Annotated in this window: 416 protein-coding genes, 3 tRNA genes, 5 pseudogenes and 1 riboswitch (1 of these 425 cut by a window edge); of the genes and pseudogenes, 170 read left to right on the top strand and 254 right to left on the bottom strand. The window is 51.9% G+C overall.

The features are described 5' to 3' along the window. The 4 genes from C7W93_RS20270 to C7W93_RS20255 form a co-directional block, all read right to left on the bottom strand. A protein-coding gene (locus tag C7W93_RS20270; protein ID WP_108442029.1) for a DNA topoisomerase III crosses the window boundary here: on the bottom strand, nt 1-814 show its 5' end (the start). The gene continues 1,844 nt to the left of window position 1, outside the view; 814 of the gene's 2,658 nt are visible here — the first part of the coding sequence; it begins with the start codon at nt 812-814; its stop codon lies beyond the left edge, outside the window. Between the two features lie 340 nt (nt 815-1,154). Next, on the bottom strand, nt 1,155-1,634 hold the full coding sequence (locus tag C7W93_RS20265; RefSeq protein ID WP_108442028.1) for a DUF494 family protein: 480 nt from the start codon (nt 1,632-1,634) through the stop codon (nt 1,155-1,157). A gap of 244 nt (nt 1,635-1,878) precedes the next feature. Next, complete coding sequence (gene dprA / locus C7W93_RS20260; protein WP_201747323.1) at nt 1,879-3,081, bottom strand: DNA-processing protein DprA; 1,203 nt, start codon at nt 3,079-3,081, stop codon at nt 1,879-1,881. A gap of 78 nt (nt 3,082-3,159) precedes the next feature. After that, nucleotides 3,160-4,233 carry a LysM peptidoglycan-binding domain-containing protein gene (locus tag C7W93_RS20255; protein WP_108442026.1) on the bottom strand — a complete coding sequence of 358 codons (1,074 nt, stop codon included), beginning with the start codon at nt 4,231-4,233 and terminating at the stop codon, nt 3,160-3,162. A gap of 305 nt (nt 4,234-4,538) precedes the next feature. On the opposite strand from C7W93_RS20255, the gene def reads away from it, so the two are divergent. Both def and fmt read left to right on the top strand, forming a co-directional pair. Further along, nucleotides 4,539-5,069 (top strand): peptide deformylase, encoded by a 531-nt coding sequence (gene def / locus C7W93_RS20250; protein ID WP_108442025.1) that lies wholly within the window; start codon nt 4,539-4,541, stop codon nt 5,067-5,069. Between the two features lie 290 nt (nt 5,070-5,359). Then, complete coding sequence (gene fmt, locus C7W93_RS20245; protein WP_108442024.1) at nt 5,360-6,319, top strand: methionyl-tRNA formyltransferase; 960 nt, start codon at nt 5,360-5,362, stop codon at nt 6,317-6,319. 135 nt (nt 6,320-6,454) lie between these two features. On the opposite strand, the gene C7W93_RS20240 is transcribed toward fmt, so the two are convergent. From C7W93_RS20240 to phnG, 7 genes are all read right to left on the bottom strand, one after another. Next, nucleotides 6,455-7,597 carry an alpha-D-ribose 1-methylphosphonate 5-triphosphate diphosphatase gene (locus tag C7W93_RS20240; RefSeq protein ID WP_108442023.1) on the bottom strand — a complete coding sequence of 381 codons (1,143 nt, stop codon included), beginning with the start codon at nt 7,595-7,597 and terminating at the stop codon, nt 6,455-6,457. 57 nt (nt 7,598-7,654) lie between these two features. Continuing rightward, on the bottom strand, nt 7,655-8,389 hold the full coding sequence (gene phnL / locus C7W93_RS20235; RefSeq protein WP_108442022.1) for a phosphonate C-P lyase system protein PhnL: 735 nt from the start codon (nt 8,387-8,389) through the stop codon (nt 7,655-7,657). 8 nt (nt 8,390-8,397) lie between these two features. Continuing rightward, the gene (phnK, locus tag C7W93_RS20230) at nt 8,398-9,186 is read right to left on the bottom strand and encodes a phosphonate C-P lyase system protein PhnK (RefSeq protein WP_370446491.1); all 789 of its coding nucleotides are present in this window, start codon (nt 9,184-9,186) and stop codon (nt 8,398-8,400) included. After that, the gene (locus C7W93_RS20225; protein ID WP_108442251.1) at nt 9,183-10,061 is read right to left on the bottom strand and encodes an alpha-D-ribose 1-methylphosphonate 5-phosphate C-P-lyase PhnJ; all 879 of its coding nucleotides are present in this window, start codon (nt 10,059-10,061) and stop codon (nt 9,183-9,185) included. The genes phnK and C7W93_RS20225 overlap by 4 nt, the downstream gene beginning before the upstream one ends. Before the next feature lie 62 nt (nt 10,062-10,123). Beyond that, the gene (locus C7W93_RS20220; protein WP_108442021.1) at nt 10,124-11,290 is read right to left on the bottom strand and encodes a carbon-phosphorus lyase complex subunit PhnI; all 1,167 of its coding nucleotides are present in this window, start codon (nt 11,288-11,290) and stop codon (nt 10,124-10,126) included. Nucleotides 11,291-11,350: 60 nt separating this feature from the next. Beyond that, complete coding sequence (gene phnH, locus C7W93_RS20215) at nt 11,351-11,965, bottom strand: phosphonate C-P lyase system protein PhnH (protein ID WP_108442020.1); 615 nt, start codon at nt 11,963-11,965, stop codon at nt 11,351-11,353. Then, the gene (gene phnG / locus C7W93_RS20210) at nt 11,962-12,438 is read right to left on the bottom strand and encodes a phosphonate C-P lyase system protein PhnG (RefSeq protein WP_108442019.1); all 477 of its coding nucleotides are present in this window, start codon (nt 12,436-12,438) and stop codon (nt 11,962-11,964) included. Before phnG ends, phnH begins: the two co-directional genes overlap by 4 nt. A 294-nt stretch (nt 12,439-12,732) precedes the next feature. Between phnG and phnN the strand changes: the two genes are divergently transcribed. Next, on the top strand, nt 12,733-14,076 hold the full coding sequence (gene phnN, locus C7W93_RS20205; RefSeq protein ID WP_108442018.1) for a phosphonate metabolism protein/1,5-bisphosphokinase (PRPP-forming) PhnN: 1,344 nt from the start codon (nt 12,733-12,735) through the stop codon (nt 14,074-14,076). Here phnN and C7W93_RS20200 read toward each other — a convergent pair. The 5 genes from C7W93_RS20200 to phnC form a co-directional block, all read right to left on the bottom strand. Then, entirely contained in the window at nt 14,071-14,898 is an 828-nt protein-coding gene (locus C7W93_RS20200; RefSeq protein WP_108442017.1) for a D-hexose-6-phosphate mutarotase, read from the bottom strand. The two genes, phnN and C7W93_RS20200, sit on opposite strands and share 6 nt — an antisense overlap. A gap of 110 nt (nt 14,899-15,008) precedes the next feature. After that, nucleotides 15,009-15,509 (bottom strand): GNAT family N-acetyltransferase, encoded by a 501-nt coding sequence (locus C7W93_RS20195; RefSeq protein WP_108442016.1) that lies wholly within the window; start codon nt 15,507-15,509, stop codon nt 15,009-15,011. A gap of 133 nt (nt 15,510-15,642) precedes the next feature. Then, a complete protein-coding gene (gene phnE / locus C7W93_RS20190) occupies nt 15,643-16,461 on the bottom strand; it encodes a phosphonate ABC transporter, permease protein PhnE (RefSeq protein WP_225869946.1) in 819 nt (272 codons plus the stop codon). Nucleotide 16,462: 1 nt separating this feature from the next. Further along, entirely contained in the window at nt 16,463-17,446 is a 984-nt protein-coding gene (gene phnD / locus C7W93_RS20185) for a phosphonate ABC transporter substrate-binding protein (RefSeq protein WP_108442249.1), read from the bottom strand. Nucleotides 17,447-17,530: 84 nt separating this feature from the next. Further along, nucleotides 17,531-18,376 (bottom strand): phosphonate ABC transporter ATP-binding protein, encoded by an 846-nt coding sequence (gene phnC / locus C7W93_RS20180; protein WP_108442015.1) that lies wholly within the window; start codon nt 18,374-18,376, stop codon nt 17,531-17,533. Between the two features lie 114 nt (nt 18,377-18,490). On the opposite strand from phnC, the gene C7W93_RS24685 reads away from it, so the two are divergent. Continuing rightward, nucleotides 18,491-18,637, top strand: a complete 147-nt coding sequence (locus C7W93_RS24685) for a hypothetical protein (protein ID WP_161539966.1) — start codon at nt 18,491-18,493, stop codon at nt 18,635-18,637. A 90-nt stretch (nt 18,638-18,727) separates the two neighbouring features. On the opposite strand, the gene C7W93_RS20175 is transcribed toward C7W93_RS24685, so the two are convergent. The 6 genes and pseudogenes from C7W93_RS20175 to C7W93_RS20150 form a co-directional block, all read right to left on the bottom strand. Next, the gene (locus tag C7W93_RS20175; protein WP_108442014.1) at nt 18,728-19,870 is read right to left on the bottom strand and encodes a septal ring lytic transglycosylase RlpA family protein; all 1,143 of its coding nucleotides are present in this window, start codon (nt 19,868-19,870) and stop codon (nt 18,728-18,730) included. 267 nt (nt 19,871-20,137) lie between these two features. After that, nucleotides 20,138-21,250 (bottom strand): rod shape-determining protein RodA, encoded by a 1,113-nt coding sequence (rodA, locus tag C7W93_RS20170; RefSeq protein ID WP_108442013.1) that lies wholly within the window; start codon nt 21,248-21,250, stop codon nt 20,138-20,140. A gap of 100 nt (nt 21,251-21,350) precedes the next feature. Continuing rightward, nucleotides 21,351-23,330 (bottom strand): penicillin-binding protein 2, encoded by a 1,980-nt coding sequence (gene mrdA / locus C7W93_RS20165; RefSeq protein ID WP_108442012.1) that lies wholly within the window; start codon nt 23,328-23,330, stop codon nt 21,351-21,353. 93 nt (nt 23,331-23,423) lie between these two features. After that, nucleotides 23,424-23,936, bottom strand: a complete 513-nt coding sequence (mreD, locus tag C7W93_RS20160; protein WP_108442011.1) for a rod shape-determining protein MreD — start codon at nt 23,934-23,936, stop codon at nt 23,424-23,426. Next, a complete protein-coding gene (mreC, locus tag C7W93_RS20155; RefSeq protein ID WP_108442010.1) occupies nt 23,933-24,988 on the bottom strand; it encodes a rod shape-determining protein MreC in 1,056 nt (351 codons plus the stop codon). The genes mreD and mreC overlap by 4 nt, the downstream gene beginning before the upstream one ends. Nucleotides 24,989-25,296: 308 nt before the next feature. Then, nucleotides 25,297-26,341: pseudogene (locus C7W93_RS20150) on the bottom strand (rod shape-determining protein). 386 nt (nt 26,342-26,727) lie between these two features. On the opposite strand from C7W93_RS20150, the gene gatC reads away from it, so the two are divergent. From gatC to gatB, 4 genes are all read left to right on the top strand, one after another. Continuing rightward, complete coding sequence (gatC, locus tag C7W93_RS20145; RefSeq protein ID WP_108442248.1) at nt 26,728-27,030, top strand: Asp-tRNA(Asn)/Glu-tRNA(Gln) amidotransferase subunit GatC; 303 nt, start codon at nt 26,728-26,730, stop codon at nt 27,028-27,030. A 339-nt stretch (nt 27,031-27,369) separates the two neighbouring features. Beyond that, nucleotides 27,370-28,836, top strand: a complete 1,467-nt coding sequence (gatA, locus tag C7W93_RS20140; protein ID WP_108442009.1) for an Asp-tRNA(Asn)/Glu-tRNA(Gln) amidotransferase subunit GatA — start codon at nt 27,370-27,372, stop codon at nt 28,834-28,836. A 17-nt stretch (nt 28,837-28,853) separates the two neighbouring features. After that, nucleotides 28,854-29,375 (top strand): hypothetical protein, encoded by a 522-nt coding sequence (locus C7W93_RS20135; RefSeq protein ID WP_108442008.1) that lies wholly within the window; start codon nt 28,854-28,856, stop codon nt 29,373-29,375. A 63-nt stretch (nt 29,376-29,438) separates the two neighbouring features. Continuing rightward, the gene (gene gatB, locus C7W93_RS20130; RefSeq protein ID WP_304598577.1) at nt 29,439-30,902 is read left to right on the top strand and encodes an Asp-tRNA(Asn)/Glu-tRNA(Gln) amidotransferase subunit GatB; all 1,464 of its coding nucleotides are present in this window, start codon (nt 29,439-29,441) and stop codon (nt 30,900-30,902) included. 210 nt (nt 30,903-31,112) lie between these two features. Here gatB and C7W93_RS20125 read toward each other — a convergent pair whose 3' ends face one another. Together C7W93_RS20125 and pyrE are read right to left on the bottom strand one after the other, a co-directional pair. Beyond that, the gene (locus C7W93_RS20125; protein ID WP_108442006.1) at nt 31,113-31,802 is read right to left on the bottom strand and encodes a DUF4124 domain-containing protein; all 690 of its coding nucleotides are present in this window, start codon (nt 31,800-31,802) and stop codon (nt 31,113-31,115) included. A 15-nt stretch (nt 31,803-31,817) separates the two neighbouring features. Continuing rightward, entirely contained in the window at nt 31,818-32,483 is a 666-nt protein-coding gene (gene pyrE / locus C7W93_RS20120) for an orotate phosphoribosyltransferase (RefSeq protein ID WP_108442005.1), read from the bottom strand. Nucleotides 32,484-32,804: 321 nt separating this feature from the next. Between pyrE and lipB the strand changes: the two genes are divergently transcribed. Both lipB and lipA read left to right on the top strand, forming a co-directional pair. After that, the gene (lipB, locus tag C7W93_RS20115; protein WP_108442004.1) at nt 32,805-33,449 is read left to right on the top strand and encodes a lipoyl(octanoyl) transferase LipB; all 645 of its coding nucleotides are present in this window, start codon (nt 32,805-32,807) and stop codon (nt 33,447-33,449) included. Between the two features lie 31 nt (nt 33,450-33,480). Continuing rightward, nucleotides 33,481-34,482 (top strand): lipoyl synthase, encoded by a 1,002-nt coding sequence (lipA, locus tag C7W93_RS20110; RefSeq protein WP_108442247.1) that lies wholly within the window; start codon nt 33,481-33,483, stop codon nt 34,480-34,482. A 146-nt stretch (nt 34,483-34,628) separates the two neighbouring features. Here the strand turns inward: lipA and C7W93_RS20105 are convergent, their stop codons facing one another. The 5 genes from C7W93_RS20105 to pxpB all read right to left on the bottom strand — a co-directional run bounded on the left by C7W93_RS20105 (nt 34,629) and on the right by pxpB (nt 39,051). Beyond that, a complete protein-coding gene (locus C7W93_RS20105; RefSeq protein WP_108442003.1) occupies nt 34,629-35,585 on the bottom strand; it encodes a DUF979 domain-containing protein in 957 nt (318 codons plus the stop codon). A gap of 3 nt (nt 35,586-35,588) precedes the next feature. Beyond that, nucleotides 35,589-36,335: a DUF969 domain-containing protein gene (locus tag C7W93_RS20100; RefSeq protein WP_108442002.1), complete on the bottom strand. Its 747-nt coding sequence runs from the start codon at nt 36,333-36,335 to the stop codon at nt 35,589-35,591. Nucleotides 36,336-36,522: 187 nt separating this feature from the next. Further along, entirely contained in the window at nt 36,523-37,263 is a 741-nt protein-coding gene (gene pxpA, locus C7W93_RS20095; RefSeq protein ID WP_201747322.1) for a 5-oxoprolinase subunit PxpA, read from the bottom strand. Nucleotides 37,264-37,360: 97 nt separating this feature from the next. Next, nucleotides 37,361-38,374, bottom strand: coding sequence for a biotin-dependent carboxyltransferase family protein (locus C7W93_RS20090; protein ID WP_108442001.1), 1,014 nt, complete (start codon nt 38,372-38,374; stop codon nt 37,361-37,363). Next, nucleotides 38,371-39,051 (bottom strand): 5-oxoprolinase subunit PxpB, encoded by a 681-nt coding sequence (gene pxpB / locus C7W93_RS20085; RefSeq protein WP_108442245.1) that lies wholly within the window; start codon nt 39,049-39,051, stop codon nt 38,371-38,373. Before pxpB ends, C7W93_RS20090 begins: the two co-directional genes overlap by 4 nt. A gap of 372 nt (nt 39,052-39,423) precedes the next feature. On the opposite strand from pxpB, the gene C7W93_RS20080 reads away from it, so the two are divergent. Then, on the top strand, nt 39,424-39,936 hold the full coding sequence (locus tag C7W93_RS20080) for a winged helix DNA-binding protein (RefSeq protein ID WP_108442000.1): 513 nt from the start codon (nt 39,424-39,426) through the stop codon (nt 39,934-39,936). A 91-nt stretch (nt 39,937-40,027) separates the two neighbouring features. Here the strand turns inward: C7W93_RS20080 and C7W93_RS20075 are convergent, their stop codons facing one another. The 5 genes from C7W93_RS20075 to C7W93_RS20055 form a co-directional block, all read right to left on the bottom strand. After that, nucleotides 40,028-40,555, bottom strand: a complete 528-nt coding sequence (locus tag C7W93_RS20075; RefSeq protein WP_108441999.1) for a peroxiredoxin — start codon at nt 40,553-40,555, stop codon at nt 40,028-40,030. Between the two features lie 275 nt (nt 40,556-40,830). Next, nucleotides 40,831-41,472 (bottom strand): BON domain-containing protein, encoded by a 642-nt coding sequence (locus C7W93_RS20070; protein WP_108441998.1) that lies wholly within the window; start codon nt 41,470-41,472, stop codon nt 40,831-40,833. Beyond that, on the bottom strand, nt 41,465-42,061 hold the full coding sequence (locus tag C7W93_RS20065) for a phosphoheptose isomerase (protein ID WP_108441997.1): 597 nt from the start codon (nt 42,059-42,061) through the stop codon (nt 41,465-41,467). The genes C7W93_RS20070 and C7W93_RS20065 overlap by 8 nt, the downstream gene beginning before the upstream one ends. A gap of 103 nt (nt 42,062-42,164) precedes the next feature. After that, nucleotides 42,165-42,578 carry a YraN family protein gene (locus C7W93_RS20060; RefSeq protein WP_108441996.1) on the bottom strand — a complete coding sequence of 138 codons (414 nt, stop codon included), beginning with the start codon at nt 42,576-42,578 and terminating at the stop codon, nt 42,165-42,167. 23 nt (nt 42,579-42,601) lie between these two features. Then, complete coding sequence (locus C7W93_RS20055) at nt 42,602-43,750, bottom strand: penicillin-binding protein activator (RefSeq protein ID WP_108441995.1); 1,149 nt, start codon at nt 43,748-43,750, stop codon at nt 42,602-42,604. Between the two features lie 11 nt (nt 43,751-43,761). On the opposite strand from C7W93_RS20055, the gene rsmI reads away from it, so the two are divergent. Next, nucleotides 43,762-44,679, top strand: coding sequence for a 16S rRNA (cytidine(1402)-2'-O)-methyltransferase (gene rsmI / locus C7W93_RS20050; protein ID WP_108441994.1), 918 nt, complete (start codon nt 43,762-43,764; stop codon nt 44,677-44,679). A 369-nt stretch (nt 44,680-45,048) separates the two neighbouring features. After that, complete coding sequence (locus C7W93_RS20045) at nt 45,049-46,950, top strand: potassium transporter Kup (protein WP_108441993.1); 1,902 nt, start codon at nt 45,049-45,051, stop codon at nt 46,948-46,950. A 139-nt stretch (nt 46,951-47,089) separates the two neighbouring features. On the opposite strand, the gene C7W93_RS20040 is transcribed toward C7W93_RS20045, so the two are convergent. The 3 genes from C7W93_RS20040 to C7W93_RS20030 form a co-directional block, all read right to left on the bottom strand. Beyond that, nucleotides 47,090-47,347: a DUF3567 domain-containing protein gene (locus tag C7W93_RS20040; protein ID WP_108441992.1), complete on the bottom strand. Its 258-nt coding sequence runs from the start codon at nt 47,345-47,347 to the stop codon at nt 47,090-47,092. Nucleotides 47,348-47,907: 560 nt separating this feature from the next. Then, nucleotides 47,908-49,467 (bottom strand): YifB family Mg chelatase-like AAA ATPase, encoded by a 1,560-nt coding sequence (locus C7W93_RS20035; protein WP_108441991.1) that lies wholly within the window; start codon nt 49,465-49,467, stop codon nt 47,908-47,910. A 22-nt stretch (nt 49,468-49,489) separates the two neighbouring features. After that, nucleotides 49,490-49,732, bottom strand: coding sequence for an accessory factor UbiK family protein (locus C7W93_RS20030; RefSeq protein ID WP_108441990.1), 243 nt, complete (start codon nt 49,730-49,732; stop codon nt 49,490-49,492). A 478-nt stretch (nt 49,733-50,210) separates the two neighbouring features. Between C7W93_RS20030 and C7W93_RS20025 the strand changes: the two genes are divergently transcribed. The 14 genes from C7W93_RS20025 (at nt 50,211) to C7W93_RS19955 (ending at nt 67,185) form a co-directional block, all read left to right on the top strand. After that, on the top strand, nt 50,211-51,035 hold the full coding sequence (locus C7W93_RS20025; protein ID WP_108441989.1) for a TorF family putative porin: 825 nt from the start codon (nt 50,211-50,213) through the stop codon (nt 51,033-51,035). A gap of 11 nt (nt 51,036-51,046) precedes the next feature. Continuing rightward, nucleotides 51,047-51,385, top strand: coding sequence for a P-II family nitrogen regulator (locus C7W93_RS20020; protein ID WP_108441988.1), 339 nt, complete (start codon nt 51,047-51,049; stop codon nt 51,383-51,385). Nucleotides 51,386-51,398: 13 nt separating this feature from the next. Then, the gene (gene amt, locus C7W93_RS20015; protein ID WP_108441987.1) at nt 51,399-52,946 is read left to right on the top strand and encodes an ammonium transporter; all 1,548 of its coding nucleotides are present in this window, start codon (nt 51,399-51,401) and stop codon (nt 52,944-52,946) included. Between the two features lie 339 nt (nt 52,947-53,285). Then, nucleotides 53,286-54,584: a glutamate--cysteine ligase gene (gshA, locus tag C7W93_RS20005; RefSeq protein WP_108441985.1), complete on the top strand. Its 1,299-nt coding sequence runs from the start codon at nt 53,286-53,288 to the stop codon at nt 54,582-54,584. 67 nt (nt 54,585-54,651) lie between these two features. Next, nucleotides 54,652-55,596 carry a glutathione synthase gene (gene gshB, locus C7W93_RS20000; RefSeq protein WP_108441984.1) on the top strand — a complete coding sequence of 315 codons (945 nt, stop codon included), beginning with the start codon at nt 54,652-54,654 and terminating at the stop codon, nt 55,594-55,596. Between the two features lie 177 nt (nt 55,597-55,773). Then, nucleotides 55,774-56,178 (top strand): PTS sugar transporter subunit IIA, encoded by a 405-nt coding sequence (locus tag C7W93_RS19995; RefSeq protein WP_108441983.1) that lies wholly within the window; start codon nt 55,774-55,776, stop codon nt 56,176-56,178. Nucleotides 56,179-56,278: 100 nt separating this feature from the next. Then, complete coding sequence (locus tag C7W93_RS19990; protein WP_108441982.1) at nt 56,279-56,548, top strand: HPr family phosphocarrier protein; 270 nt, start codon at nt 56,279-56,281, stop codon at nt 56,546-56,548. A gap of 171 nt (nt 56,549-56,719) precedes the next feature. Further along, nucleotides 56,720-58,471 carry a phosphoenolpyruvate--protein phosphotransferase gene (gene ptsP / locus C7W93_RS19985; RefSeq protein ID WP_108441981.1) on the top strand — a complete coding sequence of 584 codons (1,752 nt, stop codon included), beginning with the start codon at nt 56,720-56,722 and terminating at the stop codon, nt 58,469-58,471. Between the two features lie 349 nt (nt 58,472-58,820). Continuing rightward, entirely contained in the window at nt 58,821-60,008 is a 1,188-nt protein-coding gene (locus C7W93_RS19980; protein ID WP_108441980.1) for a homoserine O-acetyltransferase, read from the top strand. After that, the gene (gene metW, locus C7W93_RS19975; RefSeq protein WP_108441979.1) at nt 60,005-60,607 is read left to right on the top strand and encodes a methionine biosynthesis protein MetW; all 603 of its coding nucleotides are present in this window, start codon (nt 60,005-60,007) and stop codon (nt 60,605-60,607) included. The genes C7W93_RS19980 and metW overlap by 4 nt, the downstream gene beginning before the upstream one ends. Nucleotides 60,608-60,852: 245 nt before the next feature. Continuing rightward, nucleotides 60,853-62,106 (top strand): AmpG family muropeptide MFS transporter, encoded by a 1,254-nt coding sequence (locus tag C7W93_RS19970; RefSeq protein ID WP_108441978.1) that lies wholly within the window; start codon nt 60,853-60,855, stop codon nt 62,104-62,106. Between the two features lie 213 nt (nt 62,107-62,319). Further along, nucleotides 62,320-64,242, top strand: a complete 1,923-nt coding sequence (locus C7W93_RS19965; protein ID WP_108441977.1) for a PrkA family serine protein kinase — start codon at nt 62,320-62,322, stop codon at nt 64,240-64,242. Between the two features lie 136 nt (nt 64,243-64,378). Continuing rightward, the gene (locus C7W93_RS19960; protein ID WP_108441976.1) at nt 64,379-65,647 is read left to right on the top strand and encodes a YeaH/YhbH family protein; all 1,269 of its coding nucleotides are present in this window, start codon (nt 64,379-64,381) and stop codon (nt 65,645-65,647) included. Beyond that, on the top strand, nt 65,644-67,185 hold the full coding sequence (locus C7W93_RS19955) for a SpoVR family protein (RefSeq protein WP_108441975.1): 1,542 nt from the start codon (nt 65,644-65,646) through the stop codon (nt 67,183-67,185). The genes C7W93_RS19960 and C7W93_RS19955 overlap by 4 nt, the downstream gene beginning before the upstream one ends. A gap of 378 nt (nt 67,186-67,563) precedes the next feature. Here C7W93_RS19955 and guaD read toward each other — a convergent pair whose 3' ends face one another. The 21 genes from guaD to C7W93_RS19840 form a co-directional block, all read right to left on the bottom strand. Then, entirely contained in the window at nt 67,564-68,892 is a 1,329-nt protein-coding gene (gene guaD, locus C7W93_RS19950; protein WP_108441974.1) for a guanine deaminase, read from the bottom strand. Nucleotides 68,893-69,019: 127 nt separating this feature from the next. Next, nucleotides 69,020-70,141, bottom strand: coding sequence for a xanthine dehydrogenase accessory protein XdhC (xdhC, locus tag C7W93_RS19945; RefSeq protein ID WP_108441973.1), 1,122 nt, complete (start codon nt 70,139-70,141; stop codon nt 69,020-69,022). Nucleotides 70,142-70,177: 36 nt separating this feature from the next. Beyond that, nucleotides 70,178-72,583 (bottom strand): xanthine dehydrogenase molybdopterin binding subunit, encoded by a 2,406-nt coding sequence (gene xdhB / locus C7W93_RS19940; RefSeq protein ID WP_108441972.1) that lies wholly within the window; start codon nt 72,581-72,583, stop codon nt 70,178-70,180. Nucleotides 72,584-72,627: 44 nt separating this feature from the next. After that, on the bottom strand, nt 72,628-74,181 hold the full coding sequence (gene xdhA, locus C7W93_RS19935) for a xanthine dehydrogenase small subunit (protein WP_225869945.1): 1,554 nt from the start codon (nt 74,179-74,181) through the stop codon (nt 72,628-72,630). Between the two features lie 735 nt (nt 74,182-74,916). Then, the gene (locus tag C7W93_RS19925) at nt 74,917-75,231 is read right to left on the bottom strand and encodes a hypothetical protein (RefSeq protein WP_108441970.1); all 315 of its coding nucleotides are present in this window, start codon (nt 75,229-75,231) and stop codon (nt 74,917-74,919) included. Nucleotides 75,232-75,242: 11 nt separating this feature from the next. After that, nucleotides 75,243-76,070 carry a hypothetical protein gene (locus tag C7W93_RS19920; protein WP_108441969.1) on the bottom strand — a complete coding sequence of 276 codons (828 nt, stop codon included), beginning with the start codon at nt 76,068-76,070 and terminating at the stop codon, nt 75,243-75,245. After that, nucleotides 76,063-76,338, bottom strand: a complete 276-nt coding sequence (locus C7W93_RS19915; RefSeq protein WP_108441968.1) for a hypothetical protein — start codon at nt 76,336-76,338, stop codon at nt 76,063-76,065. The genes C7W93_RS19920 and C7W93_RS19915 overlap by 8 nt, the downstream gene beginning before the upstream one ends. After that, entirely contained in the window at nt 76,335-76,541 is a 207-nt protein-coding gene (locus tag C7W93_RS19910) for a hypothetical protein (protein WP_108441967.1), read from the bottom strand. The genes C7W93_RS19915 and C7W93_RS19910 overlap by 4 nt, the downstream gene beginning before the upstream one ends. A 479-nt stretch (nt 76,542-77,020) precedes the next feature. Then, nucleotides 77,021-77,860, bottom strand: a complete 840-nt coding sequence (locus C7W93_RS19900; RefSeq protein ID WP_108441965.1) for a hypothetical protein — start codon at nt 77,858-77,860, stop codon at nt 77,021-77,023. A gap of 85 nt (nt 77,861-77,945) precedes the next feature. Beyond that, nucleotides 77,946-78,212 (bottom strand): hypothetical protein, encoded by a 267-nt coding sequence (locus C7W93_RS19895; protein WP_108441964.1) that lies wholly within the window; start codon nt 78,210-78,212, stop codon nt 77,946-77,948. After that, the gene (locus C7W93_RS19890) at nt 78,209-79,009 is read right to left on the bottom strand and encodes a hypothetical protein (RefSeq protein WP_108441963.1); all 801 of its coding nucleotides are present in this window, start codon (nt 79,007-79,009) and stop codon (nt 78,209-78,211) included. Before C7W93_RS19890 ends, C7W93_RS19895 begins: the two co-directional genes overlap by 4 nt. A gap of 132 nt (nt 79,010-79,141) precedes the next feature. Next, nucleotides 79,142-79,456, bottom strand: coding sequence for a hypothetical protein (locus C7W93_RS19885; RefSeq protein ID WP_108441962.1), 315 nt, complete (start codon nt 79,454-79,456; stop codon nt 79,142-79,144). A gap of 12 nt (nt 79,457-79,468) precedes the next feature. Next, the gene (locus tag C7W93_RS19880; protein WP_146177590.1) at nt 79,469-80,041 is read right to left on the bottom strand and encodes a hypothetical protein; all 573 of its coding nucleotides are present in this window, start codon (nt 80,039-80,041) and stop codon (nt 79,469-79,471) included. Between the two features lie 166 nt (nt 80,042-80,207). Next, on the bottom strand, nt 80,208-80,462 hold the full coding sequence (locus C7W93_RS19875; RefSeq protein ID WP_108441960.1) for a hypothetical protein: 255 nt from the start codon (nt 80,460-80,462) through the stop codon (nt 80,208-80,210). Continuing rightward, entirely contained in the window at nt 80,459-81,253 is a 795-nt protein-coding gene (locus C7W93_RS19870; protein ID WP_146177589.1) for a hypothetical protein, read from the bottom strand. The genes C7W93_RS19875 and C7W93_RS19870 overlap by 4 nt, the downstream gene beginning before the upstream one ends. Before the next feature lie 471 nt (nt 81,254-81,724). Next, on the bottom strand, nt 81,725-81,976 hold the full coding sequence (locus tag C7W93_RS19865; RefSeq protein WP_108441958.1) for a hypothetical protein: 252 nt from the start codon (nt 81,974-81,976) through the stop codon (nt 81,725-81,727). Next, nucleotides 81,973-82,437 carry a hypothetical protein gene (locus tag C7W93_RS19860; protein ID WP_108441957.1) on the bottom strand — a complete coding sequence of 155 codons (465 nt, stop codon included), beginning with the start codon at nt 82,435-82,437 and terminating at the stop codon, nt 81,973-81,975. The genes C7W93_RS19865 and C7W93_RS19860 overlap by 4 nt, the downstream gene beginning before the upstream one ends. A gap of 67 nt (nt 82,438-82,504) precedes the next feature. Further along, a complete protein-coding gene (locus C7W93_RS19855) occupies nt 82,505-82,756 on the bottom strand; it encodes a hypothetical protein (protein WP_108441956.1) in 252 nt (83 codons plus the stop codon). Then, nucleotides 82,753-87,846 (bottom strand): hemagglutinin repeat-containing protein, encoded by a 5,094-nt coding sequence (locus C7W93_RS19850; protein ID WP_108441955.1) that lies wholly within the window; start codon nt 87,844-87,846, stop codon nt 82,753-82,755. The genes C7W93_RS19855 and C7W93_RS19850 overlap by 4 nt, the downstream gene beginning before the upstream one ends. 33 nt (nt 87,847-87,879) lie before the next feature. Continuing rightward, nucleotides 87,880-94,479 (bottom strand): filamentous hemagglutinin N-terminal domain-containing protein, encoded by a 6,600-nt coding sequence (locus C7W93_RS19845; protein ID WP_108441954.1) that lies wholly within the window; start codon nt 94,477-94,479, stop codon nt 87,880-87,882. Between the two features lie 114 nt (nt 94,480-94,593). Beyond that, nucleotides 94,594-96,414 carry a ShlB/FhaC/HecB family hemolysin secretion/activation protein gene (locus C7W93_RS19840; RefSeq protein ID WP_225869944.1) on the bottom strand — a complete coding sequence of 607 codons (1,821 nt, stop codon included), beginning with the start codon at nt 96,412-96,414 and terminating at the stop codon, nt 94,594-94,596. A gap of 431 nt (nt 96,415-96,845) precedes the next feature. On the opposite strand from C7W93_RS19840, the gene C7W93_RS19835 reads away from it, so the two are divergent. After that, entirely contained in the window at nt 96,846-98,147 is a 1,302-nt protein-coding gene (locus tag C7W93_RS19835; protein WP_108441952.1) for an NCS2 family permease, read from the top strand. A gap of 125 nt (nt 98,148-98,272) precedes the next feature. Here C7W93_RS19835 and C7W93_RS19830 read toward each other — a convergent pair whose 3' ends face one another. After that, complete coding sequence (locus tag C7W93_RS19830) at nt 98,273-98,986, bottom strand: Crp/Fnr family transcriptional regulator (RefSeq protein ID WP_108441951.1); 714 nt, start codon at nt 98,984-98,986, stop codon at nt 98,273-98,275. A 163-nt stretch (nt 98,987-99,149) separates the two neighbouring features. On the opposite strand from C7W93_RS19830, the gene C7W93_RS19825 reads away from it, so the two are divergent. Further along, a complete protein-coding gene (locus tag C7W93_RS19825) occupies nt 99,150-100,784 on the top strand; it encodes an acyl-CoA synthetase (protein ID WP_108441950.1) in 1,635 nt (544 codons plus the stop codon). Nucleotides 100,785-101,166: 382 nt separating this feature from the next. Here the strand turns inward: C7W93_RS19825 and metH are convergent, their stop codons facing one another. The 3 genes from metH to rocD form a co-directional block, all read right to left on the bottom strand. Further along, nucleotides 101,167-104,928: a methionine synthase gene (gene metH, locus C7W93_RS19820; protein ID WP_108441949.1), complete on the bottom strand. Its 3,762-nt coding sequence runs from the start codon at nt 104,926-104,928 to the stop codon at nt 101,167-101,169. A gap of 155 nt (nt 104,929-105,083) precedes the next feature. Beyond that, nucleotides 105,084-106,028: a dimethylarginine dimethylaminohydrolase family protein gene (locus C7W93_RS19815; RefSeq protein WP_108441948.1), complete on the bottom strand. Its 945-nt coding sequence runs from the start codon at nt 106,026-106,028 to the stop codon at nt 105,084-105,086. After that, on the bottom strand, nt 106,025-107,260 hold the full coding sequence (gene rocD, locus C7W93_RS19810; protein ID WP_108441947.1) for an ornithine--oxo-acid transaminase: 1,236 nt from the start codon (nt 107,258-107,260) through the stop codon (nt 106,025-106,027). Before rocD ends, C7W93_RS19815 begins: the two co-directional genes overlap by 4 nt. 120 nt (nt 107,261-107,380) lie before the next feature. Between rocD and C7W93_RS19805 the strand changes: the two genes are divergently transcribed. Beyond that, a complete protein-coding gene (locus tag C7W93_RS19805; protein WP_108441946.1) occupies nt 107,381-107,848 on the top strand; it encodes an Lrp/AsnC family transcriptional regulator in 468 nt (155 codons plus the stop codon). Here the strand turns inward: C7W93_RS19805 and C7W93_RS24680 are convergent. From C7W93_RS24680 to C7W93_RS19795, 3 genes are read right to left on the bottom strand one after another with little or no spacing between them, the layout of a single operon-like run. Beyond that, nucleotides 107,845-107,985, bottom strand: a complete 141-nt coding sequence (locus C7W93_RS24680) for a hypothetical protein (protein WP_161539965.1) — start codon at nt 107,983-107,985, stop codon at nt 107,845-107,847. The genes C7W93_RS19805 and C7W93_RS24680 overlap by 4 nt on opposite strands. 2 nt (nt 107,986-107,987) lie before the next feature. Continuing rightward, entirely contained in the window at nt 107,988-108,275 is a 288-nt protein-coding gene (locus C7W93_RS19800; protein ID WP_108441945.1) for a type II toxin-antitoxin system RelE/ParE family toxin, read from the bottom strand. Then, nucleotides 108,275-108,496: a hypothetical protein gene (locus C7W93_RS19795; protein ID WP_108441944.1), complete on the bottom strand. Its 222-nt coding sequence runs from the start codon at nt 108,494-108,496 to the stop codon at nt 108,275-108,277. The genes C7W93_RS19800 and C7W93_RS19795 overlap by 1 nt, the downstream gene beginning before the upstream one ends. Before the next feature lie 209 nt (nt 108,497-108,705). On the opposite strand from C7W93_RS19795, the gene C7W93_RS19790 reads away from it, so the two are divergent. Then, nucleotides 108,706-109,110: a 4-oxalocrotonate tautomerase family protein gene (locus C7W93_RS19790; protein WP_108441943.1), complete on the top strand. Its 405-nt coding sequence runs from the start codon at nt 108,706-108,708 to the stop codon at nt 109,108-109,110. After that, complete coding sequence (locus C7W93_RS19785; protein WP_201747297.1) at nt 109,107-109,490, top strand: putative quinol monooxygenase; 384 nt, start codon at nt 109,107-109,109, stop codon at nt 109,488-109,490. Before C7W93_RS19790 ends, C7W93_RS19785 begins: the two co-directional genes overlap by 4 nt. Here the strand turns inward: C7W93_RS19785 and C7W93_RS19780 are convergent. After that, nucleotides 109,456-110,358, bottom strand: coding sequence for a LysR family transcriptional regulator (locus tag C7W93_RS19780; RefSeq protein ID WP_108441942.1), 903 nt, complete (start codon nt 110,356-110,358; stop codon nt 109,456-109,458). The genes C7W93_RS19785 and C7W93_RS19780 overlap by 35 nt on opposite strands. 38 nt (nt 110,359-110,396) lie before the next feature. Beyond that, nucleotides 110,397-110,852 (bottom strand): winged helix-turn-helix transcriptional regulator, encoded by a 456-nt coding sequence (locus C7W93_RS19775; protein ID WP_370446488.1) that lies wholly within the window; start codon nt 110,850-110,852, stop codon nt 110,397-110,399. Nucleotides 110,853-110,971: 119 nt separating this feature from the next. On the opposite strand from C7W93_RS19775, the gene C7W93_RS19770 reads away from it, so the two are divergent. Together C7W93_RS19770 and C7W93_RS19765 are read left to right on the top strand one after the other, a co-directional pair. Further along, nucleotides 110,972-111,583: an NAD(P)-dependent oxidoreductase gene (locus C7W93_RS19770; RefSeq protein WP_108441940.1), complete on the top strand. Its 612-nt coding sequence runs from the start codon at nt 110,972-110,974 to the stop codon at nt 111,581-111,583. 214 nt (nt 111,584-111,797) lie between these two features. After that, a complete protein-coding gene (locus C7W93_RS19765) occupies nt 111,798-112,565 on the top strand; it encodes a class II glutamine amidotransferase (protein WP_108441939.1) in 768 nt (255 codons plus the stop codon). 79 nt (nt 112,566-112,644) lie between these two features. Here C7W93_RS19765 and C7W93_RS19760 read toward each other — a convergent pair whose 3' ends face one another. The 5 genes from C7W93_RS19760 to C7W93_RS19740 are packed head-to-tail and all read right to left on the bottom strand — an operon-like array spanning nt 112,645 to nt 117,454. Next, nucleotides 112,645-113,661, bottom strand: coding sequence for a proline racemase family protein (locus C7W93_RS19760; RefSeq protein ID WP_225869943.1), 1,017 nt, complete (start codon nt 113,659-113,661; stop codon nt 112,645-112,647). Between the two features lie 35 nt (nt 113,662-113,696). Continuing rightward, nucleotides 113,697-114,479 (bottom strand): ABC transporter permease, encoded by a 783-nt coding sequence (locus C7W93_RS19755; protein ID WP_225869942.1) that lies wholly within the window; start codon nt 114,477-114,479, stop codon nt 113,697-113,699. A 2-nt stretch (nt 114,480-114,481) separates the two neighbouring features. Continuing rightward, nucleotides 114,482-115,324 carry an ABC transporter permease gene (locus C7W93_RS19750; RefSeq protein WP_108441937.1) on the bottom strand — a complete coding sequence of 281 codons (843 nt, stop codon included), beginning with the start codon at nt 115,322-115,324 and terminating at the stop codon, nt 114,482-114,484. Beyond that, entirely contained in the window at nt 115,321-116,388 is a 1,068-nt protein-coding gene (locus tag C7W93_RS19745) for an ABC transporter ATP-binding protein (protein WP_108442241.1), read from the bottom strand. Before C7W93_RS19745 ends, C7W93_RS19750 begins: the two co-directional genes overlap by 4 nt. A 13-nt stretch (nt 116,389-116,401) precedes the next feature. Next, nucleotides 116,402-117,454 (bottom strand): ABC transporter substrate-binding protein, encoded by a 1,053-nt coding sequence (locus C7W93_RS19740; protein WP_108441936.1) that lies wholly within the window; start codon nt 117,452-117,454, stop codon nt 116,402-116,404. A gap of 289 nt (nt 117,455-117,743) precedes the next feature. On the opposite strand from C7W93_RS19740, the gene C7W93_RS19730 reads away from it, so the two are divergent. Further along, nucleotides 117,744-118,823, top strand: coding sequence for a GlxA family transcriptional regulator (locus tag C7W93_RS19730; protein ID WP_108441934.1), 1,080 nt, complete (start codon nt 117,744-117,746; stop codon nt 118,821-118,823). Nucleotides 118,824-118,846: 23 nt separating this feature from the next. Here C7W93_RS19730 and C7W93_RS19725 read toward each other — a convergent pair whose 3' ends face one another. Next, complete coding sequence (locus C7W93_RS19725) at nt 118,847-119,620, bottom strand: exodeoxyribonuclease III (protein ID WP_108442240.1); 774 nt, start codon at nt 119,618-119,620, stop codon at nt 118,847-118,849. A 188-nt stretch (nt 119,621-119,808) separates the two neighbouring features. On the opposite strand from C7W93_RS19725, the gene C7W93_RS19720 reads away from it, so the two are divergent. Next, the gene (locus C7W93_RS19720; RefSeq protein WP_108441933.1) at nt 119,809-120,783 is read left to right on the top strand and encodes a LysR family transcriptional regulator; all 975 of its coding nucleotides are present in this window, start codon (nt 119,809-119,811) and stop codon (nt 120,781-120,783) included. 111 nt (nt 120,784-120,894) lie between these two features. On the opposite strand, the gene C7W93_RS19715 is transcribed toward C7W93_RS19720, so the two are convergent. From C7W93_RS19715 to C7W93_RS19690, 6 genes are all read right to left on the bottom strand, one after another. Then, nucleotides 120,895-121,659: an ABC transporter permease gene (locus C7W93_RS19715; protein WP_108441932.1), complete on the bottom strand. Its 765-nt coding sequence runs from the start codon at nt 121,657-121,659 to the stop codon at nt 120,895-120,897. Continuing rightward, complete coding sequence (locus C7W93_RS19710) at nt 121,656-122,774, bottom strand: ABC transporter ATP-binding protein (RefSeq protein ID WP_108441931.1); 1,119 nt, start codon at nt 122,772-122,774, stop codon at nt 121,656-121,658. Before C7W93_RS19710 ends, C7W93_RS19715 begins: the two co-directional genes overlap by 4 nt. Nucleotides 122,775-122,777: 3 nt before the next feature. Then, nucleotides 122,778-123,512 (bottom strand): ABC transporter permease, encoded by a 735-nt coding sequence (locus C7W93_RS19705; protein WP_108441930.1) that lies wholly within the window; start codon nt 123,510-123,512, stop codon nt 122,778-122,780. 134 nt (nt 123,513-123,646) lie between these two features. Further along, a complete protein-coding gene (locus tag C7W93_RS19700) occupies nt 123,647-124,549 on the bottom strand; it encodes a glycine betaine ABC transporter substrate-binding protein (RefSeq protein ID WP_108441929.1) in 903 nt (300 codons plus the stop codon). Between the two features lie 102 nt (nt 124,550-124,651). Then, nucleotides 124,652-125,416 (bottom strand): SDR family NAD(P)-dependent oxidoreductase, encoded by a 765-nt coding sequence (locus tag C7W93_RS19695; RefSeq protein WP_108441928.1) that lies wholly within the window; start codon nt 125,414-125,416, stop codon nt 124,652-124,654. A gap of 111 nt (nt 125,417-125,527) precedes the next feature. Then, nucleotides 125,528-126,952, bottom strand: a complete 1,425-nt coding sequence (locus C7W93_RS19690) for a lyase family protein (RefSeq protein ID WP_108441927.1) — start codon at nt 126,950-126,952, stop codon at nt 125,528-125,530. 341 nt (nt 126,953-127,293) lie between these two features. Between C7W93_RS19690 and C7W93_RS19685 the strand changes: the two genes are divergently transcribed. Then, nucleotides 127,294-127,896, top strand: coding sequence for a YigZ family protein (locus C7W93_RS19685; RefSeq protein ID WP_108441926.1), 603 nt, complete (start codon nt 127,294-127,296; stop codon nt 127,894-127,896). A 126-nt stretch (nt 127,897-128,022) separates the two neighbouring features. Here the strand turns inward: C7W93_RS19685 and C7W93_RS19680 are convergent, their stop codons facing one another. Next, nucleotides 128,023-128,349 carry a DUF2917 domain-containing protein gene (locus C7W93_RS19680; protein ID WP_108441925.1) on the bottom strand — a complete coding sequence of 109 codons (327 nt, stop codon included), beginning with the start codon at nt 128,347-128,349 and terminating at the stop codon, nt 128,023-128,025. 232 nt (nt 128,350-128,581) lie between these two features. Here C7W93_RS19680 and C7W93_RS19675 point away from each other — a divergent pair, with 232 nt between their 5' ends. Continuing rightward, nucleotides 128,582-129,496 carry a transcriptional regulator GcvA gene (locus C7W93_RS19675; RefSeq protein ID WP_108441924.1) on the top strand — a complete coding sequence of 305 codons (915 nt, stop codon included), beginning with the start codon at nt 128,582-128,584 and terminating at the stop codon, nt 129,494-129,496. 45 nt (nt 129,497-129,541) lie between these two features. On the opposite strand, the gene C7W93_RS19670 is transcribed toward C7W93_RS19675, so the two are convergent. From C7W93_RS19670 to C7W93_RS19615, 12 genes are all read right to left on the bottom strand, one after another. Next, nucleotides 129,542-129,799 carry a type II toxin-antitoxin system RelE/ParE family toxin gene (locus C7W93_RS19670; protein ID WP_201747296.1) on the bottom strand — a complete coding sequence of 86 codons (258 nt, stop codon included), beginning with the start codon at nt 129,797-129,799 and terminating at the stop codon, nt 129,542-129,544. Between the two features lie 35 nt (nt 129,800-129,834). Next, nucleotides 129,835-130,122: a type II toxin-antitoxin system ParD family antitoxin gene (locus tag C7W93_RS19665; protein WP_108441922.1), complete on the bottom strand. Its 288-nt coding sequence runs from the start codon at nt 130,120-130,122 to the stop codon at nt 129,835-129,837. A gap of 90 nt (nt 130,123-130,212) precedes the next feature. After that, nucleotides 130,213-130,488, bottom strand: a complete 276-nt coding sequence (locus tag C7W93_RS19660; protein WP_108442239.1) for a DUF493 family protein — start codon at nt 130,486-130,488, stop codon at nt 130,213-130,215. A gap of 115 nt (nt 130,489-130,603) precedes the next feature. After that, the gene (locus tag C7W93_RS19655; protein WP_108441921.1) at nt 130,604-131,458 is read right to left on the bottom strand and encodes a D-amino acid aminotransferase; all 855 of its coding nucleotides are present in this window, start codon (nt 131,456-131,458) and stop codon (nt 130,604-130,606) included. A gap of 269 nt (nt 131,459-131,727) precedes the next feature. Beyond that, the gene (locus C7W93_RS19650) at nt 131,728-132,879 is read right to left on the bottom strand and encodes a D-alanyl-D-alanine carboxypeptidase family protein (protein WP_108441920.1); all 1,152 of its coding nucleotides are present in this window, start codon (nt 132,877-132,879) and stop codon (nt 131,728-131,730) included. Between the two features lie 250 nt (nt 132,880-133,129). Continuing rightward, nucleotides 133,130-133,765 carry an alpha/beta hydrolase gene (locus C7W93_RS19645; RefSeq protein WP_108441919.1) on the bottom strand — a complete coding sequence of 212 codons (636 nt, stop codon included), beginning with the start codon at nt 133,763-133,765 and terminating at the stop codon, nt 133,130-133,132. Between the two features lie 107 nt (nt 133,766-133,872). Then, a complete protein-coding gene (locus C7W93_RS19640) occupies nt 133,873-134,244 on the bottom strand; it encodes a ferredoxin (RefSeq protein ID WP_108441918.1) in 372 nt (123 codons plus the stop codon). Between the two features lie 41 nt (nt 134,245-134,285). Further along, a complete protein-coding gene (locus tag C7W93_RS19635) occupies nt 134,286-135,443 on the bottom strand; it encodes a VanZ family protein (RefSeq protein WP_108441917.1) in 1,158 nt (385 codons plus the stop codon). A gap of 58 nt (nt 135,444-135,501) precedes the next feature. After that, on the bottom strand, nt 135,502-136,140 hold the full coding sequence (locus C7W93_RS19630; RefSeq protein ID WP_108441916.1) for an ABC-type transport auxiliary lipoprotein family protein: 639 nt from the start codon (nt 136,138-136,140) through the stop codon (nt 135,502-135,504). A gap of 12 nt (nt 136,141-136,152) precedes the next feature. Beyond that, on the bottom strand, nt 136,153-137,100 hold the full coding sequence (locus C7W93_RS19625) for an MlaD family protein (RefSeq protein WP_108441915.1): 948 nt from the start codon (nt 137,098-137,100) through the stop codon (nt 136,153-136,155). An 8-nt stretch (nt 137,101-137,108) separates the two neighbouring features. Then, nucleotides 137,109-137,900, bottom strand: a complete 792-nt coding sequence (locus C7W93_RS19620; RefSeq protein ID WP_108442238.1) for an ABC transporter ATP-binding protein — start codon at nt 137,898-137,900, stop codon at nt 137,109-137,111. A gap of 8 nt (nt 137,901-137,908) precedes the next feature. Next, the gene (locus C7W93_RS19615) at nt 137,909-139,081 is read right to left on the bottom strand and encodes an MlaE family ABC transporter permease (RefSeq protein ID WP_370446487.1); all 1,173 of its coding nucleotides are present in this window, start codon (nt 139,079-139,081) and stop codon (nt 137,909-137,911) included. 141 nt (nt 139,082-139,222) lie between these two features. Here C7W93_RS19615 and C7W93_RS19610 point away from each other — a divergent pair, with 141 nt between their 5' ends. From C7W93_RS19610 to C7W93_RS19600, 3 genes are read left to right on the top strand one after another with little or no spacing between them, the layout of a single operon-like run. After that, complete coding sequence (locus C7W93_RS19610; protein WP_108442236.1) at nt 139,223-140,098, top strand: biotin--[acetyl-CoA-carboxylase] ligase; 876 nt, start codon at nt 139,223-139,225, stop codon at nt 140,096-140,098. Nucleotides 140,099-140,100: 2 nt separating this feature from the next. Then, a complete protein-coding gene (locus tag C7W93_RS19605) occupies nt 140,101-140,889 on the top strand; it encodes a type III pantothenate kinase (RefSeq protein WP_108441914.1) in 789 nt (262 codons plus the stop codon). 40 nt (nt 140,890-140,929) lie between these two features. Further along, complete coding sequence (locus C7W93_RS19600) at nt 140,930-141,664, top strand: SPOR domain-containing protein (protein WP_108441913.1); 735 nt, start codon at nt 140,930-140,932, stop codon at nt 141,662-141,664. Nucleotides 141,665-141,666: 2 nt separating this feature from the next. Here C7W93_RS19600 and C7W93_RS19595 read toward each other — a convergent pair whose 3' ends face one another. Further along, nucleotides 141,667-141,858: a cysteine-rich CWC family protein gene (locus tag C7W93_RS19595; RefSeq protein ID WP_225869984.1), complete on the bottom strand. Its 192-nt coding sequence runs from the start codon at nt 141,856-141,858 to the stop codon at nt 141,667-141,669. 276 nt (nt 141,859-142,134) lie between these two features. Here C7W93_RS19595 and argB point away from each other — a divergent pair, with 276 nt between their 5' ends. After that, nucleotides 142,135-143,037: an acetylglutamate kinase gene (argB, locus tag C7W93_RS19590; RefSeq protein ID WP_108441912.1), complete on the top strand. Its 903-nt coding sequence runs from the start codon at nt 142,135-142,137 to the stop codon at nt 143,035-143,037. A 117-nt stretch (nt 143,038-143,154) separates the two neighbouring features. Here argB and C7W93_RS19585 read toward each other — a convergent pair whose 3' ends face one another. The 3 genes from C7W93_RS19585 to C7W93_RS19575 all read right to left on the bottom strand — a co-directional run bounded on the left by C7W93_RS19585 (nt 143,155) and on the right by C7W93_RS19575 (nt 145,386). Next, nucleotides 143,155-143,883, bottom strand: coding sequence for a pseudouridine synthase (locus C7W93_RS19585; RefSeq protein WP_108441911.1), 729 nt, complete (start codon nt 143,881-143,883; stop codon nt 143,155-143,157). A 198-nt stretch (nt 143,884-144,081) separates the two neighbouring features. Beyond that, on the bottom strand, nt 144,082-144,627 hold the full coding sequence (locus C7W93_RS19580) for a hypothetical protein (protein ID WP_108441910.1): 546 nt from the start codon (nt 144,625-144,627) through the stop codon (nt 144,082-144,084). A 153-nt stretch (nt 144,628-144,780) separates the two neighbouring features. Further along, nucleotides 144,781-145,386: a DNA-3-methyladenine glycosylase I gene (locus tag C7W93_RS19575; RefSeq protein WP_108441909.1), complete on the bottom strand. Its 606-nt coding sequence runs from the start codon at nt 145,384-145,386 to the stop codon at nt 144,781-144,783. A gap of 96 nt (nt 145,387-145,482) precedes the next feature. Between C7W93_RS19575 and C7W93_RS19570 the strand changes: the two genes are divergently transcribed. Next, nucleotides 145,483-146,229 (top strand): hypothetical protein, encoded by a 747-nt coding sequence (locus C7W93_RS19570; RefSeq protein ID WP_146177588.1) that lies wholly within the window; start codon nt 145,483-145,485, stop codon nt 146,227-146,229. Nucleotides 146,230-146,285: 56 nt separating this feature from the next. Here the strand turns inward: C7W93_RS19570 and C7W93_RS19565 are convergent, their stop codons facing one another. Then, on the bottom strand, nt 146,286-148,355 hold the full coding sequence (locus C7W93_RS19565; RefSeq protein WP_161539964.1) for an ATP-binding protein: 2,070 nt from the start codon (nt 148,353-148,355) through the stop codon (nt 146,286-146,288). A 534-nt stretch (nt 148,356-148,889) separates the two neighbouring features. Here C7W93_RS19565 and C7W93_RS19560 point away from each other — a divergent pair. Together C7W93_RS19560 and C7W93_RS19555 are read left to right on the top strand one after the other, a co-directional pair. Beyond that, entirely contained in the window at nt 148,890-149,129 is a 240-nt protein-coding gene (locus C7W93_RS19560; protein WP_108441906.1) for a helix-turn-helix domain-containing protein, read from the top strand. Between the two features lie 297 nt (nt 149,130-149,426). Continuing rightward, nucleotides 149,427-152,171, top strand: coding sequence for a sulfite reductase flavoprotein subunit alpha (locus C7W93_RS19555; RefSeq protein WP_108441905.1), 2,745 nt, complete (start codon nt 149,427-149,429; stop codon nt 152,169-152,171). A 40-nt stretch (nt 152,172-152,211) separates the two neighbouring features. On the opposite strand, the gene C7W93_RS19550 is transcribed toward C7W93_RS19555, so the two are convergent. Genes C7W93_RS19550 through C7W93_RS19525 form a run of 6 tightly spaced genes read right to left on the bottom strand, consistent with a single transcriptional unit; the run spans nt 152,212 to nt 158,667 of the window. Next, the gene (locus C7W93_RS19550) at nt 152,212-152,685 is read right to left on the bottom strand and encodes a type IV pilin protein (RefSeq protein ID WP_108441904.1); all 474 of its coding nucleotides are present in this window, start codon (nt 152,683-152,685) and stop codon (nt 152,212-152,214) included. A gap of 18 nt (nt 152,686-152,703) precedes the next feature. Then, nucleotides 152,704-156,099, bottom strand: a complete 3,396-nt coding sequence (locus tag C7W93_RS19545) for a PilC/PilY family type IV pilus protein (RefSeq protein WP_108441903.1) — start codon at nt 156,097-156,099, stop codon at nt 152,704-152,706. Between the two features lie 12 nt (nt 156,100-156,111). After that, nucleotides 156,112-156,798: a PilX N-terminal domain-containing pilus assembly protein gene (locus C7W93_RS19540; RefSeq protein ID WP_225869941.1), complete on the bottom strand. Its 687-nt coding sequence runs from the start codon at nt 156,796-156,798 to the stop codon at nt 156,112-156,114. Then, on the bottom strand, nt 156,795-157,580 hold the full coding sequence (locus C7W93_RS19535) for a PilW family protein (protein ID WP_108441902.1): 786 nt from the start codon (nt 157,578-157,580) through the stop codon (nt 156,795-156,797). The genes C7W93_RS19540 and C7W93_RS19535 overlap by 4 nt, the downstream gene beginning before the upstream one ends. Further along, complete coding sequence (pilV, locus tag C7W93_RS19530; RefSeq protein WP_370446486.1) at nt 157,577-158,134, bottom strand: type IV pilus modification protein PilV; 558 nt, start codon at nt 158,132-158,134, stop codon at nt 157,577-157,579. Before pilV (C7W93_RS19530) ends, C7W93_RS19535 begins: the two co-directional genes overlap by 4 nt. Then, nucleotides 158,125-158,667, bottom strand: a complete 543-nt coding sequence (locus tag C7W93_RS19525) for a GspH/FimT family pseudopilin (protein ID WP_108441901.1) — start codon at nt 158,665-158,667, stop codon at nt 158,125-158,127. The genes pilV (C7W93_RS19530) and C7W93_RS19525 overlap by 10 nt, the downstream gene beginning before the upstream one ends. 303 nt (nt 158,668-158,970) lie before the next feature. On the opposite strand from C7W93_RS19525, the gene C7W93_RS19520 reads away from it, so the two are divergent. Then, the gene (locus tag C7W93_RS19520) at nt 158,971-159,990 is read left to right on the top strand and encodes a formylglycine-generating enzyme family protein (RefSeq protein WP_108441900.1); all 1,020 of its coding nucleotides are present in this window, start codon (nt 158,971-158,973) and stop codon (nt 159,988-159,990) included. 94 nt (nt 159,991-160,084) lie between these two features. On the opposite strand, the gene C7W93_RS19515 is transcribed toward C7W93_RS19520, so the two are convergent. From C7W93_RS19515 to C7W93_RS19495, 5 genes are read right to left on the bottom strand one after another with little or no spacing between them, the layout of a single operon-like run. Further along, the gene (locus tag C7W93_RS19515) at nt 160,085-160,897 is read right to left on the bottom strand and encodes a glycine betaine/L-proline ABC transporter ATP-binding protein (protein ID WP_108441899.1); all 813 of its coding nucleotides are present in this window, start codon (nt 160,895-160,897) and stop codon (nt 160,085-160,087) included. Next, entirely contained in the window at nt 160,894-161,775 is an 882-nt protein-coding gene (locus tag C7W93_RS19510; RefSeq protein WP_108441898.1) for a proline/glycine betaine ABC transporter permease, read from the bottom strand. The genes C7W93_RS19515 and C7W93_RS19510 overlap by 4 nt, the downstream gene beginning before the upstream one ends. Nucleotides 161,776-161,784: 9 nt before the next feature. Continuing rightward, nucleotides 161,785-162,897 (bottom strand): ABC transporter substrate-binding protein, encoded by a 1,113-nt coding sequence (locus C7W93_RS19505; protein WP_108441897.1) that lies wholly within the window; start codon nt 162,895-162,897, stop codon nt 161,785-161,787. A 30-nt stretch (nt 162,898-162,927) separates the two neighbouring features. Next, nucleotides 162,928-163,749, bottom strand: a complete 822-nt coding sequence (locus C7W93_RS19500; protein WP_108441896.1) for a phosphate/phosphite/phosphonate ABC transporter substrate-binding protein — start codon at nt 163,747-163,749, stop codon at nt 162,928-162,930. 22 nt (nt 163,750-163,771) lie between these two features. Beyond that, nucleotides 163,772-164,731, bottom strand: a complete 960-nt coding sequence (locus C7W93_RS19495) for a fatty acid desaturase (protein ID WP_108441895.1) — start codon at nt 164,729-164,731, stop codon at nt 163,772-163,774. A 474-nt stretch (nt 164,732-165,205) separates the two neighbouring features. Here C7W93_RS19495 and C7W93_RS19490 point away from each other — a divergent pair, with 474 nt between their 5' ends. Continuing rightward, nucleotides 165,206-166,372, top strand: a complete 1,167-nt coding sequence (locus C7W93_RS19490) for an HPP family protein (protein ID WP_370446507.1) — start codon at nt 165,206-165,208, stop codon at nt 166,370-166,372. A 33-nt stretch (nt 166,373-166,405) separates the two neighbouring features. Here C7W93_RS19490 and C7W93_RS19485 read toward each other — a convergent pair whose 3' ends face one another. The 23 genes from C7W93_RS19485 to C7W93_RS19375 all read right to left on the bottom strand — a co-directional run bounded on the left by C7W93_RS19485 (nt 166,406) and on the right by C7W93_RS19375 (nt 193,317). After that, the gene (locus tag C7W93_RS19485) at nt 166,406-167,476 is read right to left on the bottom strand and encodes a HoxN/HupN/NixA family nickel/cobalt transporter (RefSeq protein WP_108441893.1); all 1,071 of its coding nucleotides are present in this window, start codon (nt 167,474-167,476) and stop codon (nt 166,406-166,408) included. A 350-nt stretch (nt 167,477-167,826) separates the two neighbouring features. After that, nucleotides 167,827-169,296, bottom strand: a complete 1,470-nt coding sequence (locus C7W93_RS19480) for a cobyric acid synthase (RefSeq protein ID WP_108441892.1) — start codon at nt 169,294-169,296, stop codon at nt 167,827-167,829. Beyond that, a complete protein-coding gene (gene cobD, locus C7W93_RS19475) occupies nt 169,293-170,297 on the bottom strand; it encodes a threonine-phosphate decarboxylase CobD (RefSeq protein ID WP_108441891.1) in 1,005 nt (334 codons plus the stop codon). The genes C7W93_RS19480 and cobD overlap by 4 nt, the downstream gene beginning before the upstream one ends. A 38-nt stretch (nt 170,298-170,335) precedes the next feature. Next, a complete protein-coding gene (cbiB, locus tag C7W93_RS19470; protein WP_108441890.1) occupies nt 170,336-171,301 on the bottom strand; it encodes an adenosylcobinamide-phosphate synthase CbiB in 966 nt (321 codons plus the stop codon). Continuing rightward, a complete protein-coding gene (cobU, locus tag C7W93_RS19465) occupies nt 171,295-171,885 on the bottom strand; it encodes a bifunctional adenosylcobinamide kinase/adenosylcobinamide-phosphate guanylyltransferase (RefSeq protein WP_225869940.1) in 591 nt (196 codons plus the stop codon). The genes cbiB and cobU overlap by 7 nt, the downstream gene beginning before the upstream one ends. After that, nucleotides 171,878-172,546 (bottom strand): 5,6-dimethylbenzimidazole synthase, encoded by a 669-nt coding sequence (bluB, locus tag C7W93_RS19460; RefSeq protein ID WP_108441889.1) that lies wholly within the window; start codon nt 172,544-172,546, stop codon nt 171,878-171,880. The genes cobU and bluB overlap by 8 nt, the downstream gene beginning before the upstream one ends. Further along, a complete protein-coding gene (locus tag C7W93_RS19455) occupies nt 172,543-173,895 on the bottom strand; it encodes a cobyrinate a,c-diamide synthase (RefSeq protein ID WP_108441888.1) in 1,353 nt (450 codons plus the stop codon). The genes bluB and C7W93_RS19455 overlap by 4 nt, the downstream gene beginning before the upstream one ends. A gap of 2 nt (nt 173,896-173,897) precedes the next feature. Then, entirely contained in the window at nt 173,898-174,500 is a 603-nt protein-coding gene (gene cobO / locus C7W93_RS19450) for a cob(I)yrinic acid a,c-diamide adenosyltransferase (RefSeq protein WP_108441887.1), read from the bottom strand. 17 nt (nt 174,501-174,517) lie between these two features. Further along, complete coding sequence (locus C7W93_RS19445) at nt 174,518-175,630, bottom strand: GTP-binding protein (protein WP_108441886.1); 1,113 nt, start codon at nt 175,628-175,630, stop codon at nt 174,518-174,520. Further along, nucleotides 175,627-177,198 (bottom strand): precorrin-3B C(17)-methyltransferase, encoded by a 1,572-nt coding sequence (cobJ, locus tag C7W93_RS19440; RefSeq protein ID WP_108441885.1) that lies wholly within the window; start codon nt 177,196-177,198, stop codon nt 175,627-175,629. Before cobJ ends, C7W93_RS19445 begins: the two co-directional genes overlap by 4 nt. 5 nt (nt 177,199-177,203) lie before the next feature. Beyond that, entirely contained in the window at nt 177,204-177,998 is a 795-nt protein-coding gene (locus tag C7W93_RS19435; protein WP_108441884.1) for a cobalamin biosynthesis protein, read from the bottom strand. Further along, a complete protein-coding gene (cobM, locus tag C7W93_RS19430; protein WP_108441883.1) occupies nt 177,991-178,800 on the bottom strand; it encodes a precorrin-4 C(11)-methyltransferase in 810 nt (269 codons plus the stop codon). Before cobM ends, C7W93_RS19435 begins: the two co-directional genes overlap by 8 nt. A 15-nt stretch (nt 178,801-178,815) precedes the next feature. Then, a complete protein-coding gene (cobI, locus tag C7W93_RS19425) occupies nt 178,816-179,586 on the bottom strand; it encodes a precorrin-2 C(20)-methyltransferase (RefSeq protein ID WP_108441882.1) in 771 nt (256 codons plus the stop codon). Continuing rightward, nucleotides 179,583-180,776: a cobalt-precorrin-5B (C(1))-methyltransferase CbiD gene (gene cbiD, locus C7W93_RS19420; protein WP_225869939.1), complete on the bottom strand. Its 1,194-nt coding sequence runs from the start codon at nt 180,774-180,776 to the stop codon at nt 179,583-179,585. The genes cobI and cbiD overlap by 4 nt, the downstream gene beginning before the upstream one ends. Beyond that, a complete protein-coding gene (locus C7W93_RS19415) occupies nt 180,739-182,328 on the bottom strand; it encodes a precorrin-8X methylmutase (protein ID WP_108441880.1) in 1,590 nt (529 codons plus the stop codon). Before C7W93_RS19415 ends, cbiD begins: the two co-directional genes overlap by 38 nt. Then, complete coding sequence (locus C7W93_RS19410; RefSeq protein ID WP_108441879.1) at nt 182,325-183,032, bottom strand: cobalt-precorrin-7 (C(5))-methyltransferase; 708 nt, start codon at nt 183,030-183,032, stop codon at nt 182,325-182,327. The genes C7W93_RS19415 and C7W93_RS19410 overlap by 4 nt, the downstream gene beginning before the upstream one ends. A gap of 152 nt (nt 183,033-183,184) precedes the next feature. Next, nucleotides 183,185-185,158, bottom strand: a complete 1,974-nt coding sequence (locus C7W93_RS19405) for a putative cobaltochelatase (RefSeq protein WP_108442231.1) — start codon at nt 185,156-185,158, stop codon at nt 183,185-183,187. 13 nt (nt 185,159-185,171) lie between these two features. Next, on the bottom strand, nt 185,172-189,320 hold the full coding sequence (locus C7W93_RS19400) for a cobaltochelatase subunit CobN (RefSeq protein ID WP_225869938.1): 4,149 nt from the start codon (nt 189,318-189,320) through the stop codon (nt 185,172-185,174). Further along, complete coding sequence (locus C7W93_RS19395; RefSeq protein ID WP_108441877.1) at nt 189,313-189,651, bottom strand: ferredoxin; 339 nt, start codon at nt 189,649-189,651, stop codon at nt 189,313-189,315. Before C7W93_RS19395 ends, C7W93_RS19400 begins: the two co-directional genes overlap by 8 nt. Before the next feature lie 173 nt (nt 189,652-189,824). Continuing rightward, entirely contained in the window at nt 189,825-190,640 is an 816-nt protein-coding gene (locus C7W93_RS19390; RefSeq protein ID WP_108441876.1) for a CbtA family protein, read from the bottom strand. A 13-nt stretch (nt 190,641-190,653) separates the two neighbouring features. Further along, the gene (locus C7W93_RS19385) at nt 190,654-190,851 is read right to left on the bottom strand and encodes a CbtB domain-containing protein (RefSeq protein ID WP_108441875.1); all 198 of its coding nucleotides are present in this window, start codon (nt 190,849-190,851) and stop codon (nt 190,654-190,656) included. 216 nt (nt 190,852-191,067) lie between these two features. Continuing rightward, nucleotides 191,068-191,290: riboswitch (cobalamin riboswitch) on the bottom strand. Nucleotides 191,291-192,136: 846 nt separating this feature from the next. Further along, nucleotides 192,137-192,730 (bottom strand): helix-turn-helix domain-containing protein, encoded by a 594-nt coding sequence (locus C7W93_RS19380; RefSeq protein ID WP_146177587.1) that lies wholly within the window; start codon nt 192,728-192,730, stop codon nt 192,137-192,139. Between the two features lie 287 nt (nt 192,731-193,017). After that, on the bottom strand, nt 193,018-193,317 hold the full coding sequence (locus C7W93_RS19375; protein WP_108441873.1) for a hypothetical protein: 300 nt from the start codon (nt 193,315-193,317) through the stop codon (nt 193,018-193,020). Between the two features lie 103 nt (nt 193,318-193,420). On the opposite strand from C7W93_RS19375, the gene C7W93_RS19370 reads away from it, so the two are divergent. After that, complete coding sequence (locus C7W93_RS19370) at nt 193,421-193,609, top strand: Arc family DNA-binding protein (protein ID WP_201747293.1); 189 nt, start codon at nt 193,421-193,423, stop codon at nt 193,607-193,609. A gap of 212 nt (nt 193,610-193,821) precedes the next feature. Here the strand turns inward: C7W93_RS19370 and C7W93_RS19365 are convergent, their stop codons facing one another. Continuing rightward, nucleotides 193,822-195,885 (bottom strand): bifunctional diguanylate cyclase/phosphodiesterase, encoded by a 2,064-nt coding sequence (locus C7W93_RS19365; RefSeq protein WP_108441872.1) that lies wholly within the window; start codon nt 195,883-195,885, stop codon nt 193,822-193,824. Nucleotides 195,886-196,547: 662 nt separating this feature from the next. Here C7W93_RS19365 and C7W93_RS19360 point away from each other — a divergent pair. The 3 genes from C7W93_RS19360 (at nt 196,548) to ettA (ending at nt 200,794) form a co-directional block, all read left to right on the top strand. Then, entirely contained in the window at nt 196,548-197,783 is a 1,236-nt protein-coding gene (locus tag C7W93_RS19360; protein ID WP_108441871.1) for a Bcr/CflA family multidrug efflux MFS transporter, read from the top strand. Nucleotides 197,784-198,041: 258 nt separating this feature from the next. Further along, entirely contained in the window at nt 198,042-198,938 is an 897-nt protein-coding gene (gene rarD, locus C7W93_RS19355) for an EamA family transporter RarD (protein ID WP_108441870.1), read from the top strand. A gap of 188 nt (nt 198,939-199,126) precedes the next feature. Beyond that, nucleotides 199,127-200,794: an energy-dependent translational throttle protein EttA gene (gene ettA / locus C7W93_RS19350; RefSeq protein ID WP_108441869.1), complete on the top strand. Its 1,668-nt coding sequence runs from the start codon at nt 199,127-199,129 to the stop codon at nt 200,792-200,794. A 74-nt stretch (nt 200,795-200,868) separates the two neighbouring features. On the opposite strand, the gene C7W93_RS19345 is transcribed toward ettA, so the two are convergent. Then, nucleotides 200,869-201,789, bottom strand: coding sequence for a DMT family transporter (locus C7W93_RS19345; RefSeq protein ID WP_108441868.1), 921 nt, complete (start codon nt 201,787-201,789; stop codon nt 200,869-200,871). Between the two features lie 139 nt (nt 201,790-201,928). On the opposite strand from C7W93_RS19345, the gene C7W93_RS19340 reads away from it, so the two are divergent. Then, nucleotides 201,929-202,876 (top strand): LysR family transcriptional regulator, encoded by a 948-nt coding sequence (locus C7W93_RS19340; protein ID WP_225869937.1) that lies wholly within the window; start codon nt 201,929-201,931, stop codon nt 202,874-202,876. On the opposite strand, the gene C7W93_RS19335 is transcribed toward C7W93_RS19340, so the two are convergent. Beyond that, nucleotides 202,806-203,732: a LysR family transcriptional regulator ArgP gene (locus C7W93_RS19335; RefSeq protein WP_108441867.1), complete on the bottom strand. Its 927-nt coding sequence runs from the start codon at nt 203,730-203,732 to the stop codon at nt 202,806-202,808. The two genes, C7W93_RS19340 and C7W93_RS19335, sit on opposite strands and share 71 nt — an antisense overlap. 99 nt (nt 203,733-203,831) lie before the next feature. Between C7W93_RS19335 and C7W93_RS19330 the strand changes: the two genes are divergently transcribed. From C7W93_RS19330 to C7W93_RS19320, 3 genes are all read left to right on the top strand, one after another. After that, nucleotides 203,832-204,440, top strand: coding sequence for a LysE/ArgO family amino acid transporter (locus C7W93_RS19330; RefSeq protein ID WP_108441866.1), 609 nt, complete (start codon nt 203,832-203,834; stop codon nt 204,438-204,440). A gap of 325 nt (nt 204,441-204,765) precedes the next feature. After that, entirely contained in the window at nt 204,766-205,830 is a 1,065-nt protein-coding gene (locus C7W93_RS19325; RefSeq protein ID WP_108442228.1) for a type II asparaginase, read from the top strand. A gap of 176 nt (nt 205,831-206,006) precedes the next feature. Then, nucleotides 206,007-207,212 carry a hypothetical protein gene (locus C7W93_RS19320; protein WP_108441865.1) on the top strand — a complete coding sequence of 402 codons (1,206 nt, stop codon included), beginning with the start codon at nt 206,007-206,009 and terminating at the stop codon, nt 207,210-207,212. A 110-nt stretch (nt 207,213-207,322) separates the two neighbouring features. Here C7W93_RS19320 and C7W93_RS19315 read toward each other — a convergent pair whose 3' ends face one another. Further along, nucleotides 207,323-208,171, bottom strand: coding sequence for a mechanosensitive ion channel family protein (locus C7W93_RS19315; protein WP_108441864.1), 849 nt, complete (start codon nt 208,169-208,171; stop codon nt 207,323-207,325). A gap of 397 nt (nt 208,172-208,568) precedes the next feature. Between C7W93_RS19315 and hisC the strand changes: the two genes are divergently transcribed. From hisC to C7W93_RS19300, 3 genes are all read left to right on the top strand, one after another. Beyond that, the gene (hisC, locus tag C7W93_RS19310; protein ID WP_108441863.1) at nt 208,569-209,657 is read left to right on the top strand and encodes a histidinol-phosphate transaminase; all 1,089 of its coding nucleotides are present in this window, start codon (nt 208,569-208,571) and stop codon (nt 209,655-209,657) included. A 105-nt stretch (nt 209,658-209,762) separates the two neighbouring features. Next, on the top strand, nt 209,763-210,908 hold the full coding sequence (locus C7W93_RS19305; protein ID WP_225869935.1) for an MFS transporter: 1,146 nt from the start codon (nt 209,763-209,765) through the stop codon (nt 210,906-210,908). Nucleotides 210,909-211,105: 197 nt separating this feature from the next. Beyond that, nucleotides 211,106-211,858 (top strand): META and DUF4377 domain-containing protein, encoded by a 753-nt coding sequence (locus C7W93_RS19300; RefSeq protein ID WP_108441861.1) that lies wholly within the window; start codon nt 211,106-211,108, stop codon nt 211,856-211,858. 131 nt (nt 211,859-211,989) lie between these two features. On the opposite strand, the gene C7W93_RS19295 is transcribed toward C7W93_RS19300, so the two are convergent. Beyond that, nucleotides 211,990-212,949, bottom strand: coding sequence for a nitronate monooxygenase family protein (locus C7W93_RS19295; protein WP_108441860.1), 960 nt, complete (start codon nt 212,947-212,949; stop codon nt 211,990-211,992). 311 nt (nt 212,950-213,260) lie between these two features. Further along, a pseudogene (locus C7W93_RS19290) lies at nt 213,261-214,673 on the bottom strand (alanine/glycine:cation symporter family protein); the annotation flags it as partial. 674 nt (nt 214,674-215,347) lie between these two features. Between C7W93_RS19290 and C7W93_RS19285 the strand changes: the two are divergent. After that, a complete protein-coding gene (locus tag C7W93_RS19285; protein WP_108441858.1) occupies nt 215,348-216,811 on the top strand; it encodes a hypothetical protein in 1,464 nt (487 codons plus the stop codon). A gap of 55 nt (nt 216,812-216,866) precedes the next feature. On the opposite strand, the gene C7W93_RS19280 is transcribed toward C7W93_RS19285, so the two are convergent. The 27 genes from C7W93_RS19280 to C7W93_RS19150 all read right to left on the bottom strand — a co-directional run bounded on the left by C7W93_RS19280 (nt 216,867) and on the right by C7W93_RS19150 (nt 247,366). Continuing rightward, complete coding sequence (locus C7W93_RS19280; protein ID WP_108441857.1) at nt 216,867-217,793, bottom strand: MBL fold metallo-hydrolase; 927 nt, start codon at nt 217,791-217,793, stop codon at nt 216,867-216,869. Beyond that, nucleotides 217,790-218,044 carry a DUF1289 domain-containing protein gene (locus tag C7W93_RS19275; protein WP_108441856.1) on the bottom strand — a complete coding sequence of 85 codons (255 nt, stop codon included), beginning with the start codon at nt 218,042-218,044 and terminating at the stop codon, nt 217,790-217,792. The genes C7W93_RS19280 and C7W93_RS19275 overlap by 4 nt, the downstream gene beginning before the upstream one ends. A 69-nt stretch (nt 218,045-218,113) precedes the next feature. Then, nucleotides 218,114-218,614: a YbaK/EbsC family protein gene (locus tag C7W93_RS19270; protein WP_108441855.1), complete on the bottom strand. Its 501-nt coding sequence runs from the start codon at nt 218,612-218,614 to the stop codon at nt 218,114-218,116. An 81-nt stretch (nt 218,615-218,695) separates the two neighbouring features. Further along, a complete protein-coding gene (locus tag C7W93_RS19265) occupies nt 218,696-218,968 on the bottom strand; it encodes a hypothetical protein (protein WP_108441854.1) in 273 nt (90 codons plus the stop codon). 210 nt (nt 218,969-219,178) lie between these two features. Further along, the gene (locus C7W93_RS19260; RefSeq protein ID WP_108441853.1) at nt 219,179-220,090 is read right to left on the bottom strand and encodes a hydroxymethylglutaryl-CoA lyase; all 912 of its coding nucleotides are present in this window, start codon (nt 220,088-220,090) and stop codon (nt 219,179-219,181) included. A 287-nt stretch (nt 220,091-220,377) separates the two neighbouring features. Next, on the bottom strand, nt 220,378-221,319 hold the full coding sequence (locus C7W93_RS19255) for a glyoxylate/hydroxypyruvate reductase A (RefSeq protein WP_108441852.1): 942 nt from the start codon (nt 221,317-221,319) through the stop codon (nt 220,378-220,380). 24 nt (nt 221,320-221,343) lie between these two features. Then, nucleotides 221,344-223,383: an acetyl/propionyl/methylcrotonyl-CoA carboxylase subunit alpha gene (locus C7W93_RS19250; RefSeq protein WP_108441851.1), complete on the bottom strand. Its 2,040-nt coding sequence runs from the start codon at nt 223,381-223,383 to the stop codon at nt 221,344-221,346. Between the two features lie 77 nt (nt 223,384-223,460). Then, the gene (gene bioB, locus C7W93_RS19245; RefSeq protein ID WP_108441850.1) at nt 223,461-224,525 is read right to left on the bottom strand and encodes a biotin synthase BioB; all 1,065 of its coding nucleotides are present in this window, start codon (nt 224,523-224,525) and stop codon (nt 223,461-223,463) included. 2 nt (nt 224,526-224,527) lie between these two features. Continuing rightward, complete coding sequence (gene bioD, locus C7W93_RS19240; RefSeq protein ID WP_108441849.1) at nt 224,528-225,286, bottom strand: dethiobiotin synthase; 759 nt, start codon at nt 225,284-225,286, stop codon at nt 224,528-224,530. Then, on the bottom strand, nt 225,286-226,665 hold the full coding sequence (gene bioA / locus C7W93_RS19235; RefSeq protein WP_108441848.1) for an adenosylmethionine--8-amino-7-oxononanoate transaminase: 1,380 nt from the start codon (nt 226,663-226,665) through the stop codon (nt 225,286-225,288). The genes bioD and bioA overlap by 1 nt, the downstream gene beginning before the upstream one ends. Next, the gene (gene bioF, locus C7W93_RS19230) at nt 226,662-227,891 is read right to left on the bottom strand and encodes an 8-amino-7-oxononanoate synthase (protein ID WP_108441847.1); all 1,230 of its coding nucleotides are present in this window, start codon (nt 227,889-227,891) and stop codon (nt 226,662-226,664) included. The genes bioA and bioF overlap by 4 nt, the downstream gene beginning before the upstream one ends. After that, nucleotides 227,884-229,152 (bottom strand): cytochrome P450, encoded by a 1,269-nt coding sequence (locus C7W93_RS19225; protein WP_108441846.1) that lies wholly within the window; start codon nt 229,150-229,152, stop codon nt 227,884-227,886. Before C7W93_RS19225 ends, bioF begins: the two co-directional genes overlap by 8 nt. A gap of 146 nt (nt 229,153-229,298) precedes the next feature. Next, on the bottom strand, nt 229,299-230,093 hold the full coding sequence (locus tag C7W93_RS19220) for an enoyl-CoA hydratase/isomerase family protein (RefSeq protein ID WP_108441845.1): 795 nt from the start codon (nt 230,091-230,093) through the stop codon (nt 229,299-229,301). Next, nucleotides 230,090-230,602 carry a DinB family protein gene (locus C7W93_RS19215; RefSeq protein WP_108441844.1) on the bottom strand — a complete coding sequence of 171 codons (513 nt, stop codon included), beginning with the start codon at nt 230,600-230,602 and terminating at the stop codon, nt 230,090-230,092. Before C7W93_RS19215 ends, C7W93_RS19220 begins: the two co-directional genes overlap by 4 nt. A 212-nt stretch (nt 230,603-230,814) precedes the next feature. Continuing rightward, entirely contained in the window at nt 230,815-232,437 is a 1,623-nt protein-coding gene (locus C7W93_RS19210; RefSeq protein WP_108441843.1) for a carboxyl transferase domain-containing protein, read from the bottom strand. A 77-nt stretch (nt 232,438-232,514) separates the two neighbouring features. Continuing rightward, nucleotides 232,515-234,254 (bottom strand): AMP-binding protein, encoded by a 1,740-nt coding sequence (locus tag C7W93_RS19205; RefSeq protein ID WP_370446485.1) that lies wholly within the window; start codon nt 234,252-234,254, stop codon nt 232,515-232,517. A 99-nt stretch (nt 234,255-234,353) separates the two neighbouring features. Continuing rightward, nucleotides 234,354-234,761 (bottom strand): YchJ family protein, encoded by a 408-nt coding sequence (locus C7W93_RS19200; RefSeq protein ID WP_108441842.1) that lies wholly within the window; start codon nt 234,759-234,761, stop codon nt 234,354-234,356. A 46-nt stretch (nt 234,762-234,807) separates the two neighbouring features. Continuing rightward, nucleotides 234,808-235,413 (bottom strand): 2-hydroxychromene-2-carboxylate isomerase, encoded by a 606-nt coding sequence (locus tag C7W93_RS19195; protein WP_108441841.1) that lies wholly within the window; start codon nt 235,411-235,413, stop codon nt 234,808-234,810. 97 nt (nt 235,414-235,510) lie between these two features. Next, the gene (locus C7W93_RS19190) at nt 235,511-236,707 is read right to left on the bottom strand and encodes an acetyl-CoA C-acetyltransferase (RefSeq protein ID WP_108441840.1); all 1,197 of its coding nucleotides are present in this window, start codon (nt 236,705-236,707) and stop codon (nt 235,511-235,513) included. 47 nt (nt 236,708-236,754) lie between these two features. Then, on the bottom strand, nt 236,755-238,572 hold the full coding sequence (gene aceK, locus C7W93_RS19185; protein ID WP_108442226.1) for a bifunctional isocitrate dehydrogenase kinase/phosphatase: 1,818 nt from the start codon (nt 238,570-238,572) through the stop codon (nt 236,755-236,757). Nucleotides 238,573-238,634: 62 nt separating this feature from the next. Continuing rightward, the gene (locus C7W93_RS19180; RefSeq protein ID WP_108441839.1) at nt 238,635-239,576 is read right to left on the bottom strand and encodes a pyridoxal-phosphate dependent enzyme; all 942 of its coding nucleotides are present in this window, start codon (nt 239,574-239,576) and stop codon (nt 238,635-238,637) included. Between the two features lie 149 nt (nt 239,577-239,725). Next, the gene (locus tag C7W93_RS19175; protein WP_108441838.1) at nt 239,726-240,910 is read right to left on the bottom strand and encodes an isovaleryl-CoA dehydrogenase; all 1,185 of its coding nucleotides are present in this window, start codon (nt 240,908-240,910) and stop codon (nt 239,726-239,728) included. A 114-nt stretch (nt 240,911-241,024) separates the two neighbouring features. Then, nucleotides 241,025-241,444 (bottom strand): MerR family DNA-binding transcriptional regulator, encoded by a 420-nt coding sequence (locus tag C7W93_RS19170; RefSeq protein ID WP_108441837.1) that lies wholly within the window; start codon nt 241,442-241,444, stop codon nt 241,025-241,027. A 570-nt stretch (nt 241,445-242,014) separates the two neighbouring features. Further along, nucleotides 242,015-243,976: an aconitase family protein gene (locus tag C7W93_RS19165; protein WP_108441836.1), complete on the bottom strand. Its 1,962-nt coding sequence runs from the start codon at nt 243,974-243,976 to the stop codon at nt 242,015-242,017. Nucleotides 243,977-244,070: 94 nt separating this feature from the next. Further along, nucleotides 244,071-244,718 carry a 3-isopropylmalate dehydratase small subunit gene (gene leuD, locus C7W93_RS19160; RefSeq protein ID WP_108442225.1) on the bottom strand — a complete coding sequence of 216 codons (648 nt, stop codon included), beginning with the start codon at nt 244,716-244,718 and terminating at the stop codon, nt 244,071-244,073. A gap of 86 nt (nt 244,719-244,804) precedes the next feature. Next, nucleotides 244,805-246,205 carry a 3-isopropylmalate dehydratase large subunit gene (gene leuC, locus C7W93_RS19155; protein ID WP_108442224.1) on the bottom strand — a complete coding sequence of 467 codons (1,401 nt, stop codon included), beginning with the start codon at nt 246,203-246,205 and terminating at the stop codon, nt 244,805-244,807. A 258-nt stretch (nt 246,206-246,463) separates the two neighbouring features. Beyond that, nucleotides 246,464-247,366 (bottom strand): LysR family transcriptional regulator, encoded by a 903-nt coding sequence (locus tag C7W93_RS19150; protein ID WP_108441835.1) that lies wholly within the window; start codon nt 247,364-247,366, stop codon nt 246,464-246,466. Between the two features lie 329 nt (nt 247,367-247,695). Here C7W93_RS19150 and C7W93_RS19145 point away from each other — a divergent pair, with 329 nt between their 5' ends. The 3 genes from C7W93_RS19145 (at nt 247,696) to C7W93_RS19135 (ending at nt 250,956) form a co-directional block, all read left to right on the top strand. Further along, nucleotides 247,696-248,760, top strand: a complete 1,065-nt coding sequence (locus C7W93_RS19145) for an MBL fold metallo-hydrolase (RefSeq protein WP_108441834.1) — start codon at nt 247,696-247,698, stop codon at nt 248,758-248,760. A 69-nt stretch (nt 248,761-248,829) separates the two neighbouring features. Further along, nucleotides 248,830-249,156 (top strand): antibiotic biosynthesis monooxygenase, encoded by a 327-nt coding sequence (locus C7W93_RS19140; RefSeq protein ID WP_108441833.1) that lies wholly within the window; start codon nt 248,830-248,832, stop codon nt 249,154-249,156. Nucleotides 249,157-249,558: 402 nt separating this feature from the next. Further along, a complete protein-coding gene (locus tag C7W93_RS19135) occupies nt 249,559-250,956 on the top strand; it encodes an amino acid permease (protein WP_108441832.1) in 1,398 nt (465 codons plus the stop codon). 122 nt (nt 250,957-251,078) lie between these two features. Here the strand turns inward: C7W93_RS19135 and C7W93_RS19130 are convergent, their stop codons facing one another. The 4 genes and pseudogenes from C7W93_RS19130 to argS form a co-directional block, all read right to left on the bottom strand. Continuing rightward, nucleotides 251,079-251,861 carry an SDR family oxidoreductase gene (locus C7W93_RS19130; RefSeq protein WP_108441831.1) on the bottom strand — a complete coding sequence of 261 codons (783 nt, stop codon included), beginning with the start codon at nt 251,859-251,861 and terminating at the stop codon, nt 251,079-251,081. Nucleotides 251,862-252,006: 145 nt separating this feature from the next. After that, on the bottom strand, nt 252,007-252,720 hold the full coding sequence (locus C7W93_RS19125; protein WP_108441830.1) for a thiol:disulfide interchange protein DsbA/DsbL: 714 nt from the start codon (nt 252,718-252,720) through the stop codon (nt 252,007-252,009). A gap of 121 nt (nt 252,721-252,841) precedes the next feature. Beyond that, entirely contained in the window at nt 252,842-253,561 is a 720-nt protein-coding gene (locus C7W93_RS19120) for an SPOR domain-containing protein (protein ID WP_108441829.1), read from the bottom strand. Nucleotides 253,562-253,718: 157 nt separating this feature from the next. After that, nucleotides 253,719-255,486, bottom strand: a pseudogene (gene argS / locus C7W93_RS19115) (arginine--tRNA ligase). Nucleotides 255,487-255,854: 368 nt separating this feature from the next. Between argS and C7W93_RS19110 the strand changes: the two are divergent. From C7W93_RS19110 to C7W93_RS19100, 3 genes are all read left to right on the top strand, one after another. Continuing rightward, on the top strand, nt 255,855-256,451 hold the full coding sequence (locus C7W93_RS19110) for a nitroreductase family protein (RefSeq protein ID WP_108441828.1): 597 nt from the start codon (nt 255,855-255,857) through the stop codon (nt 256,449-256,451). Between the two features lie 288 nt (nt 256,452-256,739). Further along, nucleotides 256,740-257,915 (top strand): glycosyltransferase, encoded by a 1,176-nt coding sequence (locus tag C7W93_RS19105; RefSeq protein WP_370446484.1) that lies wholly within the window; start codon nt 256,740-256,742, stop codon nt 257,913-257,915. Nucleotides 257,916-257,951: 36 nt separating this feature from the next. Further along, nucleotides 257,952-258,476 carry a hypothetical protein gene (locus tag C7W93_RS19100; RefSeq protein WP_108441827.1) on the top strand — a complete coding sequence of 175 codons (525 nt, stop codon included), beginning with the start codon at nt 257,952-257,954 and terminating at the stop codon, nt 258,474-258,476. A 7-nt stretch (nt 258,477-258,483) separates the two neighbouring features. Here C7W93_RS19100 and C7W93_RS19095 read toward each other — a convergent pair whose 3' ends face one another. Both C7W93_RS19095 and C7W93_RS19090 read right to left on the bottom strand, forming a co-directional pair. Continuing rightward, on the bottom strand, nt 258,484-258,768 hold the full coding sequence (locus C7W93_RS19095; RefSeq protein ID WP_161539963.1) for a chorismate mutase: 285 nt from the start codon (nt 258,766-258,768) through the stop codon (nt 258,484-258,486). A gap of 70 nt (nt 258,769-258,838) precedes the next feature. Then, complete coding sequence (locus tag C7W93_RS19090) at nt 258,839-259,318, bottom strand: SRPBCC family protein (RefSeq protein WP_108441825.1); 480 nt, start codon at nt 259,316-259,318, stop codon at nt 258,839-258,841. Nucleotides 259,319-259,490: 172 nt separating this feature from the next. Here C7W93_RS19090 and C7W93_RS19085 point away from each other — a divergent pair, with 172 nt between their 5' ends. From C7W93_RS19085 to C7W93_RS19075, 3 genes are all read left to right on the top strand, one after another. Further along, nucleotides 259,491-261,554 (top strand): UvrD-helicase domain-containing protein, encoded by a 2,064-nt coding sequence (locus tag C7W93_RS19085; protein WP_108441824.1) that lies wholly within the window; start codon nt 259,491-259,493, stop codon nt 261,552-261,554. Nucleotides 261,555-261,719: 165 nt separating this feature from the next. Then, entirely contained in the window at nt 261,720-262,010 is a 291-nt protein-coding gene (locus tag C7W93_RS19080) for a DUF4404 family protein (RefSeq protein ID WP_108441823.1), read from the top strand. A 266-nt stretch (nt 262,011-262,276) separates the two neighbouring features. Beyond that, on the top strand, nt 262,277-263,179 hold the full coding sequence (locus C7W93_RS19075) for a recombination-associated protein RdgC (protein WP_108441822.1): 903 nt from the start codon (nt 262,277-262,279) through the stop codon (nt 263,177-263,179). A gap of 49 nt (nt 263,180-263,228) precedes the next feature. On the opposite strand, the gene C7W93_RS19070 is transcribed toward C7W93_RS19075, so the two are convergent. The 3 genes from C7W93_RS19070 to C7W93_RS19060 form a co-directional block, all read right to left on the bottom strand. Further along, nucleotides 263,229-264,356, bottom strand: coding sequence for a GGDEF domain-containing protein (locus C7W93_RS19070; protein ID WP_108441821.1), 1,128 nt, complete (start codon nt 264,354-264,356; stop codon nt 263,229-263,231). Between the two features lie 360 nt (nt 264,357-264,716). Then, nucleotides 264,717-264,793: transfer RNA gene (locus C7W93_RS19065), tRNA-Asp, on the bottom strand. Between the two features lie 34 nt (nt 264,794-264,827). Next, nucleotides 264,828-264,903: transfer RNA gene (locus C7W93_RS19060), tRNA-Val, on the bottom strand. 383 nt (nt 264,904-265,286) lie between these two features. Here C7W93_RS19060 and C7W93_RS19055 point away from each other — a divergent pair. The 7 genes from C7W93_RS19055 (at nt 265,287) to C7W93_RS19025 (ending at nt 269,138) form a co-directional block, all read left to right on the top strand. After that, nucleotides 265,287-265,754 (top strand): PACE efflux transporter, encoded by a 468-nt coding sequence (locus C7W93_RS19055; RefSeq protein ID WP_146177586.1) that lies wholly within the window; start codon nt 265,287-265,289, stop codon nt 265,752-265,754. 171 nt (nt 265,755-265,925) lie between these two features. After that, nucleotides 265,926-266,336, top strand: a complete 411-nt coding sequence (locus tag C7W93_RS19050) for a hypothetical protein (protein WP_225869980.1) — start codon at nt 265,926-265,928, stop codon at nt 266,334-266,336. A 241-nt stretch (nt 266,337-266,577) separates the two neighbouring features. Beyond that, nucleotides 266,578-267,081: a hypothetical protein gene (locus C7W93_RS19045; protein WP_108441819.1), complete on the top strand. Its 504-nt coding sequence runs from the start codon at nt 266,578-266,580 to the stop codon at nt 267,079-267,081. A 195-nt stretch (nt 267,082-267,276) separates the two neighbouring features. Further along, nucleotides 267,277-267,582, top strand: a complete 306-nt coding sequence (locus C7W93_RS19040; protein ID WP_370446483.1) for a YqjD family protein — start codon at nt 267,277-267,279, stop codon at nt 267,580-267,582. Between the two features lie 25 nt (nt 267,583-267,607). Further along, on the top strand, nt 267,608-268,018 hold the full coding sequence (locus C7W93_RS19035; protein WP_108441818.1) for a phage holin family protein: 411 nt from the start codon (nt 267,608-267,610) through the stop codon (nt 268,016-268,018). Nucleotides 268,019-268,032: 14 nt separating this feature from the next. Beyond that, nucleotides 268,033-268,410, top strand: a complete 378-nt coding sequence (locus C7W93_RS19030) for a hypothetical protein (protein WP_108441817.1) — start codon at nt 268,033-268,035, stop codon at nt 268,408-268,410. A gap of 68 nt (nt 268,411-268,478) precedes the next feature. Then, nucleotides 268,479-269,138, top strand: coding sequence for an OmpA family protein (locus tag C7W93_RS19025; RefSeq protein WP_108441816.1), 660 nt, complete (start codon nt 268,479-268,481; stop codon nt 269,136-269,138). A gap of 135 nt (nt 269,139-269,273) precedes the next feature. Here the strand turns inward: C7W93_RS19025 and C7W93_RS19020 are convergent, their stop codons facing one another. Further along, nucleotides 269,274-269,876 (bottom strand): cytochrome c5 family protein, encoded by a 603-nt coding sequence (locus tag C7W93_RS19020; RefSeq protein ID WP_108441815.1) that lies wholly within the window; start codon nt 269,874-269,876, stop codon nt 269,274-269,276. A 184-nt stretch (nt 269,877-270,060) separates the two neighbouring features. On the opposite strand from C7W93_RS19020, the gene C7W93_RS19015 reads away from it, so the two are divergent. Then, nucleotides 270,061-270,136: transfer RNA gene (locus C7W93_RS19015), tRNA-Arg, on the top strand. A 426-nt stretch (nt 270,137-270,562) separates the two neighbouring features. Here C7W93_RS19015 and C7W93_RS19010 read toward each other — a convergent pair. Continuing rightward, nucleotides 270,563-270,790: a hypothetical protein gene (locus C7W93_RS19010; RefSeq protein WP_201747292.1), complete on the bottom strand. Its 228-nt coding sequence runs from the start codon at nt 270,788-270,790 to the stop codon at nt 270,563-270,565. A gap of 34 nt (nt 270,791-270,824) precedes the next feature. Here C7W93_RS19010 and C7W93_RS19005 point away from each other — a divergent pair, with 34 nt between their 5' ends. Beyond that, complete coding sequence (locus C7W93_RS19005) at nt 270,825-271,019, top strand: hypothetical protein (RefSeq protein ID WP_146177585.1); 195 nt, start codon at nt 270,825-270,827, stop codon at nt 271,017-271,019. Between the two features lie 22 nt (nt 271,020-271,041). Here C7W93_RS19005 and C7W93_RS19000 read toward each other — a convergent pair whose 3' ends face one another. From C7W93_RS19000 to C7W93_RS18975, 6 genes are all read right to left on the bottom strand, one after another. Further along, complete coding sequence (locus C7W93_RS19000; protein ID WP_108441813.1) at nt 271,042-271,476, bottom strand: type IV pilin protein; 435 nt, start codon at nt 271,474-271,476, stop codon at nt 271,042-271,044. A gap of 53 nt (nt 271,477-271,529) precedes the next feature. Beyond that, complete coding sequence (locus tag C7W93_RS18995; RefSeq protein ID WP_108441812.1) at nt 271,530-273,461, bottom strand: pilus assembly protein; 1,932 nt, start codon at nt 273,459-273,461, stop codon at nt 271,530-271,532. Then, entirely contained in the window at nt 273,458-274,015 is a 558-nt protein-coding gene (locus tag C7W93_RS18990) for a PilX N-terminal domain-containing pilus assembly protein (RefSeq protein WP_161539962.1), read from the bottom strand. Before C7W93_RS18990 ends, C7W93_RS18995 begins: the two co-directional genes overlap by 4 nt. 49 nt (nt 274,016-274,064) lie before the next feature. Beyond that, entirely contained in the window at nt 274,065-274,607 is a 543-nt protein-coding gene (gene pilV / locus C7W93_RS18985) for a type IV pilus modification protein PilV (RefSeq protein WP_108441810.1), read from the bottom strand. Between the two features lie 192 nt (nt 274,608-274,799). Continuing rightward, nucleotides 274,800-276,305, bottom strand: coding sequence for a sensor histidine kinase (locus C7W93_RS18980; RefSeq protein WP_108441809.1), 1,506 nt, complete (start codon nt 276,303-276,305; stop codon nt 274,800-274,802). A gap of 83 nt (nt 276,306-276,388) precedes the next feature. Beyond that, complete coding sequence (locus C7W93_RS18975) at nt 276,389-277,069, bottom strand: response regulator (RefSeq protein ID WP_108441808.1); 681 nt, start codon at nt 277,067-277,069, stop codon at nt 276,389-276,391. A gap of 479 nt (nt 277,070-277,548) precedes the next feature. Between C7W93_RS18975 and C7W93_RS18970 the strand changes: the two genes are divergently transcribed. From C7W93_RS18970 to C7W93_RS18950, 5 genes are all read left to right on the top strand, one after another. After that, nucleotides 277,549-278,577: a tripartite tricarboxylate transporter substrate binding protein gene (locus C7W93_RS18970; RefSeq protein WP_108441807.1), complete on the top strand. Its 1,029-nt coding sequence runs from the start codon at nt 277,549-277,551 to the stop codon at nt 278,575-278,577. A 138-nt stretch (nt 278,578-278,715) separates the two neighbouring features. Continuing rightward, on the top strand, nt 278,716-279,825 hold the full coding sequence (locus tag C7W93_RS18965; RefSeq protein WP_108441806.1) for an ABC transporter substrate-binding protein: 1,110 nt from the start codon (nt 278,716-278,718) through the stop codon (nt 279,823-279,825). Between the two features lie 197 nt (nt 279,826-280,022). After that, entirely contained in the window at nt 280,023-281,837 is a 1,815-nt protein-coding gene (locus tag C7W93_RS18960) for an iron ABC transporter permease (protein ID WP_108441805.1), read from the top strand. Between the two features lie 42 nt (nt 281,838-281,879). Then, a complete protein-coding gene (locus C7W93_RS18955; protein WP_108441804.1) occupies nt 281,880-282,956 on the top strand; it encodes an ABC transporter ATP-binding protein in 1,077 nt (358 codons plus the stop codon). 140 nt (nt 282,957-283,096) lie between these two features. Then, a complete protein-coding gene (locus tag C7W93_RS18950) occupies nt 283,097-284,161 on the top strand; it encodes a porin (protein WP_108441803.1) in 1,065 nt (354 codons plus the stop codon). Between the two features lie 194 nt (nt 284,162-284,355). Here the strand turns inward: C7W93_RS18950 and C7W93_RS18945 are convergent, their stop codons facing one another. The 5 genes from C7W93_RS18945 to C7W93_RS18925 all read right to left on the bottom strand — a co-directional run bounded on the left by C7W93_RS18945 (nt 284,356) and on the right by C7W93_RS18925 (nt 289,272). After that, entirely contained in the window at nt 284,356-284,736 is a 381-nt protein-coding gene (locus tag C7W93_RS18945) for a YkgJ family cysteine cluster protein (RefSeq protein WP_108441802.1), read from the bottom strand. A gap of 168 nt (nt 284,737-284,904) precedes the next feature. Beyond that, nucleotides 284,905-285,399, bottom strand: coding sequence for an asparaginase domain-containing protein (locus C7W93_RS18940; protein ID WP_108441801.1), 495 nt, complete (start codon nt 285,397-285,399; stop codon nt 284,905-284,907). A 5-nt stretch (nt 285,400-285,404) separates the two neighbouring features. Continuing rightward, complete coding sequence (locus C7W93_RS18935) at nt 285,405-286,928, bottom strand: cytochrome c (protein ID WP_201747291.1); 1,524 nt, start codon at nt 286,926-286,928, stop codon at nt 285,405-285,407. Beyond that, complete coding sequence (locus C7W93_RS18930) at nt 286,925-288,526, bottom strand: GMC family oxidoreductase (RefSeq protein WP_108441800.1); 1,602 nt, start codon at nt 288,524-288,526, stop codon at nt 286,925-286,927. Before C7W93_RS18930 ends, C7W93_RS18935 begins: the two co-directional genes overlap by 4 nt. Before the next feature lie 2 nt (nt 288,527-288,528). Continuing rightward, nucleotides 288,529-289,272 (bottom strand): sorbitol dehydrogenase family protein, encoded by a 744-nt coding sequence (locus tag C7W93_RS18925; RefSeq protein ID WP_108441799.1) that lies wholly within the window; start codon nt 289,270-289,272, stop codon nt 288,529-288,531. Between the two features lie 136 nt (nt 289,273-289,408). Here C7W93_RS18925 and C7W93_RS18920 point away from each other — a divergent pair, with 136 nt between their 5' ends. After that, nucleotides 289,409-290,182: an L-asparaginase gene (locus C7W93_RS18920; protein ID WP_108441798.1), complete on the top strand. Its 774-nt coding sequence runs from the start codon at nt 289,409-289,411 to the stop codon at nt 290,180-290,182. 68 nt (nt 290,183-290,250) lie between these two features. Here C7W93_RS18920 and C7W93_RS18915 read toward each other — a convergent pair whose 3' ends face one another. After that, nucleotides 290,251-291,243 carry a D-2-hydroxyacid dehydrogenase family protein gene (locus tag C7W93_RS18915; RefSeq protein WP_108441797.1) on the bottom strand — a complete coding sequence of 331 codons (993 nt, stop codon included), beginning with the start codon at nt 291,241-291,243 and terminating at the stop codon, nt 290,251-290,253. A 588-nt stretch (nt 291,244-291,831) separates the two neighbouring features. Between C7W93_RS18915 and C7W93_RS18910 the strand changes: the two genes are divergently transcribed. Next, nucleotides 291,832-293,697, top strand: a complete 1,866-nt coding sequence (locus C7W93_RS18910; RefSeq protein ID WP_108441796.1) for a phosphoenolpyruvate carboxykinase (GTP) — start codon at nt 291,832-291,834, stop codon at nt 293,695-293,697. 207 nt (nt 293,698-293,904) lie between these two features. Here the strand turns inward: C7W93_RS18910 and C7W93_RS18905 are convergent, their stop codons facing one another. Both C7W93_RS18905 and C7W93_RS18900 read right to left on the bottom strand, forming a co-directional pair. After that, the gene (locus C7W93_RS18905; RefSeq protein WP_108441795.1) at nt 293,905-294,264 is read right to left on the bottom strand and encodes a DUF2798 domain-containing protein; all 360 of its coding nucleotides are present in this window, start codon (nt 294,262-294,264) and stop codon (nt 293,905-293,907) included. Then, nucleotides 294,206-294,520, bottom strand: coding sequence for a hypothetical protein (locus tag C7W93_RS18900; protein WP_108441794.1), 315 nt, complete (start codon nt 294,518-294,520; stop codon nt 294,206-294,208). The genes C7W93_RS18905 and C7W93_RS18900 overlap by 59 nt, the downstream gene beginning before the upstream one ends. Before the next feature lie 399 nt (nt 294,521-294,919). Between C7W93_RS18900 and C7W93_RS18895 the strand changes: the two genes are divergently transcribed. Continuing rightward, nucleotides 294,920-295,873, top strand: coding sequence for a LysR family transcriptional regulator (locus C7W93_RS18895; RefSeq protein WP_108441793.1), 954 nt, complete (start codon nt 294,920-294,922; stop codon nt 295,871-295,873). A gap of 59 nt (nt 295,874-295,932) precedes the next feature. Here the strand turns inward: C7W93_RS18895 and gntK are convergent, their stop codons facing one another. Next, nucleotides 295,933-297,450, bottom strand: a complete 1,518-nt coding sequence (gntK, locus tag C7W93_RS18890) for a gluconokinase (protein ID WP_201747319.1) — start codon at nt 297,448-297,450, stop codon at nt 295,933-295,935. A gap of 603 nt (nt 297,451-298,053) precedes the next feature. Here gntK and C7W93_RS18880 point away from each other — a divergent pair. Further along, complete coding sequence (locus C7W93_RS18880; RefSeq protein WP_108441790.1) at nt 298,054-299,127, top strand: LacI family DNA-binding transcriptional regulator; 1,074 nt, start codon at nt 298,054-298,056, stop codon at nt 299,125-299,127. A 213-nt stretch (nt 299,128-299,340) separates the two neighbouring features. Here the strand turns inward: C7W93_RS18880 and C7W93_RS18875 are convergent, their stop codons facing one another. Next, nucleotides 299,341-299,799 carry an Lrp/AsnC ligand binding domain-containing protein gene (locus tag C7W93_RS18875; protein ID WP_108442220.1) on the bottom strand — a complete coding sequence of 153 codons (459 nt, stop codon included), beginning with the start codon at nt 299,797-299,799 and terminating at the stop codon, nt 299,341-299,343. 198 nt (nt 299,800-299,997) lie between these two features. Here C7W93_RS18875 and putA point away from each other — a divergent pair, with 198 nt between their 5' ends. The 8 genes from putA (at nt 299,998) to C7W93_RS18835 (ending at nt 314,912) form a co-directional block, all read left to right on the top strand. Further along, nucleotides 299,998-303,708 carry a trifunctional transcriptional regulator/proline dehydrogenase/L-glutamate gamma-semialdehyde dehydrogenase gene (putA, locus tag C7W93_RS18870; protein WP_108441789.1) on the top strand — a complete coding sequence of 1,237 codons (3,711 nt, stop codon included), beginning with the start codon at nt 299,998-300,000 and terminating at the stop codon, nt 303,706-303,708. Nucleotides 303,709-304,072: 364 nt separating this feature from the next. Then, nucleotides 304,073-306,103: an AsmA family protein gene (locus tag C7W93_RS18865; protein WP_108441788.1), complete on the top strand. Its 2,031-nt coding sequence runs from the start codon at nt 304,073-304,075 to the stop codon at nt 306,101-306,103. A gap of 1,850 nt (nt 306,104-307,953) precedes the next feature. Further along, nucleotides 307,954-309,582 carry a GMC family oxidoreductase gene (locus C7W93_RS18860; protein WP_108441787.1) on the top strand — a complete coding sequence of 543 codons (1,629 nt, stop codon included), beginning with the start codon at nt 307,954-307,956 and terminating at the stop codon, nt 309,580-309,582. 259 nt (nt 309,583-309,841) lie between these two features. Continuing rightward, complete coding sequence (locus tag C7W93_RS18855) at nt 309,842-310,612, top strand: ABC transporter ATP-binding protein (protein WP_108441786.1); 771 nt, start codon at nt 309,842-309,844, stop codon at nt 310,610-310,612. Then, on the top strand, nt 310,612-311,388 hold the full coding sequence (locus C7W93_RS18850; protein ID WP_108441785.1) for an ABC transporter ATP-binding protein: 777 nt from the start codon (nt 310,612-310,614) through the stop codon (nt 311,386-311,388). Before C7W93_RS18855 ends, C7W93_RS18850 begins: the two co-directional genes overlap by 1 nt. Nucleotides 311,389-311,529: 141 nt before the next feature. Further along, a complete protein-coding gene (locus C7W93_RS18845; protein ID WP_108442219.1) occupies nt 311,530-312,738 on the top strand; it encodes an ABC transporter substrate-binding protein in 1,209 nt (402 codons plus the stop codon). A 230-nt stretch (nt 312,739-312,968) separates the two neighbouring features. Then, nucleotides 312,969-313,853 carry a branched-chain amino acid ABC transporter permease gene (locus C7W93_RS18840; RefSeq protein ID WP_108441784.1) on the top strand — a complete coding sequence of 295 codons (885 nt, stop codon included), beginning with the start codon at nt 312,969-312,971 and terminating at the stop codon, nt 313,851-313,853. A gap of 84 nt (nt 313,854-313,937) precedes the next feature. Next, nucleotides 313,938-314,912 (top strand): branched-chain amino acid ABC transporter permease, encoded by a 975-nt coding sequence (locus tag C7W93_RS18835; protein WP_108441783.1) that lies wholly within the window; start codon nt 313,938-313,940, stop codon nt 314,910-314,912. 117 nt (nt 314,913-315,029) lie between these two features. Here C7W93_RS18835 and C7W93_RS18830 read toward each other — a convergent pair whose 3' ends face one another. The 5 genes from C7W93_RS18830 to C7W93_RS18810 are packed head-to-tail and all read right to left on the bottom strand — an operon-like array spanning nt 315,030 to nt 321,336. Next, nucleotides 315,030-315,839, bottom strand: a complete 810-nt coding sequence (locus C7W93_RS18830; RefSeq protein WP_108441782.1) for a heme ABC transporter ATP-binding protein — start codon at nt 315,837-315,839, stop codon at nt 315,030-315,032. Nucleotides 315,840-315,869: 30 nt separating this feature from the next. Beyond that, nucleotides 315,870-316,970, bottom strand: a complete 1,101-nt coding sequence (locus C7W93_RS18825) for an iron ABC transporter permease (RefSeq protein WP_108441781.1) — start codon at nt 316,968-316,970, stop codon at nt 315,870-315,872. 39 nt (nt 316,971-317,009) lie between these two features. Then, nucleotides 317,010-317,942, bottom strand: a complete 933-nt coding sequence (locus C7W93_RS18820) for a hemin ABC transporter substrate-binding protein (RefSeq protein ID WP_108441780.1) — start codon at nt 317,940-317,942, stop codon at nt 317,010-317,012. Beyond that, nucleotides 317,939-319,012: a hemin-degrading factor gene (locus tag C7W93_RS18815; RefSeq protein ID WP_108442218.1), complete on the bottom strand. Its 1,074-nt coding sequence runs from the start codon at nt 319,010-319,012 to the stop codon at nt 317,939-317,941. Before C7W93_RS18815 ends, C7W93_RS18820 begins: the two co-directional genes overlap by 4 nt. Nucleotides 319,013-319,050: 38 nt before the next feature. Continuing rightward, entirely contained in the window at nt 319,051-321,336 is a 2,286-nt protein-coding gene (locus C7W93_RS18810) for a TonB-dependent hemoglobin/transferrin/lactoferrin family receptor (RefSeq protein ID WP_108441779.1), read from the bottom strand. Nucleotides 321,337-321,751: 415 nt separating this feature from the next. On the opposite strand from C7W93_RS18810, the gene C7W93_RS18805 reads away from it, so the two are divergent. From C7W93_RS18805 to C7W93_RS18715, 19 genes are all read left to right on the top strand, one after another. Continuing rightward, nucleotides 321,752-322,393: a TSUP family transporter gene (locus C7W93_RS18805; RefSeq protein WP_108441778.1), complete on the top strand. Its 642-nt coding sequence runs from the start codon at nt 321,752-321,754 to the stop codon at nt 322,391-322,393. A gap of 109 nt (nt 322,394-322,502) precedes the next feature. Next, on the top strand, nt 322,503-324,440 hold the full coding sequence (mnmG, locus tag C7W93_RS18800; RefSeq protein ID WP_108441777.1) for a tRNA uridine-5-carboxymethylaminomethyl(34) synthesis enzyme MnmG: 1,938 nt from the start codon (nt 322,503-322,505) through the stop codon (nt 324,438-324,440). 64 nt (nt 324,441-324,504) lie between these two features. Next, the gene (rsmG, locus tag C7W93_RS18795) at nt 324,505-325,170 is read left to right on the top strand and encodes a 16S rRNA (guanine(527)-N(7))-methyltransferase RsmG (protein WP_108441776.1); all 666 of its coding nucleotides are present in this window, start codon (nt 324,505-324,507) and stop codon (nt 325,168-325,170) included. A gap of 2 nt (nt 325,171-325,172) precedes the next feature. Then, nucleotides 325,173-325,742, top strand: a complete 570-nt coding sequence (locus C7W93_RS18790; protein ID WP_108441775.1) for a lipocalin family protein — start codon at nt 325,173-325,175, stop codon at nt 325,740-325,742. Between the two features lie 18 nt (nt 325,743-325,760). Then, nucleotides 325,761-326,393, top strand: coding sequence for a leucine efflux protein LeuE (leuE, locus tag C7W93_RS18785; RefSeq protein ID WP_108441774.1), 633 nt, complete (start codon nt 325,761-325,763; stop codon nt 326,391-326,393). Nucleotides 326,394-326,416: 23 nt separating this feature from the next. After that, nucleotides 326,417-327,187 carry a ParA family protein gene (locus C7W93_RS18780; protein WP_108441773.1) on the top strand — a complete coding sequence of 257 codons (771 nt, stop codon included), beginning with the start codon at nt 326,417-326,419 and terminating at the stop codon, nt 327,185-327,187. A 20-nt stretch (nt 327,188-327,207) separates the two neighbouring features. Further along, nucleotides 327,208-328,107 carry a ParB/RepB/Spo0J family partition protein gene (locus C7W93_RS18775; protein WP_108441772.1) on the top strand — a complete coding sequence of 300 codons (900 nt, stop codon included), beginning with the start codon at nt 327,208-327,210 and terminating at the stop codon, nt 328,105-328,107. A 286-nt stretch (nt 328,108-328,393) separates the two neighbouring features. Then, complete coding sequence (locus C7W93_RS18770) at nt 328,394-328,738, top strand: ATP synthase subunit I (protein ID WP_108441771.1); 345 nt, start codon at nt 328,394-328,396, stop codon at nt 328,736-328,738. Beyond that, nucleotides 328,735-329,562, top strand: coding sequence for a F0F1 ATP synthase subunit A (gene atpB, locus C7W93_RS18765; protein WP_108441770.1), 828 nt, complete (start codon nt 328,735-328,737; stop codon nt 329,560-329,562). Before C7W93_RS18770 ends, atpB begins: the two co-directional genes overlap by 4 nt. Nucleotides 329,563-329,695: 133 nt before the next feature. After that, entirely contained in the window at nt 329,696-329,941 is a 246-nt protein-coding gene (gene atpE, locus C7W93_RS18760) for a F0F1 ATP synthase subunit C (protein WP_038494309.1), read from the top strand. Nucleotides 329,942-330,013: 72 nt separating this feature from the next. After that, entirely contained in the window at nt 330,014-330,484 is a 471-nt protein-coding gene (locus tag C7W93_RS18755) for a F0F1 ATP synthase subunit B (protein ID WP_108441769.1), read from the top strand. A gap of 2 nt (nt 330,485-330,486) precedes the next feature. Further along, complete coding sequence (locus C7W93_RS18750; RefSeq protein WP_108441768.1) at nt 330,487-331,020, top strand: F0F1 ATP synthase subunit delta; 534 nt, start codon at nt 330,487-330,489, stop codon at nt 331,018-331,020. A 97-nt stretch (nt 331,021-331,117) separates the two neighbouring features. Continuing rightward, nucleotides 331,118-332,659, top strand: a complete 1,542-nt coding sequence (gene atpA / locus C7W93_RS18745; RefSeq protein ID WP_108441767.1) for a F0F1 ATP synthase subunit alpha — start codon at nt 331,118-331,120, stop codon at nt 332,657-332,659. A 29-nt stretch (nt 332,660-332,688) separates the two neighbouring features. Next, complete coding sequence (gene atpG, locus C7W93_RS18740) at nt 332,689-333,564, top strand: F0F1 ATP synthase subunit gamma (protein WP_108441766.1); 876 nt, start codon at nt 332,689-332,691, stop codon at nt 333,562-333,564. Nucleotides 333,565-333,631: 67 nt separating this feature from the next. Continuing rightward, nucleotides 333,632-335,032, top strand: coding sequence for a F0F1 ATP synthase subunit beta (gene atpD / locus C7W93_RS18735; RefSeq protein WP_108441765.1), 1,401 nt, complete (start codon nt 333,632-333,634; stop codon nt 335,030-335,032). Nucleotides 335,033-335,157: 125 nt separating this feature from the next. Further along, the gene (locus tag C7W93_RS18730; RefSeq protein ID WP_108441764.1) at nt 335,158-335,583 is read left to right on the top strand and encodes a F0F1 ATP synthase subunit epsilon; all 426 of its coding nucleotides are present in this window, start codon (nt 335,158-335,160) and stop codon (nt 335,581-335,583) included. 129 nt (nt 335,584-335,712) lie between these two features. Next, nucleotides 335,713-336,153 carry a CoA-binding protein gene (locus C7W93_RS18725; RefSeq protein WP_108441763.1) on the top strand — a complete coding sequence of 147 codons (441 nt, stop codon included), beginning with the start codon at nt 335,713-335,715 and terminating at the stop codon, nt 336,151-336,153. A 193-nt stretch (nt 336,154-336,346) separates the two neighbouring features. After that, nucleotides 336,347-337,153, top strand: coding sequence for a polyphosphate kinase 2 family protein (locus C7W93_RS18720; protein WP_108441762.1), 807 nt, complete (start codon nt 336,347-336,349; stop codon nt 337,151-337,153). Between the two features lie 24 nt (nt 337,154-337,177). Then, nucleotides 337,178-338,011: an SGNH/GDSL hydrolase family protein gene (locus C7W93_RS18715; RefSeq protein WP_225869934.1), complete on the top strand. Its 834-nt coding sequence runs from the start codon at nt 337,178-337,180 to the stop codon at nt 338,009-338,011. A gap of 58 nt (nt 338,012-338,069) precedes the next feature. On the opposite strand, the gene C7W93_RS18710 is transcribed toward C7W93_RS18715, so the two are convergent. Both C7W93_RS18710 and C7W93_RS18705 read right to left on the bottom strand, forming a co-directional pair. Then, nucleotides 338,070-338,855 carry a transporter substrate-binding domain-containing protein gene (locus C7W93_RS18710; protein ID WP_108441760.1) on the bottom strand — a complete coding sequence of 262 codons (786 nt, stop codon included), beginning with the start codon at nt 338,853-338,855 and terminating at the stop codon, nt 338,070-338,072. Between the two features lie 166 nt (nt 338,856-339,021). After that, nucleotides 339,022-340,584, bottom strand: a complete 1,563-nt coding sequence (locus C7W93_RS18705) for a PLP-dependent aminotransferase family protein (RefSeq protein ID WP_108441759.1) — start codon at nt 340,582-340,584, stop codon at nt 339,022-339,024. A 174-nt stretch (nt 340,585-340,758) separates the two neighbouring features. Here C7W93_RS18705 and C7W93_RS18700 point away from each other — a divergent pair, with 174 nt between their 5' ends. From C7W93_RS18700 to C7W93_RS18690, 3 genes are all read left to right on the top strand, one after another. After that, the gene (locus C7W93_RS18700) at nt 340,759-342,072 is read left to right on the top strand and encodes a 4-aminobutyrate--2-oxoglutarate transaminase (RefSeq protein ID WP_225869933.1); all 1,314 of its coding nucleotides are present in this window, start codon (nt 340,759-340,761) and stop codon (nt 342,070-342,072) included. Nucleotides 342,073-342,109: 37 nt separating this feature from the next. Further along, nucleotides 342,110-343,564: an NADP-dependent succinate-semialdehyde dehydrogenase gene (gabD, locus tag C7W93_RS18695; RefSeq protein WP_108441758.1), complete on the top strand. Its 1,455-nt coding sequence runs from the start codon at nt 342,110-342,112 to the stop codon at nt 343,562-343,564. 318 nt (nt 343,565-343,882) lie between these two features. Further along, nucleotides 343,883-345,052, top strand: coding sequence for an MFS transporter (locus C7W93_RS18690; protein WP_108442216.1), 1,170 nt, complete (start codon nt 343,883-343,885; stop codon nt 345,050-345,052). Nucleotides 345,053-345,173: 121 nt separating this feature from the next. Here C7W93_RS18690 and C7W93_RS18685 read toward each other — a convergent pair whose 3' ends face one another. After that, nucleotides 345,174-346,064 (bottom strand): LysR substrate-binding domain-containing protein, encoded by an 891-nt coding sequence (locus C7W93_RS18685; protein ID WP_108441757.1) that lies wholly within the window; start codon nt 346,062-346,064, stop codon nt 345,174-345,176. A gap of 534 nt (nt 346,065-346,598) precedes the next feature. Between C7W93_RS18685 and C7W93_RS18680 the strand changes: the two genes are divergently transcribed. From C7W93_RS18680 to C7W93_RS18640, 9 genes are read left to right on the top strand one after another with little or no spacing between them, the layout of a single operon-like run. Then, nucleotides 346,599-347,726 (top strand): extracellular solute-binding protein, encoded by a 1,128-nt coding sequence (locus C7W93_RS18680; RefSeq protein ID WP_108441756.1) that lies wholly within the window; start codon nt 346,599-346,601, stop codon nt 347,724-347,726. 5 nt (nt 347,727-347,731) lie between these two features. After that, the gene (locus C7W93_RS18675) at nt 347,732-348,589 is read left to right on the top strand and encodes an ABC transporter permease (protein WP_225869932.1); all 858 of its coding nucleotides are present in this window, start codon (nt 347,732-347,734) and stop codon (nt 348,587-348,589) included. Continuing rightward, on the top strand, nt 348,586-349,437 hold the full coding sequence (locus C7W93_RS18670; RefSeq protein ID WP_108441754.1) for an ABC transporter permease: 852 nt from the start codon (nt 348,586-348,588) through the stop codon (nt 349,435-349,437). Before C7W93_RS18675 ends, C7W93_RS18670 begins: the two co-directional genes overlap by 4 nt. 51 nt (nt 349,438-349,488) lie before the next feature. After that, nucleotides 349,489-350,592, top strand: coding sequence for an ABC transporter ATP-binding protein (locus tag C7W93_RS18665; protein ID WP_108441753.1), 1,104 nt, complete (start codon nt 349,489-349,491; stop codon nt 350,590-350,592). 55 nt (nt 350,593-350,647) lie between these two features. Then, nucleotides 350,648-351,463, top strand: a complete 816-nt coding sequence (locus C7W93_RS18660) for a transporter substrate-binding domain-containing protein (RefSeq protein ID WP_108441752.1) — start codon at nt 350,648-350,650, stop codon at nt 351,461-351,463. A 48-nt stretch (nt 351,464-351,511) separates the two neighbouring features. Beyond that, the gene (locus C7W93_RS18655; protein WP_108441751.1) at nt 351,512-352,180 is read left to right on the top strand and encodes an amino acid ABC transporter permease; all 669 of its coding nucleotides are present in this window, start codon (nt 351,512-351,514) and stop codon (nt 352,178-352,180) included. Continuing rightward, nucleotides 352,177-352,833 carry an amino acid ABC transporter permease gene (locus C7W93_RS18650; protein WP_108441750.1) on the top strand — a complete coding sequence of 219 codons (657 nt, stop codon included), beginning with the start codon at nt 352,177-352,179 and terminating at the stop codon, nt 352,831-352,833. The genes C7W93_RS18655 and C7W93_RS18650 overlap by 4 nt, the downstream gene beginning before the upstream one ends. A gap of 7 nt (nt 352,834-352,840) precedes the next feature. Then, nucleotides 352,841-354,535, top strand: a complete 1,695-nt coding sequence (locus C7W93_RS18645) for a 5-guanidino-2-oxopentanoate decarboxylase (protein WP_108441749.1) — start codon at nt 352,841-352,843, stop codon at nt 354,533-354,535. A gap of 24 nt (nt 354,536-354,559) precedes the next feature. Next, nucleotides 354,560-356,047 (top strand): aldehyde dehydrogenase family protein, encoded by a 1,488-nt coding sequence (locus C7W93_RS18640; RefSeq protein WP_108441748.1) that lies wholly within the window; start codon nt 354,560-354,562, stop codon nt 356,045-356,047. An 82-nt stretch (nt 356,048-356,129) separates the two neighbouring features. Here the strand turns inward: C7W93_RS18640 and speB are convergent, their stop codons facing one another. Further along, nucleotides 356,130-357,089, bottom strand: coding sequence for an agmatinase (speB, locus tag C7W93_RS18635; protein ID WP_108441747.1), 960 nt, complete (start codon nt 357,087-357,089; stop codon nt 356,130-356,132). A 183-nt stretch (nt 357,090-357,272) separates the two neighbouring features. On the opposite strand from speB, the gene C7W93_RS18630 reads away from it, so the two are divergent. The 6 genes from C7W93_RS18630 to C7W93_RS18605 all read left to right on the top strand — a co-directional run bounded on the left by C7W93_RS18630 (nt 357,273) and on the right by C7W93_RS18605 (nt 365,112). Continuing rightward, nucleotides 357,273-358,184 (top strand): LysR family transcriptional regulator, encoded by a 912-nt coding sequence (locus tag C7W93_RS18630; RefSeq protein ID WP_108441746.1) that lies wholly within the window; start codon nt 357,273-357,275, stop codon nt 358,182-358,184. A 148-nt stretch (nt 358,185-358,332) separates the two neighbouring features. Beyond that, the gene (hemE, locus tag C7W93_RS18625) at nt 358,333-359,409 is read left to right on the top strand and encodes a uroporphyrinogen decarboxylase (protein ID WP_108441745.1); all 1,077 of its coding nucleotides are present in this window, start codon (nt 358,333-358,335) and stop codon (nt 359,407-359,409) included. A gap of 869 nt (nt 359,410-360,278) precedes the next feature. Next, nucleotides 360,279-362,324, top strand: coding sequence for a primosomal protein N' (locus tag C7W93_RS18620; protein ID WP_108441744.1), 2,046 nt, complete (start codon nt 360,279-360,281; stop codon nt 362,322-362,324). 375 nt (nt 362,325-362,699) lie between these two features. Further along, entirely contained in the window at nt 362,700-363,359 is a 660-nt protein-coding gene (locus C7W93_RS18615) for a response regulator transcription factor (RefSeq protein WP_108441743.1), read from the top strand. Between the two features lie 327 nt (nt 363,360-363,686). Next, nucleotides 363,687-364,559: an SAM-dependent methyltransferase gene (locus tag C7W93_RS18610; RefSeq protein WP_108441742.1), complete on the top strand. Its 873-nt coding sequence runs from the start codon at nt 363,687-363,689 to the stop codon at nt 364,557-364,559. A gap of 193 nt (nt 364,560-364,752) precedes the next feature. Further along, entirely contained in the window at nt 364,753-365,112 is a 360-nt protein-coding gene (locus C7W93_RS18605) for a hypothetical protein (protein WP_108441741.1), read from the top strand. Nucleotides 365,113-365,462: 350 nt separating this feature from the next. Here the strand turns inward: C7W93_RS18605 and C7W93_RS18600 are convergent, their stop codons facing one another. The 5 genes from C7W93_RS18600 to uxuA all read right to left on the bottom strand — a co-directional run bounded on the left by C7W93_RS18600 (nt 365,463) and on the right by uxuA (nt 370,504). Then, nucleotides 365,463-366,068, bottom strand: a complete 606-nt coding sequence (locus tag C7W93_RS18600; RefSeq protein WP_108441740.1) for a hypothetical protein — start codon at nt 366,066-366,068, stop codon at nt 365,463-365,465. Nucleotides 366,069-366,573: 505 nt separating this feature from the next. Beyond that, a complete protein-coding gene (locus tag C7W93_RS18595; RefSeq protein WP_108441739.1) occupies nt 366,574-367,725 on the bottom strand; it encodes an N-acetylglucosamine-6-phosphate deacetylase in 1,152 nt (383 codons plus the stop codon). Nucleotides 367,726-367,775: 50 nt separating this feature from the next. Then, a complete protein-coding gene (locus C7W93_RS18590) occupies nt 367,776-368,552 on the bottom strand; it encodes a 6-phosphogluconolactonase (protein ID WP_201747290.1) in 777 nt (258 codons plus the stop codon). Nucleotides 368,553-368,588: 36 nt separating this feature from the next. Further along, nucleotides 368,589-369,443, bottom strand: coding sequence for an SDR family oxidoreductase (locus C7W93_RS18585; RefSeq protein WP_108441738.1), 855 nt, complete (start codon nt 369,441-369,443; stop codon nt 368,589-368,591). Beyond that, on the bottom strand, nt 369,440-370,504 hold the full coding sequence (uxuA, locus tag C7W93_RS18580) for a mannonate dehydratase (RefSeq protein WP_108441737.1): 1,065 nt from the start codon (nt 370,502-370,504) through the stop codon (nt 369,440-369,442). The genes C7W93_RS18585 and uxuA overlap by 4 nt, the downstream gene beginning before the upstream one ends. Before the next feature lie 346 nt (nt 370,505-370,850). Here uxuA and C7W93_RS18570 point away from each other — a divergent pair, with 346 nt between their 5' ends. From C7W93_RS18570 to C7W93_RS18555, 4 genes are all read left to right on the top strand, one after another. Beyond that, the gene (locus tag C7W93_RS18570; RefSeq protein ID WP_108442214.1) at nt 370,851-371,603 is read left to right on the top strand and encodes a FadR/GntR family transcriptional regulator; all 753 of its coding nucleotides are present in this window, start codon (nt 370,851-370,853) and stop codon (nt 371,601-371,603) included. Nucleotides 371,604-371,664: 61 nt separating this feature from the next. Next, complete coding sequence (locus C7W93_RS18565) at nt 371,665-372,213, top strand: hypothetical protein (RefSeq protein ID WP_108441735.1); 549 nt, start codon at nt 371,665-371,667, stop codon at nt 372,211-372,213. Continuing rightward, entirely contained in the window at nt 372,165-372,521 is a 357-nt protein-coding gene (locus tag C7W93_RS18560) for a hypothetical protein (protein ID WP_146177584.1), read from the top strand. Before C7W93_RS18565 ends, C7W93_RS18560 begins: the two co-directional genes overlap by 49 nt. Before the next feature lie 55 nt (nt 372,522-372,576). Beyond that, complete coding sequence (locus C7W93_RS18555) at nt 372,577-372,885, top strand: hypothetical protein (protein WP_108441733.1); 309 nt, start codon at nt 372,577-372,579, stop codon at nt 372,883-372,885. A gap of 310 nt (nt 372,886-373,195) precedes the next feature. Here C7W93_RS18555 and mnmE read toward each other — a convergent pair whose 3' ends face one another. The 5 genes from mnmE to rpmH form a co-directional block, all read right to left on the bottom strand. Further along, entirely contained in the window at nt 373,196-374,593 is a 1,398-nt protein-coding gene (gene mnmE, locus C7W93_RS18550; RefSeq protein ID WP_108441732.1) for a tRNA uridine-5-carboxymethylaminomethyl(34) synthesis GTPase MnmE, read from the bottom strand. Between the two features lie 110 nt (nt 374,594-374,703). Continuing rightward, entirely contained in the window at nt 374,704-376,383 is a 1,680-nt protein-coding gene (gene yidC / locus C7W93_RS18545) for a membrane protein insertase YidC (RefSeq protein ID WP_108441731.1), read from the bottom strand. Nucleotides 376,384-376,402: 19 nt separating this feature from the next. Continuing rightward, nucleotides 376,403-376,684: a membrane protein insertion efficiency factor YidD gene (gene yidD / locus C7W93_RS18540; RefSeq protein WP_108441730.1), complete on the bottom strand. Its 282-nt coding sequence runs from the start codon at nt 376,682-376,684 to the stop codon at nt 376,403-376,405. 57 nt (nt 376,685-376,741) lie between these two features. Beyond that, nucleotides 376,742-377,155 carry a ribonuclease P protein component gene (locus tag C7W93_RS18535; RefSeq protein WP_108441729.1) on the bottom strand — a complete coding sequence of 138 codons (414 nt, stop codon included), beginning with the start codon at nt 377,153-377,155 and terminating at the stop codon, nt 376,742-376,744. A 23-nt stretch (nt 377,156-377,178) separates the two neighbouring features. Then, the gene (gene rpmH / locus C7W93_RS18530) at nt 377,179-377,313 is read right to left on the bottom strand and encodes a 50S ribosomal protein L34 (protein WP_061535510.1); all 135 of its coding nucleotides are present in this window, start codon (nt 377,311-377,313) and stop codon (nt 377,179-377,181) included. A 548-nt stretch (nt 377,314-377,861) separates the two neighbouring features. Between rpmH and dnaA the strand changes: the two genes are divergently transcribed. From dnaA to gyrB, 3 genes are all read left to right on the top strand, one after another. Continuing rightward, nucleotides 377,862-379,298, top strand: a complete 1,437-nt coding sequence (dnaA, locus tag C7W93_RS18525) for a chromosomal replication initiator protein DnaA (protein ID WP_108441728.1) — start codon at nt 377,862-377,864, stop codon at nt 379,296-379,298. 335 nt (nt 379,299-379,633) lie between these two features. Next, nucleotides 379,634-380,740, top strand: coding sequence for a DNA polymerase III subunit beta (dnaN, locus tag C7W93_RS18520; protein WP_108441727.1), 1,107 nt, complete (start codon nt 379,634-379,636; stop codon nt 380,738-380,740). Nucleotides 380,741-381,065: 325 nt separating this feature from the next. Next, complete coding sequence (gene gyrB, locus C7W93_RS18515) at nt 381,066-383,549, top strand: DNA topoisomerase (ATP-hydrolyzing) subunit B (protein ID WP_108441726.1); 2,484 nt, start codon at nt 381,066-381,068, stop codon at nt 383,547-383,549. Nucleotides 383,550-383,840: 291 nt separating this feature from the next. On the opposite strand, the gene yghU is transcribed toward gyrB, so the two are convergent. The 4 genes from yghU to C7W93_RS18495 all read right to left on the bottom strand — a co-directional run bounded on the left by yghU (nt 383,841) and on the right by C7W93_RS18495 (nt 386,965). After that, nucleotides 383,841-384,716, bottom strand: coding sequence for a glutathione-dependent disulfide-bond oxidoreductase (gene yghU, locus C7W93_RS18510; RefSeq protein WP_108441725.1), 876 nt, complete (start codon nt 384,714-384,716; stop codon nt 383,841-383,843). 159 nt (nt 384,717-384,875) lie between these two features. Then, nucleotides 384,876-385,634: a molybdopterin-dependent oxidoreductase gene (locus C7W93_RS18505; protein ID WP_108441724.1), complete on the bottom strand. Its 759-nt coding sequence runs from the start codon at nt 385,632-385,634 to the stop codon at nt 384,876-384,878. Then, the gene (locus C7W93_RS18500; RefSeq protein WP_108441723.1) at nt 385,631-386,281 is read right to left on the bottom strand and encodes a cytochrome b/b6 domain-containing protein; all 651 of its coding nucleotides are present in this window, start codon (nt 386,279-386,281) and stop codon (nt 385,631-385,633) included. The genes C7W93_RS18505 and C7W93_RS18500 overlap by 4 nt, the downstream gene beginning before the upstream one ends. Nucleotides 386,282-386,335: 54 nt before the next feature. Next, nucleotides 386,336-386,965, bottom strand: coding sequence for a hypothetical protein (locus C7W93_RS18495; RefSeq protein WP_108441722.1), 630 nt, complete (start codon nt 386,963-386,965; stop codon nt 386,336-386,338). Between the two features lie 139 nt (nt 386,966-387,104). On the opposite strand from C7W93_RS18495, the gene C7W93_RS18490 reads away from it, so the two are divergent. The 4 genes from C7W93_RS18490 to C7W93_RS18475 all read left to right on the top strand — a co-directional run bounded on the left by C7W93_RS18490 (nt 387,105) and on the right by C7W93_RS18475 (nt 396,086). After that, nucleotides 387,105-387,785, top strand: a complete 681-nt coding sequence (locus C7W93_RS18490; protein ID WP_108442213.1) for a heavy metal response regulator transcription factor — start codon at nt 387,105-387,107, stop codon at nt 387,783-387,785. Next, a complete protein-coding gene (locus C7W93_RS18485) occupies nt 387,782-389,206 on the top strand; it encodes a heavy metal sensor histidine kinase (RefSeq protein WP_108441721.1) in 1,425 nt (474 codons plus the stop codon). Before C7W93_RS18490 ends, C7W93_RS18485 begins: the two co-directional genes overlap by 4 nt. A 325-nt stretch (nt 389,207-389,531) precedes the next feature. Beyond that, nucleotides 389,532-394,655, top strand: coding sequence for a RecQ family ATP-dependent DNA helicase (locus C7W93_RS18480; protein ID WP_108441720.1), 5,124 nt, complete (start codon nt 389,532-389,534; stop codon nt 394,653-394,655). A gap of 339 nt (nt 394,656-394,994) precedes the next feature. Further along, nucleotides 394,995-396,086, top strand: a complete 1,092-nt coding sequence (locus C7W93_RS18475; protein ID WP_108441719.1) for a hypothetical protein — start codon at nt 394,995-394,997, stop codon at nt 396,084-396,086. Nucleotides 396,087-396,108: 22 nt separating this feature from the next. On the opposite strand, the gene C7W93_RS18470 is transcribed toward C7W93_RS18475, so the two are convergent. From C7W93_RS18470 to C7W93_RS25510, 4 genes and pseudogenes are all read right to left on the bottom strand, one after another. Continuing rightward, nucleotides 396,109-396,351, bottom strand: a complete 243-nt coding sequence (locus tag C7W93_RS18470; RefSeq protein WP_108441718.1) for a hypothetical protein — start codon at nt 396,349-396,351, stop codon at nt 396,109-396,111. Nucleotides 396,352-396,616: 265 nt separating this feature from the next. Beyond that, nucleotides 396,617-397,243 (bottom strand): 3-isopropylmalate dehydratase small subunit, encoded by a 627-nt coding sequence (leuD, locus tag C7W93_RS18465; protein ID WP_108441717.1) that lies wholly within the window; start codon nt 397,241-397,243, stop codon nt 396,617-396,619. After that, nucleotides 397,236-397,610 (bottom strand): annotated as a pseudogene (locus tag C7W93_RS18460) (aconitase family protein); the annotation flags it as partial. The gene leuD (C7W93_RS18465) and the pseudogene C7W93_RS18460, both read right to left, overlap by 8 nt. A 60-nt stretch (nt 397,611-397,670) precedes the next feature. Then, nucleotides 397,671-397,906: pseudogene (locus tag C7W93_RS25510) on the bottom strand (hypothetical protein); the annotation flags it as partial. Here C7W93_RS25510 and C7W93_RS18455 point away from each other — a divergent pair. Continuing rightward, nucleotides 397,793-398,458: a LysR substrate-binding domain-containing protein gene (locus C7W93_RS18455; protein ID WP_108441716.1), complete on the top strand. Its 666-nt coding sequence runs from the start codon at nt 397,793-397,795 to the stop codon at nt 398,456-398,458. The pseudogene C7W93_RS25510 and the gene C7W93_RS18455 sit on opposite strands and share 114 nt — an antisense overlap. A 36-nt stretch (nt 398,459-398,494) precedes the next feature. Here the strand turns inward: C7W93_RS18455 and C7W93_RS18450 are convergent, their stop codons facing one another. Both C7W93_RS18450 and C7W93_RS18440 read right to left on the bottom strand, forming a co-directional pair. Then, complete coding sequence (locus tag C7W93_RS18450) at nt 398,495-399,736, bottom strand: M20/M25/M40 family metallo-hydrolase (RefSeq protein WP_108441715.1); 1,242 nt, start codon at nt 399,734-399,736, stop codon at nt 398,495-398,497. Between the two features lie 612 nt (nt 399,737-400,348). Further along, the gene (locus C7W93_RS18440) at nt 400,349-401,686 is read right to left on the bottom strand and encodes a D-amino acid dehydrogenase (RefSeq protein WP_370446506.1); all 1,338 of its coding nucleotides are present in this window, start codon (nt 401,684-401,686) and stop codon (nt 400,349-400,351) included. 269 nt (nt 401,687-401,955) lie between these two features. On the opposite strand from C7W93_RS18440, the gene C7W93_RS18435 reads away from it, so the two are divergent. The 3 genes from C7W93_RS18435 to C7W93_RS18425 all read left to right on the top strand — a co-directional run bounded on the left by C7W93_RS18435 (nt 401,956) and on the right by C7W93_RS18425 (nt 405,546). After that, a complete protein-coding gene (locus C7W93_RS18435; protein ID WP_108441713.1) occupies nt 401,956-402,447 on the top strand; it encodes an Lrp/AsnC ligand binding domain-containing protein in 492 nt (163 codons plus the stop codon). A 319-nt stretch (nt 402,448-402,766) separates the two neighbouring features. Then, nucleotides 402,767-403,912, top strand: a complete 1,146-nt coding sequence (locus C7W93_RS18430) for a porin (protein WP_108441712.1) — start codon at nt 402,767-402,769, stop codon at nt 403,910-403,912. Between the two features lie 302 nt (nt 403,913-404,214). Next, the gene (locus tag C7W93_RS18425; protein WP_108441711.1) at nt 404,215-405,546 is read left to right on the top strand and encodes a voltage-gated chloride channel family protein; all 1,332 of its coding nucleotides are present in this window, start codon (nt 404,215-404,217) and stop codon (nt 405,544-405,546) included. A 109-nt stretch (nt 405,547-405,655) separates the two neighbouring features. Here C7W93_RS18425 and C7W93_RS18420 read toward each other — a convergent pair whose 3' ends face one another. Continuing rightward, a complete protein-coding gene (locus C7W93_RS18420) occupies nt 405,656-406,906 on the bottom strand; it encodes an Hsp70 family protein (protein WP_108442211.1) in 1,251 nt (416 codons plus the stop codon). A gap of 333 nt (nt 406,907-407,239) precedes the next feature. Between C7W93_RS18420 and C7W93_RS18415 the strand changes: the two genes are divergently transcribed. The 3 genes from C7W93_RS18415 (at nt 407,240) to C7W93_RS18405 (ending at nt 409,889) form a co-directional block, all read left to right on the top strand. After that, complete coding sequence (locus tag C7W93_RS18415) at nt 407,240-408,091, top strand: PA4780 family RIO1-like protein kinase (RefSeq protein ID WP_108441710.1); 852 nt, start codon at nt 407,240-407,242, stop codon at nt 408,089-408,091. 138 nt (nt 408,092-408,229) lie between these two features. Next, complete coding sequence (locus C7W93_RS18410) at nt 408,230-408,859, top strand: 2OG-Fe(II) oxygenase (protein WP_108442210.1); 630 nt, start codon at nt 408,230-408,232, stop codon at nt 408,857-408,859. Nucleotides 408,860-408,992: 133 nt separating this feature from the next. Beyond that, entirely contained in the window at nt 408,993-409,889 is an 897-nt protein-coding gene (locus tag C7W93_RS18405) for a TIGR01777 family oxidoreductase (RefSeq protein WP_108441709.1), read from the top strand. A gap of 112 nt (nt 409,890-410,001) precedes the next feature. On the opposite strand, the gene C7W93_RS18400 is transcribed toward C7W93_RS18405, so the two are convergent. Then, nucleotides 410,002-410,430 (bottom strand): BLUF domain-containing protein, encoded by a 429-nt coding sequence (locus C7W93_RS18400; RefSeq protein WP_108441708.1) that lies wholly within the window; start codon nt 410,428-410,430, stop codon nt 410,002-410,004. 1 nt (nt 410,431) lies between these two features. Then, nucleotides 410,432-411,139: a GTP cyclohydrolase I gene (gene folE / locus C7W93_RS18395; RefSeq protein ID WP_108441707.1), complete on the bottom strand. Its 708-nt coding sequence runs from the start codon at nt 411,137-411,139 to the stop codon at nt 410,432-410,434. A 302-nt stretch (nt 411,140-411,441) separates the two neighbouring features. Between folE and C7W93_RS24505 the strand changes: the two genes are divergently transcribed. Genes C7W93_RS24505 through C7W93_RS18385 form a run of 4 tightly spaced genes read left to right on the top strand, consistent with a single transcriptional unit; the run spans nt 411,442 to nt 413,980 of the window. Then, nucleotides 411,442-411,660, top strand: coding sequence for a hypothetical protein (locus C7W93_RS24505; protein WP_146177583.1), 219 nt, complete (start codon nt 411,442-411,444; stop codon nt 411,658-411,660). Nucleotides 411,661-411,718: 58 nt separating this feature from the next. Next, nucleotides 411,719-412,033, top strand: a complete 315-nt coding sequence (locus C7W93_RS18390) for a hypothetical protein (protein ID WP_146177582.1) — start codon at nt 411,719-411,721, stop codon at nt 412,031-412,033. Continuing rightward, nucleotides 412,033-412,605, top strand: coding sequence for an HEXXH motif-containing putative peptide modification protein (locus tag C7W93_RS24500; RefSeq protein WP_370446505.1), 573 nt, complete (start codon nt 412,033-412,035; stop codon nt 412,603-412,605). Before C7W93_RS18390 ends, C7W93_RS24500 begins: the two co-directional genes overlap by 1 nt. Nucleotides 412,606-412,621: 16 nt before the next feature. Next, nucleotides 412,622-413,980, top strand: coding sequence for an ABC transporter ATP-binding protein (locus C7W93_RS18385; protein WP_161539960.1), 1,359 nt, complete (start codon nt 412,622-412,624; stop codon nt 413,978-413,980). A gap of 94 nt (nt 413,981-414,074) precedes the next feature. Here the strand turns inward: C7W93_RS18385 and C7W93_RS18380 are convergent, their stop codons facing one another. Continuing rightward, nucleotides 414,075-414,359, bottom strand: a complete 285-nt coding sequence (locus C7W93_RS18380; protein WP_108441704.1) for a hypothetical protein — start codon at nt 414,357-414,359, stop codon at nt 414,075-414,077. Nucleotides 414,360-414,658: 299 nt separating this feature from the next. On the opposite strand from C7W93_RS18380, the gene C7W93_RS18375 reads away from it, so the two are divergent. Beyond that, nucleotides 414,659-415,828: a metallophosphoesterase gene (locus C7W93_RS18375; protein WP_108441703.1), complete on the top strand. Its 1,170-nt coding sequence runs from the start codon at nt 414,659-414,661 to the stop codon at nt 415,826-415,828. Here the strand turns inward: C7W93_RS18375 and C7W93_RS18370 are convergent. Genes C7W93_RS18370 through C7W93_RS18360 form a run of 3 tightly spaced genes read right to left on the bottom strand, consistent with a single transcriptional unit; the run spans nt 415,797 to nt 417,417 of the window. After that, the gene (locus C7W93_RS18370) at nt 415,797-416,201 is read right to left on the bottom strand and encodes an aminoacyl-tRNA synthetase (protein WP_108441702.1); all 405 of its coding nucleotides are present in this window, start codon (nt 416,199-416,201) and stop codon (nt 415,797-415,799) included. The genes C7W93_RS18375 and C7W93_RS18370 overlap by 32 nt on opposite strands. A gap of 36 nt (nt 416,202-416,237) precedes the next feature. Continuing rightward, nucleotides 416,238-416,495, bottom strand: a complete 258-nt coding sequence (locus C7W93_RS18365) for an oxidoreductase-like domain-containing protein (RefSeq protein ID WP_108441701.1) — start codon at nt 416,493-416,495, stop codon at nt 416,238-416,240. Between the two features lie 55 nt (nt 416,496-416,550). Then, nucleotides 416,551-417,417 (bottom strand): pirin family protein, encoded by an 867-nt coding sequence (locus C7W93_RS18360; protein ID WP_108441700.1) that lies wholly within the window; start codon nt 417,415-417,417, stop codon nt 416,551-416,553. 327 nt (nt 417,418-417,744) lie between these two features. Between C7W93_RS18360 and C7W93_RS18355 the strand changes: the two genes are divergently transcribed. The 3 genes from C7W93_RS18355 to C7W93_RS18345 all read left to right on the top strand — a co-directional run bounded on the left by C7W93_RS18355 (nt 417,745) and on the right by C7W93_RS18345 (nt 418,878). After that, nucleotides 417,745-417,945: a hypothetical protein gene (locus tag C7W93_RS18355; RefSeq protein WP_108441699.1), complete on the top strand. Its 201-nt coding sequence runs from the start codon at nt 417,745-417,747 to the stop codon at nt 417,943-417,945. A gap of 182 nt (nt 417,946-418,127) precedes the next feature. Next, entirely contained in the window at nt 418,128-418,592 is a 465-nt protein-coding gene (locus C7W93_RS18350) for an ankyrin repeat domain-containing protein (RefSeq protein WP_370446504.1), read from the top strand. A gap of 76 nt (nt 418,593-418,668) precedes the next feature. Next, nucleotides 418,669-418,878, top strand: coding sequence for a SlyX family protein (locus C7W93_RS18345; RefSeq protein ID WP_108441697.1), 210 nt, complete (start codon nt 418,669-418,671; stop codon nt 418,876-418,878). Between the two features lie 52 nt (nt 418,879-418,930). Here C7W93_RS18345 and C7W93_RS18340 read toward each other — a convergent pair whose 3' ends face one another. After that, nucleotides 418,931-419,344, bottom strand: a complete 414-nt coding sequence (locus C7W93_RS18340; RefSeq protein ID WP_108441696.1) for a hypothetical protein — start codon at nt 419,342-419,344, stop codon at nt 418,931-418,933. A gap of 167 nt (nt 419,345-419,511) precedes the next feature. Here C7W93_RS18340 and C7W93_RS18335 point away from each other — a divergent pair, with 167 nt between their 5' ends. Next, nucleotides 419,512-419,805: a 2Fe-2S iron-sulfur cluster-binding protein gene (locus tag C7W93_RS18335; RefSeq protein ID WP_108441695.1), complete on the top strand. Its 294-nt coding sequence runs from the start codon at nt 419,512-419,514 to the stop codon at nt 419,803-419,805. 27 nt (nt 419,806-419,832) lie between these two features. On the opposite strand, the gene C7W93_RS18330 is transcribed toward C7W93_RS18335, so the two are convergent. The 6 genes from C7W93_RS18330 to C7W93_RS18305 all read right to left on the bottom strand — a co-directional run bounded on the left by C7W93_RS18330 (nt 419,833) and on the right by C7W93_RS18305 (nt 424,236). Further along, complete coding sequence (locus C7W93_RS18330) at nt 419,833-420,045, bottom strand: alkylphosphonate utilization protein (RefSeq protein ID WP_108441694.1); 213 nt, start codon at nt 420,043-420,045, stop codon at nt 419,833-419,835. Between the two features lie 100 nt (nt 420,046-420,145). Next, nucleotides 420,146-421,399, bottom strand: coding sequence for a hypothetical protein (locus tag C7W93_RS18325; protein WP_108441693.1), 1,254 nt, complete (start codon nt 421,397-421,399; stop codon nt 420,146-420,148). Nucleotides 421,400-421,548: 149 nt separating this feature from the next. After that, complete coding sequence (locus C7W93_RS18320) at nt 421,549-422,265, bottom strand: hypothetical protein (protein WP_108441692.1); 717 nt, start codon at nt 422,263-422,265, stop codon at nt 421,549-421,551. Nucleotides 422,266-422,407: 142 nt separating this feature from the next. Further along, a complete protein-coding gene (locus tag C7W93_RS18315; protein ID WP_108441691.1) occupies nt 422,408-422,944 on the bottom strand; it encodes a hypothetical protein in 537 nt (178 codons plus the stop codon). After that, nucleotides 422,941-423,219, bottom strand: coding sequence for a DnaJ domain-containing protein (locus C7W93_RS18310; protein ID WP_108441690.1), 279 nt, complete (start codon nt 423,217-423,219; stop codon nt 422,941-422,943). Before C7W93_RS18310 ends, C7W93_RS18315 begins: the two co-directional genes overlap by 4 nt. A 477-nt stretch (nt 423,220-423,696) precedes the next feature. Further along, a complete protein-coding gene (locus C7W93_RS18305; protein WP_108441689.1) occupies nt 423,697-424,236 on the bottom strand; it encodes a hypothetical protein in 540 nt (179 codons plus the stop codon). Between the two features lie 312 nt (nt 424,237-424,548). Between C7W93_RS18305 and C7W93_RS18300 the strand changes: the two genes are divergently transcribed. From C7W93_RS18300 to C7W93_RS18290, 3 genes are all read left to right on the top strand, one after another. Continuing rightward, nucleotides 424,549-426,126, top strand: a complete 1,578-nt coding sequence (locus C7W93_RS18300) for an EAL domain-containing protein (RefSeq protein WP_108441688.1) — start codon at nt 424,549-424,551, stop codon at nt 426,124-426,126. Nucleotides 426,127-426,550: 424 nt separating this feature from the next. Then, nucleotides 426,551-427,633, top strand: coding sequence for a calcium:proton antiporter (locus C7W93_RS18295; RefSeq protein WP_108441687.1), 1,083 nt, complete (start codon nt 426,551-426,553; stop codon nt 427,631-427,633). Nucleotides 427,634-428,059: 426 nt separating this feature from the next. After that, entirely contained in the window at nt 428,060-428,494 is a 435-nt protein-coding gene (locus tag C7W93_RS18290; protein ID WP_225869931.1) for a hypothetical protein, read from the top strand. A gap of 1,100 nt (nt 428,495-429,594) precedes the next feature. On the opposite strand, the gene C7W93_RS18285 is transcribed toward C7W93_RS18290, so the two are convergent. The 5 genes from C7W93_RS18285 to C7W93_RS18265 all read right to left on the bottom strand — a co-directional run bounded on the left by C7W93_RS18285 (nt 429,595) and on the right by C7W93_RS18265 (nt 433,751). Beyond that, a complete protein-coding gene (locus C7W93_RS18285) occupies nt 429,595-430,689 on the bottom strand; it encodes a hypothetical protein (RefSeq protein ID WP_108441685.1) in 1,095 nt (364 codons plus the stop codon). A gap of 153 nt (nt 430,690-430,842) precedes the next feature. Further along, nucleotides 430,843-432,204: a glutathione-disulfide reductase gene (gorA, locus tag C7W93_RS18280; RefSeq protein ID WP_108441684.1), complete on the bottom strand. Its 1,362-nt coding sequence runs from the start codon at nt 432,202-432,204 to the stop codon at nt 430,843-430,845. Nucleotides 432,205-432,408: 204 nt separating this feature from the next. Further along, complete coding sequence (locus tag C7W93_RS18275) at nt 432,409-432,714, bottom strand: DUF4148 domain-containing protein (protein WP_108441683.1); 306 nt, start codon at nt 432,712-432,714, stop codon at nt 432,409-432,411. A gap of 133 nt (nt 432,715-432,847) precedes the next feature. Further along, nucleotides 432,848-433,192 carry a thioredoxin gene (gene trxA, locus C7W93_RS18270; RefSeq protein WP_108441682.1) on the bottom strand — a complete coding sequence of 115 codons (345 nt, stop codon included), beginning with the start codon at nt 433,190-433,192 and terminating at the stop codon, nt 432,848-432,850. Nucleotides 433,193-433,211: 19 nt separating this feature from the next. Continuing rightward, nucleotides 433,212-433,751 carry a carboxymuconolactone decarboxylase family protein gene (locus tag C7W93_RS18265; protein WP_108441681.1) on the bottom strand — a complete coding sequence of 180 codons (540 nt, stop codon included), beginning with the start codon at nt 433,749-433,751 and terminating at the stop codon, nt 433,212-433,214. Between the two features lie 115 nt (nt 433,752-433,866). Here C7W93_RS18265 and C7W93_RS18260 point away from each other — a divergent pair, with 115 nt between their 5' ends. From C7W93_RS18260 to C7W93_RS18250, 3 genes are all read left to right on the top strand, one after another. Beyond that, nucleotides 433,867-434,694 (top strand): AraC family transcriptional regulator, encoded by an 828-nt coding sequence (locus C7W93_RS18260; RefSeq protein ID WP_108441680.1) that lies wholly within the window; start codon nt 433,867-433,869, stop codon nt 434,692-434,694. Between the two features lie 182 nt (nt 434,695-434,876). Further along, nucleotides 434,877-436,064: a glycerophosphodiester phosphodiesterase family protein gene (locus C7W93_RS18255; RefSeq protein WP_108441679.1), complete on the top strand. Its 1,188-nt coding sequence runs from the start codon at nt 434,877-434,879 to the stop codon at nt 436,062-436,064. A 311-nt stretch (nt 436,065-436,375) separates the two neighbouring features. Continuing rightward, nucleotides 436,376-437,629 carry a 6-phosphofructokinase gene (locus C7W93_RS18250; protein WP_108441678.1) on the top strand — a complete coding sequence of 418 codons (1,254 nt, stop codon included), beginning with the start codon at nt 436,376-436,378 and terminating at the stop codon, nt 437,627-437,629. 29 nt (nt 437,630-437,658) lie between these two features. On the opposite strand, the gene C7W93_RS18245 is transcribed toward C7W93_RS18250, so the two are convergent. The 7 genes from C7W93_RS18245 to C7W93_RS18215 form a co-directional block, all read right to left on the bottom strand. Then, entirely contained in the window at nt 437,659-437,985 is a 327-nt protein-coding gene (locus C7W93_RS18245; protein ID WP_108441677.1) for a barstar family protein, read from the bottom strand. Nucleotides 437,986-438,144: 159 nt separating this feature from the next. Next, nucleotides 438,145-439,806: a gamma-glutamyltransferase gene (ggt, locus tag C7W93_RS18240; protein ID WP_225869976.1), complete on the bottom strand. Its 1,662-nt coding sequence runs from the start codon at nt 439,804-439,806 to the stop codon at nt 438,145-438,147. Between the two features lie 307 nt (nt 439,807-440,113). Beyond that, nucleotides 440,114-441,073: a polysaccharide deacetylase family protein gene (locus C7W93_RS18235; RefSeq protein WP_225869930.1), complete on the bottom strand. Its 960-nt coding sequence runs from the start codon at nt 441,071-441,073 to the stop codon at nt 440,114-440,116. A gap of 6 nt (nt 441,074-441,079) precedes the next feature. Next, nucleotides 441,080-442,396: a DEAD/DEAH box helicase gene (locus C7W93_RS18230; protein WP_108441675.1), complete on the bottom strand. Its 1,317-nt coding sequence runs from the start codon at nt 442,394-442,396 to the stop codon at nt 441,080-441,082. Between the two features lie 210 nt (nt 442,397-442,606). Beyond that, complete coding sequence (locus C7W93_RS18225; protein ID WP_108441674.1) at nt 442,607-443,005, bottom strand: VOC family protein; 399 nt, start codon at nt 443,003-443,005, stop codon at nt 442,607-442,609. Nucleotides 443,006-443,065: 60 nt separating this feature from the next. Next, nucleotides 443,066-443,485: a YciI family protein gene (locus C7W93_RS18220; RefSeq protein WP_108441673.1), complete on the bottom strand. Its 420-nt coding sequence runs from the start codon at nt 443,483-443,485 to the stop codon at nt 443,066-443,068. Between the two features lie 195 nt (nt 443,486-443,680). Continuing rightward, nucleotides 443,681-444,862, bottom strand: a complete 1,182-nt coding sequence (locus C7W93_RS18215; RefSeq protein ID WP_370446481.1) for a sorbosone dehydrogenase family protein — start codon at nt 444,860-444,862, stop codon at nt 443,681-443,683. Nucleotides 444,863-445,129: 267 nt separating this feature from the next. On the opposite strand from C7W93_RS18215, the gene C7W93_RS18210 reads away from it, so the two are divergent. After that, on the top strand, nt 445,130-445,900 hold the full coding sequence (locus C7W93_RS18210) for a ParA family protein (protein ID WP_108441671.1): 771 nt from the start codon (nt 445,130-445,132) through the stop codon (nt 445,898-445,900). A 78-nt stretch (nt 445,901-445,978) separates the two neighbouring features. Here the strand turns inward: C7W93_RS18210 and C7W93_RS18205 are convergent, their stop codons facing one another. Continuing rightward, nucleotides 445,979-446,311: a hypothetical protein gene (locus C7W93_RS18205; RefSeq protein WP_108441670.1), complete on the bottom strand. Its 333-nt coding sequence runs from the start codon at nt 446,309-446,311 to the stop codon at nt 445,979-445,981. Between the two features lie 837 nt (nt 446,312-447,148). Between C7W93_RS18205 and C7W93_RS18200 the strand changes: the two genes are divergently transcribed. The 5 genes from C7W93_RS18200 (at nt 447,149) to C7W93_RS18180 (ending at nt 453,181) form a co-directional block, all read left to right on the top strand. Beyond that, nucleotides 447,149-448,411, top strand: a complete 1,263-nt coding sequence (locus C7W93_RS18200; protein WP_108442208.1) for an MFS transporter — start codon at nt 447,149-447,151, stop codon at nt 448,409-448,411. A 49-nt stretch (nt 448,412-448,460) separates the two neighbouring features. Then, a complete protein-coding gene (locus C7W93_RS18195; protein ID WP_108441669.1) occupies nt 448,461-449,291 on the top strand; it encodes a phosphogluconate dehydrogenase C-terminal domain-containing protein in 831 nt (276 codons plus the stop codon). 217 nt (nt 449,292-449,508) lie between these two features. Continuing rightward, a complete protein-coding gene (locus tag C7W93_RS18190) occupies nt 449,509-450,753 on the top strand; it encodes a ribulose-bisphosphate carboxylase large subunit family protein (RefSeq protein ID WP_108441668.1) in 1,245 nt (414 codons plus the stop codon). Continuing rightward, complete coding sequence (gene oiaK, locus C7W93_RS18185) at nt 450,750-452,168, top strand: 3-oxo-isoapionate kinase OiaK (protein ID WP_108441667.1); 1,419 nt, start codon at nt 450,750-450,752, stop codon at nt 452,166-452,168. Before C7W93_RS18190 ends, oiaK begins: the two co-directional genes overlap by 4 nt. 305 nt (nt 452,169-452,473) lie before the next feature. Further along, nucleotides 452,474-453,181 carry a transcriptional regulator NanR gene (locus tag C7W93_RS18180; RefSeq protein ID WP_108441666.1) on the top strand — a complete coding sequence of 236 codons (708 nt, stop codon included), beginning with the start codon at nt 452,474-452,476 and terminating at the stop codon, nt 453,179-453,181. 15 nt (nt 453,182-453,196) lie between these two features. On the opposite strand, the gene C7W93_RS18175 is transcribed toward C7W93_RS18180, so the two are convergent. The 7 genes from C7W93_RS18175 to C7W93_RS18145 all read right to left on the bottom strand — a co-directional run bounded on the left by C7W93_RS18175 (nt 453,197) and on the right by C7W93_RS18145 (nt 461,249). Next, on the bottom strand, nt 453,197-454,570 hold the full coding sequence (locus C7W93_RS18175; RefSeq protein WP_225869929.1) for a carbohydrate porin: 1,374 nt from the start codon (nt 454,568-454,570) through the stop codon (nt 453,197-453,199). 219 nt (nt 454,571-454,789) lie between these two features. Continuing rightward, complete coding sequence (locus C7W93_RS18170) at nt 454,790-456,259, bottom strand: PepSY domain-containing protein (protein WP_108441665.1); 1,470 nt, start codon at nt 456,257-456,259, stop codon at nt 454,790-454,792. A gap of 146 nt (nt 456,260-456,405) precedes the next feature. After that, nucleotides 456,406-458,754, bottom strand: a complete 2,349-nt coding sequence (locus C7W93_RS18165) for a TonB-dependent receptor (protein WP_108441664.1) — start codon at nt 458,752-458,754, stop codon at nt 456,406-456,408. A 139-nt stretch (nt 458,755-458,893) separates the two neighbouring features. Next, the gene (locus tag C7W93_RS18160) at nt 458,894-459,277 is read right to left on the bottom strand and encodes a DUF2946 domain-containing protein (RefSeq protein ID WP_108441663.1); all 384 of its coding nucleotides are present in this window, start codon (nt 459,275-459,277) and stop codon (nt 458,894-458,896) included. A 190-nt stretch (nt 459,278-459,467) separates the two neighbouring features. After that, nucleotides 459,468-460,187, bottom strand: coding sequence for a GGDEF domain-containing protein (locus C7W93_RS18155; protein WP_108441662.1), 720 nt, complete (start codon nt 460,185-460,187; stop codon nt 459,468-459,470). Continuing rightward, nucleotides 460,187-460,576: a DUF1987 domain-containing protein gene (locus C7W93_RS18150; RefSeq protein WP_108441661.1), complete on the bottom strand. Its 390-nt coding sequence runs from the start codon at nt 460,574-460,576 to the stop codon at nt 460,187-460,189. The genes C7W93_RS18155 and C7W93_RS18150 overlap by 1 nt, the downstream gene beginning before the upstream one ends. Before the next feature lie 118 nt (nt 460,577-460,694). Next, nucleotides 460,695-461,249 (bottom strand): SiaB family protein kinase, encoded by a 555-nt coding sequence (locus C7W93_RS18145; RefSeq protein ID WP_108441660.1) that lies wholly within the window; start codon nt 461,247-461,249, stop codon nt 460,695-460,697. Nucleotides 461,250-461,373: the final 124 nt, after the last annotated feature.

The raw sequence follows: 461,373 nt of genomic DNA, 5'->3' as shown, positions 1-461,373 counted from the left end.
TGTTGCGGCAAGCCGCAACCACCGACTCGGCTGCAGCCAGACTCCATAGACGCTCAGCGCGTTTTTCAGGATCGTTTTCAACTTTTTTATGGTTAGTATCTAACCAGCGGCCTTCATAAATACCGGCAGCGCAGATAAATTCAGCACGTACTTCCCAGAAATCACGCGGAATGAATTTCTTGATTTTCTCTTCACGCTCCACCACGATCGACAATGTCGGTGTTTGCACGCGACCAACTGTGGTGAGGTAGAAACCGCCCTCTTTCGAGTTAAACGCGGTCATTGCCCGCGTGCCGTTGATACCGATCAGCCAATCCGCTTCGCTGCGACAACGCGCCGCGTCGGCCAATGGCAACATGTCTTCATCCGCACGCAAATTGGCGAAACCGTCGCGAATCGCGCCCGGCGTCATCGATTGCAACCAGAGCCGTTTGACTGGCTGCTTGGCTTTGGCATGCTGCGCGATCAGACGGAAAATCAGTTCGCCTTCACGCCCGGCATCGCAGGCGTTGATCAGGGCAGTGACGTCTTTGCGCTTAATCAGTTTGTTGAGTACTTTTAACCGCGCTTCGGTCTTGGCAATCGGATTCAACGCGAAGTAAGGGGGAATCATTGGCAAATGGGTAAATGTCCATTTGCCCCGCTTAACGTCAAACTCCTCTGGAACGGCGATCTCTAGCAGATGACCGACGGCCGATGACAGCACGTATTCGTCGGATTCAAAGTACTCATCGTGCTTGGTGAAGCCGCCGAGGGTCTTCGCGATGTCGTTCGCGACAGAAGGTTTCTCGGCGATGATGAGGGTCTTGCTCATAAATATGGTCTCGAAAGTGGCGCGCTTTCTGTTGGAAGTCAGCGCATTTTTCAGCTAAATGCTTATTAACTATTCATTGGACTGCAGCGCATACTCCTGAATTGCGCACATTATTCGCAAAATCAAGGAGCTTAGATCAGGCGTTGTCGACGACTAGCGAGGACGTTGCCTAATGACAACTTGCTCGTACTATAACAGGCAGTATCGGCCGCTATCGGGCAAAATTGTCTGCGGCAGTGAATAAGCGGCCAATGATAAGCGGGTTGTTGGGAATATCGCAAGCGCGGCAAACGTTGCCGTGATGCGCGATTATGGTGCGAAGGAGCCTGAATTGCGCAGTTTAGTGCAGCAGACGCGGTTCTGGGTCTTCGTCGTCATCGAGAAAAAGCTCATCAAACATTAATCCGTCAGGCTCTTTTCCCTGACTCCACAGCACCATCAGCACAATTACCTTGAGCTTATCCAGGGATACCGGTGACTCGCTGACGGCCAGTGCGCGCTCTATGACGATTTCACGCTGTACCGGATTCAGCATCTTGGCCGACTCCAGAAACTGAACGAAACCTATCGCGGCGGTGCCTAGTGCGTCCATTTCTTGTGGAGCATAAATCCGCATGCCGAATGAAAATGCAGTTTGCTGCGGATAACGATCGGCGTAAGCGTGATTGGTTTCCGCCAGATCGGTCAGCCATCCAAGGGCTTTGGAGATTTCGTCCTCTTCAAAACCGATTGCCGACAGTTTCTTTACCAAGGCCTCGGGTTCAGGGCAGGCATCGGGTCGGTAATATGTTTCATAAAGGTAAACTAGGACTTCAAACATGGTTCTACTGTATCGCTAAGATTGGACTAAAACAAGTTGCTAAAATCATACAGAAATTTCCTGAGCAGGCTTCAAATCAAAGCTTGATGGGTCAGACTGTACCGCAACATTACCGCCTTTAAGGGAGTTAGGTCCAAAATTCATCCCCCTTAATTCACACAAGTATCGCAGGATTTAACAAATGCTGCCTAAAATGTCATAAGAACATCATTTTTAAGTTCTATTTAGTCATCTCGCCAAGCGTTTATCCCAATCGTCGATACACGCCACCGGGCAGCATCTCGACCAAACCTTCAAGCTCTAATGTTAACAGCTGCGCGTTTAATGCTGCGATATCCATACCGCTGCGGGCGGCCAGCGCATCGAGACTGGCAGGATCGAATCCCAGCGCTGTCAGTAGCTGGTCCTTAGGATTTTTGATCGCATCATCGGCGCTTTCATCATTTTTAATGCCGTCCTCATCGTACGTCATCGCCGATTGAGAAAGGCATTCAGTTACATGGGAAGTGACTCGGGTTGAACGTATCGGTGCATGCACAGGCAGCATTTCTTCCAAGATATCCTGTGCCGACTCGACCAATTTTGCCCCTTGTTTGATCAGCTGATGACAACCTTTTGAGAGCGGCGAATGAATCGAGCCGGGGATAGCAAATACATCTCTGCCCTGCTCGGCCGCCATGCGCGCAGTGATCAATGAACCCGACTGCGCTGCGGCTTCGATCACCAGCACGCCGGACGAGAGGCCGGAAATAATCCTGTTGCGGCGTGGGAAGTTAGCAGCAATACCCGACATACCTAGCGGGTACTCACTAACAATGCAGCCCAGCTCTGCAATCTGGTGCGCCAAATCACGATTACGCGCCGGATAAACAATATCCGCGCCAGTGCCAATGACGGCTACGGTGCTGCCGCCGCAATCTGTATTGTTCGCCAGACAGCGCAAGGCACCGCGATGGGCAGCGCTATCGATTCCTAGCGCCAAACCGGAAATAATGGTTAAGCCGCGTTGACTCAGCATCTCTGAAAATCGATCCGCATTGGCGTTGCCTTGCACCGTCGCGTTGCGGCTGCCAACTACGGCTAACGATGGCCGCTTCAGCAATTCGACCCGGCCCATGACATAGAGCAAAAGCGGCGGATCGGGAATGTTCAATAATGAAGAGGGGTAATCATCATCGGCTAACGTCAAGATCCGATGATTCGGCTGCTGCGCCCACGCTAATGCGCATTCAAATCGCCTTTCGGTCAGATCTGATATCGGTGCTAGCAGCGCTAATCCGATTTTTTCCGAGACCACTCTCCGGAGAGCTGTCAGCGAACTGGCAAAAATGTTCGCAGGCAGACCGAAGGTCGTCAACAGCACGCACGCAGTGCTGGAGCCGACACCGGCGGTTTGTTCCAGCCGCAGCCAGTCGACCAGATCGCTCTGCAACGCAGGCTGACCGATCTGAGACTGACAGGGTGGAAAAGAAAACGTACTTGGTAATAAATGTGCGGCGGGTTCTTGTAATGGCACTTAGCAAAGTTACTCTGGTGACCTGGCAATATCGCCAACGTCCACTGTATCCCGTACCTGCATAATCAAGCCATAGGAGATATGCTTAAATATGCGGAAAATAAACAAGGTGCCGTATTGCTCATCGGGCAGTTTGACGGCTACTTTTTTGTCTAAAGGATCGACCACAGTTTTGCCAAAACGGTATAGCTGCAACACGTCGCCGACCTCGATATTGTCCGCCGCGCCCTGGTTGATAGTGACGATGTCATTTTGACCCGCGCTGGTGACGCCGCCATATACCGACACGATGCGTGCGTTGACCTCACTTGCGGGCGCATGCGGCACGTAGTTTAAGACCGGCGCAATCGGCTCCGCGATAAGACGATCTCCGGCGCCCATTTCTTGCTTGGCTTCGACTACACGGAAAGTATTCACCTCGCTGTCGGCTTTAGCCGCGCGTTCCAATTTCAAGCTGCCCAGATAGACGGCTTCGTTGGCGATGACTTGCCCGGTGACGGGATCCTTCAACTGTTTACCGGGACGAAATGCCTGAAATGCGGTGCCGCCGTTCAGATTGCCGCGCACGTAAGCCAGATCATTACGGCCCAGATTGACATGGCCTTCTTGCACCGCCACGATATGCGGCGCGCCGGACAATTCCTCGTCCTCGACAATCAGCGGTTGCGAAAGAAACGGTCCAATTTTATCTGCGGGAATAGCCGGAATCGCTTCGCGCCCCAGACCTTCGACCCGGATTTGCGGCGACAACTTCATCGTATCCGGTGCGCCGCCAGTCGGGGTACCGAGTCGCAATCGGCCAGCAACGCGATCAAAATAAACGATTTGCCCGGGATAAATCCAGTGTGGATTACGAATTTGCTCGCGATTCATGCCCCACACTTGCGGCCAACACCACGCATTCTGTAAGAAATGGCCGGAAATTCCCCATAACGTATCGCCGCGTACCACCACATGCTGATCCGGTGCATTCGACAAAAATGCACAACGCGCCGGTGCTGCCGCTTGCGCATAAGAGATTGACGACATGCCAATGCCGGTTGCAAAAGCGAGAAGGACTGCAGCTGTGCTAAACTTTTTCATGTCGTTTCCGGTGTGTATGGCCGTTAAATAATAGCGAAAATTATCATTAAAAACGCGCGCAAACGTACAGACAAAACCTGCCTGACTTGTCTAAAAATCTGTCAGACACCGCGTTAATAAGGTAAATAGTGAGGTAATTAAATTTGACGCGTAAAATGACGACTTATTAGTGGCAACTATCTGCGCTATAACAGACGCAAGATGCGCTAAAAATGTTTGCCAAAGTGCATCAAATTTTGCCCATAAACGCTGAAACTAGCAAGAGATAAACCACTCCAAACCGCCTTAAAGTCGTCCAGAACCGTATGTCCCTACTAAATATCCTGCGTTACCCCGATCCTCGCCTGCATAAAATTGCTAAGCCTGTGACTGTTTTTGATGACCGTCTGAAGCGATTGATTGCTGACATGGCCGAAACGATGTACGAGGCACCCGGCGTTGGTCTGGCTGCCTCGCAAGTCGACGTGCATGAGCAATTAGTCGTCATCGATACTTCTGACACCGGCAGCGATCTGCGGGTCTTTATCAATCCGGAAATTCTCTGGGCCAGTGAAGAAAGACAAATATACGATGAAGGCTGCCTGTCCGTGCCGGGCATATACGACGGCGTAGAACGTCCTGCCCGCGTCAAGGTGCGCGCACTCGACGCCAATGGCAAAGCATTTGAAGTCGATGCAGAGGGCTTGCTGGCGGTCTGTATTCAGCATGAAATGGATCATTTGAAGGGAAAAGTATTTGTTGAGTACCTGTCGCCGCTAAAACGCAACCGCATTAAAGCCAAGATGCTCAAGGAAGAACGCGAATTAAAGCGCGATAAACAATACGCCAACCGTTAACAATGCAGAACATGCAGACTGAATAGTCTGAACGTACCGGTAAATAAAAGGGCTGCATTACATAAATGCAGCCCTTTTTTCATTCAAACCCCAAAATCGAGGCCACTCAGTAGCACTTCTTTTTCTGCCCGTTTCCCTCGTGACAGAACTTCAGAGTAAAGCAGGCAGTCAGGATTGGCTATAAGTAAGCACTTAAATATCGCGTTTAATAGCAGTTTTAAGCAATTTCCTCATATAGCCTCATATTCGTTAATGCAGCAAAACACACCCATCCGTAATAAAATCCGCACATGAAAATTATCTTTGCCGGAACACCAGAATTTGCCGCCATCGCGCTTCAAGCGCTGCATGATGCCGGACACGAAATCACGTTAGTCCTGACCCAGCCCGATCGTCCCGCAGGGCGCGGTATGCAGCTGCAAGCCTCTGCGGTGAAACAATTCGCTTTGGCGCATAACATCCCCGTCGCGCAGCCTGTCTCGCTGCGTCTGGATGGCAAATACCCCGAGATCGCGCAAGACGCCCATGCGTTATTGCAAGCCACGCCGCATGACGTCATGGTAGTCGCTGCGTATGGTTTGATTTTGCCGCTCAGCGTGCTGACGATCCCCACCCACGGTTGCATTAACATTCACGGCTCGCTGCTGCCGCGTTGGCGTGGTGCGGCACCGATACATCGGGCGATTGAAGCCGGGGATCATGAAACCGGCGTCACGATTATGCAAATGGAACAAGGGCTGGATACCGGGCCGATGATGTTGACCGCGCACGTCACCATCGCGGACGACGACACCACCGGCAGTCTGCATGACAAATTGGCGGCATTAGGCGGCAAAATGATTGTCGAGGCCATCCAGATGCTGGCGAACAACACCTTAACCGCCATACCGCAACCGGATGAAGGCGTCACTTACGCAGCAAAGATCACCAAGGAAGAAGCGGCTTTGAATTTCACGTTGGATGCCGATGTATTGGCGCGGAAAATTCGCGCGTTTAATCCGTTCCCCGGGGCGTTTGCCACATTCGGCGGCGTTACAATCAAGATATGGGAAGCTGCGGTTGCTGCACAAAATGACGGTCATGCAGCGGGCGAGATCATCAGCGCCGATTCGCACGATGGCGTTGTCGTTGCCTGTGGAACGGGTGCTTTGCGACTAGCTGTATTGCAAAAACCGGGCGGCAAACGTCTAACTGCGGCCGAGTTTTTACGCGCTTTTCCGATGGCGAACGGACGGTTTGGGACGATTTGATTAATGATTGAATTTTTGGTTTGATTTTCGCTTTGCTTCGATGAACGCTTTGACGAAGCTCTGCAAACCGATCTATTTCAAATAAAAAAAACGGCGAATCTGACTTCGCCGTTTTTTAATGTCACGCTAACCAGCTTAGATAGCGCGTCTTCCATCTTTCCAGACTTGCATAATCACGGGAATATCATCGACCAGACGAACGCGCAAAAAGTCAGCGCGCAGGCCCGTTGCAATTTCACCACGGTCATCAAAGCCAATCATGCGCGCCGGATTCAGTGACACAGTATTGATCGATTTCGGTAAGCTGAAACCTTCTTTTTGCAGCATGAAAGCAGCATGCAACAAACTGGCCGGGACATAGTCTGACGACAATACATCCAACAAATCGGCACGCGCCAATCCGGTCGCCGATACATTGCCCGAATGCGAGCCGCCACGGATCACATTCGGTGCGCCCATGATGATGCCAAGGCCATGCTGCCGCGCAGCCTGTGCGGCCAGCAGCGTGGTCGGAAACTCACATATCTTGATACCCTCAGCCACACCTTCGGTGACGTGTTCAAGCGTCGTGTCGTCATGGGTTGCCATCGGCTTGGCGACTGCGTGGCAGCTGCTAACGATCTTGCGGCGATTTTCAGCAGCGTAAAGACATTGCCGTTCCAGTAAATCCTCCAGCATCGAATCGACTTTTTCATTACTCCACCCGCGTTTTCCGGTGGTATAGGTCCGATAATGACTGATATCGGTCCATTGACGCTGGCCGGGGGTGTGATCCATCAAAGACACCAGTTTTAATGTCGGATCATCCAAAAACGGCGTAAACATGTCGAGCAGGTTTTCTTCCGCCAATTCCAGCCGTAAATGCAAATAGTGATCTACCCGTAGCAGGTTTTTGGCGCGAGCGCGCTGTAAATTAACGATGCACGATGCCAGCAAGGTGCTGCGCACGCTTTCAGGGTCAATATCGCCAACGCCTAATGCATCCAGCACGGTCGTAATCCCCGCGGCGGCAATCTGGGCATCGTGCGCCAAAATCGCGGGCAGTATCGGCCAATTCACTTTTGGGCGCGGCATCAAATGTTTTTCCAGATTGTCGGTATGCAATTCGACCAACCCGGGCAACAAATAATCGCCCTCCCAATCCTCGCCAACCTGCGAAGCACCAATCGATACGCTATCGATAATGCCATCGGCAGCGGATAGACTACCGACGAAGTGTTCTTGCGAAGTGACAATACGCGCGTTACGAATAGTAAGAGGTGCAGGCAAAATAATCATAAGGTTAGAAACTTACTAAAGAATGTCGGAAGGGATGCCCGGCGATGGCGATCGGTCTTATTCCACCAATGCCACCGATTGTATCGCTGCTAGCGGAAACAAGCGCGTTGCCAGCGCACGACGGACATATTCATCGTGGAAAATGCCAACCACTGCGGTGCCACGGTCACATGCTTCTTGAATCATCGCGATCACGGTATCGCGATTGCCTTCGTCTAACGAGGCAGTCGGCTCATCCAGCAACAGTATCGGAAAATCGCTGATCAAGGTACGCGCAATATTCACCCGTTGCTGCTCGCCGCCAGAAAATGTCGCCGGAGGAACTTGCCACAAACGGGCAGGAATTTTTAAGCGCGATAGCCAGGATTTAGCCTGATCCTGCGCCTCATCGCTGTCCATACCTTTGGCGATCAGCGGCTCGGCTACCAATGCCAGCGTAGTAATACGCGGAATCACGCGTAAAAATTGCGTCACAAAGCCCAGCGTCGTTTTGCGTACCGCGAGGATCTGCTGCGGTGATGCAGTCGCCAAATCGACCCAATCAAACGCCGCAGTATCAACATCCTCCGCGTGCCGAATTTTCACGCTGCCGCTGCTGGCACGATAGTTCGCATACAGGCAGCGCAATAATGTACTTTTTCCCGCACCGGAAGGAGCATGAATCACCACGCACTCGCCAGCATCGACATCCATATCAACTTGCGAAAAAATCGGCATCTGCAAACCGCCTTGCAGGTGCAACACAAAATCTTTTGAGAGCTGTCTTACTTCAATCCGTCTTAATGGCGTCATGTTATTTCCTAAGCCTGTAATACCGACGACACCAGCAATTGCGTGTAGGGATGCTGCGGATCATCCAGCACTTGATCCGTCAATCCCTGCTCTACAACCTGACCATTGCGCATCACCATCAAACGATGCGCCAACAATCTGGCAACCGCCAAATCATGCGTGACGATTACCGCAGCAACATGCAATTGCGAGACCAGCTGGCGCAGCAAATCCAGCAAACGGGCCTGCACGGACACATCCAGACTTGCCGTCGGTTCATCCATAAAAATAAGGCGCGGCTTAGTCACCAGATTGCGTGCAATTTGCAAGCGCTGCTGCATCCCGCCAGAGAAATGGCGCGGCAAATCATCGATACGAGACGCATCGATTTCTACCCGCTCCAGCCAATGCAATGCCTCTTCGCGAATCTGGCCGTAATGACGCGAACCAATCGCCATTAAGCGTTCACCGACATTTGCCCCCGCCGAAACATTCGCGCGCAAACCATCGCGTGCGCTTTGGTGAACGAAACCCCAATCGGTGCGCGATAACAGACGACGACGTGCTTCGCTAATCTGATATAAATCGACGATACCTTCGTGCCGGGTCGAAAATAACACTCGCCCTTCGCTTGGCACTTGATGACCAGCCAGACAATTCAATAAAGTACTTTTTCCCGAGCCGGATTCGCCGACGATACCCAATACTTCACCGGGATAAATTTCCAGATTAATGTTATCGCAGGCTAAAAAATTTCCAAAGCGATGACTGAGATTTTCAGTCGCTAATAGTGGTGAAACGGGCGAAGTAGACATCATGACAGGCCTTGCTCCGCGCTATTATCTTGCGCCGACGATTGCGTCGCAACACGCTGATGGCAATAATCGGTATCGCTGCAAACATACATGCGCGCTCCGTGATCGTCGACAATAATTTCATCCAGAAAACTGTTTTCAGCACCGCATAAACTGCAACACTGATCCCAGCTTTCGATTTCAAATGGATAGTCTTCAAAGTCCAGGCTCTTGACCGATGTGTAAGGCGGTACGGCATAAATCCGCTTTTCACGTCCGGCCCCAAATAGTTGCAGCGCTGGGCTTTGATCCAATTTTGGATTATCGAATTTGGGAATCGGCGACGGGCGCATCATGTAACGATTATTCACTATCACCGGGTAATCGTACGCCGTCGCAATCTTGCCCATGCGCGCAATGTCTTCGTACAACTCAACACTCATTAAACCGTAATCCGCCATGGCGTGCAGCTTCCGAGTCTGTTGTTCGCTTGGCTCCAGCCAGCGCAACGGCTCCGGAATCGGCACCTGATAAATCATGATCTGATCTGGCGACAACGGTGTTTCAGGAATTCTATGACGAGTCTGAATTAAGGTCGCTTGGGTGGTTCTTTCGGTCGTCGCAACACCGGTTGTGCGGCGAAAAAATCGCCGGATATTTACCGCGTTGGTCGTGTCATCCGAACCCTGATCAATTACCTTTAGCACATCATTGCGCCCGATCACCGCAGCGGTGACTTGAATCCCGCCCGTTCCCCACCCGTATGGCAGCGGCATTTCACGTCCGCCAAAAGGGACCTGATAACCGGGAATCGCGACCGCTTTCAAAATAGCGCGACGAATCATGCGTTTGGTCTGCTCGTCCAGATAGGCGAAGTTGTAACCGGCCTCTGGCTGCATCGCGGCCTGGATATCTGACAATGACGATTGTTGATCGGTGTGCTGAGCATTAAGAATTTCCATTACGCCGCCTTCTGTGCATCAGGATTAAATACCGACTCTGACTCTGTTGCATCAGTTTTTGCCGAAGCGTCAGCTGCTTCGGCAGTTTGGCGGCGCAAAGCACGGATCAAATTGAGTTCAGCCTGAAAGTCGACATAATGCGGCAACTTCAAATGCTGCAAAAAGCCCGAGGCTTCCACGTTATCCGAGTGGTACAACACGAATTCAGCCATTTGCGCCGGCGAAGTAGCTTCTTCTCCCAATTCCTGACAACGCAAAGTCCGGTCCATCAAGCCCATCGCAATCGCCTTGCGTTCGTTGTAACCGAAGGTCAAACCGTAACCCCGCGTGAAGCGCGCAGGCTCGGTATGCGAACCGGAAAACTGATTTACCATCTGGCATTCGGTGATCTCCAGATCGCCAATTTCAATGGCAAAACCGAGTTCCTCAGGAATCACCTCTACGCTGACTTTTCCGTGCCGTATCTCCCCTGCAAAAGGATGACTATTTGAATAGCCGCGCTGGGTCGAATACGCCATGGCGAGAACAAAACCCTCGTCTGCACGCGCCAAGTTTTGCAAGCGGATATCACGTTGCGCAGGGAACGCCAACGGTTCCCGCGTCAAGTCGCCGGGAGCAGGATCGCCCGCAGGCACCAACTCCTGCTCGATCAATCCTTCGGCATTTAAAAAATCAAGCACACGCGGCATCGTCGAAACGTTTTCTTGCTTCGACGCAGCTTCTGGCGGCGTTGTCACGCCAGCCACTTGCACCGTGGCTTCGGCTGCCAGTGAAAAATCCAGCAACCGTTGGGTATAGTCGTAAGTCGCACCCAGAATCTGGCCACCCGGCACATCTTTAAACGTGCCCGAAATACGCCGTTCGATGACCATCTTTGCCGTATCCACAGGCAACGTCGATAACAAACGCGGCAACGTCGTGCGGTAAGCACGCAACAGAAAAATTGCTTCCAACAAATCGCCGCTAGCCTGCTTGATTGCCAGTGCTGCCAGATCGCGGTCATACAGCGATCCTTCGGTCATCACGCGAGCAACGGCCAATGGCATTTGCTCGCGAATTTGTGCCACGGTCAGCTCTGGTAAAGTCGGGTCGCCACGGCGTGTCCGCGCCAAGGCCAGATAGGATTCCTCGATGGCTTTTTCGCCGCCTTTTACTGCAACATACATGGCATTACTCCATCAAACAACGGCTGTATTTTTGCATTGGTTTCTACTTGCCAATAAAGGCTATGCAGAGGCGATATTAGTCGTGCGTGGCAAACCGAGAATACTGGAGCCGTGGCAAAACACCACGTCAATACCGAGCGGAAATCCCTGCGTATTTATTTGCCACATCGCATCGAAATCATCCGGCAAACCAGCAACGTTAATGCGGCGTTGATGCGCAAGTCCAGGACCTGTTAACAATCGGGTCGGGCCATCGATCAGGCTTGTTACCTGAACGAATAACGTGACCGAGCGATCTGGATATTCCATTGTGCCGACCGCACATTTTTCTAACGCATTTTTCCAATCCCATTGTTGCGGATCGGTGATGACCACAAAATCGGCGGCGCGCACATCTTCAACTAACTGGCAGCCACAATGAAAACGTAAATACGCACGCAAAGCAGCACTGTTAGCATCGTGATCCAGCCATAACGCGGTCTCTGCATCGGCCAGAGCCAGACAGAGCGCAGTGGTGGACAAAAACAGCGGTGACGGGCTTTGAATATCGACAAACAGGGTCTGTATCAGGCCCGGCTCGGATAATGCTTTCAGGACCGCACGGAAAGTCAATTGGGAATCATGTACGGGATCGTCCCACGCCGGCAAAAGATCATTTTTTGCGAGCGCGCTCATGCATTCTCTCCACGTACCATCGTCATGAAATCAACCTTTGTGACGGCTGCACGGGCTTCGGTTAATGCCCTTTGCGCAGCGAGGGCTTGTTTAATTGGCTGCAATACTATTTGATCGACTTGTGCTGAAGCATCGCTTTGCAGCAGCGCATCAAATAGCGCCGCCCACTCGGCGTGCTGGGCATCGCGTCCGGCAACATAAGACACGCCCATGTGACCGGATGGCAAGCGCAACGCACAACGGGTGAGGGACATTTCGCCAAGATTGAATTGTTGGCCAGTGCCACCGGTACGCGCACGCACCATCGCCAAACCGATTTCTGGACGGCGTAACCAGACATGCGCAGGAAGCGCACCATGCTGCTGTATATAGTCGCGGACGGCTGCGATCAACACTGCGGTGGGAGCTTTCGCCAACAACGACATCCAGGATGCACGGGCTTGATGAACTGACGCAATTGATTGAGATTCCATGACCCTATTGGAACACCCGAATGTTAAAGCTTGATGACATGGACATAAATGATGCATCAGCGGCTTTACCCTCAATGGCGGCAGCATTCAGGGTTAATCCGTGGCAAAATACTCGCAACAAAAATGTCAATATGCGGTAACAATATGGCGCTATGCTAGCAACATCAATATGCCATTTTTTCGGGCAGGCAACGTTATCGGTAGCATGTGTTTGTATTAGCAGCTAAACGAACTTTCTCGAACTTTCTCGAAATCTCTTTTACGCAGTGACAATTGTGTGAAGCGCCCATTTTAATGACCAATACAAACCAAGCTCCAGCGCAATCTGATCATCGGCCACAGCCCCGCTATGCGCTTTATTTCGCGCCAATTGCCAACGCCCTGTGGTGGAGCGCAGGCAGTCATTGGTTGGGTCGCGATGCTGCGACCAATGCCTCTTTACCGCAAGAAAATATCGTTGAGATATCGCCGACTGCTTTACACCAACTAACGACCGATGCGCGCCGTTACGGATTTCATGCCACGCTCAAAGCGCCATTTAGATTGGCTGAAGGTTTTTCAGAAAGCGATTTGATCGCGATGGCGCAGGCCTTTTCCGGCCTTCAAAACTCACTGGAAGTAAAAGCAGTCAGCATTCAGCCGCTAGGCCAATTTTTGGCGCTTCAAACAACGGATCAACCAACCAAAGATCGCATCAGTGCATTGGCAACTCGCTGCGTACGCTATTTCGATTTACTGCGCGCCGCGCCGTCGGCGGCGGAGTTATCCAAACGTCGTAAAACAGCATTAACGTCACGCCAGGAAATCCTCTTAGCAGAGTGGGGTTATCCCTACACAGAGGAGGAGTATCGCTTCCACTTAACCCTGACCGATGCATTGACAAAACTTGATGCCGACACTGTGGACGTCATTCGCCATGCTGCGGAAGTATGTTTTTCGCAAGCCTTAACAACCCCATTGATCATCGACGGCCTGACGATTTTTAAAGAACGAGCGCCCGGGGAACCGATGACGATCTTGCGGCATTTTCCCTTTTTGAATCGACCCGATCTACAGAGCGATCACACTTCACCTCTTCCCTATTCAGGACGTTTATTTTTTGTCGTAGGTCCTTCAGGTGTGGGAAAAGATGCGCTATTGCAATGGGTGCAGACGCAGCTGTCGGACGATACCGGACTCGTGTTTGCGACCCGCTGTATCACGCGCGCGGCGCATGCCAGCGAGAGCCATGAAGTGCTCACCCAAGAAGAATTTTTGCAGTACTCGCAGGCCGGTCATTTCAGTATGGCCTGGCAAGCGCATGACACCCATTACGGTATTCGTCGCGAGATAGAGGCAACCTTAAAATCCGGTTGCAACGTCGTCGTCAACGGATCACGAGAATTTATACCGCAATTGCGTCAGTTATTTCCGCAGGCGGAGATCATCTGGATCTCCGCCGATGCTGAATTAATCCGTCAACGCATTGAAAGCAGACAACGCGAAAACGGCACGGCGCTGGAACAGCGTTTGCTACGCAGCGAAGAATTCAATCCGCAGGAAATAGAAGGCATCACGCACATCGATAACAGCGGCGCAATTGAGGTTGCAGGCCGTCAACTACTGAATATTTTTCAGCCGGGCGACCTGTCGCTATAAGACATTAGCGACGGTAAGTTGCTGCTCTCCACGCCATTGCAGGCCTGCGCCTAGTGTCACAGGCTGTTCAACCGCAGCAGATTCGATACAGACAAAATGTTGATAAGCATCATCTTCCAGGTCAGCAATCGCCGCACTGCCTTCGCTCCACGGATTCCAGACGACAACATCAGAAAAACCGACTTGTTGCATCGTCATCTTGCTGTTATCGCTGATTAACGCAACCGGCGTATTGACCTGAAAAAACAGGCTATCGACTTCCGCATTGATGTGTAGCAAGCGATTGCTATCGAACTGCAACGCGCTATCTCCCAAGCTATTTTCATAACGCGATTGCGCCAGTCCATGGATCGCCGCCTGTGCAATCTGCGTGGATAAATACGTATGCAAAGCGCAGGTAAAATCGAAAGCTTGCGCGCCAGTATTGGTGACAAATAATGCCGTGTCCAAAGATGTGCCAGAAAAAGTGAGATGCAGATCGAGTGTGAATTTATGCGGAAATTGCAGTCGCGATTCGGTTGAATCCTGCATCGTCAGATGTATAAATCCCTCGCCATTTGTACGTACTTCCGAAGCGATCAACGCCCATTGTGTATTCCGTGCGAAGCCATGTTTCGGCAACGGCCCACGGCTGGAAAATTGCGGAAATACAACGGGAATCCCACCGCGAATTGCTGCATGTCCATCCCACTTCGTCAGAGGGCTGAGGAATAGGCGTTCAACACCGTCCGGTGTACGCCATGAGCAGACATGCGCGCCATGCAATGACACAGAAAGTTGCGCGCCGTCGGCGGAAGTGAGGGAGTGAAGGTCGGATGGCATAAGTGCGGCTTTCAGTTGCGGTTAGGATGCCTGACAATTTACCGTATTTTTGTCCTCGGAAAATAGTCATTCCTGCCCTATTTCTGCTAAGAAACGAGAAGCATGCAACCTTACAGCGGCAGCGAAAAACTAACCCCATGCTGCGCAAAGCCATAAGTTTCATAAAACCGATGCGCATCCATCCGCTTCAGATTCGATGACAGCGCAATTTTGTAGCATCCCGCATCATCCGCCAATTTGCACGCATGATCCAACATCACGCCGCCTATCCCCTGCCCGCGGCATTGGCGACTGATGACCACCGCATCCAATACGGCTTGCTGACTGCCGTCGTGAGCCAGACTGCTAAAGATCAATAAACTAAACGTACCGACGACGAGATCATCGGCCAGCACCAGAAATACGCGAAAATCCGGATAGTCGGCCATGCGCGTCATAATTTGGCGTGCACCGTCAGCCGTGAGACGCACCGCATCTGGCGGCAGCGCATCAATTTCTTCGATTTCATCCATTTCGGCAAGCAAAACTACTAACGCTGCAGCATCGTCTATAGTCGCAAGACGTACTGAAATGGCGGGTGAATACGGGGAATTTGTCGATGAGGATGTCATAGTATGGGAAGCCCGATGAAGGAAAACTGTAGGCGTCCAGAATATCAGTTTATGAAAAAAAGTCGGGCCTAAGCCCGACTATCACCCTGAAACCGTTGCAACCATATCCCGCAAAAAATGGGCGCGATAAAACCTAAATGAATAACTTTCGTAGCCTTGAAGATGCCAGATCGATCACCGTGACCGTCACCACAATCATCAGTAATACGCCACAAGTCTGCGCGTATTCAAAGCTGCGAATCACTTCCCATAAAATCACGCCGATGCCGCCCGCGCCGACCATGCCGACCACCGTTGCAGAACGCACGTTTGCCTCGAAACGATACAGCACGTAAGAAATCCACAACGGTAAGACCTGTGGCAATACGCCGAAGACGATCTCTTCGAGGGCATGTGCGCCAGTGGCGCGGATGCCTTCGACTGGCTGTGGATCAATAGCTTCAACCGCCTCAGAAAACAACTTGGACAGCGTACCGGTTGTGGCAACAAATAGCGCCAACACGCCTGCAAATGGCCCTAAGCCGACCGCCACCACAAACAACATTGCAAACACCATTTCGTTAATGGCACGCGCTGCATCCATCAACCGGCGCACCGGCTGACTGATCCAGGGCGGTGCGATATTCGATGACGCCAATAAGCCGCACGGCACCGCGCAAACAACGGCTAAAGCAGTGCCCCAGACGGCGATCTGCAATGTCACCAGCATCTCTTCCAGATAGATTTTCCAGTCATGAAAATCGGGCGGAAAAAAGCTGGCAGCATAGGTCGCCATGTTGCCACCGTCACGCAACAATTCTAGCGGGCGCATATCCGCGCCTTTCCAGGATGCGGCCAGAATTGCTATCAAAATGCCCCAAAACAGCGTGCGCCCGATAGGTTGCTTTGGTGGCGTCGGCAGCGCGTTGCGGGGCGCAGCAGCGTGCATTTTCGGTGGCGCTAACGTCGTCATTTTAGGCTTTGGCCAATGCGCTTAATTTACGATTGATATCGTCTAACTTGGCTTTCTTTTCATCGGCATTCAATGTTGCATCAGCTTCAATTTTTGTTTTGTCTTTGAACAATTCAAGCTGACGCACTGGCGTTAATTGCGCATCGTTGGAATCTTTAAAGCCGCTAAATTGCAGTTTTTCCAATTGTGCTTTTTCTTGCGCAGCGTTCGGGCCGGTCTTGCCATAACTCAAGAAGAAATCTTTGATTTTTGTCTTTGTGGCTGGTGCTAAATCTTTACGCCATACCAACGGATCGGAAGCGATCAGCGGCGATTTCCAGATAACGCGGACTTTGCTTGCGGTCTCTGGCAGACGGGCTGTAATACGGTCCATGGTGTCGGACGCGAACACTGCAGCATCGACCTGTTTGTTGGCAACTGCGAGAATATTCGACTCGTGATTAGCGCTGCGAATAGTTTTAAACGCGGTCTTTGAATCGAGATTATTTTTTGCAAAAATATAGTAGCTAGGGACTAAAAATCCGGAAGTGGAATTAGGATCGCCGATACCGAAATTCAGGGTCTTTGCATTTTTGATCAGGTCGTCTACGCTTTTAAGCGGGCTATCCTGATTCACGCCAACCAGGCTGTAATAACCTTCAGAACCATCAGGATTGACGACACGTGCGAAAACTTCACCACTTGCACGGTCGACGGCTTCCATCGCTGATTTATTGCCAAACCAAGCCATTTGGACTTTACCGAAACGCATACCTTCGATGATGCCGGCATAGTCAGAGGCAAAAAAACCATTCACTTTCATGCCGATTTTTTTGCTTAATTCATCCAATATCGGCTGCCAGTCTTGCTTCAGATTTTTCGACGATTCTGTCGAGATGATACCGAAGTTGATGACCTTGTCTGCCTCTTGCGCGTGCACTGCAGAAGTACCCGCTGCAAGTACAGCAAAAGCCATCGTGACAGTGGAAATAAGTTTTTTAAACATAATGAAACCCTTGGCGTTAAACAGTGGGATTGTTATTTGCAGGGCATAGTTGCCCGACATCGAATGCAGGTAATTCTTTAGCGTTCAGACAGCGACCAGCGCGGGAGCAGTATCGAAAATCGTTGGCACGTCGACTCTGGGCCGCGTCAATTTATTTGAGCCACCAAGAATATCTTCGGCTTCGGTGCCATATAACTCGCGCAACATTTTCTCCGTCAACGCGCTCGATGGACCGTCGTAGACCACGCGCCCTTTGCTCAGCGCCACGGTGCGTTGGCAGAAGCGTAAAGCGACATCCACCTGATGCAGCGACACGATCACGGTGGTGCCATCTTCACGATTAAGATCGGCCAGTGTTTGCATTACGCGACGTGCAGATTCTGGGTCGAGGGAAGCAATCGGTTCATCGGCGAGGACGATTCTGGCCTTTTGCACGATGCTGCGCGCAATCGCAGCGCGCTGTTGCTGACCGCCGGATAAAGCAGAGGCACGTTTATAGGCGTGGTCCGAAATGCCTACACGGGCGAGTGCAGCCAGACCCAAGGCTTTTTCTTCAGCGGTAAACAGTTTGAAGCAGCTGCGCCACAGCGGCATGCGCGATAAGCCGCCGGTCAGCACATTAGTCAGCACAGGCAAGCGACCGACCAGATTAAATTGCTGGAATATGAAACCGACGTTGGCACGCACAGCGCGGATATTCCGATTGATCACGCCATTCTGTTGCACTGGCTGACCGTCTACCCGCACTTCGCCGCCACCAGCATCGGCCGCCATCAGCCCGGATAAATGCCGTAGCAAAGTAGATTTTCCCGAACCGGAAGCGCCAATCAGGGCGACCATTTCGCCGGACTTGAATGTGAGGCTGACATGATTCAAAGCTTTAAAACCGCCGCGAAATGTTTTCGACAAGCCGTTAATTTCTAGCATCATTTTTTTCACCAATCGGTGGAACAACGAGGGTGCTCGCATCTCAACATGCCAGCCTGAATGGACGGAGTATCACTACCAAATGTGTCAAGCGTATGAATAGACGATGACGTTTTGATGACTATGGGAGTGTGGTTTGGTGTGACGCGAGACTGGATTAGCAGTGGAAAGAATGCTGAGAAGACGCCGAATCTGGATGAAAAAGGGGGATGGGAGAAGGTCGAAAAAACGTTGAAGCGCAGGACGCCGCCAGCGGCGATCTGACGCAAAAAAGTCTGCTGTCAGTTATTTTTATCACAGCCATTACAATCCGGGATTGCCTCGGATTGTAATGGCTGTCGATCAGGACGCTTCCTATTTCAAGACAATTATTGGCGCTAATGTAAGCCGTTGGCGTACTTGTATAGCGACATCTTCCGCTGCCGAACGCGTATCAAATGGTCCAGCGTATAAACGGTAAACACCGCCGACAGAAACATCCTCTACCGCATTTAAGAGACCCGGTAATTGCTGTAACAAACGTTGCCGTTCCATTTCTGCATTCGGTTGGCGCGAGAACGCGCCCAGCTGGAGGTAATAACCTTGTGCGAGACTGGCGCGCGACGTTGCTACCGCTGACGTGTTGGTGGCCTCTCGCTCTGCAGCGTTGTTACTTCGATCAGATAACACTTCTGTCCGGTTGGCCTCCTGTATTGCGCTGTCTAGGGTACGGGTGTCGGCCGAGGTGACCATCGAGACCGTGCTGATTGGAAAGCTCTGTGGCGCATCGGCGGGCGACGTCGAAGCTTGTTTGTTCATCGCCAGAATGTCGGCTGGCAGCAAGCGCTCAACTTCCAGCTGACCGCTGCCGCTTCCCAAATAGCCTAATCTCAACGCGGCTGTATAGGACAAATCGATAATACGGCTGGAATGGAACGGTCCCCGATCATTGACCCGCACAATCACTTGTTTACCGTTTTTCAGATTCGTCACGCGGGCATACGAGGGAATGGGCAAGGTCGGATGGGCGGCGGTCATCTTGTACATGTCGTAAGGCTCGCCGGAGGAGGTACGTTGTTTGTGGAATTTCTTGCCGTACCAGCTACCAACGCCGCGCTGAACAAAGGGCTGATCATCCGTCAATGGCGTGTAGGTTTTGCCAAATACGACGTAGGGTTTATTTCCGGTACGCGCATAGGGTTCGATGGTCGGGACCGCATCGGCTGCATTTTCTAAGCCAGCAGGAATATCATCGCCGGGGCCGTCATCCTTGTAATAACCACCGCGACCGGAACTGGCCGGGGGTAATACCGGTGTGGCGCGTGCCGATGACGACGGCTTGCTCTTTATGGCAGTTGGTGATGCCCCCGATTCCGCCACTGGCGGCGCAGTGCTACAACCGGCCAGAATGAGGATTAATGCGACTATCGGCAGCGATGCCAAGGTGTGCCAATTTATTGTTACCGGGAATTTGACATACTGCTGTCGAGAATAGAATCGGACGTTGCTAAATGACATGGCGCTCTCCTGGCACTCGGATGAATTGGGTGGATGCGAACGCATGCTGGCAAAAAAATATGCAAACGCTGAACCAATATTATGCGGATGACAATCAAAGTCATCCGTCAATTGACAATCGGAATGCATCTTTGGCTAAATGCGGAAGCTGATTTCAGGGACAAAAATGACCCCTGAAGATTGTCGTCGCTGCCAATAATAAAACGATATTGGCCGCGCATGTTGGTTTGTCGTGATGGGTTGCTACAACGACTACATGTTTAAATACTAAGTTTGAATCAGTTTACGATGACGTTGGATGCTCATTAAAATGCCTGCACCCAAGCCCAGCGTAACTAACGCAGTGCCGCCATAGCTCATAAATGGCAGCGGTACACCCACGACTGGCAAAATGCCACTGACCATACCCATATTGACGAAAGCATAAGTAAAGAAAATCATTGTGATGGAACCCGCCAGCAAACGCGTAAACATGGTTGGCGCGTTGGCGGCGATCATCAATCCGCGACCGATCAGTAACACATAGAGGAATAACAATACCCCGTTGCCAATCAAACCAAATTCTTCCGAGAACACGGCAAAAATGAAATCGGTGGTGCGTTCCGGGATAAATTCCAGATGCGACTGCGTTCCTTTTAACCAACCTTTGCCAAATATACCGCCGGAACCGACTGCAATAGTTGACTGAATAATATGAAATCCCTTGCCGAGCGGATCGGAAGTCGGATCAATCAACATCATCACGCGCTGCCGTTGATAGTCATGCAATACGGTCCAGAGCACCGGCAAACTTGCGCCGGCTACAACTACCAGGCCGATCAAAACGCGCCACGATAAACCTGCCAGGAAGATCACATAAAATCCGGCTGCCAGCACTAGCGTACCGGTACCCAAATCCGGCTGCCGGATAATCAAACCGACGGGCACCACCAGCAATAGCGCCGCAACAATATAGTCGCGCCAAGTAATCATGCCTTCACGCTTCTGGAAATACCACGCCAACATTAACGGCATGGCAATTTTCATGATTTCGGAAGGTTGAATCACCACGCCTAAATTAAGCCAGCGGCGCGCGCCCTTTTTGACCATGCCAAACAGCGCCACCGCAATCAATAGCGTGACGCCAACGGTGTAAATCGGGACGGCAAATCGCATCAAGGTTTGCGGCGGAATACTGGCTGCGACCCACATCACCACAAATGCCACCAGAATATTGCGCAGTTGATCTTCAACCCGGCCCGGAAAGTCGATCCCGGCAGAGTACAGCGTGACGATGCCGACCGATAAAATCAGAAAAATAATCAGCGATAACGCCCCATCAAATATCGCAATATGCGATTTAAGCAGACGCCACCACGAATGTTTGGGAGACAAATTCATTATTCAGTTCTACGTAAACGACAGAAATACTCCAGACCGATTCGGCCAATTCAATCCGATGTCACTCAATGCGATGTCATTCTATGCAATACCTCCCGGATTACTCACGATTGCCCGGTGTTTCGGCACCGGGTTTATAGCTTTCACCGTCGCCATTATCGGGTTTAACCTCATCGGCGGGTTGCTCATCCATGGCGGGCATCACTACGCCGGGTTTATCTTTGTCGCCGGGGCGCTTGCCGAGTAAGTAGTAATCCAGCGCTTTCCGCACAATTGGCGCGGCCGCTGCGGCCCCAAAACCGCCATTTTCCACGATGACGGCAATCGCAATCGTTGGCTTATCGGCTGGCGCAAATGCGGTGTACAAAGCATGATCGCGGAAACGCTCACCGACGGCATGAGTATTGTATTTTTCATTTTGCTTGATCGTAAACACCTGCGCAGTTCCGGTCTTGCCACCGGACTCATAACCGGCCCCGGCGAACACCCGGGCAGCCGTACCGGCATGCGTCACGCCGACCATCGCGCGTTTGATGAAATCGATATTTTCCTGCTTTAACGGAATCCGAAAGCTTTCTTTGGGCACCGTTTCAGTATGTTTATGGGTCACGCCATCTTCAAGAATTTTGACTAGATGGGGCTTCATGACGATCCCATTATTCACCAACGTAGCAGTGGCATGCGCGATTTGCAGCGGTGTGAAGGCGTTAAAGCCCTGTCCGATACCCAATGAAATAGTGTCACCGCCCTGCCATTTTTGGCGCGCAGCTGTTTTGTAGGCAGCGCGCTTCCAAGCGGTCGATGGCAACAGGCCACGGCGCTCATGCTCCAGATCGATACCAGTGATTTGACCGAAGCCGAACGGTTTCATGAAATCATGGATCGCATCGACGCCCAAATCATTCGCCAACATATAGAAATAGGTATCGCAGGATTCGACGATGGCCTTGTACATATCGACCACGCCGTGACCGCCGACTTTATCATCGCGGAAACGATGGCCGCCGAGCATGAAAAATCCCGGATCCCGGATCGACTGTTGCGGTGTACGTTTGCCGAGTTCCAGTGCCGCCAACGCCATAAATGGCTTGTAAGTCGATCCCGGAGGATAAGCGCCGTTCATTGGCCGATTGATCAATGGATGGTCTGGCGAATTCAGCAACTCATTCCAACTTTGCTGATCGATGCCATCGACGAACAGGTTTAAGTCATAAGTCGGCTGCGACACATACGCCAGAATATCGCCGGTAGTGGGATCGATGGCAACCAGCGCGCCGCGATGGTCGCCAAATGCTTGCTGCACTATTTTTTGTAATTCGATATCAATCGAAAGAATCAGATTATTGCCGGGAATGGCCGAGGTCCGCGACAAGGTCCGCACCGCACGTCCACTCGCAGAAATTTCGATTTCTTCGTAACCGGTGGTGCCGTGTAGTTGGCTTTCATAGCTCTTTTCGAGGCCTTCTTTGCCGATGTAATCTGTGCCTTTGTAATTGGCGGCATCGTCACTATCGTCGATAGCCTCGGCATCTTTTTGACTGATACGCCCGATATAGCCGATGACGTGGGCCGCAACATCGCCCAGTGGATATTCGCGGAACAACCGCGCTTGCACATCAACGCCGGGAAAGCGATAGCGCTGCACGGTAAATTTGGCGACTTCTTCATCCGTTAATCGCGTGCGGATCGGCAAGCTGGCAAAGCTCTTGGAGTCATCCATCAGCTTTTTGAAGCGCCGCCGGTCTTTGGGTTCAATGTCGATCAGTTTTGCCAAATCATCAATGACATCTTCAAGTTTGCCATTAATTTTAGAACGGGTAATTTCCAGCGTATAAGCGGAGTAATTCCGCGCTAATACGACACCGTTACGGTCGAGAATCAAGCCACGATTTGGCACTACGGGAACCAGCGAAATCCGATTTTCCTCGGCCTGCGCGGCATAGGTTTCGTGCCGCACAATTTGTAGCCAGACGAAACGCGCTACCAAAAGGGAGAAGCAAATCAGCACGAACAACACCGCGGCGGTAATCCGCACCCGGAAGTTATGAAGCTCGCGCTCGGTATTCTTAAATTCTGTCATGGGATGTGCGCCGTTGGTTACGAGCGCGGAGAATAGCCGGGACAGCCGTAAAACCGGCCCGCTTAAACAACATAATCGGCGTCATCAACATGCTTAGATCGGACGGTTATCATCACGATTAATGGCGCGTCGTTGCGGTGCCAATAATAGCCAGCTGAGTATCGGCCATAGCAGCATGCTGATCAGGCTTTCGGTGAAATACATCCAGCCCGGAAACTTGCCGCTAATGATCAGTCGCAATACTAACTGCACCGTTTGCGTCAACAATAACAATGGGAATATATGCAGCGCCTGACCAAGCGGCGAAAACCATAATACGCGCCGATGAATCATGATCGCAAAATACGAAAGAAGTGTGTAGGCCAACGCGTTTTGCCCTAACAGCGTGGCATCGTGCACGTCGACCAAGAGGCCCATGCAAAAAGCGATGACGATACCAATTTTGCGCGGCTGATGAATGCTCCAGAAGACCAATACCAATGCTACAAAATCCGGTATCGCTGGCCATTGTCCCCAAGGCATTAAATTAAGAAAAAATGCCAGCAGCAACGTCAATGCAATAAATAGCGGATTCGCCGGTAATAAAATATAGTGCGGTCGGCTCATCGGCCACGCTCCTGCGGATTCTTGCGCGTAGCGCTGGTTTTTGCATCCTCGATGGCGGCTTTCGCAGCTACTTTGGCGGCGTCTTTATTGGCTTCGATATCCGCTTCTTTGGCCGCTTCTTGCGCTTTTTCTCTCGGACTATCGGTCAAACGTCGCTTGCTCAAGGTGTCCACTTTGCCGTTACTCGGCTTCACGATGTCGTCAGGGCGTGCTATCGGATTGGGATCGACCAGCAAGATCAGCAATTGCTTATGGCGATCAATCCCTGCGGCAGGTTCGCACACAATATGCGCGAAGGCGTCGGCGGATTTGTTTTCAACCAGAACGACTTTTGCTACCGCCAGACCCGGAGGATAAACGCCATCAATGCCAGAGGTGACAAGTACGTCGTCTTTTTTGATATCGGCATTCGCGGCCATAAAGCGTAAATCCAGAAATCCGGATTGCCCACGACCATACGCGACACTGCGCAAACCATTGCGCAGCACTTGTACCGGAATCGCCTGATCTTTATCGGTCAACAATGTCACTTCGGCGGTGAATGGGAAGACCCGCGTGACCTGACCGACTATTCCTGCATCGTCGATCACCGGCTGACCGGTACGCACGCCTTGCTGCGCGCCGCGATCCATGACTATTTTGCGGGTGAATGGATCACGCGCATCATAGAGAATCTCGCTCATGATAGATTTGACGGGTAGTTGCTGTTGCGCGCCAAGTAATCTGCGCAGCTGGATGTTCTCTACCGCGAGTAATTGGGCTTGCTGAATTTGTTGTGCACGCGCCGCTTGTTCGTTACGCAGTTCGCGGTTTTCTTTCTCGACTGAGGACAGCGAAGAAAAATAATCCACCATGCGATAGGCGGCGTCACGCGGCATCAGGGCAATCGCCTGCACCGGGTACAGTACCGTCCCGACGGCTTGCCGCAGAAGAGTGAGCGCATGCAAACGTGCATCTGCAACCAGAAGTGCCAAGGCGAGTAACGTACAAACGATCGCCTTCACGCGTGCCGAAGCGCCTTGCTTGAAGAGTGGCGGCGGGCTGTATTCCATCGATGGCAAACAGTTTGTCAGTTATAAGGAGCCGGTCGAACTAAGAAAGAAGCGGCTATAAAATTGCCCGAGGTGGTGTATCGTTATTTTTTAATTAATAGTTTTACTATTAACATCACAAAAAACAGCAATAGCCACGCCGGTCATTTTTTCGCTTCGCATTCCGTAGTCCGCCCAACGATTGATTGGGAATATACATCACAAAGATAACGCTAAAACGAAAGGCCGAGCCAGGAATACCCGGCCCAGCCACTGGCGAACTGCCACAAAACCGAAGTCTGGCAGGCAGCACACGTCATCTATAAGAATTACTCGTAAGAGAAAATCGAACCTAGCTTGTCCATTCGTTCCAGCGCCATGCCGGAACCGCGCACCACGCAGGTCAGTGGGTCTTCAGCGACGATTACTGGTAAGCCGGTCTCTTCCATCAACAAACGATCCAGATCGCGCAGTAACGCGCCACCGCCGGTCAGCATCATGCCTTTTTCTGCGATGTCGGCACCAAGCTCAGGCGGCGTTTGCTCAAGCGCATTTTTGACTGCCGAGACAATATTGTTCAGCGGATCAGTCAGCGCTTCCAGAATTTCATTGCTGGAGATAGTGAACGAACGTGGAATACCTTCCGACAGATTGCGTCCCTTGACTTCCATTTCCTTGACTTCCGAACCCGGGAAAGCAGAACCGATGGCTTTCTTGATCGCTTCTGCAGTTTGCTCACCGATCAGCATGCCGTAGTTACGACGGATATAGTTGACGATGGCTTCGTCGAACTTGTCGCCACCGACTCGTACCGAGCCTTTGTAGACCATGCCGCCCAGCGAGATAATGCCGACTTCGGTTGTACCGCCGCCGATATCGACCACCATTGAACCGGTTGCGTCCGAGACCGGCAAACCGGCACCGATTGCGGCGGCCATTGGTTCTTCGATCAAAAATACCTGAGAAGCACCGGCGCCAAGCGCTGACTCACGAATTGCACGGCGTTCTACCTGGGTCGAGCCGCAAGGAACACAGATGATGATGCGTGGCGAGGGTCTGAACATCTTGGTGTCGTGCACCATACGGATGAACTGCTTGAGCATTTGCTCGGTGACGGTGAAATCGGCAATGACGCCGTCTTTCATAGGGCGAATCGCCTCGATATTGCCGGGAACCTTGCCCAGCATTTGCTTGGCTTCTCTGCCTACTGCCTGAATTGTTTTTTTTGCCATTAGGTCCGCCTTGCTGGCGGATGGCGACAACTGAAGGCTCGTCGAGAACAATGCCCTTGTCACGTACGTATATAAGCGTATTCGCGGTCCCCAGATCAATCGCCAGATCGTTCGAAAAGTAACTACGTAAAAATCCAAACATGAATTGTCCTGATGCGCAACAATGGTGCGCTAAGCGTTTTATAGGGGGTATCTAGTGCACATGGGCAGCTTCAGCGTTCTTTAAAAACCTGCGGCCTGACACCATCCAATAGTGATACTTATTGCAATTTACAGCGATGCAATAGTGGCATCACTATTGGCAACAAGCATTTGCAACTTGCGGACTCTGGTCAGATACTGCGATTTTTAAAGCCGTACTTCTGCGACATGCGGCATGGACCCGACATTCTACCTTATAATTTGAACCAGATTGATCAGCAAAAGGCTAGAAATGGTTGCCTTTTACAAAGCTTTAACAAGTTTTTACCGACATTAGAGCATTTCACACAACACTTTAAGCTGCGCCCTTTAGCGCCACCCAAAAACATGTCATTAGCCCTTTCCGACGTTAAACGCATTGCCAATCTTGCACGCCTTGAACTCACAGAAGATCAAGCCACGGCGACGCTGGACAAACTTAACGGTATTTTCTCTTTAGTTGAGCAGTTACGCGCTGTTGATACCACCGGTATCGAACCTTTAAGTCATCCTATCGCCGCGCTACAGGCCGATCTTTCGCTGCGCCTGCGCGACGATGTCGTCACTGAAGCCAATCGTCGCGAAGATTACCAACGTTCGGCCCCGGCAACCGAGGATGGCCTCTATTTAGTGCCAAAAGTGATCGAATAACTTGCTCAACAGAAATATAAGACAGTTGTTGCGCAATTAATTCAATAATTTTGTTGCGCCGTCTCATTATATTTAAAGCATAGCAATGGCATTGGAACGAAAAAGATACATCGAAGCAATTACTTTCAGATAAATGCGCTATTTGCAATCTCTTTAGAATCCCGTTCACCGTGATCTGAATTGCGAGAGAAATAGTCAACCCGTCCTTAGTGTAGGACTTACGCAAAAGTGTTTCGGCAAGCCAACCCGCCTTCGACGACAGGCGGCGCGGCCAGATGAGTTATCACGCCGCCGGGCCGCTTTTGCGTAAGTCTTACTTTTACTCGACAAGCTTATCCCATGCATACAAAAACTCTTAAGCAACTATCAACGTTGTTACACGAAAAGAAAATCTCTTCCGTGGAACTGGCAACCGAATTTCTAGCGCGCATCAAGCAAAGCGATCTGAATGCTTTTTTGCATGTTGATCAAGAATTAACGTTGCAACAAGCGCAGGCCGCAGATCAGCGTCTGGCACAAAATAACAGCACGCCGTTGACCGGATTACCGATTGCACACAAGGATATTTTTGTCACGCAGGACTGGCGCTCGACTGCTGGTTCGAAAATGCTGGAAAATTACATCAGCCCGTTTGACGCCACCGTGGTATCGCATTTTAAAGATGCCGGTATGGTGCATTTGGGCAAGCTGAATTGCGATGAATTTGCGATGGGTTCATCGAACGAAAATTCCTATTTCGGTCCGGTCAAAAATCCTTGGGATAAGACCGCGATTCCAGGCGGTTCATCCGGTGGTTCGGCGGCGGCGGTGGCTGCCCGCTTGACCCCTGCTGCGACTGCCACGGACACCGGCGGATCGATTCGTCAACCCGCTTCGTTATGCGGCGTCACTGGCATCAAGCCGACCTACGGCAGCGTCTCGCGCTTCGGTATGATTGCGTTTGCATCGTCATTGGATCAGGCTGGCCCGATCGCACAAACTGCGGAAGATTGCGCACTTTTGCTCAACGCCATGATCGGTTTTGATCCGCGCGATTCAACCTGTCTTGAACGCCCGAAAGAAGACTACACACGCGACCTGAATAACGATATTAAAGGTTTGCGGATTGGGATTCCTCGCGAATATTTCAGCAGCGGTCTGGCACCTGACGTTGAGCAAGCAGTACGCGAAGCACTGCGTGAATATGAAAAACTGGGCGCAGTGTTAGTCGATATTTCGTTGCCTAAAACTGAGTTGTCGATTCCCGTGTATTACGTGATTGCACCGGCCGAAGCATCCTCAAATCTGAGTCGCTTCGACGGTGTCCGTTACGGTCATCGCGCTGCCGATTACAAAGACCTCGCCGACATGTATCAAAAGTCACGGGCTGAGGGATTTGGCGAAGAAGTTAAACGTCGGATTTTAGTTGGCGCGTATGTTTTGTCGCATGGTTATTACGATGCTTATTATTTACAGGCGCAAAAAATTCGTCGCCTGATCGCACAAGATTTTCAGACTGCGCTGACTGGTCCGAACCGTCTGTGCGATGTCATCATGGGACCGGTATCGCCGACCGTGGCATGGGATTTAGGCGCGAAAGCCGACGACCCGGTCGCCAACTATCTGGCCGATATTTATACGCTCTCTACCAGTCTCGCTGGCTTGCCTGGAATGTCAATTCCTTGCGGCTTCGGTCAGGGCGAAAAAAATGCACGACGTCCGGTCGGCTTGCAAATCATCGGTAGTTATTTTGATGAAGCCAAACTACTCAACGTGGCACATCAATATCAGCGCGTGACCGACTGGCATCTGCGTACACCGGGCTAACCTTTAAGAAAAAAATCATGCGCGCAATCCACATTTTTTTATCGCGGTGCCTGCCGACTGCGTTAGCTCTGCTAGCCATGTCAGCGTTATCCGCACCGGCAAATGCGCAACAGTTGCAGACTAAATTTAGTTGCAACGTGACCCGCGATGAAGGTGGTGAAAAAGTGATTTATTCCGACGGTGGCGAAATCAATCTGGATGGCAACAAGGTGCAAGCGTTTCGCTGGGAGTCAGACCAATATCGTCCGACCCACGGCTTCGATTGCAGCGTAGATGAAAGCGACGAACCGGTCGCTGAGGTATTAGAAGGTAGCGATAAAGATAGCTGGCGCGTCAGCTTGAAAGATCCGGTTGCAGCGCGGGCGCGACGCGGTTTTGACTTCTACAATCATGGAAAAAATTGCAGCATCCGTTTGCAACGCGATGGCGATACTTTACACATCGAACCGACCTGCCCGGCATTGTGCGGCTCAAGGCCAAATTTTACGACGTTGTCGGTGAATGTAAAAACCGGCACCTGTCTTTACGAAGATAAATGAAGCATCGATGCGGCTGAATTGCACACAATTCGCGGCATCCGACCCTAAAAAATAAGCGAGGAAATTATGCAGTGGGAAGTCGTGATCGGTCTGGAAACGCATGCACAGCTATCGACCAAATCTAAAATTTTTAGTGGCTCATCAACCCAATTCGGGGCAGAGCCGAATACACAGGCCAGCCCAGTGGATCTGGCGTTACCCGGCGTTTTGCCGGTACTCAATCGCGGCGCTGTAGAACGCGCTATTCGGTTTGGTCTGGCGGTCGACGCGGTCATCGCTGCGCAATCGATTTTTGCGCGTAAAAATTACTTCTATCCTGATTTGCCAAAAGGTTACCAAATCAGTCAGTTTGAAATCCCCGTCGTGCAAGGCGGCAAGGTCTCATTCATTCTGGAAAAAGACGGCAAGAGTGAAATCCGCTCAGTCCAATTAACCCGTGCGCATCTGGAAGAAGACGCCGGTAAATCGCTGCACGAAGACTATCAGGGCATGACCGGCATTGACTTGAATCGTGCCGGCACGCCGCTCTTGGAAATCGTCACTGAACCGGATATGCGAAGCGCAGCCGAAGCGGTCGCCTACGCCAAAGCCCTGCACGCATTGGTGATGTGGCTAGGGATTTCCGACGGCAATATGCAAGAAGGTTCTTTCCGTTGCGACGCCAATGTTTCCGTGCGTCCAGTGGGTCAAAAGGAATACGGCACGCGCCGCGAAGTAAAGAACTTGAACTCGTTCCGTTTCCTCGAAGAAGCCATCAATTACGAAGTTCAAAATCAAATCGAAACGCTGGAAGACGGTGGCACAATTCGTCAGGAAACGCGCCTCTACGATCCGGACAAAAAAGAAACGCGTTCGATGCGCAGCAAGGAAGATTCGCAAGATTACCGCTACTTCCCGGATCCAGATTTGCCGCCACTGGTGATCAGCCCTGAATGGGTCGAGCGGGTCCGTGCAACGATGCCGGAATTGCCGGGCGCGATGCGTAGTCGGTTTGTACGTGACTATGCGTTGTCGGAATACGATGCTGTTGTCTTGACCCAATCGCAAGCGATGGCCGCTTATTTCGAGGCCGTAGTCGTCAAAACAGGCGCGGAGCAGGCCAAGCCCGCCGCGAACTGGTTGATGGGCGATTTTTCATCGACATTAAACCGTGAAGGCGTCGACATCAGCGCCGCGCCGGTCAATCCGATCCAATTTGGATTGCTGCTACAGCGCATCGCCGACGGCACTATTTCTAACAAGATAGCGAAAGAAGTATTTGCCGCGATGTGGGAAGCCAAGGCTGCACAAGATACGTTGGCTGACGAGATCATCGAAAGCAAGGGATTGAAGCAGATTTCCGACAGCGGTGCGTTGGAAAAAATCATTGATGAGGTATTGGCAGCCAACGCAAAATCCGTCGAAGAATTCCGCGCAGGCAAAGAAAAAGCATTCAACGCGTTGATCGGCCAAGCCATGAAAGCCAGTAAAGGCAAAGCCAATCCGGCACAGCTGACCGAGTTGTTAAAGCAAAAACTGGGTGGCTAACCGATAAAAATCGGTATTACTATTGTACTAATCGACGGGAAATAAATATCTGAAAAGATGGTGTTTGATGATGTGTATTTTCCGTCGATTGTTGTCGGTTATTAGCAACCGCGATCTAATGGAATCAACTTTATTAACGGTTGGGGTCGTTAATCCATCTGATTAACGTATCGGACTATGACCAATTCGTGCCGTGAATTCGTCCACCGCTTAGCGGCTGGTAACAGCCGACTGAGGACGACTCAACCCGCGATAGCGAGCCAGCGTCAGATCAAATTTGGCGTTCGTGTCGACCATATCCTTCTGGTGCGAACGCATATTTGTCTTGCCCTCTTCCAGTACCCGCCTGGCCTCTTCAATTCTCGCCAGAACATCCGTCGGAATTTTTTTATTCTTATAAAATTCAGTCTCGGCTTGCGCTTCTTTTAACTGTTTTTCTGCGTCGGCTATCCAATCCTGATCCCGCTTTATCGTATCCTGCGATAAGCCGAGATAGTAGCGACGCGACGCCTCAATATCGCTCTCATTCCGATAGCGCGCCAACAAGGCTCTATCCTGCTGGCGTTGCTCTTCTATCGCGGCGGCAGCGATCCGGCGCTTTTCTTTTTCCAGTTGCGACTGGCGTCTTTGCTCTGGCGTCAGTGGCGCAGGAATCTCCCGTTTGAGTACCCCGGTCTTGCTGAGCTCGCGGATCACGCGATCGGCGCATTCAGGCATCGGACGATCAGAACTAATCGTCCGCCCGGCAGCATCCTTGCAGGAATAAATCTGACTGCGTGCGGGTAACGGCACGACAAAAATAACCACGAGCGAAAAAGAGGTGGCCCAAGACAAGACAAACACGCCTGTGACGCGCGGCATCAAATCCAGTATCAATTGTTTTTTTCCGCCCAAATCCATGCGCCTCACCACACATTAATTCACTCCGTACCGCGCCCGATATGCCGCCACGGCGTCTTTGTATTGCGCCAATTGCGGGTCTGCACCAACGCTGGAGATATACGTCAGCAAATCGTTCAAATTGCCTATCGAAATCACTGGCAGACCGAATTCACGCCCCACTTCTTCCACTGCGGATTGCGCCGAAAGTGCGTCATCCTTGCCGGAACGCTCCATCCGATCCAGCGCAATCAATACCGCGCAAGGCGTGGCACCGGCTGCACGGATCATCGCGACCGATTCACGCACCGAAGTGCCGGCCGAAATCACGTCATCGATAATCACTACCCGGCCTTGCAACTTGGCGCCGACGATGGTGCCGCCTTCGCCGTGATCCTTGGCTTCCTTGCGGTTATACGCAAACGCCACGTTACGGCCTTCGGCTGCCATCGCCATCGCGGTTGCCGAGGCCAGTGTGATGCCTTTGTAGGCGGGGCCGAACAGCATGTCGAACTCGACGCCCGAATCCAGCAAAGTACGCGCATAAAACTGCGATAACTGCGCCAGCGTTGCGCCTTGATTAAACAAACCGGCATTAAAAAAGTAAGGCGAGGTCCGTCCAGCCTTGGTCACGAACTCACCAAATCGCAAAACACCGGATGCAACAGAAAAAGCAATAAATTCTTGACGTAAATTGTTCAAAATAGGTTCCAGGCGATAAATATGATCAATAAGATAATGAATTATGACAAATTGTGTCGCTTTCTACTCAAAAACGACACTTTACCGCCATTTTAAATGGAGTTCCAATCTGAAGCAGAGGCAATTGCAAGCACCGTGCCCACCTGCAACATTTCATGCTGCGATGCAACTTGTATCCCTGACAAACGCCCCGATAGCCGTCGCACGAGTGGAATTGTCGGATTTCATGGCTTAGTGGAAGGTTTTGGTGAATACTCGCGTTGAGCAGGTTAGAACGCCTGCGACGCCCCGATAGTAACAATTTTCGGTACACTAGTGCCTATGTCGTCCTCCTCCCCCGAAATTATTCAGCGTGGCATTGAGCAGTATCACGTCAGTTTTGACGCTATGCGCGCCTTCACCGATGCCCGCACGCCCGACACGCCCGATCAATTGTGGATAGTTGAGCATCCCCCGGTCTTTACGCTGGGGCTTGCTGCCGATCTTAGCCACGTACTAGCACCGCACGATATACCGGTCATTCAGACCGATCGCGGCGGTGAAGTCACGTATCACGGCCCCGGTCAGGTCGTCATTTATTTACTCATAGACCTGCGTCGCAAGCGCACCGAAACCCGCTTATTTGCCCGTGAATTTGTGCATACCATCGAGCAGGCGGTGATTGAGACGCTCGCGGCGTATAATCTTGCCGGTGAGCGCAAGTCCGGCGCACCCGGTATTTATATAGCAGAAGGTCCATGGCAAGGCGCCAAGATCGCGGCGCTCGGCTTGAAAATTCGCGCCAGCGGTTGCACGTATCACGGGGTTTCACTGAATGTTGCAATGGATTTGGGGCCATTTTCCTGGATCAATCCTTGCGGCTACGAAGGCCTGGCGACTGTCGATATGAAAATGCTAGGCGTTGATGCGGCGTTGCCTGCCGTGCAGTTAGCACTTGCTCACAACCTGATTGGACGCCTTAGTTGATGATGCTTCACCACCAAACATTGCTTACACCATGACAACCGAAACTACTCCGCTGCACCCGATTGAATTTGCTACTCCTACACCCTACAACCCGCTAGAGAAACAAAAGGGGGCTAGCAAGACTGCGCGTATTCCAATCAAGATTATCCCGATTGAGCGCCTGAAAAAACCTGACTGGATTCGCGTCAAGGCGGCGTCGCCATCGACCCGTTTCTACGAAATAAAAGACATTCTGCGCGCTAATAATCTGGTGACGGTCTGCGAAGAAGCCAGTTGCCCGAACATCGGTGAATGTTTCGGTAAGGGCACGGCAACCTTCATGATCATGGGCGACAAATGTACTCGTCGCTGCCCATTCTGCGATGTCGGTCATGGTCGGCCCGACCCATTGGATGTCAATGAACCAGAAAATCTGGCAAAAACCATCGCCGAACTACGGTTGAGCTATGTCGTCATCACCAGCGTTGACCGCGATGATTTGCGCGATGGCGGTGCGGCACATTTCGCTGAATGTATTCGTCGTGTGCGCGAATTGTCGCCGAATACCAGAATTGAAATCCTGACACCGGATTTCCGTGGCCGCATGGACCGCGCACTGGAAATCCTTAACGCAGCGCCACCGGATGTAATGAATCACAATCTGGAAACCGCACCGCGCCTGTACAAAGAAGCGCGTCCGGGATCAGATTATGAATACTCGCTAAATCTGCTCAAACGCTTTAAAGCACTGCATCCACGCGTACCAACCAAATCCGGGATCATGGTCGGTCTGGGCGAAACCGATGAAGAAGTCTTGCAAGTAATGCGTGATTTACGTGCGCATGACGTAGACATGCTGACCATCGGCCAATACCTGATGCCAAGCGGCAACCACTTGCCGGTACGTCGCTACGTGCATCCTGATACTTTTAAAATGTACGAAGAAGAAGCGTACAAAATGGGCTTCGTCCACGCGGCAGTCGGCGCGATGGTGCGCAGTTCGTATCACGCGGATGAGCAGGCGCATGATGTGTTGGCTGCGGTAAAAAATTAGTACGCTGGGACCGAATGTAAGCAAGTGAGAATTGTGAATTCAGTTCCCCCTATACTCGTCACATAGGTCAAACGTCACTTTGAAAAAAGGCGATCTTAAAAGATCGCCTTTTTTACGCTGACGCGTCCTACATTAAATTTACACGCTTACCAGTTCATCAAAAAATACAAAAGAAACACATTCACCACCAGCAACGTGAGGGCCGTGGGCAGTTGTGCTTTGATGACCGCGTTTCGGTCTGGCAATTCCAGCAATGCTGCGGGCACAATATTGAAGTTTGCCGCCATCGGTGTCATTAGCGTGCCGCAATAGCCGGAAAACATGCCGATTGAGGCCATCACTGCCGGATTCGCGCCGTATATGCCGACCAATACCGGCACACCAACGCCGCCCGCCATCACCGGAAACGCGGCAAAGCCATTTCCCATTACTACCGTAAATAGCGCCATTCCAAATACGTAGACCATCACCGCGACGAATTTGTAGTCCATGTTGATATAGGCCGTTGTCAGATGGGCGACCGCCTTGCCAACGCCCGCATCTGAAAACACTAATCCCAGCATCCCCAACATCTGCGGCAATACGACTGCCCATCCCAGTGCCTCGGTCAATCGACGTGATTCACGCATTGATTGCGCGGGTGTGTCGTTAGTTAGCCAACAGGCCAGACCGAGTGCAACGATACAGCCGACGCCAAGACTGACCAGCGTGGTATTTTTTGGATCGAGCAAAAAACTGTCGCCAATTTTGACGTTGTGCAGCACCACCGTGCCGATCACGGTGACGAGCGGAATGGCGAGTGCAGGAATAAACAATTTGTTGCCGAGACGACCGGCACTGGCGCGCCGGGATTTATCTGAAAGCTCGACATGTTTGCCTGCGCCAACGCGTCCTAAACCGGCGATCAGCGCCATCAGAATCACACCCGCGCCGACCAGTGCTGGCGGCAAACGGTCACCGATTAAAAAGGCCGTTGCAAACAAGCCCCAGAATAAGCCGCTGGACCAGCGCCGGGGATTGCTGCTATCCCGCAACGTCATGATGGCGGTAATGGCCAGAGTCGCGCCGACGAGATAGTAAAGATAGGTGACGGAAAGTATCATCGCTTAATCCCCCGCCTTGTTGATGGTGCCCGCTGCGGAGTCTGCTGCAACGGTTCCGATTTTGTAGCCCATCTCGCGATCCAATGCAGCATCCAATCGCGATAATCGGTAGCCGTGAATAATGAAGGCCGAGATCGCCGTTGGGATTCCCCACAGCGCAATATGCAGCGGTTCGACATCAATCCCGGCTTCATGCAGAAAAGTCGACATCAGCACAATCGCGCCAAAGGCCACGAAAATATCTTCGCCAAAAAACAGACCAACGTTATCGGTCGCCGCAGCGTAAGCGCGCAACTTGTAACGAACCGCATCGGTCAGTTTGCCATAGCGCGTTTCAGCCGCACCTTCGGTCATCGGTGCCAGTAACGGTCGCACCATTTGCGGATGGCCGCCCAGACTGGTCAAACCGATCGATGCCGTTAATTCACGTGCCGCCAGATAGACGATCAGCAGCCGACCGGCAGTGGCTGACTTGATGCGCCCAATCCAGTTTTGCGCATGCAAGCGCAAACCGTGACGTTCCAGTAATCCAATGATGGCTAACGGTAGCAAAATAATGAGTGGCAGATTGCGTGTCTTGATAAAGCCGGTGCCGATTTCTGCCAACACCTGCTCGATAGGAAACTGCGCGGCGAGGCCGGTGACGATAGCGGCGGCGGCCACGACCAACATCGGATTAAACCGCAGTACAAAACCGAGAATGATGACCAGGACGCCGATGAGCGGCCACAGATTGATAACAGGGTGCATTTGATCTCCAGTATTTGATTATTTTTTGGTGGATAACGGATACTATGCAGGGCTAGTTAATGCCACTTTAACGTAGACGGAATGCGTCAATTTTTTCTCACAGGTGCTTCTGCGAATGCATCCTTTAGTAAAAAGAACAGCGCCAAATGACCCGGTCTAAATGTAAATTACCCAGCCAGAATGACGTCTACGAGCTGCCGGGAGCCGCGACGATAATGCCTTCTTGGGTAAGATGCGCGCGAATACGTTGGGCGAACGCCAACGCATGTGCGCCATCACCGTGCAAGCAAACCGAGTGCGCTATCAAAGGAACCCAACTGCCATCGATCGCCTGCACCCGGCTATCGCGCACCATGCTCATGGTTTGCGCCAGTGCCTGATCAGCATCGTCGATCATCGCGCCGGGTGTGCCGCGCTTTACCAGCGTGCCATCGGCGTTATATCCGCGATCGGCAAATACTTCCTGGATAGCCGTCAAGCCGACGCGTCTGGCGGCGTCAATCAGCGCGCTGTTAGCCAGACCATACAAGGCTAGCGAAGGATTAAAATCCCGCACCGCAGCGACGATGACGTCGGCCAGTTTTGGGTCGCGCGCAGCTTGGTTGTAGAGTGCGCCATGGGGTTTTACGTGGGCAAGTTTTGCGCCTTGCGCTTCGGCAATCCCCGCCAACGCGCCTATCTGATACAACATGCCGCTATAGATTTCCTCGGGCGGTAAGTTCATTTCGGTACGGCCGAAATTGTCGCGATCAGGAAAGCTAGGATGCGCGCCAATGGCAACGCCATGCTGGACTGCCCAGGCGACCGTTTGTTGCATCAGAAATGCACGACCTGCATGCCAGCCGCAGGCAATATTAGCGGAGCTGATCAGGCCAAGCAGCGCCTGATCGCTGACACCACCTTCGCCGAGGTCGGCATTCAAGTCGATGGTAAGGCTACCATTCTTGCTTGATTCAAGTGCCTGCGAGCTCGGTAGGACAGCCGCCAATTCGATCTCTTTTTTTGTCTTTTTCACGGTCGTCCTTTTATTTTTTGGCCGGACGCAGCCATGTCATCGCCAGATCAATTTGTTCCAGATAGGCCGTGTCGTTAATCAACTCCTGACGCGCCTGTTCAACATCGCATTCAACAAATTGCAGCGTTCGGTTAAAACGAAGTTGCGCAAGCTTGGCGATATCCGCTGCGATGACGACCCCAATTTTTGGATAGCCGCCAGTGGTCTGCGCGTCTGCCATCAACACAATCGGCTGGCCTGCTGGCGGGACTTGAATGATGCCGGGGAAAACCCCGTGTGACGCCATGTTGGCACTCAGCGTATCGGCGCTCTTTTTCGCTTTCAGCTCCGGACCGGACAACCGAAAACCCATGCGATTACTTTGCGGCGTCAGTGTCCATGCACTGCGCCAAAAGGCGCGTTGCGCGGCGATCGTGAACTGGGCGTATTCGGGGCCGGGAATCACCCGAATTGGCAGCGGCTGCGCGGCGCGTGACTCGGCATCGATGCTGTACCAATCGGGCGCATGCACGCCAAATGAACGTGCGCACCGTATCGTCGATGCGAGCGCGGCCAGATCGGGCGCAACCGTTTGCAGCCGATCGCCTTCCAGCAGCGCACGACCGCGATGCCCGCCAAACCCCGCCGCCATATCGGTGGCACGTGAACCAAGCTGCACCGCGGCATCGATACCACCAGCAATTGCAACGTAAGTCCGCATGCCGTGGCGAGGCGCTTCTAACGTCAGAGTCTGACCTGCGCGTACAGGAATACTCCACCACGGCCAGATGCGTTTTTCATCCAGCATCGCCGCAAAATCGGCACCGCCCAAAGCAATCCGGGTATCCGCTGTAAAACGGAAAACACAAGGGCCGAGCGTAATTTCCAGTGCCGCAGCATCGATGGGATTACCGACTAATTTATTTGAGATTGCCAATGCCATCCGGTCCAGCGCGCCAGCCTGACAAATGCCCAGATGCCGAAAACCGTTGCGGCCCATATCTTGTACCGAGGTCATGCGTCCAGCGCGGATGATATCGATCATGACAAGACCTCGCTTGCCACAAAGCGCACCCGGTCGCCGGGCTGAAGCAATGTCGGCGGCAGCCCCAATGGATCAAACAAGCGCACGGCGGTATGGCCGATTAATTGCCAGCCGCCCGGAGAGGCTGCCGGATAAACCGCCGTTTGGCTGCCGCCGATACCGACGGAACCAGCTGGCACGACTAAACGAGGCTCGCTGCGGCGGGGAGTGGCTAATAAGGGATCGAGCCCGCCCATGTAGGCGAAGCCGGGTTGAAAACCCAGAAAATAGACAATGTAATCCGCTGCGGTGTGGCGCTCGATAATCTCTGCAATCGAAAAACCAGTGTGTTCGGCAACGACAACCAGATCTGGCCCGCCAGCGCCGCCATAAATCACTGGAATATCAATTTGACGCCCGTTTTTGGGGATCGCGGCGGTCCGCTCCCAGGCACTGAGTAATTTGTCGGACAAGCCGTCTGCATCGGCAAACAATGGATCAAACAGGATGGTCAGATTGTTCATACCGGGGACAACATCCAGGATATGCGGCCATTGTGTTGCCTTGGCGGCAATCGCCCAAAGCCGTTGTTGGCAGGCTAATGTAGCAGCCGATCCGGCGGTCAATACCAGCGCGCCCTCGCCTAGGGGCTGAATTTCTACCCGACTTGGGGCTTGCGGTTGCTTTAAATCCGTCATCGCACGCATTTCTCTCTGCACACCGGGCGCAATAAATGGTGGGTATTAGATGGTCTCGGCCGGTTTTACCGACTCAAACGATATTCCCTAAAGTAGACTGCAATATCAGCCATCAAAAACAAAATGTCAATAAATTGTACGTAAATAGTTTTCAAAATACATCTGGAACGTTGGCGTTATACTGATGCGGTTTCTCGAAGCAAGTGCATTTATTGCGGATTACACGTCTATTTAGCGAGATGCGCCTCGACAGAAACGCGCATGTGAAGCTATTTAACTGCTGGCAAAACCGCCAGAAATAACGCTGGATGCGCGTACGACCACATTTTAAAAATACCGTTTAGCGTCTTTGCAGGCGCACTGAGGATGCACATGAGCGATACTCCTTCCCAAATATTGTCTTCGTCCCACTTGGCGTCGGACACTAGCGCCGAGTTATCTGAGCTTGAATATGCGCTAATTATTGCGGGCAATGCATTTAATCGATGGATGGCGCGCTGTATGTCAGCGGCCGGTGTAAAAGATATGACGCCGGTAGAGGTGTCTTTGTTGCATCACGTTTGTCATCGCGAACGAAAAAAGAAATTGGCCGACATTTGCTTTGTCCTGAACATTGAGGATACGCACGTTGCCAGTTACGCGCTGAAGAAGCTGGTAAAAACGGGCTTTGTGAAAAGTGAGAAGGTCGGAAAAGAGGCGTTTTTCTCTGCCACCGAAAAAGGCTATGCACTGGCTCGGGCGTATCGCGAGGTGCGCGAAGAGTGTCTGATCGCCGTGCTGGCGGATACCGGCCTGTCCAATCAGAGTCTGAGTGAGACGGCTAAATTATTGCGCACTGCTTCCGGTTTGTACGATACCGCATCACGGGCAGCAACCTCGCGCTGAATAAGGCAATGGCGCGACTCAAATGACGTTTTAGAATAAAAAAAGCGCAAGGGAAAATCCCCTGCGCTTTTTCTTTAAGCGTTACCGCCGATCAGGCAGCCAGCGCCTTATCCAGCAATTGATGCAATTCAGCAAAAGCCGGCTCGCCGACATAACGCTTAATAATGTTGCCCTTTTTGTCGATGACAAAAGTGGTTGGCGTTAGTTTTACATCGCCGAACGATTGGGCTAGCTTGTCGTTGGTATCCAGCGCAACTTGAAACGGCAGACTGCGCGTCTGCGCAAAATTAACCACGTAATTCGGTGGATCGTAACTCATCGCGACCGCGACAAAATCTAATCCCTGTGCCTTGTATTTATTATAGGTTTCGATCATTTTCGGCATTTCACCAACGCAAGTCGTGCAGCTGGTAGCCCAAAAATTGACCATGACAACCTTACCACGCAGACTTTTCAGCGAGACCTTCTCGCCTTGAAGATTGGTGAAGCTGACATCCGGCGCAGGACTTTTATGGGAAAAAGACAGCGTCGCAAACGCGCCTATCGCCACTGCAACAATCACGACAGCGAGCTTTATCCAAAGTCGCTTGCGTGGTGCTGCATTTACGTCAGTTTGCATAAATATCCCATACGGATCAGGCTAAGAAGACCCTTATTATAATCATCTGTTTGCAGCTTTGCTGGATGACTTGTTTACATTAACAACTCAACAACTATTGCAAACCCTTCGTGTTCAAATTCAAGCACAACGGCGGAATGATCGCCAAAAGCAGCCGTGTCGAGCAAACCACACTTCGCCATCGCAAAAATAGCCGCCGGATAAATAAATATCCCAGCGGCTAAATAATTATCAAGAGAACCACGCCATCAAATCAGCCTGATTTTCTTTGCTGCTTACTGCCGTGGTGCAGTCGATAGTTGCGTCAACTCATCTTCAGTCATGTAGTCGAACACTTTAACGACTTTTTGTACGCCGCTAACGCCTGCTGCGATTTCTGCTGCGCGGCTTGCTTCACGTTCAGTAGCGCGCCCCATCAAATACACATTCCCGCGTTCTGTGACCACTTTAACCGCGTTGCCAAAAACATCTTTGGCGTCTAGCAGCGATGCTTTGACCTTGCTAGTGATGAACGTATCGTTAGAACGTTGCGAGAAGCTGGAAGGATCGCCGATGGCTAGCTCATTGACTACGCCATGCACGCCTTCGATGCTTTTAGCTTCTTGCTCTGCAGCAGCTTTAGCCGCTTCGTCGCGTACTTCACCGGTTAGCAGAACTTTACGATTGAAACTGGTGACATTGATATGGCTAGGATCGCCGACGACACCGGGAAGCCGTGCTTCACCTTTAAGCGCAATGGTTTTGTCATCGGTTTGTGCACCCAATGTACGTCGGTCTGTGGCAGCAAACCCGCCCACAACCGCGCCGCCCAACAACAAACCGACACAACCGCCCAGACTCATTACCACCGCGCCGCATAATGCCACGGTTGCCAATGGGCGTTTCAACGTATTCCAACGACTTTGTACACTAATCATTCACATCTCCTCCAAATAAAGCGACATCGATGCCGTCGCATAAGCAGTGAATAGTCAGCAGGTGAACTTCCTGAATGCGCGCGGTCCGATCATGCGGCACACAGATATGCACATCTGCGTCGGTCAATCTTTGGTTCATCGCGCCGCCGCCTTTACCGGTCAACGCTACTACACGCATATCGCGCTCTAACGCTACATCGATCGCCGCCAGAATGTTGGCCGAATTGCCGGATGTCGTAAATGCCAGCAGCACATCGCCCGCTTGTCCAAACGCCTGCACTTGTTTAGAGAAAATTTCGTTGTAACTGTAATCATTTGCGATCGCGGTAATAATCGAAGTGTCAGTCGTCAGCGCCATTGCTGGCAATGGCAAGCGTTCACGTTCAAATCGTCCTACCAGTTCAGCCGCAAAATGTTGACTGTCGGCTGCAGAGCCGCCGTTGCCGCAACAAAGAATCTTGTTTCCATTCGACAACGCAGAAAACATTAGTTCCACTGCAGCTGCAATTGGTTGCACTAATTCTGCCGCAGCGTTGGATTTGAGTTCGGCGCTTTCTTGAAAATGCGCCAGGATACGTTGATTGATCATGATGGGCTGTTTATAAAAGAGTTAAATAGGGTAGCAGATTGCGCATTGCATGGCCGCTTTTGGTGTGTCGCGAAATTTGCCGGGAAGGGTGCAGTGTAAAACCTCACGCATCGAACGCGTTTTTTATCCATTCTGTGACATCTCCATCGATTGCGATGACATCAAAACGGCAAGCTGGAGGTTGCCGGTAACGCCGCAGAAAATGCTGTGCGGCAATAATCAACCGCCGTTGTTTGGTGGGTGTAACGCTCGCCGCCGCGCCACCGTGACGCTGGTTGGCGCGCTGTCGGACTTCGACAAACACCAGCGACGCTGAAGCGTCCGTCACGCCGGTATTGTCCAACATAATCAAATCGATTTCGCCACCTTTGCAGCCGAAATTGCGCTCGACAAGCTTTAATTTCCGCTGCTGTAAATAGTCTAATGCCGCGTCTTCCGCCAACTGCCCACTGATCTGACGCGCGCTACGGCGTTCTGGCAGCAATGAGCGAAACGGAAGCGCATTAAAAATCTTCATAAATCTTCATCGTGACGCTTTGCTTAGCGACCATCAAGCGGCACAGCAACACCGTTTTCATAGACAGCGGTAGTTTCTGCACGATCGAAAGCAGGCGTGCCGACACCGAAACCGACATTCAGCTTGCCGGTCGCGCCATTGATTTGAAACGCCGGATTGCGTGCTGCGATCTGCCGCGTCACATTGTATGCATCGATTCCCAGCGCATACAACCGCGCCAGATCGGGGTTCGATGCACCCGTAGCGCCGCTGGCCTGACGCGGATAGGCCATCATCGACGGTTTATCCGCCATTAACAGCCACGGAATATCCAATAAACGCACGCCATCCAATCCTGCCAGCCGATTACTGTCATCCTTGCCGACTGAGTTCAATTGCGAAATCCCATACATCGGCGTATCGGCACCGACCGCGCTGCGCACTTGCAACGCCTGATCTGCCGTGAGCGCGACAAACAAGGCAGAAGGATTCTCTGTTTGTATACGTTGCTTGAGTTGATCCAGCGCGCCGGGATTGGCAACCCCTTGCGCCATACTCAACAGCATCACATCCGCCTGCATGCCAACGTTAGCGGCTTGCTGCGCAAATGCATTGGCAACGCGTTTCTGCCAACTGACGTTCGTCGCAACGACAAATACTTTACCCGGACCGCGTTCCGCGCTCATCCAATCGGCCACCTGACGCGCTTCAGTCTCAATGGATAAACCGATAGGTAATAACAACTGTGGCAATGCAGCCTCGTGATCCGAGGGCAAATCCGGCTGCGTCAGCGCAATCGTCGGCTTGGTGATCTTGCCGCTTTGCACAATGGCGGTGATACCGGTGCGCGATAACGGGCCGATCAAAATATCAAATTTCTGACTTGCGGCAAGATAGGCAGCGAGCATGTCCGCCGGGGTATCAGGGGCTTCGATGACGCTGATCGCGAGACCGTTTTTATTGCGCTCATACGCCGCCAGAAAACCGCTGCGCAGAGCATCGGCTGCACTGCCCAAAGGTCCTGAACGGGTCGGTAATAATAATGCGACGCTCGCCAACGGGATGCGACCATCGCCAATATCATTGGCAACCGGTTCGACAACGGTTGTATTTGCCAGCGCAGCGGGGCACAATCCGTGCAACATGACGCCCGCCAGTACCAGCATCCACGGTCTTGCCCACTTGAATAACATTTATAGCTCCCATGACTGATCAATCTGCCAGCAACCTTCTTACCTTACCGATTTTGTCGGAGGTGGGTCTGCAAACATATCCAATGTCGACATTATATGTGCTTGCCACCCCAATCGGGAATGTCTGCGATATAAGCTTGCGGGCGCTGCATGTGCTGTCGCTGGTGGACGCCATCGCTTGCGAGGACACCCGAAATACTGCGCATTTACTGCATCGTTACGGGGTTTCCAAGCCCTTAATAGCCGCGCATCAACATAATGAGCATGAAGTCGCCGAAAAGATCGTTGCCCGATTACAAGCCGGTGAACGCATCGCGCTGGTCTCCGATGCCGGAACGCCCGCCGTGTCAGATCCGGGCGCAAGGATCGTCGATGCCGTGCTAAAAGCAGGCTTGCGCGCCCTGCCTTTGCCGGGTGCATCGGCGGCGATTGCTGCTTTATCTGTTAGTGGCCTTTTAAACGATCAATTCCAGTTTGTTGGCTTTTTGCCGAGCAAAGCGCGCCAGCGTGAAACGGTATTGGCAAGTTTAGACAGCGTTTCCGCCACACTGATTTTTTATGAAGCACCGCATCGGATTGTGGAAACCGTGGATGCCTTGCTACAAGCATTCGGCCCGACGCGACAAATCGTGCTGGCACGTGAATTAACGAAATTGTTTGAGACCGTCCATCGCTGCGCTCTGACAGAGGCTCCGGCGTGGCTGGCGGCAGACCCAATGCGACAGAAAGGCGAGTTTGTGATCCTGATCGATTCTCCGCCAGTTGCGGTCGACGATGGCGCTGAAGGCGACCGGATTCTGAAAATTTTGCTGGCTGAACTATCGGTGAAACAGGCTGCGGCGCTGGCGGCCCAGATCAGCGGACAAAAGAAAAATGCCTTATATGACCGGGCATTGGTATTAAAAGCGGAGCAAGATGCCGCGCAGTGAGACGGTCTTTATATGCCTGATTATTAACTTAGTGCCGCGCGACTACAAATTGCCGCAACACACGTTGGGATTGTCGTAATATACAAAGTATCAGTTTAACAACGACAATTTCGTCCCTCTACCAGGCATTCTGGTCTCTTAAAATACCCCAAAATTAAATCGCAGCAAGAAACAAGGTTATTAACGACGTATTTTCGCAACGCTTCTCAGCCATCGCTAGATGGTGTGTCGGTTCGAGGGTAAAATCCGCCAAATTGTGCGGTGCGTCAGCAATAAATTGATTTGCAAAACAAGCAGCGGGCAGGTTTTTGGCGCGGTGGAAACATCGATGTCCATTCACCTGTCGGGATACTAGATAAGAAAGAAATCATGAGCAATCCGCAAGGTCGCGACAAAACCCCCTTCACCTCTAAGCGTCTGCATGTCATTACTTTGGGGGCGCTGGGCGTAGTGTTCGGCGATATCGGCACCAGCCCCCTGTATGCACTAAAAGAGAGTTTTAGCCCCGAGCACGGTATTCCGTTCTCCTCGTCAGCAGTGATGGGGATTATTTCGATGCTGTTTTGGGCCATCATGATCGTGGTGACGCTGAAATATATTTATTTCGTGATGCGTGCCGATAATAATGGCGAAGGCGGTGTTCTGGCTTTGATGGCGCTGGCTTTACGGACAGCAAAAAGCGGCTCGCGCTGGGCCAAATGGATCATGATGCTGGGCGTGTTCGGCGCCTGTATGTTTTACGGCGATGTGGTGATTACCCCTGCTATCTCAGTGTTATCTGCAGTTGAAGGGCTGGAAATTGCCACCCCTGCACTGTCGCATTACGTCATTCCACTGACCGTAGCGATCATCATTGCGCTGTTTTTGATTCAGCGTCACGGCACCTCAATCGTTGGCAAAATGTTCGGCCCGGTCATGCTCGTTTGGTTCCTATCGTTAGGTCTGCTAGGCGTTTACAACATCGTCAAAGCCCCGGAAATTCTGGCGGCAATCAATCCCTACTACGCCTTCCACTTTATGGTGATGCACGCCCAATTGGCATTTGTCGTGCTCGGCTCTGTTGTGTTGGTATTGACCGGGGTAGAAGCGCTGTACGCCGACATGGGGCATTTTGGGATAAGACCAATTCGTTTTGCCTGGTTATATACCGTCATGCCATGCCTGATGCTGTGTTACTTCGGTCAGGGCGCAAATTTGATCGTCAATCCTTCCGCCGTATCGAATCCTTTTTATCTGATGGTGCCAGACCAATTGCTAATACCAATGGTGATTCTGTCGACCTTTGCGACGGTAATCGCTTCTCAGGCGGTTATTTCCGGCGCTTTCTCCCTGACCAGTCAGGCAATTCTTCTCGGCTTCGTCCCACGCATGCGCATTTTGCATACGTCTGAAGATGAGCGCGGCCAAATCTATATCCCGGTCATTAACTGGATGTTACTGATATTAGTTGTCGCGGTAGTGCTGTCTTTCAAAAAGTCAGATAATCTCGCCGCGGCGTATGGCGTGGCGGTAACGGCAACGATGCTTATCACGACGATTTTGGCAGCGGTCGTCATGCGCACCGTATGGAAATGGAACCCAATCTTAGTCGCGCTGATTATCGGCGCGTTCTTTATCGTCGATTTCGGCTTCTTTGCAGCAAATCTGATGAAGATTCCAGATGGCGGCTGGTTCACGATCTTGCTTGGGGTGGTCTCGTTCTTCTTGCTGATTACCTGGTATTCAGGGCGCATGCTGCTGCGTGAACGCAGTCAGGATGAGGGTATCCCGCTGGCGCCGTTTATTGAAGGCTTGCTAGCCCATCCACCGCATCGCGTTGATGGCACTGCGGTATTTTTGACAGGTAACGTGGCGACTGTGCCGGTGGCGATGCTGCATAACCTCAAGCACAATCGTATTTTGCATAAACGCGTTTTCTTCCTGAAAATCAGTATCTGGGACATTCCCTACGTTGATGACAATAAGCGGCTGACCTTGAAAGAAATGGGCGGCGAGGTCTATCTGCTACGCGCAGCTTTTGGCTTCAAAGAAGCACCGGACGTCAATACGGTGATGAACCTGACCAATAAACAATTCGGTCACGAATTCGATTTGATGGATACGTCTTTCTTCCTGGCCCGCGATACGATCGTGCCGAGCAAGTTGCCGGGGATGTGGCTATGGAGAGAAAAGTTATTCGCATGGATGTATGCCAATGGCGCAAAGCCATCGGACTTCTTCCATATCCCCGTCAATCGCGTAGTTGAATTGGGAACCAAAGTTGAGATTTAAACATTGGATTGACGGTTGATTTAAGCGTGAATGCTTAAGTTAAGATAATAAAAAAGGAGCCAATGGCTCCTTTTTTATACTGCATAACACATAAAATCGAACAAAGAATGTTACGTTCTTCGGTACGCTAAACGCGTTCTTATTGCAGCGTTACCGGCTGGCTCATCAAGGCATCGTAATTACCAAGAAAAGCATCAATGTCTTCAATACTTGGCTCGGAAGCAATTAGTTCTTCAACACCTTGTCGAAAAAACTCTGCAAGCGCACCAGCAATAAAAATTTCCCGTTTGAATGATTTATCGACAATTTCGTAGCCGCCAAAGCGTAGCGCTTCTCGTTGTTCATCGGCTCCAAATTCGACGACGCTGTACTGGTCACTGTTGTAGATCAGGTTCATATGCGCTCCCTGTAAAGTTAGACAGAAGGTGATGATCGATAAGCAGTTTTCAAGCCAGCTAGCGTAAATATTCTGATTTGCTCCTTTTTTGCCAGGTCAAAAGAATCATTTAAAAGTTGCTCAGCTACGACCTATTGCTTTCTATAGTACGCCTAAGCGCATTTTTGTCACGCAATTAATGTGAAACGTTAACGTCAATTGCAACCAAATGTGACAAGCAACACAAACCCATTTCGCTTCATCAAACTTCACACTCGCCATTCTGCTATTTAAAAATAATGAATGATTCATGCAGCGTGTCTCTTTTCACGGGCCAATTCCACGTTATAGGTGAATCGGCATCACATAAATAATCCTATAAAATTATCTAAATAATAATAACTTCAACATAGCATTGCGATTAGCGCATTTATATATCTCCGTCACGCTTTTCAAAATATCCCCGCAAATCTACCGAAATCTCGTATGCGTAATGATGCCGCGTGCCAAGAATGACATGACGCGCTCTGCCGCATCGGATATTTTGTGGTCGACCGGCTTATTTCACCAGTCGACCACAATTATTTTTCACGCAGCGCCCGGCGATACTGAATTGCTTCGGCAACATGCGCCTTGACGATTCCCTCGCTGGCGGCGAGATCGGCAATCGTCCGGGCAATTTTCAGTACGCGATGATAACCACGAGCCGACCAGTTCAGATGCGTCATTGCCGTCTGCAACAACTTTTCTCCCTCAGCATCTGCTTTGCAATAAGCATCGATATCGGTCGTCGATAGCGCATTGTTGCTTTTGCCTTGCCGGGCTAGCTGAATCGCGTACGCATGGCCGACGCGCTCAGCGATGTGGCTGGATGACTCACCGTCAGCCTGTTTTTTTAATTCATCATGGCGCAATGATCCGACTTGGATTTGCATATCGATGCGGTCTAATAAGGGGCCGGAAATTTTGTCTTGATAGCGTCCGATGTTGTCTGGGGTACAGCGGCACTTATTAGCCACGTGACCGAGATAGCCGCAGGGACAGGGGTTCATCGCCGCGATTAACTGAAAACAGGCGGGAAAATCGGCCTGCCGCGCAGCACGTGAAATGGTGATGCGGCCAGATTCTAGTGGCTCACGCAATACCTCTAAAACACGTCGGTCAAATTCAGGCAATTCGTCTAAAAACAGCACGCCGCGATGCGCTAATGAAATTTCACCGGGGCGAGGTGTACCGCCGCCACCAACCAGCGCCACACCAGAGGCAGTGTGATGGGGTGCGCGATAGGGACGTACTTTCCAACTACTGCTGGAAAAACCGCTGGTCAGCGATTGCACCGCTGCCGATTCCAATGCTTCCTGATCCGTCATCGGCGGCAAAATCCCTGCAAAGCGCGTCGCCAACATGGATTTTCCGGTACCGGGAGGCCCAATCAGCAACGCGCTATGGCCACCAGCGGCGGCGACTTCAAGTGCACGTTTAGCCTGCAACTGCCCTTTTACATCGCTGAAATCGAGGTAACAAGGGGGTTTTATTTGCGGCGTGGCGATGTGGCGTACTAATCTTTCATTTGGCTCTTTTGCAGAGAAATGCGCGCAGACATGCAGCAAAGAATCGGCCGGGAAAATCGCCGCATCGGTGACCAGCGCGGCCTCATCGGCATTTTGACGCGGCAAAATAAATGCGCGCTGTTTTTTCTGTGGATACGCCAGATCGTTTTCAACGCTATTAGGGGCAGTGATCGCCGGTCGGGTCATCGCAAACGTCATTGCCAATGCCCCGCGGATCGGACGCAACTCGCCTGACAACGATAGTTCGCCAGCAAATTCGTATTGGTCTAGCTGATCGGCTGGCATCTGGCCCGATGCGGCAAGTATGCCAAGCGCAATCGGCAGATCAAAACGTCCCGATTCTTTGGGTAAATCGGCGGGTGCCAGATTGACGGTAATTCTTCGGGAGGGAAATTCAAAAAGCGCATTTTGAAGCGCTGCACGGACCCGGTCTTTTGATTCCTTGACCTCGGTTTCCGGCAATCCAACAATCGTAAAAGAAGGCAATCCGTTTGCGAGGTGAACTTCAACCGTTACTTCCGGGGCTTGCATCCCTGCAAGCGCCCGGCTTTTTAATACTGCCAACGTCATGGGTGTTGCCGTTGAAAGCCGGTCATGGACGCTTTAATTGTGCTTCTATTTCAGTAATGCGCGATTCCAGCAATTCCAGCTTGGCCCGCGTCGTTGCCAACACCTGCGCCTGAACATCAAATTCTTCCCGTGTCACGAGATCGAGTTTGGCGAAACCGCTGCTCAGCATTGCCTTTACGTTTTTTTCGATGTCTTTGGCGGGCGAGTTTTCGATAGCCTGATTAATCTTGGACTGCATATCTTCAAAAAAATTGGGCTTGCTCATGGTGATGCTCCTGTAAATACAAAAAAACGTAAGAATAAAAATGATACCCCATGCCAAGGGCGTCGGCGTGAGACTGGCATGCATCTTAAGAGAATCTCTCAAGATGTCACACCATCCAGCGAATTCCTATGCTGCACAGAGCCAGAACGCCCACCGATGCGATCGCCCGGCTGCATCCCCGCAAGATTACGCGCGTCAACTACCCCAAACCCCGCTATGCCCGAGAGCAGATTGGCAATTCCTTACTTGCGCGCACCAAAATAATACAAAAACAATTTTATGCATCTCTATGGTGCAGAAATCCGGAGGTATTTGCTAAAGGTAAGCGCAGATTGTAGGGGTTAAAACAATAAAGCGATTATAAATCGCGCCTTAAAACGCAATATGAATTCGTTGGCATGACTCCTGCTAGAGAGGAAATGAAACTTTAGTTACCGGCTCTTCGTATTTTAATGTTGCATAGCTACCAGGGATAAAAATGAAAAATCTGACGTATAAGCTAGTACTCGCCGCGGCAGTCGCATCGACAATGGTTGCCAGCTTCGCCCATGCGGACGACGCAGCGCCTACCCCCGCTGTTGCGGCTGCAGCGCCAGCCGCAGAACCCGTACCTGATAATCAGATCGCTTATAACATTGGCGTCGTAAACGACTACCGTTTCCGCGGTATTTCGCAAACCCGCTTTGACCCTGCTTTGCAAGGTGGCGTGGACTACACCAATAATCCTACCGGCCTTTACGCTGGTACTTGGTTGTCAAACATTAAATGGATCAAAGATTCGGTCAACAGCGCTGGCTTTAACGGCAAAGGCAATATCGAGTGGGATTTGTACGCAGGTAAGCGCGGCGATCTTCCTGGTGGCTTTACCTATGACGTCGGCGGTTTGTACTATTACTATCCGGGCAACAATTACAGCAATATCGGTAAAAACGCGAATACGTTTGAGCTCTACGGTCAACTCGGTTATGGCCCTGGTTACTTCAAATACTCACATGCATTGACCAACTTGTTCGGCACGGTCAACAGCAAGAATAGTGCGTATTACGACCTTGGCGCTAATTTCGATGTCGGTTCCGGTGTAACGCTGGGTCTGCATATTGGTCACCAAAGTGTTGAAAACTTTAGCTTCGCCAGCTACACCGACTGGAAAGTTGGCGTAACAAAAACCTTTGAGAGCCTGTATGGCGTTACTCTTGGCGCAGCTTTTGTCGGTACAGATGCCAAAAACGGCGCGTATGTCGCCCCTGACGGCAAAAACCTCGGCAAAAACGGTGTGGTCTTCTCTCTCGCAAAAACTTTCTAACTGAGGTCAATATGAAACTGATCACTGCGATTATTAAACCATTCAAATTGGATGAAGTCCGTGAGGCGTTGTCAGCTATCGGCGTACAAGGCATCACCGTTACAGAAGTAAAGGGTTTTGGCCGTCAGAAAGGACACACCGAGTTGTATCGCGGCGCTGAGTATGTTGTCGATTTTCTGCCTAAAACAAAAATTGAAGCGGCAGTAGATGATTCGATTCTGGATCGTGCAGTAGAAGCGATAGAAACCGCAGCACGCACCGGCAAAATCGGCGACGGCAAAATATTCGTCCTCGATTTGGAAGAAGTTATTCGTATTCGTACCGGTGAGACCGGCAAAGATGCAATCTAAGGGGACTGTTAACATGAACATCAAAAGAATAATTGCCACGTTTCTGGCATTTTGCGCGCTAATGCTTGCGGTCGGCTTCATGCTGCCAGCTTCAGCAGCTGATGATGCATCGGCATCGGCATCGGCATCAGCCGTCGCCAGCGCTTCTAGCGAGGCTACTCCGGTTGCTGCGCCTGCAGCTGCACCGGCTGCCGTCGTTGCTGCTCCTGCTGCGGCAGCTCCAGCCGCTGGCGCAGTGCCAGCACCAGCCGTCCCTAACAAGGGCGATACAGCGTGGCTATTAGTATGTACCGCGTTTGTTATTTTGATGACTTTGCCAGGTCTCGGCCTGTTCTACGGCGGTCTTGTCCGCAGCAAGAACATGCTGTCGGTGCTGATGCAATGTTTCACTATTTTCTCGCTCGTGATCGTGCTGTGGATCGTCTACGGCTACAGCATTGCGTTCACTGAAGGTAACGACTTCTTTGGTGGCCTCAGCCGCCTATTCCTGCACGGTATGACACCTGATTCGCTGGCGGCAACGTTCAGTAAAGGCGTCGTATTGCCAGAATTTGCCTTCGTCGTGTTCCAAGGCGCCTTCGCAGCGATCACTTGCGCACTGGTTATCGGTGCATTTGCCGAGCGCGCCAAGTTCTCTGCAATCCTGGCCTTCACTGTCCTGTGGTTCACGTTTGCTTACTTGCCAATCGCCCACATGGTCTGGTTCTGGCCTGGTCCGGATGGCTATACTGACGCTGCCGCCGCTGTTAAAGCAACTGCAAGTGCAGGCTGGTTATTCCAAAAAGGTGCTCTGGATTACGCTGGCGGTACAGTGGTCCATATCAATGCGGCGGTTGCTGGTCTGGTCGGCGCTTACGTTATCGGCAAACGCGTCGGTTACGGCAAAGAAGCTTTCAAGCCACATAGCCTGACATTGACGATGGTTGGTGCTTCGTTGCTGTGGTTCGGTTGGTTCGGCTTTAACGCTGGCTCCGGTCTGGAAGCCAATGGCGGTGCAGCACTGGCCTTCATCAATACTTTGGTCGCAACGGCTGGCGCAGTATTAACCTGGAGTCTGGGTGAGTGGATTGGCAAGGGTAAGCCTTCCATGCTGGGCGGCGCATCTGGCGCGGTTGCAGGTTTGGTTGTCATTACACCAGCAGCAGGTTTTGTCGGTGTAGGCGGCGCGCTGGTCATGGGTCTGATCGCTGGTTTCGCTTGCTTGTGGGGCGTAACAGGCTTGAAAAAGATCCTGCGTGCAGATGATTCGTTAGATGTCTTCGGTGTGCATGGCGTCGGCGGTATTCTTGGCGCGTTGCTAACAGGTGTGTTTGCAGCACCTAGCCTCGGCGGTACTGGTATCTATGACTATGTTACTAACGCAGTTGCCCCAGACTACTCAATTAGCGGTCAAGTCTGGATTCAACTTCAAGGCGTGTTGACGACAGTCATCTGGTCTGGTGTGGTGGCATTCATTGCCTTCAAGCTAGTCGATATCGTTATCGGTCTGCGTGTCACAGAAGAAGAAGAGCGCGAAGGTCTGGACATTTCCAGCCACGGCGAATCGGCTTATCACGGTTAATCCGAGATTTATCTGAGAAATTCACCGGACGGCAACAGCGTCCGGTGTGGTCTGAAACTGATGTACATCAAGTAGCAGGCCACAAACAAAAGCGCCCTCAAGTAGTCATATTGAGGGCGCTTTTTTCACTTTCAGGGACTTTAAAAACATCAAATTGCCCTAATGTTATTAGTCCTGCACAATTGACCCGATCGCCAGATAATGCGTTTTCGCGCAACGGATTAAGATAATTCCCGTTAAAATCGAGGTCATTCAAGCGCAGCCAAAATTGATATAAGCCCCCGCTAGCACTTAAAAAATGCGCTACAGCGCTTAACATGAAAGTGTAAGAGTTTCTCTATGGTTCCGCACCTCGTCACTGCTCTAAACGGCCCCCTCCTTGATCTCGAAAAGAAAATCCTGACTGCCACACCGGCGATTGAACGCTGGTTTCGGATGGAGTGGCAAGAACACACGCCACCGTTTTACTGCTCGGTCGATCTGCGTAATTCTGGTTTCAAATTAGCGCCGGTAGATACCAATTTATTTCCAGGCGGATTTAATAATTTATCCCCGGAAATGTTGCCGCTAGCCGTACAAGCCGCGATGGCAGCGATTGAAAAATATTGTCCGGATGCTAAGAATCTATTGTTATTGCCAGAGTTGCATACCCGCAACACATTCTATTTGCAGAATGTTGCACGGTTGATGCAAATCTTCAGGCAGACCGGCTTAAATGTAAGACTTGGCTCGTTGGCCGATGATGTGACCGAACCGGTAACCATAGAATTGCCGGATGGCACGACTGTTACGCTAGAACCGCTGGAACGCTCGCATAATGGCCGTCGTCTGGGGCTGAAAAATTTCGATCCCTGCACGATTTTGCTCAACAATGATCTGTCTTCAGGCATCCCCTCTATATTAGAGAATCTGAACGAACAAAACGTCTTGCCGCCACTACATGCAGGATGGGCAGTGCGTCGCAAAAGCAACCACTTTGCCGCCTACGATGACGTGGTGAAAAAATTTGCGAAAATGGTCGATGTCGATCCCTGGATGCTGAATCCGTTTTTCGCCAAATGCGATCAAATCAACTTTCAGGAACATATCGGCGAAGATGCATTGGCATCCAGCGTCAGTTCAACGCTGTCGAAGATTCGTAAAAAGTATAAAGAATACGGTATCAAGGAAAAACCTTTTGTCATCGTCAAAGCCGATGCGGGCACCTATGGCATGGGCATTACCAGCATCACGGATGCCAGCCAGATCAAAGAATTGAATCTGAAACAACGCAACAAAATGTCGGTCGGCAAAGAAGGCTTGGCGATCCACGACGTGATCATCCAGGAAGGCGTGCATACTTTTGAGCACATCAACGACGCCGTAGCAGAACCGGTGGTGTACATGATTGATCGCTACGTTGTCGGCGGTTTTTATCGCGTGCACTCCGAGCGCGGCATCAATGAAAATCTGAACGCGCCGGGCGCGCATTATGTGCCGCTGGCGTTTGCGCAACAGCATGCGTTGCCAGATTTGCTGGCAAAACCGGGCACAACCGCGCCGAACCGCTTCTATATGTATGGGGTAGTGGCGCGTCTGGCGTTGCTGGCGGCGTCGCTGGAAATGGAAAAAACCGATCCAAATCCTGAAATTTACTGATAGCGCACTAAAACGTTGTTCAGGATTATGATAACAAGACAGTAAGACAACACAACAAGGCTTGATAATGAAAATCGCTTTCCTCGCCGATCCGCTCGATAGTTTTAAAATTTACAAAGACACAACTTATGCGATGATGGTCGAAGCCGTCAAACGCGGTCACACGATCTATGCGTTTGAGCAGCAAGACATGGCGCTAGAAAGCGGCATTGTCACCGCCAATGTTGCTCGCGTGACACTGACTGGTGATGGCGACGATTGGTTTCGGGCAGCCGCGCCAACGCAGATGTTTTTGTCTGAGTTCGATGCGATCTTGCTGCGTAAAGATCCACCATTCGACATGGAATACATCTACACCACGTATTTGTTGGAATTAGCTGAAAAACAAGGCGCGCGCGTCTTCAATAAGCCGCAAGCTATTCGTGATCACAATGAAAAGCTCGCCATTGCGCAATTTCCGCAATTTATCTCCCCTACATTAGTTACCCGCGACGCGACGCGTTTGCGTGCGTTCCATGAGGAACATCAGGATGTCATCCTGAAACCGTTGGACGGCATGGGCGGCGCAGGTATTTTCCGGGTCAAAGCCGATGGTATGAATCTTGGTTCGATCATCGAAACATTGACCAACAATGGCCGTCAAACCATCATGATTCAACGCTTCATCCCCGAGATCGTTGCTGGCGACAAGCGCGTATTGGTGATCGGTGGCGAAGTCGTCCCGTACACGTTGGCACGGATTCCCCAAGGATCGGAAGTACGTGGCAATCTGGCAGCCGGTGGTTTAGGCGTGGCGCAGCCGCTGACAGAACGTGAGCGCGAAATCGGCGAAACGTTAGGACCAATCCTGATCAAACGTGGCTTGTTATTGGTAGGATTAGACGTTATTGGTAACTATTTAACAGAAGTTAACGTCACCAGCCCAACTTGTTTCCAGGAAATCATGCAACAGGCAGGCTTCAATGTGGCAGAAATGTTCATCGATGCTTTGGAAGCGGCAGTGCAGGCATAAAGCAACGAGATTCATCAACGTCATACATCAAATGACGTTGATACGGCGGGAACGAAACCTGAATGATGCAGTTTTACGACAGGCTGATAAAAAATATCGAAAACGCCTAAAATGATGGCGAAATATGTCACCTGACATGTTCGCTTTTATCCGCATAGCGGGTCTGGTATTAAAAATATGGTCGGTATTCTTTTATTAACCCATTCACCCCTTGGTCAGGCGTTTATTACCGCCGTTTCCCACGTATTTAGACAGATGCCAGAGCGGTTCGAGGCGATTGATGTTATCGCCGATCAAAATACTGCCGAAGTCCAATTGATGGCAAAACAGGCGGTAGAGCGATTGAACGACGGTTCTGGCGTATTGGTGATCACGGATGTGATGGGCGGCACGCCGTCCAACTGCACGTTACCATTGTGCAGCGGCACGCAAACGCAAGTCATTGCAGGCATCAGTTTGCCGATGTTATTGCGGGCGCTGACGTATCGCGAGGACACGCTCGACGTTGTCACCGAAATGGCGCTGGCTGGTGGTCAGGGCGGCGCGGTCCGGGTCGATAATCGCGTGCGGGTGGCACAATAATTGCTGGGTTCGTGCATACGTACAAAGGGAAAATCGTTACTGATAGACGCTATAAACGCCGTATCAATGTGTATAAACACCATAACTAAAAGAAAACTCCATGATTCAAAAAGAAATTGAAATCATCAATAAATTAGGCCTGCATGCACGTGCATCGGCTAAATTCACCCAACTTGCCAGCAAATTTAAATGCGAAGTCTGGATCTCCCGAAACAATCGGCGTGTCAATGCTAAGTCGATCATGGGCGTCATGATGCTGGCGGCAGGAAAAGGCAGCAGCGTTTTGTTGGAAGCTGAGGGCGCAGACGAGAAAGAATGCTTCGAAGCGCTCAATCAGTTGATACAGGACAAATTCGGCGAAGGCGAATAATCTGGCTTCGCGCTAAAAATCACGGCAAAGTTAGCGCAATCACGGTGCGGCCAGACATGACGATATTGTCGATATGGGGTTGGTAACTTCACCCCCTGTCCTGCTTATGCACGCGGTTTGGCGCAACCCTGTTCAATCATTCTTAGACACCAATTAACGCGGGCTGAACAGATGGCATCCTTTTCCCTACATGGCATTCCGGTTTCACGCGGTATCGCGATTGGTCGAGCACATTTACTTGCGCCCACCGCGATGGACGTCAAACATTATCTGGTGTCCGAAACCCAGGTCGAAGCCGAAGTCCGGCGGCTTGAAGATGCAGTCAAAACAGTCCGCAAAGAACTGCAAACCATCCGCACTGACTTACCCAAAGAATCCCCGGCAGAGTTAGGTGCTTTTATCGATGTTCATTTGCTGATTCTGGCCGATCCGATGCTGACCGCCGTGCCTTTGGAAATCATCCGGCACCGTCAATACAACGCCGAGTGGGCTTTGGTGACGCAGATCGATGAAGTCTCGGCCCAATTCGACGAAATTGAAGATCCTTATCTGCGTGAGCGCAAAACCGATATTCAGCAAGTTGGTGAACGATTGCTCAAAATATTGACCGGCACGGCCACCACGCTGCCGGAAGTTGATGGCGATGATGCCACTTCGCCGAATATTATCGTCGTCGCGCACGATATTTCTCCGGCCGATATGTTGCAGTTCCGCAATCGGGCTTTCGCCGGATTTATCACCGATCAGGGTGGTCAAAACTCGCATACTGCGATCGTTGCACGCAGTCTGGATATCCCCGCCGTGGTCGGCATGGGCCACGCTTCGTTACTGATCAAACAGGATGACTGGATCGTCATCGATGGACAGGCTGGCGTTGTCATCGTCGATCCGTCGCCGATGGTGCTCCAACAATTCCGTGAACAACAAGCGCAGCAAGTCCGCGCACGCAAAAAACTCGGCAAACTCAAGAAAACACGCGCAGTCACACTGGACGGCGTAGAAATTACGTTGCTAGCCAACATCGAACTGCCGGATGATTGCGGGCCAGCGATGGAATCCGGGGCAAACGGGGTCGGGTTATTCCGCTCTGAATTTTTGTTCATGGGCCGGATTGGCGATAAGCAACAATTACCGTCCGAGGACGAACAATTTGCCTCCTATAAACAGGCAGTGGTCGCCATGAAAGGCCGCCCGGTCACCATCCGCACACTGGATGTCGGCGCAGACAAGCCGCTTGATACCAGCGAGCAGACGGCGCTGAATCCCGCGCTGGGATTGCGCGCGATTCGCTATTGCCTGGCTGAACCGCAGCTATTTCTGACCCAATTACGCGCCATTTTGCGCGCATCCGCCTTTGGCACGGTCAAATTACTCATCCCAATGCTCGCGCATGCGTTTGAAATTGACCAGACATTAGCGCTGATCGCCCAGGCAAAGCAGCAGCTACGCGACGAAAAGATTAAGTTTGATGAAGGCATGCAGATTGGCGCAATGATAGAAATCCCGGCTGCAGCTTTGGCGCTGCCGATGTTCATCAAACGCATGGATTTCTTGTCGATAGGCACGAATGACCTGATTCAGTACACGCTGGCGATCGATCGCGTCGATCACGAAGTATCGCACCTGTATAACCCCTTGCATCCGGCGGTGCTGTTCCTGTTGTCGACAGTGATTGCGATGGGCCGAAAAGCTGAAGTTCCGGTGTCGGTGTGCGGGGAAATGGCAGGCGATATCAAGTACACACGTTTGCTGCTGGGGATGGGATTATTAGAGTTTTCAATGGACCCGACCCATTTATTGGCAGTCAAACAGGAAATATTAAACAGCAATCTGGAAATGCTGACCGCGCAGACCAAAAAAATTCTACGCACCACAGAACCCAGCGCGATTGCAGCCGCCATCACCCAGATGCGCGCTGCTTAAAAGACATTAACCAACAATGCCATCGATTGAATAAAAGCAATCGAATAAGAGCAATCATTAACCGTCGAAAAATGCAGTGGCTAAACCGGTACACGCCGGTTTGACTACAGCCCTCGACTTGGTTATTCTAGTACCGTTGTTAAGTTACTTAACAACAAACAGCGCCGATTTGACTGGTCTCACCACCTCAGCTTGCGGGCGCGTGACATTTCCATTGGAAATGTCGAATAAATACGGCTAAAGCGAGCTTGCATTACAAGCCCCGTGTTAGCCCGATGAGCGCCCTGCTTTCGGGCTTTTTTATTGTCGGTAAGAATTACCGGCATCAAACGTTGCTACTAAACACACCATGTCTTCAGTCACCGTCTCACCTCAGTCCATGCATTTTGCGACACCGCTCAAGTTACAAAGCGGTGCGTCATTAACGGACTACACGCTGGTCTATGAAACTTATGGAACGCTGAACGCCGACAAATCCAACGCGGTATTAGTTTGTCATGCCCTGAACGCCTCGCACCACGTCGCTGGCAAATATGCCGGCGACGAAAAGAACGTCGGTTGGTGGGACAACATGGTCGGACCCGGAAAATCGGTCGACACCGATAAATTCTTCGTCATCGGCGTCAACAACCTGGGTTCTTGCTTTGGCTCGACCGGGCCGATGCATAACGATCCGACCACAGGCAAGCCCTATGGTGCCAATTTTCCAGTTGTGACAGTCGAAGACTGGGTGCAAGCGCAAGCGCGCCTTGCAGATGCGCTAGGGATCGTCCAATTTGCGGCGGTAATGGGTGGGTCGCTGGGCGGGATGCAGGCGCTGGCCTGGAGCTTGCTACACCCGACACGCTTACGCCATTGCGTAGTGATCGCCTCGACGCCAAAACTCTCGGCGCAAAATATCGCCTTCAATGACGTTGCGCGGCAAGCGATTCTGACCGATCCGGATTTTCACGGCGGCGATTATTACGCGCATGGCGTAGTCCCGAAAAACGGCTTACGCGTAGCGCGCATGGTCGGACATATCACGTATTTGTCGGATGACGATATGGCCGAAAAATTTGGCCGTGATTTGCGTTCAGGCAGTTATCAATTCGGTTTCGGCATCGATTTTGAAATCGAGTCGTATTTGCGCTATCAAGGCGACAAATTCTCTGAATATTTTGATGCCAATACCTATTTGCTGATTACCAAGGCATTGGATTACTTTGATCCGGCGGCAGAATGTGGTGACAATTTGACGGTAGCACTAGAAAAAACTCAGGCAGAGTTCCTGGTAGTGTCGTTCATGACCGACTGGCGTTTTGCTCCCGAACGCAGCCGCGATATCGTGCAGGCGCTGGTCAATAACAAGCGTCGTGTCAGCTATGCAGAAATCGATGCTCCGCATGGGCATGACGCCTTCTTGCTAGAAGATGCCCGCTATCAAAATGTTGTGCGCGAGTATTACAACCGCGTGTGGAAAGGGTTGCCTCAGAACACCACGCCCCAAAATGGTGCACAAGCGGTGCCTACCAAAAGTGCAGGAGAAATAGCATGAATTTTGATCAATTAAGCGGCTTGCGCCCGGATCTGGCCTTCATTGCACATTGGGTGAGAAAAGACTCGCAAATCCTCGATCTCGGTTGCGGCGACGGCGTGATGCTGGATTATTTGCAAAGTGACAAGCAGTGCTCTGGCTATGGCGTAGAGATCGACGACAGCAAGATCCCTCCCTGCGTAGCCAGAGGCGTATCCGTGATTCAGCAAGATATGGAAACCGGACTGGCGTTGTTTGCCGACAATGCTTTTGACACCGTGCTGTGCTTGTCCGCGTTGCAAATGATGAAAAACGTCGAAGGCGTTTTACGCGATATTGCGCGGGTTGGGCGCGAAGCGATTGTGTCATTTCCTAATTTTGCCTACTGGCCGCATCGGATGGCGCTGATGCGCGGCCGGATGCCCGTATCGAAATTGTTGCCTTACGAATGGTATGACACGCCTAACTTGCGTTGCGCAACGATCAAGGATTTTGAGGAATTGGCGAACGAAGTCGGGCTAGAGGTGCTCGAATGCGTGGCCCTGCATGATGGTCATCCGGTATCGTTTCTTCCAAACTGGCGTGGCAGTCTTGCGGTTTTTCGCTTTCGGAAAAAATAACCAATTACCAGCAACCATGCTGTGTGGCAATTCTGCAAAGATTTGCCGTCAGTAATCACCGTCATAGGCAAAAAAATGCATAAGCTCTCAATTTCGTGCTTCTGATGGACACTTTTTTCGGTTATTTTTTAACTTATTTCAGTTATAAGATCTTACGCCACGACAAAGCGGCGTTATGACACTCCTGTGTTGATTTATATTTAGCGCTCTATCTCTCTACATCACGGCCCTTTGCGGGTCCACACATGACATCAACATCGACCTCACCACCCTGGCATCATTATCTGAATCGGCGCATGTTGATTTGCGTTTTTCTCGGCTTTAGTTCCGGCTTACCGCTGTTTATACTTCTGAGTTTATTGCAAGCCTGGCTGGCGAAGTCAGGATTGAACGTCAAGGCGCTAGGGTTATTTGCGTTGGTGATGTTTCCTTATACCTGGAAATTTCTATGGTCGCCGCTGATGGACCGCTTCCATTTTGGCCGTATGGGACGCCGCCGCGGATGGATGGCGTTGACGCAAGCGTTACTTTTTGTCGGCATCGGCGGCATGGGAATGCTAGACCCTTTAACACAATTAACGGCCATCGGGATAACAGCCTCAATTGTGGCATTTCTGTCAGCCAGTCAGGACATCGTGATCGACGCCTATCGCCGCGAAATTCTTCCCGATAGCGAACAAGGTCTGGGCAGCGCCATCCACGTTAACGCCTATAAAGTCGCCGGAATGGTGCCGGGCGCGCTTTCTCTGATATTGGCCGACATCATGCCGTGGCATCAGGTGTTCTGGATTACCGCAGCATTTATGTTGCCATGTCTGGCGTGTACGTTTGTGATTAAAGAGCCAAAGGTCTATGGCAACCCGCCAAAGAAAATACGTGATGCCGTTTTCCTGCCATTTCAAGAGTTTATTGGTCGAAATGGTTGGCAAAGTGCGATGTGGGTACTCGGTTTTATTTTTCTGTACAAACTTGGCGACAGCATGGCAACAGCGCTTGCTACCAAATTTTATATCGATCTCGGTTTTACGATGACGCAGATCGGTGCTATTTCAAAAACTACCAGCCTCTGGTGTAGCGTTATAGGCGGCATTATCGGCGGTATCTGGATGGTCAAAATTGGCATCAATCGCGCATTATGGATTTTCGGTGTAGTGCAGGCCGTCACTATTCTTGGCTTTGCATGGCTCGCAAATGTCGGCTCCGATCCGCTTGTTCTGGCCGTTGTCATCGGCGCTGAAGCTTTCGGCGTCGGCGTCGGCACCGCCGCTTTCGTCGCCTACATCGCCCGCACCACCGATCCACGCTATACCGCAACACAATTTGCGCTCTTCACAAGCCTGGCGGCGGTTCCGCGCACATTTATCAATTCTTCCGTCGGTTACATTGTTGCCGAAACCGGCTGGTTTACATTTTTCATTGTCTGCTTTGTGCTGGCATTACCGGGCATGTTGTTACTGCCAAAAGTCGCGCCGTGGAATGAAAAAATAGCCACGAAATAAAACTGCAACGTGCGCTTTGACACGTCTAATTACACAAATTTTCGGTTGCGTCCGAGAAAAAGATATAGAATCAAAAGCATGGAATCCTCTTCCTTTAAATAGTGTGTAAATTCAACAGCTTGTAAATGAACTGTTAAGCTCTCGAAGAGGTCCTACAAGTTGGGCATTGTGTGTTCTATTTAGTTTTCGCAACATCGTTGATGCGGGGGTGATATGGATATCTACAGCAGCTTTGCGAGTCGGTTCGACAAGACCAGAGAAGAAGAGTTTTCACTTGAAGAGTATCTGACGCTTTGTAAGAACGATCCCACTGTGTATGCAACAGCGGGCGAACGCATGCTGATGGCGATCGGTGAGCCGGAAAAGATCGATACGCGTCAGGACCAATTGTTGTCGCGTATCTTCGCCAACAAAGTGATTAAGGTTTATCCGGCCTTTAAAGAATTTTATGGTGCCGAAGAAGTGATCGAACAAGTGGTCGCTTATTTCCGCCACGCCGCGCAAGGCCTGGAAGAAAAAAAACAAATCCTCTATTTACTTGGTCCTGTGGGCGGCGGAAAATCTTCCATCGCCGAACGCCTGAAACAATTGATGGAGCATGTTCCGTTTTATTCCATCAAAGGCTCACCCGTCAATGAATCCCCGCTCGGGCTATTCGACTACGACGAAGACGGCACCATTCTCGAAGAACAATACGGCATTCCACGCCGTTATCTAAAATCCATTCTGAGTCCTTGGGCGGTAAAACGTCTGCACGAATTTAACGGTGATATCCGTAAATTCCGTGTGGTTAAACGTTACCCCAATGTGTTGCGACAAATCGCCATTTCCAAAACTGAACCGGGCGACGAAAACAATCAGGATATTTCTACGCTGGTCGGCAAAGTCGACATTCGCAAACTTGAACAATATTCGCAAGACGATGCCGATGCTTACAGTTACTCCGGCGGCTTGTGTTTATCCAATCAGGGCTTGCTGGAATTTGTCGAAATGTTCAAAGCCCCGATCAAGGTTTTGCATCCGTTACTGACCGCGACACAAGAAGGCAATTTCAAAGGCACTGAAGGTTTTGGCGCGATCCCGTTTGACGGCATTATTCTGGCCCACTCCAATGAATCTGAATGGAAGGCCTTCCGTAACAACAAGAATAATGAAGCGTTATTAGATCGTATTTATATCGTCAAAGTACCGTATTGCCTGCGCGTCTCCGAAGAAATCAAAATCTATGAAAAGCTGATTCGGACTTCCTCACTTGGTAAGGCTGTCTGCGCACCGGGAACGCTAAAAATGATGGCGCAGTTCTCGATCCTGACGCGGTTAGCTGAACCTGAAAATTCGAACATTTTTTCAAAGATGCAGGTCTACGATGGCGACAATCTGAAGGACAGCGATCCTAAAGCCAAGTCGTTCCAGGAGTATCGCGATTATGCCGGTGTCGATGAAGGCATGACCGGCGTATCGACTCGCTTTGCTTTCAAAATCTTGTCCAAGGTTTTCAACTTCGATTCATCTGAAATCGCCGCCAATCCCGTGCATCTGATGTACGTACTTGAGCAGCAAATTGAGCGCGAACAATTTCCGCAAGAGCTAGAGCAAAAATATCTTTCGTACGTCAAAGATACGCTGGCCTCGCGTTACGCCGAATTTATCGGCAAAGAAATTCAGACCGCTTATCTTGAATCGTATTCCGAGTACGGACAAAACGTGTTTGATCGTTATGTCACGTATGCCGATTTCTGGATTCAGGATCAGGAATTCCGCGATCACGATACCGGCGAAAGCTTTGATCGGGCTGCACTCAATGCCGAGCTGGAAAAAATTGAAAAGCCCGCAGGCATCAGCAATCCGAAAGATTTCCGTAACGAGATAGTTAATTTTGTTTTACGTGCCCGGGTCTCGAACGGCGGCAAAAATCCGCTCTGGACCAGCTATGAAAAGCTACGCGTGGTGATCGAGAAGAAAATGTTCTCGAATACCGAAGATCTGCTTCCCGTCATTTCGTTTAATGCGAAAGGGTCAGCCGATGAGATGCGTAAGCACGAAGATTTTGTGAATCGCATGGTGACCAAAGGTTATACCCCCAAGCAGGTAAGGCTTCTCTGCGAGTGGTATTTGCGCGTACGTAAATCGTCATAAAAGACGCGCATTGACTGCGGTGGTGGTGTGAACTGTAACTGCGCAGGGCTGCCGTTTTGAAGGTTCCGGTATCGCATACATAACAAGTGATACCGGCGGCAGCTCCCCAGATGCGTTCCGATCAGGAGGCTGTACCGTGTTGCATCAAATCATAGACCGCAGACTAGCTGGCAAAAACAAAGGCATTGCCAATCGTGAACGTTTCTTACGCCGTTATCGCGACGATATCCGGCGTTCAGTCACGGAAGCAGTGCGTGATCGCGGCATCACCGAGATCGAAAAAGCCAAAAGTATCACCATCCCCCGCAAAGACATTTCCGAGCCGGTATTTCGCCACGGCCCCGGCGGCACGCGTGAGATGGTCCATCCCGGCAACCAAGACTATCTGCAAGGCGACCGCATCGCGCGACCGGATGGCGGCGGAGGGGGTGGTGGCGGCAGCGCTGCCAGTGATCGTGGCGAGGGTCAGGACGATTTTGTATTCGAATTGTCCCGCGAAGAATTCATGCAATATTTCTTCGAAGATCTGGAGTTGCCGCGCCTGATCAAAACCAATCTGATGACCGCGCCGACCTGGAAAAACATGCGCGCCGGTTATTCGACCGACGGCTCACCCAATAATATCGATATTGTCCGCTCGTTAAAAAGCTCGCTCGGACGACGCATTGCGCTGGGCTCGCCATTAGTCGTCAGATTGCGTGAGCTTGAAATATTGATGGAGGCACTGAAAGCCGACACCGAGGATCGCGGTGAAGAAATCCGCCGCCTTGGGGATGACATTCATCACCTCAAAGGGCGCATCTGGCGGATTCCGTTTATCGATCCTTTCGATTTGCGTTACGTCAATCGCGTTCGCCAACCTCAGCCGTCAAGTCAGGCCGTCATGTTTTGCGTGATGGACGTATCCGGATCAATGGACGAGCAACGCAAGGATCTCGCCAAGCGCTTTTTCATCCTGCTGTATTTGTTTCTTACACGCAATTACGAGCACATCGAAGTCGTCTTTATCCGCCATCACACGCGTGCTGATGAAGTTGATGAAAATACCTTTTTCCACTCGCAGGAAAGCGGCGGAACGGTGGTCTCCAGCGCGCTTGAATTAATGGCTAAAATCATTGATGACCGCTATCCGCCCGGTGATTGGAATATCTACGGCGCGCAAGCTTCCGACGGCGATAACTGGAATGATGATTCGCCAAAATGCCGGAGAATACTTGAACAGAAAATTTTGCCTAAAACGCGCTATTTTTCCTACATTCAAGTCGTTCCGGAAGAGCAAAATTTATGGACAGAATACGCCCAGATAGTGCCGCATTATCGCCAGTTCGTTCAAAAGAAAGTACAGATCGCCAGCGATATCTATCCGGTATTTCGTGAATTATTTGAGAAACAGGTGGCCGTATGAATGCCCGTGCGGATCTGAAAGTACGCAAGTCGCCATTGCCCTGCCCTTCCGACTGGACTTTCGAGTTAATCGAACAGTACAACGTCGAAATCGCCCGCGTTGCGGCGGCCTATAAACTCGATATTTATCCGATTCAATTAGAAATTATTACCGCCGAACAAATGATGGATGCTTATGCATCGTCAGGCATGCCGGTGAATTATCGACATTGGTCGTTTGGTAAGCATTTTCTGTCAACAGAGCGCGATTACAAACGCGGGCAGATGGGATTAGCCTACGAAATTGTGATTAATTCAAATCCCTGCATCGCGTATTTGATGGAAGAAAATACCATGACGATGCAGGCGCTGGTGGTGGCGCATGCGGCTTATGGGCATAACTCGTTTTTCAAGGGCAACTATTTATTTCAGCTGTGGACTGATGCTAATGCGATCATCGATTATCTGGTGTACGCACGGAATTACATTTCAGAATGCGAAGAGCGTCATGGCTTTGATCGCGTTGAAGAATTACTGGATTCTTGCCACGCTTTGATGCATTACGGGGTTGATCGCTATAAACGTCCGCAACATTTATCGCTGGTGAAAGAACGGGAACAACGGCGCGAGCGTGAAGAATACATGCAATCGCAAGTGAACGCCTTGTGGCGGACTTTGCCGATTAGAAAAGAGGAAGCTACGGCGCAGGATGAGAGTCGTTTTCCGCCAGAGCCACAAGAAAATTTACTGTATTTCGCGGAGAAAAATGCACCACTTTTAGAGCCTTGGGAGCGTGAAGTTATTCGTATCGTGCGTAAGGTTGCGCAGTATTTTTATCCGCAACGGCAGACGCAGGTGATGAATGAAGGATGGGCAACGTTTTGGCATTACACGCTGCTGAATACGCTATATGACGAAGGGCAATTGACTGACGGTTTCATGATGGAGTTTTTGCATTCGCATAGCAATGTGGTGTATCAGCCGCCAGTGACTAAATCGTATTACAGCGGGATTAATCCTTATGCGTTGGGTTTCTCGATGATGAGTGATATTCGGCGGATTTGCGAGCATCCTACTGATGAAGATCGGGCCTGGTTTCCACAATTGGCGGGGACACCTTGGCTGGAGGCGTTGCATTATGCTATGCGGAATTTTAAGGACGAGAGTTTTGTCGCGCAGTATTTATCGCCTAAATTAATCCGCGATATGCATTTGTTTTCTGTTTTGGATGATGAGAATCGGAGTGAATTGGAGGTTTCTGCTATTCATAATGAGGCTGGTTATCAGTATGTGCGGGAGACGTTGTCACGCCAATATGATATTAATCATCGAGAGCCTAATATTCAGGTTTGGGGGGTTAATATGCGGGGGGATAGGAGTTTGACTTTGCGGCATTTTCGGAGTGATGGGCGCCCTCTGGGGGAGAATACGGATGAGGTTTTAAGACATATGGCAAGGTTGTGGCAGTTCGATGTGCATCTTGAGAGTGTGGATGATGCGGGGAATGTTTTGAGGCGGTATCAGTGTGTTAGTCAGAATCGGTATTCGTTGAGGTCTTAAGTTTTTAGTGCGGGGTTGGTGGTTTTTGATACGCTGGGTTCTCCGTAGTTGCCTATCGGGGGGGCGTCCCGATAGGCGGTCACTTATTCTTGTTTCGACTAGGCGCCCCTGCAGAATAAGTAACCAAAAAGAAGGCGACTGCAAAGACGCCGCCCCATGACGGGGTAGGTCAACTTCAACGGCCACTGCTAATGCAGCTGCCGGTTCAAAAACAACTGCAACTTCAAAAATGGCTGCGCCTGAAAAATCAAAAGCCGCGTTTTAGACGCGGCTTTTTTGGTTGGATTTTTTAGAACTCTTTTGATAGATGCGTTCTTTGAAATTTTATTTTCTTCTGCGAAATTGCTCCGCTTGTTTCCCCACCAACCCAGCCCTTGTTTATCGTTGGTACACGCGCTTTCCGGCGGCGTAGGTTGCTTTTACGCTGCGGTCGTCTCCTAGCATTGCCAGCGCGAATAACAGCTCATCCAGGCTGTTGGTATTTGCGGTGCGTCTTGCTAGTAGTGGTGTGGCTTTTGGGTCCAGGATGATGAAGTCTGCTTCTGTGCCAGGAGCGAAATGGCCGATTTTTTTTTCTAGTTGCATACTGCGGGCGTTGCCTAGAGTCGCCATGTAGAACATGCGCAACGCTGGCAAGTAGGTACCGCGCATGCGGGCTACTTTGTAGGCTTCGTTCATCGTTTGTAGCATTGAGAAGCTGGTGCCGCCACCTACATCTGAGGCTAAGGATAGCGGTACATTCAGGGCGTCGGCGCGTTCAAAATCGAATAAACCGCTTCCTAGAAATAGATTGGATGTCGGGCAGACTGCGATGGCGGATTTTGTTTCTGCCATGCGGCGACGGTCTTCGTCGTCTATCCAGATGGAATGGCCGTACATCGATAGTGGTCGTAACATCCCGAATTTTTCGTAGACGTCCAGATAACTGCGGGCTTCTGGGTATAGCGATTTTACCCAAGCCACTTCGTCGGTGTTTTCTGCCAGATGCGTTTGCAAATAAACGTCGGGATATTGTGCCGCTAATTCGCCTGCCAATTGCATTTGCGCGTCCGTCGATGTCGGTGCAAAGCGGGGGGTGATGGCGTATAGCTGACGGCCGCGTTTGTGCCATTTTTTTATCAGGATTTCTGTGTCGCGGATGCCGCTTTCTGCGGTGTCGCGCAGGAAGTCGGGACAGTTTCTGTCCATCAATACTTTGCCGGTCACCATGCGCAGATTACGTGCTTCGCTTTCGTTGAAAAAAGCGTCTACCGAATGGGCGTGCACTGTTGAATACACCATCGCTGTTGTGGTGCCGCAGCGCAATAATTCGTCTAGGAAAAAGCTGGCGACTTCGGTTGCATAGGCCGGATCGCTGCATCGGCGTTCGGTCGGGAAAACATAGTTTTCCAGCCACGGTAGCAATCCCGGTGATGGAGAACCGAGCATGTCGGTCTGCGGATAATGGACGTGCGTGTCGATGAACCCGGGCATGATGATGTTGCCGCGATAGTCTTGTATCTCCTGCCCTTCGGGCAGCGTTGCTTTGAGTTGCTGATAATCACCGGCCGCGACTACCTGCCCGGCGCTGGTCAGCAGCAAGCCATCTTCGTGCCACGCATAGGCGTTTGAATGCTGCGCCGGGTCCGCAGTAAAGTACAGCACGCTGGCGCGATACACCTGAAGTTCTGCATTGTTGGAGGGCGTTGAGTTGTCGCTTGCTGACATGAAATACTTCCTTTAAATGACCACTACTTTGGGTATGCGATTGCTTTGTTTCATTCTTTTGCGTTTTTACGTTACTGCGCTGAGAATTTATTCTGCCTATTTATACGAATATTCATTCTTTCATCCTCTATGCGACAAACGCATGTCTTCGAATTTTTACGCCTGTATTTTCAGGAAGCATCGCTTCTGCATTTAGCGTTGATGGTATTTTTTGATCCGAGGACGCTGGCACACTGCGTCCGATCTGCTCCCACACTTGCAGCAATTGCGCAACGACTGAAGCCGCGATGACGGCGGGTTCTTTGCCGACAATTCCAGGAATCCCTATCGGGCAAACCATCTCTGCCAATTTAGCCTCGGAAATGCCGCGCTCCTGCAAGCGGTGCTCAAACTGCATGCGCTTTGTTTTCGATCCGATCAGGCCAAACCAGCCTACATCATCACGCTGCAAGATCAGTTCTGACAAATGTTGGTCAAGTGCATGGTTATGCGTCATGACCAAAAAACTTGCGCCCGGCGGTGCGCTGACGACTAAGGCTTCCGGCACGTCGGTTGCTTCTATCGTGACGTTAGCTGGCTGAAGATCGGGAAACATTTCTTCGCGCTCGTCTATCCACGTGACACGGCAAGGCAAATCTGCCAAACCTCTGACGATGGCTGCGCCGACATGACCGGCACCGAACAAAAATAATTGCGGACGCGGTGCAAGGCAACCATCCAACAGCCAACGCTGACCCGCAGCGTCGCGCAACACTCTTGCGCCATTCTTTAACGTCGGTAAAGTCGGCAACATGCCCGGTCCGTGCAAGCGCCGACCCTCGTCGTCACATAAACTGGTCGCCACTGCGCTATCTAACGCCACCAAACGCCAACTGTCGTGCGCCTTGCGCAAACGTAATTGCAGATAGTTGAAATACTCAGCAGCATTGGCATCCACGCGCTCGAAAGCTAAATGCACGACGCCGCCGCAACATTGGCCTAATGACGGTCCCAACGGAAAACGTTCAAGCCGTCGTTCACTCGATAAACTTGATTTTTCCAGCAGCATTTGGCGTGCAATATCGACAGCACGTAACTCCAAATGGCCGCCGCCGATGGTATCGAATTGTGCCAACGCCGTAACAACCATCTTCGCGCCCGGCTCACGCGGCCCGGAGCCTTCAACTTGCGCGACAGTAATCAATATCGCTGGCTTAGCCGTCGTCGGCTGCTTCATCAGCGTGGTCAATGCGTTTAACCAGAGTGTCATGGCAACTGTCCTTTCATAGCGATCATAGGGAAGGCGTCAGGCGGCTTTGGCAGCGGCCATCGTTTCGACCGCAGTGATCGCAGTCAAAATCGCTTCACTAGTCGCCGGTGCGTTCAGCGGCGGGTTGTAGCGATGCCCGGCCACACTCGCAATCGCGTCACGGATCGCAAAAAAGACCGAAAACGGCAGCAGCAATGGCGGCTCACCGACCGCTTTGGAACGATGAATACTGTCCTCGACGTTACGATTTTTAAACAGGCTGACGCGGAAGTCTTGCGGACAATCGGATACCCCCGGAATTTTGTAGGTAGACGGCGCATGGGTCATCAACTTACCGTCTTTATTCCACCATAATTCCTCGGTAGTCAGCCAGCCCATGCCCTGAATGAAAGCACCCTCAACCTGCCCGATATCGAGAGCGGGATTCAGCGACTCGCCTGCGTCATACAACGCATCTGCACGCACCAATCGCCACTCGCCGGTCAGCGTATCCACGACAACTTCAGAAACCGAAGCGCCATACGCAAAATATGAAAATGGATGGCCTGTCATGGTCTTTGAATCCCAATACAAACCGGGCGTCGCATAAAAACCATCCGACCATAATTGCACGCGCGCCATGTACGCTTTCTGGACCAGATCGGCAAAGGTGATGCTATGTTCGCCCATCTGTATCACACCGGCGGCAAACGTCACAGCCGTAATATCCGCCACATCGCCGTCATGCAATTGCACAAAAAATTCCGCCAGACGCTGACGTATTTTATGGGCCGCATTTTGCGCCGCTTTGCCATTTAAATCTGCGCCCGTGGATGCCGCAGTCGCAGACGTATTTGCCACTTTGCTGGTATCGGTCGCCGTCACGCGAACCAGCGCCAGCGGTATCCCCAACGCATGCGCAACTACCTGCGCCACTTTAGTATTCACGCCCTGCCCCATTTCCGTGCCGCCGTGATTTACCAGCACGGAACCATCGGTGTAGACGTGGACCAACGCACCGGCCTGATTTAAGTGTGTCACGTTGAACGCGATGCCAAATTTAACCGGGGTCAGCGCAAGGCCTTTTTTAAGTACCGGACTGCTGGCATTAAAATTGTCGATATCCGCACGACGTTGACGATAAGCGCTGCTGGTTTCCAGTTCTTCGACCAACTCATGAATCACGTTATCGACGACTTTTTGTCCATACTGCGTGACATTGCGCCCTTCTTCATCGTTGCGACCATAGAAGTTCAGCTTACGAATATCCAGCGCATCGCGACCAAGATTACGGGCAATCTCATCAAGAATATATTCAATCGCAATCGCTCCTTGGGGACCGCCAAAACCACGGAATGCGGTATTCGACTGCGTATTAGTTTTGCCACACATTGCGCGGATATCCACATCCGACAAGAAATAGGCATTGTCAAAATGGCAGACCGCTCGGGTAGCAACGGGGGCCGACAAATCGGCGGAATAACCGGCGCGGCTAACCATTTGAACCCGTGCACCGACGATGCAACCGACATCGTCATAACCGACTTCATACTCGTAATGAAAGCAATGCCGCTTACCGGTCACCATCATGTCGTCATCACGGTCAGCACGTAACTTGACCGGGCGTTTTAGCTTTTGCGCGGCAATCGCTGCGGCGGCGGCCCACAATGCCGATTGCGACTCCTTACCGCCAAATCCCCCGCCCATACGGCGACATTCCACCACAATATTGTGCGCATGCAGACCCAACGCGTGCGCGACAACATGCTGCATTTCAGAAGGATGCTGGGTTGAGCATTGCACCAGCATGCCATTACCTTCTTTAGGAATCGCGTAAGAAATCTGGCCTTCCAGATAAAATTGCTCCTGCCCGCCGACCAGCAATTCGCCGCTGAGTTTATGGGGCGCATTGGCAAATGCGCTCTCAAAATCACCCCGCGCCAAATGCATCGGCGGCAATACATACGACTTCGCCGCGTGCGCAGCCTGCGGCGTTAAAATCGCTGGCAATTCTTCATAGTCGACCACGACTTTACGCACGGCGCGACGGGCATTGTCATGACTATCGGCGATCACCAAAAACATCGGCTGACCGACATACTGCACCAGCCCGTCCGCCAAAATAGGATCGTCGTGGATGATAGGACCGCAATCGTTGGTGCCGGGAATATCGCTGGCAACGTAGACCGCGACCACGCCAACCGCGCTGCGCACCGCCGCCAAATCCATCGCGCGAATCCGGGCATGCGCTTTTTGCGACAACCCCAGCGCGGCATGCAACGTACCTTGCGCCTCGGGAATATCGTCGGTATAAGTGGCCTCGCCCAAGACGTGCAGGATTGCTGATTCATGCGGATGCGACTGCCCAACTTCAGCCCACGCCGCCTTATTGGCGCTATCAATGCCGCTGCCATCAGCAGACGATGGCGTTTGTTTCAAAAAAGCGTCGGATTGTGTATTCATGATCTGTTCCTTATTTCCGGATGGCGCTTAAATTCAGATTCAGATCAAGCACTTGCGCACGCAAATGCATTGACTTGATCGGTCCGCAACGGTGCGTCAACGCGGGTTTCCAACCAGAAACGACGTAATAGATTCTGTGCAGTTTTCATCCGATAAGTGCTAGAGGCGCGCATGTCTGAGAGCGGCGCAAAATCCTCTGCCAGCAGCGCCATTGCGGCTTGCAAGCGGACTTCATCCCAAGGCTGCCCTAGCAGCGCAGCTTCGGCCTTGGCAGCACGTTTTGGCGTTGCCGCCATCCCGCCAAATGCGATACGAATAGCAGCGATATCTGCACCGTCCATCACCACTGAAAATGCCGCGCAAACCGCCGAGATGTCCTGATCGAAACGTTTGGCAAGCTTATAAGTGCGGAACTGCATTTCAGGCCGTGCCAACGGCACTCGCACAGCCTCGACAAACTCATCAGGCTGCATATCTTTTTTCATATAATCAAGATACAACGACTCCAACGGCATCACGCGCTGACCGGCTGGGCCACGCAACACAACCTGCGCGCCGAGTGCAATCAGCCAAGGCGGCGAATCCCCGATCGGCGAGCCATTTGCCACATTCCCCCCCAGCGTGCCAGCATTGCGGATCGGCAACGACGCAAAGCGCTGCCACATCTCGCGCAATGCCGGATACTGCTCACTCAAGGCTGCATACGCGTCGTTCAGCGAAACGCCCGCACCAATTTCGAGCAGCCCGTCTTTGGTGACGATGGTCGCCAATTCGCTGACCTGTCCTAGAAAAATGATATCGCCCAGATCGCGCATCTGCTTGGTCACCCACAAACCGACATCAGTCGAACCAGCCAGCATCCGTGCCGCAGGATGGCTGGCGCGGATCGCAGTCAGTTGCGCCAACGTGCGCGGCGCGTAAAAATGTTGACCATCGTGGCTGTAGGTAAACATCTCATCCCGTTGCAGCCCTTGCAACGTCGCCTGCAACGCCTCGCGATCGAAACGCACCAACGGCAGTTCGCCCATCCGATGCGCAGCGTCAATGATCGGCCGGTAGCCTGTGCAGCGGCATAAATTTCCCGATAGCGCCACATCAATTTCTTTTCGTTGCAAGGGCTTCCACGCTGGGGCTTGGGCGTTCGCTGAGGATAACGGCGCATGTTGTACGCCATCATTTTTCAGATATAAATCCCACAGCGACATCACAAAGCCCGGCGTACAAAATCCGCATTGGGAGCCGTGGCACTCCACCATCGCTTGCTGTACCGGGTGCATAGCGCCGTCATCCCGCTTCAAATCCTCCACCGTAAACAAGGCTTTGCCATCCAGCGTCGGCAGAAATTGAATGCAGGAATTGACCGACTTCATCTGCACCCCATCAGCACCGATTTCACCAATCACCACCGTGCAAGCCCCGCAATCCCCCTCGGCGCAGCCCTCTTTGGTGCCGGTGCAATGCAAATCCTCGCGCAGATGCTGAAGAATGGTTCTTGTCGGCGCAGCATGCGTAACGGTATGCACTTCGCCACGATAAAAAAACCGAATCGGGCTAGAGGCGTCGTTTGATGTTGCGGTCTTTTGGATGGCAGTAGACAAGAAAGTCTCCAATATGATTTATTTACAGTCGCACAGTAGCAGGCCCGCCGCCGTGCGATATCGCCATAGGGATAATGTCGACTATTTGCATAATGAAATAGCCTCGGGAGTTTTCATTGCTTTATCGCCAGATAAATATGTAAATGACAATATTTTGCGTATTTTTGGTATCGTGAAACCAAAATTCGAGCGGAACGCACTGCCAGCATCAATATCTACTGCGACGCTGGCAACGGCGTCCCTATTTACGTGGTGTTGAAACATTTCAGTATCAATTAACCATAACTGACTTTAGCACTGATGGCATCGTTCAGCTGCGTAAATAGAGGACTAAATTGGCTACTTATTTGCCTACTTTAGGAGCGAGCGGAGAGGCTGCCCCATCTGGTAGCGCTGACCATTAATTTTGCGCGGAAATGGTGCAAACGCGGCCCCTCAGACATCCTGCGCTACCAGTTTGAAACAGTGACCCGTATGTCCGCATATGAGCAAGAAATTGTGCGGGAATTACTCGATGCACGCATTATTAAGAATCAGGTGGCAGGAGCTTTGGAGCGTGTCGCGAAACCTGCCACGACATCCGTCAGCAAGGCCAAAAACCGCCTTAGGAACGGGGCAAAGCATAAACCATAGAAAGGCGGATAAAGCAGAGTATTAAGGCAGTAAAAATCCCCAACAACATCTGGTTACGGCTAGATGATGGTGGAGATTTTTTTGTTTATAAAAAACTAAATACTACGAGCTATTTTTATCGTCCTCGCTCGACTTCTTCGGGGTGTTCGGTGAACCGAGCAAGGCTACAAAGACAGCAAATATGCCTACTCCGACCGGGGAATAACAAAACATAATCAGAAGCGATGATTTGTCATCATTAAATATATTCATAAAACCAACCAACCCTCTATAGTAAATTCCAAGACTAAGAGCAAATAGTTGCCAGGCAAATGCCGCGAATAAAAAAATCAACCGGTATTTAAACCGACTTAACCATAGTGCAAGCACCGGGCCGAACAAGCCGCCAAATATTCCAGACCAGAATCCGTCAAACATATCACCTCCAATTATTGATTCGCGGATGATTTGACGGCACCTTGGGCAGCATCGCCAGCGACCTTTCCAAACACACCGCTATTAAAACGCGTGATAAATCCTGGCACCGTCGCCCAGTTTTTAATGGTATTGGGTGTACCAGCCCAACCAAACATCGCCGTACTGTACATGCCCGTTAAACCACCTACTGCCATTGCTACACCTAGTCCAGGATATGAGAATCGTTGGTCGAAAGCCGTTCCAATATTTTCACCAGTTGTATAGTGATCCTTAAAGGCTCCTGCACCAGCGCCAAGCGTATAAATCCCGCCCGAAACCGCCATCCCCGTCCCCAAAGCCGTCCCCGCCGAATACGCCGCCGTAGCAGCCCTGTAAGCAACATAAGCTTCCACCGCCGAGCCGGCCACCGCGCCAGTTCCCGCAAGCGCAGCAGCGGCAAGCGTCGCCTTACTCGCTAGTTCCCGAATGGTCTGATCGCGATCCATTGCTGCGTTAATATCACTATCTAATGGCTTGTTCGTGCCGCCATAATCTGCATACATATCCGCATTCGCTTTCTGCTCGGGTGTGGTGTAGAACATAAATCCCGTTCCACTCTTGCCTTCTGAGGGCAGTAAACCACGCCCTGCTTCTTGTAAAACGGTATAAGCACTTTGATCCCATGCACCGGGAGAACCTGACTGCACCTGACGATCTGCCTGTGCTGTTAATTCCTGCTGCGCCTGGTCAAGCGATATACCTTTTTGTGCCGCATAACGTTCCGCATTCGTCTTGATCCACGTTTTTTCATCCGGATGCATTTGACGATTATTAGCATTCGTACCATTTTCTTTAACCATGGATACATGCGACTATAAAAATCACAACCATTGCGTTTAGATAAATGCATCTACCTACTTGATTACTTCCATCACCATAACTATAAGGACCTAACCCAGGTATATTTTTATCATTTTTAAAAGCCGATATTATCCAAATAATCAAGATACCAAATACTATCCACCCGGTTATATTTAAATATTTTTCTTCAAAAAATAGAATAATACAGCGTCCAGAAACAGCCAAAAATATTGCTGAGAATGCCAAGTTGCAAAAAGTTTTTCTCATTTTTTTTCCTTTTCTCCTCTAATGCCTGTTAGTTGCTGTTGCGAGCGATCAACAACTACTTGCCAACCTCCAGCCATATCAACAAGCGCAGTGAATCTATTAGCTATTGCGTCAGAAAATCCATAAACACCTTTCAAATATTGGGTTACTACAATTTGCCCTCCCTCTTTAATGAGAGATTTCAGTGTTTGATCTTCCAACATACCAGATGCAATTGATGACGCCGCCCCAAATCAGCACGTCGGTAGTATTCTCAAAAAAACGCCTCGTAACCCATTCCGAACGACTGATTTTAGTCGAACAATTACCGAGGGCCACACCGACACCGGGAGCAGAAGGAACGTTGATTAATAAAGCAGTGATTTATGAATCCTGAATTAATCAACGCTTCCCTGGGACTTTATAAGAAGAAGTAATTAACTTTTAAAAAATAATATTAAATAAAATGTTAAGTAGAAGCCACAAACGAATTTTCTGGCTAGTGAGTCTTCCTTTTCTTCGATATCTTGTCCACTCCACAGCCACATTTTTTTATTAAATAGGTAGGCCCATATTTCTCTTATTGCCATTACTTGAAGTATTAAAATATCAATAAAATTGGACCGTACTTCCCAATGCCTTAAGCACGCATTGATAATGGAAATTATCAGAAGGGTCATTAAAATAAAAATTCTAATCCACATTATTTTTCGCTTTTTATGAAGTCATCTCTGCTAACTTCTGTTTGCACTCTTTTTGCGAACGCACTCCATCCTCCAGCAAGTTCAATGATTGCTGTAATTCGAATCGCACTCGCTACTGGAATTTTAAGAACTAGCTGCAAATATGTTTGCGCTACTTGAGACGTTAATTCCCTCCCTCCTTCTACTAACGAACTATCAATAATTGTAGAAGCTAAAGTTACAAGTATCCCAGTTACACTAGCAGCATTGCCAATTGCACCCAAGGGACTAGCAATTGTGACAACGGTCGCCGCTGCCCCAATATCCTTAAATATTTTCTTATCCAGCGCCTTCACATAAGCCACAGTCCCCGGATCGGACATATCCAGATTTTGTCCACCACACCCAGCCGAAGCAGTCGGACAAGGAAAATATTTCGGCGCATGCATTTTTCCGTCTACCGAAATCTGCTGCGCATAGCGACCTTCATCATCCAACGGTAAGTTGGTCGCCGGATCGCGTTTTCCATTATTGACTCCTGCTATTTCGGGTTGTTTGATAGGCGCTTTAATAATGACACCGGCAATGACTTTATCGACTTTTCCGCTATTGATATAGGGCGAATTTTTCTCGTCGTTGGTCGCAAAGAATATTTGCTGTCCACCGCTGCCAGGAATAATCAACGTCCCGTTACCAGCGGCGATATATTCGCGTTGCAGTGTTTGCAAAAATTCTTTCGCTTGTTTGACAGAAGGAACATCGTAGCCGAAGTTGTAATCCACTTCGCCTTGGGCAGTGTTGGCTAACATTGACAACGCGCCTTGAATTTGTTCCGCAGTTGGATGATCGGTGTCGTACATTTCTTCGCAAAGCGCACGGCATTCTTCTTGATTAAATCGACTTCCGTGGGATGAAGTTGTCTATTATTCGCTTTAACAAATTGGACTATTTTTTATCCTCTTTTTTGTAGCTTTCTTTAGCTTTTTTGTAGCTGTTGTCGAAAGGTTTTAAGCCAAGTGTTTTAGCACGAGAGGCATACCCTCCAAATGCCATAATTGCCAATCCAATAGACGCTCCAATGATTCGAAAGTTTTGATTTATGAATAAGTATAAAGATGCTGTTATGACAAAAAATCCCATCAGCAAAGCGAGAACCACCGCGATACCAGTTAGATTGCCATTACGAATAAAATAAAAAATTGTTTTCCTCATTTTTTAAAAGTCTCATTGATCCAATCTTTAGTCTGTTCTACCGGGCGCGTATTTTTAATATTTTCCAAAAATTCATTCATAAATGGAGCAGATATAGCTCCACCTAGCAATTTATCTGCCCCTAGACTAATCGCTCCGCTTACTCCATCAATAAAATACTGGCCTGTATTCGGTCTCAATAACTGCTCAACCGCCGACGCCCCAAATCCAACAATAGTCGCTGTACCCGCCATCCCAAGCTGAATCGCCGCGCCAGTTTGCGTCGCCACGTTCGGTTGCGAACCCAGATACGCAGCATAAGCAGTTGCAGCCGCCGAAAAGCGTCCCGCCTGAGTAGAAACAGATCCCGCCACATCAGCCATCTGATCTCGCGTCGGCAGTGGTGGATCCATCCTCACGACCGAGCATTGCGTTCCGACACAGTTTGCCTGTGCGAATGGATTAGATATACCTGCCGCATTGTTCATGTTCACATCAAGATTTTGTCCGAGCGACCATGTATAGGTGCTGCCCGTATTTTGTTGAATGTACGCCATTAAATCAGAGGAGATATCCAACGGAACCTGCTGCCCCAATTGCTGTGTACCGCTTTGTCCATTTCCCACCACCGACCATTTCGCCCCGTCATCGTAGACCGTCGCCGTATTGCCATCGACGTCAACGATTGTGCCGGTACCCACACCCTCCCCCAACGCACTGCTCGCTGCTGCACGCAAAGCATTTTCAATCTGTGCCTGCGTATATTTCCCATCGCTTTCATCAGCCAGTTTCTTCGCTAACGTTTTCTCTTTGGCCATGCCATCTTCGTGAAGTTGTCTATTATTCGCATCAGGGCAGTCCGAGGCAATATTCACAGCCAAACGCCGCCCACCCAGACGGGGCGCGGCTTGCCGAGCGATCCATTTACGCTCAAAGAAGAAACAAGAGAGTTACTTTTTTAGCTCGTTGTTAGCATGAGGACTGGCTTTGGGGCGACTGTTCAACGAGCCCACTGCAATAAATACTGCACTCAGCCCTAAACCTAGAGGCAAAAAAATGACTAGCAAAGTCGAATGTATGTCGGCGAAGAAGAATCTAAGTGTTCCACTCCACCCTCTGGTATAGATAGAAAGGCCAAGAAGTAAAGTCGTGCAGACTAAAGCCGTGACTAAAAAAATTACCCAATACTTAAACCGGCTCAACCATTGTGCAATCGCAGTGCCAAACAGACCGCCAAATATCCCAAACCAGAAACCGTCAAACATAAGGAGCTCCGATTATTGGTTAGCAGATGAGTTAACCACTGCCTGCGCCGCGTTGCCAGCGACTTTGCCGGCCACCCCGCTATTGACGCGAATGATAAACCCCGGCAGTGTTGCTAAATTTGTGATCGAGTTCGGCACACGCGCCCAGCTAAACATCGCCGTACTGTACATGCCAGTTAGACCCCCGACTGTCATAGCAGCCGCTAATCCAGGATAAGAAAAACGTTGATCGAAAGCATTTCCAAAAGATGTATTTTTATCAAATACGGAGCTTAAAGCTGCCCCACCTGTATAAAAAGCTCCCCCAACCACTGCCCCCGTCCCCAAAGCCGCCCCCGCCGAATACGCCGCAGCAGCGGCAAGCGTCGCCTTACTCGCTAGTTCCCGAATGGTCTGATCGCGATCCATTGCTGCGTTAATATCACTATCTGATGGCTTGTTCGTGCCGCCATAACCTGCATACATATCCGCATTCGCTTTCTGATCGGGTGTGGCGTAGAACATAAATCCCGTTCCACTCTTGTCTTCTGATGGCAGTAAACCACGCCCTGCTTCTTGAAAAAAGTATAAGCACTTTGATCCCATGCGCCGGGAGAACCTGACTGCACCTGACGATCTGCCTGTGCTGTTAATTCTTGCTGCGCCTGGTCAAGCGATATACCTTTTTGTGCCGCATAACGTTCCGCATTCGTCTTGATCCACGTTTTTTCATCAGGATGCAACTGCCGATTATTAGCCTTAACAAATTGAACTATTTTTTACCCTCTTTTTTGTAGCTTTCTTTAGCTTTTTTGTAGCTGTTGTCGAAAGGTTTTATTTTTAACGTATGTGCCTTTGTTGAAATGCCACCGATAGCCACTAATAAAAAGCCAAGCAATATCAAAATTAGCCGAATCCAACCATTTAATATTTCTAGCTCTAAACCGAGATAACCCAATAGTATTCCTAGAAAAAATATCCCGAGCCTGACCCCCTCAGTCAAATTCCCATTATCTATAATTTTCATTCATTACCCTCAACCGATTTTCGAATAGATTCCCATCGACTATTGAGCCAATTTTTAATATCTGGAGAGTAACCAGAATTTTTAATCACCTCACCACCAACAATGAGTACTGGTGATGCAATTGGAAATTTAATAGTAATTTTTCCAACACCTAAATCAAAGGTATTCTCATACAAATACTGGCCAGTATTCGGCCTCAATAACTGTTCAACCGCCGACGCCCCAAATCCAACAACAGTCGCCGTCCCCGCCATCCCAAGCTGAATCCCCGCCGCTGCCTGTCCCGCCGCGTTCGGTTGCGATGCCAGATAAGCCCCATACGCAGTCGCTGCCGCCGCAAACCGTCCAGCCTGAGACGATATATTGCCCGCCAAATCGGCTCCCTGATTACGTTTTGCATCTCGTTCCGCCTGTGTTCGTGGCGGTGCAATCCCGGCTACGCAATCCGCAGCACCGCCGCCACAATTTGCGGTGGGTATTGGTGATGGGACATTAGTGGTCGCAGGAATTCGACTAAAGTCTGCTGTGGCAGTGTACGGAATCCCATTTTGGAGGTCTTTCTGCTGCGTCTGAATGTAGCCAATAAGGTCTGCGTCGGGCGGCACCTGTAACTCATGCCCAAATGTCGTAGCCGAGTTCTTGCCGCGCAAGTAACGGGGGTGGGAGCGGCTTTTTTGTTTTAAAAGACAGCAACAGAACATGATTAAATAATGTTCAACTTCCCTAACCAAAAATACACAAGAGGAGAAACAACTAAAACGACAACAATCCAATAAATTATTTTCACCCAACGTGGCATTTTTTTATATTGTTCATTGCTTAAGTTCGGGCCCGCCATATTATTGCCTCGCCTTCTTTTTTAACTCAACGCCATAGCCAACCGGAGTTACACCACCCCCAGGAGGAAAGCTGAATCCGCCTTCAATGGATAATGGATGTCTGACCACCATAACCCTGATTTACTACTCCCCCTACACCAATCACTGGGAAAGCAGGTACTGGATAATAATAAGCTCCTGACCCACCTGCACCGCTCAAAAATTGGCTAGTCAATAACGCTCCAGTTCCTCCTAAAATATTTCCAGCAAAAAATTGTGCGGGAATTACTCGATGCACTCATTATTAAGAATCAGATGGCAGGAGCTTTGGAGCGTGTCGCGAAACCTGCCACGACATCCGTCAGCGAGGCCAAAAAACCACCTCAGGAACGGGGCTGGGAGCGGCTTTTTTTTTGATGCAAAGAACAAAGGAGACAAACAAATTCAGCGACCAGAACTGCGTTTCTCGTAGTGCCAGCTGAGCGTTCCTGCAAAGAATCCAATAAATAAAATACCTAGCGACCAGCGTCCAATAAGATTCCAGGTCGGTAAGGCATACGGGATGTCGTAAAAGAACCATTGAAATGCAGGGAAAAAAACAATCTCAATGACGGTAATGCCCAACCCCATGGTAATGAGCCACAAAATAACGAAGTAAATCCACCGATGTAGTTCAAATTGAGTTTTAGACTTCATTTTTTTTCATCCACTTTATTCTGAATAGCGTCACTTAATTTTTCTTGTGCCGCATTTCCAGCTGTTGTTCCGAACCAAGAAGGAATTGGACTTTTCGGCACCCACACCGAAATACCCATTCCAACATCTTGCCAATCCTGTCGATACCATGGATTAAGTACGTTATTCATACTGCCTTTAATTTTAGAACCAATGGGATAACCAATCGCCGTTCCAGCGGCAGCCCCAGCCATTCCGCCATTCGGATTCTGGCCTTGCATAATCGAACTCACCAACGCCCCACCTGTATTGATAAGTATCGCCGGAATGAACCCCACTCCGGACGAAAGTGCACCGGTCACACCCGCCATCCCGAAACTGTTGAGATCAAACGGATTACTAATAATCAATTGGGCCGCACCATTCACGCTCGACCCAATCGCAGGAACCACCCCGCTTGTGACCATTCCCAGCCCAATCATCCCAGCACCGGCCACCGTCGCCCTATCGGGTCTTTTTTGATGTAAAGAACAAAGGAGACAAACAAATTTAACGACCGGAATTACGTTTCTGAACGTACCAACTTATCGTTCCTGCAAAGAAGCCAATGAATAAAATACCTAGCGACCAGCGTCCAATAAGATTCCAGGTCGGTAAGGCATACGGGATGTCGTAAAAGAACCATTGAAATGCAGGAAAAAAAATAATCTCAATGACGGCAATGCACAGCCCCGTTCCAATGAGCCACAAAATAACGAAGTAAATCCACCGATGTAGTTCAAATTGAGTTTTAGACTTCATTTTTTTTCATCCACTTTATTCTGAATAGCGTCAACTAATTTTTCTTGTGCCGCATTTCCTAAGGCTGTTCCGGTCCAAGAAGGAATTGGACTTTTCGGCACCCACACCGAAATACCCATTCCAACATCTTGCCAATCCTGTCGATACCATGGATTAAGTACGTTATTCATACTGCCTTTAATTTTAGAACCAATGGGATAACCAAGCGCCGTTCCAGCGGCAGCCCCAGCCATTCCGCCATTCGGATTCTGGCCGTTCATGCCGGCGCCTGCCAACGCCCCGCCCGTATTGATGAGTATTGCCGGAATGAACCCCACTCCGGACGAAAGTGCACCGGTCACACCCGCCATCCCGAAACTGTTGAGATCAAACGGATCACCAATAATCAATTGGGCCGCACCATTCACGCTCAAGCCAATCCCAGCACCCGTACCCGCTAAGCTCAGCGCAGGAACCACCCCGCCTGAAACCACACCCAATCCAATCATCCCAGCACCGGCCACCGTCGCCCCTATCGGGTCTTTTTTGATGTTGCCGACCACCAGATCGCTGTAAGTCTGTCCTTGCCCACTCTGGGATTTTCCAGCGTCATAACCGGCCTGATTCGGCCCGATCAGCTCTGAGTTATAACCGTGATTGGCAAACTGCGAATCGTTCTTGTACCCGTCGCAGTTCAGATTCTGACAACCAATAATCCCCCGGATTTCGTAATCATGTTTACCACCAGCAGCATTCGCCGTCTGCTCGTCAGAATTACGCTGCATCTCCGCAACAATCCGGCCTTCCGCAACTTGTTCGCTAATCCCGAGTTTCTGCGCCACTAACTTGGCATTCTTTTTAGCTAGATCATATTCCGATTGATGCAACTGCCGATTATTAGCCTCCACACTCAATCCAGAAGCCGCCCCGGCACCGCCATCTACAACAGCCCCTACCGCCGTCGCTGTCACTTGTGCTAATCCTTTTTTAACCGCCTCCGGCATATCCAATTTATCAATCACTTCAGCAATCCCACTCATTGCACTGGCCGAAGCCAGTGCGCCAGCAGCACCTGATGCACCGCCTGTTAATGCACCTAATCCTGTATGCAGCGCCACCCGATACACGCCGCCTTCTGCCCATTTCTTCGCCTCATCCTTATCCCCGTTGAGTTCAGCTTCTGCCTGTTTCTTGCCCGCATAATCGCCCACTTCTTTAGCCGCCCGTTGACCGAAGGCGGCCACGATCTGGGCTTCGGCTTGTACTTTGTCTTTGAGTTGTTGTCCGTCCCAGTCTTTGCTGAGTGAACCGGTCGTATCGTGATCGGTGCTGACATCTTGGTTGATGCTGGCAATTGCCTCCGCAGCCGTGGTGCCAGTTAATTGTTGTTGCGTTTTATCATCTCGGATAATGATGGTTCCCTCGCTGACACCGCTGTGGGTGGTGCTGCTACTGCTGCCGCTATCGCTGCTGAATCCAGCTGCTGTTCCACTGGTTCCGTTATTAAATTTCTGCACGTGGTTGCCTTGTGGTGGTGGTTTTGTATCGCTGCCGGTCGCAGAAGTACTGTCATTCCCCGTGGTCGATGGTCCGGCGACATTGCCGTCTGCCGCGGGGATTTTGCTGCCGTTGCCTTCCTTCGGTTTGTCGCCACCGCCACCGACGCTAAAGCCGCCGCCGACACTGACGCTGCTGGCTTCGTAGTGGCTGTGATTTTCGATGTCGCTGTGGGTGAGTGTTTCCGTGATCAGCAAGTTGTTGTTAGTTGCTGCTGCGCGGTCGTTGCTGGCGATCACGCCGCCGTTAAGGTCTGTGTTGCCGTTGACGTTGACTATAAAGCCACCGTCTCCGGCTTTGATGCCGGATTGTTCACCCACACTAGCGTAGTCGCCATCGACTTTACTTTGCCCAATATTCCCGCTGACCGATGCCCCAAAGCCGACAGTGACACTGCCGCCAATGTTTTGGTCTTTGCTTTTGTAGGTGCTGGTGTCTTGTTTGCTTTCGATGTTGAGGTTGCCTGTGCCGCTGGTGCCGACGTTAACGAGGACTTGTTCTGCACTGGCAACAGCCCCAATCAAATTGGTGTCGTGGCCGGATTCGAGGATGACACTGTTGCCTGCACTGACGTGGGTGTTGACTTGCGTGACGTCGTTGCCATCGGCTTTACCCCGGCTGCCTGCGGCGTTGGCGGTGATGCCGAAAGCAACGCCGTTGGAGCCGTAAGTGGCGGCGATACCGACCGCAGCGCTGCTCGATGAACTGCTGCTGTGTTGGTCGCTGCTGCTTTGCGCGGCCAGCAGGTTGATGTCGCCATCGGCTTTGAGGATGGCGTGGTGTCCGGCGCTGATATCGCTGCCGGTGATGGTGAGGTGGCTGTCTTTTGCTTTGCCTGTGGCGGCGATCACGACGTTACCGGCGGCATTGATGCTGGAGCCAACCACCATGTTGCTGGTTTGTTTGCTGGTGCTGTCGCTTTTACTGCCGCCTATCGTCAGGCTGACGGTGATGCCTTCGGTCGGATTTTGTATCGCATTTCCGGCATCTTTAGCGGCAGCCCCTGCTGCATAAGCAGCCATCAGTTGCATCCGTGGATCATCGGTTTTGCTGGATGCTTGCGCCATGCTTTGCGCAGCTTGAATCGCGCTGATGATGGGGGCGGATACGCCGACCGATAAGCCGCTTTGCGCGGTGTGGCTTTTGCTGATCTGCTGAGCGGTATCGACCGCCGCATTGATATCGACCGTTTTAGCGGCGACGCCGATATCGCCTTTGAGTGCGGCGATCTGACTGCCGGTCTGGGTGTAGGCATTGCCCGCATTGATCTTAACGTTACCGTCGGTCGAACCGACCATGCTGCCGGTATGCGTCGTCTGCCCGTTGATCTGCGCATCTTGCTGCTCTTTCGATCCCATCGTCACGCCCATGCCGCCGCCACTAAACATGCCGGAGGTTTTTTCTTCAGTGGAGAAGTCACGATCGCTGGTGTTCTGCGCGGTGGTAATCGTGACATTATTTTTGGCGACGAGAGATACGTCTTTTGTGCCGACAATATTGCTGCCCGATACCGCGATATCCCGTCCTGCTTGCACGATCACGCTATCCCCCGAGAGCGTGCTTCCACTCGCGGTGGTGCTATGCGCGGTATCTTGCGAATGGCTGGAAGAAGATGACAACATGCCTTTGGAGGTGGTGTAAATCGCCTGATCGAGGCTACTGGTTTGATCGGCGCTACCGATGGTGACATCGCGTCCGGCTGCAACAACAAGTTGCCCACCGGCATTGACGTAGGCTGCGGAGGCGTCGATATCTTGCCCGGCGGTCATGGTTAGTGTGCCGCCAGTGGCGACGTTGCTACCGTTGACCTGCGTCTGATGTTCGTTCAGGTGATTCTGGCTGTCATAGCGGACGTTGGAGGTCGCTTCAGTGGTGATCGTGTTCAAAGTCAAGTCGCGTCCTGCGGCTAAGGTGGCATCGCCGCTGGCATGCACATTTGCGGCACTCACCGTCAAATCACGTCCCGCTTGTATCGATAACTGATCAGCATTGATGTTGGCGCTGTTGCCGAGAGCACTGTTTGCACCATTTTTTCCAACGGCGGTGATGACATCGGTACGCAGTGTTACATCACGCCCTGCCAAAATGCCGACGCGATGACCGCTGAGTGTGCCGCCATGATTGAGAATGTCATTGTCCGCGATCAAATGGGTTGTGCCATCTTTACCGGTGCTGTGGATAGCACCGCTGTTGGTGATATCGGTAGCGTGAATAAGCAAGTTATTCGCTGCTTGCAACATACCGCCATTGTCGAGGCTGCCGTTGATCGTCAGGTCGATATCGTGCGCCGCAATCAACGCGCCGGTCTGTGCAATATCGCTGGCGCTGGCACGACTTAGATAAACAACAGGCGCAAGTACCTTTGTCTGGCTGCCATCGGGCAACGTCACATATTGCGCCACCAGCCAGACAATATCGGCGGTCAGCGCGGCCATTTGTGCGGCGCTTAACGCAATGCCGGGCGTGAGTTGGAACTGCGCCGCGCTGGCGACGCCGCCCTCCATTAAGGCCTGATATTGACTTTCGTTGCTGTAATAGCCTCCCAAAAACCGTTTGCCAGTGAGTTCGGCGATCTGGTCGTTGATCAGCTTTTGCTCATAAAATCCATCGCCTAAGCGCTTGTGCACCTTTTGTGGGTCAAGCGACAAACGTCCTAACAAATAATCGCTGGAAATGAATTTTTTGTAGTTGGTGAAGGCAGGGTCGGTTTCAATCAGATAACTCTGATCGGGTTGCGTTTTAATCACAAATAACTGGTTATTCGGCAAGATTAAATTGGGGAGCGGTGCGTCGGCATTACCGATGGTTTGATGGTGGCCGCTGCTGTCGGTATCCGCGCCGGAAGTGCCGTTTGCATTGGCAACGGCGGTAGTGCTGCCGGTGGTCCCGGTATTGCTGCCCGGGCTGCCATCAGGATCGTCAACGGTATGCTCTTCTCCGGCGGTGACGAAATTCGCGCCGCTGTCATCATCTGCGGCGATGATGGTGTGTCCGTCTGCGCCAGTACTGGTGTTCGCGCCAGCATTGCCACTGACTTCGACCACGGCATTGGTGTCGCCGCTACCGACGCCTTTATCTGCCTGATTCGCAGACAAGTCGCTGCCGGAAATAACGGGAATCTCGCTGGCTTCAACCTTTTTGTCGACGGCTTGATTGGGGCCGGTGACGGGACGCGTATTTTCTTGCTGCGCCCAGACCTGCAACGCCAGCGGCAGCGTCGGCAATACAACGTCGTAAGCTGCACCATTATTGTCGTATCGATAGCGATTGTTGTGGTGTTTGCCGTCGACCCAGTGATAGTAATTTTGACCGGCGGTCATGACGTTAGTGGTGGTGATTTCACCGACTGCGCCGATGTTGTGAATCGCGCCGGTACTGCCGCTGAGTGTGCCGCCCGCGATAATCGTACTTTTGTCGTTAGTGACCGTGCCAGACAAGACCATATTGCCGCCGGACGTGATGGTGCCAGGATCGCTGGTCTTAACGACGGACTGGTGGACGATCTGGGTGTAGTCGCGTTTATAAAACTTTTCGAAACGTCCGTTAGGAAGCACAGCGACGATGCCGCCGTGCTTGGTTTTATCAAATCAGACTTGATCGGCACGAAACCAGGGTTCGCCCGCCCAAGAACGATATTCGGTGACGTGCAGCGTTTTGCTCGGGTCAACCTGCATTTCCGTGCTGAAGTGGTTATTCTGATTGATGAGCATGGCGGTGGCCATCCGCAATGCACCACCAGCGTCGATTGTGGCGGATGCATTCAAAATGGTGTCGGCATGGCCAGTGGCGCGATTATTCACGTCCAACGCACCGCCTAGCATCATGTCGCCCATGCTTTGCAACAAGCCGTGGTCACGATTAATGATGTTTTGTGCGCCGATATTTAGCGTATTACGGGCAGCGATGACGCCCGCCTGCTTGCTGTGAGCATCGACATCGTTAATGATAATCTGGGCGCCGAGCGCAATATCATTGCCGTATATCCGCCCGGTGTTGGTGATGCCGCCAGCAGCGCGAATAATCGTGTTGCCATCGCCCGCGTTGATCAAGCCACTGTGTTGGTTATCGACATTCGCGGCGCGTAATGTCAGATGGCGAACCGCTTCGATGTCGCCACTGTTGGTCAGGTTGCCAGTGGTCGCGAACACAAAATCACGGTTACCACTGAGCCTGTTGCCTGCGGTATTGACATAATCGCCTTGCAAGCTAATTGCACCATCTTGTCCGGCGATCACTTTGCCTTCCCCAGACAGCGCGTTGGCATTCAATCGCAGATTGCGCGCACTGCCTATCGTCCCGGCATCGTTAGTCAACGTGTTGCCAATCTCAAGGGCGATATCGCCATCCATGCCATCGTCATCGCGCTTGACCGTGGAAGCCTGCGCGGAAGTATTGCCGATAAGTCCTTGCGTGTTGTCGAGACTGGCAACCGTCAGAGCAATATTGCCAGCGGCACCAATATTGCCGTCGATATTGGTCAACGCTGCATTGCGTTGATCGAATTGCAGTTGTCGTCCCGCGTACAACGTACCGGCGTTATTGTCGAGATGCTGGCTGATCTGAAGCTTAACGTTACCGGCAGCGATTATCTGGCCGTGCGCACTGTTGTCGAGTTGCATCGCCGTTAAAATCACGTCGCCATTGCCGCCGATGATGCCTGTATCTTTCGTATTGGCGACGTTGGTGTTGCTGATCTTGTTACCGCCATTGATCTGCGTCAGGCCGGTGCCCTCGTTCACCAGACGGCCTGCCGTATTATCCAGACTGCTGCCGGAGACGGTAAAGATAGCATCACGGCCATTGGCTTCAATCCGGCCACGATGGTTGAGAACTGCGCCGCTGGCCTCAACACGTAACGCAGTGCCACTTTGCATAACGCCGTCAATGTTAGTGATGCCGCCATCAAATCCATCGAAGCCTTCGCTATCGGCATACACCGTAAGATCCTCTTTGGCGTACACCGTACCGCCGGAATTGTTGACCTCAGCAGCATGCACGCTAATGGTTCCAGCGCTGCCAATAAAGCCGCCGACACCATTGACAACGCCATTGTTGATTCTGTGCGCCACGCGCATCGACAACGCGCCCGAGTCTGCCCCTTCTCTCAGGCTTTGCACGGTCCCGGCAGCATTATTTAGGCTATTCGCATTGATATACAGACCATTTTTCTTGGCTTCAATCTTGCCGCCGGCGTTATTCAAATGCCCCATCGCATCGATCACGACGTAGCTGCCGCCAACGTAGCCACCGGCGCTGTTGTCAATGTCGCTTTGCGTGGCAAGGATGCCAGTCTGCTGCTGACCGGAGAGGACACCGCTACGATTGTCAATCGCCGAGGCCACGACCGTGAGTTGACCATTACTACTAATGTTGCCCCCGGAATTGTGCAACATAGCCGTTCCACGATCTAGGTTGATGTTAAGAACGCCGGTCCCGCCAAGCGCAATCACACCACCATCGTTATTGAGGTATTTCGGAGTCAGTGACAGATCGGTACTATTGCTATGAATCAGACCGCCATCACTATTGTCGAGTGATTCTGCGACGTCGATGCTGCTAGCCTCGCGTCCCAGTTGGATGATGCTGCCGCGCTGATTGCTCAGATCAGTACTGTGAAGGCTGAGTTGATTGGCAGTGATGCGACCGTCGTTATTGTCAAGTTGGGCCAGCGCGGCATTAATCCGTGCCGCATCCATTCTGCCCTGCCGGTTAATGACGGCTGCGGCTTGAAGTTGCAGCGCTTTACCGGCGGCAATACGTCCGCTGCTGTTATCGAGCAGATTGTCGACCGCCACATCTAGATTATCATTGGCAGTGATGTCGCCGCTATTGTGCAGCATCCCGGCACGCAGATTGACATCGCCATTCCCGCCGATTACCCCTCCTGCTGCCCCATCCGCGGCGATCCCTGCGATATTTTTCAGTTGGCCGCTGGCGTTGAGAGTGAAACCGTCGGTATTTTCAGAAGTGAGACGGCCGGCGCTGTTATCGATATCAGTGGCATATATCTGCAATGCCTTTGCTGCGCGCACGCTACCTTGCGTGTTGTCGAGGTCATCGGCAACAGTAAGAACCGCGTCGCCATCTGCCAGTAACTGCCCACGTTGATTGTCAATGTTTGTCGCGGCCAGCATCAGCCCGCCCGTGCTGGCGATACGGCCTTGTTTATTACTCAGCCCGCCATCAACCTTGATATCCAAAACGCCTTCACCTGTATGAATCACCGCGCCGCTATCGTTGTTCAGCGTTTTTGCACCCAGCGTAAAATCAATGCTGTTGGCTTGAATCGTGCCGCTGCGACTGTTATCAAGACTCTCGGCAATCGCAATGACGGTAGCGCCGCCACTGCCAAACTGGGCGATCTGGCCTTGTTGGTTGGTGAGCTGATGACTATTAATTGCCAACCGAGTGGCCAGGATTTTGCCAGCATTGTTATTGAGTTGGGTCGTCACGGTGCTGACGGTAGCGGCATCAATCAGGCCATTTTCGTTAGTCAGGACGGCTGCTTGTAGTTGCAACGTTTTACCGGCAGCCAGACGACCGTCGCTGTTATTAAGTGCATCGCCAACGACGGCACCAAGACTCTCCTTGGCGGTGATATCGCCGCTATTCATCAGATTAGCAGAGTGCAGCATGACATCGCCATTGCCGCCGATGGTCCCGTTTGCAGTATTGGTCAGTTGGCCGCTGGCATCAAGCATCAAGCCATCGGCATTCAAAGAAGCGATGCGCCCGGCGCTGTTGTTTATATCGATTGCGCTGATGTGTAATGCTTTTTGTGCTTGCAGAGTGCCTTTTGTATTATTGAGATCGCCATCAAGCGCGAGGCTTAGCTCGCTATTGGCAAGGATTTTTCCCCGCTGATTTTGAAGATCACTTCCTTTCAACGCCAGATTGCCGTTAGTCGCGATGTGGCCTTTTTGATTGCTGAGATTGCCGTTGCTGTTATCGACGGTCAGTCCACCGTTGCCAGCATGGTCAATCGTGCCAGTGTCATTATTGATGGCTTTTGCGCTGAAAATTGCATCGGTACTGCGCGTCTGAATAGTGCCGCCGTTACTGTTGTCGAGCGTGCCGGCAACCGTGATGACGGTGGTACCTTCTTTGGCAAATTGCGCGATGGCGCCTTGTTGATTGCTCAGACTATTGCTGTGTATCGTCAAATGGCCGGCGGACATTTTTCCTGCGGTATTGTCGAGCTGCGCAATCGTCGCGTTGACTGTACTGGCATCAATCAAACCTTTTACATTGGTCAGTGCAGCCGCTTGTAGTTGCAGCGCTTTACCGGCAGCCAGACGACCGCCATCGTTGTCCAGCGAACCTTTAATCGTGGCATTCAGATTATCTTTAGCGGTGATTAATCCGCTATTAACGATATTCGTAGCATTTAGCCTGACATCACCATTACCGCCGAGCGTGCCGCCTTGGCTACCCTCTTCGGTGCGCCCTGCGATATTGGTCAGTTGTCCACTGGCATTGAGCATCAAGCCATCCGCACTCAGGGAAATGATCCGACCAGCGCTGTTATCGACATTGGTGGCATCGATCTCCACTGCTTTTTCCGCCTGAATTGTGCCTTGGGTATTGTTGAGGTCACCAGCGATATTCAGTACAACATCGCGTGCGGTACGTAAATGACCGCGACGGTTATCGATACTGGTCGCAGTCACCGCCAATCGGCCATTGCTGGCGATGCTACCCAGTTGATTATGCAGTGCGCTGTCGCCGACATTGATGTTCAAACTGCCCACGCCAGCATGTGCAATTGTTCCACCATCGTTATTCAAGGATTGCGATGCCAGCGTTAAATTGGTGCTGTTGACTTGAAGCGTGCCGCCGTTACTGTTGTCGAATTTTTCAGTAACCGCGATCAGGCTGGCGTCTTGCCCAAAGTGGGTAATACTGCCGTGCTGATTGCTGAGATTAGTACTGAGCAGTGAGAGTTGTCGGGCGATGATGTTGCCCGCGTTATTGTCGAGCTGTGCGACGGTGGCGTCGATACGTGACGCATCCAGCGCGCCGTGTGCATTGGTCAATTCAGCGGCGTGGAGTTGCAAGGTATTCGCTGCGGCAAGTCGTCCACCGCTGTTATCGAACAATTGGCTGACGTTGACGTTCAGGTCATGATTCGCGATGATATTGCCGCTGTTGCGCACATTCGCTGCGGTTAGCATGACGTTACCGTTGCCACTGATGCGCCCGCCTTCTGGATTATTACTGTCAGCCGTTGTCCCTTTAAGATTGAGCACCTCGCCGCTAGCGGTAATGGTCAGTCCATCGGCATTGAGAGAGACGAGGCGACCGGCGCTGTTGTCGATATTGACGGCATCAATCAGTAACGCTTTGTCGGTCTGAATAACGCCTTGAATGTTGTTGAGGTCACCGGCGATAGCCACCGTGGCGCTGCCATCAGCGCGTACTTGCCCGCGTTGGTTATCGAGCATGGCCGCGCTTAACGTCAGGTTACCGTTGCTGTCGATAATGCCGTTAACGTTACCCAACGTGCCAGTAGTCAGCGCCAACGACCCCGTGCCACCCTGATGGAGCCGTCCCGCATCATTCTTAACATTGGCTGCCTGCAATCGGACATGCTGCGCATTCGTGGAAAGCATGCCGCCAGTATTATCAATGCCGTCGCGGGTCGTGATACGTGTGTCCCCGGTGCCTGACTGAATGATTTTACCTGCTACGTTCGACAGGCTGACCGCGTCGCTACTGAATTGCGCAGTATGCACAATTCCATTGTCGTTGATCAATGCTCCACTAGCGTCCAGCGTCGTGGTGCCGCTAGCCTGTAAATTGCCGCCAGTGTGATCGATATCGCCTGCGGTGGCGCGCAGATCAACATCGCCGAGCGTACTGGTTTGCGCATGATTCAAATTGATGCTGCTGCCGGTGATAGCGAGATTGCCGCCTGCAGTGTTTTCTCCAGTGGCGCTGACTCCGCCGCTGGCGGTCAGCATTAATTTGCCTGCTTGGGTGATCTTGCCTTCGGCGTTTGCACCCGCAGCCAACGTGCCGGTGGAGGCAATATCCGTTGCGGTGATCGTCAAATCGCTTTGCGCGGCAATATCCCCACTATTGCTGAGCTGTCCGGCGCTGCGCAGTTGCATTGCCTGTCGCGCATACAAGGTCCCGCTATTGGCAATATCGCCATCACTACGCAAAGCAATCTGGCTGCTGGCGCTGGTCTTGCCGTTGAGTGTGATCTTGCCATGGCTGTCGATGCTGATATCGCCCGCTGAGGCAGCGATGGTGCCAAGACTGACCACACCGACTCCGGCACCGGTGCCGACTAAGCGGATTTTACCGGCATACATCCCGCCGAGTTGCGCCACGTCAATCCCGACCGTTGGTGCTGCACCCTGTCCCTGAATCAGTTGTACGCCAAGATCGGCGTAATTGACCTGATTGGCACCGGCGATGACATTGAGCTGTTTCGCCCATAGCTGACCGTTGACTTTTACGCTGCGCGCAATCAGATCGACTTGATCGATATTGCCTCCATGCATGTCGCCCACCTGAATATCGCCGCCAGTGACACGAAAAGCGTTGAGGCTGCCGTCCCCTCCGAACTGCGGCATACCAGTGGTCAACATGCCACGCGTGGTGTTGATAAAGCCGCAGCCACTACAGCTGATGCCATTCGGATTGGCAATGATAACTACGGCACGCTGTCCTGCCACTTCGGTATAACCGTTCAGTTGACTGCGTCCTCCACCCCTGACTTCGTTGAGGATAATCCGTGCGCTGCCATTGTGCAGATAAGGATTGCCATCGACTAATCCACCTTGTTGAGTCTTCACGATCCCGCGCGCATTGTTCAGGATCGCCCCGTTTCTATCGACATTAAACTGCTGATAGTGGTTATGCGAAACTCCCGCAGCGTTGGGGGCAACGATCTGCACCAAAGGCCGCCCGTTGGCGGTGCGATCTATCGTCGGACGATGGGCACCAGCGTTCGGCAGCGCAACGATTTGCGCGTGCACTACCGTGATGCTGCCGAATACCGCCGCGATGGCGACACTCAAATAGATCAGCTTCAACAGCCTTGCGCCGTGCGCTTTACCGCTGCGCGACATGCCGCCAGCGCCGGTACTTTTACCCTGGCTGGCAACGGTCTCTGCGACCGCCATCAGCATCCCGCGCTTTTGATTAAAAATAACGCGGTAGGCTTGCTTGTTCATAGTTGATCCAATTAAAAGTAAGCGCGGCCAGTGTGAAATATCTGACGACAATAGAAGTGCCGAGAGGCCGCAAAAAGCAACGGCAATCGCACCGCTGCGGGATGTAAGCAAGCCTTAGTATTGATAGGTCAGATTGAAGCCGACCAACGGCGTTGCGGTGCGAAAGCCTTCCGGCTTATAAAGCGACCAGCTGGAGAACAAGTCGTATCTAAATCCGCCATACCCACCACGCAGACCGACTGCGGCTCCGGCGAGTTTGTCGCCTAATAAATCCTGCACACTGGGGCCGTAAACTTTGCCGATATCAATGCCGACATACGCCGATTGGCCGCTTTGGGACAAGGGAATATCTAGCTCATTGCGAAAGAAAAAACCGCGCTCACCCGCCAGCGTCAGTTCGCCATCAAAGCCGCGCACGGTATAGCGATTGCCGATCGTCAATCGTTCTGAGAGATATAAAGGAGAGCGGGAATGTTGAGCGCGCAGCGTGCCGATGTAGGTCAGCGGTTGCCGGGCTACGCTGAACGGTGCGACGAGCGTAGCGTCAATACTTTGCAACGTGTAACGAAAAATTCCGTCGGACGAGTTGCCATAGTCCACGTCACCCTGCCCGTTGAACCACGACACGCCCCAGCGATTAGCAAAGGTGATATCGAGGTTTGCATTCCCAAAATAATGTTTATGCACCCATGCAAGTTCAGCAAAGGTGGTATTGCGCTTTTGGCCGTCGAGTTCGGTCTCACCGATATAGCTATGGCTCCAGCGTTTGCCGACTTTAAATTGCCAGCTATTTTTTTGAGATTGATTGCGCTGGAATAATTGATCAACGGTGAACTCCAGATTACGCGCATCGCCCCTTGATACCATCTCTTCATCGATACCGGCAATTTTCTGGTGATAATCGAGGCTGCTGGCGCTGACTGAGAATCGCCAGTAACCCACAGGCATCGCGTAATAAAAATTGTTACCGCTGGTCCCATGTTGTCCGGCTTTGCGATCTGCATCGGTGTTGATACCGATGTTAAACATATCGCTCAGGCCCAATGGATTGTCGAGACTAAAATTGAAACCGGTCAGTAATTTACCTGTTCCTTGCGCGCCGCTGTCATCGAGATTGGCGCTCAATTTCCATGGCTTCCCGCGATTCACGGCAATCAAGATATCGCTCTCGCCGGGGACAGTACCGGGGACGATTTGCAGGTCCACGTCCTGACTGGGGATCCGTTTCATCTGCTCCAGTCCTTGCTCGAGATCACGCAAATTAAGCAAGCGTCCGGCGCTGGTAGGAAAAGCATTTTTCCAGGTGCCGTACGGTACCGGATCGGTGAAGCGTAGCGCCCGAATCACGCCGGGTATCAATGCCAGCGTGAGCGTACCGCGTGATAAATCCTGCGTGGGAATACCAACGCGGCTGGTGCTATAACCATGGCGCAGGATTAAACCAGACAGCCGCTGGACTATCAGATTTAACCCGTCCTTGCCGACACAGGCACCGGCGTATTGTTGTAAGTAGTCTCGGGCAAAACGAAAAGGATCGAACAATAATGCGCTGGCTCCCGCCAGTTGCAGCACAGGGGAAAGCTGCGGCGGCACAGCGAGTACAACGCGTTGTAGTGTGAAACAAGATGCATCGGTCGGCAAGGAGAGTGCATTTATCCCATCAAACTGTGCCTCTGTTGTCGACAGGGGCGTGCTCGTCCTCAGATCAACATTTGGCGCCTGCAACGACTGTTGACGCGCCAGTGCTTCGGCCTGGCTACGACGGCGTTGTTCTTCGGTGGCAGATGTTTGAATCGTTGGAGCGGCTTGGGCTGTCTGGATGCATGCGATGCTGATGATAAACGTGGCGCTGGTCGACAGCAAAAAAGTCCACACATGTTGAAAAAAAGGCCGCACAAAAAGATAAGTGGGAACCGATACAAGATACTTTTTCAAAGATTGCCTTCTTTGCAATTAATCAAAGGCATAGTCTACAAAGCAGCACCAGGGGATAGATATGCGATAAATCTCGAAATGAGGCAGACAATTCTTAAAATCGCGTGTAAAACCGTTACTTATAGGCAATTATCTTAAAAATAGTGTTTTATCGAGGCTTATAAGTGCGTTAATATTTTCAATACTTGCAAAACAAGCAATATTCCGTAACAACGGTTATCATCCAATTTATATATCTGCTATCCGGTGGAAAGCGGCCTAAACACCGCAATCTGTAACACATTACATTGCGGATAAGCTGCATCTTGTGCAGGACACAACTAGCCCGTCAACATCACAAAAACTAAAAACTTATAAAGAGACAGTTGTGGGCCTATTTCGACGTCGTGGGTCGCGTGCCACCACCGTCTTCTGATAACAGAGGAGACACCATGCAATTTCTTGAGAAATTTTTCAAATTAAAAGATAACGGTACGGATGTGCGTACCGAATTGATCGCAGGACTGACGACGTTTTTGACGATGGCGTACATCATTTTCGTCAATCCGGCGATCCTCGGCGATGCTGGCATGCCGAAAGATTCAGTGTTCGTCGCGACCTGTATCGCCGCTGCGGTGGGCACGCTGATCATGGCTTGCTACGCGAATTATCCGATTGCACTGGCACCGGGCATGGGCCTGAACGCTTACTTTGCGTACACGGTCGTCAAAGGGATGGGCGTGCCTTGGGAAGTCGCACTGGGCGCGGTCTTTATTTCCGGCTGCCTGTTTCTGATTATCAGTCTGGTCGGCGTACGAGAAATCATCGTGAACGGGATTCCGCCCAGCATTCGGATTGCCATCACCGCCGGTATCGGGCTGTTTCTCGGCCTGATTTCACTTAAAACTGCCGGTATCGTTGTCGCCAATCCAGCGACTTTTATCACCTTGGGCGATCTGCATAAAATGCCAGCGATTCTGGCGATTGTCGGATTCCTGATCATCGTCACGCTCGACCGCTTCAAGATCAAAGGTGCCATTTTGATCGGAATTGTGACGGTGACGATACTAAGTTTTTTGATTGGCGGAAATACCTTTATGGGCGTGTTTTCAATGCCGCCATCGATATTGCCAACGTTATTCAAACTAGACATCATGGGCGCGCTGTCGATGGGTGTGATGAACATCGTGTTGGTATTTTTTCTGGTAGAATTGTTTGATGCAACCGGCACCATGATGGGCGTTGCAACGCGTGCGGGGCTAGTCGAGAATGGCAAAATGCTGCGCCTGAATCGCGCCTTGTTAGCTGATAGCAGCGCGATTGTTGCAGGCACATTGCTGGGCACCTCCAGCACCACGGCGTATATCGAAAGCGCCGCGGGCGTGCAAGCCGGTGGCCGTACGGGGCTGACCGCGTTGGCCGTCGCGATATTGTTTTTGGCATGCTTGTTTATCGCGCCGTTGGCGGGCGCGGTGCCCGGTTATGCGACCGCGCCAGCACTGTTTTATGTCGCCTGTTTGATGCTGCGCGAAGTCGCGCATCTGGATTGGGATGACAGCACCGAAAGCGTGCCCGGCGTAATCACAGTGCTGATGATGCCGTTCACCTATTCCATCGCCAACGGGATTGCATTCGGCTTTATCTCCTATGCAGCATTAAAACTGCTGACCGGGCGCTTTAAGGAAGTCAAAATCGTCGTGTGGATAATTGCAGCGGTATTTTTATTCCGATTTATCCATCTCGGCGCTGAGTAAAGTCGGCTAATTTTCTATAGATAGCACGTAAAAAAGGGAGTCTGTTTTAAAACAGACTCCCTTTTTATTTGGTATTTTGACGGCTTATACCTACACAGCGTTAGGTATGCTTAAACCAGCACAATTTACAATTGCGCCAGACCGAAACGCCGCAACCCTTCCAAATCCACCACTTGTATCGATTGATAGGACGTCGTGACCAATTGCAATTTGGTGAGTTGTTTCAAAGCCTGATTGACCCTTTGACGTGACAATCCGGTCAGCAAGCCGATTTCCTCCTGAGAAAATGCCAATATCGCCATCGTTCGCGGATACAACACAGGATGAAATAATTGCGCAATCGCCAGCGCAACCTGCGCATCTGTACTCAGCAACCGGGTATTTTGCACAGAGGAAATGAACTCACCCATGCGCTCGTTCAGCTGACGAATTACGAAGCCGGTAAAGGGCAAGCTTTCGGCTAATAAAGTGGAAAACGTTGGCTCCGGAATCAACATAATTTCTGCATCACGCACAGCAATCACGTCGTATTTACGTAATTCGCGCTTAATCACACTGCCCTCGCCCGCCCAGCCACCTGCGGGAATCCCGGAAAAGGTACAACTGCGTCCGTCCTGATTGTAAATAGCCAGCTTAATCAAGCCGCTATGCACGCCTATCCAATAGTGCGAAAGCTCGCCGCGCCGCGCTACAAAGGCACCGGAAGCAAAGTTTTGCACGACGACAGTTTTGGTGACTAGCGCCTGATGCTCTGGGGCAAGTCCTACAAACCATGCATGCATGGAGAGTTGCTCAACAAGATGTCGTCCGGTCACGTCAACACCTCCCACATTCGTCATGATTGGTCGCTTAAAAAATTAACAACAATATAACAGCAATGCTGTCCCATATTCGCCAACCTGTCATCTGCATGACAAACAAAATTGCCGGTAAGTGATAGCCTGTCTTCGAACAATAATAAAGTCACATCAGACCAACGGGTAATCCCATCAGGAGACAAACATGACAGTTGATTTCGACGCTGGCCTTGGTAAAAACCACGCCAATTTTGTAGCACTTACCCCAATCGATTTTATCGCTCGCGCCGCTGAAGTATACGGCGACCGGCTAGCCATCGTGCATGGCCCCTTGCGCCAAAACTGGCGCGAAACCTACCAGCGCTGCACCAAGCTGGCCAGCGCCTTGCAGCAATCGGGCATCAAAAAAGGCGACACTGTCGCCGTCATGCTGCCCAACACCCCGGCGATGGTAGAAGTCCATTTCGGCGTGCCAATGGCGGGCGCAGTGCTGAATGCCCTAAATATCCGGCTCGATTTAGCTTCTTTGGCGTTCATGTTACGCCACGGTGAAGCCAAAGTACTGATAGTCGATACCGAGTTCGCCGAATTAGCGGGACAACTTGCGCAACAAATACCCGATCTGCGCGTCATCGCCGTGCATGACGTTCTGGGCCCCGAAGTCTTGCCGTTTGGCGACACAGATTATGAGACTTTGCTGGCGAGCGGCGACCCCGCATTCATCTGGCAACCGCCCGCCGATGAGTGGGACGCCATCACGCTGAACTATACCTCCGGCACCACCGGCGATCCCAAAGGCGTGGTTTATCACCATCGTGGCGCGGCCATGAATGCCATATCGAGCATTCTCGAATGGGACTTACCAAAACATCCGGTGTATTTGTGGACGCTACCGATGTTTCATTGCAACGGCTGGTGTTTTCCATGGAGCATCGCTGCCCGTGCCGGGGTCAATGTCTGCTTGCGCAAATTTGAACCCAAGCTGGTGTTTGACCTGATCAAAGCAGAAAAAATAACCCATTATTGTGCCGCGCCGATTGTGCATGCGGCGCTTGCCAATGCGCCAGTCGCCTGGCGTGACGGGATTCAAGGTGTGGTGCGCGGGATGGTAGCGGGCGCGCCGCCGCCTGCGGCTATCCTCGCCAAAATGGAAGAAATGGGCTTTGATCTGGTGCATGTATATGGCCTGACCGAGACCTATGGACCAGCGGCCGTCTGCGCTGAACAAGCCGGTTGGAACGATCTCAGCATAGACGCGCGCGCCAGCATGAAATCCCATCAGGGCGTACGTTATCACCTGCAAACCGCCATCGCAGTATTGAATCCGCTCACAATGAAACCGGTTGCCTCTGACGGCAACGAAATCGGTGAAATCATGTTCCGCGGCAACATCTGCATGAAAGGTTATCTGAAGAACGAAAAAGCGACCCAAGAAGCATTTGAAGGCGGCTGGTTTCACACCGGCGATCTGGGCGTATGCACGGCAGACGGCTACATCAAAATCAAAGATCGCAGCAAAGACATCATCATTTCGGGCGGCGAAAATATTTCTAGCGTAGAGGTAGAAGAAGCGCTGTATCGCCATCCCGAAGTCCTTGCGGCTGCGGTCGTTGCGCAGCCAGATGAAAAATGGGGCGAGACGCCTTGCGCATTTGTCGAACTGAAGGATGGCGCGACGGTTACTGCGGAAGAATTGATCGCGTTTTGCAAAAATATTCTGGCAGGATTCAAGGCGCCGAAAGCGGTCTACTTTGGGCCTTTACCGAAAACTTCTACGGGGAAAATTCAGAAATTTGAATTACGTAAGAGGATGCAATCGCAGGCTGCGATTGATGTGTAGATAGAATTAAAAAAGGTGTTGAGCCAGCGCTCAACACCTTTTTATCTTCGTAACTAGCGTCAGGTTTCACGCTGACTGCGCAGCGCTAAAACAAGTACGGTAGCAATTTCTGCGATATAACAATACAAGCCAACGTTGCCACGGGTGCGTTGACCGATCAATCACTCCCGCTTTCCTTGCTTAACCCGTCTCCAGATGTACGGATTATGTTCGAGCACCGCAATTGCCTGAATAATTTCCTGGATACGGGCTGGCACATTTATATTAATGCTAAGTTCCTTTGTTCTTAATTGGTTGAATTTTATGTAATTAATCAGCAATCTTTATCGCACGCGTAGCGTCTACGCGTGTAGCTGAAATGTGCATTCCATGCCTTCGATAATCACAAATTAGGTGCCAACCACCGCTCAATTTCTTCCTTAGGCACATCGCGCCGCTTAGCCATATCCCTCACCTGATCATCACCAATCTTGCCCACAACAAAATATTTCGATTCAGGATGCGCCATGTAAAAACCGGACACCGCTGCGCCGGGGAACATGGCATACGATTCGGTCAGGAGCATTCCGATTTCTTCGCACTGCAAGACCTTGAACATATCCGCTTTCACGGTATGTTCCGGACAAGCCGGATAACCCGGTGCCGGGCGGATACCGCTGTAGGCTTCCTTGATCAAGGCTTCGCTGGACAAATCTTCAGTCGGTACATAACCCCACAAATCTTTACGCACCCGTTCATGCAAATACTCAGCAAAGGCTTCCGCCAAACGGTCGGCCAGCGATTTCAACATGATCGATGAATAATCGTCATTGGCGTCTTCAAACCGCTTTTCGTATTTCTCAATACCGATACCAGCTGTCACCGCAAATAAACCGATGTAATCGGCGATGCCGGAGGATTTCGGTGCGATGAAATCGGCGAGACATTGATTGGGCCGTGCCACGCCATCGATTACCGGTTTTACCGTTTGCTGGCGTGTGCCGTAATAGGTGAAAGCGACTTGAGTGCGGGTGTCATCGGTATAGACCTCTATGTCGTCATCGTTGACAGTGTTAGCTGGCAGCAGCGCGATCACGCCGTTCGCCGTCAACCAGCGGCCATCGATCACTTTCTTCAGCAGCGCCTGACCTTCTTCAAACACTTTACTGGCAGCGTCACCGACAATTTCATCAGTCAAAATGGCCGGATACGGTCCCGCCAAATCCCAGGTCTGAAAAAACGGACCCCAATCGATGTAGCGCGCCAGCGTGCCCAGATCGACATTTTTAAATAGACGGCGACCGATAAATTTTGGCTTCACCGGCGCAAATTCCAGCTTGGTACGATTAGCGCGCGCATCCGCCAACGTCAGCATCGGCACGGCTTTTTTATTCGCGTGCTGGACCCGAATGCGCTCGTAATCTACAGCGATTTCCTCGATATATTGATCGCGTTGTTCCGGCGTCAGCAGCGACTGCGCAACCGATACCGAGCGCGATGCATCCGGCACATACACCACCGGGCCTTCATAATTCGGCGCAATCTTCACCGCAGTATGCGCACGGCTAGTCGTCGCGCCGCCGATCAGCAGCGGCATTTTTACGCTGCGGAAATACGGATCGCGCTGCATCTCTTTGGCAACATACGCCATCTCTTCCAGCGACGGTGTAATCAAGCCGCTGAGGCCGATAATGTCCGCATTCTCCGCTTTCGCCATCGCCAGAATCTCGGAGCACGGTACCATCACGCCCATGTTCACGACTTCAAAGTTATTACATTGCAGCACCACAGAAACGATGTTTTTGCCGATGTCGTGCACGTCACCCTTGACCGTCGCAATCACAATTTTGCCCTTCGGTTTGGCGGCGATACCCGTGCGCTCTTCGTCGAGACGTTTTTCTTCTTCGATAAACGGAATCAAATGCGCCACAGCCTGCTTCATCACGCGGGCTGATTTCACCACTTGCGGCAAAAACATTTTGCCCTGTCCGAAAAGATCGCCGACTACGTTCATGCCGTCCATCAACGGTCCTTCGATCACATGGATCGGACGCCCGCCATTGCCCAACAATTCCTGCCGCGCTTCTTCGGTATCCTCAACAATCCATTGCGTGATCCCCTGCACCAAAGCGTGCGACAACCGCTGTTGCACAGTGCCGCTGCGCCATTCCAGCGTTTCTTCTTCCTTCTTGGCCCCGGCCTTTAAGGTCGAGGCGATATCGATCATGCGTTCGGTCGCATCGTCGCGACGATTCAGCACGACGTCTTCCACCCGTTCGCGCAATTCGGCTGGCAAACTATCGTAGACGCCGACCATACCGGCGTTCACGATGCCCATCGTCATCCCGGCTTTGATCGCGTGATACAGGAATACGGTATGGATCGCCTCCCGCGCAGGATCGTTGCCGCGGAAGCTGAAACTGACGTTAGAGACCCCGCCGCTGATCTTGGCGTAAGGCAGATTTTGATGGATCCAGCGCGTCGCGTTGATGAAATCGACCGCGTAGTTATTGTGCTCTTCGATACCGGTCGCAATCGCGAAAATATTCGGATCGAAAATAATATCTTCGGCGGGAATACCGACTTGCTCTACCAAAATATCGTAGGCGCGTTTGCAAATTTCAATCTTGCGTTCGTAGGTGTCGGCCTGCCCTTTTTCATCGAACGCCATCACGATTACGGCAGCGCCATACCGACGGCAGAGCGTGGCTTGCCGGATAAATTCCGGCTCGCCCTCTTTCATCGAAATCGAATTCACGATGGCTTTGCCTTGCACGCATTTCAGACCGGCTTCGATCACCGACCATTTCGACGAATCGATCATGATCGGCACGCGTGCGATGTCCGGTTCGGACGCGATCAGATTCAAAAAGCGCGTCATTGCCGCCAGCGAATCCAGCATCGCCTCATCCATATTGATATCGATGATCTGCGCACCGTTTTCAACCTGCTGGCGCGCCACCGCCAGCGCCTCGTCGTATTGCTCATTCAGAATCAGGCGTGCGAACGCTTTTGAGCCCGTCACGTTAGTCCGTTCACCCACGTTGACGAACAATGAAGTATCGTCAATCGTGAACGGTTCCAGACCCGACAAGCGCAATTCGTGCGTGGTCTCCGGGACCTGTCGCGGCGCAATATTCGCAACAATATCGGCAATCGCTTTAATATGATCCGGCGTGGTGCCGCAGCAACCGCCAGCGATATTGACGAAGCCACTGTCGGCGAAATCTTTCAGCAGCGATGACGTGACATCCGGGGTCTCGTCAAAGCCGGTATCGCTCATCGGATTGGGCAAACCGGCATTGGGATAGATACAGACAAACGTGTCGGCGATCTTCGATAATTCTTCGGCATAAGGCCGCATCAACGCCGCGCCCAACGCGCAATTCAGGCCGACGGTTAATGGCTTGGCATGGCGGATAGAATTCCAGAAAGCAGGCACGGTCTGGCCCGACAAAATCCGTCCAGATGCATCGGTAACAGTGCCGGAAATCATGATCGGCAAACGCAGGCCGGATTCCTCAAAAAACGTATCGATGGCAAACAGCGCGGCCTTGCAATTGAGCGTATCAAAAATGGTTTCGACCAGCAACACATCCGCCCCGCCCTCCACCAGCGCCCGCGTTTGTTCCAGATATGCCGTAGCCAATTGATCGAAGGTCACATTGCGCGCAGCCGGATCGTTCACGTCTGGTGAAATCGACGCCGTTTTAGGCGTCGGTCCAAGCGCGCCAGCCACAAAACGTGGCTTATCCGGCGTCGAATATTTGTCGCAAGCCGCCCGCGCCAGTCGTGCAGAGGCGACGTTCATCTCATACGCCAGATGCGCCATGTGATAGTCATCTTGCGCGACAGTGGTGGCGCCAAAAGTGTTGGTTTCGATCAGATCGGCACCGGCGGCCAAATACTGTTCATGCACCTCACTGATGACATGCGGTTGCGTCAACGAGAGTAATTCATTATTGCCTTTGACAAAAAGTTCGCGCCCGGTGCCCTGAAAACCGATAAAACGACCGTTCGGACCGCCGCGATAATCCTCTTCCGTCAGCTTGTATTGCTGAATCATGGTCCCCATGGCGCCATCCAGAATAAGGATGCGCTTGGATAACAGCTCGCGCAGACGGGTTTCGATCGGAGAAATGACGGTGGCGGCGGTGGGCTTCATAGGCTTACTTCTCTGAAATTATCTGATATTGATCCGCTATCAAAAATGCAAAAAACCCGGTCGCAAAAAGCGCCGGGTCAAGCATGCGGTGGTTGGACGAAATTATACGTTAAATCAACGGGTTATGGTCTTTGCAACAATCTCAGGCCACCCCATCAATCAGCATCAACTGCATCCGCAAATCGCGCTGCCGGATTGTATTTTCTATCTGGCAGCGGTTCGTTCAATTTCAAGGTCAGGCATTTGGCTGCGCCGCCCGCTTTCAAGAACTCGGTCAACGGCGTCTGAATCACTCGATAACCATGGCTTTTTAGCATCGCGACCAACGATGACGATGCGCGATTAAGAAAAATATGCGCGCCGCTATTCACGCTATTGCAAGCAAAGTCCAGCGCATCGGCGGCGCTGACAATCAAGCGCCGATGGGCGGGGACCCGTTCGGCAATCGCCGCCTGCGATGCTGCATCGAAAGCCTCGGGAAAATATAGCAATTTTCCGCCATCTAGCGGGCAAAAGCAGGTATCGAGATGGTAAAAGCGCGGATCAACCAAACGCAATGACTGAACTTCGACCTCCAGCATCCGCGATAAAGGCTCGGCGCAAGCACCGTCAGAACGATGACCATGCCCAAACCAAAGCAAGTCATCATGACGATCCAGCAACGCGTCGCCCGCCCCTTCAAATGGCAGCTCGGTCGGCATTTTTAATACCTCAAAACCGTGCGTGGCAAACCAATCCTCAAAATGCGACTCTTCAGCCTGACGTTCAACGTGCCGAAATCTGGATAACACAACTTTTTGACCGCGCACGACGCCGGCGTTTGCGGTAAATACCAGATCCGGCACGCCCGCCTTTGGCTGGATCCGCACGATATTGGCGACACTTGACATCGCCTCTACCAATGCCGCCCATTGCTGTTGCGCAAGACTGTGATTGCCGCGAGAAATGTTGCCCGCCATCCATGGATTGATGACGTAAGACACTTCAAAATACGCTGGTGCGCACATTAAATATGTCGGATTTAATGGCCCCAAAGCGGTACTGGCATCTGCGTTGAATAGTCCGCCATTTTCTATCGCTTCGGGTGCAAAGCGGGTCATGCGAAGCTCCGTTCAGCCGGTACAGCGGGCACTGGCACAGCCTCAAAGGCGCGATTAATGATGCCAAGTCCAATCTCTATTTCACTGGCGCTAATCGTCAGCGGCGGCGCAAATCGTACTACGGTTTCGTGCGTATCTTTGGATAACATACCCAGTTCTAGCAATATTTCACAAAAGGCACGGGCCGAAATAATCGCAGGGTCCAGTTCAACGCCAATGAGCAAGCCTTTGCCACGGACGACACGAATCGCCGGATGATTGATGGCGCGCAGGCCACGTTGCAAGCGTTGTCCCATGCGTTCTGCCGCCTCGGATAAATGGTCATCGCGCAATAGCGATAATGCCGCGTGGCCGACGGCGGCGGCTAGCGGATTACCGCCAAAAGTGCTGCCATGATCGCCAGGAGTAAACACCGCCATGACTTCTTCGCTGGCTAAAAATGCCGAGACCGGCAACAAACCGCCGCCCAGCGCTTTGCCGAGGATTAAACCATCAGGTTTTACATTTTCGTGATCACATGCCAGCAATTTACCTGTGCGGCCTAAACCAGTTTGGACCTCGTCGCAAATCAGCAGGACGTTGTGACGTGTACAAATTTCGCGGCAGGCAGCCAGATAGCCGTCGACTGGCACGACGATACCGCCTTCGCCTTGAATTGGCTCAACTAAAAAAGCAGCTGTGCGTGGTGTAATTGCAGCTTCCAATGCGGCGGCATCGCCGAATGGAACCGAGACAAAGCCGGGCGCGAAAGGACCGAAGCCATCGCGATATTGGGCTTCTGATGAAAAACCGATGATGGTGGTGGTGCGGCCGCCAAAATTGCCGTTGCAAACGATGATTTCGGCGCTGTTTTCGGGGATACCTTTGACTTTATGGCCCCATTTTCGGGCGGCTTTCAATGCCGTTTCTACAGCTTCTGCACCGCTATTCATGGGTAATGCTTTTGCCTGCCCGGTCATCTCGCACAGTAGTTGTAGAAATGGGCCGAGTTGATCGGTAAAAAAGGCGCGGGAGGTCACCGCCAGCCGATTCGCCTGACGGGTCAATGCGGCGACTAAGGTTGGATTGCTATGACCGAAGCTGACTGCCGAATACGCGGACATCATGTCCAGATAATGCTTGCCGGCTTCATCCACCAACCAGACGCCGCGTCCCTGGCAGAGCACTACTGGCAAGGGCGAATAGTTATGCGCGCAGTAGCGATTTTCTAGTGCGATGGCGGGATTTTTCATGTTGCGCTCCGGTCATTGGTTGGTGATTACATGATAATCACAAACCGTAGAAATATTTATGCATAATAGAGCATCGTTTTAAACTTTAACGCAAGAATCGTGCATAAATAAGGATAAAAAATGGAAAATCTTGATCGATATGACCGGATTCTATTACGCACCTTGCAAGCCAGGGGCCGGGCCTCGAATGTAGAGTTGTCGGAACAGGTAAATTTGTCAGCCCCGCAGTGTTATCGGCGCGTGCAGCGGCTGGAACATGAGGGAATTATTCGCGGCTATACAGCGCAAGTTGACCCGGCAGCGATTGGGCTTGGCGTGACGGCGTTTGTCAGTCTGAATATTGCGCGGGAGCAGTTTAAACAGGTGCGGAAATTGGAAAAGGCAATTCGCGCTTTTCCCGAAATTTTGGAGTGCTATACGATTTCCGGGGATTTTGATTATTTGTTGAAAGTCGTGGCACGCGATTTGAAATCGCTGTCGGCGTTTTTGACGGATCGGTTGATGCAAGTGCCAGGGGTTGCAGGGGTTAAATCGATGGTTTGTCTGGAGGAGATTAAACCGGCTAGTCCGCTGCCTTTGGCGGATTAATTAGAGGCTGTATGGAGGCTGTAAATCATTCTGTGTAATTGCCCGGCTTCAAAGAAAATCACGCTGTGAAATCCGGCTTTTAATACCCGAATCAAGAAGAAAGCATCATAAATTTGATCGCTTTTTTCTTTGGTCATTCCTAACGTTTCATGACGCTGTAAAAATTTTCATGCGAACCTAAGCTTAGCAAGACAATTTCTTCTGGTTTTATTTTGTTCGGTTGCAAACGATAAGCCAGCAAAATCTCTTGCTTATTGAGTTTAAATTTATACACAAACAGACCAATCAGATCGCCCTTTTTTTCTTCACCAATCTGTGGCTCAGCAACAATGTCCGCAACTGCTTTATCGAGGATTTTTTTATCTGTGGCGTGCAATTTTTTGACGACACGATTAAACGAAGGTGTAACCCGGATATTAACCGCCATCAGACGCCAAACTTGTAGTCAGAAAGTTGTCCGGCGTTCGCCTCGGCCACCGCAAGCAAAGTGTCCTTAATGAATTGCAACGGCAGCTCTGGATTGTCTTCAACGGCCTTGCCAAGTCGCGCCCAATACTCTATTTGTTTAGGAATAGAGCGATGTTCTGCAGCAGCATGCGGCTTTGCAAGGTTGATTAATTCATCCGACAATTTCAACGCAGTTGACATGATTTAGCTCCTTCGACAGAGTTGCATATTATATCTACATGCAACCTTTTGCAACTTTTTTCTAAGTTAAAAAACCCGAATAGCGCACTTTGCACGAGCAACAATTAGTGCAAATCCCGCACAAACCCTGTGCCCATAAAGGCCTGTTTTTCAACCGTGTGCATCGATAAGCTGTGGTTTCCTAATCCACATTCGATCGAAAACCCATCATGCCCATTCTGACCGTCCTCTTATCAACGCCCCCAAACACCACAACGGCCAACAAAGTAGCCCAATCCCTATCGCAACTGACCGCCACTATTCTGCACAAAAAACCAGAACTCACTTCCATTGCGATTTCCTACGTTGATCCGGGGCATTGGTTCGTCGGCGGCGAAAGTCTGCAACATCAACGCAAGACCAGTTTCTTTCTGGATATCCGTATTACCGATGAAACCAACACCGCCAGCGAGAAAGCCACGTACATCAAGGCCGTATTCAATGCTATGCAAACCCTGCTGGGCGATCTGCATCATGAAAGTTACGTCCATGTTCATGATGCGCGGGCGGCGGCATATGGTTATGGCGGATTAACGCAGCAGGAACGGGCGGTTGTCGCGAGGTTGGAAGGATGACGGCGGCGATTACGCTCGGTGGCAGCGACAACGACGCAATGGGACCCTATGCATTGGTCGGTTTTGCCCACGCGCTGCCAGAAAAATCGACCGACTTAGCCGCATTGCTGCTGTCATTTGTCGCCCCAACTCGGGCCGAAGAAGGCTGTCTGGAATATCATTTCCATGCGGATAAAAACACGCCGCATTTGTTTGTATTTTATGAGGTCTGGCGCTCGCAGCAAGACTTGCAGGCGCATTTGGCGTTGCCCCACATGCAGGCGTTTCTGGAGACCCGAATGACTTATCTCAGCCGCGATTTGCAGATTCACTGGCTGGCAATGCATAGCAGCTATCCGCGAGAGATTAAGCCCAGCGTGGCGTCCGATACCAATCGCTAGCAAACTCCACAAAAGCCCGTACTTTTGGCGAAAGGTGGCGGTTTTGTGGATATAAAACGTACAACTCGCGTGGTTTTAGCGTGAATTCTGGCAGCACATGCACCAACGCGCCGTGACGTAATTCCGCATGCACGATGAAAGACGCGGTCGTCGCAATACCAAGACCGGCCAGCGCTGCCGCCCGCAACGCGATACCGGTGTTGGCTTGAAGGTTGCCGCGCACCACGACGGGATGCGGCTTGCCATCGGCGGCGGTGAAGTGAAATTCGTTGGGTTTTGGTGCGAGAGAATAAGTCAGGCAATTGTGATGGACCAGATCGGCGGGTTCCAATGGCGTGCCGTGCCGTTTCAGATACGCTGGAGAGGCAACAACCAGCATGTCGCTGACAGCCAGTCGCCGCGCAATTAAAGTCGAATCCGGCAACGCCTGCGTCAGCCGCAACGCGACATCAAAGCCTTCTTCTATCAGATCGACAAATCGGTCGTTGCAGACCAGATCCACCCGTATTTGCGGATGCGCCATGATGAATTGCGGCAACCAACCTGTAAGTTCCAGCGTACCAAACGCTTGCGGCGCATTGATCCGCAGTAATCCTGACGGGCGCGCCTGATGCGCCGAAACAGCCTGCGCTGCGTCGTCAATCTGATCAATAATCTGCTTGCAGCGGGCGTAGTATTCTTGCCCGGCTTCGGTCAGCGCCAAACGGCGCGTGGTGCGATTGAGTAATTGCGCGCCGAGTTCGACCTCCAACTGCCGGACCTGCCGGGAAACGATGGTGTGCGATTGATTCAATTCCGCCGCTGCGGCAGTAAAACTGCCAGCGTCCACCACCCGCCTGAAGGCGCGCATTGCTGCCAGTTGATCCATGGTTTCGCACTCCGTACATCATCAAAAATGCAACGCTATCAGATTCGTTGACCGGTTGCTATCGATGCTTCGGATGCGGCGGCTACGTCGTATTGCTGACGCGCGCCGCGAATCGCGCTCTGATGCCCGCCAGCCCATTCTGTCAGTACTTGCAACGGCGTGCAAAGCGACTGGCCGAGCATGGTCAATGCGTATTCAACTTGCGGTGGCGTCGTAGGAATGACAGTGCGCGAAATCAAACCGTCGCGCTCCAGATGACGCAGCGTGACTGTCAGCATCCGCTGCGAAATACCGTCAACCTGGCGTCGAAGTGCGTTGAAACGGGTAGGTTTTTGTTCTAAGGTAATCATGACGAGCACACTCCACGCGTCACCGATCCGATCCAGTACATCGCGTATCGGGCAAGGGTGGTCTTCACGCGTCGGCGGGCGCCCTCTTTTGCGCATATTCACGGCTTCGTAGCTCTCAGGAACCGGGCTGGCGGTTACGTTCATGTGCCTATCTTTCATTAAAGTGCCTTCTTGCGCATCAGTTTCAAATAATTATACTGGTTACTTTTAATAACTACATCGCGTTGGACTGATATTCTGCGCGTTATCAAAAGGAATAGATGATGAAAATTGCCATTATTGGGGTTACTGGTCGTGCTGGATCGCGCATTGCTGCCGAAGCACTACGTCGTGGACATGTTGTTACCGGCATTGCCCGCTCGGTGGAAAATGCGGATGTGCCCGCTGGCGTGACGTTGTTGCAAGGCGACGCAACGCAACCCACGCAACTTACTGATCTGGTTAAGGGGCAGGATGCCGTTGTCAGCGCAGCAAAGTTTGAAATATTGCTCGCCGCGCCATTGGTGCAGGCGCTCAAATCGGCCGGTGTGAAGCGCTTAATCGTCGTCGGCGGTGCCGCCAGCCTGGAAGTTGCGCCGGGTGCGATTCTGCTGAATAGCCCCGGATTTCCTGAAGAATACAAAAAAGAGGCGACGGCGGGCAAACTGTTTCTGGATGAACTACGCACCGAAACGTCGCTAGACTGGACCTTTCTGTCGCCGTCCGCGATATTTGCGCCGGGTGAACGCACGGGCAAGTTTCGCCTCGGCCATGACCAGTTGCTGAGCGATGCTAACGGGCAAAGTCATATTTCGATGGAAGATTACGCGATTGCAGTGCTGGATGAACTGGAACAGCCGCAGCATCTGCGTGCACGCTTTACGATCGGTTACTAAGCTAGCAATGTGGCGGAAATGGCTTTGCTGCCATGCTCCGCCGCATCCTCTTCTCTCGAATCTTTCTGCCGTTTCTCTGGTCTGTTTGCCAGCAGCCGTAATATCCGCGATATTTCTTTTTTTGCCTTCCTTGCCGTGATACCGTTATAGGCCTGTTTTACGCTTTATTTTTCTCTAAATAGCGTACTTTTATTCCTCATTCTGATCAGAAATTATGTGCCAGTTACTTGGAATGAATTGCAATGTGCCAACCGACATTGTGTTTAGTTTTACCGGCTTTGCCACCCGTGGCGGCCAGACCGATCATCATAGCGATGGCTGGGGCATTGCCTTTTTTGAAGGCAATGGTGTGCGCCATTTTGTCGATTATCAAGCCGCGATTGCATCGCCGGTGGCCGAGCTGATTCGTCGTTGTCCGATCAAATCAAAGAACGTCATCGCGCATATTCGCAAAGCCACGCAGGGTCAGGTGGCGTTGGAAAACTGTCATCCTTTTGTGCGTGAATTGTGGGGACATTATTGGGTGTTCGCGCATAACGGCGATTTAAAGTCGTTTGCGCCGTCGTTGCATGGCGCATTTCGCCCGGTAGGAAACACCGATAGCGAACTGGCGTTTTGCTATATTTTGCAAGAATTGCGACATCGCTTTGGCGAGACATTACCGTCTCTCGCACAATTAACCGCAGCCTTGCAGGAGCTAAGCAGCGACATCGCGCAGCACGGCACGTTTAATATGCTGCTATCAGACGGCTCGGCGCTGTTCGCCCATTGCTCGACCAATTTGTATTACATCATCCGCCAACATCCGTTTGCCGAAGCCAAATTATCGGATGACGACGTGATCGTCGATTTCTCCCAAGTCACTACGCCGCAAGACCGGGTTGCCGTGATTGTGACTGCGCCGCTGACGACAAATGAAGCGTGGACGCAGTTTGGCGCGGGGGAATTGAAGGTCTTTGTGGATGGCGAAGTACAGGCCTAACATTTGTTGCTGATCGTGGCGCTAAACACCACTATCAGCAACGCTTACGTGAGCGCGCCTGTTTCAGCGCCATCGATCATCAACGTACCAAAAAGCCTGCGCCAACCGGATCGTCGCGATCAATCATCCAGCGTGCGGTGCCCAGCAAACTGGCTGTGCCCTTGACGGTCGGGCGTACAGCGCGGGTGCCGTTGAGGTCTACTTCGCCCAACAAGCAACCTTCAAACGTACCGCTGCCCAACAATCCTTCGGACAGAATCGGCTGATTCAAACCCATCTTTCCGCGTGCTTCAAACATGGCCATCATCGCGCTGGTGCCTGTACCGCCGGGCGAACGATCGAGTTGACCGGCGCTGAACACGTGAACGTTCTTGTAGAACGCGCCTTCGATGGTCGGCTGATGCCAGAAAGTAACGAAATTCAGGTCGTTAATATGCGCTTCGGTCGGATGCTGAATGCGCATCTTCTGATTAATCTGGTCACGCACCATGATGCCGAGGCGCGCTAATTCACTGCCGTTATCAGGCGAAATCCGCAGATCGCTGTTGCTCAGATCAACGATCCCGAAATAGTTGCCGCCCCAGACCAGATCGGCCTTAAGGTCGCCATAGCCTGGCAAATGCACGGGGATATCTTGGGCCGCGACGTAGGCTGGAACGTTTTCAAAACGTGTCCATAAAACTTTATCGCCATCAGAAGCGACTTCAGAAACGACTAAGCCTGCGGTGGTTTCAAAGCGAATACGCGTCATGCCGTCTGCGCCGCGTGGGACCAAACCTAACGCGACCATTGCCATACTGACGGCGATAGTGCCGTGGCCACACATGTGTGAATATTCGGTGCCGTCGATATAGATCAGACCGGCGTCAAATTCAGGGCTGGATGGGGGTGTCAGGAACACGCCGAACATGTCTTTGTGACCGCGTGGTTCACGCATCAGCGCCAGACGTAGCCAGTCGTAGTTCTCGACCAGAAAAGCGCGCTTTTCCAGGATGCTGGAACCGCTAGGATAAGGGATGCCGCTGTGCACGATGCACAATGGCTCGCCTTCGGTATGGGTATAGATGACGTCGAACGCGTCCTGTTGTCGGATCATGGTTAAAGCTCCTCGTTGAGAAATGGCAGAGTGGGTTATTTCCGGTCGGACAGCATGTCCAGGCCGATGGTTAAATCAAGAATCGTTATTGCCACGACGGCCACAAGAATGGTGGCCCCCGACACGGCGGCAATGGTTGGGTCTATCGTGTATTGCACATAGTTGAACAACTTGACGGGAATCGTATTCAGCTCGGCTGTGGTGTTAAAAATCGACAATTCGACGTTAATCCAGGAGGAGATGAACGCAAAGATCGATCCGGTAACGATCCCCGCCCGTATCTGCGGCAGCACCACTAAAAAGAACGTGGTCCAAGGGTTAGCACCCAGATCGGACGATGCTTCTTCCAGTGCTTTTTGTTCGGGCGTCATTAGCGACAAAACCGAGCGCAATACAAACGGCGCGACGATGACCGTGTGCCCGATCAACAGCGACAGAAAACTCCGCGTCAATCCGAAATAGCCACCAAACTGCAACAACGCAGCGCCCAGCACGATATGCGGCAACACCAACGGTGACATCAGCGCCGCCGAGATAGCCTGTTTGCCCGGAAAGTCATAGCGTGCCAGCGCCAGTGCAGCAGGCACGGTCAGCACTAACGCGGCCAAGGTCGCGGCAAACGCCAGCAGCGTACTGGTTGAAAACGCGGCGACGTAACTCGGATCGGCCAGCATCGTGTGATACCAATTCAACGTCCAGCCTTCTGGCGGAAAAGCCAAAAAGGATGAGGCGGTAAACGAACTGCCAAGAATCACGATCAACGGCAAAATGAGGTAGACCAGGACGCCCCAGGACACTAGCCTGATAAGGGTGCGCATTATCATCGTGATCCTCCGCGAATCTCACCAACGCGACTGGCAAGCGCCACCATCGCTAACGTAAATACCAGCAATACGATACTTAACGCGCCGCCATAATGAAAATCGAAGGCAGAGCTGTATTGCTGAAAAATCAGCATAGAGAGCACCGTAATCCGACCGCCAGAGAGCAAAGCGGGCGTCACGTAGGCGCTGACGGCTAACGTAAAAACCATGATCGCGCCAGCAATCACGCCCGGCAAAGACAGGGGAAACGTGACATGCCGGAACGTCGCCGACGGGCTTGCCCCCAAGTCTGCCGAGGCTTGCTCACACGCTGGATCGATCTTGGCTAATGCATTGCCAACGCCCAGTACTACAAACGGCAGCAGTACATACACCATCCCGATGAGGATGCCCAGTTCGGTGCCCAGAAACCGGATCGGCCGATCAGCTAAACCCGTTGCCAGCAAAGTTTCATTGATCAAGCCATTGCGCCCCAGCAATACCATCCAGCCGAACGAGCGCACGATATTGCTGGTGAACATCGGCACGACTAGCAAAATGACGCACATCCTGCGCCATGCATTCCAGCGCACCACGCGCACCAGATACCATGCCAGCGGATAACCGAGTAACAGGCACACCAACGTCGTCATGCAGGCGATGCGGAACGTCACTAAAATGACGTCCCAGTGATAGCGGTCAGCCAGCACGCGCAGATAGTTGGCGAAGGTCCAGCTTTCGCCCTGCGCGCCGGTCAGACTCGCGATCAGAACGACGGCCAACGGTGCCAGAAAGAAGGCCGCGAAGAACGCCAATGGCGCCACCAGCATCAGCGCGGGCGCCGAAGCGAAGCGTTTCATGTGCCGTCTCCGATCAGGTGCAGATGGGATGGCTGAAAACCGAGTTGCACTGCGCTGCCGGGCGTCATGTCAGCGTTCGGCAATCCCATGGTTCTGGCGGTAATCAGATGGCCGCCGACATCCGCATGGATCGTGGTGTGGCTGCCGACACTGACGATATCTTTCAATACACCGGTCAGCCTGCATAACGCATCCCGCGCCGGGGTTGCTGCATCCAGCACTTGCACATGTTCTGGGCGCAACACGGCAACGCCGCGCGGCGGTATTTGCGCAGTTGGGACCGCAAAAGTATTGCCTTGCACTGCTAGCCGAATCTGATTATTTCCCGCTGCCTCGTAGCCGATCAGGTTTGCTTCGCCAATAAACTCCGCAACAAAACGACTGGCCGGCGCGCGATAGATGTCGGTACCAGCCCCCATCTGCTCGATACGGCCTGCATTCATGACCACAATCCGGTCAGCCATCGTCATCGCCTCTTCCTGATCGTGGGTCACGAAAACGAAGGCAATACCGAGCTTGATTTGCAGGTGTTTAAGTTCCAGCTGCATACGCTTGCGCAGCTTCATGTCAAGCGCCGAGAGCGGCTCATCCAACAATAGTAATTTTGGCCGATTAACGATGGCACGCGCTAATGCCACGCGTTGTTGTTGCCCGCCCGACATCTCACGCGGATAACGTGCACCCAGCGCTGCCAGACCGACCAGCTCTAGCGATGCAAGGGCACGGGTATTAGCCTCGGCCCGCGCTACGCCTTGACGACGTGGTCCGTAGGCAACGTTTTCCAGAACGGTCATGTGCGGAAATAGCGCGTAGTTCTGAAACACAGTATTCAGTGGCCGCCGATACGGCGGCAGATTGCTGACGTCCTGGCCATCAATGACGATGCGTCCGCTGTCCGGCGTCATCAGGCCAGCAATCGATCTCAGCAACGTGGTCTTGCCGCAGCCGCTAGGCCCCAGCAAAGCGATAAATTCGCCCTGCTGGATTTCCAGCTGAATAGCGTCCAGTGCCGTGTAGCCGCCAAAACGTTTGCAGACGGCGTCGATGGTCAAAAGGGGTGTCATCGCGCTGCCCTTCTTAGCGCTTGTGCGCAACTTGACGATTCCACGCATCGGTGATCTCGGCACGGCGTGCATTAATTGCGTTCCAGTCGAACAGGCTGAGGCTGTCGACCGATCCATTCACGCCCCAAGGCAATTTGCGGGCGACATCGCTAGAGACTTTGACCCCTTGCACCGCAGGGCCAAGGTACAGTTTCGTGGCTAAACAAGTCGCTACTTCAGGCGTTAGCGCACTGTTAATGAATTTCTCTGCAGCAACCTTATTCCGTGACCCTTTGACCAGATGTAATCGCGCGTCGGTGGCCCAAACCCCTTCTTTCGGAACAACGAAGGCAATCGGTACACCCTTATCGATCAAGTCCCACGCGCCGACATTAAAATGCGCACCGATGACGGCTTCGCCGCTCTGAAAAGCGTTGGTCGCCGCACCCGAGCTATCGAAAAATAGTGCGGTATCCAGAGTACCCAGCTTGTTATATACCGGTGCGAGATTGGCAGGATTGACACCCAGAACACGCGCCATAAAAACGACAAAAGGCACACCGGAGGAATTAGTTGGCGATGGCACAGCGACTGCACCGGCATATTCCGGCTTCCACAGGTCTTGCCAACTGGTCGGTGCTTGCTTAATGGTTTTTGTGCTGTAAGTCAGACCCAACGAGTAATAACCACTGCCGACGGCGTAAGTTGTATTGCCGCTGCGATAGACGGCTTTCGGGATAACATTCTTCAGATTCGGAATCGCGACTGGGTCAAGGTTGTCCACTACGCCAGCCTGATTAGCCAATTCGCTGATACCGCCATCCATCCAGGCGACGTCGATGCTGGGCGCGGATTTTTGTTGTTGCAGTTTGGCAAGTGTGGTGGTGGACGTGCCCATTTCAGGGATAACGGCAATCCCGGTAGCCTTGGTGAACGGTTCCGCTACGCAACTACGGAAAGCGTCGCCCCAATTGCCGCCATACATGGCGACCGTCAATTTAGTGGATTGCGCAGATGCACTCAGTGCAAAAACACTGCCGGCAAAGAATAGTACGGTCTTGATGATGCTATGCGTCTCGGATACCATTTCACGTCTCCTGAAAGGTTTTTTGGGTTATGACCATATCTGCATCGTACCCGCCAGAAGCGTAAATAAGCTTGCAGGGCGTGGCCATAAAGTTGAATAATTACGTCATCCAAAACCTACCAGAAATGGGCGCAAAAGCGAAGATGCCGCCGCAATCAGGACGAAGGGTCGAGGTTGGAATGGCGCATCCGCACCCGTGAACGAGGTGACAGGGTGCGCAAAGATTGTTAATTGCTTCACCGAGACGCGCAGACTTGCTGGCGATCGGCTCAACATTGCAAGGCTGACAATGGCAAACCACGCAACGCCTGACATCACCGCTAACCCTTCTCCGAAAGGCGTTAGCACGCCAGACCCCGTCCAATCCGTGGCCGATCCAAAGGTTGGCAGGCCAAAATTAACGGTGGGGTTTATCCTGCTGGATCAATTTACGCTGGCAGCATTTTCTGGTCTGATCGATGCATTGCGCCTGTCTGCCGATCACGGCGGGCGTGGTCGCCAGATTCACACGCGTTGGCGCGTCATGAGCGCGGATGGCTTGCCGCGCACCTCAAGCGCCGGGCCGACGCTGGATGTTTCCGGCGGCTTACCCGCAGACCCGACCGAATTCGACTACATCGCCGTCTGTGGCGGCAATGATTACCTCAACACTTATATGTCACCAGTATTGCGTGACTGGCTAAGGCTGGCCGCCGCCAGTCGGGTACGCATGCTGGGGATTTGTACCGGCACGTTTTCGCTGGCGCAGGCGGATTTAGTCGGCTCGCGCTCGGTATGCGTGCACTGGAATGTGCTGGATGCTTTCCGGGCGCGCTTTCCACAGACGCGCGCGGTAGTCGATCATTTGTTTATCGATGAGGGAGATCTGATCACGTGCGCTGGTTCCACCGCCGCCATCGACCTCGGCCTGTATCTGGTAGCCCGGCATTGCGGGCGCGACAAGGCGCAACAAGCGGTGCGCCATATGATGTTGCAAGGGATGCGTTCTGCCAATTTGCCGCAGGCGCATTTCTACGCCGACCTTGCCGATATTCACGACAACCGGGTGCGGCAGGCCGCGCATTATATTGAGCAGCGTATCGATAATCCACCGTCTTTGGATGCCATAGCGCGCTATGTCGGATTGGGACGACGTCAATTGGAACGCGCTTTCCACGAAGCGCTGGGCGTCTCGCCGATGGCGTTTCAACGCTCGTTAAGGCTGGAATATGGCAGTTGGTTGTTGCTAAATAACCCACCCAGCATTACGCAAATTGCACTGGATTGCGGATTTTCAGATGGCGCGCACTTTTCACGCGACTTTCGCGCCAGATTTGGGGTATCGCCCCGCGAGTATCAACAGCGCAAGGGCGAAATGAAGACGGTCTGAAGAACCGCCTGTCATCACAGTGTTTACATTTCTGCGTAGTCAATCGTCAAGGGCGCATGATCGGAAAAACGCTCATCTTTGTAGATCGCTACAGCGTGGGCTTTGGCACCGATGCCCGGCGTAGAAATATGGTAATCGATACGCCAGCCCACGTTCTTGGCCCAGGCCTGACCGCGATTACTCCACCAGGTATATTGCTCAGCGCGGGTATCGACTTTGCGAAACACATCAACCAAAGCAACTTCATCAAACAACTGCGTCAACCATGCCCGCTCTTCGGGCAAAAAACCTGAATTTTTCTTGTTGCCTTTGAAGTTTTTGAGGTCAATCTCGTGATGTGCAATGTTCCAGTCGCCACAAATGACGACTTCGCGACCGCTGGCTTTAAGTTCTTGTAAATGTGGCAAAAAAGCTTCCATAAAGCGGAATTTTGCTAATTGGCGTTCTTCGCCGGATGAGCCCGAAGGACAGTACAGCGAAATGACGGTCAGGTCCCCAAAATCGCATTCGACATAGCGCCCTTCGGCATCGAACTCTGGATTACCAAACCCGATCCGAACCGCGTTTGGCGTACGCTTGCTGTACAGCCCGACCCCGGAATAGCCCTTCTTTTCAGCATAATGAAAGTTACCGACGTAGCCCTCGGGAGCCAGCATTTCCGGCGACATATCCGCCGCCTGCGCCTTCAATTCCTGCACGCAAATAAAGTCGGCGGATTGTTTCGCCATCCATTCAAAAAAGCCTTTTTTGCTGGCTGAGCGGATACCGTTGAGATTGGCAGAGATAATTCTTGGCATAGTTAATAAGCTAAAACAATAAGTTGGAATGCGTGCATTAAAAGGAAAAGCAACGAAAATGGTCTGCGAAGAAACAAACAACAAGAATAACCCACCAAACTTGCCATCGCAGACCTGAACGCATTAGGATAACCGATTCGGCTGTGGTGAATACGCGCACGGTTATCTACTTCGCCAAAAGGCAAAAAATGAACCCGCACAAAAATCGTCTGGTCGACCTGTCTCAGCTAGACGTATTCTTAACGGTCTACTCGCTTGGAACCATGTCGGCTGCTGCGGAAACGCTGCGCATCAGTCAATCCGCTGTGTCGCAGGCAATTGCGCAATTGGAGCAGTCAATCGGTCTGATCTTAATTGATCGCGCACGGCGGCCACTTGCGCTGACCGCTGCCGGTTTGTATGTAGCGCAACATGGCGAGCCAGTCATTGCCCAGGCGCGGCGGCTGAAATCGCAGGCGAGCGAAGTCTCAAAAACAGGCAATCTGCATCTGCGGATAGGCATGATTGATTCATTTGCCAAGACCATTGGACCGGCGGTTGTTAAACAGCTATATGAGCACACCAGCGGTTTGTCGATCCAAATTGGTATGGCGGTTGCGCAGGAGCAAGCGCTGTTACGCCGAGAAATGGATATGGCCATCACGACCAGCGCGTTCATCGACAACGCAGCATTCGAACATCGCTTACTTTATAAAGAAGGTTTTATTGCGATCGCGCCGATCCGCAGCACGCCGGATCATCAAATTCCTACGCTGCAATCCCTCGCTGCTGCGATGCCGCTGATTCGATTCAGCCGGTCGTCGCCTCTGGCGATACGCATCGAACGGATTCTGCGATATAACCAGCTTGATTTACCGAGAAGACTTGAGGTTGATCACGCCGATACGATGACGCTACTGGTCGCGCAAGGTTTGGGATGGGCGATCAGCACGCCGACGTGTCTGATGCAAACGGAAGATAAATTTGCCAACAGTCTGGAACTCGCCCCTGTTACTGCAGGCAGGCCGACGCGTTCGGTCTATCTAGTGTATCGCCGAGACGAATTTCCAAGGCTATCGGATGAAATAGTTGCGTGTGTCAAACAATCGTTGCAAAACCTATTAGGCGAACAAACATCGTTCCAGAAAAAGTTCGGTAGCAGCGCTATTTGTTTTGATAATTAAGGGCGCAGGGCAATTTAAGTCGCAGTCGAAAAAGCGCGTGGAGGTTGCCATGCACTTCTTCGGTCTGGATAAAACGCCCCGCGCTGCCGCGACGGCATCAGCGACGTTTTCCTAGCGGGGAACGGCAACCTGTCTGCGAATACTCTTTTGCGGTTGAACACCTTCCGATACCAGCCGCTGCTGCAATAGTCCAAGCAAGGCGTCAGTCAAAATCGCCAGCAATGCCGTGGGAATAGCGCCCGCCAGCAGCATCGGGAAATCGTTGAGTTCTATTCCCGTAAAGATCAGCTCACCAAGTCCACCACCGCCCACCAGAAATGCAATCGGCGCTGTGCCGACAGTAATGGCCAGAGCAGTACGAATGCCCGCGAACATCACATATAAAGCGTTCGGCAATTCGACCCTCCACAAGATCTGGCGAGGCGTCATACCCATGCCGATTGCGGCCTCAATCAACGTTGGTGGAACTGCACGCAAGCCTTCATAGGTGTTCAGAGCAATCGGCAGCAATGTTGCTACCCATAGACCAAAAATTGCCGGTGCAATACCGATCCCCATAAAGCTCATTGCCAACGCCAACAAAGCGAGTTTTGGCACCGCTTGTCCGATATTGAGTATCTGAATGATGGACCCGGCGCTGTTGCGTCGAATCGGTCGGCTGAGATAAATGCCAGCCGGGACTGCCACCATGATTGCCAGCATAGCCGCCGCCGCGACCATCGTCATTTGTTCGAGCGCCAGCGATGCAATGTTCCCGCGGTATTGCGCAGCATCTTCCCACCAAGAGCTTGCGTGCGCCTCGATGCAAATGTTCGCCAGTGTCAAGGCGGCCAGCGCGCTTCGCAGCCCGCTGCCCCTCCAGTTAAGCCCCTTCATAAGCGGTCCTCCGCTGGAACCCGCAGCAAATCGACGATATCGACTTGATTGACATAGCCCAGAAAACGACCACGCTCATCAACGCTGGGCAGCCATGACATCCCACTGGCAAACATGGCGGACACCACGGTGCGCAAATCATCACCGGGGTTCACCGGTTTTTGTAAGACCGATGCCTGTGTAGGCGTCAAAACACCAGGCGCTTCGGCAAGTTGCGCAGCGGTGAAATAACCTTGCGGTTGGGCATTTTCATCAAGCAATACAATTTTGTCCAGCCCGTGTTGCGCCATAATTGCCTGAGCGCGCTGACCGCTCTCGCCTATCTTTACCGAGCATTTGGCACCCGACAGCACGCGGTCGGCGCGCAGCAAACGCAGGCGCTTGAGCGCACGATCAGAGCCGACAAAATCGGCCACAAACTCGTTCGAAGGACGTGCCAGAATATTGTCCGGCGTATCCATCTGCTCAATGCGCCCACCGCGAAAGATCGCGATCTTATCGGCCATCTTCACGGCCTCATCGATATCATGACTCACAAAAACAATCGTTTTCTTGACCTTCTGCTGAATCCGCAGAAATTCGTCCTGAATCAACGAACGATTGATCGGGTCAATGGCACCGAAAGGCTCGTCCATCAACATCACTGGCGGGTCGGTTGCCAGCGCTCGCGCTACGCCTACGCGCTGTTGCTGACCGCCCGATAAATCCTTCGGATAGCGCTTCAAATAAATCTCTGGATCAAGCGCCACGATATCGAGTAACTCGGCGGCGCGCAAGCGCGCCCGTTTCTTGTCCCAACCCAGCAGGTTTGGCACGACGCAAAGATTTTCCTCCACCGTCATATTCGGAAAAAGGCCGATTTGCTGAATGACGTAGCCAATATGACGACGCAATTCCACAACATTAAAATCTTCGGTGTCCTTGCCATCGATGAAGATTTTTCCCGAGCTTGGCTGAACCAGTCGGTTAATCATCTTCAATGTCGTCGTTTTGCCGCAGCCAGAAGGGCCGAGTAGCACGCAGATCTCACCTTCACCGATCTTAAGATCGATGCCATTTACCACCGGAGATTCGGTGCCTTCATAACACTTGGTGACGTTGGATAGTGTAATCATGATTTAAGTCTGCAAGTTTTTGCGAAGCCCGGAAAAGCTCGCCATTGTTCGGAGGAGGTGCAACGCCAGCAACCCCGTGCGCGAGGGTGCAATGCGCAGTCCCTTTGGCGTGAGCAGCCGCTGGATACCGGCCAGGCCGTAATCTGCGGCAATCGCCAGCACACTGACCAGAATTGCTCCGGCGATAATTTGCCGCGTGTCGGATTGCGCGATTCCACGACTAATAAGCTGGCCGAGGCCGCCCGCGCCGATATACGCCGCAATCGTCGCAATCCCGACATTGATGACGACCGCCATGCGTACCCCGGCCATGATGATCGGCAGCGCAATAGGAATCTCAACTTTACGCAGGCGCTCGCTGACGGTCATTCCCATGCCGTTGGCAGCCTCCCGCAGGGCCGGATCTATATTTTTGATCGCCGTATAGGTATTGCGGATGATAGGCAATTGCGCATACAGAAAAAGGGCGATAACGGCCGGTAAAAATCCGATCCCCTGTCCGATATACGACAGCACCGGAATCATGATGCCGAACAACGCTACCGACGGGATTGTCATGATGACCGATGCGACATACAGCACAGATTTGGCCAGTCTCTCATCGGTACTTATCAGAATACCGAGCGGAACGCCGGTCAAGATTGCCGCAGCAACGCTTAGGCCTACGATCTTCAGATGTTCGATCGTCAAGCCGCCAATAGCAGTCAGGTTATTCCAGATAAATGTAAATATCTCCATACTCGTCTCCAACATCAGATTGATTCTTCAAGCCGCACGATCATCATCGCGCGGCGGACCGACACCCGCCATCTCATTGATCGGGCATCGGCTATAGTTAACAGGCGCGATCTACGCCGCGCTGGTGCTGCATATTATTTCCCATCTTTAATGAGCTTGTTCTCTACCAGGAAATCACGTGCTACTTTTTCAAAAGTTTTCTTATCGACGTCAACCGCGGCATTCAATTTGCGCATGGAAGTGTCGTCGAGCTTGGCTGACATGGCGTTCATCAGCGGTGCCAACTGCGGATATTTTTCCAGCGTATCCTGACGTACCACTGGCACTAACGCGTAGGGCGGAAAGAAATTCTTATCGTCCTTCAGCACCAATAACTTAAATGCCTGAACCCGTCCATCCGTGGTGTAGACCGCAGCGATATCGACTTGGCCATCACGAATTGCCTGGTACGTCAGGCCGGGGTCCATTTGCTTGATCAGCGGTCTTGGATACTTAAAACCGTACATTTTTTCGAGTCCCGGCAGGCCATCGGGACGCGATGCAAACTGCACACCGGCGGCGAGGGTATGGGTCTTGCCAGCTTCCAGCGCGGCTTTCAGTTCGCTGACCGTGCGGAAAGGCAGCCGATCCCGATCGCTCTCACGAATAGCCAATGCCCACGTATTGTTAGCGGTAGAAGGATTGAGCCAGACGATGCCCTTTTTTGCGTCGAGTTCTTTTACGCGACGGTAAGTTTCTTCAGGGCTGAGCGTTTCGGTGATCTTGTTATACGAAATTAACGAAGTCCCGGTGTATTCCCAATAAAGATCGATCTGCCCATGCTCTTGCGCGGCACGCACCAGTGCGCTGCCCATATCGGTACGAAGGTCCACGTCAAAACCATTGGCTTTTAAATATTGTCCTGTCATCTCCGCCAAAAGCCGCTGCTCGGTAAAATTCTTGCCGCCCACTACCAGCTTGGGTGCAACCGCAGAACTCAATGAAGCCATGGCTAGCAGGGAAACGGCTAGCAGTGTTTGTATTTTCTTTTTGAACATAATATCTCCTCTTTTTCCTCGATAGAATTGCAAATATTGTTGATTCGGCCTGCCTGTTTTAAACGCTTCGAACCGGCTGAACGAATTGCATATCCTTAACCTTTAAAACATGAATTCGCCACCGTTCAGATGCAGCATCTGACCTGTCATAAACTTGCCCATATCGGAGGCGAGATAGACACAGGCATTGGCGATATCATCAACATCCCCCAAACGGCGCAATGGCAGCGTTGCTCTGAGATGCGAAAGCGTTTGCTCTAACTCAGGAAACCATTCCGGCTTCCGATCCGTCTCGACCCAACCTGGCGCGATACTGTTTGCCGTAATGCCCTCCGGTCCATATTCCAACGCAATCGCCTTGGCTAAGCCATGAAGCGCATGTTTGGAGGCGACGACGTGGGCCCGGTTTTCCAGCGGAAATTGGGCATCCGATCCGGCCATATGGATAATGCGGCCGAAGCCCCGTTTGCGCATCTGCGGTAATACGGCGCGGTCAAGATAAAATGCGGAATTGAGATTAGTGTTGATCACTCGCCCCCAATCTTCGACCGAAATATCATGGAATGCCTGATGCGGTCTGATACCGACGGCCGCCACTGCAATGTCTATAGCGCCAAAGCGATTGCATGCAGCAGTCACCATTTTTTCCACCGCCTCCCAATCGGCACCGTCGGCAAGAATCGGTAACGCCTGCACGCCGAACTTTTCTGCCTCGTGCGCCACTTCTTCCAATTTTTCCATGTGGGAGAGACCGTTCACCACAACATTTGCCCCGGCCCTTGCGAACGCCAGCGCCACAGCGCGCCCGACATTTTGACCGGCTGCAGTCACAATCGCAGTCCGGCCATTCAAGCCTTTTATCTCCATAATTCGAATCTCCAAAGTGCAGCCAACATTGGCTGTGAATCTAGTTTTGATGAAATTGACATGTGTTTATTTCAGCCTGGAAATATGATCCATTGGATGCGATCATCGCCCTTAAGCCGAAACATCAGGGTGCAAACTGCTTTGATGCAGAACACCGATTATTTGCTGGCGACTCATCACCCCCTCTTCGATGGCTATCTCTATCGCGGTGCGGCCGGAGCGAAGTGATTGCTCAACCAGTTGCGCTGCCCGTTTGTAACCAAGCTGCTGCTTCAATGTCGGCGCAATCGCGATTGAGTCAAGCAGATGCGTCATGCAGACTTCTTCATTCGCTGTCAACAATTGGACGCAATGACGGTCAAACGATGAAATCGCTGCAGCCAAAGTCCGAATACTTTTGAAAAGTGATACGGCAATGAGCGGCATGTAGTCGTTAGTTTCAAGACGTCCGTTCGCCGCAGCCAGCGACACGCTGTGATCCAGACCGGTCACAAAATAGGCGGTTTGCACCAAACCCATCGCGTGCACCGGATTAACTTTGCCGGGCATCATCGACGAACCAGCCTGTACGGGTACCATCCGCAACTCATTCAATCCGGCGTGCGGCCCGGAACTTAACAAAATCAGATCGTTCGCCACCTTGCCGAGCGACAACGCCGCCGTCTTCACCGTTGACGACAGTGCCGCGAACACGTCCATATTCTGTATCGCATCGAAAAGATTCGCGCTAGGGTAAAGCGCGCGTCCGGCAAGCGCCGATAATTCAGCAACCACGGCTTGGCGATAACCGGGATACGTTCCCAGCCCGGTTCCTATCCCGGTTCCGCCAATGGGCAGCACTGAAAATAGATCAAGATGTGCTTGCAGGCTTTGCGCTAATCGCTCTGTCAGTCCGGCATAGCCGCCAAACGCCTGACCCAAGTGCATCGGCATGCAGTCTTGCATGCAAGTTCGTGCCACGCGTAAGAGATCACGATATTGCAGTTCTTTTTTTCGCAGCGAAACGCCAAGGTGCTTCACCGTATCCACCAGTTCGCTCACCTCTTCGATCAACGCCAGCTTAGTCGCGGTAAGTAAAACATCACTGGTCGATTGCGCATAGGCAACGTGATCGAGCGGATCGAGAAATTGATATTGTCCGGGGTTGTGCCCCATCAACTGAAGCGCACGATTGGCGATCACTTCGTTGATATTCATATTCATTGAGGTGCCGCAAGCGCCTTCAAGCGCATCCACGATCAGCGCCTGCGTATGTTGACCCGCTGCCAATTCCAGACATGCCAAAACGATGGCGTCGCTTTGCTCGGTCGTCAATTTGTCATTTCTTCCATTGACTATGGCAATCACCATCTTTGTCTTCGCAAGCCAACGCACTAAGCGCGGATAATTGGCGAGCGTTTCACCGCTATAACGAAAATTTTCACTCGCCCGCAGCGAATGGATGCCAAACAATGCATCGGCTGGAAGCGTTCGCTGACCGAGGCTATCGATTTCAATTCTTTGTGCTTCCCGTTGTGTTTCCCGATGTATTTCCATATACAAATCCTATTCTTTTTCAATGTCGCAGCCATCGCAGGGGCCACGCCACTTATCAAAATTGGGGGCCGTTGTCATCGCCGTTGTTGATCCTCATTACCAACGAATTTCATCTATCGTTTTAAATGAAGAAGCGGCTATGCTTATCCTGTTTCAGCAGCGAGTACATCTGGTTGAACTGGCTGTAGTATAGGTAAAACTTATTCAGCACATCCGAAAAGCGACCTACTATAAGTAATTCTTACGGGACTTATAATTAAACCGATTTTGGCGCGGGATTAAATCGGCCATCGTCACTTTCTGGCCAAACATCTCACACTAATTATTAACGTTTATCCTCAATGGCATTCACCTTAGTCCAAGCAGCGCACAGCAAAATTGATATTAAAAAAAGTGTTTTCATTGGCTTTGTCACCGCGGTGGCGGGGCGTCCGGAAGCATTGGCGGAAGTCGCGCGCCTGCGCGTGGAACATCCGAATGCCAACCACGTTTGCTGGGCCTTGCTTGCGGGCGGTCATTCCGGTGCATCGGACGATGGCGAGCCGGGTGGCACGGCTGGCTTGCCGATGCTGAATGTATTACGTCATCAGGATTTGGAGCAGGTATTGGCCGTGGTGGTGCGGTATTTCGGAGGGATACGGTTAGGCGCTGGTGGGCTAGTGCGGGCTTATACCGATGCAGTGGCGCAGGCTTTATTGCAGGCGGAAAAAATTGAATTGGTGGCGACGACGACGCTGTGCGCTGCGGTGCCGTATGCACTGGAAGGACCGTTGCGGCGCTTGTTGCAGCAAAATGGCGCAACCTTGGGCGAGGTGACCCATGGGGAAATGGTGAGTATGTGTTTTTCGTTACCGCTGGTCGCTGCGCCTGCGTTTCGACGCGATGCGAATGAGGCATGCCACGGCGCGTTGCAGTGGCTGGACGATGCTACAGAAGAAATGTAAATAGTCGCTAAATGACACAATTTTCATCGCGCCTCTCTGCATTACGTGTCACGTATAAGCGTGCATCTCAACAACACGTAATGCGTAAAAAGCGCGATCAGTCTGTCGTAAGCGAACAGTCAGCTATTAACAATTTGCTATGCACTTATCAGGCATCGTGAGTGGCTGACGTCGCACGCTACGTGCAGCAGGAATTGCGGTAGGTGTTTGCTGGCGCACTTCGATCAGGCTGCGGCCTTTATCGGCTTCCAGCACGACATGCGCGCCCGCCGCAACGTTCAGGTACTGACCAGCACCTAACCAATAATCATCACTTTGACCAGAAACCGTCACCCAGACGCGACCGGAGACAACTTGCAAGGTTTCTGCTGACGCTGTCTGAACTGACATTACCTGACCGGCGTCCAGGGTAAGGGATTGTTGACTACCTTTAGTGAATAATTTTCTCATCATGCTTCTCCGTTGAACTACTGCTATATTGCTAAATTCGTACTAAAATTGCTGCAAATACGTGCCTCAAAAATCTTCTGGTTGCCGATCTGTCTGGGTAAATAGGGCTAACGTTCGGATTAATGCAATTAAATGTCAGGTCGGTAAGTACATTCTAGTAAGCCGTATCGCAAGAACAAAACGAGTAATTTTCTTTCTCCTTGCTAATTTTATTCACTTAGAAACACCCAAAGCCATGACCGACCTACGTAAACTCCCGCCTTTGCCTGCGCTGCGTGCATTTGAGGCGGCTGCGCGCTATGACAGTTTTTCGCGAGCGGCTGAAGAAGTGCATCTGACACCCGGCGCAATTAGCCATCAAGTGCGGGCGCTGGAGGAAGAATTAGGGATAACGTTGTTTGCGCGCCACGGAAAGCGCATTACGATCACTGAGCAGGGTCAGCGTTTTGCAACAACTATTCGCAAAGCCCTGACAGAAATCGCGTTGGCAGCAGAAGCCTTGAAAGTCGATGCGCGACGCAAGCGTCTGGCTATCTCGGCGTTGCCCTCCTTTGCAGCGCGCTGGCTGGCACCGCGTTTATGGAAATTTATCGATTTACATCCGGATACCGAAGTCAATCTGCAATCGTCCAGCCAATTACAGGATCTGGCGCGGGAGCAAATTGATGTCGGGATACGCTTTGGTCTGGGACAGTATTCGGGAATGGTGGTCGAGAAATTAATGGATGACTATTACTATCCGGTGGCCAGTCCGCGCTATCGGCAAGGAAAATTGCCCAAAACGCCACAGGATTTGGCGCAATGCACGTTGCTGCGGATGGATTTGGGTGAAGCCTGGCAGCCATGGTTTGCAGCGGCTGGGGTGTCTTTGCCCGAACCTAGCAGCGGCTTGAGAATTGAAGACGCCTCGATGGTGTTGCGTTCAGCCTCGGATGGTCAGGGAATTGCGCTGACACGGCATGCTATTGCATTGCAAGAAATCGCCTCGGGGGATTTGGTAAGACTATTTGATGTCGTAGTGCTCTGCCCAAATGCGTATTATTTTGCTTGTACGCCAGAAGCGATGAACAAGCCGCAAGTGCAGGCATTTCACCAATGGTTGCTGGCGGAAATCGCGGAATTTAAAGCACAAAGCAGCTGGCCTGGATGATCGGGCCAACTGCTTTGGCATAATTTAGTTATTAAAAAATAAATTCTATTCTTGATCAAAAATATCCGGTAAATTGCGACCTATGTAAGCTACGCGTTCAATTCTTACAATCTCGCCCATGACACGAAAGAGAATTGCATAACTGCCGACGGTTGCCATACGCGCATCCTCGCCAATATCGGGACGAAGTTGATATATCAGTGGACTACGTTGAATATCACCAAACTTAATGCGTATGTCACGAAGAAACCCTAATGCGCAACCGGGACTATCTTGAAGAATATAGTTAGCGATATCATCCAAATCATCCTGAACAAAACGGGAGTGTTCTAGGCGCGTCAACCTGGTGTATCAGCGGCGTCCGCCAAAGCTTGATATTTTCGCTCAAGACGATCAAGTACCTCGTCTGTCGAAACACCGGGCGTCTTATCGTTTATTGCCTCCTGCCAAAGTTGGCGTAGCTCACCGACACCTTGTTGACGCAAGCTGCGCTTATACGTCCAGTCACGTAAGGCATCGCGAATAACTTCGCTACTTGATGCATATTCGCCAGTAGCAACGGCGCTGCGGACGATACGAACCATCTCTGGCGGTAAGGCAATACTAATTTTCTCTGCAGTGGTCATTGGCGTACCTCGGTCAAATAGTAGGAATTATTCACACCATAATAGCAAGTACAAACCAGCTGTAACAAAAAATGCCAGAATGACTGCGCGCTATAACACCACTTTCACCATCGGATGCGCAGACAATGCGCTGTATAAGTTATCAAGTTGCTCACGGCTGGTAGCTAACACCGTCACGGTCAGCCCGGTGTAATTACCCTTCGCTGACGGTCGCACTTCCAGCTTGCCGATGTGAAAAGTCGGATCGTGCTGCACGACCAGACCGACGATGGTTTCGGCAAAGGCATCATGGGTCGGGCCCATGATTTTGATCGGAAAATCGCTCGGATAGACGATCAGGCTTTCTTCAGGAGGAATGATTGGCATGTTCATAATGGTCGCTCTACGCTCTATAAATATTCGGGTGACACGAAAAGCGTATCACCGGGGGACGGCCCTGCTTAAGCTACGGTCCGCCCGGCATACAGAGCTGGGAGGACAATCAGACCAAGGCGGCTTTCGCGCCTTGATAAGCCTGATATAACTTGCTGTAAATGGGGCCAGGTTGGCCATTTCCAATAGTTTTGCCGTCGATCACGGTTACCGGCAAAATTTCTTTGGTGGCAGAGGACAGCATCACTTCGTCAGCCTCAAAAACTTCATCCCGGGACAGCCGACGTGCGGTAAATTGAATATCGTGCGCGGCGCACAATTCTTCGATCAAACCGTATCGAATGCCTTCCAGAATCAGATTGTTCTTCGGCGGGGCCATTAATACGCGATTTTTGACAATCCAGACGTTGGACGATGATGCTTCGGTCAAGAATCCATCCCGAAATTGAATCGCTTCGACTACGCCATGCTCTGCCGCATTTTGCGCCGCCAACACATTGCCAAGAAGAGAAATCGACTTGATTTCGCAATGCAGCCAGCGCTGATCTTCCATAGAAACACAGGATACGCCTTTTGCGCGGACCTGCTCGGTTGGCAGCACCAACGGATTAGTCATGATAAAAACGGTCGGTGTCAGCACTTCTTTCGGAAATGCGTGCGCACGTTTGGCGACACCACGAGTTACATGAATATAGACCATTTGATCTTCGCCGCCAAACGCCGAAGTGACTTGATTGATCAAGGCCATCCATTCTTCCTTGTTATGCGGATTTGGAATAGCGATAGCATCGAGGCTACGAAATAAACGTGCCATATGATGCTCTGCACGGAAGGCTTTGCCCGCATAAATAGGAATCACCTCATACACGCCATCGCCAAAAATAAAGCCGCGATCCAGCACGGGGATACGCGCTTCAGAGAGCGGCGTCATTACGCCATTGAGATAGACGATGGAATCTTGCATGATAGCTTTCTTGAAAAAGGGAGAGCTTTAATTCTGGCACAGCCGAGATCACGCGGGTATGCAAAAAAAGTATGCGTAATCGCGACGAAAGGGCCATGCAAGACTTATTTTTATCGGATATTGGTGTCGAAAAATGGCGACATAAAACGATCGGCCGCGATTTTCTGCACCTTGCTACGATTTACTTCGATCCGCCGCGCCATAGAAAACGGCAGCCGAAGCTGCCGCGATATTAAGACTTCCTTAAACGACTTGCGCCGTCAAACTGATCAGAGTCTTTTGAAGAACAAGCGGATTGAATCCCAGATCCGGCCAAAAATACTCGCCTGATTGGCTTCTTCCAATGCCAGCACTGGCAATTCAGTCAGGACCTTGCCGTCAACGGTAATCTTCATCGTGCCGATTTTGTCGTTTTGACTGATAGGCGCGATCAGCGGATCAGTGCGCTCTAGCACTGGCTTGATTTTTTCAGCTACGCCTTTTGGCACGGTGACGAAGACATCGTGATTAAAGCCAACCTTGATCTCGCTTTTGGCACCTTTCCAGACTTGCGGTGTAGCGACAGCCTGACCTTTGGCGTAGAGCTTAACCGTATCAAAGTTCTGGAAGCCCCAGTTCAACAGCTTTTGCGCTTCCTGCGTACGGGTCTGATCCGACGTGGTGCCGATGACGATTGCCAGCAAACGACGTTCGCCAGAACCGTTAGGACGCTTAGCTGATGCAATGATCGAATAACCGGCGCTGCTGGTGTGGCCAGTCTTCATGCCATCAACGGTTGGATCGGACCATAACAGGCGATTGCGGTTAGGTTGTTTGATCTTGTTGTAAGTGAAACTTTTGGTCGAATCGATTTTATAAAACTCAGGGAAATCGACGATAACATGCGAGGCTAATACTCCCAGATCACGCGCAGTGGTATACGTGTCAGCGCTCGGCAAACCGTGCGGATTGCCAAAATGCGTAGACTTCATCCCCATCCGTTGCGCTTCGCGATTCATCTGCACGACAAACGCATCTTCAGTGCCGGATACCGCTTCTGCCAACGCGACTGCTGCATCATTCCCCGACACCACCATCAAACCGTACAACAGATCGTTAATCGATACAGGCGTCGCGGGATCGATAAACATTTTTGAGCTGCTTGGATCGACTTTCCATGCGCGTACCGAGACGTTCACCATCTGATCCAGCGTCAGCTTCTTATCCTTGAGCGCATCGAACACGACGTAAGCCGTCATGATCTTAGCTAACGATGCCGGTTCAACACGCAAATCTGGATCTTGCGAGGCCACGATCTGATCGCTGGTAGTATCCAGCAATAACCAGGATTTGGCTGCGACCGAAGGCGAAGGCAAGGTCTGCGCAAAAGCAACCGTCGCGGAAAAGAGTGTTGCAGCTAACGCTGCGAATATTTTTTTCATAAAGGTGGGATAAATGAAGTCGGTATTAATGACGTTGGCACGACAGCCACAGCAGCTATCGCACAGATGAATAAGGATGCAGAACCAGTCAAGCAAGCAGCTAGGAACTACGCGAATCAATTAAGTCAGAATTATAGCCCCGTCAGTTAGCCAATATAACCGGGACCGTGTCAATTTGGCCCACACTGAGGCATCATTCTGCCGTTTCTCAAAAAGCCATCACTTCAATGGCTTTTTTGCCAACGGCATATCAGCGATGCCACATTTCGACCATCAGGTTCTTAATATGTTGCAAGCGCCGATGAAAAAAATGATCGGCACCGGGAATCACGATCACCGGGATATCTTGCGGGCGCGCCCATTCGAACACTGCGCTTAACGGAATCGTCTCATCAAGTTCGCCGTGAATCAAAATACTGTTAGCAGCCACGGTCGGCATCGGCCATTTACCGGCTGCGGTGCCGACCAATACCAGCCGCTCGGCAGGCGTATTGTCGGCGATCAGGCGCTGCTGTAACTGCGCTTGTACGAAAGTCCCGAACGAAAAGCCGCCCAATGCCAACGGTAAGTCAGGATATTGCTGGCGCATATGGGCGAGCAGCGCGGCCATGTCATCAGTTTCGCCACGGCCTTCGTCGTGCACGCCTTCAGACTTGCCGACGCCACGAAAATTCATCCGCACCGCCACGTAGCCCAGCGCTAAAAAGCCACGTGCCAAGGTGTGGGCGACTTTATTGTCCATGGTGCCGCCGAACAGCGGATGCGGATGCGCGACCAGCGCCAGACCACGCGGCGTAGGAAATTGTGCGCTATCTGGCAGGTCCAGTGCGCATTCAAGCTGGCCGACCGGGCCAGTGATAGAAAAAGATTCAGTCTGAGCGTTCATGGATATTTAGTGTAATGACGACGAATGATGGACGGCGCATCGTCGTGCGCACATGAGCAGCTTGCAACGACGCGTCTGAGGTCCGATTGAAAATTTTGGATCGCTGCTTAAATTTTCAGGCGCTCGACAATTTTTCCGCCGACGATATGGACATCGATAATTTCATCGATATCTTCTGTATCAACGTAGGTGTACCAAACGCCTTCCGGATAAATCACTAGCGTCGGGCCTTCTTCGCAGCGCTCAAGGCAACCGGCTTTGTTGATGCGGACCTTGCCATCGCCCGCCAGACCGAGTCCTTTGATGCGGCGCTTTGCGTGCTCTTGGGCGGCCTGGGCACCGCTATGCGCGCAAGATACGCGGTCACCGGGAGGGCGTTCGTTCAGGCAAAAAAAGACGTGGTGGGCGTAATACGGGGCGGTTGCCGGGACGGCCTCTGTGAAGTTGTCGTTAACAGTATCGAGTGGGGGATTGCTCATGGCGGAATCTGTCTAAAGTGCGAAAAAAGTGTCAGCAAGAATCATACACCCGCGGCTTTTCGTTTCGCACGGTGCATGGGATGAAATAGAAACCATAGGGTAAAAAATGGCCACAACACCGCTAAAAACTGGGCAGCGCCGTTAAAGTTAAGAAATTTGCCTAACGACCACGTTTGCAGCGTTTCTACGAAATAAGGATTGTCGGGGACGATATTGACGATCAGCAAGCTGATGGTGACCGCGATGCCAGCGACCCAGCGTTGCAGCATACGGGGCGCAAACCCCAGTGAAATCAAAATGGTCACACCGGTCAACAACCCTGTCAATGCGCCCGGTGTCAGCCAGACCAGCGTATTGTCGGGCGTAAATAGCAACGCCGACGCAAATGCTTTCACCAGCAACGTCAGCACGATCAATAGCGTGGTCAAGGCGATTTTTGGCGCATCTTTGCGCAGTACGATTTGCAACATTAAACCTGCGCCAATCAGACCACAGGCGGTAATCGCCGTCTCTGTCATCCAGTATTGCTCGGCCGAGAGTTGCGCATCGTTCGTCATCCATGCGGCCAGATCAATCGGCTGCTCAAACCAATCCGTCAACCAGTTCGACAACATCAATGTCACTTGTCCAAAGCCGAACAGATGACTCAGCGGTGCCAATTGCGCCACCGGCCACAGCGCGATCATCACCATTCCGTGGCTAGCTTCGCGATTGAACCAGCGCTCACGCAGTTGGAGTAGTTTGCTGTCTGGCCCAAAACGATGGCGAATAATTACCCCAATGATGCCGCCTAACAGCCCGCCGCAACTATTGGTCAACAAATCAAGATTAGACGATACTCGTGTCGGCAAATACGTTTGCACCGCCTCCATCGTGCCGGAAAATAAAATCCCCGCTATCGCGATCAGCAAGACGGTCGCCACCACCGGAATTTTGCGCGGCAGTACCAGCGCCAGCAGCAATCCCAATGGCATATAGCCCACAACATTGGTCCAGACATCGAACACGGTCCAGTAATGCGGGAACGGCGCGCTCAGATACGCCCACGGAGCCAGCCCGACATCGCGCCAGCCCGCAAATGGATACCAACTTGCATAGACAATTAATAACAAATAAATCACCAGACTGACCCGCGCAAACGAGGACGAATGCAGCGAAGGCAAATGTTTTTGTCCTTGCGTTGACGACCGACCTGTCATTGTGGACCCGCCTTGATGCGCTGAGACCACGCGCTAGAGGAGCGAAATTTCCACGCCATCATTTCTTCACCGGTAAACGTGTCAGCCATGCCATCAGATCATCGATCACAGCATCATTAGCGGTGGCAAAAGCCCGCGCGCCACCGGCGGCATCCGCAGTTGGCGTCGCAATCTGGCGACTAAACGTCTTTTGCGCCGCCAATACCCGGCCATTAAACAGCGAAGCGCGGATCGACACCTGGGCAACGCTGTGCGATGCACTATCGAAAGTCTGACTGAAATCGTCCATATCGATCCGCAGCACGGGCAGGTTCACCGCACCGTCCGATAACGATACGACTGTGCCGCCAGCCAGACTGATGCGCGCCTTCAGACGCTGGCTGAACAGTTGCGGCGGCGGCATGCTCCAACGCGTAGTCGCATACGGACGCGGCTGCAAATCGTTGGCATACGCCAGCCTAAACATCATCATCGTGGTATCCAGCCAGACCGGCGCATGAACATCGGCCAAACTAAGACTAAGCGCTGGTAAAGTCGCCGTTTCCGCAGGACTCACCGCAGCGCTGGCAACAATCGGCAATGGGCCAAAATCATATTGCGTATAAGTAATCGTTTTAGTAGCGCAGCCACCGATCAGCAGCAAGCCAAGCGTGATCAGAACGCTGTTTAAGAGCCGATTTTGCGTATTTTTGTGCATGGCATTCCTGTCTTATTTAGCTGGCGCAGTAAAACCTGCTTCGCCGGGTCCCGGGGCCGCACCGCCACTACCGAATAAAATACTTTGCGGCTGACGATTAAAGTTTTCCAGCGTCTGATTCAGGCTGCGCATGGATGTCCCGGCCTCTGTCGCCAACGCATTAAATCGAGGCAACGCGTCGTATTGCACACTGTCGGCCACAGAACCGACGTTATCCACCGCCCCCGACAACTTAGCCATTGGGCCGTTGGGCGACTGCAAACTAGCGGTCAAAGCATTCAGATTATTACTCAGCGCCGACATGTTTTTTGACAGCGCCGTGATCGAGGTCAGCGCCTGACTTAATTGCTCGGTCATCACCGGCAGCTTGATCAGCGTCGGCTGTAACTGGCGCGGAATTGCCGCATATTCATTGGCCGCGTTACTGACATCGCTAAATGCCGCAATCATCACTTTTTGATTAACCGGATCAAGCAAGCCGTTCAGCTTGGCAACAGTGGCTTCAGCCTGCATCAAAATGGCTGCGCCTTTGCTTTGAATATTATCGAAAAGGCTGGGACGCAACGCAATCCTTGCCGGTTTAGCCACGTTACTTGCCAATTTAACGGGATTGCTGCCGTCATCGTCTAGTTGAATGTAGGCCAGCCCGGTCACGCCTTGATAGCCCAACGTGCCAAAAGTGGCGTGGGTCATCGGCGTATCGAGATTAATTTTTAGGCGAATCAGAATCTGGCCGGGGACTTGCGGATCAAAAACGATGCTATCGACCTTGCCGACATCCAGCCCGCGATAGCGCACGTCAGCCTGGGGATTCAGCCCCGGCACCGATAGTTTGGTGGCGATTTCGTAGGGCACGCGTTCTACCCGGTCGCTGTTGAACCACATCACGCCGAGAATGGCCGCAGCCAACAGGGCGACGGTGAACAGTCCGGCAATCAATGCGTGCGCTTTATTTTCCATGATGCACCCTAACCCACTGTGTCCTGCTCGCAATGTGCCGAGAGGAAGAAATTTTCGATAAACGGATGCCGGACTTTCATCACCTGTTCCGGCGTGTCATAGGCAATAATGCGCTTTTCAGCCAGCACGGCGACTTTGGTAGACAGACCCAGCAACGACTCCAGATCATGGGTAATCATCACCACGGTCAGGTGCATATCTTTGTGCAGCGACAGAATTAATTTAACGAAGGCCGCCGATGACGCCGGATCGAGCCCAGCGGTTGGCTCATCCAAAAAGAGTAATTCCGGCTCTAACGCCAACGCCCTTGCCAATGCGACTCGTTTAATCATGCCGCCGGATAAATCGGAGGGCATTTTGAGCGCGTGCTCGGGACCGATACCGGCTAATTGCAATTTAAGTAATGCCGCATCCTTGACCAGCGTTTCTGGCAGCGCACGTAATTCTCGCATCGGCAGCGCCACATTATCGAGCACCGTCAGGGCAGAAAATAACGCGCCCATCTGAAACAACATGCCCCAACGGTTTTGCAATGCAGCCATCTGATCCACACTAGCACGGCTAAGATCGGTGCCAAATACAGAAATCTTGCCGCGTGTAGGCCGTTGCAAACCCAGTATCTGGCGCACCAACGTGGTTTTTCCAGAGCCGGAACCACCAACAATGCCAACGATATCGCCTTGTTGGATCGTCAGATCGAGATCTTGCAGAATCACGGTTTGACCGAATTGCGTCCAGAGTTTTTCGATCTGAATAACCGCTGGCGCGCTTGGTAAGGACTGGGCTGAATGTGGGGACAAATGTGCTATCAAAATCCGACCCCGCTAAATACAATGGCAAATACGGCATCGGCCAGAATCACAATCGTGATCGCGCTGACGACTGAGGTTGTGGTCCCTTGACCCAGGCTCTCCGTATTAGGTTCAATCCGCAACCCGAAATGGCAGGCAACCATCGCAATTAATCCGCCAAATACCGCGCCTTTGCCAAGCCCGATCAGATAATTTGGCAATGGCACCGCGCCCGGTAATTGCTGCAAAAAATACGTAGGCGACATGCCCAGCTGCACTTGCGCTGCGGTCATCCCGCCCAACAAGGCCATCGCATCGGTCCAGATCACCAACAGCGGCATCGCCACCAACAAGGCAATCACGCGCGGCAGGATCAAACGGAAACCGTGCGGCAAACCCATTACTTCCATTGCGTCGAGCTCTTGCGTTACCCGCATTACGCCAAGCTGGGCGGTAATCGATGAACCGGAACGCCCGGCGACTAAAATCGCCGCCAGCAAGGGTCCCAGTTCGCGGATGATACTCATCCCCAAAATATTCACCAGATACACATCGCCGCCAAAGGTATGCAATTGTTGTGCCGAGAGAAACGATAGCACTACGCCGATCAGAAAGCCGACAATCGCGGTAATCCCCAGCGCCTGAAAACCGACATGATAAATATTCGCCGAAATTTCTTTCCACGGTGCCCGATGCGGCAAGCGCAACATCCGCGCCAGATCCAAAACAAATTGGCCCAACAGCGCCACAAACCCGCTTAAATGATCAAACCCGACGCACCACCAGTCATAAATGACATTAAACAAGCGCCTTCTGGGAGGAGCAGGCGGCACCGCCAACGGTCCGGCCTCCTCTAGCCGCTGGAAGAATGCACGTTGCTGGCGCGCCATCGTCAACGCGGGCGGACGTTTTTTGCCCCATGCGTTCCACAATAATTGCGCACCAATATGGTCAATCGCATCGATTTGCGATAAATCCCAGCGCAGATCGCTTTGCTGGCTGCGCGCTGCCAGCTTTTTGAAAGCAACCTGCAACCTGCGCATGACGCCCGGTTGCGTAAGCGTATGGACCTGCCAATTTCCGCTGACCGTGACCGTCGTTGCGCCACTGTTGCGACCGTCGTTAGCGCGTGCAGCGTCGTTTAGCGCGGAAATGGCAACAGAGGGAAGTTGAACGGCGGGATTTGGCATGGGACAAGTTTAAGTGAGATTTCAAACAAAATCTCACTCTCCGGGGTTTTATAGGCAAAAGCCCACTGTCATCGGCTGCCGCCATTAAATACATGCGGGCAACTATTTGACCTCAGCCAGCATCCCGTTACAATGCGCGGCATGACATCCTCACTTTCTGCCGAGCTTATCTTTGCCCTTTCCACGCTCCATCCCGATCAAATCACGATTGAGGTGGTGGCCGAAACCGGCTCGACCAATGCCGATTTATTAGCAAGAATACAAGCGCCGCAAGCTAACGATGCGCCTATGACACCGATGCTGCTGATCGCCGAACAGCAAACCGCCGGTCGTGGTCGCGCCGGGCGGACCTGGCTTTCTGCACCCTCTGCGGCGTTAATGTTTTCGTTGGCATGGCGCTTCGAGCAACCGTTGCAAAAACTGGTTGGGCTGCCACTAGCTATCGGCGTGGCGATTGTGACTGCACTCAACACCTATTTGGTACAAGCGTCCGGGGCACCGCTGGCCTATCCGACCGATCACGGCATCCGCCTGAAATGGCCTAACGATTTGCTGCTGAATGGGGCCAAACTAGGCGGTATTCTGATCGAAACCGCGAATGGCGCACCGCATGAGGTGAACAATGCGCAATCCAGTTGGGCCGTAATTGGGGTTGGGATCAATATCGCGATGCCAACCGAGATGCAACACCAACTAGGTCGCAGCGTCGCCAATTTGCCACTGCCGCCGGCCGCCGAATCTGACCGAAATCTGCTCATGGCAACGTTATTACGCAGTCTGCGGCAAACGCTGGAAGAATTTGAACAACATGGTTTGGCCCCCTTCGTTCCCCAATGGAACCAACTTCACGCGCATGCGGGTCAGCAAGTGGTTATTCTGGATCAGGGCAAGGTCTTGCATGAAGGCACAGCACTGGGCATCGATGAAATCGGCCGTTTTTTGCTGCAAACATCGCAGGATGGTCGGCCTATCGCTATCATGGCAGGCGACATTTCGTTACGCGCCAAGGAAGAGTAAGCATGGGCATGTTATTCATTGATGCGGGCAATACGCGCATAAAGTGGGCTTTAACTGACGTACCAAGTGCCGATGGCGGCGCGCAGGCCGTGCCGGTCTGGCGCGAATACGGCTCTGTTGCGCATGGCGAAATGGCTGATCTGCCAACTTTCTGGCGCGGACTTAACGTCACGCGCGTGTTCATTTCTAACGTCGCTGGTCATCTCATCGGGGAGCGTTTGCTGCAATTGCTGCAACGTGCTTTTGGTGCCAGTGTTGTCCCGAAATGGTTTGCCTCAGCCCCGCAACTGGCCGGAATACGCAACGCTTACCGCAACCCAACTCAGCTCGGTTGCGATCGCTTTGCCACCGCGATTGGCGCGCATCGCTTATATCCGCAGCAAGCACTATTAGTCGCCACCTGCGGCACGGCTACCACCATCGATGCGATCAGCGCCGATGGCGTGTTCATGGGCGGCATGATTTTACCGGGCTTGGGCTTGATGGCGAATGCATTGGCGGGCGGCACCGCGCAACTACCGCTGATTGTCCATCACGTTGTGATCACCGCGCCGTTTGCCGACAACACCGACGATGCGATCATCAGCGGCTGCATCGCTGCGCAAGTAGGCGCAATCTCGCACGCCTTGGCATTACAGACGCAGCAGCATGCGGGAAGCGCCATCAAATGCATCATCACCGGCGGCAGCGCAGAAGTCATAGCGCCCTATCTGCCGATGCCGTGCGAACGCGTCGATCATCTTGTCCTGACCGGACTATGGACCGTCATCGCCGCAGAAACCGCATGCTGAACGACTATCAAGCTATCGTCATAAAGAGTGTAGAAACGTCATGTTGAAATTCATTTTCTGGTTGCTGGTACTCGGCAATGTCGGCCTGTTCGCGTTACAACGCGGCTATCTGGACGATGCCGGGATAGTCAGCAGTGGCCGCGAACCTGCGAGACTCACCAGCCAACTTCAGGCAGATAAAATAAAATTGATGGCAGCCACTGATCTGGCCGGCCCAAAAAATACGGCGGCAACTTCAGCTGGCGTCAGCACGTCGGCACCGCAAGCTAGCAACGCTGGCACCGCAACACCCCCAGCCTCCGCTATCTCTGCTGCGCCTGCCGCTTGCACCGAAATCGGCAATTTCAACGCTGCCGAGGCGCGCAGATTTTCTAGCCAGCTGGCAGAGTTAGCGCCCCGCCTCAGCGCCAGCCGTCGTGAAATTCAGGAAGTCGGCAGTTATAGAGTGTTCTTGCCAACGCTGGGCAGCAAAGAAGCGGCGAACAAAAAGGCCGCCGAACTACGCGCGCTTGGCATTACCGATTTTTTTGTGATCCAAGAAGAGCCGCCACTGCTTTACGGCATTTCGCTCGGCACTTTTAAGATGGAAGAAGCCGCGCAGCTACAGGTGAAATTATTAGAGAAAAAAGGCATCGCCGGACTTCAGATCGCCCCGCGCAACGCGACCGCTATTAAAGTTGCGTTTCAATTGCAGGCATTAAGCGTGGGCGATAAAGCCGTATTTGACAAAATCATGACCAGCTTTCCGCATCAGGAAATACGCAGCTGCGAATAAGTTTATTTCAGATCAGATGGCTGCAATGTCAATAAATGTTGTAAACACGTTGGGCAATAGCATGTCGTCGACGCTGTCACATTTGCAGACGGCGCTGGCGCATTAAGCACGGGCAACGCCTGACACCAGCAAGGCGTGGTGCTATGGGTCGCAGCGCCGCAACTAAATTGCGCATTGCAAATAGGACATTGCATCATCGTCATGCGTCTCTTTTAACGTGTTGCCGGAGGGAACAAATGGTAGGATTATTTGTCCTCTTCACAACACTATCCTATGATTTATTGCGTACTTACTTAAATTCTGCATTTTATCCAAACATCCGTATTACGCATCCAACAGGCAGCCACTTTTCCATGTAAAATCGCGCCCATCGTCGCACGCCTATTTGTGCATTGCACTTGGCCAACTTTGGTCGCACACTTATACGCGGTTTACTGTCCACCTTTCCAGACTTTCTCGCAGGATATCTCATGCTCGATTTGACCGATGAACTTGCCACTATTGCTCCTAAAGTAAAAGCCGGAATTCTGGCCGAGGCGCTGCCATATATTCGCAAATTTCATGGCAAAACCATCGTCGTCAAATACGGCGGCAACGCGATGACCGAAGAGCGCCTGAAGCACGGCTTTGCGCGCGATGTCATTTTGCTCAAACTGGTCGGCATGAATCCGGTAGTCGTCCACGGCGGCGGCCCCCAAATCGAGAATGCGCTCAGAAAAATCGGCAAGCAAGGGACATTCGTCCAGGGTCATCGGGTCACTGACGAAGAAACCATGGAAGTCGTTGAATGGGTATTGGGCGGCGAAGTCCAGCAGGATATCGTGATGCTGATCAATCATTACGGCGGTCAGGCGGTTGGTTTGACCGGCAAAGACGGCGGCCTGATCCGTGCGCGTCGCATGAAAATGCCAGACATGCAAAATCCGGGACAATTTCTGGATATAGGTTTCGTCGGCGAGATTGAGGCGATCAATCCCGCGGTCGTAAAAGCATTGCAAGACGATGCCTTTATTCCGATCATTTCACCGATTGGTTTTGGTGCAGACGGTCAGGCTTACAACATTAATGCCGATGTCGTCGCGGGCAAAATCGCTGAAATCCTCCACGCAGAAAAATTGATCATGATGACCAATATTGCGGGCGTTCAGGATAAAGACGGTAATCTGGTCACAGATTTGTCAGCACGTGAAATCGACGAAATGTTTCAAGACGGCACGATCTCCGGCGGTATGTTGCCAAAGATTTCTTCAGCACTAGACGCGGCCAAAGCTGGCGTCAATGCGGTGCATATTATTGATGGCCGTATCGAGCATTCGCTGCTGCTGGAAGTATTGAGCGAACAGGCTTTTGGCACCATGATTCGTTCGCATTAAAAACGTCTCGGGAAGTATCGGTAAAAAAAATAGGGCGAACCAGCAAGATGCTGGTCCGCCCTATTTTTATGTAGGCAGTTATACAAATGCGCCCATTCTGAGGGCGCTTAACTACACTTAAGCAGCCACTTGCGCAGGCACCAGCAGCGCCAACTGTTCCGGCGTCAGATAACACCAATCGCCCTCTTCCAACCCCAGCGAAGTCAGTGTCACCCCGCCAATAGCAGTCCGTTCCAGCGCAACGCAATGGTTGCCAGCGGCGACCAGCATGCGCTTCACCTGATGGTATTTACCTTGTTCCAAAATGATTTCGATATGGTGATCATCGATCATTTTGCAGCTGACTGCCGCCAATGGCGCTGGCTCATCGTTTAATTGCACGCCCGCTAATAATTGCGCCACCAATTCCGGCGTGACCGGATCATGCGTTGTAGCGACGTAGACTTTAGGAACGTGGCGCTTAGGCGATGACTGCGCGTGGATGAAACTGCCATCGTCCGACATCAGCAACAAGCCGGTCGTGTCGTGATCCAGACGCCCGACCGGCTGTAGTTCACGCCAGGTGAATTCCTCTGGCAAAATTGACAACACACCGGGATGATGACTAGGCTTGCGTGAGCATTCGATGTTCGGCGGTTTATGCAAGGCAATATAAACCTGTTCGCGATAGACCCATTCTTCATCGAACAGCACAAAGGTCAGACCGTCGGTTTCGATCTTGCTGCGGTAATCATTCACAATCTCGCCATTGATGCTGATTTCGTCGTCGTCGATTAACGTGCGGCAATATTTACGGGTGCCGACGCCCTGCGATTGCAGGATACGGTCTAAGGTCAGTTTGCTCATGGATGCGGTGTGAAATGCGTAAAAAAGGTCGAATGAATAATAAATAGCGCCGTTTTAATGCTGCAACGGTCCAAAATGATCTCCCGGATGATACACAGGTCGCCAGCGTTATTCTTGTATTCTGCGTTGAACAGGCCAACAAACACGTAAATAAAGCAGCCGCAAATTGCACAAAAATGCCGTATTGACGACCAAATATTATTGCCCCGTCGCCACGGGATACGGGACAGGCAGCACGCTTTTAGCGCCATCGAGATGCCTCAGATTAACAATCACCCTCTCCACATCCGGCTCTGTGCGTACAAAGGCTTCCAGTGCACTGGCAGTTACGGCGGGATCATCGGTGCAGCCTTCCACCCAAACAAAGCGGCGCTGAAAGGTCAGCCATAAACTGCTTCTGGCAAATGCGGATTTCTTGGCAAAGTGGGCTGCCACCGCTTTGCTAATGTCATGATCATAAGCGTAGGAGTTAGGCTTACTGCATTGTCCGGCTAGCCAGCAACTAGTACCACGCTCCACCCGCCAGTGCGATTCTTTGCGAGCATCGTCTTCGGTCATCATCGGACCAAGTGGCAGCGGGCACGCGGGCAGCGCATTGCGGACTTGGATAAAAGGATCATTGAACCAGTTTTTTAGCGCGGTATCACCACCAGCATCAGCATCAGCATCAGCATCAGCGGCGGGAAATAACGCCAACACCATCAAACTCACTAACAAGATAGCGATTCTGCGATGCAGCATCATAACGGCCTCCTTCGATGGCGACGCTTTTGACTCTTTCTGTGACAGGAGTCGCGCCGATAACTGCGGTCATGCACCTATTATAAATTTTCAGCCGAAAAGGGCTTTTTGCTAGGTTTTGCGTGAAGATGGTTTCTGATGATTTTTGAAGCTGACTTATTTCACACCGTGATGCCGAAAACACTCAGCCGTATGATCGTCCACCAATCCAATACCTTGCAGATAAGCGTAAATAATCGTTGAGCCGACAAATTTAAAGCCGCGCTTCAACAGATCTTTTGAAATGGCATCCGACAACGCTGTTTTTGCCGGACTAGGATTGCCGCTGCCCCAATTTCCTTGCACTGGTTTGCCATCAACGTAAGCCCACAAATACGGATCTAGTCCACCGACCTCGTCGCACATCCGCAAGTAGGCTTTCGCGTTAGTAATCGTGGAGGCGACCTTCAGACGATTGCGAATAATCCCCGCATTTGCCAGCAGTTCCGCCACCTTGTCTGCATCGTAGGCAGCGATCTTAGCGGCATCCCAGCCATCAAACGCGGCACGATAATTTTCGCGTTTGTTGAGCACAGTTTCCCAACTTAATCCTGCCTGCGCACCCTCCAGATTCAGCATCTCGAATAACCGTAGTTCATCGTGACAGGGCACGCCCCACTCTTCATCGTGATAGCGAAGATACAGCGGATTATTGAAATTGGCCCATCCGCAACGGGTTGGTATTTCGGCAGGCTCTACGGCGATTGGTTTCTTTTTTGTCATAGTCGAATTAAGAAATTTCCACGTTTACATGTTAAAAATCCAGAAAACTCTCGTGTGCATTTACGTTAATCTCATTTCTTTTCTGAAAGGAAATTTATGATGAATGCACTCAGTGCGCTGAATTTCAGCGGCTTTGTTGTCGCTGCTTTTACTGCAAATCCATTCCGTAACACGCCGACGACATTTGCCAGTAATCTGGTGTCCGCTGCCACCTGCCATATGGATCGCGCCAGAAATGACGCTTCTGGCGGCGGCCATGATTCTTACCGGCAACCATGCGCTTCCGGTAGTAAACCCGAAGAAAATTACCATGCCGGAAATGCTTCTCAAGATGCTAATGCACAACGACATGCGGACAACCAAGCAGACCGGGCCCGATCGAGCAATGCGCCCGATAACTATCGACAACCTGACGCTTCTGGCAGTAAAGCGCGAGAAGACTACTATGGGCGAAACTCCGCACAAGAATCCGACGACCAGCGGCGTGCGATAAAGGATTTGGAAGCAAGCTCGCGCGCAAACAATCTAGCGTCATCAGATCAAGGATATCGTTTGAAGTTAAGCCTAGCAGAGGCAGAAAACAAAAAAAATCACCCCGACAAGAGGGAATACTATACCGAACAAGCGCAACGACACGCCAACCTCGCCAATTTCTATGCCGGGCAATCGACTCAAAGCAGTCAAGAGGCGCAAGCCCTGCACACAAAAATAGAAAGACGAGAAAACCCGTACACGCCTTCGGCATCTAACTTTGAATCCCCTATCCCTTCAAGATGGTCAGATCGCGGTGGAGACGATAGCAATCAAAGCCGCGGTCCCAGCGCGTTGCATCCAAATCGTTAATCCCATGCAATCGTCGTAGTAAAAACGCGCAATCCTCCAACGGTATTGCGCGTTTCTCAGTCCAAAGCCGCTGCTGGCGTTGCATCAGATGTCAACGACAGATCAACATCGCACCAGGTTTCAATCAGCTTCTTTAAATCTTCCATACGTAAAGGTTTTTTCAGCACACCATCCATGCCCTCATCAAAACAGCGCTGCGTATGGGCCTGATCCACCGCAGCAGAAATCGCGATAATCGGCATGCGCTGCAAACATCCTGCGCCTGATCGCGCTTCACCCAACCTGATTTCACGCGCCACCTGATAACCATCTTTACCGGGCATATAGCAATCCAGCAACACCAACGGAAATGACCGATGCGCCAGAATTGCCAGCGCGGCACGGCCATCTTCAGCCAGCACAATATTGCAACCCAGCGCCTCTAACTGACGCTGAATAACCAGTCGATTAATCGGATGGTCATCGACTACCAGAATAGTAGGAACTGCAGGGATGACCGAAGGCCCGGCGGGTACCGCGCTCTGGATAATCGGCGACGTAATATTGAACGGTACAAATTGCCGCTCTGTCGTCGTCACCGGGATAGTGAAACACATCGTTGTGCCGACCCCGATTTCACTTTTTAGCACCAGCGTCCCTTGCATCAACTCAATCAGTTGACGGCAGATCGTCAATCCCAAACCAGAGCCGCCATAGCGGCGCGTTGTCGCGCTGTCCGCTTGCGTAAATGCGTTAAACAACCGGGCTTGTTGCGCAGTCGCAATCCCAATACCGGTATCGGTCACCGTCACTTGCAACACGGAGGCGGTAATCTGCGTGGCTTTTGAGAGTTGCAGGCTGACCGTCACGCTGCCCTGCTCGGTAAATTTGACCGCATTTGAGAGCAAATTCAGCAACACCTGACGCAAGCGCGTGGGATCAACCGCAACATCGAGATTCAGCGGCAGATGACTTTCCAGCAAAAGTGGCAAGCCCTTTTCAGCTGCCTTGATCGCCGCCATGCTAATCGTCGTCTGCACCAGCGCGACGATATCAGTCGGAATCTGCTCAAGCTCAAGCCGATGCGCTTCCAGTTTGGACAAATCCAGCACATCATCCAACAACCCCATCAACGCATCCGCAGCCGACCCGGCCACGGTAATTAATTCTTGCTGATGCGGCGCAAGCCGCGAGCGCTGCAACAGCTCCACCGAAGAAAGAATGGCGTTCATCGGGGTCCGAATTTCATGGCTCATCACTGATAGAAAATCCGATTTCGAGCGTTCTGTGCGGATGGCCGACCGCTGCGCTGCCTTAGCCCGTAACGCGAACCAAATAACCAGCGCCATCGCTAGCACCAATACGGTCAGCTCCCCCGCGTAATATTGGGTCAGGGTGCCCCAGGACGGCGCACCATAATCCGACTCTTCCAGCCATTCGTCGAGCATCACATTCGTTTGCAACGCCGTCAGCGATGCCAGCGATTTATCAATGATAGAAGCAAGAATCGGCAAATCATGGCGCACCGCCATTGAGATGGTGGCGGGCATGTGCCCGATCGTGCCAGAGATTTGTAGCGTGTTTAAATATTTACGCTTTAAGAAAGGCTGCGTCGCCACGTCCACCCCTATCGCGGCATACGCACGACCATCGGCCACGGCTTTAAGCGCAGTATCGGAATTACGTTGCGGCAACAACTTGATCAGCGGATAACGTTGTCGGATTTCCTGCTCATAAGCGCCGCCAGCCTTGATGGAAACGGTTTTACCGTTGAGCTTGCGCGGATCAAAAATGATCGGCGCATTGGCCGCACTGACAATAATTGTTGTCCCGATAAAATAGGGCGCACTGAAAATCACTTTCGATCTGAAACCATCCTCGGCATAAGTTTCTGACACTCTGGGCATCAAATCGATTTTTTCCTGACGCATTGCCTCCAGAGCCGCAGCCGGACCATCGACAGGAACGAATGCAAATGCCAGACCGGTGATCTTTGAAATCGCGCGCAGATATTCGGCCGCCAAACCTTTGTAGACGCCATTTTCGACATACTCAAGCGGTCGCCAGTCAGGATCGCCAGAGATCGTCACGATGGGATGCTGTTTGATCCATGCCCGCTCGTCAGCGGAAAAAAGCTGCAGATTCAACGTGTGCGGTGGTGGCAGAGTCCTAATTTGCGCATGCGCCTGCACCAGCAGCAAGCTCAACAAGCAGGCAATAACCCCCAGTAAAACAAGTATCTGCCAGCAGCGTCTTATTGCTATGCGCATAACACCCCGTGTGTGAAAGTGAATAATGTTTCCAGCAAACAAACGCAATTGCGGATTAAGCAATGGCAAATGTGCGTTTATAAACGCCGCTTGCAGTTGGAAGATATCTCGTCGCGTCCTGCCTTTTGCGCCCTAAACGGTGGGTAGCAAAAAATGTGGAGGCAAAGCGGGAACGATGGTGAGCGGATTATACTTACAAATCCATGAAATACTGTTTTTACATACAGCATTTTTAAGAGAAAAGGTCAATGTTTTGTGACAAATAATTACCTAAAGGAAATAACCAAAAGTAGTTTGGCATGCGCTAAATTGACTTAAAAGTTAATTTCATAAGAGGCTGCTTCTCTGATTATAGGAGTAAAAGGTGCAATCTTAAGCTGACTCCCTCGCTCCATATTTCAAAAAGCAACTATGACTGCGCGACCCACAGTTTCTAAAAATATACAAAAAACAATGGAGCTTGCAGGAATATCTCAAGCAGAATTAGCCAGATTGACCACACTGCCACATCCCACCATCAACAAGATTTTGCACGGCCTGACAAAGGATCCTCGATTAAGCACGGTGCTGCTTATCGCAGAGGCTTTAAAAGTCCGCCTCAATCAACTGGCCGGGGTCGATCCTCTGCCATCGGCAACCGAGGATATTTGACTTGCCATCATGGTGTAAGTACGAATTCGGCTTGCAGAAAAAAGCAACATAAAGTGATTACTTCGACATTTAATGCGAATGATAATGATTATTGTCTCGTATAATAATGGCGAATAACTATCGGCATGCCATCTAAATAGCTATCAAAAAACGTCCGCTCATCAGTCCTGCCGTTTAGGCCGCAATGCTTGTATTGCGTGATGACTGATCGCTCACAGACTGCTGCGTTATCTACGTCGTACGCATCAAATGATCTCGCCAATTCTCATCAACACACCCTGCTCTTTTATTCCTGACATGTTTAAGAAAATTTTATTTCAGCTGCATTGGTTCATTGGTATTACTGTCGGCACCCTGCTGATGCTGATTGGACTGTCGGGTGCAATTTTGTCATTTAGGGAAGAGTTACTGGACCTGCTGAATCCGGGCGTATTAAGTATTGCATCCAACACGGGCACGCCGTTGACGCCGGATCAATTGGTCCTGCATGTCCAGGCAGCGCAACCTGGCAAGCGCATCGCACAAGTGACTGTGTATGCCGATCCGCGTACCACGGCGCGTATCAATTTTGCGCCGGAACCGGGCATGAAGCGCGGGGAGTTGGCCTACGTCAATCCGCTGACCGGAGCAGTACTGCAGGGATTGCAAGGCAACGATTTTTTCAAGTTTATCGAGCGCTTTCATCGCTGGTTGCTTCTACCGCAAGAGATCGGCAAAGTGCTGACCGGCAGCTTCGCGCTCTGTCTGATTTTCATGGCACTCTCCGGTCTCTATTTACGCTGGCCGCGGCGTCCGCTGGCATGGCGCAACTGGTTCAAAGTGAACTTCGCGCTGACTGGACGGGCGTTTTTGTGGAATCTGCATTCGGTCGTCGGCACTTGGGCGCTGGTGATGTATCTGGTGTTGAGTCTGACCGGCTTGTATTGGGCTTTTGACTGGTTTAAGGACGGCACGAATCAGCTCTTGGGCGAAAATCAAAGCGCTAAACAAATGCAACCAAAGCAGGCTGAGGGCAAGAAAAAATCTGGTGCGGGTGACGCTGATCAGGCTTCTGGGCGACGCCAAAAACGCGATGGCGCTGATGCAGCTGATGGAAATAACGCAGATCAAACGCCAGCGTTGGCGCAGGCATGGCAAGTATTTTTACAAGAAAGCGCAAAGACTGGCGGCTATAGCACGGCACGTTTGCGTTTACCTGAACGGGCTGGCAAGCCGGTCCAGATCAATTATCTGGATAGCAATCCTCCACATGAACGCGCCCGCAATCAAATGAGCGTGCAACCGCTGACCGGCAACGTGATCGAGCTTGATCGCTATGCCGATAAGTCTGCTGGCGGCCAACTGATTAGCAGCGTCTACTCACTGCATATGGGATCGTATTTCGGTTTGACTGGCCGCATTTTGATGACATTTGCAGGTCTTGGTCTGCCCTTATTCGGTATCACCGGCTGGATGTTATATCTTGACCGTCGCCGCAAAAAACGTGCGGTACGGGCCGAACGTGCCGCTCTGGCTGCGCCGCACAGTCCCTTAACTAGTCCCGCCGGTAGCGCGATGCCCACCGCCGCCAATAAGACATCACCGCTGCTGATCGCCTTCGCCAGTCAATCCGGCGTCGCCGAAAGCATGGCCTTGCGCACCGCTGCCGCTTTACAAGCCGCAGGAGTAGCGGTCAAGATACAGGCATTGTCCACGTTAGACCCAGAGCGTCTACGCCACTTTCATCGCGTGTTGCTGGTTGTCAGCACCTTTGGCGAAGGCGATCCGCCTGATAGCGCCCGGCGCTTTGCCCGTCAGTTAGCCCAACAATCGGGCAATTCGTTACCGCATGTGCAGTACGGCATTCTGGCGTTTGGCGATCGCAGCTACACGCAATTCTGCGGCTTCGGTCACACGCTCGATCATTGGCTGCACAGTCAGGGCGCACAGGCGTTTTTTCCGATGATAGAAGTCGACAATGGCGACGAAGCTGCGTTAGCGCGCTGGCAACAAGCGTTGCGTGAGCTGGCCGGGACCACTGTCGAAAACATTGCGCTTACACCATCTCCAAATACGCAGGTCAGCCCGAATACTAGTGCACAAATTGCTGCACGCTTGCCAACGCCTTATCAGCCATGGCGTCTGAGTACTCGTCACCAAAGCAATCCCGGCAGTCAGGGCGAACCGATTTTTCACCTTGAATTCTCGCTTTCCGATCAGCCTGCGGCGAACTGGGCGTCTGGCGCTTTGGTGGAAATTGTTCCGCATCATGCCATCGAGCGCGTCGACTTTTTTCTGCAACGATGGGCACTGGATGGTGCTGCGTTGGTTCAACACAATCACCAACAACTACCGCTGAGAAGCTTGCTCTCGCGTAGCATCCTGCCGAATCCCGGCAAGGATAGTTTGCCTGCGAAGGATTTGATCACGACCGCGCAACAATTGGCTGACCAGTTGCAACCGTTAGGCACGCGTCGGTATTCGATCGCATCTATTCCTGAAGACGGCAGCGTGCATTTGCTGGTGCGTCAGGTCAGCCATGAAGACGGCCTGGGTCTTGCCTCCGGCTGGCTGACTGAACATCTGCCGCTGGGGACTGAAGTCGAGATGCGCTTGCTGCCTAATCCCGGCTTTGAATTGCTGGCCGTCGATGCGCCTTGTATTTTCATCGGCAACGGTTCTGGCATTGCTGGTTTGCGTGGCCATTTGCGCTCCAGAGCACAGCAAAAGCTGCACGATAACTGGTTGTTGTTTGGTGAACGCAATCAGGCGCATGACTTTCTGTATCGCGATGAAATCGAAAAATGGCTGGCGGATGGCGTATTGTCGGGTGCTGATTTGGCGTTTTCTCGCGATCAGCCGGAAAAAATCTACGTCCAGGATCGCTTGCGTCTGGCGGCAGACAAGTTACGCAAATGGTTGCAGCAAGGCGCGGTTATTTACGTTTGCGGCAGTTTGGATGGCATGGCGGCAGGGGTGGATAGCGCACTGAGCGACATCCTCGGTGAGGATGCGCTCGATGATTTGATCGCGGCGGGACGTTATCGGCGGGATGTATATTGACTTTTCTGATGCGGGATGACCGACTAGATGATGGATACGACTACCAGCAGCCGGTAGTCGTATTCACCGCCCCGGCTGAAGTCGCATTCGCCTGCACGCCAAGATTATTCAAGCTAAAGGAATAACAGGCATCCGCAACTTGGGTCCCGGTCGGCGTTGCTACCGCAGTAAAATCTGTCGTCGTGACCTGCGTCACCGTTAACGTGTAATAGCTAGTCCCTGTGGTGCTGATCGGCGGAAATGTCGATGCGCCATAATTCAGCGCAAGGCTGGATGTTGTATAAGTATTGGTTGTCGCAAAGTATTTTTCCTCCCGCGCCGCCAAATCCAGCAGCGCCACTTTGGCATCAACCCGATGCCCCTTTAATACCTGCACACGATAAGACGGCACCGCAATGGCCGCCAAAATCCCGATAATCGCGACGACGATCATGACTTCAATCAGCGTAAAACCGCTAGGGGCTGAGCGCTTCAGCTGCGGCCGATTGCACGCACGGCGGACGACATTTCGCATAGTTGGCTTTCTTTTCGATTAACGCAATTTGATCCAGGTCAGACGACTGGCATTGCCACTTGGTGGGTCGACTTGCGTCACAACGCCCTGTCCTGAAACGGTTTGTTGCACCAGGAAAGGCTTGCCCGCTGCGGTAACAATCGATGGCGAGCCGGTCGCACTCAAACCCAGCCCGGAAATAATCGCTGAGTTAGCAGCCACAAACCCGGCGTTTGCAGAAGCAGTCGCGAAAAATGACGATGTCGGCGCGCCGCCAGTACCTGCGGATATCGCCATTGTAAAACCAGACGGCGGTTGGATGGTACAGCTCAAGACCTGATTGATCGTCGGAATAGTGGTATTGACCAGGAAAGTACCGAAAGCGACTACCGGGCTAAAAATAATCTGCTCACTGGCGGTTGTCGTTGAGTTTGAAGACAACTGCAATTGCCAGCCGAATTTAGTATTGGTACCGGCCGGGCAAGCTGCTGTCACCGCCTGGCCTGACCAGCAAACCGCATTTTGGGACACCGTGCGATAGCCTGAGATAGTACCGTCTGTGCTGGCGGTAGTAACCGTCGTGATCGTCTGCGATTGCAGATTTGCGGTGGTATAGCTCTGCACCGGGGTGGCTGGCAGCGTTGCATAATCGGTATTGCTGGCAGCATTCCAGGCGCTCAGATTCCAGTCCCAGATGCCATACAGGGATTGTGTGCCAGTCGCATAAGTTGCCGTACTGGAAAGCGTTTGCGGAAATTGTTGTCCTGTACCGAATGCAATGATAATCCGCGGCAAACCAACGGCTTGAATCACCGAATTGACGGTCAGACGCGTAGTAATCGGTTGTCCGCTGGTCGTCGTAAACATCGGGCTGCTGCTGGCGGCCCATTTGGTCGGATCGCTACTGGTCAGGTCAAAACGCCAGACGTTGCCCAGGAAATCTCCGGCATACAAATAATCGGTAACATGATCGCCATCCAGATCGGCAGAAGAGACGTAGTCAATCCCGTTTTTGTTCGTCATGCTTTTCACGCCAGTATCAAGGAAGCGAAAAGTAGTTGCGCCGGTGGCGTAATTCACAGTCATCACATATACACCAGCAGTACCAGTGGCGCTGTTATGTCCGTTACCGAAAATAACCGCCCAGTTGCCGTCATGTAATCTGCGAATGATCGGTGTGCCAAACACGCTGCCCAGACTGTTGCTGCATTGCGCTGAGAGAGTATCGTTCACGCAAGAAATAACGTTCCCCACTACTGCGGTCGAACCCCATTCGCCGATCACCAGTTTAGCGGCATTTCCCTCTGAAAATTGTGTTGGGTCAGTGATATCTAATGCATACACCGCCCCAGTCGCGGTACTGGTAGTATCGCCGACCGTGCCGCCAGCGTTGCCGCCTGGTCCTAAGCCACCGATCAACCAGGTATGCCAAGCACCTTTGTAATACAGGTCGCCCACTCCAGGAGTCGCGTTGACGTAGTTATTGTGCGCATATTGCGGTGACGAAAAATCCAGACTTGGGGTCCCCGACGGGTGAATGCTATTGATGACTGCGGCTGGCACATAAGCGAGCAATTCCTGACCGTCGTTTGGCGTGACGGCGTTGCTGAACGCGCCAGTCGCATCGTTCGCTCCGGCACGGAAGCCATGTAGCATGCCATCGTTTGCACCGACATAAACGACGTGAGCCCTTGATACGTTGCTTGTAGTGAATGCGGTATAGGCCGCACCATATTCAGGAATAGCCTTTTGCGTGACAAAATCTGTTCCTGCTGCCGTATAGTTGGTCGACGGAGGGCCAACCCACGTTGGGCTGGAATTGATGATATCGCCCAGCACGCTATTGCGCAGTCGGTACGGCCCCACGCCCGCAGTCGTAATCTCGTTGGTACGATCACCACGTAAAAAAGCAGTGCGCGTGGTGCCGTCGGTGGTTCCCAAGAGACCCTGCTGCGCTGTTGACAAGCTACCGTATTGAAAAGGAACACCTGCCGCACCATTCCAACTCAAGACACTGCGTGCGGTTGAGCCTTGCGCTGCGGCTGCCGTCGTGACACGCGTCGCAGAACATGCACCACCCGTAAGCACGCAATTGGCATCCCAGTTCGCCGTAGAATTGATGGTGACATTCCCAGAAGCATCGGTCATCAGATTTGACGCAGTAAGCTGTCCCCAGGAATTTACCGGATGATAAAACGCCAAATACACTTGGGAACCAGCTCGTACTTGAGCAGCCTGCTGCACGTTAGTACCCGAGGCATTCGATGCTGCGGTAATTTGTGCGGCCTTAAAACAAACAATTTCATGGACATTACTACCACCGCCTGTACCGGCAGTAAAACCAAAGAGAAAATTGGTTGGCAATGGCCCATTCCCAGCAGTAATCGATTGTTTTACGATGGGGTTATTTGCATTGCCGCCGTTCACACTATACGAAAGACTAAGCAAACCATCCTGCGTGATACTTAAGGCATACGTAAACGTATTTGCAGCGCCGCGTACTGGCGCTTTGATCGCCTCTTGGTTGAATAGGGGGATGGTATTTGTGGATGTTACAACAGGTATCGGTGCCGTAAGAAGGTTGTAATCGGCAATTTTAATACTGGTGGAACCGTTATTTGAGCCACTACTCCAATCTTGTACAAAACCAGTCTTACAGGTACTTTGCACCGCTGCCACTAAGTTCCCAGAAGAACTTAGGGTGGTCGGATAATATTTTGGATATGCCGCCGTTAACGCCGCACCCGTAATACTGCCGGAACCACGCACAACAATCGAACCCGGATTAGGGCCATTACCATCCGAGGTCGAATCACTCTTATTAGAAAAGTTACCGAATTCATCCATCCCCACCGCAAGATAGCCACCATTTACACCATCGGCAGGCGATTTTCCTTGTGAGCAGCTATACCCCAGACTACCCCCATAAGCCCCCGGCACTGGGGTCTTACTACCATCCATCAGAAAAAAAGCGAGTCCGTCGGCACCGGAGTTTTGTGACCCATTCGAATACCCATTACCCCCATACGTCACAGCAGAAAAAGTAATCTGCACCCCTTGATTGGTAGGGAATGGCGTAGTCGAAATAACTGAGCCAGTATTGTTGTTGCCGTTTGATCCACCGCTAGTGGTGTCCCCGTTAGTAAGTCGCAGCGCACCGTTACCGACCGGATCTGGAAACGTTCCGTTATAACCTCCTACCAAGGTCTTACCGCTGTAATAGGCCAGACCCTTGCAAGCAGGAATGGTACTTGTGACACCGGTGCCCGCTGTCAGACAAGCACCACCGGTGGTTTTCCACGCATAACTTGACGAAGAACCGGTCAGGGTGTCGTTGGCGACTTGCTGCGCATACGCAGGATGCGACACAACCGCAGCTGCCGAGAACATCAACACCAACATCGCGTTAGCCATGCTTCTATTGTGGATTTTCATATTGCGCATCTCTTAAGGATTATCCAGAGGTGTGACTTTTGACATGATGCCAACCACGCTTTGCACCACGGCCACACTATTATTGCTACCGCCAAAACCACCGCCGGTGACCGAGTACAGCGCCTGCTGACCGCTAGGCGATAAGCCAAGGTAAGCAATATAGAGCCGTGGTGGCGCTGCATAGTTGATATCCAGATTGGCATTGCCATCAGTGGCTGTACCGCCGCCAGCCGCCACTATCATGGCTGGCGGCGTATAAATCAGACTGCCCGCCCAATTAGCCGGATCAGTGACATTAGTCAGTAAATTTGCGCAAGCGCGCATGGTCGCGATAGACGTCACTGTGGCCGTGGTGGAACAGGTAGCGCCAAGACCGGGCGAACCCTGCCCCAACCACCATTCACCGTATTGCAGCGCATTTTGCGCGGCCTGAAACGCACGTTCTTTTTCTCGAACATTACCGGCAATTTTTTGCAGCAATCCGTAACCGCGAAACATGCTGATAGCGAGCAAGGTCAGCATGACCAGAATCAGCAACGACGTAATCAGCGCAAAACCCTTACGCTTTGCGGGCGCAGGTAAATTTGTTGAGATCGATGATCGCGCGACTGCGACCGACAGGGCCGATCCTGCCGATGATCGCGGCACCAATGGCAGGACCAATGCCGCGTCCATGACAGGAAAATGATAGCGGCTCATGGGACGTTCATCAGACTAATAGTGTGAACAAGGGCGGGGAGCAATTTGGCCGAAGTTGGAGTCGAATTAACCAGATCCATAAATACAATCGAAATTTTTACCGACAGCACGGTCATAGTGGAGGCGACGGAAGCAAAGGGCATATACGTATCGACACTGCCATCGCCATCCGTATCCACGCCGTATAACACGGTCATTGACGACACGTTATCGACCAGAATACTAGGCGTCCCCGGCGCGCCGCCGTTGACGCTGATGGCGCAGGTCAATTGATGATTGGTAGCGTCGACCGCAAAACTGTTGCTCCACACTACCGGCGATCCGCTGGTATTGGTATCGCCCAGACAATCCATTAAACCGTCATTGTTCGCCGTTTGAAAGCGCACATTCAGGGTATCGCTAGCTGGACTGGTGCCAGCGGTGCCGGTAATTACCTGCGCCACAGCGAACTTGGTCCCATCCGGATTAGCTGTGGCTGCCGCCGGTAGCGCGGTGGTCACAGTGGTCGTCGTCGGATTAGTGAAATAACCGGTGGCGCGCACCGTCGTGTCTAACACTGTCAGGGCAAACCGCTGACTTTCCTGTACGCGGGAAACATTGTCTTGCGTAGTAAAACTATTCCTCAGCGTGAACACAATCGCCAGCATTCCGGCCAGAAGAAATAAGCCGATACCGACCGCAATCATCAGTTCGATCAGGCTAAAACCGGACAGTCGTCCATCTCTGCGGACAAGAATCGCGCGCTTGCTCTGCGCCATGCGGGGTAAGAGGCGGCGGTTCATGGCTCTATAAAAACGCTAAAAGACTGTGTCAGGGCGTTGCTTCCACCCGTGGTCGCGGTATTGACAGCGATCTTGTTTTCACTCCAGGTAATATATATTTGGCAACTCACTGGTTGGCCGGTGCTATTGGTGCAATTGACTTTAGCGTTATAGGTAGGAAATTGTTGGAGCATACCGGCGGCCCAGTTCTGCACGTCAGAAGCCGCCATATTTGCGGGAGAACACTTGGTCGTGCATTGACTAGAAACCGTCGCGCTAAGAACTCCGGTCGAGTCTGTCACCGTGGTGCCGGTAACCGTAAATGCGGTTGACGGCGCGGTATTCCAATATGCGCCGTTAGCGTGCATGGAGGATACCAAACTGCCAACTTGCAACGCCATCAGAGAACGACTGCCGGAATTCTTTGCGCCAGAAACGGCCAATGCCTGCATCTTGGCTAATCCAAGTAAACCCACGGCAGTTACCACCAACGCCACCAATACTTCAACTAATGTGAAGCCACTAGCTAACGGCAGTGGCGTACGCAACACACGCTTCATCAGCATCATGTGCATGCCCCCGTTCCAGCTGTTTGCACGACTTGTCGGCCGGTTTTTATGATAGCGACGCATTGTGTAGTGAGCGTAGTTGCAGGCGAAGTGTGCAGTGTGAAAGTAACGGCCCCTGTCCCGGGAAGCGCAATCATAAAACCATCTCTGCTGTATGTCAGAGACGACACGCTATTGTCAGCAACCAAAGTATCGGTGCCCGTCCAGCCTTTTTGCAGCCGAAGGATAGTCCCGACGGTCTTATTGGCGGCCGGGTCCGCGAAAATAATCCATCCTGTATTCCACGTGGTGGAGGACAGGCAAGTCGCGCCATCCGAAGATGCGCAAAGGGTTACCGGCAAGCCTTGTTTAATCGCTTCAGAACGCGCAAATTGCAAGTCCTTTACAAAGCCGCTCATCTCTCCAAGCGCCCGGAACCGTTGCGTCGTCGCCACCAGCGAAGGTGTCGCCAAAGCCAAAAAAATTCCCATAATAGCGACGACGATCATCACCTCTATCAAAGTGAATCCAGATTGTTGGCGGTGGGGAACGGTGATCATAGGAAATATGTTACCAGAATATAATTTTTATTCAGATAATTCTGGGTGATTTGTCTCCCTAAAAACAACGACATGATGCCCCCTAGAAACACCTTACACAAAGAGCATCACTTTCTGTGCAGAAAAAAACGAAATTAAGATTGCCGTTGGGAAATAGTTACATTTTTGCCACATCGGACTATAACTATGACTGGGCTCTCTGGCATCAAAACTACGACGGAAAAATAGACCAATTTCCCGGCTACCAAAGAGAGTCCCGTAAAAGAACGATTCACCTCAATCACGTCATCAAAAGGAATAACGATGAAGCAGTCATATCGCCGTTCTTCCATTATCACGCTGTTCGCGTTAAGCATTTGTTGGGGCACAACAGTTTGTGCCGCAAACCAAAGCCAGACTCCCCAGGTCATTGAAAATACTCTCGGTATGAAATTTGTGCCTATCCCCGCGGGAGAATTCTTGATGGGCAGTGACGACTCGCCAGATACATTGGCGACCGTTTTCCCACAATATGAACGCAATCGCTTAACCGACGTTGCAGATGAAGCCCCGGTCCACAAAGTCCGTATTACCCGAACTTTTTATCTCGAACAAACCGAAGTAACAGTGGGCCAGTTCCGCCGCTTCCTGACTGAATCAGGTTATGTTCCAGAGTCGATCAAAGACGGCACCGGTGGCTATGGCTACAACCCCGCTTACGACCCCAAAAAAACCCAGCGTGAGGATGCATTTGAAGGACGCAATCCCCTGTATTCCTGGAAGAATCCTGGTTTTGTGCAAACAGACGATCACCCCGTCGTGAATATCACCTGGAACGACGCGGTAGCGCTGACGGCATGGCTGAGTAAAACGGAAGGCAAGCATTATCGGCTGCCGACAGAGGCAGAGTGGGAGTATGCCTGTCGCGCAGGCAAGCGTATGCGTTATTGCAGCGGTGATAATGACCCGCAGTCACAACTAAAAAATGCCAATATTTTTGATCAGGACACCGCAAAAAATTGGACGCAGTGGGATCGCTATGCGCTGACCGGACATGACGGTTTTGCATTCACGGCACCGGTCGGCAGTTTTACGCCCAATGCCTGGAATTTATATGACATGAATGGCAACGCCTGGGAATGGGTATCCGATTGGTATGGCGAGGACTACTACGCGCATTCTCCCATCAACGATCCGCAAGGCCCTGCAGATGGTGCCGTCCGTGTGCGTCGCGGTGGTTCCTGGCATACCTGGGCATTTTACGCACGCGCTTCATATCGGAATTGGAACACGCCTGAAACGCGCTACGTATTGCTGGGGATGCGTTTGTTGCTTGAACAATAATTTGAAATTTATCCAGCACTAATTCGATGTTCATCCATAACGCATGGCGCTGAATCAGAGGTACGGAGGCAACGCAAATTGGTTCGCCTCCGCCTCAAACCGCCTGCCGTTTTTCCACAAACCGCCGCACATAATCGTCAGCCGGATATTGCAAAATATCTATCGGCATCCCCTCTTGCACCAGTTTTCCATCACGCAAAATCGCGATACGATTACCGATGCGCAAAGCTTCGTCCAGATCGTGGGTAATAAAAACGATGGTTTTTTTCAGCGTCGCCTGCAACGCCAGCAATTGCTCCTGCATCTCGCTGCGGATAAGCGGATCAAGCGCACTGAAAGCCTCATCCATCAGCACGATATCGGTATCCATTGCCAAGGCACGCGCCAGACCGACACGTTGACGCATGCCACCGGAAAGTTCGTCCGGATAGTTATTCTCGTAACCGGACAAGCCGACCCGCGCAGTCCAGTCGCGGGCGACCGCCAGACTAGCGGCGCGATTATCGCCTCGCACCAGCAAACCGTAGGCGATATTTTCCAGCACCGTCTGATGCGGCAACAGACCAAAATTTTGAAACACCATGCTGATACGACGGCGACGAAAATCGCGCAAACCCGCGGTATCAAGCGTCAGAATATTTTGACCATCGATAAATATTTCACCCGCCGTAGGATCGATCAGGCGGTTGAAATGGCGCACTAAAGTAGACTTCCCCGAGCCAGACAAACCCATGATGACAAAAATCTGCCCCGCCGCGATTTGCAAGTTGACATGATCCAGACCGACGCTGCAATTGTTCTCCTGCAAGATAGCCGCTTTAGTTTTGCCATTGCGCAATTGACGTAGCGCTTTCTGCTCGTCCGGTCCGAAGATTTTAACGATGCCACGTGCTTCGATTTTTATCATTTCAAGGTCTGTTTTTTTATTTTTGGCTGATTCAGGGCGATACGCTGACGGCGCGTCAAACCGTAGCCCTGACTGATGCGATCAATGACGATGGCCAAAATCACAATGGCAACACCAGCCTGCAAACCGGTGCCGGTATCCAGCGTCTGTATTCCTTCCAGCACGTCTTCGCCCAGCCCACGCGCCCCGATCATCGACGCGATGACCACCATTCCCAGCGCCATCATCGTCGCCTGATTAATACCCGCCATAATGCTCGGTCGCGCCAATGGCAATTGCACACCGATCAGCAATTGCCATTTACTGGTGCCAAAGGACCATGCCGCCTCGGTCAGATCGGGATCGACCTGACGAATCCCCAGATCGGTCAGCCGAATCAACGGCGGTAACGCATACACCACGGTCGCAAAAATCGCGGGGACTTTGCCTAAGCCAAATAGCATCAAAACCGGAATCAGATAGACAAAAGTTGGCAACGTTTGCATCACATCCAGCACCGGCAACAGCAATTTCCGCAGCCAGGTACTGCGCGACATCCAGATGCCCAGCGGGAGTCCCATCAACAACGTCAGCACCGTGGATACCAGCATCAATGCCAATGTCTGCATCAATTTATCCCACAGTCCGAACGCACCAATCAGATACAACATCGCGACCAGCAAAAAGCTGACGACAGGACGCCGCGTTGCATGCAAAGCCAGCAAGCCGACGCCGATCAACACCAACCAGGCAGGCGCTGCGCGCAACGTGGTTTCCAGCGGTACCAATACCCACGTCAACACAGCGTCGCTAATCGCGTGCAGCGTATTGCCGTAGTGCGCCACCAACCATTCAACGCCATTATTAATGGCCTGTTTTAGCGAGAGGGAGACAAACATGGCAGCCCGTTACTTCGTGCTGGCGCTGATCTTGGTCGCCACATCCGTCGGCACCCACTTTGTCCATATTTCTGGATGACGCGTGAAGAACAACTGCGCGACTTGCGCTGCCGCGAGTTTTTGGTCGGCCATTTCAGCGAGAGATTTATTTAGCAGATCAAGCGGAATATTAAATTTAGACAAGAATCCGCTCAGCACCGGATCGGTGTCTCTGAAGACTTTCGAGACGCCTGCCTGAATCACTGCCACCGGCGATGCGGTTCCGCAAGGATTTGTATGATCTTTATCCGACAACGTCTTAAAGCAAGCGTCGTTGAAAGCTGGCTCTTGCAACTTCACAAATTTGAACTTCCCCATCAACGCCGTCGGTGCCCAGTAATAAAACACGATAGGCTTGCCGCGCTGATACTCCGAGGTAATCGCCGCATCCAGCGCCGGGCCGGTGCCGGGGCGGAAATTCACATAACTATCGGTCAGCTTGTAAGCCTTCAATTTTTGAGTATTCACGCCCTCGCAAGTCCAACCGGTCGGACAATTCAAAAAGCGCCCTTTGGATGGCTCTTCGATGTCTTTGAACAAGGTTTTATAGGCAGGCAAATCGGTCACTGCTTTGAGTCCCGGCGCCATCGGCTTGATACCGCGACTGGCATCGCCTTTGATCACGTATTCGGGCACATACCAGCCTTCACTGGCACCGACAATTACGTTGCCCAGCGGGATTACAGTGCCCGCCTTGGCGGCAACGTTCCAGGCATCGCTGCGGCCAATCCATTCTTCGGCCAGCACTTGAATATCATTCTTGGAGAGGGCAACTTCCATCGCCACGGTATTGCCGGGAATGGTCTCCGTTTTGCAGCCGTAACCCCTCTCCATAACGGTGCGCATGACCTCGGTCAGCACTGAGGCGCTCTCCCAATTGAGCCCGGCAAATTTCACCATCTTGCCGCTGGCACACCACGGCGACTTGTCCGAGGCAGCGCTGGTCGCAGTTGCAGCAATTGCAGCAGTTGCCGCAGTTGCAGGTGTTACCGCCAATGCCAACTGACTGACCAGCAATGCACCGCTAAGAACTATCGCGCTAACGACAAAATTGGGAATGCCCTGCAAGGGATAAATTGTCATGGTTAGCTCTCTCGTGTTGGTTTGTCTTCGCTATGCCACCTCCGGATAACCGAGGGCAACAGCGTACTGCTCGATCGCCATCATAGCTGCATAGTCTTGCCACGTCGTGCGCGCCCATCCGCTAATCTGCAGCGGCCCGGCAATCTGCGGATCATGACATACCGATGCCACCACCTCTGCCAGCAAAGTCGTTTGTGACCGATCCAGCTGAAGCGACGCAATCAACGGCAACCCCGGCGCAGCAATAGTGTGCTCCACGACCCGCAAACCGGCGACTTTTTCAGGAAAATACCGGCTGGCGCAGGCAAACGTCACACAATCAATCGCCGCCAGATCTGCCGCGCCACTTCGCAGCATCGCCAGGCTGTTCAAATGCGATCCCGATAGCTGCACCTTAGCAAAAAAACAGCCGGAGTGGGCAAATGGCGCAATGCTGTGCCGCAAAGCATTCATCCCGCTATGCGACGTCAACTGGCTGACCACGCCAATAGTGCCCCGAAAGCCTGGCAGTCCGTGTAACTTATGATCCGCGCGGTCATCCTCTGCCCGCGCCACAATCACACTCCGATAAAAATAATCATGGCAACCATCAACCGCCATCATCGGCGTGCCCAGCAGTTGTACGCGGTCACGTAAAGCCGTCATCAAAGGATACCCGCAGGTTTGGCTGAGCAACATATCCGGGCGCAGCCAGAAACTTTCCAGATCGTCGATTGCGCTGACGACTTCGATCTCATCGCGCCAGCCACGCGCCCGCAATCCGGCGATCACAGCGCGTAAAAATTGCGTGTAAGCCTCGATCAAAACAGGGCCGACGTTATACATCGGCAAAGCTACTTTCCAATGGGTCATGTTGGTTCAGCCTGCCAGATGGCTAAATTGCATAGCGCACAGTTGTGAATGGATGCAAGGGATCGTCGATCTGTTGAAAGCCATAGTCGCGCATTAACTGACTATAACCGTGAACGTGAAAATCGCCGGAACGATCTAAATACGCCGCCCGGTCGTCCTGATAAACCCGTCCCAGCAGATACCAAGGCAACCCCGGCAAATCGTGATGCACCAAGTGATAGTTATTATTCAAAAACAACATCCGCATAGGCCAGGCTGCTTCATTAATCACGCTGCGATGCGTGAAATCGACGGCTGCCCGGTGCTCAAAATACGAGCGCACCATCGCCACCGACAACGCCGGATAAGCCACGCATAAAAGGTAATACCACCAAGCAATGCCAAAATACTGCTGCATCCCATACAGCATCGCCGCCAGCAATCCCCCGTGCGTCAACCACATCCGCACATGCCGAAAATCGCCCCGCCACGGTGCCAGAAATGCCGTCCGCAGCATCGCCGTAATCGCGAGCAACGGCCCGACCAGCATCCGACCCCAGAAGGTTTTTCGGCAGCGATACAGCATCCGCATCAGGCGTCCGCTAGCGCGCCAGACCGCCGCATCAACATAATGCGTTTCAGGGTCCAGTCCCGGCAAGGTCAGATCGACGTCGTTATGGTGTTGCAAATGGGTTTCGCGATACAGCGTATAGGGATACCAAACCGCCAGCGGCGCATACGCTAACAGCTTATTTAGCCATAGTAAACGGGTAGGATGACCATGCATAATTTCATGCTGTAGCGACATAAACCACACACAAAACCCGATCAATAGCAACGTCGTTGGCAACAAGGTCAGCGCAAAACGATAGCGCAACGTCAAATACCAACCGCCATAAATCACCACCAGCAGCAGCCACGTACGCGCTTCAGCGCGTGCCGTCCAGCTGCGCAAATATCGTGCAATCCGTTGCCGTTGTTCATCGTTTAAATACGTCGTCATCCCGTCATCTCACGTTATCGCCTTCTATCGTCCGCGCCGACCTGAGACATGCAAAGGACTAAAAGCTGAACATCGTGCGACATTAGCATGACGTTAATCGGTGAAAAACGAATAATAAGTAGCATCGTTATGCGATTTTTGCGCAGCAATGTAGCGTTTCTCGCGCAGAGCACTCCCGACGGAGCGATTCCTCCTTGCAAAGAAAACCTTCAAAAAATGGTCATCCACATTTTTTATATCGCAATATGATATATTTGCGCGCTGATTGATGATCAGTAAGTCATTGGATTACCTGAAATTAAGCCATTCAAAATTGATACAAATATGAAAAATGCTTGCTCCCGATTTAGCGCGAATCCCACTGAAGAGTCTGGAAGAGTACGCCTTGTGGGCTATTCATCGTGCCGAGATTCTGAGTTAAGTTGGCAACACGCGGCATGTATAAAACTTATTAACAAACAATAAATAGTGATGATGGAATCTTCCAGCCTGCATCGCGCCAAAGACTGGCTGCGCGCTTTTATCCCGGTAGCAGTCGTCGCCAGTAAACGCGAGCGATTCTATGGTTGTCTTGGCGCAATGATCGGTTTGTTTGTCGCTGAATGGCTGTCCCGTCTCACATTGGGCGGTTTTAATATCTGGTTCATCGCTCCGATGGGCGCGTCTGCCGTCCTGTTATTTGCCATCCCATCTAGTCCGCTAGCCCAACCTTGGGCCATCATCGGCGGCAACATTTTCTCAGCGTTAATTGGGGTTATTTGCGCCCGTTGGATCACCAATCCAGAGCTTGCCGCCAGTATCGCCGCGGCCCTCGCCATCGCTGCCATGTTTAGCTTCCGCTGCATCCATCCCCCTAGCGGCGCGGTCGCATTGACCGCCGTGCTGGGTGGCCCTGCGATCAGAGAAATGGGATTTCAGTTTGTCCTGTTGCCGGTCGCCGTGAATTCTGTCGCCTTATTGCTAGTCGCTCTGGTATTTAATAATCTGCTAGGGCGCAATTACCCGCATCGCGTCATCGTGCACGCTCAGCCGCATCTGACCAAAGACGCGCCCCCGAGCGAGCGCGTTGGGTTTATTCATGCAGATTTGGAAGAAGTATTAAAAGAACGCGGCCAACTGATCGATATCAATCAGGGCGATCTGGAAGAGATTCTGATACAGGCCGAACTGCATGCGCATCGCCGTCGTTTCGGCGATATCCGCTGCGCTGACATTATGTCCAAAGACGTGATCTCCACCAAGCCGACCACCCGACTCGATCAGGCCTGGGTCATGCTGGCGCGCCACAACATCAAAGCGCTGCCGGTTATCGATGCGCTGGGAAAACTGGTCGGCATCGTCTCATTACGAGATTTTTTCGTTGACCACCACGGGCCAGACGGTCTCACCGGTTTACCTGCAACGTCCAGCGCACCAAGCCACGTTCGCAACGGCGCGATGACCGTCAAAGATGTCATGACCCATAACGTCATTACTGCCAATGCCGACCAGCCGATTGTCGAGCTTGTCAGCCGCTTCTCCGACGGCGGCATACATCACCTGCCCGTCGTCAACGCCAAGCGCCACATCGTTGGTATGATCACGCAATCGGACTTGGTGGCAGCATTATTCCGGGCCCAAATGGAAAGCGCCGAAGCGTAACTTTCGGCGCTGTAAAACATACTATTTTCGGTATTACGATGACTGCGTTGGCTGCTTCAGCACAAGATCATCGTAGCCGCGCCATCGATAGTAAGCAATCGAAGCCATCCAACTGACAATGAAAAAGGCAATAATCGCATAACCGATGTTGCCAAAATTACCGGTCAATACGCCAATCACATCCCAAAACTTGCCACTCAACGCCATTTTGTCGCCAATCAGCCCCAGCACTTCCAAGCCACCAATCGCCAGCGCCACAATTACCGATACCAATGTAATCGTCATGTTGTAATACAGTTTTCTGACCGGCTTTACAAACGCCCAGCCGTATAGCCCCAGCATCAAAGTGCTGTCGAGCGTATCCACCAACGACATCCCGGCAGTGAACAAAATCGGAAAAATCAAGATCGACCAGATCGGCAAACCATTCGACGCCTGCGTCGCCGAAATCCCCAACAGCGCAATTTCTGTCGCCGTATCAAACCCCAACCCAAACAAAAATCCCAGCGGATACATATGCCAGCTACGGGAAATCATCGCAAACATCGGCCGAAATATCTTCGCCAGAAACCCGCGGCTATTGAGCAAAGTATCGATGTCTTCCTCAACATAAGCGCCGCCCTGACGGACATGCCGGAAGACTTTGTAAATCGAGATAAACACCATTAAATTGATGACCCCAATCACAATCAGAAAGAACGCCGACACCAATGTGCCGATAATCCCGCCAACGACCTTGAATTCCTCCATCGGCCCCGTCAGCGCCGAGGCCATCACCGCAATCGCAATCGAAGCCAGCAACACCACAGTCGAATGCCCCAGCGAAAAAAAGAAGCCAACCGCCACCGGCCGCTGGCCATCCTGCATCAATTTACGCGTGACGTTATCAATCGCAGCAATATGATCCGCGTCGACCGCATGCCGCAAACCAAAACTGTAAGCCAGAAACGCAGTCCCCAACAAAATCGGATGGCCATGAAAAGCCACAATCGCCCACGTCCAAGCCAAAATATTAAACGCCAGCAGAAAGGCGTAAATACCCCAGATCCTGTTGCGCAAAGGTCGGTCCATCCTGCTAAATATCGTTTTAAATGTGGTGAGCATGATTAGTTTTTACTTTAATAAGTAATCTGAAATTGGTCTAGCAATGTTGTTTCTGTCAGAAAAGACGGGGATAGCCCAAAAGATAGATGGATAAATTGTTTGCCATTCAGACCAGCGGGTAGGGAGCCATATTTTTCTAACAATGTCACCAGTTGCGGGTCAAGCCATCCAACAACAACCTTGCCCCTAGCGTGTAATGTTGGCAGCGAAGGAGTTAGCCACAATAATTGCTCGTGATGAAACACCCGATTTCGCAAACCTCACATTTGATTCAATGCGGACGAAATCGTATAACGCTGATGCTGCGACTTAGGACAGTGAGGAACCATTGCTTGATTGGATCAAATAAACTAACCCAATTTTTCCAGCGCCTGTAACAACGGTAACGTTGCATCGGCAATCCGGTCAATACTTGCTTCGCGCAATTGCATCAAATCGACCGTGATTGCATCCCCTAATCCAGCCCAAGCAAGTAGCGCGCCCAAGGCCCCGGGCGCGTCGAAGACGCCATGTAAGTAAGTTCCTAGAATTTGGTCATCCGGCGAGCGCGCACCTTCCTCAACGCCGTTATTTGCACCAATTTGGCCATTTTCATCCAAATAGAACGCAGGCTTTTCAAGGGCCGGGCCGGTTGAGATGCCCATATGAATTTCATAGCCGCGCACGCTGGCGTCGGCAAACGCGCAGCGGCCTGTTACTTCGACCAGTCGCTTGTCACGCGTCATTTCGGTCAGCATATCGAGTAATCCCAATCCTTCGGTCACGCCTGCAACTCCTTCTACGCCATGCGGATCGTTGACGCTATGACCCAGCATCTGGAAGCCGCCGCAGATGCCGATCACTTTGCCGCCATAGCGTAAATGTCGGCGCAGTGCATCCGGCCATCCTTGCTCTTTCAGCCACGCCAGATCGCCTCTGGTATTCTTGCTGCCTGGCAAGATAATCAAGTCAGCGGCAGGAATCGGCTGCTGCGCCGGGACGAAGCGTAAATCCACCTGCGGATGCGCCCGCAGCGCGTCGAAATCGGTGTGATTACTGATGCGTGGGACCAGCGGCACTACAACACGAAATGTACCCTTGCCGTGTTGCTCGGATTGAATTGCATCCTCCGCATCCAGCGTCAGCCCATGCAGATACGGCAAGACCGCCAAAACCGGTTTACCGGTCCGTTCTTCCAGCCAATCCAGGCCGCCCTGCAACAAACTGATATCGCCGCGAAAACGATTGATGACAAAGCCAACGACCCTCGCACGTTCGGTCTCAGACAGACAATCCAGCGTGCCAACGATATGCGCAAAGACGCCGCCGCGATCGATATCGGCGACCAGAATGACGGGACAATCAACTGCCTCGGCAAAGCCCATATTCGCGATATCACGGTCGCGCAAATTGATTTCTGCAGGACTGCCTGCGCCTTCAACGATGATCGCGTCGTACAGCGCGGAAAGCCGTTGATACGATTCCAGCACCGCCGCCATCGCGGTAGTTTTATAGCGGTGATAATCACGCGCATTCATGTCGGCACGAACCTGCCCGTGCACAATAACCTGCGCGCCGATATCGCTAGAGGGCTTGAGCAAAATGGGATTCATATCGGTGTGCGGCAACACGCCTGCCGCCAATGCCTGCAAAGCCTGCCCGCGCCCGATCTCGCCACCGTCCACCGTCACCGCACTGTTCAGCGCCATGTTTTGCGGCTTAAACGGCACCACTTTTACACCCTGACGCGCCAGCAAACGGCATAATGCGGCGACTAATGTCGTCTTGCCAGCATCCGACGTCGTACCCTGCACCATCAGGGTTTTATACGGAAATGTCATTGGGAATCCTGTCTTTTCCATTCATCTAACGCCACTGTCAAACGTTGCCAGCCTGCTTCATCCGGCGGCAAACCAAGCCGAATTCCGCCCGCGCCACGGGTAAATAACCTAACCCAGATTGCACGCTCTGCCATATGCTGATGAAAGGCTTCGGCCCGCGGCTCAGGCCACCATTGAAACAAAGCGCAGCCGCTACTCTCAATCGCGTTCTGCGCCAGCAATGTCTGCAAACGCTGCCCCTGTTGCTGCAATTGTTGGCGCATATTTTGCTGCCATACCACATCCGATAACGCGGCATAGCCAATCGCCTGCGCCGGACCGCTGACCGACCACGGCCCCAAATACTCGGCCAATCTGGACAACAGCGTCTTTTCGGCGGCGACAAAACCTAAACGCAATCCCGCCAGACCAAAAAACTTGCCCACTGAGCGCAGTACGATCAGACCCGGCTGCGCCGTCGCCGCCGCGATACTTAACTGCGGCGAGGTATCCGCAAACGCCTCGTCAACAATCAGCCAGCCGCCGCGTGCGGCAAGCTGCGCGGCCCACGTCAGTAAAACATCGGCGGCGACAATTGCACCCGTTGGATTGTTTGGATTGCAGACCACCATGACATCGCAATCCGCCACCGTCGTTGCCAAGTCAGCATAAGCAATCTCGCGCACGGCATGACCGGCACGCGCCCAGCAATGGGCATGCTCGGCATAGGCCGGTGCCGCCACCACGACACACGATGACGGACGCAAACACGGCAACGCCTGAATCGCCGCTTGCGTGCCCGCGACCGGCAGCATGGCGGGAGCGCCGTAATAATGCGCTGCGGCTGCCGCTAGCCCAGCATGTTCCTCTGGCAAACGGTGCCATGCATCCGCTGCCAGCGCAGGCACGGGATAGGATCGCGGATTAATGCCTGTGGAGATATCTAGCCATGCACTGCGCAAGCCGTTCGCGCCGTCAAAACGGTTGATGGCTGCGCTAAGATTACCGCCGTGCTCAAGCATTGCACACCTGCTTAACCTGCTTATTCAGAAATTTGGTGTTAGGCATATGCGCCCCTTTGATAAAAAATAATCGCGCACGCTGACAGCACAGCCAACCACAACAGCGTGGTGCGCAATACCAAACACCAGGCGCGCCGGATGTCTGCACCGTTGGCCTCCGTGCCACTCCCTAGCGGCGGTCGATTTTCGATAACACCGTCGTAAATCGCCGCACCGCCCAGCGCCAGCCCTAATGCGCCCGCACCGGCAGACATCACCGGACCGGCATTTGGACTCGGCCAGGCCGGTGCTTGTGTGCGCCAGCAATGCAGCGCCAGAGACGTCTTCCCTAACACAGCATAAGACACGGCCGTCAATCTTGCAGGGGCCCAATTCAGTGCGTCATCAATTCGGGCGGCGACGCGGCCGAACAAGTTATAGCGCGCAGTCCGATAGCCCCACATCGCATCCAGCGTGTTGACTAACCGAAACAGCACCGCGCCAGGTCCACCTGCAATGGCAAACCAAAACAACGTCCCAAACACCGCATCGTTACCGTTTTCCAGCAACGATTCGACTGCGGCTTTAGACAAGTCTGCTGCGGCGGCATTTTCTGTATCCCGGCTAACGATACGTCCGGTCAAATGGCGTGCCGTCGCCAGATCATCGGCGGCCAGTGCTTGCGCAATCGGCACGGTATGATCGCGCAAACTGCGCAAGCCGATGCAGAAATATAGCAACACTGCATGCACGATCAAGGCCGCGAAAAATGGCAGCGTTTTCAAAAACAAAACGGCCACTAACACCAGCGGCACCACCGCCAAACTCCAAGCCAAAGCGCCACGCAAAATTGACCGATGCTGATCAGCTGACGGCGAGCGATTTAAGCGCCGCTCCAACAAATTTGCCAGCTGCCCAAAACCGACTAGCGGATGCCAGCGACGGGTTTCGCCCAACAACATATCGAGCGCAACTCCGGCAATCGCCAGCAGCGCGATCAGCGTGATATTCAGGCCACTTAACATGCGCGATCTTTCAATATCAGCGGCAAACCGGCTGCAATAAATATCGCCCGCTCGCACGCGACAGCAACCGCCTGATTCAAGCGCCCCGCCTCATCCACAAACCAGCGCGATATTGCCCCTTGCGGCACGATTCCCATGCCGACTTCATTGGAGACCAGAATCACATCGCCCTTAGCATCGGCCAGCGCTTGTAGAAATGTGGCGCGCTCTTGATGAAACAATTCCGGCGGGATAATTTTGCCGATTTCAGGATAATTCTTCTCTTCCAAAAATAACAAATTCGATAACCATACCGTCAGGCAATCTATCAACAAAACCCGCTCCGGCGAACTCCATTCGGCAATCGCTGCGCCCAACATGAGCGGCTGCTCCACAGTCTGCCAATGCGCCGGGCGCTGCGCTCGATGCAGTGCGATGCGCATCTGCATTTCGCTGTCGGTGCTGCTGGTAACGGCGCTGGCGGTAGCGACATAAATCACTTCGCGTTGCGTTGCGCTGGCAAGTTGTTCCGCATAGCTGCTTTTGCCGGAACGCGCTCCGCCCAGCACCAATGTCCTCATCGGATGAATGATGGCTTTATTCATGCTTATCTCCATCTTCGTCACCACCCTCGCTCCAACGATTTTCAGATACTAAATCTTGCAGGCATTGGCGTTTAGCCCAACCTTCCTGCTCCAGCATTGGACGTGGATAAAAGGCGGCGACATGGCCGATGCACAGTATGGCCAGCGGTTTTGCATCGGCGGGAATCCGCAACAAGGCGCTTAACGACGCAGGATCAAACATCGATACCCAACCCATGCCGATACCCTCTGCCCGCGCCGCCAGCCACATATTTTGAATCGCGCAGGAAACCGAGCAAAGGTCCATCTCCGGTAAGGTGCGACGCCCGAATACATGTCGCTCGCGCTGGCTCATCAACGCCACTACCAGCAACTCGCCACAATCGCGGATGCCCTCGACTTTCAAGCGCATAAACGCATCTTCGCGCTCGCCCAATGCGTGCGCAGTGTTGATGCGTTCTTCTTCGACTAGTCCATGCATCCGCAGCCGCAGCGCCGGATCGGTGATACGGATAAAGCGCCAAGGCTGCATAAATCCGACGCTAGGGGCCATGTGCGCAGCGTGTAACAAGCGCGCTAACAACGCCGGATCAACCGGATCGGGCAAAAAATGGCGCATATCGCGGCGCTCTTCAATCGCTTTATATACCGCCGCGATTTCGCTATCACTAAATGTATTCATTTGCGTCCTGGCAAAAATAGTGCTGCTGCAGCGGTTGGATTAGAGGGAAAATAACAATGCAAATACGTCGCCGTGATACGACCTACCTGAAATATTTTTTCACCGGCAGAGGTGTTATGCAGCCTTTCACCAATCGCCTGCGGCACCATCGGCGTATCGATCATTGAATGATGAAATGTATGCGCCCGCAGCACGCCGCCCGGCATCGGCGCAGATTGATAACCCAGCCCTTGCAAGCGCGATTGCATCACTGCACGGCCGGGCAGCAAGCCAGTCATGGCGGCAGCGTTTCCGGATTTATCGGTCAACGATCCCAACAAATACAACATCCCGCCGCATTCGGCAAAGATCGGCTTATTGCAGGCGTGATGATGATGTAGCGCGGCCTTCATCGATAGATTGTTTTGGAGAGTTTGCAGATGCAATTCGGGATAGCCACCGGGGAAATATAAGCTATCAACATCGGGCAATTCAGCATCGTTTAATGGGGAAAAGAATTGTAGTGTCGCGCCCATCACCCGCAAGCAATCCAAGTTAGCAGGGTAAATAAAAGAAAACGCCGCATCTCGCGCGATCCCGATTCTGACGCCCAGAAGTGTTAAAGGTAAGTGCGCTGACGCATCAACATTTGACGGCGCGTAAAACGACACAGGCGCAGGCAAAGACGCCAGCCCGGTTTGTCCAATGGCGGCAGCAGCATGCTCGATACGCGCCGCCAGATCGGGCACTTCTGCGGCTTGCACCAAGCCCAGATGGCGCTCTGGTAATGCGGTATCTGCCGAACGCAGCATGGCGCCGAAGTAGCGAATATTCAGACCCGGTCGCAAGCCTTGCTCCAGCATCTCGGCATGACGGGTACTGGCAACCGAATTCGCCAGCACGCCAGCGAATGACAAACCTGCCCGATAATGCGCCAATCCGTACGCGACCGCGCCAAAGGTCTGCGCCATGCCGGTCGCGTCAATCACGGCCAGCACCGGCACGCCCAGCAAGGCCGCCAGATCGGCGCTGCTGGGCTGCCCATCGAACAAGCCCATTACGCCCTCGATCAGGATCGCATCAGCGTCTTGCGCAGCATCATAGACCATTTTCTGGCAAGCATCTGCGCCCGCCAGCCACAGGTCTAGCTGATAAGCCGGATGCACGCCACCGGCGGCGTGCGCCAACAGCATCGGATCGATAAAATCGGGACCAGTCTTAAACACGCGTACCCGCAAGCCGCGCTTGGCGTAGCAGCGCGCCAACGCTGCCGTAACGGTTGTTTTACCGTGATGCGATGCGGGCGCGCTGATGAACAACGCAGGGACGCGACGGGCATCGCCCGGCGATCCAGAAAATGCATCATCCATGATTAAAATTCGACCCCTTTTTGGGCTTTTATACCTTGGGTTTGATAAGGATGTTTAATCGGACGGAATTCGGTCACCAGATCGGCGGCCTCAATCAATTCATCGCCCGCATGGCGGCCGGTAACTACGATATGCAACATTTCACGGCGCGCAGCGAATACTTCCAGCACCTCGGATAATGCTAAATATTGATAGCGCAGCACGATGTTCAACTCATCCAGAATCACCATATCGTAAGATGGGTCTTGTATCATCCGCACCGCTTCGGCCCAGCCGGTGGCGGCGGTTTGCATATCGGCATTGCGGTCTTGCGTATCCCAGGTATAGCCGTGGCCGACGACATGAAAATCACAGTTTTCATGACCGCCCAGGATGTTGCGTTCGGCACTTTCCAGCGCGCCTTTAATAAACTGCACCACGCCCAGTTTCATGCCATGGCCGAGTATCCGCATACCCATGCCGAACGCCGCCGTCGATTTCCCTTTTCCGGTGCCGGTATTGACGATCAACAAGCCTTTTTCTTTTTGCGCAGCCGCTTTCTTTTTCTCAAAGCCCTCTTTATGGCGCTGTGTCATGCGTTTGTGCGATGCTTCGTCGGTTTTCATGTTTTCTCTCATTCCCGTTATTTCCAGAGGGTGCCGGTCATCTCAGATAGCATCCCCGCTACGTGCGCCCGGCGCAGGTGATAGCCGATAAATACCAGTTCGGATTGCGCGGAGGAAGCATTCTCCGGCACCGCACTGGCGTATTCTTGAACAGTGACCCGCGTACGGACGCCTTGCAGCAACATCGTCTGCGTAGAATCGCGGCTACGGATAAAACCTTTACTGCGTAAAACCGGCTCTGCACGCGCCACCGCAATGACCGCTGTTTTTAGCTGCTCTGCCGATTGCTGGCTGCTACTACGTAGCGTAAAAGACATCCAGCCCGGATCTTGCTCATGAAAATGTTTATGCGTAGACAGTCCGTGGCTGTGCGCTGCCATGCCCGAGTGCGCATGACCATTCAGCCTATTTTGCTGCGCTAAAACAGCCGTATCAGGCCCCGGAACGCGAGAATAAGTATGGTTGTGCGGCAGCTCTTTCGCCTGATGCAAACGCAAGCCCAGCGCCAGACGAATATCCAGTTGCGCGTTATGTGCCAACTCCAAAAACCGCACATTCGGCGCACGGGCACGTACCCGTGTTTCTGCGAGCAATAAAGCGCTGTCATCAAGGCCATCTATCTTGTTCAACACGACGACATCGGCGTATTCCAGCTGCTGATCGAACAGCGTGGCAATCGATGTCGCCGCAGTATCCGCGGTCCGCTCAAACGCATCCCCCAGCAATAACGGTGTATCGACCACCGCCAGCGTCGCATCCAATACAAACGTGGCCACCAGTTCAGGCCCTTGCAGCAGTTCCATCACCGCCGTCGGCAACGCCAGACCGGAAGTCTCGATCAATACATGATCAACGCTGGCGCGGCGCTCGGCAATTTTCAACATCGCGGGGATGAAATTTGTATCATCGCCATACGCAATCAAACCGTGCGCAAAATCCTGTATGCGGATGTGATCGTCGCCAGCGGCAACATCGCGCATCAATGTGCCATCCACCGCCATTTCGCCGAATTCGTTAATCAGCAACGCCAGCCGACGCCGCTGTCGACGTTTGACCAAGCCACTCAGCAACGTGGTTTTTCCCGCGCCGAGAAAGCCGGTGACGATGGTGACGGGAATCGGCGCGTTCATTGCAAGCCTTTCACCGCATCCCATTGCTTCAATTGCGTCTGAACTGCTTCAAATGTTGCCACCACAACGGGATAAGACATCGATGGCCGCTGAACTACCAGCAACGGAATTCCCAGCGCCGCAGCGGCTTCAACTTTAGCTTGATAACCGCCTACCGCGCCGGACTCTTTGGTGACGATGCAATCGATCCGCCAATCACGCCACAAGGCCTGATTAAAGTCTTGCGAAAACGGCCCTTGCATTGCGCAAATATGACTGTGCGGCAGGCCAAGGTCGACAGCACGTTGTATCGTTTCCGGCTCTGGCGTGACGCGTGCAAACCATTGATGTTCGCCGGCAGCGTTAGCTTGTAAAAAATGAGCGAGGTCTTTTGCGCCTGTCGCCAGAAAAATCCGCTTGCCATGCGCCATTGCCTGCTCAACCGCGTCTGCGATGGTCGCGCATACTATCGTGCCGGTGGTAACTGCTGCGCTCGGACGTTCATAGCGAATGTACGGAATCCCCAATTCTTGCGAGAGGGCGATTAATTGCTCAGAGATAATATTCGCGTAGGGATGCGTCGCGTCGACCAGCACACGCGCACGACTTTTTACCAGTGCTTGCCGCCGCGCTTCGACGCCTTGCCGCCCGGCCCAAACCGTCAGACCGGGGCAATCCTGCAGCGCAACTTCGCCGCCGTATTCCGTCGCTGCGGACACCACCACCGGCGTGCCCTCAGCGGCCAACAATCGCGCCAGCGCATTGCCATCGCCGGTGCCAGAAAATACCCACGTCGCCGCTGTCGGAAAAGCCGGTCCGCACGCGACTTCAGCCGCCGTTTCAGTCTCCGGTGCACGCCAGTCGTTATAGCCACGCGGCGTAAACATCTGGCCGCGTTTGCGCTGCGTAAAGCGGTTGCCGATCACAATCGTGGTCAGCATGTCAAACTTCAACGTCAGCAATTCTTCCAGCGAATAAATCGCCACTTCCTGTCCCGGTCGATACGCATTTTTTACCACGCCGCACAAGGTCGTCGGTGCTTTGGATTCCAACATCAGCTTCAGAATTCGATACACACCTTCTTGCCGCCCGGCGCTCTGCACGTTATAGAGCACACAAGCCAGATCAGCCTGCGCGATGTGCCGTGCGCGTTGTTCTATCCATTCCCAAGGGCACAGCAAATCCGACAAACTCAACGTGGCGAAATCGTGCGACAACGGCGAACCAAGCAACGATGCGCAAGCGTTGGCAGAGGTAATTCCAGGAATGACGTTGACGGTAAAGGTATCGTCTTCGCGGATTTCATCATAAGCCAGCGCTGCCATTGCATAAATGCCGATGTCACCACTGGAAATCAACGCCACGGTCGCACCGGCGCGGGCCTTTTCAATTGCCAGCAATGCGCGTTCGCGTTCTTGCGTCAGCGGCGGCGTGTGAATTTCTTTGCCAATGATCCATGGCGCGATCCAGCGCAGATATAGCTCATAAGCCACGATCACGCTGCTGTCACGCAATGCCGTTTCAGCACGCGGTACGATCAGATCGGCAAAGCCGGGTCCGACCGATACCAGATTAAGTACGCCTGTCATATTTTTTACTCCTGCTGATTCGGTACTTCGATTAATTGATCTTCTACTATCGCCACCGCAATGCCATTCAGTGCCGTTTTCGGCACGATCAACGCGCCACGCGGCGCGGCGATCAGCGCACACGGTTCGCACACGCCGTCCAAACCGACGTTCTGCTGCACCCACGCCGATGCTTGCGAGACCCATGCACGCGCAGCCACAGTGGCATGCGAAAACACCCGCAACGGCAAACCATGCTGCTGACAAAATGCCAGTAATCCCGGCTCATTCGCCTTCAGATCGACGGTCGCAATTTCTCTGACTTCCGCCAGACTGCGCTGCCCTAACGCGGCTACAACAGCGGCGCTTATTTGCTTAACAGAAACACCTTTACGACAACCGATGCCGACTACCAATGGCTTAATGGCTTCGGTCGCCGTCGTGATCACCGGCACCGCGCCGATCGCTGCGGCAACCCGATACGCCAGTTGGTTCGCGCCGCCTTCGTGCCCCGCCAGCAGCGAGATCGCAAAACGGCCGGCTTCGTCCACCACGACCAATGCCGGATCGACGTGCTTATCCTTTGGCAGGCCTTCTAAAAACCGCACGGCGATACCGGTCGCACCCAACAACAACCATTGCCGATGCTGCCGATAATATTGCGCAAACTGCGCCTTTTGGCTAACTTCAACGCCATCGACTTGCGTCAGCCATGGCCGATAGCAAACGCCACCCAGATGCTGTTGCAGCAGCCCAGCTAAAGGCTCGGCCTCTGCACGAACTAGCCAGATACCCAACGACGGTGCGGTTAAATTACTCACTGACCACCGTCTCTTCAAGGTCTTTTGCGGCTTTCTTTTTCGGTTTTTTGACGACGCGGAATAAATGCGTGAATTCCTTTGAGTACAAACTGGATTCAACCTGCTGCCCGTGATCCAGCGCCGCGCCGACCAGCATCATCGTGGTTAAATTCCAACTGCCACGCTTGGTCTCTGCCAGTACAGTTTTGAGTGTGCCTTCGTAGATTTTTTGCTCCGGCCACGTTGCACGGTAAACCAGCTTCACTGGCGTGTCGTCGGGATAATGCAACCGTAAATCAGTGACGATTTTCTTCAGATGCGGGCCGGACAAAAAAATACACATCGTTGCCCGATGCTCGGCCAGTTTGGCAATCGCCTCGGCTTCTGGCACCGCAGAAGCACGGCCCGATACACGCGTCAGAATCACCGTTTGCGACACTTCAGGCTTGGTCAACTCTGATTGCACCATGGCAGCGGCGGCAGTAAATGACGATACGCCGGGCACAATTTCATAGTCGATATTCAGGGTTTCCAGCCGCCGCATTTGCTCGGCCGTAGCACCATAAATCGCCGGATCGCCGGAATGCAAACGCGCCACGTCGCAATCGTTTTCTTGGGCACGTTGATAGCAGGCTTGCTGCTGTTCCAAATCCAGCGTAGCCGTGTCGATCAACTCTGCATCAGCGCGGCAATGCTGCAACATCGCGGTCGGGACCAGCGATCCTGCGTAAAGCACCATGCCCACTCTGCCCAACACATTTGCGCCGCGTAATGTAATCAAATCGGGGGCACCGGGACCGGCGCCAATGAAATAAACTTTCATATTTATCCAGCCTTTTTATCTATTTTCTCTGGGTGTTTTTCGGATGAGCAGCGTCGCCAAATAGCCCATCGCTTCGGTCGCCGACAGCGTCGTAACATCCGCCGCCAGCAACTCACCGGGAAGCCCGATCCGCCGTGCAAATGCACAATGTTCGGCAATCTCCATCTCGCGCAATAAGGCCAGCACCCACGGCAGGCGTGCACCGACTTTCATCAGCACGACAACATCGTGACTTTCAATCTCCGCGCGCAAGGTTTCGGCATCTTCGGGACACGGCAAAATCAACGTGCGTTCTTTACCTTCGCCCAATGGCCAACCCAGCGCCGAGGCAGCAGCAGCATAGCTAGTAATACCGGGAAACGTGCGATGCGGCAACTGCGGCAAACGCGTTAGCAAAGCCGCCAAAACATACCCATAGGTCGAGTAAGTCATGGTGTCGCCGATGGTCAGATAGGCGACGTTGCGTCCGGCCCTCAGCTCTAGCGTGATGGCGTCTGCCAACTGCGCGTAATGCGAACTCAGCACGCTGCGATCAGGGTCCATATTGAATTCGATTTCACGCAGACGCGGCGATCCCGGCGTCAGGCCCAAATCAATTCCTGCCAGACATTGCAGCGCGACGGAGGTTTCCGCACTGCGGGCGCGGGGGGCGTAAATCAGGTCTGCTTGCTGCAATACAGTCAGCGCAGCCAATGGCAAATAGCCAGCCGGGCCGGGGCCAACGCCGACGCCCCAAAATGTGCCAAGATTGCTCTCGCTGCCATCGCTTTTTAACTGTTCAGTCATGCGTGTTGTCCCAACGAATTTCCATGTAAATCAAACAGCCGTACTTCTACGCGCTCCACTGCTGGCACCCGCGCTTGAGCACAAGCGGCAATCCGCTGTTCGATATCGGTCCAAAGTGCCTTTGCATTGGCTGCGCTCGTTGCCATTTTTATGCTTTCCATTGCTGCTTCCACTGTATTGGCGTTCGCCAGTTCTTCCACTAAAATCGGGCTAAAACCACGTTCTGCCGCGATCCGCGCTACCACGCTCATCGCCATGTTGCTTTTGCTAGAATGGGTATCCCAGACGCCGTCTAATACCTTCGCCAATTTGCCGGGATGGCCCGCCAGCCATAACACCGGCAAACGTCGCCCGGCTTCTGACAATGCAGTCTGAGTAAAGTCCAGCGAATCGCCTAGAAAATTGGCAATTTGAACGGATCTTTTTTCCGGCAATCCCAGCACATCTCTGGCAAATTCACGGCCTATCTTGCCAGGTAAAAATGCCACACATTCCGCATCGCCAGCCAGCGCCACGCGTACATACACTTCGATCGAGGCAATCCAGGATGCCATCGACATCGGCTCGACAATCCCAGACGTACCCAAAATCGAAATTCCCCCGACGATCCCTAAACGCGGATTGAACGTTTTGCGAGCGATTTCAGCGCCGTTTTCGCAGCCTATCGTTAAATCAAATCCTGCCTGTGCAAGCCCCTGCAACTGCGCCGCTACAGCTTGCCGCATCATCTTGCGCGGTACTGGATTGATGGCTGGTTCACCGACTGCGACGCGCAAACCGGGCTGGGTTGCGGTGCCGACGCCAGTGCCAGCAAAAAATCGCACTTCGCCCGTTGCGTTGCGCTTTACTTCAGCAAAAATAGTCGCGCCGTGGGTGCTATCGGGGTCGTCACCACCATCTTTTAGCACCTCTGCGCGGACTGTATTCTTATCGATTCCCAGCCAGTCGACTTGCATGACCGGCACGACCAAATAATGCAAATCATCGGGCAATAACACGTCTACTTTTTGCACTTTTTCGCCATGCAGTAATAGGCGTAAAGCTGCCGTCACTGCCGCCGTTGCGCAACTGCCGGTTGTGCGTCCACGTCGCAGGCCGTTAGGAGCCAACACGCAGAGATCGAACTCGGCGCGTTCTGGCTCTGAGGGCACGTCAGGCAGCGACATACCCGGCAAGTTGATTCTGCGCATCGATCATCAGGCCATTGACGATGCTGGCGGCCCACGGCGATCCGCCACGCGTGCCGCTGTTGGTAATCCGGGGCACTTGCAAACAGCGTCGCAGATCATCTTTGCTTTCGCGTGTGCCGACAAAACCGACCGGCAAGCCGATCACCAATTGCGGTCGCCAGCCGTGATCGCGAATGAGCCGCGTGGCTTCCATGATCGCCGTGGGCGCATCGCCGATGGCTAACACAATGTCATTGCCGAATTTTTCAAACGCCCGGCGCATTCCGGCTGCCGAGCGCGTGATGCCGTGTGTGGCGGACATTAAATAGGTTTCACGGTCATGTACGCCGCACCATGTTTCGATGCCGAGTTGTTCTAGCAACGCGCGTTTCAGGCCGGTTTGCACCATGGTCACGTCGGTAACTATTTTCTTGCAGCGCAGCAAGGCGCGGATGCCGGTTTCTAATGCGCCCGGTGACAGAAAAATATCGTCGACCGCATTAAAATCACCGCTGGTGTGGACAAGACGTTGCAGCACGGTCAGATGCGCTGGGGGAAATGTTGACCAGTCGCGCCCGGCGGCGATGATACGGAAACTTTCGGCTTCTATCGGATGGGGGACGTAGGGTTGCATCGGTGCTGCTTCTGCCGTTGCTGCCTGCATCGCTTCTTTTTTCAGCAAGCCGCGTACTTGCAGATGATGGGCGCGTTGCGGTTCGCCGACTTGCTCTTCGAAGCCGACAATTTGGACGCGATATTTGCATAAGGTGCAGTTCATGTCGGCGCGCCCGGCGACGGCTTCACGGGCGCGTTCGATGATGACATCGGCGACGTGTTGATGCGCGCCGAAGTATCCGGCTTTGAGTATTTCCAGCCCGGATTCGCTTTGCTGTGCGTCATCGGCGGCGGCGTAAATACGTTTTACCAGTACGCCATCGAACAGAAAAAATGGCAATACGATCAGTCTTGCAAAGCCCAATTGCGCGGCGGCACGCAGCCCATCTGCGACTAGCGGTTTGGCTGTGCCGGAATAGCAGACGACGGCGCTGCCGAAGCCCATTCCCTCCTCCAACATGCGGGCAAGTTTGGCGACTTCGCCGTTGGCGTCGGGGTCGGTGGTGCCGCGGCCGACGAGCACCAGACAGGTATCGTCGCGGCGAATTGTTTGTGGTGAGGTCGCTTCGGCGGCGATGATGCGTTCTTGGGCCAGTTGTAATAATTGCGGATGTAAATTTAGCGGTGTGCCGAAGTGAAAATCGATCCCGGGATAGTCGCGAGCCATTGCGAGAACCTCTGCGGGCATATCATTTTTGGCGTGGCGGGCGGCTAATAATACGGCGGGAACGACGGCTATTTGCTTCACGCCGGTAGCGAGATTTGCGCTAACCGCTTCACTGATCGTGGGGCTGGAAAATTCGAGATAGCCGTGGGTGATCGGGTGGTGTGGTGCGCGGGTGCGGATTAGCGCGACTAGCGCTTCGAATTCCTTTACGGCGTCGGGGTCGCGACTGCCGTGTCCGGCAATGACTATGCCAAACTCTGGGATTGGGGTTGTTGGAGTGAGCGGAGTCATTGTGCGTTTGGTGCGGGTTCGATCTGGCTGTCCATTGGGGCGAGTGTGCGGATTAGCATAATGCTCATGTCGCTGAAGGTTTTGTGCGCGCAATCGGCTAGGGTGCCGTGCCATTCGGCTTCGGCGCGAGTGAGGTTTTCCCAGACTTCGGTGGGGTGATTGGGGTTGACGCCTTGTTCTAGCAGATAGGTTGCGATGTGGGGGGGCATGAAGGAGCGTGCCGCATCCCATGGGCAGGGGATTACTATGGCGTTGCGGGCGTCGTTTAGTACGTTGACGAGGTGGCGTTTGAAGGGCGTCAGGTCGCCTCTGCGGTGGAAGGTGATGAAGGTGGTTTCGTCGAAGCAGACCTTGGCGCGTGAGGCTAATATTTGGGCGGACGATATGCCGGGTAACGTTTCTACCGGGTGACCGCAGGCGCGTTCTACGCGTTCCAGATATTGGAATCCGCTGAAGTGGATGTCGCCCATGAAGACGACGACGCAGCGCTTGCCGGCGTGGTGGGCTGCGGCTACGTGGTCTAGTTGGGCTACCTGATCGCGGTAGTTCATGAGAACTACTTCTGCGGTTGTTGGGATGATGGATTGGACGACGTTGACTACTGCGTCGAAGCCGGCGACTAGGTCGGCGTCGCGGATTAGTTCTGCGCCGCGTTGGGTTAGGTAGCCAATATCGCCGGGTCCGGCGCCGATACAGATAATCATAAAGTTGCTTTCAATTTGGTGTTTCGTTGTGTTCAGTTGCGTTTAGTTTGGTGGTAATTGAAACAGGATTTTCTCTGTAGAGGCTTTGTCGAGGGTAGCCCGGCGAACTAACCATGGAGAGCCAAGCGTTTCAATTACCAAAACCCATTCAATCACCGTAATCGAGCCCGAATAACTACCTCCAACCCCTCCCCACTAAGCTCCTCCAAACTCAAACATTCCGCCCCCAAAACCTCAGCCAGCAACCCAGCCCGCCCTAGCCTCAAATACCCATCCTCGGTATCCAATACAAGGGCCGGCGTCCCGGCCAAAACCCCTGCTATATCCAACGTCTCCCGCCAGGCATCCCCACCAGCAGCCAACGCAACATTAGCCTTGCCATCACTAAGAATCACCATCAAAGGCACCGACCCCGCCCCCTGTTGCGCGTGCCGCTGCAAAACCTCCCACGCCAATTGCAACGCATGCGGCAAAGGCGTCCGCCCACCAGTCGGCAATTCCCGCAAACTCTGCTCAGCCAAATCCACCCCCCGGGTAGGGGCCAACATCAACTCTGCCGACTCACCGCGAAACGCAATCACCGCCACTTCATCGCGTCGCTGATAGGCGTCTGTCAATAAAGACAACACTGCCCCCTTAACCGCTTCCATCCGCCGCTGCGCAGCCATCGACCCCGATGCATCGACAACAAATAAAATTAAATTCGCCGTCTTCCCCACCCGAATTTGTGCGTGTAAATCTGCGTTGGTAACTTGAAAATTACCTGGGTCGCGTATCGCAGCGCTGCGTAACGTCGCACCAATCGCCAGACTAGCCGGACGTGGATCTGGCACACTGCGGACCATCCTTCCACGCGCCGCGTCTTTTGCATCGCTACGGCGGCCAGCCACCATATTAGCCCCGTGAGCATTGATGTTTGCCACCGAAATATGCCGTGCATTCGCCGCCGCGGCAATCGAAAATACCTGATGCTGATCGTTGGCGTTGTTTGCGCTTTCAGATGCATTCTCAGAGGCGTTTTCTGATGCATCAGCATTGTTTTCCGAAGCTTCTTCCGATGTTTCACTATCGGAAGAATTCTCTGCCGGTGTAGACGGCGGTGGCGAAGCCGCCTGCTCCATCAACGCATCCAACTTATCCTGATCTACACCCGGCTGCTCAAACGGCTTGCGACGACGTCGATGCGGTAATACCAATTGCGCGGCGCACTTTACGTCGGCAGGCGTGACGCTAGCACGTCCGTCTAACGCCGCCAATGCGCGCGCAGCCTTGTGCATCACGATATCCGCACGCAAACTGGCGACTTCAAATTCGCAACATAAATGGCTGATCAAATCCAGCAAAGCATCATCCAGCGCCACCGTCGGCAACAGCGATTGCGCCGCACTTAATTGCGCACGCAAAGCCGTTTGCTGCACTTGCCATAGCGTCGCATAGGCGCTTGGGTCGGCTTCAAATTTTATCCGTCTCCGAACCACTTCTGCGCGCACAGTTTTGTCACGCGGCGCGGTGACTTCTACCATTAAACCAAAACGATCCAGTAATTGCGGGCGCAAATCGCCTTCTTCCAAATTCATCGTGCCGATCAGCGTCAAGCGTGCCGGATGCGCGACCGATAAGCCTTCGCGCTGAACTGAATTGACGCCCATCGCGGCGACATCCAGCAAACTATCCACCAGATGATCGGCTAACAGATTGACTTCATCGATATACAAAATACCGCGATGCGCAGAAGCTAGTAAGCCGGGTTGAAACGTCCGCGCTTCGCCCTTTAATGCACGTTGCAAATCCAGCGTGCCGAGCACTCGATCCTCTGTCGCGCCCAGCGGTAACGTCACAAAAGGCACGCTGGCCGCAATCACGGTCCGCGCAGGATCGGCGCAGGCATCGCATAACCCGCAAGGCTGATCGGGACGGCAATTGAAGGCGCATCCTGCGATCCGCTGAATGGTCGGCAAAATCGCTGGCAAGGCGCGTGCGGCGGTACTTTTGGCGGTGCCTTTGTCACCGCGAATTAACACGCCGCCGAGGGTCGGATCTATCGCGCACAACAGCAATGCGGTCTTCAATTGCGGCTGATCGACAATGGCTGAAAAAGGGAAATTTGGGATAACCGTTTGCGACATTTGATGATCCATATTAAGCGGCACGCGGCGTTTCGCCACGGGCTTCCAGCAGAGTTTCGCTATGCAAAAATAGCGCGCGCAAGGCTTCTAGCGTTTCCGGTTTCGGTGCGGTCCACATGCCGCGGCTGGCGGCTTCCAGCAGGCGTTCTGCGATGGCATTTTGCGCCCACGGATTAGCTTCTTGCAAAAATTGCTGCATGGTCTGATCGAAGGCGTACGTACTGGCGACTTGCTCATACATCCAGTCATCCATGACCTGCGCTGTGGCATCGTAACCGAACAGATAATCGACCGTAGCGGTCAATTCCAGACCGCCTTTATAGCCATGTTTTTGGATGCTGGCCAGCCATTTTGGATTGACCACGCGTGAACGGAATACACGTAGCGTTTCTTCTTTTAAATCGCGGACTTGCGCCCGTGCCGGATCGTGGCTATCACCAAAATAATGCTTGGGCTGCGTGCCGGTCAACGCGCGGATGGTGGCGATCATGCCACCATGAAATTGCAGGTAATCGTCGCTGTCGAAAATGTCGTGTTCACGGTTGTCTTGATTGTGCAAGGCGACTTGTACGCCAGATAAACGCACCCGAAATGCAGCGCGTTCATCGATCCCTTGCACGTCGCGGCCATAGGCATAGCCGCCCCAATTGACGTAGGCTTCGGCGAAATCGGCATCTGCTTGCCAGTTTTTTTCTTGAATCAGCGGCAAAATGCCTGCGCCATAACTACCGGGCTTGGCCCCAAAAATGCGATAGGCGGCGCGGCGTTTGGCTTCTGCATTTTCCATGCCTTTGCCTAGCCAATCGTCTAACTCGCTTAGGTAATGTTTGCGGACAAAATTTTGATCTGGCGGCTCATCCAATATCAATACCGCGTTGACGGCATCGTCTATCAATTCAATCAATTGCGGAAATGCATCACGGAAAAAACCGCTGATACGGGTCGTGACGTCGATACGCGGACGTTTGAGTTCCGCTAGGGGGATCACTTCAACGCCGATTAACTGGCGGTTTTCTGGTCGCCATACCGGGCGCACACCTAGCAGCGCCAGAATCTGCGCCACATCGTCGCCATGGGTGCGCATGGCGGCGGTGCCCCAAATACTGATCGCGACGCTTTCGGGATAGACGCCGGTTTCGCGCAGGTGTCTGGTCAATACTTCGTTGGCAAGTTGCTGCCCGACGCGCCATGCCGATTGCGATGGCACGCTGCGCGGATCGACCGAATAAAAATTGCGTCCGGTCGGCAGTATGTGCGCCATGCCACGAGTTGGTGAGCCGCTTGGACCGGCGGGAATATAACCGCCGTCAAGACCGTTCAGCAGATTATCGATTTCATCCGTGGCGCGGGCCAGATTCGGGACTAAATTGGTGCAGGCGAAATCGAGTATCCGACGTAAAGTGGTGAAGCGCTCCGTTGAGGAGGAGGATGGCAATTTCGTTACTGCAACCACCGCTGCAACCGGTTTTATTGCGCTGCTTTTTACGTTGAATTTTTTGACTTGCGATAACACGCTTAGAGGGCGTGCTGTGGTCATTAGCGTGGGCTGTAGCAACGGCTGATTGACGGCAACGCCGCTGCCAATGTCACCAAATAATTCTGCTATTACCGCATCAATCGCAGCAGTCGCAAAACTTTTTTCTTGTAGCGCCGCAAACAATTGTCGACACAGAACATCGATCGCATCCAGCGCATCGGCGCGGGTAACAATCGCGCATTGCGCCAGACGTGCCAATGCGGGGTCGGCATTCAGGCGGCGGCCTTTGTTATCCAGCAGCATGTCCATGTTGAGGCCAAACAGTTTCGCGACTTCTTCTTGCAAACCAGGTATTTCCTGATTCGGAAGACGCACCAGCGAGACCAGCATATCTACCAATTGATGATCGGCAGGACGTTGGCCCAGAATGTGCAAGCCGTCGCGGATTTGCGCTGCGCCGAGTTCGCACAGATAACCATCTAAATCCTCAATCAGATGCGCGACACCAGCACCATCCAGCGTGCTGAGCGCGGCGGGCAAACCTTCTTCGTGGGTGTGGTCGTGGTGGTCATGGTCATGGTCATGGTCGTGATGATTGTGCGCCGCGTGGCCATGCTGGTGACCGTGCTCATGATCATGGTCGTGATCATGGTCGTGATCGTGATGCAGTAATCGGGCCTGCAAATCCGTATCGAGATTGGTCTGTTTTACTAGTTCCCAGATTTGCTGTTGCAGCAACGGCAGCTTGCTGGGGTCCAGCACTTCAACTTGATAATATTCATCGACTAATTGCGTCAATTGCGCCAACGCGCCATAGGTATCGGCGGTGGTCATCGGCGGCGTCAGATGATCGACAACTACCGCATGCGCGCGGCGTTTGGCTTGTGCGCCCTCGCCCGGATCGTTAATGATGAATGGATAAAACAGAGGCATATCCGCCAGCAGCGCATCGGGGAAGCAGTTTTCAGACAGGCCGACGCCTTTGCCGGGCAACCATTCCAGCGTGCCGTGCTTGCCGACGTGAACGATGGCGTCGGCTTGCCAGCTATCACGCAGCCAGCGATACAGCGCGTAATAGTGATGCGTTGGCGGCAGATCGGGTTGATGATAAATCGCGTCCGGGTCCATGCCATAGCCACGCGGCGGTTGCAGGGCGACAAAGGTATTGCCCAACTCTATCCCTGCTAGCGTAATGTGATCGTTGTGAACATACGCCGCACCGGGCGCAGCGCCCCATTGGGCAACCATGCTGGCTTGCATCGGCGGCGGCAACTCTGCCAGCCATTCTGCATATTGCGCAGCGGGTACGCGACCGACCGCGTTGCGTAACTGTTCTACAGTGAGATAAGTATTGTCATAGGCGCAGCGGTCGATCAGGTCATGAATCAGTGCGGTGCCGGTGGCGGGCAAGTCGCCGGTTTTGTAGCCTCTGGCTTGCATCGCTTGCAGAATCGTCATCAACGATTCCGGTGCATCCAGACCGACCGCATTGCCGATTTGTGCGGCTTTACTGTTGGCATTGGTAAAGATAAACGCCACGCGTTTTTTGGCGTTTGGGGTATGTTTCAGACGGGCAAAACGTTGCGCCAATCCGGCGACGCGGGCCACCCGATCCGCGACCGGGGCGTATTCCATCATCCCGGCGGTAGCGTTGGCGGCTTTGGTTTTGAACGAGACTGGCACCGTGATGATGCGACCGTCGAACTCTGGCAATACCACGTCCATGGCCGCGTCCAGCGGGTTCATGCCGCGTGCTGATTGCTGCCATTGATCTTGCGTCATGCCGCTAGTGATGGCTTGCAAGACCGGCACATTTAATTGTTCCAGTACGGACACCGACCAGCCAGCGGGCGTTGGGCCGCCGGGCGTGATTTCACCCATGGCGAAGGCGGTGGTATTGATCATGACGTCGATCACGACGTTATTGTTATCCGTAAAATAGCGCAGCGCTGTTGGCAGCGTATTGTTGGCGTCAGCCCCTGCTCGCAGGGACGCAGTGAAGACCGGCAAAACATTCATGCCGCGCTGCTCTAACGCGTCGATCACTGCGTCTATAAAACGGGTATTGCCGCTCATCCAATGGGCACGATAAAAGACGATGCCGACGCCAGGACGTGCGGCTTTGTTCTGCGCGGCATGCTCTGCCAGCCAATCGGCGGTGGTTGCGCCTTGCGCCAGATCGGGATGATAAATGCCGTGCTGCGGTAATGGTTGCGCGGGCAAATAGCCAAATCCGGTCAGCATTAAATGATCGGATAAATAACGCAGCAATTGCGCCAGATTGACGCTGCCGCCTGCATGAAAATAGGCCAAGACTTGCTCGGCTACGGCGGAGGATACCGTCGATACTGCGGCCAGTTCCGGGTCCGGTTCGCCGGTGCCGCTGATGGCGATCAACGAGATGCCCTGCTCACGCGCATGGCGCAGCAGTTCGCTAAAGCCCGGTACGTTACCTAATCGCCCCAACACACGCAGAATAATGATGCGGGTGGTTGCCAGATCGCCGCTTAGTAATGCCGCAATCTGACGGTCGTTTTCCAGCGTTTGCAGATTGATGCCGGTGACCGCTGCAAAATCCTCCGGCAATTGACTGATCGCGTTGTGCAGCACGGTCAGATCATTGGCGGTATGGGTCAACAGTGCTATTGCCGATTGTTGCGTTTTCTTTGTGTGCTGATCAGACATTGGTTTCTTCCTCTGGGGCGACATCGCCGCTGCCCAGCCGGTGGAAAACCAAATCCGTAACTTCACGCCCATGTTCCAGATGTTCGGTGACGATGCGTTCGATCGCATCCGCATCTTCGCAGCGATACCAAATGCCCTCGGGATACACCAGCGCCAGCGGACCTTGATTTTTGCAGGCGACCATGCAATGCGTGCGCGTACGCTTGACACGCAATTCTGGGCGCGCATCGATGGCCGCGCCAAGAATCCCGAACATGGCTTCGGCACGCACGCCGTCTTCGGTACAACGGGGGCCGGTGCACATGAAAATGTGTCGGTTATGGGTTCTCATAGGCTTTTTTCTTCGCGGCGGGCGCTTGCTGCTGCGATATTTCAGTGATGCTAAACATTAGTAGCGATAAAGCGGAATGATGCAAAAACGGACATAACCGCCAAGAATAAGGCGAGCACGGTGGATACTTACGTCACCGGCTCGCCTGACTTTGGCGTATTGCAATAGCGGTTCTAGCGATTAGCCGAGGCTAATTTTTTAGTCAGATAGCCGAACGCGCCGCCCAACGCCAGCCAAAAGATGCCGTTGGCAATCGTTGTGGCCACAATAAATGCCCGCGCCAACTCCGCCGGAGCCGCACCGCCATGCATCTGCGGTTCGGGCGCGCCGATGATATGGGGTAACACCAGTAGCAAAACGGCAAGCACTTTTAATCCCCAATGACGACCAAATACCAGCAGCGCCAGCGCCGTAGCGGTGCACGTCGCGGTGCTGATCCACCAGATTTGGCGATCCAGCAACGGTGCGGCTTGTGTACCGGGGACTTCCGGCGCAAGGCCGAGCGCAGGTGCTACAAAGAAGACGACATAGCCAGCAAGGCCCCACAATAAGCCCTCACGCCAGCCGCTGACGCCACCACGTAGCAAGATCGCTGCACCCAGCAACAAGCCGAAACCGACTGCCATCGTCACGTTTGCCATGACGGTGTAAAAGGTGCGTTCTGCACCGTTGGCGGGTTCCCACTCCGGTGCGTCGTGGTGATGTTCTTCGGCGGGCATTGCGTGGGCGTGCCCGGCCATTTCTGGCATGGCGGCGCTGGTGGACATCGCTGACATTGCTCTGGTGGCCGGTTTCGCTAAGGCAGCTTGCGCGGCAGCTTCTTCGTAGACTTCGGCTTGGGCGATGATCTGTGTTACTTGTATTTTTTGTACGACAGTGAGTACTAACCCAGCGAATAAACCCGCCAACAACACCGCTGACAAAAACCGCTTAAAACCTAGTTTTGGCAGCCATAGATTGCCTATGGAAATAGCGTTTATATCACTCATATCGCGCTATCGCTTAATGACAAGGAAAGCCAGCCGAATGACGGCCATCATGCGCAGCGTTGTGCAGCGTCATATTGTGCGAAAAACCCATTGCATAGACCAGAATCAGACCGACGACGGCGCTGCAAACGGCGGGAAGAACGCGGTCTTTCCAAGTGGCGGGGGCAGCGACTGCAGCGTGATCGAGCAGACCGGTGGAGGAGGCAGACATGATTTCCTTTGATTAAACTTTAACAACAATATGACTGGTATCGCAGAACGCGAGAATGCAGCGCGAACAGCGGCCAGCAACGTATAAAGGCGGCAAATCGCAGTGTGTTCGGCGGCAAAAAAGGGAGGAGAAATAAAGACGGGTGTGCGGCAAGGGGCCGATAGTCATTACAGCGGGCGCACCTGGGGCAATCCATCTGAATCGCCCGCCGCGACACAAACTGCAAAAACTTCAGGCCGGTATCCGGGCTTACGCGTTGAAATCTGTGAAAGATTTCCAAAGTTAGCGCCTTCCCATGCATTGCACAGTGACGTACTGCAAACTTTTTACGCGTTTACCGTTGCGGGGGCAGCGTCGGAATACTGTTAAAACATGCACCGACTTCCCGTTTAATTTTACGCACGACTGTGCGCAAAACACCTAAAGCTAATATTACTGGCGGAGTATAGTTTGCGGCATATTAAGTTGCAAGCCGAAGCGTGATTGCGTTGGTAGTTTTCTGCAGAATTACGTTTGACGAGACAGCAAAAAATGGCGCATTTCAGGGGTGCGCCAGGGAGTGGGACGCATCGAAATTCCGCACAATTGTCAACCAAACCGCGTCGACAAATAAGGCGTCTTTATCAGACTTACCCTCCACTAATCAACTATCCTACAAATCCAAAACTGCGGTGTTGAGGCATGGCCTTGCAATAACGCCTGCGCGACGGATGCATCTTGTGCCAGCTTATTGTCAAATTCCCCTGGCGAAAGTGAGAAACTCATGACCTTCTCTGCAACACCTATTTCTTGGAGGGCCGCGCAACTGTAATTTACATAATTCCCGGGTGCCGCAAAAACAAAAGCGGATAAGCATAAACATAACGCTAAGCATATTTTTTCATTTGGGTCTCTGATTCATTACAGTGAATGAATACACAATTAAACCTCATTTGTTTAAATATATCGGGAAAATGGCATATTCTTAAATCGTTAAAAATTTTATGATACGAAATAGTAATATTTGATTATATGAAGTCCTTGAATTATTTCAATACTGAAATAAATTTAAATTTGTGTTTAAAAATTGATAGCCGTATATAAGTAATCTCCTTATATCGGTCATAAACTTTTATAAGTATTCGTCCGATCTAAGTAATATCCCAGTATTGGAAATAGTCTGGCATAAGTATTATTCCTATATTGGCCGCTTCAAACGTAAAAACCGGACGAAAAAAACCGCCAAAAGCTTCCTTAATTAAAGGGCATGGCGGTTAATGGAACCAAAAAAACAGTAAAGATTACGTTATAAAGTGGCCATCGCGGCCTTTATAAAATCGTTAAATCGGGCATTATCGACGTTTCTATCTTCCGAAAATCGGGCATATAAAATCAGGATCAAACTGGCTTTCTTATCGGGCTTCAAAGTCAAATGCTGGTCTTCAAGAAATGCCTCCATGCCAGCCAGAACTTGCCTTAATTGCGGCCAGTCGATCACAGAATAAGGTGCAAGATTCGGACTATTTTTTATGCTCGGAACAGACACTGTATTAGCTGCGTAAATCCCGCTTGTGCCCTCCTGATTTGCCTTGGGATGCGCATGCATATTTTCATGCACGCTGCGATAATTTTGCTGAGTGCCTAAAGCTAAACGTTCTGATGAATGGCTGCCGTCCGAAACGATGATGGTACGTAGCGCGATTTCCTTTCCTCCGATGACAATGTAGAGAATGTCGATACCCTCATCGGCAATTGCAGCCAGGTATTTAGCATGAGGATAGGTCTTACCCTGTTCATAACTAAATTGCGTTTTCTTTACAACGCCGCCAAGCTTTCCCAATTTCGTCTGGCTCATTTTCAGCCGTTCGCGTTCATCCTTAAGTCTTTCACCTATACTCATAAATTACCCAATTTAATCGCCCAAACATTGTTGACAGAGTAAATATTTCTACCCATACTTATTACCGTCAGTTCACATGCAGGCGTTGTTAAAAACAACGATACACACACATACCAGGAACAAAGCAACTTGCAATGTTCATGGCCGTTTACACTGAAAAGTCAGCGAAAAAATTTACTGTAGAAATTTGTCGTGCACCGCGTGTGAATAGAAAAGGCACAGCTGCGCGCATGCAGTATTAGCTAGACGTAATCGCCTTTTTTACCATCTTGGTATGGTTATGAAAGTCATGGATGCGGTTTTACATCCACTGCCTTTAAAGTATCTTCTATCTCTGGATTGCCGATGCGTATACAGATCCGTTCAGGTCCGTACCGCTCGATCAATTCTTGAATCAATTCTCCGACAGGAAAATCATCAGGGTTACTTAACCTGGTGGGGCGCGCGTCCTCATAGGTTTGCGTCAACCGCGCAATGATTTCTGCATTTTGTGAATGAGTCGCAAGGACGGCCGACGTTTGAAGCTTCGCATGAAGCGCGTTGGGGATTCTCAGCGTAATTCTTTTGAAGGGTTCTTCTTCTTCCATTGGCTGATTACACCACACCGGTGTCCAAAAGTATTGACACTATTTTAGTGTCAATTATAGTTCACACAGACATTAATCTAGTGTCTAAATAAGGGAGTTAATTTTGGAACATAGTAAAAAAACCACCTCGATTCAAGTACGTATGCCTGACGATTTGAAGGCATGGCTGAAGAACAAAGCGAGTCAAAATTTTCGCAGTCTGAATGGTGAAATTGTGGCGCGTCTTGAAGGCGGAAAAGACCCGCTTGTGATTGAGGTTACGCCGAAATCAGATGACTCTGACACTGAGTAAACCGCGTACAGCTTCAAGATAATTTAATGTCGTATCCCGCGCGCCCACGATGTGGAAAATCCGAAGATTTAGCGCAAAAATAAACCTCACAAACGCATACCATTCGTCAGAAGAATTATCTTGTACGAGCGGCGAAAATGCGTCCAAAAAATAGCTATCGCGCGCGCGACTAGCCTTAAAACTTAGGGGATTTACTTATATCTGAGTGGCCGCTAGGCGCGCAACATGTCCGTCATCACGTCGGCGGGGACCGGTTCGCTAAACAAAAAACCCTGATACTGATCGCATCCAATTTGCCGCAAAAACCGCAACTGTTCAACCTTGGCGACGCCTTCCGCGACGACCGTCAACTGTAAACTATGCGCTAACGTCACGATGGCGCGCACGATGGCACGGTCTTCCTGATTGGTTTCCAGCGACTGCACAAAAGAACGATCTATCTTAATTTCGCTTAACGGAAAACGACGCAAATAACTTAAGCTGGAATAGCCGGTGCCAAAATCATCAATCGAGACCCGCACGCCGCGTCGCGTCAATTCGCGCAATATATCAATCGCGTTTTCTGGATTCCCCATCAGCGATCCTTCTGTCAATTCGAGTATCAGCCCCGCTGCCGGAATGCCGTGCCGGACTAGCATTGCCTGCGTGCTCTCGACCAGATCGCGTTGTAAAAACTGATGCGCAGAAAGATTGACCGAGATTGATAGCGGAATTAAGCCTTGGGTTAGTCCCAACTCCTGCCATTGCCGACTTTGCTGACACGCCGCTTCCATGACCCAATCGCCCAGCGCCACGATCAGGCCGCTTTCTTCTGCCAGAGGGATAAATCTGGATGGCGAGACCAAGCCATATTCGGGATGCTGCCAGCGCAGCAGCGCCTCTACGCCGACAATTTTCCCCGATGCGATATCGACCTTGGGTTGATAAAACATGCGGAATTCATTTTTTAACAAGGCCGGACGCAGACCGCTTTCCAAATCCACCCGATCACGATTACGTGCGTGCATTTCGGAGGTGAAAAAATGGTAGTTATTCCGTCCATGCTGCTTGACGTAAGACATCGCTATATCGGCACTGGCCAGCAATGCTTCGGCCGTATCGCCATCATTGGGATATACGCTGATACCAATCGAGACCGTGACGTGCACTTCGTGCGACGGCACATGCAGGGGGCGCCCCAACAATTCAATAAGGTTGGCAGCGATGCGCCCGGCGTCGGCAGTTTGCGCAACGTCTGACAAAACGACAAAATCATCTCCGCTGAGACGCGCCAACATATCGCGCGGTCGCAGCGTTTGCCGGATGCGCAATACAAACGCATTCAGCACCTGATCGCCAGCGGTGCGTCCGAGGGCCTCGTTGACGGTCTTCAGGCGATCGATGTTGATGTGCAGAATCGCAAATCGCGTCGCCCCAGCATCGGCTTCGGCCATCGATTCGGCAATTTTTTCATTGAGCAATGAACGATTCGGCAAACTGGTCAAGGCATCGTGCGTGCCCAGATAGGCGAGTTTGGAATGGACCGATTTAAGCGATGCTCGGAGCGCGTCTGCATGACGGCGACTGCGGATATCGATAAACGACAGCAGCATGACAAACGCCAGTATCACCAATATAAAACCAGCGACCGAATACACCAGCCAGTTATGGTCCAGGCCATTATTAAAAGCGCCCAGAGATGGCGTCGAAAATCGTGCTGCAGCCATCCAGGTGGTCTGCATCCCCATGATTGCCAGCGCCATCATGATCGCTGCTGCAAGACCAGTCAGATTGGTATGCCACGCATCGCCGCCACGCAACCGAAACGCCAGCGACAAGACAACAATCGCCCCCACGATCGCCACTGCAACCGCTACAGTGAATAGCGCCGAATCGTAACTTAACCTTGGCGCACCTTCGATGGCGGCCACCCCCAAAAAATACATTTCAGCAATGCCGAGGCCGATAATAACGCCACAAAATACCAGGCGATGGCGGCCCAGTCGAGTGCCCTTGATCAAAAATAATGCGAAGCCCGAAGTAATGATTGCCACGCACCATGACAGGAATATTTTTTCAATCCCGACGGTCACTGGGATGGGCAAATAAAATCCTAGCATGCCGATAACCTGCATGGCCCACATGCCGGTTCCCATTGCGATACCGCCGCCAATTATCCAGGCAAGATTGGGGCGCCCGCGACTGACGCGCCCCACCAACATCAACGCAACATACGAAGCAGCCACTGCAACAGCGAAGGACAAAAGTGACAGGGCAGGAATAACGATGCCGTTCATTGGAATGGTTTATCTGAGGTGAGTAAAGGGACTGACGCAAAAATTGTTTCTGCATAGATTTGCCCATCCTGCCGCCAGAGTGTGAACGAATGGTTAAGACCGTCGAAGCGGATGGCATGACAACACCGAGGCGATTTTGCGGAAATCCACAACATTCAACGAACGACGCTAGCGCAACACAACGTCTTGATAATAATAGGAATTATTCTATTATTGTTAACTTTTCTGCACCACTTGTCATCTCTATTTTTAGTCCACTTGCCCTATGCCAATTGCATGATTGCTGACGCGCATGTTTTCAATTGTGTGCCACGCGGCCAGGCCGTTACAACATTTCCCTGTCGGCAAAAAATCAGCGAATACGATAAAATGTCGCGTCACGCGTGTGGCAATAAAGGACAACAGATGTCACAAGATTGCCGCCCGTCGTGGTCTGGAATACTGCGCTGGACGCAAGGCAATCTTGTTCAATCCGCGCCAACCCCGATGCAGCGAAGCCTCCGTATTTTCTCGGCAACGTCCGCTACCGTCGGCCACCTTTATCGCGAGTTCGCATTAATACACGCACTAATACACGCATCAATACAATCATTGGACACGGCCATCAATCAAAGATACGCCGCAACCAGAAACACATTCTTCGCACACTTTAAAAGCATTTAATGACAAACAACGATGTCACCGCAGCACCAGAAAGACTGTTACCGGGCTGGCTTATTTTACTTGGCGCACTGACTGCAATCGGCTCTCTTTCGATTGACATGTACCTGCCAAGTTTCCCGACTATTGCAAAAGATTTCGGCGTCGGTAGTAATCTGGTGCAACTCACGCTAGCCAGTTTTTTAGTGGGACTCGCGGTTGGTCAGATGTTCTATGGTCCGCTAAGCGATCATTTTGGCCGTAAGCCGCCGTTGTACTTTGGATTAGGTTTATATACGCTGGCCTCGATTGCCTGCCTGTTTGCGCCTGACGTAACGACGTTGATCTTTGCGCGTTTCATGCAAGGCCTGGGCGGTTGCGCCGGGATGGTCGTCGGGCGTGCGGTGATCCGGGATCGAATGGGCGCAGCAGGCTCGGCCAAAGCATTTTCGTTGTTGATGCTGGTGATGGGAATCGCGCCGATTCTGGCACCGTTGATAGGCGGCGGCGTGCTGGCGCTGTGGGGCTGGCGGGTTATTTTCGGTGGCCTTGCCGTGTTCGGATTGGTGTGTCTGATCGCCATCCATACAACCATGAAAGAAACGCTGGACCGCCAACATACTGCGCCCCTGCATTTGGGACGGGTACTAAAACAATACGGCGGCTTAATGCTAGATCGCCAGTTTGTGGCTTATACGTTGTGCGGCGGTCTGTTGCAGGCCGGGATGTTTGCCTATATTACCGGCTCGCCCTTTGTCCTCATTGAGTTGCACGGCATCAAGCCGGAAAATTTCGGCTGGGTATTCGGCACGAACGCTTTTGGTCTGATTGCTGCCTCGCAAATCAACGCACGCCTGGTTGGAAAGCTATCGCCTGACGCCATTCTTGGCCGTGCACTCTGGCTGCCAGCAGGCTTGATGCTCGGCATCACGTTGTTAGTCGCAGCAGGCGTGAATAGCCTGCCATTACTGTTAGTCGGCTTCTTTGGATTTCTCGCCTGTTACGGATTTATCAGCCCGAACGCGTCTGCGATTGCCTTGTCGCAACAAGGCCGTCAGGCCGGCACTGCATCGGCGTTGATGGGAACGTTGCAGTTTTCGCTGGGCATTCTTGCCGGCGTCAGCATGAGTCTGTGGCACGACGGCACCGCGCTGCCATTGATGACGGTCATGACTTTGTGCGGCGTCGGCGCTTTAGTGTTGCATCGCTATATTGCGCGTCCGGAGCATCATCGTTTGATGGCGGCAGAGCAGCTATAAGCCATCCGAAAAACCCGGCATTGCTACGATAATCCGTATCAGGCTTTGGCAGTAAAAATACTCTGTGGAGAAATGGCGTCAGACTGTGCATCCAGACCGCAACCGGATGCACAGTTCTCATCAATTCTTTGCGCAATTTATACCCTCCGCCCTTCACCAATCAAGCGCCTGAAAAACACGTCCGGCTTTATTGCGTAAAATACGCCAACTCAGGTAGCGCTACTTCCTGCCACTTTTTCTTCCGGTCAGCCCATTACCATGCAAGCAGGTATGTTTTACGCCTTCGCCTCCTACGCCCTGTGGGGACTGTTCCCGCTCTACTTCAAAGCATTACAAGATATCCCGCCGGTCGATATTGTCATGCACCGGATGTTCTGGTCTTTCCTGTTCCTGATGATCGTGCTGGCCTGCCGCAAGCAATGGGCATGGATCGTGCCGGTATTGCGCAAGCCACGCGTCATTATCGGCTTTGCGGCCAGTGCGCTATTGCTGGCGACCAACTGGACCACTTACGTCTGGGCCGTCAATAACAACCATATCGTTGATAGCAGCCTGGGTTATTTCATCAGTCCGTTGGTCAGCGTGACGTTGGGGTTTATCTTTTTGCGCGAACGGCCTCGCGCCATTCAGTGGCTATCGATTGCGCTGGCCTTCAGCGCCGTGCTCTGGCTGACATGGCAAGCGGGCCATCCACCCTGGATTTCATTAGCACTTGGGGCCTCTTTCGGCGGTTATGGCTTAATGCGCAAGACCGCCAGTCTTGGCGCTTTGCCGGGTCTGGTATTAGAAACCGCGTTAGTGCTGCCGCTGACCGTGGCGTATCTGGGCTTTTCCAGCTTGCACGGTCAAAACAGTTTTATGGCGGCATCGACAGCGTCGCAATGGTTGTTAGTCGCGGCTGGCCCGATCACCTCGATCCCGCTATTACTGTTCGCCGCGGGTGCGCGGCGTATCCCGTTGTCATTGCTGGGCTTGTTGCAATACATCACGCCTACGCTGCAATTGCTGCTGGGTGTCTGGCTATATGGCGAACCGCTGAATGGCGACACGTTGATCGGCTTCAGTATTATCTGGGGCGCACTTATTCTCTATTCGGCAGAGAGCTTGTGGCAGGCATGGCCGAGCATTCGGTCGCGGCCTGCGGCGGGCGCGTAAAGCTGCCCAATATATAAATCGATGTCAATCCGGCAGCATATCCTGCGCCAACGCGGGCTGACATCACCGCAGCGATAGTCACTCAAGGCCAGTTCGGTTATCCTTACCGGTCTGCGCTTATTAGCACTTAGCTGCGTTATTCCGTATTTTTTACGCCCCTCTTATTTATCCCATCGAGAAAAACTATCATGGCCCAATACGTCTACACAATGAATAAGGTCGGCAAGATCGTGCCGCCAAAACGCCAGATTCTGAAAGATATCTCCCTGTCATTTTTCCCCGGCGCCAAGATTGGCGTATTAGGTCTGAACGGCTCGGGCAAATCCACACTGCTGAAAATTATGGCAGGGATCGATACCGATATTCAGGGCGAAGCCACGCCAATGCCGGGTCTGAACATCGGCTATCTGCCGCAAGAACCGCAATTGGACCCAGAACAAACCGTGCGTCAGGCAGTAGAAGGCGGTCTGGGCGAAGCCTTTGAAGCACGCGCAAAACTGGACGCTGTATATGCAGCCTACGCCGAGCCAGATGCTGATTTCGATGCATTGGCAACCGAGCAAGGCCGTCTGGAAGCGATCATTTCCACCTCCGACGGTGGCAATCTGGAACTGCAACTGGAAATGGCCGCCGATGCGTTGCGCTTGCCGCCATGGGACGCCATCATCGGCGTTCTGTCCGGTGGTGAAAAACGCCGCGTCGCGCTCTGCCGTTTATTGCTATCGAAACCAGACATGCTGCTGCTGGACGAGCCAACCAACCATCTGGACGCCGAATCGGTCGATTGGCTAGAGCAATTTCTGCAACGCTTTCCGGGCACTGTGGTCGGTATTACCCATGATCGCTACTTCCTCGATAATGCTGCCGAATGGATTCTGGAACTGGATCGCGGCCACGGTATTCCGTGGAAAGGCAATTACAGCTCATGGCTGGAACAAAAAGGCGACCGCCTGAAACAAGAAGAAGCCACCGAATCGTCGCGCCAAAAAACGATCGCCAAAGAACTCGAATGGGTACGCCAAAATCCAAAAGGACGTCAGGCCAAGAGTAAAGCGCGTCTGGCCCGCTTCAATGAATTGAGCGAACACGAATACCAAAAACGTAATGAAACCTCGGAAATCTTCATTCCCGTGGCTGAGCGTTTGGGTAACGAAGTCATCGAATTTAAAAATGTCTCCAAATCGTTTGGCGACCGCTTATTGATCGACAACCTCAGTTTTACGATTCCAGCCGGGGCAATTGTCGGCATCATCGGCCCTAACGGTGCCGGTAAATCGACGCTGTTTAAAATGATCACCGGCAAAGAACAACCGGACAGCGGCGAAGTCGTGATCGGTCAGACTGCCCGCGTTTCCATTGTCGATCAGCATCGCGATGCATTGTCGGACGGTAAAACGGTATTTGAAGATGTCTCCGGCGGCGCTGACATTCTGACGGTCGGTCGTTTTGAAATGGCGTCCCGCGCCTATCTCGGACGTTTCAACTTCAAAGGTGGGGATCAGCAAAAAATCGTCGGCAATCTGTCCGGCGGTGAGCGTGGACGTTTGCATCTGGCCAAAACATTGCTGCAAGGCGGCAACGTTCTGCTGCTGGATGAACCGTCAAACGATCTTGACGTAGAAACATTGCGGGCGCTGGAAGATGCGTTGCTGGAGTTTGCCGGTAGCGTGATGGTGATCTCGCATGATCGCTGGTTCCTGGATCGGATTGCGACCCATATCCTTGCGTTTGAAAGCAATTCGCAGGTTACGTTCTTTGACGGCAATTATCAGGAATATGAAGCCGATAAGCGTAAGCGCCTGGGTGAAGAAGGTGCCAAACCTAAGCGGATTCGGTACAAGCCTGTAACGCGTTAATCATTTGCGGGGCAGATGCCGGTTACGCATCTGCCCTGCTACATTGCGCTGTTTTCACGCGCATTCACTTAAGATTAAGTCGTTTTTTGCCGCCAGAACGTTGCCGCTTTTAGCAATCCGTTTCCTGGTAGCGTCGCCCATAATGTCGCTCCGACAATCAATCCACCACCTATCCAAGACACGGTGCTGAGTTTTTCCCCCAGCCATATTGCCGCGAACAGCGCGCCAAATAACGGCTCACTTCCCATTAGTAACGACACCCGCGTCGGGCTGCTACGACGCACTGCATAGGTTTGCGCAAAAAAGGCGAAGATCGTGCAAAACACGACTAAATAGGCCGTACTACTCCAAAATGCCGAAGCCTGCGGCAATGATGGCAAGCCATCTTTGAGGACAACAGCGGCGATAATCAGGCTGCCAAACCCGACCACACCGGATTGCACTGCGGTCAGCGTTAAGGTCGCCATTTTCTTCCCCACCGTCAGCCGCTTAGTCATGCAGACCATCAATGCGCGCAATAATGCTGCCATTAAGATCAGCCCATCGCCCAGATTGAAGGTCAGACTAGCGCCGAACGTTAGCAACCATGTTCCGAGTAATGAAATAAACGCGACCACAAACGCACTCGATGGTGGCCGCTGCCCCATTACGGCCCATTCGACAAAGGGCGTGAAAACGATACACAAACTAATCAGAAAAGCGGCGTTAGACGCCTGTGTCAGCGCGATACCGAAGGTTTCGCATATAAACACCGACAACAAAATCAATCCCAGCGGCAGGCCTGCCCACAAAGCTGCGCGGCCCTCTGGATGGCGCAACTGAAGCAACGACGGCGACAACGCAATAAACGTGAGACAAAACCGCAATGCCAGAAAGCCGAGTACCGGATAAAACACGAGTGCGTGCTTGGCGACGCCGTAACTTGTGCCCCAGACCACCGCGACCAGCAGCAACATGACATCGGCGATCCACAGCCTTTTTGGCGAAATTGACATGAACTTGCTTCCAAAGAGAGTCAAAAATAAAACATTGCGACAATTATGTTTTATTCTTAGAAGCACGATAATCTGGTCATACAGAACAACACTTGTGCGTATGGCGAATAAATAAGAACGATGCCGTAGGAGAAATAGCTTGGGAAATAATCGCTTTATCAAACTGTTGCCAGATATGGCGGTGTTTGTACGCGTCGTCGAGACGGGCAGTTTTTCCGCCGCCGCATTAGAATTGGGGCTGACGCCCTCCGCTGTCAGCCGTCAGGTCACACGGCTGGAACAATCGCTATCGGTACGGCTTCTGGAGCGAACTACGCGTAAATTACGGCTAAGTGAGCCGGGTAAAGAAGCCTATCGTGATTGTCAAAAAATGGTCGCCGCAGCAAAAAGCGCGATGGATGTGGCACAACAATTCGTCTCACTGCCGCAAGGATTAATACGGGTCAGTATGCCGAAAGCCTTTGGCAAGACGGTCATTAGTCCGCTGATGCCAGCATTTTTGCAACAATACCCCGAAGTTGACGTGCAATTGATTCTGACCGATCGCCAGCCTGACTTGAACAACGATGATGTCGATTTAGCCATCTATATGACAGACAACCCGCCCGACGGTGTCGTCGCACGACCATTAATGCAGGTGACGCAAGTATTGTGCGCCACCCCGCGCTATCTGGCGGAACACGGCACGCCGGACCATCCCGGCGCGTTGAGCGGACACAATTGCATCTATCTGGGCGAAACCGCCAATGATGCCGAATGGCATTTCAGACGTGGCGGCGAGACCACCACCATCAAAGTGCATGGCCGCTATATCGCCAATCACAGCGGCGTGCGGCTGGATGGCATTTTGCAGCATCTGGGCATCGGTTGCCTGCCGCATTTCACGGCAACGGCTGCGCTAGAAGAAGGATTAATCGTGCGCGTGCTGACCGACTGGGAATTCCTTGCGGCGTATCAGGGAACAGCGTTTCTACAATATCTGCCGAATCGCTATATGGCCCTAAAAATGCGCGTTTTTATCGACTATCTGACGCTGCATTTGCACTCGTCGCCGGATCATAGTGCAGACTCTCTCGCGCAGTCTTGATAATCTGCTTGGATAAAGCCTCGGTCAAGGGCGTCTGAATATTCCAGGCGTGCCACACCAACGGCACGTCGATGCCATCGCCCGGCGTCAAATCCACTAATTTTCCTTCTGCCAATGCCTGTTCGATTTGCAACATCGGCAACATGCCGTAGCCAAGGCCATTATGGACAAAGCGCTCAAACGCTTCCGCCGAGGCAATCGAATGATGCGGAAATGCTGCCTGCCAGCCTAAACGCCAATCCAAAAAACGAGTGTGCAGAGCATCTTTTTGATTGAACACGACTGCGGGTGCCTGCGCTACGGCGGCTGAAGTAAAACCGCTGCTGAACCAGCGTTGTGCAAACTCTGGCGATGCTGCGCAAATATACCGTTCGACCCCGAGTGGCGTAGCCGTTGTACCGGCTACGGCTGTCATTAAGCTGGTAACGCAGGCGAAAACGCTGCCTTCGCGCAACAATTGCAAAGTGTGATCCTGGTCGTCTATTAATATCGTCAATTGACATTGCGGCGGGTTAAGGATCGGTGCCAACGCTGGCAACAACCACGTTGCGAGCGTATCGGCATTTACCGCGATAGCGATATCGGGCAAGCTGCCGGGCGCGCCGACATCGATCTCCAGCGCCGCCTCCATCAATTTGACCTGCCGATAATGCGCAATCAGGCGCTGGCCCAAAATCGTCGCAAACGGCGGTTGCGCCCGCACGATCAACAACGCGCCCGCCAACTCTTCCATGGTCCGTATCCGCTGCGAGACGGCAGACTGGCTGATATGCAGCGACAACGCCGCCTTCTCAAAACTGCCTAGCGCCACCACGGCATCCAACGCAGCAAGACCGCGATAGTCGAGATTCTTCATAGATCCTCAATATAAGAAATGCTTATTAATCAGTAGAGTCATTCATTGTACTTATATTTGGCAGCCCTTTAAGCTACGTTATTGCATTAAGGAGTTGTCATGGAAAGCGCAGCATTTATCAAAGGAATGGGACTGGGAGGCGGCCTGATTATCGCCATCGGCGCGCAAAATGCGTTTATTTTGCGGCAAGGGTTGCAACGTCAGTATGTACTTACATCGGTGCTTATCTGCGGCCTGTGCGACTCTTTGCTGATCGCGTTTGGCGTCGCAGGGGTGGGCGCGCTAATCGCCAATAATCCTTCATTGTTCGCCTTCTCTAAATGGGGCGGCGCGGCATTTTTGGTCTGTTACGGCATCCGTTCAGCGCTGGCTGCTTGGAAACCAAGCGCACTGTCAACGGCCGCCGCACCCACCGCGCCGCCACGTCACGCTGCTGTAATTGCCAGCGCGCTAGCATTTAGTTTGCTCAATCCGCATGCTTATCTGGATACCGTGGTCTTGCTAGGATCAATCGGCGGCCAAGAGATCGGCATCGGCCGCATTCTGTTTGCTGCTGGCGCAATGCTGGCTTCGTCATTGTGGTTTTTCAGTCTTGGCTTCGGTGCACGTTTTGCGGCACCGTTATTTGCTAAGCCGATCGCATGGCGCGTATTGGACGGGATCATCGCGCTGGTGATGTGGGCGATTGCGGCATCGTTGCTGCTCTGAGACGCCTTGCTGTTCGACCTGGGATAACGTTAAATAGTTAATTCTGGCGATTAGGCGCATGTAATGCTGGTTATGCATAAACTTATGCATAACCAGCATTAGCATTTTTTCACCGATCTCCCTAGAGTGCGTGGGCGATGCAGTTCAGGCCTATTATTGTTAGCGCAAACATCCTCGCGTTTGAGGCTGTTTGATGCCACAAGCCGCAGCTGAATCGTCGTCATAAAGAAGCACACTTATAAAAATCATCACAATCAGGAGATATATGGTTTCGCCACAATTTCGCGCTCGTTTTCAGCCTTCTCTTCGTCCCTATCTCCAATTAATGTTTGGCGCGTTGCTGCTATCGAGCGCTCTGACCAACGCCACCGCGCAAGAAGCTCCGGCGGTTGCGCAAAAATTACCGAATGTCGTCATTCTGGCAACCGGCGGCACAATTGCCGGTACGGGTGCCACCAGCACAACGACGGTCGGCTATACCTCTGCCACGCTCGGCGTAGAAAAATTGATCTCCGCTGTGCCTGAGCTAAAAAATGTCGCCAACGTCAAGGGTGAGCAAGTATTCCAGATCGCCAGCGAAAGCATGACCGTGGATCATTGGCTAAAGCTAGCCAAGCGCGTGAATGTGTTGTTGGCGCAACCGGATGTGGATGGCATTGTCATCACGCACGGCACCGATACCATCGAAGAAACTGCCTACTTTCTTGATCTCACTGTAAAAAGTCACAAGCCAGTCGTCATCGTCGGCGCAATGCGGCCCGCCACCGCGCTGTCGGCAGACGGACCTATCAATTTGTATAACGCGGTTTTGCTGGCAGGCAGCAAAGAGGCGATTGGCAAAGGCGTATTAGTGACCTTAAACGATCAGATTAATGCGGCGCGTGAAGTGACCAAAACCAATACCTCGACTACCGACACCTTCAAGTCCACCGAGCTTGGCATGCTGGGCTACATTCAAGGCAACAAACCCTACTTTTATCGCCAGTCAACCCGCAAAAATACCCTCGAAACCGAATTCGATATCACCAATCTGGATGTCTTGCCAAAAGTCGATATCGTCTACGGCTATGCAGATATGAATAGCGTGGCGCTGGATGCGCAAGTCGCCGCTGGTGCCAAAGGCATCATCCACGCTGGCGTAGGCGACGGCAGTATCGCGGCGCAAATGCGCGCCCCGCTGGTAGCCGCGCGGAAAAAGGGCGTAATTATTGTGCGTGCCAGCCGCGTCGGCCAAGGCATATTGGCGCGTAACGGCGAAGCCAATGACGATGTACTGGACTTCGTTGTAGCGGATACGCTGAATGCGCAAAAAGCGCGCATTTTGTTGATGCTGGCGCTGACTAAAACAAACAATACCAAAGACATTCAACGGATGTTTTATACGTATTAATGCAGTCATATCGCCGCTCAATCAGATCAACAGCGAACTAACGCATGAATGCTTAATGCCATAAAAAATGGTGGTCAGGTTATCCCTGCCCACCATTTTTTTTGGCAAAAATTACCATTTTCAATACGGCATACCCATCAGATGATTTATCCCTCATCTTAAAACAGGAAATATTTATGCACAGTATAAATGCCAATATCAGCGCGGTTTCTGCAATCTCACATCAACATCCCCCACCATCCGAATCGTCGTTTGCCCGGCAGGTAAAAACCCTTTCAAATTGCACAGAAACAATCGCTGTCGTCGCAACGCAGCCAAAAAATCGTCTATTTCCGCTCTCGCATTATTTTATAAATGCAGAAAATGAAGATCCCCATTCGACCTCAAATACGACTGAAATTGCACAGAATATAAAACGCGGCAATCTGATCGAATCTTGCAAATTGCTCAACTTATTCCGTACGTGTTTCTGCGTTTTTCAACCGGCTACGCTATCAGCTGGCACTGGATTAGGGACTTCTTTGAAATTCGCCCCGACCTGTGTGTGCCTACCCTCAGAATGGCAATGCCTTTTAGATCATGCCGAGACAGGCATAGCAGGATCAATAGCCGGGGTGAAAGCCTATTACATGGCGTTGAAACATACTGGCGCTTCTAAGCCGCATACCAGAAAAACCGATGATATTCACTTTATTAGCCAAGGTCTGCTGAGGGCGGAGCTGCAATTCCCGCTTGCGATTCCCGTCCCCAATTTCAGCATCACCGGATTCACGACGCCGTTTCAGATTACATTGGCAGTAGAGCTTGGCATGACCAACAAAACCATCGACTCTTCGCAGACCGTCCGCCACGCGACGCTGGCCGGACTGTCCAACATTCCAGGCTATTTGCCGGGCATCCTTAATGCGCTGGGCGTCGGCATCCAGAATATCGGCGAGAATATTTCTCCGATGACGCCCGCGATTACGGGAATCGCCACGCTAATTGCGATAGCCTGCTGCGGTATTAAAAACGATGGAAGAGAAAATACGCTGTGGCTTAACCTGCAATTAGGTCTGGATACCAATTACGCGATATTTGCGTTGGGCGATAATTTCAAATTAGGCAGTGCGCTTTACCTCAGGAATGTCCCCATCGGCTTAGCGTATGTCTTCACTGGCAATAATATACAAGACGGGACATTTTCTTTTTCAGGTGGTTCGAAGGAATTGGTCGCCATATTGCGAGAAAATTGCAATCTTCAGAATGTCCAGCTTGCCGCGCCTGCATTGGCGACAAGTCCCGCGGAGGGAAATACAATGACGTCAACGATGACGGAAGAGCACCATGGTAATGTGCGGATTCTTTCCTTAAAGCTGGCAGCCAGCCTGGATGAACAATAAAATCCTGACAAAAAAAAGCTGTCTCGACTAACATCATCAATCGGTTGCGCAAATGAAAAATCGATAATCTATTGCCATCGAGGCAGCCAATCCATCTATACGACGCTAACTTACAAAGCCTTTGGCGTCCGCGGTGCTTCACGCCGGTATTCGCGTACCGGAAATGGAATTGAAAAGCCGATGGCATCCAGCGTCGGCTTAATTTTTTGACTAATATCCCAGCGCACTGCCCAAAAATCAGACGTCTGGGTCCAAAAACGTAGTTTCAGCATCACGGCGCTCTCGGCGTGATCATCAACCACCACCAGCGGCGCTGGCAGCTTCAAGATGCGTGGATCGGCTTCGAGCAATGCGGTTAAAGCACTAATTGCAATCGCCGGATCATTTTTATAATCAATGCCAATCGGCAAATCCATGCGCCGCCGGGTATGGCGACTATAGTTGGTCACTGCGCTATTCCATAACTGATTGTTCGGCACAAACAAACATACGCCATCCGATTTAGTCAGCTTGGTGGCAAAAAGTCCGATTTCATCCACAGTACCTTCGGCGCTGCTGTTAGCAATATATTCGCCGACCTGAAATGGGCGCAAAAACAGCAGCATCATCCCCGCCGCGATGTTTTGCAACGTGCCTTGCAAGGCCAAGCCAATCGCCAAACTGGCCGCGCCCAGCACCGCGACGATACTAGCGGTTTGCACGCCGAACTGGCCCAATACCGCAATCAACGTGATCAAACGGATTAACCATAACAAAACGTTGCGTAACACCGGTCGCAAGGTTGCATCCACGTTAGAACGGATCAGCAGACGCTCAAATGTCGATGCTAATTTGGAAGAAAACCACCAGCCCAACAACAATATAACAATCGCCAGCACGGCATTAACAGCATAGTGCAGCGAAGACGTTGCCAAAAAATTCCACAGCGAATCAAGTTGATCGAGTGCAAAAGTGTTCAATCGTGAACTCCTGTTTCAGTTACAAATAGGTTAAAGATAAAGTACCCGCGCATCTCGGCAGCAGGCAAATAGTGATTAAATAATGTCAGTTGGATACCTTATTAAGGTTTGACCAAGTCCGCAAATAGGCAAGTTTTGAGATGTATTGAGCATGCCAGTGACCATTTGGTTGCAATTAGCCCAGCATGTTAGCAGGACCGCCGCGATAAGTTAGCGCTGCAGATGTGCGATAAATGTACGGCCAGCCGCCAAGAGTACGGAATCAAATCGCAAAGCAGCCTCCGAACACTGCTGGCTTTGCTACTGCTACTATTAGGGCTTGCCTGTCGTTACTTTCATTACCGATCGTCACTTACCGCGTTTAATCGCCTTACGAGCCACCACTTAATTGATCCCCATGAGCAAATACTGGAGTCCTATCGTCAGCCGCCTGACGCCTTACACGCCTGGCGAACAGCCAAAGATCAGTAATCTGATCAAACTCAATACCAACGAAAATCCGTATGGGCCGTCGCCGTTAGCGATCGCGGCCATTCAGCGCGAAGCAACCTCGGCATTACGACTGTATCCAAATCCGGATTCCGAGCCGCTTAAACTGGCAATTGCGGCACAAAACGCCGAACATGGGATTACGCCCGCGCACGTATTTGTCGGCAATGGTTCGGATGAAGTTCTGGCGCATGCCTTCCATGCTTTGCTGCAACACGACGATCCGATTCTGTACCCGGACATCACGTACAGCTTTTATCCGACCTATTCCAACCTGTATCAAGTTGCCTATAAGACCATCCCGCTCGCCGACGATTTTACGATTCGGGTAGATGATTATCTCAACGCAGGAAAAAACGGCGGGATCATTTTTCCTAATCCGAATGCGCCGACCGGCTGTTTGCTGCCCTTATCCGAAGTCGAACGGCTAGTCGCCTCGCAACCGGATAGCACAGTGATTGTGGATGAGGCGTATATCGACTTTGGCGGCGAAAGCGCGATTGCGCTGGTCTCACGTTATCCGAATTTGCTAGTAGTACACACGCTGTCCAAATCGCGTTCGCTGGCCGGTCTGCGAGTGGGTTTTGCCGTCGGACATCCAGATCTGATCATCGCACTGGAACGCGTCAAAAACAGCTTTAACTCCTATCCGTTGGATCGCATGGCAATTGCTGGCGCGACCGCCGCGATAGAAGATCAGGCCCATTTCGAATACACCCGATTAGCCGTTATCAAAAGCCGCAATACACTGGTTGAAGGACTAACCAAGCTCGGTTTTGAAGTGCTGCCATCCGCTGCCAACTTTGTGTTTGCCCGCCATCCGCAACATGATGCCGCAGAAGTTGCTGCCGGATTGCGCAGCGACGGCATCATCGTGCGTCACTTTACGAGCGCGCGGATTGCACAATTTTTACGCATTACCGTTGGATCGGATGCGGATTGTCAGGCTTTGCTGGATGCATTGCCTAAGCACTTGCAGAAAACTGCGGGAGACTAACTATCGGGGCGGGAGAGTCATTCCAGGACGGCGGCTCATCGATCCACTTCATATTACTTTGCATTCATCTCGCCCGACTCCTGTATCACTTTTGCCTGAATGCCTATGCAACTCGCTTTCCCCGTCCTATCCATCAGCCGCATGCGGCAAGCAGCTTTACCGCTTTTATTCATCCTGCTGGGTATCGTCTACGCAAGTTGGGCCTCACGTATCCCGGCTGTGCGCGATGCATTGCAACTTGATCCAGCTGAATTGAGTCTGGTATTGCTGTGCGCCGGAATTGGGGCGGTGGGTTCGTTTCCGCTTGCGGCGTGGATGACCGGGCATTTCGGTGCGCGTCACAGCGCCGGGTATGCAGGGGTTGGGTTATTGGTGACCATGCCTTGTCTGGCGCTGGCACCGAATATAGCGTGGCTGATGCTTGCCATGACTATCTTGGGTATTTGTTCCGGCTGTTTCGATGTCGCCATCAATGCGTTGGGTGCTACTGCTGAGAAAATTGCTGGTCGCTCGATTATGTCGTTATTGCATGCCTGGTTTTGCGTTGGCACTTTATCTGGCGCTTTATTCGGTAGTGCGTTGGCGGGAATCGGCATGTCGCCTTTGGCGCATTTCAGCATATTGACCGCCACATTTGCACTACCGCTGTGGCTTTGCTACCAGACGTTGCCACCTGATCGGCCTGAGCCGGTTTCGGGCAAAAAGTATTTTTCCGTGCCACATGGCCCGCTGATTGTGCTTGGCGTTATCGGCTTTTGCGGAGCGATTGTTGAGGGCTCGATAGCAGATTGGAGCGGCGTCTATATGAAAGACTGGCTGCAAGCTACCGACGGTACTGCACCTTTAGCGTTTGCGGCCTTCGCAGCGATGATGTTGCTGACCCGGCTGATCGGAGATCGCCTGAAAGAGCGATTTAATGCACGAAAAGTCGTTACCGCAGGCGCTTTGATCGCGGGCGTTGGCATGTTGATCGCCCTTGTGGCTGATAATATTCCCCTTTCTATCGTTGGCTTTGCGCTCACTGGCGTCGGTGTTGCAACGGTATTTCCATTTGTGTTTAGTGCGGCGGGTCGGCATGGATCAACCGCTTTAGCTGGCGTTGCCACGCTGAGTTATGGCGGCGGTTTGATCGGCCCGCCGATGATCGGTTTTCTGGCGCACGGCTTCGGTTTGCATGCGGCGTTAGCGTTGGTCGGCGTGCTGTGTCTGGCGGTTGCGCTGGCCGCCAGTCAAGCTAAATGGCTGGAATAACTTGTCGTCTGCACCATAAATTTATCCCAAAATTTAGTTTCCATCAAGAAACAATCCTCCCGTTAGTACGCTCTGCTATAAAATAAGCCATTGAAACGCTTACGTAAAACACCCCTTCATCAACGCGGTCTGAAGTTTTACGCGAGTCCTGCAACAAATACACTGCGTTTGCTAATAATGCTTTGGAGTAAAAAATAATGCTAAATTTTTCCGCGCTTACTTTCGCCGGCCGGCTGATCACCATTTTGGGAGCCGGCGCAATACTGGCAGCCTGCGCCGGACAAGCGCCACGAGAAAGCCCGGTCGCTGATGATCCTTTGTTGTTGTCTTCGCGCTGGGAGCTGACCAATTGGCCTAACCATGTGATTCCGAACGGCGACAATGGCGATCCGGTGATTCTGAATTTCAGCAATGAAAAAGGCGAAGGACGCGTAAGTGGTCGCGCCTGGTGTAACCAGTTCACGGCACCGTTCTCGATGCGCGGCCCAGGTCGATTGACGATTGTTGAAGCGGTCACAACGCGGATGGCTTGCCCGGAACCAGCTATGCGTTTCGAGGCCGATTTCCTCGATAAACTGCTCGCCGTGAATAACTACAAAATCAACGGACGCGTATTGGAATTGCAGACCGTCGATGGCAAGACCATGACTTTTCGCGCCCGCGAAAAAATCGGCGCGACTGCCAAAATCAGATTTATCTACGTCGCCGCTGAAAAAGCTCCCTGTAATGCCGGAGTAATGCAAACCAGCTGCTACCAAATCCGCGAAGACAAAAAAGCCCCATGGCAACTCTGGTATGGGGATATTGCCGGCTTTACGCCACAACCGGGGATTGAGTATCGCTTGCGAATATTGGAGGAGCGTATGCCGAATCCGCCCGCAGATGCGAATCCGCTTAAATGGACGCTGGATTTAGTAGTGGGGCAAGAAGTGGTAAAGAATCGGAAATAATGACGCACGACAAAAAGCCCGGTAAGACGTTCTTACCGGGCTTTTTTGATTCTCATGTATTCTAAAAAATGCGTCGCGCTAACTACTCTTGCTGCCCCTTACGGCAAGCCCCAGTCAAGCCAGCTTCAAGCCTACAGCGCCAATCGCTGCCGCGCAGCCTGATATTCTTCCTTCAACCGCTCCACCATCGCGGCAACTGTCGGCACATCATTCATCAATCCCACGCCCTGCCCGGCGCCCCAGATATCGCGCCACGCCTTTGCGCCAGAACCGCCTGAACCAAAATTCATTTTGGTTTTATCCGCTTCCGGTAAGTTATCCGGATCGAGGCCTGCATTTACGATCGATTTTTTGAGGTAATTGCCGTGAATGCCGGTGAAAAGATTGGTATAGACGATGTCAGAAGCCGAGGAATCGACGATGGCTTGACGATAGGCGTCATCGACATTGGCTTCTTTGGTTGCTAGCCAGCGCGAGCCGATATACGCCAAATCAGCGCCCATCGCTTGCGCTGCCAAAATCGCGTCGCCAGTGGCTATCGCGCCGGATAACGCTATCGTGCCGGAATAGAATTTGCGCACTTCACCGACCAGCGCGAACGGTGACAACGGTCCCGCATGTCCACCCGCGCCGGAGGCCACCAGAATCAGGCCATCGACGCCGGCTTCCAGCGCTTTTTCCGCATGCCGGATCGAAATCACGTCGTGCAAAACGATGCCGCCGTAGCTGTGAATCGCATCCATCATTTCTTTCGGCGGCGCACGCAGACTAGAGATGATGATGGGGACTTGATGCTTGACGCACATCTCAACATCGTGCGCCAGACGGTCGTTGGATTGATGGACAATCTGATTAACGGCGATGGGACCGACTTTGGCGTGTGGATGTTCGGCCTGATAAGCCGCCAGTTCGGTTTGCAATTGCGTGAGCCAGACATCCAGTTGTGCCGCCGGACGCGCATTGAGCGCAGGGAATGCGCCAACGATACCGGCCTTGCATTGCGCCGCCACCAACGCCGGTCCACTGGCGATAAACAACGGCGAACCGATGACGGGCAGGCTCAGGTTTTGCAACACGGCGGGCAATGCCATAACGACCTCTTGGAATAAAATCAAAAATTGATTATAGGGGTAAAAAAGTACGACCGTGCTAGATATTTCGCTCTAAAATTTGCGGCTGGATCGGCTATTGTTTGCTGCTATGGCGTGTGGTTCTTGCTATCAGCCGTCGTTTTGTCATTCGTATTCTGTTGACGATGACGGCAATTTCAGCGGCTTTATTTATTATTTTTTAGTCAACGAAAAACTTGTCATCGTCATTTATTGCTTTAAGCGCACTAAGCAAAAACAGTCAGCGTATTGCTGACTGTTTCCATAGAATACAGGAACCCGGAAATAAATTACCAAACATCCTTGGGCAACCTATCACGCAAACCGGGGATGGTATCGCGGGTAAATTGTGGAGCCTCAATCCCGCGCTTTTTCTGTTCCAGATAATCGCGCCACGCCACGTAGGCATATTTGCTGAGCAATACGATGGCGACCAAGTTAATCAACGCCATTAAACCCGCGCTGGTATCGGCCATCGCCCAGACCAGCGGCAAACTACCGGTCGCACCAAACATCACCATGGCGAGTACGCAGAGTCGGAATATAAACAGCACCAACGGCTGCTTGCTGATGAACTGGACGTTGCCTTCTGCGTAGGCGTAATTACCGAGTACCGATGAATACGCGAAAAAGAAAATGGCAATGGTTAGAAAGATCCCGCCGCTCGCGCCAAAATGGGCTGTGAGCGCCGCATGCGTGAGGCTAGCGCCTTGGGTTTCGCTGCCTGGAACGTACTCACCAGACAGCAAAATAATCATCGCCGTAGCGGTACAAATAATCATCGTATCGACTACCACGCCCATCATCTGAAGCAATCCTTGCGAGACCGGATGCGAGGTTACCGCTGCCGCTGCAGCATTCGGTGCCGATCCCATGCCAGCCTCGTTAGAAAACAGACCCCGTTTGATACCGGTCATCATCGCTAACGTAATTGCATAGCCGATGGTGCCACCGACAGCCTGCTCTAGACCGAACGCACTTTTAACAATCAAACTGATCACACCCGGCAATTCACCAAGATGTGTCAGCAACACAAAAGCGGCTACGCCGAGATAGCCCAGCGCCAGAATCGGCACCACGATCGCGGAGAATTTTGCCACGCGTCGGATGCCGCCAAAAATAACCGGTGCTGTCAACAACACCAATGCCATACCAACCCAGTGACGCGGAATACCGAAAGAAATGTCCATGGTTTCTGCGATGGATTGCACTTGTACCGCATTGAACACAAACCCAAAGGCGAGTATCAGTGACAGCGCAAATACAATCCCGAAAACCCGTGAACCCAAACCAATTTGAATGTAGTAACTGGGGCCACCGCGGAAGCCACCGCTTTCATTTTTCACCTTAAAAATTTGCGCTAACGTCGCTTCGACAAACGCTGATGACATCCCTAACAGCGCCACCACCCACATCCAGAAAATCGCGCCCGGACCACCTACCGTCAGTGCAACCGCGACGCCGACAATATTGCCGGTGCCAACGCGACTGGCAATGCCAGTCGCAAACGCCTGAAAGCCAGTAATCCCATCACCTGCATGTCCTGGTTCGCGCTTGAACACGTTGCTACGAAAAATCCGCGATTGGATAAAACCGAAACGCAGCGTAAAAAATACACCCGCACTTAACAGCACGTAAATTAAAACGTAGCCCCACAAAATGCCATTGATCGCATTAACGATAGAGTGTAATAGGGTTTCAAACATTGGCTGCTGTCTCCAATAATGGGGATGGTATTTCTGGCTTCAGGCTACGCAATAAACATCACGCAACGTGAAAGATTGAAACGCGCTGAAATTGCACGTCTAATTTTTACGCTGAAGGTGTGGCATAAAAACAAGCGCGAATTCACATGTTTTTATGCACATTAAATGCAGGTCTAACGTAAGATTTTTGCACTATTTTTATTGCGCTTTTTATCGATTCTTTGCGCTAATTTTTTCCGTATCTGTCCGCATAAAAGTTTGTGCGGACTAGATATTAGCCGTTAAAGTGGTTGCGTAAACATCGCGTCCTGCGATCAAGGGAATAAACCTGCAAAAAAAGAATAGTCCATATAAACCCCGAGAAACATCTCTCATCTTTTGCGCAGTTATCTGTAAAAAATCGCAAGCATGCGATAGCGCATGCGCGCTGACACTCGTTTCGTGTCAATTTGAAAAAACATTTTTTGGGAACTAAATATCGTAATTATGTCTCTGCCCTTGTCATCAGATTTTTCTTAATCCAAAGAATCGTCTTAATGATTTTTGCATCTGAATATATCCACCGACGAGGAATAGTTACGGCATAAATTAGACACTTATGCGACGCCCTTTCTTATTCCGCCCACATCCACATCAGCACGACATCATGCTTATCGCAGACTGACCGGTACTTTATGCTCCCTCCTATTTCGCCTTCATCGCCGACGACCCGACGTAGTTTGCAAGCACTGAATCTTGACGTGGATACATCCCATCTCAACAGGGCCGCGGACAATATTGCATCGCTAGATTTCACCCAATGCCATGCGTTGTTTCGCAACGCATTCGATAGGCTGGAAAACCACCCGGAACTGGCGACCGCGCACGCTGCACAACTCACGCTCAGTGGGTTGTATCAAGCGCTGGATTTGGCCGTCCTCGCCACTGAGCAGGAACAAAAAAGTTTCACCGAAGAGCAGCTCGAGATGTCGGAAGCGATGTTAACGTATCTCACCGAAGGCACTTATCCGATCAGGCCAACTGCTTCAGTAGCAGCCGTGATGATAGAAATTGAGCGGCAAGAGGAGATGGACGGAGAATATCATCTGGCATCGCCAGCCAATTATCTGGCGCGACTCAAGGCAATTTTGCGCTATATCATCCAAAATCCTGCGACTAGCGACGCCGGACGTCACGTCTGCAATCTGACAAATATCGTAGGCCGGAATGTCGCCAGCGTGGCGCTTCCGACGTTTATACGGCAAGCGATTGCTTATTTTGTAGAAGAAAAACTCAACGATAACGATGCGACCGTCGCGACGCGCACGGCGTTGGCTGCAATGGTGGCAAGTTTGCCGATCATCCTCAATGTCATCGGCGCAGCGCAGGAAAGGTATCGCAGGACTTCGACAATCACTTCCGCTGCTTGCCACGCACTGAATATTCTGCTGTCAGCGGGCGGTATCATTGCCGCCGCCGTAACGGGCGTACTACCTGGATTGGCCTCATCTTTGGTGGCATTTACCGGTTATTGCATCATGCGCGATCTGATCCAATCCGTGTTCACCCTCAAAGATGGTACGCAAGCGATGGACTGGCAAACGGCGGCAATTAGCGGCAGCGCGTATTCGGTCGAGCAATTTGTGGTTGGCGTCGGCATGGACCGCTTCGGCTCGCCATCCGGTGCCAGTGCGGCGGCCCTGACGGACTATCTGGAAACGGTCGTCAATGACTTAGTACGGGCCGGATTTAATCTGGTAGCAGAAACAATCGACGAATTTGTCGTACGCGGCGTCCAGCATTACAGGGAGGGACGGACTTTTCAGATCACGCTGACCTTTACGCCACCGACGCTGGAAGCCTGGGGCAACCTTGCCACCCGAAATATCGCCGCGCGCTCTGCCCTGTTCACCAGCGCGGTCATGCTTGGCTCAGCCGCCAGCGCTGCGCTCTTGCCAACAACGATTGCGCCAATATTGCCGACCAGCTGCGAATTGATCAGCACCGCCGCCACCGCGGTCGCTGAATCGTTTAGCCCTTTGGAAACAGAAATGATCCAAAATGCGCTCATTGCCGTGATATTAGGCGCTGGCTATCCGATCTTTATTGGCGCAGTGGTAAGCCAAGCGCGTCCGCCAGGCAAATCTGATGACATTTAAAGCGGAAATATGCGGCAGAATGCCCTTAGAAAAAGGCTGCCTGATAAAGGAAAACTTAATCGCAATTGAACAATATTTCGCCATCCAGCCGTGCCGCGCCCGCACGCACCAATTGCGCGATCAGCCAAGCAGTTAATTCGGCATCGGTGCGTTGTAAGTGGCGCTGATTGGTAGACATTATCAGCGGCGTCGTTGCTACAAACTGCGTCACCTCGGCCAAGCTAAGCTGTTGGCGCTCCAGCAGAGAAAACTTCAACAAAACCTTCAGCGCATTTTGCGCATTACGCACCGGGTCTGCCGATAGATAATCCAGTCGCGAAAAGGCGACAGTCAGCGCGCTGGCGACATCGGTAAAAGGTCGACCATGGCCGGGAATGACCACCGCCACATCCAGAGCGGCAATCATCTCCAGCGTTGCCCGCGCTTCGGCAAAACCTGACTCGCCATCCAGCTCCGGAAAAATGACGCCAAAGCCGTTTTCCCATAGTGCATCGGCAGAAATTAAAATCCGTTGTTCTGGGCAATAAAAAATCAGCGAATGCGGATCATGCCCTGGCGCGGCCAGCGCCTGCCACATCATATCGCCGAGCATTATTTCATCGCCATGCTGCAAGAGTGCATCGTAGCCAAAGCGGTCGCATTGCTGGCCTGTGGCGATATAACCTAATGCCGCCTGATCCCAATCACGGACTTTTGCCGCCTCTGCTGCGGGGATAAAAGTGCGGCATTTGTAGGCCTGTTGCAAGGCGGCATTGCCACCGCAATGATCCGAATGCAGATGCGTATTGAGTAACAAATCGAGCGGACGCGCTTGCAATACCTGTCCTGCTAGCGCGACGGTTTGTTGGGCGTGCGTGTGATAACCGCTATCGATTAACGCGGTTTGTTCGCGCCCCAAAAACAGGATGTTATTTGACGATAACCAGCCGCGCTGCAAGACGTGCATGGTCGGTGGCAACAAAGCGCGCAAGGACGTGTTCATTGTTGACTTGGATTGTGCGATCCGCGGCGCAGATCAATGGCGTGTAAGATCGCCCGTTTTTCTGCATCATCGGCATCGGCCCAGTCACAAATTTCATCCAGCGTACGGGCGCAGCCTTCACATAAACCGGTCTCGTCATCCATGCGGCACAGGCTGATACAGGGTGAGCTTACAAGTATCGATGCGGCTAAATCATTGTATTGATCATTATTCTGCGCGGGATTATCTGGCGTGATCGAGATATCTTTCATGATGCGATTTTTCTCCGGCAGTGTTGTGCGAACAGCGGGGAATATCGCGCCGTTGCAGGCGCTCTAGATTTACGATGCCGCATTCACCACACACGCGATATCCGCCACTGGCGCATTGGTCATGGCGATCAATTGGTGCGGCGTCAAATTGAAAACCGCGTGCGGATGTCCGGCCGCTGCCCACACACTGTCCAGCGCCAATAAATCCTGATCGATCAGCATCACGGTCTTGCCAATATGGCCGATTGGGCAAACGCCGCCGATAGCATAACCAATTCGCTCCTTAACGAAGCGGGCATCGGCCTTGACGAGCGCGCCCACAATCGCAGACACCTTGGCTTCGTCTACGCGATTACTGCCGCTAGCCATCACCATCACCGCAGCATCGTCGCTGAGGCGTCTGAAGACGATCGCCTTAGCGATTTCGGCAACGCTGCAACCCAGACCGGCGGCAGCCTCAGCGGAGGTTTTGCCGGTCGCTGGCAGCATGACCACCAATTTGTCATGCCCCATCTGCGCAAGCAAACTGGCGACGCGCTGGGCGGTCTCGGGAAGAGTGGTATTTTCCATCGGGCTAGACTGATTGGTTGCTATTGGCTGGCTATAGGTTATTGGATGATGATTTTGCGACGTTTGCGTGGTTTTGCTGGATTATTGCGCTGCCAGGGCTTGTTTTAGCAATTCGGCGACCAATTCATTGACACCGCATTCGCGTTGTTGTGCCAAGGTTTGTACTTGTTGCACCAGATCGCTGTTGAGTTTGACGGCAAATGGCACCAAGCCCAAGGACTGATCCAATTTACGCTGATCGCGGCGATCCAATACGACTGGCGCGACCTGACCGAATGGCGCGGCGGTGCCGGGTTGTTTCATTTTGCCGCTGAGTTTCATTGCTTGCATCTTTGCCATGCCGGACTTCTTCATTATTTTGCTTCCTGATTAAATTAATTTCGCCATTCTACGCAGTACCGGGCTTGAAATCATTTCTATTGGACTTCTGTTGGCATACAGGCATAAAGAGATGCATTTTGATAACACAATGGATGGGCTGGATTCGGGGGAATATTTTGGTGTATCCAGCGATGCAATCCATCCGATTTGTCTGGTCGATCTATTTACGCGGCGCGTGCTTTATTAAACCGATGCACGTTTGGCGGCAATCGCGTTTCCTGCGCGGCTGGAACCTTTGCGGCCGAGATGTTGGGAGATAAATTGGCCCGCTTCTACGACTGCATCCAGGTCGATTCCGGTTTCGATACCCAGTCCTTGCATCAAATACAGCACGTCTTCGGTGGCAACGTTGCCGGTTGCGCCTTTGGCGTAGGGGCAGCCGCCTAGTCCGGCGACGGATGCGTGATAGATCGAGATGCCGACATCGAGGCTGGCGTAGATATTTGCTAGTGCCTGGCCGTAGGTGTCGTGGAAGTGTCCTGACAAGCGGTCGATGGGGAATTCTTGCACTAGCGCTTGCATGACTGTTTTGACTTTGTTCGGGGTGCCGACGCCGATGGTGTCGGCGATATCGATTTCATCGCAGCCGAGGTCGCGCATGCGTTGCAGGACGTCTATGACTGCGGGGATGCTGACTTCGCCTTGATAGGGGCATCCGAAGGCGCAACTGATGCTGCCACGCAGGCGTTTGCCGGCTTGTTTGGCGGCTAGTGCGACGTCGCGGAAGCGTTCGATTGAGTCGGCTATTGAGCAATTGATGTTTTTTTGGGAGAAGGCTTCGGAGGCGGAGCCGAATATCACCATTTCATCGGCGTTTGCTGCTAAGGCTGCCGTTAGGCCTTGCATGTTGGGGGTTAGGGCGGAGTAGATGACACCTTGTTTGCGTGTGATTCCTGCCATTACCTCGGTGGAGGTGGCCATTTGGGGGACCCATTTTGGGGAGACGAACGAGGCGGCTTCGATGTTGGCGAATCCGGCTGCTGTTAATTGATTGATTAACGCAATTTTGATGTCTGCGGGGATGGTTTCTTTTTCGTTTTGCAGGCCGTCACGAGGGCCGACTTCGACGATTTTGACTTTGCTCGGGAATGTCATTTTGAGTTTCCTTTTTGAATTATCTGAGAACTTGATGAATGTTTTTTTACTTTGTCTTGAGTTCAGTTGGTTGTTTGATGATGCTTTCGGCGCTGGTCGGTTTGTCGTTATTTAAACCGGTTAGCGCTCCGTGGTTAGTTCGTTGGGGGTGGCCCGACATTTAGTCACTTCTTCTTGCTTCAGCTAGGCGCCCCCGGCTTGCATCAACGGAGCACATCCCGTTTCAGCAATCACCAAACCCAAAACCCCCACGGAGCGCAAACGGACTTAAGTAACGCCAGACTCACCTAATAACCCACCACCCGATCCACCACGCCCCCAACAACTCCCCCTCCCTCAACCACCCGAATCTTCCCGCTAATCTGCCGAATCGTTTCCTCATAAACCGATACAGCCGAAATATGCGGCGTAATACAAATCCGCGACTCCTGCCAAAAGGGATGGCCGCCATCCATCGGCTCCCGCCCAAACACATCCAACGTCGCCCCAGCAATCTCTCCAGTCCCAATCAACGCCAGCAAATCATCCTCAACTAAATGCCCACCCCGAGCGACATTGATAACATACGCCCCACCGTTGCCCCTATCCAGCTTCAGCAAGTTATCCCGATTCAAAATCCCCGCCGTATCCGGCGTCAACGGCAAAATACACACCACCACCCGAGATGCCCGCAAGAACGCATCCAATCCATCTTCACCCGAGTAACAATCGACACCCGGCAAGGATTTCTGACTCCGACTCCACCCATTCACAGGAAATTCAAAGTACGCCAACGCGCTGGCAATCCGTACACCAAGCACCCCCAGCCCAAGAATCCCCACTCGAAAATCCTGCTTTGTATTAGGCGCTAAAGGCTGCCATTCGCAACGCGCAGACTGCTGCCGATACGCATCAAACCGACGAAAATAACCAAGCACCGCATGGGTCACATATTCCGCCATCTGGATCGCCATACCACCGTCATCTACGCGCACCAACGGCACGCCTGCTGGCAACGCATCGCCAAGCTTCAAAATTGCATCGACCCCGGCACCTAGATTGAAAATTCCTTTCAACGCGGTCCTGCCTTGCAGCATCGAAGCTGGCGGATGCCAGACCACTGCATAGTCAGCATGGGCGGTATCGCCCTCTTGCCAGAATCGACACTCTGCCTCAGGCAAAGCCCTCGCAATATCCTCAAACCAGCCCTGCATAAAGCTAGTCGGAGGCGTATAAAACATTACCTTCATGCCATTATCCTTAAATCGCTAGCATTAACTTGCATCAAGTGTAAACGCCAGCAATTGCGCCGCTTCCGCAACTTGATCGCCGACCGTATATAACAATTCTTCCACCAGACCATCGGCTGGGGCGGCGATGGTGTGTTCCATTTTCATCGCCTCCATAATGAGCAACGGTGCGCCTTTTTTGACCTTATCGCCTTGCGCCACCAATACCGCTACGATTTTGCCCGGCATCGGGGCTGTCAAACGACCGCCTTCGGCTTCGCTTTCACCCGCATGCGCCAACGGATCAACATAGCCCAGCGTGGTTTGATGGCCGCCGGTAAATATCTGAAACAGCGAACCATCCGCGGCGTCGCGAACAACCGTGCCGCGCACTTCCCGGTCCTCAAGACTGATGGTGTAATCATTGCCATTCTGCTGCAACAGCGCCATCCGGCTGAAGTGTTGCGCGTGCTCCAACAGCCAACCGCCGGACTGATACATCACCGCAATCGGGGTGCTTTTGCCATCGTCCACAAACGTTAACTGGCGCTGCAAATTACTGTTTAAACGCCAGCCGCTGGTATCTGTCCATGGATTGCTATGACGATCGGATGCATCGCTAGCAGTGCGCTCTGCGGCGAGCAACGCGGCAGTCGCCAAGGCCAGCACGGCAATATCCACCGGCTGAGCAGACGGAAATAACGTGTCATGGTGACGCTCGATCAGCCCTGTATCCAGATCCGCCGTCGCAAACGGCTTGCTGGCAATCAGACGCTGCAAGAACGTGATATTGCTCGCCAGCCCAACAATCTGATACTGCGCCAATGCGTTGGTCATCGCTGCCAGCGCTTGCCTGCGATCCGGTGCCCAGACAATCAGCTTGGCGATCATGGGATCGTAAAAAGGCGAAATCGCATCGCCTTCACGCACGCCGGAATCAATCCGCACAATCGTGTCGCCGCTTTGCTGCGTCGCGCTGCCAATCTCAAATTCACGCGCAAGCGGCGTGCGCAAATGACGCAAGGTACCTATCGATGGCAAAAATCCCTTGTTAGGATTTTCCGCATAAATCCGCGCTTCAATCGCATGACCGCTTAGCTTCAGCTGATCTTGTTTTAGCGGTAGCGCTTCACCGGAGGCCACGCGTAATTGCCATTCCACCAGATCAAGACCGGTGATCATTTCGGTGACCGGATGCTCGACTTGCAGACGAGTATTCATTTCCATGAAATAGAATGAACCGTCTTGGTTCGCGATAAATTCGACCGTGCCTGCACCGACATAACCGACTGCCTTGGCAGCGGCGACGGCGGCCTCGCCCATCGCTTTGCGGCGCTCTTCCGGCATCCCCGGCGCGGGCGCTTCTTCTAATACTTTTTGATGGCGTCGCTGTACCGAGCAATCGCGTTCGAACAGATAAACGCATTCGCCGAAACTGTCGGCGAATACCTGAATCTCAATGTGGCGTGGCCGCGTCAGATATTTTTCAACCAATACTTTATCGTCACCAAAACTGCTGATCGCTTCCCGTTTGCAAGACGCCAATGCGGCCTTGAAATCCGCGCTGTTCTCAACGATACGCATCCCCTTGCCACCACCGCCAGCACTGGCCTTCAGCAATACCGGATAGGCGATCTTGTCTGCTTGCTGATGCAAAAGATCGGCGTCCTGGTCGTCGCCGTGATAGCCGGGGACCAGCGGCACTTCGGCTTTTTCCATTAACGATTTGGCGGCAGATTTCGATCCCATCGCCTGAATTGCGCTGGCGGGTGGCCCGATAAATACTAGCCCGGCATCGACGCAGGCCTGTGCAAATTGTGCATTCTCTGACAAAAAACCATAACCCGGATGAATCGCTTGTGCACCAGTCGCAAGCGCGACGGCGATAATTTTATCGGCGCGCAGATAGCTTTCTTTAGCCGACGCCGGGCCGATGCAAACTGCCTCGTCACAGACTGCCACATGTTTGGCGCGTGCATCGGCTTCCGAATAAACGGCAACCGTTTTAACGCCCATCCGGCGCGCCGTTGCAGCAACGCGGCAGGCAATTTCTCCGCGATTGGCGATCAGGATCTTGGTGAACATGGCTCTCCTCCGATTGATTTTTTATTATTTAGCGTTCTCTTTGCCGATCCAACAGAAGGCAAAGAGAACGCACATTTTTATACTTCGCTTTGGGTGACTTCACAGCGTGCATCAATCGCGGTCGAACGCGTGTGCATGCCAAGTTTGGCTAGCAATGCGCGGTCTTCTTCGACTTCTGGATTGCCGGTTGTCAGCAATTTATCACCGTAGAAAATCGAGTTTGCACCGGCCAGAAAACACAGCGATTGAATCGCTTCGCCCATTTGTCGGCGACCGGCAGATAAACGTACCCGCGCCTTCGGCATCGTGATCCGTGCCACTGCAATCGTACGTACAAATTCCAGCAAATCCAGCGCTTCAATACCGTATAACGGCGTACCTTCGACTTGCACCAAATTGTTGACCGGCACCGATTCAGGATACGGCGTCATGTTCGCCAATTGCGCGACCAGACCGGCGCGTTGCAAGCGTGATTCGCCCATGCCGACAATGCCGCCGCAACAGACTTTAATCCCGACGCCGCGCACGCTATCGATCGTGTCGAGGCGGTTTTGGTAATCGCGGGTGGTGATGATGTCGCCGTATAACTCAGGCGCGGTATCCAGATTGTGGTTGTAGTAATCAAGGCCAGCTTGTTTCAGGCGTTCAGCCTGACCTTCGCCCAGCATACCCAGCGTAGCGCAGGTTTCAAGGCCCAGCGCTTTAACGCCACGGACCATCGCTTCGACGTGTTCCAGATCACGGTCTTTCGGCTCGCGCCATGCTGCGCCCATACAGAAACGTGTCGCGCCGTGCGCCTTTGCTTGGCGTGCTGCATCCAGAACTGTATCTAATGGCAGGATTTTTTGAGCGACAACGCCGGTATCGTAACGCGCAGCTTGCGGGCAATAGCCGCAGTCTTCCGGACAACCACCGGTCTTGATAGACAACAGCGTGGCTAGCTCAACTTCGGTCGGATCAAAATTTTCGCGATGGACTTGTTGCGCACGGAACATCAAATCGTTGAACGGCAAATTGAAAATTTCCAACACTTCTTCAACCCGCCAGGCGGCGTCGGCTGCTGGTGCAACTATTTTCTGGGCAACGCCAGTCTGAAAAGTGATCGGTTGTGAGGTTGTAGAAACGCTAGGTTGCGAAGACATGGTCAGATTTCCTTAGTATGGAGGGAATGTGTTGAAAGCGTGTCGGCAGGCCAGCCCGGCAAACTTGAAAAATGGAGATAATCGGCGGCGGCAGAAACCAGCTCCGCAGCCGGGACGGGCAGCCGTGGCACGCGGCCCAGCAAAGGTGCATTTATGCGCGCCGTCAGCGCATCGACAGTGGCGTCGCTGTTAAGCATATCCGGGTCTACGGTATTGATAACCCAGCCAGCCAATGACAAACCACGCGCCGCAATCGCCTCGACCGTCAGCAGCGCATGGCTGATGCAACCGAGACGCAAGCCCACCACCAATATCACTGGCAAGCCTAATTCTTGCGCCAGATCGGCAGTATCGAGTGTGTCATTTAACGGCACCCGAAAGCCGCCAACGCCTTCGACCACTACCGCATCAGCCAACGCTGCTATTTGTTGGTAGCAGGCCAGAATTGGCGGCAAAGCGATGGGCCGGTCTTCCAGCGCAGCGGCGATATGCGGCGCAGTTGGCTGACGGAATAAATACGGCGTTGCCAGCGCAGTCGGCAATACCACGCTGGCTTGCACCGCCAACGCATCGGCGTCATCGTTATGCCATACGCCGTCGCGCAGTTCAGCGCCCGCCGCGACCGGCTTCATGCCTGCCGTGCGAACACCGGTTTTAGTCAGCGCATGCAACAGGCTGGCAGCGATCAGGGTCTTGCCGATTTCAGTGTCGGTGCCAGCGACAAAATAAGCGCATTGAAGCGTATTGGTCGGGATAAGCATTAGCTGCCTCCGTCAATCACGCTGTTGAATACATCGGCGGTGCGCGCTGCCAGCAAATCGCATTCGGCGTCATCGAGAATAAACGGCGGCATCAGATAAACGGACTTGCCTATCGGACGCAGCAGCAGTTCGCTGTCCAGCGCCTTGCTGAAAAAGCGCCGTGAAAAAGTCCCTGCCTGTGCCGCATCGTCGATCACAGCATCGAACGCCCAGATCATGCCGCGCTGACGGAAATTGCGGACACGTGGATGATCGGCCAGCGGTTGTAGTGCGGCGGTGATCCGTTGTGCGCGTACGCGATTAGCGTTGAGGACGTCATCCTGCTCGAAAATTTCTAACGTCGCCAACGCGGCGCGACAGGCCAGAGGATTGCCGGTATAGGAATGCGAATGCAAAAAGGCACGGGTGACATCGGCATCGTAAAACGCGTTATAAATCGCGTCCGTCGTCATCACTAGCGAAAGCGGCAAATAACCCCCGCTAATACCTTTTGAGAGACAAACAAAATCGGGCCAGACGGGTTGTTTTTCAGCCCCTTCAGAGCCGATTGCGGTGGCTTGCTCTGAAGCAAAAAATGTCCCGGTGCGACCGCAGCCCACAGCGATTTCATCAAAGATCAGATGCACTTGATAACGATCGCAGAGTGCGCGTACTTCCGCCAGATACACTGGATCGTGCATCGCCATGCCTGCCGCGCATTGCACCAGCGGTTCGATAATAACGGCGGCTATATGGTCACCGCGTTGCTGCAATAACAGTTCCAATGAATGGGCGGCACGGCGGGCGACATCGGCGGCGGTTTCGCCTGCTTCAGCGGCACGTGCATCGGGCGACATCACGACGTGCGCCTGACGCAGCATAGGTCCGTAGGCATCGCGGAATAAGGCGACGTCGGTCACGGCTAGCGCGCCGATGGTTTCGCCGTGGTAACTGCCTTTCAGGCAAACGAATTCCTGCTTGGCGGTATGCCCGGTGTTGCGCCACGCGTGAAAACTCATTTTTAAGGCGATTTCCACCGCCGAGGCGCCGTCAGAGGCGTAAAAACAATGCCCTAAAACATTGCCAGTGCGCTCTGCCAGTTGTTCGGATAAACGGATCACCGGCTCATGCGTGAAACCGGCCAGCATTGCGTGTTCCAGCTTATCCAGCTGATCTTTCAAGGCCGCATTGATACGCGGATTGGCATGACCGAATAGATTCACCCACCACGAACTGATGGCGTCCAGATAGCGCTTACCGTCGGCGTCATACAGCCATGCACCACGGCCATGGCTGACCGGAATCAGCGGAACGGTTTCGTGATGCTGCATTTGCGTGCACGGATGCCAGACGCTTTTTAGACTGCGTTTTACCCAGTCTGATTGTGTATTTTGCTTCAAGATGCTTCCTCAATTTTTTCTTTACTTTGCAAGGCAGGCGCTTTGCCGTCTTCACCTGCAAAGTATTTTGCTGCCGCTGCGTGCAAAGCGGTAATCAATTGGTCGACTTGTTCTGTTGTATGCGCAGCCGATAGCGAAATCCGCAAGCGCGCAGTTCCCTTGGGCACGGTTGGCGGACGAATCGCCGGGACCCAGATGCCCTGCGCCAATAAGTCCGCCATCAGATCTAAGGCGAGTTGATTGTCGCCTACGACCAGCGCCTGAATCGCTGTTTCGGACGGCAGTAATTGCCAAGGCAATGTCGCCAATCCGTCATGCAATTGCTGCACCAATTGCCGCAAATGTTGTTGACGCCAGTCTTCGGTTTCCAGCAACTTCAGCGTCGCCAGCAATGCGCTTGCCAGCATCGGCGGGCTGGCAGTGGTGAACACATACGTGCGCGCCCGCTGCACCAGCCATTCGATCAACGTTGCGTCACCGGCGACAAAAGCACCCGAAACCCCAGCCGCCTTACCCAGCGTTCCCATATACAACACACGCCAGGAAGCAAGTCCGAAATGGGCCAGACTGCCGCGCCCTTGCGGACCAAGTACGCCAAAGCCATGCGCATCATCGACCAATAACCATGCGTCATATTTTTCGCACAGCGCTAGCAATTCTGGCAAAGGCGCGATATCGCCGTCCATGCTGAATACGCCGTCGGTGATGATCAATTTGCGCGGATGGGTACTTTTGGCGAGTTGCTGCTCTACCTTTGCCACGTCGTTATGCGGATACACGCGAAATTCAGCGCCAGACAAACGGGCACCGTCGATCAGACAGGCATGATTCAGACGATCGGACAGCACCAGATCGCCGGGGCCGACCAAGGCGGGGATAACACCCATATTGGCCATATAACCGTTCGAGAAATGCAGCGCACGCGGCATGCCGACAAATCCTGCCAGCGCGATTTCCAACGCTTCGCATTCGCTGCTATGACCGCTAATCAGGGCTGAGGATGCTGCGCCGACGCCAAAACGTTCCAGGCCATCGCGGGCCGCGGCGATTAGCGCCGGATGATTTGCCAGCCCCAGATAATCGTTGTTGCTAAAGGCCAGCGTCGGCTTGCCATCAATTGTCAGCAACGGCCCTTGCGGACCATCCACGACGCGTCTTTTGCGGAACAGTTTCTGCTCTTGCAACTGCATTAACTGGGCGCTGATTTGATCCATCAGATCAGACATGGAGTTCGCCCTCTGGCTGCGCCGTTGCCTGTGCGGTTGTTAGCGCCGGTGTAAAGCGCAATGGCAATGCATTTAGGCTGCGATAGACCGCGTTTTTGCCCCACGATTGGGTATTTCCCCCCAATTGCAGCTGCGGCAAACGCTGCATGACGCTGCGCAGCGCAATTTCTGCTTCCATGTAAGTCAACGTCGCGCCGATGCAGACATGCGGACCGTAACCGAAGGATAAATGCGCACCTTGATTGCGCGTGATATCCAGCGCATCCGGGTCCGCAAACTTGGCAGGATCACGATTTGCCGAGCCGATCAGGGGAATCACTAAATCGCCTTTTTTCATGACCTGACCATGTAACTCGACATCGACTTTGAGACGACGGCCGGTGTATTGCACCGGGCTATCGAAACGTAATAATTCTTTTAATGCCGACGGCAATAAGGTCGGCGTTTGTTGCAGCATCTGCCATTGTTCTGGATGTTGCAACAGCGCCAACATGCCATTGCCCAGCAGATTACGCGTGGTTTCGTGGCCCGCAAATAGCAGCGTGCAACATTGCGCCAGTAATTCCTTGGTCGTAATAATGCCGCCGCTGGCTTCGGCCAACACTAGTTGACTGATTAAATCGTCGCCGGGGTGGGCGCGGCGTTGCGGCAACAATGCGCGGAAATATTCGTTCATCGCAATCAGACTGGTTTGTGCACGGCGGGCGATGTCGATGGTCGGGGTGGGGCTGCCGATAAAGTCGGCGATATCGTCCGACCAAGCCACAAACTCGGCGCGATCGTCGCTGTCTATGCCTAACATCGCGGCAATCACCAGCGCGGGCAAGGGGCGGGCAAAATCGCGCATGAAGTCGAAACCGGTGAAAGAGGGTGTTGACGCGCTGGCAATAACATTGTCGAGCAGGCGATCTACTAATATTTGAATCTGCGGTGCCAGTGTCTGTAACGCGGACGGTTTAAAGCCTGCGTTCATGACTTGACGCAACCGCGTGTGTTGCGGCGCATCGACAAAAAGCAGCGAGCGCGAAAAAATGCGCTTGAATTCGCGCAGCTCGGTCAGCGCTTCAGGACCGCTGCTGTTCGCCCAGCCACCGGCGCGCCGCACCGAAAAGCGCGGATCGCGCAGCACGCTGGCAACGTCGGCATATTCCGTGACTAACCATGCGCCGCCGCAAAACTCTTCGTTCCAGTGCAGCGGACCAGCCTGACGTAACGCCTGATAGGTCGGATAAGGGTTGCTTAAAAAGCCATTATTTATCATCTGTTTACTTATAAAACTGGTAAGTCTGCGCTTACCGTACTGCAAGAAAATGCAAGGGAACCAGAATTGTATAGGTATCCCTGTCTGGATATCTGTTCAGTCGTCATTCGGACCCCGGTTCGCCGTCATGCAATTTCCTTAATTTGTTAATGTAGCCATGATGGTTTGCGCTTTTCCAGAAATGCGCGGACGCCTTCGCGGCCTTGCTCGGAGGCACGACTTTTGGCGATGCCTTCGACGGTAGTGACGATTAACGCTGCGTTCAATGGTTGGCCTGCTATGTCGCGGACTAGTCGTTTGGCGTCAGTGACGGCATCAGGGCTGGCGGCTAATAAGGCTTTGAGTAGGGTGTTGACTGTGGCGTCGAGGGTTTCTGGTGTTACTAATTCGTGGACTAAGCCGAGGCGCTGGGCGGTTGTGGCTGAAAAGCGCTCGGCGGTGATGAAATAGCGGCGGGCGGCGGATTCGCCTATCGACTTGATGACGTAGGGGGAAATCGTGGCAGGAATCAGGCCGATGCGGACTTCGGATAGGCAAAAATGGGCTTCTTCGACGGCGACGACGATGTCGCAGGCGGTGACTAATCCTAATCCTCCGGCGTAGCAATCGCCTTGCACGCGGGCAATTACTGGTTTTGGACAGTTGTAGATGGTTTGGAGCATGGCTGCCAGTTGACCGGCGTCGGTGCGATTTTCTTCCGGGGTGTAATCGGCCATGGCTTTCATCCAATTAAGGTCGCCACCGGCGCAGAAGGCGGTGCCATTCGCGGCCAGGACGATAGCGCGGATTTCTGGCGCTGCGCCGAGTTCGGTGAAGGCGCGGGTGATTTCGGCGATGGTGGTTTGGTTGAAGGCGTTACGCACGTCGGGGCGATTTAACGTGATCGTGGCGACTTTCGGGTTGTCGGTTGCTTGGCTGACAGTGAGTGTTTGGTAGGTCATTGTTTGGTTTCCGGTGTTATTTCTTCGCGTATTTTGTAAATAAGATCTAGTTCTGGGACGGGATAACCGAGGCAGGTTAGCGCGGCGCTAAGTTGGCCCCGGTGATGGGTGCCATGGTTAAATACGTGGGCTAGGGTTGGCGCAAACGGTGTGGTTGTTTTTTCACCGTTAGCTCGGCTGTACATTAATTGGGTGTCAAAACGTTCTGGCGCGATGTTGTCGACGAAGTCATTCCAGCGTGCGACTGCTGTGTGTAATGCAGATGCTAGCGCGACGCGGTCGGGTTCGACTTCTGCGTTTAGGGGGATTGTTATCGGGTTACTGTTAGTGAAGCGGGCGTGCCAATGAAGTTCGCCGACTAACATGTGATTTAGGGTGCCGTGAATTGAGTGGAAAAAAAGTCCGCAATCGCGGCGATAGTCATCCTCGCTGATGCTGGCGATGTGGGAGAGGATTTTTTCTGTGGCCCAGAGGTGATAGCGGGCTAACAATTCAAAATGGCGTTGCATAGTTTGTTTCGGCTTTCTGAATCTTTGGTGAAAATTGTGGTTCCGATGCGATTGTGGTTAATTGATTCGGTTACTACTCCGTGGTTAGCTTGTCGGGAGTAGCCCGACAGCTATTCGCTTTTTCTTGCTTCAGCTAGGTGCCTCCGGCTTGCATCAGCGGAGCACAACGCGTGTCAGCAAGCACCATCCCCAAAGCCTCAAAAAAATCCCGATTACATTCGAAAAACCCCAAATTTACTCTCCGCAACAGGCGCATTGAGCGCCGCACTCAACCCCAATCCCAACACCCTCCGCGTATCGGCAGGATCAATAACCCCGTCATCCCACAATCGCGCAGAAGCATAATAGGGATGCCCCTGATGTTCATACTGATCCCGAATCGGCGACTTAAACGCCTCTTCCTCCTCAGCACTCCAACTCCCACCTTTAGCCTCAATACCATCCCGCTTAACCGTAGCCAGCACACCCGCTGCCTGATCTCCACCCATCACAGAAATCCGCGCATTCGGCCACATCCACAAAAACCGCGGCGAAAAAGCCCGTCCGCACATCCCGTAATTACCGGCACCAAAACTCCCGCCAATAATCACCGTCAACTTCGGCACAGCGGTCGTCGCAACCGCCGTCACCATCTTCGCTCCATTGCGCGCAATGCCCTCATTCTCATACTTGCGCCCAACCATAAACCCCGTAATATTCTGCAAAAACACCAACGGAATTTTGCGCTGGGAACACAACTCAATAAAGTGCGTGCCTTTCAACGCGGCTTCAGAAAACAAAATCCCGTTGTTCGCAATAATCCCCACCGGCATGCCATAAATATGCGCAAAACCGCAAATTAACGTCGTCCCATAACGCGCCTTGAATTCATCGAATTCGCTGCCATCCACGACCCGCGCAATGACTTCGCGGACATCGAACGGCTTACGCGTATCTAACGGAATCACGCCATATAATTCATGCGCCGGATATTTCGGCTCGACTACTACGCGCAATACCGGGCCTTCTGGTTTCTTACGATTTAAATTCGACACTATCGTGCGAGCCAGCGCCAATGCGTGCAGATCGTTCTGCGCCAGATGATCGGCAACGCCCGACAAACGTGTGTGCACGTCGCCACCACCCAAATCTTCCGCGCTGACAACTTCGCCCGTTGCCGCCTTAACTAACGGCGGTCCGGCCAGAAAAATTGTTCCCTGATTCTTGACGATGATCGACTCATCGCTCATGGCCGGAACATACGCGCCACCGGCAGTGCAAGACCCCATCACGACAGCAATTTGCGGAATTCCCTTGGCCGACAAATGCGCCTGATTATAAAAAATCCGACCAAAATGATCGCGGTCTGGAAAAACGTCATCCTGATTCGGCAAATTGGCACCGCCGCTATCGACCAGATAAATACACGGCAAATTATTTTGCTCGGCGATTTCTTGTGCGCGTAGATGTTTTTTGACGGTCAACGGATAATAAGTCCCACCTTTCACCGTCGCATCATTGCAAACAATCACGCACTCTTGCCCAGCAACGCGACCGATCCCGGTGATCACGCCCGCAGCCGGTGCGGCATCGCTGCCGTCCTTATCTTTATAGACGTGATACGCCGCCAGTTGCGAAAACTCCATGAAAGGCGTACCCGGATCAAGCAGCATTTGCACCCGATCTCGCGGCAATAATTTACCGCGTGCAACATGCTTTTTACGTGCTGCATCGCCGCCGCCTTCGGCAATCTGCGCCACCTTTTGACGCAAGTCATCGACCAGCAAATTGAGCGCGCTAGCATTCTGCTGAAAATCTTCGCTACGTGGATTCAGTTTGCTTTCTAGCTGGGGCATTTCAACATCCTTTTTAGTTTTCCTGCGCTGGATAACGCTGTATGCGTCACCACTTTTTACTGCTCAACCCATCCGCTTCAGGCAGTCTTCACATCAGTAATTTGCAGTTCTTCTTTCATTGCATCGCGGATTTTGAATTTCTGTATTTTCCCCGTCACCGTCATCGGAAAAGCCGCCACAAACCGAATGTAACGCGGGATTTTGTAATAGGCGATCTGATCTTTACAAAATGCCCGCAGTCCATCTTCATCGACGCTCTGACCGGGCCGCAAGATCACCCATGCACACAACTCTTCGCCATATTTTGGGTCCGGCACACCGACGACTTGCACGTCTTGCACCGCTGGATGGCGATATAAAAATTCTTCAATTTCACGTGGATAAATATTTTCACCACCGCGTATGACCATGTCTTTCATGCGCCCGACGATGTTGACATAGCCTTCGCTGTCCATCGTCGCCAAATCGCCGGTATGCATCCAGCCGTCGGCATCGATTGCCTCTTGCGTCTTTGGCAAATCATCCCAATAGCCTTGCATCACCGAATAGCCACGCGTACATAGCTCACCGGTAGCGCCGATGGCAACGATCTCGCCGGATTCGGGATCGACCATTTTGACTTCAAGATGCGGATGCACCTGACCAACGGTCGACACGCGTTTCGACAGCGGCGTATCCGTCAGACTTTGGCAACTGACCGGACTGGTCTCGGTCATGCCATACGCAATCGTAATTTGCTCCAGATGCATATCACGCACAACGCGCTTCATGATCTCGGTCGGGCACGGCGATCCGGCCATGATGCCGGTGCGTAAAGTGGCTAGATCGAATTCGGCAAAACGCGGATGATCAAGCTCCGCAATAAACATGGTCGGCACGCCATGCAAGCCGGTACAGCGCTCGTCCTGCACCGCCTGCAATACCGACAACGCATCGAAGCCATCGTTCGGATACACGATGGTTGCGCCATGCGTTAAACAGGCTAGATTGCCTAGCACCATGCCGAAACAGTGGTACAGCGGCACAGGAATGCAGAGCCTATCCTGCGCGGTTAAGCGCATGGCTTCGCCAATGAAATAGCCGTTGTTCAGAATATTGCGGTGGGTCAGCGTCGCGCCTTTTGGAAAGCCGGTAGTGCCGCTGGTGAATTGAATATTGATCGCATCCGTCGCGTCCAGAGTCGCGCTGATCGCAGCGACTTGCGCATCGTCAGCGTCACCGCTGGCGATCAAATCGGCAAAACGCATCATGCCGGGCAATATTTCAGACCCCAGTTGCACCACCGTTTTTAAGGTGGGTACGCGTGCTGCGATCAGCTGGCCGGGGGCGCATGTCGCCAATTCTGGCGCGACTGTGCGCAACATTTCCAGATAATCACTGGTTTTAAAAATGGTCATCGTGACCAACGCTTTGCAACCTACTTTATTGAGCGCGTACTCCAGCTCGCTGACCCGATAGGCGGGGTTAATATTCACCAAAATAATGCCGACCCGCGCCGTCGCCAATTGCATCAACAACCACTCAGTATTGTTGTGCGACCAGATCCCGACACGATCGCCGCGCTCAATGCCGATTTTTAGCAATGCACTGGCCAGACGCCGTGATTCTGTTTGCAATTGACGATAGGTCAGGCGTACCTTTTGATGACATGCGACTAGCGCTTCATTGTCAGGCACGCGGTTTACCATGTCATCAAAAAATGCGGCAAGCGTCTGCTCGATCAGCGGCGTTTCGTTACTGCCGGTGGCTGCACTCATTGCTAGATTAACTGGCATTGTCGTTGAATCATTCACTGAAAAATCGTTATTCGCTTGCATGATGTTTTGTCTCCTGTCCTTGTCTCTGTTTTGGCAACATTCGCATTTTTTCACTGCTTTTATGAATGGCTAACCGCGTGTATGAATGTCAGTTATCTTTTATTTTTCTGGAAAAACACCATCCACATAAAACCAGCGCATTTCCGTTTGCTGATGGTCGATCCCGGTCGTCACCGGTTCTCTTACAAACTGACTTACTTCATGCAAGCGCTCGGCACGACCGCCGATTTTGTAACGCGCAACGAATTCGACTGTGGCACGTTCGCTGCCCGGCTGATGCTTACGGATGTCCAGACCGAGCCATTTCATTCCGGCATCATCGGCTGCGATATTCTCTGATACAGGTCGTGTGCTGTGATGCCACGTCGCCCGCAGATAAACGTCATCGCGCAACGTGTACGCCGTGTAACGCGAACGCATTAATTCTTCTGCCGTTTGCGGTAACGCGTGCTGTGCGATAAAACGTCCGCAGCATGCTGAAAACAGACCGCCACCGCATGGGCACATCGTTGCGTTAACTGGTTTATTTCGGGTCTGCACTCTTTTTCTGCTTTTAAATTTTACCGAATTTCAACATTGCTTCGACTTGCTCAAAACGGTCAAAGCCCCAAAACGATTCACCATCAACGATCACAAACGGCGAACCGAAAACACCACGCGCCATTGCCAGATCGATTTCTGCTTTTAGCTGGTTTTTGATCGATAAACTGTTGATGCCTTCTGCCATGCCATCGGTGTCAAAGCCATTTTTACGCGCAATATCGATGATATTCAATGGCTCAGCGATATTCACGCCGTCGACAAACATCGCCTGATAGACCAGCTTGGCGAACTTGATCGATTGATCCGCGCCATGTTTGCTTTGGGTCCACAACATCGCACGGGCGGCGACTTGCGTAGGCAGCGGAAACGCTGGCGGACGGCTGTAAGGAATGCCGTGATAGCGCGCACTGCGTTCAAAATCATGCAGTGAATATTTTCCCTTCATCGGCAGTTCTGTCAGCGGTGCCGAGCCCGTGGTTTTGAAAACAGCCCCAAGCAAAATCGGATGCCATTCAACATCGCGGCCGTATTTCCCGGCCAGCTCGTCAATACGAGCAGCGGCAAAATAGCCGTAAGGGGAAGAAAAATCAAAATAGAAATCGATTGCAGCGCTCATGTAAACCCTTTTTAAGACATCATTCACGCTTAGTAGCGGCGACTCTGAATCTCATAAAGCCACAGGCTACGCTGTCATCAGCGTAGCCAAAACACACTTACAGCAGCTCAATCGCCATCGCAGTAGCTTCACCGCCGCCGATACACAACGACGCTACGCCACGCTTGCCGCCGGTCGCTTTTAGCGCGCCCAGCAATGTCACAATAATGCGCGCACCGGATGCGCCGATTGGATGTCCCAACGCACATGCGCCGCCGTGGACGTTCATTTTTTCGTGCGGAATATTGTGCTCTTTCATCGCTGCCATCGGCACCACGGCAAAAGCCTCGTTGATTTCGAACAGATCGACATCAGCGCCAGTCCAGCCGACTTTTTTGTAGAGTTTTTCAATCGCGCCGACCGGGGCAGTCGTGAACCAATCCGGTGCTTGTGAATGACTGGCGTGACCGACGATGCGGGCAATCGGTGTGCAGCCGAGTTTCTTGGCGGTGGATTCAAGCATCAGCACCAGCGCAGCAGCGCCGTCGTTGATCGAGGACGACGATGCCGCTGTGATCGTACCGTCCTTTTTGAAAGCTGCGCGCAGTGTCGGGATTTTTTCGACTTTTGCTTTGGCCGGGCCTTCATCCTTGTCGATGATGACCTCACCGGCACGGCTGGTAACCGTGACTGGCGCGATTTCCCACTTGAACAGGCCATCGGCGGCAGCGGCTTGCGCACGCTTGACTGAACTAACAGCAAAATGATCTTGTTCTTCCCGCGTGAAATTGTATTTAGCCGCGCATTCTTCACCAAAAGTACCCATCGAGCGACCGCCGCCATTTTCGCTTCTGGAATACGCATCTTCAAGACCATCCAACATCATATGATCCAGAATCGTGCCGTGGCCGATGCGATAACCGCCGCGTGCTTTCGGGACCAGATACGGCGCGTTGGTCATCGATTCCATACCGCCTGCAACCACTACTTCAGCCGAACCGGCCAGCAATGCATCGTGCGCAAACATGGTTGCCTGCATCGCAGAACCGCAGACTTTAGAGATCGTTGCGGCGTTGGTCGACAGTGGCAAGCCAGCTTTGATCGTCGCCTGACGTGCGGGAGCCTGACCCTGCCCTGCCTGCAATACATTACCGAACATGACGCTATCGACTTGTTCCGGTGTCAGACCGGCGCGCTCGACTGCGGCTTTGATCGCCACTGCGCCCAAATCACTGGCGTTCAGCGAAGCAAAATCACCTTGAAATGCGCCCATTGGGGTACGCGCTGCGCCGACGATAACAATTGAATCACTCATGTTTCTTCTCCAGTTGGGGACGGCTTATGCCGTCAGATTGGTTAGATTTACTTAGCTTGAACTTGCCCAAAATCTGGTGGCGTGGTGACCGCCGATTTGGGGGTATTTTTAAAACGACATTCTTGTGGGTAAGGAAAAACGTCGTCGAAATGGCCTTCCAGTATGTGCTGTTTGCGTTGCTGCCAGTACTGTTGGGTCAATAAATCTGCGTGATGCTTTAAAAAATACTTTCTGACGCTGGGGTTGCCCAATAGAAACGTCCCGAATTGCTCTGGAAATACATCGTTTTTAGCGACCGCATACCAAGGTTCGGCGGACATTTCCTCCTCTTCATTACGCGGCAACGGAATCGTGCGGAAATTGCAATCCGTAATGTATTCAATCTCATCATAGTCATAAAAGACGACGCGATTGTGACGCGTGACACCGAAATTCTTGTACAGCATATCGCCGGGAAAAATGTTCGCCGCGACCAGTTCTTTGATGGCATTGCCGTATTCAAGTATGCCGTGCTCAATCGCGGCCTGATCGGCATCATTTTGCGCGCTGCTCAGATAGATATTCAACGGCACCATGCGGCGCTCGATATAGAGATGTTTGATGACGATTTCGTCGCCATCTTCCTCGACCACAGACGGCGCGACTTTTTTCAATTCGGCCAGCAATTCGTCATCAAAGCGTCCACGCGGAAACGCGACACTGGAATATTCCAGCGTATCGGCCATGCGGCCTACTCGGTCATGATTTTTTACCAATAAATATTTTTCTTTAACCAACGCGGTCGTGGTTTCTTTCGGTGCAGGGAAATAGTCTTTGATCACCTTGAACACATACGGAAACGATGGCAACGCAAACACCACCATCACCAACCCACGGATACCGGGCGCAATTTCAAAATTGTCTGAGGAATGGCGTAAATGACGTAAAAAATCGCGATAAAACAGAGCTTTTCCGAGCTTTTGCAAACCCAGAATCGTATAAATTTCACTCCGCGGTTTTTCTGGCATCAGCGAGCGCAAAAACTGCACATAGGCAGATGGCACTTCCATATCGACCATGAAATACGCACGCGTAAACGAGAACAACACGGCCAATACCTTGCGCTCAAGTAGCACTGCATCCAGCACCAGATCGCCGTTGCGGTTATGCAAAATCGGAATCACGAACGGATATTCGTTGCTGCCGTTAATGATCTTGCCGACCATGTACGCGCCTTTATTGCGATAGAACAGTGTCGATAAGACTTGAATCTGATGATTCGGCTCTAACGCGGTGGCGCTGAAAATCTGCTGAAAACGTTGCTCTGCCAGCGTGACATCGCGGTCCAGATTAGCGAAAGGCCGTTGCAGCTGAAAATTGGTAAGGATGCGTTTGAGCGTGGCATGCATGCCATCCAGCACCGGGTAATACACCCGATAAGTGGGCAACATTTCATCGGTATCCAGATATTCAGTCGAGACCGCCGGGCGCACAAAGATGAAGTCATTATGAAAATAGGCGCGATGCAAAATCTTGCAACAGACCGAGTTAAAAAACGTCTCGGCCAGTTCAGGTTGCTTGTGATCGATCAACAGGCCGATGTAATGCAGTTTGACCTCGCGCCAGACAGCGTCGGTGAGATCGACTTCGTCGTATTCGTCTTCCAGAATCCGCACGCATTCGCTGACGCGGGTGTCGTAAAAAGCAATCCGTTCGCGCGCTTCGGTCTGCGCGGCTTTCCAGTCTCCACATTCAAAATGACGCTTCGCCGCATGGCTGACTTCGCGAAACAAGCGGTAATGCTTGTCGAAGCCATCCAATATCGTCCGCGCCGTATCGAAGGCGATTTGGGACGAAAGTAATTTAGGGAATGCTGGCGTCATCATCATGGAAAATTCATAGAAAACTTATACCGAATGTATGCCTTCCTTGTGCCGAACTCTGAGCGTCAGAGCGAAAATGTTTCTTTCCATCCAGCTAATGCTGCCAGACTGACGCCGATACCGCCGCAGACAACGATCAAGGGCCGCTTAAACGGTGCCAATACGGGCAAACTTTGGTAGGCCACTGCTAATGCCGCGCCGCAAGCGGGTTCAACCAGCGTGCGCATATCATCGGCAAACGACAGACAAGCCTCAATCGCTTGCGCATCGCTGACAGTCACGCTATGCACCTGATGCTGGCGGGTCCAGTCAAATGCGGCTTCGGCGACGCGGGTTGCGCCCAGAGAAGTGGCAATCGAGGTGACCGCCGGTAACGAGACCAATGCATCCGCTTGTACCGCCGCGTGCAACGATGCTGCGCCGTCGGTTTCTGCAGCAATCAGCGGCACGTCTTGCATGCCGTTGCGGTGCATGCCTTCCAGTATGCCGGACATCAGACCACCACCGCCGACGGCGCAAATGACGACATCAAAATCTGTATTGCGTGCTTTGGCTTGCGCTGCAGCTTCGTCGATCAGCGTGGCGTTGCCGTCCCAGATATCGGGATGATTGAATGGCGGAATGTAGATCACGCCGTCTTCCTGGCAAAGTTGCAAAGCGTATTGATTTGCCTCATGCCAGGCGCTGCCACGGATCATTACCTCTGCGCCGATGTTGCGAATACGCTGGATGACGGCAGCGCTGGTGGTTTCCGGCACGACAACGGTGGTTTGCACACCCAACGCGGCCCCGGCAAAGGCGGCTGCAAAGCCGGCATTGCCGCCCGAGGGACAAACCAAACGCGTGGCACCGCCAGCCACTGCGCGCTGGCACAGCAAACCAATTCCGCGCAGTTTAAAAGACCCGGAAGGCTGGGTATTTTCCATTTTGAGCCACACCTGTTTATCGAGGGCGACAGATAGTTGCGGATGCGCTAATAGGGCGGTTTCAATGTGCAAAGAGGTCATGGCTGAGATGTTAGATTACTTGGGCTGAGGGCGCAAAATCGCTAAAACTAAGGTTAGTAACACTGATAAACAGGGTGGAAACCGGCGGGCAATTTCCCCGGAATGCCTCTGCTCTGCTTAGAAACGGAGGCAATTTGTCCCAGGTTTTATCAGGCTGTCTCAGAAAACAATTCACGGCCAATCAGCATACGACGGATCTCGCTCGTTCCCGCGCCAATTTCATATAATTTTGCATCACGCCATAGACGGCCAACCGGATATTCGTTGATGTAGCCGTTGCCGCCCAGCGTCTGAATCGCTTCGCCTGCCATCCACGTGGCTTTTTCAGCGGAATACAGAATCGCACCGGCAGCGTCTTTGCGCAACATGCGCACCGCTTCTGGCGTTTTGGCGCGGTCGCAAGCCTGCCCGACGGCGTAGACATAAGCTTTACAGGCCATCATGGTCGAATACATATCGGCCAGCTTGCCCTGCATCAGCTGGAATTCGCCGATAGCTTGTCCGAACTGTTTGCGGTCATGCACATAAGGCACGACGACATCCATACACGCTTGCATGATGCCCAGCGGTCCGCCGGATAAGACGGTACGCTCAAAATCCAGGCCCGACATCAAGACATTGACGCCTTTGCCGACGTTGCCGAGGACGTTTTCAACCGGTACTTCGCAGTCCTGAAACACCAATTCGCCGGTATGCGAACCGCGCATGCCGAGTTTGTCGAGTTTTTGGGCGACGCTGAAACCTTTGAAGTTTTTTTCGACCAGAAATGCGGTCATGCCACGTGAACCGGCGGCTAGATCAGTCTTGGCGTAGACCACCATGACATCGGCGTCAGGGCCATTGGTAATCCACATTTTGGTACCGTTCAGCACCCAGCGGTCACCTTTTAAATCGGCGCGCAATTTCATGCTGACAACGTCGGAACCAGCGTTTGGCTCGGACATGGCAAGCGCGCCGATATGATCACCGGAAATCAATTTCGGTAAATACTTGGCTTTTTGCTCGGCATTACCGTTGCGGCTGATCTGGTTAACGCAGAGATTGGAATGCGCACCGTAGGAAAGACCGACCGATGCGGAGGCGCGCGAAATTTCTTCCAGCGCGATGATGTGCGCCAGATAGCCCATGCCGATGCCGCCGTAGGCTTCGTCCGCGGTAATCCCGAGCAGACCTAAATCGCCCATTTTTTTCCACAAATCCATCGGAAACTGATCGGTACGATCGATTTCTGCGGCGCGGGGCGCGATTTCTGCGGCGGCAAATTGCTGAATTGTTTCTCGCAAGGCGACGATATCTTCGCCATGATCAAAACTTAAACCGGGTAAATGGACCATCTTGTCTCCTTCAATGTAGCGTAGCAGTGCGCTTTATGCCGCATCGCCGACGCCAGAGTTGCATCATTAACTACGTAATGTGGCCGGATAATTTCTTGATTGCTTCGATAGCAATTAAGTTGTCTTATCCGGAACGCTTTCTGTCTTCCTGAATTGATCGGTTTTCAACAATCTTGTGCATTCGATTTCTTGCACCAACACCTCTTCCAGCGTGGCATCGATATCCTCGCGCTGCTGTTCTAGCAAAGCGCGCTGATTTGCCAGCACTGCTAAAAAACGCTCAAGCTGAGCCGCGGTATCTTTGGGCGAATCGTACATATCGACCAGACTTTTGATTTCCAGCAACGTCAAACCTAAACGTTTACCGCGCAATGTCAGCTTTAAGCGGGTACGCTCACGCGCTGAATACACCCGATTACGGCCGCCAGCGCCATCGCGCGTGGGACTGAGCAGGCCCTGGTCTTCATAAAACCGGATAGCCCGTGGCGTTATATCGAATTCGCGTGCAAGTTCGGTGATGGTATAGGTCGGCATAGTCAGATAATCAATACGGTGCAATACGGTTAAGGGCAAAAGCGAAACACTGAAACACTACCCTGAATAATCAATAAGTACCGAAATAAAGCACTGGCAAATGAATTTAAGGAGAATGTCGTAACTTATCCGCAGTTAACGTTAACGTCAACCAAATTTTAATCTGTCCCAACGAAAATGACCATCTCCAAATACGGAAATTGACCGTAAAGTGGCGCAGACGATGCGACTATTGCCGCAGAAAGTAGGATTGTTGCCGCGATCAATGCGACTGTATGGTCAGTGCGTGTGTGCGATGAGGACAGCCATTGCTCCGAGTGACAGCAATCCGGCATCGGCGATGGCGACGCTGCCGACGAAATGGTGGCGTTACCGCAGTACCCTATTTGGCTAGTTTTCAGTATGTGCGGTGCATGAAAGGATGGCGATCTGCATCGTTATAGATAACGCACGAAGACCGCATCGCATCTCGCGAATTGCCAAATATTTACTGACGAGAGTTGCGTCAGCGTCAGTTTAGGACGCTGTTCCATTGCGCGAGCGTGCCAGCCGCGTTGCTGCTTTAGCAAGCTAATGTGCGTGCTCTTTCTGTAACTGTTCGAACGTCGTAATACGCCCCGCCAGAGCGCTGGCCACCACCGTGTACGGGCTCGCCAGCCAGACATTGCCGGGACCGGAACGCCCCGGAAAATTACGGTTGATGGCGCTGATGGTCACGTCGGTGTCGCTGGTCGATTGACCCGGCCCGCAATTCGCGCAGGAACCGCAGCCCGGCATCACGAGGGTGACGCCGGCTTGCTCGAACACCGGCAGATAGCCCTGTTCTTCACAATAGCTGCGCACATCCATGGTGCCGAATTGCAGGAATAACGCCGTGTGCGACGCGACCGATAAGCCGTGCGCCAGCCCCCATTGCAAAACTTCATGATAAAAATCGAAGTCGGCGCGCTTACCGGCAGTGCAAGAACCTCCGTAAGCGATATTAACCGCTACCGCGTCGCCAAGGGCATGGGCGGCGACGCCGTTGCCCGGATCGCCGGGACGCGCCAGCATTGGGCTTATGCTGGTGGCATCGATATGGATGACGTCATGGTAGACGGCATCGGCATCGCTATGCATCCAGTCCTGCAACACGAAATCGAGGTTGCGCCGCTCCTTCAGGAATTCCACCGTCTTGCGGTCCGGCTCGACGATCCCGGTAAACCCGCCCAGTTCGGCCACCATATTAGTGAGGGTCGCGCGTTCGTCGATACGCATTGCGCGCACTGCCGAACCGCCGTATTCGAATACCAGTCCGATTGCCGCGCCGCCGCGTATCGTTTCCATCTGCAACAAATGTAGTACCACGTCCTTTGCGGTAACGCCGGGGCGCAAGTCGCCCGCAACTTCGATGCGCAGGGTTTCCGGCACTTTGCAGCGCACGTAGCCAGTCATCCAAGTATTGGCGATTTCGGTCGCACCGGCGCCGAACGCCAGACAGCCGAGCGCGCCGGAATGTGGCGTATGCGAGTCGGTCCCGACCACTACCTGACCGGGCAACGCGTAGGTTTCTGCCATCATGGCGTGGCAAATGCCCTCGGCCCCGACACCGTTTGGTAACTGCCCGTGCGAGCGCACTGGATAATCTCTGGCAAAACTGTCGTGACCGGCGCTGAGGTTAGCCACGCCCGCCAGCAACTGGTCGCGCACGTGCGGGAAACTCTGCGCCGCCAACACCAGATGATCCTGAAAGGCGATGATCCGGTCCGGTTCATGCAACAGCGCTGGCTTACCGAAAGCCCGATGCATCAGATGCGCGCACATGCCGGTGAAATAGTCATGGCTAAAGCGCCAGTCGGTCGCAATGAAGACGCCTTCGCCACGCGTCGCGCTAGTCGTATCCGGATGCAAATGCGCATCGATGATTTTTTCGATCAGGGTTTTGGGCTGCCGTTGTGGTTGCGGCTCTTGCATCGTTGCCCGTGCTTGCCGCTGCGGCGATGGCCACGTGGCAGACTTACTGTAATTCAACAGGCCGCCGCTGCGGATGATCGCTTGCGTAAGCTGGTCACGACCGATCAGAAACGTCTCTATCGGTATCGATTCACCGGCGACGATGCGATCCAGAACGGAGAAATCGGTGGTGGTGAGAATGCCGATATTGTCGCAATTTTGCTGATAAATTCTTTCGAAACTTTCGGCGACGATCAGTTTAATACCCGCCGATAATTCGGCCAGCGGACTCGATTCTCGCGATGAACCTTTACCATAACGCTTGCCAGCCACGGTGATCTGAAAACCGCCGTCTTTAATGGCGTTTCTGCCAATCGGCATTTCGTCACCGGCACGAAAGCCGACATACGGCACATCCGCCAACCGTTCGTCGTAGACCATCATGACCGTCACCGGCGTAATTTCATCGGTCGATATATTGTCGCGCAGCGGCATTACCTCGGCCAAACTGAGATTGCGGCCATTCAGCTGCGCCTTGATCGCCGCAGCGTCTGCCGACAAATATAAAATTCTCCCACCGAAGCGAATTTCGTCTTCCATACAATTCTCCGCGTATTGATGCGCATATTGATACGAGCGTTGATGCAAATGTCGCGGCTGCCAGAGGATCGTCAAAAATGACTTTCGGCTATTTTCAGAAGGTCTTCAGCAACCAGGGATGTGCGGCCAGATGGGTATGCTCGAATGTTTTGATCTGATCTGCTTTACGCAGCGTCAGCGCTATATCATCGAAGCCGTTCAACAAACAGTATTTGCGGAAAGGATTGACGTCAAATGCAAAGCTAAGCTTGCCATCATTACTTGCCACCTTTTGCTGGTCCAGATCTATCTCCAGGTGCAACCCGTCTGCTGAAAGCGCTTGCTGAAACAATTGCTCCACCTGTTCTTCTTTCAGCACAATAGGCAGCAAGCCGTTCTTGAAACAGTTATGGAAAAAAATATCGGCGAAACTGGGCGCGATCACGACCCGAAAGCCGTATTGATCCAGCGCCCATGGCGCATGTTCCCGCGATGAACCGCAGCCGAAATTCTGACGCGCCAACAAAATTGAAGCGTCCCGATATTGCGGTTGATTTAATACGAAATCGGGATTCAGCGGGCGCGTCGCGCAATCCTGCCCCGGCTCGCCGTGGTCCAGATAACGCCATTCGTCGAACAAATTGGGGCCGAAGCCGCTGCGCTTGATCGATTTCAGAAATTGCTTGGGAATAATGGCGTCGGTATCCACATTAACGCGATCTAACGGCGCGACCAATCCGAGGTGATGAATGAATTTTTTCATGGAAGTATCTTTATAGACGCCGCGACTGAACAACGGATTGCAATCAATCCCGATAGCTAGCGCACGGCGCAAGGTTTTACGCGGTTTTACAATGTGCGAATGTCAACGAAATGCCCTGCGATAGCAGCAGCGGCAGCCATCGCAGGACTGACCAAATGGGTGCGCCCACCCGCGCCCTGACGGCCCTCAAAATTACGGTTCGAGGTCGAAGCGCAACGCTCGCCCGGTTGTAGTCGGTCGGCATTCATCGCCATGCACATCGAGCAACCCGGCTCGCGCCATTCGAAACCGGCGGCCAGAAAAATCTGGTCCAGACCTTCTTTTTCGGCCTGCGCTTTGACCAAGCCGGACCCCGGCACCACCATCACCAGCTTCACGTTGGCGGCGCGGTGCCGACCTTGCACCACGGCGGCAGCAGCACGCAAATCCTCAATCCGGGAATTAGTGCAGGAACCGATAAAAACCTTGTCGAGACGAATATCGGTCATCGGCATATTGGCTGTCAGTCCCATGTAGACGAGCGCCTTTTCCATGCCGTCGCGCTTGATAGGATCCATCTCCAGCTGCGGGTTGGGCACGCGGCCATTGATGGGCACGACCATTTCCGGAGAAGTGCCCCAGGTCACTTGCGGCTGGATTTCTGCGGCGTTGAGAGTGACTATCGCGTCGAAACATGCGCCCGGGTCCGAATGCAAGCCGCGCCAGTAAGCAAGAGCCTGATCCCACATCTCGCCTTCAGGTGCCAGTGGACGTCCCTTGACGTAATTGAGCGTGATTTCGTCAAAGGCGATCATGCCAGCGCGTGCGCCCGCTTCGATCGACATGTTACAGATCGTCATGCGTCCTTCCATCGACAGCGCACGGATGGTTGAACCGGCATATTCGATGGCGTATCCGGTGCCACCAGCGGTACCGATCTTGCCAATGACCGCCAGCACGATGTCCTTGGCGGTCGCGCCCGGTGCTAAAACGCCATCAACCTGTATCAGCATCGATTTCGATTTTTGGGTCATCAGCGTTTGTGTGACCAGCACATGTTCCACCTCAGAAGTGCCGATACCGTGCGCCAGACAGGCCAAAGCGCCATGCGTAGAGGTATGCGAATCGCCGCACACCACGGTCATGCCGGGCAGCGTTGCGCCCTGCTCGGGACCGACCACGTGCTCGATACCCTGACGCAGGTCCAACATGCCGAAGTAAGTCAAACCGTGGGTACGGGCATTGTCAGACAGCGTGTCGACCTGCAATCGCGAAATCGGGTCGGCAATGCCTTGACTACGGTCCGTCGTCGGGACGTTATGGTCGGCTACCGCCAGATTGGCAGCAGGCCGCCAGGGACTGCGACTGGCCAGTGCCAGTCCTTCAAAAGCTTGCGGGCTGGAGACTTCATTGATGATGTGGCGATCGATGTAAAGAAGCGTAGTACCGTCTTCTTCAGTCGCTAAAGCATGGGCGTCCCACAGCTTGTCATAGAGCGTTTTAGGCATGATATTGTTCGGCATCTTGTTTGAGTGGCGGTATGCGGCCGGCCTGCATAAGCACCAGAACCGCCCGACGTTGAGGAATTGCATCAATGCTGCTGAGTGAGCGAATATGATGGATGCGCTTGATTCGCTTGATGCAATTTACGCAATGCGTCGATCATAGCAAGGCCGAGGTACGCCTAAAAGTGATCACTTGCGAGGACTACCATCTCAAATCAAGACGCTGCTTGCGGATAGAAAATCCGTGCAGGGCGGTTAATTTTATTTTTTATTGATCAGAAAGTTGACCATTGCTGCCGCAGTCGCCGTCAATTGCGCGCGATTCCGGAAGATGACGATGAGCTGGCGTACCGCCCATGCATCGCGAATCGGCACTAGCCTGACGTCTAGCGCGCTGATGTACATCTCGCCGATCTGCTGCGGCACCACGGCGATGCCGAGTCCTACATGCACCATGCGGCAGAGCGCATCCAGGCTGCTGACACGGATCTTGATATTCAGTGTGGCATCGAGATTAATCGCTTCCTGCGCCAGTAACTGCGTCAGCGCGCTTTCTCCGCCGAGGCTGACAAAATTTTCGTTGAGGATATCGACCAGCCCGACCGTCGTCGCGTCGCTCAGTGCATGACTACGCGGGACCATCAGGACCAGATGGTCAGTACGGTAAGGTAGTTGTTCGAACTGTTCGGCCCCGGCGATGGTATTGCAGATACCCAAGTCGGCAGCGTGTTCCTGGATGCTGCGCATCACATTGGTGCTGGTTTGCTCTTCGAGGTCGATATCGACATCGGGAAACGCGCGCTGGAAGGCGGCGATGTCTTCCGGCAGGAATTGCACGATCGATGACAGATTGCCCACCAGCCGCACTTTACCCTTGGCTCCGCTGGCGAATTGCGACAGCTCGGCGCCCATGGCTTCAATACTGCCGATGACAGCCTGCGCATGTCGCAATACGGTTTCGCCAACCGGCGTGACTGAAATCCCGCGCGATTCGCGGTGAATCACTGGCAAACCGATGATGGCCTCAATTTCGGCGATGCGCCGACTGATCGCTGACGGCGCAATGAATTCGCGCTCGGCTGCTCTGGCAATATTGCGCTCCTGGCAAACGGCGACGAATAACCGCAGCGAGGTTAAATCAATTTTTCTTAACAAATTATTCATGGCTGGCAGTTTGCGCTGAGCTCTGGGCTTAAATAGTTCACTTATACTACTGGTTACGAGGTTTTCCAAAGTCCTGAATTTGGCTAGATAGAGATTGCGTGGCCCTCCAGATAGGCCGCAATTGGTTGCCCAAAATGGTGAGACGCTCACAAAATCTCATCTTTCGTGGCAAAATCGCAGGAAATCTCAACTTCCGTAGCAAGTGGCACCATTATCTATGGCAAATCTGGTCGTAACTTATTGATTGCCAATGTTTCCAATCTCACCCTCCCTGCCACTCTACGTTAAGCGCTTTGCTATGCGCATGGACAGCCTTAAGGACCCCTCAAATGAATCTTCTCGAAGCGCAGCTTGACTACGCATTTGCCGATACTCTGCCCGAGATCGGCCATACTTTTGAGGTCGCGCCCGGCGTGCGATGGCTGCGGATGGTCCTGCCGTTTGCACTGAACCATATCAATTTATGGTTGCTGGAAGATAGTATAGAAACCGAAAACGGCGTGCAGAAGGGCTGGACTATCGTCGATTGCGGTATTTCAGACGACGTTACCCGGGCAGGCTGGGAAAGTATTTTTGCGACGCAATTGCAGGGCTTGCCGATCTTGCGGGTATTGGTCACGCATTGTCATCCCGACCACGTTGGTCTGGCGGATTGGCTTTGCGCGCGCTGGCAAGTGCCGTTGTGGATGAGCACTGGCGAATATCTCTCCGCCAGAACGATGTCAGCAGCGCTGCCGGGTGCCGATGGCAGCGCGATGTTGCCGCATTTTCAGGCGCACGGCATGAGCGACCCCGAAGTCATCGCCAAAGTATCTCAGCGCAAGTCTTATTATCCGACGCTGGTGCCGAACGTTCCGCACGCTTATCACCGCTTGCACGATCAGCAACAAGTCGTCATTGGCGCGCATAAATGGCGGGTTATTACAGGTTTTGGGCACGCGCCAGAGCATGTGGCGCTGTATTGCGCCGATCTGGACGTGCTGATTTCGGGTGATATGGTGTTGCCACGGATTTCCACCAATGTGTCGGTATTCGCCATCGAACCGGAATCGAATCCGGTGCAGCAATACCTTGATTCGCTGGAGAAATATCGTGATCTGCCTAAGACCACACTGGTGTTGCCATCGCACGGCAAGCCTTTCCGCGGCCTGCATACGCGTATCGATCAGTTGAACGACCATCATCGAGACCGGCTGGCAGAAGTCGTCGAGGCTTGCCGCGTGCCTCAATCAGCCAGCGATATCGTACCGATTATGTTTCCGCGTGCTCTGGACCCGCATCAAATGACGTTTGCGCTGGGTGAGGCCTTAGCGCATTTGCATAAATTGTGGTTTGACGGAGTGCTGGTGCGACGGCTGGATGGCGATAAGGTTTATCGCTTTCAGACGCATTGATACGATTTGCAGCTTTACCTGCCAGCTTTTTAGGCATTCGAACGTCCTACTTATTTATAGAGATTCCCGATGATTGCTGCCACGCCCGCGCCACCGTATTACGCCGTTATATTTACTTCTCTCAGGACTGAAGGCGACCATGGTTACGGCGCGATGTCGGATCAGATGGAGGCGCTGGCACAGCAGCAACCGGGCTATCTCGGCATGGAATCCGCCCGTGAAGCGGTGGGCATAACGGTATCCTACTGGGCTTCGCTAGAGGCAATCCGCGCCTGGAAAATCAATGCCGATCATTTAATGGCACAAGCGCAGGGCCGTAGCGATTGGTATTCACACTATAAAACCCGCATCGCAAAAGTTGAGCGCGATTACGGCTTTGAAGCTGAATTGTATTAGTTCAGACTGGGGCTGAAAATCCCTCGGTCGTTTGCTTCCTTCTATCTAAAACCTGCCTAAAACCTTAAATTCTGCTGCAAAACCACGTCTGCGTCGTACTGAAGGTGTATAAGAAAATTCTAAATATTTCCACGTGGAAACTTATTTCTTTATTTTCTGACTAACCCTCTCTTTAGAAACTGTCACCGTCGGACGCACTAGCGTCTTGCCTCGCAGCCCACGCTATGCGCTGCATTTACTTTCTCACGCTATCCAGCAATGAAACCGCCCCCAATCCATTTGGCGGCGCAGCGACGCATGTTCGCTGAAAAAATGTTGTCCTGGATATATTTCGCCTTCAAAAACCGATCTCAAATCTATCTGGCAATTGAGGCCCCGCACTAGCATTACAGGAGAAGTTGCATGAGTTTATTTCGCACCAAAGACCTTGATCAAATGATTCGCGATAGTCAGCACGACAGCAGCGGCTTAAAGCGCTCATTAGGCGCCCTCGATCTGACGTTGCTGGGCATCGGCGCCATCGTCGGCACTGGTATTTTCGTCCTGACCGGCACTGGCGCGCTGCTCGCCGGACCGGGCTTGTCGCTAGCATTTCTATTGGCGGCGGTAGCCTGTGGTTTCGCCGCCTTATGCTATGCCGAACTGGCCTCGTCGGTGCCGGTTTCCGGCTCTGTCTATACGTATAGTTATGCCACGATGGGCGAATTCATTGCCTGGATGATCGGTTGGGATTTGGTGCTGGAATACGGCCTTGCGGCATCCACGGTCGCCGTCGGCTGGTCAGGCTATTTTCAGTCGTTACTGGCGGGTTTCAGCATCCATATTCCTGCCGTCTTAAGCGCAGCGCCGGGCGCGTTGCCGGGCCTGACTACGTGGTTCAACTTGCCTGCGTTCATCATCCTTTTGATCATCACCGCCTTGTTGTCTATCGGTATCCGCGAGTCGGCTAAGGTAAATAACATTTTGGTGTTTATTAAAATTGGCGTGGTCGTGTTGTTTATCGTCGTCGGGGCGAATTATGTCCAGCCAGCTAACTGGAAGCCCTTTTTGCCGTTTGGCTATGAGGGCGTCTTTAACGCTGCGGCGGTCGTGTTTTTTGCGTTCATCGGGTTTGATGCGGTGGCGTCGGCGGCTGAAGAAGTCAAACGTCCGGCACGTGATCTGCCCATTGGGATCATCGCCTCGCTGGGGATTTGCTCATTACTGTATGTGATTGTTGCTAGCATCATGACCGGCATCGTGCCTTACGAAAAATTCCTCGGCGTTGATAGCCCGGTTTCGCTGGCGTTGAAATATGCGGGGCAAAATTGGGTTGCCGGTTTTGTCGATATGGGTGCCATCATCGGTATGACAACCGTGATTCTGGTGATGTCTTACGGCCAGACTCGGGTACTGTTTGCAATGTCACGCGATGGTTTGCTGCCGAAAAAACTGTCTAGCGTGCATCCCCGTTTTGCCACACCGTTCTTCGCTACGTGGGCTTCGGGTATTTTGTTCGCGTTCATCTCGGCGCTGGTGCCGCTGAGTACATTGGCTGAATTAGTAAATATTGGGACATTAATGGCATTTTGCCTGATTTCAATCGCCGTACTGGTGATGCGCAAAACCCGTCCTGACTTGCACCGCCCGTTCCGCTGTCCCGGCGTGCCTTACGTGCCAATCGCGGCGATCTGTTTTTGCTCTTTCCTGATGTTTCATTTACAAAAAACGACATGGATCGCTTTTGGCTGCTGGTTACTGATTGGCCTTGTGGCGTATTTTGCGTACGCACGGAAACGTTCGTTGCTGCATCCAAAGTAATGCCCCGTCGTGAATATTAGCCTTTAATATGGCTAAAAAAATGGCGTTCGAACCATCTGGTATCGAACGCCATTTTTCTATGGTCGATCATTTTTACATTTTTCCCCGCTGCGATTCGCTCGTTACCTGGATTTTCGGGCCTTATGTGGGGCTTTGGCAAAGGCCAGATCGTATAGCCAATTCGGCAAAAGACGCAGCAATTTAGCGACCACACCCATTTGCCAGGGGATGACCTGATAACTGCTTCCGCGTGTAATCGCGGCGCTGGCTTTGGCGGCGAATTTAGCTGCGGGCAGTAAAAATGGCATGCGATATTTGTTAACTTGCGTCATCGGGGTATCAATATAACCGGGCACCAACGTCACCACTTTGATACCACTGGCGCGCAGTTCGACTCTGAGGGATTCACAATAGCTGATCACTGCTGCTTTCGAGCCACTGTAAGCGCCAGCGCCTGGCAAACCCCGGATGCCCGCAACACTGCCGACGCCAACCAAACGGCAATCGCGCTGACCGGCCAACGCTTGTTGTTTCATGGTCGCGATAAAAGGACTGAACGTGGCGACGGTGGCCAGCATATTGGTGGCAAATACTTGCGCGAATACTTCCTGATCTTCGGCAAACTCGGTCAGCGTTCCCTGCGAAATACCCGCGCTGGCAATCACCACATCAACGCCGTTGCCAAAGGCGATAAAATCAGCCGCAGCCCTGCGCAATACCGCGTGATCATTCACGTCCAGAACATATAAGCGATGGCGTTCAGGATGCGGCAAGCGGCTGCGCAATTCCTGCAAAGGCGCAAGACGCCGGCCAACCATGCCTAGCGCAGCCCCCTGGGCGGCATATTGCTGGGCCAGCGCGGCACCGATGCCGCTAGAAGCGCCGGTAATAAAAACACGTTGCATGTGTGCATCCCAATAAAAAAGTCCGCCCTCTGCCGCTATGGAGGAGGTACGGACTTTATAAACAACTTTCTGGCGAATGTCGAACAGTCGAATGAACGAGCCGGCGAACCAACCCGCCGGTCTATCGCTGACGACTAATAAAAAATTACTTTTTCTTGGCTTGCGCTGGCGGTGCGGCAGTCTTATTTATATCTGCAGCCGATTTAATAATCAGTGCATCCACGACTTGCAGGGTGGCGGTAAATAATTGGGCCTCTGTACCGTTCATTGCCGAGCCGACTATCGATGGCGCAGTCATATATTTGCCATCCACCGCAATCATCGGTACGCCATCAATCTTGTAGGCATTTTGTAATTGAGTTGCACGCAGTGCTTTGGATTGCACACCAAACGAATTGTAAGTGTCGGTAAATTTGGCTTTATCCAGACCTTGTTTCACGGCGAAATCCAGAATCGTGGCGTCGGTATCGAGACGCTGACGCTGAACGTGAATCGCATTGAAGACTTTTTTATGCATCGCAGGCACCTGGCCCAGCGCTTCTAACGTGTAGTACAGTTTTTGCTGTGGCAAAAAGCGCGGATCGAAAGAAATCGGGACGCGTTTAAAATCAATCTTATCGCCTTGTTTGGCGACCCAATCCTCCAGTGCCGGTTCCAGCGCGTTGCAATGCGGGCAGCTGTACCAGAAGAATTCGATGACTTCAACTTTTTTGCTGGAATCGGTAGATTGCGGCACATCCAACACTTTGTAATCAGTACCGGCAACTGGATTTGCAGGAGAAGCGCTGACTGAGGCTGCCACCAAACCGAGACCAAGACTGAGACCAACAATAGCAAATGCACGTTGCAAGAAACGCATGAAATTTCCTTAATTGAGTTAAATAGCGTGCAACCTGACAGGATTGCACTACAAAGTTATTGCAAACACCGCCACCATCGACGCCAGCTTTTAAGCCTCTGGCGTCCTATAAGCTATCGGCTTATTTCGCGGAACGCACTACAGCAGTATTAATGCCGCTGTCCGACAACTTTCCGCGCATACGGTTCATTGTTTCTAAGCTACTAAATGAGCCTATGCGAACCCGATATAGCGAGCCGTTATCCGATGGTCGTTCGCTGATGCGCGCTTCAAAACCTTGCAAGGCTAATTTAGCGCGGGCGCTTTCGGCCTCTGCCTGCTCACGGAATGCGCCGACTTGCAAATAATAGATCCAATGATCATCAGTACTGTCAGCCTTGGCATTGGCAATATCGGCGGCAGCTTTTTTGGCCTTATCCGAGGTCGATTTATCAATGATGGGGGCTTTGGCTTCCTGCTGCTTCTCTTGAATCTTCTGGCCGATCGGATCAGCCGATTTTGGCGGCACAGCCAATGGATTCACCGCATGCTCCGGCACTACCGGAGGAGCTGTAGCAACAGCGGGCGCAGTTGGCGCAGGCGGGGTCGCTGGGAGCGGCGTGATTGGGTTGGTCTGACGGTTGCCGTATAGCGGCTTATTAGGATCGGAAAGTTGCTCCGGCGTCGTGATTGCTTCAGGCGCTTTTTCGCCCTTGGCGGCCTTATTGGTGAACGGCGTCGGCGTTTTGGTAATCATGATCGCGACCACGACTGCAATCGCCAGGCCAACAATCAGACCAAGAATGAGGCCCAATAACGTACCACCGGATTGCTTTTTTTGACGTTTGCCTAATTTGCTCATACTTCCAAGTTCCCCTGATTACACACGCGGTACAAAAACCAAAACCGTTCCAAGCACAACTCAACGCAGATCCACGTCAGAATTACACCACCGAACGACATCGCCAAGCTAGGGCAATATCGTTATGGCACTCGTTACTACATCAATTGACGCCGCATTAAGCCTCAGCTTCAACCTCAATCGGATCACGCCGCATCCGGTTTGGTGCCGATACACCGATCAACCCCAAGCCGTTACGCAAAACTTGTCGCGTTGCCATCATTAACGCCAACCGCGCCAACTTTAACGCATTATCGTCCACCAACACGCGTTCAGCATTGTAGTAGCTATGCAGTTCACCGGCCAGATCGCGCAGATAAAAGGCAACCTGATGCGGGCCGAGTTCTTCCAATGCGTGTTCCAGCATATCCGGATATGCCGCCAACTTTGCCATTAATAAGGCCTCACGCGGGGCGGTCAGCAAACTCAGGTCAACTTCGCTTAACGTCGCCTCATCGCCGACCCATTGCGCCATCACTGAGCAAATCCGTGCATGCGCCATTTGTACGTAATACACCGGATTTTCATCCGATTGCGCCAATGCCAGATCGACGTCGAATACGAATTCGGTATCGGCTTTGCGTGAAATCAGGAAGAAACGGACGGCGTCGCGGCCCCGCGTCAAATCCCGGCTGCCATCTTCTGCCACTGCATCGCCAGCCGACCATTCGATCAGATCGCGCACGGTGACATACGATCCCGCCCGTTTGGAAATTTTTACTTCCTCGCCATTCTTCATGACGGTGACCATCTTGTGTAGCACGTAATCCGGATAACCTTGCGGGATGCCGACGTTGACCGCCTGCAAACCAGCCCGTACTCGGGCGATGGTGCCGTGGTGATCGCTGCCCTGAACGTTGATGACTTTGCCAAACCCGCGCTGCCATTTGACGATGTGATAGGCGACATCGGGGACGAAATAGGTATAAGTGCCGTCCGACTTTTTCATCACGCGGTCTTTGTCATCACCATAGTCAGTGGTGCGTAACCATAGCGCGCCGTCCAGCTCATACGTTTTGCCCGCAGCGATCAATGTCTCGACCGCGTGATTGACCTTGCCGTCCTTGTACAACGATGATTCAAGATAATAGTTATCGAACTTCACGCCAAAGGCTAGCAAATCCAGATCTTGCTCACGGCGTAAGTAAGTGACCGCAAACTTGCGGATGGATTCAATATCGTTCAGATCGCCGCTGGCAGTGGCCGGATCACCATCGCTGGCTTCGACAGTTTTTTTGGCTAAGAAATCGAGCGCGATGTCGCTGATGTAATCGCCGTTATAGGCTGATTCCGGCCATCCTGCATCGCCGGGTTTAAGTCCTTTCGCGCGCGCCTGAACGGATGTTGCCAGCGTGGCAATCTGCACCCCGGCATCGTTGTAATAAAACTCACGCGTGACATCGTAACCCTGGGTTTGGAACAGCGACGACATCGCGTCGCCCAAAGCACCTTGGCGACCATGACCCACATGCAACGGTCCGGTTGGATTGGCCGAGACAAACTCGACCAACACTTTTTTACCCGCACCGGCAGTGCTTTTACCGAATTCAGCACCCTGTTGCAGCACTACTTTGACCACTTCCTGCTTGGCAGCGGCTGTCAGGCGGAGATTGATAAAGCCCGGTCCAGCAATTTCAGCGGCAGCGATCAAATCGCCACTCGCGCTGTTTGCCAATACGGCCGCGACCAGCGTTTGCGCCAGTTCACGCGGATTTTTTTTTCAGCGCTTTTGCCAGTTGCATGGCGATATTGCAAGCGATATCGCCATGCGCGGGGTCACGCGGACGCTCTAGCGTGACAGTCGGTTGCAGGTCTGTCCCGGCAATAATTGGCTGCAATGCAGCATTAAAAATGGCAATAATCTGTTGTTTTTGTTGCGCAAGCATGAAATGTCCGTCCAGTGGGACGGCTAGCCGTCCAAATAATGTGGATTATGTTTGTGAATCAACTTCAATTAACTCAACACCTAAGGCGAATGATTATACCGGCTTAGCGCCCGACACTAACCGCTGCGTGCGCGCCATCGGGCTACCGCACCATGCAAAATACGCGCACGCAGACTAAACCGGGGATTGTCTGCAAGCATTAAAAACTGCTGCTAAGATACTTTGCCAACTGGCACGCTGTGCTAACTGCTGCTAATTACCGATCATTAGCGTGAAACGCGCAGTTGCACTGCTTTGGAGCAGGCTCGACATTGATCCAATACGATTGCCGTTCTCCCTCATACATTTCACCTCAAACAGGAGTATCCATGTCCGATTCTAGCCCTCGCGTTGCCGAACATCCTATCGATCCGCAATTTATCAGCCGCTGGTCGCCGCGCGCATTCACCAGCGAGGAAATCACCGAACCGGCGTTATTAGCGATTCTGGAAGCCGCTCGCTGGGCGCCGTCTGCCTACAACGCGCAGCCTTGGCGCTTTGTATTTGCACGTCGCGGCACACCGCAATGGACGACATTGCTAGGTTTGCTGAACGACTTTAACCGTAGCTGGGCAGAAAATGCGTCGGCGTTGGTCATCGTTTTGTCCAAAACCACGTTTGCAGCGCCCGGCACTACAGAAGAAAAACCTTTCCCGACGCACTCATTTGACGCCGGTTCCGCCTGGGGCTATCTGGCGTTGCAAGCCACGTTATCTGGCTGGCACACCCATGGCATGGCCGGATTCGATAAAGAAAAAACCCGCCACGATCTGGCTATTCCGGCAGATTTTGCCATCGAAGCCGCGATTGCCATTGGCAAGATCGGCGATAAAACAACGCTACCTGCCGGTTTGCAGGGCAGAGAAGCGCCAAGCCCACGCTTGCCATTAAGCGCGTTGGTGTCAGAAGGCGTCTTCCAAGCCTAAAGCAACTATTCTGTGGCCCGTAGACGGCCAGCGCAAAACAAAAAACCACTGCCATTTTCTGGGCAGTGGTTTTTTTACAGGTGAATAAAAATACGACTTTTTTAGAAGCGGGATAGGTCGCTCGATATGTCGATTTCACATTCCTGACATATACGATAGGTAAGCTGCACAAAATTGCGGCGCTCTCGCAAGCTGCCAGGCGCCTATGCAAGCCCATCATCGTCATATTATCGTCATCCGGAGTTAACTATAAATAGCATCACCCACACCCCGAAACGACGCAAAATATTGTTATTAAGCGTTTCTGCCGGTGCCGGTCACATGCGCGCTGCCGAAGCACTCAAAGCCTATGCGACAGAATGCCCCGAAACCGATGTCGTGCATTGGGATGCAATGGCCTATGTTCCCGCCGGCTTCCGGGCGATATATACCGATCTTTACCTGCATCTGGTGAATCGTCACCCGGCCGTGTGGGGCTACGTTTACCAGAAAAGCGACAACGCCGACCCCGACGCCACGATGCAAAAACTACGGCGTGCAATGGAGCGTCTCAGCACACGCAAATTACGCATAGCCATCAACGCCTACGCGCCAGATGCGATCATTTGCACGCATTTTTTACCCGCCGAAATGCTAGGCCGAGAAATCAGTCAGCAACGCTTGTCGTGTCCGGTATGGGTACAAGTCACCGATTTCGACCTGCATAGCATGTGGCTGCAACCGCAAATGCAAGGCTATTTTGCGGCGAGCGAAGAAATCGCTTTCCGCATGCGACATCGCGGCGTTGCAGCGGCTTGCGCCCACGTCACTGGCATCCCCGTCTTGCCGGCCTTTACGCAAACCTTGCAGCGGGCGCATTGCGCGGCGACCTTTGGACTAGACCCGCAACGACCGATTATTTTGCTGATGTCGGGCGGTGCCGGGATAGGCGGTCTGGATAAGACCGTGCAGAGTTTGCTAGCGATAGAGAGCGGTAAAGACACGACCAGCGACTTTCAATTGGTGGCGCTGGCGGGCAAGAATCCTGAATTGCTGAATAATCTCCAGCAATTAGCGGCAAAGCATCCGACACGCCTGAAAGCGTTTGGATTTTCCCATCAGGTCGAGCAATTAATGGCCTGCGCCGATCTGGTGATCACCAAACCCGGCGGCCTGACGACCTCTGAATGTCTGGCGATGGGCGTGCCAATGATCATCCATTCGCCGATTCCCGGACAAGAAGAACGCAACGCCGATTATTTGCTCGAGCAAGGCGCGGCACTAAAGGCAGTCGATCTGACCGCCCTCAACTATCGTCTGCAAATTCTGCTGCAACATCCGCCATTACTCGCCAAATTACGCGAACGCAGTCAAGCGCTGGGGCGTCCGCACGCTGGGCGCGATGTGCTAAAAATCGTGTTGTCCCATCTTAACGCCAAGACCGCCCACCCGATGCACGCTATCGAATCCCTCCAAGCTAGTTAACCGCCCTTTTTTCAGGCTTTCTTAGGCGTAATCACGATGCAACTGACTTCCTCCCGCCGCTTAGTCGGTATGCTGCTATGGGCCGTGCTTCTGGCGTATTTTTTTGCCAATGTAGAAATCCAGATCGAAGGCGGCGCGGGCTGGGCCGCTAATTTACCCACCTGGCGCATTGAACATCACTGGCTGCTGGATATTTTCTGGGGCGGCCGCGCGATGACCGGCTACCACGCCTGGGTATTTCCCTTTATCGCGCTAGCGTTTCATTATCCGATCTGGTTCAACGGGCGTTGGAACTGGCGTGACGAAGGGCGCATTCTGGCCTCGATCATGGTGTTTTGGATCTCGGAAGACTGGCTGTGGTTCTTGATTAACCCCGCCTTCGGCCTGGGCCGCTTCAATCCGATTGATGTGCCGTGGCACAAACATTGGCTGGGGCCGGTGCCGGTGGATTACTGGCTATTTTCATCGGTTGCGTTACTGCTGCTGTGGTTAGCAGAGCGTCGGCCCCGACCACTCGACACCAGGCGCGATGCCTCTACATCATTGCGCGTGCACAAATAAACCCGACTTAAATCTCTTGGTGATTCTTCACCACTGTTTTCAGCAACGACTGAAACAGATTCTCGATAAAATCCGGGTCCACGCCAGCATCGGTCGCCAGTTTCCGTACTTTTACGATTTGCAGGCGTTCGCGCTCGGCGTCTCTGGCTTCCAGGCCGTTTTCCTTTTTGAGGACGCCAACCTGAGCAGTCAGGCCAAAGCGCTGGCCTAGCAAATTTACCAACTGTGCATCGACGACATCGATTTGATCGCGTAACTGTAGCAATTGCGGGTTGATTTTTGTATCGGACATGACGGCTCTCATATTTTTTAAAAACTGTTATTTGTAAACGGCGCAGAAGGGCAAATACGCAGAACGGCGCCTAGTCCAGCTTGCCAGCGTCGGCCAACTCGCGAATGATGCGGACCGTGTCGATATCGGATTGCAGATACGCGGATCGACGAAATTCGACGTACATTTTTTCTTCGGCATCAATATCGGCTTCTGTTTCAACGCCGTCATCGGCATAAGAAAAACGCACGAATAAGGCATCGGGCTGAGGCTGCTCGATGGTCATGGTGAGGCTTGAGCCGACGATATCTTCTTGTGCGGGCACTTGGTAACGCACCTGTAATTGTGGCAAATAACTCACAATATCGCGAATCACGACTTTGCCGTAGCGCAATTCCCGTGTCACACACTCCATGGATTTTTCTAAAATCTGGCATTCGTCCAGATGGGGGACGAATAGCATCGGCTGCTCTGCGCGCAAGACCAATCCGCGCCATAGTTGCTCAGAAGTCAATGGTTCGATCAGCGGATTGAGGGGATCATTGATTTCGATCAGGTGGGTAAATTTCATAAATAACTCAGTAAAAGTGAAAGCCAAGGCGATAACCGAATTCTCCCATAGAACGCAAGCGCTAATGTGGCAGAGGCGCACATTGGTACAGATAACAGCAGTTTCCACTGACTTGGTTGCGCCGGAGCCAGACTGTTAAAATGATCCGCTTTGCTTCTATCTGGCTCGCCGCATGTCGTCCACTCCCAATTTTGGTCTTAACGCCCCGCAACGGGAAGCCGTCAAATATATGGACGGCCCCTGCCTGGTGCTGGCCGGTGCTGGCTCAGGCAAGACGCGCGTCATTACGCAAAAAATCGCCCATCTGATCGAGGATTGCGGCTATGAACCCCGGCATATCGCGGCGCTGACGTTTACCAACAAAGCGGCGACCGAGATGCAAGAGCGGATCGCTAAGTTGCTGAAAGAGCCGAAACAAGCCAAACATATTACTGTCAGTACATTTCACTCGTTAGGCGTAAAGATTTTGCGGCAGGAAGCACGCGAATTGGGACTGAAAGATCGGTTTTCGATCATGGACAGTGATGATTGTTTTTCCATTGTGCAAGATTTGGCGATTACAACCGATAAGCAATTGATACGTCGGATTCAAACCGCAATGTCATTGTGGAAAAACGGTTTGATCGATCCCGAGCAGGCGCTAAAAGAGGCCGTCACAGAGGACGAAGCGCAGGCAGCGCGGATTTATTTGAGTTATGTCGCCACGCTAAAAGCCTATCAAGCGGTGGATTTCGATGACTTGATCCGGTTTCCGGTCGAATTGTTCCGCACCAATGAGGTTGTGCGCGATAAATGGCAGCGCCGTTTGCGCTATTTATTGGTCGATGAATATCAAGATACCAACACTTGCCAGTATGAGCTGGTCAAATTACTAGTCACCGGCGTAGGCAAAAAACCAATGTTCACGGCGGTGGGCGATGACGATCAGGCAATTTATGCATGGCGGGGTGCGACAATTGAGAATCTGAAAACCTTGCAGGTCGATTTCCCCGACCTGAAAGTGATCAAGCTGGAGCAAAATTACCGCTCTTCCACGCGCATTCTGCAAGCTGCCAATGCAGTGATCGGCAATAACCCCAAACTGTTTGAGAAATCGCTCTGGTCCGAGCATGGTTTAGGCGATCCCATCAAAGTCATGGGCATGGAAGACGATGAGAAAGAGGCCGAACAGGTCGCCATCATGCTATCGGCGCATCGCTTTGAACGGCGCGCCAAATTTGCCGACTATGCGATTTTGTATCGCGGCAATCATCAGGCCCGTATTTTTGAAAAAGCGCTGCGACGTGAACGTATTCCGTATGTCATGTCTGGCGGTCAAAGCTTTTTTGACAAGGCGGAGATCAAAGACATCATCAGTTATTTACGGCTGATCGCTAACGAAGACGACGATCCGGCCTTTATTCGGGCCATCACGACACCTAAACGCGGCGTCGGCCAAGCCACGCTGGAAGTGCTGGGCACCGTCGCCGGGCAATGGCAATGTTCGCTATTTGAAGCGGTCTTTAAGGGCGGCATTGACGTTAAACTGACCGATCGGCAGTTATATCCATTGCGACAATTCGGTAATTTCATCAATCAATTAGAGGCGCGCGCCAGCCGTATCGGCCCGGCTGGCAGTGGCGAAAACGCTGCATCTGTGCTCGACGATATGATGACCGAAATCAACTATGAAGCGTATTTATACGACAACTTCGATGATCGACAAGCTCAGAGCAAATGGCAAAACGTGCTCGACTTCACTAATTGGCTGAAGGAAAAGGGAACGGGCGGCAAAGATGGCGCGGGCGAAGAAAAGAATTTGCTGGAACTGACGCAGATGGTCGCGCTGATGTCGATGCTGGATGGGCGCGATGAAGAGCCTGACGCTGTCAGGATGTCAACTTTACATGCCTCCAAAGGGCTGGAATATCCACACGTATTTCTGATCGGCGTAGAAGAAGGCATTTTGCCGCACAAGGGCGATCCCGATGCGCCGCCTGAGATCGTGGCAGCACGTATCGAAGAAGAACGGCGTCTGATGTACGTCGGTATCACGCGGGCGCAGCGTAGTTTGCATGTTAGCTGGTGCAAAAAACGCAAACGGGCTGGCGAAAGCGTGCATTGCGATATGTCGCGCTTCATCAAGGAAATGAAACTTGATGAAGGCGATGCCGTCCCAACCGAGGCAGAACAGATCACGCCGCAAAACCGATTAGCGAGTTTGAAAGCATTATTGCAAAAGCCCCGAGCGGCGTGAGATGATGACTTCGAATAGTCTCGACTAGACTCGGATGACTTCATGGACGCCGGCGGTTTATCTGGCGTGTCAGAAAATGCAGACGATGAAGATGCGATCGACCGCTGCGATAGTGGCGGCGCATTTTTCGAATTAATAACATTTCAGTAAATAAGAGAAATCATCATGACCATCGACAACCTTAAAGAATCACTGCAAAAACTGCACGCTACGCTAGAAAGCGGCGCGCCTGTCGATCCTGAAATCCAAGCGCTGTTGCAAACGCTGGATACCGATATCCAAAAAGTGCTGGCCAAAAATAGTAGCCCGGTAGTAGAAACGACCGACGACAATGAAGCCAGCAGCGATCTGGTCCAGCAAGCGCAGAAAATCTCTGCCCGTCTGGCAGTACGCCATCCGCATCTGGAACCGGTATTTCGCGAAATCGCCGATACGCTGACTAAGATGGGTATTTAATAGGCCGAAACTGGCTTATTTTTAGTTATTTTTTTCACTTACTTTCAAGATTCGGGCCGACGAACGCATGTTTTATCGCAATCCTTTTTTGAGCTGCATATTGCACCGCATTCATCTCGTCGATCCAACTTTTGCCGTGGCTTTGATCGAATAAGTTCTGATCAAAGCCCACGCTTTTTCCCCTAACGCTCCTATGCCAACGTGCTCAGTAACGGGTTTGCTCACCGTTGCCAGGTATTGAACGGCGCACTTTTTTACGGAATACCATGTGGTTTAAAAATCTACAAATTTATCGCATTCCCGCACCTTGGGCGATCTCATCCGAGCAGCTGGAAGGCTTTTTGTCCAAGCAGGCATTTGCTGAATGCAGCAGCCTGGAAATGCAAAGTCAGGGCTGGGTGTCACCGCGTGACAACGGCATGCTGGTGCATACGGTGAATCGTCAGATAATCCTGGCGCTGGGCACGGAGAAAAAATTGCTGCCGGCGACCGTCATCAATCAGGTCACCAAAGCCCGCGCCGCTGAAATCGAAGAGCAACAAGGCTTCGCGCCCGGTCGCAAACAACTTAAAGACCTAAAAGAACAGATCACGGACGAATTACTTCCGCGTGCGTTCAGTATTCGCCGCACGACTTGGGTCTGGATTGATCCGCTCAACGGCTGGTTGGTGGTGGATGCATCCAGCCCGGCTAAAGCTGAAGAAGTGTTGAAATTACTGCTCGGCTCGGTCGATAAATTGCAAGTGTCAGGGTTGCGCACGGTGCATTCGCCGCTGACCTCCATGACCGACTGGCTGGTCGCTGACGAAGCGCCTAGTGGCTTTACCGTCGATCAGGACACCGAATTACGGGCTAACGGCGAAGGCAAGGCTACCGTGCGTTACGTTCGTCACACGCTGGAAGCCGACGATGTTCGACGTCACATTGCGGCTGGCAAACAATGCACCCGCCTGGCAATGACGTGGGCCGACCGGATTTCATTTGTATTGACGGAAGGTCTCGCCATCAAACGCATCGCCCCCCTTGACGTGATCAAGGAAGAAAACGATGTGACGAGCAAAAGCGACGATGAACGTTTTGATTCAGATCTGGCGCTGATGACCGGTGAACTGAATAAGATGCTCAATGATTTGGTGTTTTCATTGGGTGGCGAGCCGGTAGCTGCCTGAGCTTTAAAGCCTAAGCCTTAAGCCTCAACCTCTCCTAAACTTAGCCTCGCTAAGCAGCAACGACGTCAATGGCGCTGTCTCCATCGACTTCGTTGCTGGCCATCACGCGATTACGGCCAGCGGATTTGGCTGCATATAACGCAATATCAGATCGCTGAAAAGCCGCTGCGACCGTCTCACCGGGACGAAAATCGGTTACCCCAATCGATGTCGTCAGTTCGATACCTACCCCAAATTGATGCCAGTTAAATCCTGCCGTCTGATCGCAAATTCGCTCCAGCGGGACCATCCCGTCTTTTACTGTCGTCCCGGTCAGAACTAAGACGAATTCGTCACCGCCATAGCGGGCAAAATGGTCGCTTAGGCGCATTTCGTTACGCACGATCTGGACAAAGGCTTTCAGGACTTCATCGCCCACCAGATGCCCAAAACGATCGTTGACGCTCTTAAAGCCATCCAGATCGAGCATCGCGATACAAAATGGCGTACCGCCGCGCTGAAAGCGTTTTTGTTCCACCGCGAGAATTTCCGTCAACGAGCGACGGTTTTCGGTATTCGTCAATTCATCGCGGGTTGCCAGTTCTCTGACCCTTCGCATCGCCAATAACAAGGTGCGATTTTTTGTCGACATCCGCTTACGCACGCGGTCCAAAAAGTCGGCCATAAACACACAACGCCCCAACGTCAGCGCAAACGACAGGTACACCAGCACACGGCCATATGCACTATCAACGGGCAAGCCCAAGCGCGCCCCAACCAGATAAAACGCGACCGCCAGCCCTAACGCGCCGATCAACCAGGAAATAAAGTAGCGCACGCTAGGAAGCGAAGCGACACCAGACGCGTAAACCGTGAAAAGATTGATCAAAAACAGATAACCAACTTCTGGCGCCAGTATCACAAAGCCAATTTGACCAATAACGGAGACCAACACTTGCGCGAAGGTCATGCTGGGATCTTTGAATCTGCGGTTGTAGCCGCTCTGGATCATCCAATAAAAGCAGCCGTTCATCACCAGCGCGATAACGCCATACAGCAGCACGACGCTGCCAGGCACGAGACCGATGTAAGCGAAGGCGGCGAGCAGGAACGTGTCCAGCGCATAGCTCAGCATTACCCAGCGCAGCATACGGCGGGTTAGCGCATTAATTTTGTGTAGTCGTCGCGGTTCCATCATCTGACGATCGCTTTTATGGTCTTGTTGAATTCGTCAGGGATGAGCGATGCCCAAATGACGGGTGATTCATTGCCGAAAAGAAAGTAAACAAATGCCAAGTATTTTCAGGATCAACAATAGCGTGGTGTTGCGAAATTGGCAAGTAAGACAAGATAAAAATCTTCCGATGGTTACTTGGCGCAAACCCCCTTTTCAGGGATAGGAAAACACACCATGAAGTTTATTGAATGCGACACGGCGCACCAAACTACCGGGATCAATAAAACTATGAAAGGAGGCTATAACTGAGGGTATTGCATCTCAACTATACAAACATCAGACGAAAAAAAAGACACACTTTCGTGTGTCTTTTTATATTCTTGGCGGAGCGGACGGGACTCGAACCCGCGACCCCCGGCGTGACAGGCCGGTATTCTAACCAACTGAACTACCACTCCTGATACTGCACTTCTTTACGTCTATTCGGCTAACTGGTGGGTGCTGAGAGGCTCGAACTCCCGACCTACGCCTTGTAAGGGCGCCGCTCTACCAACTGAGCTAAGCACCCAAATGCTTATTCAGCCGAACTTCCGTGGCGTTTGTCACAACGCCTAAGAGAGGCCGAATTATACATGAGATTTTTTGTTCGTCTACAATTTCGTTGAAATTTCTTAAAAAATCTTAAAACGTGGTTTTTGCAGGCTGAAAAAAGACAGATTACACGGCTTCCATAGGCCCGTTCTTAGTGGCAACTCTGCTAAAAATCACCGCAAAAATTAAATCAAATGTATCTCTGCAAGCAAATAAGCAGCTTTCTAAAAACACATCGCCGCAGCAAATCGCGAGTGGATCGAAGGGCAAAATAAGCGCCTATTCAGGTCCATCCCCTACTCACCCGATAAAGTGCGAATACCGGGTATAACGCTGCCATAACACCTTAACGCGAGGCAATTGCTATACTGCCGCCTTGTCACCGAATTCAATCTACAGGAAATTATTATCTCTACCTTATTGCGCCGCATCCTCCATGCCATTCTGTTTGAAGTAGGTGCCCTCGTCATTTTGGTGCCGCTTATGTCGTATGGATTTGGGATGGATCTATTTCACTTTGGGGCGCTGGCCCTGATCCTCGCCCTCTGTGCAATGGGCTGCAATATGTTTTACAACCATGTATTTGAATGGTTTGAAACGCGCTATGGCTGGATTCGCACAGTTCCTGTCAGGATCGGACATACGCTTGGTTTTGAAGTCTGCTTCATGGCCGTGGCGCTGCCCATTACAGCCTGGTGGATGAATATCAGCGTCATCGACGCGCTGATGCTGGACCTGGTGTTTTCCGTATTTTTCATGTTGTACGCGTTTTGCTTTAACTGGGTCTATGACGTCGCCCGTCGACGTTTAACCATGCGCGCCGAATAACTTAAGCGTCGCATAATAGTAATAAAGTGCTAATATTTAGTCGTAACCTGTTCGACAATTTCGATCTCGGGGTGCGCTATGAAAATCCAGGCAGTGGCATGTAAACTGTGCGTGAGTGTACTTGTAGGTACACTTTTATCGACTGGATTAAGCGGTTGTGTCGGCGGACTGATGGATCGTCTTAGCCTTAACAAACCCACGCCGCCGATTATCGTTCCTGAGCGCCCCACCAGCACCGCGACACTGGACGGCTATAAACGTAATCTGGCGCAACGCATCGTTGCAGTCAACTCCACCAACGTCTATATTGGCAGGCCACAAGCTTTGCTGCGGGCGGTGATCGTATTAAAATTTTATATCGACGCTGACGGCAAATTGCTGCGCACCGAAATCATGCGAACCAATCAGGATCGTGTCGCAGAAGCCGTTGCGTTATCATCCGTCAAAAAGGCGGCGCCCTTCCCTAAGCCAGAAAGTCAGCTACTACGCAGAGGGGAGGTAGAAATTTCTGAAAGTTGGTTGTTTAATAATGATGGGCGCTTTCAGTTACGCTCGGTTGCCGATGCGCAAATGGATGAATAACGAACAGCCATCTCATGGGCCAAACGCTTAGCTGGAAACATTTGGGTGCCAGCACATTTCATTGATTCAGCACGTTATCCGCTTATTTTTACGAAAAAGTAAGTCTTCGCGTCCTAAGTCTGCAACAATTTCAGCTGTTATCTTTTTTTGCTTCTTTCTTGCATCATTAGCGCGCGTGAATGGGAATATTGCAGCGCGCTTTTGCTGCACAGAACATCTCTCAACATCGCAATAGGTCACCATGTCAACCGCCGATTACCAGCGCCCCTCCAAGCTTTACCGTTACTCCGAACGCCAATGGATAGAGCGTGCACTTACACTCGGAGAATTCCGCCTCCGCCCTCCTGTCGAAAGTTTGCAAATTACGCATCTGCATACCGCATCTCGCGCCGCGCCGCAGTTGCTCACCTTAAGCATGAGCTGCGTCTGCGAGGATGCGCTATATGACGAATTTTCTCCCAGCGATTGCTGTCTGGTGATCAATAATCCAGAGGAATTCGGCGAACGCATACACCGGGCAGCGCAACGTATGCTGCCAAGTTGGGCGGGGATTGATGGTGCCATTTCGTATGGCAAACAAAATCCGCTTGGCGCTGCTTTCACCAAAAATGCACGCAATGCGTCTCAAAAAGAATGGTTATTTGCGTGGCGGCCAATGCAGCCAACAATGACGTTACGTCCGATCGTGATTCAAATTGGGAATATCGAAGGCATTGCCGAACTAAAACACAAAACGGGTGTGTAAATTGAGTTTGCCGGGCGAGGGATTATTTTTGCACTCAGAGAAATTTGCGCATTCGTGCATAAACAGTGCAACTAAATGTCTTTATGCCAATCCAATTTGCCAATGTCGCAGGATTATTAGTAAAAGGTAAGCACGCCTCACGCAGTTTTTCAGAAGTCTATTCGTTATACTGGTACTTTATTAGCAAGGAGCCAAATGATGCATAAATCGAGCTTTAGAACCACCCGCGGCGATATCAGAACATTGATAAAAGATGCACAAGACCTGTTCCACGAGGCAGCCGCCACTACCGGTGAAAAAGCAGAAGTACTGCGTCACAAAGGATCGGAATTACTCGATACTGCGGTCGTAAAAGCGCAAAATGTCCAGACGGCGGCGCTTGAAACCGGTAAGGAAATTGCGGCGACAACTGATGATTACGTACATGAAAATCCTTGGGGAGCGGTCGCTGTATCGGCCACGATAGGCTTATTACTGGGCCTGATCATCTCTCGTAAATAAATTGTAGTACAACCTTCAGGCGAGCATGGACCATCCACAATCCAAGCATTCCAGCGCGAAACATCCTGCGCATGAGCAGCCCAGTCTGATCACCGGGCTGGTTGGCACGGCCAAAAATATGTTCGCACTGCTGATCAGCCGGATTGAACTCGCCGCACTGGAGTTCTCTGAAATCGGCTCGCATGTCGTCAAATTACTTTTAGTGTTTTCGCTAGGCATTCTGGCGTTATTATTTGCTCTGGCATTTTGGAGCGGACTAATAGTGGTGTTGGCCTGGGATAGTCTGGGCTGGAAAATATTGCTGATTTTGGCGACACTATTTACGCTGGTCGCTATCGCGATGGCGATGTATGTGCGATCCATTTTAGGGCAAGGCCGGATCGGCCTTCCTCAGACCATGAGCGAACTGCGTAAAGATCGGGATGCGTTACTTTGACTACGAGGCCAGACATGACCAATCAATCCCTTGCCGAGCGAAAACGTTCCCTCGCCGAACGTAAGCGCTATCTGCTAGAAGAAGGGGCAATATTTCGCGCAGAAATTATTGCCTGCCGCGGTATCGTTCGATCCAGAATGACCGGCGGTTCCCTCTCCAAAAACCTATTTGGACGCTTTGCCAACATAGCCTATTCAATAGCGTCTAAACAATCCGGTCTTTTCTCAGCGGCACGTTTGAAGTCGCTAGCGCCCATTTTAGTTACCGGCGTTTCGCTGCTATCCAAGCGTTATATCCGCAAATCGCTTATCGTTGGCAGTGTTCTGATTGCCGGGATAGGCGCGGTTACCTACTTAAGTAACAGAAATAATAAAGCTGCGGACGAAGAATAATCGCATACCGTAGCAAAGGGAGATGGTGCTTCACCGTTTATTAAGGCCTTAACTTTTTGAGAGAAAAAATGAATACATTCAAGCTAGGTAGTATCGCACTGGCCGTAACATTGGCCACTGCCGGTTGCGCTAATATGTCCGACACACAACGCGGTACCGCAACGGGTGCAGGCGTTGGCGCTGGTATCGGCGCGCTGCTTGGCGCGGTAACCGGTCCAGGTGGCGGCGGTCGCGCACTTGGCGGTGCAGCCATCGGCGGCGCGATCGGCGCAGTCGCTGGCAATATCTGGTCCAACAAGATGGAAAAGCAAAAGCAGGCAATGCAGCAAGCTACCCAGGGTACTGGTGTAGAAGTTAGCCAAACCGCCGATAATCGTCTTAAATTAGCAATCCCTAGCGATATTTCGTTTGCTACTGGCCGCGCCGATATCACGCCTGACTTCCGTCCGATTCTTGAACGATTTGCATCGACACTCGGAGAAAATACGGCAACCACGGTTACCATCATCGGTCATACCGACAGCACAGGCAGCGATGCAATCAATGATCCATTGTCATTACAGCGCGCTGCAAGCACACGCAACTTCCTGACATCACGCGGCATTTCGCCGAACCGTTTTGGCATCGAAGGCCGTGGCTCACATGAACCAATCGCCTCCAACGATACCAATTTCAATCGCGCCAAAAACCGTCGCGTTGAAATTTATGTCGCTGAACCGCAACGCTAATAATCAAAGCATTTAATGCAGCCAGTGCATTGCGCTGACGCAAAAAAAGCCGACTCAATGAGTCGGCTTTTTTATATCGATTTTAATAGCAGTATCAGGCTTACTTCCGCGCTAACACCACCATTTTTGCTGATCTTACTTAGCGGCAGTAGCAGGAGCAGCAGGAGCGGAGGAAGCCGCAACAGCAGCAGCGCTAACTGAAGCATCTGCAGCAGCAGCTACTGGCGCCGCAGGAACTGCTGGTTCCTTGAATTTACCACCCGATGCATTCACCATGAACACCACCGCGCGCGCCACTTCCACATCATCCAGATCAGGATTACCCCCCTTAGCTGGCATTGCACGTAAGCCACTGATCGCATAACCGATGACTTTTTCTTCACCGACACCAAGGCGAGGACCCCAAGCCCCTGCATCGCCGAATTTAGGCGCACCGGCAGCACCGGTAGCATGGCAAGCTGCACAAGTCGATTTGTAAACTTCTTCACCGGTCAAAAATACGCGTGGCGCATTGACGTCTTTAAAAGTAAAACCTTCATCGGCAACCGGTTTTAAGCGGGCGGCAATGGCTTCAGGTGTCTGTCCCTCTGAACCGGCTCCGGGTTTCTGTGTATTAGTGACAAATTGCACCAGCAATACGATACAGATAATCGGGACTAAAAAGCCTGCCAGGATAGCGACGATTAGTTGCTTTGGCGTCTTGATTGCGGATTGTTCTTCGTTATGTGCGTCGCTCATGATTCCCTCAGTACAATTTTCAAAACCGGTGGGCAGATGTAGACGCGCGTAAAATATCAGAACAACGCACGGTCCCTCGCCAAACCCTTGATTATAGTCGTATTAATCACTGTTTGGAACGATAAAGCAACGCATTTCATGGACGTGCGCACAGAAAAACGGTATCCTTCGTAACTCTTAATGTGCGGCTGTAGCTCAGTGGATAGAGTATTGGCCTCCGAAGCCAAGGGTCGCTGGTTCGATTCCAGCCAGCCGCACCAATAGAATCAAGGCTCTCCGCCTGATTTTCAGTTATCTAAAATTGAATGATTGTCCCGAATTTGCCTAGCCAGCATTTTATTGGAAAGTGTAGTTATATGGCATCATTTCGCAAACGTGGCGAACTGCAATGACAGACGCGCATTGGCAGATTATGCTTTTCGGCACAAGTAAAACATCTAATACAAAATCCGAAGTGGAAATTTGAACTGCTGCCGTCGGATCAACGATGGCACGTGGTGGCATCTTCATCAGCAGCACTTTGTCTGAACGCACACGTTCCCAAGGCGGTTGAACTCTTCCAACGTGAAATCACGGATTGACCGAGCGGCAATCATTGCCCGGCACTGCCCACTGAATCAATCAAAGAGTGCGCATTCCGCAGGCAAATGACACTCACCGCTCAACGCACTACACTAGTAAAACAATCATCGACTTTTGGATAGCACAAAATCATAACGCAGCGCTGCCATCGGTCGATCAATCGTATTTCCGCGCAAGGTCAAACCGCTTGCCTGATGTTCGAGTTTGCGAATTAAACCATCTTTGACCCCAAACACCACGTCGGAATCAAGATAAGGTCTGAGTGCGATGACATCGATTGAAATATCCACCCTGTCGCGGTTAGTCGGCAGTATGGAGAAACTAGACTTCATAGAACGAAAGCGGTTACCGGGAAATGCACGGACGGTGTCAATCAATTTGACGCAAAAAGGTAAAACTCTGGTGCAAAAATTGTTACCGATTGCTGCTCATTTTGAAGATATGGCAGTTGCAGGATTTTCGAAGGCGCAATTGAATGTGCTAAAAAGTAGTCTTGAAAGTGTCTACGAGAATTTGGATATGCTGGAAACTGAAGTCAACGAGATTTTGCAGAAAAAATAGAGAGTTACGCGATATTTTCTTGCTAGCGCCAACATTCTGTAACGCTAGCCTGCGCATCCTCTCCCACACTACGCGCACCAGTTTCATCCAGCAAAAACGTGCCACATTTGTCCGTGGGAGTTGCCTGGGGTTCTGCTTGTAAACTATAAGTGCTAGCAGTAGCAACGGCCAGACTAATAACATATTTTGACGGTCCGGTTTTGGGTGAGCGGTTTAAGCCTTCGGGTAATTCAGGTAGATTTCCGGCGGCCAAATAACTGTTTCCTACCGAGAAATTTCGCTCCATCCAGCTTGCTGCCTCGAACAAAGTTGTGCGCGCCTCTAAACGGTCGCTGCGCCGAATATATTCGCTGTAATTCGGTAACGCAATGGCAGCTAGAATGCCGACGATGGCCACTGTGATCATCAGTTCCATTAACGTAAATCCTGCTGATATTGAGAAATTTTTGCTGCGCATGTGACTTTCTATAGTGATTTTCTTAATGGATGACAACGACAATGCAACGTGCATTAGTCCGGCGCAGAAAGTTCATGCCAGCTTCTAAAAGGTAATCGCGGCGGCAATACGATAGGGACAATTTTTGTTTCCCCTTCCCGCCCATGGATGGCGATATGACGACTGCCATCGGGCAAAATCAGCGCCGTCGGAGTAGATATCGATGCTGGCACCCGCATCCCGACTTGCTCAACTGGCAGACCCGGAAATGTCGGCTGCGGCGCATAAGAGCCTGACAGATAATCTACAAGAATCAATTGAGAAGATGGCAAAGTCGCGCCTGCGTTCGGCGTGTACGTCAATGCCACGAGAAAGCCATTGAGCAGTTGTAATTTGCCCATTGCGCGTTCGCCCGCACTGGGCAAATCAACAAACCAGCCGCGTTGGGTGGTCCAGTCGATGGCTGTTTTGCTGATAGTACGACCGCCGGGGATAGGCGTGAGTTTTTGCATTTGTAGTTGGGACGGCCCGAGAACGACTGCCGGGGCCAATGCAGCCGCCTGCTCCCAGACGCCATAAATGGTCTGGTCCTGCAAATTTTGCGGATCACGGGTTTCGAATAACTTCCCCGTCCCGAACATCAGCATCCGCCCACCTTTTGGATGACGCGCCATCACCGGTTGTTGAATAATCGGTTGCGTAATCCCACCAAAAGCCATCATCGTGACAAATAAAGGCTTGCCGCTATAAGCAACTTTCCAGTTACCCGGGTTGTTATCGTCAAGATCAAATTTCCAGAGATTTCCGCGCAAATCGCCAGCATAGGCGGCAATCACCTCTCTCTTTGCATTAAACAACAGCGCGGGTGTTGATAGCCCGTTTTTCGCCTCTTTCCCGCCATGCCCGGTAGCAATTTTCTTGATGAGCGCGCCGGTTGCCACGTCGACCAAATACAGCGTGGCTTTTTTACTGACACTGTCGTAGCCATTGCCATACAATGCCGCCCACTTTCCGTTACGCAATTTGACGACTGCCGCTTCACCCAGAATATGCCCCATATCTTCATCAATCGTGCCATCTGGCGCAACGTCGCTACGCTCCCATAAAACATTCTCTGCGCCCCATCTGACAGCGCCATCGATCCTAGCTGGAAGGTCGAGCGCGAAAATACTTTTTGCGCCTGCGCCGGTTGTGCCCAGGACAATCGTTTTCCATCTCCGTCCGGCGCTTCCCTGCATCAGAAAAGCATCGCCTAAGGTCAGTTGTCCATCCACGAAATAGCGATGCACATAGTCGGGATCGCTGAGTAAGTGCAAATTGGCAAAGACTGCATGTGGAATAAAGGTAAATACCTCATCCCCGTAATTGGAAAACACATGCAACATGCCATCGTTTGCGCCCACAAACAGCTCGCTGCCGCGGTACTCCTTCATAGCTGCATAATCGTCGTATATTTTGCCGCCTCCCTGCCGTGCGGATAATAAGTGATAGCCAAAATGACCGTCTGCTACTTGTAGTAACGTGGAGTTAACAATGTCGCCCAATGTGCTGCTGCGGTTGCGGAAAAGGCCACCGTGCTTCTGTTCTAAGGAGGCCTCGCCCCTGAGATAGCGCAGACCTGCTTCGCCGCCTATGATTTCTCTCTCTGCGGCTGTGAGCGCGGCCCATTTAAATTCTTTAGCACGTCCGATTTCTGGCGCCCACATCACCATTTTTCGGTTTAATAGGGGTTGAATCTTTTCCGCCGCCGTCCACATTATTTTTCCAAGCTTCCCATCCGCAGCAACTTTATAGGCGGTCAATTCACCCGCCCAATTCTTCACCGTATAACTGGTGCGATAGGCCTCGATAAGTTGACTGGTTGAAGACTGGTAATAAATCAGCGACGAAGATAATGCTGCAGGATGCAAAGGCGATTGCGCTATTTCGCCGCACGCGGGCGCGATCAGCACCATTCCAAAAACAGCGCCATACAGCCATTTTTTTATCGTATTAATTGCGTTCATTCAGAAGTCTTATAAGTTTCCGGCTCATAGCGGCCGTAATAGCTTTGCAGGAATACCGCAACATTCGGGTTAGTACCAACGCCGCGCGCGGTAATCCGGAAAGTGCGCATTAATTCGCGGGGATGAAGTTCAAATTCATAGTCGCTGACATGCGTCAGTTGTTCGATAATGCAGCTTGGCCGCAACGCCAGATCGTGGCTAACAGGAAGATACTTGGGCAAAGGAAAAGAAACTGCCTGATCGGTCCAGCTGCCCTCCACTTCCCAATAATGTTTACCGCTATTTTTGCCCTCGACGATTGGACCGGCGGCAAGTTGTGGCGGCCGATCTTTTCTTGGCGTATCGCCGGGATAAACACGTTTTTTTGCGGCTTCACTTTCGCAATAACGCAGCACTTGCTCCGCTGCTTCAAAGGCTAGTTGATGACTGCGCAAATTTCCTGCGATTTTTTCTTCCAGCGTGACATTGCGGATCGCCACAACGCCCATCATCGACATCACAATCAGAAAAATCAGTACCACTGGCAACGCAATTCCACTTTGCGAGTACAGCATTTTTATCCCACATATACCGCTTATTTTCTTACGCAAAATATTCTGCATATCAGGGCACGAACACGGTTGAGAAACAACGCACGTCCTTACTGTTACTCCCTTGCAGAGCACCCTCGCGACACTGATTTTTACCCGCCGCGTTATTCTTTTTTCCGGGTTCTTTAAAATACACTCTGATCACAAAGCCTCTGCGCATCGAACCGGATATTTCACCCCATCCGCCCGTCATTGCCTGACTTAACCCGCTACGCCATTCTTGAATATCAGTTGCTGCAATTTCAGCAGCCGTGCACAGACCATCCGCACAAGCTAAACCTTCTGGCACTTTGCTGAAAGTGGCCGGATAAGCACCGATAGAAGAACTGTAATAGCCAGCTTTGGCACCAGCGATATTTGCGCGTACTCGTTCTGCTATGTTGACGCTGTAGATGGTTGCTATCCCGCGAAAGTGCGCTATTTTTTGATAGCGCAATGCCGATAATTGCAAGGCGGCCAGACCAAGCAAAGCGAAGGCCGTAATCACCATGGTGATCAGCACTTCGACCATGCCGAAACCGTGTTGTTTGTCATGTTTCAGCATCAACAAAAACACGAATGCGACCTTAGGCCCGGCCTTCGTAGCAATGCCACGAGAAATATAGATGCACAAAAATAGTGGGGAATGAAACAGCTGACCATTGTTTTAACCTTTAAATCAATAGTTAAAAATTATAGTCACAGGAAGGCTTTGCAACAATCCGGAAAATACTTAAATAATTATCGGCATCCAAAACGGATGCGCTATTCATTTTGCAGGAAGACGCAATGGAAAAGTGATGACGACTTTTAAACCAGCGCCTTTTGATGGCGCTGAAAGCATGATCGGCGCATGATGCGCGGCGGCGATATCGCGCACGATCGATAATCCTAGTCCGGCCCCGCTTGGATTTAATTGTTGGGTTGACGGTGCACGGTAAAAAGCAGAAAAAACCCGTTCGCGATCTTCTTCAGGGATGCCACTGCCACTGTCTTCGATTTCAAAAACACCGCGCTGAAACGGATCATCGCGTCGCACGCGCAACGTAATTTTGCCATTCGGCGGCGTATAGCGAATAGCGTTATCCAGCAGATTAGTCATCAATTCATGCAGCAGTAAAGAATTGCCGGTAACCAGCACGTCTTCATCCGCATCGAACGATAAATCAAGTTGCTTTTTGACTGCTTGCGGTGCCAGTTCCAGACCAACCTGCCGCGCCGCAGCGGTCAGCGACATCGGTAGCATGCCGCCCTCTACCACGCCGTGCTCGGCGCGCGCCAATGTCAGCAATCGATTTGCCAGATGCACGGTGGAATCGGTAGTGGAGACGATGCTATCCACGATCTCACGCAGATCACGTATCGATTGCTGCGTCGCCGGATTATCCTGGGTATTTTGGGGATCGCGTTCCAGATTACGCAACGCCAATTCTGCCTGCGTTTTCAGCACTGTCAGCGGGGTGCGTAACTGGTGCGAAGCATCGGCAATAAAGCGGCGCTGACCGGTAATCAAAATTTGCAGGCGGCCCATATAGCCATTCATCGCCGCAACCAACGGCCGCACTTCCGTGTGCACCTGATCGGCATCGAAATCCGCCAGATCGGTCGGTGCGCGCGCTTCTACGGCTCGTGTCAATTGCATCAACGGCCGCAGCACTATACGCATGGCAAACCAGACCAATAGCGCGGCCATGCTGACCAATAATCCCTGACGCCACAACGTACTGAATAAAATTTTTCGTGACAGGACGTTGCGCGCATCCATCGTCTCGCCGACTTGAATCATGGCGATGCCGCGCATTGAATCGTCATACATCGGTTGATGCAACGCCGCAATCCGGATCGGCTTATCGCGATAAGTATCGGTATAAAAGCGAACCAGCGCCGGATAGATTTCCGAACGCGGCACATTGGGCGGCAGCGCCGGCAAGTCTTCATAGCCAGAGACAAATTCGCCTTTAGTCCCCGTCACTTTGTAATAAATACGTCCGAGCGTATCGGTTTCAAAACTATCCAGCGCAACATACGGCACATCGGCCACCACATTGCCGTCGACAATCGAGACCCGTTCTGCCAGCGCACGGGTCGATGCCAACAACGACCGGTCATAGGCCAGATCGGCCACATCCAATGCGCTCCGATATACCGTCAGCGCATCCACCGCGACCAGCAACAGCATCGGAATCAGCAACCAGCGCAATAACTGGCCGCGTAAATTTCCCAGCGGTTTTTTGGCGCGTTGCGTGTCCGTCGCTGAGGATGTGAACGGAAACATTCAGGATTTCCGCAGCGTTACTAGCGCTGCGTGCTTGTCTAGAAGCGCTGACAACACTGGGCGATAGCGCAGGAATCCTGACATTAGGCAGCCTGCGCTTCTAGCAAATAACCGAGGCCACGCAAGGTCGTAATCGCCACATGCCCAGCCTGCCCGTTTGCTAGTTTTTTGCGCAAACGATGAATATAAATTTCAATCGCATCGGGATTGGCATCGTCGGCCAAAGAGAACACTTCATCGAACAATTTTTCTTTCGACACCACCCGACCAGCGCGGGTAATCAAGACTTCCAGTACCGCATGCTCACGCGGCGTCAGCGCCAGCACCGTACCGCCATACGTAAACATCCGCGATACCGTATCGAAACGTAAGGCGGCGCAACTATAGATGAGTTCTTCGCTACCTTGGGCCCGGCGCAGCAAGGCTTTCACTCTGGCTTCCAATTCAGCTAATTCAAATGGCTTGGCAAGGTAATCGTCCGCGCCCAGATTCAAGCCCTGTACGCGATCCTGCACACCGCCGCGCGCTGTCAAAATCAGCACCGGCATTTTGCTGCCACGGGCGCGCAAACGTTTCAAGACTTCCAGCCCATCCATCTTCGGCAACGTCAAATCCAAAATCGCCAACGCGTATTGCTGCGTGTGTAGCAGGCTATCCGCATCCGCGCCGTTCATCGCGCATTCAACGGTCCAGTGCGCATCCCGCAATGCCTTGGCCAGCCAGCGGGATAACTCAACGTGATCTTCAATCAATAAAATTCGCATAATTCTGGTCAAAACATGTTCGCACGTCGAGATGGATGGGTAATAATCCACCATAACCGGCGATTTTAGCGGCAATACTCACATAGAAGGTTGGGTTTTGCAAAATTCGTATTGATAAAAAATAGTTAGATTAATTATCAAAAAATTATCGCTCCTATAGCGCGGGCCACCGCTGGTCATACGCTGACGGAGGATATGGCGTCATGGCTAATGCCATCTTGCCTTTCTCAGCATAGGGAATAAAAATACAACACTTCCCCGGCAAGCGAATGCTGAAAGGAAATTGAAAGATTCGACCAGCTATGATGCATTCAATTATAAAAACCCCTGTTCCATTTCTGATTGAACCGACCCGTAACCGCATTCAGCGCGTTGCCGACTCGGCAGCATTAACGCCACGATCATGGTGATTTAGTAATTAAGTGACGTGGTGACTGCAACAGAAATGCGATAACAACTATAGATTGTGGGTGGAGACAATGACATTCCGAAAACCGTTGGCATACGCCATCGCAGCCTGTCTGGCACTGGCCGCTATCAGCGCGTCGGCCAACAGCGCTGCCGCAACTAATACAAGCAATACCGCCAACCCAGCGCCAGGTCTGCAATGTCTGGCACCGGCCAAACCTGGCGGCGGCATGGATCTGACCTGCAAAATCATACAAAAAGGCTTGCACGCTAAGGCCGCCAACGACAAACAGCAGGATGCACCTGTGCGGATCAGCTATATGCCCGGCGGCGTCGGCGCGGTTGCGTGGAACGCAATCACCACCCAACGCAACGCAGAAGCACAAACACTGGTGGTGTTTTCTGGCGGTTCGCTGATGAATCTGGCGCAAGGAAAATACGGTCGCGCTGAAGTGAGCGATGTGCGCTGGGTGGCCGCGATTGGTGCCGACTACGGCATGATCGCAGTCCGCAGCGACTCGCCGTATAAAAGCCTGCGCGATCTGATGCAGGCGTTGAGAGATCATCCATCCGAGGTCACCATCGGCGCTTCCGGCACGGTCGGCAGTCAGGACTGGATCAAAATGTCGTTACTTGCCACGCAAAGCCGCATCGATCCTAAAACATTACGCTTTGTCGCACTTGAAGGCGGTGGCGAAGCGTTTACGGCCTTGCGCGCAGGCCATGTGCAAGTCGTCTCTGGCGATGCTTCCGAAGCCAAACTGCATGCGCTGGATGGCAATACGCGCATTCTCGCCGTTTTGTCAGACCAGCGTTTGCCCGGCGCACTGGCAAACGTGCCGACCGCACGCGAACAGGGTATCGATGTCAGCTGGCCGATCATTCGCGGCATTTATATGGGGCCGCAAGTATCGGACGCCGATTACAAGCGTTGGGTCGCGGCCTTCGACCAGATGATGGCCTCTGCCGAGTTCCCGCGCTTACGCGCAGAAGGCGGGCTATATCCGTTTTCGATGAGCGGCAAAACGCTTACCGATTACGTCAAGAAAACAGTCGATCAATACGGGCAACAGGCACGCACGCTGGGGTTGGTGCGTTGATGCAGTAAGACTCCATAGATGCATAAAAATGATTTGCGCCGATCAGGCGCGGATAACACACGCCTATAGCACCTCTTTTATCGCTATTTGCGAGCAGTACCTTACCAATAAACACACCACCGTCAGGAGACATCACGCATGTTCACGCAGAAAAAATCTTTGCCCTTCCTCGCTACGACACTCGCACTCGCACTGGCTGCCGCTGGAAGTGCATTTGCACAAACACCCGCAGGCTATCCGGCGGACTACAACAAAATCATCGACAGCGCAAAAAAAGAGGGCAAAGTCGTCATTTATAGCGCAACCGATTCTAAAGCGGTAGAGCCATTGATCAAGGATTTCAGCGCGCTTTATCCGGGCGTCCTGGTCGAATATAACGACATGAATTCGACCGAAATATATAATCGCTTTATCTCCGAAGCAGCTGCTGGCGGCACGACCGCGGATGTACTCTGGTCGTCGTCGATGGATCTGCAAGTCAAGCTGGTTTCCGAAGGTTATGGCGCAGTGTATAAATCGCCGGAAGCGGCCGCTATTCCAGCCTGGGCCAACTATAAAGATACGGCTTACGGCACGACTTTTGAGCCTGTCGCTATCGTCTATAACAAGCGTCTGGTGCCAGCCGATGAAGTGCCTTCTACCCATGCGGAATTCACCGCATTACTGAGCTCAAAAACCGATAAATATCGAAATAAAGTCACCACCTACGATATCGAAAAATCCGGCGTTGGTTTCTCGTTCATCACGCAAGATGCACACGATAATCCGAAATTCTGGGAACTGGCGACTGCACTGGGCAACGTTGCGGTACGGGTGCAATCTTCCACCGGCACCATGCTGGAACGTATCTCGTCGGGTGAAAATCTGATCGGCTATAACGTGCTTGGTTCGTATGCACTTACCCGCGCCAAAAAAGATCCTTCTTTGGGCGTCGTTTTTACTAAGGATTACAACCTTGTGATGTCACGGGTCGCGTTCATCAACAAGTCTGCCAAACATAGCAACGCCGCCAAATTGTGGGTCGATTATCTGTTGTCCAAACGCGGTCAAAATATCATCGCTAACGAAGCACAATTATTCGCCATTCGCAGCGACGTTACCGGCCCTTCTACGCTGTCAGAATTGACCAAACAACTTGGTAGCGCACTAAAGCCTATTCCAGTTAGCGCATCGCTGTTGGAATACCTGGATCAAACCAAGCGTCTGGCCTTTTTGAAGCAATGGAAAGCCGCCGCGGGCAAGAAGTAATTCTGCGATAAATACCTCGGGCGCGCTGCTTAATAGCGCGCCCGATCCTCACGCAAATGTTTAACTGATTTCTGAAATTTGATCACTGCCGTGCTGCCGGATGGCCCACGACAGTGGATCTCCCTACGTCCGGATTCTGACAATCGATCGCCGGACAACGCATTTTTATCTGTTTTTTGATCTGGATTGTGCCCGCTATGCAAACTATTTCTTCGTCTAATCCACTCGGTCCGCGTTCGCCGGGTGCGTGGCTGTTCCGCCTGAACTGGCCGCGTGGATTGGTAGTGATCCTGACCGCGCTGGCCGTCTTCGTGCCATTGACACTCATTTTTTATCAAAGTTTTTTATCCGCGCCGTTCTTCGCGCCGATCAAAGTATTAAGCCTGGAGCCGTATCGTTTTATCTTCGACGATCCTGATTTCCGTCAGGCGTTTTCCAACGGACTGTTTCTAGCCGCCGGTTTAACATTTATCGCCGTGCCGTTAGGCGGCATGCTGGCGTTTTTGATGATCCGCACCGATCTTCCCGGTCGTAGCTGGATCGCGCCTTTATTGCTGGTGCCGGTGTTTGTTTCGCCAATGGTGATCGGCTTCGGTTACGTGGTATCGATGGGGCCGGTCGGCTTCTATACGGTCTGGGTTAAAAACCTGTTGCAGTATGTCGGCTTTGATGGCGATCCCTGGAATGTTTACGCGTTTCCCAGCATCGTCATCATCGCAGGCCTGACCCACGTACCGCACGTTTATCTTTACGCCGCAGCAGCCCTAAAAAGTCTGGGCGCAGATGTCGAAGAAGCCGCTCGCGTAGCCGGTGCATCGCCACTGCAAGTCGCGCTGAATGTCTCTTTGCCGATGATCACGCCAGCGCTGGCGTATGCCGGTGTATTGGTGTTTTTCCTTGGCTTTGAAGTGTTCGGATTAGTGCTGGTATTGGGCGATCCGGAAGGCCATTTAGTGCTGCCAACGTATTTATACAAACTGACCAACAAACTCGGAACGCCGTCCTATCATTTGATGGCAGCGGTCGCCGTCTGTCTGGTTGCCGTGACCTTTCCGCTGGTGATGATGCAGCGCTGGTTATTGCGTTCGGCGAATAAATATGTCTCGATCAAAGGCAAAGGCGCACGTCAAAAAGCGCTGCCGCTGGGCAAATGGAAATGGCCTGCTTTTGCACTGCTTGCGCTGTGGTTGATATTCACGATTGTGGTGCCGCTATCAGGCATTGCGTTGCGTGCTTTCGTTTCCCACTGGGGTTTCGGCGTATCGCTGATTGATGCGTTCACGGTGCAGCATTTTATTGACGTATTCGATCAACCGTCGCTGATGCGCGGGATTCTCAATACCGTCTTGATCGGCGTGATTGGCGGCGGCATTACCGTAGCCTGCTATTGCTGTATCGCGTTAGCCATGCATCGCAAACCCGACGGCATTACGCGCTTTCTCGATTACAGCGTGCTGGTCCCGCGTGCGGTGCCGGGTCTGCTAGCCGGTCTGGCGTTCTTGTGGGTATTTTTGTTTGTGCCTTCGGCGCTCAACGATGTATTCAAAGAGCATGACAATTTCTTTGCGGTCTGGATGGTCAACAGCGTCATTCCCGTCATGCGTGAACTGCGTTCGACCATCTTCTCGGTGTGGCTGGCGTACTCGGTAGTGTGGCTGGCTTACGGCATGCGCCTGATTACGACTGCGCTGCTGCAAGTCGGTCCCGAACTGGAAGAGGCTGCGCGTGCGGTCGGCGCACGACGTGGTCAGGTTACGCGTCACATCACGCTGCCATTAGTACGTTACGGCTTGCTGGGCGCATGGCTAATGGTGTTCCTGATCTTCGAACGTGAGTACTCGACTGCGGTGTATCTGCTGTCGCCGGGGACGGAAGTTATCGGCGCGTTGATCGTCTCGCTATGGGGTTCCGGCGCGGTCGATCTGGTGGCGACACTGTCCTTTATCAATATATTTTTAGTAGCGATCGGCCTCGGCATTGCGCTGCGATTCGGCGTCAAGTTGCACGACTAATCGTCACATCCAGACCCATTCAAGAATTATCAGGAAATAATTATGAGCGAATTAAGCGTCAACAATCTTTACCTCGACTACGGCACCGGTGCGACCGCCAATCAGATTCTGAAAGGCGTATCGATGGAGTTGCAACGCGGCGAAGTCGTGGCATTGCTCGGACCGTCAGGCAGTGGAAAAACCACCCTGCTACGTGCTGTTGCGGGACTTGAATCCCCTAAAGCGGGCACGATTCAAATTGGCGAACGCACTGTATTTGATGGCGAACGCAAGTTTGAAATACCTGCCGAAGAACGCAATCTGGGACTGGTGTTTCAATCCTATGCGTTGTGGCCGCACAAAACCGTATTTAACAACGTTGCGTATGGTTTGCAGCTGCGAAAAATGGGTAAAAGTGAGATCGCTGAACGCGTCAACAGCACATTGACGCAATTGGGTCTGGGCCATTTGGGCGAGCGTTTTCCGCATCAACTTTCTGGCGGTCAGCAACAGCGCGTGGCGATTGCCCGTGCGCTGGTCTATAACCCGCCGGTGATTTTGCTGGATGAACCGCTATCTAATCTGGATGCAAAACTGCGCGAAGAAGCGCGTGCATTTCTACGCGAATTAATCGTCCGCCTCGGTTTATCGGCGCTGATGGTGACGCATGATCAAGCCGAAGCGATGGCGATTTCCGACCGTATTTTGCTGCTGAATAACGGCAAGATTGAACAGCAAGGCACGCCGCAATGCATGTATCAAACCCCGGAAACGCTATTCGTCGCAGAGTTTATGGGCAGCAATAACCGGCTGCCGGCAAAAGTCCTGCAACGCGATGGCGATCAAGCACTGCTGGAGGTGGAAGGCGGCACGGTAAAAGCGACTGCGCGCGGGGCCAATACCGGTACCGAGGCGATTGGAATTATTCGCCTTGAGCAGGTTCGCATTTCAAGTACGCAAGTCGATAACGCGATCAAGTTGCCGTTATCAACTTGCATGTATCTGGGGGATCGCTGGGAGTGTCTGTTTAAAAATGGCGACTCGGTCGACACGATTGGTTTACGTGCTTACGCCACCCATCGTCTGGCTCCCGGCGAATACTGGTTGCACTTGCCGCAAGAGTCGCTCTGGGCCTTTTAATCCAAGAATCTGTTGAGCACGCGCGCACCGAAATCCCCGATGCGGCGTGTTCAATTGTCCGATGTTGCACCGTTGTTGACGTTCCATCATTGCCGCTTAAAGCGGCAAGAAAAATAGTTTAATCACAGAGGAAGAGGGATATGAAGAAAAATTTACTGGCCTTGGCCGCGCTCAGCACATTCGCTGTCAGCAGCTATGCCCAAAGCAATGTCACGATCTACGGTTTGTTAGATGCTGGCGTGGAGTACGTGAATCACGCGAATGTGAAAAAGGACGGCGTCGTGCGTCTGAGTTCGGGTGCGATGAATACTTCGCGCATCGGCTTTCGCGGTACGGAAGATCTGGGCGGCGGTTTAAAGGCGGTATTTCAACTGGAAAACGGCTTTAAGCTTGATACCGGTGAGTTCGATAGCGCAGGGCTGCTATTCAATCGCCAGGCTAACGTGGGGCTGGAGGGCAGCTTCGGCAGAATCGTCGCAGGACGTTCATTTTCGACGACGTATGACTTTATTTTGCCATTCGATTTGATGGGTTATTCGGGTCAATATTCGTGGGTTACTTCGGGTAATGCTACGGGTGGTCGTAAAGACGGGATGATTACTACTGTGCCGAATATGATTAAATATTTGGGTAGTTTTGGTAGTTTCAAAGTCGGTGCGACGTATGGTTTTGGTGAGGTTGCTGGCAGTACTGGCGATACTGCTAAATTCAGCGTTGCGGGATCTTATGGTGCTGGTCCGTTCAGCGTTGCAACGGCGTTTGATCGGTCGAACGGGACTGCTGCGATTGCTGGCGGTGGCTATGATAAGGCGACATCGGTGCATTTAGCTGGTTTGTATCAATTTGGGGAAGATTGGAAATTCAATCTGGGTTATCGCAATTATAAAAAGACGTTGGCCAGTCACGCAGCGGATTTGCGGAGTGATTTGTTTTGGGGTGGGGCGAGTTATCGCGTTACGCCGGTTGTGACGTTGATTGGGCAGATTTACTATCAGAATATAAAAAATGTCGCGGCTGGCAAAGATGCGGATCCGATTATGTATTCGGTGCGGGCTAAGTATGCGCTTTCTAAACGTACCGATTTGTATTTGAGCGGTGCTTATGCGAAGGCTAAAAACAACCAGTTAGTCGGGGTTTCGCGGGATGATGTTGGGTTTGGTACTAGTCAGACCGGGGTTATTGGCGGGATTCAACATCGCTTCTAATGGGGTCTGCTGCTGATCGATCGGATGGTCATTTAGTTAATTGATTCATTGATCGTTCTGGCGGTGTATTAACGTTGTTTTGATGGATGATTTGTCATCCGGAGGAACAGTATTTTTGTTCTTCTGGATGACAATCGGTATTTATTTTGGTACGTCGTTATTACTTAGAATTTGTCTGATATATTTTTGGTGTATTAGATTTTGATGGGTTGGGATTGTTGTTTAATAACCGCCCCCCAATCCCCAACAGTCAAAGGCTCCAACCCATGTGCAATCCGCGCCCGATCACACTGCGGGCTAGCCTCTCCATTTTCCCAAGCTGGCTGTAAATCATGACAAGGCGATGGCCTCTGCAAATAAATCCCACAAGACGCATCCTTCCCCACCTCGCCCAGCAATGACAAACACCGCGGCTTAGCGCCCTCAGTCCCATGCATAGCAACCCGATGCGGATCAAGCTTCACGGTGAACTCCGACGGCACAACACCCCCACCCTCCGCGTCAGCCTCCATCCAATGGAAGGCAACACGAAAGTGGGCGCAACAGGCACCGCAACGCAAGCAAGGATGAGTCATCTAATATGGGTTCAATAAAAAAATACGAAAATAAATACGCGCAAATCACGCGATTGAATGGAACGCAAAACTACTCAGAAAAATTTGTCACAATCAGCGAATTAAGATGGCCGGATGTAAAGTAAAAGGGGACATCACGTCCCCTTTGCAACCTATACCAAGTACCATTTAAACCGACTCAAACACCCCCGCAACACGATTTTTTTGGACCTTGTCCCAACCAAATACCTTCCCATTCATCGCCACATACACGCCATGCGGCAAACACTGCGCCACACCGCATGCAAAACCAAAATTGAACAGCGCATCTGAATTTGCGATCTCATACGGAATCATCGCCCCCGTCACCACAATCGTCCGCGCCAGATTCGCCGCACCCAACACCGCCGCCGTTTCCTGCATCGTATCCGTGCCGTGAATAATAATAATCCCCTCTTCCTCAGCATGCGTGCAAGACGCCAGCACCCGGCGCCGATCAATATCTTGCATGTCGAGGGAATCCAGCAGCGGCAACTCCTCCAGCTCGATGGGTGCCGTGATGCGCGAACGCGTGATTACTTTCTGCAAATGGCTGGCGGCAAACGTCAGCTTGCCAGCGATTTCATCGTAATGCTTGTCAAATGTGCCGCCAGTGGCGATAACACGTAATGTCCGGAGAGTCATACGATTCAATTTCCCTTCTTGATGTTCTGGTCGTTAGAGCTATTAATGTCGGTATTGTGATGAGGTCGTAACCCACGCCGTGCGACTTTACGTCTGCTTCGCCGCGAAAACAGGTAAATCAACAAAAGGAGTACGGCCACCGCCGCTCCCATGCCCCACGGCAACAAAACCACTATCGGTGACCTGGGTGCCCCCCTGCGTTGTATTTTAACGTGCTCCGGGGTGATCGTTGCTACGCTTGTATTGCCATATTGCTTCAGGACGTAGTTACTCAACGTCGCAATCTGGGCGTCGCTCAGATGATCCGCAAAACCGGGCATAAACGCTTCACCTGTCTTGACGTTGCGTTGCACGCCGTTAAGAATCACCATTAATAAATTGCCAGGGTCCGACGCGCCGACCACGCTGTTGTGGAATAACGATGGATAGACACCGTCCACCACGCCACTGCCGCTGGCCGCGTGGCAACTTGCGCAATTGCCGCTGAACAACTCTGCCCCGCCCGACGCCACCGAACTGATGGACACCGGCGACATGCCGCGTAAATCGGCGTCATCGTCAGACGCTGCACCCCATGCGTAGCGCGCCTTGGTATCGCCCTCTGCATGAATCGCCGGAACGCTGCGCAAATAAGTGACAATCGCCTTCACATCGGGATCTGTCAGATATTGCAAACTATGCTCAATCGCTTCGGCCATACCACCGCCAGCAGCGGCTTTACCGGGCACCAGACCGGTTTGCAGATATTGCGTCAATTCTGCATCGCTCCAACCGCCAACGCCACTGATTTTGTCTGGCGTGATGTTATAGGCAGTCCATCCGCCCAATTGCGCGCCGCTAAAGGCCAGCTTTTTGTTCACGCCCATCGTGATATTGCGCGGTGTGTGGCATTCCTGACAATGTGCCAAACCCTCTACCAAATACACGCCGCGATTCCATTCCACGCTTTGGGCAGGATCAGCTTGCCAACGTCCCGGCGTAAAGTTAAATAGCTTCCAGCCAGCCAGAATCGGGCGCTGATTCAGCGGAAATGGCAATTTATTTTCGGGGGTCTTTTGATTAATTGCTGGCAGACTAAACAAATAGGCTTTGATCGCCAGCACGTCATCACGCGATAATTTGGTGAACGCGGTGTAGGGAAAAGCCGGGTATAAATGCTCGCCGTGCTTGCCAATTCCCAGATGCAGCGCGCGGATGAAATCATCATCGGTCCAATTACCGATGCCGGTCTCTTTATCTGGTGTGATATTCGGCCCATAAATCGTCCCGAACGGCGTCGCTAACGGATAGCCACCTGCGAACGGCTTGGCTTTGTCGACCGTATGGCAAGCGATACAATCCGCCGCCCGCGCCAGATATTCGCCACGTTTAATTTGATCGGGAATCGCGCCTGTGCTGCTGGCATCTGCGGCCACATCTGCAGTCGCCGCAGGCACATCGGCAGCAAACACCATGGTTGGCAACGTCAACGCCGCGCCAACGATGATCGCGATGGCCTGCAAAGAGCGTAAAAAGTGCGCGGGCTTCATAGCACTGTCCTCAATGTATCGGCGATGCGCAATGACAGCGCCGCGATGGTCAGCGTGCAATTGACGGTCCCGGCTACCGGCATGACCGCGCTGCTGGCAATGAATAAATTCTCATGATCGTGCGAGCGACAATGCGCATCTACCACCGAATCGCGTGGATCACCGCCCATGATGGTGGCGCCCATGATGTGGTTATTTGGCGCGAAATTATCGTCGAATACAACTTCGGTGCCGCCAAACATCGCGGCGATGCTGGCATAAGTTTCATGCGTCAGGACCGCGCTTTTTTTCACATAATCATCGATTGCGTAGGTGATTTCTGGCTGCGGAATACCCAGCGCATCGCGTTTCTCGGTGCTGGCGCGGATACGGTTTTCCGGATTTGCCAGAATATCGTGGAAACTGTTGATATTCACGGTACGCGCTGCGCGATGACGAATTTCGGCATCCAGTTTAGTGCCCACCAAGCCCTGCTTCAACGCCGTTTGTGCTGCGTGATTGGTCTGCGCCATATTGTTCAGATGCAGCTTTTTACCCGCATATTCTGCCCGGAAAGGGCCATCGCGCATATCGACTATGGAAGTCATTTCTATCGATCCACGGCCCGGCCACATATCCTCATTCGCCAGAAAAGTGACACTTGTCCCAGGATGATCCATCAAATTTCGACCGACCTGATCAGAGCTGTTGCCGACGCCGTTAGGATGTTTGTCATCCGTCGAAATCAGCATCAGTTTAGGAATCTCAATTCCGTTCGCTGCTAATACAAAATATTTGCCGGTAACGCGATGTGTAACACCGTCAGGATCTTTGTAATGCACGGCGCTGACCCGATTTGCGCTATCGACTTCAATCCGATACACGACGGCGTTCGGCAGCACTTTGGCACCGGCTTTTTCGGCTTTCTCGACATGAATAATGCCGCTGTACATCGCCGCAATCGGGCAAATCGGCATGCAATTATTGTTACCGCAACAATTTGGGCGCGCATCGTAGGCGCGGCTATTGCGGGCCACCGGCTCGGAGACTACTTTGTGTCCATTACCATTCACGACGGCGCTGAAGCGCTGGTCATTCCACGACAGCGGCAAATGATCCATCGGATAAGGTTGCTTGCGGGGCGAGCCAAGATCGGTGCCATCGTTGGGGCCGGATACACCCAGCTCAACTTCGGCACGATAATAGTAGGGCTCCAGTTCGTCATAGCTAATCGGCCAATTCCGCCCTACGCCATAGACGTCTTTTAGCTTGAAATCGTTGGGCAAAAATCGCCAGGCAGCGGCAGCCCAATGCCAGGTCGTGCCACCGACTGCACGGATATATTGGGAATTATATTTTTGCGATCCCTTTTGAATCAGATAATTATTTTCTGGCGTGTATTCCGGATGCGGCGCGTGTTTGGTCGACGGATACGGCGTCATAAAATCATCTTTGCTGGCCGTATTGCGATAGTTTTCGACTATCCGCCAACGCTCCATCCGTGGCCCCGCTTCCAGCACCAACACAGAAACGCCAGCCTTCGCCAATTGATGGGCGACCAACGCGCCAGCAACGCCGGAACCGACAATAACAACATCTGCAGATAAGTTATCAGCCATCCTTATGCTCCCACTTTCGACACTGCTGTTTGCCCTACCTGATTGACCGGTATCACCTGTTTCACCCAATAGCCGGGAGCGGCGCGACAGTACGTCGGCACTACCACAGCATCGCGCACTGGATCAAACATCAAGGCTTGCTCAAAAGCGATTACCTGACCTTGCGCACCGTTTCCGACCACGCCCAGATACCAGGCGCTGACGATTTGATGCAGAACCTTACTCAGATCGGCATTGCTCTCAACGGCGGCGACCAACGCGTCAACGTCTTTAATTTGCTGGGTCTGAGCGAATTGCCAGAGATCGGCAGATTGCTTTTCAAACTCGACCAATTGCGCACTCAAGGCGGCGTAAGTGCGAGCGCTGGTGCGGGAATTGAGTTTTGGCCTGGCTGTCAGCAGGACCGAGAGTGCCAAAAAATCACGCTGTTGCTGACTATCTGCCGCGGGAATTTTGGGAGTAATGACGGTCGTGGATTGCGCGGAAGCCTGTTGCAACCAACGCGGCATGCTCAATACGGCAAAACTTGCGCCCGCCAGCAAGAGTAAATTGCGTCGCTTTAAAAGATGGGGAGATGCTGAGGGTGCGAATACTGCAGAAGAAATCGCTTGCGGGGTTGCGTTAGTACGGTCAGGGAGGTTAGGCTGAGAAGGTTGATCTTGAGGTTGGTCCTGATTATCTGAACTGTCTTGACTGCCATTCAGATATAACCGCGGGTCGCGTACTGGGTGTGGACGTTGCGTCATGATGCGAGTCCTTTCTGCCTTGTGGGTGAACTGATTATACTGACGGAAATGTTTTAAACACGGCACTTTTACCTAAATCTCTTATTCCCTTATTTCTTTCACAATTTCTCTGACTTCGCGTCATCTCATTTAGTTCATGAAACCTATCGCCCCAGGCACCGTCATTTTTCATCGCTATCGCGGTTATGGCGTGATCGTCACCGTCAATCTGCTAACCGGCTGGATTTCTGCGCGCTTTGGCAGCGAAATCCGCACGCTTGATTTAAATTTGTCTTCCGATGAGTTGCAACATGCCGACGGCGACCCGATTCTGTTTCGCCGCTCCCCGCCCGACCGCATGCCGCATGCGCGTCTGATGGCAATGGTGCGAGATCTGCATCGCGCCGGTTATCAGCGCCTGTATTTGTACAGCTGGCCCAAGCCTTCCGGCATGCATTGGCGCTGGCATTTGTTTTGCGGTCGCCACAACTGGCTGGAACGTCCGCGTCGCGAGGGTTGGTATGGCTCTGGTGCGGATTACAACTTCAATCCGATACTTGGCTGGGGCGATTGTCCGGGTGCGTCCTCCAGCGAATTGGCAAGCGCGCTGGCGAAGTTCGATCCGCAAGGTTTTGCGCAGGCGCTGGGTCGCGACGAAGATCACAGCGCGTGGTTTGCCGCTGTCTGCGATGCCTTATTGCCAAATTACGCGTTTAGTCTTGGCTGGGATGCCAGCAGCGGCAGCGCAGATAAAAGTGCGACCATGCCTGGCAGCTTGCCGGTGATTCCGGTGCGGGCAGGCGTGCCTGAATATGACGGGCCGCCTTTGCCGTGGCCACCGGGTTGGGCCGGTTTATGGCATAGCGGCAGTCTGGCGATTCAGCCAACTAAAGTAATGAAACTTATCTTGCCTGCCAGCGCTGAAGATTGAGTTTGCTGAGTCTGTTAAGTTTGCAATTAGCCCGGCCTGAATGTTTTAAAGCCGGGCTTGCAACAACGTTAAGGCTTGGATAATACTTCAGGATTCAATACATTTTTTGGCGTGCCATTGGCAAAATCCACGATGTTTTGAAAAGCCGTCCGGAAATATAATTCGTAGCCATCTTTTTCGACATAGCCCAAATGCGGCGAGGCCAGCACATTCTCCATCTTCAGCAATGGGCTATCCAGCGTCAACGGTTCCGTTTCATACACATCCAACGCGGCAAAACCCGGATGCCCTTGCTGTAAAGCTGGTAACAACGCATCCGTTGCCACCAATTCTGCCCGACTGGTATTCACAAAAATCGCGCTCGGCTTCATGCGGCCAAGATCTTCCGCTGCGACGATGCCGCGCGTCGCGTCATTCAATCGTAAATGTAGTGACAGCACATCGGCCTCGGCAAAAAATTGTTCTTTTGACTCCGCCACCAGATGCCCGTCCTGCAACGCGGCAGCACGACTTGCCTCCCGACCCCAAATCATTACCCGCATGCCGAATGCTTTTCCGTAACCGGCAACCATGCGCCCAATTTTGCCGTAACCCCATATCGCCAGCGTGCGCCCTTTTAACGCAATCCCCACGCCGTTGAACTGCGGCTGCGACGATGCCGTTTGCCACAAACCTTGCTGCAAATTATGCGCATACTGCGGAATTTTTCTCGCCGCCGCCATGATCAATGCCCAAGTTAATTCAGCTGGCGCAGTAGGATCTCCAGAACCTTCCACAATGGCAATATTCATTGCCGTAGCGGCTTCTACGTCAATGTGACCACTTACTTTACCAGTCTGTGAAATCAAGCGTAAATGTGGTAATTTATACAATAAAGCTTTAGATAAAACAGTCCGTTCGCGAATCAGTACCAGCGCCTCAAAACTTGCCAGTCTGATCGCCAGCTGACCATTGCCGCGCGCGGAATTGGTGAATACCTTGACCTCGTGATCTTTTAATAATGCGAAGCTATCAAGTTGTCGAACAGCATCCTGGTAGTCATCGAGTATGGCAATTTTCATAGTATTTCCTGCGGAAAAATGTGGCAAAAAGCGGTTAATCAGACGATCACGTAATAAAGCAACGACATACGTAAAACCATAAATACCTTACTACATTAGTTGGTCATTTTTACTACAAAGCGAGTGTACAATCGGTGTTTTCTTGCTACTAACATCAGAACAACTGCGTTAGAAACGGCATGCCCAGAGGCAACAAAACTCCCTCTTCGCGCCAGAAACTGGATCACGCTGAAGGATGTTAATGGGATGCCGACTGGTTGTCTGGCACACCGCAATGTTCGTTCAGCATTATTCCATTTTCTGCTGATCAGGACATGCGCCAGAGAATTTTGTCTGCGGTTTTGTCGCCTATGTATTTGTCACCCTATTTGACACTGTGCTTGCGCCGTACTTACTTGCACTGCTTTGTTACTTCTTATGGATTAAAGCTTCTTATTAAAGCTTATTTGTTACCGCTTATTTATTACCGCAATCGATGTTAAGCAAGATACGAACAGCCAATGCCGCTATCGGTAACGCCATTGGTGCATCACTATCAAGCGAAGATTACACATTGCACAACAAAATTTTATTATTGGAGATCGCGTCATGAACCATCCTCACTTCGCCCAAGCAGATAGCGTCGCTGCCCTCAATCCACCGAGCTATGTCAAACAGCAAAAACTGATTAACTGGGTCAGCGAAATCGCGGCATTGACCAAACCTGCGAATATTCATTGGTGCGATGGATCGCAGGAAGAATACGATCGTCTGTGCGCTGAAATGGTGGCTGCGGGAACAATGAAAAAGCTGAATCAAGCGAAGCGTCCGAACAGTTATCTGGCATGCTCCGATCCATCTGACGTCGCGCGCGTAGAAGATCGGACCTTTATCTGCTCAGCTAAAAAAGAAGATGCCGGTCCAACCAATAATTGGACAGAACCTGCCGAAATGCGCACCACGCTGACCGGTTTATTCGATGGCTGCATGCAAGGTCGCACGATGTATGTCGTGCCTTTTTCGATGGGGCCGCTGGGTTCTTCGATTGCCCATATCGGCGTCGAACTATCGGACTCGCCTTACGTCGCGGTCAACATGCGCATCATGACGCGCATGGGCAATGCGGTGTACGACGTACTGGGCGCGGATGGTGACTTTGTCCCATGCGTACACTCCGTTGGCGCACCGCTCAGCGCGGGTGAAAAAGACGTGGCATGGCCATGCAACGCGACCAAATATATCGTCCATTATCCTGAAACTCGCGAAATCTGGTCCTTCGGTTCTGGCTATGGCGGTAATGCGTTGCTGGGCAAAAAATGCTTCGCCCTGCGCATCGCCTCAACCATGGGCCGCGACGGCGGCTGGCTAGCCGAACATATGCTGATTCTGGGTGTTGAATCGCCAGCCGGTAAAAAGCATTACGTCGCCGCCGCTTTCCCGTCGGCCTGCGGTAAAACCAACTTTGCGATGCTGATTCCGCCAGCCAGTTTTGAGGGTTGGAAAGTCACCACCATCGGCGACGATATCGCCTGGATCAAACCGGGCGAAGATGGCCGTTTATACGCCATCAATCCAGAAGCCGGTTATTTTGGCGTGGCACCGGGCACGAACGAAAAAACCAACTTTAATTGCATGGCGTCAATGCGCGATAACACCATCTTCACCAACGTCGCGTTGACCGACGATGGCGATGTCTGGTGGGAAGGCATGACCAAAGAAGCGCCAGCGCACTTAATCGACTGGCAAGGTAAAGACTGGACCCCTGCCAGCGCCAAGGAAACCGGCGCCAAAGCAGCGCATCCAAATGCCCGCTTCACCGTCGCAGCAACGCAAAATCCGGTCATCGATTCAGCCTGGGACGATCCTGCCGGTGTGCCGATTTCTGCCTTCATTTTCGGTGGCCGTCGTTCAACCACTGTGCCACTGGTGACAGAAGCCCGCAATTGGGTCGAGGGCGTGTATATGGCCGCGACCATGGGTTCGGAGACCACCGCCGCTGCCGCTGGTCAGCAGGGCATCGTACGCCGCGATCCGTTTGCGATGCTGCCGTTCATTGGCTACAACATGAGCGACTATTTCCAGCATTGGCTGAATATGGGCCGTAAGATTGCTGCCTCACCGGCAGAAATTCCAAAGATTTTCTGCGTCAACTGGTTCCGTACCGATGCCGATGGCAAATTTGTCTGGCCCGGTTTTGGCGATAACATGCGCGTCTTGAAATGGATGCTGGATCGCCTGGAAAATAACGCTGGTGGCGTCGAACATTTATTTGGCACTACGCCACAGTTTAGCGATCTGCAATGGGATGGCCTTGATTTTACCGAGCAGCAATTTAAGCAAATAACCTCGATTGATACAGCCGCGTGGCAAGCAGAAACGGCGCTGCACACCGAGTTATTCGAGAAACTGAAACACCATTTGCCAAAAGAATTGCAAGAGGTCAAAGTCGCTCTGGAAAAGCGTCTGGCAAAATAATCCAGGTTAAGCAATATCAGGGTTAGTCAGCAGACTAATCCTATGCAAAAAAGCGCAATCGTTGTATCGGTTGCGCTTTTTTATTGTTAGATCACATTTGGATCACTTTTTCGAGGATAAAAAAAACCCCACTAGCGCGTGGCGCCGGTGGGGAGAATCCACCCGAGAAGGGCGGAGGAGACATTCGGTAGTACTGCCAATCGGGCATTAAGGTGAGATATGCGCGGCCAATTTGCGTAACGGCGTACTCAATAAATACATGACGGGGAAAGCAATCGGCCAGAGTGTCAGCCAGCTTTCCATCCATGTCCTGAGAAAATGCCCTTCAGGCGTCAGCCACATAAAGCACATCAACGCCGTCATCAAACAGGTGACAACACCGGACAATACAAAAGAAGGCAACATCGACGCCAGACTGCGTGAGCGCGGCAACAGCTTGCGTCTGTGCATCGCGGCAGACTGTTGCGGCTGATCCGAATACAGATATTGGTGCATGCCAACCTCGCGATTAATTGCTGCCAGCCAACAAACGCAATTCAGCAGCAAGATTTGGATGGCTGCCTTCATGATCACTCGCAAAACGACGCACCTGCTCGCGGCCCAATACCTTGTTGTCTGCGATCCGCTGTTCCAACGTCCTGCGCGGCTTAACTTGCAATAACATCACGCGCCAGACGCCACGCAACAACGGTTTAAAAAGAAACCCCAAGACCGCAATAATGCTCACGCCCAATACAGGCCACGCTAACGCAGTGGCGATTGAAACGATGGATTGCAGCAGCGAAGCTGTGTCTGCAGAGGAGGCGAAGGTAAAAAGTGACATGATATTTTTAAATATGCTGCTAACGACTATTATTACTCTGTTGCAGCGCAGTATATTATGTCTATGCAAGCCGATCCAATGGGCAATTCGGATAACTGTTATGTCATCAACGTATACCTTTAATTGCGGTCAGTAATGGCCGGAATACTCTCCTTTCAAAGGGTATTATCTCTATAACCAACAGCAAAAAATCGCATTAATGTATAAATAATAGGCGACTATTGATTCATTATTGCGGTGCAATATAAGAACCAACTGAAAAATGTATTAACGTCTTTTCATATAACAGTTATAAACTTGGTGAATGCTGGCATATTGCGATGGAGCAACTTTTATCATGCAGTAATGTAGTTGCCAGCTGCTTGCCCAATAAATCACACAACACACGATGGTCTGAACATGAGTTTTCTGACGCTTGATTTGAATTTACTGCGCGTATTCGACGCAATAATGACCGAGCAAAATCTCACGCGAGCCGCCAGTCGCCTGGCGATGACCCAGCCGGCGGTCTCCAACGCGTTAAAGCGCTTGCGCTATTCGCTCAATGATGAATTGCTGATACGCACCGCGCACGGGGTCAAGCCGACGCAATACGCGGAGGAATTATGGCCGTCGGTACGCCGTGCGCTGACCGATCTGGAAACCGCGATTACGCCGGAAACGTTCGACGTTTCGCGCGCCCACACCACGTTTCAGATGGCAATGGCCGACGCCACTGCGGTACTCTGGCTGCCGTCGTTAGTACGCACCATTGAGCGCGAAGCGCCGCAATTGAATATCCGCATGGTGCCGTTAACCACGCGTGATCCACGGCAAATGTTGCTGCGCGGCGATGTTGATTTAGCAGTGGGATTTTTCCCCGGAGTGACCGCGCAATTAGCAGGCAGTCAGACTACCTCGGCTTCGCCCGTCCATCATGAGCGCTTATACACCGGGCATTATGTCTGCGTGATGCGCAAAGACCATCCGCTAGCAAACGCCCCGCTGACGCTCGATAGCTATTGCGAGGCGCACCATTTACTGGTCAGCTTTTCCGGTCGTGCGCATGGTTTGATCGAAGAAATTTTGGTTGGCATGAATCGTAAACGGCGCATCTTGCTGACGGTGAATCAGTTCTTTACCGCCGGACAAGTTGTCGCCAGTTCCGACTTGATTACCGTATTGCCACGCCATTTAATTGGTGCCACCGGTATGACTGACGTTTTAGTCGCACGCGAGTTGCCGTTTGCGACGCCTGCCGTTGACGTGGATATGCTGTGGCACGAGCGCGACGTGCGTAATCCTGCGCATAAATGGCTGCGTGCGCATCTGGCAGCGACTGCACATGCCAAATTTACGATAGACGTTGCATAAAAAAATGATCGCATGCTACTGCTACATGCGATCATTTTGAGGGTATTTCAGTCGTCGCTTTATTGCCGCTGAAACGCTGCCAACTCCCGATATTGCTGCTCTAATTGCTTTGGAATCGCCGCATAAATAGGCCATAACTGTTGATAGATCGCCACGTTTTCCGCATTTGGTTGATGCTGATGGGTCGAGCCAACCATTGCTGCGATGGCATCCAGCGATGCTATCCTCCCTAACGCGTACAAGCCCAATACCGCCGCGCCAAGGCAGGACGATTCAACGCTTTCCGGCACCACCACTTCTCGATCAAAAATATCCGCCATCATTTGCCGCCACAGCGCGGAACGGGCAAAGCCGCCAGTCGCCATCATGCGCCGGGTCGGGCCGATCAACTCTTCGACCGCTGGCAAGATGCTGTACAAACTAAAAATCACGCCCTCCAACGCCGCCCTTATCATTTGCGGTTTACCATGATGCAGCGCCAGTCCAAAGAACGAACCGCGCGCGTCGGCGTTCCATAACGGTGCGCGTTCTCCCGCCAGATAGGGATGAAACAGCAAGCCGTTGGCACCGGCGCCGACCTGCCCGGCAATCGCCATTAATGCCTCATAAGGATCCTGACCGTCCTGCCTTGCCTGTGCTGACTCTGCCGTCGCCAGTTCGTCGCGTACCCACCGCAAGATACTGCCGCCGTTGTTAATCGGCCCACCCACGACCCAATGATTTTCAGTCAGCGCGTAACAAAACGTGCGCCCTGCCGGATCGGTAACCGGCTCGGCCACGACGGTGCGCATCGCGCCGGAGGTGCCGATCGTGACCGCGACCTGACCCGGCGCAATCGCGTTAACACCCAAGTTGGACAAGACGCCATCATTCGCACCGATAACAAATGGCGTCGTCGTCAACAAGCCCAACTGCTGCGCTAACGCTGGTGCCATGTCGCTGACCTGATAGGTAGTTGGCACCAAGGCTGATAATTGCGCTTCGGTAACACCAACCAGCGCCAGTGCGCCACTATCCCAGTTCAGTTCGCGCAGATTGAACATGCCGGTGGCGGAAGCAATCGAATGATCCACCAGCCACTGTCCGAACATGCGGTGAAATACGTATTCTTTGATGCCCACAAACCGGGCGCTGCGCGAGAAAATGTCGGGATGATCGTGACGTAACCACATTAATTTACATAACGGCGACATCGGATGAATTGGTGTGCCAGTGCGTAAATAAATGGCATGTCCATCCATCTCGCTGCGAATTTTATTTGCCCACTCGCCAGCGCGATTATCGGCCCATGTAATGCTATTTGTCAGTGGCCGATCGTTTTCATCCATCGCAATCAAGCTATGCATGGCGGCGCTAAAAGATACCAAAACAACTTGCTCTGGACGCGCTTGCGCTTGCTGAACAGCGTTTTCAATGCTGCTCAAAACGGCAGCATAAATCTGGGCAGGATCTTGCTCGGCCATATCCGCTATCGTACTGATCAATGGATATTCAACCGCATGTTGCGCGACAACTTGCCCGGCAATCGTGAACAATACCGCCTTGGTGCTAGTAGTCCCAATATCCACGCCCAGCATATATTCCTGCGATTCCAGCGAGGGCTGTGGGGGAACTTGCGACCAGACTTGGGGCGGCGTTTGCGTGTGATCCTGCGGCAACTGAACTGACATTTAACTTCCTTGCATTTATATACATCACTCAAAACAAGCGGGCACGCCCGAAGACGCTGTTAATCGCTCATATTAGCAGGTCATTCTAGCTCTGATGAGCCCATAAAGTGGCACTCCGTAAACCGCTGGCAATAGTAGATTTGTTAGCGCTAACATTATCAGTTAAATCTGGATTTTTTTCCAGGATATTGGCGGTATGTCGCAAGGGAAAAAGATGCACCACAACAAGAAATATCCAGCAATGGCTAATTTCATGAAATATCGTCATTTAAACAGCAATAAGGGGAGCCTAAATCGTATAGTCATTTTGACTGCATATCAGACCCTTTACCGAAGGAAAAAGCCTAAAATTTACGCAAAAACCGCTTTCCTATGCTGGCTTACAGCGTAATATCACGATTGAATCAAAAAACAGTGCCGGCATACGAAAATCAGCAACTTTTTCCCCAATAACCTTCTGAAAAACTAAATGAGATCCCGAGAGCGTATGCAACCGAGGAAAATAACAACATGAGCGCAAAAAAAACGCCACAAAAGATCAAATATTCGCCCCCATCTGACACACAAAAAGTCGTGCGTCGTGGTCGAGGCACTGGCAGAGTCACTATTACCGATGTCGCCAGGGCGGCAAACGTCAGCCCGATGACGGTATCGCGCGCGCTCACCTCCCCTGCCCTGGTACAACAAAAATCACGCGACAAAATTACCGCCGTTATCCAAAAACTCGGTTATGTGCCAAATCAGGCAGCAAGCACGCTGGCATCCGCGAAATCGCGGGTAATCGGCGTAATTGTCCCGTCGCTGACCAACGCCGTTTTTATCGATACGCTGAGCGGCATCCGTGATTGCCTGAGTCAGGCCGGTTATCATTTTTTGATAGGCGAAAGTAGTTATTCCCCGGACAAAGAAAGAGAGTTGATCGCCACCTATATGGCGCATGCGCCGGATGGATTTTTGCTGACAGGTATTGAGCAGCAAGAGTCGCTGCGGATGCAATTAGCGAGCAATAATATTCCTGCCGTGCGGATGTACGATTTGAGTAAAAACAGCAACGATCTGACGGTCGGTTTTTCGCAAGTCAAGGCTGGCTATAGCGTGGCCCGACACTTTATCGAACGCGGCTACAAGCGCCCTGCTTTTATCGCGGCCCAGCTTGATCCGCGCGCGATGAAACGGCGCGAAGGATTTCGCAAAGGATTGGTTGAAGCTGGCCTTGATCCTAGCGCTGAAGTGTTATTGCCAGTGCCATCGACGATAGAACTCGGCGCGCAATTGCTGGCCAAAATCCTCGAACAAACACCGGATTGCGACGCCGTATTTTGCTGTAATGATGATTTGGCACTGGGAGTGCTGTTTGAATGTCAGCGGCGCGGTATTGCTGTGCCAACGCAGATGGCAATCGCTGGTTTTAACGATTTGCCGTGGGCGGCGCAGTCGAATCCTGCCATCACGACGATCGTGACGCCACGCTACGATATTGGCTATATCGCCGCTGAACTCCTGCTGAAAACGCTGAAAGGTCAGCCGATAGAAAAATCACGTATCGATTTAGGATTTGAGCTGGCGATACGGGCAAGTACTTAACCAATTCAGCGGTTCTTTGCGGGGATTTCCAACGAGTTTTTCAACGGGCTTTTTATATTAATTTCAGAAATTTGGATCTCTCCCGTGATCCAAATTTATCTGCCGTTTTTACATCAAATACAGATACTTTTCCTTTTTTCAACCGCCGCAATTAGCCCGCCGAAGTCAGGCTGGATGGAAGCGCCGAAAACCTTCTTTAAACCTTGCAAAACACTACCGAATAGGCAGCCGCGTGGTGTGCTTCACCTCTTCCATCACCGCGTAAGTATGGGTCTCACGCACACCCTTCAATTGCAACAACGATTTGCCCAAAAATTCACGGTACGCGTTCATGTCTTTCACACGCGCCTTCACCAGATAATCAAAGCCCCCTGCCACCATATGGCATTCCAGCACTTCCGGGATGACCTGTACGCTCTTGCTAAAGGCATCAAACACTTCCGGCGTGGTGCGATCCAGCACTACTTCAATAAACACCAGCAGCGCCACATCCAGCAGTTGCGGGTTGAGTTGCGCCGTGTAATGCATGATATAGCCCGCATCCTGTAATTTGCGGACCCGTTCCAGGCAAGCGGCAGGCGACAGATTTACCCGTGCGGATAGATCGACATTGCTGATGCGCCCGTCATTTTGCAACTCGGAAAGAATTCTTTTACTGATTTTGTCGAGCATATTGGCCATTTCCAGAAAAATTTTATTCGGTCAAATTTCCTCATTGATAAGAAAATTCTGATAGACGCCCCAATTACCAGAATAAATCCATCGTAATGACGCCTACAATCGATCGATTCGCAAACATTCTGCAATATTCCGCAATTCTACTAGTTTCCTTTCCTTTTGTTGCTTTTTACTTATTCCGAGACAACCACCATGCCGACGCACGCAACGCCGACTTCCCCTCTGAGCACGCTTCCATTCACCGCATTTCACGCAGAAGTGACGCGCAACCCGTCGCCATTGCGCGCAGCCATTACTGCCGCCTATCGCCGCGATGAATCGCTGGCTGTGCAATGGTTGCTGGGGCAGGTGGAAGATACGCCGCAAGCACACGCTGCCAGCCAGCAATTGGCACGTAAGTTGGTGCAATCAGTACGCGAAAAACGTACCCGCGCCTCTGGCGTCGATGCGCTGATGCATGAATTCTCGCTTTCATCGGAAGAGGGCGTGGCGCTGATGTGTCTGGCCGAGGCATTGTTGCGGATTCCCGATTATCAGACGGCGGATCGATTGATCGCTGACAAAATCAGTAAAGGCGACTGGCGTCGTCATCTGGGCGAATCGCCATCGATGTTCGTCAATGCGGCAACTTGGGGATTATTGATCACCGGCAAACTGGTGAGTACGAATAGCGAGCGCGGTTTGGGTTCGGCGCTGACTAAACTGATCAGCAAGGGCGGCGAGCCATTGATCCGCAAAGGCGTGGATGTCGCGATGCGTATGCTGGGAAATCAATTCGTCACCGGACAAACCATCGACGAGGCACTTAAAAATAGTCGTGAAAATGAGAAACGCGGTTATCGCTACTCTTACGACATGCTGGGCGAAGCGGCGCTGACCGAAGAAGATGCGCAGGCGTATTACCAGTCGTATGAAACCGCAATTCACGCCATCGGCAAAGCCTCGGCAGGGCGCGGCATTAAAGACGGTCCGGGCATTTCAGTCAAATTATCGGCGCTGCATCCGCGCTATTCACGCGCTCAACAACAACGCACGCTGAGCGAATTATTGCCGCGTTTAAAACAGCTGTTATTACTGGCTAAACAGTACGATATCGGCCTGAATATCGATGCGGAAGAAGCCGATCGGCTGGAACTGTCGCTCGATCTGATGGAAGCGCTGGCATTTGATCCTGATCTGGCCGGTTTTCAGGGGCTCGGCTACGTTGTCCAGGGCTATCAAAAGCGCTGTCCTTTCGTGATTGATTATCTGGCCGATCTGGCGCGTCGCAGCGGTCAAAAATTTATGGTCCGGTTGGTGAAGGGTGCGTATTGGGATGCTGAAATCAAACGTGCGCAAGTCGATGGCATGCCCGGTTATCCGGTATATACCCGCAAGATTTACACTGATGTTTCTTACCTTGCCTGTGCGCAAAAATTGCTGGCGGCAACCGATGTCATTTATCCGCAATTTGCGACGCATAACGCGCATACTTTGGCGACTATTTATAGTTGGGCGCAAGAAAAAGGCATCACCGATTATGAGTTTCAATGTCTGCACGGCATGGGCGAAACACTCTACGATCAAGTAGTCGGAAAAGATAATTTGGATAAGCCGTGCCGGATTTATGCACCAGTCGGCTCACATCAAACTTTGCTGGCTTATCTGGTACGACGACTGTTAGAAAACGGCGCGAATTCATCCTTCGTAAATCAAATCGTCGATGAAAATGTTTCCATCGATATGCTAATTGCAGATCCGCTTGATGCTGCACGCAAACTTGGTGGTGAACCTCACGCGAATATCGCTTTGCCGCGCGCGCTGTATGGTGCCGAGCGCAAAAATTCTGCAGGTCTGGATCTCAGCAACGAAGAAGTATTACGCGAAATCGATGTGGCATTTCAGCAGTTTGGCGGACGCAAATGGCAAGCCATGCCTTTGCTTGCAGAAAAGTCCCATAGCGGGGAGGGTGAAGCACTGCAAATTCTGAATCCTGCCGATCATCGCGATGTCGTTGGTACCGTTATTGAAGCTAATGCGGATGACGTGGAACAGGCTTTGCAAGCCGCAACTTCGTATGCAATCGACTGGCAGACCACCGCCACAGCCGACCGCGCCGAAATGCTGATGCGCGCTGCCGATTTGTTCGAAGAAAATCAATTAGAACTCATCGCGCTGGCGATCCGCGAAGCCGGAAAATCGTTCCCTAATGGCATTGCTGAAGTACGTGAAGCGGTCGACTTTTTACGTTACTACGCCGCGCAAATTTCTCGCGCACAAAATGCATTGGCGCTGGGACCAGTGGTCTGCATCAGCCCATGGAATTTTCCGCTGGCAATTTTTGTCGGCGAGATTAGCGCCTCGCTTGCAGCAGGTAACGTCGTACTTGCTAAACCTGCTGAACAAACACCGTTGATTGCCACGCGTGCGGTGCAGTTGCTGCATCAGGCTGGCATTCCCGCTGCGGCGCTGCAATTGCTGCCGGGTCGCGGTGATACTGTCGGCGCGGCGCTGACAGCGGATGCACGGGTAAAAGGCGTGATCTTTACCGGTTCCACCGAAGTAGCCCAGCTGATCAATCGTACGCTGGCGCAACGCGCAATCAAAGAAAAAATCGATCTGCCATTTATTGCCGAAACCGGCGGTCAAAATGTATTGATTATGGATTCCAGCGCGCTGCCGGAACAAGTCGTGGTGGATGTGCTGAGTTCGGCCTTCGATAGTGCTGGTCAGCGTTGTTCTGCACTGCGCGTGTTATGTCTGCAAAACGATATCGCGACTCGCACTATTCACATGTTAAAAGGCGCGATGCAGGAATTGCGCATCGGCAATCCCGATCGGTTAGTCACCGATATCGGTCCGGTCATTGATGCCGAAGCGCAGACACAATTACTGGCGCATATCGAGAAAATGAAAGCCACGGCAAAAGACTTTTTCCAGCTATCACTTTCTGCTGAAGAAGATCACGGTACGTTTGTGCCGCCGACGCTGATTGAAATCGGCTCGCTAGATGAATTGCAGCGCGAAGTATTTGGTCCGGTGTTGCATGTGTTGCGTTATACGCGTGAACAATTGCCGCAACTGATCGCTGCGATTAACGCCAGCGGTTATGGCTTAACGCTAGGCGTGCATTCGCGTATCGACGAGACGATCGATTTCATTTCACGCAGTGCGCATGTCGGCAACATCTATGTCAATCGGAATATCGTCGGCGCAGTAGTTGGCGTGCAGCCATTCGGTGGCGAAGGCAAATCCGGCACTGGCCCTAAAGCTGGTGGTCCGCTTTATCTAAAACGTTTGCAACGTCATCCAACGGTGAATCTGGGCGCACACACCATCCATGAGACCACCGCCACGGTCAGAAAAGGCACGTCGACATTGCAAGCATTATTGGCATGGGCCAAAACCCACGGCCATGAACGTATCGCAGCGCTGGGTCAGGAATATATTCACGATAGCTGGCTCGGTACCTCGATGATCTTGCCCGGCCCTACCGGAGAGCGCAATACCTTGTCATTTGCGCCCCGCGGCGCAGTGTTATGCAGCGCGCAAAGCGTTGCCGTGATGTTGAATCAGCTCGCGGCTGTCCTTGCCACGGGCAATACGCCGGTGATTGAAGCATCTGCATCGGCATTCATCCCAAATGGCTTGCCTAAACCCGTTCGCGAGGCGATTGTAACTATTAACAACGTCGTCAATAGCAGCGATGCGGAGGGGATTTCACTCAATCTGGCGTTAGTCGATAACGCCGAGCTGGCGCGTTTGCATCCTTTACTGGCGGCGCGCGATGGGGCGTTGGTGCCGGTGCTGGAAACCTCTGAATTCGCACCGATTCCGCTTTGGCGACTCGTCGCTGAACGTGCTTTATGCGTGAACACCACTGCCGCTGGTGGTAACGCTAGTTTGATGACATTGGAAGCGTAAAATCTAGCCGGAAGAAAGTTTTATCTCACGCAATTTGGCTGCCATTGCTGGCCGTCTGTTGCATCGTTAAAAAGCCATCGTAATTGACGATGGCTTTTTTCGTTTACAACATAAAAAATGGCTGTAACCGGGCAAATCTGGTTGTGCTGAAAGACTACAAGTTGTCGTTAACCCTAAATCCATGTACGCTGGAAAACAGCAGGCATTTAAGTCTATATCCACAGATGCAAAAACTGTGGTCGACGTAAGCTACACATTCAGCCTCATATTAAACAAAACCTTCCGTGACATACGTTGAACGCATGCGCAATGTTCAACGGCATCAAATAGCCTTACGCGTTAATGTCTAACTTCATAAACGTCTATGACTACTACCCGATTTCGTGGATTCAAAATTCTTGGATGGTGCGCTGCTATTTTGCTCGTAATACTCGCGATTTGCATCGTGGTAATGCTGACTTTCGACTGGAATCGGGCCAGACCCTGGCTCAACCAGCGCGTGAGTGAAGCGGCTGGTCGTCCTTTCGCCATTCGCGGTGACTTATCGCTGCACTGGCTGCGACCACAGGAAGAGCAGGGCTGGCATGCCTGGATTCCATGGCCGCAACTGACCGCCAAAGATATTGTGCTGGATAACACGGATTGGGCCAAAACCGGCCAGCATATGATCGAAGTCGCGCAGGTCACTTTTTCGTTGCGTCTGCTGCCCTTATTAGAAAAGAAAATCGTCCTGCCAGAACTGCAATTGGATACGCCGCTGGTCATGCTGGAACGCGCCGCCGATGGCAAAAATAACTGGACCTTTCCACCTAGCGCGCCTAGCAAATGGGAAGTGGATTTACAAAAATTAGTGCTCGCAAAAGGCACAGTACGTTTGCTTGATCCGTTACAGAAAATCGATATCAAAGCCAATATCGACACGCTACCAATAACGAGTAAAGAAGGTTACGGCATCGGTTGGAACGTCGCTGGCAATTTCAATAAAGCCCCAATGACCGGCAGTGGTAAAGCTGGCGCGGTGTTATCGCTGCAAAACAGCAGCACGCCGTATCCGCTGCAAGCCAGCGTGCGCGTCGGTAAAACGGCAATCGATATCCAGGGTAATTTAACTAAACCTAGCGATCTGGCAGCGCTTGACCTGCGGCTCAAAGTTTCTGGTGCCAGCATGGATGCCTTATATCCGCTCACCGGAATTGTGTTGCCAGCCACGCCACCGTTTTCGACAGAAGGGCGCTTAATCGGAAAACTGCAAGGTGCAAATAGCAGCTGGACCTACGAAAAATTTAGCGGACACGTCGGCGAAAGCGATTTAGGAGGCACGCTGACCTATATCGCGAAAAAACCCCGTCCTTTGCTGCAAGGTAATCTGGTCTCGAACCAATTACGACTGCAAGATTTAGGACCGCTGATCGGAGCCGATTCGAATGCCAGCAAAGCCAACCGTGGTGCAACCAAAATGCAGCCCGCCAACAAAGTATTGCCCACAGAAGAATTCAATACCGAACGCTGGGGCAGTATCGATGCGGATGTAAATTTTGTTGGACACAAAATCATCCGCAGCGAAGAGCTGCCGATTCAGAATCTCAAGGCCGATATCCATCTGAACAACAGTTTGCTGTCTTTGACGCCACTGAACTTTGGTGTGGCGGGTGGCAATCTGGTCTCCACGATCAAGCTCGATGGCAGCAACAAGACGATTAAAGCCGATATCGCGCTGTCGGCACGCCATCTCAAGATCAAACAGCTGTTTCCGAAGCTGGAATCGACCCGTGCCAGCCTTGGCGAGATAAATGGCGATGCAGCACTGTCGGGCACCGGGAACTCCGTAGCGAGCCTGCTGGCGACCTCTAACGGTGAGCTGAAAACCTTAATCAACCAAGGCACGATGAGCAAATTCATCCTCGAAGCCGCAGGTCTGAACATCGGTAACGTGGTGCTGAGCAAGCTTTTCGGCGACAAGCAGGTGAAATTGAATTGTCTTGCCAGCGATTTTTCGATCACGCATGGCCTGATGCAGACCCGCACGTTCTTGCTGGATACCGATGACGCGATTATTGATATCAGCGGTCAAATTAATCTGGCGAATGAGACTCTGGCGTTAAATATCCGGCCAAAAAGCAAAGGACTACGGATAATTTCGCTCAGATCGCCTCTATACATCGCTGGCACCTTTAAAAATCCTGACGTAGGGGTAGACAAAGGGGTACTGGCGTTAAAGGCTGGTGGCGCGATTGCGCTCGGTATTCTGGCCCCCGTCGCCGCGTTGGTGCCGTTGATTAATCTTGGTTCCGAACAGCAAACCGATTGCGCCAGTTTGCTTGGGACGGTCAAATTGAAACCTTCTGCGCCAAAACTGACCTCTACACCTCCACCACCAGCTGTCTCTGCGCATTAAGCTGTCTTAGCTGTCTGACTGCAAAACCGGAACTGTGCGGTTTTGCAGCCAACGACACAACTTTCCCACCACATTATCGTTATCTCACTACGGCAACGTTCCAATCTGCTTTTGAGAGCGTTCATTCCTCATCCATAGCGATTTCATAGGCGCCGTAGTGCCAAAAATCACGTTTTATGCGCTTTTTTATCTTCTGAGTTCCTTACAAATTTTGCTTTTGCGGGCCTCCTTCGAAGCCTCTATTGCATTTGTTCAATGGCGAATAAGCACATTTGTCTGACGCAATTTCACGTTAAAAAAAGACAAAATGTGGATAAACCTGTGGATATCTATTACTTGAAGTGGGGATATCTCATGACTTTTGATAATTTATTTTTTTGTTCAACAACTATTCATTTCTCATACAGCGTTTACTCAAACGTTATTCAATTTACAAACGCTTGTTTACAAATAGTTTTTTGCTGTTATCCACAGAAAGAACAGTCGTTAACTATTATTACTATTTATATCTATAAATCGTTAACTAAAAGACGTAAAACCGGATTTTTTGAAAAAATGATGCCGAAACAGAGCGCGTTTACATCGAAGATAGAGAGAAAAGCACTGTTCACTAGCCTACAGCGACGACTAAAGACCGTCGTTTTGCGGATTCTTTACCGCATTTCTTGCGTTAAATTACGTTTGACCACCCTACAGACGCGAGGATTAAAAACGACAAGCAGCTTTACAGCCGTCCTATCAAGCGATGTATCACCCAGAAAACGTTAGTCAGCATTTAATATCGGCTAAAAGCGACTGTTTTTAATATGAAATTGATCATTTTGTGGATAACTCTGTTGATATCCTGTGATCTAAATGTGGGCAATTGGCGAATAACTTGATTTTAAATTTTCTATTCAACAGCTATCCGCTTTTAGTACAGTCTTGTCTGGGTTGTTATCCAAGTAGTAACCGCCTGTTTACAAAAAGGAATCTCGTGTTATCCACAGAAAAGAAGGTTGTTTACTATTATTACTATTCATATATATGAACAAGTAAACAAAACAGAAACGAAGTTCTGTGAAAATCGCAAAGTAGTTCGACAAATACAAATAAAAAAAATCTGAGTTCATCTACTTCAAAATGCATAAAAAAATTACCATCTCATACCAAAAAACATATGAAAAATACAAACGAGACAACATGCAAACAACATCTGCACGCAACTGCTACTTTGTCTGTGGATAAGTCGAGGGATATCCCTGTTCATAATTTGGGAATAACGCATCCATTAAATATTTTCTTTTTTTTATCCACCAATTATGGTTAACAAATACAGTCATTAAATCTTATTTATCCTTTTCTTAAGTACTTGTTTTTAAAGACTATTAAGCTGTTATCCACAGAAAAAGAGGGTGTTAACTATTACTACTATTTATATATATAAATCTTTAAATTAAATACAAAAACAGAAAAACACCCCAAAAGCCCATTGTTTAAGCATATAAATTGTAAAAAAACGAACACTTGCTACGCTAAAAAGTTGTTAAAAATCATCTTTAAGAGAAGAAATGTGGTCAGTCCATCAAAATAGAGATTTTTCCTTCGAAATACGCAGTCGGTAAGCTCCCAGTAAGTAAGATCACGGATAAATATGGTCGTGAAGATTTAAGCTAGGTACATGTGTTGCTACAAAAGTGTGTATCGATCGCAAAATTGCAGAATCGGTGCTACTTTTGCGAATACCGTAAGAATTGCCTGAAGATGACAAAAACAGTGTGAACCAGGTGCATTGAAATAGTGTTAACAAAACAATATTTCACGACGATTTATAAAAACAGCCAATTCAAGGCTGGAAAAAAGGACGACAAATGGAAGTTGCGGGTAAATACGACTACGTCATCGTGGGCGCAGGAACGGCAGGTTGTGTATTAGCTAATAGATTGACCCGTGATCCCAACGTAAGCGTGTTGTTGATCGAAGCTGGGGCCAAAGACGACTACATATGGATCCATATCCCGGTCGGCTATCTGTATTGCATCAATAATCCTCGTACTGATTGGTTATATCGCACCGAAGCAGATATCGGTCTGAATAATCGCAGCTTGATTTATCCGCGTGGAAAAGTACTGGGCGGATCTTCTTCAATTAACGGCATGATTTATATGCGTGGCCAGGCCCGCGATTACGATCAATGGGCAGCGCTCACCGGCGATGATCACTGGCGCTGGGAAAATGTCTTGCCGGTTTTTAAGAAAAGTGAAGATCACTACAACGGCGCGACCGCATTTCATGGTGCTGGTGGCGAATGGCGTGTAGAAAAACAGCGTTTGTCATGGCAAATTCTGGATGCTTTCCGCGATGCAGCAGCCGAAACCGGGATTCCCAAAGTTGACGATTTCAATCAGGGGGATAACGAAGGGGTGGGCTATTTTGATGTTAATCAAAAACGCGGCATCCGATGGAACGCGTCAAAGGCATTTTTGCGCACAGCCGTACGACGCGGAAATCTGGAAATCATGACTGGTTGCCACGTAAAACGTCTTCAGATTAATGATGGCGCGCAAGGTAAAGAATGCAACGGTGTTGAATTCACCGGCGGTGGCAAAGAATGGTCGGCTGAAGCGACAAAAGAAGTTTTATTATGTGCTGGCGCGGTGGGATCGCCGCATATATTGCAGTTTTCAGGGATTGGTCCGGCAGCGCTGTTACAGCAACACCAAATACCGGTATTGGTAGATGCACCAGGGGTCGGCGAAAATTTGCAGGATCATTTACAAATACGGATGGGCTTCAAGGTCAAGGGCGTCAAAACATTAAACATGATGACCAGCACCTGGCTGGGGAAAATGAAAATCGGCCTGGAATATATGTGGTCTCGCAGCGGTCCGATGTCGATGGCACCGTCGCAATTAGGCGCATTTGCCAAGTCAGATGCTAGCCAGAAAACGGCTAATCTTGAGTATCACGTCCAGCCATTATCGTTAGAAAAATTCGGCGATCCGTTGCATAATTTTCCGGCGTTTACTGCCAGCGTATGCAACTTACGCCCGACTTCCCGGGGACATATTCGGCTGGCTTCAGGTGATCCTTTGGCAGCCCCAAAAATTACCTTAAATTACCTCGCGACCGAAGCTGATCGTAAAGTCGCAGCAGCATCTGTGTTGCTGACACGGAAAATTGCTGCTGCACCAGCATTGCAAAAATATGCACCGGAAGAGTTTCTGCCGGGCCTGAAATTTCAAACTGAAGCCGAATTAATTCGCGCTGCCGGTGACGTCGGAACGACCATTTTTCATCCTGTTGGCACTTGCATGATGGGTAAAGTTGGCGATAAATTAGCCGTAGTTGATAGTAAATTACGTGTAATTGGCGTAAATAAGTTGCGTGTGGTGGATGCTTCTATTATGCCGACGATTACCTCTGGCAATACCAATTCGCCGACGGTGATGATTGCAGAAATGGCCGCTAAATTTATTTTAGAAAAAACTGATAAATAGTTTTGATGCAGCATTAATATGCCACCGCCAGAGTGCGTCGACATTTTATTTAAAGATACTAATTATGTGCACTTAATACGGTACTTTTACGTATTGCTGCGTTGGATACATCTCTGTAATATGCGTGAAAAAGGCGCTAGGTTGAATAACAATTGCGCAATAAGTTGCAGTATGGTCGGGCTTAAAACGCGTTATTAAAACGCAGTATAAAAGTATTCCTAACATATCCTGGCACATAGAAAAATCATAAGGAGACCGGATGAGCGACATCATCTTGGAAACAAAAAACCTGACGAAAGAATTCAAGGGTTTTACAGCGGTAAATAACGTTAACTTACAAGTTGAGCGTGGTCATATCCATGCATTAATCGGGCCTAACGGCGCGGGCAAAACAACTTGTTTTAATTTGCTGACTAAATTTCTGGTGCCGACTTCCGGCCAAATTTTATTTAACAATCGCGACATTACTTCCGCTGCACCAGCGCAGATTGCGCGTCAGGGAATTATTCGGTCGTTTCAAATTTCTGCCGTGTTTCCGCATTTAACTGTGATGGAAAATGTGCGAATAGGCTTGCAGCGCACGCTGGGAACTTCTTTTCATTTTTGGAAAAGCGGTAATACCTTATCCCAGTTAAGAGATCGCGCAATGGCGTTATTGGCGGAGGTTGATCTGACCGAATTTGCCGACACATTAACCGTGGATTTGCCGTATGGCCGTAAGCGCGCGTTGGAAATTGCAACGACGCTGAGTATGGGACCAGAGCTGATGCTGCTTGACGAACCGACGCAAGGCATGGGCCACGAAGACGTTGATCGCGTCACAGCGCTGATCAAAAAAGTATCGGTAGGCCGCACCATTTTAATGGTGGAACATAACATGGGCGTGGTCTCCGGAATTTGCGACAAAATCAGCGTGCTGCAACGTGGCGCGGTGTTGGCCGAAGGACGCTATCAGGAAGTGTCGACCAATCCGCTGGTCATGGAAGCCTATATGGGCACCGAAGCTGCCGCACTTGAAGGAGCGCATTAATGTCGTCAACGTCGTCTGTTATTTCTCCGGATGCAGGGACTTCTGCAACTACCTCTAATGTTAGCGGTACACCACCGGCATTAAGCATCAGCAATCTGCAAGCCTGGTATGGCGAATCACATATTTTGCACAACGTTAATTTGACGGTAAACGCAGGTGAAGTCGTGACATTACTCGGCCGCAATGGTGCGGGCCGTACCACAACGATGCGTGCCATCATGGGGTTGACCGGCACACGCAAAGGCGCAATTCGTATCGGTGGAGTCGAAACAATCGACTTGCCTACGCATAAAATTGCGCATCTCGGTGTTGGTTATTGTCCTGAAGAACGCGGTATATTTTCGTCGCTTTCAACTGAGGAAAATTTACTCCTGCCACCGTCTGTTTCGAAGACGGATAAAGGCATGTCGATAGCGGAAATTTATGCGATGTTTCCGAATCTGGAAGAGCGCAAAAATAGTCAGGGAACACGCCTGTCGGGTGGTGAACAGCAGATGCTTGCGGTGGCGCGGATTTTACGTACCGGTGCGCGTTTATTGTTGCTCGATGAGATTTCAGAAGGGCTTGCGCCAGTGATTGTGCAAGCGTTGGCACGTATGATTTTGCTGCTGAAATCAAAAGGTTATACGATCGTGATGGTCGAGCAGAATTTCCGTTTTGCAGCGCCGTTGGCTGACCGTTTTTATGTCATGGAACACGGTCAGATTGTTGAGACTTTCGGTGCCTCGCAGTTACAGGAAAAAATGCCGGTATTGAATACATTATTAGGTGTGTAGGGCAGGGTAGAAGTGAGGAAAGGACAGCTTTAATCCTTTCGAATGGCATTGATTGAATGGCGGTGGGTACAACGTCTGAGACAACGCTGAGATCAACATTTAATAACGCATAAATAGTAAAAAATGGAGAAGACATTGAACATCAAATTCAAAGCATTGACACTAGCAGTCGCCAGCACAGTCGCTTTCGGCATCGCCGGACCAGCAGCGGCGCAAATATCCGGCGACGTCATTAAAATTGGCTTTATCACCGATATGTCGAGCGTCTATTCCGATATCGATGGTCCTGGCGGCGCTGAGGCGATCAAAATGGCCATCGCCGATATGGGTGGCAGTATCAATGGCAAAAAAATTGAATTAATAGTGGCGGATCATCAGAATAAAGCCGACATTGCTTCTAGCAAAGCGCGTGAATGGTTCGATCAACAAGGCTTGGATATGCTGATCGGCGGCACCAATTCCGGCACGGCATTGGCGATGGCAAAAATTGCTTCCGAGAAGAAAAAACCTTTCTTTGAAATCGGCGCGGGCAGTACGCGTTTAACCAACGAAGAGTGCACGCCATACACCGTGCATTATGCGTATGACACGTACGCCTTGGCGAACGGCACTGGTTCAGCGGTAGTAAAGCAGGGCGGTAAAAGCTGGTATTTCCTGACAGCTGATTACGCGTTCGGTAACTCGCTGGAAAAAGATACGACAGCGGTTGTAAAGGCTTCTGGCGGTACTGTGTTGGGCGCAGTAAAGCATCCTCTGAATGCATCGGATTTCTCTTCTTTCCTGTTGCAGGCGCAAGCTTCTAAAGCGCAAATTATTGGTCTGGCAAACGCTGGCGGCGATACCATTAATGCGGTAAAAGCAGCGAACGAATTCGGCATTACTAAGACCGCCAAGTTGGCTGGTTTGCTAGTCTTTATTAACGATATTCATTCGCTGACATTGAAGCAGACCCAAGGTATGTATTTGACCGATAGCTGGTATTGGGATCAGGACGATGCATCACGTACTTGGGCGAAACGTTATTTTTCAAAAATGAAAAAAGAACCGTCGAGTTTGCAAGCTGCTGACTATTCGGCCGCTATGCAATATCTGACTGCGGTGAAGGCTATCGGTACTGATGATGGCGACAAAGTTATGGCGCAATTGCGGAAAGTAAAATTCAACGACATGTACACGAAGAACGCGTATTTGCGTCCTGATGGTCGGGTGGTGCATGACATGACGTTGTATCAGGTAAAGACACCGGCCGAATCCAAATACCCTTGGGATTATTTGAACAAAATTCAAACGATTCCTGCGGAAAAAGCATTTATGGCTAAAGCAGATTCTAAATGTGCGGCCTGGAAATAAACTGTCGCCATTAAAGTTTGCTTTACTGCATAGTTAACTTAGTCTGGCACAGTGGTGCGTAGTACGTTGCGGGTAATACGTCGTAGGCATCGCTGTGCTTTTTAATGCTTCATCACTTTTAAATATCCGCCAAAAAATTTTCTTTGCGTAGTTTAAGCCGACAAATACTGTGGCTTTGATACCGATAGAAGCGGGGACAAGATTAAAAGTGTTTTTATGATGACATTGCCATGGAATTGTTCGGCATCCCCCTTCAAGCCTTGATGAGCCAGCTTTTGCTCGGTCTGGTCAATGGCTCGTTTTACGCCATGTTGTCGCTGGGCCTTGCGGTCATCTTCGGTCTGCTCAACGTGATTAATTTCGCACATGGTGCGTTGTACATGATGGGCGCGTTTCTGGCCTGGATCGGGTTAACGTATTTCAATCTGAATTATTGGGTCATGTTGATTCTGGCACCGCTGATTGTGGGCGTGTTCGGCATCATCATTGAAAAAACCATGCTGCGCTGGTTATACAAACTCGATCATTTATACGGTTTGCTGCTGACCTTTGGTATCACGCTGATGGTGGAAGGTGTTTTTCGCTCCTTTTATGGTGTGTCAGGTCAGCCGTTTTCGGTGCCGGATGCGTTAAGCGGCGCGACGGATGTTGGCTTCATGATGTTGCCGAATTATCGCGCCTGGGTCGTGTTTGCATCGTTGGTGGTGTGCTTTGCGACCTGGTTTGTGATCGAGAAGACCAAACTCGGCGCGTATTTGCGTGCTGGCACCGAGAATCCCAAACTGGTTGAAGCCTTTGGTATTAACGTGCCGCTGATGGTTACCCTGACGTATGGCTTCGGTGTCGCTTTGGCGGCCTTTGCCGGGGTGCTGGCGGCCCCGGTGATCCAGGTCTCACCACTGATGGGCTCGAACCTGATTATCGTCGTCTTCGCGGTTGTGGTGATCGGTGGCATGGGATCGATTATGGGATCAATCCTGACCGGTCTGGCCTTAGGCGTGATCGAGGGATTGACCCGGGTGTTTTACCCGGAAGCATCGGCGACCGTGGTCTTCATCGTGATGGCAATTGTCTTGATGATTCGTCCTGCCGGTTTATTTGGTAAAGAAAAATAGAAAAGACTGCAGCGCTTTAGTGCCCAGTAATAACCTGACAACCTAACGACGCGCGTGATTTATTGAGACGCAAGGATAAGCAGCATGAATAAAAAAATTCTGTACGGCGTAATACTGATCGCGGCGCTGGCCGCACCGTTCGGTATTTACCCGGTATTTCTGATGAAAATATTGTGCTTTGCATTATTTGCATGTGCTTTTAATTTACTGATTGGTTTCACCGGCTTGTTATCGTTCGGCCATGCCGCCTTTTTTGGCGGTGCCGGTTATGTTGCCGGTTATGCCTTGACCAAACTGGGCTTGCCGACTGAAGTCGGTTTAATCCTCGGCACGCTGGCAGGTGCACTGATCGGTTTGGTGATGGGCAGTCTGGCGATTCGGCGGCAGGGGATTTATTTCACGATGATCACGCTGGCGCTGGCGCAAATGGTATTTTTCGTATGTCTGCAAGCGCCATTTACAGGCGGCGAAGACGGTCTGCAAGGTGTTCCACGTGGCAAGTTGTTAGGAATGATTAGCCTTGAAAACGATCTGACCTTGTACTACGTTGTATTGGCGATTGCCGTGCTGGCGTTTGCATTGATTGTGCGCACGATTAATTCCCCGTTCGGACAAGTCCTGAAGGCGATTAAAGAAAATGAACCGCGCGCGATTTCGCTCGGTTACGACGTTGATCGCTATAAATTGCTGGCGTTTGTGTTGTCGGCAGGCCTGACTGGTCTGGCAGGCGCCACCAAGACGCTGGTATTAGGCTTTGAGACGCTCACAGACGCGCATTGGACCATGTCTGGGCTGGTGATATTGATGACGCTGGTTGGTGGTCTTGGCACGCTCACAGGGCCGATTGTAGGGGCGGTCATTATTATCGTGCTAGAAAATAAATTGGGCGATATCGGTAGCTGGCTGGCTGCGGTGACGCACATTGAATGGTTTAGCGGTTTAGGCGAATCGGTGACCATCGTTACCGGCTTTATTTTTATTGTGTGTGTGTTGGCGTTCAGGCGTGGAATAGTAGGGGAGATTGGCGCGCTATTTAAGCGACGCGTGGCGGGTAGCTAAGGGGATTATCTGCCGATAAGGATTTTTGCTGCGATTGAAGCCCGACCGGTTTGACTGGTCGGGCTTTTTTTATAGCCGTTTTATTCGTTTTTATGCCGCGTAATGATCGCTAAAATCTTAGTGGGAAGCCATCGCAAAAGGCGGTTTGCCGGCTTGTCTGGTGATGTCAACGTCGATCCCCAGACAGGTTTTAAATAGTTGCGTTGTCATCGTCGCTGCCGGTGTGTCCTGCGCCAATAGCGTGCCGTTGGCCAGCCATGCCAGTTGATCGGCATAACGCGCTGCCAGATTCGGGTCATGCATGATCGCCAGCACACCAATATTCCACGCGCTAGCCAGGCGTCTTAGTGTGGTCAGCATCTGATGTTGATGTGCCAGATCTAAAGCCGCGGTAGGTTCATCGAGCAATAAATATCGCGCTACCGGCGTCGATGTTTCTGCTGGCCGCAGTTGGGCCAATACACGTGCAAACTGAACGCGGGCTAACTCACCGCCGGATAGCGTCGTGACATCGCGCTCTGCCAGTGCGCTGGCATCGGCCAAAGACAACGCATCCATCGCAATGCTGCGGTTGGCGCTACTGTTGCCACCGCCGTGCGGATAGCGTCCTAGCAGCGCAATTTCTTTGCCCGTAAATGGAAAGGCGAATTGCACGCTTTGCGGTAAGACGGCGCGGGTTAGTGCCAACGTTTGTGGCGACATGGCATGCAGTGGAGTTGCATTGAACGTAATCGCGCCATCGACCTGCGCGCCATGTTTTATTTGCGATGGATGAAATTCGCCTGACAGCGCTTTCAGCAGCGTACTTTTACCTGCGCCATTTCGTCCTAGCAAGGCGACGATCTGGCCGGGCGCGATACGCAATGTCAGATCGCGCAAAATGGTTTGATTGCCGCGGCGTACCGATAATTGATGGGCGATGAGCATGATGCCGTTAATCCTTTTTTGCGGGTGTTATTACAAACCAAGCTGGCCGCGACGACGCCATAGCAGGGCAAGAAAGAAAGGGCCGCCTAAGAGCGCTGTCAATATGCCTAACGGCATCTCTGCCGGGGCGACAATGGTGCGGGCGACCAGATCGGCCAGCAACGTCAGGATCGCGCCAAATAACATCGCGCCGGGCAGCACAATGCGTTGATCCGGGCCGCAAGCAAGCCGGATGCAATGCGGCGCGACCAGGCCGATAAAACCGATGGTGCCGGTGCAGGCAACCAGCGCACCGATGCACAGCGCGCTGGCAATCAATACCGTGCGTTTGATAGCGAGTACCGAGACGCCCAGATGTTGCGCTTCGGCCTCGCCTAGCAGCATCACGTTGAGCGCGGCAGAATGACGTGCCAGTACCCCGATGCTGATCACCACGACCGGCACAGCGATGGTCAGCAACGACCATTGCGCACCGGCCAGACTGCCCAGATTCCAGAACGTTAATGTGCGTAATTGGTTGTCGCTGGCGATGTAGGTCAGCAAGCCGATGGCAGCGCCGGTTACGGCATTAATCGCGATGCCTGCCAATAGCAAAAGCGGCAACGCCAGACGGCCATGATTGGCGGCGATTTTGTAAACTAATGTGGCGACCGCCAATGCGCCGATAAACGCTGCCAGCATCGGCGCATACATGCCGCTGAATGCCAAAGCTGCAGGCCAGAACGTGGCACCCAACACAATCGTCAGCGCTGCGCCAAGCGCTGCACCGCTGGATACGCCGATAAGGCCGGGGTCTGCTAACGGATTGCGAAACAAGGCTTGCATCGCGCTTCCCGCCGCCCCAAAACCGCAGCCCACCAGTATCGCCAGCAGTACGCGTGGCAAACGAATATCGCGTAATACGGCGCGGGCCTGCATTTCTGCATCGCTCAGTTCGGCATCCGGCCACAGTAATCGTGGAATCTGTAAAGGATCAATCCGATATGCGCCAAGCGCTGCACAGAGCAGCGCGGTGATGCCCAGCAATAGCACGAGACCGATCAAAATCAAACGGCCGCGTGGTCGATATACGGCCAGCAGCGGCATCGTTGCTGGCGGTTGCATGCTGGCGTGAGAGAGCGAAGAAGACATGAAGTTTTATTGGCGATGTGGAGGTCAGGAGAACATTATTCAGGCATGCAATTGCGCAGATAATTTCGTCAGTGCTTCTGGCATACGCGGACCAAAACCGAGCAATAGCAACGAATCCATATCGGCCACTACGCGCCGATTTTTTGCTGCTGATGTGATGGCGATGCCGGGTGTGCTGATAAGGTTATTGATACCACCGATGGCGGCCAAACCTTCACTGGTCAGCATCAATACATCGGGCGCCGCCAGCACGGCGCTTTCGGCGGTCAGCGGCTTATAACCGGTGAAGCCTCCGCGCCCGTCTTCGCCACCCAACGCATTGATCGCGCCAGCGTAGCGAATCATCGCGTCGGCAGCTGTATCGCGTCCGGCGACCATCGCCTGAGTGCCGCTATTATTGAGAATAAACATCACACGCGGTGGCTTGCCGTTAGCGCGCCGATGGCCTGCTACCGCCGCCAATGCGGTCTGCCAATCGGCATCGAAACGTTGTAATAATTTGTCACCGCGAGGCGATAAATTCAACGCCGTGGCGGTGCCCAGAATTCGGTCCCGCACGACTTGCACATCGTGATGAATACCGAGTCTGACCACTTTCACGCCAGCCGCCGCAATTTGCGTCAAGGCAGCGGGCGGTCCCGCTTCAGCCGATGTCAGCAGAAGATCAGGATGCAGCGATAGTACGCCTTCGGCAGAAAGAGCGCGTTGATAACCGATCTTTGCCAGCGCTTGCGCAGCGGCAGGATAGGTGCTGGTGGTATCCGCGCCGACCAGCATCGCTTCAGCATTGAGGGCATATACGATCTCTGTGATGGCCCCGCCAGCAACCGCCACCCGGCGCGGCTGCGATGATTTCATAGCCTGTGCAGTAGCATTGGTTGATGTCAATAAAAGTGGCAACAATGCGACGCCGCTGCCTGCCAGTGCGCGCTGCAGTAATTGGCGACGAAGCTGAGAAAGTGGCGTTGTCATAGTGCGTTTAATCCCGCTAATTGTGTCGCTGCCAAACGCCATTCGGGCAACTCCGCCTGACCCGGTTTACGCACGCCAAATAACATGGCAATCGTGTTGCCTTCGGCATCAAATAATTCCAGCGAGGTAACGTCGCCATCGCTGGTTGGCTTGGTAATGACCCAGCTGCTGGCGATGTGATCTTCACGCAAATGCAGATTAAATCCCGGGTCGAGAATATTGATCCATGGTCCCATTACTTTGATGTTGGCAACCGGGCCCGAATGAATTTGAATCATGCCTGGATTGCTGACGAAAACCATGATCGGCAACGCGCTGGCAGCCGCGTTTTCCAGTAAATTTTTTAACGCAGCGTTGTCTACTTTGCGCGCATATTCTGGCGGCGCGAGGCGCAATGCCTGCGTGCGGTTGACGCCGAAATCACGCAACAAACCAAAAAATTGATGCGTGTCATTCATACCGCGCCAGCGGGTCTGAAAGCCTGCTACATCGATCTCGCTGTCAGGTTTTTCTACTACAGCAGGCACAGCTGGTGCGACAGTTATTCCGGGTTGCTGATCGACGTCGCGCCAGCGTGCAACCAGCAGATTGAAGGCCGCATGATCGCTATGTTCACGCAAAAATACTTTGTGCACAGCGGTGCCGTGGCGATCAAAAAATTGCAGACTTTTTTGCGTGCCGTTGGCTGTTTCGTCGATGACTGCGCAGCCTAAATGCCATTGTTGATAGAAGATGCGTAAATCAATTTCTTCGCCCAGCGCCAGGCCGACATGGCCGTTATGCGACATCTTTTTATACGGTCCATCCTTCTCATGCACCGCGCTGTCGTTGCGTGTCAGCGCCATCACGGAGCCGAGTTGCTGGACCTCTTCAAAGAGTGAAATGAAGTCGGATTTCAGGCGAATTGCTTCGACCCCGATACAGGCTGCAATGGCCTCGCCTTCGGAAATGCCGATGGCTTCCGCTGCATCGCGATTACGCAATTTTAGCTGCGTTTTTGCATCTAAAAAAGCGCTGCGTAAATCCTTTCCGGAGGCTAAAACAGGTGGAATAAATGCCGGTTTTTGCATGTCATGTGCGATTGAAGTGGTCATGGATTTTTCCTTTTTTAATATTGCAATTTCAGGCCGATATTGAAACTGCGGCCCGACGCGGTGTAAGCATCTTTAACGGTGGAGTTATCGGCCAAACCGCGCACGTCTGACCAGTTCCAATATTTGTTATCGAATAAATTGTTGATCCCGGCGTACAGCGTGGCGTATTTATTGAAGTTATAGCCAGCCCGAATATCGGTGACGGTGGCGGAGGGCGGAGCGAAATAAGTCGGCGTTGAGATGTCGCTGCGGCGCTTGCCGGCCTGATAGCTGACATCGGTTTGCGTGAACCAGCGCTCGCTGGGTTCGTAGCGCAGCCCGACCACGGCCATGAACGGATTAACGGTATCGAGTGGCTTGCTTTGACCGCCGTTTTGGGTGCTGCCTTTGGTATACGCCATGCCCGCTTTGATGCCGAGGCCGCTGGCAAATTGCCAGTCGAGGCGCGCTTCCAGTCCGCTGATCCGCGCTTGGCCGCGATTGATATATTGGTAAATGTACGGATCGACAAACGGGCGTCCGCTGCCGCTGACGACTTCTTGCGAGATGAAATTGCGATAGCGTCCGGTAAATGCGGCAGTGCTATAGCGCAACGTATTGTTGTCGTCACCGCTGATTTTGCCGCGTAGACCTAATTCAAATGTGTTGCTGGTTTCTGGCTTTAGATCGGGGTTACCGATGGTTGCATAGCCGTAGATCGGGTTACCAAAGTTATTGTTGACCTGATCCGGTGTTGGCGTGCGGAAGCCGCGTGCGTATTGCACGTAGGGGATTAAGGCCGGACTCACTTCATACATCAGCGCCAGTCTTGGCGATACTGCGTGACCGCTGGAAGTGGTGGCTTTGCCGGTGTAGGCGGGGTCGTTGGTTTTGGGCGATAGGCGATAGGAGTCGAAACGTACCCCAGGCACCAGCGTTAATGCGTTATGCGAGCCGAACTGGATTTCATCTTGCAGGAAAGCGCCGAACAAGGTGTAGTCGGTATCAGGGAAAGCTTTGCTGGGGAAAGGATCTTCTCCAACGCCCGGAACGGTGCCGTTACGCAGTCCGGTGATCTGCGCCATGCTCGTGTCTAGGCCGTAGACTAATTTGTGCCGTAGCGGGCCTGTAATGAGGCCGCTTTCAGCCTGTGCCGAGCCGCCAATCGTCTTTTCGGTATAGATGTTATCGCGGGTGCGATCTGCTGCCGGTCTGCGTTGCTCATAAGAGTATTGACGATTGCTGGCGTCTTGATAATACAGTTGGGCATGGGCTTTTTGGATTAACCAGTCGCCACTTTCTTTGCCGCCAGTGAAATCGTAATCTAGGCTGTAGCGATTGCGTTCGACCCGATCATCGGCGCGCAAACTCAGGGTTGTTGCGGTGATCGCGGACAGTACATTTGATTTGGTGTGGCCTTCATGATGTTCTAGTGTCAGCGTTAATTTGTCACGCGGACTGGCTTTGAAGACGACTTTTCCGAGCAATGAATTGCTGTCGCCATCCTGTGGATTTGGGGTGTCGCGATTGACACCGACAACACCGCGCTGACCTTGATTTTTTACTTCATGCGTTTGGCGCGTGTTAGCAATCAGCATGGCTTCAAAGCGTTCGCCGCCGAAGGCTGCCACTGCCGTTGTAGAGACGCTGCCATCTGCGGAATCATAGGAAGGCTTGATCGAAAAGTAGGTTGGTTTTTTGAAGATATCGAGAAAATCGGCAGGGTCTTTTGTGATGAAATTTACCGCACCAGTCAGCCCATCGCTGCCGTACATGGAAGAGGCTGGACCGCGCAAAATTTCCACCCGTTTATAGAGATCCATATCGCCATAATCACCGCGTCCGGATTCGAGTGGACCAAATGAAAATGCGCTTGGCAGACGAATGCCGTCTTCCATCAAAAGAATTCGGTTACCTTCTAGCCCGCGAATGTTGATGCCTTCATTCCCGCCGCGCCCGCCTGCGGTGGCAGCGGATGACGGGCGATACGGCCCACGTCGCACCGTGACACCCGGTTCGTATCGCAATAAATCCTTTATATCTTTCGCCTGTTGTTCTTCAATCGTGGCGGCATTGATGACGGAAATGCTGCTCGGCGTCTGCGATAACGGCTTCTCGGATCGGGTTGCGGTGACTGAGATTTCTTCCAGTGCGCGCTCGGGATTGCCAGCTTTATAGGCGGCGAGTGTGGTCGTGGTGGCCGGGCTGTCTGTGTAGGATTGCGCGGATACGGGTAACGATGCGGTGGCCGCAATTAAGGCTAAAAAACGAGTAGTGATAGCGAGTTCCGATAACGGAAATCGCGATGATGCGCTGAACATAACGTACTCCAGAGACAATAAAATGCTTGCTGGCTGGCGACGTTAGAGGTGGCTGGCTGAAAAGGGAAATTGCATCAGCGAAAGCTGTGCAACTAATGCGGATCATTATAGATGAGAACTATTCTCATTTGTGAAATATTAATATTAAAAATTTGGATGAATTTATCTTCATCGAAATTAGATTTATCTGCATTGGAAAAGGGCATTGCTATGCCGGTGGTTTCGTTGGACATGACGCTGAATGAGCCTATTTTGTTTCACGTGAAACCATCCCATGCTGTTTATCAATCGGTAAAATTGGGCCTCCCGAATTTACCTACTTCAATACGATCATTTTTTTGCTATCCATTCGTCACACCTCTTTATTATTTGGTACTCAACTCAAGGCGGAATATGTTTGATATTTCCCGATTTCATGCTGAGTTACGCACTTTTGGCGGTTGCTGGTTTTCTTGCTGGATTAATTGATGCTGTCGTGGGGTGGGGTGGATTGATACAAATTCCGGCGATATTTTCTATTTTGCCGACGACAGCGCCAGCCACTACTTTTGGTACCAATAAGTTGGCTGGGATATTTGGTACTAGCGCAGCGGCGGTGAGTTTTGGACGACGGGTAAAGATGGCTTGGAGCGCGGTGGTTCCCGCAGCTACGGGGACTTTTTTATTTTCATTTCTTGGCACCGTTACCGTCACCCATATTCCCATCGACGCAATCCGTCGAGCTTTGCTATTCATTTTATTAGTGGTAGCCATATTGATTGGATGTGGAATCGGGTTTTATGATGGGCTTTTTGGTCCTGGTAGGGGTAGCGCTCTGATTTTTCTATTTATACGGGTTTTTAATATTGATTTTAAAAACCGGTTACGACCCCTTTTTGAAATAAAAGCATTTGTTTCACGTGAAACAATTTCTACATTCTCTGGAATTGTTGGACTGAATGTTTCACGTGAAACCATAAAATTTAGACCAGAATGTCGTGCGGGCAAGTTTGTTACTTATGAGAGTTGGAATCGTGTAATGGCCGTCGGCGCATCTATTGCGCCACGCTATCGATAAAAGTTATTAATATCGGGCATCAATACCACAAGTGCGGCCAACAAGCGGGCGGTGGGTGTCAAATGGATTTATAATCACGCCTCTGTTCACCGTCTCATCGAGGCGCACTATGCTCTTTCCTACAAATTTTGATGTAATCGTTGTCGGTGGCGGCCATGCTGGCACCGAAGCTGCCCTGGCTTCAGCGCGCATGGGCCAAAAAACCTTATTGCTCACCCATAACATTGAGACCCTTGGTCAAATGTCCTGCAATCCCTCGATCGGTGGGATTGGCAAAGGCCATTTGGTAAAAGAGGTCGATGCAATGGGTGGCGCGATGGCGATCGCCACGGATGAAGCCGGAATCCAGTTCCGGATCTTAAACTCCTCCAAAGGCCCGGCAGTCCGTGCAACCCGCGCTCAAGCTGATCGTATTCTGTACAAACAGGCGATCCGTTCACGTCTCGAAAATCAACCGAATTTATGGCTGTTTCAGCAGGCCGTGGATGATTTGATCGTCGAAGGCGATCGCGTAGTTGGCGCTGTCACGCAAGTCGGTATTCGCTTTCTGAGCCGCGCTGTGGTCTTGACTGCAGGTACTTTCCTTGACGGCAAAATTCATGTCGGCTTGAATAACTACGCGGCGGGCAGGGCGGGCGATCCGCCTGCGATTTCATTGTCGGCCCGATTGAAAGAATTGAAGTTGCCGCAAGGCCGTTTGAAAACCGGCACGCCGCCACGGATTGATGGTCGCACGATCGATTTTTCTTTGATGCAACCGCAGCCCGGCGATCTTGATTCTGTTCCGGTATTTTCGGTCATGGGTAACGCCGCCATGCATCCGGCCCAAATGCCGTGCTGGATTACGCATACCAATTTACAAACGCATGACATTATTCGTGCTGGCCTTGATCGTAGCCCGATGTATACCGGCGTGATCGAGGGCGTAGGTCCGCGCTATTGTCCGTCGATTGAAGACAAAATTCATCGCTTTGCGGGCAAGGATTCGCATCAGATATTTTTGGAACCAGAAGGCCTGACGACCAACGAATATTATCCAAATGGCATCTCTACCAGTTTGCCATTTGATGTGCAACTGGCGTTGGTACAGTCGATGGTTGGTTTGGAGAACGCCCATATTTTGCGTCCCGGCTATGCGATTGAATATGATTATTTCGATCCACGTGGACTGAAGGCTTCGCTTGAAACCAAGTCGATTAGCGGTCTGTATTTTGCTGGTCAGATCAATGGCACGACCGGTTACGAAGAAGCTGCTGCACAAGGCATGCTGGCGGGCTTAAATGCCGCCTTGCAGACTCAGGAGCGAGATGCCTGGACTCCACGCCGCGACGAAGCTTATCTGGGCGTGTTGGTCGATGATTTGATTACGCAGGGCGTGCTTGAACCGTATCGGATGTTCACCAGCCGTGCCGAATATCGCTTGAGTTTGCGCGAAGATAACGCCGATCTGCGCCTGACCGAAATCGGTCGTCAATTAGGATGTGTTGGCGATGCGCAATGGGAACAGTTCGAGAAAAAACGCGAAGCAGTGGCAATGGAAATGGAACGCTTGCGTTCGACCTGGGTTAACCCGCGGATTTTGTCGGATGCTGAAGCAGAAAGAGTTGTTGGAAAAGCAATTGAACGTGAGTATGCATTGGTAGATTTGTTGCGCCGTCCCAACGTTACTTATGATGCGCTTGTCACCCTAAAAGGCATCGATGGTCAGGATTTAGGCGGGCCCGGCGTGCAAGACGATACGGTCAAAGAGCAGGTGGAAATTCAGGTTAAATACGCCGGCTACATTGATCGTCAGGCGCGCGAAGTAGAGCGCCACGAGCACAGCGAAAATCTGAAATTGCCAGCCGATTTCGATTATCTGCAAGTGCAATCGCTATCGATGGAAGTACGGCAAAAATTGCATCAACAGCGTCCAGAAACTTTTGGTCAGGCTTCTCGGATTGCCGGTGTAACGCCTGCCGCGCTGTCGTTATTGCTGGTACATCTGAAAAAAGGCAGCATGAAAAAAGCCGACAAACGCGTGGATGGCGACGAGCAAGCAGCGTAATCTGATACCGGGATAACCGATACGTGGCTAAGTTGAATACATTAAATAGCAAAGGATTGCTGGCATGAGTGAAGTAGATACCAACGTAGATGGCGCGCTTGCTGCAACTTTGCGGGACGGTGCGCAGAAACTGGGCATTGGCCTGAATGACGTGCAACAGACGCAATTGTTGGCTTATCTGGCTTTGCTGGCAAAATGGAATCGTACCTATAACCTGACCTCAATCCGGGAGCCGGCGCAAATGATGACGCATCATTTGCTGGATTCACTGGCGGTGATCCCTGCATTTATAGGCGCAAAAAATGTCCTGGATGTAGGCGCTGGCGGCGGCTTGCCTGGTATGGTGTTGGCGATCTGGGGCATGACATCGCAGCCGGAAATGCGAGTGTCTATGATTGATACCGTGCATAAAAAAACGGCATTTCTGACGCAGGTCAAAGCAGAAATGGGCCTGAAAAATGTACGCGTACACACGGCGCGTGTAGAGCAATTAGAAGTCCCGCAAAAGTTTGATGTGATTACTTCGCGGGCTTTTGCCGAGCTGTCCGACTTTATCAACTGGTCGGCGCATTTGCTGACCGACGATGGTCAGTTCATTGCGCTAAAAGGTGTGCAGCCGGATGATGAAATAGCGCGCTTGCCCAATGGCTGGAAAGTCACTGAAGTGCGTCCGATTTTGGTGCCGGGTCTGGATGCGGAGCGCCATCTGATTTACATTCGACGGGCCTGATCATGAAAAAATATTTTGGCTTATTGGCGTTGTTGATGGCGATACCGCCTTCCACCATGCTGGCACAAAATGCGGCAGGCGTTGGAACGATAATCGCATCTCCGGTAACGGCTGTGTCTTCTGTAGACTTGGCCCGCTATGTCGGAAAATGGTACGAAATTGCACGCTTTCCAAATAGCTTTCAGAAAAAGTGCAGCGGCAACGTTACTGCCGAATATAGTACGCGCACCGATGGCAATATTGACGTGTTGAATCGTTGCCAGAAAAGCGACGGGGCAGTGGTGAAAGCGGCCGGGGTTGCGCGGGTTGTGGATACGGCCAGCAACGCTAAATTAAAAGTGCGTTTTGCACCGGCATGGTTGGCATGGCTGCCGATGGTCTGGGGCGATTATTGGGTGCTTGAGCTGGCATCGGATTATTCGTATGCCGTAGTGGGCGAGCCGGGGCGCAATTATTTATGGGTGTTGTCGCGCTCACCATCGTTGCCGGATGCTGTGTATCAGAGTGCGCTGACCAAAGTCGCCGCGCAAGGATTTGATGTCAGTAAGCTGGTCAAGACTAAACAAGACTAATCAAGCGTTGGAGCGATGATGAACGCATTTTTTAACACCTTCGGTATTACTGACGTTTGGCAATTGATTGCCGCGACGGTCGTCTTTTTGATGTTGCCGGGACCGGGCACGTTTTGCCTGTTGTCCAGCGCAGGAAAAAATGGTTTACGGGGTGGCTTTGCAGCGATGGCAGGGGTCATGATGGGCGATGCAGTGCTGATGTTTCTGGCTGCAATCGGCGTCGCGGCATTGTTGCATGCGAATCTGATTTTATTTAAAGGCGTCCAATATCTCGGCGCTGTTTATCTGGCTTATCTGGGATTTAAATTACTACGGGCAAAAAGTGGCGGCGCGAGCGGGCTGACACCGTTTTCAAATCTTGCGGATTTGCGTCGCGGTTTTTTTGTGACGCTGATTAATCCTAAGGCAATCATTTTTTACATGGCTTTTTTCCCGCTGTTTATCAATCCAGTGACACAGCGCGGCAGTATCACTTTTCTGACAATGGGCTTAATCATTTCCAGCTGCTCGGCAATTTACGGTAGTCTGCTTGTGCTGGTAGGCAATGCTGCTGCTAAACATTTGGCGCGCCACCGTCTCATCACTGCTTTTGCTTCTAAAGTCGCAGGAATTTTCCTGATTGGCTTTGGGATTAAGCTGACGACCAATTAATAACAATATAACGATTTCATTACATGGCAAAAATATTCTGCGTCGCCAATCAAAAAGGTGGAGTTGGTAAAACAACTACTGCTGTTAATCTGGCCGCTGGCTTGGCTCAACTCAATCAACGTGTATTGCTGGCCGATCTCGATCCGCAAGGAAACGCGACGATGGGGGCGGGTATCAATAAGGGCACATTAAAGGGCTCGATTTACGAAGTGCTGTTGGGCATGGCGAATATCAAAAGCGTGCGCGTGGTTTCTGAAACAGGCAATTTTGATGTGTTGCCAGCGAACCGTGAATTGGCTGGCGCTGAAGTTGAAATGGTAGAGCTGGAAAATCGCGAAAAACGTCTTAAGGATGCGATTGCCAGTATCGCCGATGAATACGATTTTATTTTGATCGATTGTCCGCCAGCACTGTCGTTGTTAACCCTGAACGGCTTGTGTGCAGCGAACGGCGTGATCATTCCGATGCAGTGCGAATACTATGCGCTTGAAGGTCTGTCGGATTTGGTCAATACCATTAAAAAAGTTCATGCAAATTTAAATACCGATTTGAAAATTATCGGTTTATTACGAGTAATGTTCGACCCGCGTATGACGCTGTCGCAGCAGGTATCGACAGAGCTTGAGCAGCATTTTGGCGATAAGGTTTTTAAAACCGTCATCCCGCGCAATGTACGTCTGGCCGAAGCGCCGTCGTATGGCATGCCGGGCGTCTGTTTTGATCCCGCTTCGAAAGGGGCGCAGGCCTATATTGCGTTTGGTGCCGAGATGGTCGAGCGTATCAAAACAATGTGATTGGTAACGTAAAGATAATTATGGCAACGAAAAAATCAAAAGGCCTGGGCCGCGGCCTGGATGCACTGCTAGGCGGTTCGACCGATATTACCGAAGCAGTTCCGACCATTCCCGGCGCGCCTTCGGTATTGCCGGTTGCCGTGATGCAGGCCGGTAAATATCAGCCGCGTACGCGCATGGATGAAGGTGCGCTTGCCGAGTTGGCAGCCTCGATTAAAGAGCAGGGCTTGTTGCAACCGATTCTGGTGCGCCCGATTGCGCAAAAAAACGGTGCTCAGCATTACGAAATTATTGCCGGTGAACGGCGTTATCGTGCTGCGCAAATTGCCGGACTGATAGAAGTGCCGGTGTTGGTGAAGGATGTCGATGATCAGGCCACGGCAGCAATGGCGCTGATCGAAAACATTCAACGTGAAGATCTGAATCCGCTAGAAGAAGCGCAGGGTATTCATCGCCTGATTACCGATTTCGATTTCACGCATGAAAAGGCGGCGCTTTCAGTTGGACGCTCGCGCAGTGCGGTATCGAATTTGCTGCGCTTATTGAATCTGGCCAAGCCAGTTCAAACCATGTTGATGGCCGGTGACATTGACATGGGCCACGCCCGTGCATTGCTGGCAGTGGACGCGGCGACGCAGATCACGTTGGCGAATCAAGTTGTCGCAAAGCGGATGTCAGTGCGCGATGCCGAGAAACTGGTTACGCGTACCACTGCTGAACAAAACGCGGTCGCGCGTCCGCTCGGTAAAAGTAAGGATAAGTCGCGTGACATCGCACGCCTGGAAGAAGAGTTATCCGATTTACTGGCAACGTTGGTGACGATCAAGACCGGTGCAAAAAATCGCGGCCAGTTAATTATTGATTTTTCCGATCTGGATACGCTGGATGGATTGATTACCCGCCTTCGAGGACCGGAGTAAGGTCGCAACATTACCGTCATTCGGGACGTCATGGCTGGACACATTTCACAATATTGGTGCAGACAATCACCTCGATGCGGCAAGCAATCGCAGTGATTGGCGGCAGGGAAGGGACAGACTGGCACAACCTGGCGGTTCCAAAACTGTTGTATCGCGTGACATAAGCTTATGATTCTTTTGCAAAAGTTTGACGTGAACAACATGCTGATCGTATAATCCTCGGGCTTCTAAAACTGCCGTGAGCGCACTCATCTGGACGCCCGGTTCTGCACAATTTAGGATCAGTATGTTGCGTATTGTGCTCTTGCAATTTATCGTCACAGTCGTTGTTGCAGGTGTGGCAGGGCTATTGGGTGGGATGTCGGGATTTATTTCCGCACTGCTCGGTGGCATGTGTTGTGCAGTGCCGAATGGTTTATTTGCACTGCGCCTTTTTTTCAGCGCGCGCAAACCTGGCGGCGCGAACCCGATATCGTTTTTTATCGGTGAGTTTATCAAAATTGCTACGACGGTTGCGCTCTTGGGCGCAGTTGTATGGTTGTACCACGGTGTCAATTGGCTGGCTTTTGTCGTCAGCTTTATCGTGGTGCTGAAAAGTTACTTTATCTTACTATTTAGACGCCAATCATGACTGCAGCTGTTCTCGACGCACCTCTTACGCCCTCCGAATATATTGTCCATCACCTTGGACATCTTGCGACGAGTCACCAATCTAAAATTGTTGATTTTTCCGTCATCAATATCGATACCGTTTTCTGGTCAGTGTTTGCCGGTGTACTCGGTTGCTTGCTGATGTATGTGGCAGCACGTGGCGCGACCGCTGGCGTACCAGGCCGTTTTCAGGCTTTCGTCGAGATGATGGTCGAGATGGTCGAAAACCAGTCTAAAGAAATCGTTCATGGCGACCGCAGCTTCATCGCGCCGCTTGCACTGACAGTTTTTGTGTGGGTTGCCCTGATGAACTCGCTCGATTTCCTGCCGGTTGATATGTTCTCAAGCTTCTTCAAGCTGGTTGGACTGGATGGCATCATTTCGCATCACCGCGCTGTACCGACTGCCGACTTGAACGGCACGATGGGAATTGCCTTGGGTGTGCTAGTCCTGATGCTGTTTTATAGCGTCAAGATCAAAGGCGTAGGCGGCTTTGTGCATGAATTGTTGGCGGCGCCTTTCGGTATCTGGCTGGCCCCTTTCAATCTGTTATTGAATCTTATCGAATTCGCTGCAAAAACCGTATCGTTGGGAATGCGACTGTTCGGCAATATGTACGCCGGTGAGTTGTTGTTCCTGTTGATTGCATTGCTGGGTTCTGCCGCCACCACATTTGGTTTCGTCGGACACGTGATTGCTGGTTCGATCTGGGCGATTTTCCACATCTTAATCGTGTTGCTGCAAGCATTCATTTTCATGATGTTGACCCTTGTCTACATCGGTCAGGCGCACGAAAAACATTAAGATGCGGGGATAACATGCCGCCTCGGACAATCAGTGTCAGGCGCTCTGAGCGGCACTCCCGGCAGTAGTAGGTTTTTGTGGTTTATTTTTTTGATTTGCCTTTTGTATTAACTTTAACTTTGAAGGAATTGTCATGACGGATCTCTCTTTTGTTGCTTTGGCTTGTGGTTTGATTATTGGTTTGGGCGCAATCGGTGCTTGTATCGGTATCGCTATCATGGGCGGTAAATACCTTGAGGCATCCGCACGCCAACCAGAACTGATGAACACTTTGCAAACTAAAATGTTCTTGCTGGCTGGTTTGATCGACGCTGCGTTCCTGATCGGTGTTGGTATCGCCATGTTGTTCGCTTTCGCAAATCCATTCGTACCTAAGTAATTCGGGCAGCATAGCCGATTCTCATTTTGCTGAAATTATTTCAGCACACGTTATTCTGAGAAGGAAATTACCGTGAACTTAAATGCAACATTGTTTGCGCAGTTCGTGGTCTTCTTTATCCTCGCCGGCTTCACGATGAAATTCGTGTGGCCGCCGTTGATGAAAGCGCTCGATGAGCGTACCAAGAAGATTGCGGACGGCCTGGCAGCCGCTGATCGCGGCAAGGCAGATCTGGCAGCCTCTGAAAAGCGGGTACAGGCAGAAATGGCATCAGCGCGCGACGAAGGTCAAAAGCGTATTGGCGAGGCTGAAAAGCGCGCTCAGCTGATTATTGATGACGCCAAAAAAACGGCCTCTGAAGAAGCAGCACGTATCGTTAGCAATGCTAAAGCGGATGCAGATCAGCAAGTAACTAAAGCACGCGAAGGTTTGCGCGATGAAGTTGTTACTCTGGCTGTTAAAGGCGCAGAACAGATTCTGAAGCGCGAAGTCAACGCAGCGGCCCACGCCGATTTGTTGAACCAACTGAAAACAGAGCTGTAATCATGGCTGAAATCGCAACGATTGCCCGCCCTTACGCAGATGCGCTGTTCCGTGTAGCCAAGTCGCAAGATTTGGTTGCATGGTCTGGTTTGATCAATGAGATGGCACAAGTTGCTGCTCATCGAGATGTTCAGGCATTGGCGCAAAATCCCGCAGTGACACATCAGCAGGTTGCTGACATCTTTCTTGCGCTGTTGAAATCACCGTTGACTGACGAAGCCAAAAACTTTGTCAACACGCTGGTTGCAAATGGTCGTTTGATCGCCTTGCCAGAAATCGCTGAGCAATTCCATGTGCTGAAAAATGCCCAGGAAGGTGCCGCCGATGTTGAAATCACCAGTGCTTTTGAGTTATCTGATGCACAAGTGCAAGAACTGCTGGTCACGTTGGAAAAGAAATTCGGCCGCAAGCTCAACCCTGCTGTCAAAGTCGACAGTGCGCTAATTGGTGGAGTGCGTGTGATAGTTGGCGACGAAGTGCTGGACACATCGGTACGCGCCAAGCTGCAACAGTTACATGTTGCGCTGGCAGCTTAATTAGCACCAGCAGCCGCATCGAAACTTTAACAACTGCATCGAATTGCGTGGCCCGAGTCCTTAGCGTAAGCCAAAGAGAAAAATTTTAGGAGTTAGTATGCAACTCAACGCGTCTGAAATCAGCGAACTGATCAAGAGCCGGATTCAAGGCCTTGGCGATACCGCTGAGATTCGTAATCAAGGCACGGTTATCTCCGTGTCCGATGGTATCTGCCGTATCCATGGTCTGTCTGACGTGATGCAAGGTGAGATGCTGGAATTCCCAGGTAATACATTCGGTCTGGCACTGAATCTGGAACGCGACTCAGTCGGTTCTGTGATTTTGGGTGACTTCGAGCACATCTCGGAAGGCGACATAGTCAAATGTACTGGTCGTATTCTGGAAGTGCCTATCGGTCCTGAACTGCGCGGTCGTGTTGTAAATGCGCTGGGTCAGCCGATCGATGGTAAAGGTCCAATCAACGCCAAGTTGACAGCACCGATCGAAAAAATCGCACCAGGCGTTATTGCACGTCAATCGGTTTCCGAGCCGATGCAAACCGGTATCAAGTCAATTGACTCGATGGTTCCAATCGGTCGCGGTCAACGCGAACTGATCATTGGCGATCGTCAAACTGGTAAGACTGCTGTAGCGATTGATGCGATCATCAATCAAAAAGGCCAAAACGTTACATGTATCTATGTTGCGATTGGTCAAAAAGCATCGTCGATCAAAAACATCGTGCGTTCGCTTGAAGCGCATGGCGCGATGGAATACACCATTGTTGTTGCTGCTTCTGCTTCCGAGTCGGCTGCGATGCAATTCGTATCGCCATACTCCGGTTGCGCGATGGGCGAATACTTCCGTGACCGCGGTGAAGATGCACTGATCGTCTACGATGATTTGTCTAAGCAAGCTGTTGCGTACCGTCAGGTATCGTTGCTGCTGCGTCGTCCACCAGGTCGTGAAGCTTACCCTGGCGATGTGTTCTACCTCCACAGCCGTTTGCTTGAACGTGCAGCACGCGTTAATCCAGCCTACGTTGAGGCTTTCACCAAAGGTGAAGTCAAGGGTAAGACTGGTTCATTGACCGCATTGCCGATCATTGAAACACAAGCTGGTGACGTTTCTGCTTTCGTTCCAACTAACGTTATTTCAATCACTGACGGCCAGATCTTCCTGGAAACGTCGCTGTTTAACGCTGGTATTCGTCCTGCGATTAACGCTGGTATTTCGGTATCGCGCGTTGGTGGTGCTGCTCAGACTAAAGTCATCAAGAATTTGTCCGGCGGTATCCGTACCGACTTGGCACAGTATCGTGAATTGGCTGCGTTTGCGCAGTTTGCTTCCGATCTGGATGCAGCAACCCGTAAGCAGCTCGATCGTGGCGCACGCGTTACTGAATTGTTGAAGCAAGCACAATACTCACCATTGCCGATCTCGTTGATGGCAGTGACATTGTTCGCGGTCAACAAGGGTTTCATGGATGATATTGAAGTGAAAAAAATGCTGCCATTTGAAGCGGCTTTGCATGATTTCATGAAAACCAGCCACGCACCGTTGTTGAAAAAGATCGAAGAAACCAAGCAACTAGACAAAGATGCTGAAGCTGCATTGTCTGCTGCAGTTGCTGATTTCAAAAAATCCGACGCGTATTAATTCTCTGGGGCTATAAGGAGTAACAACTCATGGCTACAGGCAAAGAGATACGCGGCAAGATCAAGAGCGTAGAAAATACGAAGAAGATCACCAAGGCGATGGAAATGGTCGCAGCCTCCAAAATGCGCAAAGCGCAAGACCGGATGCTGGCGGCTCGTCCCTACAGTGAAAAGATTCGGCATATCGCGTCTAACTTGTCGCAAGCGAATCCGGAATACACGCATCCGTTCATGACCAAGCAGGACAACGCGAAGACCGTTGGTTTCATTGTTGTCACAACCGACAAAGGTTTGTGCGGCGGGATGAATACCAATTCCTTGCGTCTGGTCACCAGCAAGATGCGTGAGCTGGAAGCAGCTGGGAATCAAATTCAAGCAGTTGCAATTGGTAATAAGGGCCTGGGTTTTCTGAACCGGGTCGGCGCTAAAGTTATTTCGCACGTTGTGCAACTCGGCGATACGCCCCATCTGGACAAGTTGATTGGCCCGGTGAAAGTATTGTTGGATGCATACGAAGAAGGTCGTCTGGACGCGGTATACCTCGTGTACACCAAATTCATCAACACCATGAGACAAGAGCCGACGTTGCAGCAATTGCTGCCACTGACCAGCGACCGTCTTGAGGCTGACGATAATGGTGGCCATCCGTGGGATTATATTTATGAACCGGATGTGCAAAGCGTTATCGATGATCTGTTATTGCGCTACGTCGAAACACTGATTTATCAGGCTGTTGCGGAAAACATGGCGTCTGAGCAATCAGCGCGGATGGTCGCAATGAAGTCTGCAAGCGACAATGCTGGGAACGTGATTGGCGAGTTAAAGTTGGTCTACAACAAAACTCGTCAGGCTGCGATTACGAAGGAATTGTCGGAAATCGTTTCCGGTGCGGCTGCGATAGCTTAAGCGCGCTCAACGACCATAACGCGTAAGCGTTCAACTGAATTTAATTTTATATATTGAAGGAACGAAAATGGCTGATGGCAAAATCGTTCAGTGTATCGGCGCTGTTGTGGACGTTGAATTTCCACGTGACGCGATGCCTAAGATTTACGACGCGTTGAAGATGGACGGCTCGGAACTGACTTTGGAAGTACAACAGCAATTAGGCGACGGTATCGTTCGTACGATTGCACTGGGTACTTCCGACGGTCTGCGTCGCGGCATGATGATCAAGAATACCGGCAAGCCAATCATGGTTCCTACCGGTAAAGCAACACTTGGTCGCATCATGGACGTATTGGGTAATCCAATCGACGAATGCGGTCCTGTAAGCCACGAAACTACTGCATCTATTCACCGTAAAGCACCTGCGTACGACGATTTGTCGCCATCGCAGGAATTGCTGGAAACAGGTATCAAGGTTATTGACTTGGTTTGCCCGTTTGCCAAAGGTGGTAAGGTCGGTCTGTTCGGTGGTGCGGGTGTTGGTAAGACCGTCAACATGATGGAATTGATTAACAACATCGCTAAAGCGCACAGCGGTTTGTCCGTGTTCGCCGGTGTTGGTGAGCGTACTCGTGAAGGTAATGACTTCTATCACGAAATGGCTGATGCAAAAGTGGTTGATCTGGAAAATCCAGAAAATTCCAAAGTTGCAATGGTCTATGGTCAGATGAATGAACCGCCGGGTAACCGTTTGCGCGTTGCATTGACTGGTCTGACAATCGCTGAAGGTTTCCGTGACGAAGGTAAAGACGTGTTGTTCTTCGTCGATAACATCTATCGTTACACATTGGCCGGTACAGAAGTATCCGCGTTGCTGGGTCGTATGCCTTCCGCTGTGGGTTATCAACCTACATTGGCTGAAGAAATGGGCCGTCTGCAAGAGCGTATTACATCGACTAAAACTGGTTCGATCACATCGATCCAAGCCGTTTATGTTCCTGCCGATGACTTGACCGATCCTTCGCCAGCAACAACGTTTGCGCATTTGGACTCCACCGTCGTGTTGTCGCGTGATATCGCTTCTCTGGGTATCTATCCAGCGGTCGATCCACTGGACTCAACTTCACGTCAGCTAGATCCTTTAGTCGTCGGTCAAGAGCACTACGAGACAGCGCGCGCTGTTCAGGGTATCTTGCAGCGCTACAAAGAATTGCGCGACATTATTGCGATTCTGGGTATGGACGAATTGGCCCCGGAAGACAAGTTGCTGGTAGCACGCGCACGTAAAATGCAGCGTTTCCTGTCACAGCCTTTCCACGTTGCTGAAGTGTTTACCGGTTCACCAGGTAAATACGTTTCGCTAAAAGATACGATCAAGGGCTTCAAAATGATCGCTAGCGGCGAACTCGATCACCTGCCAGAACAAGCGTTCTACATGGTTGGTACTATCGAAGAAGCAATCGAAAAAGCCAAGAAAATCAATTAAAACATAGCGATGCCGATTGCGTCCCTACGGCGCGGACACCGACGATTACGGTCAGTGTCCGCGCAGTTGAAGCGCAGAAGGTAATGTTATCAATAATTGATCGATGGGATAAATAAGGGTCTAACATGGCAAACACTATTCACGTAGACGTGGTTTCGGCGGAAGAATTAATTTTCTCCGGCGAAGCTGAATTCGTCGCGTTGCCGGGTGAGTCGGGCGAGTTGGGGATTTATCCTCGTCATACGCCATTGATCACGCGCATCAAGCCGGGCGCAGTACGCATCAAGGTGCCAGGTCAGGCGCATGAAGAATTTGTGTTCGTGGCCGGTGGCTTGCTGGAAGTGCAGCCGGATAACGTGACTATTCTGGCCGACACAGCGATCCGCGGTGCCGATTTGGATGAAGCGAAAGCGACTGAAGCAAAGCGTATGGCAGAAGATGCGTTAACCAATCAGGAATCGAAAATTGATTACGCAAAAGCACAGGCAGAATTGTCTGCGGCGATTGCGCAGTTAGCAGCAATCCATAAATTGCGTTCAAAAGGCCGGTAATTGGCATTTTGCTAGCATTTTGGAAAAGTGATATTGTCCTGATTGGGCGATGAAAAAAGCAGCTTCGGCTGCTTTTTTTCGTTTACGCATAAGCTTTTGTTCGTGCATCAATTGAATAGGAAATCCCTCATGCCATCCGTCTCTCCCACGCCAAATCAAACCGCTGAGCCTATTATCGCTATCGTCGGTTTATCCGTGAAACCCGACCGTCCAAGTTATGGTGTTGCGCGTTATATGCAAGAACATGGCTACCGGATTATCCCGGTTAATCCTATGTATGCGGGCACTCACATACTCGGAGAGTTATGCTACAAAGACCTTTATGAGGCTGCGAAGGCTTTGGCTGCCGACAATCTGAAAATCGCTATCGTTGATTGCTTCCGCAAAACAAACGATATTCCGCCTATCGTAGGGGAGGCCATTATGATCAGTGCCAGCTGTGTCTGGATGCAATTGGGGATCGTCAATCAGGATGCGGCAGATAAAGCCATCAAAGCCGGTTTGTCGGTTGTGATGGATCGCTGTATCAAGATTGAGCACGCCTTGGGCAATCTACACGGGGTGCTGTAATTTGCTTTGGTTGATGCGGTTATTCAGCTTTGTTACAAATCGTTGATCAAGCGAGTAGTCGGCTGCGCTAAAATCGATGACTATTGCGGTAGAGGAATAGTGCCTTTGTGTAATATTCTGCCCTGAAAATTAGCGCAAGATACACGTTATTTGTCCATGCAATACGCCATGATTGCACTACGAGGAGCAGCCTATGTCAGCACAGAGTGAATTTCGTGCGAGCAAGAAAACTAAAATCAAAGATGCAGATGCTAGTAAAAAGCCGCTATCGAGTGACGACAAGGAAAAAGATAAAGCCAAGGTAATCGCGCTGGCGAATGAAATTGGCTTGCAACAAGAGATGTTTTACGCAGGGCAGCGGCACAAATTGCTAGTGGTATTGCAGGGCATTGATACCAGCGGCAAGGACGGTACGGTAAAAGGTGTATTTGGCGGCGTTAATCCGCAGGGCATTAATGTCGTCAGCTTCAAGGCGCCGACCGCGATTGAAAAAGCCCATGATTATTTGTGGCGCATCCATCAACAAGTGCCGCAAGCCGGTGAAATTGCCGTGTTCAATCGCAGTCACTATGAAGATGTGCTGATAACGCGCGTGCATGACTGGATTGATGAGGACGAATGTAAGCGGCGTTACGCCCAGATTTGCGATTTTGAACGTATGTTGGCCGAGACCGGAACGACTATTATTAAATGTTTGCTGCACATCTCGAAGGATGAACAAGCTAGTCGTCTGCAAGCACGCATCGACGATCCCGCAAAGAATTGGAAGTTTGACCCGCAGGATCTGGAGGAGCGCAAAAGTTGGGATGCCTATCAGGACCAATTCTCTAACGCGATTCAGGCAACCGACGCAGATTACGCGCCATGGTATGTGATTCCGGCCAACTCCAAGACCCATCGTAATTTGGCGATCGCCAGCATCGTTCTGGAAACGTTGCAAGCGTTGAAATTGACGCCACCACCAGCTAATCCAGCATTAGCGAAACTTAAAATAAGCTAAATGGGCGATTCGAGGAGAAAGCGCGTGCGTCGATGGTTACCGGAGCTGGCAGCATTGCCGTTACTGCCGTGGCTGATTATGCAGGGGCTTCGCACGCGCAGAATAACGCCGCGCTTGCCGGAAGCTGTTGGGCCGAATACTGGCGTCGCCCAACCGCCGGTGGCGAATAACGATCTTTCGCAAGCGCAGCAACCGATATTGCAGTTGCTGACGATTGGCGAATCGCCGGTAGCAGGCGTTGGCGTCGCGACGCATTACGAGGCGATTACCGGCCAGTTTGCGACGGCGCTGGCAAGTCGGTTAGGACGCCCGGTTGCCTGGCAGGCAGTAGGAAAAAACGGGGCAACGTTGCACACCGCGATCAAAACTCTTCTTCCCCACATCACAGAAAAGATAGCGCCGCAGCATGTCGATGTCGTGTTGATTGCCTTTGGCGTCAATGACAGTACGGCGTTTCGATCGCGTCGTCGCTACGCCAATGAATTGAAATATTTGTTGCGACAATTGCAACAACATCTGTCGCCGCGCTTGATAGTGGTGGCAGGGGTGCCACCGCTGCACGTATTTCCGGCTCTGCCGCAACCGTTGCGCTATGTGCTTGGTCTTAAAGCGCAGGAGCTGGATGGCGTGGCAGCAAAGGTCGTGGCAGATTTATCGCATCAAATGCATATCACCCGCGTTCCAACGCTGAAAAACATGACTGATCCTGCTTTTATGGCGTCGGATGGCTATCATCCGTCGGCCATCGGTGCAGCGGTGTGGGGACGCCAGCTGGCAACGGCCGTGGCGCCCCAGTTAAAATATCGCAAGCCTAAGGTTTTGCCGACGGAGACGGATACATCGATGGATGCGTTTTAATGCGACACATCTCTGCGGCGGCAATTGTTTGAGCCAGCTGTGCAAGTTCGCAATCTTCTTATTTTAGCCAGTGATTCGAGATTTGATCGTAGTCGCCGGTTGCCTTTAACTGATGCATCCAGGTATCGACGAACTCTTTAAACGGAACGTCGCCGCGTGGCAGCATGAACGCTTTTTCGGCAAATTGCAGCGGCTTGTCAGGATTGATCGGGCACAGCTCCGAATGCAATTTTGACTGCCATAGTGTTTCACTGGCATCGGTCACCATGATGTCGGCTTTTCCCGCGACGATTTGATCGAAAATAGTGACGTTATCCGGATAAGCAATCAATTGGGCTTGTTTGAAGTGGGTCTTGGCAAACCGCTCATTGGTGCCGCCAGGATTAACGATTGCGCGGGTGGTCGGAACATCAATGGCTGCCAGTGATTGAAATTTCGCCACATCAGCGCAGCGCGCAATAGCTGATTTGCCGTCCACCATGTGCGGCGCAGAAAATGAAACTTTTTTCTGGCGATCAAAAGTGACAGAAACCCCACCCATCGCGATATCGCATTTTTCCAAAAAATCATTCGTCAGAGTAGACCAACTGGTTTTGACAAATTGCGCCTGCACGCCAATAGCCTTGGCTAACGATTGCGCCAGATCAACATCGATTCCCTCAAACGTTTGATCAGCTTTATAGAATGTAAACGGTTTGTAATCGCCGGTCGTGCAGACCCGCAATTTGCCCGACTGGATAATTTGATCCAGACGTGAGGGCGGCGCGTCAGCAGCAGCGATTGCTGCGCCGGAAAGAAAAATGGCTGCGACGCCAGCAAATGTACAGAAAAACAGTTTTTTCACAAAGTCTCCGATGATGTTGATCTTGATTTTTATAGGGTGGACTGATGATAACTAAAATGCTTCAGAAATAGGCTGCAAAATATAAGACGTAAGACGTAAGACGTAAGACTTTTTACCGCGTTGCTGAATAACAAGCATAAAGTAAGCTGAAAATTCCTGATGCCAATCACGCCAGAAAATCATGCCAGTGACGCTTAATAATGACCGCCAGTTTATCGAAGGCAGGCCGAATCTGATCGTTCGGAACGCAGGCATAACCAAGTAGCAAGCCATTGCGAGCGTTGTCAGCATCCATGTAATAGCGCGATAACGGCCGCACGGCGATACCAATCGCAAGCGCCGCCTGGCTGATCGCCACATCATCGGAATGCTGCGGCAAGCCAAGCGCCAGATGCAAACCAGCCTCGCCGCCGCTCAGTGTGATGCGATCTCCGAAGTGGTCCCGGATAGCTGCCTGCAACAGTTGCAGACGTTCTGCATATAAAATGCGCATCCGTCGGATATGCGCGGCAAAATGGCCTTCAGTCATAAAATCCGCCATGATCGCCTGAATAAATACTTGCGTGCCGCGATACAGCTCGGATACGCCCGTCGCAAATGCTGTCGCCAGCGCCTCTGGCACGACCATAAAACCGATGCGCATACTCGGAAACATAGTCTTGCTAAAAGTCCCCATGTAGAGCACACGGTTATGCGTATCCATCCCTTGCAGCGCGGCCAATGGCCGGCTGTCGTAGCGGAATTCGCTGTCATAATCATCTTCGATAATCCAGACTTTGCGACTCGCCGCGTACTCTAGCAGCGTGCGGCGTCGCGACAGACTCATCACCATTCCTAAGGGGTATTGATGCGATGGCGTGGTGCAGATAAAGCGCGGCGGTTGCGGCAGATCGGCCAGTTGCATGCACATCCCTTCGGCGTCTACCGGGATCGGGACGGCTTTCACGCCGAGCGAATTCAGCACGCTGCGGGTGCCCCAGTAACAAGGATCCTCGACCCACGCACGATCGCCATGTTCGCCTAGCAATTTCACCACGATATCCAGCGACTGATGCACGCCGGTGGTAATAATCACCTGATTGGCATTGCAATTAACCGAGCGCGCAATACGCAGATATTCGGCCACCGCCTCGCGCAAAGGCATATACCCGCCCGCATTGCCATAGGTTAGTAATTCCGGCTGCGCGCGTCGCCAATGCTTATTTTGCAGGCGGCTCCATATTTTGTTCGGAAATAGCGTGATATCTGGTACGCCCGGCATGAAAGCGCCCCATTGCAAATCGCTGGCACCTGCCTGCTGAATCAATTGCGCGCCGAGCGCCGAAAGTTCGGATTGCTCGCTTGCGTCGGTTAAAGGCGATGCGATTAAGCGTCCCGCCGGAAGAAGATCTGGCGTGGTATCGGCGACAAACGTGCCAGCGCCTGAGCGCGTTTCCAGATAGCCTTCGGCGATCAATTGCTCGTAGGCGTAGGTCACAGTATTGCGCGATAGCGCGAGCTCTCGCGCAAGATCGCGTGATGACGGTAGCTGTAATCCGGACGGCAACAAGTGCGTCAGAATGGCTTCGCGGATGAGTTGATAGATCTGGCGATTCAAGGGGACGTTGGCAGCGGTTTTGACGCCATTGTCGGATGTGGATTTTGTTGCAGACGACGCTGTTGACAGCGTCGTATCAGGACGACGCTCGATGCGCATCAGCAGAAATTCGGACAGAGAAGCGATGCGCAAAGTGGCTCCATTAGAAAATTCAAAGTGGCACTATATTATAGGTCCACGACGGCCTTAGTATGCGTTATCGCTACTGCCGCAAAATGGCTAAAAACGGCGCCCTATTTGCCGCCTTTGGAGCAGTTTTGCGAAAGTCCCAGCCACTGCCAATAACAACTACTTAATGGAGTTCCCATGAAAAACGATGGTCACAATGCCACCGCAATGCCGGTTACCAATGCCCAACTACATGAGCGCAAAAACGCCGCCACGCCACGCGGCGTCGGCGTTATGTGCGATTTTTATGCCTCGCACGCGTTAAATTCAGAAATATGGGACGTTGAAAACCGTCGTTTTATCGATTTCGCCGCCGGTATTGCCGTCTTGAACACCGGTCATCGCCATCCTAAATTGATTGCCGCAATTCAGGAACAATTGGGTAAATTTACCCATACCGCCTATCAAATCGTCCCCTATGAAAGCTACGTCACGTTGGCCGAACGCATCAATGCGATAACGCCCGGCACGCATGCCAAGAAAACCGCCTTCTTTTCGACCGGCGCAGAAGCGGTAGAAAACGCCGTTAAAATTGCCCGCGCCGCCACCGGCCGTACTGCGGTGATCGCTTTCTCTGGCGCGTTTCATGGCCGTACGATGATGGGCATGGCGCTGACGGGAAAAGTGGTCCCATACAAAGTCGGTTTTGGGCCTTTCCCAAGCGAGATTTATCACGTCCCGTTCCCGATTGAACTGCACGGCGTAACGACCGAAGATTCGCTGGCGGCATTGCAAATGTTGTTCAAGGCCGACGTTGATCCTAAACGTGTGGCCGCCATCATTCTAGAGCCAGTGCAAGGCGAGGGTGGCTTTTATGCCGCGCCGCTCGACTTCATGCAAGCGCTGCGCAAGCTCTGCGACGAATTGGGCATTTTATTGATCGTCGACGAAGTGCAAACCGGCTTCGCCCGCACCGGCAAACTATTTGCCATTGAGCATTACGACGTTGTTCCCGATTTGATGACGATGGCCAAAAGTCTGGCTGGCGGCATGCCTTTATCGGCAGTTTGTGGCCGTGCTGACATCATGGATGCGGCAGCGCCCGGCGGCCTCGGCGGAACCTATGCGGGTAATCCGCTAGCGGTGGCGTCGGCATTAGCCGTGCTGGATGTGATTGAAGAAGAGCAATTGATCGCCCGCGCCAATGTACTAGGCCAAAAATTGAAGCAGCGACTGGAAAAAATCCGCGCAGAAATCCCCCAAATTGCGGATATTCGCGGCTTTGGCGCGATGGTCGCGGTGGAGTTCATGCAAGCGGGAACCAAGATGCCCGACGCGGATTTCACCAAGCGCGTACAAGCCGAAGCCCTAAAAAATGGCTTGCTATTGCTGAGCTGCGGTGTTTACAGTAACGCTATTCGTTTTCTGTATCCGTTGACCATCCCGGACACGGTGATGGACGAAGCGCTGGATATCCTTGATGCCGCACTACGCAGCGCGGCTGCCGCCTGACATGCCCGTGTCCGCACATTCAAATTTGGAGTTCCTTATGTTGCAATTGAAAGACGCCTCTTTATTTCGCCAGCAAGCTTATATCGATGGCGCATGGTGCGACGCCGATAGCGGCGCGACGCATCCAGTCACCAATCCGGCGACTGGCGCGACGATCGGCACCGTGCCGCTAATGGGCGCAGCAGAAACCAGACGCGCGATTGTCGCCGCCGATGTCGCCTGGAAATCCTGGCGTCGCAAGACTGCGAAAGAGCGCAGCATCATCTTGCGTAAATGGAATGATCTGATGCTAGAAAACGCCGATGATCTGGCGTTGATCATGACCACCGAACAAGGCAAACCGCTGGCTGAAGCCAAGGGCGAAATCACCTACGCCGCCTCGTTCATTGAATGGTTTGCTGAAGAGGGTAAACGGGCCGGTGGCGATACGATTCCATCGCCCTCGCCGAACAATCGGATTGTTGTCATCAAAGAGCCAATTGGCGTGTGCGCGGCGATCACGCCCTGGAATTTCCCGGCGGCGATGATTACCCGTAAGGCTGGGCCAGCGCTGGCGGCGGGTTGTCCGATGGTGCTGAAACCAGCGGAATCGACTCCGTTTTCGGCATTGGCGCTGGCAGTTCTGGCAGAGCGCGCAGGCATCCCGGCTGGGGTGTTTAGCGTGGTTACCGGCGCGGCGCGAGAAATTGGCGGCGAAATGACGCGTAATCCGATCGTGCGTAAATTGACCTTTACTGGCTCGACTGGTGTTGGGCGATTGTTGATGGAGCAATGCGCGGCGACGGTTAAAAAGTTGTCGTTGGAATTAGGCGGCAATGCGCCGTTTATCGTGTTTGACGATGCTGATTTGGATGCTGCGGTGGAGGGGGCAATGGCTTCCAAATATCGGAATGCCGGGCAAACCTGCGTTTGTGCTAATCGGTTGTATGTGCAAGATGGTGTTTATGATGCGTTTGCGCAAAAGCTGGTTGCGGCGGTGGGTAAATTGAAAGTGGGCGACGGCCAGCAAGAAGGCGTGACGCAGGGACCATTGATTGATCAGAAAGCGGTTGAAAAAGTCGAGCAGCATATTGCGGATGCGCTCAGCAAGGGCGCGCGGGTGTTGGTGGGCGGTAAGCGGCATGCTTTAGGGCAGAGTTTTTTTGAGCCGACGGTTTTGGCGGACGTGACCTCGGATATGGTGGTTGCGCGTGAAGAGACCTTTGGACCGATGGCACCGTTGTTTCGATTTAAGACTGATGATGAAGTGATTGCGCTGGCTAACGATACCGAATTTGGACTTGCCAGCTATTTTTATTCACGGGATATCGGGCGTATTTGGCGTGTGGCTGAGGCGCTTGAGAGTGGGATGGTGGGGATTAACACTGGTTTGATCTCGAATGAAGTTGCGCCGTTTGGAGGAGTTAAGCAATCGGGGTTGGGACGGGAAGGGTCGAAATATGGGATTGAGGATTATCAGGTGATTAAATATTTGTGCATGGGGGGGATTTGAGTTTGGTTTGAGTGTTGTTTGTTGGTTCACAACATGGGTGTGCTCCGTGGAGGCAAGCCGGGGGCGGCCCGCCAGCCGGTCACTTTTTCTTGGGTTACTTTCTTTTGGCGGGGGCGCCGAGCTGAAGCAAAAGAAAGTGGCTGGCTGTCGGCCCCCGCGACAAAGCATCAACGGAGCACCAACCGTGTCATAAACAACACCCGAACGCCCCCCTAAGCAAAAACCATCCCTCATTGTTATAATCACGCCTTACACCATTTTCCTGGCGTGCTTTCGGTGGCTGCAATCGCACCCCGTTTCCTGATCGATCCTCACATGATGTCCTTACCTTTATTTGCCCTCGCCGTTGCCGCTTTTGGTATCGGCACGACCGAATTCGTCATCATGGGTCTGTTACCCAACGTAGCCCGAGACCTCGGCGTGACGATTCCCGCGGCCGGAATGCTAGTAACCGGCTACGCGCTAGGCGTCACAATCGGTGCCCCTATTATCGCCATTGTTACCGCTAACATGCCGCGCCGAAACGCATTGCTCAGTTTGATGGGATTGTTTATTGTCGGCAACGTCCTCTGCGCACTGTCTCCCAATTACGCCGTTCTGATGGTCGCGCGTGTCGTCACTGCGTTCTGTCACGGCGCATTCTTCGGCATCGGTTCAGTGGTAGCAGCAGGACTGGTCCCACCAAACCGTCGGGCGCAGGCGATTGCCCTGATGTTTGGCGGATTGACGCTGGCGAATGTATTGGGCGTCCCTTTCGGCACCGCCTTAGGCCAATTGCTCGGCTGGCGTTCAACCTTCTGGGCCGTCACTGTCATCGGCGTGTTGGCCGTGATTGCACTGGCACTCTGGCTGCCAAAACAAATCGTGATGCAAAAGACTAGCCTGTTGCAAGAATTTCGGGTGCTGGCCGATCGTCAGGTATTGATGGTGCTGGCGATCAGTGCGCTGGCATCCGCCAGTTTATTTTCCGTCTTTACCTACATCACACCGATATTGGAAGACGTCACAGGACTGACTCCGCACGCCGTTACGTTGGTATTACTAGTATTTGGCGTGGGCCTGACAGTCGGTAGTGCAGTAGGCGGTAAATTGGCGGATTGGCGCTTGCTGCCGTCGCTGATTGGCTTTCTGGTCGCGCTGGCAATTGTGCTAACGGTATTTACGCTAACGATGCATACACCGGTCGCGGCAGTGGTCACGATTTTCATCTGGGGTGTGGTGGCATTCGCTGTCGTGCCGCCATTGCAGACGTTGGTGGTGGACCGCGCCAGCGCCGCCCCCAATCTGGCGGCGACGCTGAATCAGGGCGCGTTCAATCTCGGCAATGCGACTGGTGCGTGGGTTGGCGGTATCGCCATCGGCGCGGGCTTTCAATTAACCGTGTTGCCTTATCTTGGCCTGGTGATGGTATTAATGGCGTTGGGCCTGACGCTGTGGTCAGCATCAATGGGACGCGCCAACGGCATGGCAATGACGACGGGTGAATAGCGCTAAATCTAAGCTATTGCGATTCAGTTAATACAGATAAAACACCGGCCTGAAGTGTCGAAATCTTGCTTAACTGAATCGTATTTGGAGGCAGATGGCGACGTCATTTTTCAAAGAAATATTACTGCGACCAATGCGCATCAGCGCCGCAATACTGACTAATCCAAGTCCGGAAAATCGTCACTTTTTCTTGATTCGCGACGCTTTCCGGATATACAAAATAATAGCTCTCGCCGGGCATGATGCAGTCGAATGGTTTGACCAGACGCTGCATTTCCAAATCATCACTGGCGAGCATGCAATCGCCAATCGCCATCCCAAATCCCTGCGCCGCAGCATTCACGGCCAGATCGAGCGTGTCAAAACTTTGACCACTGCTGGCATCGACATTTTCCACTCCCGCATGGCGTAACCACATCTCCCAATCCCGATGATCGCGAGTGGGGTGCAGCAAGGTCTGGTGCGCTAAATCCTGCGGTTGCAGCGCCGGCTTATCCTTCAGCATTGAAGGCGCGCACATCGGCGTCAGCTGCTCGGTAAATAACAACAACGAATGGGTTTCCTTGCCAGCTGGTGCGCCGTACACAATCGCTGCGTCAAACGACTCGCGTTGAAAATCTACGTTGTGCTGCAGGGCGGTCGTTACTTGTAATTGAATATCCGGGAATTCAGCCTGGAACGACATAATTTTCGGGTAAATCCAGCGCATCACACAGGTCGGCACTTTTAACGCCAGATCGGTACGTTGACGCGTCAAGCGATTCGAAATTTCTTCTAGACGCGAAAAACATTCTCGCACCGTCGGCAGTAATGCCTCGCCATCGCCTGTCAATGTCAGACCGCGTGCATGGCGCGAAAACAGCGGAAATCCGAAGTACTCCTCAAGCATCAATATCTGGCGGCTGACCGCACCTTGGGTCAGGCACAGATACTCCGCCGCGCGCGTAATGTTTTGATGACGGGCGACGGTTTCGAATACTTGTAATGCATTAAGAGGTGGTAATTTGCGCATCAGTGGCTCCAAGTCGACCCATCAGCAATTTGCATGGATTGCATGATTATATTTCGATTGTCAGTCGTTCGGCTAACGATAAGAATGAGCATCATAAAAGCGTGCGATGTTACCCGTAGTCATAACGGGAACAGACGACACATACATAACTATTTCCTCCTATATATGAGAGAGACAAGATGCGAGACACATCTAACCGGCCTTGGGCGACTGGCCATCCCCACCTTGCCTGCACCACTGGCAGCGACGCCAACATCCTACTATCCGCCTCCTTGCTATCAGAAGTAAAGCTGAGGAATGAGCACGCGGGTTTGTTTCGTTCGCCCATTAGTGAGAAATCATCCGACATTAGTTTTTATCATCTTAGACATCAGAAAAACTAATGCCTTTAGCTTTAATCAGGCACACCTTTTGCATGTGCTTGCAGCGTCTTACTCGTGCCATTACGGCACATTTAAAGGCTAATTAGTTTTAGGTCCAAAAGAACATCCGGTTATTTTACGCAGTGTTTACTTAATGCAGCAGGAGCCAGCCATGCAAAATACGAATATCGAATTAGATAAAAGCCCATCGCCAGAAAATGTTAAGCGACGCCAAATCATTAAAACAATTGGTGCAACAATCGTCGCATCCACCATCGCCGCACCATTTGTGAACGTGCGTGCACAAGAAAAGAACTTCAACGGCAAAACCTTACGTTTTCTGACTTGGTCGGACGATACGGGTTTAGCTGCCTTGCGTAATATTGCGGCAAGTTTCTCAGCAAAAACCGGCGCTAAAATCGTTGCTGACCGTGCCGATGGGACTTCTGGCATGGTCGCCAAACTAAAGGCTGCTGGCAACAAGCCGCAATATGATGTGATTACGCTGGCGGGGGTCGGCGCTTACGGTTTGGGCGATGCCGGGTTGTTGATGCAACCGGATCTGGCACGCTTGCCAAACCTGAAAGATGTGCCAGAGCAATATCGCAGTGGTGCGAATGGCTTTGGTGTCGGTTACCTGCTATGGACGGACGGCTTGATCTATAACACCAAGACGATGAAGGCCGCGCCAACCACGCATGAGGCGCTGTGGGACGCCAAATATAGCGGTCGTATTTTCTTGCCACCGCCAAGCTGGGTCGAGGCAGTCGATCTGGCGATTATTGCCGCACAAATGTCCGGCGGTTCGCAAAAAAATATCGCTCCAGGATTTCAGAAGCTGGCGCAATTAAAGGACCGTATTCTGATGTTGGGTGAAAATCCGAATCAGGTTGCTGAGTTGTTCCGGACGGGTGCTTTGGATTTGGGTGGGATTTATTCACCAGCGTTCTTTCCTGCCGCCATCAAAAAACCGGAATACAACATGGGGGTTACTTATGACATGAAAGAAGGTTTTGCGGCGCAGTTAATGTACACGGTGATCCCTAAATCGCATCCCGGCGATTTAGATTTGATCCATGCTTTTATCAACCATTCGCTCGATCCGTTGGTACAAGGAAAAATGGCGGCCGATGTACTGAATGGCCCGGTCAACTCGAAGGCGATCGTTTCGGCTGACGGTAGTCGCTTCGTCCCAAGTGCGCGTCATATTGCCGACAAAGCTCTGGTCCATGATGACAAAGCGTTGGCCTTGGTACAGAGCGAATGGGTGCGTCGCTATACCGAAATGTTTTCGGCGTAAGCGCGATGTTGGCACGCAACTCCTCCACCCGCGCATGGTTGTTGTTGCTGCCAGTAATGCTATTTTTAGCAGTACTGGCAGCGGCGGCACTGGCCGTATTGCGCATGAGCGTCGGCACTAATGGCGATGAATGGCATGGGTTTTCACTCACCAGCTATGCCGATCTGATCAAGCCGTATTACGTCAAATCGGCTCTGCTAACCATGCGACTGGCATTTCAGAGCACCGTCTTCGCCGTCTTGCTGGCGATTCCGGTCGCCATTGCGATGGCCCGCGCTAAATCCAAATTAGCACAGCGATTATTGTTGACGGGGGTGTTGCTGCCGCTGCTAGTCAATTTACTGCTGCAAAGCTACGGCTGGCTGATTATTCTTGGCCCTGCCGGTGTGCTCAATAATACCTTGCTGTCACTTGGCATCGTGCAGCGGCCGATTCAATGGCTGTACCGCGAAAACGGCGTGTTGCTGGGCTTAATCCAGACCGCCTTTCCCTTAGCAGTGTTACCGATGGCGAGCGCCATGAAGGCGGTGTCTGGCACCTATGAAGAAGCCGCCGCCACGCTAGGCGCAAATCGCTGGCAAATCATGCGTCATATTCTGCTACCGATGGCAATGCCGGGCATTCTCTCGGGCGCATTACTCGTATTCGCTTATAACGCCAGCGCCTTTGCGGTGCCGTTGCTGCTGGGCGGTCGTCGCGTGAATATGCTGGCAGTGCTGGTGCGCGATCAGATTGCGCCTTTGTTGAACTGGTCCGGCGCGTCGGCAAGTGGGATTGCATTGATGGTGGCGACGCTGGCCGTGATGGCGGTATCGCAAAAGTTGGTCCAGCGTTCACAGCGCATCGTCGGGAGCGCATCATGAAAGCACTATCATTTAGTCACCGTCCGCGGATTTTGCCCGGTCAGCTAACTCGCATGACCGGCTGGCTGGCAGGCGCTGTTTTACTGCTGGCGGCCATGCCGATTATCACCATGATTGTGATGTCTTTCAGCGCCTCGGATACGCTGGCGTTTCCGCCTTCCGGTTATAGCCTGCAATGGTATCGCTCCGCGTGGCAGACGTTTGTTTCGCCGGAAAGTAGCGATGTTTTATCGATGGGACAGGCGCTGGGCACTAGCCTGATGGTGGCGGTCACGACCATGTTTATCGCCGCCGCAATTTCGATTCCTGCCGCTTATGCGTTGCATCGTTTCGATTTCCCTGGGAAAAGCATTGTCGAGCAATTTATCGCGCTGCCAATGGTGTATCCGTTGGTGATGCTGGGGATTTCACTGCTGCTGGTATTTAACTATTTACCGGTGGAGCTTGGCTTGTTTCGGCTGGTGATCGCGCATGTAATTCTGGCGTTGCCTTTTGCTGTTAAAAACTGCTCTGCATCGATTGCCGGGATAGGGCCGGAATACGAAGAAGCTGCTTTTCTGATGGGCGCTAGTCCGTTGCGGGCGATGATTGACGTGGTCTTGCCGCAAATGCGTCCGGGGATATTGGCCGGGATGTTATTTGCATTTATCGTGTCCTTTAACGAATTCACTGTGACGTTTTTCTTGTATGACATCAACAGCATGACGTTGCCGGTCTGGTTATATAGCCGCACCGTATCTTCGTTAGACCCAACCGTGTTTTCGTTTGCGGTGTTTATCGTGTTGATTGACTTTATCCTAATCTGGTTACTGGAAAAACTGGTCGGCGATGAGGGTGTATCGCTATAAATATCTTCCTTAATATTCGCTTTAACCAAAAATACAGTACGGAGAACGGCCATGAGCAACAGTTTAGTCATTGAAAATATATGCAAAGAATTTGGCACCGGGGCGGGCGTCACGCAAGTCGTCAAAAATATCAATTTGACGATTCCTGAAGGAAAAATGGTCTGCTTTCTGGGGCCGTCAGGGTGTGGAAAAACAACCTTGCTGCGTATGATTGCCGGCTTGGAAATACCCACAAGCGGACGCATGCGCATGGCCGATCGCGATTTGACCGATGTGCCTGCCTGCGAACGTGATTTCGGCATGGTATTTCAGTCGCTGGCGTTGTTTCCGCACATGACGGTAGCGGCGAATATTGCATACCCACTGAAATTGCGCGGCGTTGACAAGGCAGGACAGGCAAAACGCGTCAGTGAATTGTTGCAGTTGATTCAGTTGCAGCACATGACCAATCGCCCGGTTGCGCAGTTGTCCGGCGGTCAGCGGCAACGGGTCGCAATCGCAAGAGCGCTGGCGTCGGCACCAAAATTATTGCTGCTGGATGAGCCGTTATCGGCGTTGGATGCCAAACTCCGCGAAGCGATGCAGGTCGAAATCAGGCAACTGCAACAACGGTTAGGCATCACAGCGATCATGGTCACCCACGATCAGCGCGAGGCGATGACGATGGCCGATGTGATCGTGGTCATGGAGCATGGTCGGATTGCGCAAATCGGCACACCGCTGGAAGTGTATCGGAATCCTGTCAATGAATTCGTGGCAGATTTTATCGGTTTGGGAAATATTCTGGAGGCGCAACCAAGCGGGCTGAATTGCGTTCAATTGGCAGGCGGTCAGCAGATTCAGATACAGAGTACGGATAAGCCTACGCGCAGTTTCGCGTTAGGACAGGAAATCCGTTTATTGATACGTCCCGAAGATGTTTGTCTGCAAATGGATCAAGAAAACCGTGCGACAGAAAACTGCATTGCGGGCGAGGTGTCGTTTATCCGGGATGTTGGTTCGTCGCTCGAAGCGACGATTAATTGCAGCGGTTTCGAATTGACAATTGCTGCCAGCCCACGTGATGTGCCAGGATTAATGCTGGGGATGTCGGTGGTGGCGCGACTGCCGCCGCAATCCTGCAAATTGATCGATGCCACGCCCCGTTTGCAATAAATTATTTATATCATTTATATTAATTTTTCCGCAATTTACCTAAAAGGACTTTGACATGTTCATCTTACCTAGCACCATCATCACCATCGGTCGCCGTTTATCCAAAGTCAGTGGCGCGTTATTGCTGTGTGCAGGCATGTTGCACGCAGCGCCAAGTCAAGCCGATGTGATTAACAATATTGCCAAATCCGGAACGGTAAAAATCGGCGTGTTTATGGATTACCCGCCGTTCGGCTCGATAGGCCCGGATATGAAACCGCTTGGTTATGACATCGATATGGCGGCGATTCTTGGCAAGGCGTTGAATGCCAAAGTGGAGTTGGTCCAGGTTACCGGCGATAACCGTATGGCGTATCTGGCCGGACGTAAAGTTGATTTATTGCTGTCGGTGGGACAAACACCCGAGCGTGAGAAAGTGATCGATTTTTCGGATGCCTATGCGCCCTATTATCTAGCGGTGTTTGGCGGCAAAAAAATATCCGTTAAAGCCGACGCCGATCTGGCGGGAAAAACGATTTCCGTGGCGCGCGGGACATTAGAAGATTTGAGTATCACTAAAGTCGCGCCAGCCACCGCTACCGTGAAACGCTTTGATGATCCGAATGGCGCGATCTCCGCCTTCCTCTCCGGACAGGTGCAGTTGATGGTGGTTGGTAACGATGTCGGGGCAACAATTATGGCGAAAAATCCCAACGCCAGTCTTGAGCAAAAATTTCAACTTTTTAGCTCGCCGGATCATGTTGGACAAAATAAAAACGAGCCGCGATTGATGAAAAAAGTCAACGATGCGATTGGTCAGGCTAAGAAAGATGGCAGCCTCGATAAAATTTCCAGAAAGTGGTTGCGGGTGCCGCTGCCAACGGATTTATAAGCACGGATTGTTGCGCCATTCGGTGACGACATCAGCACGGAGACCATCATGGGTTATGTATTAGATTTCAGCGGCATACAGCCGTATGCGGGCATGCTTCTGAAGGGGATCGCGATCACGCTTGGCTTGACCGCAATCTCCACCGTGCTGGGTGCGTTAATCGGTATTGGCGGGGCTGCATTGCAATGGATGGGCGGAAAATGGAGCCGCGCCGCTATTGCCAGCTATGTAGAGTTGATCCGGAATACGCCCTTTATCGTGCAATTGTTTTTTGTGTTTTTCGGCCTGCCAAGTCTGGGTATCCAGATATCTGAAATGCAAGCGGCGGTGTTGGCGATGACGATTAATCTTGGCGCATACACCATTGAAATTGTGCGGGCCGGGATCGAAGCTGTGGCGCACGGGCAGTATCAGGCGGCGCTGGCGATTGGCTTGACGCGACGGCAGGCATTTCGCGCAATTGTATTGCCGCAAGCGATCGCTACAGTGTTTCCGGCGCTGGCTTGTCAGGTATTGATTGTGATGCTGGGTTCGGCGGTGGTGTCACAGATTTCGGTGACAGATCTGACCTATGCCGCAAATTATATTCAATCGCGCAATTTCCGCTCTTTCGAAATTTACTTAGTCATCACCGCGATCTATCTGGTGCTGGCGATTGTATTGCGCCGCCTGATGAATTGGATGGCGCGCGGGCTTTTTGCAGGACGGGTGCGATGAACGAATTTACTTTGTGGGATATGGGCAGCAATCTGATGTTGGCTGCACGCTGGACGGTGTTGTTGTCGCTAATTGCGTTTGTTGGCGGTGGCGTGCTGGGTCTGGCGCTGTTGGTGTTGCGCATTTCTGGCAACAAATGGTTCGAGAAAGCAATCGAATGGTATATCGAGATTTTTCAGGGAACACCGTTGCTGATGCAGCTATTTATGGTGTTTTTCGGCTTGCCGTTGCTGGGCATCGACGTGTCACCCTGGCTTGCGGCCAGTGTCACCCTGACCCTCTATACCAGCGCTTATCTGGTTGAAATCTGGGGTGGTTGCGTTAGTGCGATTTCACGCGGGCAATGGAATGCCGGGGCCAGTCTGGGCATGACCAAAGTACAGCAACTACAGCACATCGTTTTGCCGCAGGCATTTCGGATTGCGATTGCGCCGACGGTCGGCTTTCTGGTGCAAGTGATTAAAAGTACCGCGCTGACATCCATTATCGGCCTGATTGAACTGACTAAAACCGGCAATATGCTGACCAATTCGACGTTCCGTCCTTTCCCTATTTACGGCATGGTGGCGTTGTTGTATTTCGCCATGTGCTTCCCTTTAACCTGGTATGCACGCGTGCTGGAACAGCGGCATCGGAATAACTCTACACGTTGAAAACAAAATGAATCTTCTCGAAAATCTGCGTTTTGATAGTCCCAAAGTAGCTTCTACGGCACCCGTTGCATCGCCTTCTGGCGTTACTTGTGGCGAAGTGCTGGTGAAATTACTTGAAAACTATGGCGTCAAGCTGGTGTTTGGGATACCCGGTGTGCATACGGTAGAACTGTATCGCGGCCTTGCCACGTCTACCTTGCGGCATGTGACGCCGCGCCATGAGCAAGGCGCGGGCTTTATGGCAGATGGCTATGCCCGTGTCACCGGCAAACCTGGTGTGTGTTTCATTATCACCGGTCCCGGCATGACGAATATCGCGACGGCGATGGCGCAGGCGTATGCCGACTCGATCCCGATGTTAGTAATTTCTAGTGTGAATGCGCGGCATCAATTGGGTAATGGCAATGGAAATTTGCATGAACTGCCATCCCAGCGCAACGTGTTTGCAGGCTTTACTGCTTTTTCTCATACGTTGATGTGCGCCGAGGATTTGCCGCAGGTATTGGCGCGTGCGTTCGCGGTGTTCGATAGTGCCCGGCCGCGGCCGGTGCATATCGAAATTCCACTGGATGTGATCGTCGCGCCAGCCGGGCATCTTTCGATGGCGCTGCCGATGCGTTTGTCGCGTCCGGGGCCGAATCAGCAAGACATAGTGCAAGCGGCAGCGCTGTTGGCGCATGCGCGGCGGCCAGTAATCCTGGCCGGTGGCGGAGCAGTGGAGGCGGGGGCTGAATTGAGGCAATTGGCGGAGCGTTTGCAAGCGCCGACAGCGTTGACGATTAATGCCAAAGGGTTGCTGCCAGCGCAGCATCCATTGTTGCTTGGTTCTACGCAATCGCTTGCCGTGACGCGGGCGTTAATTCAGGATGCCGACGTGATTTTGGCGATCGGGACGGAGTTGGGCGAAACCGACTATGACACGTTCTTCGATGGGGGTTTTCAGATTGCTGGCAAGCTGATCCGGGTGGATATTGATGCGCAACAATGCACCCGCAATTATCCGCCGTCGATTGCATTGATATCGGATGCGCGTGCGGCGCTTACGGGTTTACTACAAGCCGGCGCGTTGACGACAGCGCCTGCAAATACGGAACCAGATTGGGGCGCGGCGCGAGTAGCCGCCGTGCGTCAAAAAATTGACGCAGATCTGGATGGCCCGACACGCATGCAGCAGCAGTTTTTGCAGACTGTAGCGACGACGTTGCCGGATGCGGTGTATGTCGGCGACTCAACCCAACCGGTCTACACAGGCAACCTTACTTTCGATGCCAGCACGCCGCGTTGCTGGTTTAACTCTTCCACTGGTTATGGCACGCTTGGCTATGCGTTGCCCGCATCTGTCGGTGCAAAATTGGGGGCAGGACGGACGCCGGTTATTTGCTTGATTGGCGATGGCGGCTTGCAATTTACACTGCCAGAACTGGCCAGCGCGGTAGAGGCTAACGTGCCGGTGATTGTTTTATTGTGGAATAATTTTGGTTATGGCGAGATCAAAAAGTATATGGAAAATCGGGATATTACTCCCGTTGGCGTCGATATTTACACGCCCGATTTCATCGCAATTGCACGCGGTTTTGGGTGCCATGCCACGCATGCCGCCAATCATGCCGAGTTGATCGATGCATTGCAATTGGCAGTCTGCGCCAAGGTCCCAACGGTGATTGAGATTTTGGAATCTGAATGGTTGCAGCAAGAAGTCTGATGTAAAAAAACGATGACAATTCCCATGAAAAATACGCTTTTAACGACTTCCCACGCGGTAGCTCGCCCACAGATTTATATCGGCGGCAAGTGGTGCAATGCGCAGTCCGATCAACGGGCTAATATCATTAATCCGTCCACTGAAGAATTTTTGGGAGAGGTGGCGATGGCTGGCGCGGCTGATGTGGATACAGCGGTGGCTGCTGCTGTTGCAGCACAAGCTGGGTGGGCCGCAACTTCGGGGCAGATTCGCGCCGGATATTTACGCGCTATCGCAGAGGGCGTCTCAGCGCAACGCACGCAATTGGCGCACTTGCAAACAGCGAATAACGGCAAGCCGTTGAGCGAGTCGATGATCGATGTCGACGATGTTATCGCAACCTTTCATTATTACGCTGATCTGGCGGTTGAACTGGATGCGCAACAGGATCAACTTGTACCGTTGCCGAGCGCTGACTATCGCGCTACGCTCCGACGCGAGCCATGCGGCGTGGTGGGGCTAATCGTGCCGTGGAATTTTCCGATGGTGACGACTGCGTGGAAAGTCGCACCGGCATTGGCGGCGGGGTGCGCAGTGGTGCTGAAACCGTCTGAAATCACGCCATTGCCAGAGTTGGCATTGGCAGCGATTATTGATCAGGTCGCATTGCCCGCGGGCGTGTTTAATCTGGTTACCGGTAGCGGCACAGAGGTTGGCGCGGCCTTGGTGGCGCATTCGGCGCTCGCCAAAGTTTCGTTCACCGGCAGTACAGCGGTCGGCAGTGCGGTGATGAAGGCGGCGGCGAATGATCTAAAAGGTGTCAGTCTCGAGTTGGGAGGGAAATCGGCGGCGTTAGTGTTTGCCGATGCAGATATCGAACAGGCATTGGATATTGTGTGCGGTGGAATTTTCTTTAATTGCGGTCAGATGTGCTCGGCGACTTCGCGTTTGCTAGTCGAAAAGAGCATTGCTGAAAATTTTATTGCCCGTTTAAAACAAAGAATAGACACGATAGTCGTTGGCGATCCTCTGGCAGAGGCTACGCAGATGGGGCCGATTACCAGCGCCCAGCAATATCGACGCGTGCAGGATTATATTGCGCAAGGCTTGGCAAGCGGGGCGCAGCTCTTAACCGGTGGCGGGCGACCGGATGGTCTTGAAAAAGGCTATTTTTTGATGCCGACTGTGTTTACTGACGTGCCTTTGGATAGTGCGATCTGGCGCGAGGAGATTTTTGGGCCGGTGTTGTGCATTAATACTTTTGAGAATGAGGAAGAAGCGATCCGCCTTGCCAATCACAGTGAATTCGGCTTGGTCGCGACGTTAGTTACCGGTGATACGACTCGCGCTAAACGGGTCTCGGCGGCGCTGCAAGTTGGTCTGGTGTGGGTGAATAGCGGGCAAGTTATTTTTCCGCAAACTTCGTGGGGTGGAATGAAAAAAAGTAGTATCGGGCGTGAATTGGGGCCTTGGGGATTGCATGCATTTCAAGAGATTAAGCATGTGATTTTTGGGATGCCGGAGCGGGCCTAAAGTGCCGCCCACGAAAGGGCAAAAATATCTCGCCCTCCCGCTAACGATCTGGTCGATGGCATACGTGCCATCGACGCTAGTCTTACCGACGCGGCACGCCCGGAAGAACGCACAGCATCTCAAACGCCAGATTCGCTGCGAGTAACGCTGTCGTGCCGTGCGCATCGTAGGGCGGGGCGACTTCGACGATGTCTGCTCCGACGATATCCAAACCCCACGCACCACGGATAATTTCCAATGCTTGCGGTACGGTCAGCCCGGCGATTTCCGGGGTGCCAGTGCCTGGCGCGTAGGCGGGATCAATGCCGTCGATGTCAAAGCTGATATAGACCGGACCACCGGCCAGGCGGGTGCGGATTTCTGCCATTAATGGCGTCATGGATTTTCCCCAGCATTCTTCGACCTGAACTACTTTGAAACCCTGATCGCGACACCAGTCGAAATCCTCGGCGGTATAGCCTGTGCCGCGCAGGCCAATCTGGACGACGCGGTCGCAGTCCAGCAGGCCTTCTTCTACTGCGCGGCGGAATGGCGTGCCATGGGCAATTTTCTCGCCAAACATGGTGTCGTTGACGTCGGCGTGGGCATCGACATGAATCAGGCCGATTTTGCCGTATTTGCGATGCAGGGCGCGCAGGATCGGCAGCGCAATCGTATGGTCGCCGCCTAACGTGATGGGCTTGCAGCCTTCGGCGACGATGTTGTTATAAGCGGTTTCAATCAGATGGATTGAGTCCATCAAATTGTAGGGATTGATGGCGACATCGCCGATGTCGGCAATCTGCAAAGCATCGAATGGCGCGGCGCGGGTTGCCATGTTGTAGGGCCGTAGCAATACTGATTCGGTACGAATCTGACGTGGGCCGAAACGTGCGCCGGAGCGATTCGAAGTACCAAGATCGAATGGCACGCCGACGAAGCAGGCATCCAACCCGGCGCTGCTGGGAACATGCGGTAGCCGCATCATGGTGGCGATGCCGCCGAAGCGTGGCATGTCGTTGCCGCCTAAGGGTTGGTAGAGAGGGATTGCGGTATTTGACATGGCAGGCTCCGGGAAGAGGAAGAAATAGGACTTACGTGGTCAGCGGAATAGACTGGCTAAAGAGTAGCGACTAAATACTTCAATGAAAATGCTTGTAATGCAAAGCTAACATTGATATTTATAGCGGTAATATGTAGATATCGTCCTCGTTCATTCATCCTTCCCGCTCTTTTTAAGCTCGCCATGTTAAATACCTTGTCCGATCTCGATCTGCGTCTTATCCGGGTGTTCTTGTCGGTGGTGGATGCCGAGGGGATTTCGGCTGCGCAAAGCGCTTTAAATGTCAGTCAGTCAACAATTAGCACGCAGTTATCAACGCTGGAGACGCGCTTGGGCTTTCGTCTCTGCGAACGTGGTCGGGGGGGATTTAGTCTGACGCCGAAAGGTGTGCAGTTTGTGCAGGCAAGCCGACATTTGCTACAGACGGTTGATCATTTTTGTCTGGATGCGCGCCAGATGGGGCATAAGCTGGTGGGACGCTTGAATCTGGGATTGATCGGCCACGCGGCGATCAGCGCAAATGCCCGGCTGAGTCAGGCAATCGCGCGTTTTCGCCAGCGCGATGAAGCGGTGACGCTGGCGCTTTCGGTGTTGGCACCCGGGCAACTTGAGGAGGAGGTGACGAATGGTCAGATCGACGTGGGAATTGGCTATTTCTGGCATCGTTTGCCTAGTTTGGACTATGTCGCGCTCTATACCGAGCATCAGGTGGCCTATTGCGGTGCCGATCATCCGTTGTTTGCGCAGGCGGGACGGCTGACTTCAGCGCAATTGGCCGAGGCTGATTGGGTCTGGCGTAGTTATCCGTTACCGGAAGCCGATGGCCCCGGCGGGATCGTGGCACAAGGTCAGGTGACGGCGCTGGCTGACAATATGGAGGCGGTCGCGGTATTAATTTTGTCGGGCCAGCATCTGGGCTTTTTACCGGCGCATTTTGCGGCACCGCTGGTGCAGCAAGGTTTGCTGGCGGCGCTCAATCCGGCATTGCTGCACTATGACGTGACCTTGCATATGGTGGTGCGGCGGCAGGCGAGTCGCAGCGATGTGATGCAGGCTTTTCTGGATGATCTGGTCGTTGCGCATCAGGATGGCTGAGCAGGCATGTTGATTTTTAAACAAGGTGGCACGGGATCTTCTCCAAGCCAAGGATCGTTAGTTAGGCCTGATCGCGATGTTTGGATGCCGCAGGTGCTGTTTACAATGAGATAATGCCGCAATTCCAAAAAGCCGCGGACTGCCTCTCATGCCACAATTTGCTCCTCTCAAGAACGATACTTTTTTACGTGCTTTGCTACGTCAGCCGACAGACTACACGCCGCTGTGGTTGATGCGTCAAGCGGGCCGTTATCTGCCTGAGTATCGTGCCACGCGCGCACGCGCCGGGTCCTTTCTGGGGCTGGCGAAGAATCCCGATTACGCTACCGAAGTCACACTGCAACCATTGGATCGCTTTCCGCTGGATGCGGCGATTTTGTTTTCGGACATTCTGACGGTTCCCGATGCTATGGGACTAGGGCTGTACTTTGCCGATGGTGAAGGACCGAAGTTTTCACGGCCTTTGCGCGACGAAAAAGCGGTAATGGCATTAGCAGCGCCGGAAATGGGCAGTCTTGACTACGTTTTCAATGCCGTAACGCAAATCCGCACCGAGTTGGATGGCCGAGTGCCGTTGATTGGTTTTTCTGGCAGCCCGTGGACGCTGGCTTGCTACATGGTCGAGGGCGGCGGCTCGGATGATTTCCGTACGGTAAAGTCAATGTTGTATAACCGTCCAGACCTGATGCACCACATTCTGAGTATCAATGCTGCGGCCGTGGCGACGTATTTGAACGCACAAATCGATGCTGGGGCGCAGGCCGTGATGATTTTCGATACCTGGGGCGGCGCATTGGCGGATGGCGCGTATCAAGCGTTTTCGCTGGATTACATGCGTCAGGTGATGGGACAGCTCAAGCGTGAAAAGGATGGCGTGCCGATCCCCGCAATCGTCTTTACTAAAGGTGGCGGCTTGTGGCTGGAACAAATCGCGGATATCGGCGCTGATGCGGTTGGTTTGGATTGGACCGTGAATCTGGCTGAGGCGCGTGCACGCGTCGGGCATAAAGTGGCGCTACAGGGCAATCTCGATCCTGTGGTGTTGTTCTCGGAACCGGCGCAGATTCGCGCGGAAGTGGCGCGATTGTTAGGCGTGTACGGTGCGCCGAGCGCTGGTCATGGTCACGTATTCAATCTGGGCCACGGTATTTCTCAGTTCACGCCGCCGGAATCGGTCGCAGCAATGGTGGAAGCCGTACACGAGATTAGTCGCAAAATGCGTTGAGCAAGCGTCAACCACGGCGGGCATCGGCATTCTGGTGCTTGCTAGCGCCTATTCGCCCGATTTCTATCCCATATTTAGCCGGATTGACATTTCTTTGCCTGTTTGCTGCCATCCGGGCAAAACACCGTTCTGGTTGCAAGTTTGGCTATAACCGGTCTTGCCTTACCACATAATCTTGGTGATATTGCGTCAGTTATGCACAATATTAATTTGTTGCATTGCAGAAATTTGTAATATAAATATTTGGGATTTATTGCTTTTAAAGAATTGTAAGTCATTGAATTTTAAGAACTTATTTTTTGCACTTACTTTGGGCGTTCTGTTAAGAACGGCGCGGGCAATGGGCCTGAGGCGGTTTTTGAGGGGGTTACCCACAAAGTTATCCACAGGCATTGTGGGTAATTTAAAAAGTGCTTATGAAACCTATACTTATGGCGCTTCTTCACGTTTTGCATGAAGTGAGGAAGCGCAGGACGATAAAAGAAATTGTTGGTTTTTAGCTATGTGAGCATGGTTAATTTTTTACCTGGCTATTCATATGCGATATTTTTACTTGCAATTTTTCCCTAGTCCTGCTTGTTTTACGTGAGAGAAATAAGGACTTGTGCACATATTCCATGTTGAAGTAACGCTGGGATAAATAAATTAAAATATTTTTTTAGTGATCTAAGTGTTTTGTAAGTCATTGATTTTAAACAATTTATTTTTTGCTCTCAGTTTGTGCATTTCATCAAGTACCGCGTAAATAGTGCGTTTGCGGCTGTCAAGTCGATGTTATCCACAAAGTTATCCACAGAAGCTGTGGATAGTTTTAAAAGCGCTTATGAAACCGGCAGTTAGCTACTTTCCTCAGGATTCACTTTAACTTCGTGAAACAATGCATTCTTCAGGTAGTCCTCGACACCCCCCTTGACAGTAGCTTTGACTATCGCTGGCAGCCAGCCGATGCGTCCGAGGCTCTCCCGCAGACGGGACAGCTTGTGCAGCTTTCGTTTGGTCGGCGTGAGGTGATGGGCATGATCGTGGGCAGTAGCAGCCATAGCGATGTCCCAGAGGCAAAATTAAAAGATGTGCAAGCCGTGCGGCATCAGTTGCCGCCACTTTCACCACAGTGGTTGGCGCTATGCCAGTTTGCCGCTGATTATTATCAGCGGCCTTTGGGTGAAGTCGCGTTACCGGGCTTACCAAAAAATCTCCGGGCGCTGACAACGGTGGCGTTGGATCGTGGATTAAAAAAACTGCACACGTTGGCCACATTGCACGACGCCACGCCGATTGATGTACCACCTTTAAATTCTTCGCAACAATTAGCTGCCGACGCTATCGCCGGTGCAACCGGGTTTGCGCCGACGTTGTTGTACGGCGTGACTGGCAGCGGCAAAACCGAGGTGTATTTACAGGCGGCCGCTAAAATTCTCGCCCAAAGTACTAGCAGCAGCGAAAGCAATCCCGCGCAAATTTTGATTCTGGTCCCTGAAATCAATCTGACGCCGCAATTGGAGGGGAATATTCGCGCCCGTTTTCCCGGCGTGATGGTGGCGACGTTGCACAGCGGTCTGGCCGAGGGCGAACGTATGCGCCATTGGCTTGCCGCCCATCTCGGGCAAGCGCGCATCATTTTGGGAACGCGTCTGGCGGTGTTGGCGTCTCTGCCGTATTTGCGTCTGATCGTCATCGATGAAGAACACGATCCCTCTTATAAGCAGCAAGAGGGCTTGCGTTATTCGGCGCGTGATCTGGCCGTATGGCGTGCTCATCAACTAGGGATTCCCATCGTTCTGGGGTCGGCCACGCCGTCGCTGGAAACCTGGCATCACGCACAGTCAGGACGCTATCGCAAACTTGAGTTACGCCAGCGCGCGGTCACCAATGCGGTATTGCCAGCGGTGCGGCTGGTAAATATGGAACATGACAAGCCGACCGAGGGCCTGACCTCGACGTTGATTAGCGCTTTGAAGCTGCGTCTGCAACGTGGCGAGCAATCGCTATTGTTCCTGAACCGTCGCGGTTATGCGCCGGTAATTGCCTGCGACGCCTGCGGTTGGGTCAGCAACTGTACGCGTTGCACGGCGTTCATGGTGCTGCATAAGCCTGAACATCGTTTGCGGTGCCATCATTGCAGTTTGGAGTTGCGCATTCCCAAATCCTGTCCGACCTGCGGTAATGTCGATTTGCAACCTCTAGGGCGCGGCACGCAGCGACTGGAAGAGGGCTTGCGGGCGATGTTTCCAGAGGCACGCGTGTTGCGGATTGATGCCGACTCGACGCGCCGCAAGGGCAGCGCCCAGAGCGCGTTTGATAGTGTGCATCGGGGCGAGGTGGACATTTTGATCGGCACCCAGATGGTAGCAAAAGGGCATGATTTCAAAAATCTGACACTGGTCGGCATTCTAAACCCGGACACCGCACTGTTTTCCCACGACTATCGCGCCAGTGAACGCCTGTTTGCACAGTTAATGCAGGTTGCTGGCCGGGCAGGACGTGCTGCGCAAAAAGAGGGCGGCAGTGCCAGTGAAGTGTTGATTCAGACTCGCTATCCGCAACATCCTTTATATTCTGCTGTCATCGCCCATGATTACGATCATTTCGCCAGCGCGCTGCTGGAGGAGCGCCAGCAGGCCCATTTGCCACCTTATATCTATCAGGCGTTATTGCGCGCTGAGGCGAAAGAGCTGGAAACCGCGATTGCGTTTTTGCAACAGGCGGCAACTTGTCTGGAACACGGCGGAATTACGATGCACGATCCTATTCCAATGACCATGACGCGGGTGGCAAACGTGGATCGTGCTCAGTTGCTGATTGAATGCTCGTCGCGACCGGCATTACAGGCTTTTCTGACCGATTGGCTGGCCGTTTTACGTGCGATCAAGACGCGTGCTAAATGGTCATTGGAGGTCGATCCGGTCGATATTTGATCTGACTTTTCTTGCATTGAATCTGACTGCCCGTTCGTTGGTATATCAATCTGGATAAATCCGTCTGGCTTCGAATCGGGACAGCATGAATGTCGCGTAAAAAACGAAGTTTCGCGGAGACTCTCTCCCCAAATTCCGTCAACGGAATACAGATATTTCTTAAAATATCGATAAGAATTGCAATAAATAGAAATGTCTCCGCTATTTTGAGAATGTTCTTATACCGCTAGGCTATATCTATACCCTAATCTAACTCCTTGAAAAAAAATTATCAAATCGGACATAGGTCGAAGTTGAAAATATTATCCGTTTGATATTTATTCGAAGAATCAATTTGACCTTTGATTCTCATCGTTTTATTTTAAGGAGACGAGATTGCATTCGATCATTTTGGCAGACATTCATCCCATCATTATTTGCGGTATGCGAGGATACGTTGACCGCTGTCCGGACCTTTCGGTGGCAGCAGTAGCAACATCGAGCGACCAGCTATTGGCGCGATTACATGACACCAGATGTACTATCGTCATCATGGATATATCCATGTCGATGCAGAATATGGCCGATGGCTTTACTTTGTTGTCGTACGTTAAGCGGCATTTTCCCAGGATATTTTTAATTGTTTTTACGATGAATATGATGCCTGCTGTGTTGTATCAGATCATCAAAAGCGGCGTAGACGGCATTTTGCATATGAATGATGACGTTGCCGACATCCGACAGGCCATCGACTGCGCCGCAAGAAATTCGCGTTATATCGGTAATTCGGTACGCGAAATTTTGCGTTCCGGTCCGGTCGGAAGAATGCCTACTCGACGCGAAGCCGAAGTATTAAGGATGTATGCAGAGGGTTACACCATTCAGCAGATAGCCGTGCGACTGTGCAAAAGCATTAAAACGATTGCGTTACAGAAAACATCTGCAATGAAAAAAATGGGCCTGCGTAACGACGTCGAATTGGGGCGTTATACCTGCGGGGGAATAGAAATTCGTGAAATTGATGCAAACGGTGAAGTGTGTGTTCTTGTCATTTAGCAGTTTTTGGATTTGCCGCTGTAATGCGTCACTTTTCTAAATCTGACGGCGATATATCTGCTTAATAGTGCAGAGATCGCCTCAGGTAACTGGCTGAATCAAAAACTGATACGTGCGTTTGTGTTGTGATGAGACTGTGAAGTAGGGGAGCGTTAATTGCTCCGCCACGGCCGGGATAGCATCAGGAATCTTGGCGGACGCCCTGCAAAGGCACCGAATCCAACAATGAAGTAACTATGTTGCTGGCACCCGTTGCCCCGAAATCGCTATACTTACGGGCAATCACCGCACAATCGCCGTATCAGGCTGCCAGGAAATTAGAATTAAATGAACAGCATCAAGCAAGAATCCGCATCCAATAATCAATCACAGCTTAAGCACGAAGTCCGGCCTGGGCAATCGATTGAATTGTTAAAAGAATTGCATATCCTGACTCGTGAGGGGAAGTTAAATCAGGATAGCCGCCGCAAGCTTAAGCAGGTGAATCATCTTTTTCAGTTTATTGAACCGCTATTGCAGGCCGTCCAGAAAGAACACGGCATCCAACTGGTTGATCATGGCGCAGGTAAATCTTATCTGGGATTTATTTTGTACGATCTGTTTTTTAAGACGTTGACCGATGGTTCGCATATTTTCGGGATAGAAACGCGGGAAGAACTGGTCAAAAAATCGCAAGAATTAGCACAGAGGCTGGCATTTCCCGGGATGTCCTTTTTGAATTTGTCGGTTGCTGAATCCACCGAGTCACCGCTGCTGCCAGCCCGTGTAGATATAGTTACCGCATTGCATGCATGTAACACCGCGACTGACGATGCGATTCAGTTCGGTTTAAAAAAGCAGGCGCGGTTTATGGTGTTGGTTCCTTGTTGTCAGGCGGAAGTAGCGTCTGTATTGAAGAAAAATAAGGGAAAGACTTTGGCGAAAGAAGCGCTGACAGAAATTTGGCGGCATCCATTGCATACGCGTGAATTCGGTAGTCAAATCACGAACGTGTTACGGTGTCTTCAATTGGAAGCGCATGGATATCAGGTTAACGTGACTGAATTAGTGGGTTGGGAGCATTCGATGAAGAATGAATTGATCATCGCCACGTATCAGAATTTGCCACGCAAACGCCCTATTCAAAGGCTGCAGGAAGTGCTGCAGACACTTGGTCTGGAAGAAATGCAGCCACGATTTTTTACCCCATCGGATGCCTAAACGTGCATCCGACGTCGCAAGGAGCTTGAACCGGCATCGGCAAAATAAGGTGATATCTTGAGATTGGAGTTGATTGATATCACGCATGCCAGATGTCACCTTTGGCGTCACGCTAGGTCCATTTTTAAAAACGGATCATGATCTTTGAAATAGCGAACGTCTACCATCGCATCACCTGACCAAGGAGAGTGAAATGACGAAGACTAGCGGCTCACATGCAGTAAAAGAGTTTACTAAAGCCCCATTGACCGAAGAAGGATTGACCGACACGGTACAAAAGATTAACGCTGGCTCGGACGAGTTTGGGCTGTTAAGTCATTCAGGGCGTGTCGCGTTGGTGCAGAAGGTGACGGAACAATGGGAGCAAGAGTTCGTGGCCGGTTTCCACGTTTCAGATGATCTCAGCAAGGCCGGCGAAGAATACGCGGCAATTGAGCACGGCGACAAATACCCCAGTCTTTCAGAAAACGTGCGCGAAGCGCTTTTAAGGCGCTTCGATGATCGCCATGGTGATGGTGGTCCTCGCAGTTGGCAGGGTCTCCATAAACCCTAGACCACGGCGCATATTTATTCAGTATCGCCGCATACATACTCCACCTTGCGCATGTCCGTGCGTATCTGGAATATAAAGCGTTATTGGTGCGTTATTGCCAATTCACGGCATTCGCTCAGCGAACTTTATGCAAATAGATGTCTGCCAGATCGTCCCGCAGGCATCTATTATTCCAGCGCTTTATTTCTTCGCTCTTTCGACGTTATTTCTATTTGCACGACGCTGGTCGCGCATCGGGATCATCGCAGCGGAAATTGACTGCTGAGCAACTGGCCAGCAGAGAGCACAATACCAACATAGCTAATACTGTCTTCATAATTGGTTTCCCCTAGGATTAGTCCAGCCCGAGTTTAGTCCAACCGCCGACACTGACGCATTTCGCATTTGAACAACGCTTGTTGGCTATTCTGACAGCTAGTCTGGTATGTCTCAACCCCCGGTGTCTTGGCAATCAACTTAGCGCGACCGATTGGCACACAACCGCTTTGTCGCGCCAATTGTTCTACCTGAGCTGACAATTCACCGCTTTTGATCGGACCGGTTGGGCGTGGACCATCAGGCGCAGGCATTGTGAGAATTTCTTCCGATGGGCTTAGCGAATCTTTAACAGAAACGGGGCCGCTGGGGGCCATATTTGCCAATTCGGCTTTAATGCTAGCCACAATATTGCGGGTCCAGTCTGGTCCGGGCCCACTTATCAATCCCCTTGATCGCATCAAATTTTGCACTTCAATGGTGTACGACGACGCATTGCGTCCCGCTGGCGATATAAACACGCCGACCACATCGTCGCCGGACATCAAACCAGCGTTACTCTTTGCGCGGATGCGACCGGCTATTTTGCTTTCGTCGATGATCGTCAGACTGCGGGTAACGCTGCGGATAGCGGCAGTCCAGACTTCGTCATAGGAACGTGCCGTCACCGTGAATTGTGTATTGCCGGTAGCCGGTGGCATGCCATCTCCTGTTGCACAGCCAGCCAGGAGAATGGCTGCAAAACACGCCACAAAAAGGTTCTTCATTTTTCTACCTCAAGGAAAGAGATCGTTTATGCATGCAATTGCCGATCAGGATGATGGAGTGAGCTTAGCAAACTGCCGATGGGCGCGCAGCAAAGTGCCTCAAATGGGAAATTGACAGAGCTGGCCGTAGGATAACATTTGCCCAAAGGCAACAATGCTTACACGGTATCCTTGAGGCGATAAATGCGCCAGATGCCTGACATTATCTCTCGCAGTCGGAGAAAATTGAAACGTCATAACCTGGGGAATGGTTCAAATTTGCTGATAAGTAGGCATAAACCCTTGCGATTACGTGAATACCTGCGCTGTACCGACATATCGGTAACATTTGTGCCGGGACATGGGTAACGCCTTAATCCGCATTTTGTGACTGGTTCGTCAGATGGCCCGACGTTTTGCGATCAGCATGAGGGGTAAGGCCAGCAAAAGCTGGCCTTTTTCATTTGGTGCCGACAACAGTTTTGCCAGCGATCATCACGGTTCCTACAGATATGGCGCTAGTATCATTGGACCACCGAAATCGCAAAAGATCGGCTGACGCACCGATGGCGATAACACCGCGTGCGCCGACTAATCGGCCCGGATTTTGCGTCGCCATGCGCAATGCATCGGCCAATGGCACAGCGACGTGATTTACCAGATGCGCGACGCCAGCAATCAATGGCAGCGCAGCGGCTGCAAGATAGGGCGTTCCAGAAAGACTGAGGCGGCCATCTTTCGATAAATTCACCTGACCGCCAATTGGCGTCGTATAGTCACCCGGTGCCATGCCGCCCAGCGCCGCTGTATCCGACACCAAAATACTCCGCTCCAATCCTTTCGCTCGCAACATTACCTTCAAAGTATCGCTGGGAAGATGATGCCCATCAGCGATAAATGACGCAAACATCCGATCTTCGGCGAGTTGCGCCCATATATAGTTGGGGTGGCGTCGCAAGATGCCATGCGCACCGTTGCCAAGATGGGTCGACAGCACCGCACCGGCATCCGCGGCAGCGACGATCTGCTCAGCTGTTGCGTGCGTATGGCCGATGGCAATATGCACGCCGCGCGCCGTCAGGTTGGCGATATATTGTGCGCTATTCGGCCAATGCGGCGACATCGTGACCATGCCGACCAGCCCGTTGGAGGCAAGCTGCCATCGCTCGAATTCTGCTAATGAAGGCGGCCGAATATGTTCCGGCGGATGTGCGCCACGGGGACCATCTTCGGCCGATAAGGCGGGCCCTTCGATATGCACATACGGAATCATTCTGGCGATCAGCGGGTCTTTACGACGCGCGTCGTCAATTGCTCGCAACGCCGCGATAATTTGCGCTTCGCTCGCAGTAATCAACGTCGGCACGAGGGTAGTCACTCCCTCTTGCTGAAGGCAAACTGCCAGCGCAATGACCACGTTGGCGTCAATGTCCTCGGCATTGAGATCATGGCCGCCATAGCCATTAATTTGAAGGTCAATTAGTCCGGCGGACAACCACGCAGTTTCATCGGCGGGGCCAGGGCGGATATCGCTGATCAACTGATCTGTGATTTCGATCGCAAGACTGCGCCCGCTGGAGGGATCTTTGCCGGTCAGGATGGTTGGCATCATGGGGTTTCCAATGAGGGGTGCAGTGAGTAATTCATCGACCGATGCAGGTTTTACGCCAATGCCAAAGCTTCTGGCGTTGAATCGCGGTCGAGGTACAGCGTGCAATTTGCGTGTGTACGCAATGATGTTGCCGGATTGATAGCATTAATTGGCGCATACAAAGCATTGCGCACAGCGTTAAGTTTGGCAGCGCCGGGCACGACACAAAACAACTCTGCCGCATCCAGCAGACGTGGGATGGTCAGTGTAATCGCTTGAGTCGGCACGTCGGCCAGTGTGGCAAAACAACCATCATCAACTTGTTGCTGCCGACATACGTCGTCCAAAGTCACAATTTTGACCGCATCCGGGTCATTAAAATCGGCGACATGAGGATCGTTGAAAGCCAGATGGCCGTTCACGCCGATGCCCAGACAGATCAGATCAATTGGCGCTTCGGCAAGTAATGCGGCATAGGTTTTTGCCGATGCGACAGGATCAGCGCCGGGCTGGATCAGGTGGACGTGGGCAAATGGCAAACAATTGAAAATGGCTTGTTGCAGCCAACTGGCGAATCGTTGCGGTGCGCCTTCCGCAAGGCCGACGTATTCGTCCATATGAAATGCCGTGACGCGAGACCAATCAATGCCGGGCTGTACCGCCAGCGCCGCCAGTGTTTCTTGCTGGCTACGCGCGGCGGCAAAAATCATACGCACGGTGTCTTTTTCTAGCAGATGACGCCGTAAAGCCGCCGCAATATCCGCCGCAGCGACGATGCCCATGGTCGTGCGATCGGTAAAAGTGTGGACGCGAATGCCGCCAAATGGTGTTTCAGAAGGGGAGGTCATGTGTAAATCCATTTCAAAGAAATGTCAAAATAGCGATTAAACGCCCGAGTAGGCAGAAAAACCGCCATCGATAGGCACCACGATGCCATTCACGAAACCGGACGCCTGACTGGAAGCAAGCCACAACAAGGTGCCAGTCAATTCGTGCGACTCGCCGAAGCGGCCCATCGGTGTGTGTTCCACAATTTTACGTGCACGATCCGTCAATACGCCGGTGTCAGCATCAATCAACAAAGTATGATTTTGTTGCGTCAGGAAAAATCCCGGCGCTAGCGCATTCACGCGAATCCCGGCTTTTGCAAAATGCACCGCCAGCCATTGCGTGAAATTACTCACCGCCGCCTTGGCACCACTATAAGCAGGAATTTTAGTCAGCGGGCGAAACGCGTTCATCGAAGAAATATTGATGATCGAGCAGTCTGCGCGCCCTAACATTTGCTGCGCGAAAACTTGTGTTGGTAGCAATGTGCCAAGAAAATTCAAGTTGAATACGAATTCGACCGCCTTCGGATCGAGATCGAAAAAAGTGGTCAGTGATGGATCATCAAGATCGCCGTCTTCCAGCCATTCTTTGCTGGTAGTGCCCTTCGGACTATTGCCGCCAGCGCCGTTCAGCAGCAAATCACAGGGACCGAATGCGGCAAGAACCTGCGCGGCAGCATTTTCGAGAGAGGCGCGGTCCAGCACGTTGGCCACCACGCCAATGGCTTGACCGCCCGCCGCGCGTAGGGCAGCGGCGTTGCGTTCGGCAGCGGCACCGTCGAGGTCAAGCAGTGCAACTTTAGCGCCGCAGGCCGCCAGCGCATGGCCGAACCCGGCGCACAAAACGCCGCCGCCGCCGGTCACCACCGCGACCTGGCCGCTCAAATCAATCTTAAATGGCAGTTTCATACAGCGTCCTCTGAGGCTGGCGGCTGATTTTTAGCTATCCCTTCCCATATACCGTTCAAATACACGGCTCCCAAAGCGCGGTCATATAGCCCGTAACCGGGTTTGCCAGTTTCGCCCCAGATCATGCGGCCGTGGTCGGGACGGGCATAGCCTTCAAAACCGGTTTCATGATAAGCCAGCAAGATTTCTGCCATGTCTAAAGAACCGTCGGCTGAGCGATGGCTGGTTTCATGAAAATCTCCGGCCTCATTCACGTGGACATTGCGCAAATGGGCGAAATGAATACGTCCTTTGCCAGCAAATTCGCGTACCAGACTGGCGACATCGTTCTTGTAGTCCGCGCCCAGCGATCCGGAGCAAAGCGTCAAACCGTTGGCTGGATGATCGACAATGGCCAGAAGTTGCGCCAGATCATCGCGATTCTTGACGATACGCGGCAGTCCAAAAATAGGCCGTGGCGGATCGTCGGGATGGATCGCCATTTTGATCGACGCTTCGGCCGCGACGGGAATAATCGCTTTCAGGAAATAGCTAAGATTGGCCCACAGCGCAGCCTCATCAACATCCCGATATTCGGCTAGCAACGCCTTTAATTGTGCTGGCTGATAGCTGGCATCCCAACCCGGCAGTTGCACGCCGGCGTCTGGATCGATGTTATCAATCGTGGCCGCATCGAAACCGAGTGTAGTGGAGCCGTCTGGCAATGGCATTTCTAGCGTTGTGCGGGTCCAATCGAAGACGGGCATAAAGTTATAGCAGACGACTTTGATACCGCATGCCGCCAGATTGCGCAGGGTTTGGCCGTAGTTGGCGATCAACGCATCCCGACCGGGTTTGCCTAATTTGATATCTTCATGAACGGGAACGCTTTCTACGACTTCAAACTTCAAACCGTGCATTTCAATACGTTCTTTGAGCGCCTGGATTTTCTCAATTGGCCAGGTTTCGCCAACAGGGACATCGTAAAGGGCGGAGACAATGCCGTACATGCCGGGAATCTGACGTATATAGGCCAGGCTCACGGGATCAGAGTCGCCAAACCAGCGAAAGGTCATTTTCATAAGGTCCTTTTCTTAAGGTAATATCCATCGAGTTTTTGATCTTTGACAACGTTGCAGATGGCATTTCCTACCGTCTTCCCGGGGAAGGATGGGTAATGCATGCCATAATACTGCCGCAGTCCGGTGGCCGGACCAATGGCAATTATATCCTGCAATTGCGTACATGGGTCTGGTGGCCGGACCAATTACAACAAAATGTTATTCAAGGGTTTCATTTTATAAAACACGTGCGATCGCTTAAGCTAGTCCGGTTGGGTCAATTTTCCTTTCCAGCGTGCATTTTTTGCCCGCTGTTAGTTGGAGGAAACGATTTTCCGGTTCGCATTCATCACTTTGGAAAATGATCATGGTTACACTGCCGACGTTAAAAGTTAAGCGTCTTTACCGTCAAATCTCAGAACTGCTTATCCAAAAAATCAAAGACGGCGAATTTAAAGCTGGCGATTCGCTGCCGTCCGAGCGCGATCTTGCGCAACAGTTAGGGGTCAGTCGGTCGTCTGTGCGCGAGGCGCTGATTGCGCTGGAAATAGCCGGATGGGTCGACATTCGCACCGGTCACGGCGTGTTTGTCTGTGATCAGGACGCAGAGCCGAATCCGCCCGAAGCGCTGACCAGCGTCGGTGTAGAAGAGTTATTAACGGCGCGCGCGTTAATTGAATGCGAGACCGCCAGACTGGCCGCCAAGAACGCCACCCCCGCACAATTGGCAGAGCTTGCGCAACTGATGGACGATCTTGAATGCGAACCAGAAAACACCAGCAAATTTCTGACGCTCGATAAGCATTTACATGTGCTGATCGGAGAAATGGCCGACAACTCTGTGTTGTCTGAATTCATCGAGATTTTATGGACTAAACGTCACGATCAACTGTTTGCGCAGTTTGAAAATCGGTTTGGCGGCAAAGTCCTTTCCATTGCGATGAATCACGACCACCGTAAGATTTGCGATGCCATTATTAATCGCGATCCGGCTGCTGCAAAAAAAGCCATGCAAGCGCATATAGCCCACGTGCATAAGAGCTTTTTTATGGAAAGTGCCTCCATCGCCTCGCCAAAGATTGCTGCGGAAAAAGCGCGTCGTAGCGAAAAGGAGGTTTGAAAGCGCTGCCGTTTAACGTCATTCTTTCTGTGCCCTCACTCCAAAGAAAGTACAAATCCCCATGGCAGCAAACCTGAATCTGCGATTGTCGCGCTGGATGGGCCTGATGTTTTTTTCCTCCGGTGCAGCGGCGCTGGTGTATCAGGTGTTGTTTGCTAAAGAATTGGCGTTAGTTTTCGGCAGTACCGCCGCTGCGACCTTTACGGTACTAGCGACTTTTTTGGGCGGAATGGCGATCGGCTCATTGATCGGCGGCGCAGTAGCAGCACGTTTATCGAGAACGATCGGGGCTTCCGTAGCGCGACCGGTAGTGGTGTATGCCTTGGTTGAGTTAGTCATCGGCGTGTATTGCGTGGCGACGCCGGGACTATTTTTAGCGATTCAGAAAGTCTATGTATTTTTAGCCGCGGATTTGTCGCCTGCGGACCCGGCGTTGCTGGTGTTACGCGTGGAGTTGGGGGCGGGTGTGCTGTTGGTGCCGACAGTATTGATGGGTGTCACGTTGCCTTTGCTGGCGCAAGCATTGAACCCGCTCGGCGACCGTTTGGGAAAAGCCGTGGCATGGTTATACGCATGCAATACGGCGGGGCGGCGCTTGGTGCCTTATTGACTAGCTATGCTGTGATTCCATTTTTTGGCGCACGCATGACAACATTGATTGCAGCGCTGCTTAATTTGCTGGTCGCGTTAGCGGCGCTGGAACTTGCCAGACGTATGAGAGCGGCGTCGCTGATTTCTCGCGCACCTGCCGCTTCTGTAGCGGCGAACGCTGGTATTGCCACTGCGCTGTTCTCTGGCGGCGGCTCGCGCATGCTTGCTGGCGCATGGCTTGCCCTCGGTCTGGGCGGCGTACTTTCTCTCGGGCTTGAGGTGATCTACGTGCATTTACTGTCTATTGTCGCCGGCAATAGACAGTAAATGCTTTCGGCCTGATGTTGGCAACTTTTCTGGTCGGGTTGGCAATCGGCGGCGAATGTGGGCGAAGACTGATGCGGCGCATGCGCAGGCTTCTCCCGCCGTCATGGCACGGCTTGATGCATCGCCGCAAATGCAGTCGGTGCATGAGCTGGCCGGGCGAACTTTTGCTAGTATTGCAGGAGACTTATTGCTATCACCGCGACAGATCGATGCTTTGCTGGACCCGCTGGGTGTGCATCGTGAACGGTGGATTTCTACCGATAACAATTTGAAGCTGGAATACAGTACACCGAAGGCAAACGCTAACCCGCCGGATCGATCGTTTGAGGTGAATTTGAGGCTTTTGCGTACTGCGCAGAAATGAGGCCGGTATTTCGCCATTATTTCTTATTCCGAAAATGCGGTATTAAATACTTGCCGGTGGAGAGTGGATGAGCGAAAAGTTTTTGATATTACAGACCGGGTAGAGGAATTTGTCTTGCCGATGACCGATGCTCTAATTCTAAAGCTAGACATATCCACAGTTTATATTGGCCTCTATATCACTTGGAGTTTTTCGGAATTAATGCAAATGACGATGCCTCCGGTATTTAATGGGAGGCATCATTCACCGTCGTAATATTTTATGAAGTTTTGTGGCGCACTCACGCTTATCGCCACGCAATACTAGGGCATTACTTCCCGATACAAAATCGCGAAAAAATCACGCCCAGCAAATCGTCCGGCGTAAACACTCCCGTAATGCTGTTCAATTTATCCTGCGCCAAACGTAATTCTTCGGCAAATAAATCCAGCGACTGATCGTTAACGGTGTTGTCGATGGTGGCGTGATCGGCGGCGATTTGTAGGTGGTCGCGGGCGGCTTTTAGGGCGATCAGATGGCGTTCGCGTGCCAGGTAACGGGACTCGCCGGTTTGCTGCCAGCCTGCAATACGCAGTAACTCTGCGCGTAGCAGATCGATGCCGAGATGGTCTGTTGCCGAGATATAAATGTGGGTCGCATCGCCCATGAGGTCGACCGCAGGTCTGTGTCCGGATTGGTCGATTTTGTTCCAGATGCTGATGATGGGCGCGTTTTGTGGAAAGCGGGCCAGGATTTTTTCGTCCGCGAATGAGGGGCCGTGATTGGCATCCAGCATATGCAGAATAACGTCAGCTTTGGCGACCGCTGCCCACGTACGTTCGATGCCGATACGCTCGACTTCATCGTTGGCATCTTCCGCATCGCGGATACCGGCGGTGTCGATAATATTTAGCGGAATACCCTCGAGCTGAATGGTTTCTGTCACCTTGTCGCGGGTGGTGCCAGCGATGGGCGTGACGATCGCAACATCCGAGCCGGCCAGTGCATTTAACAGCGACGATTTGCCGACGTTGGGTTGGCCTGCCAGCACAATATTCAAGCCGTCACGTAGCAATGCGCCTTGCGCGGCCTGACTAAAGACGTGATCGAGGGTCGTGCGGATTCTTTCCAATTGGCCGCGTGCATCGGATTTTTCGAGGAAATCAATTTCTTCTTCGGGAAAATCAAGCGTTGCTTCCACCAACATGCGCAGATTGATTACCTGCTCGACCAAGCTATGAATGACTTTGGAGAACGCGCCTGAGAGCGATTCCGATGCGGATTTGGCGGCGGCTTCGGTCGATGCTTCGATCAAGTCGGCGACCGCTTCGGCTTGCGCCAGATCAAGTTTATCGTTGAGGAAGGCGCGTTGCGTGAATTCGCCCGGCTCTGCCATGCGCAGACCGATATCATGTCCGGCTTCCAGACAGCGCGCCAACAACATTTGTAATACGACTGGTCCGCCGTGACCTTGCAGTTCCAGTACGTCCTCGCCAGTGTAAGAGTGCGGGCCCTTGAAATAGATTGCCAGACCTTGATCAATGATGCTGTCGTCAGCATTTTTAAACGATAAATAAGTGGCGTGACGCGGGATCAGTTTAGTTTCATCAAGACCGCAAACAGCTTGAATAATTGGACCGAGATGTTGACCGGATACACGAACAACGCCAATGCCGCCGCGACCGGGCGCAGTGGCAATTGCAGCAATGGGAGAGGAATCTAATGACATAAAATGATTTTACGTTTGATATCCGATTGAGAGTGCGTTAAAGAAACAAAAAAGCCCGTGAATCTGCATTCACGGGCTTTTTTACGACAGTCAGTAAAACGCGCTGAGGTTTATTGCGCGCTTTCCATCCTTTTAGTAATTACCCATTGCTGTGCAATCGACAGCACGTTATTGGTAATCCAGTACAGCACCAGGCCAGAAGGGAAGAAGAAGAACATGACCGAGAAAATGAGTGGCATGAACATCATTACCTTCGCTTGCATTGGATCAGGCGGTTTCGGATTCAGCTTAGTCTGGATGAACATCGATATCGCCATGACGACCGGCAAGATATAGAACGGATCCGGTGCAGCCAAATCATGAATCCAGCCTAACCATGGAGCGTTACGCATTTCGACGCTGGCCAGCAATACCCAGTACAACGAAATAAAGACCGGAATCTGAATCACGATAGGAAGACAGCCGCCGAGTGGATTGATCTTCTCGGTTTTGTAGAGCTGCATCATTTCCTGATTCATCTTTTGCGGCTCGCCTTTATGACGTTCGCGAATCGCGGTCATCTTCGGCGTGACTTTTTTCATCTTCGCCATACTGCGATAGCTAGCAGCCGACAACGGGAAGAAGAACAGTTTGATCAACACCGTCAACGCGATGATGGTCCAACCCCAGTTACCGAGGACTTTGTGGATCTGCGTCATCAACCAGAAAATCGGTTTGGCGATGATAGTCAGCCAGCCATAGTCTTTGACCAGTTCCAGACCCGGCGCAGTTGCTTCCAGTACAGCAGATTCTTCAGGACCTGAGAACAGACGTGCATCCATCGTTACGCTAGCACCCGGGGCAATCGTTCCGAGGGGCAGAATATTACCGACGGCGTACAGATTGGTAGCCACTTTTTTGGTGAAAATTTCACGCGGTGCTTTGTCTTGCGGAATGAACGCCGAGACAAAATAATGCTGCATGATGGCGAACCAGCCGTCGTCAGACTTGGTGGCGTGCTCTGCCTTATTTTCTTCAATTTTTTCGAAAGCAAACTTCTGGAACTTGTTCGCATCGGTGTAAACCGCGGCACCGGTAAAGGTGTTGACGAAGCGTTGTTCGCCAGCCGGTTTGTTACCGTCACGCACCAGTTGCAAGTACAGCGAAGGCGTGATTGGCGCACCGCTTTCGTTGGTGATCGTGTGCTTTACATCAATCGAGTAATCGCCGCGTTTGAACGTGAACGTTTTGATCAGCTTGACGCCGCCCTGAGTCGACTCCAGCACCAGTTGTACCTGTTTGCCGTTGTCCAGCGTGCGGGCACCTGGCAAAGCGACAAAGGTTGACTTGTGATTAGGGAAGTTGCCGCCGATTAAGCCAGTGTCGGCCAGATAAATCCGGCTGGCACTAGAATCAAACAACACCAGATTCTTGGTCGGATCAACCGTGTCGCGTTGCGTTAGCAATTCGAGACGTTTCAACTGACCGCCAACCGTATCGATATCGGCTTTGACGACATCGGTGGTGATGGTGATCGTTTCACCCTTGGCGGCAGGTGCCGCGTCAGGTACTGCGCTAGCTGGCGCAGCAGTACCGGCAGCGTTAACGCCTTGCGGTACATCGCTGCTGGTTGCGCCAATTGCCGCGGCAGCAGGTGCAGAGCCGGCAGCACCTGCACCAGCGGCGGGTGCCGTTGGCGTCGCGCTTGGAAAAAACATCGAGGCATTGCCATTATGTCGTTGCCAGCTATCCCAAAGGAACAGCAGCGACAGTGAAAATACAACCCACAGGACGGTACGTTTGATATCCATAAGAGTAGTTCTCTATGATTCAGGTGTGACTGCAACCGCATGGTCGATCAGCGGAAGTTGCAGAGGGTTTGGCAGAGGAGGCAGACGAAGATGGCGGAACCGGATCAAATCCTCCGGTATGCCAGGGATGACATTTTCCAAGGCGACACGCAGCCAGAAAGCTGCCCTTCAAGGCGCCATGTGTACGGATTGCTTCAGCAGCGTAGTCGGAACAACTCGGATAAAAACGACAGTTCTGGCCCAGAAACGGGCTAATTCCCAATTTGTAGCATCGCAACAGGAACAGTAAAGTCGCTTTCATGATTGCTTTTCCGCGTCTTCTTTTGGAACACTTAAGATGCGCATAGCATGTCCATCGTTACGCCTTGGTCACAACGCGCTGTGATGCGAATAGCTGTAGCAATTCGCTTCGTAGCTCACGCTTTAAACGTGCTGTCGTGGCAGGGCCTGCCTTGGTGTTTACCGGTTTCGATAAACGCACAATGCAGTCAATGGGTGGCAAAGACGTCAGGCGAAACAGCTCTCGCGTAACCCGTTTAACGGTATTACGCGTGGCAGCCCGCGGTGCTAGTCGTTTTGCTGCAACAACGCCTAATCGCGCCTTGGCATCCGGCAACGGATTAACACGCGTGTACAGAACGAAATGGGCTGTCCGATAGACTGGGCGCAAACGAAAAACGGATGAAAATTCATCCGTTTTAACGATGCGTCGGTCACGGGGAAAGCCCAGGGCAGAACTCTGTGAAGAGATCTCTGAACGGTCGCCTGTCACGCAAGCTGCGCCGGGTGAACGGCTTAAGCTGCTAGACGTTTGCGGCCTTTGGCGCGACGTGCATTCAGCACAGCGCGACCACCACGGGTTGCCATACGTGCGCGGAAGCCGTGGGTACGTTTACGGCGCACAACGGAAGGTTGATAAGTACGTTTCATTATGGTCTCGCTAATCAGCAGAAATAAATCGGATCTTTACACTTTGCGCGTTGCCTGCTGTTCGATCTGGCCCGCACCACATTAATGTGTTTAATACAGCGTCGGCGCAGTCAATTCAGGCAGCCAGGATTGCAATCTCGCAATTCAACGGGCAGTGAACCTTGGATTAGAACGCATTTTCCGCTTGTTTGTCAATCACTTAGCGTATTTTTGATGTGCAGCCCTGTAGCCCTGCACACAGAAAAGTAAACGCCGTGCCTGTGGATAACTTTGCCGAGCAAGGGTAGAATAGCGACTTATTGTGGCATGTGTGCGCTCTTATAGCGATATCTTCAGAGCCTGTTGTTGGCCTGTAACGAATAGCCATCCGTGAAGCAAAGAGCAGCGCAGAAATCGATATTTACTCGTGTAAATAATGAAAATCGAGCCGCGCATAAGCCTTAATCATGGGGGACGCCGAGTCTGTGCAGTAAATTTCAGGTCGCTTTTTAAAAGCTCGGCCTGATGCGCAATGATCTCCCTTCCACACCCTTTCACTAAGACGATTCATGGAAAATTTCTGGCAAAGTTGCTCCGCCCAGCTGGAGCAGGAGTTGACGCCGCAACAATTTAGCGCGTGGATAAAACCGCTTTCTCCTATTGATTATGAGGATGGACGGTTACGCATTGCCGCGCCGAATCGATTTAAGCTCGATTGGGTCAAAACGCAGTTTGCTAGCCGCATCACGACGTTGGCAGCAGAATTTTGGGAAATGCCAATAGACGTGCAGTTTATGCTGGACCCGCGAACTAATGTTGCCCGTAAGCCAAGTGTTTCTACCATGCCGGTTGCATTGGATGGTGCGCATCCGAACCCATCGCCAGCATTTTCCAATGGTGGCATGAGCAACAACAACGGTAATAGTCACTATGATCGCATGCCGGATACGCAGGCTGAATCGAGTGCGGTCATCGCGCGCCGCGACCAGTCGCGTATCAATACTGAACTAAGTTTTGACAGTTTTGTGACCGGAAAAGCTAACCAGTTAGCCCGCGCCGCGGCGATTCAGGTCGCAAATAATCCGGGCGTTTCGTATAACCCGCTCTTCCTTTATGGCGGTGTTGGCCTCGGTAAAACCCATCTGATTCACGCTATCGGTAATCAGCTTCTGGCCGATAATCCTTCGTCGAAAATTCGCTACATCCATGCAGAACAGTACGTTCGCGACGTAGTGACCGCTTACCAACGTAAAGGTTTTGACGATTTCAAGCGGTACTATCATTCGCTAGATTTATTGCTGATCGATGATATTCAATTCTTCGGTGGCAAGAGTCGCACCCAAGAAGAATTCTTTTACGCATTCGAAGCTTTAATTGCCGCAAAGAAACAAATTATTATCACCAGTGATACTTATCCAAAAGAAATCACCGGCATGGATGATCGTTTGATTTCCCGCTTCGATTCCGGTCTGACCGTCGCGATAGAGCCGCCTGAACTTGAAATGCGCGTGGCTATTTTGCTTAAAAAAGCGGCATCCGAAGGCGTTACATTCTCCGACGATGTAGCCTTTTTTGTCGCCAAACATCTGCGTTCCAACGTCCGCGAACTGGAAGGCGCGCTGCGTAAAATCCTGGCTTATTCCCGTTTCCATGGTAAAGACATCACGATTGATATCGTCAAGGATGCGCTGAAAGATCTGCTATCTGTGCAGAATCGCCAGATTTCCGTCGAAAATATCCAGAAAACAGTCGCCGACTTCTTCAATATCAAAGTCGCGGATATGTATTCCAAAAAACGCCCCGCGAATATCGCCCGGCCACGTCAGATTGCGATGTATCTGGCCAAAGAACTCACCCAAAAGAGCTTGCCAGAAATTGGGGAATTGTTCGGCGGACGCGATCACACCACGGTTTTACACGCGGTGCGCAAGATCGCCGGTGATCGGACTAAAAATCCCGAATGTAATCACGAATTGCACGTATTGGAGCAAACCTTAAAAGGTTAATTTTTCAATATGCAATTGTGACGTCGATGAGTACTAGAAATGCTTGCCAGCCTGTGGATAACATTACGCGTCGACATTATTACGACACGATAAGTGTGGTTTTTTTGTGCAGTACAAACGGGTAGAAGTACGCATAAGTTATCTGGTTGAAATGTTGGTTGAATGTCAGTGTGATCGTAAAAGTGATAAATAATCAGGCATTTAACCTTAGATTTGATCGCGATGTCATTCGTAAGTAGTCGAATTAAGTTACATTGATAGACTGGTTCAAGGCCCACTAAGATTGGGTAAAATGAAGCGATATTTGTTGAATTTCAGATAATAAGGATATAGCTATGCAATTGGTCAAAACCCACCGAGATACTCTTCTCCGGCCACTGCAGATCGTGAGCGGTATTGTCGAGCGTCGGCACACATTGCCGATTCTGGCCAATATCCTCATACGCAAGGACGGCGAAAAAGTTTCTTTTCTATCAACTGACATTGAAGTGCAAATTACGACCAATGCAAATGTCGGTAGCGGTGCTGAAGTTGCCGCCACCACCGTCGCTGCCCGTAAGCTGCTCGATATTCTGCGCGCGTTGCCAGAATCCGGCGAAGTGTCGTTAACATTAAGCAACAAGCGCATGACGGTGCAATCCGGCAAATCGCGTTTCGCGCTGCAAACACTGGCCGCCGAAGAGTTTCCGACAGTTGCCCAGGCTGAGCATTACAACGCAACGGTCACGCTGCCGCAAAAGACGCTCAAGCATTTGTTCAATATGGTCCATTTTTCGATGGCGCAGCAGGACATTCGTTACTACCTCAACGGCCTGTTATTAGTGCTGGATGGCAACAACGTGATCGCCGTCGCCACCGATGGTCACCGTCTGGCATTTTGCCAAGTAGCGACAGAGCAAGAATTCGCACGGCAGGAAGTCATCATTCCGCGCAAAACCATCATCGAACTACAACGTTTGTTAGAAGAAACCGACGAGCCAGTTCAACTAGAAATCGCCAACAATCAGGTCAAACTATCGTTTGCCGATATCGAACTGATTTCGAAACTGGTAGAAGGCAAATTCCCGGATTACACCCGCGTAGTACCTAAAGGTTACAAGAACGATTTCACCATCGGCCGGGATCGTTTGCTGCGCTCGTTGCAACGCGCCGCCATTATGACCAGCGACAAGTTCAAGGGCGTGCGCTGGGTCGTTACCCCAGGCAGCCTGAAAATCAGCTCGACCAATGCCGATCAGGAAGAGGCGATTGAAGAACTAGAAATCGACTACGGCGGCGACAGTGTCGACATTGGTTTCAACGTCACTTATTTGCTCGACGTGCTCAACAACCTCAAGGGCGACAACGTTAATATTGCCCTTGGCGATGCTAATTCATCTGCATTAATCACCGTGCCAGAAAACGCCGACTTTAAATACGTCGTTATGCCGATGCGTATTTAATTTTTGCATAAGCAAGTCGATCTAATCATTAAACCCGTCATAAATCGCGTTAAACAGTGTATATCGTGAATAAAGGGGCTTCGGCCCCTTAGTCACATTTAAGAAATCCCCCAGCTGCGGGTATACTGGTCTGTTTCGTAAAGAATTGAACATAAAAGCGTCTTTTTCCTCCATGCGTCGTTCCAAATCCCATAGCGATAGTTCTGCTATCACTGCGGTTTGTAATTAGCCTGATCAGAAAATCCACCATTTTTGTTAGTTCATCCGATTAGCAGATCATTAGCTTGGATTCATGTTTTTGTAGCAGTTTATTCAGAAGGTAGCCATGTCATCAATCCCTCAAGACAACACCAATCAGCCGCCACCAAATGCGTACGGCGCGTCCTCAATTCAGATCCTCGAAGGTCTGGAAGCAGTACGAAAACGTCCGGGGATGTACATCGGCGACACTTCAGACGGCACCGGCTTGCATCATCTGGTGTTTGAAGTTCTGGACAACTCCATCGACGAATCGTTAGCCGGTCATTGCACCGAAATCAACGTCACGATCCATTCTGATAATTCGATTTCCGTCACCGACAATGGCCGTGGCGTCCCCACCGGCATCAAGTTTGACGACAAGCACGAACCTAAGCGCAGCGCAGCCGAAATCGTCATGACCGAGTTGCACGCTGGCGGTAAATTCGATCAAAACTCTTATAAAGTTTCCGGCGGTTTGCATGGCGTGGGCGTTTCTTGCGTCAACGGTTTGTCCAAGTTATTGAAGCTCACCATCCGTCGCGATGGCAAAGTCCATTTCATGGAATTCGTACGCGGCGTACCGCAAAATCGTGACATCGAAACCATAGACGGCATGATCGTATCGCCCATCAAAGTCATTGGCGACACCGACAAGCGCGGTACGGAAGTGCACTTCTGGGCCGACGAAGAAATTTTTACACACGTCGAATTCCACTACGAAATTCTAGCCAAGCGTATCCGCGAATTATCGTTCCTGAACAACGGTGTGCGTATCAAACTGACCGATCAACGCACCGGCAAAGAAGAACTTTTCGCGTTCGAAGGCGGCACACGCGGTTTCGTTGAATACATCAACAAAAACAAAAGCGTATTGCACCCAACGATTTTTCAGGCGACAGGCGAAAAAGAAGGCGTCACAGTCGACGTCTCCATGCAATGGAATGACGCCTATAACGAGCAAGTATTATGCTTCACCAATAACATCCCGCAACGCGACGGCGGTACCCATCTCACCGGCCTGCGTGCAGCGATGACTCGTGTACTGAACAAGTACATCGAAGAACATGATTTCGCCAAACGCGCCAAAGTCGAAACCAGCGGCGACGACATGCGCGAGGGCCTGACTTGCGTGTTATCAGTCAAAGTCCCTGAGCCAAAATTCAGTTCGCAAACCAAAGACAAACTTGTCTCCAGCGAAGTGCGTTTGCCGGTCGAAGAAATTGTCGCCAGAACACTCAGCGACTATCTGCAAGAAAAACCAAACGACGCCAAAATCATCTGCGGCAAAATCGTCGAAGCTGCACGTGCCCGTGATGCAGCGCGTAAAGCGCGTGAGCTGACCCGTCGTAAAGGCGTGATGGATGGCCTCGGTTTATCCTCCAAACTTGCCGATTGCCAGGAAAAAGATCCCGCATTATGCGAACTTTACATCGTCGAGGGTGACTCTGCGGGCGGTTCAGCCAAGCAAGGCCGCGACCGTAAATTTCAGGCGATTCTGCCATTGCGCGGTAAAGTCTTGAACGTCGAAAAAGCACGCTTCGAAAAAATGCTATCGTCAGAGCAGATCACGACCTTGATCGCGACGCTAGGCACCAGCATCGGCCCGGACGAATTCAATGCCGACAAACTGCGTTATCACCGCATCATCATCATGACCGATGCAGACGTCGATGGTGCCCACATCCGCACGCTGCTGCTGACATTGTTCTATCGTCAAATGCCGCAACTGGTTGAGCGCGGCCACATCTACATCGCGCAACCGCCACTGTACAAAGTCAAGCACGGCAAAGACGAACGCTATCTCAAAGATGACGTTGAAGAAGTTCAATACATGATGCAGGTCGCGCTCAATGACGCCTCGCTAGTCCCGAGTTCAGGCACCGATCCGATCAGCGGCCCGGCCCTGACAGAACTGGTTCGTCAATACAACACCGCCAACGCCATCATCACGCGCCTGACCCGCGCCATCGACGGCGCTGCCCTCACCGCCATCATGACTGGCGTCACGCTAGAACTAGACACCGTTGAAAATGCCGAATTATCCGCGCAAGCACTCACCAAAGAAATCGGTGATCCTGCGGTCAACGTCATCGTCAAATCCGATGAACTGACAGAAAAGCATCAACTGCGGATTCAACGGATGTACCACGGCAATATCAAAGCCAGCGTTATCGACAGCGACTTCGTCACCAGCTCCGACTACAAAGTACTATGCAACGCCGCCGCCACCTTCAAAGGTCTGATCGGTCCGGGTGCAATGGTCCGTCGCGGCACCGGTGAAAAAGTAAAAGAATTCGCCATTGCCGATTTCCACCAAGCCATGGCCTGGCTACGCGACGAAGCAGAACGCGGCGTCAGCAAACAGCGCTACAAAGGACTGGGTGAAATGAACCCAAGCCAACTATGGGAAACCACAATGGACCCAACCGTGCGCCGCCTGCTAAAAGTACAGATCGACGACGCGATTGCCGCGGATCAAATCTTTATGACGTTGATGGGCGACGACGTTGAACCACGGCGCGCGTTTATTGAGTTGAATGCGTTGCAGGCTGGGAATATTGATGTTTGATGGTTTTAGCTGTACCCATCAACTGGCAGTTTGAGAACGATAAACTGACAAAGGTGGGCTGCGGAAAAGCAATTAGACGTGGTGCCGCTGAATCTTTTGAGCCACGTCTGTTGTGCTGAAAACCTTGATCATCAGAGTTTAAAAAGCTCGTGCACCGCTAACTGGATGCACGAGCTTTTTTATTTCAGGCAAGCCTGGGACTGTTCAGGGATTTGTTAAAGCATCCCGGGTGGTACACCCTGCGGCGAACCTGAGGGCACTAGCGCAGTCATACCGGAGTCATGACTTGCCCTAGGAGGAAGGAACCAGCTTGTCTTGCGTCTTGAGGTCGAAGTCGCTGGCGTCGTGGCGCTCGAGGAGCTGGCCGGACGGCTCGCCCCAGGCACGGTTGACCTTGCGGCCGCGCTCCACGGCTGGGCGCAGGGCAATCTCGTCAGTCCAGCGTAGCACATGCTTGTACTCGTGCACGCTGAGGAACTCGCCTGCCTCGTAGAGGTGGCCTTTGACCAGCGCGCCATACCACGGCCAAACCGCCATGTCCGCGATGGTATAGTCGTTGCCCGCCAGGAAGCGATGCTCTGACAGCCGACGCTCCAATACATCAAGCTGGCGTTTGACTTCCATCGCGTAGCGGTTGATCGGGTACTCAAACTTTTCAGGTGCGTAAGCATAGAAATGACCAAAGCCTCCGCCCAGAAAGGGCGCACTGCCCATTTGCCAGAATAGCCAGGACAAGCATTCGGCGCGCGCCGCGCCGCTGGCGGGCAGGAAGGCACCAAACTTCTCGGCCAGGTACTGCAGAATGGCTCCGGATTCGAATATCCGCACCGGTGTTTCGCCACTGTGGTCCACGAGAGCTGGAATCTTGGAGTTGGGGTTGGCACCAACAAATCCACTGCCGAACTGGTCGCCATCGTTGATGCGAATCAGCCAAGCGTCGTACTCGGCACCGCCGTGGCCCAGGGCCAGCAACTCTTCAAGCATGATCGTTACTTTGACGCCATTGGGTGTGGCGAGCGAATAAAGCTGCAACGGATGGCGTCCCACCTGCAGGTTTTTGTCATGCGTGGCACCAGCAACAGGCCGGTTGATGCTGGCAAACTTGCCGCCGCTTTCCTTATCCCAGGACCAGACGTTGGGTGGGGTGTACAAGTTTTCGCTACTCATTAGATAGGCTCCATAATGTCGCGTAGTTTCTGGTGCAGAATATTGCTTAGTGTAACCGGTAAGTAAAAATGCATACTCGGCCGAAGATTTATGCTGGCGCCGAAGGCATGCACTGAGCGGGATCCACATTCGAAAACGACTGCCTGTTACTGTCAGACGTTAAGAACCGCTGTACCAGTTGTACCCTTGGTCTTCCCAATAGCCACCGGGATTTTCATTAGTGACGAAGATTGCTGCAATATGCTTGGGATTCTTGAAGCCGAGCTTGGTCGGTACCCGCAGTTTCAACGGATAGCCATACTCGGTTGGTAATGGCGAAGTGCCAAAATCCAATGCCAGCATAGTCTGCGGATGCAACGCAGTTGCCATGTCGATGCTGGAATAGTAGCGGTCTGCACATTTGAAGCCGACATACTTTGCGGTAGTATCAGCACCGATATGCGCTAGGAAAGTGCGAAACGGCACGCCGCCCCACTGGCCGATGGCGCTCCAGCCTTCGATGCAGATATGGCGCGTGATTTGCGACACTTGTGGCAATGCCCTTAATTGCGCCAGGTTCCAGTTGCGCTTGTTACGCACCAGCCCTGAGACTTCCAACGTATACGTATCACCATCGATCTCCGGCGCCGAATCTGCATCGTAAAAGGCATTGAATGGAAATGGCTTGGTGATCATGCTGGCCGGATAGGTCGGCGCCAGATGATTGGGGCGAAACAACATGCTTTGCACACGATCATTCCAGCGTGACATTGCCCACAATACCTTGTCGACCTGATCGCCGTCTTGCAGATTGCAGCCGGTCAGCAGCGACAACGCCCCCAGTGACAGCCCCGAGCGCAGGAATAGACGGCGCTGCAGTTGTACTAGTTCGGGTTGTAGTTCATTGTTTTTCGGCGGTTGATTTTTCTTCTCGCTCATACTTGCTGCTCCTGCTTTGTAAGTTTCTTGCGGGCGTGGCGGGGAGCCCGTCCGGTCAGCATCGGCAGCAGTGTGCTCGGCACGATCAGTACCAGCGCCAGATGCACTACTACGAAGGCGACGATGCCAGCCATCGCTACAAAGTGCACGTGGCGCGCAATGTCGTAGCCGCCGAACAGGTCGACCAGACTGTCCAGCTGCACCGGTTTCCAGATCGACAAACCGGACGCTACCACCAGCACGCCAAGCAGTAACACGACGATGTACATCAGGCGTTGCACGGTGTTATAAGTGCCGGGCTGATGCGCCAGTTTGAAGGTCAACGCATCTTTTATATCGCGTAGCAGCGGACGCAATCCTAGCGGCAGGAAATGGCGGCGGAAATGTCCGGCCAGCAGGCCGTAGCCAAGATAGATCAAGCCGTTTACTACCAATAGCCACATCGCCGCCAGATGCCAGGCAATCGCTCCGCCCAGCCAGCCGCCGAGAGTGGCCCAATGCGGAAAATCGAAGCCGAACAGTGGCGAGGCGTTGTAGATCCCCCAGCCGCTCATCACCATGCAGACGATGGCGAAGGCGTTGGTCCAGTGCGCTACGCGCACCAGCAGCGGATGAATGATGCGGCGGGGTTTATCGGCAGTCGCCATGAATACACCTTATATAGAATCGTTGCGGGCAGATGGGCTGCCCGCGATGCGGCATTACATCGGCGGCACTACGCCTTTGACGCCAACCAGGGCGCGACCTACCACGTCGCTGCCATCGGCGGCCTTGTTGACAACGAATACGGCGTGGGCGCCAGGCACCAGCAAGCTGCGGTCACCTTTGTTGAGGCTAACGATAGGGACGTCGGCCGGCACCACGATTTTCTTTTCACCATCCGGATACTTGACTGTGATGGTGCGGCCGCTGGTGACGACTACATCGCCGACAGTACCGTTGGTCATAGTGCTTTTCTTACCCAGGTCCCAAGCGTAATGACCTTCGCCTGATTTCATTCCGGGTGGGAAGACGGTGACTTCCAGCGCCTTCAGGCTGCCATCAGCCTGTGGTATGGCGGCGCTGCCGATGAAACTATCTGACTTAATGTCGGTGATGGCGGCATGGCTCACCGAGAGTAGGATTAGGTCCGGTGCCAGTTTCAAGGTCAGTTTCTTGCCAGCTCTGGTGCTGACTTCGAGATTGTCGGCGTTAACTTTTTCAATTGTGGCGCGCACCCGCACCGGTGTTGTTGTAGCGGCAGTCTGGGCGATAGCGAGGCTGCCATAGGCGAGGAAAGTCGATGCGGCCAGGGCGGGAACCAGCCGACGTAAGAATTGTGCAGTTGTCATGAGAGTAGTTTAGGTGGTTGCTGGAATGTCCATGGTAGGCGTGCTTAAGTGTCTTATCGGTGACATATGGATGACAATATTGTCATTCTTCTTGGGGCGCGAATTGATAGAATGGGGCGATTACCATCAAGGAATCAGCATGCCTATCCTCGTCATCGAAGACGACCCCAAGACCGGTGCCTACCTCAAGAAAGGTCTGCGCGAATCAGGATATGCGGTCGACTTGATTTCCAACGGCAGCGACGGTTTGCACATGGCGCTGGAGAACTCTTACGACCTGGTGGTGCTGGATGTCATGTTGCCCGGCACTGACGGTTGGACCATCATGCGTGCGATTCGCGCCCGCCGCGATCTGCCGGTCATCTTCCTGACCGCGCGCGACCATGTGAACGATCGCATACACGGGCTAGAGTTGGGCGCCGACGATTATCTGGTCAAGCCATTTTCGTTTACCGAACTGCTGCTGCGGATTCGGACTCTGCTGCGGCGCGGCGTACTGCGTGAGGCACAGGCGCTGGATTTTTTTCAAGTGGCAGATTTGCAGCTTGATCTGTTGCGCCGCAAGGTCACGCGTCAGGGCGTCGATATTGTCCTCACCAACAAGGAATTCCTATTGCTGCATCTGTTGGTTAAACGCCAGGACGAAGCCTTGTCACGCACCGTCATCGCTTGCGAAGTGTGGGACATGAATTTCGACAGCGATACGAATGTGGTCGACGTCGCCATCAAGCGCCTGCGCGCAAAGATCGATAATCCCTTTGAGCACAAACTGATCCATACGGTGCGGAGTATCGGCTACATGTTTTCCGAAAATCCATGAATCTCTGGCGTACCCGTTCACTGACCGCACGCGTCTCTTTTCTGTTCGCGCTGATTGCCTGCACCATCGTTACCAGCCTCGGCATGTACCTGTATTCGTCGACCCGAAAGGCGCTGGAAACCCGTGCTGATTATTCGTTAATTGGCAGAGTAGAGCATTTCCGCACGCTGTTGCACGATCTCTACAACGTCAAGCAGATGGAAGATCGACCGGCATTGTTTGAAACCATGCTGGGTAGCGAGCAAGATGTATTGATGTTCGCTTATCCGGGTCAGGCACCGTTCGTACGCGTCAATCCGGCTAACCTGACCCCACCACCGATGCCGTCGGTGGGCTTGAATCGATCCTTGACCTTAGCGTCACTGCAAACAGGTGAACGCGCCGATGGTGTGCGTGTGCGCTGGATCTCGGCCGAGGCAGAAGTGGGTAAAGATGGCCCCAAAGTAGTGATCGTCGGTGCCCATGTGATGACGCAAGAATCGTCTATCCTTTCGGCATACTATTGGCAGGTGATCGGTGCTGCTGCAATATCGGTGCTGCTGGCAGCGCTGCTCGGCTTCCTAGTGCTGAAGCGCGGCTTTCGGCCGTTGACTTCGATGGCCGGGCGCGCCGCCGAAGTCAGTCCGACCAATATCGCGATACGCCTGCGCGAAGAAGACGCACCGCAAGAGTTGCGGCGGCTGGCGGCATCCTTCAACGCCATGCTGGACCGGCTCTCCGAGGGCTATGAAAATCTGTCGCAATTTTCTGCCGACCTCGCGCACGAAATCCGTACGCCGATCGGTGCCATGATGGGGCAGACTCAGGTAACGCTGAACAAGGTACGCAATGCCAGTGAATATCAGCAGGTGCTGGAATCCAATCTGGAGGAACTGCAGCGGCTGAGCCGTATCGTGGAAAACATCCTGTTTCTGGCGCATGCCGACCATGCTGGTCTCGCTGTCGAAAAGACATCGCTGGTACTGGCCGATGAGCTGCACAAGATCGCAGAGTATTTTGAAGGTATCGCCGAAGAGCGCGACATCAGGCTGGTAGTCGATGCCAGCGGCGAGCTGCAAGTCAGTCCGGTGATGTGGCGCCGCGCGGTTAGCAATCTGGTGGTGAACGCGGTGCGCTATGCGCTGCCGGGAAGTATCGTGCGGTTAAGCAGCAAGTCACAGGCGCAGGGCACATGTGTTGAAGTGGAAAATCAAGGGGATCCGATCCCGCAAGAACAGCTGGATCGCTTGTTCGACCGCTTCTACCGCGGCGACAAGTCGCGCAGTGAATTCACGGAATCGAACGGACTGGGACTGGCCATTGTGCGTGCCATCATGCTGGTGCACGGCGGCAGCGCTGAAGTGAATTGTTCAGCAGCGGGGCTGATCCGCTTTAGCCTGTATTTTCCACAGATGCCTCGGGCAATCCAGGCGCGAACCTAAAAAAGTGGCTCGCGCCAGTGTAGGGCGTGTAGCTCGCTGGCATGGGTATTTGTTTAGACGGCTGTAAATATTGCTGTAAATGATAAGTTCTTTGGGATAAGCGCTTCTCTCAGTCGGCATCTGACTGAGTTAGCAAGCGCCAGAGGCTCTATTGCCCAGCATGTCCATCGGACATACTTTCGCTATACCAACGTCATTTCTTCTCCTTAAAACACAACGCCATTTGTTATCTATGATTGATAGATTGCGCCCCTATTGAACAGGTGCCCAAAATAAGTTGTCTCTAAACAAAGTAAATCCCCGCAATTTGCAATAACATTTGCCTATGAAAGATCCTGCTCAAAAACAGCGCACGGCGCTCGCGATTACTCCACGCTGCCTTTCCATCGATTTGGAGGTCGGAATCCGCGATGCGCGTATTCATAGTTTCGCTGCGGTGCATGGAGAAACTGACGCCACTCTGGTATTCACAAAAGGCGATCTTGGCGCGGCGCTAATCCAGTTAGATGAACTTGCTCAAACGGCATCTTTTCTACTGGGGCATAATCTGATTGATTTTGATCTTCCTCATCTGGCCGCGGCTCAGCCGGATTTGCGATTACTCAAACTTCCGGCAGTAGATACGCTGCGTTTGAATCCCCTGGCATTTCCTCGGAATCCTTATCATCATTTAGTCAAACATTACAAAGACGGTCGGCTTCGAAGCGGCGAGCTAAATAACCCTGAGCTTGATGCACGGCTGACGCTGGATGTTTTTCGTGATCAGTTGCAGGCGTTTCAGGCGATGCAGGAATTAGCGCCCGATTTGCTGCTGGCTTGGCGTTGGTTGACGGCATCCGGCGCGGGCAATTCAAGCCTTAATTCTTTCTTTATGACGGTGCGTCGCGAAACACGTCCGTCGCAGAGCGCGGCTTATGCGGCGATTATGCGGCAGCTATCTGGCAACGCCTGCATGGTGCACGGGACGCAAATATTGGCCGATACCAGCGATGACGGTTGGGCGCTGGCGTATGCGTTGTCATGGCTGTCCGTCGCGGGCGGAAATTCGGTCATGCCCCCATGGGTGCGCCATCAATTTCCTAAAGCGGCTGCATTAGTAAAATTGCTGCGCGATACCAGTTGCGGCGAGCCGACATGCGCGTGGTGCAGTGAGCGACATGATGCGCGTAAAGAGTTGAAGCGCTGGTTCGGCTTTTCCGATTTTCGCCCTGAACCAGCAGATGCAAATGGGCACCCGCTGCAACAGGCGATTGTGGAGGCGGCCTTACAAGGAAAGCATGTGTTGGGCATCCTGCCTACCGGCACAGGAAAATCCCTGTGTTATCAAATTCCTGCGTTGTCTCGCTATGACAAAACCGGCGCATTGACGGTCGTTATTTCGCCGTTAGTCGCGCTGATGTCGGATCAGGTTGCCGGATTGGAAGCGCGCGGAATTTCTTGCTGTGCTGCTATTAATGGCCTTCTGTCTATGCCGGAGCGCGCGGATGTTCTCGATCGGGTTCGACTTGGCGATATTGGCATTTTGATTGTTTCGCCAGAACAGTTGCGTAATCGTGCGTTGAGAAAAGTGTTGGAGCAACGCGAGATCGGTGCATGGATTTTGGACGAGGCGCATTGCATCTCCAAATGGGGCCATGACTTTCGGCCCGATTATCGGTACGTCGGTCGATTCATCAAAGAAAAATCGGGGACGAATGGTGCGGCGCCTGTGATGTGTCTGACCGCGACCGCAAAGCCGGATGTGGTGGCCGACATGATCGGCCATTTTCGGGATAAGGTTGGGATTGAACTGACCGTGTTTAATGGCGGCGCTAACCGCACCAATCTTTCTTTTTCGGTTGTTCCCACGACGCCAGCCGAAAAGTTAGCGCATATTTACCAGTTGCTGATGGCAGACTTGCCGCTCCCGACGCAAGGCGGTGCCATTGTATATTGCGCGTCCCGCAAACAAACCGAAGAAATAGCGGAATTTTTGCGCGAGAAAGGCATTAAGGCGGGCCACTTTCACGCAGTAATGCAACCGGAGGCCAAAAAAAGTACGCAACAACAATTTATCCGTGGCGAGTTACAAGTAATTGTTGCCACCAATGCCTTTGGCATGGGCATCGACAAGCCGGACGTAAGATTGGTAATTCACGCCGATATTCCCGGTTCGCTAGAAAATTATATGCAAGAGGCGGGCCGTGCCGGACGCGACCGCGAATCAGCGCGTTGCGTGCTGCTTTATACCCCGGAAGATGTCGAACGCCAGTTCGGAATGTCGGCACGTTCCCGGCTGACGCAACGGGAGATTCAGGCCATTCTGAAGGCACTCAAAAATCTTGATCGAAAGAAACGCTCGGAGGGTGAAATCATCGCCACCGCCGGCGAGATTCTGGCCGAGGATATCGACGCTAATTTTGCGCGAGATTCTGCAACGGACGACACACGTGTACGCACCGGTATTTCATGGCTGGAAGAAGCCGCATTGCTCACCCGTGAAGAAAACAGTGTGCAAGTTTTTCCATCGTCCTTGCGTGTCGGATCAATGGACGAAGCCAAAGCTAAGCTGGCTAAAATAGCCTTAGATCCCGACTATCGTCGTCAGTTGTTAGCGCTAGTCGATGCGTTAATTTCTGCCGATGCGGATGAGGGCATTTCAACCGATGAGTTGATGGGCGCATCTGGCCATTCGTCCGACAAGGTAAGGGCAGCGCTCTACGATCTTGAGAAATTCGGGATTGCAAGTAACGATACTGCTTTAACTGCTTTTGTCCATACCGGGGTTGAGCGCACGTCGCTAAAACGCTTGGAAGAGGCAGCCGGATTAGAAACTACTTTAATCGCAAAGCTGCAAGAGGCCGCGCCCGATCTTACGAAAGGCGAGACAACTTTTTTGCAGTTGCGTCGTGCAACACAAGCTCTCAAAGATGATGGACACCTCACTGCTTTACCGGAAAAAATCGCACGCATCGTGCAGAGCCTTGCTAACGATGGCCGTAGTGAAGATGGCTTAGGCAGTATTCGGCTACGCAGACTGGATGCAGAAAGTCTTCAGATTACGCTGCAACGAGAATGGAGCGCACTAAAAAAAACGGCGGAATTACGGCGTACAGCGGCAGCATTATTAGTCGATCATCTGTTGGCAGTTTTACCCGCAGGATCGCGTGGAACGGATTTGTTGGCGGTGACGACACTGGGCAAATTGCTGGCGGTGATCGACGGCGATTTACAGTTGCGGGGAGAGGTAAAAGATACCTCAAAATTGCTAGATCGCGCCCTGTTGTGGTTGCATGAACAAGAAGTTATTCGGCTAAATAAAGGCTTGGCAGTGTTTCGGCCAGCAATGACTATTCGGCTTGGCATGGACAAGCGGAATTTTGTGAAAGCCGATTTTGCACCGCTAAAATTGCATTACGACGAACAAATTGTGCAAATCCACGTCATGGCTGAATACGTGCAGCGTGGGCTGCTGGCAATGGTCAACGCCTTGCAGCTTGCGATGGATTATTTTGGTTTAACGCGCGATGACTTTATGGAGCGTTGGTTACCTGAGCGAGAAAAAGAACTAGCGCGGCAAACTACGCCCGCGTCGTGGCGTACGATTGTTGAAGACCTGAACAATACAACGCAGCAAAGAATTGTGACGGATGATCGCGAGCAGACCAATGTTCTGGTGCTGGCCGGTCCGGGTTCAGGGAAGACCCGTGTGCTGGTCCATCGGATTGCTTATCTGGTCCGCGTCAAACGTGAAAATCCGCGTGGCATTCTCGCGCTCGCCTACAATCGGCATGCCGCAGTAGAAATCCGTACCCGGCTTGCGGCGCTGATCGGGGACGATGCAAAGCGTGTGGCGGTGCTGACCTGTCATGCATTTGCCATGCGGTTGGCAGGGGCGAGTTTTTATGGTCGCGCGTTTCAAGGCGATCTGCCGTTTAAAGAAGTGCTGTTACAGGCGATCGCACTTTTGAAGGGAGACGGTTTGCCTCCCGATGAGGCCGACGAACAGCGTGATCATTTGCTGGCCGCATTTCGCTGGATTCTGGTAGACGAATATCAGGATATTGGTCAGGATCAATACGCATTAATTTCTGCACTAGCTGGCCGCACACGCTCGGAAGAGGATGGTCGCCTCAGCCTGTTTGCCGTCGGCGACGATGACCAGAATATTTATGCCTTCGATGGCGCATCAGTGGAATTCATTCGCCGCTTTGAGCAAGATTACGCCGCAAAGCCAGCCTTTTTGGTCGAGAATTATCGCTCAACTCGCCATATCATCGAGGCTAGCAACAGCGTCATCGCCGCCGCCCGCAACCGCATGAAAATCGATAACCCAATCATCATTGATCGCGGACGATTAAAGCTCAAGGCGGGCGGGGAATGGGAGCAGATCGATCCCGTCGGTAAAGGCCGTGTCCAGATATTAGCTAAGACCTACAATCCTATCCAGCAGGCACAATCCGTGATGGTGGAATTACAGCGCCTCGCAACGCTCGACCCGAGTTGGGATTGGCGCAATGTTGCCGTAATTGCGCGGAATTGGGCCGACCTCGACCCAGCGCGATGCTATTGCGAATTGCATGGCATCCCGGTGCAACTCGGTAACGAGGAAACGTCGCATTTTTGGCCTCTGCGTGAAACACAGGCGTTAATCCGATGGCTGCGCACACAACAGGGCCAACTCATCGCTGCAGTTGAAATCAATCGCTGGTTAAATCAGCAGCCGTCTGGACCGTGGTGGGATTTACAGCGCGATGCGCTCGAAGAATATATTGTGGAAAGTACCGGCGCAGAAGTACACACAGAATATTTTATCGGCTGGCTGTGGGAGTGGATGCGCGAGGCCCGGCAACGGCAAGGCGGCGTGTTGTTGATGACCGCGCATCGCGCTAAGGGACTGGAATTTGATCATGTCGCGATTTTGGATGGCAATTGGGATCGTAGTGGCGACAATGAGGATACGGATGCCCCGCGTCGCATATTTTATGTTGCGATGACCCGGGCTAAAAAAACGCTCACTCTCGCGCAACTAGCCCAAAAAAATATTTTTCTTGAGGCGTTACATGCCTCGCCGCACGTACTTCATCGTCCACCGATGTTACTGCCAAGCCCGGGGATTGAGATGCGCCGCCGCTATTTGCGCCTTACGCAAAAGGAGGTTGACATAGGATTTGCAGGGCAATGGAATATAAAGGACCGCGTACACTCCGCTATTTCTGCACTCTCCGCCGGTGATGCAATTGCCTTAAGGCAGCGTGAAAATAAGTGGGAACTCGTGGATAAAAACGGCATGATCGTCGGCGTACTTTCGCAGAGCTTTTCAGCGCCTAAAGGCATGCAATTTGTCTCTGGAAGTGTGCGCGCGATGATTGTCCGCAGGCGTAAAGATACTGAAGAAAAGTATCTTAATCGCTGTCGTTGCGACGAATGGGAAGTTGTGTTGCCAGAGCTTGTATTTGAACCGAGATGAATAAAGGGGAGAGTCGACCTGGCCAATAAGCTGCACCAAGTGCAGGTTAAAATGACATGCTCTGCGATAAATTCAGCTTTGAAACAGGATTAGCAGTTACGCTAATTTTATGATTTTATTGGTTTAAATGAGCGTTTCTGCTAATCGATATTCCTCAATTTTGGCACGTCGTTACCCCATCCCGGGATGGCTAAATCAATCCGATAATGCGAAGAATACAAGCCTCAAATCGACGAAATACGACGGATTAAAAAATATTTTTAACTTAACCATTGAGAAATGGTTATTTTTTTGCCTATTGTTTATACTGAAACTTTCTCACACACCAACGAGATTTGTATGGCCTTCCTGATCATTATCGGCATCATTATTTTTACCGTAATTGTTGTGATGGTAATTTCAGGAACAGTGAGCAAGTATGCGGGAAGCAGGGGCGAATTGCTTGGCATCAAGACGGTAAAGTCTAAAAACGATATCAGTCTGATCGCAAGTTCGCCGCTACGCATGAATCTGGTGCTGCGCAAAAATACCAAGTGGACGCGCTTTTTCGAGGGGATGTCGCTATTTCAGCAGCCCAAGAGCGGGGATAAGCAATTTGATGAGATCTTTTCAATTACCGCCTATCGCGTGGACGTCATGTGGGTTCTACGAAAAAATCCCGAATTGCGGCGCATTTTAATTCAAATGAGCAAGGTCATTCCATCCTTCAATTCCCTTAGCTATAGCCATCAAAAGCTTTCCCTTTCGATTAAAAAAGCGGGTGCTTTTTCTCAAGGTACTGCGGTAGATTCAGCGCGTGAAATCTTGGCGTCTAACGTGCCAAGTCTGGTGGAGGCTTTTGAAAAATTGTCGTCCGATACTGCACCGCAGGCGCGTGCGCGGGTGATTGACGTTTGGGGGCCGAACTTGCCATTTATTACGTTGCTTATTCTAATGATTGTGGGTGCGAGCCATAATCAGCCGCTTGCATCAGGCCAATTTCCGTGGAAATTCGTATTGTTGGGCAGCGTGCTTTTTATGATTTTGCAGATTGTGTTGTTGTTTCAGCTGACCAAGCAGGGCGCAGCACGGATACAAGGGTTGTTGATTGCTTTTTTTGCGGCGGTTGTTTGTTCGTATACCGCTATGCCCGATGTCATTCGCGGGATTAACGCGTCATCGCAACATGGCTTGGTGACAGAAACCGTGGATGTGGCAGAGCTGGTTAAGGTGGTTCCCAGAAAAGGTGCGCGTCATTATTACGTCATGCTGTCCGGCGCACCGATTATGCTTACCGTTGGCCACGAAGGCGCAACTACTTCGCTGGAAGTCAGCTATGACCTGTATGGTCCGCTTGAACATCAAGGCGTGCATTACGCCAGTCACTTGAAAATCGCTGAGGCAACGGGTTTGCTCGGCATGCCGTTTGTGGTTCAGGCCACACCGTTATAGTTGCCCGTTTGCATCGTTTCTATTATTTTGCGGGTGCGGACTGTTCCGGCGCAGGGTGGGCCTTCTGTTCAGCGGCTTTTTTGTTTGCCATATGGCGTCCGACAACACAGCCGCCAACCGCGCCAAGCACCGCATGATGACCAGCGTAATGACCGCCAACGCCGCCAACTGCAGCCCCTTTCAGACAGCCTTTGGCATTCGCCAGCCCAGCGCTACTAGCCAGCGCAGTTGCACATAATAAAGTCAGAATAAATTTGGTAGACATGATGTTTCCTTCTTGAAATGGTCACGTTAGGCTGTAATCCAATAACGCACTTTACACCTGAAAGGTTGACGCCTTTTCTCAAAAAGCAAATGCATGAAGGGGCTGGCCAGGGTCAATCGCCAGCATCTTTTCTAGGCTAAAACGCGTGTCTTATTCCGACGTTTACAGCGATTTCTAGTCTCGATATCCGCGTTATTGCCCCCGGTATAAGCTGTCATAAGATGATTGAATGTGGCGTGGCGCTTTTCTTCTGTGTGTATGCCGGTTATTGCGGCGATGTTGTCGGCCGCACTTTTGCCCACGGAAATGCAGCATCGTGTTTCTTCTCAAATGCTGCGATAGCAGGCAACATTTGCATCGTCGCACCGACCATATCCAATCCTTCTACGATCATTTTTTTGTGACGTTCTGCGAGTGAAAAAGGTAAGCTTTGCGCACCGTTGTCGACCGTCATTTTTTCCATGTCGATGGTGAGTTGCCGGTCGCCCGCAGCAATTCCCGCAAGCAACAAGGCAATCTGGTCTTGCGGCAGTACGATTAATAACAAGCGATTATTGAGTGCATTACCGAAAAATATCTCGCCAAAACTAGGTGCGATCACGGCTTCAATGCCTAATTGCTGTAATCCCCAAACCGCATGTTCGCGGCTGGAACCGCAGCCGAAATTAGATCCGCCGATCAGGAATTTGCTGTCTTTGAACGCTGATTGATTCAGCACAAAATCGCGCTTCGACTGACCATCCGGCGTGAATCGCAAGTCATAAAGAACGCCAGCACTCAGACCCTCTTTATTGATGATTCGCAAAAATTGTTTCGGCATAATTTGATCGGTATCCAGATTATCGATCAGCAACGGCGCTGCAATGCCTTGAATGCGTGTTTGCTTATGCATGACTGTTCTCCTCGTTATTTTCCAGACTGCGGACGTCAGCAATACAACCAGCCAGCGCTGCGGCGGCGGCCATGGCGGGACTCATCAAATGCGTCCTGCCGTCTCTGCCCTGACGACCTTCAAAATTTCTGTTGGTGGTTGATGCACAACGCTCGCCGGGTGCCAGCACGTCGTCGTTCATGGCCAGACACATCGAACATCCGGGTTGTCGCCATTCAAATCCTGCGTCGATAAAAATATCTGACAACCCTTCTTTTTCGGCTTGACGTCGCACCACGCCGGAGCCGGGGACGACCATTCCTCGCACGGATGTTGCGATGTGTTTGCCTTTGACGATGGCGGCGGCGATCCGCAAATCTTCGCGCCGCACAGCACTACCATGCCGGGCCGGATCCAGCCGTGCTCTGGCGCAATGATGTGTTCGATGCCCTGATCGCTATCGTTGGTATCGAATAACGCAATGCCAAAATCGGTGCAATTGCGCTTCAGATTGCTGGCCTGCAAAGCCGACGCCGGATCGAAAATTACGCGATTGGCGTTGCTGACGGGATGCGTAGGAATGAAGGGTTGTTGCGCGTTAATGCGACCTTCGGTTTTGGCAGAAAATACGTCGGGCCGGCCGTGTCTGATTTCGTTAAACGCTATCCGGAAGTAGAAGTGCAATTGGTCTTATCGGACCGGTCATTGAATTTGGCAGATCAGGCCTTCGATATCGGCATTCGCATAGGAGAAATGCCCGATGCTCGCATCATCGCCCGCAAAATCGCCTCCAATCGCCGTATGTTATGCGCATCGTCAACCTACCTGAAAACGCATGACGCACCCGTTATTCCCAGTGATTTACAAAAACATATTTGCATCGTTATCAGAGAAAATGAAGCCGCGTATGGCACCTGGCATCTAACGCGCGGTAAGCGGCATGAAACCATCAAAGTACGCGGCGCGTTAAGCACCAACGATGGTGAAATTGCCATGGAATGGGCGCTTGCAGGGCATGGGATATTGATGCGGTCTGAATGGGATATCGCCGCCTATTTACGCTCAGGGCGATTGGTGCAGGTTCTTGGCGACTGGGCGCTACCGTCCTCGGATATCTTCGCGGTCTATCCAGAGCGCCTGAATTTATCCGCCAAAGTGACCGCCTTCGTAGCGTTTTTGTCCGATCGTTTTATGCCACACCTCAGTACATGCAACGAGGTAAAAGATGCATGGTGAGCGCGCATCCGGCTAGCTCACCATTTCGATAATTAACTACGAGGCTTGCAGAAAATCCAGTAACGTCATCGATACCACTTTAGTCGCCCGCCGCAAATCCTCAAGGGCCAAATTTTCGTCAGCTTGCTTAGCGTTGGATTCGCCCAACGTACGTGGCCCCGCGCCGTACAACACTACCGGAATCCCCTGTTCACCGTACAGTCTTGCATCGGTATACAGCGCTGAACCATCGCTAGTAATCGGCTCGCCAAAGACGGCCTCAGCATTTTTTTGTAAACTATTTAGTAATTTTTCATGCCCCGGCAGCGGACGCAACGCCCGCGCCAGCAACAGACGTTTAATCTCCACGCGTATCCCCGGTAAACCAGCGATCGCCGCTTCAATCAAGGCCCGGACATCAGTCTCAACTTGCGCCGGATCTTCTTCAGGAATCATACGTCTATCCATTTTCAGGATAACTTTGCCCGGCACAACATTGGTATTCGTACCGCCTTCAATGCGGCCAACAATCATCGTCGGATGCGTAATCCCAGGAATCGCAGAAGTGATCGTTTTAAGCGTAGGCAAGGCCGCGTAAATCGCCTGCAAAATCGCGGTTGCGGCTTGCAAAGCATCGTGCCCGGTATCGGGTGCCGACCCGTGCGTAGCCTTGCCCAGCACCGTTATCTCAAATTGCAAACAAGCATTATGCGCGGTCACGATGTTGTAACTAAACCCCGGTGCAATAACGAAATCAGGCTTAGTCAGCTGATTCTCCAATAACCACGCCGGACCAAGCAGACCGCCGAATTCTTCATCGTAAGTAAAATGACATTCCAGCGTCCCCTTTAACGGAATCCCCAACGCTTCCAGTGCCCGTACAGCAAAAACATAAGTAGCAAAATCGCCCTTAGACACCGCAGTAGCACGACCAAAAATCCGCCCATCCGCAATCTCACCACCATACGGCGCTTTGCTCCAGCCATCCCCCGGCGGCACCACGTCTCCGTGCGCATTCAACGCGATAGTCGGTCCCGCAGCACCGTAATGCCGCCGCACGATCAAATTAGTAATGCTCTCCATCCCATAATCGCGCACCGTTTCCACCGGAACAGAGTGCTTCTCGACCTCCCAACCCATCGCCGTCAACAACTCCGCGACAAGCTCTGCATGGGGCGCATTATTGCCCGGCGGCGTATCCGTCGGCACTCGGACGATTTGCTGAAGAAAAGCGATTTCATCATCGAAATGGTCATCAATCCAGGTAGAAAGTTGCGCAGCGTATTGTGAGTTGACCATTTTTTTGAGGAAGAATTGTGGAGGAATGGGAATGATTTTACGTGTTTGTTTAGGGTTAAGGTGATCTTGGAGCGATAGCGAAGATATCGTCGGACGATTGAACGGTGCGAGGTAAAAATACGTTGTGTTGGCCTGAGCCAGAACAGGGTGGTTTAAGTGGCGGCGATGCCGTAAAGATGGCATGTATCACCAAACACAAATGGAACGAATACACTTGATTAACTTTGATCGCATTGCCTGTTGCTGCGCCGATTTCGGCATCGCACCAGAGCAGAGCAGCTCGCCGCCGAAACTGGCGTGCCCCTCAAGCTAGTTTTGCGCTTTTACAACAGAACGAGAGCAGCGGATTAACATTCAAGCAGTTAAGCAAGGTTGCTGCCTATTTCGGTGGTGGGGTGTTGTTCTTTTTAGAGCGGACACCTGTTGAAAAAACGTGTTGCAAATCGGTGTATGCTGCGGCGCCGGTGTTGGCGAGGACGCCATCACCCATCTGCATCTGAACAAACTGCTCTAAATCCGAGCAAAACGCCTTACGCAGTAGGCATGAGTTTAAGTACTTGTGTGAGTCCATGCGGCGGTCGGCGACCAAGTCAAAGGGGTGAAACACCCGCATTAAGCATATGCCTGAGCAGCAGCCTCCCCACCCCGTCTCCCATACCGACTAACATTCAAATCCTCAGCTACAATCGCCGGCCGCCGTCCAGAAATCAAATCCGACAACAATGCTGCCGACCCACAAGACATAGTCCATCCCAACGTCCCATGCCCGGTATTCAGGAATAAATTCCGAATAGGCGTTTTCCCGACAATCGGCGTCCCATCCGGCGTCATAGGCCGCAAGCCAGCCCAAAAACTAGCAACTGAAGTATCCCCGGCACCCGGAAATAAATCATTCACTACCATCTCTAAAGTAGCCCGACGTTTAGGATTGAGCGCCTTATTAAACCCCACAATCTCCGCCATCCCTCCTACCCGGATTCGATTATCAAACCGCGTAATCGCGATTTTATAAGTCTCATCCAAGATGGTGGAAACCGGTGCAGCGTCGACATTCGTAATCGGCACCGTAATCGAATACCCCTTCAGCGGATACACCGGAATATCTACAATATTGCGCAAAAAGTTGGTCGAATACGTCCCCAACGCCACCACATAACTGTCAGCCTGCAAATACTCATGCCCACACTGCACACCAGCAATCGCTCCGTTTGCAAACGTCAGCGAATCAATCTGCAAGTTATAGCGAAACTGCACACCCAACTGCGTCGCCATCTCCGCCAAACGCGTCGTAAATAACTGACAATCCCCAGTCTCGTCATTCGGTAACCGCAAAGCCCCGTGCAATTTATGTTTGACCGCCGCCAACGCCGGTTCAACCCGTGCGATTTCTTCCGCTGTCAGCAACTCAAACGGTACGCCGCTATCCTTCAATACTTGCGTATCTTTGGCGGCCTCTGCCATTTGCTGCTCAGTCCGAAAAACCTGCGTGGTTCCAAGCTGACGACCTTCATAAGCGATGCCCGTATCAGCGCGTAACTCTTTAAAACAATCCCGGCTATATTCCGCCAGCCGCACCATGCGTTCCTTGTTAACGGCATAACTTGCTGCATTGCAATTACGCAACATCTGCCACATCCACCGCAACTGAAAGAGTGAACCATCCGGCGTAATCGACAACGGTGCATGCTTCTGCACCATCCATTTGAGTGCTTTGATTGGGATTCCCGGCGCGGCCCAAGGCGACGCATAACCCGGCGAAATCTGGCCAGCATTGGCAAAACTGGTTTCTTCGGCTGGCCCCGACAAGCGGTCAACGACCGTCACTTCGTGCCCGGCTTTTGCCAAATAATACGCAGTCGTCACGCCGACTACACCACTGCCTAGAATAAGCACCCGCATGTTGTTTCTCCTGAACTTACGCAAAAACACGCCCTTCGCGGGCGTGCACAGATTAATCACATGAATCACAGTCGATTTACGGTAATTAACGCTATGCTATTTAAAAAATTCCAGTTTTAGTTACTGTATAAAGAATGAAATTTAGGAAATAATGCTGAGTACGAGAACGAATGCTGTCGAAGTGCTAAGCGGTCATCTCATATTGAGACTAAATAGAGACGCGCGGCAATTACCTCAAGATTACGCTTTCATACGCAATTCGGCTGCGACAGTCGATTTTCACGCTGCTTCGTTGCAAAACCCCCACAATCAGGCCCGCCATGAGAACCCAAAAAGAATCCGTCCGCTCCCTCGATAAACTGGACCGCCACATTTTGCAGCTGCTGCAGCAAGATGGCCGCATGTCGATGAAAGAACTTGGCGAGCAGGTCGGTTTGTCCATCACCCCTTGCATCGAACGGGTTAAACGGATGGAGCGCGATGGTGTCATCGACGGCTATTACGCGCGCGTGAATCCCGCAGCGGTCGGGGCGAAATTACTGGTGTTTGTCGAAATCACGCTCAACCATAAATCTGCCGCGACTTTCGAGCAGTTCCGGCGCGAAGTCTTGCGTATCCCGGAGGTGCAGGAATGTCATTTGGTATCCGGCGATTTTGATTATCTGATCAAAGCCCGTATCCGTGAAATGGCGCAATACCGAACCTTGCTAGGCGATATGTTGCTGCAACTGCCGGGCGCAGTGCAGTCAAAAAGTTATGTGGTGATGGAAGAGATTAAGGAGACGTTGGCGTTGGCTTTGGAGCGCAACTGACAAGCTGTATCGCAGCTGTGAAGACATCCTACGATTGATTACTTAGACGGTTTTGGGTGGTTTTGTTGTTTTTTCGCGTGCTTTTTAGCGCAAAAATTGAGGTTTTGCGACAAATCCAAGCTCCTTTGCGACAAGTTGGTGCGCTTTATATCTAGACAACTGCTTGCGCACAATCTGTTATGGCATTCTGTCCACAGGCATCAACGACGGCGAAACAGGGCCTGGAATTGATTGGCGTTGCAGGGTATGTCATGCCTGCAACGCGCATATTTGCCGCTATATAAAAGTTTGATTTCTATCATCCTCGGGAGCTATACACATGAAGAAAATAATTCTGGTTGCGGGTTTGTTAGGTGGGATCGCTGGCATGGCGCAGGCGCAAACCAACGTCACTATTTATGGCTTGATCGATTTGGGACTCGATTACACTACTAATACGCGCGGTAAAAGCCTGGTCGACATGGAGAGCGGCTATGCACAAGGCAGTCGCCTTGGTTTTAAGGGCAATGAAGATTTAGGAGGCGGGTTAAGCGCGGTGTTTCAAATCGAAAACGGCTTTGCTGCCGATACCGGCAAACTGGGCCAGGGTGGTTTGATGTTTGGGCGTCAGGCTTTGGTCGGCTTGTCGAGCAAAACTGGGGGCACGCTTACACTGGGTCGTCAATATGACTCTATCGTCGATTACGTCGGCCCGGTGACTGCCAACGGCAACTGGGCTGGGCTGTTGTTCTCGCATCCATATGACAATGACAATACAGACAATTCGTTCCGCGTGAATAACTCGGTTAAATACACCAGCCCGACGTTTTCTGGCTTCACGTTCGGTGGTTTGTACGGTTTTGGCGAAACCGCTGGCAGCAGCGCGAATAACCGCACGTATAGTCTGGGTGGCAGCTATGCCAACGGCCCTTGGGTTGCTGGTATCGGTTACATGAATCTGACCCGCACCGGGACCACGACTTCCGGTTCGATCACACCAAGCGATGCCAACTTTTTGGCCGCTAAACAAAAAATCTTTGGTGCCGGCCTGAATTACACTTTTGGTGCGACGACGCTGGGCTTTGTTTATAGCAATACCAATCTGACTAACCCAACTAGCAATGCGTACTCGGGTTCGATCACACCTGCGGTTGGCACGTTGACGACGCTGAAGTTTAACAACTACGAACTCAATGCCAAGTTTCAGGTATCGCAGGCCTTTTTTGTAGGGGCGATGTACACCTATACGCAAGCTAAGTTCGATACGACAGCTGGCAACGCCAAGCCTAAATATTCGACGGTGGGCTTGATGGCGGATTACGCTTTCTCCAAGCGGACCGATGTTTATCTGCAAGGTGCGTATCAAAAAGTTGGTGGTGATATGACGGGTACATCGCTTGATCAAGGGTTGGTGCCAAGTGACGCCGCCCGTTCTGGCAATGACAAGCAAGCGATTATTCGCGCAGCAATCCGTCACAAGTTTTAATGGGTTTATGCGCTGATAAACGTCTGATACCTGATGGGCGTATAGAAGGTGCAGGGAAGCGGGGCCAGAGTGCATACTCTGGCCCCGTTTGCATTGTGCCGTCGTTAAGCGGAAATTCGATGATTTGGCAGCGCTTTGCCAGCCGTTTGGCATCGGGCTTGCCGGGTCGACATCATTTTTTCCGAAAATCTTTTATCCGTCGCAGAAGGAAATAGCAACGTAAGCTGTGCTTGGCTAATACAATAAAACGGATTGAATCAAAATGTCTGCTTTAGGCACCTGGGTTTACCTCTCTGGAAACAATGAAACAAACTAAATTCTCCGAGCAGTGCGGGATGCTGCTGTATCTGGGCCGCTGGCTCATTTTGTCTGCGGTGGTCGGTGTACTGGCAGGCGTGGCGTCGTCGGCTTTGCTGGTGTCGCTCGATTGGGCGACTAATACCCGTACCGCGCACCCTTGGTTGTTATGGCTGCTGCCAATTGCCGGACTGGCGGTTGGGTTGATTTATCACCATTTCGGCAAGTCGGTGGAGGGCGGCAATAATCTGCTGATCGATGAGATCCATGATCCGCAACGCATCGTGCCTAAGCGCATGGTGCCGTTGATTTTGTTGGGGACGATCGTTACCCATCTATTCGGCGGTTCGGCCGGGCGCGAGGGGACGGCGTTGCAGATGGGCGGCGGGCTGGCGGATGTGGTGACGCGTATTTGCAAGCTGGATAAGGAGGATCGGCGGATCTTACTGATGGCGGGTATCAGCGCCGGTTTTGCTTCGGTATTCGGCACACCGCTGGCTGGCGCGGTGTTTGGGCTGGAGGTACTGGCGATAGGGCGCTTGCGGTATGACGCGATTTTTCCCTGTTTTATTGCCGCGATTGTTGCTGATCAATTACCCGGTTTGTTGGGTGTGCATCACACCCATTATGCGATTCCGTTTGTGCCGCACATCAGTTTTCTGGTGCTGGGCGCGACGATAGTGGCAGGGATCGCGTTTGGTCTGGTGGGGATGTTTTTTGCAACAGGCACGCATGCGTTGTCGGCCGTGCTGAAGCGTTGGATTAGGTATGCGCCGATGCGCCCTTTCGTGGGCGGCGTGGTGGTGGCGCTGGCGGCGACTTTGCTGGCGACGGATAAGTATCTGGGATTGGGTATTCCTACAATTATCGATGCATTTTCGCAGCCGTTGCCCGCTTACGATTTTTTCGGAAAGATGCTGTTTACGATAGTGACATTGGCTTCCGGCTTTAAGGGTGGCGAGGTGACGCCGCTGTTTTATATCGGTGCGACGCTGGGCAATGCGTTAAGTTATGTGCTGGCGCTACCGTTGCCGGTATTGGCTGGACTGGGCTTTGTAGCGGTCTTTGCAGGCGCGGCAAATACGCCGATTGCATCGACTATTATGGCGATTGAATTGTTTGGACCGGAGATCGGCAGTCTGGCTGCGGTGGCGTGTATCGTGAGTTATTTATTTTCCGGACATAGCGGAATTTATCGTGCGCAACGTGTCGGCGAGGGAAAGTTCTTGCACCTGCCGGAGGGGATGGTATTTCCGGGAAGTGGGCTCTGGCGGAAGCGCACCGCCAAGAAATCACCAGAAAAAAATGTTGTTGAGACCGAGAATACGGATCACTAAAAAGGCGGTTAAAAGCGGTAATCGCCGCCTTTGTCCGCGCCATCACGGCGCTTAACGCAACGGCTTTCCAAACGGATTTAGCTGCGCCGTAGCTGACCGTTCGTGATAATCAAGAGAACTTACGCACCGCATCCAGCGCTAGTCCGGCGCCGATGCTGCCAAATAAATCGCCTTCTACGGCCTTCGCGGTGGGCACGACAGCAGCGATTTGCCGACGTAGCAAGCCGACGCCACTCGATCCACCGGTAAAAAATACGGTATCAATTGCCTGCGCTTTGACGCCAGCATCGCTTAATAGCTTGGCAACGGTTTCTTCCACCGATGACACTAAATGCGAAATGCTGGTGTTAAATCCGGCACGGTTGAGCAGTATCGGCTCACTGGAGGCTAATTTTTCCAGCGTCAATTCGACTGTCTCGGCATCCGATAACGCAATCTTGCCTTCTTCCACTTTCATTGCCAGCCAATGTCCGGCGCGTTGCTCGACCAGATCCAGCAGTCGGTCGAATTTGTCGCGTTCGCGGACATCGCGCGCCACGTCTTTCAATTGCTCCGCCATTTTGCGGGTGTAGATCAGATTAATGGTGTGCCAGGTGGCCAGATTGAAGTAATAACTGGACGGGACTTCGCTGTTATTGGTCAGTCGGCTGCCCAGACCTAGCTGCGGCATGACGCTGGAGAGGCTTAAATACTTATCAAAATCCGTGCCACCAATGTGAATCCCGCCGGTTGCCAGAATATCGTCGCGCCTATCTTGTTGTTTGGCGCGGGTTGGCGACAGCCGGACTAGCGAAAAGTCGGAGGTTCCGCCGCCAATATCGGCGATTAATACCAGTTCTTCGCGGTCGATGGTGGATTCATAGTCGAACGCGGCGGCAATCGGCTCGTATTGAAACGCGATATGTTTGAAACCGGCGGCGCGGGCGATTTCTTCCAGCGTTGCTTGTGCGCGTTGATCGGCGGCACGATTGTCATCGACGAAAAATACCGGGCGACCAAGCACTACGCTGTCGAATTCTCGGCCGGCAGAGCGCTCTGCACGGATTTTGAGTTCGTTGATGAACTGTTCTAGCAACGCGCGGAACGGCAATGCGCGTCCGCCGACTTCAGTTTGGCCGTCGATCAGGGTCGAGCCGAGCAAGCTTTTGAGCGAGCGCATCAATCGGCCTTCATAGCCCGTCAGGTATCCGGCCAGCGCTGCGCGGCCAAAACTGAAGACTTCGTCCTCAGCGTTATAGAACACGACGGACGGCAAGGTGACCTTGTCATCTTCCAATTGCAACAAAGCAGATTGCCCGGGACGACTCCAGCCGACGGTGGAATTTGACGTGCCGAAATCTACACCGCAAGCATTCGACATGTATCTTCCTTTAATATAAAAACGGGCGTAATCATAGCGCAAAGCGTCGATTGACGTGAGCAGCGGCGCATCTTTTTTAATCAGATGCGGCGTAAATCGCGGGGGATTGTTGTTTTTAGAGTGCCGGTTGCTGGCTTGTAATGGGCTTTTGCCGACTTGCTGAAGAAATAACAAGATGCCAACGCGGCGATGTGTAAATGGCCAGATATCTGCGCTTTTGACGGTCGCCGCTATTGCATAGTGTGCGGGTTCTAGCCCACGGGGGGCAGTATTGCGCCATACTTGGCCCTTTATGTCTTAGTACGCGATCTCCAAATCGCCACCCCCGTATCTATGAAAACCCCAAAAAGAATTCAACCGTTAGTAGAAGAGGGCCTGGTGGACGAGGTAGTCCGCCAACTGATGAGTGGCAAAGAGGCAACCGTTTACGTCGTGCGCTGCGGTGAGGAAATTCGCTGCGCCAAAGTCTATAAAGACGCGAATCAGCGTAGTTTTCGTCAGAATGCCTCGTATCAGGAAGGCCGTAAGGTTAAAAACAGCCGTCAGGCCCGTGCGATGGAAAAGGGCAGCCGGTATGGTCGCAAAATGCAGGAAGAAGTCTGGCAGAACGCCGAAGTTGATGCGCTATACCGTCTGGCCGCCGCTGGAGTGCGCGTGCCGCAGCCGTTCATCTGCTTTGAAGGCGTACTGTTGATGGAGTTGGTCACCGACGCGGCGGGCAATGCCGCCTCGCGTCTGAATGATATCGAAATGAGCAAAGAGCAGGCGTTGGAATATCACGCTGCATTGTTGCGCGAAGTAGTGCTGATGCTGTGCGCCGGGGTGATTCACGGCGATTTGTCGGAATACAATATTTTGGTGGATGCGCATGGTCCGGTGATCATTGATTTACCGCAGGCTGTGGATGCTGCCGGGAACACCGGCGCGGCGGAGATGCTGGAGCGCGACGTGAATAACCTTGCCACCTATTTTGGGCAATTTGCACCGCAATTGCAGGGCACACAGTACGGCAAGGAAATCTGGGCGTTGTATCTGGCGGGCCTGTTGCATCCGGACGTGAAATTGACTGGCCGCGTCGCTGCTAATAATAAGGCCGTTGACGTGGGGGCTGTGGTGCGTGAAATTGCTCTGGCGCGTGAAGAAGAGGAAGAACGTCGGCGTGCCCAATATGAAGCGGAGCATTAATTGTTAGCAAGGCGAATTTCGCCTTCTTCACGTCATCATCGTCATTAAACATGTTATCCGCTAATGCGCTGCGGGCAGCCGCTGATTGCGGCTATTCTGGCAGGGCGATGGCGGCATTCGCTGATAAAATCGACGCATATGCCGACTTCTTTCACCCATCCGCCAGAAAACCAAGCCGCAGACATCGCCACCGCGATTGTTGACGATCTGGTTGCACGCGGGTGGTCGCATCAAGCTGATTTTTTACCTGCCGATCTGGTGCTGACGCTGGCCGCAGAATGCCGTGAACGTGCCGATAAAGGCGCATTAGCCCTCGCTGGCGTAGGTCGCGGCACGGGTCTGGCGGTACGCGAAGGGGTGCGCGGAGATTATATTCAGTGGCTTGAGGCCGGACAATCCGCCGCTTGCGACCAGTATTTGGGCATCATGGAATCGCTGCGTCAGGCCTTGAATCGCACGCTTTATCTGGGGCTGGAAGAATACGAAACCCATTTCGCGCTCTATCCTCCCGGTGCTTTCTATCAAAAACATATTGACCGTTTTCGTGATGACGACCGCCGCACCGTATCGGCGGTACTTTATCTGAATCAAGACTGGTTACCGGAGCAGGGCGGCGCTTTGCGTCTACATCTGGACGGAAAAACGCAGCAGGATATCTTGCCGTCGGGCGGCAGTCTGGCGTTGTTTCTGTCTGCTGATATGCCGCACGAAGTGTTAGCGGCAACGCGTGAACGTTTGTCGCTGACGGGCTGGTTTAAGCGGCGTTAAGCTATTCCGGCGAGAATAATCGCGTCGCGCATCCTCAATTTCTGTTTCAATTTATATTGTTCATTTTTTTCTCTCAACTTGCAATTTATCGTTAGTTCCTTCAGTTCGATACGGCGGATAGGAGCATCTCAACATGCGTATTCTGATAACGGGCGGCACCGGTTTGATCGGTCGACATCTGTGTAAAGCGCTACTTCAGGCAGATCATGAAATAACCGTACTCAGTCGCCAGCCTGCTACGGTAAAAGAAAAATGTGGTGCGACGGTACAAGCTATTGGGTCGCTAGATGAATGGCGGCGCAATCAAGTATTCGATGCGGTGATTAATTTGGCGGGCGAGCCGATTGTGGATGCGGCCTGGTCAACAAAACGCAGAGAGTTGCTATGGCAAAGTCGGGTGACACTGACCGATGCTTTGGTTCAGCGGATCAACGCCAGCAATCAAAAACCGGCAGTACTACTCAGCGGTTCTGCGGTCGGCTATTACGGCGATGGTGAGGAGCAAGTAATGGATGAAACCTCGCCTGCTGCAACCGATTTTGGCGCGGCGTTGTGTGTGGCTTGGGAACAGGCGGCACTAAAGGCTGTGCCGATGGGTGTCAGGGTTTGCCAACTGCGCACGGGGTTGGTGCTGGATCGCACGGGCGGAATTCTGGGCAAAATGCGTCAGCCATTCAAGCTAGGCCTCGGTGCCAGATTGGGAGGTGGCCATCAATGGATGAGTTGGGTGCACATCGACGACTATGTCGCGATGGTGTTGGTGTTGCTGCATAACACGCAGGCTTCTGGTGCGTTCAATATGACGGCACCGGAACCGGTCACTAATCGTGCTTTTACGGAGAAATTAGCCCGCGCACTGCATCGTCCCGCTCTTTTTGTGGCGCCTGCCTGGGTATTGCAACTGGCGTTAGGTGATCGGGCGTATTTATTGTTAGGCGGCCAAAAGGTGATACCGGTCGGTATAACTGCATTGGGTTATCGCTTTTTACATCCAAAACTTGAGTATGCTTTGTCTGATCTGGTGGGGTGATACCCAGATACTGATGCTGAGAGGCGTTGATGCTTGCCGATGAGCGCACATGAAAATGCCGCACATTTAACATGATAAATGTGCGGCATTTGCAGAGCGATACGCTTATTTTTCAGGCTTCACGCGATGAAAAGCAGCCTGTCGCAGCAAGTTCTTCCAGCAACGCCACGGTAGTTTTGCCGGGCACAGCATACGGATTGAACGTTGCGGTAGCCGAATATTTCAGTAACAACGACAGATTGATGCGATCCAGCCGGATTTTGCTCATGGTCCAGCCCGGATAAAGTCGCGCTTCTATCTCTGTATAACTTAGCAATATCAGCTTGGTATGGCGAGGATCCTGCTGCAAACGCGCGTATAACGCATTGATTTGTTCGCGGCCACCTTCCAGCGCCTGCACAAACATATTTTGGTCATAGCAAAGTACGCCGGTAATGCCTTGGGAAGGATTGTTTCTGCGGGACGATTCGAGAATTTTTTCAATCGTTTCGTGATTCACCAGGTCACTGGCGGTACTGCCGTAAATCAGACGCACTAACATATTATCCTCGCTTGGCTATCAGCGCCAAAAACTCGCGCCGTAAATTGGGGTCGGTCAAGAACGAGCCACGCATCACGCTATTGATCATTTTTGCGTCGGTATCTTTCACACCGCGCCAGCTCATGCAGAAGTGATCGGCTTCCATCACGATGGCGAGGCCGTCCGGTTTGAGTTTTTCCATCAGTAATTGGGCGACTTGCGATACGGCTTCTTCCTGAATCTGTGGTCGGCCCATGACCCATTCGATTAACCGGGCGTACTTTGATAAGCCGATCAGGTTGGAGTGCTCGTTAGGCATGACGCCGATCCAGACTTTTCCCATGATCGGACATAAATGATGCGAACAGGCGCTGCGCACAGTGATCGGACCAACGATCATCAACTCGTTCAATTGCTCTACATTCGGGAATTCAGTCACTGGCGGTGGCGCTTGATAACGCCCGCGAAAGACTTCCTGAATGTACATTTTCGCGACGCGGCGTGCAGTATCTTGCGTGTTATGGTCGCTTTCGATGTCGATTACCAGACTTTGCAGAACTTCGGATAACTTGCTTTGGACCTCCGCTTGCAAGACTTCCAGTTCGCCATCCTTGATAAATTGCGCAATATTATCGTTGGCATGAAAACGCACGCCGGCAGTCTCAATACGCGCGCGGATACGCGCCGACATCGGCTCGTCGTTTGTGTGTGATAAGTGATCTGTAGGCATTATTTTTTAGCGTTTTTTTGGCGTAATGGTATGCAGGCATTCAGTCTAACCCAAATTTAGCGATCGGATTTACTGACCCTGCCGCACCTCAATTCTGAGCTGTCATTGGACTCAGCAACTCAGTGGCCTTGCTCGTTGTTTTTCAGTGTATTTACTTATTTTCGCCGGAGAGTTGGACAGGTACGAAGCGTAAGTAAAAGACCTAAAACGGGGCGGATAGGTGAGAACTTAAGAAAATCGTCGCTATACTCAAATTGGCAATCACATATTGTCATTCTGATTCTTTAACTAAAGTAAAAATTATGCTATCAAAATCTGTTATCGCTTCTTTAGCTGTATTTAATATTAATGCATTAATAAAAACTACTGCATTTAACATAACAGAAGAGGATATTGTTAATGCTAGCCGGATTAAGATTGAGGCACAAAACATACCTCCAATTAATCCAATTCCATTAAGAATGATTTCGTATGATGATATGAAAACGAATTCATTACAAACTATGAGTCGTATTAATTAAACTACTCTGAAAAATGGAGTGTGTATTAGCTTACACACTCTTAGTCAAAGGATCTGTTGTGATTGCACAAAATGGATTTGAAATATTAATGAGAAATATTTTCTTATTAATTCTAAAAAATGACCCTATTGCTTCAAAAAATATAAATAATATTTCGACTTTAGGGCAAGCTTTTCACAAGTATTTAGAGGTGCAGACCAGCAGAAAGCCCATCGGTATAGTTGGTGAGGTAAATATAATTTCAGATTTCCAGACGGCGCAGGAGTTTTGCGGAAAAATGCAGACAGATGCATTAACTTTGCTGGATGACATGCAACAAGATTCTGTGATTAATATTGAAGAAGAAAAAGAGGCGGAAAGAAAAAAGAGCTAATTGCAATCGCAATTAATGAATTAGGTCAATATTCACAGGAACATAAAGCGTTTTTTGAGTTAATAATCACAGACGTTTTTATTATGCCGTCCACTAACGCGCGCGGTGGCTCGACTAGCGCCGCTCTTGGTGTTATATGGGAAAATCCAAAATTACATTATCCTATCAATGATGTCGTTGAATTTTTAGTACATGAAATGACCCACCATACTATGTTCATGGATGAGTTATGTCATGAGCATTATGATTATAATTTAATTCTATCTAAGTCAAACTGGGCATCTTCCGCCATTCTCAATGTTCCACGTCCTCTTGATAAGGTGCTGCATAGTATTGTAGTCGGGTTAGAGATTTTACAATTTAGATGTAAATTTTTAGGACACCCGGTTATACCAAATGTGCATCCGCCATCCGATTGTCTGCTCTCCCAACTGAAGTTATCGCTAATTTCTATCAGGGAAGTGATCGATAGAGAAAAGTTAAAAGGAAACTCGCTATTAAAACCTCGTGCTATGGAGATTTTGAATAACGTTCAATCTAATATTGATGTTATGAAATTGAGTAGTAGTTGATAGAGAGATAATGCATATGAAAAAAAATATTGAATCGTGGAAAATATTATTACAAGATCCAATAGCTGTAACTGCGATTGTATTAATTGTAATTCATCAAACTATTATCGCATCCTCCGCATTTTTTTTGACCCGATTAATTGAGCACCATGAGGCCGGAACACCTTTTAAAACATATCTATGTTTGTTTATTATATCTATGATTGTTCCTTTCATACCAGGTTGCTTATCGCTTTTGGTATTGCAGCACTGGATTAATAAAGCGCATAAAAAATACATTGATTGGTTTTCTTCTGTAATGTTTGCTAAGACAGAAGTTTACCTTCAGACCGAAAGTAAAGAAACTGTCGAGTCAATGCTTTCTAGGAATTCGTTTGGCATTATTAGTGGATATATTTCGTTTATCCATAATTTCTTTACTTTTTTTCTTAATAGTATTTTAAGTATGATCGTTATTGGCTTCTTATTGCCATCTCAACTAATTACTGGTTATCTTATTAGCTTTGTTTTAAGTGTCGGAATAATTTTAATATTAAAGTTATCCATCCAAAAATGCGCAATTGAAAATGAAAGTCATTTCATAAAATATGGACAATCCTTAGGCGGGGTGTGGAAAAACGCGGTGCTTGGGAATATTTATAATTTTTCTATTTGGACGAAAGAGAAAAATTGCTTCGCAAAAAAATACTATGCCGCGTCGAATAAATTGGCAGCAATTATGCAATTAGGTAATTTGCTTCTTGGCTTAGCGGCGCTTATACCAACTTGTTATCTGATCTACCATCTTATTACGGGAGAAGCGGTAGAAGCTGTATTGGCAGCGGCGGTCATTGTCAATTTGACCCGGATTTTTCATATTTTGAACTCTCTGAGTACATTGATTTACCAAACTTTAGATTGGTCAGCAATGAATGCGCGTATGTGTCTTCTTTTTGATATGCGTACATTATTAAACATTGCGTCACAGACATTGCCGAAGACTTTTGGCCCATTGACCATCAATGATGTAGTTGTGAATAGTCTCTATGTAGAGGTAAAAAAAATCCAGGAACAAAAACATGGTCGCTTCACCATACGCGGAATGAATGGCTCGGGAAAGTCAACATTCCTATTGGAGCTAAAAAAAGCAGCAGGCACTGATGCAATGTTACTGCCAGCGAATATTAATGACCTTTGTTGGCAGTCAAATTATCAAGATCTATCAACAGGGCAACGAGTTTTGAATATACTTAACGAGGCCTCGGAAATAGAAAACGTTAGATATTTGCTTTTGGATGAATGGGACGCAAATCTGGACACGGACAATGTCCAAAGAATCAACGAGCTTCTATCCGTGATTGCGCAGCATCGCGTTATTGTAGAAATTAGGCATTGAATCGCGGCGGATTCGTTTTGGAGGCAGATTGGCCGTCGTTGCAGAGGTCAGGAGCGCGGCAAAAAGTCGTCCGATAGACGACTCTGCCGCAATATTACTTCAAGCCAAGACGAATCTTGGTTGCTGCTATGAGGGCGGTATCGTAGGGATGCAGGTTTTCGATAAACAATAACTCTGTTTCGACAGGCTCTTCCAGGCAGATCGCTAGCATGTGTGGCGCGTCGTCAAAAGTGCCTAAAAAATCGTCACCCCAACGATTTAAGCGGTGCAGGCGCAAAACGTCGCACCCCAATGCTGCCAACTCTGGCGAGACACCGGCGGCCAGTGCTTCTTGCTTCCAGTCATCCCAAAAAAAGTTTGTTGCTGGTTGTTCATTCATTATGTCGCTCCAAATAAGGTGTTATGGCGCGGACCATACTATTGATGCGCTTTTTTATCAATAGCCAATGTATTCCGAGGCGGCGTTGTGCGGCCAGATTTGTTCGTGGGGATGATTATTTCGACTAAAACAGTAATAAAACGATATCACGCCGCGGCGATAAGCAATCCAGGCCTGCTCTATTGAATCCCTTCCGGCAGTACCAATATAGAGTCTATACATCCCATCATTTCCCATGCACAGCCACCATTTACTTTGCCGAGGCAATTCAGCGGCGACTCACATTCTTAGGATTTTTTATGCCATCGCGTAAGGCTATTGCTATCGTTCTTTGCCTGCTGGCTATGCTGCATGGTGTCATCGGCTGGCTTATTTTGCCAGCGCTACCTGTTGCGTTGTGGTTGAAGTGGTTGGGCGGCGTGTGGTTATTGCTGTCGTTCTTGTTGATTCCTACCGGCTTGCTGGCGTCGGTCATCAAGCGTCAGCCGCTTTCGGATCGATTGGCTTGGGCTGGGATGTTAGCGATGGGGATGTTTTCTTCCTTGCTGATGCTGACTTTATTGCGTGAGATCGTTCTGCTGGTGATGCCGTGGTTTGGTCTGAATATTGCCGGGATTGCTGCGATTACTGCCGCCGCAGTGCCGTTATTGGCCGCAGCAGCGACAGTGATTGGCTTTATCAACGCCCGCCGTCTGGCGAAAGTGGTCAAAGTCGATGTGCCCATCAAACAACTTCCGGCGGGTTTGCATGGTTTTACCATTGCGCAGATTAGCGATATTCATGTCGGGCCGACCATCAAGCGCGGTTATCTGAATGCGATTGTGGAGCGCGTGAACGGATTGCGGGCTGATGTCGTTGCCATTACCGGTGATTTGGTCGATGGCAGTGTGCAGCGATTGGCGCCACATACAGCGCCGTTGGCGGATTTGAAGGCACGGCACGGGGCTTATTTTGTGACCGGCAACCATGAATATTACTCAAACGCAGATGCTTGGATCGCTGAGGTACGCCGTCTGGGATTGACTGTGTTGATGAATGAGCACGTTATTCTGCAACATCAGGGCGCATCGATGTTGTTGGCGGGCGTGACCGATTACGGCGCGCACCATTTCGACGAAGCGCATCGCAGCGATCCGCAGCTGGCGATGGCGGGGATGGTCGACAGCGGTAAGAATCATGTTGAGACCGCTAATACTATCGGGATGAAATTGTTGTTGGCGCATCAACCGCGCTCGGCTGCTGCGGCGGCGGATGCCGGGTTTGACTTGCAACTGTCCGGACACACCCACGGTGGGCAGTTCTTTCCGTGGAATTTGTTCGTGCCTTTGCAACAACCTTATACCGCCGGTTTGAACAAATTGCGTGATTTATGGGTGTATACCAGTCGTGGAACCGGTTATTGGGGGCCACCAAAGCGACTATGGGCCCCTTCTGAAATCACGCTTTTGCGGTTAATCCCGGCTGACTAAGATGCGTGGTGGCTTTGGTCGGGTGGGCTTTTGCGTGTTCCAGATGGCAAATCACTGCTTTGACGACCGCATACATGATGGCGCGGTCTTTGGTGGGATGGTCTGAGAGTGGCACGTTAATGTTGCCGCTGATGACGGCGTCGCCATGTTCGTGTGCGGGGTCTTTGCCGTACTGGATCGGGATGCAGTACTTGGCCATCAACGATCCACAGGCTTTCCAGTCACGCGTCCATTGCGGCAGCGCTGCCGTATCGACTAATAAAGTACCGGCTCGCTCATAGCATTCTTCGATGTTCTCATAGCCCAGCAATTGTGCCAGACGTCGCTCTTTGGCAACGCAACTTCGGAAATACTCTTCATCGCTCATCCGCATGACACTTCCTTTCGGTGGGTTGGCAGAGATGTATCGCTATTTCTTCGGGCCACTACTTTTTGACTTAATCTTACGCCCGGCAACCGCTTTTTTAGCGGGTTGTTTCACTGTATTTTTAGCCGCGATGGCGATCTTTCCGGTTTCCCACGCTTGCAACTGCAGCCGATAGCGCGCCATCGCGTCTTCATAAAGATCAAATATACACGGGTCGCAACCGCTACGACAGCAGTCATCGATATCCGGCTGCACCGGCTCTATCGGCGGTTGACCGGCGTTAGTTATGGGGTTAGCCATGACCAGAGCGCCGTAGAGTGTTTGCCGACAAAGCGTCGCCTTCAAACATCATCGATTAACGCGAGATTGCGCCAAAACGACCACTATTGAAATCCTGCATCGCTGTGACAATTTCTTCCCGCGTGTTCATCACGAAAGGCCCGTGCGCGACCACTGGTTCGCCTAATGGCGCGCCACTCAACACTAACAGCGTCGCGTCACCGTTTGCTTCCAGTTGCAGCGATGTCCCGTCATGGTCTAGCAAGACGGCTTGCGCGTCGCGGGCAACTTCGCTGCCGTTGACCATGACCGTTCCGTGCAGAACGACCACCGCTGCCACATGCCCTGCAGGAATCGGTAACGTGACGTTGCCATCCTGACGCAGACGCATATCCCAAACGTTGATCGGCGTAAAGGTGTGCGCCGGCCCTTGCGTGCCATCAAAATCACCGGCAATGACGCGCAACGTACCTGCATCGTCGGCTAGATTGACGACAGGAATATCCTTGTTAAGAATCCCCTGATAGCCCGGTGGTGCCATTTTGTCCTTCGCAGGCAGATTCACCCACAACTGCACCATCTCGAAAGCGCCGCCTTTTTGGCTGAATTCGGGCGAGTGGAATTCTTCGTGCAGAATTCCGGAGGCGGCTGTCATCCATTGCACGTCGCCGGGGCCGATAACGCCGCCGTTGCCGGTGGAATCGCGATGCTCAACTTCGCCGTCATAGACGATGGTGACGGTTTCGAACCCGCGATGCGGATGTTGGCCGACGCCGCGCCGTTGCGTGGTCGGTGAAAATTGCGCAGGACCGGCGTAATCGAGCATCAGGAACGGGCTCAGATGACCATCCAGCGTATCGAACGAAAACAAGGAACGCACCGGGAATCCATCACCTACCCAGTGCGACCGGGGGGCATTGACTACGCCAAGAATCGTTTTCATGTTTTTTCCTTTGGTTGCTATTTCAGATGCTTTATCAAAGCTCTGTAAGGATTGATCATACAATCGTTGCGGCAGAGTGAATAGACGGGGAAGTTCATACTCACTGTTCTATTTGTGGAACGAATGAAAGGCTGAATGAACGGTTGATAAGGCGATGTTCTGAAACGTTGCCGGACGTCATTCTGGCCTGAAGAGACGTTGTTTTTTCCACGCACACTGGCTTGATTCGGTGGGGTTAGTAAGCGCAAAGTGCGCGTCTTCGCTTATCCTGCATAATGGCTATCTTACACATGGGCATTACATGTGATGTTAACAAAAGGAACAGTAATGGCAAAAAAAGAGGAATTAGATCCTGAAACGTTGGCTTTGATTAATTGGTGTATTGAGGTCGAGGGATTTTTAGTTGCCGGTGGTGCAACATTAGCGCAGGCGCAGGAGCATATTGAAGAAGAAGTCGAATGGTTCACCGACCAGTTTTATGATGGTCTGACGCCGGAAGAAGCGGCCAAGGCGGCCTTAAGCGATTAAACGCGCTAATTGCCGGCGATCAACTGGCAATTAGCCGCAGTGAGTGCAAACAAACCTACATCACCCGCCATCGCGGCACGGAGTTCACTATGAAAGAACCGCAAGAACCGCAAGAACAACCAGAAAATTCGGCAGCGGCGGCTAACGCGCTCGATGATGCCACTCTCAATTTTGCGCATGAGATGTTTGAGCTTGCCCGTGGCGGTGACGCTGTGCGGCTCGATACATTATTGCAACAAGGTTTGCCGCCCAACTTGCGTAATCATAAGGGCGATAGTCTGCTGATGCTGGCAAGTTATCACGGTCACATTAACGCAGTCCGGGTGCTGTTGACGCATAAAGCCGATCCTGAGTTGCGCAACAATAACGGTCAGACGCCGATTGCCGGTGCTGCATTCAAGGGCGATTTGCCGATGATTCAGCTTTTGCTTGCACATGGCGCAGATGTCGAAGGCGCATCGCCAGATGGCAAGACGGCGTTGATGATGGCGGCGATGTTTAACCGGACCGAGATTGTCGATTTTCTGCTGGCACAGGGTGCCAAAGTTGACGCCAAAGATGCGAAGGGCTTCACGCCATTGGCTGCTGCAAAAATGATGGGCGCACCGGATACGCCCGCCCAGCTAGAGAAATATTCTGCCTCTTAAAGTCTGGTTTCTTTCGCGATAATGGCGTCTGCGTGCGCTACACTCTGGCCTGCCAATATGTTTAGGAGAACGGCGAGTGAACCCAGAAGATCGCATTATCAACATCGAAACCAAGATCGCACATCAGGAAGATTTGCTGGATGAGCTGAACAAACTGGTCTATCGCCAGCAGCAAAAGATCGATCAGCTTGAAACTTTGTGCGCGGCGTTGGCGCGGATGGTCAAGGATGCGCGGGAAAGCAGTGAGCAAGGTCAGGCGCCGCATGAACGTCCACCACATTATTGAAGGCAGATTCGGGCCTCAATTGCGTTAATACGGCTTCTTCTGCAGCGACTGATTAATATTTAGGCACTTTAAACGGATGATCCAGCACGATTTTGGTAAAGGCAATCAGATTGCTCAAGCCCAGAATAAGCTGGGTCAGCGTGTCGCCCGGCAACGCCCAGATCTGTGAACCCGGCGGCGAAATCTGCGTGGCGGCGGTGATAATCGGCGTAACCCACTCAGCGTCCGGCGTTACATCCAGCATCACGTCGCCTTCTTGCGTAGTGTGCAGGTAAATTTCGCCCCCTAATTCCAGAAAAAAGCAGATGCCATAGCCGGTTGCAGTGCTTTTTTTGGCTGCGTATTGCAAATCCCGGTTGTAACTGTCGATCCACGCTTCGATGTCATAGGTTGTGTTGAGTACAATCCATGGTCGTTGTGCGTACACATCGACGGACATTTCCGCGTTGATATCTGAGTCTTGCATGTTGCTACCTTGCTGTTAATTAAATCAAGATGGGGTTTGTCGATATCGGCAGGATTTCGGTGTGACGCTTATTTTTCGGCCGTTTGACCTGAAGCTGAGAGAATACAAGAGAAACGCCGGTCGCTAGTCGTAGGCCCTAATCTATTTTTCATGGTTGAGTGCGGTGTATGAAAGATATATTTTTGATAACCGTTGAGTCGAAAGGTTGGACATTTGAGTCGACCAACACCATTTCAGTGCTGCAAGCGGCCAGAAATGGCGGCGTCATCTTGCCAAGTTCATGCAGAAACGGAACTTGTCGAACCTGTCTGTGCCGGATGATCAGCGGACGCGTCAGGTATGACATCGAATGGCCAGGATTGAGCGTCGATGAAAAAGCCGATGGCTATATTTTGCCCTGTGTCGCGCATGCAGAATCGGCTTTGGTGATTGATGTTCCGCTGGCGATTACGTTGAAATGAGGCGCTGATCGGCTAGTTCAAAAAGCCTTAAGCCTTTTTCAAAAAACAAGTTTTAAGCACCAGGCCTTTGACTTTTTCAGCGTTACATTCAATTTCTTCTTCATCTTCCGTCAAGCGGATATTTTTGATCATCGTGCCGCGTTTCAGCGTCACGGAAGTCCCTTTTACCTTCAAGTCTTTAATCAAAGTGACCGAATCGCCTTCACTTAGGGCGGTGCCGTTGCTGTCTTTTACGTTCATGATGATCTTTTTTAAGTCGTACTAATGATAGTTTGCCAATACATCGTGCCGTAGAATCTCGCAGCATACCGCGCATGCCGTGGCATGACGATGCGGCGTTTTATGAAGCTTTTTTCTTCTCCGCAGCCACAGCTTTATGCTTGATGTTGCAATTCTCTTTTAAAAACTTCATCGCGGCGATGTATTTAATATCGTCTTCGTCCAGCAAATAGGCCGAGGCTTCCGGCAAGAATTCGTCTTCCCACAGCGCGAGTAAATTTTCTTTCATTTCAAACGGCGCGGCAGTGGTGATGAAGTCGGCGACGGCCTCACTATTGAAACCATGATGACGAACCTGGCGAATAATCGCTTTCGCTTCCGTTTCTGAAATGATGGTTTTGGCTTTGGTTTCAGCGGCGATGCATAAAAAAGCGGTCAGGCGCGAGAACGGGTCTTCTTTGCCGTTGGTCACTTTGCGCCATTCTTCCGACATCAGCGTGTCGAATTCGTCGACGTCGTCCATGCCACTTTCGCGCACAAAATAACGCAATTCAACCGTATTGCGCAATTCATCAAGCGCAATCGCGCTGTTCGCTATCTGCGGCAAATCATGTTTTTCAATTTCGCGGCGAATCTTGTCGCTGATTTTCCGATATTCATCCGGCACATCATCCAGCAATTTTTTGGCAATTTTTAATTTGCCAGCTACGGTTACTTGCTTGGTTGCCTGTTCTCGTAATGTTTTAAGCAGGGTAGAGAAAGCATTGCGATTTGGGAAGCTGTCTGCGCCGGCGGCACGGACTAATATCGCGCTGCGAATCACGGTTTCGGCACTGGTAAATTCCAACGCCGAGCGGGGCAACGCCATACTTTTGGCGAACCAGGTGGCAGCTGCCAGGGTGTTGGCGTCTTCTTCGCGGGTTTGACGTTCTTTGCGATAGGCGCTTAACGTGAATGGTTTGACCAGCGTGCGTTCGTCCTGAAAGCTTTTTAAGTCTTGGCTTTTTACATCGCCAAATACGGCGCAGTCCGGCAATGCGTGTAAAGCCTTCAGCATTTCGTTGCCGCCGCGTGAATGCGATAGAAACGTGTTGTCGCGCAAGGATGTCGCTGCTTTTTCAAGATTGCCTTGGCAGGTTTCTTCCAGAAACAGGCTGATCAGATTGACCATGCGTTTGCGCGCGTTATCCAGATCGGTATGCAAATGGCTGGCGCCGAAAAAATTGGCAATTTGCACCGATCCTTTTGCACCGTCGCTAATAATGGCCTGGCATTTTGCGTGATCGATCAGGCCGTTTTGCGCGCCGTAACTCAGCGCTTTTTCAAAAAAAGGACGCTTATCGACCGTAGCGATACTGCGGTTGTTATCGGACATGGCTATGCATATAAAAAGTGATGGGCGGTGATGGGCGGGCAGAGGTCAATGATACAGGGCGGATAAGCACTGCTTATCCGCCCTGATTGACGTTCTGGATTGACTGTCTGACGATGTCTGACTCTCTGATACAAGATGCAGAATACGCTTTATAGCGCAGATTCCTCAGACGGATCAATCGCGATGCTCGGTTTGACGGCGGCTTTTACTGGGGCCGGTTGTTCGTCATCGTATTCCTGCTCGGCTTCTTGCTGTTCCAGTCGCTCAAGCTCGGCTTCGCGCCGTTTGCGTTCGATGCTGCGTTTTTTCAGCGTTGGCCAGATTTGCTCGAAGATGTCTTCGTGCTCATGCTTTAGCAACCAGGTGAGTTCTTTCCAGTCGCGATCGGCAACTTCGGCTTTTTCGACAACGTCGCGCTCTTCTGAAAAATTGATATTAAACGTGTCAAAGGCGGCGAAATGCGCGACTTCTTCATCGCGGTCGGACAGATAGTCGATAAACGCTTCGTAGCCGCCTTCGTGGTCCGCGATGGCTTCGATAAATTCGGCCGTTTTGGTATCGTCGCGAAACAGCACCGAATTCATCATTCCGCGCAGGCGGATATGTGTATGGTCGGCGTACAGTTTTTCGATGACCACGGCGCGGGCGAATTGCTCTGGCGTGACGAGCAAATTGACGACCGATTCTTTCGATGTGTCGTATTCACGAATTACGGCCAGCAAGTCTTTTGGCGGCATTTCCTCCAACACAGCGACCAAGGCGTAATCGCCTTCGGTTTCGGCCAGGTTCACCAGCGCAAATTCGGCACCGGCAATGTCACCGTCGCGAATCAAACTGGCAGCTTTTACTATGAGCGCGTTTGTCATGGCTTACTTTGTAAAAATTAACGATATTGAGGTGGATGTTCAAGACAGCGAGTAATGAGGCCGAGTAATGGCATCGATTAATGACGTCAATTACTGAGGCCAGCTAATGAGGCCAGTTACTGAAGCCAATTAATGAAGCCAATTAATGACGGTCAAAACCTTGCTCGGCCAACCAGTCAGCACCCTCAGTTTCCAGATCCTGATCGCGTTCTTCGTCACGTTCGACTTCGTCCACGCTATCGTCGGATTCATCAATGCTGGAATGCGCGTACTCGCCGCTGTAATTACCGTTGCTCTTTTCGTGCAAATATTCCAGGCAAACAGTCGTAATCAGAAAGTTTTCGCCACCGGTTTCTTTTAACGCAATTTCCGCCAGCTTCTCTGCCCAAGGCGCAAATTCGACGAGTTTGGCGATCTCTTCCCACGATGGAAACTCTTCCGGCTCGTTGGTCGACAGCATCGTCATGCCATGCGGATGCGGAAAACTAACGCCGCCGTGGAAAGCGACCGACACCATTTCGGGCGCGGTATCAATCATCGGCATCATCAACGCAAACTGTGCGCGCTTGGCTTTTAACCGGGTGCTGAGAATATCGTTACCTTCGGAATCGCTGCGCAAGTCTTCCAGTTCAGCCTGATAGGCTTTGGTCAAATCTTCAAAATAAGCGGAAAGCATCATTGCAGAACCTTGTTTATGTAAGTAGTCCAGATTTGTTGCGCTGTTTCCAGCGGGTTTTCCAGCAAGCTGCGACGCCGGTTTTCATCGTATTCGTGGCGCTTGATGTCATCCGATAGCAAATCGTAGGCTTCTTGTACCTGGCGAAACTGCGCCGGTGCATCTGGCGACGTATTTCTATCCGGATGAAACTCTGATGCCTTCTTGCGATAGGCGGCTTTTATCGTGTTAACCGGCGCATTGCTCTCGATGCCGAGAACGGCGTAGTAGTCTTTCATACGTTCTAAAGCCCGTGTTGGATGCGTTTTTGTGTGAATCTGCGCGCTGATGTGTTGCTGGCGATCGCTGATATTTCCGTGCTCTTGCTTAGAAGGTGTTGCGTATTTGCATTTCCTTCTCCAGAAACGGATGCAGGAGGATACACCACTGCCAGGGGGTAAGTCGATGTCGCGTCGGCAACCTACGCAGGGTATATGGAGACGGACGACTTAAGGGCAAGCTAATTATGCAGATTTGCCAGCAAAGAACAAGGCAATTCGGTGGGTCTTTTAACGGCCGGAAACTTTTTTCAATAATAGGCCGATTGGTTGATCGCAGTGTGGCGAATTTGGCACATTGTCATAGAGAAAATATTTCTAAAATGCCATCAAGTGCTTGCGAAAATGACGTTCATGCCGGGTGTAACGATTTAGTTGTCGTAGTAATAATGGGCCATGAACGCATTTCAGCGATTGCAAGAGTGGCAAAAAGTCGCGTCAGGCAGGCTTGCGGAAATCGCCCTCTATCCATGCCGACGCACTGGTTTTAGTTAGCGTGAAGTTGGATCGGACCTGAACTTGCGCCAATTGCACGCCGTCTTCATCATGCGCGGTCAGCAATGCATATGGAAAGTCATCGTCAGGAATAATATCCAGCGTGACATTAATCGCCGCCGATGCGGTCGCGACCAATACTTCTTTATGCAACATCGCATGCAATTGTTGCTCGTGACGGCGCAAGACTTCTGAAGCCGTCTTTACCAGCGTATTGAACGCGTTGGTATCCAGTGGCTTGGGATTTTTCTTGTCTCGGCCCATGGTCCATGGACCGACCAACGCCGGTTCCGGCTCGCCATCTTTGATCATCTCTACCGCCCAGCCTTCATCGTCGACATTTTTGATGACGCGCGCGGTCCAGCCTACATCGCGCCAAAGTCGGGGTTCTTGGGTGGTGGTCTCCGCAGCGTCTTGGTCGGCATCGAGGTCAAGATCGAGCGCGTCGTTGATATCCGCAGAGGGGATCGGCAAATCAGTCATTATTAAAGCACTCACGGTGAAAGGTCGGGGAACGTATCTTAGTCCAAATTCCGGCTTGCCACAGCAGTGCTTTGCAGCGCAGACGCATCCGGGCTAATTTGGGATTGCAGCGCTGCGCCTTGACTGCATTGAGGTCAATTCCCGATGTTTTCACATGAAAAAGAGTACCGTATTTAGTTACGCTGGGTGGGCTGCATAAGGATAGACTTGCTGGAAGGCACTGTGCCATTATGCCACTGTGCTCACCGAATCTATCCCATCTCATGACACCGGATATCCCGACGTTCCATGCAGGTCCATCAGGAGAAGTATTTGCATCGTATTTGGGTCATTATCCTAGCAACACTAGCCGCCTTAATTGGCGCAGTGGGGCCAATCGCGCTGACTTTGCATCTTTCTTTGACACGCGCCACCAGCGTAGAAGAACAGCGCCTGCAATATTTTGCACAACGGGCGCTTGAACGCACCAATATGACTTTTCGGGGGGCGAACGCTGCGTTGAATAAGTTCGATTATATGAACGTCGCGCTTTGTTCCGAAGAACATATCAGGCAGATGCGAATGGTGACAGTGACATCGCGCAATGTCGACGATATCGGCTATGTCGAAAATGGCGCATTGAAATGCACCGCAGGCGGCCTCACGCACAAAAAGATAAAGCAAGCGCCGGTCGATTTTACGACGCAGGATGGAATTAGCGTCAGTTTGGGGACTACACCCGAAGTCAGTGGCGGCAAAAGCATGGCAGCGCTGTATCACAATTCGTATGTGGCGCTGATCGATTCCGAACGCTTTACAGACATTATTCTCGATCCGACGATTCAATTAGTCGTACAAACATCTAATGGCAAATTATTGGGTGCGTTGAATGACCCGAATCTGGCGCGGATCAATACCATGATTAACACGCCGACTAAAAGGGAAAATCGGGCGTATGGCGGTGATCATCTGTTCGCAGTCGTTCGGGACGCCGGCTTAGTCGCCGTCGCCGTCGAACCGCACAGTAATATATTAGGCCAATTGCAGCGTGAACGCATGGTATTGCTGCCGTTTGGATTTCTGATGGCGGCGTTTATTGTCGGTATCGTGATTTGGGTTTTACGCCGAAGGTTGTCGCCATTAGGGGAACTGAAGATTGCAGTGGAGCGGCGCGAATTTGTTGTCTATTATCAGCCGATCGTTAAGCTAAGTACGGGGCTTTGCATCGGCGCCGAAGCGTTAGTCCGATGGCAGCATCCGGACGGCAGTATGACGCGCCCGGATTTATTTATTCCGCTGGCCGAAGAAAGCGGCTTGATTTTGCCGATTACCGATCAGGTGATTGCCGCTGTGGTGCGCGATATGAAAAAATGTCTGGCATCCAATAGTGGCCTGCATATTGCCATCAACCTCAGCGCGCAAGACATTAAGACCGGGCGGGTACTGGCCGTACTTGAAAGCGCTTTACGTGACACGGGTATCAAGCCAAAACAAATCTGGCTGGAGGCAACTGAACGCGGTTTTATGGATATTGAAGCCGCGCGAACGACGATTTGCCGTGCTCGCACGATGGGATTTGCAGTGGCGATTGACGATTTTGGGACCGGCTATTCGAGTTTGTCGTATCTGCTAGGATTTCCATTGGATGCGTTGAAAATCGACAAATCCTTTATCGACACCATCGGTACCGATTCTGCTACCAGCAGCGTGACGCCGCACATCATCGGCATGGCTAAAACCCTGCAACTGGATATCATTGCAGAGGGTATAGAAACCCAGGAACAAGCTGATTATTTGCTAGCCCGGGAAGTTGAATACGGTCAGGGCTGGTTGTTTGCAAAGGCTTTACCAGCAGAGGAATTTTTAAATTTTTATCGACGCAACCAAGCGAGCAAAGTTGAAGCGGTGTGACGACGCAAAGATGAGACGCCGGGCAGTGATTTAAAAGCAGACCGTTTTCCCCCTCGATCGAAAGCGCATCTACATTCAGTAAAAAATGACAAGGTTTTGGAGGGGGAAATAGAAATTTTTTGCGATTTATAAATAGCGACGGTGCCAATTAGCGTGATAGTCGTCTATCTTTGTCTTTGTCTTTGTCTTTGTCTTTGTCGTTGGTGGAGAGAGCAGGGCACTGTACTTCGTGAGGATTAAAAAAATAGAGGTTTGCTGCTGTAATTTAAGTGAATTCCTTGGTTTGACGTCTCGTATCGCTCCATGTCGAAAATCGCATCTGATGGCAGATAGAGTAAAAAAACGGTGTTTTAGCTAGTCAATCAGCGTTATTACCGCAAACGCTTGCTTGCAAAAAATGTTCTAGTCGTGTTCAATCGGGGACATGAAAAAATTTCCCCCCCTCCCCAAATGGACCGTCGTTGCGCCGATTGCTGGCTGGATACTGCTAGCCGGTACCCAGTTTAATCTTGGCGCTGCCTATTCAATCATTCTGGTCCTTGGCTTGTTGGGCGGTGTACTGTCCGCCGTGTACCACGCAGAAGTCGTCGCACATCGGGTCGGAGAACCTTATGGGACCTTGGTGCTGGCATTGGCGGTAACGCTGATTGAAGTGGCGTTGATTGTGTCGCTGATGCTGGCGGGTGGCGAAGAAACAATGGGTCTGGCGCGCGATACGGTATTCGCGGCCATCATGATTATCCTCAACGGTATCGTCGGTATTTGTCTATTGGCAGGGGCCAGTCGCCACAAAGAGCAGACCTTCGGCCTATTGGGCGTCAGTGCATCGCTGGCGACGCTGGCAGCGATTGCGGTGCTGACGCTGGTGCTGCCTAATTACACATCGAGCGTAGTCGGTCCGGTGTATAGCAACAGCCAACTAGCGTTTATTGCCGTCATTTCTTTAGTGTTGTACGGCACATTTGTACTAGTCCAGACAGTTCGCCACCGCGATTATTTTCTGCCGGATGAATCCACCAATGATGAAGAAGTTCATGCTGCTCCACCGTCCGTCAAAGTGGCCTGGATCAGTGGCGGTCTGTTGCTGCTGTGTTTAGGCGCAGTCGTATTGTTAGCAAAATCGCTGGCCCCAACGCTGGAAGCGGTAGTCGCCAGCGCCGGTGCGCCGAAAACGCTGGTCGGCATCATTATTGCCGCCGTCGTCTTATTGCCAGAAGGCTTGGCGGCGGTACGTGCGGCACGCGCTAACCGTTTGCAAACCAGTTTGAATTTAGCCCTTGGATCGGCCTTGGCCAGTATCGGTCTGACCATTCCTGCGGTAGCGATCGTCTCGCTGACGACCGGTTGGACTTTGTCTTTGGGACTAGACATCAAATCCACCGTCTTGCTATTGCTGTCTTTCATCGTCGCCACGCTGTCGCTCGGGACCGGCCGCACCACCGTGATGCAGGGCACCATCCATTTGGTTATTTTTGCGGTTTACCTCTTCACAACGATTGTTCCTTAAGCCACCCAGCTGCAAGACACAAAAGTTGCCCAGACGTCAAGTTATCCCTAAGTTGCCCTGAGATGCGCGCCCAGCGCAGCTTAGGAGCCAAATCAACGCACATTGGCAGCAAATCTCAATTTTTTCATGCTTTGAGGCAATATTTATGCAAAATAATGTAAAAATATTTTGCCTGAGTCTGTTCGGAATAAATGGTGCCGGGGGATAATGTCGGTCTAATCTGATTTATCACTTTGAATTACTGGCCTGAATTACGCCCGGCACGGCTTAGCCCAATTTGGTGCAAATCCCCAGCATCAGACCGGCGTAACGCGGTTTAGCCATCATTATTGGACATATTGTATTTTGAAGACGACAAGAAGCAAGCGCTGGGACGGCACAATTCATACTCTGTCAGCTGATTACCTGAATGACGTAGTAGGACAAATGAAAACCTACGGAGATCGCGTTCAGTTCGGGCTGGCCCACGGTGGGCAACGCCCGTTTTATCAGGTCATTAACAGCTCTGATAAAAAAATGGCGTTCAACAGCACCCATCATTTGCTGCATCCGGTGACGGATGAATTTGTGGGCAGCAACGGTAGCGTGGTGTATACACTAGACCAAATCAACGCCGCCATCGCAGGTGTTGGTGTCCGCGCCAAAGTCAGCGCAACCCGTACCCGCACCACTGGCGGCACGCGTGCTGCTACGGTCAAAGTACAGGATCTGATCGATTCGCAAAAATACGACTATTTCAAGACCCATCGCGACCTGCTTCCGCCTAGCATCGGTGAATATTCGATCGATATCACGGTATTGATGAAGCAGGGCAAGTCGGCTGAAGAAGCGTTTGACGAGGTTATCAAACAGCATTTCTGATGCGAGTAGGGTGGTTAATCTTTGTTTGCCGGAGCAGATAAATCTGCAAAGCAAAGAAAGTTAAACGACTCCTGCAAAAAACAAAAAGAGGCCCGGTTGGCAAGCCCCTCTGAAAACTTATTAAAAAAAATCAGCGACTCCTAACTATAAAGCCCCATTCCATCAAGGTTTGGGGCTTTTTTCATAGTCGTTCAATTTACCAACTTTTTTATGGGCAATTCAAAGGCAGGGTTTGGCAGTGGAATGAATAGGAATAGAGAAAAGAAAAGCCCTCGTTTGAGGGCTTGGTTAATAGAAGTAAAATTATTCTAAAGTATAAGGCTGTGGCTGTGGGAAGGAGCCTAATATTTTATGTGGAGTGTAATCCACCAACTTTATTTTATTGCAATTCTTTTTATCATATTTATTCCAAATAAAATGAACAATCCATTCTGAAGTCATATATGGACCATTGCTTTGAACATATTCAGTATGTCCAATATGATAGTGCCAAAGGTTATTTTTCTTGGCATAAATATATTTAGGATCGGTATTATCAAGATTTGACCACGACTGAGCAATTTTTCCTGGGAATTGAAAATTTTGATTTGGAAACAGCCTTTGTGCTGATACTGAGATATGAAGAAATTCGTTCTAATTCATAAATACCATCATTGCTTTTAAGTGGTGGAGTTTCACCACAGCAGGAGCATTTTAATAGAGGGAAGTCTTTACCAGCAGAGTTAATTGTATATTCACTATTTCCATACTTCCGGTCTTGAGAGGCAGGAATTCCAAAGTTATTGCAACTTGGATTTTTACAGAAATTATATTGAACGCCGTTACTTTCCTGAGGAATTATAGGAAGTTTTTCGGTTTTGATTTTTATCACTTTATATTAAAAACTATAAAGCAATGTTAACTCGAAAATAGACTAAGGCCAAATATCATGTACTTATATCAGTCTATTTATATTTGTTAATTAGACATAAGGGTTTCTAATATAATAATCAATTTAAATCATTTCACTACTAAACCAAGTATTTAAATTACCTGCCTGGATTTCTAGTTTATCCATGATTATTTCAAATAATTGATTAAAAAATTATTGTAATCTTTATTTATTGAATGCAGTTATTAATAAAGTTTCCGATTTTATCTTTAACCTTTGTTATATCTGCATTACCGACATACGCCATTGCACCATCGCTACCGATTCCAACCGTAATTAATTTTGAGGACATTAATTTATTTAAATCGTTACCTGTCAGAGTTCGCGTTACCCAAGCAACAGAGCCACTAACATTAAAACCTTTTGGATTTTTTGTCCTAGTTTCTAGTTGAATTGTATTGTTATCAAAATTTAAGTAAGTGCGAGTTGCCCAATCGTCTTTATTCTTTGCATCTTCTTCAGTAGTTACCAATCCACCTGTAAGAGCAATGTGTTTATTGTTGCAAAAGAAAAGTAGCCTTGCTGTTCCATTAATTCTTCGTTGCTCAACTTTCAAATATGTATCCGTTTTAGATTGCTTTAGTTCTGCTGTGGTGGGGAATGCTCCGTCGTTTGCAAATTGAAGTTTTTCCGCATCTTCTACGGTAAGCCATAACATATTTTCTTTACCGACAAAACTAGCAGCAGAAAAAGCAAAAGCATCAACCCCCATCTTCTGAAGATAGGCAACAATCAATCCACTAACTTCTTGACTTGCTTGATTAGATACATTCGGGTCTGCTGAATAGAATTGATGAATTCCTAGTCGTGTTCCTTTGCCTAAATAATTTCTTCCTATTCCACCAGCAAATGCATAGGCACATGCACTTGCACACGTTCCTTGCTCAATCATTTTTCCATTGGAGTAGGTGGCAATGCCTGTATCAAAACCCAACTCTCTAATGGCAGAACCAAGGCGCATACCTTCAACCAGTGAACCGCCACCTGAATTTAATAAAACCATTGCATTTTCAATCTTGTTAGCCATGACGAATGCTTTAAATTCTTGTGCCGTGTTGTCAGTGATTTCTCCATCTGCATAAATTCGTGTTTTTCCTGAGTGCGAGTTTTCCCATGCAAAGACATCGTAGAACTCGTGCTTTGGGGCAGAGAAAGTCATTGCATATGAATTCCCAAGCCAAAGGCTCAAAAGGATGGATAGACCACATAGCAAGCGAAGTTTCATATTGATTGCCAAAAAGAAAAAGACCACATAGTTTCCCATATGGTCTTTTCTTTTTCTACCTATTACTGCCTGATTTTTCGCTAACTAAAGCGAAAATTTTTCAACAAGTTTTCGGAGGGGCTTGCCCGGTTGGGCCTCTTTTGCATTTCTGGTTGCCGGTCCGAGAGTTGGTCAGCCCCGATAATCCAGCGCTTATCGGAGTGGTACCGGCGTGCGTAACGTGACGAACTCCTCCGCCGAGGTCGGATGAATCCCGATGGTGTCGTCAAACACGCGTTTAGTCGCTCCGGCTTTCAACGCCACAGCAATCCCCTGAATGATCTCGCCCGCCTCCGGCCCGACCATGTGGCAGCCCAATACTTTATCGGTATCGGCGTCCACCACCAATTTCATCAAGGTTTTCTCGTCAGATTCGCTAAAACTCAGCTTCATCGGGCGGAATCGGCTTTCAAAGATGGTCACGTTATGTCCCGCTTTGCGCGCTGCTTCTTCGCTCACCCCGACCGTGCCGATGTTGGGCAGGCTAAATACCGCCGTCGGAATAGTGTTGTAATCGACCGGACGATATTCCTCGGGGCGGAATAAGCGCCGCGCCACCGCCATGCCTTCGGCTAATGCCACCGGCGTTAATTGCACGCGACCGATCACATCGCCCAGCGCCAGTATCGACGGTTCAGTAGTTTGATAATTGTCATCGACCTTGATAAAACCTTTTTCGTCCAATGCCACGGCGGTGTTTTCCAGCCCAAGATTGTCCAGCATCGGACGGCGGCCAGTGGCATAAAACACGCAATCGGTTGCGAGCACGCGACCGTCTTTTAAGGTCACCGCAAGGCTACCGTCGTCCTGTTTGTCGATGCGGGCGATGTCGGCGTTGTATTCCAGCTTCAGGCCTTTTTTCAGCAATTCCTCATGCAAATGTTGTCGCACGCTACGGTCAAAGTCGCGCAGTATCAATTCGCCGCGATAGACCAGCGTTGTATCGGCGCCGAGTCCATGAAAAATTGATGCGAATTCGACCGCAATATAACCGCCGCCAACGACCAACACGCGGCGCGGCAACTGCTTCAGAAAAAATGCCTCATTCGACGTAATCGCTAACTCTTTGCCGGGAATATCCGGCACATGCGGCCAGCCGCCAGTGGCGATCAGAATATTCGCGGCACGCAGGCGCTGACCGTTAATTTCTACGGTATGCGCGTCAATTATCCGGGCGTGGCCTTCGTGCAGCGCGACGCCACTATTGACCAGTAGCTTGCGATAGACGTCATTTAGCCGATGAATTTCGCGGTCTTTATTGGCGATCAGCGTGGTCCAGTCAAACGTCGGCTTGGATGTGGTCCAGCCAAAGCCGCTGGCCTGCTCAAAATCTTCGCTAAAGTGCGCGCCATACACCAGCAACTTTTTAGGCACGCAGCCGACATTGACACAGGTGCCGCCCAAATAGCGGCTCTCGGCGACCGCGACACGCGCACCAAAACCAGCTGCAAAGCGCGCAGCGCGCACACCGCCGGAACCGGCGCCAATGACGAATAAATCGACATCAAAAGACATAAAAATTTCTCCTTAATCGTTATCGGCCAGCTCTGACAATAGATGCAGGTCCAAAAAAGTCATCTTAACTTGTTTGCACCAGCCGGGCTGATCCGCTGATGATCGGCACAGCAAACGAGGCAGGGTGCGCCATGCGCAACCTGCCTCGTAAAGTATCCACCCTCCCCGACTAACGGTGTCAAACGCCGTTAGCCGGGGATCGGCTTAATTACCGCCGTTGTGGCGAATGTTGTCCAGCTCGCCACTGGCTTCCGCAATCGCCAGTTCTTGTTTTACTTCAGCACGGGTTTTGGTAGACACGGGTGTTTGCAAAACCGGATAGGCCGAATTGGCATAATTCAAACGTCCCTGATCACCAGCCTGCGTCAATTGCGCGACAACTTCGGCGCGGGTTTTGGTGGAGACAAATGGTGCGTCAACCGGATAACGTGCTTCAGCCATCGCAGCACCGGCGGTAGCAGTAGTAACAGCAACAAGGGCGGCAGAGATCATCAATTTTTGGATGTTCATTTTAATCTTTCAGTAGTAATGCTAAATGTATGACGGGCATTGAAAACAATGTTCGTTCGGGACCTGCCAGACAGGATTGCCGGGCAGGATGCTGCAAGTTCGTTAGGTAAAGCTATGCTGCGGGTTGTTCACATTATTGACGTTGTTGGTGTTGCAGCACGGCGGCGCTTAACCAATCCTGCAATGACGACTTGCTTTGCAAGCCGACTTTTTGCGCGATAGGTTTTCCGTCTTCAAACAACACCAGCGTCGGTATCCCTCGGATTCCATGGGCTTGCGCCAGCTCGGCAGCGTCATCGACATTGACCTTTGCCATTCTTACCTGACCTTCAAATTCAGCCGAAAGCGCATCCAGAGTCGGCGTTTGCACTTTGCAAGGGCCGCACCACGGTGCCCAAAAATCGATCAACGAAATACCGGATGTGCTGTTAGTAAATGCAGGCACAGCGTCAGCTTTGATATCTGGTAAGGCGGACATGTCAGTAACTCCTATGCAATTAAAGTGCGGTGGCGACGGCCGGGAAATCAACGTCGGTAGCCGCAATATGGTTGGTGTAATTGGTCAGAATATTAAAGACCACGCTAGCGATGGTTTCGATAATCAGACCGTCGTCCAGACCTGCTGCACGGGCCGCATCGACCTCTTCATTACTCAGCACGCCGCGTTGTTCTACGACTTTCACTGCAAACGCAGCCAGCGCATCATCCGCCGCTGCGGTCGCGTGTCCGGCGCGCGCCGCCAAAATTTCTTCGCCGCTTAAACCGGCTGCTTTGCCCATTAACGTGTGGGCCGACAAGCAGTACTGACAACTATTTGCCTGACCCACTGCCAGGGCAATGATTTGGGTTTGACGTGCGCTCAAGCGACCTTTGCTAAGCGCCTCGGACATCGCCAGATAACTGTTGAGTGCGGCCGGTGCTTGCGCTAATGTGGCGATGGCGTTGGGAATTCTGCCAAGTTTGCTTTTCACTGCCGTCAATGTGATCGCGGTGGCGGGGTCAACTTGGGCGAGGGTCAAAGCGGGGATGCGGGACATAACGTTTTCCTTTAATGACTGCGAAGTGCATGGGAAGAATCATGTCATGGAAAGTGATACTATTTGTTATCGAAAGTCTTAAAAATAACGCAGTTAGTATCAATCTGAGGAAAAAATGGATAGATTGTCGCCGTTGTTTGCACGCTTTGCCCCCTCTGCGCAGGTGTTTCATACCGGTGCTTTATGCGGCAGTACCGACGCTGCGTTGTTGGATGGCAGTGGACATATACATTTAATTAGCAGTGGTCGCCTGACGGTTTTACGGCCACATTTCGAGCCAATTACGATAGAGAAACCGTCGGTATTGTTTTTCCCACGGCCTAGCGTGCATCGTTTGCAAGCGGATGAGCACGATAAGGCCGAAATGGTGTGCGCCAACATCAAGTTCGGCGGCGGTCCGGAAAATCCGGTCATAAAAGCGTTGCCCGAAGTAATGGTGGTGCCGCTGGCGTCAGTGCCGGGTTTACAGCCAATGCTGGCGTTGCTGTTTGCCGAGGCATTTTCTGATAATTGCGGGCGGCAGGCAGCGGTTGATCGCTTGACCGAATACTTCATGATTCTGTTGTTGCGTCACGCCATGAATACTAAATTGGTGGTCGGCGGGATCTTGGCAGGGCTAGGCGATCAGCGTCTGGCAAAGGCGATTACTGCGATGCACGAGCGGCCAGAGCAAAGCTGGTCGTTAGAGCAATTGGCCGAGTCCGCGGGCATGTCCAGAGCGCGTTTTGCAGTGCATTTCCGTGAAACTGTCGGGATGACGCCGCTGGATTATCTGACCGACTGGCGCGTCGGCGTCGCGCAGGTAATGTTGAAGGGTGGTCAATCGCTGAAGCTGGTGGCACCGGCAGTTGGCTATCTCAGTCCAACCGCTTTTACGCGGGTGTTCAGTCAGCGGATTGGCGCTTCGCCGACGGAATGGCTGGCGCAACATGTGATGGCTTGATGCATGGCTTAAAGCGATAAAAGGTGGCGCAAACATGCGTCACGCAGCGGTAATTAATCCGTCATTAAGTCGTCACGTAAGGGGTGTTTACTACGGTATCCATTTTTCGTACCGATATTGCTGTGCATGTTATGGCTAATATCTGTGCGGAGAACGTCTGATAAAACACATCCCGAGGACTTATGAAACGCCCATTCATCGCAACCGCCACACTTATCGCTGCCGCACTTTTTATCGCTGGCTGTGCCAGCAACGACGGCAATTTACAAGCAGCTGGCCACTTTAAAACGCTGGATGGCAATCGGCCATTGATCGTCGGGCATCGCGGTTTGCCGGGCCTTTATCCTGAAGAAGTTATCGCCGGTTATAAAGCTGCGATAGCGGCAGGCACAGATGCGCTTGAGCTGGATTTGCAATCGTCTAGCGATGGGGTGTTATTTGCCTGTCATAACGTATTTTTGAGCGACACAACGGACGTTGCGAATCATCCTGAATTTGCTTCACGCAGAAAATCGCGCATGGTAGATGGCGTGGCGACTGGGCCAGAATGGTATATCAGTGATTTCACTGCCGCAGAACTCAAAACATTGCGGGTTAAACAACCGATTGCTGTACGCAGCAAGCAGTATGATGGTCAATTCCAGATGGCGACGTTTCAGGAAATTATTGATTTGGCCAAGCAAACTATGGCTGCTGAGCCGCAGCGCAAACTGTATGTTTATCCAGAAACCAAGAACCCGCTTTATCAGCGTGAGTTAGGTTTGCCGCTGGAGGCGAAGTTGCTGGAGATGCTGAACAACGAAGGTTGGAATACACCCGATTCGCCAGTGTTTGTGCAGTCGTTTGAGCCGGTTAGTCTGAAGCTGATGCGCAAGATGGGATTGAAAACTAAAGTTGTGCAGTTGATCGATGGCGATGGGACTGATTTTAAAACGGGCGTGATGACGTATGGTTCACCGGATACGGCTAAGCCATATTCATGGTTGAAGGCGAATGATCCACGCACGTTTGCGGCGATGGTGACGCCAGCGGGATTGGCTGAAATCCGGACGTATGCTGATGGGATTGGCCCATGGAAGTTGTATATTTTGCCGCCGCAAGGGGTGGATGCTGCTGGGAACGCGGTGAAGACGCTGGATCAGGCGTCGAATATGGCGCCTACTAATTTGGTTGCTGATGCACATAAATTAGGGTTGTTTGTGCATCCGTTCACGTTTCGGGATGAGGGAACACGGTTGACTAAGACTTATCATGGTGATCCTAAGGCAGAATATAAGGCTTATTTTGATTTAGGGACGGACGGCGTTTTTACGGATTTTTCTACTACCGGGCGGGTTGCTTTGGATGAGTGGTTGGCTGTGAATAAGTGATTATGTAAAGCTGACTGTTGGTAGTTGAAATGGTTGGCGCTCCGTTGATGCAAGCCGGGGTGGCCCGGCAGCCGGTCACTTTCTTCTTGGGTGCGTTTTCCGCGGGGACGCCTAGCCGAAGCAAAAAAAAATGACTAGCTGTCGGGCTACCGCCGATAAACTAGCCACGGAGCGCTAACCGTTTCAATTACCGGCCACCCAAACAAAACCGCGTCCCCTCAAAATAGCAACAAAAGAGATTCGATTGCATTAACCCCCGCAACTAGCAATACTATCCAGCTAACTACCGATAACTGGAGACCCTCCCCACCATGGCTAAAAAGAACGCTTTCTACGCGCAATCCGGTGGCGTCACCGCCGTCATCAACGCCTCCGCCTGCGGCCTAATCGAAACCGCCCGCAAGCACAAAGACATCATCGGCAAAGTCTACGCCGGTCGCAACGGCATTATCGGCGCACTCACCGAAGACCTGATCGATACCAGCAAAGAATCCATCGCCGACATCGCGGCATTACGCTACACCCCAGCCGGTGCATTTGGTTCTTGCCGCTACAAACTAAAAAGTCTCGAAGCCAATAAACGCGAATACGAGCGTCTGATCGCCGTCTTCAAAGCCCATAACATCGGTTATTTCTTCTACAACGGTGGCGGCGATTCAGCCGATACCTGCTTCAAAGTCTCGCAATTATCAGAAACCCTGGGCTATCCGGTACAGGCGATCCACGTCCCCAAAACTATCGACAACGATCTTCCCATCACTGATTGCTGTCCCGGCTTTGGCTCCGTCGCCAAATACGTCGCCGTATCCACCCTCGAAGCATCGCTAGACGTGAAATCGATGGCGAAGACTTCGACCAAGATTTTTGTGCTTGAAGTCATGGGCCGTCACGCTGGATGGATCGCGGCGGCCGGTGGATTGTTGATTGACCACAATATCCCTGTAGTCATTTTATTTCCCGAAGTCGAATTCGATCAGAAAAAATTTCTCGCCAGAGTCGATGCAAACGTCAAGAAATTTGGCTATTGCACCATCGTTGTCTCCGAAGGTTGCCACTATCCCGATGGCAGATTTTTAGCCGAACAAGGGACCAAAGATGCGTTCGGCCATGCCCAGTTGGGTGGCGCTGCCCCGGTGGTTGCTAATCTGATTAAAGATGCCCTAGGGTATAAGTTTCACTGGGCGGTAGCAGATTATTTGCAGCGTTCAGCGCGCCATATTGCCTCTAAAACTGACGTAAAGCAGGCCTATCAATTAGGTCAGGCCGCTGTGCAATTAGCCGTCAAAGGCCGCAACGCTGTTATGCCGACTATCCAGCGTTTATCGGATGTGCCGTACAAATACCGGATAGGCGTGGCGGATTTGAAGGATGTGGCGAATGTCGAGAAATTTATGCCCAAGGACTTCATCAGCAGAGATGGCTTTGGCATTACGGAGAAATGTAAGCGTTATCTGTTGCCACTGATTCAGGGCGAGGATTATCCGAAATATGCAGATGGCTTGCCGTTATATGTAACGCTGAAAAACGTGGCCGTACCGAAAAAACTGGCGACTTTTAAAGTGTAGTTGACCCGCAATCCCGCAATGCTGAGGAATCAGCGCAATTGCAATAGCAACGCCGGTTTCTCGCCATAGTCGTCATAACGCTCATTGATGGCACTGACACAAAATGTCAGTTCCTCAATGATTTCCGGTGCTTGCTGGCGCAATGTCGCGCTATTCAACACTTCAATAGTCAACATTTCGTCTGGCTTCAAACGAAATTTACTCATCCCGTCTTCATCGCGCAGATAGCTCAGACAATCAATCCAGGCGCTCATGTTGCGGCCATAAAAGTCGGGAAAACCAAATGCTGCGTGGGACGCAGTATGAAAAGCATCCCAATCGGTCAGGGTGCTGCCGTCTAGGCGGACTATGGGCATGATGTCTTCTCACTTTGTAGAAAGGATGGGGGAGTAGTACGATTTTACGCAAGTATCGAGGACTGCTCTGCATAAACTGTTCAGGAATAAAAAAAGGAAGCGCATGCGCTTCCTTTTTTTCAAACTGATCAGATCAATCCAGCGATCTGATCAGAACGATTAATACCCAGCGGCGGAGCCAGCAGGACGACGACCGTCGTTCGCGCCGTAAAAGTAGCCCGGCAGAACCTTGCCTGATACGCCAGCATCATTACCCGAACTTGCGGCCGACACACCAGCAGCGCCCGGCAAGCCGATCATGATTAGTTCAGCAGCGCCCCAAGGCGTTTGTTCTGTCATTTTGTAGCCATTGTCGCGCAGGATTTTCAATGTATCCGGTGAAATTCCACGAGTTTCGTAATACACCTCGTCCGGCAACCATTGGTGATGAATACGCGGCGCGTCAACTGCTTCTTGCGGTCCCATGCCGTGGTCGATCACATTCAACGCAGTTTCCAGCGTGATAGTAATAATGCGCGAACCGCCCGGTGAACCTACCACCATGAACGTTTTGCCATCTTTAGTAATCAAGGTTGGTGACATCGATGACAGCGGACGTTTGCCAGGTGCGATCGAGTTCGTCGCGCCTTGTACCAAGCCATACAGATTTTTCACGCCGATTTTGACGGTAAAGTCATCCATCTCATCGTTAAGGAAAAAGCCTGTGCCCGGTGCAATTACAACCGCGCCGAAGCGACCGTTGATTGTGTAAGTGGTGGAAACAGCATTGCCCAGCTTATCGACGATCGAATAATGCGTGGTTTCTGGTTTTTCATGCGGTGCCATGCCCGGCTGAACTTGATCGGACGGTGTGGCTTTTTCTGCACTGATTTTCTCGCGGATAGATGCTGCGTAAGTCTTACTCAGCAGACGATCAAGCGGATTTTTTACGAATTCAGGATCGCCCAAAAACGTATTCCGGTCCATATAAGCATGACGCATTGCTTCGGTCATCACGTGGATCGATGCGGCCGAGTGGAAGCCCAGCGCCTTCATGTCATAGCCTTCAAGCGTGTTGAGGATTTGACACATAGTCGCGCCACCCGAACTTGGCGGCGGTGCCGACACAAACACATAACCACGATAATCGCAGGTTACAGGCGCAGTTTCGGTGATTTTATAGTCAGCGAAATCGGCGGCAGTAATAATCCCTTTGCCCATTTTTGAAGCACGTTCGACGGCTTCAGGAATCGCACCTTTATAGAAAGCATCAGGGCCGCGGCGGGAAATAGCTTCCAGCGTTTTAGCCAGATCTTTTTGCACCAGACGGTCGCCCGGCTGCAATGGTGAACCATCGCGACGCAAGAAAATGCGGCTGGCTTCCGGATCTTTTTTGAAGTATTTGATCGTGGTGTCGAGAATGTCGGTATCGCCGCGATTGAGGATGAAACCATCACGCGCCAGCTTGATCGCCGGTTGCATGACTTGGGCGCGCGTCAACTTGCCGTATTTGCGTTGCGCTGTGTCGAGTCCAAGCACTGTGCCCGGTACGCCGACTGCCAAATAGCCGTACAGGCTGGCGTCGCCGATGACTTTGCCGTCAGCATCCAGATACATATTTGGGCTGGCTGCAGCAGGGGCTTTTTCACGGAAATTGATAAAAGTGTCACGTCCATCGGCCAGATGGATGGTCATGAAACCACCGCCGCCAATGTTGCCGCAACATGGATTGACAACTGCTTGCGCGTAGCCGACTGCGACTGCTGCGTCGATTGCATTGCCGCCCATTTTCAGGATATCTACACCGACTTGAGACGCCAGATGCTGGGATGTAACGACCATGCCATTTTTTGCTTCGACGGCAGGTACGCCAACCGCTTGAACATTGCCGATTAAGGCCAGCGCGAAGGCGGTTGCAGCCAGCGGCTTTAACCAATTTTTGAGACGCATACAATTCCCCTTATTTTTAACTGTTGTCAAACCAGTACATGATTGAAGCCCGTGACGGCGTTATCGGTTGCTATGAATAATCTGCAACTAATAAATAGTAGACAGCCGACAGCTCAGCTATTGTAGCTATCTGAGCAATTTTTGTATGCCGGTTTACGTTGTTAGTGCGCAACGGAAGTGACAGAATTACGGTAACTACTTATAGCCAACGCCATAAAAAGTTCCAGAATCCTGGCACCTTTCCGCCTTGCGTACCATCGCTGACGGTTCTGGCGAGCGCAGCGCGTTCGACGCTGGTTTTATCCTCGTAAAACGGTTTGGTCGCCGTTGGCAGTTGGACGGCGCGGGCGCAGTCGAGCAGGATTTGCAGGTATTCCGCCATGTGGTCGGCGGTGTAGCTATTGATGTCATGAAACGTGACAACCACCGGGATGCTGCCATCGACCGCCGGTAATTCGCCGCTGGCAATCCGTTGGCGCACATCGGTCAATAGATGCAACATATTCGAGCGGCGGCGCAAGCTGGCTTTGAAGCCGTAAATTTTGCCGTCATTCGCACTTAAATCGGTCAGCAAAATATGCATGCCGTGCTGTTGATAGACGGTAAAAGTACGTTGGTCATAGTTCCAGAAAGGCGGTCGCACCAGCTTGGGCGGGCTGCCCTGAATGGCCAGAATGTCGCCGATGCCGTCGTCGAGCGATTGCGCGAATTTTTCCGGACTGAGAAAACGATGGTTGGCATGGCGCGGGGTAGCGGTATGAAAGCCTAGCAAATGGCCTTCGGCAACTTCGCGTCGCAGAATGTCGTGTCCAAAGTCAGTTTCGCCAGCGCCAGCGGAACGGGTTTGCACAAAAAACAGTGCTTTGATACCGGGCTGCACGGGATTTTGCGCCAATGTGTTTAAGATCAACAGTGTTGGATTGTCGGTTTTTGGTCTGGCCGGTCCATCGTCAAATGTCAGCAAAAATCGAATCGGCGGTTGCGATTTAAGCGCTGCTGCCGTGGACGCTGACATTGGCACCGGCTGGATCGCGCACCCTGCCGCAGTCATCGCCACAACCGCGACGATCACACTAGCAAACCATTTTTTGGTTTGGCGCTTGATATCAAGCATTGAATGCGACGCGGCGTTGATTGGGGATGCACTGGAAGTCATCATGTGTTTCTAGTCGTTTTGTTCGGGTGTAGAAATAGTTGCTGCGGCCGCCTCGCGCAATTTATCTTTTTTGCTTTTGCGTCGGCCTTTAATGCCGCCATTCGAGTCCGCTGCGATGAGTGGTGCCGCTGTCACCGTTTCGACTGGTTCAAAGCCGGGAATCTGTTCCCGTGGGCAATGCACGTTGTGGCGATTTTCGATCAGCCGGAAATGCGCTTCGGTATCGGCGCTGATGAAATTGAGGGCAATCCCGGTTTCACCTGCTCGCCCGGTGCGTCCGATGCGATGCGTGTAATCGTCTGCCGAGCGCGGTAAATCGTAGTTCAGCACCACTGGAAGCAGTGGAATGTCGATGCCACGGGCGGCAACATCGGTGGCGACCAGTACTTGCAGCGCGCCAGCCTTGAACTCGGCCAATACCCGTTCGCGTGCGCCTTGGCTGAAATCGCCGTGGAATGCGGCGGCCTTGATGCCGGATCGATGCAATTTTTCTGTAACGTAGTCGGCGGCATATTTGGTGGCGACAAATGCCAGCACGCGCGGCCATTTGTGTTCTTTTAACAGATGCACTAGCAATTGCGTACGACGTTTTGGATCGACCGCAATCGCCCGTTGCAGAATCGCCGGTGCGGCCAGCGGCTCGGATGTGATGGCGATGCGCGTAGGGTTCTGCACGATTTTTTCGGCAAGGGCTTCTACTTCTGGCGGGAAGGTTGCTGACAAGAAGACGTTCTGACGTTGTTTTGGCAGCAGCGCCAAAATCCGTCCGATTTCCTCCGCAAAGCCCATATCGAGCAGACGATCCGCCTCATCCAGCACCAGCATCCTCACGCTACCAATGGTGAGCGCGTTGTGATCCAGCAAGTCTAACAAACGTCCGGGCGTTGCAACAACGATATCGGCCCCGCCACGCATTGCCATCATTTGTGGATTGATCGATACGCCGCCAAATAACGTCGCGATTTTTAGCGATGCGGCGGGGGTGGCACGATACTCAGCCATGCTGCGTAATGTTGTCAGGATAGACTCACCAATTTGTGCCGCCAGCTCACGCGTCGGCACCAGAATTAATGCGCGAACCGGGCGATTAGGACGGATTGTGCCGCTTGCACGCGGTGTTGTGCTGCTGCCATCTTGCAATAATTGCAGCATCGGCAGACAAAACGCGGCGGTTTTGCCCGAGCCGGTCTGCGCTGAACCCAGCACATCATGGCCGCGCAAAATGGTCGGAATAGCAGTGGTTTGAATCGCCGTCGGGGCGAGATAACCTTTTTCGCTGACAGCATGCAAGAGGGAGGGAAGTAGCCCCAATGAGGAAAATGGCATAAAGGGGCCTTAGTGATTCGTTGGTAAATAGGGAAGGGCGCGTGTGCGGTATCGCCGGGTATCGCTGGGGATCAATTATCCGCGCCGCAGCAGATGGCAGATTGTCGCTCTAAATGACCGCTTTGACCACCGCGACAGCAAATTGACCGCTGAGGGACATTGTTGCAAGCGTCTCTCAGCGGCGTGGTGCAGGATAACGCTTGCCTAAGGCTAGCTGCCGACTTTCTCACAGTTAATCATCCATGGCGTGCCGTACTGATCGATCAGCATGCCAAAACGTTTGGCCCAGAAAGTTTCTTCTATCGGCATCTGAATCGTGGCATTTTTTGCTAATGCAGCAAAAATACGGTCAGCTTCTGCGGGCGTGACGTGGAAACCTTTTGCGGCCTCAAACTGGCTGGGTGGACTGTCCGAACCCATCAATATTTTATCGCCGACCATCAGACGGGCATGGGCGATTTTGTCTTGCATTTCCGCTGGCATTTTGTCGGCCATCGGGGTCTCTGCATAGGTCATCATGGCAACGACTTTGCCACCCAGACATTGCCCATAAAACGTAAATGCTTCGCGACACTGACCGTTGAAACCGAGGTAGGGATTTAATTGCATGGTGTGCTCCTTTGATAAAAAGTGAGAAATTATCTGGGTTGCTGGAGGGTATTTATGTCATTAACCGGGTTTTCTAAACGCTTGTTCGGCCTCCATTGTTGCGCGTCCGGCTTCGGTCTTAATCACCGGATCGAAGTCCTCGGCTTCGAATACCTGGCGGATTTCGATCTCACCCACGTCGGATGGGCAGCGCATAAACCAGGCAATGACTTCTTCTTTGGTTTTCGCCTGAATCAGCCAGAATCCGGCGATCAAGCCCGCTTCGCCGATGAAAGGACCATCGATGACGACGGGTTTGTCCTGTGCCGATAAGCGAATCCGCACGCCTTTCGAACTTGGGTGCAAGCCTTCTGCGGCCAGTAACATATCGGCCTTGATCAGTTCGTCATTGAATTTTCCCATTGCAACAATCAGATTTTCGTCGGGCAGCGTGCCCGCTTCCGAGTTCTTGTCGGCTTTCACAATCACCATGAATCGCATTGTTATTCTCCTTTCAGTTAAGTGATGATCGACGTTAGCGTCAGGACGCACTCATCCCTGACGCGATGCGCCATTTAGTTGATGTAATAGGGATGAAGTATTTTCAGCATAGACCACCAACGGAGGCAATCAAGGCGCATAAATCAGGTCGAAAAACCGGGGCGAATAATCAGGGCGAATAATTACGGGGAATAATTAAGGAGAGTAAGTCACGCGGTAAATCACGCCAACCAAATCGTCGCTGATCAGCAGCGATCCGTCTGGCAGTGGCAGCACATCCGCCGGACGCCCCCAGACCGTTTCTTTTCCACCAGCACTTTTTTGTAGCCAGCCTTCAACAAAAGGCGTCTGGCTTAGTGCGCGGCCTTGGGCATCAAATGTCACTCTGACGATGCGATAGCCGACTTTTTTACTGCGATTCCACGAGCCATGTTCAGCGATGAAAGCGTTATTGCGATAGGCGGCAGGAAATTGTTGGCCGGTATAAAACCGCATGCCAAGGGAGGCAACGTGTGCGCCAAGTTTGATCGCTGGCGGCACGAATTCGTCACATTTACGATTACCCGCAAATTCGGGGTCAGGCGTATCGCCTTGATGGCAGTAGGGATAGCCGAAATGCTGACCGACTTTTTCCAGATGATTGAGCTTGTCGCTAGGCGTGTCGTCGCCCATCATGTCGCGCCCGTTATCGGTGAACCACAGCGATTTATCGGTTGGATTCCAGTCAAAGCCGACCGAGTTGCGAACGCCGCGCGCCACCACTTCTAGTCCGCTGCCATCGGGTTTCATGCGCTGGATATTGGCGTGGCGGGCGTCTGGCATGCAGATATTGCACGGCGCACCGACGGGGACATATAACCAGCCGTCTGGCCCAAAGGCGATAAATTTCCAGCCATGATGCGTTTCGCTGGGGAATTGATCTGTGACCACTTTCGGGGCAGGTGGATTGGTCAGTTTGTCGTCGATGCCATCCAGTCGCAGAATCTGCGATACCGCCGAGACATACAACTGACCATCACGATAGGCTACGCCGACCGGCATTTCCAGACCTGACGCAATCGTGTGTACCGTGCTGGCGTGACCCTGATCCAAAGCGACGGCGTAGACTTTGCCCGCGCCCATGCTGCCGACATACAGCACACCGCGTCCATCGGCATAGCGGCCTAATGTCATTTGGCGTGCATTCGGCACGGCATCGGTCAGCACGGCGATATGAAAACCCGGTGGCAACTGTAGTTTATCCAGCATCAGATTAGCGGCATTTGCCCCTGTTGCCATGGTTGCCATTAATCCCAGCAGCAGAACGCCGATCAACCGGCGCAACATTGACCAGCGTTTGAGATGTACTCGGGTGTGGATTGTCGTCGTGGGATGCATGGCATGCTCCGGTGTGGGGACGCAAAGTGGGGATGTTGATTGATTGGGTGTTACCTAATCAGAGGTAATACAAAGGCAAGTAACCTTGCCCTCTTAAGCAAGTGCCGTCAAGTCTCGGAAAATCGTGTGCTGAGATTCTTTTTTATCCTTGTTTCTAAAACAACATATCTGCCTAAAAAATGTGCGACACTAAGCCATATTTTGCAGTGCACCAATTTTTCCACTTTCCGATTAAAACCAGCCAACATCATCATTCTGGGATGCAACATGAAACGTGTCATCTTTAACCAAAAAGGCGGCGTCGGTAAATCGACTATCGCGGTCAATCTTGCCGCCATTGCAGCGCATCAAGGCAAAAAAACACTGTTAATCGACATCGATCCGCAGTGTAATTCCAGCCGTTATCTGATGGGCGAGGCGGCTAAAGAAGTGCAGCCGACCGTGGCAGAGTATTTTCAGCAAACGCTGGATTTTGTGATTTATCCCAAGGCCCCGACGATTTATGTGCATCCGACCCGGTTTGAGAACCTGTCGTTGATGCCGTCGCATCCGGCAATTGGCGATTTGCAGTCGAAACTGGAATCGCGTCATAAGATTTATAAATTGCGCGATACGCTGGTGGAGTTGGCGAAAGAGTTTGACGAAATCATCATTGACACGCCGCCTGCGTATAACTTCTTTACGCAATCCGCGCTGATCGCCGCCGATTGTTGTTTGATCCCATTTGATTGCGATGATTTCTCGCGTCAGGCCTTGTACACGTTGCTGAATAATGTGGCAGAGATCAAAGCTGATCACAATCCGTCGCTAGCCGTTGAGGGGATCGTCGTGAATCAGTTTCAGCCACGCGCCAGCTTGCCGCTGCGGGTGGTGAATGAACTGCTGGCAGAAGGATTGCCGGTGCTGGACAGCAAACTCTCCAGCTCGATCAGAATCCGTGAGTCGCACGAGCAGGGTTTGCCGATGATTCATCTGGACCCGCGCCATAAATTGAGCCATGAATTTCTGGCGTTGTATCAGGAATTGCAATCAGCCTGACCCTGCACGGTATCGCAAACTGATCAGACTAATGACACAGGCGCTAACGATTGACGTTAGCGCCTGTGTTTTTGTGCGTTAGCCTTGCACCTGATCCTCGGCTTCGGGGTTGTCGAACTCAGGGAGCGGGATTTTGACAATATTGTTTGTATTGACTAACGGGCGTGCTGACGTATCGATATCCGCTATTTGTGCTTTGGCGAAGTCTCCCAGACGAAGAGGTCCGCGCTGTATCGGTAATCTATTGGTATAACAGCCTACCTCCAATGCCGACCAAGAAGTCTCCGGCCTGTTCCCGGCTGAGGCAAAGCAATTCGCAAAAGTACAGGCCTTGCTGACAGCGGCTAAAGCCATGCTGGAAGCGGATAACGCCGGGTAATTCGACGCTGTAGAGAGTGCTCCATCAATCATGTTCATTCCTTGCGTTCTTTAAAAAACTAGGCCATCTCAACAGAGTGAAATGGCCTTATTGCGGTGATCGGCAAATCAACTGGTGATGCGACGTTAAGGACGCATGAAAAAGCATATTTTCTACCGGCTCAAGCGCGATACTCGCGTCATTAATTCATTACTTTGATGCGGTATCAACGGGTGGCCAGCTACATCAAGGGTTGGCGGGGCCGTGAGATTAAGGGAGGATAGGTTCAGGAACGCGTCGGCAATCGCTCTTTCACTATGACCTATGTTCCGCGCTACCACTTCTTTCAGATCAGGTTTCAGGTTAGATTTCCGCTAGGGTTGGTAACAATGTATTCCAGCGAACGTGCAATCTTTGATCAGTTGCACTGATCTTCGATAATGCAGATATTGGACAGCCTGAAGTCTAGGGGACCCGCGCCCGAACAAATTTCAAAAAGTGCTCAAATTTTAAGCATCGAACGAAAACGCCGCCAATATGCTGCGGCATCGTTTACTTCCTACTTTCTATAAATACAACTCTTACTAAATTAAGCCCGTAATCCTGGCTAAGCAAAAAATCCGCTCAAAATACAACTTGTATCAACTCAATGTGCGGTGGTATGCTCGTTATACCAGTTGAGTTCTTTCATCAAAAAAACGGTTTTGGGACCACGGTCGTATTCGTTTCGGTATCTCTCGCCGAATACAGCCGCCAGCTGGGCCACTATAAAAATAAAAAACCCGACAAAATCGCAAGGAGACATTGTGACCACGACCGCCGCAACTATTGCTATCGAAAAATCCGCTATCAGAAAGGTGTCGCTTCGGCTCGTACCTTTTGTAGCGCTGATGTTTTTTATCAACTTCCTGGACCGGACCGCGATTTCATTCGCTGGCCCCAACGGGCTCAACAAAGATCTCGGCCTGACCGCTGCGCAATTCGGTTTTGCTGCCGGTGTATTTTTTGTCGGTTATATCTTTCTGGAAATCCCGAGCAATCTGGCGCTGTATAAATTTGGTGCCCGCCGCTGGCTGGCGCGGATTATGGTGACCTGGGGCATCGTGACGTTGCTGTTTACCTGGGTCAGCAGCATTCCCGAGCTATATGCATTGCGGATATTGCTGGGGATCGCTGAGGCAGGATTTTTCCCCGGCGCGATTCTTTTTCTGAGTTTGTGGGTGCCCGCCAAACACCGCAGCCATATTCTTGCGCTGTTTTATCTAGCCCAGCCATTGACGATTGTGATCGGCGCACCGTTGGCTGCGTTGCTGATGAGTGCACACGGCATGTTCGGTCTGGCAGGCTGGCGCTTGATGTTCTTCGGCGTCGCTATTCCGGCGATTGCGATTGGGATCGTTGCGTGGTTTTATCTGGCCGACAAGCCATCGGATGCCAAATGGCTAAACGATGCAGAAAAGCACTGGCTCACCACAGAATTAGCGAAAGAAGAAACCGCAAAAGGCGCATCACACAGTCCGCTTGCCCTTAAAGCGTTACTCGATGGCCGCGTCTGGCTGATGGCAGTGATTTATTTCGGTCTGATTTACGGTTTGTATGCGCTGGCATTTTTCCTGCCGACCATCATTGGCGGCTTTGAAGGGCAATTCGGCACTAAATTTAACGTTTTCCAAAAAGGCCTGATTACCGCCGTTCCTTATCTGCCTGCCGCTGTCGCCCTGTTTCTATGGAGTCGTGATGCGACCCGGCGCGGCGTCAGAACCTGGCACGTAGGCGTACCGGCGCTGGTCGGTGCGGTCAGTATTCCGCTGGCTTTATATATGCAATCGCCGGTCGCGACGATTGCCGTGATTACTATTACTGCCTGCGCAATTTTCTCTGCGTTGCCGACTTTCTGGTCGATTCCCGGTCGCTTTTTGTCCGGTGCCGGGGCCGCAGCAGGCATCGCGCTGATCAATACCATTGGCAATCTTGCCGGTTTCGCCGCGCCCTATGTGACCGGCGCGGTCAAGGATGCCACCGGATCGTATCAAGCCCCGATGTTCATCGTCGGTGCGTTGATGCTGCTATCGGCGGTCCTCGCTTTTTCGCTGAATGCGCTGGCGAAAACCTCAGTCAACGACCAGCCCATAGGTGCGCGGTCCCTAACCTAAAGTAGCCAGTATTAACGTATTGGTCATTTCATTTACATCGGAGAGCAACATGAACGAAAGAATCGCATTATTTGGCGCAGGCGGCAAAATGGGTGTGCGTCTGGCAAAGAACTTACAGAATTCATCCTACAAAGTAGCTCACGTTGAAGTCGGCGCGGTCGGTCAGAAACGCTTGAAAGACGAACTCGGCATCGATTGCGTCAGTGTCGATGTGGCGCTGGACAACGTCGACGTCGTCATCTTGGCAGTGCCGGATACCTTGATCGGCAAGATCGCTGCAGAAATTTCGCCAAAATTGCGCGCCGGTGTGATGGTCATGACACTTGATGCCGCGGCACCGTTTGCAGGACACCTGCCAGAGCGCTCAGATCTGGTGTACTTCGTCGCACATCCTTGCCATCCACCGATTTATAACGACGAAACCACCGAAGAAGCGCGGCGTGACTATTTCGGCGGCGGCGCAGCTAAACAATCGATCACCAGCGCGCTGATGCAAGGACCGGAAGCAGCCTTTGATCTGGGCGAAGAAGTCGCCAAAGTCATCTATGCACCGATCATGCGTTCGTACCGTCTGACGGTCGATCAAATGGCACTGCTAGAGCCGGGCTTGTCCGAGACCATCTGCGCCACGCTGCTGTCCGTCATGCGCGAAGCAATGGACGAAACCGTACGTCGTGGTGTGCCAAAAGAAGCTGCTCGCGATTTCTTGCTAGGCCACATGAATATTCTTGGCGCGGTGATCTTTAACGAAATCCCCGGCGCGTTTTCTGATGCTTGCAACAAGGCAATCGAATTTGGCAAACCGCGTTTGATGCGCGACGACTGGATCAAGATATTTGACCGCGAAGAAATCGCCGAAAGTATTCGCCGCATTACCTGATCCAGCGATCATTTTCAGTCGATCGCGCCGCCGAGGTTAATGTCGGCGGCGCGGCGTTCGATGATCCGCACTGTTGCGGATGCCTGAGTAAGGCTGCATGACTGTTTAGACTAGGCACCCCGACGCAGATAGTACGAGAGTACGGCAAGGAGCGGCAACGACGTATAAATAGTTATGCGGACTTACGCACCGATACCTAAATATGAGAGGACTTACAGTGAGCGAGCGCATATACGCCACCTACTGGCTGGAAACCGGAGACGATCCTGCGCGTGCCGCAGAGGTGATCGCTGGTGAACAATCGAGCGGCACCTTTATTGCACTTCCGACCGAAACACCGGCGCTGAAAGCCCGCTCCGGCGCGCGCGTGGAACGGCTAGAAGTGTTGGACGAAGTCGGTGCGCCCAGCCTGACTGGCGGGATGCAATCGTCAACCTATCGTCGCTGCACCCTCGAACTCTCATGGCCGCTGGAAAATATCGGCCCGTCGCTGCCGAATTTGATGTCCACCATTGCGGGCAATCTTTTTGAGTTGCGGCAAGTCTCTGGATTGCGGCTGACCGGCCTGAAGCTCCCCGATGCTTTCGGTGCCGCCTATCCCGGCCCCGCTTTCGGCATCGAAGGCACGCGCAAACTCGCCAACGTTCAGCACGGTCCGTTGATTGGCACCATCATCAAGCCCAGCGTGGGTCTGTCAGTCGCAGAAACCGCAGAACAAGTACAAAAACTGGTCGCTGGCGGCATCGATTTCATTAAAGATGACGAGTTGCAGGCCGATGGCACGTATTGCCCGTTTGATGAACGCGTGCGCGCCGTCATGCGCGTCGTCAACGACAACGCAGAACGCACCGGCAAGAAAGCCATGGTTGCTTTCAATCTAACCGGCGATCTGGATGAAATGCGTCGTCGTCATGACCTGGTGTTAGCCGAGGGCGGCACCTGCATCATGGTGTGTCTGAATTCGGTCGGTCTGGTCGGTTTGCGCGAATTGCGTCGCCATTCTCAGTTGCCGATCCATGCCCATCGCGCCGGATGGGGCTATTTAAGCCGCAGTCCGCAATTGGGCTGGGATTTTGCGCCGTGGCAAATGCTCTGGCGTCTGGCCGGGGCCGATCATTTGCACGTCAACGGTCTGCGTAACAAATTTAGCGAGTCGGACGAAAGCGTGATTGCCGCTGCACGCTCGGTGCTGGCACCGGTGATGGCGAGCGCGCCGATGACGGCGATGCCGGTCTTTAGCTCAGGACAAACCGGCTTGCAGGCAGCGGATACCTACGCCGCCCTTGGCTGTGCGGATCTGATTCATACCGCTGGCGGTGGTATTTTCGGTCATCCGGGCGGCGTTTCTGCTGGCGTTACAGCCTTGCGTGAAGCGTGGGTTGCCGCGATAGATGGCGTACCGCTGGCGCAACAAGCCGAACGTAGCCCGGCCCTGCGCGAGGCATTGGGATTCTGGCAATGACGGCGCAACAATCTGCTTGGCCGGATGGCCTGTTGCTGGCCTATTACGGCGACGATTTCACCGGCTCGACCGATGCGATGGAGGCGATGACCGCCGCCGGTGTGCCAACCGTGCTGTTTCTGGAGCCGCCGACCCCAGCGATGCTGAGGCGCTTTCCAGAAGTCCGTTGTATCGGGCTGGCAGGTTCATCACGCGGTCGCAATCCAGCCTGGATGCGGGCCGAATTACCCGCCGCCTTTGCTAGTCTTGCTGCATTGGGCGCACCGATTTTGCACTACAAAGTTTGCTCCACCTTTGATTCTTCGGAAGAAACCGGATCGATAGGCTGCGCTATCGATCTCGGCGTGAAACATATGCCGGGTCGTTGGTCGCCGATGATCGTTGGCGCGCCACGGTTGAAACGTTTTCAGATTTTTGGCAACCTGTTTGCGGCGGTGGATGGCGTGGGTTATCGGCTAGACCGTCATCCGACCATGGCGCATCATCCGGTCACGCCGATGGCGGAATCCGATTTGCGCCTGCATCTGGGCAAACAAACTCAGCGCCGGATTGAATTGATCGATATGTTGGCGTTGCAACAGGACAATGCAACGACACAGCTAGCGGCATTTTCCGGCAATGACAAGACCGATGTGCCGGTCGTCATGATCGATGTGCTCGACGATGCAACGCTGTTAGCGGCGGGGCGTTTGTTATGGGAGCAGCGCGGCGATGGCGTCTTCAGCGCCTCGTCCTCGGGTTTGCAATATGCGCTGGCCGCGTATTGGCGCTCGCTGGGCTTGCTGCCGCAACAGGCCGCGTTGCCAACCGCGGAAAGCGTCGCGGCGATTGCCGTTGTCAGTGGCAGTTGCTCGCCAGTAACGGCGGCCCAGATCGGTTGGGCGCGGGCGAATGGTTTTCATACTGAACGGCTGAATCTTGCGGCAGCGCTTGATCCGATCACCCGCGATATCGAAATCGGCCGCGTAGTCGCCATCGCTGCCACCGCAATTCGGCGCGGCACCAGCGCCGTGGTTTACAGCGCGGAAGGGCCAGACGATGCCAGCGTCATCAACTTCGATGCCATCGCTGCTGAATCTAAACACAGCCGCGCCGATGCAGCGCGCAGTATTGGCACGGCACTGGCCGATATCATGCGTCGGCTGCTTAATCAGACTGACTTGCAACGCGTCGTTGTCGCCGGTGGCGATAGCTCGGGCGAGGTCGCCAGCGCATTAGGGATTACTGCGCTGAGCGTGATTGCCGGTCTGGCACCGGGCGCACCTTTGTGCCGGGTCTGGTCTTCTTATCCGCAACGCGACGGCTTGCAGATTGTCTTGAAAGGCGGTCAAATCGGCGGTGATGCATTCTTCGGCGATGTGCTTGGCGACTCAGGGCAGCGCGCGATGCCTGCGATAGACAAAGTATCCGGCTAAGGCAACGGGAATAAACAAGGCAAGCCATGCCGCCACATGCCAGGCAGCAATGTGATGCCGAGGTTGAGCTACACGACAATACGAATTGTTCTTATTATGATTTGGCGAGATAATTCCTGCAATATGCAAGATTGGGCATTATTTATAATAATTTACGCAGGCAAGAGTAGATGACGGCAGGCTATTTAGCGAAATATTGCGCCAGATAATCTGGGGTTTTAGAGGGCATAACGGTATGGTATAGTCAGCACCTTATGTTATAACGCAGTCGTTTTACCTCCCTTCACTCTTCCCTTTCGCCGCCCATGTCCGAGATCATCCCCCGCCGCAAGCTCTACCACGAAGTGTTGGATCGCTTGATGGAACGCATTCGTTCTGGCGCGATTCCACTGGGCGGGCATTTGCCGTCCGAGCGGGAATTGATGGAGATGTACGGCGTTGGCCGCCCTGCCGTGCGAGAAGCGCTGCAAACTATGGAGCGTTCCGGAATTGTCGAAATCGCTCACGGTGAACGGGCGCGCGTCGTGGTCCCGACTGCCGAGCAATTAATCGGTCAGATTGCGGGTGGCGCGATGCATTTATTGCGGACCCAACCGGACATGTTGCAACATCTGAAAGAAGCGCGCATCTTTCTCGAAACCGGCACCGCCAGAATGGCCGCCGAACGTGCGACCGATGAGCAAATAGCCCGGCTGCAACTCAGGATCGTGCAGCATCGCGCATCGATGGTGAATCTGGAAGAATTCATTGATCGCGATATGGATTTTCACTGTGAGATTGCCGCCATTGGTGGCAATCCGATTTATCCGGCGATCGTCGAATCGATGTTCCGCTGGGCCCGTGAATACTATCAAACGCTGGTGCGCGCACCCGGCGCAGAAGAACTCACGCTATCCGAGCATCAACGCATTATCGATGCGATTGCCCGCCACGATGGCGACGCTGCCGCTGAAGCCATGCATAGCCACTTGAACCGCGCCAACGAACTGTATCACCGGATTGATCAGCGTTAATCTCAGCCAATTCACTTAGAATTCAGCATGCAAACGCACCGTACCAACGTTCACAGGACCGCGATCCGCGTTATAGCCGGGGTTGGCGATACGCTGATAATCGACCATCAAAAACGTGTTTTTGATCAGCTGAAAGTTGTAATACGCCTCGAAGATTTTCTCGGGTTTGTAATTCAGCTGCCCGTCGCCGATAAAGGCACCAAGCCCGCCTAAGGCCAGATAATCGCGATGCGCTTTACTTAGCCCGTTCTCCGCCACGGCCAGACCAAACGTATCGTTGGATCGCCCCCACTGCGTGCCTTTGATGGCAACGCCAGCGGTCACAGAACGTTCGATTTCGGTGAAGGAATAGGTTTCCGTCTTGCCATCGTTGCGGCTGGCGCGCGCGAATAAACCGACATCGGGCCGCACGGCATGTTCCAGACTTAAGCCGTACCCGACCTTAAAACTATCTTTGCGAACATTGGCGACAGATGGCACACCGCCGTTTGCAGCGGCGATGGCATCGCTGAAACTGCCCATATTTTCTTTATTTCGAAACACCAGAAACCGTACTTTTCCGGTTTGATCGCCCAGCGTATAACCGCGCTCGACTTCGATCTGGTCGCTGTAATACTGCGCGATGCGGGTTTCCAGCGGCTGGCCGTTCGACACTTGCGGCACCATGAAGCGCGCATAGCGCAAGGCCCAGTCATCATAGTAATATTCCGCCGCGCCGCCCCAGGTATAACCGCGTGTGTCGCCCGCATAATCATAAGCGCCGTAGGTTAAAAACGACCAATTCACAAATTGGGTGCGGGCATCGTGTGCGTAAGCATTGTTATCGAAAATATCGGTCACGCTGACGTTGCCCAGCGTAATCACCAGCCGACGTTTATCGACCATCCCCGCCAGCTGATTTTGCCCGGACTCGACCGCATCTTTTTCACCGCCAAGGTCAAATGTCTGCCTTAAAAATAAGCGCGCCCGATAAAATGTCGGATTCGGTCCGCTGGTTTTTTGTTGCTCGCTATTGGTCATGCCGCCCATACCATGCAAACCGGAAAGCGGTACGGCTTGCACCATTTCGGGATTGAAATACACCTCTGTGCCGGGTGCCAAGCGCAAGCCGAAATAAGCAGTCGCGCTGAGGGAATAGGCTTTTTCTTCTTCTGGCAACAAGCTATTGGTGCCGCTGTAAGGCGCGTTAAATGACGCTTTGCGTTGCCAGATATAGGTAGTCTGAAATTTTGCGTTCCATGTCTCAGGAGCAATGATTTTTGCATCATCCGGGGATGTAGTAGTGAGCGCAGGGGCGGGGGTTTCTTGCGCGTTCGACAGCATCGGTATGCCGATCAACTGTGCAAGCAGACAGTTGATGACGATATTTTTCTTACTAAAAATGAACAAAATTGCTCCGCTATTTGAAATTTCTGGCACAACCCTGCGGAAGAGCGTTCACAAAGATGCCAGAAGCTGAAAACAGCGCGAGTTTATTGGTCGCCATTTTTTAAGTCAAGGACGATAGCGGTCCTATTAAACGGGCGTTGTTTGGGAGCGACATGACCACGACGTGACCATATTCTCGTCATATATTCATGTTCTATTTGGCTAGCCGCACCCGTCGATTCAAGCCTTATTTTTAAAAAATAACGTATCCCCCAGCCACACCACAATCATCGATGCACCCATCAGCGGAAACAACATCCCCATCAGTGCCATATAGCCTTTCCAGCGTTTGATCGATGCTGGCGGTTGCAGTACGCGTTTTGGTGCGCCAAGGGCTTTTTGTGGGCGGCGTTTCCACCACATTACGAAACCGGTAATTGCCATCCCCAGCAATGTTAATGAAATCCCCGCGCAGATAAGTTGATTGGCCAGTCCAAAATATTCGCCCATGTGCAACGCCACGCCCAGCGTCACGGCTTTAGAGACGACGCCATAGTCGGCAAAGCGCATATCTTTCAGGATTTTGCCGCTGTATTGATCGATGTGCAGCGTCCGTTGTCGATCAAGATCGGAGCGTAAAAACTCTGCCGCGCCGGGCGCATATGATGCGGTGAAGACGCTGGCGGTTTTACCGGGTAAGGCAAGCTGATAGGTCAGCATTCCTTTGCTGGCAGCAATCGCGGCAACTTGGTCAATCGTCAGACGTTGCGGTGGCAGCGCGCTATCGTGGGAGGATAGATGCGACAAATGCGCAAGATTTGACTGCGGCACGGTTGTCGCGCCTACTGCCCATGGAATCTCGGCTAATGGCAAATCCTGCATTTTCATCGGCATGTCCATAGACATGGCCGCGTCCGCTTTAGGGGAAGTTGCGGCATCGTGAACGTGTTCGGTTTTCGCCGTTTCAACGGATTTATTGGTGTTGGTATCGACGTTCGCCCACGTCACAAGCGCCTGAAAATTTGACCCCCAGAAGCTAGACCACGGTAAGCCGCTGAGGATAAAAAATACTGCACCAATCGCGACCCAAAATCCGATCACCATATGCAATTCTCGCCATAGCGCCCGGCCGCGCAGACCGGCGCGCGGCAGCAAACTTCCCCACACCGATGCCGCCTTATTCGGCCACCATAGCGCAACTCCGGTGCCGACCATAATCAGTGTCCAGCAAGCTGCCAGTTCCATCAGCCAGCCGCCCCATTTGCCTAGCATCAGATCGCGATGAATCTGGCGCACCTGTTGCATCAGCCGATGTTGCACACTCAGCGTGCCAAGGATTTCGCCGCTGTATGGATTGACATACACACTGGTACTGTCGCCAGACGCTAAACGGAACACCGCTTCGGTACTGCGGCGTGGGTTGCTGCTGACGCTGACCGAGGTCGCCGTCGCCTCTTTCGGCACCGCGCTGGCGGCGATGGCTAATTGCCGGTCATAACCCAGACGCGCCTGCTGACTAGAGGCCACAAATAATTTGTCGCCATACAGCGCGGTATCAATTTGCGGCTTGAATACGTAGATCGATCCGGTAATCGCCAGCACCATTAAAAATGGCATGACGAATAGTCCGGCATAAAAATGCCAGCGCCACAGAATGCGGTAATTGCGCGAAGCGTCGTTGTTAGATGGTGCGGTAAGAGTTGTCTGCATGATTTTCTGGTCGAACCTCAAAATAAGTCATCGATGGCGGATAAAACCCGGCTTACCGGCATGCCTTCAAAAAGAAGAAAATGCGGGTTTGTCGTTTCTAAAGCGTCTAAATAAGGTGTCTAAATAAGCTGCCTTTAACAAAGACGTCACATCGTGATTTTTGCTTCCAGATAAAAGGTCCGACCGGGATAGGGGTAATACACGTAATAGCGGCGGTCTGTCAGATTGTCGATACCGACGCCAAGCTCAGTGTTTTTGGTCGGTTTGAACGTCAGTTTTGTGTCGAAAACTAAAAACGAACTTGTGCCGCCAAACGTATTTGGATTGGTGTCGATATTCGTCAGGGTATTAAACTGGCGACCGGAATAGCGCCCGCCCAGCATCACGCTAGCCTGATCGTTGACGCGATAAGTGCCGACCAGATTTGCCCGCCAGAGTGGGATGCGATAGAAGTTCTTGCCTATCGTCGCCGGATTTTTGCTGTTTTCCAAAATGATTGAGCGTGTATAGCCCACGCTGGCGCTCACATCTAGCCCGGGCACCAACACATTTTCACCCGCATAACTCAGTTCGATGCCGCGTGAACGGACCCGATCAATGTTTTGAATATTGGTCACGTTAGGAAACACCGCGGTATTGGTTTGGCTAAACAAAGTGTTCTTCACGTCGTCTTCAAATAAAGACATCCGCAGCGTGCCGTTGAGTTGCGCCCATTCCGCGCTCAACTCTTTCGCCAGATCGGTTTCCGGCTTTAGATTAGGGTCGTTATTTACCAATGTCGAGCCAGTCAGACTGCCTTGAAATAGTTCGCTGACGGTTGGAAAGCGCACTGCGCGTCCGGTAGAAAAGCGGAAAGTCAGATCGGGCGTGGCCTGAAACGACAGCGCCGCTTTTGGCGACCATGCCGACAGCGTGCGATTGCTATACGACTGACTGGAACCGACTACTGAGCGGGTACCGTCATAGGCGCGCCAATCTTCGTAACGCAAGCCGTAAGTCAGCTTCCAGCGTTGGGCCAATTGCCATGCATCTTGGGCAAACAGCGCCTGGGTTTCGGTTTTTCCGGCGAAGGCATTGTTGAACGTACTGCCTGCATCACCACTGCCGCCGTTGCGCCAATTGTTCAGGTTATAGGTAGTGTTTTCCAAAAAATAATTGTCGTAGTGATAGCCGAAAGTCGGCCAGTGACTGCCCGCCTCGACCGTGGCCGGTTTGTAGTCGGTGGACAGATCAAGCGTCTTCCAGCCAGAGCCGTCGCCAAACGTCGCCACGCCTTTGAGATTGCTTGCCAGTCCGCTGCTGGCAGAGCGGGAAATACTTTTTGAAATATCAAAATACGAGGCAATCGCGGCAACATTCCAACCGCTGGAATGGGTCGTTTTAAGTGATAATCCATACAGCTGATTTTCGCTTTCGCTGGCGGAGGGTGCAAAGAATGAGGTCGGCAAATTGTATTGATAGCCACCAATATTCACCAAACCGGAATACACCGGATTGCCGTTCGCATCGCGCAAAAACGTGAAAGTGCTGCTGCTGACTTGTTGCCGCCAGGAACCAAAAGTCAAACCGGCTTGTAAAGTTGGGGTGATATCGTAGATCGCTTTAAACTTGAATTGATCCTGCACGGCCCTTTCTGCACCTTCGCCATTCACCCCAAAAATGGTCGCGGGCGCACCATTTGGATCGGTATATGGATACGCGCCAGTGACCGGAATCGCTGCTCCTGTGGCTGGCGTAGTTGAACGAGGCTGGCTGGCGTAGACAAACGGCTGTCCGGCATTGCTAAGATGATCTATGCCCAGCAGGAAAGAAAAATTGCCGATTTTATTACCGATAGAGGCAGTGGTTTTATTGCCGTCGTAATGACTGTCTACCCCAAACAGGCTGAACTGCTGACTAAACACCTGCGCCTTGACCATGGCCTCCAATTTGGTCGGCATCTTGGTCGTGATTGCCACCGTTGCCCCCATCGAATTGCCGGAATACAGTGCCGAAAAAGGGCCGTACATTACATCGACTTGCGCAATGTCTTCGGGAAAAACCATCGACCAATGCGGCGGAAAACTATGCGTATTGCCGAGTAAATTACTCAATAACAAGCCGTCTGCGTACACCAGTCCCCGTGCTGTCTGAGACGTGCCGTTGCCGCGCACTGAAATAGTCGCATTTTCATCGCCGATAAAACGTTTGCGTATCGCCATATTCGGCATGTATTTCAACGCGTCTTCGGTGTTGACGATATTTTGCGTTTCTAATTGCCGGGCCGTAATCCGTTCGCTGGTGGCGGGCAGATTGGCATCGAACGCCTGCTTTTCTCTGGCGCTGGTGACGACAACTTCTGTCACGGTTTCTTCTGCGGCATAAGCGCTGGCAGAAAACATTGGCAGTGCAAATACGGATAACGGCAGCAACGCAGCCGATAGATAAGATTTTTGTTTAAATAATAAGGCTGGACGTGACAAAACACCCTTAGTTTGCGAGCGCAAATTAAGCATAAACTTCCCCTGGATTTCAACGCGCAGCTAGGCGCAGACGGTGTCAAACCGTGATGCAACGCGTAGCTGCATAAGCAAATGCATGGCCGCCGCACATGGAAAAAGCGCAGCAACCGGCATCAACGACTGGAATAAAAAATCAGGAAAGCGTCAGCGGTGGATCAAGCGGATTGGTTTGCCCGCGAAAGGGGCGAGGAGGCAGGTATTCATACAGCAACGGGCTGTCATGCAGGACGATAGCGACTGTCGGAATGACCAGTTCAAACGTGCTGATTACTGGCGGACTGTTGGCGAACAGTGTGCAATAGCCGCAAGCGTTCGAGTGGTCCGCCATCGGCATCGAAGGTTTGTGGCCCTCATTTGCGTCGAGGTGGACCAATCCGGAAGACGTACATATCTGGTCAAATACGCCAGCCGATCCGCGCGCCATCAGCGTCTGCGAAATCGCCGGCATGAACATGCTTAGCCAGAGGGCTAACAGGCAAGTCCAGATAACGGCTTTTTGGCGGCGGGTGCGTAACATCAATGATTTACGGGGATGGGGACGACTATCGGACAACCCAGAGAGCAACAAAACTGTCGTATTTTATGGCGAAGGCCTGCGAAGTACAAGTTGAAAAATAGTGTAATGAAATTCGCATTGGCATGCGTAATCGGCGTTTCAATGTGCGCAGATGCCACTATTTTTGGCGCAATTTGAGGCAGCTCCGGCGTCAATTTGCCATTTCTGCACTGGTAATACGATTACGACCGGCCCGTTTTGCCTTGTAGAGCGCTTCGTCGGCGCGACCATATAAATCGATGAAATCGCCGCCTGGTGGGCTCCAGCTGACGCCGAAACTGGCCGTGACTTGATACGCAGGCAGACAGGCAAACGGATGATCGGCAATACTGCGCCGCATGGTTTCGGCCATTCTGGCCGCTTCGGCCGCGCCAATATCCGGCAACAGAATAGTGAATTCCTCACCGCCGACGCGGCCCACTTCGCCGACGCCATTCCGCGCAACTTTCAGACGTGTGACCAGTTCACAGATCACCGCATCGCCCATCGGATGGCCGAAAGCATCATTGATGTTCTTAAAGAAATCGATATCCAGCACCACCAATGCCAGAGGTGCAACGGATAAATAGCGTGGGGCTAATTCAAACACCGCGCCGCGATTGAGGGCGCCGGTAAGCGTATCGTGACTGGCTTTGTAGTCAAGCTGCGCTGTCAGGTGCTGCAAGCGCGCATTGAGTTCGTTCAATTCACGTTCTTCACGATCGCTGCGGTGAATTAAACGGCGGGTTTCGCGCATCATGCGTTCGTAATGCATCATCAGATTACCTAGCGCGTTGCGGTAGGATTCTGCGGGCAGGGCATCCATCCCGAAAACATTGCGCGATTCTGCCAGCACGGCAGCTTCATCTTCGAAAAGGTCAGGAACGTCCATTAATGTTGGTGTGCTTGGTCGTGAAACTGAAGATTTGAAAAGTCATCTCGTAATTCTTGTCCGAATTCAAATATCGTATCGTCTTCAACGTCGTGATGCCAGTTCAGGATGATGTTAGTGCCCGTTTTAGCTTTTTCATCAAGCGCGCCAAACAGGGCAAACAGCATCTTGGTGCTGGAACTGTTGAAATAGACAAGGGCAACGTTTAGCGTGATGGTCGCCGGAGGTTCGGTCTGGTGTAAATATTGACGTAATGCGCTGATCACGTGGCCGTAAAATGCGGCGGCATTTTCTGGATAGGATTCACCTTTTAAGGACAGCAAGTGTTCGTCGAACCGAAAATCGACCTCCGGCGAGCTGGGTGTTGCAGGGATAAACAAATTTTCCATATTGAACCGTTTTGTGATCAGGGTGAATAATAACTATGCATAACGATGCAAAAAGGTGGCTACATAAGGGCAGCTACACGGGATATTTTCGTCGTCAGAATCCGCGGATTACCAATACCTAAATCGTCGCTTTCAGGTAAAACATGGTGTTGCCCAGCTGCGCTGTGGGACAAAATTCAAATTCCAGCGGTTCGCTGGCGTCCCGCGCCACGGTCAATAATCCTAACCCGGCACCCTTACTGTCTTCTGGCGTATCGGCCCGCAGCATCTCTTTATATGCAGTCTTGATTTCATCCATCGTCATTGTTCTTAACTGCACCAGTTTTTCGTGCAGACGGTCAGCGACTTCGGTCTTGATGGGGTTTGCGCAATGTAAAAAAAACTTATCGCCTTTGGTGCAGATGCAGACCGAGCCGTGGCGTATCTGGCTATCGGTTTGCCCTGCCGGATCGACCGAATCAGAAGAATAATGAATAATATTTTGTGCCATTTCCACGAAGGATGAAAATAGCTTACGACGCGTCTGACCAGCTGCGCCGACGTGTTGAATACGCATTTTGACCGCGTCTGCCATAGCAGAAATAATATTCTGCGAAAAATAGCCGCCGTAATAAAAGATCACGTTGCGTTTAGTCGCGATTTCACAAAATTCTTTGTAGGGGATATCCGTCATGGTTTTTCTCCGGTCTTTCGTGGTGCCACGCCAACCTCAAAATGGGCTGTGCTAGTGTCTGCCTTACACCCATAACGTCTGTAAAGCCCGTTCAGATGCGTCTTGATGCAGAAAATGTCCTGTT

Source organism: Glaciimonas sp. PCH181 (assembly GCF_003056055.1).
In the GTDB taxonomy this organism is placed as follows: domain Bacteria; phylum Pseudomonadota; class Gammaproteobacteria; order Burkholderiales; family Burkholderiaceae_D; genus Glaciimonas.
The sequence above is the reverse complement of the archived record's forward strand: the minus strand, read 5'-3'. Positions and strand labels throughout refer to the sequence as shown.

Coding starts and splice junctions, on each gene's coding strand:
- C7W93_RS19585 (WP_108441911.1), bottom strand. CDS start 143,883: ATGAGCAAACTGACCTTAGACCGTATCCTGCAATCGCAGGGCGTCGGC.
- C7W93_RS18565 (WP_108441735.1), top strand. CDS start 371,665: ATGGCAGCAAACCTGAATCTGCGATTGTCGCGCTGGATGGGCCTGATG.
- C7W93_RS19045 (WP_108441819.1), top strand. CDS start 266,578: ATGTCAACCGCCGATTACCAGCGCCCCTCCAAGCTTTACCGTTACTCC.
- uxuA (WP_108441737.1), bottom strand. CDS start 370,504: ATGAAAATGACCTTTCGCTGGTTTGGCGACTCTGATCCCGTGAGCCTG.
- C7W93_RS19170 (WP_108441837.1), bottom strand. CDS start 241,444: ATGCCGACCTATACCATCACCGAACTTGCACGCGAATTCGATATAACG.
- C7W93_RS19445 (WP_108441886.1), bottom strand. CDS start 175,630: ATGAACGCGCCGATTCCCGTCACCATCGTCACCGGCTTTCTCGGCGCG.
- C7W93_RS19635 (WP_108441917.1), bottom strand. CDS start 135,443: ATGACAGGTCGGTCGTCAACGCAAGGACAAAAACATTTGCCTTCGCTG.
- rocD (WP_108441947.1), bottom strand. CDS start 107,260: ATGAAAAATCCCGCCATCGCACTAGAAAATCGCTACTGCGCGCATAAC.
- C7W93_RS19040 (WP_370446483.1), top strand. CDS start 267,277: ATGATGCATAAATCGAGCTTTAGAACCACCCGCGGCGATATCAGAACA.
- C7W93_RS19490 (WP_370446507.1), top strand. CDS start 165,206: ATGGAATCTTCCAGCCTGCATCGCGCCAAAGACTGGCTGCGCGCTTTT.
- C7W93_RS19495 (WP_108441895.1), bottom strand. CDS start 164,731: ATGACGACGTATTTAAACGATGAACAACGGCAACGGATTGCACGATAT.
- C7W93_RS19720 (WP_108441933.1), top strand. CDS start 119,809: ATGAACCCGCACAAAAATCGTCTGGTCGACCTGTCTCAGCTAGACGTA.
- C7W93_RS19610 (WP_108442236.1), top strand. CDS start 139,223: ATGACATCCTCACTTTCTGCCGAGCTTATCTTTGCCCTTTCCACGCTC.
- gshA (WP_108441985.1), top strand. CDS start 53,286: ATGGTTCCGCACCTCGTCACTGCTCTAAACGGCCCCCTCCTTGATCTC.
- C7W93_RS19190 (WP_108441840.1), bottom strand. CDS start 236,707: ATGAGTGATTCAATTGTTATCGTCGGCGCAGCGCGTACCCCAATGGGC.
- C7W93_RS20195 (WP_108442016.1), bottom strand. CDS start 15,509: ATGACATCCTCATCGACAAATTCCCCGTATTCACCCGCCATTTCAGTA.
- C7W93_RS19680 (WP_108441925.1), bottom strand. CDS start 128,349: ATGATGAGAAAATTATTCACTAAAGGTAGTCAACAATCCCTTACCCTG.
- cobJ (WP_108441885.1), bottom strand. CDS start 177,198: ATGACAGGCGTACTTAATCTGGTATCGGTCGGACCCGGCTTTGCCGAT.
- C7W93_RS19010 (WP_201747292.1), bottom strand. CDS start 270,790: ATGAAGTCTAGTTTCTCCATACTGCCGACTAACCGCGACAGGGTGGAT.
- phnK (WP_370446491.1), bottom strand. CDS start 9,186: ATGATGTCTACTTCGCCCGTTTCACCACTATTAGCGACTGAAAATCTC.
- C7W93_RS18880 (WP_108441790.1), top strand. CDS start 298,054: ATGAGCGCAAAAAAAACGCCACAAAAGATCAAATATTCGCCCCCATCT.
- C7W93_RS19730 (WP_108441934.1), top strand. CDS start 117,744: ATGGCAAACCACGCAACGCCTGACATCACCGCTAACCCTTCTCCGAAA.
- C7W93_RS19485 (WP_108441893.1), bottom strand. CDS start 167,476: ATGCTCACCACATTTAAAACGATATTTAGCAGGATGGACCGACCTTTG.
- C7W93_RS18170 (WP_108441665.1), bottom strand. CDS start 456,259: ATGCAGACAACTCTTACCGCACCATCTAACAACGACGCTTCGCGCAAT.
- C7W93_RS19605 (WP_108441914.1), top strand. CDS start 140,101: ATGGGCATGTTATTCATTGATGCGGGCAATACGCGCATAAAGTGGGCT.
- cobD (WP_108441891.1), bottom strand. CDS start 170,297: ATGCTTGAGCACGGCGGTAATCTTAGCGCAGCCATCAACCGTTTTGAC.
- C7W93_RS18225 (WP_108441674.1), bottom strand. CDS start 443,005: ATGCAATTAAATCCCTACCTCGGTTTCAACGGTCAGTGTCGCGAAGCA.
- C7W93_RS19395 (WP_108441877.1), bottom strand. CDS start 189,651: ATGAGAACCCATAACCGACACATTTTCATGTGCACCGGCCCCCGTTGT.
- hemE (WP_108441745.1), top strand. CDS start 358,333: ATGCCACAATTTGCTCCTCTCAAGAACGATACTTTTTTACGTGCTTTG.
- C7W93_RS18910 (WP_108441796.1), top strand. CDS start 291,832: ATGAACCATCCTCACTTCGCCCAAGCAGATAGCGTCGCTGCCCTCAAT.
- C7W93_RS18455 (WP_108441716.1), top strand. CDS start 397,793: ATGCGTAGGAATGAAGGGTTGTTGCGCGTTAATGCGACCTTCGGTTTT.
- C7W93_RS19275 (WP_108441856.1), bottom strand. CDS start 218,044: ATGAAAGATATCTCGATCACGCCAGATAATCCCGCGCAGAATAATGAT.
- C7W93_RS19785 (WP_201747297.1), top strand. CDS start 109,107: ATGACGGCGGCGATTACGCTCGGTGGCAGCGACAACGACGCAATGGGA.
- C7W93_RS18670 (WP_108441754.1), top strand. CDS start 348,586: ATGAAAGCACTATCATTTAGTCACCGTCCGCGGATTTTGCCCGGTCAG.
- C7W93_RS18780 (WP_108441773.1), top strand. CDS start 326,417: ATGGCAAAAATATTCTGCGTCGCCAATCAAAAAGGTGGAGTTGGTAAA.
- C7W93_RS18950 (WP_108441803.1), top strand. CDS start 283,097: ATGAAGAAAAATTTACTGGCCTTGGCCGCGCTCAGCACATTCGCTGTC.
- C7W93_RS19145 (WP_108441834.1), top strand. CDS start 247,696: ATGAATCTTCTCGAAGCGCAGCTTGACTACGCATTTGCCGATACTCTG.
- C7W93_RS19760 (WP_225869943.1), bottom strand. CDS start 113,661: ATGATCCGACAACAGGACGCGTTCGACGTCATCTATACCCATACCGAA.
- atpG (WP_108441766.1), top strand. CDS start 332,689: ATGGCTACAGGCAAAGAGATACGCGGCAAGATCAAGAGCGTAGAAAAT.
- C7W93_RS18690 (WP_108442216.1), top strand. CDS start 343,883: ATGTCCTTACCTTTATTTGCCCTCGCCGTTGCCGCTTTTGGTATCGGC.
- C7W93_RS20265 (WP_108442028.1), bottom strand. CDS start 1,634: ATGTTTGAAGTCCTAGTTTACCTTTATGAAACATATTACCGACCCGAT.
- speB (WP_108441747.1), bottom strand. CDS start 357,089: ATGTCAAATACCGCAATCCCTCTCTACCAACCCTTAGGCGGCAACGAC.
- C7W93_RS20040 (WP_108441992.1), bottom strand. CDS start 47,347: ATGAACCTGATCTACAACAGTGACCAGTACAGCGTCGTCGAATTTGGA.
- C7W93_RS18585 (WP_108441738.1), bottom strand. CDS start 369,443: ATGAAACTGCCATTTAAGATTGATTTGAGCGGCCAGGTCGCGGTGGTG.
- C7W93_RS19025 (WP_108441816.1), top strand. CDS start 268,479: ATGAATACATTCAAGCTAGGTAGTATCGCACTGGCCGTAACATTGGCC.
- C7W93_RS20080 (WP_108442000.1), top strand. CDS start 39,424: ATGAGCGATACTCCTTCCCAAATATTGTCTTCGTCCCACTTGGCGTCG.
- C7W93_RS19540 (WP_225869941.1), bottom strand. CDS start 156,798: ATGAGCCGCTATCATTTTCCTGTCATGGACGCGGCATTGGTCCTGCCA.
- C7W93_RS18720 (WP_108441762.1), top strand. CDS start 336,347: ATGTCAGCACAGAGTGAATTTCGTGCGAGCAAGAAAACTAAAATCAAA.
- C7W93_RS19050 (WP_225869980.1), top strand. CDS start 265,926: ATGGATCGTCTTAGCCTTAACAAACCCACGCCGCCGATTATCGTTCCT.
- C7W93_RS19325 (WP_108442228.1), top strand. CDS start 204,766: ATGTTTGGCGCGTTGCTGCTATCGAGCGCTCTGACCAACGCCACCGCG.
- C7W93_RS18790 (WP_108441775.1), top strand. CDS start 325,173: ATGAAAAAATATTTTGGCTTATTGGCGTTGTTGATGGCGATACCGCCT.
- C7W93_RS20030 (WP_108441990.1), bottom strand. CDS start 49,732: ATGAGCAAGCCCAATTTTTTTGAAGATATGCAGTCCAAGATTAATCAG.
- C7W93_RS18350 (WP_370446504.1), top strand. CDS start 418,128: ATGTTTGAGCTTGCCCGTGGCGGTGACGCTGTGCGGCTCGATACATTA.
- C7W93_RS19910 (WP_108441967.1), bottom strand. CDS start 76,541: ATGTTGGAAGATCAAACACTGAAATCTCTCATTAAAGAGGGAGGGCAA.
- rarD (WP_108441870.1), top strand. CDS start 198,042: ATGCAAGCAGGTATGTTTTACGCCTTCGCCTCCTACGCCCTGTGGGGA.
- cobM (WP_108441883.1), bottom strand. CDS start 178,800: ATGAAAGTTTATTTCATTGGCGCCGGTCCCGGTGCCCCCGATTTGATT.
- C7W93_RS19925 (WP_108441970.1), bottom strand. CDS start 75,231: ATGTTTGACGGATTCTGGTCTGGAATATTTGGCGGCTTGTTCGGCCCG.
- phnE (WP_225869946.1), bottom strand. CDS start 16,461: ATGACGACGTTAGCGCCACCGAAAATGCACGCTGCTGCGCCCCGCAAC.
- C7W93_RS24680 (WP_161539965.1), bottom strand. CDS start 107,985: ATGACCAAAGAAAAAAGCGATCAAATTTATGATGCTTTCTTCTTGATT.
- phnD (WP_108442249.1), bottom strand. CDS start 17,446: ATGTTTAAAAAACTTATTTCCACTGTCACGATGGCTTTTGCTGTACTT.
- C7W93_RS19650 (WP_108441920.1), bottom strand. CDS start 132,879: ATGAAAAAAATATTCGCAGCGTTAGCTGCAACACTCTTTTCCGCGACG.
- C7W93_RS18200 (WP_108442208.1), top strand. CDS start 447,149: ATGTTTTTTATCAACTTCCTGGACCGGACCGCGATTTCATTCGCTGGC.
- C7W93_RS19020 (WP_108441815.1), bottom strand. CDS start 269,876: ATGAGCGACGCACATAACGAAGAACAATCCGCAATCAAGACGCCAAAG.
- C7W93_RS19120 (WP_108441829.1), bottom strand. CDS start 253,561: ATGAGCAAATTAGGCAAACGTCAAAAAAAGCAATCCGGTGGTACGTTA.
- C7W93_RS18430 (WP_108441712.1), top strand. CDS start 402,767: ATGAAGAAAATAATTCTGGTTGCGGGTTTGTTAGGTGGGATCGCTGGC.
- C7W93_RS20020 (WP_108441988.1), top strand. CDS start 51,047: ATGAAACTGATCACTGCGATTATTAAACCATTCAAATTGGATGAAGTC.
- C7W93_RS19835 (WP_108441952.1), top strand. CDS start 96,846: ATGCAATTTCTTGAGAAATTTTTCAAATTAAAAGATAACGGTACGGAT.
- C7W93_RS19865 (WP_108441958.1), bottom strand. CDS start 81,976: ATGAAGTCTAAAACTCAATTTGAACTACATCGGTGGATTTACTTCGTT.
- C7W93_RS18685 (WP_108441757.1), bottom strand. CDS start 346,064: ATGCGCAAATTACCACCTCTTAATGCATTACAAGTATTCGAAACCGTC.
- C7W93_RS18490 (WP_108442213.1), top strand. CDS start 387,105: ATGCCTATCCTCGTCATCGAAGACGACCCCAAGACCGGTGCCTACCTC.
- C7W93_RS18150 (WP_108441661.1), bottom strand. CDS start 460,576: ATGGAAAATTTGTTTATCCCTGCAACACCCAGCTCGCCGGAGGTCGAT.
- C7W93_RS18875 (WP_108442220.1), bottom strand. CDS start 299,799: ATGCTCGACAAAATCAGTAAAAGAATTCTTTCCGAGTTGCAAAATGAC.
- rsmI (WP_108441994.1), top strand. CDS start 43,762: ATGACTGATCAATCTGCCAGCAACCTTCTTACCTTACCGATTTTGTCG.
- C7W93_RS19665 (WP_108441922.1), bottom strand. CDS start 130,122: ATGACCACTGCAGAGAAAATTAGTATTGCCTTACCGCCAGAGATGGTT.
- C7W93_RS19090 (WP_108441825.1), bottom strand. CDS start 259,318: ATGAAATTTACCCACCTGATCGAAATCAATGATCCCCTCAATCCGCTG.
- C7W93_RS19225 (WP_108441846.1), bottom strand. CDS start 229,152: ATGATAAATAATGGCTTTTTAAGCAACCCTTATCCGACCTATCAGGCG.
- C7W93_RS19990 (WP_108441982.1), top strand. CDS start 56,279: ATGATTCAAAAAGAAATTGAAATCATCAATAAATTAGGCCTGCATGCA.
- C7W93_RS19920 (WP_108441969.1), bottom strand. CDS start 76,070: ATGGTTAAAGAAAATGGTACGAATGCTAATAATCGTCAAATGCATCCG.
- C7W93_RS18330 (WP_108441694.1), bottom strand. CDS start 420,045: ATGAACGTAAAAGACAGCAACGGCACCGCCCTAAGTGAAGGCGATTCG.
- C7W93_RS18260 (WP_108441680.1), top strand. CDS start 433,867: ATGGATAGATTGTCGCCGTTGTTTGCACGCTTTGCCCCCTCTGCGCAG.
- C7W93_RS18820 (WP_108441780.1), bottom strand. CDS start 317,942: ATGACAACGCCACTTTCTCAGCTTCGTCGCCAATTACTGCAGCGCGCA.
- atpA (WP_108441767.1), top strand. CDS start 331,118: ATGCAACTCAACGCGTCTGAAATCAGCGAACTGATCAAGAGCCGGATT.
- C7W93_RS19250 (WP_108441851.1), bottom strand. CDS start 223,383: ATGTTCACCAAGATCCTGATCGCCAATCGCGGAGAAATTGCCTGCCGC.
- gorA (WP_108441684.1), bottom strand. CDS start 432,204: ATGTCTTTTGATGTCGATTTATTCGTCATTGGCGCCGGTTCCGGCGGT.
- C7W93_RS19965 (WP_108441977.1), top strand. CDS start 62,320: ATGGATATCTACAGCAGCTTTGCGAGTCGGTTCGACAAGACCAGAGAA.
- leuD (WP_108441717.1), bottom strand. CDS start 397,243: ATGCATAAGCAAACACGCATTCAAGGCATTGCAGCGCCGTTGCTGATC.
- C7W93_RS18610 (WP_108441742.1), top strand. CDS start 363,687: ATGAACAGCATCAAGCAAGAATCCGCATCCAATAATCAATCACAGCTT.
- atpE (WP_038494309.1), top strand. CDS start 329,696: ATGACGGATCTCTCTTTTGTTGCTTTGGCTTGTGGTTTGATTATTGGT.
- putA (WP_108441789.1), top strand. CDS start 299,998: ATGCCGACGCACGCAACGCCGACTTCCCCTCTGAGCACGCTTCCATTC.
- C7W93_RS19995 (WP_108441983.1), top strand. CDS start 55,774: ATGGTCGGTATTCTTTTATTAACCCATTCACCCCTTGGTCAGGCGTTT.
- C7W93_RS19135 (WP_108441832.1), top strand. CDS start 249,559: ATGAGTTTATTTCGCACCAAAGACCTTGATCAAATGATTCGCGATAGT.
- C7W93_RS18500 (WP_108441723.1), bottom strand. CDS start 386,281: ATGGCGACTGCCGATAAACCCCGCCGCATCATTCATCCGCTGCTGGTG.
- C7W93_RS19615 (WP_370446487.1), bottom strand. CDS start 139,081: ATGCCAAATCCCGCCGTTCAACTTCCCTCTGTTGCCATTTCCGCGCTA.
- C7W93_RS19200 (WP_108441842.1), bottom strand. CDS start 234,761: ATGTGCCCATGCGGTGGCGGTCTGTTTTCAGCATGCTGCGGACGTTTT.
- leuC (WP_108442224.1), bottom strand. CDS start 246,205: ATGCCTAAAACGCTCTATGACAAGCTGTGGGACGCCCATGCTTTAGCG.
- C7W93_RS18425 (WP_108441711.1), top strand. CDS start 404,215: ATGAAACAAACTAAATTCTCCGAGCAGTGCGGGATGCTGCTGTATCTG.
- phnN (WP_108442018.1), top strand. CDS start 12,733: ATGACCAATACAAACCAAGCTCCAGCGCAATCTGATCATCGGCCACAG.
- C7W93_RS19365 (WP_108441872.1), bottom strand. CDS start 195,885: ATGAACGGCATCGTTATTCCTGCCCTGTCACTTTTGTCCTTCGCTGTT.
- C7W93_RS19715 (WP_108441932.1), bottom strand. CDS start 121,659: ATGAAGGGGCTTAACTGGAGGGGCAGCGGGCTGCGAAGCGCGCTGGCC.
- C7W93_RS18665 (WP_108441753.1), top strand. CDS start 349,489: ATGAGCAACAGTTTAGTCATTGAAAATATATGCAAAGAATTTGGCACC.
- mnmG (WP_108441777.1), top strand. CDS start 322,503: ATGCTCTTTCCTACAAATTTTGATGTAATCGTTGTCGGTGGCGGCCAT.
- C7W93_RS18850 (WP_108441785.1), top strand. CDS start 310,612: ATGTCGTCAACGTCGTCTGTTATTTCTCCGGATGCAGGGACTTCTGCA.
- C7W93_RS19805 (WP_108441946.1), top strand. CDS start 107,381: ATGGAAAATCTTGATCGATATGACCGGATTCTATTACGCACCTTGCAA.
- oiaK (WP_108441667.1), top strand. CDS start 450,750: ATGACGGCGCAACAATCTGCTTGGCCGGATGGCCTGTTGCTGGCCTAT.
- C7W93_RS18905 (WP_108441795.1), bottom strand. CDS start 294,264: ATGAAGGCAGCCATCCAAATCTTGCTGCTGAATTGCGTTTGTTGGCTG.
- C7W93_RS18320 (WP_108441692.1), bottom strand. CDS start 422,265: ATGACAAACGCGCTCATAGTAAAAGCTGCCAGTTTGATTCGCGACGGT.
- C7W93_RS19575 (WP_108441909.1), bottom strand. CDS start 145,386: ATGACAAAAAAGAAACCAATCGCCGTAGAGCCTGCCGAAATACCAACC.
- C7W93_RS18770 (WP_108441771.1), top strand. CDS start 328,394: ATGTTGCGTATTGTGCTCTTGCAATTTATCGTCACAGTCGTTGTTGCA.
- dnaN (WP_108441727.1), top strand. CDS start 379,634: ATGCAATTGGTCAAAACCCACCGAGATACTCTTCTCCGGCCACTGCAG.
- C7W93_RS19550 (WP_108441904.1), bottom strand. CDS start 152,685: ATGCGAAATGTCGTCCGCCGTGCGTGCAATCGGCCGCAGCTGAAGCGC.
- C7W93_RS18360 (WP_108441700.1), bottom strand. CDS start 417,417: ATGAAAACGATTCTTGGCGTAGTCAATGCCCCCCGGTCGCACTGGGTA.
- C7W93_RS19860 (WP_108441957.1), bottom strand. CDS start 82,437: ATGATTGGGCTGGGAATGGTCACAAGCGGGGTGGTTCCTGCGATTGGG.
- xdhC (WP_108441973.1), bottom strand. CDS start 70,141: ATGACACTCTGGTTAAACGCATTGACCACGCTGATGAAGCAGCCGACG.
- fmt (WP_108442024.1), top strand. CDS start 5,360: ATGAAAATTATCTTTGCCGGAACACCAGAATTTGCCGCCATCGCGCTT.
- C7W93_RS19520 (WP_108441900.1), top strand. CDS start 158,971: ATGAAGCAGTCATATCGCCGTTCTTCCATTATCACGCTGTTCGCGTTA.
- C7W93_RS18230 (WP_108441675.1), bottom strand. CDS start 442,396: ATGCCATTTTCCTCATTGGGGCTACTTCCCTCCCTCTTGCATGCTGTC.
- C7W93_RS19845 (WP_108441954.1), bottom strand. CDS start 94,479: ATGAACAAGCAAGCCTACCGCGTTATTTTTAATCAAAAGCGCGGGATG.
- metW (WP_108441979.1), top strand. CDS start 60,005: ATGAATTTTGATCAATTAAGCGGCTTGCGCCCGGATCTGGCCTTCATT.
- C7W93_RS18995 (WP_108441812.1), bottom strand. CDS start 273,461: ATGAACGCAATTAATACGATAAAAAAATGGCTGTATGGCGCTGTTTTT.
- C7W93_RS19125 (WP_108441830.1), bottom strand. CDS start 252,720: ATGCGTTTCTTGCAACGTGCATTTGCTATTGTTGGTCTCAGTCTTGGT.
- C7W93_RS18410 (WP_108442210.1), top strand. CDS start 408,230: ATGCCGACTTCTTTCACCCATCCGCCAGAAAACCAAGCCGCAGACATC.
- C7W93_RS19175 (WP_108441838.1), bottom strand. CDS start 240,910: ATGGTCCATTTACCCGGTTTAAGTTTTGATCATGGCGAAGATATCGTC.
- C7W93_RS19700 (WP_108441929.1), bottom strand. CDS start 124,549: ATGTTCAAAAAGAAAATACAAACACTGCTAGCCGTTTCCCTGCTAGCC.
- C7W93_RS18380 (WP_108441704.1), bottom strand. CDS start 414,359: ATGAATGAACAACCAGCAACAAACTTTTTTTGGGATGACTGGAAGCAA.
- xdhB (WP_108441972.1), bottom strand. CDS start 72,583: ATGAATACACAATCCGACGCTTTTTTGAAACAAACGCCATCGTCTGCT.
- C7W93_RS18155 (WP_108441662.1), bottom strand. CDS start 460,187: ATGGACGTTCCTGACCTTTTCGAAGATGAAGCTGCCGTGCTGGCAGAA.
- C7W93_RS18965 (WP_108441806.1), top strand. CDS start 278,716: ATGTTCACGCAGAAAAAATCTTTGCCCTTCCTCGCTACGACACTCGCA.
- C7W93_RS19655 (WP_108441921.1), bottom strand. CDS start 131,458: ATGCAAGATTCCATCGTCTATCTCAATGGCGTAATGACGCCGCTCTCT.
- C7W93_RS18400 (WP_108441708.1), bottom strand. CDS start 410,430: ATGTTAGTGCGTCTGATTTACGGCAGTACCGCCAGTGACCTGGTGAAT.
- C7W93_RS19685 (WP_108441926.1), top strand. CDS start 127,294: ATGGCATTCACCTTAGTCCAAGCAGCGCACAGCAAAATTGATATTAAA.
- C7W93_RS18310 (WP_108441690.1), bottom strand. CDS start 423,219: ATGAAAGACTACTACGCCGTTCTCGGCATCGAGAGCAATGCGCCGGTT.
- C7W93_RS19205 (WP_370446485.1), bottom strand. CDS start 234,254: ATGCAAGCGAATAACGATTTTTCAGTGAATGATTCAACGACAATGCCA.
- C7W93_RS19640 (WP_108441918.1), bottom strand. CDS start 134,244: ATGAGCAATCCCCCACTCGATACTGTTAACGACAACTTCACAGAGGCC.
- C7W93_RS18730 (WP_108441764.1), top strand. CDS start 335,158: ATGGCAAACACTATTCACGTAGACGTGGTTTCGGCGGAAGAATTAATT.
- C7W93_RS18935 (WP_201747291.1), bottom strand. CDS start 286,928: ATGAAGCCCGCGCACTTTTTACGCTCTTTGCAGGCCATCGCGATCATC.
- C7W93_RS19030 (WP_108441817.1), top strand. CDS start 268,033: ATGACCAATCAATCCCTTGCCGAGCGAAAACGTTCCCTCGCCGAACGT.
- C7W93_RS18825 (WP_108441781.1), bottom strand. CDS start 316,970: ATGTCTTCTTCGCTCTCTCACGCCAGCATGCAACCGCCAGCAACGATG.
- C7W93_RS19320 (WP_108441865.1), top strand. CDS start 206,007: ATGCACAGTATAAATGCCAATATCAGCGCGGTTTCTGCAATCTCACAT.
- C7W93_RS18505 (WP_108441724.1), bottom strand. CDS start 385,634: ATGAGCGAGAAGAAAAATCAACCGCCGAAAAACAATGAACTACAACCC.
- C7W93_RS24505 (WP_146177583.1), top strand. CDS start 411,442: ATGCTATCAAAATCTGTTATCGCTTCTTTAGCTGTATTTAATATTAAT.
- C7W93_RS18960 (WP_108441805.1), top strand. CDS start 280,023: ATGCAAACTATTTCTTCGTCTAATCCACTCGGTCCGCGTTCGCCGGGT.
- C7W93_RS18285 (WP_108441685.1), bottom strand. CDS start 430,689: ATGGGAAACTATGTGGTCTTTTTCTTTTTGGCAATCAATATGAAACTT.
- C7W93_RS18810 (WP_108441779.1), bottom strand. CDS start 321,336: ATGTTCAGCGCATCATCGCGATTTCCGTTATCGGAACTCGCTATCACT.
- C7W93_RS18900 (WP_108441794.1), bottom strand. CDS start 294,520: ATGTCACTTTTTACCTTCGCCTCCTCTGCAGACACAGCTTCGCTGCTG.
- C7W93_RS18660 (WP_108441752.1), top strand. CDS start 350,648: ATGTTCATCTTACCTAGCACCATCATCACCATCGGTCGCCGTTTATCC.
- folE (WP_108441707.1), bottom strand. CDS start 411,139: ATGCCTACAGATCACTTATCACACACAAACGACGAGCCGATGTCGGCG.
- C7W93_RS19980 (WP_108441980.1), top strand. CDS start 58,821: ATGTCTTCAGTCACCGTCTCACCTCAGTCCATGCATTTTGCGACACCG.
- lipA (WP_108442247.1), top strand. CDS start 33,481: ATGACAACCGAAACTACTCCGCTGCACCCGATTGAATTTGCTACTCCT.
- C7W93_RS18855 (WP_108441786.1), top strand. CDS start 309,842: ATGAGCGACATCATCTTGGAAACAAAAAACCTGACGAAAGAATTCAAG.
- C7W93_RS18265 (WP_108441681.1), bottom strand. CDS start 433,751: ATGTCCCGCATCCCCGCTTTGACCCTCGCCCAAGTTGACCCCGCCACC.
- C7W93_RS19215 (WP_108441844.1), bottom strand. CDS start 230,602: ATGCAACGCCATTTTGAATTGTTAGCCCGCTATCACCTCTGGGCCACA.
- C7W93_RS18340 (WP_108441696.1), bottom strand. CDS start 419,344: ATGCAAGACTCAGATATCAACGCGGAAATGTCCGTCGATGTGTACGCA.
- C7W93_RS19970 (WP_108441978.1), top strand. CDS start 60,853: ATGACATCAACATCGACCTCACCACCCTGGCATCATTATCTGAATCGG.
- gyrB (WP_108441726.1), top strand. CDS start 381,066: ATGTCATCAATCCCTCAAGACAACACCAATCAGCCGCCACCAAATGCG.
- C7W93_RS19630 (WP_108441916.1), bottom strand. CDS start 136,140: ATGCACAAAAATACGCAAAATCGGCTCTTAAACAGCGTTCTGATCACG.
- atpB (WP_108441770.1), top strand. CDS start 328,735: ATGACTGCAGCTGTTCTCGACGCACCTCTTACGCCCTCCGAATATATT.
- C7W93_RS19885 (WP_108441962.1), bottom strand. CDS start 79,456: ATGTTTGACGGTTTCTGGTTTGGGATATTTGGCGGTCTGTTTGGCACT.
- C7W93_RS19915 (WP_108441968.1), bottom strand. CDS start 76,338: ATGAGAAAAACTTTTTGCAACTTGGCATTCTCAGCAATATTTTTGGCT.
- yidC (WP_108441731.1), bottom strand. CDS start 376,383: ATGGATATCAAACGTACCGTCCTGTGGGTTGTATTTTCACTGTCGCTG.
- C7W93_RS19070 (WP_108441821.1), bottom strand. CDS start 264,356: ATGATGGAACCGCGACGACTACACAAAATTAATGCGCTAACCCGCCGT.
- C7W93_RS18600 (WP_108441740.1), bottom strand. CDS start 366,068: ATGCCACCGGCTACCGGCAATACACAATTCACGGTGACGGCACGTTCC.
- C7W93_RS20070 (WP_108441998.1), bottom strand. CDS start 41,472: ATGATTAGTGTACAAAGTCGTTGGAATACGTTGAAACGCCCATTGGCA.
- C7W93_RS19830 (WP_108441951.1), bottom strand. CDS start 98,986: ATGACGAATGTGGGAGGTGTTGACGTGACCGGACGACATCTTGTTGAG.
- C7W93_RS19770 (WP_108441940.1), top strand. CDS start 110,972: ATGAAAATTGCCATTATTGGGGTTACTGGTCGTGCTGGATCGCGCATT.
- C7W93_RS19300 (WP_108441861.1), top strand. CDS start 211,106: ATGCTAAATTTTTCCGCGCTTACTTTCGCCGGCCGGCTGATCACCATT.
- C7W93_RS19075 (WP_108441822.1), top strand. CDS start 262,277: ATGTGGTTTAAAAATCTACAAATTTATCGCATTCCCGCACCTTGGGCG.
- C7W93_RS19755 (WP_225869942.1), bottom strand. CDS start 114,479: ATGCGCACCCTTATCAGGCTAGTGTCCTGGGGCGTCCTGGTCTACCTC.
- C7W93_RS20105 (WP_108442003.1), bottom strand. CDS start 35,585: ATGATACTTTCCGTCACCTATCTTTACTATCTCGTCGGCGCGACTCTG.
- phnH (WP_108442020.1), bottom strand. CDS start 11,965: ATGAGCGCGCTCGCAAAAAATGATCTTTTGCCGGCGTGGGACGATCCC.
- C7W93_RS18725 (WP_108441763.1), top strand. CDS start 335,713: ATGCCATCCGTCTCTCCCACGCCAAATCAAACCGCTGAGCCTATTATC.
- mrdA (WP_108442012.1), bottom strand. CDS start 23,330: ATGACAGAATTTAAGAATACCGAGCGCGAGCTTCATAACTTCCGGGTG.
- C7W93_RS18595 (WP_108441739.1), bottom strand. CDS start 367,725: ATGATGCCAACCATCCTGACCGGCAAAGATCCCTCCAGCGGGCGCAGT.
- C7W93_RS19875 (WP_108441960.1), bottom strand. CDS start 80,462: ATGAAAATTATAGATAATGGGAATTTGACTGAGGGGGTCAGGCTCGGG.
- C7W93_RS19750 (WP_108441937.1), bottom strand. CDS start 115,324: ATGAAACGCTTCGCTTCGGCGCCCGCGCTGATGCTGGTGGCGCCATTG.
- C7W93_RS19080 (WP_108441823.1), top strand. CDS start 261,720: ATGACCATCGACAACCTTAAAGAATCACTGCAAAAACTGCACGCTACG.
- C7W93_RS19515 (WP_108441899.1), bottom strand. CDS start 160,897: ATGATAAAAATCGAAGCACGTGGCATCGTTAAAATCTTCGGACCGGAC.
- C7W93_RS18145 (WP_108441660.1), bottom strand. CDS start 461,249: ATGACGGATATCCCCTACAAAGAATTTTGTGAAATCGCGACTAAACGC.
- C7W93_RS19580 (WP_108441910.1), bottom strand. CDS start 144,627: ATGATGCTGCATCGCAGAATCGCTATCTTGTTAGTGAGTTTGATGGTG.
- C7W93_RS19525 (WP_108441901.1), bottom strand. CDS start 158,667: ATGATCACCGTTCCCCACCGCCAACAATCTGGATTCACTTTGATAGAG.
- C7W93_RS18415 (WP_108441710.1), top strand. CDS start 407,240: ATGAAAACCCCAAAAAGAATTCAACCGTTAGTAGAAGAGGGCCTGGTG.
- C7W93_RS18365 (WP_108441701.1), bottom strand. CDS start 416,495: ATGGCTAACCCCATAACTAACGCCGGTCAACCGCCGATAGAGCCGGTG.
- C7W93_RS19285 (WP_108441858.1), top strand. CDS start 215,348: ATGCTCCCTCCTATTTCGCCTTCATCGCCGACGACCCGACGTAGTTTG.
- phnL (WP_108442022.1), bottom strand. CDS start 8,389: ATGACGCCATTAAGACGGATTGAAGTAAGACAGCTCTCAAAAGATTTT.
- C7W93_RS19895 (WP_108441964.1), bottom strand. CDS start 78,212: ATGAGGAAAACAATTTTTTATTTTATTCGTAATGGCAATCTAACTGGT.
- C7W93_RS18470 (WP_108441718.1), bottom strand. CDS start 396,351: ATGTCTACCAAATTTATTCTGACTTTATTATGTGCAACTGCGCTGGCT.
- gntK (WP_201747319.1), bottom strand. CDS start 297,450: ATGCTGGGCGTGGATATTGGGACTACTAGCACCAAGGCGGTATTGTTC.
- C7W93_RS19625 (WP_108441915.1), bottom strand. CDS start 137,100: ATGGAAAATAAAGCGCACGCATTGATTGCCGGACTGTTCACCGTCGCC.
- C7W93_RS19280 (WP_108441857.1), bottom strand. CDS start 217,793: ATGAACACGTCCTTGCGCGCTTTGTTGCCACCGACCATGCACGTCTTG.
- C7W93_RS20065 (WP_108441997.1), bottom strand. CDS start 42,061: ATGATCAATCAACGTATCCTGGCGCATTTTCAAGAAAGCGCCGAACTC.
- C7W93_RS18815 (WP_108442218.1), bottom strand. CDS start 319,012: ATGCAAAAACCGGCATTTATTCCACCTGTTTTAGCCTCCGGAAAGGAT.
- pilV (WP_370446486.1), bottom strand. CDS start 158,134: ATGCACATGATGCTGATGAAGCGTGTGTTGCGTACGCCACTGCCGTTA.
- C7W93_RS18750 (WP_108441768.1), top strand. CDS start 330,487: ATGGCTGAAATCGCAACGATTGCCCGCCCTTACGCAGATGCGCTGTTC.
- C7W93_RS18640 (WP_108441748.1), top strand. CDS start 354,560: ATGAAAAATACGCTTTTAACGACTTCCCACGCGGTAGCTCGCCCACAG.
- C7W93_RS19855 (WP_108441956.1), bottom strand. CDS start 82,756: ATGAAGTCTAAAACTCAATTTGAACTACATCGGTGGATTTACTTCGTT.
- C7W93_RS18275 (WP_108441683.1), bottom strand. CDS start 432,714: ATGAACATCCAAAAATTGATGATCTCTGCCGCCCTTGTTGCTGTTACT.
- C7W93_RS19415 (WP_108441880.1), bottom strand. CDS start 182,328: ATGACTCCGCTCACTCCAACAACCCCAATCCCAGAGTTTGGCATAGTC.
- C7W93_RS19410 (WP_108441879.1), bottom strand. CDS start 183,032: ATGATTATCTGTATCGGCGCCGGACCCGGCGATATTGGCTACCTAACC.
- C7W93_RS19510 (WP_108441898.1), bottom strand. CDS start 161,775: ATGTTTGTCTCCCTCTCGCTAAAACAGGCCATTAATAATGGCGTTGAA.
- C7W93_RS19775 (WP_370446488.1), bottom strand. CDS start 110,852: ATGAACGTAACCGCCAGCCCGGTTCCTGAGAGCTACGAAGCCGTGAAT.
- C7W93_RS18220 (WP_108441673.1), bottom strand. CDS start 443,485: ATGCGATTCATGGTGATTGTGAAAGCCGACAAGAACTCGGAAGCGGGC.
- C7W93_RS18680 (WP_108441756.1), top strand. CDS start 346,599: ATGCAAAATACGAATATCGAATTAGATAAAAGCCCATCGCCAGAAAAT.
- C7W93_RS19570 (WP_146177588.1), top strand. CDS start 145,483: ATGATGAATGCACTCAGTGCGCTGAATTTCAGCGGCTTTGTTGTCGCT.
- C7W93_RS18980 (WP_108441809.1), bottom strand. CDS start 276,305: ATGTTTCCGTTCACATCCTCAGCGACGGACACGCAACGCGCCAAAAAA.
- C7W93_RS18860 (WP_108441787.1), top strand. CDS start 307,954: ATGGAAGTTGCGGGTAAATACGACTACGTCATCGTGGGCGCAGGAACG.
- mnmE (WP_108441732.1), bottom strand. CDS start 374,593: ATGTCATTAGATTCCTCTCCCATTGCTGCAATTGCCACTGCGCCCGGT.
- C7W93_RS18325 (WP_108441693.1), bottom strand. CDS start 421,399: ATGTCCGATAACAACCGCAGTATCGCTACGGTCGATAAGCGTCCTTTT.
- C7W93_RS19800 (WP_108441945.1), bottom strand. CDS start 108,275: ATGGCGGTTAATATCCGGGTTACACCTTCGTTTAATCGTGTCGTCAAA.
- C7W93_RS18840 (WP_108441784.1), top strand. CDS start 312,969: ATGGAATTGTTCGGCATCCCCCTTCAAGCCTTGATGAGCCAGCTTTTG.
- C7W93_RS18215 (WP_370446481.1), bottom strand. CDS start 444,862: ATGCATCCCACGACGACAATCCACACCCGAGTACATCTCAAACGCTGG.
- C7W93_RS19220 (WP_108441845.1), bottom strand. CDS start 230,093: ATGACCTACCAAACACTCACTGTCAGCCAAGCAACCGACAACCCGAAA.
- C7W93_RS19535 (WP_108441902.1), bottom strand. CDS start 157,580: ATGAACCGCCGCCTCTTACCCCGCATGGCGCAGAGCAAGCGCGCGATT.
- C7W93_RS19255 (WP_108441852.1), bottom strand. CDS start 221,319: ATGAAGGTAATGTTTTATACGCCTCCGACTAGCTTTATGCAGGGCTGG.
- C7W93_RS19330 (WP_108441866.1), top strand. CDS start 203,832: ATGGAAAGCGCAGCATTTATCAAAGGAATGGGACTGGGAGGCGGCCTG.
- C7W93_RS18210 (WP_108441671.1), top strand. CDS start 445,130: ATGAAACGTGTCATCTTTAACCAAAAAGGCGGCGTCGGTAAATCGACT.
- C7W93_RS19270 (WP_108441855.1), bottom strand. CDS start 218,614: ATGGAAAATACCACTCTTCCCGAGACCGCCCAGCGCGTCGCCAGTTTG.
- C7W93_RS18655 (WP_108441751.1), top strand. CDS start 351,512: ATGGGTTATGTATTAGATTTCAGCGGCATACAGCCGTATGCGGGCATG.
- C7W93_RS18180 (WP_108441666.1), top strand. CDS start 452,474: ATGTCCGAGATCATCCCCCGCCGCAAGCTCTACCACGAAGTGTTGGAT.
- ggt (WP_225869976.1), bottom strand. CDS start 439,806: ATGGTCGTTACATCCCAGCATCTGGCGTCTCAAGTCGGTGTAGATATC.
- C7W93_RS18160 (WP_108441663.1), bottom strand. CDS start 459,277: ATGTTACGCACCCGCCGCCAAAAAGCCGTTATCTGGACTTGCCTGTTA.
- C7W93_RS19815 (WP_108441948.1), bottom strand. CDS start 106,028: ATGACCCGCTTTGCACCCGAAGCGATAGAAAATGGCGGACTATTCAAC.
- C7W93_RS18555 (WP_108441733.1), top strand. CDS start 372,577: ATGTGGGCGAAGACTGATGCGGCGCATGCGCAGGCTTCTCCCGCCGTC.
- C7W93_RS20055 (WP_108441995.1), bottom strand. CDS start 43,750: ATGTTATTCAAGTGGGCAAGACCGTGGATGCTGGTACTGGCGGGCGTC.
- C7W93_RS18975 (WP_108441808.1), bottom strand. CDS start 277,069: ATGCGAATTTTATTGATTGAAGATCACGTTGAGTTATCCCGCTGGCTG.
- C7W93_RS19595 (WP_225869984.1), bottom strand. CDS start 141,858: ATGCAATGTCCTATTTGCAATGCGCAATTTAGTTGCGGCGCTGCGACC.
- C7W93_RS20060 (WP_108441996.1), bottom strand. CDS start 42,578: ATGAAGATTTTTAATGCGCTTCCGTTTCGCTCATTGCTGCCAGAACGC.
- mreD (WP_108442011.1), bottom strand. CDS start 23,936: ATGAGCCGACCGCACTATATTTTATTACCGGCGAATCCGCTATTTATT.
- C7W93_RS19695 (WP_108441928.1), bottom strand. CDS start 125,416: ATGGAGATAAAAGGCTTGAATGGCCGGACTGCGATTGTGACTGCAGCC.
- C7W93_RS19140 (WP_108441833.1), top strand. CDS start 248,830: ATGATTGCTGCCACGCCCGCGCCACCGTATTACGCCGTTATATTTACT.
- C7W93_RS19035 (WP_108441818.1), top strand. CDS start 267,608: ATGGACCATCCACAATCCAAGCATTCCAGCGCGAAACATCCTGCGCAT.
- C7W93_RS19560 (WP_108441906.1), top strand. CDS start 148,890: ATGACTGCGCGACCCACAGTTTCTAAAAATATACAAAAAACAATGGAG.
- cobU (WP_225869940.1), bottom strand. CDS start 171,885: ATGAATAAAGCCATCATTCATCCGATGAGGACATTGGTGCTGGGCGGA.
- rpmH (WP_061535510.1), bottom strand. CDS start 377,313: ATGAAACGTACTTATCAACCTTCCGTTGTGCGCCGTAAACGTACCCAC.
- C7W93_RS19645 (WP_108441919.1), bottom strand. CDS start 133,765: ATGAACGCTCAGACTGAATCTTTTTCTATCACTGGCCCGGTCGGCCAG.
- C7W93_RS19710 (WP_108441931.1), bottom strand. CDS start 122,774: ATGATTACACTATCCAACGTCACCAAGTGTTATGAAGGCACCGAATCT.
- C7W93_RS18290 (WP_225869931.1), top strand. CDS start 428,060: ATGAAAACCTACGGAGATCGCGTTCAGTTCGGGCTGGCCCACGGTGGG.
- C7W93_RS20090 (WP_108442001.1), bottom strand. CDS start 38,374: ATGATCGATATCATCCGCGCTGGACGCATGACCTCGGTACAAGATATG.
- C7W93_RS19000 (WP_108441813.1), bottom strand. CDS start 271,476: ATGCGCAGCAAAAATTTCTCAATATCAGCAGGATTTACGTTAATGGAA.
- C7W93_RS20225 (WP_108442251.1), bottom strand. CDS start 10,061: ATGCAGCCAGAGGCCGGTTACAACTTCGCCTATCTGGACGAGCAGACC.
- C7W93_RS19165 (WP_108441836.1), bottom strand. CDS start 243,976: ATGGAAGACGAAATTCGCTTCGGTGGGAGAATTTTATATTTGTCGGCA.
- C7W93_RS19110 (WP_108441828.1), top strand. CDS start 255,855: ATGTCCGATTCTAGCCCTCGCGTTGCCGAACATCCTATCGATCCGCAA.
- C7W93_RS18955 (WP_108441804.1), top strand. CDS start 281,880: ATGAGCGAATTAAGCGTCAACAATCTTTACCTCGACTACGGCACCGGT.
- C7W93_RS19095 (WP_161539963.1), bottom strand. CDS start 258,768: ATGTCCGATACAAAAATCAACCCGCAATTGCTACAGTTACGCGATCAA.
- C7W93_RS19150 (WP_108441835.1), bottom strand. CDS start 247,366: ATGAATAATTTGTTAAGAAAAATTGATTTAACCTCGCTGCGGTTATTC.
- C7W93_RS24685 (WP_161539966.1), top strand. CDS start 18,491: ATGACTATGGGAGTGTGGTTTGGTGTGACGCGAGACTGGATTAGCAGT.
- atpD (WP_108441765.1), top strand. CDS start 333,632: ATGGCTGATGGCAAAATCGTTCAGTGTATCGGCGCTGTTGTGGACGTT.
- C7W93_RS18915 (WP_108441797.1), bottom strand. CDS start 291,243: ATGAAAATTGCCATACTCGATGACTACCAGGATGCTGTTCGACAACTT.
- gabD (WP_108441758.1), top strand. CDS start 342,110: ATGTTGCAATTGAAAGACGCCTCTTTATTTCGCCAGCAAGCTTATATC.
- C7W93_RS18450 (WP_108441715.1), bottom strand. CDS start 399,736: ATGGTCAACTCACAATACGCTGCGCAACTTTCTACCTGGATTGATGAC.
- ettA (WP_108441869.1), top strand. CDS start 199,127: ATGGCCCAATACGTCTACACAATGAATAAGGTCGGCAAGATCGTGCCG.
- C7W93_RS20025 (WP_108441989.1), top strand. CDS start 50,211: ATGAAAAATCTGACGTATAAGCTAGTACTCGCCGCGGCAGTCGCATCG.
- rodA (WP_108442013.1), bottom strand. CDS start 21,250: ATGAATTTGTCTCCCAAACATTCGTGGTGGCGTCTGCTTAAATCGCAT.
- C7W93_RS19500 (WP_108441896.1), bottom strand. CDS start 163,749: ATGACCCATTGGAAAGTAGCTTTGCCGATGTATAACGTCGGCCCTGTT.
- C7W93_RS18235 (WP_225869930.1), bottom strand. CDS start 441,073: ATGATGACTTCCAGTGCATCCCCAATCAACGCCGCGTCGCATTCAATG.
- C7W93_RS19390 (WP_108441876.1), bottom strand. CDS start 190,640: ATGAGTGATATAAACGCTATTTCCATAGGCAATCTATGGCTGCCAAAA.
- C7W93_RS18940 (WP_108441801.1), bottom strand. CDS start 285,399: ATGACTCTCCGGACATTACGTGTTATCGCCACTGGCGGCACATTTGAC.
- lipB (WP_108442004.1), top strand. CDS start 32,805: ATGTCGTCCTCCTCCCCCGAAATTATTCAGCGTGGCATTGAGCAGTAT.
- C7W93_RS20175 (WP_108442014.1), bottom strand. CDS start 19,870: ATGTCATTTAGCAACGTCCGATTCTATTCTCGACAGCAGTATGTCAAA.
- guaD (WP_108441974.1), bottom strand. CDS start 68,892: ATGTCAGCAAGCGACAACTCAACGCCCTCCAACAATGCAGAACTTCAG.
- C7W93_RS18895 (WP_108441793.1), top strand. CDS start 294,920: ATGAGTTTTCTGACGCTTGATTTGAATTTACTGCGCGTATTCGACGCA.
- C7W93_RS18590 (WP_201747290.1), bottom strand. CDS start 368,552: ATGACCTCCCCTTCTGAAACACCATTTGGCGGCATTCGCGTCCACACT.
- C7W93_RS18675 (WP_225869932.1), top strand. CDS start 347,732: ATGTTGGCACGCAACTCCTCCACCCGCGCATGGTTGTTGTTGCTGCCA.
- C7W93_RS19480 (WP_108441892.1), bottom strand. CDS start 169,296: ATGACATTTCCGTATAAAACCCTGATGGTGCAGGGTACGACGTCGGAT.
- C7W93_RS19545 (WP_108441903.1), bottom strand. CDS start 156,099: ATGAAAATCCACAATAGAAGCATGGCTAACGCGATGTTGGTGTTGATG.
- C7W93_RS19335 (WP_108441867.1), bottom strand. CDS start 203,732: ATGAAGAATCTCGACTATCGCGGTCTTGCTGCGTTGGATGCCGTGGTG.
- C7W93_RS19780 (WP_108441942.1), bottom strand. CDS start 110,358: ATGGATCAACTGGCAGCAATGCGCGCCTTCAGGCGGGTGGTGGACGCT.
- C7W93_RS19295 (WP_108441860.1), bottom strand. CDS start 212,949: ATGGCATTGCCCGCCGTGTTGCAAAACCTGAGCCTGCCCGTCATCGGT.
- C7W93_RS20100 (WP_108442002.1), bottom strand. CDS start 36,335: ATGCACCCTGTTATCAATCTGTGGCCGCTCATCGGCGTCCTGGTCATC.
- C7W93_RS19725 (WP_108442240.1), bottom strand. CDS start 119,620: ATGCCAAGAATTATCTCTGCCAATCTCAACGGTATCCGCTCAGCCAGC.
- cbiB (WP_108441890.1), bottom strand. CDS start 171,301: ATGTTAAGTGGCCTGAATATCACGCTGATCGCGCTGCTGGCGATTGCC.
- hisC (WP_108441863.1), top strand. CDS start 208,569: ATGAGCAAATACTGGAGTCCTATCGTCAGCCGCCTGACGCCTTACACG.
- leuD (WP_108442225.1), bottom strand. CDS start 244,718: ATGAAAAAATTCATTCATCACCTCGGATTGGTCGCGCCGTTAGATCGC.
- C7W93_RS19360 (WP_108441871.1), top strand. CDS start 196,548: ATGACAAACAACGATGTCACCGCAGCACCAGAAAGACTGTTACCGGGC.
- C7W93_RS19265 (WP_108441854.1), bottom strand. CDS start 218,968: ATGAAGAAGTCCGGCATGGCAAAGATGCAAGCAATGAAACTCAGCGGC.
- C7W93_RS19305 (WP_225869935.1), top strand. CDS start 209,763: ATGCAACTCGCTTTCCCCGTCCTATCCATCAGCCGCATGCGGCAAGCA.
- C7W93_RS19345 (WP_108441868.1), bottom strand. CDS start 201,789: ATGTCAATTTCGCCAAAAAGGCTGTGGATCGCCGATGTCATGTTGCTG.
- bioD (WP_108441849.1), bottom strand. CDS start 225,286: ATGCTTATCCCGACCAATACGCTTCAATGCGCTTATTTTGTCGCTGGC.
- phnC (WP_108442015.1), bottom strand. CDS start 18,376: ATGATGCTAGAAATTAACGGCTTGTCGAAAACATTTCGCGGCGGTTTT.
- C7W93_RS18205 (WP_108441670.1), bottom strand. CDS start 446,311: ATGATTGATGGAGCACTCTCTACAGCGTCGAATTACCCGGCGTTATCC.
- C7W93_RS20045 (WP_108441993.1), top strand. CDS start 45,049: ATGAGCAATCCGCAAGGTCGCGACAAAACCCCCTTCACCTCTAAGCGT.
- C7W93_RS18650 (WP_108441750.1), top strand. CDS start 352,177: ATGAACGAATTTACTTTGTGGGATATGGGCAGCAATCTGATGTTGGCT.
- C7W93_RS18255 (WP_108441679.1), top strand. CDS start 434,877: ATGAAACGCCCATTCATCGCAACCGCCACACTTATCGCTGCCGCACTT.
- C7W93_RS20240 (WP_108442023.1), bottom strand. CDS start 7,597: ATGATTATTTTGCCTGCACCTCTTACTATTCGTAACGCGCGTATTGTC.
- C7W93_RS19675 (WP_108441924.1), top strand. CDS start 128,582: ATGACCGACCTACGTAAACTCCCGCCTTTGCCTGCGCTGCGTGCATTT.
- C7W93_RS18990 (WP_161539962.1), bottom strand. CDS start 274,015: ATGCTGTACTCGCAAAGTGGAATTGCGTTGCCAGTGGTACTGATTTTT.
- yghU (WP_108441725.1), bottom strand. CDS start 384,716: ATGAGTAGCGAAAACTTGTACACCCCACCCAACGTCTGGTCCTGGGAT.
- C7W93_RS19400 (WP_225869938.1), bottom strand. CDS start 189,320: ATGTCTGATCAGCACACAAAGAAAACGCAACAATCGGCAATAGCACTG.
- C7W93_RS18405 (WP_108441709.1), top strand. CDS start 408,993: ATGCGTATTCTGATAACGGGCGGCACCGGTTTGATCGGTCGACATCTG.
- C7W93_RS20035 (WP_108441991.1), bottom strand. CDS start 49,467: ATGACGTTGGCAGTATTAAAAAGCCGGGCGCTTGCAGGGATGCAAGCC.
- C7W93_RS18315 (WP_108441691.1), bottom strand. CDS start 422,944: ATGATGCTTTCCGCTTATTTTGAAGATTTGACCAAAGCCTATCAGGCT.
- C7W93_RS18420 (WP_108442211.1), bottom strand. CDS start 406,906: ATGTCGAATGCTTGCGGTGTAGATTTCGGCACGTCAAATTCCACCGTC.
- C7W93_RS19880 (WP_146177590.1), bottom strand. CDS start 80,041: ATGGGATCAAAGTGCTTATACTTTTTTCAAGAAGCAGGGCGTGGTTTA.
- yidD (WP_108441730.1), bottom strand. CDS start 376,684: ATGAAAGCGACTTTACTGTTCCTGTTGCGATGCTACAAATTGGGAATT.
- C7W93_RS18945 (WP_108441802.1), bottom strand. CDS start 284,736: ATGACTCATCCTTGCTTGCGTTGCGGTGCCTGTTGCGCCCACTTTCGT.
- C7W93_RS19660 (WP_108442239.1), bottom strand. CDS start 130,488: ATGCCAATCATTCCTCCTGAAGAAAGCCTGATCGTCTATCCGAGCGAT.
- rsmG (WP_108441776.1), top strand. CDS start 324,505: ATGAGTGAAGTAGATACCAACGTAGATGGCGCGCTTGCTGCAACTTTG.
- C7W93_RS19375 (WP_108441873.1), bottom strand. CDS start 193,317: ATGGAAGAAGAAGAACCCTTCAAAAGAATTACGCTGAGAATCCCCAAC.
- C7W93_RS18630 (WP_108441746.1), top strand. CDS start 357,273: ATGTTAAATACCTTGTCCGATCTCGATCTGCGTCTTATCCGGGTGTTC.
- C7W93_RS20125 (WP_108442006.1), bottom strand. CDS start 31,802: ATGGATTTGGGCGGAAAAAAACAATTGATACTGGATTTGATGCCGCGC.
- C7W93_RS19260 (WP_108441853.1), bottom strand. CDS start 220,090: ATGACATTCCCGAGCAAAGTCAAAATCGTCGAAGTCGGCCCTCGTGAC.
- C7W93_RS19085 (WP_108441824.1), top strand. CDS start 259,491: ATGTCGTCCACTCCCAATTTTGGTCTTAACGCCCCGCAACGGGAAGCC.
- C7W93_RS19900 (WP_108441965.1), bottom strand. CDS start 77,860: ATGTACGACACCGATCATCCAACTGCGGAACAAATTCAAGGCGCGTTG.
- C7W93_RS18805 (WP_108441778.1), top strand. CDS start 321,752: ATGCTGAGTTACGCACTTTTGGCGGTTGCTGGTTTTCTTGCTGGATTA.
- C7W93_RS19455 (WP_108441888.1), bottom strand. CDS start 173,895: ATGGATGATGCATTTTCTGGATCGCCGGGCGATGCCCGTCGCGTCCCT.
- C7W93_RS20075 (WP_108441999.1), bottom strand. CDS start 40,555: ATGCAAACTGACGTAAATGCAGCACCACGCAAGCGACTTTGGATAAAG.
- C7W93_RS19380 (WP_146177587.1), bottom strand. CDS start 192,730: ATGAGTATAGGTGAAAGACTTAAGGATGAACGCGAACGGCTGAAAATG.
- C7W93_RS18195 (WP_108441669.1), top strand. CDS start 448,461: ATGAACGAAAGAATCGCATTATTTGGCGCAGGCGGCAAAATGGGTGTG.
- C7W93_RS19890 (WP_108441963.1), bottom strand. CDS start 79,009: ATGGCCAAAGAGAAAACGTTAGCGAAGAAACTGGCTGATGAAAGCGAT.
- C7W93_RS18830 (WP_108441782.1), bottom strand. CDS start 315,839: ATGCTCATCGCCCATCAATTATCGGTACGCCGCGGCAATCAAACCATT.
- C7W93_RS19405 (WP_108442231.1), bottom strand. CDS start 185,158: ATGTCGCAAACGGTTATCCCAAATTTCCCTTTTTCAGCCATTGTCGAT.
- C7W93_RS19795 (WP_108441944.1), bottom strand. CDS start 108,496: ATGTCAACTGCGTTGAAATTGTCGGATGAATTAATCAACCTTGCAAAG.
- leuE (WP_108441774.1), top strand. CDS start 325,761: ATGAACGCATTTTTTAACACCTTCGGTATTACTGACGTTTGGCAATTG.
- C7W93_RS18925 (WP_108441799.1), bottom strand. CDS start 289,272: ATGACGCAACGTCCACACCCAGTACGCGACCCGCGGTTATATCTGAAT.
- C7W93_RS18970 (WP_108441807.1), top strand. CDS start 277,549: ATGACATTCCGAAAACCGTTGGCATACGCCATCGCAGCCTGTCTGGCA.
- phnG (WP_108442019.1), bottom strand. CDS start 12,438: ATGGAATCTCAATCAATTGCGTCAGTTCATCAAGCCCGTGCATCCTGG.
- dnaA (WP_108441728.1), top strand. CDS start 377,862: ATGGAAAATTTCTGGCAAAGTTGCTCCGCCCAGCTGGAGCAGGAGTTG.
- gatC (WP_108442248.1), top strand. CDS start 26,728: ATGTCATTAGCCCTTTCCGACGTTAAACGCATTGCCAATCTTGCACGC.
- bioB (WP_108441850.1), bottom strand. CDS start 224,525: ATGTCTTCGCAACCTAGCGTTTCTACAACCTCACAACCGATCACTTTT.
- C7W93_RS18605 (WP_108441741.1), top strand. CDS start 364,753: ATGACGAAGACTAGCGGCTCACATGCAGTAAAAGAGTTTACTAAAGCC.
- pxpB (WP_108442245.1), bottom strand. CDS start 39,051: ATGACGGATTTAAAGCAACCGCAAGCCCCAAGTCGGGTAGAAATTCAG.
- mreC (WP_108442010.1), bottom strand. CDS start 24,988: ATGGAATACAGCCCGCCGCCACTCTTCAAGCAAGGCGCTTCGGCACGC.
- C7W93_RS19180 (WP_108441839.1), bottom strand. CDS start 239,576: ATGACCTCTTTGCACATTGAAACCGCCCTATTAGCGCATCCGCAACTA.
- C7W93_RS18645 (WP_108441749.1), top strand. CDS start 352,841: ATGAATCTTCTCGAAAATCTGCGTTTTGATAGTCCCAAAGTAGCTTCT.
- bluB (WP_108441889.1), bottom strand. CDS start 172,546: ATGAATACATTTAGTGATAGCGAAATCGCGGCGGTATATAAAGCGATT.
- C7W93_RS18385 (WP_161539960.1), top strand. CDS start 412,622: ATGAAAAAAAATATTGAATCGTGGAAAATATTATTACAAGATCCAATA.
- bioF (WP_108441847.1), bottom strand. CDS start 227,891: ATGTCTGATCTGATGGATCAAATCAGCGCCCAGTTAATGCAGTTGCAA.
- C7W93_RS18250 (WP_108441678.1), top strand. CDS start 436,376: ATGGCTAAAAAGAACGCTTTCTACGCGCAATCCGGTGGCGTCACCGCC.
- C7W93_RS19790 (WP_108441943.1), top strand. CDS start 108,706: ATGCCCATTCTGACCGTCCTCTTATCAACGCCCCCAAACACCACAACG.
- C7W93_RS19765 (WP_108441939.1), top strand. CDS start 111,798: ATGTGCCAGTTACTTGGAATGAATTGCAATGTGCCAACCGACATTGTG.
- C7W93_RS18865 (WP_108441788.1), top strand. CDS start 304,073: ATGACTACTACCCGATTTCGTGGATTCAAAATTCTTGGATGGTGCGCT.
- C7W93_RS18435 (WP_108441713.1), top strand. CDS start 401,956: ATGAGAACCCAAAAAGAATCCGTCCGCTCCCTCGATAAACTGGACCGC.
- C7W93_RS19705 (WP_108441930.1), bottom strand. CDS start 123,512: ATGGAGATATTTACATTTATCTGGAATAACCTGACTGCTATTGGCGGC.
- C7W93_RS18305 (WP_108441689.1), bottom strand. CDS start 424,236: ATGACTGATTTGCCGATCCCCTCTGCGGATATCAACGACGCGCTCGAT.
- C7W93_RS18485 (WP_108441721.1), top strand. CDS start 387,782: ATGAATCTCTGGCGTACCCGTTCACTGACCGCACGCGTCTCTTTTCTG.
- C7W93_RS19955 (WP_108441975.1), top strand. CDS start 65,644: ATGAATGCCCGTGCGGATCTGAAAGTACGCAAGTCGCCATTGCCCTGC.
- gatA (WP_108442009.1), top strand. CDS start 27,370: ATGCATACAAAAACTCTTAAGCAACTATCAACGTTGTTACACGAAAAG.
- C7W93_RS19825 (WP_108441950.1), top strand. CDS start 99,150: ATGACAGTTGATTTCGACGCTGGCCTTGGTAAAAACCACGCCAATTTT.
- ptsP (WP_108441981.1), top strand. CDS start 56,720: ATGGCATCCTTTTCCCTACATGGCATTCCGGTTTCACGCGGTATCGCG.
- C7W93_RS19505 (WP_108441897.1), bottom strand. CDS start 162,897: ATGACAATTTATCCCTTGCAGGGCATTCCCAATTTTGTCGTTAGCGCG.
- C7W93_RS18480 (WP_108441720.1), top strand. CDS start 389,532: ATGAAAGATCCTGCTCAAAAACAGCGCACGGCGCTCGCGATTACTCCA.
- C7W93_RS18335 (WP_108441695.1), top strand. CDS start 419,512: ATGAAAGATATATTTTTGATAACCGTTGAGTCGAAAGGTTGGACATTT.
- C7W93_RS18245 (WP_108441677.1), bottom strand. CDS start 437,985: ATGCCCATAGTCCGCCTAGACGGCAGCACCCTGACCGATTGGGATGCT.
- C7W93_RS18375 (WP_108441703.1), top strand. CDS start 414,659: ATGCCATCGCGTAAGGCTATTGCTATCGTTCTTTGCCTGCTGGCTATG.
- C7W93_RS18930 (WP_108441800.1), bottom strand. CDS start 288,526: ATGGCTGATAACTTATCTGCAGATGTTGTTATTGTCGGTTCCGGCGTT.
- C7W93_RS19740 (WP_108441936.1), bottom strand. CDS start 117,454: ATGGTATCCGAGACGCATAGCATCATCAAGACCGTACTATTCTTTGCC.
- C7W93_RS18920 (WP_108441798.1), top strand. CDS start 289,409: ATGAAACCTATCGCCCCAGGCACCGTCATTTTTCATCGCTATCGCGGT.
- cobO (WP_108441887.1), bottom strand. CDS start 174,500: ATGAAAACCGACGAAGCATCGCACAAACGCATGACACAGCGCCATAAA.
- C7W93_RS20135 (WP_108442008.1), top strand. CDS start 28,854: ATGCGCGCAATCCACATTTTTTTATCGCGGTGCCTGCCGACTGCGTTA.
- C7W93_RS19210 (WP_108441843.1), bottom strand. CDS start 232,437: ATGCCCCAGCTAGAAAGCAAACTGAATCCACGTAGCGAAGATTTTCAG.
- C7W93_RS18355 (WP_108441699.1), top strand. CDS start 417,745: ATGGCAAAAAAAGAGGAATTAGATCCTGAAACGTTGGCTTTGATTAAT.
- C7W93_RS19555 (WP_108441905.1), top strand. CDS start 149,427: ATGTTTAAGAAAATTTTATTTCAGCTGCATTGGTTCATTGGTATTACT.
- C7W93_RS19100 (WP_108441827.1), top strand. CDS start 257,952: ATGCAACTGACTTCCTCCCGCCGCTTAGTCGGTATGCTGCTATGGGCC.
- C7W93_RS20255 (WP_108442026.1), bottom strand. CDS start 4,233: ATGAAAAAGTTTAGCACAGCTGCAGTCCTTCTCGCTTTTGCAACCGGC.
- C7W93_RS18775 (WP_108441772.1), top strand. CDS start 327,208: ATGGCAACGAAAAAATCAAAAGGCCTGGGCCGCGGCCTGGATGCACTG.
- cbiD (WP_225869939.1), bottom strand. CDS start 180,776: ATGCGCAGAATCAACTTGCCGGGTATGTCGCTGCCTGACGTGCCCTCA.
- C7W93_RS18495 (WP_108441722.1), bottom strand. CDS start 386,965: ATGACAACTGCACAATTCTTACGTCGGCTGGTTCCCGCCCTGGCCGCA.
- C7W93_RS19745 (WP_108442241.1), bottom strand. CDS start 116,388: ATGACACCCCTTTTGACCATCGACGCCGTCTGCAAACGTTTTGGCGGC.
- C7W93_RS18835 (WP_108441783.1), top strand. CDS start 313,938: ATGAATAAAAAAATTCTGTACGGCGTAATACTGATCGCGGCGCTGGCC.
- C7W93_RS18475 (WP_108441719.1), top strand. CDS start 394,995: ATGGCCTTCCTGATCATTATCGGCATCATTATTTTTACCGTAATTGTT.
- C7W93_RS19385 (WP_108441875.1), bottom strand. CDS start 190,851: ATGTCTGCCTCCTCCACCGGTCTGCTCGATCACGCTGCAGTCGCTGCC.
- C7W93_RS18570 (WP_108442214.1), top strand. CDS start 370,851: ATGGTTACACTGCCGACGTTAAAAGTTAAGCGTCTTTACCGTCAAATC.
- C7W93_RS19130 (WP_108441831.1), bottom strand. CDS start 251,861: ATGCAACGTGTTTTTATTACCGGCGCTTCTAGCGGCATCGGTGCCGCG.
- C7W93_RS19195 (WP_108441841.1), bottom strand. CDS start 235,413: ATGAGCGCTGCAATCGATTTCTATTTTGATTTTTCTTCCCCTTACGGC.
- C7W93_RS20200 (WP_108442017.1), bottom strand. CDS start 14,898: ATGCCATCCGACCTTCACTCCCTCACTTCCGCCGACGGCGCGCAACTT.
- trxA (WP_108441682.1), bottom strand. CDS start 433,192: ATGTCCGCCTTACCAGATATCAAAGCTGACGCTGTGCCTGCATTTACT.
- C7W93_RS19600 (WP_108441913.1), top strand. CDS start 140,930: ATGTTGAAATTCATTTTCTGGTTGCTGGTACTCGGCAATGTCGGCCTG.
- gshB (WP_108441984.1), top strand. CDS start 54,652: ATGAAAATCGCTTTCCTCGCCGATCCGCTCGATAGTTTTAAAATTTAC.
- cobI (WP_108441882.1), bottom strand. CDS start 179,586: ATGACTGAACAGTTAAAAAGCGATGGCAGCGAGAGCAATCTTGGCACA.
- C7W93_RS20220 (WP_108442021.1), bottom strand. CDS start 11,290: ATGTATGTTGCAGTAAAAGGCGGCGAAAAAGCCATCGAGGAATCCTAT.
- C7W93_RS18560 (WP_146177584.1), top strand. CDS start 372,165: ATGGTTATACGCATGCAATACGGCGGGGCGGCGCTTGGTGCCTTATTG.
- C7W93_RS18700 (WP_225869933.1), top strand. CDS start 340,759: ATGAAAAACGATGGTCACAATGCCACCGCAATGCCGGTTACCAATGCC.
- argB (WP_108441912.1), top strand. CDS start 142,135: ATGCTCGATTTGACCGATGAACTTGCCACTATTGCTCCTAAAGTAAAA.
- metH (WP_108441949.1), bottom strand. CDS start 104,928: ATGAAGCCCACCGCCGCCACCGTCATTTCTCCGATCGAAACCCGTCTG.
- aceK (WP_108442226.1), bottom strand. CDS start 238,572: ATGATGACGCCAGCATTCCCTAAATTACTTTCGTCCCAAATCGCCTTC.
- def (WP_108442025.1), top strand. CDS start 4,539: ATGTCCCTACTAAATATCCTGCGTTACCCCGATCCTCGCCTGCATAAA.
- C7W93_RS19690 (WP_108441927.1), bottom strand. CDS start 126,952: ATGGAAATACATCGGGAAACACAACGGGAAGCACAAAGAATTGAAATC.
- amt (WP_108441987.1), top strand. CDS start 51,399: ATGAACATCAAAAGAATAATTGCCACGTTTCTGGCATTTTGCGCGCTA.
- C7W93_RS18295 (WP_108441687.1), top strand. CDS start 426,551: ATGAAAAAATTTCCCCCCCTCCCCAAATGGACCGTCGTTGCGCCGATT.
- C7W93_RS18165 (WP_108441664.1), bottom strand. CDS start 458,754: ATGCTTAATTTGCGCTCGCAAACTAAGGGTGTTTTGTCACGTCCAGCC.
- C7W93_RS18370 (WP_108441702.1), bottom strand. CDS start 416,201: ATGCGGATGAGCGATGAAGAGTATTTCCGAAGTTGCGTTGCCAAAGAG.